Raw genomic sequence first — 461373 nt, forward strand, 5'->3', positions numbered from 1 at the left:
CAGCGAGGGACTGTCCCCCATCCACTCGCCACCTATTCGACCATTCGTATGACTTTGGTTACGTTTGGAAGTTGTTTTAATTCGCAAATGACGTCATCATCGATTTTCTGATCGACCTCGATTACCATAATCGCCATTTCTCCTTTATCTTTCCGTGCAACCTCCATATGGCCAATATTTATTTCATAGTTTGATAAGACTGTTGTAACCGAACTTATAATTCCAAAGCGATCCTGATGAATTACGAGGATGGCTGGATCTCCAGACAACTTTAGCTTAAACGAATTAATTTCAATGATTTCTATAGTGCCACCACCGATTGATATTCCTATCACTTCAAGCTCGGTATCATCACTAAACAAATTGATTTTAACCGTATTAGGGTGATCAGTAACTGCTTGCTCCGCACGAATGATTACTTCCATACCCACCATTTCAGCAATTTCCAATGAGTGAGGGATTCTTTCATCAAATGTATCAAAGTCCAACAGGCCAGCAACTAGAGCTAAGTCTGTCCCATGACCTTGATAAGTTTTCGCAAAGGATCCGTATAACGAGATCACAGCCCTAGATGGCTGCTTTTCAAAAAGTGTTCGAGCCACTCGTCCTATACGAGCCGCACCAGCTGTATGAGAGCTTGAAGGTCCGATCATCACCGGACCGATGATATCAAAAGCTGACCGATATTTCATCATTACCGCTCCTTACTATCGCAAGACAAAAATATGTTATCTAAATTGTTATTTTCAAACCACCAAAATAACCTATTGATAATACCATGAATCAACTTGATTAGAAAAAAATTTAATTATTCAATCCATTTACTTATCGAAAAACTATATTAAATAATATTTAAGAATTATAATGTAAGTGTCAAATTCAATCGTTTGAAGGGATGAAATAGTAAGGGGAAAACCTTTATGAGAAAAAGTTTTATATTTTTTGCATTCCTTATGATATTGCTAGGCTTGATCGGTTGTTCAAATAATGAAGAAACTGCACAAAAAGAAATTGATCCAAAAAAACTACTAGAAACCCTACGAGCAAACGGTTCATTAGTCCCGTTAAAGGCCATTTCAATACCGGATAATAATCCAATGACCGCTAATGTGGTCGAATTAGGGAAAATGCTCTTTTTTGATCCACGCCTTTCTGGGAACAACGAAAGAAGCTGTGCAACTTGTCATGACCCCGCAAAGGGTTATGGAGATGGACGCAAAACCTTTGAAAAGTACAATGGGGAACCTGGAACGAGAAATAGCCCAACCATCATTAACGCAGGCTACTATACTACATATTTTTGGGATGGACGTGCTGATTCATTAGAAGAACAGGCGTTAGGTCCTATTCAAAACCCCAATGAAATGAATCAAAAATTGGACGAGCTAATCCTAGAATTAAAAGGCATTAATGATTATACTGAACGATTCAATGCTGCATTTCCAGATGGAGTAACGGAACAGAACTTAGCAAAAGCAATTGCTGCCTTTGAAAGACAAATTGTTGTAAAGGACACCGCTTTTGACCAATTTATGCAGGGGGATACGAAGGCGTTATCTGATAAAGAGCTAAGAGGTCTCGAATTATTCACTGGGAAAGCTATGTGTTCAACCTGCCATAATGGGCCAAACCTTTCTGATAATAATTTTTACAATGTTGGTCTTGATTCTAATGATGAAGGACTTTATGCATTAACAAAAAAAGCTGGTGATATGGGAAAATTCCGGACAGCTGGTCTTTATGGCATAACCCATACTGCCCCCTACATGCATGATGGCAGCCTTAAAACGCTTGAAGATGTAATAGATTACTATAATTCAGGTGGCGGCGATCACAGAAACAAAAGCTTTTATTTGAAGAATTTCATGTCCCCAATCGGCCTAAGCGATGCGGAAAAAGAGGATTTGCTAGCCTTTTTAAAGGTTTTAGGTGGGACCGAACCAATAGTTGAAGAGCCAGATCTGCCTGGAATTGACTAACGCCTGCAAAATTAAATAATAAAGACCTAATTCACACGTTGAATTAGGTCTTTTGTATGTTTTAATGCAAACCTGTTAAGTTTCTCGCATTGCTACTTCCGCTAAGATGGTCGGAATATTAATAAAGCTTGTAAAATAGATTGGCTTCCCTTCCAAAATCGCATATTCCTTTGCCTCCCACATCGCCCTGTGCGATATAAAACGGATTAAGACAACGATAATATTTGTATTTTTCAAGGCTTCATAAAAGGTCGGATCCAAATTTCTGGCATCATGTGTAATAATCTTAACATTGTTCCATTCTTGATTATGTCTCGCGCGATGACCACCTAGAATCAAAATTTGTTTACCACCCAGAATCGTTTCAATTGAGTCTGATTCCTGCTCTATTTTTTCTTCTGTTAGGACAATTTCCGTAGCAGGATCATCAACCTCTGCAGATTTCGAAAATTGGGATAGCTCACTTTTCAATTCTTCTATCAAGCCTTTTAACTGTTGGATTTTTAAAATATCGGTTTTATTACGGGAAGCTACAGGTTCAGTAAAGGAAGCTAGCTCTAACTCGTTAATCCGAGCATTGGCATTTCCTAATTTTTGCGTTAACCTTCCATTTTCCTGTTGCAGCTGTCTGATTTGTTGATGTTGGAGATCAATCGTATCCTGAACAGCTAATATTTGCTTATCAGACCTTTTTGCAAAGAAAAGTTCATGCTTTTTATAAAAAGGTTTTAACTCGTTTGGTGCGGGTAAATATTGAAAAATAAACTCGGCCCGATTTTGTCCAATCACGCCAATTTCTTTTGCCATATCCCATCCAAAAACCGTAATAAATAAATAATGATAAATTATTGACTCATTTGCTTTTCTCCACAAACTCCCCTTTTCGTCCTCCGTTAAATCTAGTGCCATTACTTTCGAGATTAAGCTTTCTTTCGTTTCATTTCGAGATAACTTAGGAAAATATTCATCAAAAGCATGATATAGCTCTTTTCTCGTCAACTCCTTTAAGAATGTTGTCCATTTTGCTAACGCTACAAAAGTATATGCAGACCAAAATGCTTCTTCATGCTGGCGAAAAAAGTCAAGATGTTCAACAGCAGCCGTTAATAGATGATTTATATCATCTTTATTAGCTAAAAATCCAAGCATCCCTAAATCTTTGACCTTACGTTCTGCCAATAGCTCGTTTTTATGTATATCTTTAATTAGCACACAGTCCTTCTTTACCTGGCTCAAGCAGCCCTCACACTCAAAAGTATCTCCAACAATAATTAGGAGGAGATCATCTATATGACGATCGAGTTCCAATAAATCTATTTTTATCAAATTGCCTTTACGGCTAACAAGACTAGAACAATTTCGACAGTACCCTTTAGACTGAACAAATACTTCAAGAGTTTTTTGAAGATACTGTTGATCACTGACAGGATTTAATAGTGGAATTGTTGTCACAAATACCTTTTGATTTATTTGGTTGTTGCTATCTATTGTTTCATGCTGATTTAGTTTTCCCATGATGATCGACGTATTTTTCTTTACGATTTCTTCTACGAACTCATTCTCATTCACTGTATGAGGAAAATAATAATTCGTTTCAATCCTACCTGAAACCCTTTCACCATTCACTTCAAATTGCGTAAGAATACTTAAATAATCATGACTTACTTCGAATTCAAGTGGATAGTCATTTTGCAGTTCAATTTTTAACATTGACGCTAATTTTGAAACCATATCACGAAATCTACACTCTAATTGTTGTTGTGCATTCATTTCAATGCTAGAGATGTAGTTTCCTAACAAGACAATAAGATAATGGTCAGAAAGCGCCATCCCATATTTCTGATGATCACCTTTTTTATTTGCCCATTGGTTATGATGAAAAACTTCAACCTTTTCAAGGGTAAAATGATCTTTTCTATGCAGCGGAAATAACATAATCGCCCTCAATTGTTGCTTATTGTGGGTAAAATAAACATTTACTCTTGTATTGAAATTGTGCTTTACATCAAAAAAATGTAGGATTGAGTTCAAGTCTGGTTTCAGCTTAGATATTTGCACAGTTGTTCCCCTTTTATTTCATTCAGATAAATAAATCATAACGTATGCATCCTGACTCGAGCAAATAGTTCAAGGATCCTGTTTGTTTATTGTTCTCTATTTCCTAGTTTTGCTATAATTGTTAGTATCCATTAAGAAAAAGAGGTACATACACATTGAGAAATAAAAACAAACTTCAATACTGGTTAGTTCAGATTCTCCTCATTTTAACCATCATTTTTGTTTCAACTAAAATCTCATTTTTGTTCCAACCGATTGGAATCTTTTTTTCAACCGTGTTCTTTCCAATCCTGATCACGGGTTTTCTTTATTTTCTCCTCAATCCTGTTGTCAGTTTTCTTGTTCGAAAAAAGGTACCGAAATTATTGGCTATTTTATTCATCTATTTGGCTTTTTCTGGTCTCCTTGTTTTAGCAATTGGCAATTTGGTACCAGCGATAACGAACCAATTTACAGCTCTTGCGAACGACCTTCCTCGTTACGCAGACAAAACATTAAAGTTTTTTGATGATATGGCACATTCATCTCAATATCAATGGGTAATCGATGAACAAAGCGATCTTCTCGATACAATTGAACAAAAATTGATTGCCTTTGCCAATACATTGCCAAATAGGATTACAGTAAGTCTCTCAAATATATTTGGTGTTATTGCAAATATCACCATCATACTTGTAACGGTCCCATTTTTATTGTTTTATATGTTTAAGGATGGTCATAAATTTCCAGAAGCTTTAACAAGATTCCTTCCCTCCTCCTATCGTGATGAAGGATTGGTCGTGTTGAAGGAAACAGGTGAAACATTGTCAGCATATATACAAGGACAAGTAATCGTTGCCCTTTCTGTCGGGACGCTTGCCTTTATTGGCTATCTCATAATCGATTTACCATATGCTCTTATTTTAGCTTTGGTGGTAGCTATAACCAATATCATTCCTTATGTCGGTCCTATTTTAGGAGGAACACCGGCTGTCATTGTCGCATTATTCGATTCTCCGACAAAGGCTTTGTTAGTATTAGTTGTCATCGTCATTGCTCAGCAGGTGGAAGGCAATGTGTTGTCACCACTTATTCTTGGGAAAAGCTTGGATACCCATCCGGCAACGATTATTATCCTTCTCTTAGCTGCTGGAAATTTAGCAGGGGTTTTAGGCATGGTGTTAGCTATACCTACCTATGCGGTGGTTAAAACCATTGTCTTAAATTTAGTGAAGTTTTTACGAGCTCGAAAGAAAACGAACCAGACAGTCGAATCTTAATTAGATCATCAAACAGAGGTGGGGGCTTTCAGAACCATTGGAGGCCTTTTCCCTGTTCCTATAAAAAAATTCGTGTTATCGGTTCAAATACCATATAATAAACAATGAAAAAATTTAATAGGCGGGATAACATGATTGCAAAAACAGAAGAAGATTTTAATGGTTTAAAGGAAATAGGAAAAATAGTTGCTGCGATTCGTGATGAATTAGTACAAAAAACAACTCCTGGTATTACTACGAAGGAGCTGGATGAGCTCGCTGGAGAGCTTTTTGAAAAGAATGAGGCAATTTCAGCGCCAAAAGGTGAATATGACTTTCCAGGCTATACTTGCATCAGTGTGAATGAAGAGGTTGCACACGGTATTCCAGGAAATCGAGTGATTCAAGAAGGTGATCTTGTCAATATTGATGTTTCTGGTTCCAAAAATGGGTATTTTGCTGACACTGGCATTTCCTTTGTCGTCGGTAATGGGAAGGAAATATTAACAAAAATATGCGAAGTAGCAAAAGAAGCATTTGAAGCGGGGCTTAAAAAGATTAAACCCGGAGCAAAGAAAAATGGAATTGGAAAAGCAGTGGATCAGATAGCTCAAAATAACGGTTTAACTGTTATTACGAATTTGACTGGTCACGGTATTGGACGAAGAATCCATGAAGCTCCTGATCACATTTTGAATTTTTACGATCCATCAGATAGCGAGTTGCTTCGAGATGGCATGGTCATTGCATTCGAACCATTTATCTCAACGAGCGAGGAAGAAGTTTTTCAATTAGATGATGGCTGGACTTTTGTGACAGAAAATAGCTTTGTTGCTCAATATGAACACACAATTATTATTACAAAGGAAGGCCCTATCATCATAACAAAATAACATAGTCACTGAAAAAAGGGATCAAAACGATCCCTTTTTTACATTGTTTAGATTTTTGCCTTTCTAAAACCGTTAAACAGATCAATCATGGCAAAAAAAGTCATAAAAAACATCGCACCTCGCGTAATCATGATTTCAATATCCTTTGTTGTCTTAAATAGGTCTTTTAAATAGAAAATAAAATCACTATTAAATAAATTGGAATTGCTCAATATAATCATAAACGCACTAACAGAAAGTACTTGAACCAATGTATTACCAATCGCTAATTTTAATGTCCATTTCTCTGCCAGCCATTTTTGAATGTTGAAGGCGACCTCAGCTATACTTACAATCACTACTAGAGGTGCATAGCTCATTAATACATCTTGGTTAAACGTTTGAACCATGAACTCTACCCCATTCTTCCCTTGTTCGTACACCCCAATCAATGCGGATGCATTAAAGTATAAACTGACCCATATGGCAATCCATAGGAAACTAAAAAATACTTCTGCTTTTGGAATTCTTTTTTCTTTTACAATATATCGAATATTTTTTAAGTCGTCAGGAGTCCATTCTTTAAACTTCATTGTTAGCGGAATAGGGTCTTTCCCTTTATCCGTCCGTTCAATAATAACAAACACTAAAGTTAACCAGAAAAACACCTGGATTACAGCAGTTAGTGACGCCGATATCCCTTGTGAGAATACATCAAGAATTATATTTAATATGGTGTCATTCTTTTCAGAGGAAACAATCTGTACAGTAAGTATAGAGATTAAGGTAATGATGATCGCAATTGGCACAATCTTTTTTAATAAAGTGATATAAACATCGAAATACCTTGGGCCAATCAAGTACATGGGCCGATTTAAGTAACGACTAGCCATTACCGCTGGATTCCCTAACTTGGCAAGAATTCGTTTGATATCCTCTTCAGAATGATTTTCAGGTAACATACCATTGATAGTAGATTGTAGTTCTAGTGCAATAGCTGCTCTAGATTTGACAGGGAGCCTGCGAGTCACTTCTTGAATATAAAGTTCTATTAACCTCATGCTCTTCCTCTCCTTAAAACAATATTAGTGAGATGTTGGATGCGGAGGATTTTTTATATTCATTAACAAGAGGGCTATGTAGAGGGACGTATCGTAAGCAGTATTGAACGCATTGAGAACATATACATAACTGATTTTATGTATTATTTGTGGTGTGTATTTCACCCTTATTATACAGTATGGCGTACGTCATGGTTAAGGATATTAGATCCATAATCTATATTTTCAAAAGAGCCCATCCCCTTCAAATTTTTCCAATCATAAATCCAAAAAACTCTACCCAACTGGATAGAGTCTACAAAATACCTAGTTTCAATGAACATCCCTGCTGTAAAAAAATCAGGTTTGCTCCACTGACTCGGACAAAGGCTTCACCTTGAGCATACAGGCAAATGCAAACACCATGCTCCCTGCTGCTGCAAGAAACAATATGTTAAACCCAAATAAATCAATAAGTAGTCCAAGTGTGGGAGGCGAAATAATGGCCGCTAGTGATGACACTAAATAGTACAAGCCGGTTCGGGTTCCAAAGCTGTGTTCACTTCCTGTTGTCACAATAAATGGGTAGGCATTAATATTAATGCAGGCCCAAAACACGCCCCCAACCAATAGAATAGCTCGTAATGCTATAACCGTTTTCACCCAATTTAACAGTAGGAATACCATTACTAAACCAACAATTCCAACGATGATCACTTTCTTCATTCCGTATTTTGCTCCTAAATGACCGCACGGGATGGATGAAAGAACAAAGCTTAATGAAAAAAATGATAACGAAAAGGCCGATGCACTTTCTGACATTCCCATTCCCTTAACACCATACAAAGTAAACAAAGCCTCCATTCCCTGAATCGCAATAAACCAGAAGAAGATCGCACAAAGTAAAAAAATAGTCGTTTGATCTAATTCTTCCTTATAATTAATTTTTGTTGAGAATTCAATACCATCAAAAATTGAGTCTCTTTTTTCGTTGATATTCATGAAAATCACCCATAACGTAACCAAAAAGACAGCCGAAACAGATAAAAACGGTAAAGATTCATCGATATGAAATAAGACAGAACCAACGCTAAAGGCTAAAATAGCACCACAGCCACCCATGAAATTAATAATACCATTGGCCTTCGCTCGGTCAGATACAACCGTAATATCTGGCATTAACGCAATCGTAGGAGAACGAAAAATGGCCATTGATAAATTCATACAAACCATAAAAATGATTAAGGTAAGCAAATGATTGTGGAACGGAATAAGGCCGTAAAACATGGCAGAGATAGGGATCCCGAGCATCAAGAAGGGCATTCGACGCCCATAGCGTGTATTCGTTCGATCACTGAGGTTGCCGATAAAAGGCTGTAAAAAGAGCGCAACATAATTATCTATCGTCATTAAAAATCCAATCAACGCTGTACTAGTTAGGTAATCATCAAGAAAAAATGGGACAAAGCCATTATACAAAGCCCACCCTAAACTAATACTAAAAAAACCAAAGCCTAACAGCCACGTTTTTTTCATCATTGTCTCCTTTTGAACTTTTCAACCCTAATAAGGTAGTGCTATTATCTTATGCACCTTTATCCTTCTTTTTGCTTGTCCAAAGGATATCTGACTGTACGTAAACGAAGTGAAGTCAGATTAAAAGAAAAGAACCCGAAATGATTTCGGGTTCTTTTTGGCTATTTCGCGATGATTTGTCGCTCATCATCTTCATTTATATTTAATAAGCTATGCTTTCTCGCATAAAGGAAATAAACAATCGTTCCAACACCAATCCAGATTAGGAAAGAAATCCAGGTAATCGCTGGCAGGCTTGACGCCAAATATAAACACAATATCGCACTTATTGCCGGTAAAACCGGAACAAATGGTACGCGGAAGCTTGCTTTTAATTCAGGATGCTTCTTTCTTAAAATGATAATCGCAATTGAAATTAACGTAAATGCAGCCAATGTTCCCATATTCACCAAATGAGCAAGCGTCGTAAGATCAATAAAACCAGCGATACCAGCTGCAACAAAACCAGTAAACCATGTATTTCCAAACGGTGTTTTATATTTTTTATGAACAACCGCTAACTTTTTCGGTAATAACCCGTCTCGGCTCATCGCAAAGGTTAATCGAACTTGAGCAAAAATTAATGCAAGTAGGACGGTTGTGATTCCTGCAACGGCTCCTACGGAAATCACGCCTGCGATGGAGTTTAATCCAACTACTTCTAGTGCAAGCGCAACAGGATCACCAACATTTAATGAAGTATATGGAACCATTCCAGTTAAAATAAGTGAGACTACCATATATAAAATCGTACAAATTGCCAATGAAGCAATGATTCCAATTGGCATATCGCGTTTTGGATTTTTTACTTCTTCAGATGCAGTGGCAATAACATCAAAACCAATATAGGCAAAGAAAACAGTTGCCGCACCCGTTATAATTCCATCAAAACCAAAAGGAGCAAAAGGAGTCCAGTTGTCTGGTTTTACATATCCAACCCCTGCGAAAATAAAAATGAATATGATGGCTAACTTGATAAACACCATAACATTGTTAAATCTGGTGCTTTCTTTTACCCCGATACTAACTAAGGCTGTTACTAACAGTATGATGATGATCGCTGGCAGGTCAATAATCCCACCTTTCCCTGTTCCAGGAGCAGAAGAAAGAATAGTCGGAAAATTAACGCCAAAACCCTCTATTAACGATCGAAAATAAGCTGACCAACCAGTAGCAACCGCCGAAATGGCAAGCACATACTCAAGCATTAAATCCCAACCAATGAGGAACGCAAAAATTTCACCCATCGTAGCATACGTATAAGTGTATACACTCCCTGATATCGGAACTGCCGACGAAAACTCCGCATAACAAAGCGCTGCAAGGGCACATGCAATCCCCGCAATAATAAACGATACAACAATAGCTGGGCCTGTGCTTTCAGCCGCTACCACTCCAGTTACCACAAATATACCAGTCCCGATGACACAACCAACACCAAGGAAAATTAAGTCAAATAGACCTAAGGTACGATTTAATCCCATTTTTTTGCTATGGGCCAGCATCGTGCTTAAAGATTTTTTTCTGAATAAACTGCTCATTAGATCCTCCGATTACTATAAATAAAAAATTATCAAAATAATTCCACTAGAGAAGTATATTGTCGAAACGAGTCGAAGTCAATGACAATTTTGTGAACCTAAATTTTTTATTTCTAAAATTTAGACATCCCCTTCCCTTTTGAACCTCGATAAACTCTTTTGTTAAAATAGATTAAAAGATCATTTGAGGTGATTAGGATGTGTGGCCGATTTACATTAGCTGCCCCAATAGAAGAGATTATAAACCGATTTGATATCGAGGCATTTCTCGAAGAAGACGGTTACCTCCCCAATTATAATGTTGCCCCTTCTCAATCTGTTTTAGCAATAATTAACAACGGCACGTGCAACAAAATGGGCTACTTAAGATGGGGATTTATCCCTCCATGGGCTAAGGATATAACATTTGGAAATAAAATGATCAATGCACGCGCGGAAACACTTGTCGAAAAACCAAGCTTCGAAATGCCTTTAAGAAAAAACGTTGCTTAATCATCGCCGACTCGTTTTATGAATGGAAACGTGATGAGGCAAATGCGAAGACTCCGATGCGGATCAAATTAAAAAACAACGAATTGTTTGGAATGGCCGGACTTTGGGAGCAATGGAAATCACCTGAAGGGAAATCAATTTTCTCGTGCTCTGTTATTACTACAGCACCAAACTTACTTATGAAAGACATTCACAACAGAATGCCGGTCATTTTAAAACGTGAAGACGAAAAGGTTTGGCTAAATCCGGCCATTACAAATCCGCTTGAACTTCAACAGCTCTTAACTCCTTTAGACGCTGAATTAATGGAGGCGTATGAGGTAAGTTCCTTAGTTAATTCACCTAAAAACAATAGTATTGAATTAATCCAAAAGATTTGTTAGAAATAATCCACATAAAAATGCCAGGAAAATTGATTATATTCCTGGCATTTTTTACATAACAAGCATTCATTATTTTTCCCCTGGAAGCTCAGGAGCTGTAAACACTGGTGGTTTTCCACCTAAGGTTTTCAGAAAGGAGACAAGATCTTCCTTTTCATGATCAGTTAATCCTAGCGGTTGCATAAATTGCCGGATAAAAAAGCTGGTATTCGGATGACCGTCTCCACCTCGGTCGTAGAATTCAACGACTTCTTCTAAGCTGTCTATACTCCCGTTATGCATATAAGGTCCTGTATGTGTGATTCCATAAAGTCCTGGTGTCCTAATTCTCCCAATATCGTTTTCATCCTTAGTCACCGCAAAGCGACCTACATCCTCTGTATTTAACCCAACATTATAAAATTGGTTATCTGATAAATTGGGACCATTATGACAGGTTGAACAAAAAGCCTCCCCAGTAAACAACCTTAGACCACGAAGTTCCTGTTGTGTTAAAGCCTTCGTATCTCCAGACAAAAATTGGTCATAGGGAATATCCTTAACAACAATCTGCCTTTGGAAAGCAGCAAGAGACTTTGCAATATTTTTCTCAGTAATACCATCTGAAAAAGCAGCTAAAAACAGCTCTTCGTAGCCATTAATACCTTTTAATTCTTGAAGGAGATCTGCTAGTGATTGGTTCATTTCATTTGGATTTTGGATCGGTCCAAGGGCCTGCTCCTCCAAGCTTTTAGCTCGGCCATCCCAAAAATTCGATGTGTAATATCCTGAGTTAATAATTGTTGGACTGTTTCTTGCGCCATCACTACCATCTATCTTTTTAAAAGTGGGCCGATTATCCCCATAACCTAAATTGGGATCATGGCAGGTTGCACAACTTACTTCGTTATTTCCAGAAAGGCGAGGATCAAAAAACAGCACTTGCCCTAACTGAAGTACCTTTGGTTCCATTGGGTTATCAGCTGGTATAGGAATATTTCCCAATGGTTCAACTGGTGTGTGGTTTTTGAGACTATTTAGTAATTCCTTTGGATCAATAACATCATTTTGTACCGTTGCCGTTTTTTCACTTTTTTGTTTCGTTGGTGGGGGTACTTCTTCTTTAGACGAACAGCCAATTAGGGTCAATCCTAACAATAAAAACAGTGAAAATAATTGAATTTTTTTCATGCTGCACTACTCCAAGTGTGAGATTTATCTGTTTGTTTTTATTATAGATTGACAGCGCTATAAAAAGAGGTTAATAATGTGTATAAATTATAAACTATATGGTTTTTTTCTTGATGTGGTAAATGTTATTTTTTACTTTTTTATGATGCTAATGTACTAGTTACCGACCTAATTGCTTGAATCCAAACTCCTATAACATTTATCTTCTTCCCATTTTTCTCGTTTCCTTTAAGCCCATGAAAAAAGACGCCTGTTCTAAAAACAGGCGTCTTTTTATGCGTTTGCGGCAATCGACCGTATGACCACATTCATACGTTTAGCCCGTAGGCATGTAGATTGGCTTATGCAAATTAGCTCATCGCTTAATCAATATAACATCCAACAGAGACAATGACAACTGAAAATTTTACCCAGTTCCTGATATATTAGGAAAAAGGTGGCCTAGGATCAATCGATTTCAATCATAATTTTGCCAATGGGAAATTATAATGTAATCAATACTTTTTCTTTGCCAATTGGGCTAATAATTGAGTACAATATGACTATATTCATTTATTAATAATTTTTCCAAATTTCAAATCTTAAAAACTTTGAAAGGTGTTGGTGATTATGGCTAAAAAAACTAATGATAAGAATATTTCTGTGGATTCATCTGTAACATTAAAAGGATTCGTAAAAGCCATATTTAACGATACAATTCATGTACAAATTGGTGGAAAAATTATCCCTATTCCAGCAACTGATTTACAGCTTGATAAGTAATGTTCGTTTTAGTAAAAGAGTAGCTGCTCATGTCAGCTACTCTTTGTTTGTTATTACGTCCATTTATTCCTTCCAGGCCTGTTCCAAAATCTCGCGAAAAAGTTTATTCAGCTGAGGTGTGAGATTGACTTTTTCCTCGCTCCAATTATTGGCAACTCCCTCTATCCGCTCGAGTTCAAGCTGCAAGAACTGCTTTAATTTTTGAAATTCAGCTTTACTCGTCTCCGTTATACCCGCGACTTTTCTTTCGATTATAGTCTCGATTTCCTGATTAATTTCAGCAGACTGTATTAGCTTTGTGACGAGATCTCGTAGTTCAACTGGTGGAAAGGTCCGATATTTCTCAATCCAAAGGCAAGCTAATACCGGTCTTAATACATAAAAATAGTTTTTTGTTTTGATTATATCTGATTGAAAAAAATCGGTAGCATTCCGTTTTGCCATATTTAAATAGTGAAATAGCGCTGGCTTTGCAGAAAATGCTTCCTGCTCCAATGACTTGATTTTTTCTAGAAAAGTCGTGACCTTGGCATACTGGATTCCGGAATGAAGCCATTCAAATAAATGGGGATTTGATTTACGTAACAATCGTAGTGACTTGCGTAACTCCCACCCATTAAGATCCAAGTGATCACTTATCGGAACTTCAAGTGTTTCTCGTTTTTCATCAATTGATAAATACCACTCTAATCGATGGACATAAATAAATCTCACATCATAATCACTGTCCTGTGAAGGAATACCTGTCGATCTACTTCCTGATTCCACGGCAAAAATCACTTTAATATCGTGTTGCTGTTCAAGCTTTTTTAGATTTTCAACTATCGTGTCTTTCATTTTTATACCCCAATTTAGAAAGATTTGATTCTACGTGTACGATTCCTACTCCATTTCAATTCTTCGTACACGTATACCCTTTCTACGTGCACCTTTTGAATGTTGAGATAAGATTTTGTGCACGTAGTAATCCTCTACGTGCACTTTGACAGCTCAATTCTGACTTTTAGTTTACGTAAAACTACTCTAAGTGACTGTTCGATCCACCTTAATTATTTTTAAGTCAATCTTTTCGATTCCATATTTATGGGTATGCAGCACTAACTCATCTAATCTTGGTAAATTTCCCCACCGCTTTCACGGAACTCTTTTGCCTTTTCTTGCATTCCCTCATCGATACTTGCTGTGAAGCTATTACCTTGTTCAAAGGCTTGCTCCCGAATATCATGGGAAATTCTCATGCTACAGAATTTTGGTCCACACATCGAGCAGAAATGGGCTGTTTTCGCTCCTTCAGCGGGAAGTGTTTCATCATGATATTCCATTGCTCGTTCAGGATCAAGTGATAAATTAAATTGATCACGCCAACGAAACTCAAATCTAGCTTTTGAGAGGGCATCATCTCGCTCCCTCGCACCACGATGTCCCTTCGCCAAATCTGCAGCATGAGCCGCAATTTTGTAGGTGATTACCCCAACACGAACATCCTCTTTATTTGGTAATCCTAAATGTTCTTTTGGTGTGACATAACATAGCATCGCCGTTCCAAACCATCCGATCATTGCGGCTCCAATTGCTGATGTAATATGATCATAACCTGGAGCGATGTCCGTCGTTAGTGGCCCAAGTGTATAAAATGGAGCTTCACCACAAATTTCCATTTGCTTATCCACATTTTCTTTTATTAAATGCATTGGTACGTGACCTGGTCCTTCGATCATCACTTGGACATCATGTTTCCAAGCAATTTTGGTCAATTCGCCTAATGTTTCCAATTCAGCAAATTGTGCTTCATCATTGGCATCGGCAATCGAACCCGGACGCAGTCCATCTCCAAGCGAAAAAGCTACGTCATACGTTTTCATTATTTCACATATTTCCTCAAAGTGAGTATAGAGGAAATTTTCCTTATGGTGAGCTAAACACCATTGCGCCATGATCGAGCCCCCTCGCGACACAATTCCTGTTACGCGCTTCACAGTTAATGGGATATAGCGCAACAAAACGCCAGCATGAATCGTAAAATAATCGACCCCTTGTTCGGCTTGCTCCACCAATGTATCACGGAATACTTCCCACGATAGATTCTCAGCAATGCCGTTCACTTTTTCAAGAGCTTGATAAATTGGCACTGTACCAACTGGAACTGGACAATTGCGAATAATCCATTCGCGCGTCGTATGAATATTTTTCCCTGTGGACAAATCCATCAGCGTATCTGCCCCCCAACGAGTGGCCCAGCGCATTTTTTCAACCTCTTCTTCAATCGAAGAGCTAATCGCTGAATTTCCGATGTTTGCATTGATTTTCACATGAAAGTTACGCCCGATGATCATTGGCTCACTTTCAGGATGATTAATATTTGCTGGAATGATGGCTCTTCCACTCGCTACTTCCTTTCTAACAAACTCTGGGTCCATATTTTCCCGAATCGCAATAAATTCCATCTCAGGAGTAATCACACCTTTACGTGCGTAATGCAGTTGGGTAACATTTTTCCCATTTTTCGCCTTGAGTGGTCTTCTTGTTAAACCAGGAAAAATCCCGATATTTTCTTGGTTGCTGCTATCTTTATACCCATTATCCTCAGGCTTAATTTCACGCCCAATATATTCTTCAACATCTGCGCGCTCCTTGATCCAACTGTTCCGAAGGGGAGTTAAGCCCTTTTGGATGTCAGTATTATGTTGACTATCTGTATACGGACCACTTGTATCATAAACCCGAATCGGCGTATTTTGCTGTTCTCCTTTTATGCTAGTTGTCGGACTTAATCCAATTTCGCGCATTGGAACTTGGATATCGGGTCTTGAACCCTCTACATAAACCTTATTACTTCTAGAAAAACTAGATAAAATTGCTTGATTCAAATCTGATACTGAATGATTTACCATGATTACATTCTCCCCTTCCAAATGTTGAGGACGTAATCCGATTCATTTTCCGCATGAAAAAACCGGAGTCTAATGATAGACCCCGGTAGCTGTTAGTTAAAATTAAGCAATGAACTAAAAAACCATTACCAATTTAGATATGCTAACTTCCCCACGCTGGTATGAACCAGATCAGGTCCTGAGGGTTAAGAAACTTCAAGCGCGTTTCTCTCTCAGCCCAACTAAATGGACACCCCTAGTTTTTAATTTTTCAATTATTACGAATTAACTATAAACCAACACAACCATCTTGTAAACCTTTAATTTCCATTTTCCTAAATACTCTCTTTCATTGCGACGATACCTACTTCATCCTTATCCATGAAATAATCGACATCAGGAAACTGAGACCCACAAAGAATATGGGAAGCAACCATGGGTACTGAATCATCACATCTGATTCCCAAGGCCAAAAATATTTTGAAAAATGCAAGCTGATCCTCAGCTCCTTCTAGAACAGTTCGTTATTCTTGTTTATCTTGTATAATTATGGGACAAATATACTCAATCAGTAATCTCACACCATTATAAATTGAAGAAGATCTTCACATAATGAAGATCTCCTTTAGATTACAATATTATATTAAAATCCTTTAGCTGTTGTTTAAGTTTTTCAATGTATTCATCACTAAGGATACCTGTACCGCCACGTATGATTTCTTTTGCATATTCAATTGGTGGAGCCATTTCCTTATCCTTGTTCACGACGAGAAAGGTAAGCACATTTTTTAAGAGCTGCCCATTGACTGTTACGTCAATTAATGCAGGACGGTAGGAATTATACTTTACTCCCTCACGACGATATAAATAAGAGAGACAGGCACCTGGCACCTCATAAACAATACCTTCGACAACACCTCCCTCCTCGACGATATCTGCTCTTCCTCCATCCGAAACTTTTCTCGTATAGCGAAGTCGATAACCTCCTAGAATGCCAACACCCTTTTTATTTTGAAAGAATTGATGTACACCATCTAATCTAAATCTTTCGTCGTCCATACAGCTCCCATACGCAAAATAATAAAAAGTGGGATTCTCAACAAAAGAATGCTGCATACACCAATCACCATTATCAATTTGCCGAACTAGGATATTTAGATAGTCTGTAGTAATTGTATAAACAAATGCCTCGAATGCACCATTGTCAGTGTAAACCTGTTGTTTGATTCGGTTATACAAATTTTTTTGTCCAGGTCCATTGTAATCCTCCAACCGATCAAGCTGCTGAAGCTTTTGCTTGTCTACGATATATAATTCACCGTATACCTTTCCTTTAGTCGATTGCTTCAACGCTGGATAGCCTTCAGTCGTGTCATATAATTGCCCATTTGTCCAACATTGCTGGGCGACGCATTGTTCGTTTTGTAGTAAATAGTGATTTTCTTCATTTCTTCTTAAGGTTCCATATACAAAAACCAAGATATTTTTCACCATTAAAAGGCTCACTCCTAAATAGTTTCCATCATTTTCATCTATTTATATATTATTCTATTAAGGAAACTATTCCCCTCCAATGTGATGGATTTGGAGTACAAAAAAAGCCTAGCAACAGGATCCGTTGAGGTCAACCAATCCCATTGCCAGGCTTAACGATCAATTATGCATTTTTTACTAATTTCATTTTTGATTGAGGCTTGAAAATACCAAATGGCTTTCCTACTGGGCATACAACACGGCCAAAGTGATTATTCAATACGTTTGCACCTGCGCCATAGAAACCAATTAAAGAGATTAATAATTCAGCAACTGCAGCTACTTCATGTGCTACTTCAGGAACTACACCAAATGTTGTAAGAATAAGTCCAATGAATAATACATCAATTAAAACAAAGATGGAGAATAATACCATGTTTGTTTCCGTAGCACCAACTGTTAAGAAAAGACTTAAAATTAAGTAACCAATAAATGCAAATCCAAGTTGCTTAGGATCGACTTGAGCTGCAAGTTCTTCTCCAAAAACACCCATTTGGATTAACCAAGAAGCACCGACACCAATCCAGAAAAGTCCGTATGCACCAAAAGCAGTTTGTCCAAATACATTGTTGTGCTTACCATCTTGAACACTAGCATATAGTTGAGCAATCCCACCAAGGAATAATGCCCACGGAATAATGAATGATAAACCTTCAGTAATCCCTAATTTTTGTGATGAAGCAACTAAAGTTACCATTGCAAGACCGAACATACCAATTGCCGATGGGTCAGCCACTTGCACTTTTACGTTTGAAGTATTTGTTTCCATATTATCCTCCTAAAATAAACATACTTTGATATAATACTAGAAAATTAGTTCAATGTAACTAACAATTATTACAAATAAATATTTGATGAATTCTGTATTTCCATGTCCAGTTACCTTTGTGATAAAAACTTTTATGATCACCGGATATCGCTGTAAAAGAATGAAAACGCTAAATAAAATATCCTATTCTACTTCTACTACCCTCCTTCTTTCGGTTCGTTGCAACATAGAAAGCGTTTACGTTTTTTAAATGTATTGATATATTTTTGTTAGACAAGAAAGCGTTTACTCTTTGTTGTTTAACAAAAATATGTCATAGTTGAGCGCAACTGCCAATCTAATGATTTTGTGCAATTCTCCCTATTTAGAATTTTTAGATATTTTAATCAAATTATATCCTGTTGTTGATTTTTGTCAATATAAAAATACAAAATTTAACTTATATTCAGAAAATTTTTACTTTTAAATAGTCTGTTCGTCAGGATACAACATTTTTAAAAAAGGACTATTGAACTACAATATCCAATATATGATTGAATTCGACAATTCCGCTAAATACATATGACCTAAAACCAAACTACTAGTTCCACTATGCTAGTTGTAGCTTTTCACTAAAAAAGTGTTATGTCCGCACATAAATTAGATTGCGAACATAACACAATTAGAGGTTAAAGAAATAGATCCTTTTGATAGAAAAAATTCGGTTTTTTTGTTTCATTCTTGTAAGGTTGATGAAAGATATGTGTGGTTGCTGGAGAAAGCGGTGGAATTAGCCAAACCCAGTTCCCAGTCACTTCTCTCCCACACATAGCCTCTTTTTCCTCAAACAATTTAAATTGTCCCGCCGCAGTATGATGATCGACAATACTCACTCCATCTTCTTTAAAGGAGTAAAGTATTGCTTGATTCAACTCAATTAACGCTCTGTCCTTCCACAATGATGCAGCACTTTCTGTATTTAATCCCATTAAATCAGCCACCTTTGGCAGCATGTTATACCGGTTTTCGTCAGCAAAATTTCGGGCACCAATTTCAGTTCCCATATACCAGCCGTTGAAAGGTGCTGCGGTATAATGAATTCCTCCGATTTCTAAACGCATTTGCGCAATAATCGGCACACCATACCACTTCAGTTGTAAATCTTCAAACTCTTTATACTCAGGGTGACGAATTGGAACTTCAAGCACTTTTTCTTTAGGAATATGATAAAATTTCGGTTTATTCTCTCTAACTTGGATTACAAGCGGCAACAAGTCAAACTGCGTGCCCTCTCCTTGCCATCCAAGGTCCTGACACATTTTTGTGAACTCAAGTGAATGTGAGTCTCCAATCATTCCATTTTCAGTTTCATAGCCTGCATACCGGATTAATTGATGATTCCACAGCCTTACCTGTACTTCGTTATGGACCACCGGTTTAAAAATCGTGATGGTTGGTCTAATTTTACCGTGATTGGTGGCAAAATCAATATGCTCAAATAAGGCATTGCATATTTCCTCTTCTGTTTCTAGATGACGTTGGTCAATAATATGTAAGCTTTCCCAAAATAGTCTTCCAATACAACGATTACTATTGCGCCATGCCATCCTTGCTCCATGGACAAGTTCTTCATACGTATGGTCATAATGGTTTTGACTGTTTATTTGTTTCTCAACATCCTGTAATCGTTGCTTGGTTTGTTCCAATGTTTTCCCAAGTTCCTGGTAGCAAGCAGTGATAAAATTCTTCGCTTCTTTTAATAGCCCTTCGTTCATCCTCAGATTTTCCTCTCCAATATATTTCCCCCTTCAATTTTAATCCTGTTCAAAAACCTGTTCAACTAAAGCAATGCAAAAAAACACCTTTTAGAAAAAAGATGTTTTTCAAATAAATAGATTAGTCCTCTTTAAGCCAACCCGTTGATAAATCCCAGGCTGCAGGCGTTTCAATGATTTGTTTCACTTCTTCCAGATTGGTAGTTCTCCCTAAAGTCCACATAAGTTTTGCCACAATTGCTTCTGTGTTCATATCTCCTGATAAAATAACATCATATTGTGCAACTTTCCGTCCAACCTCATATAATAATAAATCCTGCCCCTCTTCTAAACATTGTGTAGAAATCAGAACAGCAAGTCCGTGCTCAGTTAATTCTTTTATTTTTGGAAGCAGGTTCCGGCCTTCAAATGGAACTCCACCGTTTCCAAAGCTTTCGATAATGATCCCTTTATAATGGTCCTTTAAAAAATCAAAAATCGCTGGCTTCGTCCCAGGATGTAGCTTCAACAAGAAAACATCTGAACATAAACTAGTATCAACATGAAGCGTTTTTTCCGTTATCGTCGGTTTCCAATAGTATTGAACATGATTACCAGTAATATTAGCGACATAAGGATGGTTTATGCTTTCAAACGCATCATAGCTCTTCGTTCTCATCTTTACAGCTCTTGTTCCAATAATAACTCGTCCATCAAATACTACAAATACGCCGCCGATGTCTTCACAGGCAAATCGTACCGAGTCGGCAAGATTTTTTTTCGCATCCGTTTGTTTAAAGCTAATTGGAACCTGAGAACCCGTAATGACTACTGGTTTCTGTAATCCTTGAAGCATATAGGATAATGCTGCTGAGGTATAAGCCAATGTATCTGTGCCATGTGTAATAATAAATCCATCATATCGATCATAATTTTTTGCCACGGTTTCAGCCATATCAACCCAATGCTCAGGCTGTATGTTTGTACTATCCCGATTCATTAATATTTCACAGGTTACGTCTACCTTTTGAGCAGAATCCTGAAAATAGTGAAGTAATTGGTCTGCAGTAAGTCCAGGAACTAAGCCCTCATCTCCTTCAATTGAAGCAATCGTTCCTCCTGTCGCGATTAATAACAGCTTTTTCATGTTCAACCTCCTGGTTGCGGCTCGCTTTTGTACGCAATACGCGAATAAATATAGCTAATTATACGCTATTTCTCTATAAAAACACAATAAGCGTATTCTATTTGCGTATATTTTTCTTTTTTTCAAAAGTAGGTTCATGTTATAATCAATTAACTACAATTAAGGTCGTGATTTAGTGTTACAACGATTAGCACAACTACGCAAAAATAAAAATTGGTCATTACAAGAAACCGCTGATCAGCTTGGAATCGCGAAAAGCACTTATGCTGGATATGAATCTGGCTACAGAGAACCTCCGATTAAAGCGTTGACACAAATGGCTGATTTGTTTGAAACCTCCGTTGATTATCTATTAAATCGTGTTGAAGATAAAAATACAAACCTAGAGTTGACAGAACTATTGACCTCTAATAATGTACTTGTGACACTCGATGAAATAGCTCTAACAAAAGAAGAGTTCATTGATTTTATTGCATTTACGAGGGTTAAACGAGGGTTAAAGTAAGAAAACTTTGTGGATGAGACAAGACAATTAAACTATCCGAGCACACAAATAAACCAGATTCCTCTAGGAACCTGGTTTCTAATTTTATAAAAGGTAAAATACAAGCCACCTTTGCCGTAACGTTTATTAAGAAAGTTTTAAACCACCACTCCTCAAAGTGGGTGTCCTCAGATACCTACTCCGCATGTCCTCCCTGTCATATAGACGAAGGCTTGTCAGCTAGGCATCGATGTTAAACTCCCTAACCAAGTATAAAGGTTAAAACTTTATTATCGTCACGAACAACGTAGCTTATGGTCTTATATTACTCCATTCGCTAATGAGAGTCAATTGCAATCATTGGCATTTAAGGAAAACACCTATTACACTCCTTTAGCATTGTGATTCTACTTGCTATAATGAATAAAATGAGGTGAAGAACTTGGACATTAGACAATTAAAATACTTTTCAGAGGTTGTCAAACATAAGAGTATAACTAAAGCTGCCGAAGCCCTCCACATCTCTCAGCCTGCATTAAGTAAAATGATTAAAGGGCTAGAAGACGAGCTTGGTATGACATTAATTGTTCGAACAAATAAAACAAGCAATGTAACAGATGCCGGCTTGATTGTGATGGAATATGCGAAAAGAATTAGCTCCCTTTTTGAGGAAATGGAAACAACATTACATGACCTTACAAACCTTAATAAGGGATCGATCCACATCGGGCTTCCTCCCATTATTGGCAGCCTTTATTTCCCAAAGGTCATTGCCGAGTTTCACACAAAATATCCAAATATCGAGATTCATATTCAGGAATATGGTGCAGCCAAGGTTGTAAAAAGTGTAGATGAAGGAGAATTCGAACTTGGTGTAGCCGTTCTTCCAGTTGATCATCAACAGTTTAATATTTACCCAATTGTACAGGATGAAATGAAATTATTAGTTCACTTTGAGCATCGATTAGCTGATTCACAAACGGTGCATTTATCAGAACTAAAGGATGAAGACATCATTTTTTACCACGAAGACTTTGCTTTGCATGATATTATGTGGGAAAAATTTATCGAGATAGGATTTGAACCCAAAGTATTGTTTAAAAGTTCTCAGTGGGATTTTATGTCGGAAATGGTAGCGGCGAAATTAGGAATAACGATTCTACCTGATTCGATTTGTAATCGGGTACAAAATGAGAAAGTTAAGATTCTCGATTTAATCCCATCTACACCCTGGAACCTAGCAATCATTACAAAAAAAGGACGATATATTTCAAATGCTGCGAGAAGGCTGATTGACTTTATTGTCTAGTGATTTTATTTTGATTTATCAATATAACTTATAGTTATAACAAACATAATTTATATATATTTTACGAATATATAGGAGTGTAGTAATATTTCCCTATAACAAATTTCATTAAAAATAGGAGTTCTAGACGGCTCCTATCTGTATATAAAGGGAGATATTACATGAAAATCATAACCATCATACTTCAAATATTGTTTATTCATATTTTCTTAATTCTTGGATCAATCTTAAAGAGTTTTGCTCCATTGCCGATTCCGGCATCGATGTATGGTCTCGTCTTACTTTTAGTCGCATTGTCGGTAAAAGTTATCAAACTTGAATGGATTGAACAAGGAGGAAATTGGTTGTTAGCTGAATTACTATTGTTCTTTATTCCATCTGCAGTAGGAATCGTTAATTATGATGAAATCTTAAGTTGGCAAGGAATGAAAACCTTCTTTTTAATCGGACTTAGTACATTAATTGTCATTGGAGTTACCGCATATGTAGCGGATGCCTTCTATAAAATAAGCAAAAGAAGTGAAGCTAAATGATCTTTTTATTAACTACAGTTATAACGTATTTTATTTATCGAATCACAAAGAGCTATTATAAAAAATCGGCATTTCCACTTTTTCATCCATTACTAATTTGTCCGATTATCATTATCCTTATATTAAGTGTTCTTCATTTCCCAGCTGATCGGTTTATCGGGGCATCAAAAGGACTAACGCATATGCTAGGTCCAGCTACCGTTGCTTTTGCGATCCCAATATATAAGCACTTTCATTTGATTAAAAAGAATTTAGTCATCATTTTGATTAGCATTACAGCTGGTAGCTTAGTTGCCATTTTTTCATCATTCGGATTATCCCTTATCTTTCATTTAAATCCTGAATTTCTAATAAGCGTGTTACCACGCTCGATTACAACACCGATTGCAATCGAGGTCTCTAAGGAAATTGGTGGCTTACCAACTTTAACGACCATTTTCGTCATCATTACTGGAATCATTGGTGGAATATTAGGGCCACTTGAACTCAAATGGATGTCGATTCAATCCCCGATTGCTAAAGGACTTGCATTGGGTATGAGTGCTCATGGAGTGGGTACGACAAAAGCAATGGAATACGGAGAAACAGAAGCAACCTTTTCAACCCTCGCTATGATATTTGCGGCTATCATTACATTAATATGGGCAAGTTCCTTTATTCCAGCTCTTATGAACATCGCTCACTTATAATATTTTGCTGCCCCCTCTATATATGAGGGGGCAGATTTTCTTTGAGCAACCCTTTTCCATTTTTTCGAAATATTAATTAAGATAGATATGTCAGATTTCATGTTTGTTTAAGAAAACTTAAATGGAGCATAAAATTAATCAATTTAGAAAGAAGTTGAATAGAAGATGTCGAACAACACAAAAGCTGTTACAACAAAGAGACTAAAAAACATTCCATTTTCCGTTCTTGATCTTGCGCCCATTGTTGAAGGTGGGAACGCCACTGATGCTTTAAACAACACTCGTGACTTAGCCCAGCATGTAGAAAAATGGGGATATAAACGGTATTGGCTGGCTGAGCACCATAATATGCCAGGCATCGCGAGCTCTGCAACCTCCATCGTCATCGGTCATGTCGCTGCAGGTACATCCTCTATTCGCGTCGGGTCAGGAGGAATCATGCTTCCAAATCATGCGTCACTCGTGATCGCAGAACAATTTGGAACACTTGATGCCCTCTTTCCAGGGAGAATCGATCTTGGTTTAGGACGTGCCCCTGGCACCGACCAAGTGACTGCACATGCTCTCAGAAGAGATTTGCGGCATGACGATTTTCCACAGCAATTGGCAGAACTTCGTGCCTATTTTAATCCCAAGCTTGCAGCAGAAACAATGTCTGTCCGTGCGATTCCGGGTGAAGGAGCGAACGTTCCAGTTTGGCTGCTTGGTTCTAGTGGTTACAGCGCGCGATTAGCTGGACAGCTCGGTCTTCCTTTTGCATTTGCCAGCCATTTCTCTCCTGAATATACCGTTCCTGCATTAGAGTTATATCGAAGTAGCTTCCGACCATCTGATGTATTATCAGAGCCCTATGCGATGGTTGGTGTTAATGTTGTTGCTGCCGAAACAGATGAAAAAGCAAAAATTCTTGCAAGCTCCATGCAGCAACAGTTTTTGAATCTAATCAGAAATAAGCCAAGCAAGCTCTTACCACCGATTGAGAATATTGATGAGATTTCAACAGATTTTGAAAAATCGTTACTTTATGAACGACTCGCTACATCGATCATCGGCGGGCCTGAGACAGTAAAGGTAAAACTTGATAAGTTTCTAGAAACAACAGAAGCTAATGAAATAATGGTTAATACGCAAATTTATGACCATCAAGCCCGGTTGCGCTCTTATGAAATTGTTGCAGAGTTAACGAAGTGAAAAAGCATGATAGAAATTTTTGATTAGGAGTTTGATATGGAGAGTAACAGTATTGTCCAATTATTAAAAAATGCAAAAAAGAAAACTTTAGTAAAAGCATTTATTCAAGGTCGACTGTCAGAAATCGATTTCGGGGAAGCGAGTAAGGTGATTCATTTCGGTGATGGCGGGATTGTGATTGGCGATTGGGGCGACATTAAAGCTGCAATTGATCAACATTCCGATATTATTTCTGACTATTTCATCGAAACAGACCGTCGTAACTCATTAATCGATCTGTTAGACATTAAGGAGATAAATGCACGGATTGAGCCTGGTGCGATCATTCGCGAGGGAGTCATCATTGAAGATGATGCCGTAGTGATGATGGGAGCCTGTGTTAATATTGGAGCACATATTGGTGAAAAAACAATGATTGACATGAACGCTGTGATTGGCGGTGGGGCGAAAATCGGGAAACGATGTCATATTGGAGCAGGAGTCGTCATTAAAGGAGTTATTTCCTCTCCCACTGCTTCACCGGTTATCATAGAAGATGATGTGATCATCGGTCCTAATGCCGTAATTATGGAGAGTGTAACGATTGGGAAGGGTGCAATCATTCGCGCTGGTGTTGTGGTCACGAAAAATGTTCGTAACGGTGAGGTACTCTGAAAATAGGGTTTATATAGCTCCCACTAAAATGTCTCAACTCAGTTAAACTTACTGATTGATTTGCGCTTCAGCTGTTTTTTTGAAAAACTAACTGATTTTACTTTTAAAAGAAGCTTTTTACTGTTTTCAATATTAATTTTTTACTAAAAAATAGCGTTTTTTGCTGAACTTAGCTTCATTTTTCAAAAAGAAAGCAATTTTATGCACACCAATGAGCTGATATGCATGTCTTTTTATGGATATGATCTAAGTACAAAAATTTATGATCCAACTTTTCAGATTTATGCACGACTTATTCATTTTATAATACAACTTTGAAAATTTATGATCGTTTAGTTGTGAATATGCACATGAAAATTAATTTATGCTCACCCAAAGGCATATATGCTCATTTTGTAGATAAACCACGGTTCTACTAACAACATCAACTTACTAACAAGAGCTTGAGATCAAATGATCCAAGCTCTTGTTTAAATCAGAATATATCCTAACCACGCAGACATAATCCCAATGATAACAGATACTGCTACATAAAATACCGCTAATTTTATTTTTTGATTATGGATTAAGGTGATAGTCTCATAACCAAAGGTAGAAAACGTTGTATAGGCACCACAAAAACCAACCCCTGCAAACAACCAAAGCGCTTCATTGATAGAATAGTTTTGATAAAGATGAGCTAACAATCCAAGAATAAAGGAACCGGTAATATTTATAATCCATGTTCCAAGTGGAAAAGGACTCCATTTACTATTTTTATTATTGATGTAGCCACCTAATAAGTATCTTGTAGCTGCCCCTAATGAGCCACCAAATCCGATTAACCAAATCATACTGTACCGCCTTCATGTCTTCTGGATTTTGCAATTCTCCAGCCAATATAACTCATACCTAAACCAACAAAAATGGATAATAGCACATAGATTACTGCTTGAAAAATAAAATCCTTTTGGAGTAATCGTAACGTCTCAACAGAAAAGGTTGAAAAAGTTGTAAAAGCCCCGGTGAAACCCGTTCCAATTAACAGGGTTAATTCCGGATTAACCTTTTTCTTGATGCTACCAAAGGTTAGAAACCAGCCGAGAAAAAAGCACCCAAGTATATTAATGATTAACGTACCAATAGGAAATCCATTATCAGCATTTAACCATTCTCCTAATGCAAACCGGCAAATTGCACCAAAAAATCCACCTAACATAACAAATATTAATTTCATACTATAACACCTCTTTAATTGACCAAACCTATTTACCTATCATATTATCTATCGATAAAAAAAACTATCCTCTCACATAATTTTTACTAAATCAGTAAACCACAATTAAAGCCAATATAAAATGACGTGTGCAAACATAATTGCACACGCCATTCCCGATTCTTATATGATTAATACCCCAATATTTACGGCAAATTTGAGCTGCCCATCAAGTAACGGTCAACCTCGCGTGCTACTTCACGGCCTTCGTTAATCGCCCAGACAATTAAGCTTTGGCCGCGTCTGACATCGCCAGCTGCAAACACACCTTCTACATTCGTAGTAAATTCCCCATATTCTGCTTTTACTTTGCAGTTTACTGTTTCTAATGCAAACTGAGTAAGCAGCCCTTGTTCTGGTCCTTCAAAACCAATCGCAATCAATACAAGCTGCGCTGGCCATACTTTTTCCGTCCCTGGTATTTCGTTAAAGAGTACATTTCCGTTCTCATCAACGGTTTTTTCCATTTGAATTGTGTGTAATTCTTTAACTTGACCCAGTTCATCAGCAACGATTTTCTTTGTTTGAATACAATATTGGCGTGGATCGCCACCGAAAGTAGCTTCAGCTTCCTTATGTGCGTAATCAATTGTAAAGACCTGAGGCTGTTCAGGCCACATATTGTCTGCATCACGTGAGCCGGGAAGCTTTGGATGCTTACCAAATTGCACGACGCTGTTGCAGCCTTGGCGAAGAGCTGTCGCCATGCAGTCAGCACCAGTATCACCGCCACCAATGACAATGACATCCTTACCGGCTGCGTCAATCAAACCACCATCAGCATAATTGGAATCTAATAAGCTTTTCGTTGTTTGGGTTAAATAGTCCATTGCAAAATGGATACCATTAGCGTTGCGACCTTCCAAGACAAGATCCCTTTGCTTTTGTGCACCAATTGCAATGATTACTGAATCATACTGTGCTTGAAGCTCAGCAGCAGTAATGTCCTTGCCAACCTCTGTGTTTGTGACGAATTCAATTTCCTCTTGCGCTAACAGATTAACACGACGCTCCACGACATCTTTTTCAAGTTTCATATTAGGGATTCCGTACATGAGCAAGCCACCTGCACGATCGTCCTTCTCAAATACCGTGACACGGTGACCTGCTTGATTTAATTGATCAGCAGCTGCTAACCCTGCTGGTCCTGATCCGATAACGGCAACCTTTTTACCTGTACGTACTGCTGGAATTCTTGGTTTTACCCAACCTTCCGCAAACCCTTTATCAATAATAGCTCGCTCGATATTCTTAATCGCAACAGCAGGCTCATCAGTGAGATTTACAGTACAGGATCCTTCACATGGAGCTGGACAAACACGTCCAGTGAACTCCGGAAAATTATTCGTTTTAAGTAAGCGGTCCAACGCCTCTTGCCATCTTCCTTGGTAAACTAAATCATTCCATTCCGGAATCAAATTGTGGATCGGACAGCCTGACGTTAAACCTTTTATCTCCATACCCATATGACAGAAAGGAGTCCCGCAATCCATGCAGCGTGCTCCTTGTCTCATTAATGTTTCATCGGAGAAAGGGGTAGAATATTCATTCCAATCGGCAAGACGCGTTTTCGGATTTCGTTCCTTCGCTTCTTCACGAGCATATTCTAAAAATCCAGTTGCTTTTCCCATTTTCCTCTCTCCTTTCTTATTTACTACCTGCTTCAAGTAATTCTTTTTCAACAGAAGGTGCTTTTTGTTGCTTAACATTCGCTTCAAATGCTTTCATAACGGCCTCTTCGTCAGATAAGCCAATTGCCTGTTGTTGTTCAATTTGCGCCATCATTCGTCTGTAGTCCTTTGGAATGACTTTTAAAAACCTTCCAACATTGCCAGACCAATTATTTAACACGTAATCGGCAAGTGGGCTTCCGGATATTGATGATGCTTCAGGACTAATTGCTTTACAGCATTTATCTCATTTATATCAGTAAGTGTCTCAAAATCGATCATTTCATCATTGCACAGTGCTTTTGTTTCTTCGTGATTATCTGTAAGCAAGTAAGCAATACCACCAGACATGCCGGCACCGAAGTTTTTACCAATTGCACCCAGCACGACGACACGGCCTCCTGTCATATATTCACAGCCGTGATCTCCTAGACCTTCCACTACAGCATCTCCGCCACTATTACGAACACAGAAGCGCTCGCCAGCTCGACCATTAATAAATGCTTCTCCACTCGTTGCCCCATATAAGGCAATATTTCCAGCAATTACGTTTTCTGCAGAATCGAGCGATAATTCTTCTGGAGCAGAAACGATAATTTTTCCACCAGAAAGTCCCTTGCCAACATAATCATTTGCGTCACCAGGTTAAGTACATCGTCATGCCATTCGGGATAAACGCACCAAAGCTTTGACCAGCAGAGCCTGTAAAGCGAAGGCTAATCGTATCTTCTGGTAATCCTTCTTCGCCATACTTTTTCGAGATTTCGCTACCAACAATTGTTCCAACGACACGATCAATATTTTTAATCGTAAAGCTTTCATCGATTTTTGCGCCACTTTCTAATGCTTCTTTCACGGCAGGCAAAATCTTTCGCATATCTAAGGATTTTTCAATTTTATGATCCTGCGGCGTACTGAATGTACGAGGACCTTCTGTCTGATGTAACAGTGCTTTTAAATCCAGATGCTGAGCTTTCCAATGGTTTTGTGCTCGTTCACTCACTTTTAGCACATCGGTACGCCCGACCATTTCCTCAACAGATCGGAAGCCAAGCGTTGCCATCATCTCACGAACTTCTTGAGCAACAAACATAAAGTAATTCACAATATAATCTGGATCACCCGCAAATTTTCTGCGCAATTCCGGATTTTGTGTGGCTACTCCAACTGGACAGGTATCCAAATGACAGGCACGCATCATGACACAGCCAAGTACTACAAGTGGTGCTGTTGCAAAACCGAACTCCTCTGCACCTAGTAATGCTGCCATAACGACATCACGGCCGGTCATTAATTTACCGTCCGTTTCTAGAACAACACGGTCACGCAAGCTATTTAACATCAAGGTTTGATGAGCTTCTGCTAAGCCAAGCTCCCATGGAAGTCCTGTATGTTTAATACTTGTCTTTGGTGAGGCACCTGTTCCACCATCATAACCACTGATAACGATGACATCAGCCGCTCCTTTTGCCACACCCGCTGCGATCGTTCCAACGCCTGCTTTTGACACAAGCTTTACACTAATACGTGCATCACGATTAGCATTTTTCATATCGTGAATCAATTGAGCCAAATCCTCAATTGAATAAATATCATGATGCGGTGGTGGTGAAATTAAACCAACTCCCGGTGTCGAACCACGAACCTCTGCGACCCAAGGATATACCTTGTTCCCTGGAAGCTGACCACCCTCTCCAGGCTTAGCTCCTTGAGCCATCTTAATTTGAAGCTCATCAGCATTAACTAGATAGTGGCTCTTAACCCCAAACCGGCCAGAGGCAATCTGCTTGATCGCACTGCGGCGAGAATCACCATTGGCATCTGGAATGTAGCGAGCAGGATTTTCTCCACCTTCACCGCTGTTGCTTTTCGCTCCAAGACGATTCATGGCAATCGCTAATGCTTCGTGAGCTTCTTGGCTTAAAGAACCAAATGACATCGCCCCTGTTTTAAAGCGGCGCACAATGGATTCGACGGACTCAACTTCATCAATCGATATAGCTTGACGCTCTTCATCAAAAGAGAACAAATTTCGCAAAAAGCCCATACGCTCTTCATTCGCAGCCACAGAAAACTGCTTGTATAACTCGTAATCATTTTTACGTGTTGACAGCTGTAATGTATGAATGGTTTTAGGATTAAATGCATGGTGTTCTCCATTTTTTCTCCACTGAAAATCACTACCTGAATCGAGCGTATCATCAATAGTATCTGCATATGCTTCTTGATGACGTAACAACGCTTCTTTAGAGACAATATCCAATTCAATTCCACCAAGTTGTGATGCTGTACCGCTAAAATATTGTTCAATTAGATTAGCACCTAGGCCTACGGCTTCAAAGATTTGGGCTCCACGATAGCTTTGTACCGTCGAAATACCCATTTTGGACATGACCTTAACAACACCCTCTGTTACGGCCTTTATATATTTTTCAACGGCTTGTGGATAATTTAACGCCAAAACTCCATCAGCGATGGACTTTTTAAACGTTTCAAACACAAGATAAGGATTAATAGCATCAACGCCATAGCCAAGTAATGCAGCAAAGTGATGAACCTCTCTCGTTTCTCCTGATTCAACAATAATACTAACCTCAGTTCGACTGCCTCGGCGAACAAGATGCTGATGTAACGCACTTGCAGCCAGTAAAACTGGTATTGCCGCTTTTTCCTCCGTCATATTCCGATCAGATAAAATAAGGAGCTTCGTTCCTTGCGTAATTGCTTGCTCAGCTTCCTCACAAATTTCTTCTAAACGAGCACCCAAATCATCAGTAAACAAGCTTTCTAAAATATGGCTTGTAAAATCAGAAGGTACTCCTGTTTTTAGTTGCTGGAGCTGATCATTAGACAATACGAACGTATCAAGTTCAATTCGGCGCGCATTTTCTGCGTTCGGATGAAGAAGATTTCCCTCAGCTCCAAGTAAAGTCATCGTAGATGTAACAATGTGCTCTCGAATCGCATCAATTGGCGGGTTCGTTACTTGGGCAAATGATTGTTTAAAGTAATTAAATAAGGATTGTGGACGATCCGATAAAACTGCTAAAGGGGTATCGGTCCCCATCGATCCAAGTGGATCCTTTCCTTCTGTTACGACTGGAATTAAATATTTATTGATGTCCTCATGAGTGTAACCAAACGCCTTTTTACGCACACGAAGATCCAATAGTGGCTCAAGTTCGGTTTCTTGGATTGAGTCACTTAATTTCACAAGGTGCCCATCAAGCCATTGCTGATAGGGTTGAGCCTGAGCCATTTCCGACTTTATTTCCTCATCCGAAATAATTCTTCCTTGCTCTAAGTCGATTAATAGCATTTTCCCAGGACTTAATCTTTCTTTATATAAAACATTATCATCCTCAACATCAATCACGCCTACCTCTGATGAAAGAATAATATAATCATCTTTCGTGACATAGTAGCGTGCAGGTCGTAAACCATTACGATCTAAAATCGCTCCAATTTGTTTCCCGTTTGTAAACGAAATCGCAGTTGGGCCATCCCATGGCTCCATTAATGAGCTATGATATTGATAAAATGCACGCTTTTCATCTGAAATGTGCGGGTTTTCAGTCCATGGTTCTGGAATTAACATCATCGCTGTGTGGGCCGGTGACCGTCCAGCTAAAACGAAAAATTCAAAAGCATTATCAAGCATGGATGAATCACTACCAGTTGTATCCAATACCGGAAGGACTTTATGTAAGTCATTTCCGAATGCTTCAGATACAAATTGCTGTTCACGGGCATTCATCCAGTTTATATTGCCGCGTAATGTATTGATTTCACCATTGTGAATCAAATAACGATTTGGATGTGCTCGTTCCCAGCTTGGGAATGTGTTTGTACTAAAGCGCGAATGAACTAATGCAAAAGCCGATACAAACGATTCATTCTGCAAGTCAAGATAAAATGCATCCACTTGTTCAGGAGTTAACAATCCTTTATATACGATCGTTTGCGAAGAAAGGCTTGCAAAATAAAAACGCGCTTCTCTTTCTTGAGCAAAAAATTCTACTTGTTTTCGGATGATATATAGCTTACGTTCAAAAGCAAGATCATCCGTTAAGTCAGAGTTGGCACCGATAAACACCTGTCGAATAAAAGGTTTACTTTCCTTTCCTACTTTTCCTAATTTTTCGACATTTACAGGCACAGTTCTCCACCCTAGTAATGTTTGTCCTTCAAACACTACAAGATTATTAATATAATCTTCTATTTCATTCCTTGATTGATCATCATTGGTAAAAAAAATCATTCCGACACCGTAGCGTCCCTTTGCAGGTAAATTTAGCTCCGGACATTCATTTTTAAAATATGCATCTGGAATTTGCACCATAATTCCAGCACCGTCTCCAGTTAGTGGGTCACTCCCCTGGCCACCACGATGGTCGAGTTTACAAAGCATTTGAAGCCCTTGTTTCACTATTTCATGCGAAGCGTTTCCTTTAAGATTCGCGTATAAGCCGATTCCACATGCATCGTGTTCGAACTCTGGACGGTAGAGACCTTGTGCTAATGGAAATTGATTATTCGACATTATTTCTCCCCGTTTCACTATATTTCTCCAAATTATTTTCATAAACATATACTATCTGTTAAAATTTATATTAACAATATATAATTTCGATAGAATTGTTCTCAAAACGAGATATATAGAAGTAGTTCAACTTTACTAGAAATCTATTTAACAACGTAATCGCTTTCAAAATAAACATAATTCCATCACAATTTTATTTTTCGACAAAAAGAAATATAATTCGATTTGTGGTATAATGAATATGTTACCAACTTTTATGACCTGGTAACAATTGCTATATCATTAAGAAAATAAATGTACTATTGTTAAACAGGATTCAAATTTATTTATTTATTTTGAAAAGGGGTATTATGTTGAACTTTCCACAGCTAAAAATAGGACATATGACGCCAAAAGTTCCGATTATGCAAGGCGGAATGGGTATTGGAATTTCATTAAGCGGACTATCCTCTGCCGTTGCAAATGCTGGAGGAATCGGCATTATTTCAGGAACTGGTATTTCAGTTGAAGATATGCGATTCCACATTCGCCGGGCTAAAGAGCTTATTAAAGATAAAGGCTATATTGGTGTAAACGTATTATTTGCAATGAATGATTTTGCTGAAAAAATGAAAGCAGCGATAGAAGAAAAGGTCGATTTTATCATTTCAGGTGCTGGTATTTCTCGAGATATGTATGCTTGGGGAAGAGAAGCAGGTATTCCTGTACTTTCGATTGTTTCATCAGGTAAGCTTGCACGTATTTCGGAAAGACTTGGTGCTGCAGCTGTAGTCGTCGAAGGTTTTGAAGCAGGTGGGCACTTAGGAACTGACCGTCCAATGTTTGACATTCTTCCAGAAGTAGTAGAAGCGGTTTCCATTCCCGTCATTGCTGCTGGAGGGATCTTAACAGGTGCTGATATTAAAAAAGCTCTTGATATGGGTGCTTCTGGTGTGCAAATGGGGACAAGATTTGTGGCATCTGTTGAATGTGATGCACCACAAGTCTTCAAGCAACGATACGTTGATGCCTCTGAAGATGATATCGTTCTAGTTAAAACAACGGTTGGCTATCAAGGACGGGCACTCATCAATCAATTTACCGACGCGATTAGCGATAACAAAAAAGTCCGCGTTAAGAAATGCATTGATTGTCTAAAAAGCTGCTCACATCGCTTTTGTACATTAGATTCACTGCTTACTTCTGTTGGTGGAGACGTAGAGAACGGTCTTGTATTTGCAGGTTCAAGAGTGACTGAAATTCACGATATTCTGCCAGTGCAAACAATTATCGATAATCTAACGGCCGAATATGATGCAGCATTACAAACAGTTTAATATTCTAAACTAAATATTTATGAAAACAACCGCCACAAACAGCGGTTGTTTTTTATTGGTCAATTGAAAAATATTGCTCCTGACTAGTTAAGTTCTCGTTGGAATAGACTTTTTCTGTTAATAAAAATTTGTTATCAGTCATTTTTAATACTGTTGAACTTCTTGTCCCATATCCTTCACTTTTTATAAACAAAGGCGAAAGAATGCGCTCCCATTCTAGTGATACACCTGTATTCGGCAGTTCTTCATCTTGCGGTTGGTCGATATTTTGCAAAAGGGTCAAGAGTCTCTCATCCATTTCCTCTGACTCTTCACTTATAATTTTTTCTAGCCCATTCATTCCTTTTGAAACTTTTGGCCATTGTGTATTAAGTAAATGGTTGCTCAATCCATAAATCCCCGGCAATAATTCCCTAATTTCATTCTCAATATTAGAATAATAAAACAATTGATTGACATCACCCACAATTATGTTAAAGCCAGGATAGTCCTCCTTATTGCCTTTCACTATCTGCAAATATTCCTCAGGATGTTGTTTCCCCTTAAGAAAATCACCAACTAACTCTCCTCGGGTTCGTTTTCCTGAAGTGTTTTCATTTGGATTTCGATAGTTCGTTAACGCTGCAAACCGACCAGTTTTTGTAACCCCCATCCAAGTACCCATAAGCTTCAAATCGCGACCTGCAAGAATTTCAGGATAATCCTCCCAAAAATGCACGGCTGCAGTCGGCCGTGTATATTCCTCATCTCTGTTTGCCGCAACGACTAACTTAAACGTAGGATGAACTTTATAGGCAAAAAGAATTAAGCACAATCATATCACTGCTTTCTCAATCGAATTTTTTTTCATGTTACCGACTAAATAGCTCCATTATGTTTTACATATTCATACAAAATGGTGGAAGGCTAAGTATATATTAGCAAAGTTTATTTCGTAGCGCATGGATGATAGCTTATCAACTTTTTAACTGGAGGTAAGGGATTATGGGCAAGAACTATAACAACACAAATTCAAAAAATATTGAGAAACAAAAAGAATTTCTAGCAGCCGAGGAATTTCCAGAAGGTCCCTACGGATCTCCAATTGGTACGGATGAACCTGTTGAGAATAAAAGTACCCCGTGGCAGGATGGACAGCAGTATTACAGTAATTTCACATACGAAAACCGGAATCTTCACCAAGATCTGCCTCGGCAATACCCTGGTGCCCACCCAACACATGATGAAAAAGATTAAGAATAATATTAAAAGGGAAAGGCATTTTCGCCTTTCCCTCCATATCACCGATATTGTCCGTTAAAATACAGCAACGGTTCTCCGTCTTCCACTTTCATATCAACAACCTTGCCGATAAACAGAGTATGGTCTCCCTCGACATGCTCATTTACAACTACGCAAGTTACATTAGCTAGCGCCCCGTCGATAACAGGGACATCACCTAGGCGTGCAAATGACACATCCCGCTTCTCTTTTGTTTGACCTGCAAATAACATTGACAATTCTTGCTGGCCCCGCGCAAGGATGTTCACCGCAAATTTTTTACTACTGCGAATTTTTTCAAGCATTTGTGCTCTTTCTCCAATTGACACGACAACAAGCATCGGCTTTAAGGATACAGACATGAAGGCATTCGCAGTCATACCATGCACAGTTCCGTCTAGCTCAGTCGTAATCACCGTAACTCCCGTTGCAAATTTCCCCATTGCACTCCTAAATGTACGATCATCCACGTTGACCCCTCCTTAGACGAAGTGGCTTTTCTTCTTATACTATTATTCTTGTAAATCCACAAACATGTCATCGACTTTTGGCGTATCCTTAATCAAACCAGATTCTTTTAACCATTGCGCCGTTTCTTGCCATGAATTTTTTGCCTGACTACCAAATTCTTCCTCTGTCCCCATTTTTGGTAGCAAAATATTTATGCTTTCTTTTTCGATTTTTTCATCAAGCGGGTAATTTGCTTCATCTTGATGCTTTAATAAAATGTCCAACGCTTCATCCGGATTTTGCTTCATAAATTCATAGCCTTTTGATGCCGCTCGCCAAAAAGCTTTGATCTTGTCCTGATCTTTTCCCCAAGTCTGATCACCAGTGACAGCAACCAATTCATAATAACTAGGTACACCATATTTTGTCGGATCAAAATAACGAACATCGTTTCCTTTATCCTTTAATATTGGAACCTCGTGATTTACATATGCCCCAATCACAGCATCTGTTTTTTTCGTTGCTAATGAAGAAACGAGCTCAAAACCTACATCAACTAATTTTACTTTTTCCGGATCCCCACCGTCTTGCTTTACGATTGTCGATAAAATGGCTTCGTTAAGAGGGATCCCAGAATATCCACCGTTTTTCCTTCTAAATCCTTTGGTGAATTTATCGAACTATCTTCTAACACAACCGTGTGATTTAAAGGTGAGCGAACAATGGCTCCAATTGCTTTAACCGGCACATTTTCATTTGCTCGAGCCATAATGACATCGGGTTGATAGTATAAGCCGATCGTGACTTTTCCAGCTGCTGCTAAATTTAGTGGATCCGTTGGATTAGCAGGGTATTGAATGTTAACTTTTATACCTTCTTCTTTGAAATAACCTTTCTCCTCTGCAACATATAGGAAGCTATGTACTGCATTCGGATACCAATCTAACATCACGCTTACTTCTGATAAATCCTTCTCATTCCCATTGGTACTTGCTTCTTCTTTCTTTCCTCCACAAGCGGCTAACATTAAAACCATTATCAAGCAAATACTAGCTGTTATCCATTTTTTCATGATTATTTCCTCCATTTTAATGATCTTTTTTCAAAGATGCTCACTAGTAAAAATAAAACAATTCCCATCAATGACAACAGGACTATTGGAGCAAACACACCTGCTCCATCAAATTGAGTCATCATTCTTCTGCTAAAGTAACCTAACCCCGCTTGTGCCCCAAGCCATTCTCCGATCGCTGCCCCGATGACACTTAACGGAAATGCGACTTTCAAACCCGAATAAAAGTGCGGCATCGCAGAAGGGACGTCTAATTTTAAAAATATATCTATCTTGCTTGCCCCCATTGTCTGCATTAATTCTCTTAGCTCTTTACTGCTTGACTTCAATCCATCAAAGCTATTTACCGCAATCGGAAAAAAGGTAATCAATATCGTTACAACAACCTTGCTCCAGATGGAATAGCCAAACCAGAGTACAAAGATAGGTGCTAGGGCAATAGTTGGAATCGTTTGCGAAGCGATGATTATCGGATAAATGGCTCGCTCAATCGACTTACTTATATGCATCCATATTGCCAAGCCAACTCCCAAAACAATAGAAATAGCTAAACCAATTACAACAATGAGTAAGGTTGCTGGAAGCTGTTCAAGAAATAGGGTGTTTCTTAGCTCCCAAAGTTTCACAACAACCTCTGATGGTGAAGGCAGAATAAATGACATCCCGACAATGCGCGCCCCTATTTCCCAAACAATCAATAGAAAAAAATGAGTAATGTTGGTATTAAGTAATCCTTCCATTTCTTCATAGCTTCACCTTCAGCCTGAGCTGATGTATTAAAAACTCTTTTAAGCGGATCATTTCTGGTTGATTTAAATCAGATAATGCGCGTGGACGATTTAACGGAACCTTTACTTCCTGCAGCTGGGACACTGGAGTCTCGGTGAACACGAAAATTCGATCGGACAAAAATAATGCTTCATTCACATCATGCGTAATAAACAAAATCGTCTTCTTCCGCTTCTCCCACTGCTCAAGAAGCCATTCTTGCATAGTCAGCCGAGTGATTGCATCTAATGCACTAAATGGCTCGTCCAAAAGAAGTACGTTTGAACCCGTTAACATCGTTCTTAAAAAGGAAGCTCTTTGCTTCATTCCCCCAGATAACTCACTTGGATATTTGTGCTCTACCCCTGTCAATCCGAATTCTGCAAAAAGTGGTAGCATTTGAGAATCAATTAGATTTTTTTTTATCCCTTTAAGTTCAAGCGGGAGGACGACATTTTGTTGTATCGTCCGCCAAGGCATAAGCAAATCCTGTTGTGGCATATAGCCGACCTGACCAAGACGTGTTTCATGGACCGCACCATTAAGATAAACAGTACCTTTTACTGGTTGTTCAAGACCCGTGATGAGCCGAAAAAGTGTGCTTTTTCCACAACCGCTCGGACCAATAATACTGACAAATTCATTTTCAACTAGATCGAGATGAAAATCCTCCAAGATCGGAACACAACTTTGTTTTGTTCCATTTTGATAATGAAACGTAACATTTGAAAACTGAACAGCTGTTTTATTCATCTGTCGGCCACATTTCTTCGTTATAAGCCATATCCCAAAACATATATTCAAATCGTGTTGTGTTAAGAAAAATCTCTTCCAGTTTTTCTAACTCATGCTCAGGTTTTCCTATCGTCAGCTCATCCATTAGTTCGATACACCATGTTGCAAGTTGCCCAAAGTCGTTTGAGCTATACATACTGATCCACTCACCAAAAAGTTCATGCTTCGTTGCATCAGGAATTTCACTTAGCTCTTTTCCAATTTCCCAATAACTCCACATACACGGAAGCAATGCTGAAACAAGCTCTGCTAATGTCCCATTGTTCGCCACATGAAGCATATAGTGTGTATAGGCTAATGTAATCGGTGATGGCTTCGCTTCCTCTAGTTCGGTTTCACTAATCCCAAACTTCAAGGCATAATGGCGGTGCAATGCCATTTCTTCATTTAGTGTTGAATCTAGAAGTCTAGCAAATTTCCCCATCGTCTCTACATCAGTGGCTTTAACCGCTCCAAGTGCAAATAATTTTGCGTAATCAATTAAATACAAATAATCTTGTATCATATAAAAACGGAATTTCTTTGGATCAAGCGAGCCATTTCCCATTCCTTGAACAAATGGGTGAGCATGATTTTTACGCCAAATAGGTTGTAATGTTTCATATAACCGTTCACTAAACACGTGCTGTCACCTCACTTGTTGATTTCGTTTTTGCTGTGTGACACCACTGATAAATAAACTTTACGAGTACCTTCGTAAAATCTAATAACTGAGTAATAGATACTTGCTCATTAATCGAGTGGGCATTAAGCAAATCACCCGGTCCATAAATTGCCGCTGGTATACCTGCATCTCCAAACCATCCTCCATCCGTAACCGTTGCTGAAACATCAAGGATTGCTGGATGTTCAGTAATAAATTGATGGGTTTGTGCAAGTAAATTCACAGCTGGATGACCTGGGTCAACCTCCAATGATGGAAAGATTTCACCTCGGTCTTCGATCATTGAAGTACCTCCCCATTCAAAGGTTGGCGGATTTTCCCTCAACCATGGGTCACTGGCAGCAACATTTAATAAATGCTTTTCAATTTCCTTCGTCACCTGTACATGATTTTCATTCGGATAATAGTGGACAGTAATCCATAAGCGACATTCATCCGCAACAAATGCAGCATGTCGCCCACCTTCGATTACTGCTGGATTGATCGTATTCGTTCCAGGTGAAAAGCCTGGATAGCTTTTCATGACTGCCCAATGTCGTTCCAAATCTTGAAGACCAGCGATCATTTTCATCATTTTTTCAATTGTATTCGCGGCGAAAAGTCCACCACCCGCATGAATCATATTTTTTCTTGTTGCATCGTGATGTGATTGCTTACTTTTAATCGTAATCCAACCGGTAATCACACCGCCCTGCCCTTGAATATGTAAATCACTAGTATCAACAACTAAAGCAAAATCAGCGGAATATCCTCTTTTACAGCATTGTAAGGTCCCAGCTTCACCAACCTCTTCACCGATAACGGATTGAAACACAAGATTCCCCGGAAGCTCAACACCCGCTTCACGTAATATTCGAATCGCAAATAATGCTCCAGCAAGACCTCCTTTCATGTCTGCTGCTCCACGGCCAATAACAACATCCTTCTTGATAACAGGTGTAAAAGGGTCAATCTCCCATCCTTCATCCGCGCTCACTTCTGCCACATCAATATGCCCATTAATAATGAGACTTTGACATTTATCTGGATCTGCTCCCTTTAACGTTCCAACGACATTTGGATCATTGGGGTAAACTTCCCACATATCAATGGAAAAACCAAGATCGTGTAAATATTGCGAGACAAATCTTTGTGCTTCAGCTGTATTTCTTGCAGGTGGTGCAGGTGTTTTAAAAGAAATTAACGTTTTCAATAGATCAAGTAACTCTTCTTTTCGTTGATCAACTTGATCTTGGATTTTCTGTAAATCATGCTTCATTAAACTCAACCCCTTGTTTTTTCATTACCCCCTATGTTGTGTCGCCGCTTCATTCATTTTTTTTGCCGTTCCCGGATTTTTCAAGAAAACCTTTAATAGTCCATACCCCATCGCAGCCCCGGCAAAGGAACTAAAAATAAACGCTGGTATGAGTCCAAATAAAGTAGCTTCTTTACCTAGTAATAATGTGGATATTGGATAACAAAGCATTGCACCAATAATTCCGGTCCCAATGACTTCTCCAAAAAAGGCCATTATCGGCTTTCGCGTTTTTTTATATAAATAGGCCGCTAAAAATGCTCCCACCATGCTTCCTGGAAAAGCAAAGATTGAACCAGTTCCCATTAGATTTCTAAAAATCGAGACTACTAATGCCTGTGCCACAGCATAATAGGGACCTAATAGAATAGCAGACAAAACATTAATAAAATGCTGTACTGGAAATACCTTTGATATTCCGATTGGAATAAAAAATGCGTGACTCGTCAATGTCCCAATCGCAATAAACATAGCAGTCACCGTCAGTTTTTGAGTTTTTCGCAAAAAAATAACCTCCCTGTTTTTCACACTGGGAGGTTTGACATCTTCCTTATTTTGGAGTCAAAAAAAGACTCCAGCAAATAGGAATCTGTTTAATGTATACCAAAAAATGAATACACTTCCCTACGCTGGTATTACCCAGATCAAGTTTAAGGGTCAAAGACTTTGGATCTTTATCTCAGCCGGCCATTCTCCGGCACCCCCAGTGTGGAATTATTTAATTATTATTACAATAACATAATTTTGACATCTTTCAAGCATTTTCTCTTAAACCATTGATGCATTGAAAAGTCTTAAAGCAACAATAATAACTAAATTATATCCAATTTAAGGTATGTAAATTGGGAAGCTTTTCATCCAAATCAATTATTTAGCATGAAAGGAGCAAAAATAGGGAAAATCTATAAATATAAATGTAATGGAAAGGAAAAGTAGCATGCGGACGTTTCGAAAGCTAATAAAAAGCTCAAAAAACAAACCTAATAACGAAAATTCCTCCTCCGATTCAAATCCGCTTGTTGCAAACGATGAGCTAACGGGGGACTTTGACTACGACCTCCATCAAATGAAAACAACCTTTCAAAAAAGTACGGATGTTGTGATCAGAGAATTCAAAATAGGAAAAGATAAAAGGTTGAAAGCGGCGCTAATCTATACCGATGGGTTAGCTGATATGACGATTATTAATCAATTTATTATGGAATCATTAATGGATGATGTTATGGAACTCCCACACTCACATGATAGTTTTAGCAATAGAACGATCGTCAAGTGGATGGAAAGCAATAATTTAAAAGTTGGGGATATTCGCGAGATCTTAGATCATCAATCCATTTATACGACTATTTTATTTGGCAATACCGTTATTTTGATTGAAGGCTTTAAAGGAGCAATATCTGCTTCCACAGCAGGATGGGAGGATCGAGGTGTAACCGAGCCTGCATCGCAAACGGTCGTCCGTGGGCCACGTGAAGGCTTTTCTGAAAACTTTCGGACCAATACCGCTTTAATACGCAGAAAAATCAATGATGCAAACCTATGTTGCGAACAAAAAATGATCGGCACTGTCACAAAGACAAATATCGCGGTTATGTATATTAAAGGCATTGTAAACGAAAAAATAGTCGAAGAGGTTCATCAACGCTTAGATCGAATTGATATTGATGGAATATTGGAAAGCGGATATATAGAGGAACTAATTCAGGATGAAACGTATACCCCTTTTCCTACCGTATATAACACCGAACGTCCTGATGTCGTTGCTGGTAACCTCCTAGAAGGCCGTGTTGCTATTATTGTTGATGGTACCCCTTTCGTTCTTGTCGTGCCATCCCTATTTATTCAAAGCTTTCAAGTTCCAGAGGATTATTATCAGCGTGCAGATATTGCAACCCTGCTTAGAATATTACGTATTTTGTGTTTTTTAATTGCCTTGGTTGGTCCATCCTTTTACATCGCTGTAACGACCTATCATCAGGAAATGCTCCCTACTCCATTGTTAATAAGTTTGGCAGCCCAACGTGAAGGAGTTCCTTTTCCAGCCTTTGTTGAGGCAATCATTATGGAGGTAACATTTGAAATCTTACGTGAAGCAGGGATACGGATGCCGAGAGCAGTTGGTCAAGCGGTTTCCATTGTCGGAGCATTGGTTCTAGGGCAAGCAGCAGTAGAGGCCGGAATTATCTCTGCGTCAATGGTTATCGTTGTTTCGATTACAGCCATCTCAAATTTTGTCTTTCCCTCCTACAACATGGCCATTTCTGTACGGATGTTGCGGTTTGTGATGATGGCTTTAGCGGCATCTTTTGGTCTTTATGGGATAACATTAGGTTTAATTGCTTTGTTACTTCATTTAAATAGTTTAAGATCCTTTGGTATTCCGTATATGGCTCCGTTTGGACCTTTTATTTTAGATGATCAGAAAGATACTTTAATTAGATTGCCTCAATGGAGAATGCTATCTCGTCCGAGATTAATTAATCAAAAGAATATGAAGCGTCAAGGTAATCCAGCAACAATAAAGGAAAAGCAGAACAAACATGACTGAACTACGAGGATGAAATCAAATGAAAAAGGTTTTTATTCTTTTGATGATGATTCTTTCCATACTTTTGAGTACGGGGTGCTGGAACCGCCGTGAATTAAACGAGATTGCTTTAGTCGTTGCGTTGTCAATCGACAAAAGTAAGGAGGGCTACGAGCTGACAGCCCAGGTTGTGGAGCCAAGCGAGATTGCCTCACAAAAAGGGGGGAGCGGGCGCACACCTGTTACTACCTATACGGAAAAGGGCGACTATCTATTTGAAGCCATCCGAAGAATGACGACCGTAACACCTCGTAAGCTTTATTTTTCACATTTACAAATGCTCGTTCTTGGCGAAGAAATTGCAAAGGAAGGCATCGCCGAGTCACTTGAGATATTTACACGAGATCCTGAATTTCGCAAAGATTTTTATATTGCCGTATCAAAGGATGTGAAAGCGAAGGATGTTCTTCAAAACTTAACATCGATAGAAAAAATTCCAGCGAACAAGCTCCATTCCTCGCTTGAAACATCGGAAAAGGCTTGGGCACCAACCGTTGCAATCCAAATGGATGAACTAATTAGTGATTTAACGAATGAAGGAAAAAATGCGGTCCTAACAGGAATATCAGTAACTGGGAAGGTAGATAAAGGCTCATCTCTGGGGAATGTAACAAGAATTGAACCATACGCACGCCTTAAATATAAAGGTGTTGCCGTCTTCAAAAGTGATAAATTAATCGGCTGGCTAAATGAAAAAGAAAGCAAAGGATATAACTATATTACTGATAATGTAACGAATACAGTTGGGGATATCCCCTGCCCAGGGAATAAAAATATTGTTCTCGAAATCATCCGTTCTAAATCAAAAGTAACTGGAAAAGTAGTAAATGGCCATCCAGAAATTCATGTAGAAATTTTCGGTGAGGCGAATGTTGGGGAGGTTGCCTGCAAAATTGATCTAACGAAACCAGAATCTATTAAAAAGCTAGAGGAATCTGTTGATAAAGTTAATTCTGAAATCTTAGCAACCTCTATCAATAAAGCCAAAGAATTAAAAGCTGATATTTTTGGGTTTGGAGAGGTAATACACCGTGCCGATCCAAAGGCTTGGAAAACGCTAAAGAATGATTGGAATCAACATTTTGTTGAGTTGAAAGTAACCACTCATTCCACATTTAAAATTAGACGAACAGGCGTTTCAAACCAATCATTTCTAAATAACATTAAAGGAGATTAATCAGTGATACCATCGGCGGGGATAGTTATTGTTGGGTTGCTAATGGCATGGATGGAACTGCCAAAGCTGTTTAAAGAACAGGCATACAAAGAAATCATTGTTTTTAGCTTATTGCTTGTATGCGGAGTAGGGTTATGTATATTAGTCATTTTGAGAATAGAATTACCCAATCCCCTTGACCTACTTCTTGTTATTTTTACACCAATAAGTAAGTGGATCGAAAGCGTATTAACATAAAAGTGGGGTATTCATGATGATCGAAAAGGGTAAAATTTCCAATATACAATTTTCTATGTTAATTATCATGTTTATCGTCGGTACGGCCACCTTAATTGTTCCTGCGATTGTAACAGGTATTGCCAAGCAGGACGGCTGGTTATCCACTTTACTGTCTCTTTGCCTCGGTTTCGTTTTTGTGATGGTTTTTGCAAAAATTGCTGAACGAAATCCAGACATAACACTCATTCAGACTTGTGAAAAAATCTTAGGCAAGTGGTTAGGCAGGCTAGTATCTTTACTGTACACGGTATATTTTTTATTTTTAACAGCGATTTTCCTTAGAATTGCTGGAGATCTTATTACGACCCACGTCTTAACAGAAACACCCATTCAGGCAACAGAAACTTTATTTTTAATCATTATGATTATGGCCGTCCGCCTAGGACTTGAACCGTTTTCCCGAGCAGCAGAAATGCTTTTTCCGCACATCGTTTTTTTCATTTTATTGTTTTTCTTTTTTCTTTTGCCTCAAGTTAAAGGAGAAAATATGACACCCGTGCTCGAACATGGACTTGAACCCGTGCTTTTTGGTACATATAAAATCATTGGCATTCCATATTTAAATTTAGTCATTTTTCTCATGCTCACGCCTTTTGTCAGTACGCCTTCTAAAATAAAAAAGAGCTTTTTTATTTCCATCTTAATTGGTGGGATGTTTATCACGATGATTACTCTATTTTCGATTTTTGTCCTAGGGGCTGATGCAACGAACAGATTAAATTATGCACCTTATATTTTAGCTCAGAAGATTCAAATCGGTAATTTCATTCAAAGAATAGAAATCGTAGCTGGTGCGTTTATTTTCATTTCCTTATTTGTAAAATCGGCATTAACTTATTATTGCTTCATTTTGAGTACTGCTCAAACATTCCATTTAAAAAACTATAAAATCTTAACTTTACCATTTGGTTTAATTGTCCTAGTATTATCAATTTCACTATTCCCTAACATTATTTATTTCCATACGTTTGTATCCGTTGCATGGACGATTCTCACCCTTATATTTGGATTATTACTTCCATTATTGATACTTATTGTTGATTTATTTAAATCACGATTGGCGAACAGAACTGATCAGGAAGCAGGGAAATGAATGATTCAGGTTAAAATAACTCCATTCCAATTATTTTGTTTGATGTTCCTATTTGAGCTTGGGAGCTCCATTGTAGTGGGACTTGGGTTAGATGCGAAGCAGGACGCGTGGTTAACGATTTTATTAGGTATGGTCTGTGCAATCCCGTTATTTTCCATTTATAGTTACCTTTATCAACAATACCCAGATCTCCCGCTAACTAGTTATCTTCCTAAGATTCTCGGAAAAGTTATTGGGATTCCTATTGCACTTGCCTATTCTCTTTATTTTCTCTATATATCCACCAGGGTTTTGAGAGATTTTGGGGATTTGATGATCACCTCGACCTTAGACGTTACTCCTTTATATGCAGTAAACGGTTTGATGATCCTCTTGATTATATATGGTATATATAGCGGTTTAGAAGTAATTGGGCGGACTAGTGAAATTATCTTTTTTACTATGTTATTTTTGGTTTTTTCCGGAATTCTTGTAACTATCCTTTCTGGATTAATGGACTTCAGCAATTTGAGTCCCGTTCTCGAAGGTGGTTGGAAACCGATTATCTCGACAGTGTTCCGCCAAACCTATACATTCCCTTTCGGTGAAATGATTGTCTTTACAATGCTCCTCCCCCATCTTACTAAGCCTGATTTTGTAAATAAAGTTGGAGTTTTGGCGATTATAAGTAGTGGTCTCATTCTGTGCTTTACAATTGTGATGGAAATTTCAATTTTAGGCGTGGAAGGTACTGCAGCTGCGCAATTCCCTTTACTTGAAACCGTATCAAAGGTAAGTTTTGGTGACTTTATCCAAAGGCTAGATGCAATCGTTGTCGCAACCCTCATTCTTGGAATGTTTATGAAAATCATCATATTTTTTTATGCAGGATTAACCGAAATACTTGATGTATTTAACATTTCAAAAAAAAGACATAAAAACTACTTTCTTCTATTAATAGGTTTTAGCATTCTCATTTATTCACAAAAAATAGCCGGGAATTTTGCAGAGCACATTAAGATCGGTTTAAAGCTGGTTCCTGTTTATCTTCATTTGCCATTACAAACTGGCATCCCTTTATTTCTCTTTTTTATTACATTGATTCGAACTGCTTTTAGAAAAAACAAAGCGGAAACTATGTAGCAAAAAAACTCCATTTTATTAAATGGAGTAATCTTGAGGGATAAAAAGCTTTAATTGTTTTGGTTTTACAAACACCTTATCCTTAACTTTCAGTGCTAACTTTTGATGGTGCTCCTTGGTGATTTCAGCTTCAAGGAACTCGTCTCCATCATTTCTTTTTAGTTCAACCCGAACGATTGGACCGACGACATGTAGATGGACAATAGTCGCAGCAACAGTATCAGTGGCAGTAGCTTCTCTGGAAATATGGATATCATGTGGGCGAACATAGCCAAGCGCACTCGTGTTCACGGTGTCTTTATATTCGGGTGCGGCAATAGAAAAGCTGCCATCGCTTAATACCCCATGATGTAAACGACAGGGAAAGATATTTACATTACCAAGAAAATCATAAACAAACGGATTTTGAGGCTGATCATAGACCTCTTCAGGACTACCGACTTGCTCAATTCTACCTTCATTCATTACCACGATCCGATCAGCAACATCAAGCGCCTCCTCTTGATCATGTGTAACAAAAATACTTGTTATGTGAAAATCATCATGGAGTCTGCGTAACCATCGACGGAGATCTTTTCTAACCTTCGCATCTAACGCACCAAACGGTTCATCTAATAAAAGGACCTTTGGCTCAACCGCTAATGCACGTGCTAAGGCGACACGCTGCCTTTGACCACCGGAAAGCTGGGTTGGGAATCGATCGGCGAATGCTTCTAATTTTACAAAGTGTAATAGTTCTTCAACCTTTGCTTTAATTTCCTGCTTTGATGGTCGTTCTCTTCTTGGACGGACTTTTAAACCATACGCAACATTATCAAATACATTCATATGGCGAAAAAGGGCATAATGCTGGAACACAAAACCAACTTTTCTTTCCTTTGTATTAATTTTTGTTATGTCTTCAGCATCAAAAAAAATGCGGCCTTGATCAGCCACCTCTAAACCGGCAATAATCCTTAATAATGATGTTTTTCCCGAACCTGAGGGACCTAACAGGGCAACCAGTTCACCGGTTTCAATCGTTAAATTGACATCATCAAGTGCTTTATAGGATCCAAACGATTTTGAAATATTGTTAATATGAATACTCATCTATTCCTCGCCCTCCCCTTTCATTTGTTGCTTAGCCTTCCACTCTATATAACTTTTGATTGCTAAGGTGACAATCGCCAAAATAGACATTAACGAAGCAACAGCAAACGCAGCTGAAAATTGATATTCATTGTATAAAATTTCTATATGTAACGGCATCGTATTCGTCATCCCGCGAATATGTCCGGAAACGACCGACACTGCTCCAAACTCCCCTACTGTTCTGGCGTTACATAAGATCATTCCGTATAATAAGCCCCATTTCATGTTTGGAAGTGTAACGTATAAAAAGGTTTTCCAACCGCTCGCCCCCAGCGTAATCGAAGCCTCTTCCTCGGCCTGACCAAGTGTTTGCATCAATGGAATAAGCTCTCTGGCGACAAATGGAAACGTAACAAATACGGTTGCCAAAACGATACCAGGAAGCGCAAATACGATTTTGAGGTCATGCTCAAATAACCAAGGACCAAAAACCCCATGGGAACTAAATAAAAGAATAAAGACTAAACCTGCAATAACAGGAGATACAGCAAACGGGAGATCGATTATTGTAATTAACAAGCTTTTCCCTTTGAACTGGAATTTGGTAATCGCCCAGGCTGCAGCCACTCCAAAAATCGTATTTAATGGAACCGCAATTAGAATAACGATTAGGGTCAGTTTGATTGCTGACAAAGCATCTGGATGGGTAATTGAAGCAAGATAAACTTCTATCCCCTTTTCAAAGGCTTTAACAAAGATAGCAATTAACGGTAATAGTAAAAATAAACATAAAAAGGCCACCGCCACTAATATTAACAACCAACGAACAACTTTCGGTTCCGTTGTGGCACTAGTGCTTGGCAGTGGTGTGTTCGTATGCTGAAGCGGAATATGTCCTGCCATTTAATTATTCCTCCTTAATCGTTTGCATAACGTTTATTCATCCACCATTGAAAGAGATTAATCGTTAATAATAAAGCAAATGAGAACAGCAGCATAACCGCTGCGATTGCGGTCGCACCAGCATAGTCATATTGTTCAAGCTTTGTCATGATCATAAGTGGGGTTATTTCTGTTTTCATCGGCATATTTCCTGAAATAAACACCACCGAGCCGTACTCACCAATTGCTCTTGCAAACGCAAGGGCAAATCCGGTTAATGCTGCCGGCAGCAATTCCGGAAAGATAATTTTTGTAAAGGTTTGTAAGCGATTAGCACCTAAACTTGTGGATGCCTCTTCCACCTCACGTTCAAAATTTTGTAGTACGGGCTGCACCATTCGCACAACAAACGGAAGGCCGATAAATATAAGTGCTACTGTTACACCTAATGAGGTATAAGCCACCTTAAAGTTCAAAAACTGTCCAATCCACCCATTTGGTGAATATAGAGTAGTTAAAGCAATCCCTGCTACAGCCGTTGGTAAGGCAAAAGGTAAATCTACTAATCCATCAACAATCTTCTTTCCAGGAAAGGAGTAGCGGACGAGCACCCAAGCGATTAAGACGCCAAAAATCACATTGACGAGTGCAGCAGCAAAAGATGCACCAAAACTTAATTTATAAGAAGCTACAACCCTAGGGTCTGAGATGGTGTCCCAAATCTCGGACCACTCCATTGTAAAAGTATTAATAAATATCATCGATAAGGGTAGCACAACTAGAATAGTAGTGTACATAATCGTAAAACCTAGGGACAATCCGAATCCAGGTAATATACTATAGGATTTCAGTTTATGAGTTTTCATTATTTCACCCCTGAAATTAAGACCCGTAATTTTTATAAAGGGACTGTTCAAATCATATTTTTTGAACGGTCCCTTATGTTTTTCGTTTACGCTCTTACTAATTATGGTTGATAAATTTGATCAAACGTTCCACCATCTTGGAAATGCTTTTCTTGAGCTTTTTTCCAGCCGCCAAAGTCATCATCAATATTTACAAGGTCGATTTTTGGAAACTGATCATCGTATTTCTTTAATATTTCTTCATTACGTGGACGATAATAGTTTTTCGCAGCAATTTCTTGACCTTTATCCGTATATAAGTATTCCAAGTATGCTTCTGCCACTTCACGAGTTCCCTTTTTATCGACTACTTTGTCTACAACCGCAACTGGTGGTTCTGCTAAAATACTTAATGAAGGATTAACAATTTCAAATTTGTCTTTTCCTAATTCATTTAGTGTTAAGTAAGCTTCATTTTCCCAAGCAATTAACACATCACCAATTCCTCTTTCAACGAAAGTAGTAGTCGAACCACGAGCACCTGAATCTAGCACTTCTACGTTTTTATATAGTTTACTAATAAATTCCTTTGTTTTTTCCTCATCACCTTTGAACTTTTTGTCTGCAAAAGCCCATGCAGCTAAATAATTCCATCTAGCCCCACCAGAGGTTTTTGGGTTTGGCGTAATGACAGACACGCCCTCTTTCGTTAAGTCGTCCCAATCTTTAATGTTTTTTGGATTCCCTTTTCTGACTAAAAACACAATGGTCGAAGTGTATGGTGTTGAATTATTCTTAAATTGCTTTTGCCAATCCTTGTCTAATTGTTGATTGATATTTGCAATTTCATCAATATCATAGGCTAATGCTAGAGTAACAACATCTGCTTCAAGTCCATCAATAACCGCCCTTGCTTGTTTTCCTGAGCCTCCGTGTGATTGCTGAATTGTAACTTTTTGTCCGGTTTTCTTCTCCCAGTTTTTCGCGAATTCTGCGTTAAATTCTTGGTAGAGCTCTCTTGTTGGATCATAGGATACATTTAGAATTTCTACAGGGTCTTTTTTAGCCTCTTTGTCAGTTGTTTTTGTTTGTTCTTTGCTTGTTTCTTGACTGCTTGTGCATCCGGCAAGTGCCACTAATAACACTGCTACTAATACGCCAATCTTCCAAAATACATTTTTTGTCTTTTTCATTGTTTTTCCCCCTTTTTTTATAAACAAAAAAGGCCGCTATCTTTTTTTATTCAAAAAAAGATAACAGCCTTCAGTTTGTCTGATCAGCTATTTTTATTTGGTTATGATTCCTTATTTAACCTACTGATTTACTGCGGTTTAAGAAGGATTACTCATATGTTAACTATATTTTTCATATAAGTCAACTTGGTTTTTTAATTTATTTTTTTTCTTTTACTTATAGTTTGTTTTAAATTTGTCTGTTGATTTCCGCTCCAGATGCTACAATCAACAGAGTACTCAAAAGGAGCCTTCTCATTACATTATAATGTTAAGGCTCCCTTTCCAGCTTTTAATATTTCCTATCAGTTACAAAAGCTCATTTTTCAAGGTTTATCATTAAGTTTAACTTCATTCATTAATCGTCTATCGATTTTTCCCTTAAATTTCATTGGTCTTGACTTCTTATTTTCAGGTACGTTGGTTTGTTGGATTCTTTTATTGTGTTCATAATAAAAGGAAGCTCAACGAGCCGGTCCGATCCAAATCAATATATCTTAACCAAGCTGCATTCTGAAGCCTTGTTACATACCGTTGTTTTGTCATCCCTAATACAAGGGAATGCCCATAAGTTAAGGAAACTCTCGTATTTTTAGTATTCATTTTTTCAAATTTGACAACATGATTGAGCGCAAACCATATGCCATCAGGACGATACGGGGAAGAGCAAGGAAACCAGTAAATTTCTAGCGGAGAATAAACAATAATTGGAAGCATATTCACATCTCCAAAAATAGAACGAGACCCTTCACATGCTCCCTTTAAGCTAGAACAATAATAACGTAAACTATGTTCTATTAAACAAACCGGACTCATATTCACTATAAAGGTATCTAATCCTTCATAGACAATAGAATATGATTTACCGTGTTGATCCACCTCTCCAACAATCGCTGCCGTATCTTTGTTAATTACATGCCTTTCTAACGTTTTCATTTAATTCCCCCCACTATTACATTTCCATTCATAAAAAAAAGGGGGTATACTAAGGAAGAGTGGTGTATACCCTCTTTTAAACCCTTAGGCACTCAGTTTACCAGACATGAGCCTGAGGGTTTTTACATGGTAATATCCTCACATTTAGTCTCACCTCCTTATGACAAAAGATTATTTATAACTTTTCATTCTTTGGACTTAAAAAATTTAATGTATTTCGTACTCGTGGATGACCTAGTTGAAGTAAAGATTGGAATGGTTTTATATTTTTCTTATCGGAGAAATGGTGAATTCAACTAATACGATGTTTTTATTTTTCCTATCAAATAAATTATAAATTTACTAGATAATTTATGTAAAATTATTTTTTATGTCCATTTTTAGAAAATTCTTCTAATAGATAATCATGACCATTCTTTTGATCACCGTCGTTGACTGATTATTCTCATTATAGTAAAATTACTTTTCCATTTTTTATTCCCCAAGCGGTAATCACCTTTAATTAGATTAATATAGGAATTTTTCGATATTTTTCAACTATCCATTTCCTCGATCCTTATTTCCCATTATTCCAATCCACTTTTAACATTGCATTCACCATATTTTCAATATTTCTCCATAAAAATGACATATTTTAGAAACATTTTAAAAACTAAGAAAATATCATAAAAAATTTTTTAAAAAAATCCGCGCCCCGAAAAATGCACAATATTGTCATAAAATCAAAAATAGAAAATATTAGGGAAAAATTCTATCTCAAATCCCTATAAAAACCCCAAAATCAATAGTATTTTGAGATAATTATTTACAAACCACTCTAATTGGACCTCGAACTTTTAGAATCCATTGAAAAGCCTATATCTTCTGAATTATTAGTTATGAATTTTACCAATTACTGCATTTGAAAACTTTGATTTTTTTGATAAGATATATTTTCGTAGAATATTAATAAAGGAAGTGAAAAAAATGAAAAAGTTTGGATTAGCCATTCAAATTTTAATCGGGTTAATTTTAGGTATTGCAGTGGGGGCAATCTTTTATGGTAACCCTGCAGTTCAAACCTATTTACAACCGATCGGGGATATCTTCCTTCGACTCATTAAAATGATTGTTATACCAATCGTTGTTGCCAGCATCATTGTCGGTGTTGCAGGAACAGGTGACATGAAAAAGCTGGGTAAGCTAGGGGGTAAAACACTTCTCTATTTCGAGATTGTTACAACCATTGCTATTATTGTAGGGTTAGTTGCAGCAAACCTTTTCCAACCCGGCAAAGGAATTGATATGAGTGAGCTCTCTAAAGGAGATATCTCAAAATACGTAGAAACAACAGAAACAGTAGCCCATCACAGTTTTATGGATACGTTTGTGAATATCGTCCCTACAAATATTTTTCAATCTTTAATGAACGGTGAAATGCTGGCCATTATTTTCTTTTCTGTTTTCTTTGGAATCGGGATTGCTGCGGTTGGCGAAAAAGGCAAACCAGTTTTGGATTTTTTCCGTGGAACTGCAGATGCCATGTTTTATGTAACTAACCAAATCATGAAATTTGCTCCATTTGGTGTATTTGCTTTAATCGGAGTAACGGTTTCAAAATTTGGTGTCACATCACTTATTCCACTTGGCAAACTTATTATTGTTGTTTATGCAACTATGCTATTCTTTGTCTTTGTTGTTCTTGGCGGAATCGCAAAAATGCATGGTATTCCATTTTTCGGGATGCTTAAGCTATTAAAAGATGAATTAATCCTTTCATTCAGCACAGCTAGCTCTGAAACGGTCCTACCAAAATTAATTGAAAAAATGGAAGGCTTCGGCTGTCCAAAATCTATTACCTCATTTGTTATTCCAACTGGATATTCCTTTAACCTTGACGGTTCAACCTTGTATCAAGCATTAGCGGCTCTTTTCATTGCACAGATGTATGGAATTCATATGCCTATTAGTTCCCAAATCACGCTCATGTTAGTATTAATGCTTACTTCAAAAGGTATCGCTGGTGTTCCAGGTGTTTCGTTTGTTGTATTATTAGCGACTCTTGGCACTGTTGGTATTCCTGTTGAAGGCTTAGCATTCATTGCTGGTATAGACCGTATTCTTGATATGGGTCGAACAGCTGTGAATGTTGTCGGAAACTCCCTTTCAGCTGCTGTTATTTCAAAATGGGAAGGCGAATTTAGACCTCAAAAGGCTCATGTGAAAGTCGAAAAAGCATCATAAAAAAAAGCTGCTCTTATGCAGCTTTTTTTCTGTCTTTATTCGGATTTAAACATGTTTTGTTTTTGTTCAAGTACTTCTCTTGTCTCAGCATGTTGGATCACGATTTGTTGAGCAGGCATTTTCACATGGTGATTATACATTGTTTGTGCCAGCAGTTCCTTTGTTTCTCTAGCAGCAGTTATGTAATCTACATCCTTAACCGTTGCGGTAATGGAAAATTTGTAGCCAGTCGGACTTACATCCAATGAGTGGAGCCCATATAACTGGTATGCTTCACGAAATTCACCAGTATATCGATCGACTAATAGATAATGTTTATGGGTTTCATTTAACTGTGCACAAACCTCCAGTAAAAGTTCTTTTATTCTTCCAGGATTCTCATCAAAGGAAACAATCACACTTTCAAAAACCCGTCTCATATCAACAGAACCATTAACCAGTTTTCGAATTTCTCCATTAGAAATGGTCACTAACTTCCCGTTGATTAATCGAATTTTTACAACTCTGAAACCCAATTCTTCAACTGTGCCACCTTCAATTTCCTCATTAATATGAATAAAATCACCTTTTTGGATGGTCCGTTCAAAAATGATAAACATCCCGCTCAAAAGATCGTTGATTACCTTCTGTGCACCAAAACCAATGACAGCAGCGATAATTCCGCCCGCCATTATAAACTCTTTTAAATTGCTGACGAATGGCTTTATTGCTGCGAAAAAGATCACAAAAAACAACACATAGTTTGCAGTATTTCGGATAACACTTTCAATTGTATTTTCTTTTTTTTCGTCAACAATATCTGTTCGTTTAAAAAACTGATGGATAAAAAAGCGAATGAATCGAACCATCATATATGAAAAAACAGCTGTTATTAATAACGATAAAAAGTAGTCCTTCACTGTCTCCCAATCTATTTTAAAGAATTCTAAGATTGCAGTTGACCATATTTCCATCTGTACCCCTCCTCAAGAAAAGCTCCTAATGAAAATTATATCTTATTTTCCCTGTCAATTAGTAAATAATTCATACATTCCCCTTTATTGGTCCTAGCAAAATACGTTTTAAATCTAGATAATATATCCTGTGATGTTTGTCACAAATTAGTCAAAGTTTGTTCACTTTTTGTACTTTTTTAGGAAGATTTTTATGTTATTATCATTCGTATAGTATTAATAATTATTATCGAATGATAATGACTTTAACTTAACATTTTGAATTACGAAACATTTATTTTTGAAATGGTTGTGCAAATTTGAAAGGAGCAAGAATATGAAAGCATCGAAATCTTTATTATTCTTATTTACCGCCGTAGCTTCCCTATTATTACTGAGCGGCTGTGAAACAAATTTAGTTGTATTCGATCCACAGGGTCCTGTTGCTCGAGACATTTTAGATTTGATTAACTGGTCGCTTGTGTTTATGTTGATCGTTGTAGTTGTTGTTTTTGGTCTATTCGGTTATATCGTTTGGAAATACCGTGAAAAACCTGAAAACAAAAACTATGAACCACCTGAGGAACATGGAAGTACTGTTCTTGAAATTATTTGGACGGCAATACCTATCTTAATTGTTATTGCACTCACCATTCCAACGGTCAAAACCATCTACGCACTCGAGAAAGTCCCTGCAGGCTACGAAAAGAAAGAACCTCTGATTATTCATGTTACTTCTGCAGATTGGAAATGGATTTTCAGCTATCCAGAGCAAGGAATAGAAACGATTAATTATGTCAATATCCCTGAAGATCGTCCGGTTCTGTTTAAATTAACATCAGCTAGCACAATGCAATCCTTTTGGATTCCTGCTTTAGCTGGTCAAAAATACACAATGAACAAAATGGAAACACAAATGTATGTTGTGGCTGATAATCCCGGCTCATATTTTGGCCGTAATACAAACTTTAATGGGCGCGGCTACGCTGACATGGAATTTGAAGTGTTAGCACAAAAACAGATTGATTTTGAAAATTGGGTTAAGGATGTAAAGAAAACGGCACCGAAGCTCACTGAAAAAAAATATAATGAATTGCTAACCCCAACCCATTTGGGCCGTCTTACTTATTCGAACACACATCTAGAATGGATTAACCATGCTGACATGGATTCTGAAACGATTACGAATCCTGAACTTTATAAAACGCATGGCTATCAAGGAAAAATCTTTGAAGAAGATTCAGAGAATAATAGTGAAATGAATCACAGTGAAATGAACGAAAGTGATGGAGGGGAACATAATGAACATTAATTGGAAAGAATTTTTTATGATGAATGGAGATCCCCTCATCATAGGCTCTCAGATCGCTATTTTATTATCCATGCTTGGAATTGTCGCAGGGATTACTTATTTTAAAAAGTGGCGTTGGCTATGGACAGAATGGATTACAACCGTAGACCATAAAAAAATTGGGATTATGTACATTCTATCTGGGGTGTTAATGTTTTTCCGTGGTGGTGTTGACGGACTGTTAATGAAAGTTCAAACATCAAGACCGCAAATGGAATTTTTAGATGCCCAGCATTACAATGAAATTTTCACAACGCATGGTGTCATCATGATTTTATTTGCAGCGATGCCTTTATTAATTGGGATTATGAATGTGATTGTTCCATTACAAATTGGCGCAAGGGATGTTGCTTTCCCACAGTTAAACGCGCTTAGCTTTTGGTTATTCTTCAGCGGTGCGATGCTCTTTAATATTTCGTTTGTCGTTGGTGGTTCTCCTGATGCTGGATGGACATCTTATTTTCCACTTGCAGGTAAGGAATTCACACCAGGTATTGGTAATAACTATTATGCCATTGCCTTACAGATTGCTGGAATTGGGACATTAATGACCGGCATTAACTTCATTGTGACCGTATTAAAAATGAGAACAAAAGGTATGACATTAATGAGAATGCCGATGTTCACATGGACGTCCTTTATCGCATCGGTTATTATTGTTGCATCCTTCCCTATTTTTACGGTTGCACTCGCATTAATGACTTTCGATCGTATTTTTGGAACGCATTTCTTCACATTGTCTGGCGGCGGAATGGATATGCTTTGGGCGAACCTCTTTTGGCTATGGGGACATCCTGAAGTATATATCGTTGTACTCCCTGCGTTTGGTATGTTTTCTGAGGTTATTTCAACCTTCTCGCGTAAAACATTATACGGATATAAATCAATGGTTGTCTCAATCGTTGCAATTGCCGCATTAAGTATGCTTGTATGGGTGCACCACTTCTATACGATGGGTGCTGGACCTGCCGTAAACTCTGTATTCTCGATTACTACGATGATGATTGCCGTACCAACAGGTGTTAAAATGTTCAACTGGCTCTTTACAATGAGAAAGGGTCGAATCAAATTTACAACCGCGATGCTTTGGGCACTCGCTTTTGTACCTTGTTTTATTATCGGCGGAGTCACTGGTGTCATGCTGGCTATGGGTGCAGCAGACTATCAATATCATAATACATTATTTTTAGTTGCACATTTCCATTACGTATTGATTCCTGGTGTTGTTTTTGCAGTATTCGCAGGTTTGTACTATTGGTGGCCAAAGATGTTTGGCTTTATGCTCAACGAAAAAATCGGTAAATGGCATTTCTGGTTATTTGTAATTGGTTTTAATGTAACGTTTATGCCAATGTTCTTCCTTGGACTGGATGGTGCTGTTCGTCGTGCTTACACCTATTCGGCTGAATCTGGCTTTGCTCCATTGTTCTTATTATCTGCCATTGGCTCATTAATTCTTGCTGCTGGGTTTGCAGCATTATGCTACAACATTTATTGGAGTGCCCGCTACGCAGACCGCAATATTTCGTCTGATCCTTGGGATGCGCGTACACTCGAATGGGCAACGGCTTCACCTGTTCAACATTACAATTTTGCTAAGGTACCAGAGGTAAAATCACTAGATGCCTTCTGGTATATGAAGAAAAACAACATTGGTTTACATTTCGATGAAAAGGAATACGAAGAAATTCATATGCCAAGTAATTCTGGTCTGCCATTTATTATGTGCGTCGTCTTTGGTATTGTTGGCTTCCTTCTAATATTCGAATGGACAATTGCAGCTGCCGTTGCAGCAATAGGAATTATCGGATGTCTCATTTATCGTTCCTTTGATTATAACGATGGCTTCCATGTAAGCATTGATGAAATTATCAAAACGGAACGAGCATGGAAAAAGGTCGATGAAGAGGTGAAAAATCATGTCAGCTAAACTAGATGCCACTTTACCATTAGAGTATCAAACGGAACAAAGCCGCTTAAATATATTCGGATTTTGGATCTTCTTAGGAGCAGAAATTATCCTTTTCGCAACCCTTTTCGCCGTTTATGGTGTATTAGGTGAACGTTATGCGGGTGGTCCTACTCCACAGGATATTTTCGTCCTAAAGGATATCATGATTGAAACCATTCTGTTGCTGACAAGTAGCTTTACATGTGGTCTAGCAATCTATGAAATGCGCCGTTCAAACGTGAAAGGGCTGCTAACCTGGCTCTTAATTACCTTATTGCTAGGTGCAGGCTTTATCTACATGGAAATCTCTGAGTTTATTCATTACGTACATGAAGGAGCAACGATGCAAACAAGTGCGTTTCTTTCAAGCTTCTTTGTCCTATTAGGGACTCATGGTGCTCACGTAAGCTTAGGGATTGGCTGGGCTCTCATGATCATTATTCAGCTTATAAAACGCGGTTTAACACCAGTAACCGCGCGCAAAGTCTTTATTATCGGTTTATATTGGCATTTCCTAGATGTAGTCTGGATTTTCATTTTTACATTTGTTTATTTAGCAAGGATGGTGGGATAAGATGGAGCACAATGTAAAAGAAAAAGGATTCCCAGTAAGTCATGTTATTGGATTCTTAACATCCCTTATTTTGACATTTGGTGCTGTATTTTTAGCATTCGAAACCTCACTGCCTGTTAAAACAATTGTATGGATCATCGGCACCTTGGCTGTCATTCAAGCTGGTCTTCAATTGTATATGTTTATGCACATGAATGAAGGAGAGGATGGCACTGCCAATATCATCAACATTGCCTACGCCTTTTTCATTGCAGCAGTCACAGTTGTTGGTTCCATTTGGGTTATGTCATTTGGACATACAATGTAAAAGATAAATATAATTAAAAAGCGGTTCCCCTCTGTGGTGACCGCTTTTTCTTTTGTTGGAATGGTCTTACATTTACAATTAGGAAGAGAAGGTTATAATGAACATATTGATTTTATTTTTTATGTAGAAAGGAAGCTTTGAAACACCTATGTTATCCTCTATCCTTTATTCAGTAATAATCGGAATCCCAATGATGTTTGCCGTTTTATTTGCCTATGACCTGCTTTATGGTGAAAAACGAGAAAAGCAGCTTAAGAAAATTGAAAAACGCTTTGCAAAACAAGGTGTAGTGAAAATCGATGTGCTCGATCATCAGCCCAATAAATTTACGCTTTTTCAAGTAAAAACAAAATCTGGGGTTGAAAAAATCAAGCTGAAGCCTGGCTATAAATTTGTAAAAATCGTGAAAAAGAAAGAAAAAAAATAAAATGAAACTTCCATCAGTGGTGGTTTTCTTCATCCCCCACTGATGGTTAGTTGAATTAATCGGACCTTTACGGGCAGTTGATCCCCCACCTATCTTCTTGGTTTACACTGAATCTTGAGGTGGGGGTCTTACTGCCCGTTAAGGCGGGATAAAAACCATAATAAAAAGGACAATGACTGCTAAAAAACAGAGTCATTGTCCTTTTTATTATGATAGCACCCACGTCCGAATCGCATGTGCAACTCCATCTTCATTATTCGTAAATGTTACCCAATCCGCTTTATTTTTCACTGTTTCTTGGGCATTGCCCATTGCTACTCCTATTCCCGCACTTTGGATCATTGCTAAATCATTAATACTATCCCCAACAGCCATGACCTCACTCATGACCAAGCCTAGACGATCGCAGACCTGTTCAATTGCTATCGATTTGTTTACACCCTTTGCATTTACTTCAATATTAACAGGACTAGAATTACTTATTTCAAAAAGCTCCGCTTTTTCTTTTAAATGCAGCAAAATAGTTTGTCGAATCTCTTCTTCAGGGATTTCAAAGCCAAATTTGAGCCAGCTATGGTTTTCAATATCCTGTGGCATTTCTCTACGCCAAACTTTATTCGTAGCAGTAGCCCAAAATTTTGTTTGATATTTAAGAGCTAAGTTGTACATCCATTGGATATGGTCCGTAGGGACACCCTTCCGATGCAACAACTCACCCTTTTGATCCCAAATTTCACTTCCGTTTACTGTGATGTGGTAGGAGTTTAATCCTAAGTCCACAACATGATCTCGTGAAGTTAATATAGACCTTCCAGTGCTACAAATCACGTATACCCCATTAGATTGAGCATCTATTATCGCTTTCCGATTCGTTTCGGAAACTTTGCCGTCATCATTCAGTAATGTTCCATCCATATCTAATGCAATAAGCTTAATTTTTGATTGATTAGCCAAAAAATTCATCTCCAAACCTTAACTAGTCTTGACTACCTCTTATATCATATCATTTTCGCAACAGTTAGTAATCCAACGATGTAATTATTACTATTCTTTTAAAATAACAATTCTTATATTTCACAAATCAGTAACAACTTTATTTTGTATTCTGATTTTTTGTTGAAAATTGTCAATTTTTTGATTAGACTGGTAACCGAAGTGATTAATGTCACATTTTTACATTTTTGCTTCATAAAATTCTTGTAAAGGAGGTGAAAGTATGAAAAAAAGCTTACTATACTTATTTTCTGGTTTGTTATTGATTGCGACACCTTCCATGGTTCAAGCTGAAGAAATGGAACAAACTGATGTAACTGTCTCAGATCAAAACCAAGCTACTTCTCAACTCGAATTACATAAAGCAACAGAATATTTAGTTGGATTAGGAAACCTACTGAATAAAGATTCATTGTCTGCTCCAGACGTTATAGCAAGTCAAAATGAAACAACATCTGAAATCAAACAAACGACTGAACCAGTAGAACAGCAGACAGTTGCTCAAGAGTTTATCTATAAGACAACTGCTCCACTACAAGAGGTACTGCAACAATCCACTGACATGATCAAGTACAGTGTTTCCAATGTTGTTACTATACCGGAAGAAGAAGCACTGTTGGATGTTCAACTATCACAAGCACCGCTCTTAGGTGAAGTAAATGTGGAGTTATTATCAAATAACGCAGATACTACTTCAGATCGAAATACACTGACTTCAGGATTAGCCTCAGTGGATGTAAATAACCAGTTCGTTAATACACATATCGGAGTACTTGAAGAAAGTACAAACATTTTTGGTGATACGACTACATTTCAGAGCAGTTTGGCTTCAACTGAAATTAACAGTCCTATACTTGGCAATCTTCAGGTTGGAATTGCAGAAATAAGTGGTCTTGAAAGTCCTAATTTAAAAGAATTTGATTCCGGGTTAGTCATTACAGATATTAACAATGACCTATTAGGTAGTTACCATCAAGGAATTATTGAAAATCATCTAATAGAAACAGATGAAGGAACTACCTCTACAGGAGGAATCGTTAACATCGAGATTGAGAATCCGACTGTAGGTAACGTTCATGTAGTCATTGGTGATTATGATAATAGTAGTGACGAAGTAACTGCTCCAACTCCAAGTAATCCTGAGGATTTAACAGCACCAGATAACAACACTGATCAAAACTCAGAAAACAATTCCGGTACTAACTCTGATAGCAACTCAAGAAGTGATACTGAAGACAATTCCGATAGCAATTCAGATGTAGGCGGTCAAGACGAAGCAGTAACAGATGGTGCAGATCTTGCTTCTCCGACAGAAGAAGCTCAGAAAAGCTATGATTCTATTACAGCAAAAGACCAACATCTTGATGTTAAAGAAAGAATGGATTTTTCAGTTGGACAATTCCTAAAAACTATTTTAGACGCTGGAAACCAGACTGTATTAAATCAAGCTGAAGGTGATTATTTACCGTTCACATCAGAAATGAACAAATGGAATGAAATGGGAGCAAATTCAATAGGTATCACAACTAATTCAGCATCAACAATTTCTAGTAGTAGTACATCTTCAAGCTCTACTAGTTTTAATGGTGGTTCTGGGACATCTGTTGATTTTTCTTTTGGCTATAAACATGAAGTGTCATTAAAAAAGCAAACACAAACTATTTTAAAAGCTTTATCAACTCAATGGACTGAGCCACCACCAGTCCAACCACCGATTTCATCCTTCTTCTTTATAAAATAAAAAAATGAAGATGAAGGAGAAAATCATGAATAAAATTACTGTTGTTAAATCGTTAAAAAGTATTATCTATACTGGAGCATTCGCATTAGGTTTATCATTATTTACTGGTCAAGCCGGCGCAGAAGGTCTTGACGTATCAGAGAGCTTAAAAAACGCTACGCCTGTTGTTCAACAGCTAGCACCGCAAGATGTATTAACATCACTAACAGCCAATAATCCAACTGCTGCAGGAGCAGTAACAACCGCTGAACAAGTACCAGTTATTCCAGCTACAGCACCTGTTGTTACAGGGAACCCTGAAGAAAAGGATGATAATATTGTAAGTGAATCCAAAAGTTCACTTATCAATATTGGTGTAGACGGAAGCCTCCTTTCTCCTGTCATTGGTAATTTGGATGTTGACGTGCTCGGAAATGAACAGGTCGTTACCGATGATGAAACTACAACGTCTGCAGACGTAATTGCAGTTGACCTTAACGATTCAGCTGTACTCGCCGATACACATCTTGGTGTGATTGAAGGAACAAACTCCTTAACCGATGAAGCTGAATATTCACATGGAGGATTAATCGTTGCCGATGGAACTGTTCCAGTTGTTGGAGATGTACATGCTGGTGTTGGCGAAGGTACTAAATATGTAACTAAAGATGTTAAGTATTCTCACGGAGGATTAGTGATTGCTGATGTGGATTCACCAGTTATCGGTGATCTTCATACTGGTGTTCTTGAAGAAACCCATATTCAAACAGATAGTTATCAGTATTTTCATGGATCTTTAGTAAATGTGGACGCGAAAGATACCCCAGTAGGAGATGCCCATGTTGGTGTAGTCGAAGTTGAAAAAGTCGCGACGGATGAGTACACATGGGAGCATGGTGGACTTGTTATTGTTGATACAAATAATACTCCAATTGTTGGCGATACACATGTGGGTATTGTAGAACACGAAGAGTATACTACATTACCAACTGATGACAACCAACCTGGTGACAATGATAACCAACCTGGTGACAATGACAACCAACCTGGTGACAATGACAACCAACCTGGTGACAATGATAACCAACCTAGTGACAATGACAACCAACCTGGTGACAATGATAACCAACCTGGTGACAACGATAACCAACCTGGTGACAATGATAACCAACCTGGTGACCATGACAACCAACCTAGTGACAATGATAACCAACCTAGTGACAATGATAACCAACCTAGTGACAATGATAACCAACCTAGTGACAATGATAACCAACCTAGTGACCATACTCCAGTTAATAATACGATACAAAACGATAACAACAAAAACAATAATGACAAGAATGATTTACAAACTGGAAGCACATTACCTAAAACAGGTTCTGTAATGGATTCTAGCATTCTATTACTTATTTCAACATTATTATTGTTAATGGGTTTAACTTTAAGAAAGCTAAATACACACAAAATTTGTTAAGCATATTTACATTAGTTTGTAGTGTTTTTTACCAATTGGTTTTATATTTTCATTAACGGAGGGCTGATCACCCTCCGTTTTTTTACAAGGAGACGTACTATAATGAAAAAAATTGGTAATCTGTTTATTTTTACAGGACTAATCGTCCTAATATTAATCATTTATTTAAAAGGAAAAACCTATTATGAACAAAAACAACTAATTAAGGAATATACATCATTAACATTTTCAGAAGAAGCACCAACCGGAAATCAGCAGAAAAAGTCAAAAAATGGGGACACGATCGGCATTTTGGAAATCCCGAAAATTAATTTAAAAACACCTGTGACTGAAGGAGCAAAGCCGGAAAATATTCAATTTGCAGTTGGTCACCTTCCATCAAGTTCTTCCACAAATGAACTTGGAAAAAGAATGAGAACTTCGCAATTGCTGGCCATCGTTCCTATACATATGGAAAATTCTTTAACCGACTAGATGAGCTAGTTAAAGGGGATCAAGTAATTCTTTATGCACAAAACAGTGTATACACTTATAAAGTTTTTGATAAAAAAATAGTCAGTCCCTCAAGCGTAGACGTGATTAACCCGATTAGCGGAAAATCTGTACTTACACTCATTACATGTCACCCGAAATATTCTGACAAACAAAGATTAATTGTTTTTTGTGAACTTATTTCTGATAAAGAACTTGGTACTGGTGAGATCGAAAAAATCTTAGCAAATTAAGCTTTTTTCGATCCCTTTTTGTTTTACTCTTGATCATCTTGATTTCGTAAATGTCCAGAACGTTCGATTTTCGTTTTAAGATATTTTTGGTTGTACTCCGATACATCCCCCCACAATGCAACCCTTTCTGCAACATCAGCACCAGAGTTATTAAGGGCATCCAGCTTTCTCGGATTATTTGTAATAAGTGTAACCGGCTTAGATCTTAAGGTTTTTAATACTTGAATCGCATCATCGTAGTTTCTAGCATCATCAACAAAGCCTAATTGAAGATTGGCTTCGACAGTGTCAAGTCCATTTTCCTGGAGAATATAAGCCATTGCTTTACTAAATAGTCCAATCCCTCTTCCTTCATGATTGGCTAAATAAAACAGAGCCCCACTTCCATGATGAGAAATCATCTTCATCGCTTGCTTTAATTGAAAACCGCAATCACAGCGTTTGCTGCCAAAAATGTCCCCTGTATGACATATACTGTGCATCCGTATTAATGCATCCTCGGAATTGGCAAAATCACCATAAACCAACACGCTTGACTGCTGCATTTCAGCAAGATTAGAGGATGAAAGCGTACCAATTATTTTCTCAGCATCGTACGACCCATCCTCACAAAAATGGCCAGCCATATTCTCACATTTTAACCAGCAATACCATTGAAAAATTGTCGTTTCCCCATCTAAATTAACGGGTAATTGAATAGGACCGACTAGATAGATTGATTTCCCATCATTTCGTATAACCGTTATTTTTTCCTTTAAGGTTGCTACTACTTTTGGATCGATCATTTCTCCTTCACCTCAAACGTATATTCTTATTACAAGTCACTTATGATTTTAATTCCTATCATGCCAATTTTCGAAAAAATCATTCCTTTGTTCAAGCATCAAGTTTAGTTACTTGAAATGGTGGCTAGGAAGTTTTCCTTATAGCTAGATTCCATTTGAAGCTGTTGAGCTTGTTGTTTGGCGACCTCTTCTTTTCTACTCTCCTCAAAAATTTGAAAAGCACCAGGTTGAGGATTTAATAAGTCAATTGTTTGAATCAATTCGGCCAGCTTTTCAGCATCTTTTAATGAACTATTTATTCCAAAGGCACCGGTTGGCGACATCGTATGGGCCGCATCACCTATAAAGATCAGCGAATTATCCTTTATCCAATGATCCATAGTACTGCTAAAGACTGATAAATAAACAAAATCATCCCAAGATTGTATATACGCTCTTACCTGTTCTTCTAGATTTGGAAAGGCGGTCAGTAATTTGTTAATAAACGGTTCAAACGATTGTTTACGAATTTCCGAATAGGTTCCTTCTTTTATATTCCAACCAATCTGGATATAACCACCCTCCTGAGTAAAGAGCGCAACCTGCCTTCCATCGACCATCGCAAACCGAATCGTTGGCTCCCAGTTACTTGGTGCAGGAATTTTTGCCCAGAGAAGATCGTAGCCATGCTTTCTTTTATTTACCGAAACTCCGGCTAATTTTCTCACGGTTGAAAACCTTCCATCCGCAGCGATAACTAATGATGATTGGATCTCGATTTGTTCCCCATTACATTTAGCTCGAACACCAGTAAATCTTCCTGTTTCATCTTGAATTAATTCATTCACGATCGTATTCATGTACAGCTGATAATTTGAAAATTGTTTTGCTTCATTTATTAAGACTTTTAATAAATGGTTTTGTGGAACATGAATATCAAAGTGGTGCTGTGACTCAGTCGGAAATATTGTTTTCAGCCGGTTTGCCATGGTTCCAATATTCGATCCTTTCGGTAAAAAGTAAGCCATAATTCTGAATTAGATGAAACAAGTTATGCTTTTTAAGTATAGATTCGCCTTCTTCATTGATGTGTTCCCCTCTAAATTCCTTGTCAATCGTTGGATTCCTCTCTAAAACTATTGTAGAAATATTGTTTTTTGCTAACAAATAGCCCAATAACGCACCACCTGGACCAGCACCAACAATCACTACATCAGTTTTGATGTTCATTTATGTTTTCACCCCATATTTTGGTTGATTATTATGTTTTCTTTTATGATACATTGTTTCTTATGAAAATACCAGCGGGAGCTTCTGCCAGAATCAAAAGTGGGCTTTCTGGAACATAGTTGAGTAAATTTACGTCAAAAGACAGAACCACGTATAGTGTAGTTCTGCCTTTTGAATGTTTTTTTATCCATATTTTTAGTCTATTTTTTGAGCATCAATAAAATCTCTTCGTTTAGTTAGGTTCTTATAGGCTAATTTATATTCAGCTTTTAACCTCTTAATGATTTCCTTTACCTGGTTCAACAGTTTCAATTGTTCCAACACCATGACCAGCGGACCAGATATCACGCCAAGCTTTCACATTATTTTCAGTTGTTCCTTTGTGCATATGATTAAAATCAATTTCCTTCTTTTTGTCCAAGCGTTTGGGATCAAGACCTGCTTTCACGATGCTTGGGATTAGCATATTTGCATTCACACCAGAAAAGGCATCCGTTAAGATAATATCCTCGATCGTGGAATGTACTAACATTTTTTGATATTCATCACTCGCCAAACTTTCTTCGGCTGCAATGAATCTTGTTCCCATATAAGCTAGATCAGCGCCTACTGCTTGAGCTGCCAAAATTCCAGAGCCTGTTGAAATTCCTCCCGCTAAAACGATGATTCCATCCCAAAAATCACGAACTAAATCGACGAATGCCAAGCTGTTAATATTGCCAGCATGACCTCCCGCTCCGCTTGCCACTAAAATTAAACCATCCACACCGGCGTCTGCTGCTTTTTTTGCAAATTTAACATTGCTTACATCGGAGAAAACTAAGCCTCCATAACTATGAACAATATCCACTACTGCTTTAGGACTTCCCAAGGAGGTAATCACTAATGAAGGTTGATGCTTTCGAATTAGGTCAAATTCCTGCTGGAGTCGACGATATGAACTATGTACGACTATATTCATCGCCCATGGTGCAATTTTTCGGTCAGGATCCTTTATTTTCGCCTCTGCCAACTCTGAATTTAGCCACTCCATCCATTGGTCCAATACTTCAATTGGTCGGGCATTTGGTGCCGGAAATGAACCAATTACACCGTTTAGACAGCATTGCTTGACCAGTTCTGTCCCTGAAACCAAAAACATAGGTGCTGAGATAACAGGTAAAGTAAGCTGCTCGCACCAGCTTGCTGGAATTGTTTTCCCCATTGCATTGCCTCCTTAAATTTGTGTTCGGTGGTTGTTTGTAATTGTACGCGCGGTTTTTTTCTGAAATTTCTGAATATGCATTCATTTTACCGTTTTTTTCGGCTTATGGGAATCTTTTTTGTTTGTGGGAGGTTGTTTTGTAGGTGGATGTTCCAGTTGCATATGTGCGTTTTTCTAAATTACATCTTTGAAACAAGTTTTGCATTTACCTAGTGCTAAATTTTCCTCTTTACGAAACGCAAATGGGTTTTGCATTACCTAGAGCCTGATTTTTCTCTTTACGTAAACGCAAATGGTTTTGCATTTACCTAGAGCCCGATTTTTCTCTTTACGTAAACGCAATTGGGTTTTGCATTTACCTAGAGCCTGTTTTCTAGATTTACGTAAACGTAAACCAGTGTCGCTCGAATACCACACAAAAAAGGGGCACCAACCAATCACTGTCACCCCCTCCAAAGTTCAAAAAAGCTTCAATATTTCCGCCAATCTACAGGGGCCATGTCTAAAAGCTCCCCTCGAGCAAATGAATGCGCAGCAGAGATGATTTTTTCTATCACCCCTGTACTATGCGCTAAAATCCTCAATAAGCAGCCCTCGATAGGCAGCAAAGAAATACCAAATCTTGCTTCCTCAATATACTCCTGAAGATGGTACTGAAGTCTCGTAATAAAATCTTTGCCAACCCCTTCATCGACGATAAAAAACGAGCCAACATGGGTAAACCCCTCCATTGTTAGCAGCTCTTGCAGATCAATGTCCCCTTCCAGAAATACATGATCATGAGCAATCAGTTTGTTTCCCTTGTAGATTTTCAACCGAGAGCGAATCCACTCATATTGAAACAAGCTTCCATCCTCAGCCCAGCCAGGTGTGATGATATCACTAAAAAAAGGATCGCTCCTTCTTCTTTATGAATCGTCGTTTCCTGTAAAAACCGCGAGTCTTTATAGGCGATAAGTGGATCTGGAAAATATTCGAGCACACTTCCTTTTTTCAACGTGATTTCTGTTAGCTGTCGAACGGGCTTCATCGGGGTACGATACACCTTTGTAGAAGACTGGGTTGTGAGTGCTAAATGTGATTGTTCATCCAAGTCGATCTTCATCCGATAACAATCACCATCTACAAACCCGCCACCCACATGGATTAAATAGACGGTCGGTACAGTTCCATCAAGATAAACCGGTCTAGTTATTTTTAATGCACCTTCATAAAAACAATCAGCAACGATCGTTTTATTCACCTTTTTTTCTGCCCTTAGCTCCAAAACAGCAGCGCGGTTCATGGCTTCAGTCCAATGAGTAATGCCTCTCGCTTTATCCAATCCACAACAGCATCTAGACCTATTCCATCTTTTAAATTAGTAAAAATAAAGGGCTTCTTACCCTGGGCCGCAATTGTGTCCTGCTCCATTATTTCCAAGCTGGCACCGACATAGGGCGCCAAATCAATTTTGTTAATGACAAATAGGTCGGATTTGATCATCCCCTGTCCACCTTTACGAGGAATCTTTTCTCCTTGAGCCACATCGATAATATAAATTGAAAAATCAACAAGCTCTGGACTGAAGGTTGCAGCTAAATTATCCCCACCGCTTTCTACAAAAATTAGATCTAAGTCACGATGAAGTTCTTTTAGTTCATCTATTGCCGCAAAATTCATTGAGGCATCCTCACGAATCGCGGTATGTGGGCAACCACCAGTCTCAACACCAATGATTCGATCCTCTGGTAGTACTCCATTTTTCATTAAAAATAGTGCATCCTCTTTTGTATATATATCATTCGTAACAACAGCCATACTGAATTCATTATGCATCGCCCTTGTTATCTTTTCGACAAGCATGGTTTTTCCTGCCCCCACTGGGCCTCCTACACCTATTTTAATTGGCTCCAATTTAATCCCTCCTCAATAAACGTATCTACCAAAATATAAACCATTCGGTTTACGACATAAATAAGCGAACGTGTAAGCTCTCGTGCTTCATTTGCGCGATTTCAAGTCCTGGACTAACTGCCCCAAAATCCTCAAACGTCAAGCTATTAATTGATGAAACGGCACTAATAAGGATTGGCTGACATTCAACCAGTAACTTTTGACCATCAGTTTGCCCGAGCGGAATCCCGCGGACACCGTTTTGAATCAATGTCGAGACCGCAGCAAACAAATACGCTGTTATACAAGTATCTGAGTCAACCCGCAAATGATGGCAAACCATCGCAAAGACGATTGATGAATGACCGTAAGCTTCTTTTTTGTTAATGTTAGTTAAATATTCTTTTAGATTTAAAGATGGATAAAGCTCATAACAAAGCTTTGCCATTCGGGCTCCAATCCGACGATTGCCCGTTCTTGTCTCATTGGCTAGGCTTGAAACAAATAATAATTGATCAAGCTCCATTAGTTTTGAAAAACTACCAGACTGCTGAAATTCATAGGCAAGCCTACATGCCAACCCATCTGTATACACGAGCTGTTTATTAATATAGATAGACAACGCTTGAAAGAAAGTCCCCTTGTCAGTAATTTGCTCATCTTGGATATAGGTTTCTAACCCAAAGGAGTGAGAGAAGGCACCAGAAGGAAAGCTCGAATCACATAGCTGTAATAGTGGCAACAACGAACTATTCATGACGGTGGCCGATATGGCGAAAGGCCTGTTTTACTTTCCGTTTTTCACGCATATAAGGTATTTCAAGCTTTTGCAGTAATTCTTCTACTAAATAATCGTATTGGACAAGCATGACCTTCCCTTCAAATTGTGCGGGTAAATGGCGGTTTCCTAACTGATGAGCAATCTCGCCCATTTGCTGGATGGTTGTCGGCATAATAGTAAGGAGATCATCCGCGTTGACGGAGATAACGATCATATTTTTTTCGTCCATGAACAGCACATCTCCATCGACTAGAGACTGGTTTTCTTTTAGGCGAATCCCCAGTTCCTTCCCATGATCGGTGACAACTCGCTGAACTCGTTTTAACAAATCATCACTTTGCATATACACCCTTTCCACATGCGGGGGTTTTTTCTCTAGTGCCGCAACATTTCCTATTATTCTTTCAATAATCATCCTTCTCACCTCAAAATAAGAAATAGCGTTGAGCCATCGGAACAGTTTTTGCTGGCTCACATGTGATTAACTTGCCATCCACCTTTACCTCATACGTTTGCGGATCAACGTCAATCTTTGGCGTCTCTCCGTTATAAACCATATCTTTTTTCGTGATACTTCTTGTACCTGAAATTGGCTTAACCATTTTTTTCAAAGCTAATTTGTTTTGAATTCCCTGATTATAAGCACTACTTGACACAAACGTTATAGAAGTCTTATATTTTGCAGCTCCAAATGAAGCAAACATTGGGCGATACATCGATGGTTGCGGCGTCGGTATGCTGGCGTTTGGATCACCCATTACACTATAAGCAATCATTCCCCCTTTTAAAATCAGCTCAGGCTTAACTCCAAAAAAGGCCGGATTCCAGAGGACCAAATCAGCCAATTTGCCAACTTCAATTGAACCAACATAGTCAGAGATCCCATGGACGATGGCTGGATTAATCGTGTATTTGGCTAAATAGCGCTTTATTCGATAATTATCACCTATGGAATCACCATCCTGTGCTAATTTTCCACGCTGCTTTTTCATTTTATCGGCAGTCTGCCATGTCCGTGTAATAACTTCGCCGACACGTCCCATCGCCTGTGAATCAGATGAAATCATACTAAACACACCTAAATCGTGCAGAATGTCTTCAGCAGCTATCGTTTCTTTTCGAATTCGCGAATCCGCAAACGCAATATCCTCTGGAACACTAGGGTCTAAATGATGGCAAACCATTAACATATCTAAATGCTCTTCCAATGTATTGACTGTAAAGGGACGGGTCGGGTTCGTTGAGGATGGCAATATATTCGCATAGCTTGCTGCCTTAATAATATCTGGAGCATGACCACCGCCGGCTCCTTCCGTGTGATATGTATGAATGACACGACCATTGATTGCCGCTAGTGTATCTTCAACAAACCCACCCTCATTTAGGGTATCGGTATGGATTGCAACTTGCACATCGTATCGGTCTGCAACCTTTAAGCTGGTATCAATAGCAGATGCAGTTGTTCCCCAATCCTCATGCAGCTTTAAACCGATCACCCCCGCTTCAATTTGTTCGATTAATACGCCTTCATCGGAGGCATTACCTTTCCCTAAAAATCCGATGTTCATCGCAAACTCTTCAGCAGCTTCAAGCATCCGATGAATATTCCAAACACCAGGTGTACAAGTCGTTGCGTTTGTTCCAGTCGCTGGGCCTGTGCCTCCACCGATCATCGTTGTTATTCCTGATGACAAAGCTGTTTCAATTTGTTGCGGACAAATAAAATGAATATGGGCATCAATTCCTCCTGCAGTTACAATCATTCCTTCAGCTGCCAAGACCTCGGTACCTGCTCCAATTACAATATTCACCCCGTCCATTAACAGCGGATTTCCGGCTTTTGCCGATAGCGGCAATCAAGCCATCCTTGATTCCGATATCTGCTTTATATATCCCGGTATAGTCCAAAATGATTGCATTGGTTATTACTAGGTCGACGGTTTCGTTTCCGCTTGCAATTGGATGTTGCCCCATCCCATCCCGAATCACCTTGCCACCGCCAAATTTTACTTCGTCACCATAAATCGTATAATCCTGTTCAATTTCTAAAAATAGTTCGGTGTCAGCAAGCCGTACCGCATCACCCGTGGTCGGACCAAACATGTCAGCATATTGCTGCCGAGACATTTTAAAGCTCATTCATTTCCCCTCCCGTACCGTTGAACCGTTTGTTTTGTTATTTAAACCATAAACCGTCCGTTCTCCAGAAAAAGTAACGAGCTGCACTTCCTTTTCATCACCGGGTTCAAACCGAACCGCAGTACCTGCCGGAATATTTAAGTGCATCCCAAAGGCTTGGTCGCGCTGAAAGACTAAAGCTTGGTTGACTTCGAAAAAGTGAAAATGCGAACCGATTTGGATCGGTCGATCGCCTCGATTCATTACTTTAAGTGAGACAGCTATCTTATTAGCGTTACAAATAATGGGTTCTTTTTTCAATAAGTACTCTCCAGGTATCATCAGCCTTCCTCCTTATTATCGAATTGGGTCATGAACGGTCACTAATTTCGTCCCATCTGGAAACGTTGCTTCCACCTGAATATCTGGGATCATTTCAGGGACCCCCTCCATCACATCCTCGATTCCAAGAATGGTTGCTCCGTATTGCATGAGCTGAGCCACTGTTTGCCCGTCCCTTGCCCCTTCTAAAATCTCATATGTAATAATTGCGACCGCTTCCGGGTAATTAAGCTTAAGCCCCCTTTGCTGCCTGCGCCGGGCTAAATCTGCCGCGACAACAATCATCAGCTTCTCCATCTCCCTTGAGGTTAATTTCATCATTTTTCCCCTAATCTATTAATAATAGAGTTCTCTCGGTTAAAAACATCACACATAATGTAATAAAACCTAACATCAGTTACCTCTTATTATAAAGAATATTCAGATTTAATCAATATCATTAATTCGAAAATAAGACATGTTACAATTAAAAATATGGCCCCATGGACAATTTATGTTTCATCCACGTCAGAAGCCTTGTATTTATCAGTTATTACGATTAATATTAGACAGTGGAAAATTAGTAAAAATACATATAAAATAAGTAAAAATGTACATAAAAGAAAGGTTGATAAGGTTGGACTCAAACACCTCAAACTTTATTAAAAGTATTATTAAAGAAGATTTAGAATCAGGGAAACGGGATCATGTCATTACTCGATTTCCTCCAGAGCCAAATGGATACCTACATATCGGACATGCAAAATCAATCGTGATAAACTTCGGGCTTGCAGATGAATTCAAGGGAAAAACAAATCTACGCTTCGATGACACCAATCCATTAAAAGAAGATCAAGAATACGTTGACTCCATTAAGGAAGATGTTAAATGGCTCGGGTATGAGTGGGACAATCTATACTTCGCTTCCGATTTCTTCGAGGAAATGTATAACTGTGCTGTTCTTTTAATAAAAAAAGGGAAAGCATATGTTGATGATTTATCTGCAGAGGAAATCCGTCAATATCGTGGCACGTTGACAGAGCCTGGTAAAGAAAGTCCATATCGAAATCGTTCGGTAGAAGAAAATCTTGATTTATTTGAGCGAATGAAAAACGGTGAATTTGATAACGGTTCAAAGGTTCTTCGCGCAAAAATCGATATGACTTCGCCTAATTTAAATCTGCGCGATCCTGTATTATATCGTGTTTCACACGCAACCCATCATAATACTGGGGATACATGGTGCATTTACCCAATGTATGATTTTGCTCACCCACTTGAGGATGCCTTTGAGGGTGTAACCCATTCCCTCTGTACAACAGAGTTCGAAGATCATCGTCCACTATATAATTGGGTCATTGCAGAATGTGAAACAAAAAACAAACCAGAGCAAACAGAATTTGGTCGACTCAATGTAACAAATACTGTCATGAGTAAGCGAAAACTGAAATTACTCGTAGATGAAGGCTATGTTGATGGCTGGGATGATCCACGTATGCCGACGATTTCTGGATTAAGAAGAAAAGGATACACACCAGAAGCGATTACAGCTTTTGTACGCGAAACTGGAGTATCAAAAAGCTTTGGTACAGTCGATGCTGCCATGCTAGAGCATTTCGTACGGGAAGATTTAAAGTTAAAAGCTCCGCGAACAATGGGAATATTACGCCCGTTGAAGGTAGTTATTACAAATTACCCGGAAGATCAAGTTGAATGGTTAGATGCTGAAATCAATCCTGAGGTTCCAGAAATGGGGATGCGAAAAATTCCATTCTCTCGTGAAATCTATATTGAACAAGATGATTTTATGGAAGAACCACCTAAAAAATATTTCCGTCTCTTCCCTGGAAACGAAGTTCGCTTAAAGCACGCCTACTTCATCAAATGTGAGGAAGTTATAAAAGATGAAGCTGGAAATGTCATTGAACTTCGTTGCACATATGATCCAGAAACAAAGAGTGGTACTGGCTTTACAGGTCGCAAAGTAAAAGGTACCCTGCACTGGGTTGATGCCAAGCATGCCATCCCGGCTGAATTCCGACTTTATGAACCACTGATTTTGGATGCAGAAATCAACAATGAAGAAAATGAAGATAATGAAGAAAAGACATTCTTAGATTATGTGAACGAGAATTCTTTACAAATCATCAACGGCTTCATTGAGCCAAACATGAAGGACGTTAAGCCACAAGATAAGTTTCAATTTTTCCGCCATGGTTATTTTAATGTTGACAGCAAACATTCAACAGAAGAAAAACCAGTGTTTAACTTAATCGTGTCTTTGAAAAGCTCATTTAAACTATAATAGTTGATTTAAAGAACTCGGTTGATACCGAGTTCTTTTTTATTAGGCTTTTTAAATTTATCAGTTGATTTCCGCTTTAGGTGCTCCAATCAACAAACCGCTTAAAAACCAATAACCATCTTAAGCTCAACTTTTTATTTATAAAATCTTTCTTCCATCCCATTAAATGAATACTGAACCAATAATAAGTAAAAATTAATTGCTGAACAGAAAATAAGATGATGGGTGGAAGATATATGGAAATTAAGCCGCTCCTTGAAATTGAGCATTTAGCGCTCAAAAAACAAAAGATCTTTCGACAGAGTAAAATTCGATTTATTTCTCGCTCCATGTTGGCTAGTATGTTCATTGGCTTTGGTGTCATTGTTGCCTTCAAAACAGGAAACTTCTTCTACCTGGAACACTCTCCTCTAACCTATCCACTGGCAGCAATAACCTTTGGAGCAGCTATTATTCTTATTAGTTATGGTGGAGGTGACTTATTTACCGGTAATACTTTTTATTTCACGTATGCTGCACTACGGAAAAAGATTGGTTGGGATGAGGTTGTAAAAATATGGGTGACAAGTTATTTCGGCAATATTTTAGGAGCTGCACTTTTTGCTTTCGCCATTTATACTACTGGGCTCTTCAATGATGCAGATGTTAACGGATTTTTACTAAGTGTAGTTGAAAAAAAAATGCATGCACCTACAACACAATTGTTTTTTCGGGCGATTCTATGTAATTGGTTAGTTTGTCTGGCTTTTTTCATCCCTATGGCGTTAAAAGGTGATGGAGCAAAAATGTTTGCGATGGTCCTGTTCGTGTTTTGTTTCTTTATTTCTGGCTATGAGCACAGTATTGCCAATATGTGTACCTTTGCTATTGCCTTAGTCCTAAACCACCCTGGAACCATTTCAATGACTGGTACCATCCATAACCTCATCCTGGTAACAATCGGCAATTTAATTGGGGGTGGATTTTTTATGGGATGGATGTACCATTATGTGAACAAGCCCTTTTTCGAAGAGTACTCTGAGCAAAAATCAGAATAATATAATATGCAGTTTGAAAATATAAGTGGCAGCAGTGTAACATGGCTATACTATTGACCACTTTGATTCAGGTTGAAACTCGTTTTGGTCAATAGACACCTTCTATTGACCATTTTGATTCAGGTTAAGACATCGTTTTGGTCAATAAACCACTTCTATTAACCATTTTGATTCAGGTTGAGACATTGGTTTGGTCAATAGACTACATCTATTGACCACTTTGAATCTAGTTGAAACTCGTTTTGGTCAATAGACCACTTTTATTGACCACTTTGAATCAAGTTGAAACTCGTTTTGGTCAATAGACCACTTCTATTGACCACTTTGAATCAAGTTGAGACATTGGTTTGGTCAATTAGTCCCTTTTATTGACCATTTTGAATCAGGATCATAAACGTTGTGGTCAATAGGCTAAAATAAATCCGCACCACTTATAGTTCTAAATATTTTCATATTAATAAGGTTGATATCCTTTCCAAACTCGTCCACTTTTTGCTATGATTTATCTTAGGTTTGCGAAACATTAAAGAGCTTCTTAAGGTTGAGAGGAGTTATAAAAGATGGAAAAATTATTTAAAGCGTTTGTAGTAGATAAAGCAAATGATGTTTTTTCAGCAGATACAAGAACGATTTCGTTAGATGACCTCCCTAACGGTGATGTTGTTGTCAAGGTTCTATATTCAAGTGTAAATTACAAGGATGGTCTAGCTAGTATACCGAATGGGAAAATTGTTCGCTCCTATCCTTTTATTTCTGGAATTGACTTAGCTGGTGTCGTAGTCAGCTCTAGTGATTCGCGCTTCAAAGAAGGCGATGAAATTATCGCTACTAGCTATGAAATTGGTGTATCTCACTTTGGTGGTTTTAGCGAATATGCAAGGATACCAGCTGACTGGATTGTACCTTTGCCAAAAGGACTAACCTTAAAGGAAGCCATGATTTATGGTACAGCCGGGTTCACGGCAGCACTTTCTGTATACCAGCTTGAAAAGAGCGGATTAACACCCCAACAAGGAAAGGTTCTTGTCACAGGGGCGACAGGAGGAGTTGGAAGCATCGCTACAGCCATTCTTGCTAAACGCGGCTACCATGTCGTAGCTAGCACTGGAAAAGCATCTGAACATCATTATTTAAAAGAACTTGGCGCGAAGGAAATTGTCACAAGAGATGAAATTATTGGTGAGAAAATAAAGCCGATGGATCAACAACTCTGGTCTGGAGCAGTAGACCCCGTTGGCGGAAAAACATTAGCGGCTATTCTTAGCAAGATCAATTACGGCGGATCCGTCGCAGTAAGCGGCTTAACTGGTGGTACAGATATCCCAACTACAGTTTTTCCATTTATTCTTCGCGGCGTCAACTTGTTAGGGATTGATTCTGTTTATTGTCCTATGGAAACGAGGATTAAGATATGGGAACGAATGGCGACTGATATGAAGCCTGATGTTCTTGAAAGAATCAAGCATGAGGTGACATTTGCCGAATTGCCACAAACACTTTCTTCTATTTTAAAAGGAGAAACTCGAGGTCGAACGGTCTTAGTACTGGGTTAAATCATTATTGTAAAGCTGATTCATTTGCTTAAAACGCATTTGAATCAGCTTTTTCTATTATGACCGTTAAACGAACACTAAGTATTAAAAACATTATCTAAGAATAATGAAAACAGATAAAATTATACATAAAAATTATACAAAAAGCTCAAATTTCATAGGAAATGAAATGGTAGGAATTTATAGATTTGGGTAAGATATGACAGAAAACAAGTGCAGATAAAAATCGTACCACACCTTAAAACTAACTATTATGAGCTGGTATTAAAAAAAGGTTTGATGTTGTCGTTGGATGTGTTACTATTAAAGAGTTGTTCGGGTTACTTGTATTTACATCGTACATACATTGTAAACGTCTGCTGTATACATCACAGCACAGTTTTAGCCTATTTGCATCAATATGAATATTTTTTTTCAATATCGAAAGGAGTTACACATGAAAGAATTTCAATCGTTTGGATGGTATGCAGCAAAAATTTCACCACATTTACCTGAAGAAGCTTTTAAGCCAGTACCTTCTAGGTTATTAGGGGGCGTCGCTTATTTAATCATAATCATTAGTTCTATTGTTTCAATCAGTCTATTTGAGTTGAATATATGGTTCAATTTATTGCTTTCAATCGTTATTGGACTAAGTTTTGCAGGGATCGGTTTCTTAGGTCACGAGGTTTTACATGGTACAGTTGTCAGACATGCGAAGCTTCGTAATTTTATCGGCGCGATCTGCTTTTTCCCATTTACAACTGGTCCATTATTATGGCGTAAATGGCATAACAGCACCCACCATGTTCATACACAACATACTGAAAAGGATCCAGATACATGGGCTACCGCTGAGGTTATATTAAAGAACCCAGTTTTACGATCTTTATTCAGAATTCCTAAAGTATTCCGTTCGATTCTCTATGTGCTTTTCCTATTTATTAATTTTAATACACATTCAACTAGAATGTTTATTCGTTTTATTAAAGACTTTAACCCAGCTAAGCAGCCATCTGTGTGGATACAATTTTTATTACCGTGGGTATCATGGATTGGTTTAATCTTTTTAATTGGACCTGTGAAGTGGATTTTTGCGTATTTAATACCAGCAATGATTGCGAATTTCATTGTCAGCAGCTATATCGCAACAAACCATAACTTGAATCCACAAACCGAAACAAATGACCCTCTAGCAAACAGTCTAACTGTTACGGTGCCAAAATGGGTGGATGTACTACACTATCAGTTTTCACTTCATACAGAACACCATATGTTCCCTAGTATGAACCCTAAATATTACCCCTTAGTAAGAGATCAGATTAAGAAAATGTGGCCCGAGCGCTATCATGAAATGTCCTATTTAAAGGCGATGATCACACTGGTCAAGACACCAAGAATCTATCTTGAAGAGAAAAATCTTATTGATTTGCAGCAGGGTAAATTATTCGGATCATTAGGAAATGGTTTAGACCCCGATCAACTTGACTACAAAAAAATTGAAACCTCAGAGTTTCGAGCTGAAAAAGTCATTCCAAAACAATCATAAAAAAACACATCCCAGTAAGTAAGCCGAAAACTGGGATGTGTTTTTTTGTAAATAAAATCGGACAATAAACTTAAATTCCATAAAATTTATGTGTATTATCGTATATTTGCTTTGTAGCTTCTTTAAGTGAAATCTTTTTTCGTTCTGATACTTTTTTTAGACCATCTATAATCATTATGGGATGAGTGCGTCTCCTGGAATAAGGACCTTCAAACGGCCACGGACCATCCGTTTCTAGCATAATCTGATTCAATGGAAATGCATCAAGCAATTTCACACTTTCCTCTTCGTTCATTACCAATTCAGGCGTAATCGAAACAAAGTACCCATTTTCTATCATTCTATCGATGGTTCTTTTATCACCTTTAAACCAGTGAAAATGCGCTTTGGTAACGGAATACTTTTCAAGTATGTCGCAAACAATTGGAGCATCAGAATAAACTGCATGTAATGCGAGCGGCTTATCCAAAATTTTCGCCTGTTTCACAAACATCTCTAATAATTCGATGTACCGTTCATATTCTTTCGGTGAAATTTTATTCTCTGCACGCATAAAAAATGGTAGCCCGACTTCTCCAATTGCAACCATTTTATCTTTGTTCACTTCCATCCAGAATAGGAGTTCAGAAAGCGCATGATCTGTTGGTAGAGGCTGCTCAGGATGAAAACCGAAAGCTGGCTTAACGAAATGATAGAGCTGTGACAATTTTAGATTTCTTTTACAGGATGGTAAATCCATTGAAACTGAGATGACTCCTTCTATCTGTTTCACGTTTGACATAGCAGCAATTTCAGCATCTTCATATTGATCTAAGTGAATATGTGCATCGAGTATTTTTTCCAATCTACCCACTTCCCTTTTACGTTAGAGTATAATAAATCTCGCGCTTACATTTTAGGAAGTCTTCTTGTAACAGCAGCTCTTGCTTTCTAGGTCGTTTGAAAGGTACTTTGAATTCTGCTGCAACATTAGCAGGTCTATTTGATAAAACGTATATTCGATCAGACAAAAATAACGCTTCTTCAATCGAATGGGTCACAAATAACACTGTCCGTTTATTCTCTTCCCAAATGGACATGAGCCATTTTTGCATCTCTAACCGCGTTAGTTCATCTAACGCAGAAAAGGGCTCATCTAAAAGAATAAGTGACTGCGGACTCAATAATGCACGAATAAATGCCACACGCTGTTTCATCCCACCAGAGAGCTCATGAGGTCGAGCGTATACATAGTCCTTTAGGCCAGCTTTATTTAACATTTCAACCGCTTGATTACGATCCTTTTTTCCTTGTAGCTCACTCCCTAATAGAACGTTGTCTAAGACTGTACGCCATGGCAAAAGGGCAGGTGTCTGCGGCATATAGCTGATTGAACCGCGCTTCCCATTAATATTTTTGCCATCAAGGATGATTTCCCCCATTTCAGGGATTAATATTCCACCAATCAAATTAAAAATGGTACTCTTACCACTTCCAGAGGGACCTAGAATCGAGACGAATTCTTCTTGAGCGATAGAAAAAGTTAGGTCGGATAATACCTTGTTTTGTTCAAAGCTTTTCGTAATGTGACTGACTGATAAATGGCTCAATCCACTTCACCACCTTTGCCCTGCCAACGAATAATATATTTTTCCAAGGCAATAATCCCAGCAAAAAACAACAAACTAAGGAGCATAATCGAGAATATTGCAACAAATACCTTGTCCGTTCGAAATGAAGACGAAGCCAGCGTCATATACACACCAATTCCTTTTTCAGCTCCGAGCCATTCAGAAATAACCGCTCCCATTACACTATAGGTAGCGGATATTTTTAATCCAGAAAAAATGGAAGGAAGAGCATAGGGCCATTCCAGCTTCCAAAATAATTGATATTTAGATGCCCCTGCCATTAACATATAGTGACGATGTGACAGTGGAACATGTTTAAAGCCATCAAGCGCTGCCACAGTAATCGGGAAAAAGCAGATTAACGTAATGACAATTAACTTCGGCATCAACCCGAAACCAAACCAAATAACTAATAGTGGCGCTAGGACAATAATCGGAACATTTTGCGATAAAATAAGGAGTGGATACACCGCGTCCCGAATCCACGGAACTAATTGAAGAAGAATGGCCACGATTAATCCAATTGCAGCACTAACAGCAAATCCTTCGACCGCAATCGTTACGGTTGAAAGTAAATCTGGAAAATAATTATTCCAACCATGGTAGGCTTCGACAAAAATAGTTGACGGTGCTGGCAGAAGCCATTCTTCAACGTCCAATTGTTTAACTAAAGCTTCCCATAAAAAGAACAAAAGAAGGAGAACCACAACGGGTCTCCATCCTTTCATTAATCTATTGTTTCGTTTCATCGATATTTCTCCGTCAAGGTGTCCATCGTAATTCCTTCCGGTTGATAAAGTACCTTTATTTGAGAGATCACATTTCTACTTCCGATTTCAATCATGCGCTGATTCATTTTTTCAATAATGGTAAACAACAGTGAGAGTTCACCTTCCATCGTTGTTTCTAAAGGATGAACTTCATATTTTACACCTGATTCGTGAATAATCGAGATTGCTTCATCTACATAAGGAATGACATCTTCCCCATTCGCCGTCTTTGGTATAATTTGTATACTCACGAGAGCATTAGCCATCATTATTCCTCCTATTCAGGTAAAAACTCATTCGTAAATGCTTTATCAGCATCTAATTCCTTGTCTAAAAGACCATTTTCAAACATCCATGATGCATAATTTTCCCAAACTTCTAGCTTTTGTTCACCCCAACGTGCTGCATCGTCTTTGTATTTAGGTGCGAGCCACTCTTGGCTTTTTTTCACAAGGTCAGCATCTAAATCTGGAGCTGCTTTAATAAGAATATCCGCAGCGTCACTTGGGTTATTAATTGAATATTCATATCCCTTTGCTGCTGCCTTTAAAAAGGCTTTAACTACTTCTGGATTTTCGCTAATCATTTTTTCATTTGTCGTCAACACTGGTGTATAATAATCTAACTTATCGGAGTAATCCGTTAAGTACATCATGTTGATTTTTTCACCACGTAACTCTGCTTCAACGCCCGTCCAACCATAATAAATCCAAGCAAAATCAATATCCTTCTTAACCGCTGTAAAGAAATCGGCATCACCAATATTGACAATTTTCACCTTATTAACATCTGCATTTTCCTTTTTCATAAGTGAATCAATCACGGATTTTTCAACAGGTGATCCCCAGCCGCCATATGATTTTCCTTCAAAATCCTTCGGAGATACAATATTTTTCTCAGATAAAGAAGCAAAGCCGGACGTATTGTGCTGAATAACGGCTGCGATTGATACAAGTGGAACCCCTTGAATTCGAGCCTGTGTTACGCCTTCTTGGTAGCCAACCCCAAATTGTGATTTACCAGACGCGACTAACTGATCCGCACCTGCTTCACCAGGCATAATAATATCAACATCAAGTCCCTCTTCTTTAAAGTAACCCTTTTCCTTTGCCACATACAATCCAGTGTGGTTTGTATTTGGAGTCCAATCCAGCACCACACTAATTTTTTTAAGCTCTTTTCCACTTTCTTTATCAGCTTTCGCATCTTCCTTCTTTTCCGCACTACAACCTGTTATTAACAAAGCTGCAAGCAAGAGACCTAGCCACTTCTTCATGTTTATCCTCCTTTTATTTGTATCTACCTGTATGTATCAACCTAAAGAACAGTGATTCAAAACAAAAAAGCACCTAGGAATATCTCCTGGGCGCATACTAACAAAAATTATTTTGTAATGATATGTTCCCTCCGCTGGCGTTAACCAGATCAGGTTCAAAGGGTCATTATCTGCGGATAATATCTCAACTGGCCTAACCAGTTCCCCTACATGTAGATTATTCAGTTTCGAAATCATTCATATTATAGCAAACGAATCTAGGTTTGTCAGCAAAGAAACCCCGAAGATTGTCGAATTATTCACTTATTTTCATTCCCTTCTGAAGTTCCAAACGTTCAAATATTATTCAATAAAAGTAAAAATAATTTACTTTTATCATAATTACATTCATGTAAACTGAATATTAGAATACCATACTTGGGAGAAAAACAATGAAGCACAACGATGCAACCGATAAAAATGTAAACGAAGTAACTAGAACAAAACTTCCTGAAATAGACCTACAGGTACACTCTTCTCATGGAATTATTGATGAACAATGGGATCAACGGAAAGAATTAAATCCACAACAAATATTAATTAATGAAAAAACAGTTTATGCGGTCGATCAAGCAATGAACGTTGTTATAACGGACATCAATGGAAATGTATTGTATGGAAATCGGAATATTTTTGATTTAACTCTTTATAAACCTGAAGAAATAATTGGTGGTCATTCAAGAGTATTTAATGCACAATTCCACTCAAATGATTTTTTCAAAAACATGTGGGATACCATTCTGTCAGGTAATATTTGGCGAGGAGATCTCAAAAACAAAAGAAAAGACGGAAAAATTATTTGGGTCCGATTAATTATTACTCCGTTATTAGACCAATCAGGGAAACCCTATCAATTTGTAGCATTAAAAGAGGATATAACAGAAAAAAAGAAATCGAATTTCAGCTTGCTCAAAAGGATAAGCAGCTTAGTGCAATAACCTATAACAGTTACGATATCGTTGGTATTATGAATCAATTCGGAGAGATCACCTATTTAAATCCGGCTTTCGAACGAGTACTCGACTTTCCCTCCTTTGATGCGATTGGAGCCAATTTAGAGTCATTCTTTGACAACGAAGATCACCTTTATTGGTGTAATATGATTGAGGAGATCATTAAAAATCCTATCGAATCAATCCGTAATCAAGTTAAATTGAGACACAGGGATGGAAGTACGCGCTGGTGTGATGTTGTCTTCACAAATTATTTAGCGGACCCACATATTAATGGTATAGTATTCAACATTCGCGATTTTACAAAACAAAAAGAGGCAACAGATATAGTAAACCAACTCGCAAATTTTGACTTTTTGACAGGTCTACCAAACCGGCGGCATTTTGAAAACTATTTACGAGATTCTTTAAAAAGTGCTAAAAAGGATAATAGCCGTCTAGCCCTCTTGTTCGTAGATTTAGATGGATTCAAACATATAAATGATACACTTGGACACGAAATTGGTGATCTCCTTTTAAAGGGAGTTGGAGAACGGATTACAAGTTTTTTTGAAGAAACTGCTTTTGTCTCTAGACTTGGTGGGGATGAGTTTGCCGTTGTTATACCAAATGTTAATGAATATGTTTATCTGCAACTGCTTGCTGAAAACCTAGTTAAAGCTTTCAACCTTCCGTTTATAGTTGCAGAGTATAAATTAAACGTGTCCGCGAGTATTGGTATTAGCATTTATCCTATTGCTGGTGAGGATATGGGGACTCTATTAAAAAAAGCAGATGTTGCTATGTATCGAGCAAAGCATAATGGAAAAAATCATTATCAGCTCTATATTCCTTCGATGGAGCAGAATACCGTTAATACGTTAATAGAATAGTTCTCTTATATAAAAGCCAAAAGGAGCTAAATCCCCCTGGATTAACTGAGGTAGATTTTGCTCCTTTTTCATTCGATTATACATTTTTTAGAATAAGCAAAAGCCGGTTGGTTCGTGCTTCTCGTTCTTCCTCAGAAACTAAATCATATTTTTTCAACAGATGAAACACATCATTTAATATCTCTTGCGAGTGTTCTTCACGAAAAAAATCTGCAAACAACTCACATACTTCGCTAGATAGAAAGTTCCTTTGAGACTCAAACTTTTTTCTGACATCTTCTAGTGAATGATCTAAATTACATAGACTCACGGCTAGCCCTCCTTCACGGTTATTCATTAGTATACAAGAAATTGGGGCAAAGAAAAAGAAGACTAATGTCCTTTTTGAACATTAGTCCTCCCTTTCGTTTCCGTCTTATTTACTATCTTTTCCTTTTACATACTGATAATCTTTTGGATCTATTGGTGTAAATCCTTCAGGAGTATAGAATCTTAATAAATCCTTCGTAACGATTTCGTCAGATATTTTAAGTCTTGTACTAACCTGATCAGATAACTCCTTATCTAATTCAGTATCAATTAGTTCACCTGTTGCATTGTTATATATTTTGCCACCAACACTCGTAAGTTCTGGAGATACAAAGTCTCCATTACGGAATGGTACGGTTTGGTTGTGATCTGGTGATAAAAGATCTGTACCCATTTGCAAATAGTCCTTCGTATCGATTCCCAAAAGGTGTAATACAGTTGGCATAACGTCCACCTGTCCACCGTATGAATTGATGATTCCACCTTTAACACCTGGTGCCACGATAAACACTGGAACACGCTGCAATTGAGCAGTTTCAAATGGAGTGATTTCTTTACCGAGTACTTTTGACATCGCTTCATTATGGTTTTCTGATATACCATAGTGATCACCATAAAGGACAATAATCGTATTCTCGTATAAACCAGCAGCTTTTAAATCATTAAAGAATTTTTGTAACGCTTGGTCCATATAATGAGCAGATTGGAAATAACTATTTACAACATCATTGTTACCAAAATCACCTTTTGGAAAATCTGTATCACCCTCATCCATTCCAAATGGGAAATGGTTTGATAGCGTAATAAATTTAGAGTAAAAAGGTTGTTTTAAACTTGTTAATAAAGGAATTGATTCTTCAAAGAATGGGACATCCTTCATTCCATAATACTTGGTGTTTTCCTCACTCATATCATAATATTCGGCATCGAAAAATTTATCATAACCAAAGGCTTTATAAATTTCGCTTCGATTCCAGAATGTTTTATAGTTTCCGTGAAATGCTGCTGATGTATAACCTTGGGTTTTTAAAATCCCTGGCATAGCCTGGTAAGTATTCTGCGCTTTATTCACAAAGACAGATCCCTGTGACATTGGGAAAAGTGAGTTTTCCATCATAAATTCAGCATCAGATGTTTTTCCTTGTCCAGTCTGGTGGAATAGGTTATTAAAATAAAATGCCTCACCACTATGTGCTAAAGAGTTTAAGAATGGTGTTACTTCAAGGTCATTAATTTTATAATCAATGATAAAGGACTGAAGTGATTCCATCGAAACATAGATTACGTTCTTCCCTTTAGCCTGACCAAAGTATGCTGGGTTTGGAGCAGCGTAGTTTGCTTTTATATAGTTTTCGACGTCAACAATATCACTGCTATCCGCCATCGCTCGTTGACTTGATGAGCGGGCATTTTGAACAATATCATAGATTGTAAAATTATAAGCACCTAAATATTTAACTAAGTAGTTTCGGTCAAAAGAACGAGTCAACAGTTCAGGACGATCCTTTTCTGCTAAGCCGAGATTAAACAAGAAAACAATAACGGCAGCGGCAAGTACAAAGGCAGCAGGACGTCGATTGTTCCCGTGTAAAGGTTTAACTACTTTAAATACTAAAAACAAGATTAATAGAATAGTATCGGTAAAATAAAATACATCCCAAGGAGACATTAGTGACAAAACACTATCTCCAAGTTGACCGGCATTCGTTTTTGTCTGCAAAAGAACTGGGACTGTAATAAAATCACTAAAAAAGCGATAATATACAACATTTGCATACAAAAGGAAGGACAGAATAAAATTCACAATAATAAGAGTTACGTTTTGTCCACGTTTACGGAACAATAACGCAATTCCTAAAAATAGCAAGGTAGAGCTTAAAGGATTAATAAACAATAAGAATTTTTGTATCCTATTATCGATTCCTAAATCAAATTCTATTAGGTAGGCTGCATACGTTTTGATCCAAAACAGAATAACTGCTAAGAAGAATAAAGAAAGCGATCCACTTAGTAGTTTTTTTGGAGCTGTTAAAAACTTTTTCATTGATTACACCTCGATTATTACTAGTAAGCTGAATGAATGTATAATACGATATCACATTATTTAGGAGTTGGAAACTTAACAGGTGAATTATTCATTAATGTGCCGTATTTTGTTTACCTATTATTAGACGATTCTAAACCAAGAAAAGTTTCACTTATTTTATCCAGAATAAATTCCAAAAAAAAAGTGGAGTAGTCTCCTAAATGATTTTAACACGATTAATTCAAACTTCAAGTATATTTCCGACGAGCTTAAAAAAATGTGCTATTTGGACTACCCCCTCTTATTCCCTCTTGTTTGTCACTTCCAATCCTGAATGACAACCACTCCATCTGTTACATCAATCGTATTGATTTCACCATCGTAATAAAGCTTCCCGTCCCTTTCAACAAGCAAGTTTTCATAGGTTTGGAGTTCTTCACTGGTTGGTAGTTGAATAATTACCTTCCGGCCTAAATCCACTTCTGGTGCCTCAATCTTAATTTGGCTTTTTAAATAAAAATGGATGGCAACAATCAGTCCAGCCGTTAGGAATATCAGTATCAGTATTTTGGTTTTAAAAAATCGATAAGTTTGATCATATACGCTTTTATTCACGTGCATCCGCCTCTTCTCCCTAACTTTGTCCTCTATCTGATCCGCTCAATCAAGTTCATCCCACTTAATTTATGCACGTATTTTAAAAAAATTGACTTTAAAGTTAAGGAGCGTTGAAAAAATGAAAAAAGGTCTGAGCCTCCTTAGGAGAATCAGACCTTTTTGTTAACGAGATTGAATAAACATTTGAACCCAAGCGCCGTGATAGAAGCCAACACCTATAGTATTGTAGCTTGAGTTTAAGATATTTGCGCGATGACCTGAAGAATTCATCCATGAATTCATTACTTGTTCCGGTGTGGTTTGACCCTTTGCGATATTTTCACCCGCACTTGAGTAAGAAATACCGAATGTCTTCATCATATCAAAGGGTGAACCATAGTTTGGACTGGTATGGGAAAAATAATTTGAGTTAATCATATCTTCTGCTTTTTTCTGAGCAACATTTTTTAGGTCTGCGCGATGAACAAGCGGCTTTAAACCATGCTTAGCACGTTCAGCATTCACTAACTGTGCCACTTGGTTTTGGAATGTACTTGGGCTTTCTGCAGACGGTTTCAAGCGAATGATTTCACCAATATGCATATTATATGGCTGGACATTTGGATTAAGTGCCATTAATTGCTTATAATCTAGTCCATATCGCTGTGCAATAAACCAAAAAGAATCACCTGCTGAAACCTTGTAAAATTCAAAAGGCGGTTCTTTGAACATTGTTATTTCAGCCTTTGAGAAAACAGGCATAGACATAAACAAGACAAACGCAGAAAGCAAAATCTTCTTCAGCATTTTTACACCCTCCAGGATAAATTGGTTACCCTATCATTATCCTCAGTAACCCATCGCTTTAATCTGGAGGTTATTTCCAGAAAAAGGGATGGTCTAATTGACCATTCCCTCAGCTGTCGAGAAACTCACGACAGTCTATTACTTTTTTAGTTCACCGCGGTAGTATGGTGGTAGGCGGACATAGGATACGCTATTTGTCATAAAAGCGTTCATTTTTCTTTCTATCGGACATAGAAGCCTTTATTTAGCGATTTGGCACCCTATTTTCGTTATTTTTTGCAAAATAACGCATCTAATGTCCGGAACAATACCATATAAGAAGATATTTAGGAAAATAACGCACTCATTGTCCGCGCGATTTGAATTTCCCACCGTTGGAGTAGAAGGTGCAAATACCCTTCCTCGACAATTCGGGAATGATCTGATTGATCATTCCCCATTAATTACTTTCCACTGTTAGCATATGTTTCCTTCATGATGAAATAAGATTCCTTTAATCTTTCTTGGTAGCTTGGTTGCTCCCATTCCTTCCATTGAAACAAATACGCATCCTTTTGATCTAAATTGCTTTCACTTAACGTAGGAAAGGTTTGGATGGAACCATCCTTTTTATTGGTTACAATCCCAATTCTGATTCCTTCCGTTTTTTCTACCCCTTCTATACCCTTTTCCCAAATATTACTCATTATTAAACGCTGACTGGGATCTTTCACATTGAGTAGCTGCCATGGAATCCGCATTTCAAGCATTTTCTGATCTTTGCTTATACTGACATCTGTTAGTGATTGATATTGTTCTGAATCAGGATTACCATTTCCATACAGAAGCTTTCCTGTTTCAACATCCTGAAACTTAATATTGATCCCCTTATCCGGTATTTCAAGCTTTTTATTTAACGCTAATCGGATTGGATTAAACATACCGTTATTCTTTTCATTTGTTCCTGCTATTTCTGGAATCATATGAAGCTGATGACCGTATTGGTAATAAAATGGATCGTAGTAGCTATCGACTAATATTTTTGATTCCTTTTCTCCATACAGATTAATAAGAAAGTCGACACCAATATTTGTGTTAATTTTTTTCGAATCATTCAACGGGATATTCATTTGCCCTTGATTCGTAATGGTATCAAACAGTAAGTGTGTCGATTGCACATCCCAATCAATCTTTTCATTATAATCAAGTCGGACGTATACATTTGTTTCGTCAGCGTGAATGTAAGCTTTTTGAAGCAATCCAGTTCTATTTTCATCACTATAGATTGGCTTGATGTTATTTCGAGTCCAGTCACCATCATTTCCATCCACATACATCGTCTTTCCTTGCTTACCCGTATCAAAACCAAGTAGTCCAAAATGCTGTTCATTCGTTTGCACATTTGACCAATATGGGCGACGATTTGGATCATCGTAGTCCATTGTATTCCAAGTTCGCTTAAACCACTCATCCTGCCAAGAGAATACAACTCCACCTGCATAGCCTTCTGCAACAATTGATTTGAACAGTCTTTGGTTAATTTGACCTTGTTCCTTTTCTGACAAAGCTCCTTGATTCATTCCATAAACATTCTTATGTGTAAGACCACGGGAAGAAGGAACCCCAAATTCTGCTACTACGACAGGAAGCTTGTGCGCTTTAATAAGCTGATGTAAATAACCGGCATAGTTATTTTTCTTGCCCTCACTGTCACGGTAGTTCGTATACGTCTCATCAAGATTTAAACTGTCAGGATAATACGGATAAATATGATAAGAGGCAAAAAAACCTGCCTTAAACCTTTCCGTTTTAACAATATGATTTGGGTCAACGGACACGAGATCTTCACTCTCTAAAGGCTCTTTTGGATGTTCCAGTAAGTCAGTGGTTACCCAGTTTGAGAAGCTAACCGAGTGTTGCCAATGATATTGATTAGATTCATACTGTGTTGTAAAATCAAGCATCCGTGCTAGCCAGCCTTCAAAGGGTGTTGCGTCCTTCGTATTAAAGTATACTCCTGTATATATAGCTTGATCAGGATTCTGTTGATTTGTATGCAAGACGGCTTCCGGGTCCCACTCGATCCCAATCAGAAGCCCTAAGACATACTTCGAAATATCCCAGGTGTAGCTACCAGAGGCATGCCCAGCTTTATCTGGTATTTGTGCATTTCCATGTATGGCATCTATAACCTTTTTAATTTCCTTTTGAAAATCTTCAGTTGTATCGTTGGAAAATGCATTTTGACTTGAAACCAACTTTTCCTCATTAACCCATGCGCCATGAATTAAATAAAGTGGCTTTTTTGCGGATTGGTTATACTCGTAAAACGCTTCATAAAAAGCTGGTGGATGAAGCGTGTAAACACGAACTGTATTGGCATTCATGTCTCCGATTGCTTGAAACCATCGTAAGTATTCTGCCTTTGTTATAGCCGCTTCACCAGGAAAATATCCAGGTTTTGCAATTCCCATGTTTACTCCCTTTACTAGCATATCCTCCCATTTTCCATTTTTTAGAACCTGGATTGTTGATTCTGTCGTAACACTGTTGGTCTTTATTCCATCCTTTTCAAGCACTTCTATTAATTCTTTGTCTTCACCCTTCTTATAAAGTCCCTCAGCCAATATTTTTTTCATCATGGGAACATATGTGTTCCAGTAAAAGGTTGGTTTAAGGGTAAAGTTCTTTTTCCAGAACGTAAGTAATTCCGATTGATAAATGGCAGGTATCTCAGGCTCATCGGAAAAATCACCTGCAAAATAATAAGTGGAGTATTTTCTATTTTGATGATGAATGATGGCAGCAAAGCTTTCCGGTATCCCATATTGTGCTACTTTTTCTTTTCCAGTTTTAGTAACAGGAAGTTTATAATTCGCATAAACCTCGTCACGATTTCTGGCCTCAACTATATCGAACCAATACTCATAATGTTGCGACTCATCTAGATCAAATTTTTCCTTTCCTTGTTTACTTAAAGTAAACAATGGAGCTCGTTCATTTTCCTTTAGCTCACTACCTGACAACACGAACACAAAGTCATTTTTATCAACAAATACAATCCCATCACCCTTTAAATTCCATGTACCGTGAAATTTCTCATAGTTTTCGATTACCCATGAAGGGACCTCATCACTATTTAAATCCGGGAAGTAACGTCCAATCCATCCGCTCCAAGAAAGATTTAAAATATTAGATATTCTTTCCTTTGCTTCTTCTTCAGTAGGGCTTGCAAAGGTATTAAACTCCGCAATCAACGTCTTCCCCAGGTCAGAAGTGTCTTATCTAGCTTTTCGACTTCATCGTTTGTGAGGCCACCGTATACCTGCTCAGAACGCTCTCCACTTTGATTTGAATTCTCAAATTCCTCTTTATACACACCATACAGATCTGTTAAATAAATAAGGTCGTATTGATTCATGTTTTCCGGGAGGTTTTCTATTTTAAAGGTTTTATTTCTTTCTGGTTTAAATCCAACATAATCCTGTTGAACTGAATAAGCTTGTTTATTCTTTTTTACATATTTTTCATTATTTAACAGCCAAACAAAGCCCTCGTGTTCTCGAAAATCCGTACTAGGTACTGTTTTATCAATGATTAATACATTCAATAGTTTAGAATCCTTAAAGGTCCATAACCAAAAAGGACTAGTTAAGATTAAAATGAACAGAAATAAATAAAGAATTAAGAGCTTTTGCCCCTTAAATTTAATTTTCATCGGGATACACCTTTTCGCTTCATTTCTCCCCAACTCTTGTCACCGATCATTTGCTGCCAAATTCCTTCAATTCGCCATAATACAGTTAAAGGACGATACCAAAGTGATTCGGTTATCGAATAAAGGAATAACATCATAATTTGTGAAACCTTTGGATATTTTCGCAGACTCCATTCTTCAAGCAGGACTGCCGTCATGGAAAATAACGACCCATACAAGCAGGATAATAAAAAGACGATAATGGCAAACTCGATATACACTCCACCAACAAAAATACTGATCACGATAAAAAGATAACCTGAGAGTTCGACAACTGGTCCAAAAAACTCGATAATCCAAAAATATGGGAATGAAACGAGACCGATTAATCCATATTTAGGATTAAAGGTTAGTTTGCGATGTGTCCAAAGGCTTTCAAATAAACCTCGATGCCATCTACGCCTTTGTCTGCGCAAATATCTCCAACTTTCTGGAACCTCTGTCCAACAAACTGGATCAGGAATATAAACCACTTTTTTCTTTAAACCTTTTTCTTTAATGAGGCGATGAACACGAACGATAAGCTCCATATCTTCTCCGACCGTATTGGGGTTATATCCACCCGCCTCGATGATCAAGCTTTTCGAAAAAACTCCAAAGGCCCCAGAAATAATTAGCAGGAGGTTATGTTTACTGAGTCCAATTCGTCCCATTAAAAATGCCCTTAAGTATTCAATAATTTGCATCATCACTAATGGATTTTTTGATAATCCAACCTTAACTAGGTGGCCGCCACGAATATCACAACCGTTTGCGATGCGAACACTGCCTCCTGAAGCAACCACTTCTTCATTGGAGTCAATAATAGGTTTCATTACTTTTAAAAAGGCATCTCGTTCTAGAACAGAATCTCCATCTAAAGAACAAAAATAAGGATAATGGGCAAAATTCAACCCAACATTGAGAGCATCCGCTTTCCCACCATTTTCTTTATCGATTAGAAAAAGTTCAGGATAAATTTTAGACTGATATAATTTTCGAATGGGTGCCGTTTTTATTTGCTTGCGAATCGCTCTTTCAATCTCTACCATATCGTAATGCTCAATTACTTTTTCTAGCGTCTGGTCATTCGAACCGTCATTAATCACAACAACTTCAAAGCTTGGATAGTTGATTGCGAGTAATGATCGAATGCTTTGAACAACGCCCAGCTCTTCATTATAAGCAGGAACAAGAATCGAGATTGGTTTCATATTAATTTCATTCATCGTATCATGAAATAATTGCTCCCGATTGAGGCGGTACTCCTTCCGAAGCTGGAGGATGGACTGAAAGAAAATAAATGAATAAAAAAGGATGACCACCGCCATATAGATAGCAAAAAACCATGTAAAATAATAAGCTAGGCTGTGAAAAAAGAGAGTATCCATCTTCTATATTTCTCCTTTGTATATCCATTCTGATGCCATGTCCTTAGAAAACGGATCGACTGAGGTTTCACATATTTCTCGAAGAATTTCTTTTCCATTTGGAAACATCATAATTGACTGCCCAGCTTGATAACGAACATACCAAACTCGATCTGATAGTAGTTTTTTTAAAAGAGGAATATGTTCCTTTTCTCTCAAATTCCCAAGAATTCTTGCTGTAAGCATTCTTTCCTGCCAAACAGATGAATGTACTAAAGGAAGAAAAAGCTTCACATTTGAACAATAACCAATTGATGATATTGATTTTAAAGCACGAAGACGAAGCTCTCCTTCCCCTTTAGAAAAGGTCGTTTCTAAAAAATTAATATAGTTGGAATCCCGCTTTATACTAATGACTTCAAGAATGGCAAATTTCATTCCATTTGGACAATGATGAAATTGAAGAATAAAGGATTCAAACATGGAATCACTTAGGCGTGAAAGGATGGACCGAAAATCATATTCAGTCAGCCTATCCCATTTTGACTGAAGTAATGGAAAAATATCGGAGTACTCAAAACTTGCTAAAATTCGAAAGGCTAATATCAATTCTTCATTTGTCATCCTGTTTGACTGCAATGCTTTTATTACATCTTCAGTCAGACTTTTCACTCTTAAGTCTTCGATGTGGAACAAGGCATTCATTCGCTTACTCCATATCAGGCTGGTTAAACCTTTACGATAATAATTTTTTAAATGAAGTTCCGCTAATTTCTGTATATTTTGCCTTTCTCCTTCACCTTCAATGGTTTCGGAATACCGAAGAAGCAATTCCTCTAAAGCGATTTTTTTAAGTGTTGTATTTGGTTGAAGGCTACGAACAACATTTCCTTCTACTAAAAAATCGTATAATTTTGGATTCATCTCGTCTTTGATCACTTTAATTTTTCTACTTCGGTTATTTTCAATTGTTTTACGAATCATTAAGTAAAACAATAAAATAACCAAAATAACCGATATGACTACACTAGCAAACGATAAAATTATGATTTCGTCTTTAAACATCTTATAACATCCTTTGAAGCAATCGCTCAATCCTCGCTTTAACTTCAGTAATACTAAACGGTTTGGTCATATAATCATCTGCACCGAGCTTTAAGGCTCTTGCAATTTCTTTTTCATCCTTTTTTCCAGCGAGCATAAGAATTCTCATTGGTGATCGGAGCTTTAACTCTTTCAATTTATATAGAATTTCAATACCATTCATTTGTGGCATCACAGCTTCAAACACAATGAAATGATAACCATTTAAGCGAATCCAATCTGATTCAACAAACTTTACTCCATCTTCAAACAACTCAATTTGAATCTCATATTGTTCCAGATCTAACGATGCTAATACTTTCATTAACATTGTTCGAATAATACTGTCATGCTCAATAACGGAAATAAAAAGCTTCTTTTTCGTAATCAACGTTTTATCATTGAACATTTCGACTCTTGCTCTACCCTCACGCTTTGCTTTTTCTAAAGCTTGTTCCGCAAATGAAACCATCTCCTTCGAACTCAGGTCTGGATGCTGGACTTCAAAAATACCAGCGGAAAAAGTGATTGATAAGGTTTGATTATGGTATTCGTGGGTCTTTTGGGAATATTGTTTTAGTAATCGATTTAGAACTTCACTTGCTTTTTGTTCACTAGACCGCGGGAAAACTAGAAGAAACCGATCTTCACCAAGTCGATAGACGGTGTCTGTGCTTCTTATATTTTCTTGTAAGAATAAAGCAAGATCTGCTAGAATCCTATCTCCAATCAAAAAGTCAAAACGCTTATTTAACGTTGAAAAATGATCAATATCGATTACAGCAATCGTTAAGGAGTAATCAGAGCGTCTCCAATCATCTAATCTTTTTGGTAAATCAAACTCCATGAACCTTTTGTTAAAAACCTGAGTTAATTCGTCGATTAAAACAGATTGCTCGAATATCTGTTTTAATTCCAAATGTCTCGCAATTCCGGATACTGATTTCTTCAATATCTAATGGTTTTGTAAAATAATCATCTGCACCATTGCTGAGTGCCTTTAGTCTTGCTTCTCTACTGGGGTCTGAACTTAGAATAATTTTTGGTACGAACAGTTTTTTGTTATGCTTTTGTATTTCGTCTAGGAAATGATACCCTAGTTTATTTCCTAAGCTGTTATCTAGAATTAGACAGTCCAGGACGCATTTCAAAATAATGCGAAATGGCAGTTTGCGGATTTGCATCGGCAATCACCATCCACCCCTTGTCCTCCAAATTCCTTTTCAGTTCCATTAATTGAGTTAAATCATCATCAATGATCTGAATTAATGGAACGGTTTCATCCTTTTTTATAGTACTGAACGAAGATGCTTGCAATATTTCAAACGTCATGATGTGTCTCCTTCTAATAAGGGGATAAAAATATAGTAAGAAAATATATGGAAGTAGTTTGTTGCGGCAAAGTTAGAAGTAAAAATTATGAAATAATACGTTGTTGATCAGTTCTAAGATAACTGTATTATACCCTCTCTTTATTATTGTTTCATAATATTTTAATTCTATTTTAATAATAATTTTATTTTATTGCACGTGTAAAGTTTGACTGTTGATTTCCGCTCTAATCAACAGAGTGTTCATTCTTAACCTTCTCCTTTAAAAAAGCCAAATTAAAAAAGCACGTTTATCTTCTCTAGATAAACAGTGCCTTATTTTGGATTTGGTAGCTATTCTGGCAGTTTTTGCGCCTCGATAACTCGATCCTTTATTATTTTAGTTAAAATAGGATGATAGCCTAAATATTTACACAAAATGATATCCTGGTCTGTTTGCTCATTATGTTCTCGGATGATTTTATCAATTTTATTCATGAGAACGCCTGTAAAGAGCAAATACGGAATCACAAAAACCTTTTTATAATGCGTGTCCTGCACAATATGTAAGGCTTCCTTAAGGCTCGGCTTTGCTGCAACCAAAAAGCTTATGTCCACTCTGTCTATTTGGAGATGTTGCTTTAATAATTGTGCAATTTGGCTAAGATCTTGCTTTACTTCTGGATCGCTGCTCCCTCTGCCAATAAGTAAAACCATCGAATCAGAGGAGAAGGAGTGCTTCGTCTCAATAATCCGTTCATGAAGAATGGTGGAAATGGATCGATGAACACCGATTGGTTGGCCATAGGCAACATGAATATTTGGATACTTCTTTTTTATTGCAATTAACTCATTTGGGATATCTTCTTTTGCATGTGCGGCTGTCAGGAGAAGAAGTGGAATGGCAATGATTTTTGTTGCTCCCTTTTCAACACATGCTCTAAAAGCTTCTTCAATAGTAGGCTGTGCAAGCTCGAGGAAACAGTATTCTTGAATCGGGGCTAGCTTTTCACTCATAAGGGCTTGAACAAATGCAGTAGCTTGCTCCTGTGCTTGTTTTAGTCGACTGCCATGACAAATATAAAGAATGGCTTCCCTATCTGTTGGCTGAATTACTTGGCTATATTTGCTTTGCTCCAACGATTGTTGTTCTTCCAGCAATTTCTCAAACACCACCTTCTAATTGAGATATTATCCTATCATACCACAGTGGTTTTTTATAATCTAAAAAGAGACTACCGTCCATCCACACTTTCTGAATAGACGGTAACCTCTATGATACATAAAGTATATTGACATTGCTATTTTATAAAATTGCCACCACGTGGTTTAAATCGCGTTTTTTGATGACAAGTATTGAATGATTTGATCCACACATTCATCAACGGAAGACTCACTTGTATTAACCACAATTTCTGGCGCTTGTGGTTCTTCATATGGTGAATGGATCCCTGTAAAATCAGGAATAAGTCCTTTTCTTGCTTTGTCATAAAGACCTTTTGGATCACGCTTTTCGCATTCTTCAAGCGGGCATTTTACATATACTTCAATGAACTCATCCTCTTCAAGAAGATTACGTACAAGCTCACGATCAGCGATAAAAGGTGAAATAAATGCTGTAAGGACAACTTGCCCACCATCGACAAATAATTTAGAAACTTCACCAATGCGGCGAATATTTTCCGTACGGTCCGCATCAGAGAACCCTAAGTCTTTATTTAGGCCGTGACGGATATTGTCTCCGTCAAGCACATAATTTCGAATACTTGATTCAAAAAGCTTTTGAGCGACAGCATTTGCTACCGTTGATTTACCTGACCCTGAAAGTCCAGTAAACCATAACACAAAGCTTTGGTGTCCATTTTGCTCGCGACGTGCTTCCTTTGATAAGGATTGCTCATGCCACGTAATATTTGTACTTTTTCCCATGATTTCCATACCTCCCTATTGCCTGCCTTATGCCTTTACAGCATGCTTGCGAAGACCTTTGATTAACACTTCTACTACCTCTTTACGGCTGAATGTACTTGGTGGAATTTCACCATTACGTAGCAATTCACGCACTTTCGTTCCTGAAAGAATCGCATGATGCTCTTTACCGTGTGGGCAAGTCTTAGTAGAAGCCATATTTTCGCATTTTGAGCAATAGAAGCTGTGTTCAAAGAACAATAAGTTAATGCCGAGCTCTTCAGCAGTGAAATGACTGAAGATCAACTGAGCATCGTATGTGCCGTAATAATCGCCTACACCTGCATGGTCACGGCCAACAATAAAATGTGTGCAGCCATAATTTTTTCTGACCATTGCGTGGAAGATTGCTTCTCTGGACCTGGCATAGCGCATTGCAGCTGGGAACACAGCAAGGTAAACACGGTCTTGTGGATAATAGTTTTTCAATAATACTTCATAGCTTTCCATGCGAACATCCGCTGGAATATCATCTGATTTTGTTTCACCAACAAGTGGATTTAAGAACAAGCCATCAACTGTTTCTAATGCTGTTTTTTGAATGTATTCGTGTGCACGGTGAACCGGGTTTCTTGTTTGGAAACCAACGACAGTTTTCCAACCCTTGTCCTCGAAAATGACTCTTGTTTCAGCTGGATCTAAATAATAGCTTTGGAATTGTTCTCTTTCAATCCGCTTAACAAGTGTGATTTTTCCGCCGACATAAACATTGCCACGATCAAACATTTTTTTCACACCAGGGTGAGCAAGATCCGATGTACGATATACATTTTCAGCTTCTACATCTTTATTCGGAACAAATTTGTCAGAAACTGTTATGACACCATAAGTTATACCTTGAAAAACAAGTCTATATTCTTCGCCAACGATGATTGATGATGCTTGTTCTTCTGATACCGGCAATGTGATTGGAATACTCCATACATGTCCATCAGCAAGACGCATATCTTTTACTACAGATTCATAATCTGCTTGTCCTAAAAATCCTTCAATTGGGCTATATGCGCCAGTAGCAATCAAGTCAAGATCACTAAGTGCCATATTGTCGATTTCAATTTCTTTTATGATGTTTTCAACGTTATATTCTGGATTCCAACGATTAACTAATTTTCCGCCATGCGGTGTACTTAATGCCATTTTTAACATTCCTCCTGAGTTTGTTCCTGATAAGAAAGGGATAAAGCAGCTACCTTAAACCTTTCATATTCCGTAATAATAAAATAACTTCCCCTATGTTTTTACTAGGTATTCCTCAAAGATTATAACATTATCTGATAATTTCGTCAGGAATTTTCTTAAATTCCTCCACCTTGCTCATAAATCGAACGTGAGTCTTCTCTGATCGTTTTTACTAAGCTAATAATTCCAAGTGTCGCTGCACAAACACTGAAAAGGACAACGATAGAATACATGTCACTATCAACAAATAACTTTACAAGTCCATATGAGATAACAAGTGAAAGTATTGGTGACACAAGCCATACCTTTAAAATTTTACTAATAATATTCTTTTTTAAAGCGTTGGAACCGTTTTGTACCGTACTGATTCCAATAATCGCTGTGCTCGTTACTTGTGTTAACGGTACCGGTAAACCGAAAATGGATGCCAGTGTAACTAAGAAAGCTCCCGTTCCGGAAACAGCCCCACCTTCAAGTAAAGAAAACTTCGTTATTTTCTTACCATTCGTCTCTAGTACCCGTCCTCCAAGAGTCATCGCGCCAACGGCAATAAATAAGCCGCCAACAATCGTTCCTGTATTGATCGAGATGAGACCTGCTCCAACCATTGGGCCTGCTGCATTTGCAACATTATTCATCCCGGCTGAAAAAGCTTCAAAAAATCCAACAATAATAACAAAAATCGACAAAGCTCTTTTGTTTTTATCACTGTTTAAGCTCGGATATTTTTTTTCTAATCTCTTAATGACATGTCCAAATATGATGGCAATAACAAATGCAATTGCCGGGACAATAATCCAAAAGCTCACGATGACTAAAATGTTATTAATAAATAACGATTTATAGGCAACCCCTACTCCTACAACCGAGCCGACCGTAATTTCGCTGGTTGAAAGTGGGATTCCGATCAAATTTGCAATAAATAATGATAAAGCCGCAGAGGATAAAATAATCAAGACAACTTTAGCATTTAATAGTGACTGCGGGATAATATCAGAACCGATTGTTTTGGTTACCTCAGCACCACCGATTACTGAACCTGCAAAAATGGCAAGCCCACAAAGCAAAAGTGCCTTTTTTCTGTTTGCAATGGCACCTGATCCGTAGGCAACACTAACCGATGCCGCGGCACCACTAGCTCCAATGTTCATTGCAAAAAAGAGAGCAACTGCTCCAGCTATATAAGTTAAGGTCATAGTTCGTTACCTCTTATAAATGAAGTCCACACTCAGTTTTGCCTGAACCCGTCCATCTGCCTGAACGTAAATCGTCTGCATTAAAGGCAGCTGAAGTACAAGGTTTGCAGCCAATACTTGGATAGCCATTGTCGTGAAGAATATTATATGGCAAACCATTTTTATGTGCGTATCTCCAAATATCCTTCCACGTCCAATGAATTAAAGGACAGATTTTGATTGATTTAAATTTATTGTCTTTGTTAAAAAAGTTTGTATTCTTACGTGTTTCTGATTGCTCACGTCTTAATCCAGACAACCAAGCAGTTGTACCAGAAAGAACATCGTTTAGCGGAATGACCTTTCTAATTTCACAGCACTTGTTTGGCTCACGTTTCCAAAGCTCATCTCCATACTGTTCTGCCTGTTCTTCTAGAGTAAGACTCGGCTTTTTCATCTCAATTCTTAGGTTTGGATAGCGTTTCTTCACTTCATCAATCAGTTTATAGGTTTCCTCAAAATGAAGGTCTGTATCAAGAAATACAATCTTCGCCGAATCATTTACTTTTGAGATTAAATCAATCAAAACAATTCCTTCAATTCCAAAGCTACAGGCATAGACTAATTCATCATCTGTATAGTGATTGTAAGCCCAGCTTAAAACGTTTAAAGCTCCTTTAGTTTGTTCATCTTCAGCAATCTCTATTTCTGGATACGTATCAAAATTGCTAAAGGTTAATTTTTCAGTCAAACGGAACGCCTCCAATTCTCTCTTTCTAACAAGGCAGTTTCATCGATTTTATATAATAAATTCAGATAAAACTACTTCTAGTTGTCCAGTCAGCAGTTATTTAAATCTCAACTTTTCACTTTTTTCAATTTGAATAATTTTTCCATCCTGAACCACTAATGTGATTGAGCCAAATTTCATCGTCTCGAGTGTTTTTGAAATTTCCTCAAAAACAGCATTTAATTGATTTTGATTTTCCTGCAAGGTCCCCTCCTCCTTCTAAAATCTTTTATCTAGTTTAATTATTTTTCATTTTAAACACAGAACGAACCTATGTCAACAAATTTCTATGAGTTTACTAGGAATTAAAAATGAGATAATTATAAATTATTGCAACACTTAAAACTTTCCTTTCCTAATCAGATATGATTTTTAATTTTAATAATTACCTTTGTCATAACGGATTGTAACTAAATAATTGAAATTAATTTTCATTTAACAAGCCTTAATCCAGCCACTAATTGCATTAATAAACAAAATAGACATTACCAAAAAGAGGGAATGTCTATTTTAATAATAGTAAGCAACTTCGTTCTATTTTCTTTTCCATAATCCTTAGCCACCAAGTCCCTCAGTAACAAACCGAATGACTAACGGTCCTAAAATGACGATAAATATAGATGGAAAAATAAAGAAAGCCATCGGAAAGATCATTTTTACGGGTGCCTTCATTGCTTGTTCGCGAGCTTTCTCACGTCGTTGTTCCCGGATTCTTACAGTTAAATTACGAAGAACTCTTGACATACCGATTCCCAGCTGGTCCGCTTGAATTAACGAATTCATAATACTTTGAAACGAGTCAGAGGGAATTCGTTTACGAAGTTCGTAAAACGCTTCTCTTCTAGATTTTCCAAGCTTCATATCATCAAGTGTTTTGAAGAACTCTTCTGCTAAAGATCCCTTTGATTGAAGACTTACCTCTGCCAAAGCAGCATCCAATCCCATTCCAGCTTCAAGTAAGACATTTACCATATCGAAAAAATCTGCCATCGATCGATCAATCTCTTTAATACGTTGAGTTCGTTTTTTGCTTAAATAAAACAATGGGAGACGATAAAAGAGAAAAGCCATGAAAATTACTAACAACCACGCAATCGCTTTGTTATCTGCTAATGGTAAAAATAATAGAAAAACTAGAACTCCACTACTGACAGTTAACAAGAGCTGAATTAATCTAAATTCAGTGGCAGATATTTTATATTCATAGCCGGCATCACGAAGTAAAACAGATAATTTCCTTTTTTCCGCTTTTGAAATTCGTTTGTTCACAAACTGAATTCCTATATTCCAATAAGTCTGAAAGATAGGATGTTTTTTCTTAAGTTTCTCTGTTCCATCTATATTACCTTTTTCGATACTATAATCTGTATTATCAAAATATTGATCAAGTCGCTCTTCGATGATAAGTTGTTTCCTAAATAAAAACGATAAGATCCCTGCTGTTATTAAGGTAAAAAATGCCGACCCAAATATCATGAACGCAGTATTTATTATCACATCACTACACCTCAATCTTTACGATTTTTCGAAGGAATATCCATCCAATAACAACGGATATTGTTGCTGAAGAAAGCATGATCCAGCCAAGCGGATGTTCAAGCATTGGTGTAAAATATCCATCACCGAAATAATGTAAATATAAACCTAGACAAATAGGAATCACCGTTATTATCCAGGAGGACATTCTTCCTTGAGCAGTTAATGTCCTAAGTTCTTCCAATACTCTGATTCTTCCACGAATCGTTTCCTCCATCGTCTCCATTAGTTCTGCCAAATTCCCACCAGAGCGGCGCTGGGCAAGGATGGCTCGAATTACAACCTCAAGCTCTTTGTTTGGTAATCGTTTCATCATACTTTCTAGTACTTCCTCCATTGGAACGCCAAGACCCGCTTCCGTAACAGCACGGTCTAATTCAGGTCCTAAAGGCTCAGGGATTTCCTTTCCCGCTAACTGCATTGCCTGCATAAAGCTAAAACCCGCTCTTAATGAATTCGCCATAGTTCCTAATGTTTCTATCAATTGATAGGAAATGGTATTTAAACGTTTTTTTCGCTTTCTTTTCATATAAAAATGTGGATAAATAAATCCCAACACACATAAAGCAATAACAATGAATGCATTTAAATCCAACATCCATGAAACTAACCCTGCCCCAAGAGCGATTACCATTCTTAAAACAAGATATTCTTCCGGTTTTAACATTGTCCCAGCTTCAGAGAGCAGTTTTTCCGTACTTTTACTAAAAGTGATTCCCTTAAGAAATTTTCCGGTGTATGAAAGAAATAATCTCATAAGATTGTTTTTAGTATTAAATTTAGGATTTGGATTAAATGATTGATTTTCCGGAGCCAAGTCGCTTAGGCGACGGTCCACCGCCTTAATTCGTTGAACTCTTTTAAAAACTAAGAAAAACATTGAAACAGAAACGTAAAATACAAAGAATAGGATGATCCATTTGTTCATACCCATTCACCCGCAAACAAGGAAGGATTTAAAGTAAATCCATGTATTTCAAGTTTTTCAACAAAGGTAGGACGAATACCTGTGGAAATATACCTACCTTCCACGATTCCATCAGCATTTAACCCTTTTTCACGAAAACGGTACAGGTCTTGCATAATAATGGTATCCCCTTCCATGCCTATAACTTCTGTAATATTTGTGATTTTTCGACTACCATCACTCATTCGTGCTTCATGAACAATTAATTCAATGGCACTGGCAATTTGTTCACGAATGGCCCTTACTGGTAAATCAAACCCCGCCATCAATACCATCGTTTCTAATCTTGATAACATGTCTCGAGGTGAATTGGCATGACCCGTACTTAAACTTCCATCATGCCCTGTATTCATCGCCTGCAGCATGTCCAATGCCTCTGCACCACGGCACTCGCCAACAACAATCCGGTCTGGACGCATCCGTAATGCATTCTTAACCAGGTCACGGATGGTGATTTGACCCTTTCCTTCTATATTAGATGGACGACTCTCTAATGATACAAGATGATCTTGGGATAATTTTAATTCTGCAGCATCTTCAATTGTGATGATTCGCTCATCCTCCGGTATAAAGGAAGAAAGAACATTTAAGGTAGATGTTTTCCCTGAACCTGTACCACCTGAGATAAATATATTGACTTTAGATTTTACACACATATCAAGAAATTCTGCCATTTCCCGACTCAATGTACCAAGTCTTATTAAATCCTCCATTTCAAATGGCTTTGCCGAAAATTTCCGAATTGTTAAGGTAGGTCCCTTAATTGCTAACGGTGATATTATCGCATTAACCCGTGAACCATCTGGGAGACGTGCATCGACCATTGGCGAACTTTCATCAATCCGACGCCCAATTGGAGAAACAATCTTTTCAATTACTCGGACAACATGCTGATTGTCACGAAAAGTAATATTGCTCCGATACAATTTCCCTTTTTTTTCGTAATAAACCTGATTGCAGCCATTGACCATTACCTCTGTAATGGCATCATCCTTCAAAAGTGGAGTTATCGGACCATACCCCAATAGTTCATATTCCACAGAGGTTTGCAATTCTTGTTTTTCCTCAAAGGTAAGCCTTGTGCCCTCAAACTCAAGAAAGGTTTGGCATATTTCATGAATTTTGAATTTATTATTTCGATCCTCAATATTTGGTTGTCTTTTTAACTCTTCAACCACGTGAGAATGCAGAAGGGTTTGTAGCTCCCAAAATTCTTTTGTTTTCTTCGTTCCATACGTATCATATTCTTCTGGTGGCTTTAACATTTGCTTTTTTTCACTTGGTTTTACTTCTAATTTCTCTTCCATTGATTTTGTTTCTCGTTCATTACCAAAAAGATTGAATAACGACACTTATCCTCCCTCCTTTCTTTTTACCGCTTTGAAAATAATCTACGTTTTTCTTTTTTTCTCTGCTGAACAATTGCTTCATCATTGTTTGTCATCATTTTTATTGTCTCGATAACAGCTTTTGAAATCGGTGCTCTTGGTTGTGACAAAAGGTATGGAATCCCCTCATTGAGCGAGGCCTTAACAATCGTTTCTTGATCAGGTAACGAGGAAAATATCGAAATCCCCAAGATTTCCTCAATCCGATTTCGATCTAAACCTTTATTTTTCAACTCTCGATTTAAGATACACTTTGCTTTCCCTCTAAAATTTAAAGAATCTAGAATGTCGATATACATTTTTGTTGTTCGAAGGACAGGAATATCATTGGTCAACATGATTAAAATTTCATCGGAATTCTTAATACAGACAAGATGGATTTCCGATAAGTATGCTGGAGGATCAATGAGGATTACATCAAAAATATTTTTCAATTCTTCTATCGCCTTGCTTATATGCTCTACATGAATGAACTCAAAAAACTCCGGCCGAGGAGGAGCAGCGAAAACCGAAATCCCCGACTTGTGTTGTAGTAAATACTGATCTATCGAATATTGCGGATCTCCATAGGCTTCCTTAACCCATTCATAAATGGTCCGCTTTGGCTTCAAATCCAGGTAAAGGGCAACATCTCCAAATTGAAGATTGGCATCAATAACCGCAACCTTTTTTCCTTCCTTTGCAAATGCAACGGCGGCATTTACAATAAAGGAAGTTCGTCCTAAACCACCTTTTGGATTACATACCGAAATCACTCTACCATCCTTTTTTATCAAATTGATATTATAAATATTGTCTTTACTTTGGCGATGCTTCATATAGTTTTCTGCCTGAAGAATGATTTCCTCCAATTCTTCCTTGTTACTTGAGGCCTTACTTAAATCTGATGCCCCAACCTGCATTGCCCGTTTCATATTTTCCATATTTTCCGGAACAATTATAATGATGTAAATATGGGGATAGAGGACAGAAACTTCCTGGCATAACTCATAAACATCATACTTCGTTTCTGCTTTTAAAAATAACACGGTTTGTTGATGCTTCAATAGATGCTGTTGCATCTCCTCAAACTTGTGAATATATGTCAATGAATATTGCATATTTTCAAGCAATCTCTCAAGTTCAGCAAACTGCTTATTTGTATCAGAGAAATAGTACCAGTGTATCATGACTAATCGCCATTCCCTTCCTCAAGCACTTCTCTTGTTGAACGCTTCATTTCTTCTATTTTTCCTTTATCCTTTGTATTTCGAAGCATGAAGTAGAATCCGTCCTTATCTTTAGACGCTAAGCTCAAGGTTAACCCTTGATCAGGGGTCACTTCCAGTGTTACGGTTTGATAATCAAGGGCCTCTTCAGGAGTATCCGACGATTTTCCCACTGCCAATACTTTAATGTCCTGGAGTACTAAAACAGAGGATTTGAACTTTTTCTTGGTTGCAGCATCAATCGTAGTTTCATAGGCAATGACGTCCACCTTTGAATTCGGAGCAATATATCCTGGACACTCCTGCTTCCAAAACTGTTTTTAACGAAATCGCCCGTTTTCCCTCACTCACTTTTACCATCGGATTTTGAATGTTTTTCTTCTCTTCAGCTTTGACTTTTGAGGTGTCATCTTTCTTTATATCTTCCGTTTTCTTGGTGTCATTGTTTGAAACTGTCGTTGCATTGTTTGCAAAAAAACCAATATAAACGACAAAAGCCATTAATATACCGAATATTAATGACATCATCCAAATCTTCTTCGTATTCATGATTTCACTACCTCCCCTCAAAGGTTAAATTACTCTACCAGTCTCACATCATATACCCCATAATATCCCCCACTTGGATCACTAGAAGCTTCACCCAGGAGTGACAAAATTGATAAATTGACCTTTAAATTCATTTGTGTCCATTCCTTCATCTGATAATAGGAATTTAGCAAAACCGACAATCGTCAATGGTGAAGTACCACTACCGGTCGATTCTTGAATAATCGGAACATATATTAATCGACTGCAAGTGGAATCGGCAGTTTCAGGGTCATCACAATATGTTTTATTTTCATCATCCTTAATTCTTTGTTCTAATTGTTTATACAATGGATTAGGGTTACCTGGTTGAGAATAAACATCAGGGTCACCATTTGGAGGACCTGTTTCAACAGTTCCGTTATATCCATCATCAATACGATCTCTTGTCTCATCTGTTCCCCCTTCTGGTCCATCAAAATCAATCCACCCAACATTCCCTGCTTCAGGATGAGGCTCCTCTTCAGAATGTTGTTTTTCAGGAAATGTCAGATTTACTATTTGACCCTCCTTAAAATCCACCAACGGAATACCAATTGGGACTAGCCCTTTCATTGAATTAATTGGACTTAAGATTGCCTTTGCATATGCAGTTACATCAACAGTGTCGATATTTACAAACTTTGCAAACATCATATCAACTGTAACCGTTTTTTCAGCCCAAATTTCAAGACCTGTTACGGATGCATCAACTTCTTTCCTTTTTACTGTTGCATCCACTTCATCATTTTCCTTTTTTAGTAAGTAGCCATTTTGTTCAGATATTTTTGCGGCAACTCCTTCGGCGTCTTCCTCGGAAAGATCTTCTAAGGACTGAACTCTGGCTAAAACGGCTGCATCAAGAGCCTTTTGCAATTTTGCTTTTTCTAAATATAAATTACCTACATCTACAGCCAATGCTACTAAACCAAATAAAGCAATGGAGATTATGGCTGCAAAAACGAGAGACTGGCCTCTTTCGTTTACAAGAAACTTTTTTAACCTTTTCATTATTCAACCCTCATTTTTGTTGTATCTGTTAGGGTAATTGTTATTGCAGTAGGACTCCCATCCTCGTCATAAATTGCACCAATAATAGGAAAATACAATTGAAGCTGATAGGAAATGGTTATTTTTACAATCTCGATTTCCTCCGCATTTCCTGCGGCATTCGTATAATTTACTGTTTCATAAACAGGAGGTGAGACTGTTAAAGCATCCTTATCTATACCTGTTGCTATATTCTCAGCATAAGTTCTTATTTCATCATTACTTAATCCGCCCTTACTTTTTTCAACACTAACCATCCTTGCTGTCTCTCTTCCTACATGATCGATTGTATGGTATGCATGAAAAGCTCGTCCAAAGTCATATATTCCAATTACCAGTAACACAAATAATAGAACGACCAGCGCAAACTCAACTAATGCTTGCCCCTTGTCTGACTTCATGTGAGTCATCCTCCCAACACGACAGCACACACCGTACCTAGTACTATTGCGACACCGTAAGGAAAAGCAATATTTGAAGCTGTGGATTTATTCTTATGATAAACAATTTCACCAAGATCGTTTTTTAGAAAAACAATCTTAAAGAAAATAGATTTTAATATGTACCACCAAGACTTAATTAAATTCAATAACCCCTTTGATTTAATAATAATGATCAGAGCAATGATTCCACCTAATAGGGCTGTATAAATAAAAGAATATAGGGTAAACTCCGGTCCCATTAAAGCACCAATTGCAGCCATTAGCTTAACATCACCTGCACCCATCCCACCCATTAAGTAAGGGATGAGCAATAAACCTAACCCAACAAGAAATCCCTTTCCACTTAACAAAAATCCGTCCCAGCCAATGGTAATTGTGTAATAAACCAAGCCAATAAAAATTGCTGGGATAGTTACGATATTGAAAATTCTTCTTTTACGTATATCTGTTACCAAAGAAATGATTAAAACCGAACCTAGAACTATTGGTATGAACATTTAAATTACCCCTATATTTAAGAATAAGAAGCCCTACTTAAAAAGCAGGGCGTCAAAAAATTGAAAAAAGTTTTACCTTTTATTCTTTAGCTATAATTTAAAAAGTAAATGTATCTAATTTTGCTCCGATTCTAGTAAATATTGCTGTAATTTTATCGCCTAAAGTAAGAGTAAGTCCAACAGCTATTGCTACAATTAAAGCCAAGATTACAGCATATTCTGTCATACCTTGACCTTCTTCATCCACAACGAAACGCTTCATTTTTTCTAACATTACTTTTTCCTCCTTAAAATAATGAATAATTTATTATTCCAAGCAGTGTTGAAAGGGTGCCCTATGTGTCCTTTTAACACTGGCTTGTCCCCAAGGAAAAATATCTGCATGTATTTACTCTAATGAAGCTATAATTCTATTAACGATTATAGTAAAACCTTCTTTTGTTCACTATAATGAACACTTTTCGAGTTCATAATAACGAATTAAATAGGTTTTGTAAACCTTTTCTTTTTTTAATTAGGTAATTTGAATCAGTTATCTTTCGACATATTTCGCATTTGAGGATTTTACGATAATAAGTTAAAGTAAAGGTAGATTCCATGAAATTGGAGGGAAATAGTATGAAAAATAACGACCTTGCTGTTGTACATATCCCTTTCTCTTTAAAAAAAGCGAACACATTTTTAACTAGACTAAAAGGTTTAATGTTTCGCAAAAAACCTCTCAATGAAGAAGTTTTATGGATCATACCATGCAATTCGATCCATATGTGCTTTATGTTTTTCCCAATTGATGCCGTGTTTCTTGATAAACAAAACCGGATCGCTCACCTCGTGGAAAACCTCCAACCGTGGAGGTTAGTCCTTCCTGTTGCAAGTGCCCATTCTGTAATAGAATTACCTTCTGGAACTATTGAAAAATTAGAGTTGAAATTACATCAGACTTTAGACCTATCATAAGAATTATCACTTAAATTGTTTTATATAAAGAACTTCTGTTACTTCGAAATACTTCACTATATAGAACAATTTGCAGTGATGTATTAATCCCCAAGATCTTATCACAATACAACTATATATATTGGAAGTGGTATCTATGTTAAAGAAACGGATTAGTAGCATATTAGTAGTTATATGTTTCACCAGTATAATGAACCCTATTACCACCCTGTCAGAGTCCCCTCTAGTTTCAACCTCACGTATTGAAGCCGTCTTGGTCGTTGATGTTAGCCGATCCATGCTAGAAAGCGACCCGAATAAAATCAGTAATGAAGCAATGAAGATGTTTGTTGATATGGCATCGCTAAAGGGTGATAAAATTGGGGTGATTGCTTATGCGAATGAGGTGATGAGTAAGCAGGAAATCATAAAACTAACGACTCAACAAAATAAAACAAATCTCAAAAATTTCATTGATTCACTTGATAAATTTCCAAATACCGATTTATCTATTGGGGTCAAAGAGGCTATATCTGTGTTAGAACATAACCATGAACAAAATTACCGACCTCTTATAGTACTTCTAGCGGATGGCAACAATGATCTCAAGAGAAATAGTAGCAAAACAACTCAACAGGCCTCAGATGATCTCAATGCTGCTGTCGCATATGCAAAAGAAAAGAATTATCCAATCTACGTTATTGGTCTAAATGCCAAGGGGAATTTGAACAAAGAAATTCTCCAAAGAATAGCTCAAGAAACGAACGGAAAATTTTTTGAGACTAGTACGACGGATAATCTTCCAGGTTTTTTAACGGAAATTTTTGCAGATCATTTAAAATTAAAAGTATTACCAATTAATGACCTTATTGGTACGGGTGATTTTCAGGAAGTTCCAATTAATTTCCCTAATGAAAACATATTAGAAGCAAATATATCTTTTATTTCTAATCAGCCTGTCGAATTGAAATTATTCAACCCTGACGGCAAAGAGATTGCCATTCCCTCAGATAACACTCTTCTATCACGATCTACTGCCTATTCGATGCTAAAGCTAAACAACCCGATTCAAGGGAATTGGACACTTAAAGTCAAAGGCGCACCTCAAGATAAAATCGAAATCAATCTTGTTTTTAACTATGATTTACAGCTAAAACTAGCACCAATCGAAACTAAAAACTTAAAAAAAGGTGATGTTGTCCATATAACTGCTGCTTTTGAAGAAGACGGAAAAGCCATTTCCAACCTAGAACTCTATCAATCGATGAAATCCACATTATTTGTGAAGGATTTAAAATCAGGGAAAATAGAAAACATTGAATTAAAGGCTGAAAAACAAGGATTTACTGGGCAGTTTATTATAGGAGATTCAGAAAACTACGAAGTGATGATGAAGGCTGAAGGCGATAGTTTCTACCGAGAAACACAACCACAAAAGATTTTGGTTCAGAAGACTGCTTCTCCAGCCGATACATCAAAAGTGAACCAATCTTCTTTTGCCATACCACCATCTTGGGTGTATGGAGTTATTGTTTTGGTAATATTGATAGCAGCGATAATCTACCTCTTTAGAAAAGGAAAGAAAAAAAATCGCGTATTTACTGGAAAAGTTATAGTTGAAATAAAAGATGAAAATACAGGGGAGTTGTCAAAACCCCAATCAAAAAAACTAACAGACTTAAAAGGTGAATTCATATTACGGGAACTGTTTAAGCTTGATCCAGCCTTTTCAGAAACTGATCTAATTACATTTGCACCTCTTACTAATAATGCGTTAGCTATTTTTAATAAGTCCAATTGCAACATTGAATTGAACGGAGTGGCACTTGAGCCAGAGCCATTTCATCGCTTTAGACGAAACGATTATCTTCGTATTAAATTAAACGAAACTAATCAAACGATATCGGTGAAAATTACTAGTTTAGAAAAAAAGTAAGTAGTATTTTATATAAAAAAATACCCACCTCCTGGCCTTAAGACTCTACTTAATGTTAGTAATTCAATATTCTGAAAGATGCCCCTTAAAGATAATCCATACAATAAAATACGAATAATAAGGTGTCCTCAGTATTTTGGGACACCTTTCTTTTTGTCAATTTGTTCATTATAAAGTATTTTCTGTTCTATATATCATATACCGTTTCCTAAAAAGAACAATATCGCGCTATAATACGAATGAATCAGATTTATTTTCGATTTATCTACAAAATAAACTACATATCTTTCTACTTTTCTTTACAAATAACTATTCTTTGTTTGAAATTATTATTCCAATCACATATGAATCCGCTCAACATTCTACCAACAAGTTGTTTTTTATAAAAAGACCAAAGAATTACTTGATCCATAACAAATAGATGATTATCAGTTTGGCTTCAAGTAGGAAAAAACTTGGGAGGAGGTAAACGTTGGTATTCTTTCATATTGAAGGAGGTTGTATAAGTGAGGAAAAAAGTTGATTACAAAAAAAAGATGAATAATAAAAAAAGAGCTGTGTTAGCGATGAGAGCTACAGTTGTACTAGCATCAACAACATTTGCGATAACACCTCATCAAGCTTCGGCAGAACAACTTCAAAGTCAAAGATCTACATCGCCTCTTGTCAACCCGACAACTTCAGTTCTTATAGCTGATGCACAACAAAATCCATCATTCGAATCAAAAACATTAAAGGGTTCCTTACTAGAAGTAAATATATTAGACAAAGAACGCCTATCAGCTGATTGTAATTGTTCACCTCCGAAAATAGGTTTAATGTACCATTCACAGGGGGTATTGGATGCAACCATCGCATCAAATGAAGCTTTCATTATTTTTAAAATGCCTGATGAATTTATTGGATTATTAGATGGGGCCTTTAAAAATTCTTTAACCGCTTCCTTTAAGATGGGGACTGATAAATGGGTTTCAATATCACAGGGGAATATTCATGTAAACCCAGATAAAAATATTGTTTATGTTAGTCTAGATGATAATATTTTAGCTTCTTTAAAACTAGGGAAAAATTTCGCATTAAAACTTGAAATCCCGTTTGCAGAGTTTCCGAAATCGGATGATAGTACTTATTCTTTTTATGCAGTAAGTTCAAAAAGTGCATTGATCGATATTGCATTGCTCCTTTCCAACGGAAAAAACGTTGATCTTCTAATACCAGATGACTGTGATGATTCTGATGCTGACGCCGATGCTGATGCTGATGCCGATGCTGACGCCGATGCGGATGCTGATGCCGACGCCGATGCCGATGCCGATGCCGACGCTGATGCTGATGCTGATGCCGATGCTGACGCTGATGCTGATGCCGATGCCGATGCGGATGCTGACTCCGACGCTGATGCAGATGCCGACGCTGATGCCGACGCTGATGCCGATGCAGATGCCGACGCTGATGCCGACGCTGATGCCGATGCAGATGCCGACGCTGATGCCGACGCTGATGCCGATGCAGATGCCGACGCTGATGCTGACGCTGATGCTGACTCCGACGCTGATGCGGATGCCGACGCTGATGCGGATGCTGATGCCGATGCTGACTCCGATGCCGACGCTGATGCTGATGCTGATGCCGACGCCGACGCTGATGCCGATGCCGACGCTGATGCCGATGCTGATGCCGACTCCGATGCCGATGCTGACTCCGATGCTGACTCCGATGCCGATGCTGACGCTGATGCCGACTCCGATGCCGACGCTGATGCGGATGCCGATGCTGACGCTGACGCTGATGCCGACGCTGATGCCGACGCCGATGCTGATGCCGATGCGGATGACGATGCCGATGCGGATGACGACACAGATTCAGATTCTGTATACAATTCACTTCCAGATACTTCAACCAATATCGGTAACATTGGTTTAATAGGATATTTTACTTTCCTAACAGGTTTGGTTACGAGCCTATTTTCTCGTAAAAGACAACCATAAAAATCAATTAGGTTGACTCATATTCTTTGAAGGAATCTATTCATCCCCTTTCAAAACGATTAGTGTCATCATTTTTTTGATGAGCATTCTTCATTTGAGTCAACCTGATTGTTTCCATCTCTTAATCCAAACTACTCTATATAAAAAATGCAAAAAAAAAACAGCGTTTTGAAAATCAAAATACTGTTAGGCCAGCTATATTATTTTTTATGTAAAAACATTATTCATGTAATCACGTCGACCAATTATCCTAAGATTCCAAGTTTTGTTGTGATCCTGCCAAAAAAGCGCTAATTTCATCCTTTGAATAACCCATATCAAGAGCCATAATGATTAACTCAACCCAATCGTAATCCAATTCTTGGTGGCCTAGAATATTCTCGCAACCCATTTTTACTGCTCCTTCCCCCACCTACTTTATTTAACACAAGCTAATCAATAAGAAAAACACATTTTTTTGGAGATTACCGTATTTTCAACAACGTTAGCATAAATAAAACCACTTTTATTGTAAGCAAAAGTGGTCGGCGAAGTTTGTTAATTCTAAATTTATTATACAATTATCATTTTAAAATACAATAACCTAGGTCTAATTACTTATTTCTTAATTCTGAAAATTTAATAATAATTTCACAATTTCACTTTTGAATAAAAAGCTGAAAACAAAATATGATGGTAAACAATCAATATTTTTATCCAGACAAGCTTATTTTTTCAGCACAATCGGTCTGTTATTATTCCACAAGACTGAAACCTCGACTCCAAAAAACTCTGAAAGAACTTGATCAGAGATCATATCTGAAGTTTGACCACTAGAAAAGACCTCTCCTTGCTTCAGTAACATTGTCTGCTTAAATATAGGAAGAATTTCTTCCGTGTGATGAGTTACATAGAGAATGGAAGGTGCGTTAGGTCCACTCGCTATTCTCTCAACAGATTCTAGCAGCATTTCCCGTGCAAGAAAGTCTAAACCGTTTGTTGGTTCATCCAAAATGAGCAGTTCTGGATCTGCCATTAGTGCTCGCCCGATTAAAACACGCTGTCTTTCTCCTTGCGAAAGAGTGGCATATTCTCGATTGGCATAATCAAAACAGCCTAATTCTGTTAAAATCGAAATCGCCTTCGCTCTCATCTCGTCGGTCGGAGTTTCATATAGACCAATCGATGCAAAAGCGCCACTTAAGACAAATTCAAATGCATTATCTCCCGGATGGAGCTTTTGTTGCAGACTGTTGGAAACAAGTCCAATTTTTTTGCGCAAGCTTTCAGCTAGTGGTGACCTTCCAAATTCTTTTCCAAGTACAGTGATTTTCCCTTTTGTCGGATACTCATAGGCATTGAGCACATTAAGAAGTGCCGTTTTACCTGCGCCATTTAAACCGAATAATACCCAATGCTCGCCACGATTTACCTGCCATGTGATATCCCTTAAAATCCATATTCCATTTCTTTTTAATGAAATCTTGTTTAAATCCAGTATCATGGTCCAGAGCTCCTTTACTATGTGAAATAACAAAAAAATTTAATATGTAGTATTATTCTATTTTTCGACCTAAAGTCATAAAAGTCAAACCATTCAAACTAAATCAAACCTAAATCTGTTTATTCACTTATCAGTGCTACATTAACCATTAAGACGGAAAAAAAGGATGACAAAGTATGTCATCCTTCTGTAAAAAGCAGCGTTGGGCTTCATCTATTTTTGGTAGCCAGTACAGTTGAATTGTTACACAGCAGCTAATTCAAAACAAGGATCGTTAAAGTAAATAACCTCTGAAAGAATTTTACAACCTCGAATTTCCTTAAAAGCTTCACGTGCTTCTTTCTCAGTTTCAAATTCGAACATTTTGGTTTGATCCTTTGAATGAACTGTGATTACCCACATTATTAGAGGACTCCTTTTTTTATTTACTCTTTAAACAAATTTCCATTTTTTGAAAACACCATGTTCAAAGGAGTAAATTATTTTCACGGACTCATTATAACATCGTTTTCACCCATATTTTGTGACAATAAATTTACAATCACAATAAGAAATTTTTAAGAAATTTAAAGAAATAAGAACCCCTTTTTCATTGATATATCAGTAAAATAAAACGTTTACTCCTTCACAATATCTTGTTTATATTGCGTGATGGTATCCAACACTGAGTTAATTTCTTCTTTACTCATTTGGTGCTTTTCCATTGTGGTTCGCAAATGACTGACAATCGAATCAAAATGTTCACCCGTTGTATTTAGACCTTCATGGGCCTTTGCTAATGTTCTTCCAGTATATTGATTTGGACCACCCATCACAAAACTTAAAAAATTGGTTTGGTGATTTTTTTGTTTATCCATATCAATACTATTAAAAAATGAAGATAATGAATCATCCTTCATAATGTTTGTGTAAAAATCCTCCACCATATGGCCAATCTTTTCTTGCCCGCCGATCCGTTCAAACAAGCCATCATGTTGATTCAATTCGACCACGCTCCCTATTCTTCACTGACTTGATCTGTTTTGCGAAAGAAAGCATACACAAGAATGGAGCATAAAAAATAAAACCAAGTGCTCCTGAATAATAAATCAATTCATCATAGTCTTCAGCTAAATACACTTCAACCATGTACTGTAGGAAAATGATTTGTATTGACAACAGTGCCATGAAAAGCCACCAAGCCATTCTCACCCGCTCTCACTCCTTAAAACTAACTTCTGCTACTAATTTATACTTTTACAAGTTATATAAGTCTAACTCGAACATTAAACTGTCCTTCCGTCCATTCCGATCGCATAAATTCCATCGTTTCTTATTTCTAACAGAATCGATGGAAGAGCTCGTTGCGGTGGTCCTGCTATAACGGAACCATCATTAACTGAAAAATAGCCATTGTGACATGGACAGACCATTTTATTCGAAGGTTGATCATAATACACAGGGCATTGAAGATGAGTACACTTAATGTTATAAGCACGATATTCATTTTTTGACAAGCGAATCAGTAAGGCTGGTTCATCCTCATCCACATACGAAAATGGTTTACTTTCACCAATTGCTAACTCATCTAGATTAGCAATCTTTACAGATTTTGCCTCATCCTCTTTACTTCCCTTTTTCGCTAAACCTAAAAGTGGGAGTCCCGAAAGAAACATCACTCCGATTAAACCCATACTAGAACCGATAAACCCTCTGCGATTTAAGTCCACTTCTTTATCTCTTCGAATATTAAACGTTAGCTGCTGCAGGAATTGATCAAATTTTTTCATGACTCTTCACCCTGACCATAGAAATATCCATACTTATGGGTTTTTGTATCCGGAATGCCGATTACTGTACGTGTCTCAATCGTCGTCTCACCAAAATTCCATAAGAATTGAACTGGTTTTTTAGATAATTTTTTAACTTCCTCTTCCTCTAGAAATTGAATCGTATCAGTTGGACACAAGCTAACACACATTGGTGGTCGGTCTTTGGAAGTACGGTCATAACACAAATCGCATTTATACATCAGCTTACGGTCATCATCAACCCGCGGAATTCCAAATGGGCAGGCGTAGGTACAATTTTTGCAGCCGATGCATTTTTCATGGGAGGCAGATAGGACGGTACCATCTGCCGTGGTTTGAATCGCTTGGACTGGACACGATTCGGCACATGCTGGGGTGTAGCAATGCATACAAGGTGTTGGTGAGGTGGCTACTGTCTCACCTGGCATCAGTTCATCGACAAACATTCTTGATAAATGGTCATGACCACTGCACTCTTCACAACCGATCATACATGCTTTACAACCAATGCATCGTTCAAAGTCGATGTATAAAACTTTTGTCATGTCGCACCCCTTTGCTCGATTTTTTCAATCCGTATGGCACAAACCTTAAATTCTGGGATTTTCGATTTCGGATCAAGTGCAGGATTCGTAAGGTGGTTAATTGCCATCGTTTTACCCCAATGATAGGGAACAAAAAAAGTGTCCTCTCGAATAATCTTTGTTATTTTCGCCGGAACCTGTAATTCACCCCTTCGACTGACAAGCTTTACGACTTCTTGATTGTTGATTCCAAGCTTTTGAGCAGTATTAGGATGGATCTCAACATAGGGCTCAGGACAAAACTTATTTAACGCTTCGATTCTTCTAGTCTGATTACCGCTTAAATAATGAAAAACAACACGACCTGTTGTTAAGATATAGGGATAATCCTTATCGACCTTTTCATTTGCTCCCTTATACTCAAACGCTAAAATCCGAGCTTTTCCATCTGGAAATTCGAAGCGCAAATCCTCAAATAATCGCGGGGTTCCTTCGTGTTCTTCATCAGGACATGGCCAAAAGACACCATCCATTTTTTCAAGCTTTTCGTAAGAAATCCCGGAATAATCGGCTTTTCCACCTTTGCTTGCCACTCTTAACTCATCAAATATTTCTTCTGGTGATTGATATTGAAAATATTGACCTCTCCCAAGCCGGTTGCGAGCTCACAAATAATCTGCCAATCGCGTTTGGATTGACCAAAGGTGCGTTCGATCCCTTTTAATAATACAACCCTACCTTCAACATTTGTCGTTGTCCCGGTATCCTCAATCCAAACAGTTGCCGGAAAGACAACATCAGCAAGCTCAGCAGACTCTGATAGAAACATATCCATTGCTACGAAAAAGTCTAGCTTCTCTAGGTATTTCTTAACGTCCCCGACTGATGGAGCAGAAACCATCGGATTGCTACATATTAATAACAAGCCTTTGACTTCTTCTCCCAAGGATTTCAGCAATTCAAATGCTGACATTCCTGGACCGGGAATCTCCGCCTCATCAATTCCCCAAACTCCAGCGACATATTTTCGAGCTTCTGGATCTGTAATCTTCCTGTAACCCGGCAATTGGTCTGCTTTTTGACCATGCTCACGTCCGCCTTGACCATTACCCTGACCGGTGAAGGTTGCAAAGCCTGCCCCCTTTCTTCCGATTTTTCCAGTAATTAAGGAAAGATTGACATAATTGGAGACCGTATCAGAGCCGTTGGAGTGTTGCTCAATTCCTCTTGCAAATAGTACATAGCTATTTTTCGCTTCGCCAAACAGTCTAGCCGCCTCAGTAATTTTCTCCACTGAAACACCTGTAATATCCGCAACTCTTTCTGGTGTGTACGTTTGGGTCATTTGTTCAAGCTCGGCGTAGCCAATTGTATGTTGATCAATAAAGTTTTTATCAATCTTATTTTCTTTTATTAACAGATGGATTAGGCCATTGACTAGCGCAATATCCGTTCCTGGTCGAACATCGAGGTGGACATCTGAAACCATTGCCGTTTTCGTTTCTCTTGGATCGACGACTATTAGCTTCGCGCCTCTATCCCGCGCTCCCCAAATGTATGGCATGGAGAGTGGGTGGCATTCGGCTGTATTGGAGCCTGCGATTAATATACAATCAGCAAATTTAATATCGGACCACGGGTTTGTCGAACCACGGTCGATGCCGATACTTTGGTTAAAACCGACAGCGGCTGAGCTCATACAATACCGTCCGTTATAATCAATATTTTTTGTCCCAAGACCGACTCGCGCAAACTTTCCAACAAGGTAGCATTTCTCATTCGTCATCGAAGAACCACTATATATTCCAAATGCGTCCTTGCCATGCTGTTGCTGAATTTCTTTTATTTTTGAAACGACTAGATCTAACGCCTCATCCCAGCTCGCCTCAACAAGCTTGCCATCCTTTCGAATTAACGGCTGAGTTAACCGGTCCCCAATTCGGCCTGACGATAAGCAGACGCCCCTTTTGGACAAAGCCTACCCCCATTCATTGGAAAATCGTAACGAGGTTCAACTCCAACCACTTTTTTGGTCTCTTTCTCAACGCGGATATTCATCCCACATTGCATTCCACAAAAACAGCAGTGAGTCGCAATATTCTCCTCACCACCACGGAGAATCGCGTCAAATTCTCGCTGAGCGTAATCAGCGTTTTGCGGATGACTCATTCACATCCCCTCCTTCTCCTTTTAACCTCAATCCATTTTGGCCATTTGCAGCCACAACAACGTTTGCTTGTCCCAATTGAATCGCGGAACCAAACGCAGCTAACCGATTCGTCACTCTTCGACACTCAGAGCAAAGGTCAGACATATGTAGATTTGATTCATCGATCGGTACAGATAATCTTCTTCGCTGTAATGCAAGCTGAACATCTTCGATTTGCGTCTCTGTTGCATACTCTATTCCACAGCGTGAGCAATTTTTTTTATTTTCCAAAGCGTGATAAGCGGGAATAACAATAGCAAGAAATCGAAGTGGAATATGCCAAAACTTCCCAAATGGAAAATATAACAAAAAGATGATAACGACTATTTGATGACTGATGGAAATGCCAGTATAAAATCTGCCTTCCATAAAATAGGTTGAAAAAGTTAGCAGTGAGCCCGTGATAGAAATGATAATAAGTAGAATTAATGGAAAGAAATCATATTCCTTGGCCTGCTCAACTAGTTTTTTTTCCTCAGAATATCGTCGATAGATTGCCATCAAGCTACCAATAATAACAGCAATTCCAGTCCAATTTAATCCATGGTAAATTAAAAAAGCGATCGTTGAATCGACTGGCATCCGAAAGGTAGGAATACCAAATACCACTACTTCATATGTCCGTGGATTCACTAATTCAAAATGAAGCCAGCTAAATACAAGCGAAAAGGTTATCGCGAATGAAAGTAGGACTCCCCAGGAAATAAACATATGCTGGGCCCAACGATAGAGCGATCGCTTTGTGATGAATTTTTGTGCGCCGATGTTTTTCCCTAATGTTCCGAACATGAATTTCCAGCCTTTTTTACTAGAAAACATTTTTCTCCCCTGTTGCCAAAGTCGTTGCGTTGGTGGTCTCAAGGTCCAAGCTGTTATTCTAATCGTTAACATTAATATACTTAGTACGGATGCCCACAAATACCCATACAAAGCCATATCAATATGACCAAAGCCCTCTGAACCTATATAAATAGAAATAAACAGTAACAAAAGTACGATAATAGCATTTTTGATTGCCTTACTAGAAAAAACTCCCTCCGAAATCGTGAATGCTTGATATTGCCGTGCATTTTGTTTCATGGCGCTCCCCCTCTGGTGTTTAGCTAATCGGTTTTATTCTACCAAGTCTGGAAAATATTATTCTGGGATGGAGGTTCAAAAGAATAGCAAAAAGGCCTGATTCCCTTTCACTCTGACTGTTGCAATCAGGTGTTACGGTTATCAGACCTTTAAATATCAATTTTTTATAAGGTTACTTTATGTCGATCTACTTTGCCTAGCTGACATTTCACGTTTCTGATCATTTCTTCAATTAGTAATTCCATTCCAATCACGGTTAACGATGCAAAATTTGCATAAAGCTTTTTCGTCTCCCATTTGAGTTCGTTTTTACCGCATATACTATGTCGATTGACCTCAATCACTTCTCTTTTTATTTCCGCTAGCCCTGCCTCTTTTTGGGCTTCCGGCAATTCAAGAATTCCATCAATTCGATCAATAAATTCGAGTGATTTCGTTATTTTCGTCTCGATATCATCATATGCAGCCTGATCAATCAGACCGTATTTTAGTTTGAATTGATTTAATAATAAAGCAGAATCGTAAGTTCCTTTGACGATCTCTTCACGTGTCATTTGATCTGTTTCATAGCTTAACATATACTTCCAAGAAGGTTGGAGCATCGCTTGTCGGAACTCTTCAAGCTTAGAATAGATTTTTTTGTACCCATATTTATCCGGGTTTTCAAACGCTGGGCTCCCAGGATCCAGGAACGGCGACAGTGGAGCCACGAAATACGCTAGGCGCGGATCCTCATTACACAATTTGTGAACTTCTTCACAAAAAGCAATGTTATCTAAAGCACTTTGATAGTTTTGTCCCGGGATACCAACCATGAAAAATAAGTCGATCTTCGCACAGCCGTAGTTCAAAGCGTGTTGTAAGGTTTCAATAATTTTTTTGTTTGTACATGGCAGCTTGCCGTTTAGGCGCCGTAAATTTTCATCCGATGTTTCAAGTGTTAATTCAATGCTGTATTTAGGAATAGCATCCTGCAGCTGTTTAAAGAACTTCTCATCAGCAAATTGGAACAGCTCAAACACAATTTCATTTTTCAAATCCATTTTTTTCAATCCGGATAAAAATTCATTTACATATTCCGGACCACCTTGTCGGATATCATTCAATAGAAAAATCGGAGCACGGCTGAATCTTTGAATAAGGGCGATATCATTTAACATTTTTTGAGGTGATTTCATTACAATTCTTTTTCGATTGCAATTTAAATCATAGGCAGTACGAGAACCTCCGCAAATCAAACAATTATATGTACATCCCTTTGAAGTTAATAACGCGGTATTAGGATATTGTAGCCATCCTTTATACGGTAACGGATCTAGAAGGTTTCCATATTTAAAAACAGAACGAATAATATACCAGGTAACCAGGATGCTCAAACTCGTCCAAATCGTCCGGAACATAGGTAATTGGGTTAAAGTGATACTCCCCATCTTTTTTCCATGTTAAGTTCGGGATTGCAGAAAAGTCCTTATGTTTAAGTTCTAAACGATTCAACAACATGAGCAATGGCTTTTCTGTTGTATCGCCACGCATAACGAAATCTATTTCAGGATATTCAATTAGTTCCTTATGGAAATAAGTTGAGGACAAACCGCCAAATATGACCGGAACATTGGGGTGTAGCTTTTTTACTACCCTCGCAAGCTCAACACTTCCATGAGCATGTGGCAACCAATGTAAATCGATACCAAATGCCTTTGTTTTAATTTTCTTTAGTTTTTTCTCGACGTCAAAATTAGGATCTAATAGCATCCTGTTTGCTACATTGATGATTTTCACCTTTAAGCCAAAGCGCTCTAAATAGTCTCCAATACTCGTTAACCCAATTGGATACATTTCAAAAACTGGCGATGAAGGGACGACGTCACTGATGGGACCGGTAAAGATCATTTCCTTCCGAAAATCATAGACTGTCGGCGGATGCAACAGGACCAGGTCATAAATCATTGGATCACCCTCTTATAGAAAGTTATTAGGAATCTACTGTTTTCCTTAAATTTACTATACTCTACAAGGGTACAAAAAGCAGTGAACATTCCTTGAAATATTTTCCAACCCAACTAGTGTTTTTACCTTAATTACCTCCTTAATTGTTTTAACCCTTTTTTTAGGCATACAAAATTATCCCACCTTTGCAAAAAGTGGGATATCATAATTGAATATTTATAGTGTATATGATAGTTAAAAGCCAAATTCTGTTGCGAGCGTTTCTCTTACCTGATTTTGCAGGAACATTCTTCTAATTTTACCACTAGCAGTCATTGGAAATTCATCCATAACAAGCAGCTTTTGAGGTATTTTATGGTTAGGTACCAAGGGTTTTATATATTCTAATAGAGACTCTGCATCCAAAACACAATTTGGTTTCAATTTGACACATGCGCAGGATATTTCACCAATAGCTGTATCGGGTAAACCAACGACGATGACCTCTAAAACGTCCGGGTTCGAATAAAGAACCTCTTCTATTTCGCGTGAATTCATAGTAAAACCCCCTCATTTTCAAATGACATTTTAATTTTTAGAATATTCTGTACTTTATTATACTATCTTTAATTAAAAATGAAAACGCTTTATTGTACAATTTTTAAGAGTGTATAAAAAAACGCCTGGCACAGTCTAAAATGTCTGTTAATAACGGTACACTTCAGTCTGGACAGGCTGTTTTTTCTGTTAATAATGTGATTTACGGATAGAACACCGAAATTTACGGATAAAACTTTAGAATCTTCGGATAGCACTCCAGAATTTACGGATAAAACTCTACTATCCTCGGATAGAACCCCGAAATCCTTGGATAGTGCTCCTGAATCCTCGGATAGAACCCCGAAATTCTCAGATAGTGCTCCTAAACCCACTGAACGAGCTCCTAACTCTTAGCCAAATGCAAATTAGTCCATAAAAATCTCACGAATATCCTCTTCGGTCAGGAGAGAGGTACTGTTCGAATCAGACTCAATTAACTCTTCAATTAAATGGCGCTTCTTTTGTTGAAGTTCATTCATTTTTTCTTCGATTGTCCCTCTCGCTACTAGCTTAATAACTTGAACCACATTTTTTTGACCGATGCGGTGCGCCCGGTCAGCTGCTTGAGCTTCAACAGCTGGATTCCACCACAGATCATATAAAATAACCGTATCTGCACCGGTTAGGTTAAGTCCGGTTCCCCCAGCTTTTAATGAAATTAAAAAGATGTCTCGTTCACCATTATTAAAGCGGTGGCAAAGTTCCACGCGTTCAGCAGAAGGAGTTTGACCATCCAAGTAGAAAAAGGATTCACCCTGGGAATTTAATTCCTTGCTAATGAATTGGAGCATTTTCGTAAATTGTGAGAAAATAAGTACCCTTCTTCCGGATAGCTTGGATTCAGTTAATATTTGCAGCAGTTGCTCAAATTTTGCTGAGCTTCCTTTATATCCTTCGACAAACAATGCTGGATGACAGCAAAGTTGCCGAAGTCTCAGTCAACCCTGCAAGAATCTTAATGCGATTCTTTTGCAACGTGTCTTTATCTAAATGCTTCAACGTATCTTCCCTAAGCTTCGCAAGGTAAGCACCATACAGCTTTTTTTGATCAGGAAATAGCTCGACCACTTCTAATGTCTCTATTTTGTTCGGTAGTTCCTCCAATACATCCTCTTTTGAACGTCGAAGTAAAAACGGACGTATTTTCCGAGAAATCCCCTTATTTGTTAGCTTGCTATACTCTTTTAAGCCGAGAAATAACTCAGGAAACACGACATGATAAATCGCCCAAAGCTCCTCGATTGAATTTTCGATTGGAGTTCCTGTGAGAGCGAAGCGGTGGTTCGCTTGGACCCTTTTCACAGCCCGAGCAGTTTGGGTAACAGGATTCTTAAAGGCTTGGGCTTCATCAAAAAAGACGGTATGAAACTGCTGTTGTTCAAACCATTTAATATCCCGCCGCAATAATGGATAGGAAATTATCACAACATCATAATTCATCAAATCACTTTGTTGCTTTTCTCGTTGATCTTTACTGCCATCGATAACGATTGCAGCAAGTTCAGGCGAGAATTTCCTGATTTCATTGAGCCAATTGTACGTAAGGGACGCAGGGCAAATAATCAGAACAGGCTGCTTGCGTTCTCTAATCGCTGCTACCTCTGAGGCAATGTAGCTAATGCTCTGCAATGTTTTCCCTAAGCCCATACTATCTCCAAGAATTCCGCCAAATCCGTAGCTGGCCAAGGTTTTCAGCCATTTATAGCCTAATTTTTGATAATCTCGTAAAATAGGCTCAAGACTTTTAGGTACTTCCACCGCTAGTTTTTCCGGGTGAAGAAGTTCCTCTAAAAATTGCTGAAACGAATTTTCTGCTAGGAAGACATTACTATCCTCAATCGTATCAAGGAGCCTAAGCCCACGGATGATTGGGACATTTAAGGTACTGTCTATATCCTCTTTCTGTTCAGGTAAAGTATTAAGAAACTTTTTAACCGCCTCAAATTCTCGTGTTTCCAGTGACATAAGCGCTCCAGAAGGGACTCGATAATATTTACGTTTTTCCTCCAAAGCGGACAATACTTCACGAATATGCTTTTCGTGAACTCCATCAAACTCAAACTTGAACTCGAGCCAATTTGTTCGTTCTTTTCTCACCCTCACTCGAATTTTCGGTTGGGCATGTCCATTAAAAATGCGATTCCTCACTGCAGTAGTCACATAAATTTTTACAATTTTTTCAAGCTTCGGCACGATATGATACAAAAACTGATATTCCAGCTCCTCATTGTGTAAATAATACCCGCCTTCTGTCTTGGCAAAATCGCTGTCTTCCATCAGTTCAAGAATTTGCGTTTCTTTTGCTGAGTCACGGATAAATACATGTTGACTCGATGAATTTTGAGGCTCTAAAGGATTAATGATCACTTTTTCATAATGAAATTCCAGCCCAGCGAGTAAACGGTTTTTGACACGGTCTAAATAAAGCTTAGCAATCAATGGAGGATGATCAAGCTTTTCTATAACTTCACCTGAAAAACGAACTTCACCTAGTTTCTTTAAACCAGGTATGACTTTCTCTAGAAAAAATGACTGCTGTTGTTGATGAATCCTAATCTGCTTAGTACGCGAACCCGCCAATAATTGCTGGAAATAAGTTAATCTTTGACAGTCATCTTGATTTACTTTATAAAACTTTCCCTTAGCAAGTACCGCTAGATACGACTCCAAAATAAGAAGCTGTTGTAATCCATCAATTTTCATTACATACGTTGAATCACTACCCTCATCCAAATCAAATTGTAATGGAAGAGGTCCGTGTTCAATTTGGATACCTTCGTAAAGTGCATCCTGATATTCAAGCGCAATCTTAGGGATTTTACTTAAAAATGGCAACAGTCTTTCCCAAGCAGCTGGTGGGATTGCTAAAACAGCTTGGTCTATTTCATCGTTCATCGTGCTTTGGTTCATATTTGAAATAGTCATTTCATCTTCAATCAGTCTAGTCAATTGCTGAATTACCGCATCATTTTCAATTTGAAAACAATGAACACTGGGGTCATATTGCATCGTCGGTGATAAATCATATCCTTTTCCGGCCCCAACCATTTTCAAGAAGTAACGGATATTTTTAACCTTCACCGATCCAATCTTCATTTCGATTCCTAACATATTTATATCGTTTTCAAGTTTTATTGGTTTATATAGAAAACTAACATCGACCATCCTTCTATTTTCAAAGTGAAGCTGGCGTGCGCTACCACGTTGAGGTCGTGCAGTAAAAAGTTGAACAATATCATCTGCGATTACTTCATTATCTTGTACTGTCTGAATATTGTATGCTATCTGTGGTGTTGTTCCTTGTTGTTGATTTTCATAAAGTGACAGTAAAACAGCTGCAATATGCTGGCAGTCCTTTTGATAAGAAGCCAGCTTTGGACAGCTACAGCTTGCTAGAAAATCACCATCGGCTTTACGTACTATTTTAACTGTGAAATCCTCTTTCCCTTGGACCACAGCCTCGCAAGCTGTTTGGTTATATAGTAAAAACTTCACCTTATTTTCACGACAAAAAGAGTCTCCTCTTTTGAAGGAGACTGTTCCACATCGATCTTGAATGATTTTGCGATTTAACCGTATATTCATACCGGCCTCCTTCCCATGGGTCTATTGGTGATTATAACATAATCATTTCAGTAAACGATATTTCATTTTATCCATGTTATTCATTTTCCTTATCACGATGGATAATTTTTTCATAATTTTCAATTTTATCAGAATAATGTATAATTATTAGGACAAAAAAAGTTAAGATAGGAGCTTGAACAATGGATGAACTAGTAGCGAAATTTCAAAGCATTCCCACTACCGCAATTTCTGATGCAATGGACGGACTCAGTAATCTGGATTCAACGATTAAACCTTTGAAGGAAGAATATAAATTTGCAGGTCGCGCATTGACCGTGAAAACAGCTGTTGGTGATAACCTTGCTGTTCAAAAAGCAATCAGAAATGCAAAAGAAGGCGACATCATCATTATTGACGCAAAAGGCGATCAATACCTGGGCAATGGCAGGAGATTTTGTTGTCGGCATGGCACAAACAATGGGCGTTGGCGCAATTGTTGTAGATGGTGTGATTCGTGATATTATTGGAATTAAGGAATTGAATTTCCCAGTATTCTCTAAAGGAACTACAGTTGCCGCTAGCGGTAAAGCCGGTGTTGGTGAGATTAATATTCCTATTTCATGTGGCGGCCAAGTAATACATCCTGGGGACATCCTTGTTGGCGATGCAGATGGGGTAGTCGTCATTCCGCAAGCCCAAGAGCAGGAAGTTTATACGAAAGCAGTAGATAAAATAGCAAAGGATCAAGCTCGTGAAGCACAAATATCCGGCAATCGCGATGCCATCATCGCCCATTTAGACAAAATGTTATCCAAATAAACATCCAGGATAGCTGCACCCAGCAGCTATCCATTTTTTGAAAAAAACTATTATAAGGTTGAGGTGATGAGCGTGGTTGTTTTTAAAGAAAATGGAGTCGAAATAATTCCTATTCACGTATCAATCGAGACTGGTCTAAAAAGCATAAATTTTTATTTAATCAAACACGGGAAGTCGCTCTCACTTATCGACGCTGGTTATAATAATGAACCTTGCTGGGATACGTTGCTGAGCACATTGGCTCAAAATGATCTAGAACTAGAGGATCTTACCGAAATTATTCTGACGCACCATCATGCTGACCACATCGGACTCGTGAATCCAATCGTTTCAAAGCATCCGATACCAGTGTACGCATCACCTAGTTCCATCCCCCGCTTAAAGCGAGATGAGAACTTTTTAAAAATGAGAATTGAATTTTTTTCGAAGCTTTATTCTGAGATGGGTTGCGGAGAGCTGGGGGTAGCACAAGTCCATTTTTTAAAGGAAGCCATTCAAAAAAATAAAGACCAAGCACTACAATGTGAAATTATCGAAATAAAAGAAAGGAATCTGTTTGACTTTCTTGTCCTTCCTGTCCCGGGGCATGCACCGGATCAACTCGCCTTTTTCAACAAGGACCATCGTTGGCTGTTTGTTGGGGATTTATTAATTGATCATATTGCTAGTAATGCAATTGTCGAACCAGACTGCAATGGAAACAGAATCCATACACTGAGTCAACACATCCATTCCCTAAAGTCGGTGTTAGCACTCAAGCCACTTTTTGTCTTTTCAGGTCATGGTAAAAATATTACCCAACCTGAGCATCTAATAATGAAGAGATTGGACCGGATTGAGGAAAAATCAGACCGAATCCTGAGTTTAATTGATTCAGGGGTCAAAACCGGAAGCGAGCTGGCTCAATCCATTTATAAGAAAAGATATTCTACTAATTTTTCCCTTGTCATGTCTGAGATTATTGGCCATTTAGATTATTTGGAGGTTCAAGGTAAAATACAAAAAATACGTGAAAATGAAATATGGCGCTATGCAAAAATTTAAAATTAGCATAGCGCCTTGTCCTGTAAGTTACCTATTTAATGCTTCCAACCAACTTCGCAATTAAATCATAAACCAATTGATACGCTTCACCAATCGTCATTTCTTCCCGAAAACCCTCAACATGATCTAACGATAGATTCAAATCCCATAATCCATCATCTCCATTAAACATTAAGCTCACTTGAGCATCCTCACCACGAAGATTAGCATTCAAAAATTCTTTAATCGTTGGCTGATACTTCTTTTGCAGTTTTAAACCAAGCAACACTGTATATGTACGAAATACATCATCCACTTCAAAGGAAACAGCGTCGACATTTTTTTGTTCAAAGGCTGGTGACTCTAAGTACATAAACTCATTCAAATGGTTTTTAAAATATGTAATGTGTTGTTCTAAAAATGAGGCCGTTTCTTTGCCGAGAACCTCTTCAGTTTCCTTATCCAGTCTTTCAATATAAGCATCATTAAAATCAGGTACCATTGTGTTAAATCCTCCTATCTCTCTCCATACGGAACATCAACAGTATAACCTATTTCGTCGAAAAATTGTCTTAAATTATGGCTTATTAATAGCCTTTGTTAAATTTATCTGTTGATTTCCACTCCAGGTGCTCCCTTTCCGCGGGGAGTCTGGAGCCTCCTCGGCGCCCTAGCGCCTGTGGGGTCTCCCCTGACACCTTCTCCCGCAGGAGTCTCGCACCTTCCGCTCCAATCAACAGAGTGCTCAAAAATCAACACTGTTCTTTAACATAGCCAATTTATTATCTCAAAAAAAGGACTGTTCCTGTATTAGGAATCAGCCCTTAAGATACATTAGTTCATTGAAAGATTTACTCCAACCGTAAAACTTGCCTCTGTTTTTTGAATGACTTCTTCAACGGATACGCCATTTTGCGTTTCCACAAGGACCATTCCTTCTGGAGTAAAATCAAATACAGCTAAGTCCGTGATTAAACGATGGACGACTTGCTTTCCAGTTAAAGGTAATGTACATTCTTTCTTGACTTTTGATTCACCGTGCTTGTTGACATGCTCCATGATAACGACCACTCGTTTTGCTCCATTCACTAGGTCCATCGCACCGCCCATGCCCTTGATCATTTTCCCTGGAATCATCCAGTTTGCTAAGTCCCCAGATTCCGAAACTTCCATTCCACCTAGGATGGCTAGATCGATATGACCGCCGCGAATCATTGCGAACGATTCTGCGCTGTCAAAATAGGAAGCACTTGGGACTGCCGTTACGGTTTCTTTACCGGCATTGATTAAGTCAGGATCTTCTTGTCCCGCAACGGGATAAGGGCCAATTCCTAGTAGGCCGTTTTCTGATTGCAGCAACACATTGTATTCACTTGGAATCTCGTTAGCAATTAAGGTTGGGATGCCTATTCCAAGATTAACGTTCATACCGTCTTTAATTTCTTGTACCGCACGTTTGACGATGATTTGGCGTGTATCCATTATAAACTCTCTCCTCGTCTATCAATTATTTATGAACAAGCTCTTATACCTGTACTACTGTCCGTCTTTCAATCCGTTTTTCGTAATTCGTCCCTAATAGAACACGTTGAACATAAATACCCGGTGTGTGAATTTCGTCTGGATCAAGTTCTCCTACACCGACGATTTCCTCAACCTCTGCTATCGTGATTTTTCCAGCAGTTGCTGCCATTGGGTTAAAATTACGAGCGGTTTTGCGGAAAACTAGATTGCCAAGTGGATCTGCTTTCCATGCTTTCACTAAGGCAAAATCGCCGACAATTCCTTCTTCCAACAAATACGTTCTGCCATTGAATTCTTTATGTTCTTTGCCTTCAGCGATTGGTGTGCCAACCCCGGTTGCTGTATAAAACCCGGGATACCAGCACCGCCAGCACGAATGCGCTCGGCTAAAGTACCTTGTGGGACAAGCTCTACCTCCAGTTCACCGCTAAGAAATTGCTGCTCAAATATTTTGTTTTCACCAACATACGAGGAGATCATCTTCTTAATCTGCTTATTAGCTAACAATAATCCTAAGCCCCAATCATCCACACCACAGTTGTTGCTGACGACGGTTAAGTCCTTTGTTCCTTGATCTCGTAACGCCAAAATAGCCTTTTCTGGAATACCGCATAGGCCAAATCCACCGACTATCAACGTGGCACCATCTTTTATATCCTTCACAGCTTCTTCAAACGAGCTGACAATTTTTCCATTTGTCACAACGTATACCTCCTTTTCATATTCAAGCTCACTAAAATTAAACTGGATAAACTGGGTGTTTGCGTTCTGAGAAGATTAAGTATTTTGATGAGTATGCTTCGTAACGCTTGATTAGCTCATCGCGTAATGAACTTGCCGGGATAATTCCATCGATAACCATTTCAGAAGCTAGGCGATAAAGATCGATATCCTCTTTGTATTCCTCTCGTTTTTCGGCGATAAAGGCTGAACGCTCTTCTTCAGGTAATGCCGCAATTTTATTAGCATAAACGGCATTGACGGCAGCTTCAGGCCCCATAACAGCAATTGAAGCAGTCGGTAATGCCAAAACTGCATCTGGTTCGAAGGCTGGACCCGCCATCGCATAAAGGCCAGCACCATATGCCTTACGTACGATTACGGAGATCTTTGGAACGGATGCTTCAGACATGGCCGAAATCATTTTCGCTCCATGACGAATGATACCGGCACGTTCTACTGCTGTTCCTATCATGAAGCCTGGCACATCAACTAGAAATAAAAGCGGAATATGGAAGGCATCACAAAGATTAATAAATTTCGCTGCTTTATCGGCTGTATCATGGAATAACACTCCGCCTTTAACGCGTGGTTGGTTCGCAAGGATCCCAACTGGCTTTCCATCGATACGAGCAAGTCCAGTGATGAGTTCACCAGCGAATAGCTTCTTAACCTCAAAGAACGAGCCTTCATCAATAATTCCGTTGATTACATCCATCATATTGAACGCAGAGTTCTGGTTTGTTGGGATGATTTCTTCTAATGGCTTCTTTAATTCTTTCGGCGCAACAGCCTCTTTCACTGGCGGTTTTTCTGAGAAATTAGCCGGGAAAAACGAGAGATAATTACGTGCAAGAGCAATGGCATCTTCCTCATTTTTTGCAAGGACATCCCCACAGCCAGATACGGAACAATGCATGCGTGCACCGCCCATTTGTTCTAACGTCACCTTTTCACCAATCACTTCTTCAGCCATTCGTGGTGAACCCAGGTACATGGAAGCATTTTTATCAACCATGATGACGATGTCACAAAATGCAGGGATATACGCGCCACCAGCTGCAGATGGTCCGAAAAGGATACAAACTTGTGGAACTTTACCGGAAAACTTCACTTGGTTATAGAAAATTCGTCCGGCACCCCGTCGACCTGGGAACATTTCCACTTGGTCAGTGATTCGAGCGCCAGCTGAATCGACTAGATAAAGTAAAGGAACACGAAGCTTCTCCGCAGTTTCTTGGATACGAATGATTTTTTCAACTGTCCGGGCTCCCCATGATCCAGCTTTAATCGTTGAATCATTCGCCATGACACATACTAACTGGCCATTGATTTTCCCCATACCAGTGTAAACTCCATCAGCTGGAAGATCTCCCGCCATACAATTAGCAAATAACGCATCCTCTAGCTCAAAGCCGGGATCGAATAAAAGTTTTAAGCGATCTCGGACAAATAATTTCCCTTGTTCTTGGTTTTTCTCATGATATTTAGGGGCACCGCCCTGTTTAATTTTGTTTACTCTTTCCTCAAGTGTTTTTTGAAGAGGTTGCATATCGATTGACATTGTATTTCCTCCCTCTAGTAATCTTTTATTCTCCGACGTACACTGGTGGTCTTTTTTCTTTAAACGCTTGTAAGCCTTCTAAGCGATCCTTCGTTGGGATCGTGATTTCATAGGCGTTTTGTTCAATTGATAAACCTGTATTCAAATCGACATCATAGCCTTTGTCGATTGCAAATTTTGCTTGGCTAATAGCGATTGGACCATTGCGAACAATTTGATTCGCGATTTCGAATGCTTTTTGGATTAAGGATTGTGCTGGTGTTACGTACTCGACTAAGCCGATTTCTCGTGCTTCCCAAGCGTCAATCCGTCGTGCCGTGAAGATAAGCTCTTTCGCACGGCCCTTCCCAATTAAGCGTGGTAAACGCTGAGTCCCACCTGCTCCTGGAATGATCCCAAGCGCGGTTTCAGTTAAGCCCATCTTGGCTGTTTCGGAAGCGATGCGAATGTCGCATGCAAGCGCCAGTTCCGTTCCTCCACCAAAGGCTACTCCATTTACTGCCGCAATCACTGGCTGTGGCAAGGCTTCTATTCCATTAATATTGCTGCGGATGAGCGAAACCGTTTTGCGGACTTCTACAGGATCCATTCCTGCTCGTTCCTTCAAATCTGCCCCTGCACAGAACGCCTTTTCTCCTGCACCAGTAATAATGACACAGCGCACACTTTTATCGAATTTTATTTCATTAATCGTTTCTTGAAGAAACTTGAGCATTTGCACAGATAACGCATTGGCAGCTTGAGCACGATTCAATGTAATAAGTGCAATGCCATCTGTTTTTGTTACTAATACAGGGTTTGTCATCTGCTTCCCTCCTAGTATCTATCAATCCTGACCTACAGCCGAGCAAGCTACCTGTAGACTTTTACTCGGTAAAGGCTTTCCGATTTTCCCTTGAATAAAACGGGATGAGTTTAATAGTTTCTCCTGGTTGATTCCCGTTTCAATTCCCATTCCTGAAAGCATATAAATTAAATCATCTGTTGCGACATTTCCTGAGGCCCCAGGTGCATACGGGCAGCCCCCTAACCCGCCGAGTGAGCTATCAAACGTAGTGATGCCCATATCTAATGAAACTAAAATATTGGCTAAGGCTGTGCCGCGAGTATCATGAAAATGCATCGCTAATTTCTCGACAGGGAACCGTTTCAGTAGAACCTCCAACACCTCTTGGACCTGCTTTGGATTGGCCACACCGATTGTATCGCCCAGTGAAAGGTCATCAATGCCCATTTCAAACAACGCTTCCGATACTCTTACCACTTGCTCAATATCAACATTGCCTTCATATGGACATCCAAATACAGTCGATACATATCCTCGTGTAAGTTTCCCTGCTAGAATCGAATCTTGGACTAATCCTTTTAAAATTGGAAAGGTTTGATCAATCGATTTATTAATATTTTTTAGATTATGAGTTTCACTCGCTGACATAAATACAGCTACTTCATCGATACCAGCAGCAAGTGCCCGTTCTAACCCTTGTTGATTGGGGACAAGTGCTGAGTAAATTATTCCAGGAGCTCGCTTGATCCCTGTTGTAACCGCAACTGCATCAGAAAGGGCTGGTATCCATTTTGGATTGACAAAAGAAGTAATTTCAATGTGCTTAAGCCCTGTTTCCGATAGTTGATTGATCCAAGCAATCTTATCCTCTGTTGGTATAAACACCTTTTCGTTTTGCAGTCCGTCTCTTGGGCCTACTTCTTTTATCGTGACAGCTTTTGGCCAGTTCATCAGAAGTCCTCCTTAACAGAAAGCCCAAGCTCCCACAACGTAAATGGTTCTCCTAGTATGCGGGAAGCTTGCACTAAACTTTTCTATCTTTCACCTAGTTAAATTACAATTTAGACTATATTTTTTTATTAATCTTCCACTATAACAATGACGTCGCCTTCGTTAACAAAATCACCTTCATTAATTTTCACTTCTATTACAGTTCCCTCAAACTCTGCAGCAATTGGAATTTCCATTTTCATCGATTCCAAGATTACAACATCCTGGTCTTCCTCAACTTGGTCACCTGGCTTCACTAATACTTTCCATACATTTCCTGCCATGCTCGCAATAATTTCACTCATCTTTTTTCCTCCTATTTCACGCGCTTCGCGGACTTTTTAATTGGTCGTAAATGCTTCTCTACAAAATTTGTTTGCGTATCGCCAGAACGAAACGCTGGATGGGCGATTACCTCTTGTAGCATCGGAATATTAGTCTTAATTCCTTCCACTAAATAATTCTCTAATGCTGCTTGCATCGCTTCGATCGCCTCATCTCGACTGCTTCCTTTTACAACAAGCTTTGCAATCATCGGATCATAAAAAGGGGTAACAGCAGATTCATCATGAATCGCTAATTCATGCCGGACATTCGAACCCTGAGGTAAAACTAATTTTGTAATTTTTCCTGGAGATGGGAAGAATGTCTTCGGGTCCTCGGCATAGATTCTCACTTCAATGGCATGACCTTCACGTTTTACATCTTCTTGTTTAAAAGGCAGCGCTTCACCATTTGCAATTCGAAGTTGCTCAGCTACTAGATCTAACCCCGTTATTTCCTCTGTCACAGGATGTTCTACTTGAAGTCTCGTGTTCATTTCTAAAAAATAGAAATTTTGTTCTTCATCGACAAGAAACTCAATGGTACCAGCGTTCTCGTATCCAATCGCTTTGGCTGCGGTAACAGCAGCCTCACCCATTTTCTTTCGAGTCTCTTCTGTTAAAAAGGATGACGGGGCCTCTTCAACCACCTTTTGATGGCGACGTTGAATTGAACACTCACGTTCCCATAAGTAGACGGTATTGCCTAAATGATCTGCTAGGATTTGAATCTCAATATGTCTTGGGTTTTCAACATATTTCTCAACATACATTGCCCCATCACCGAAAAAGTCGGTTGCACGTTTTTGGTTCCCCTCAAACGCCTTACGAATTTCATCATCACTGCGTACGATTTGCATGCCAATGCCGCCACCACCCGCAGAAGCTTTCAGCATCACTGGATATCCAATTGTGTTTGCCACCTGAACAGCTTCTTCAGCGTCTTTAAGTGGATAGGTTATCCCTGGTACAACTGGAACTCCGGCTTCTTCCATCGCCTTGCGTGATTCGATCTTACTGCCCATTTGCGAAATGACCTTTGGAGACGGACCGATGAACACCAGTCCCTCTTCTTCACAGCGGCGCGCAAATTCTGCATTTTCAGACAGTAATCCGTATCCGGGATGAACCGCTTTGGCTCCTGATAATCTGGCTACCTCTAATATTTTTTCAACATTTAAATAGCTCTCGGCTACTCGTGAGCCACCAATGAAATAAGTTTCATCTGCAAGACGAATATGTGGGGCATCGGCATCTGCTTCTGAATAGACTCCCACTGTGGAAATTCCTAACGCTTTACAAGTACGAATAACACGTGCTGCAATTTCACCGCGGTTTGCGATTAGAACCTTATCAAACATCGATTTTTCACCCATTTCTTGATTATTTGAGTAGATTTAATGCTTTTTGTGCCTCTTCTCTAAGCTTGAATTTTTGAATTTTACCAGATGCAGTCATTGGGAATGATTCACAAAACTCAATAAATTTAGGAATTTTATACCGAGCGATTTTTCCTTTGCAATATTCACGAATTTCTTCTGCTGTGGCCATACAATCCTCTTTTAACTGGATCCACGCCATCACTTCTTCACCGAATTTTGGATCCGGTATTCCGACAACTTGTACATCAAGAACCTTTGGATGTTTATATAAAAACTCTTCAATTTCACGTGGGTAGATATTTTCACCGCCACGGATAATCATATCTTTTAAGCGACCAGGTAATTTTGCAATAGCCATTCTCATCCATAACAGCTAGGTCGCCGGTATGTAACCAGTTGTCTTCATCAATTGCATCAGCTGTAGCACTAGGATTTTTATAATAACCCTTCATTACGTGATAACCTCGGGTGCAAAGCTCTCCTTGTTCCCCAAATGGAACTTCTTCATTAGTTGTTGGATCCACAATTTTCACTTCTACATTTGGCATTGCCCGTCCAACTGAACCGACGCGTAATTCAATTGGATCATTGGTGCGTGTCATCGTGATTCCAGGAGAAGATTCTGTTTGACCATAAGTGATCGTAATTTCACTTGCACCCATTGTTTCGGTAACAGCCTTCATCACTTCTTCAGGACATGGAGAACCTGCCATAATACCTGTTCGTAATGATGATAAGTCAAACTTACTAAACTCTGGATGGTTTAATTCGGCAATAAACATGGTCGGAACCCCATGTAGCGCCGTACATTTTTCGTCTTGTACAGCCTGTAACACCTTTAATACATCAAATTCCTGAGTTGGAACCATTGTTGCGCCCGCAGTCACACAAGTAAGCGTTCCAAGAACACAACCAAAACAATGGAAGAATGGGACTGGAATACACATGCGATCGTTATGGGTTAAATTCATACAAGCTGCCACATTTACTGCATTATTTACAAGATTAAGATGCGTTAGCATAACTCCTTTTGGAAATCCGGTTGTGCCTGATGTATATTGCATATTGATGACATCATCCGGGCTCGAGGGAGTTCATTCTTGCATCTAGTAATTCATCACTAATCTCTTCAGCCATTTCTAGTAAGTCAGACCAAAGGTACATCCCTGGGTAACGTGTTTCTCCTAGAACGACAACATTCTTTAAGAATGGTAGTTTCTCTGAATTCAGTTGACCTGGTTCAGAGGTTTTTAACTCAGGGACAATATCATAAACGATGTCAATATAGGATGTACCTCGGTAGGATTCCATTAAGACTAATGTCGTTGAGTCAGATTGTTTTAATAGATACTCAAGCTCTGAAGTTTGGTAGCTTGTATTAACGGTTACGAGTACGGCTCCCATTTTTCCAGTTGCAAATTGTGTCGTCACCCATTCAGGATAATTTGTAGACCAAATTGCCATATGGTCGCCTTTATCAAGCCCGAGTTTCATATAGCCTTTTGCAACTTTCCGGCAAAGCTCATCAAATTGTTTATACGTATAGCGCAGATTTCGATCAGGATAGACCAATGCTTCATGATTTGGTCTTTCGATTGCAATGTTTTCTAACAATTTCCCAACCGTAACATTCAAAATCTCACCCATACTGAAGACCCACCTCTTAATAATTTTTTAGTTTCAACGCAAGATAAGGAGTAGAGAAAGTGCCGTAAGCGCTTTCTCTTTAGCATTTGTTTAACCCATCATGCTTTTCGATTTAGCACCCGATTTGTTTTGCAATTACCATGCGTTGTACTTCGGATGTGCCTTCTCCGATTTCTAGTAATTTTGCGTCACGGAAGAATCTTTCGACTTGATATTCTTTCATATAACCATAGCCACCATGAATTTGAACGGCTTGATCACAGACACGCATACAAATTTCAGAAGCGAATAATTTTGCATAGGCTGCTTCTTTCTTAAAGTTGCGTCCTTGGTCCTTTAACCATGCAGCTTTGTATACAGCTGTACGAGCTAAGTCAATGTTCATTGCCATATCAGCTAATTTAAACTGAATAGCCTGGAAGTTTGATAGGCTTTTTCCAAATTGCTTGCGTTCTTGTGCATATTGTAGTGATTTTTCATAAGCACCTTGAGCAAGTCCAACTGCCATCGCACCAATTCCAATTCTTCCACCATCAAGTGTCGCTAAGAACTGCTTGTAGCCGTTTCCTTCTACACCAAGAAGGTTTTCTTTCGGAATACGTACATTTTCCAAAATTAACTCAGTTGTATTTGAAGAATGAAGACCCATTTTTTCATAATTGCTGATTACAGTGAAGCCTGGTGCATCAGTTGGAACGATGAAGGCACTAATTCCATTAATTCCTTTTGAACGGTCTGTAACAGCCGTTACCGCTAAATGCTTAGCATAGCTTGCATTTGTAATGAAGCATTTTGATCCGTTTAATACCCACTCATCTCCATCAAGAACAGCTGTTGTTTGTGTACCACTAGCATCAGAACCTGCATTTGGCTCAGTTAATCCAAATGCACCGAAGGATTCTCCTGTACAAATTGGCGTTAAATATTTCTCCTTTTGTTCATGTGTACCAAATAAGTTCAGTGGAGCTCCGCCTAGTGAAATATGAGCGGAATATGTAATTCCTGTTGATCCACAGACTCGACTTAATTCTTCTACTACAATCGCAAAGCTTGTCGTATCGGCATCGCCACCGCCATATTGTTCTGGGAAAGGAAGTCCCATGATTCCTAACTCTGATAATTTCGCAAAGATTTCTTTTGGGAATTCTCCTGTTCGATCACGATCATCAGCCCCTGGTGCAACCTCTGCTTCTGAAAAATCACGAATTAATTTCCGAATCATTTCTTGTTCTTTAGTTAAATCAAAGTTCATCTATCTGCATCTCCTTTTTCTTAATATTCTGACTCTTTTCGACATCATTATCCAAATTACTGCAAAATAATAATTTCTCCCACTCTTATCGATAAAAGATTTTGTCAAATTCCCTCTAAAACCTTTATTATCAGCTCCTTTCATTATTTTCTAAACTTTCTTATAATTATAGCAATAAGAAAATAGAATGCTATGTTCAATCCTCTGAATATCAACGAATGAAATTTGTGTTATTTACACAAAAACACAAATTTGTATTATTTTCCTAAATTACACAACAGATAAGGATGATAGAATTTGCAAGATACATTAACACACCGTCAGTTGAAGTCATTGATTCATGTTTCCAACGTCATTAACTCATCATTCGATATCGAAACGATTATTGATTCCATTATGATTGAAACGATCTCTGTTGTTGAGGCCGCAGGTGGAGGCTCCTTCTGGTTATATAATAAGGAGGAAGGCTACCTAATTGCCCAGTCTGCTCAAGGGAATTTTTATCCACAGATTTTCAGACAAATTAAACTTAAGCCTGGCGAGTCGATGACAGGGATGACGTTTAAAGCTCAAAAATGCTTTACATATCCTAATAAAGAAGAAATAAAAAAGGCACTTTCGACCTTAGCACCACACAATCGTCTTCTATTAGATAGGTCGATTCCTAACAGTTTTCATTTTACCTCGGTTATATCTGCGCCTATTATGCTAAAAGGTGAATGCATTGGCGTCATAACATTAGATTCTTTCCAGCACAACTTAACCTTTAAGCAAGAAGACTTAAATCTTCTTGAAGCAATCACCCATCAGGCAGCTATTGCGTTGGATAAATCTAGTCTTTATCAAGAAAAAGAAAAAACAGTTCAAAAACTCTCTAATTCGATAGAGATCCACACGAATCTAGCAAATCTTGTTTTGAACGGTGAAGGTCTTCAATCAATTATGAATTATATTCATCAAACGACTGGACAACCCACGCTATTATTCGATGACCTTGGGGAATTAATTGCTTCAGCCTATAATTCTTCTCTCTCAACCGAGATGATTAATTATATTAAACTACAGGCGATCAAAATCATTCTTTCGCTTGAAAACTCCCGCTCTGTTACTGAAATCGAACTATATGGAGAATCATACCAATTGGTTGCCCTATCGCTTGGGTCCAAGCCTAAATCATTGGGAATTCTACTTATTTTATCAAAACAAAAAATGGGAGAGTTGGATATTGCTGCATTGGAGCATGCTTGTACCGTCATATCACTTGAGCTTGTGAAAGAACAAGCGGTTTTTGATACACAGCAAAGATTACGGGGAGAATTTGTGAGTAAGCTCTTTTCAGGGCATATGGATGAAACACTCCTTCAACAAGCGAAGAATTTACATCTTGATCCGAATCGAAACTATGTAACATTAATGATTAATTTTGAGAATTCCACTAAACTTCGGACCAATAAAGAAAACATGATGAGAAATCTACTACATTATGCCAATCAAATCTTCCTTGATCATAATCCCCATGGGATGGCCGTTACAATTGATCAGCAAATCGTCCTGTTGCTTTCCTACGACTCTAAGCAGGTGGCTTCGGCGATTACCGCCCAATTAAAGATGTTAGCGAAAAATTACTTAAAGGATATGAATTTAAAATATGACATTGAAGGATCGATTGGAATAGGCCGTGTAAAATCGGGTCTTATTTATGGACACCAATCCTTTAAAGATGCGACAAAATGCATAAATTTTATGGAAAACTATCATTTTGAAGATAATGTCCTCAGTTATACTGATCTTGGCGTTCAGCGATTCATCCTACATAATTCTGAAGAAGAATTAATTGATTTCACCCAAGAGGTGCTCGGATCGCTGATTGAATATGAACGGTTACGAAAGGGCGAATTACTGCTAACACTGTTTGTTTATTTTGAACAAAATCAAAATATGAAGAAAACAGCTGATGCCCTACACATCCACTCAAACACATTAAATTATCGGTTAAAACGGATCGAGGAGATCCTCTCGATTGATTTGACAAATAACAAGGAGATATTCAATATTCAATTGGCAACAAATATTTATCAATATGTCAAAAACCGTGAGATATTCTCTCCGGCTAAAAGCTAGTAGATTGAAAAACTCCAAGATTGATGACTTGGAGTTTTTTTTTAGTAAATAACTACCTAAAGCGAGATAAACCCAAGATAGGCATCATGGCGTTTTGAGTAATGAGCTGAGACATCTAACTTTTGCTGACATTTTTCGCATCTTATCACGGTTTTTTCCGTTTTTTTATTGATATGGTAACACTTCACACAAAAAACGTGCTCTTCTTTTTCTCCAATTCCCTTAGCAATGATTTCTTCTTCGGTAAAACCGAATTCCAATGCCTGCTGCTTTATGTCCAAAACCATTTTCCATTCACCGATTAAATACAGTTTGGTTCCCATTTTGGCCTTTGATAGGATAGGAGTGACCATTTCGGGATAATAATCCTGAAGAAACGCAACTTCTACACCAAGCTTTTCGGTGAAATCTAGCACCGAGTTGTCGCTCTTCTTATTACTAGTGAAGTAAATCGTTACAGTTTCCAGGTCGATTTTTAACTGTTCGATAAGCACCTTTGCTTCAAAGCTTGACATGTTCCCAATAAAACAAATACTTCGCACCTGTTTCAAGGTAGTATGATCGATGATTGGCTTATCTTCAAGCTTATTCATTGGCACACCTTCCCATTTCAAGTCTTGAAATCTCCCTATCTAAAAAGGCTAACAATTTATCTTTATAAGAGCTAAAGCCTTTATACTCAGACATATAATCTGGTATATCAAGTAATACATTGTAAAACTGACGCAACCAAGCTTCATTTTTTCTTAGCTCTGCTAGCGGTAACAGATGGGTATGAATACTGAATAAAATCCCATTGCTTCCCGGTAAACGAAATAAGCGCTGATCCTCTGTTCGCAAATGGACTAACTCACCAGCATTATTTGAGGTAATCGCCTCTTTCTTCACACCCCATTCCCCAAAGGTTTCTGGGAAAGTATCTAAGATTGGCTCAACTGTCAAAGTCCAATTCAGACGAGTCCATGGTTTTCCCGCTTCCATTTTCATTAAAAACTTCTTGACTCGTTCACTCATTCCACTATCAGAAAAATGAGGAACGGGTGAATGCCACTGGGTAAAGGTCATCCCGATATTAAAGACAATTGACCAGTTTGCAGGAAAACAAAGCTGACCTGCATCCATATATAAATCTCCATCCCGCTCTGAAATGTAAAATAAATCCTCCTGTACATGTCGGCCGATAAAATCTAACGGTTCGTATGGAAGTGACGATGCCTCACCAAATACAAAAGCTGATTTTTCCTTCAGGAGATGATTTTCAAAAACCCAATGGTCCCCATTTTTTTCTACCGAGAAATAGTCTGGGTAATTCAAACAAAGTTCATTGATAATTAATTCCAAACTTTCCCACTGGGCATCAAGCGTATGCGGAAGAGACTGGTAAGTACGACGATGATGGGTTGTTAATAACTCTCGTTTCTTTCCTATTTCTTCAAAGTACTCTGGTGTAATCGTGATAATATCCCCTGATTCTAAGCTAACTGAGTTATTTGAATAACGGTAGGAATCACCTTTAAAAGGGAAAGGAAAGCGAGAAATAAGCGGCTGTTGGGCTAATTCTAATAATGGGGTACTCTTTGTAGACATGATAAAGGGCTCCTTTCATATTGGACTTGTTTTAAAGTTATCAATTAAAACTAAACGTCACTTGATCTTGTTTACCCGCAAGAGTCTGCCACCCTAACAAAAGTTCAGCTTCTAAAAAGCGCTTTTCATCAAGAAGCTGTCGAATTCGACTGGAAGAAACAATGTCCCCTAATCGGCAGCGAACAGGCTCAAGGACATGAACTGAAAAACACTCGCTAAGGGTGTAAACATCTCCTTGTTTATTTTTACCAAAGTGGAAATCTGGTCCAGTCCAGATCTCCATTGGATTTAAGAGACTAAGCTCGTCAAGGAACGAGCTCGCCTCCCGATTAAGATACCCTGAGTCAAAGGAGGCGACAACCACATGATCAGCTTCGAGAATGGATAGTCGTTTCAGCTTCTCTGGCAAAGTCGTTAAAAAACGATTATTAAAAAAATACACCTTTGGCGGTGGGTCAAATGTATACACCACCAAAGGTACCTTCAATTCCTTAGCACGTTTTTTCGCCCTGTTAATTAAGGTTTGATGCCCGATATGAACCCCATCTAATGCTCCAATTGTTAAAACAGATGCAGGAAGGTGCAAGGATTGATCATTATGAACGATCAAGGCAATCCCCCCTTTCATGTCATGACCTTTCCTTTTTTGAACTACCCACTTATTGATTGTTCAGAGATCATCGCCGGATTGGTTACAGTCTTTGGATTTTGAACGTCTGTTGTTGGTTGAGTCGTATGATTGTAAGCAGGTTCTTCATGGAAGCTAAGATCCAAGCCCATTAATTCCTCTTCCTCACTTACACGAAGTGGAGTAAACAAACTAATGAATTTTAAGATAATGAAGGTTCCGACAGTCGCTAAAACTAAAGTGACACCGATTCCCATTAGCTGGTGCAGCACCTGTTCAGGATGTCCATAGAACAAGCCATCACCGCCCGCAGGATTGACCTCCTTCGTTGCAAAGAATCCTGTTACTAAAGCTCCCCAAATTCCCCCGATCCCATGGACACCAAAGGCATCTAATGTATCGTCATATTTTAAGCGAGCTTTGATGATATTTACTCCGTAATAACAAACCATTCCTCCAGAAAAACCTATAATTAATGCGGATAATATCGTGACGAAGCCTGCAGCTGGAGTTATCGCTACTAATCCAGAGATGGCGCCTGTTGCGGCTCCCACCAATGTTGGTCGTTTGCGAACGATCCACTCGATCATTAACCAGCCAATTCCACCTGCTCCAGCGGCAACATGTGTATTAGCAAATGCAAGTGACGCTAATCCTCCAGAGGCAAGGGCGCTTCCACCATTAAAGGCGAGCCAGCCAAACCACAGTGAACCAGCACCAATCAGAAACAAGACTAGGTTATGTGGTGCACCTTGATTCTTGCGGTGTCTAGGTCCTATCATTAATGCCGCAACTAGTGCACTTACCCCTGATAAAACATGAACGACAGTACCTCCGGCAAAATCTAATTCACCAACGCCGGAAAGCCAGCCACCGCCCCAAACCCAATGAGCCATTGGAGCATACACTAAAGTTGGCCATAGGATCGCAAATAGAATCCAGGCAGGAAAGGCGATCCGTCCAGCAATTCCGCCAGAGACGATCGCCACGGTAATCGCGGCAAACAGCGTTTGGAAGATAGCAAAAATATAATGTGGAATGGTTAAGGTTCCAAATGTCGCTTCTTCTCCGACACCGTTAAATCCAAGATAATCTAATCCACCAATGATCCCGCCAATATCAGTTCCGTATGTAAGGGTATAGCCCCAAAGCACCCAAACAACGGTTACCACTAATAGGCTGGCAAAACTATGCATCATCGTAGATACGACGTTTTTTTGACTGACTAACCCTCCATAGAAAAGGGCGAGTCCCGGAATATGCATGAACATGACAATGGCTGTCGCTACTAATATCCAGGTGGTATCACCACTATCAACCGTTGCTGTGGTCGTTTTCGCAAATGCTCCAATAGGAAAAATAAATAAAGAGCAAATCATCATCATGATTAGCAGCGGGACTCTCCAGGTAAATAATTTCCTCATCGCAAAAGCCCCTTTTCATTGGTTATTTTTAGCAAAGCATCATCGTCCGAAATTCAGATCAGTTGCTAATGGAGCAATACAATCTACTCGAGCCAAGGTACCTCGATTAAAGTACAGCCAATCCATTCTCTTAAAATCTCGTTAGTAGGTCCCATTAAGGCCCAGGCACGACCATCACGGACAAATTTTTCAATTTGACCAGGTTAAATAACCTCTACCACCTGAAATTTGCAACGCTTGATTGGTTACTTCAATCACCATATCTGCAGCAAGAGTCTTTAGCTCCCATAACGGGTACAAACAGGTAGACAATTCTTCCCCATTTGCAAGGCTGCGATCCATTTCCTCCGTAACACGGTAAAGCATACTTCGAGCACTATCAATTTTGATTTGTGCTTTAGCCAACTCATGTCTAATCACTTGATAGCCTGTAACCGATTTACCAGTATCAGCATGTACTTTTTTCTTCGCACCATTTAAGGCTGAATTTAAAGCACCTTGAGCAATGCCAATCCAGCAGGCTGATGTCCCCAGAAGGAACAATGGATCAATAACATTATCGTTATAGTAGAGCATTCCACCTTCCGTACCAATTCGATTTTCTAATGGTACGTACACATCCTTGAATTTCATTGGCCCGCTGGAATTACCACGAAGACCCATTGCGGAATATGGGAAACACTCAACGCCATCCTGATGGTTGTCAACAATGAGGAACATCAATTTATCCTCATTCATGCTTTCAGGTGAACTCGTGCAGACAATATACCAATCGGCTTCGCCCGCGCTAGTAACAAAGGATTTATCTGCATTTAATAAATAGCCTTGGCCACTACGTGGAGCTGAACTCACTACATTCCAAAAATGTCCACCGGTCGCTGGTTCACTAAACGCTAAAGCGCCGATTTCTCCTTTTAAAACTTGAGGAATGAATCGTCTTCGTTGTTCAGTTGACCCCGCAGCATATAGTGTTTGTACGGCTGCTGTATGCATCACCCAACACATGGTCGAGGAAGCACAATATTGAGCGAAGCTTTCAGCTAGAACAGCGAATCCGGTAATCCCTTTGCCGAGGCCACCTTCCTCAACCGGAATCGTCACTGCACCCCAGCCTGCTTCAGCAATTGCTTTTAAGCTTTCAGCAGGATATTGGCTTTCTTGGTCTGATATTTTTGCTCTTGCCAGCAATTCCTTCTGACCTAGTGCATGTGCCTCTTTTTGCAGGCTTTCATAACCTGATGGGCATTTCCACCAACCTGGTATTTCCATAACACCGTCACTTATTACTGTGTTTTCAACTGCCATCCTTCCCACTCCCTATCCATTTGATTGCGGGCAATCGACCATCCCCCTTGTACTGTTGGTCGATTGCCTCCTTTTTAAATCAGATCCTACATACTAACAAGAAATATTGATAATCTTACATAAATGAAGGCTCAGGTAGTCGATGACCTGTATAAATTGCTTCTCCATCACTTTCCTTATCAAAAATAACAGTCGTATCTGGAGTGAAAATCAAAACATCTCCAGCTTCAGCCACATATTTGATTCCTTGATCATCACGAATAACAATTTTCCCCTTCAAAATGACCTTTACTTCTAAATATGTGTAGGTAAACTCAAAATCCTCGGAAGGCTGCATTGAGAAATACCCCATCGAAAGTGCATTTTCCTTGGAACAAATTGGGACATCAATGATTTGGCTTTTTAATGCCGGTATTCCGAGCAAATTGTTCAATTCTTTTTTCTGGTACGTTCCCGCTTTAATTAATTGAACACCAGGTTGTTGACTTAAATAGTTGTACTCTTCTGTTTTTGTTACTGTGTTTTCGCTCATTCTTTTCACCTCGTAATGTATTTTTTTCTAATCCCACTGCTTATTCTTGAATTTTTAAAATTCTAAATATTCTAATTGGGATGACTCTATATTCACACATTTAATGTTTTATTTAAAATCGATTTTCCCGAGCATTGAGATGAAATGAAATTCCTTGTAACAAAAGCTTACATTTTGCTAATTTTTTTAAAAATCTCGATTGTAATTGGAAGATTTTCTGTCATATCGATTGAAAATTTCCCACTATTTAGGAAATCAAGGTGGGGATTTCACTCATTCTATGTGAAGATTGATACATAAGAGAATGAATTGGAAGGAGAATTGCAAATGCACACAACAAATAGCATAAACTCAACACAGTTTTCGTTTACAGTTGACGACACAAAGGCAACAATAGATGACGTTTTTCCCGGATTTCATTCGGAAGATCGAATTGGAATTGTGGTTCGTCAACCCGGTGGCAGTATAGGGGCAAGCAGTTTGTTAATGGCAGCAATTACACGCTATTATGATTTTTTCCGAACACAGCTCGGTGAAGACGATAACCAGCTTTGGATTTACCCTGATTACTATGTATTTCATATCGAAAAACAGCATTTTGATCATTATTGGCTCGATGTATGGCCCCCAAATAAAGAAGTCATCGTTGAAGATGATCCAGAGCAAATTCTCGAAGCAATCAATGGCCAGGGTATTACGAGATTACTAGTCGAGGACATTCCCCAAACGGCTGCCATGTTTCTAAGAGAAACGGTTACGACGGCTAACCAAAGGCTGAAAAGTGCAATTGCCTATTCTCCGACAGGGCGTGTTAAGGATGCCGATATTCAAATTCAAAATTGTTCTAAAACGGAGCAATATGTGATGGCCTCATTGAAGCGTACGAAAGGAATACCAAAAGAAATGTATGTTAAGCTATGCCAAAGCAGGCGGCTATTGAATTCTGGAGGTTGTGTCACAGAAACCTATCGGCGAATTGATGTAGCTCAAAGCTTGAATATGCTGACAGATTTTTCAGGACCAGGTCCGACGACCAAGCATTATCTTTCCTTGCTTTAAATAGTAGAGCGACCGAAATCTTGTTTATCGGTCGCTTTTTTGAATTTATCGGTCGCATTTGAAATTTTATCGGTCGCATTATTGATTTTATCGTTCGCATTTCAAAATTTATCGGTCAATGTTAAAATTATCACAGGCTAGACACACGAAAATGATGGATTCTATTCCCAAAAAAACAAAAAAGCTGACCAAAGCCAGCAACAAAATAAAAACTATCTATCTACAGTTCCAGGACAAGATTTTTCCCCGCGATACACAGGTTAAGATCACGTTATTATTCTTTTTCTCTTCCTCTGTCAGATAGACATCACGATGGTCAACCTCACCTTCAAGTACACCGACCTCACAGCTGCCACATCCACCAATTTTGCACGAATATGGAGCTTTAACGCCACTATTCAATAGCGTCTCAAGCAGGCTTTCGTCCCCTGTTACATTCAACACTCTCTTACTCTTATTTAAATTCACTTGAAATGGATAAGTTGGTCCGAAATCAGGTGGAGAGAATAGTTCATAATGAATACTTTTTTCAGGATAACCAAACCCGTAAGCTGCGTTTTTAAACTGATGAACCATTGATTCTGGACCGCAAAAATAAACATGCGAACCAATTTTTTGTCCAATCATAATCCCAGGGTCCATTTTCTTTTGCTCATTAGAAAAATAAAAATACGTTTGTTGAGGATATTCGGTAGTGAGAAAATTAAAAAAGGAACAGGCCTCCTTTGAAGCAGCAGCGTAGTGTAATTCAAATGATTTCCCCTTCGCCTTTAATTCAGCAGCCATTGCCAAGAAAGGTGTTATACCAATCCCAGCCGCAAGAAAGACGTGATGCTTTGCCTGAAAGCTTAAGGAAAATTGATTTTTCGGGAAGCTAATTTCCAATTCCTGACCAGTACGAACATGATTATGCCAATATACCGATCCCCCTTTTGATTTAGGGTTTCGATTAATGGCAATTTCATAGTAATCGGTTTGATTTGGATTGCTAATTAATGAATAATGTCGCTCTAATTCCTTTCCCTCATTTTCCAAATAGGTAGTAATATGGGCTCCAGCGCTGAATTTCGGCAAGGACCCCGCTTTTACTGGAGTTAGTCGAAACCGTTTAACCTTTGGAGTTTCATAAATTACTTCTGAAACGACAGCTTGTATCCTCTCTTGTTTTACCATGTTCTCCTTATCCTCCTTTACGGAACTCTTTAATGGATTATTTTAGATATTGTTATCGTTACAAAAAAAGCACAATCAAACAATCTTGTTTTCTCACATAGTAGGATAATATTAGAAAGCCCGGAAGCTTCCTTTACAGACTCACACTTAAGTACAACTTACACGAAAACAAAAAGATGGTTCCGTTTTGTACAATAATCACCCTGTAAAAATCGGTACTTTTAATACATTGAAGACATCGGAAAGGAGTGAAAACTTTGTCTAGTGTCATCCAAAAGTCAAGAATCCTTCTCGAAGCGATTAAGCCTGAAAAAGATAAGGAGGAATGGAGCGCTACAGAAATCAGTAAAAAACTAGAAATTCCAGTCCAGACAGTACACAGATTACTTAATTCACTCTCTGAGGCGGGCTTTGTTTCAAAAAACATGGAAACGAAAAAATTCCGGCTTAGCTTTAACCTTATTCAAATGGGTTTTGCTTTCCGGAATAGTCTATCTGTTTATCAAAACTCCTTGCCCATCATGGAAAAACTAGCAGATAAAGCAAAACATTGTACCTGTCTAACCGTAATCGAAGACATTGAAGGGATCGTTGTCAATTGGAATAATCCCACTTCAGCACTGAACATTGATCCATCACTCCTACGAAACCCACTTCACATTGGAGCTGCAAATAAGGTCCTATTAACCTATCTCCCATCATCCTTGAAAGATAGAACAATCAGCTCGTTATGTTCTATGGACCCTACACTACCAAAAGAAATGTTAGAAAATGAATTAAAATTGATTAAACAACAAGGGTGTGCCATTACTGTGGGTGAAATTTCTGAGGGAATAGCCGATATTGCAGCACCGATCTTTTCCTGGGAAGAAAAAATTGTGGCGGCAGTTAGTGTTCTTATTCCTATATCAACAGTTAATACCCAAAGGATTGAGGAACTTGTTTCCTTAACCATTAAAGCAGCAGAGGATATTTCTGAAGAATTAGGTTTTTATAAATAATGAAGCGGTGGGGGCCCCACTGCTTTATTATTTTGCACGCGCTTGGCAAGCTAAACGATAGCCATGTTTTATGAGGTGCTCAAGTTTTACTTGTTCAAGGTGGTTTGCGCGCTGTAGGTATGTAAGTCCATTGATAATTCTTACCTTACACCGTCCACACGTTCCTTTTTTACACTTATACTCCAGTCTAATCCCCTTTTCTAATGCAGCATCTAAGATGGACTGCTCTTTCTCAACTTCCACCATGTAATAGGTCTGATTTTGCTCCAGCTCTAGGATTCTTTTCATTTTCTTCAACTCTTGCTTCGTCACGACAATGGCAGATTGAATTTGCGGTATGCTGCCATAGTTCTCTTTTAATGAACCAATCGTTAATCTCTTCACTCGGATCCTCCCCATTAGAAAATAATGTATTTACAAAATAGACACCTTTCATCCTATTGACGCACGATAAACTTCCTTGTAAAATGAACCTATATTGAAAATGATAATTGTTCTCAACACAAAATATAAACTAACAATAAATAATCGATTTGAAAAATTACCTCATCAGGAGGCTTCAACATGACTTATCAAATTAACGGCTTAAAAGATATCCATAAACTCCTTGTAAACGAACGAAAAGTAGGCGGTGTCATCGAAGTTAACACACTTCGTCTTCGCACAGGTGAAAACTATCAACACGCTGTGATTACAAACATTGATCTACTAGGGTCAGCTATTTATTCCATCGGATTTGTAACCGAGGAGAATCAACATCTAATTATCAACATTTCTGAACTCGGCTTAATCCACGAGCCAAAACATAAAAAAATACATGAACTAAAAAATAATGCTTATAAACAGGCAAAAACAATCGAAAAAATGAAGTATTTAAAGCGTTTGTTTGAAGTCAACGATGGTAGTTCAACGCCTATTTTTCGAGAGGAAGCTCGTATGATTATTGACGATATCGGTCTTCCTACTGCAAAAAAAGAAGTTGACACCAGCATCATTTTTCCTGAAAAAATTTATTCAATTGCTTAGAAGAATAAAGCAGGCAACAGCATGCTCCGAGCAAGAAATAGGATAAGCGTTCCCAAGCCATGATTATTTCCCATCGAGGGCAATCTTCTCCATAGTTTTTAAAACACCATACAAGAAAAGAGGCTGACTCACAAAGGGTCAGTCTCTTTTTTTTACCTAGCACTTATTTTCTTATTCATTAAAATCCTCTAAAGTACAGATAGCTGTAGGACGCTTAATCCTTGGAACAATGGCTTCATATACACGAAAATGATAGTTTAAATTATCAAGATCTAAAAACACCGTATCAAAATCGCTGGCAATGGCGAGATCAAGATTTTGCTTACCAGCATCGACGACCACACCTGTGCCACTTTTAATCATCGGTGATTGATAAACACCTGCCGTCATAAGCTCCAGGATATGCTCAATCTCTAATACATGTGTTCCTTGATGAACGCGGTGCACGAGTGCATAGAGCTCAGGTGACAATACCAATGCGTATGGTCCTGTATGGCCCATTCTCAATAATTTATTTCTCGCCTCGACTACATCACTAAAGGCATTGCCAGACTCCATCCAATCACTGCGAATATGAGATAACTTCCCTTTTACATTCATGATGCCGTGAATATTGAATTCTTTTGAACCATTGAAAATAATATCGTCCTCAAGCAAAGCACTTTGCTGCGCAGCATTGGCTGATGCCGAATAATCAATCGGACTTCCTAATGTCTTCGCCTGCTGAATATCACGCCAATACAATACAAAATCCTTATACAGCATCGGAATCGTTAAATTTACTCTCCTTGTTGGAACAGATAATTCCGAGTTCTCACCATGAAAACTTATGGCACCTTGTTCAGGAGATTCATAAATATCATTTGTAACGGATTGGACCCCTTCTCCAAGCGGTCCATAAATATCAATAAATCGTCTGCCCACCAATTGTTTTTTTACACTATTAAAAACAGTTTGTTCCAGTTCATGCCATTCCTCTCTTGTTAAAGGAGCCTCTGGAAAAAGTGTTGTTTTATCCAATTCATTCACTTCCTTCACTATTGTTTTAAACTTCCAACTGTTAATCCTTTTTTATACGTTTGGTTTGGTTTTTGCCCTATCGGTACATGGTGATCATGATCATGGTCGTGATCGTGATCATGTGTATAGGCAGCAATTTTCAAACTCTCACCTATACCTGACTTTTCATCGGTAGGAATTGAAGTATTAAATTGAATACCACCTTTAAATTCTTGATTCAATGTATCCAAAATAACCTTCATTTTTTGATAATCATCATAGGTGAAATCTCTTAATGCCTGAATTTGCTCCTCAAATTCAGTTCCCTTAAATTGGAACAAAGACAAATCTAAATGCTCTAAGAAATTATGAAGACCAAACTTTTCTAAACTTATGTCTTGTAGGAGATGCAGGAAATCACCATGGTTCTCCGTAATCGTTATTTCTTTATTCATCACCTGCTCAAGCTTTGGCAAAAGCAAATTCAAGCGGTCCGAGCGGTGGTCTTCCTCTTCGTAAATATGGTGCCAATATAGGCGTTCATGATCATCTGTTGAGTTATTAATAATTGGCGTGATAATTCCCATGAATTCGGTCAAAGCATTTCTAGTCCGTTGAAAAATCGAATCCATTTCATTAAATGTAGATTCCAAACGATTTCCCCTCCATTGAAAAAAGTTAGTAGTAGCAAGATAGTCATTTTTAATATTTTTTAAACGTATAAAAAGCTAATGTTTGGATTTTCATCCAATTACCGTTCACAAATTTGGTTCATTTTTGTTGCAAAATTGTAATAACCCCTACCGCCACTAAGTTTAACTACCCGTATAATGAAGGAAGCAAGAAAAAATGATAAACTCTATGCCAATAGTGTTTGGCATCATGAAAATAAAGGGTTGGTGATATACATGCATGGAAACGGACATCCAATCAACGCAGGACACCCACATGGGATGGGTCATCCTGGCGGACATCCTCACGGAAAAGGGCATCCAGGCGGACATCCAGGTGGAGCAGCAGCAATTGACTATAATGAAAATCCATTTATTGTTATTTGGGAAGTGACTCGTGCCTGTCAATTGAAATGTGTGCACTGTCGTGCAGATGCACAACTTACTCCTGATCCACGTGAATTAAATCATGAAGAAGGCATTAACTTAATCGACCAAATTTATGATATGAACAATCCGATGCTTGTCTTTACTGGTGGAGACTGTATGATGCGTGAGGATTTATTTGAACTTGCAGATTATGCAGTGAAAAAAGGCATGCGTGTATCGATGGTACCAAGTGCGACAGCAAATGTAACAAAAGAGAAAATGATTCGTGCTAAAGAGGTTGGCTTGTCTCGATGGGGCTTTAGTTTAGACGGTCCAACTCCAGAAATCCATGACCAATTCCGTGGTACTCCAGGGGTCATTCGATTTAACAGTAGAAAAAATTCGTGAATTAGTTGCATTAGGTATGCCATTACAAATCAATACCGTAATCTCTCGCTATAACTACGATCACCTTGAAGAAATGGCGAAGCTAGTTGAAGAACTTGGGGCGATTATGTGGTATATTTTCCTTCTTGTTCCAACCAGGTCGCGGTCAAGAGGACGCATGTATTACTCCTGCAGAGCATGAGAAGGTATTCCGTTGGCTTTATGATCTTAGTAAAACTGCACCTTTCGATATTAAAACAACCGCTTCTCAGCACTACCGTCGCGTAGTTTTCCAACAAAAAGCAAGAGAGCATGTTGATGGTGTAGACAAGCACGAAATCAATTATGAAGATACTTTAACCAAGGACATGGCTTCTAAAATTGATGGTTTAAAACGTGCACCTAAAGGCGTAAATGATGGCGTTGGCTTTATCTTTGTTTCTCATATTGGTGAAGTTTTACCTAGTGGACTTCTTCCAATCGTTGTCGGAAATGTTCGTGAAAAATCTTTAGCAGAAATTTACCGTGAATCACCAGGTTCTCAAAGAACTACGAAACCCTGACCTGTATAAAGGTAAATGTGGTGTTTGTGAATTCCGTCATGTATGCGGCGGCTCCCGCTCTAGAGCATACGGCGTTACTGGTGACTATTTAGAAAGTGAACCATACTGCGTTTATATTCCAGAAGCAATGCGGAAAAAAGCAAAAGAACCCGTAGAAGCTTAATCTTAAAAAGGGTATCCCTAAGCTAACTTGCTAGGGGTACCCTTTTTCCATTTTGAAAATAGGTTATTCATAGTTTTTTATTACTTCATTCATAGTTTTTATTAATTTGTCACATTTAATAGGGAAAAGTACCTTGTATGAGCATAGTGAATATCGTAAGCTAAATACATAATCAAATGTGAATGCTTTCACAATCAAATCAACTTAATTTGCACTTATTTTTTTCTTAATTAATGTGAACTAATTCACACATTATCTGATGTAAAAACAAAGGAGAGATTTTATCATGGCAAAACCGAAAATCGTCATTTTAGGTGCTGGATATGGCGGAATAATGACATCTAAGAACTTAGAAAAATTACTTAAAGCTGACGAAGCAGAAGTAATGCTAATCAATAAACATGACTACCACTATGTAACTACTCAATTACACAAAACATGTGCTGGCACAGCTTCTGACGAAAAAATCGCTATGCCAATCCGCGACCTTATTGATCAAAAGAAAATCAACTTCAAAAAAGCAACTGTATCAAGCCTTGACTTTAATCACAAAACCATCCTTTTAGAAGGTGGCGAGGAAGTAAGCTATGATTACCTATTAGTTGCACTTGGTTTCAAGGTTGAAACATTTGGAACACCTGGAATTGAGGAGCATGCATTTAATCTAAGAAGCTTCAGAACATCAAAAGAAGTGTTCCCACATATTTTAAAACAATTCTCTCTTTACAAGGAAGACCAAGATGAATCTCGCTTAACATTTGCAGTAGCTGGCGCAGGTTTCACTGGTACTGAAATGATTGGTGAATTAATTGAAAAGCTTCCTGAAATTGCAAAATCATATGGCGTTCCTTTTAATAAAATTAAAATAATTAACATTGAGGCTGCACCAACAGTCCTACCTGGCTTTGAAAAAGAAGCTGTTGATTATACGAACAAGTACTTAATTGAAAATGGCGTTCAGGTTATGACGTCTACTAAAATCCTAGAATGCACAGAAAACTACGTAAAAGTAGCTCCTGGCATTGAAATTCCAACTAAAACATTAATTTGGTCTTGTGGTGTACGTGGCCATGAGCTATTTGATAAAGCTGGATTAAAAACAGTTCGTGGTAAAATGCAGGTTGACAAGTTCTTAAGAATTCCTGATGTAGAAGGCGTTTTCTGTATCGGTGACAACGCTTGGTTTATGAAGGATGAGAAATCTGCTCTTCCTCCAACTGCACAGGTTGCCCTACAACAAGCTCCTGTATGTGCAAAGAATATCGTTGCAACCATTCGCGGCGAACAGCTAGAAGCGTTTGAATATCATCACAAAGGCTCTGTAGCTTCTATTGGTGAAAGAGCAGCTGTAGGTAAAGTTGGGCCTGTTGTTATTAAAGGAAAATTCGCTGCATTCATGAAAGAAGTAATCGAAATGCGTTACTTATTCTATCTAAATGGTCCATCATTCATGGTGAAGCAATTCTTAAAACGCAAACCACAACCAACACATATTCAAATCAAGCAAGTTCAATAATAATAAATTGGTCTGACTCTCGAATATTAGGAGTCAGACTTTTTTGTTCATGATATGTTGGTGGGGATATTGCCTAGTGGTAACGTGGACAGGGACTCGAGTGGACTTATCGTTCCCTTCCTACTTCTTTTTCAAGGTTCACGGGCACAATAACCGCTTTATCGTTCCCTTCCTGCTTTTTTTTCATCGTTCACGGGCACGATAACGGATTTACCAAAATTAAATGCCCACATCACTCACCACTCTAAATTTTTTACACAAAAAAAACCAACTCGCATCAATAGAATACGAATTGGTTTCTATTATAACAATGGAACACCCAAACCTGCTAACCCACACTCTTATTGCCAAACGCGCTTATTATCAACACGCTTTGTGAATCCTTTTGCGTCTAGTCTCTCTAAAAATGGAATCATATATTTCCTTGATAAATCGAGAACCTCTTTCGCATCGCCCACCTCAAACTCGGGACCAGTGTTGTTCTTTAATGACTCAACAGCACTAGCAAATAAATCCCCGTGCCAATAATATTGGTCATCAAGCGCTGAAATCAAACCCTGCTCCTCTAAGAATCGCTTTAGGTCACCACGCAGATTCTCTGGTATTCCCGCTTCATTAAAATAGTCCTGTAAATAACGAACCTTAAATCCATCTTTTTTTATGACCTGAAGCATATTTTCAGTTCGCTTTGCCCAGCTTTGGGGAACATGGGGTTCAAAATCGCGCAGGAAGACAAATTGATCCTTACGAGCAAACGTCCCATTCTCTACACCTTGTTCAATCACATAATCTAGTAAAGATTTCGGATATTGCTTTTGCATAGACTGGAGAATCTCAGCTTTATTTAACCCTTGCTTCATCGAAAAGTCCTTATGATAATCGCTTAACCGATCATATAGATCATCTTCGATTAGCATAACTAAAGACTTTAACGTGTATTCCTTTCCGTTATATAAAATGAACTCATCTCCAGTAAGTTCACTGGCTAAGGTCTCTTCATCAAGCGCTGTTCTTTTAATTAACTCGGTCAAGACCAAGCTTTTAGCTTCGGTTCAGGGCTGCCACAATTCGTTCCTTCGGTGAGCCGATTTTTTTCTTTTCCAATTCTTCAATCGTCTGCACACCAAATCGGTATTTTTCACCGCGAGGGTCAATCACCCAGCCGCCACCTATTGTTTCTTGGGGGCTCGGCAGGCGGAGAATAAAGCGGTCCCCTCGCTTTGTGACAACTTCCTCTTCCAAACGAAGCTGGCACAGAATTTCGCCATTTTCTTCTTTCAATTCATTTCGATCAAAGAAAACGATTCGCCCCATCACTTCAGCGGTGCCAATATGACATTTTATCGGCATTCTTTGTTTCACCATATAGTCTAAGTCTTCAACGACGCGGATTGCGACGTCGATTGTTCTCGTAACATTGAAATGTTCCGAGGAAACGACCACATCCCCTCGCTCAAGGTCCTCTTTAGCCACATTAGAAAGGTTTATCGCTGCACGCTGACCAGCAAATGCCTGTTTAGCTGGCTGATGATGAACCTGAAGCTGACGGGCACGCACTTCAATTCCCTTCGGCATAATCATAAGGGCTTGTCCTTCCTCAACGGTACCTTCATATACTGTACCCAGGACAACTGTACCTTGCCCCTTTACTGTAAATACCTGATCAATTGGAAGGCGGAACGCTCCTTTTGCATCTCTCATTTCTTGATTCTTTAACGTGCTTACAATCAATTCTTTCAGCTCATTAATCCCTTTTTTCGATAGGCTATCAACAAGCACAAAGGGTGAGCTTTCAAAAACTGTTCCTTGTAATTCTTCGAAAATATCATCCTTTACGAGATCAATAAACTCTTCATCGACGCGATCAATTTTCGTGATGGCCACAATCCCATTACGGATACCGAGAAATCCGAGAATATCTAAATGCTCTCTCGTTTGCGGCATTACACCTTCATCAGCAGCTACAACCAAAACAACCAGATCTATCCCCGCGACACCTGCAATCATTTGCCGGATGAAGCGTTCATGTCCAGGGACATCAATAACGGAAATTTGAACTTCCTTATCTTCAAATAGCGGGGCAAAGCCCAACTCAATCGAGATTTGTCTTTCTTTTTCTTCTTTTAAGCGATCCGTATCCACATTTGTTAATGCTTTCGTCAAGGTGGTTTTACCATGGTCAATATGACCAGCCATTCCGATTGTAAAATATCTTTTTTGCTCCAATTATGACACCTACTTCTCTATCTAGTTAATTCATTAGCTGAAACTCTGTCCAGGCTTCCGGATTGCGTGGCGAATACCTCAAGACGTGCATCAATTCGCTCCTTTAATTCGGGAACATGTGAAATGATACCGACCAATCGACCGCTACTTTGAATGTCAATTAAAGCTTCAATTGCTTGTTCTAACGATTCTGGATCCAACGTTCCAAAGCCTTCATCGATAAACATGGTCTCTAATGAAACACCGCCTGCATATTGCTGGACTACTTCTGCAAGACCAAGTGCAAGTGCCAAAGCAGCCTTAAAGCTTTCTCCACCTGAAAGTGTTTTAACGTGTCGTTCTTGACCTGTGTATTGGTCAAAAACAAGCAATTCAAGCCCACTTTGGCCGGCTCCTTTTGATCGGTCCGTTTTACGAAGCAATTGAAAACGACCGCTTGTCATTTTCGATAAACGACCATTTGCTTGTGATAAAATGTCATCTAAAAATGCAGCTAAAACAAAGCGTTCGAATGTAATTCGATAAGTGTTTTGGCCCTTTGCAATTTCATGTAAATGACCAATTAGCTTGTACCGTTCTTCTAGCTCCTTCAATTCCTCATTCAATTTTTCCACTTTTGCAAGAATATCTTCATTATTTCGTTTTTGCAGCATCCTACTTGTATATTGGTCTTGAAGGGCAATTAGCTGTTGATTAATAGCCGAGAACGATTCTGTCAACTGATCTAAATTAGGTGCTTTTACATCTTTCAGTAGCTGCTCAAGCTCAACAAAGCGATCTGTGACGGAGCGGAGCTCTTCACGATATGCACGAATCAGGTCAATTAATTGTTGAAGCTCCAGCTCTGACTTTTTAGCTGCCTGATATTCTCCATATTTTTCAAAGCCCTGCTCAGAAAGCTTTTCTACGAAAGCAGCTTTCTCCTTCTCTAACTTTTCACCTGCCTGGACTACCTGCTGTTCAACCGTTTCGAGGCGAGCCTTTTCAGTTGCATAGCCTTCCCTCGTTTGTTGATAGAGCACATTCGCCTTTTCAAATCGAGCAATAAGCTCTGTGTTTCTTTCAACTGCATGGTTGAGAGCTTTCTCATACGAATCAATCGTTCGAAGTTCTTCAGGAATTTGGCCAATCATTCGGGTTAGCGTAGTTTTGTTTTCCGTAAATTGAATCGTTAATCTATTAAGTTCTTCACGCAATTGCTTGCTTTTATCTTCTAGCTTCAGCTTATTACTTTCATACTTCTCGATTTGAGCCGCTATGGACTCGAGTTGGCTGATCTTTGTTTTCAACTGAGTTTGTATGCTGATGAGCTCTGAGCGTTCGGCGTAAATCGATTTCTGAATGGGTTCCAATTCAGTATCTGTAAAACTAGGATGATTTTGAACAATATCAACCTGTAGCTCCGATAAAGATTGAATCACTGCATTTTGTGCAGATTGATATTGGTAAAAGGTTGATTCAGCCTTTCCCTTTTCAGCCTCTAAAACGGTTACCTGCTGCTTCGCAGCTTTAATGTCCTCTTGCTGGACCGTCCCCGCTACTGCAATAGCTGGTGCCGGATGGTGGTTTGAACCGCACACAGGACATTGTGCTCCGTCTTGCAGACCGTTTGCAAGAATCGCGGCTTGATTCTGAAGCCATTTCTGTTCAAGCTCTTCTACTAATGATTTTCCGTCGTTCAGTCGTAAGATGGAATTGTCAAAAAAAGCTTTAGCGTTTTCCATAACTGATTTAGATTTCTCATAACGCAATTGCAAATCCTCATATTTTTTTAGCTGGTCAAGCTTCCCATCAAGCAGTTCAATTTTTCGCCTATTTTCTAGAAACAAAAGCTGTCCTTGCTCAATCTGCCCCTTTTCCTGTTGGAGCTTGATCAATAATTCAGCTGTGTGCAGACTTTCTTCCTCTGCTTGCTTTTGCTGATCCTGGAGATTTGCAAGTTGCTGCCTTAATTGTTGGACCGTTAATTCTAGGTTTGAAAATGAATATACATCCTCCTTGATAAACTGAAGGTTCTTAACGTGATCAGCAGCTTGTTTCCGCTCATGCTCTCGTTCCTTCTCTTCTTCAAGTAACCTAGTATGTTCTTCAAGCTGTTTCGATAATTTGGTCACTCGTTCGTGAAGTATTGTTGCATTGTCCTTTGCTCCGTCTAGCTCTTTTTTTAAATGATGACAAAGCTCTTCCTGCTTAGCGAGTAATGCCGCTTTTTGACCTAAACCGACTTCCTTCTGCATTTTTTCATAGTTATCCTGTTGGTTTTCAAGTTCCAATTTCTTTGAAAAAAGTTCATCCTTCAACTTCAATTGTTTTAAGATTAATTCCGCTTCATAAATGCTTTGTTGAAGGGTATCCCGCTCTGTTTGTTTTGTATTTATTTCTTGTTTTAATAGATGAAGATTTTCATTTTGGGCGATAATCTCTTGCTTCAGCAGGGGAAGGATTAGCGTGTCATTTACACTGTCAGCCTCAAGGTAGCTCTTAAGTTCTTCATTATCCACTACTTGAATTCCGCGAATGGATATACTCCGTTCCTCCATTTGCTTTTCAACCGTTCGTTTCAATTCAGTCGCTTCTTCCTTGAGCTTTTCTTCGACTTGTTTATAAATCTCAGTATGGAACAAGCGTTGCAGGATAACCTCTTTGTCCTTGCTATCCGATGTTAACAACTTCCGAAATTCCCCTTGCGGAATCATTAAGATTTGCCTAAATTGATTGCTATCAATTAACATAATTTCTTTAATTCGTTCATCAACATCCCGTACATTTGCCGCAAGAAGCTGTTTATTCCCTTCACCATCGAAAAGATATAGCTCCGCTTTCGCGTTTATCGTTGTATAACCTTCCCCATTCTTTTTCTTCTTTAACTGCTGAGGGGCTCGCCAAATATAATATCGTTTCCCCCGTAATGTAAATTCTAGTGCGACCTCTGTTGGGTCCTCCTCATTAGCAAATTGGCTACGAAGCTCTGGACCGTTCCGATCTTCCCCACTAGCTTTGCCGTAAATCGCATAGCTAATTCCGTCAAAGATGGTCGTTTTTCCCGCCCCTGTTTTCCCAGATATGACAAACATTGTCCGATTACCAAGCAGAGAAAAATCAATATCCTCTTTACTGGCGTATGGTCCAAACGCTTGCATCATCAAATGAATTGGTTTCATCCTATTCACCCCCTTCTTTGTGCACTTTATCGATGACTGAGACCATTGCCTCTCGCTTTTCTTCCGTAAATTCAGCCGTTGTCATTTCTTGATAAAATTGTTCAAAAAGTTCAAGCTCTGACTTCCGTTCATCCTTTTGGATTGATAACGATGTCTTCTTCTTAAGATCAACCGCAGCAATCTTTCGTTCCAAATGAAGGACATTTTCGTATACCTGACGCAGCTTATTGATTGGGTCAATTAATGCACCTTCATCTAGTAGCGTCACTTTTAAATAATCATCTACTTTTTGCTTTTCATAAAAGCTTGGGTCAAGTAACTCCTCAAGATAGCCCTCAAGCTCCCGCATATCCTGGTTAGGAGTTAGAGAGCGGTAGCGCTGCTCAAACTGTCCTTTATCATTCATTTCAATAATCGAAATGGATTTGTTTTGTTTTGCTTCAGAAAATGAATATTTTAATAAAGAACCGGAATACTTTACTGTGTCATGGCGAATGGCCTCCGGGCTGTGAAGATGGCCTAAAGCTGTATAGGAAAATGGAGCAAAAAGCTCAGCTCCCACACATCCTGATCCCCCAACTGATAATGTCCGTTCAGAATCTGAAGTTTGTCCACCTAAAACAAAGGCGTGACCAACTAAGACATTTGGTTCATTGTGATTCATATTTTTTTCTATTTGATCAATAATGGCACGCATCGCCTCTTGATGAGAATGAATGGTGTCATTTTCGAGTAATTGACGTACGATTCCAGGTTCTGCATAAGGAATAAGATAAAAATTTACACCATTTATTTGAACAGGACGAAAATCCTTTGTTAGTTTTCCTGTTAGATAAAAATCACTATTGCGATACCATGAGCTCCCAAACGAGAGACGCTCTGCACTATCGTGATTGCCTGCAATGGCGACAATAGGGGTTTTTAATTCAACATTAAGCTTATATAATACTTCATCTAAAAGCTCAACTGCTTCAGTAGGCGGGACAGAACGATCATATAAATCGCCCGCGATGACAATTGCATCTGGCTTTTCCTCTTGGACGACATCAGCAAACTCCGCCAAGACTATTTTTTGATCTTCTGTCATGTACTTTCCATGGACAAGCTTACCAAGATGCCAGTCAGCCGTATGAATGAACTTCATGTCTATCACCTTCTCTATTAAACTTCTTGAATCACTAATCTCCATTATATCAAACATGAGAAAAGAATTAATTTATGAGGTGATGATTTGCTGAAACTTTGTTGTGAATTTATTATTATTTTAGGTGTTAAAATTGTTTGTTGATTTCCGCTCCAGGTACTCGCTTTCCGCGGTGGAGTCCGGGAGCCTCCTTCTCCCGCAGGAGTCTCGCACCTTCCGCTCCAATCAACAAAGTGTTCATCAATCGACATTCTCAATTATCAATACCATTATTTTAATAAAACATTAATCCATAATTACTCGACAAAAAACAGCTCAACCATGAAGGCTGAGCTGTTAAGAATTTTTAGGTTGAATTATTTCTTTTGAACGTTTGCAGCTTGTGGTCCACGAGCACCTTCAACAACTTCGAAAGATACTTCTTGACCTTCTTCTAATGTTTTGAAGCCTTCTGATTGGATAGCAGAATAATGAACGAATACGTCATTTCCGTCTTCAGCTTCGATAAATCCAAAACCTTTTTCTGAGTTGAACCATTTTACTTTACCGTTTTTCATGTGAAAAAATCCTCCTATTGGCTGGTCCTCAGAGGAGAGACCATGTAAAATTCACCAATTTACAACGTTGATAGCTTTACTTTTAATTACTTATCCAAACGTATTCAAAACATTAGAACAAGCTTTTTGCATAAATCTAACACGATGCAACGGCTTATGAAAAATATAGCATTTTTTTCCCTAAATGTCAATATTCCCAATGGTTTGCATTCCCTATTTCATGCGGTCTGGAAGCGTTTGAATCGATAGGACAACACTATCTAATTTTGCTTCAATACGATGCAATAAATAGAGCGTGACCACGATTGGAAATCCAACATCCCTTATGAACGGAATGAATTGCTCCACAATTGTTCTCTCCCCTCATTTGCTTAGTTTCAAAAAGTCAGAGCCGGTATCATGTCTGAAACCGGCCCCAAGATTCTATTCATTACTACAATTCGTAATCCGTCACATTACGATCAACAACCCGTGCACCACTAACACTAGTTAAAAAGCCATTTCCAGTAAAAAACGCCTGTGAAGTAATGATTGCCTCCATCGCCTGTTTTACGAGAACAGGATCGATTGGCTCCTTGGGATTGTCAATAGATAATCGGCCAGATTTTCCAGTATCCGTTACAAAAAGCAATTCTAATGTTTTTGCCATTGTATTCACCTCCTAGCTTTTCATTGATCCAAAATGTTATTATGCAATAACATCTAGGCTGTTATTTCGTTCCAAAGAAATCAGCGGATAAGAACTTAAGCTTGCTATTGCTTGTGAAGCTTGATAAATCTGCTCGACTGTTGCTTCCTTCCGAACATTGTTGAAGCTTTTACTCTTGATGATTGGTTCACCATTACCATCCAAGCCTGTTTCAAAAAACAGGCGGATTCCAGTGTCTTTCAACATTTCCTGTGCCATCTTCCTTCACCTCCTTTCACACTTTATATATAAGTGAAAAGAAGAAAAGGACAGGATTAAGTAAAAAGTTTTTCCTCAGTTGCTCAATTTAGGAAAAACTGTGATATTATTTATTTTTAAAAAATGTTTGGCAAAGGTTTTAATTTGGGGAATGTTTGGGAGAAGGACTATATAAACCCATAATATTTTGACAAAGAACATGTCAAAATAAGAACTGTTGCTTCATTCTAACAAAAGGGAGATGGTCTTTTTGAGATGGCACAAACGTGTTTTATCAATGATTCAAGAACGACAAACGAAGAAGGTTGCCCTCGCTGTGGATACTTCATCCAATCAAGTCAATGCAATTCTAATCAATAACATTGTAAAATTATTTGAACAATTAAAGCCTGACACGATCTTAGTTCAAGCTGACTATCAAATACGAAGTATTGAGCCGATTAAATCGGATACAATTAAGTATTATAATCACGGGAAAGCCTCCTACACGTTAGTCCTTGAGTGGGCGCAAGCAGAGAATATTGATACACTGTTTTACATTACAGATGTAACTGGCTTTTTTTACGAAGAAATGGAAAAAGTAAATTATGAAACGTTTTGGCTCGTTCCAAACGATTTTCTTCCAAAGGTACCATTCGGAAAAGCGATAAAAGTAGCATAATGCATGTTTCATTGTTTTAAATGACTTATTCTAACAAAAAAAGAACCCAAGGTTTTTCACACCTTGGGTTGTATGGCAAGATTGGAAATTGATTATTGTTTAACGTCAATGAGGACCTTTTGAAGCATGAAAATTTTTCTATCCAAATTTTGACTGACTTGAACTACAGAAGGGTCACTTAGATTTTTATTTTTTGAAAGCTCATACAGTACTTGACGATCCTCATTAATACATCTGTTCAATTCCAGGACTTGGTTTAACATCATTTTAAACTTCCTTTCAAGATATTAAATATCCCAATGATGACTGATTAAATACGAGGCATTTCATTATGTAATATAGTAAAGTTAATTTTGAGCGAACGCTCGTTCAACGGTTTTTCTAATTTTATAATATATAAAATATTCTAAAAATTCAATAAGAAAACTCGAACTTTTTTCTTTTATTTAATTAATTTTAGCGAATCGATATAATAGTCCAAACCCTTCATCATCCCTTTCATACACTATTATAATCAAGTGATTGGAGGTGGAAAGATTGGACTTGCTTAAATTGTTAAATGAAAACTACTATATGTTGATTCCTGCCCTATGGGTTTTGGGATATGCTTTGAAACGCACCCCAAAAGTACCCGATTGGTCCATCATATGGATTATTACTATAGTTTCACTTGGTATAGCAAGTTTTTCCTTTGGCTTGACAATTAATGCTATTGTCAATGGTATCATTGCAGCTGGTATATCCGTATATGGGCATCAATTGGTAAAACAATCCCTTCCAACGACCACTAAAAAATAATCTATAGCATCCATTTATCCCTATGTTATTAGTTCCATAACATCAAAAAAGAACAAGGCTAGACAATTTGCCTTGTTCTTTCTGATTTAGGAAAGGTTAACATAAACTGAGAGCCTTCGTTAGGTTTGCTTTTTATTTCAATCGACCCATTCAGCGCTCTGACAATACTGTGTACGACCATCATTCCAAGTCCTGTCCCATTACCTTCGTTAATGAGATAAAATGGCTCACCTAAACGGTTCACTTGTTCATCAGTCATTCCAAAGCCCGTATCGGAAATCTTAATAGTTGTGGAATTCTTCCCATCTTCCGTTTCGAATGTAAGAATACCACCTGCAGGCATCGATTCAATACAATTTTTGACCAGGTTGTAAAGACAGCGTTGAACCATTTGTTTATCTCCAGAAATGTCTCCTGAAGAGTAAAACTTCTTCACAATCTCAACATTATTGGTTCCTATCATAATCGATAGTTCATTCAAAACTTGGGCAAGACTACGATGAACATCAAGATCCTCAACCATTTCAATCGATGGTTTAGCAAAGGTGAGATAATTACTAATAACTTCTTCTGCATGATCTAATTCAGAAATCGCAATTCCGATATAATCTCGTTGACTTTGATCGAGATTACTACCCTCATTTAGAAATTGCATAAAGCCTCTTGCAGATGTTAATGGATTTCTTATTTCATGAGAAATCGCTGCCCCCATTTGACTGACCGCTTCAATCTTTTTTGTTTTCATCAATTGTTCTCGCATTTTCATATTGCTATGCATGGATTCCAATGAGTAGGCAATGATCCCAGTTCCTAAAGCAGAAATAACAAAATAGGGGATCCAAATCTCTATACCATACACGACTGGATCAATTACGAATACGATTCCTAAAAAGATCATCGAAGAAATAATACTGTAGACAACTGCAATCGAGATTCTATTTTTGCTAGACAGCTTAAGAAAATACGGCTTTGCTAGGAGCAAAAGTGTTGCGGTTGATAAACTTAACACACAACTAACCCAAAAACCTGTATCAATTCCAATTATTGCTCTAACAATAATGGTAATGATTGCAAATAAAAATCCTGTTCCAAGATACAATCCTCCGATGATTAAAGGGATTAATCTTAAATCAAATCTCACGACTTCATGGAACATTGAAAAGAAAATACATAATAAAATGGCAACGATTCCATATACATAAAAAATCGTAAAAGGCCTTTTATAATTCATATTATTTCTTTCAATTGACATTTGTATAAAAAATAGGAGCACTAATAAGAGAGATAAATTAAAAAATAAGTGTTTTGACATTTCCATCGATTTCACCACCCAAGATGTCCAATGTTAAAATTTTAAAAGATTTCCATGAAGTTGGCAATGAGAAATGTTAAATTTTTGATATTTAGATATAATTTTATTTCTCTATAAAATAATAAAGATTCAGAAATTAACATTTGCTTTTTCTATTTGCTTCCAATTACCTAGATTCATTATATAATAGTAATATAGCATTCATATGCTATATTATTTGTGAATTGTTAGGAGTACACTTATGAAAGCCCATCAAATAATGAATAAGCAAGTATTTAAGGTAAAAGAGGACGATTCCGTTCGGTCTGTTATTGAAAAATTTATTAGTTACCAAATTAGCGGTCTTCCCATCGTTAATGATCGTAATGAAATGGTTGCATATGTAAGTGACGGCGATATCATGCGATTTATCGGCAAACATCCGGACTATTATATCGATAATATGTATTATTCATTAACAATTAAAGGTGATGACGAGGAATTTGAAGCCAGAAAGCAAAGATTATTAGATTTAAACGTAATGGAAATTGCTAAGAAAAAAGTCATAACCGTTTCCTCTGAGGAAGAAATTGAAAGTATCGCCGCCATTCTCGGAAGAAAACAAATTAAAAAGTTCCGGTTGAACGAAACGGGGTATTAGTCGGAATTATTAGTAGAGGCGATGTGATTCGACATTCCTTTAAATCTTTACTTTAAGGTGTATCTTTTGAACAACATATTAAAGGACCTGTCGCATTTTGACAGGTCCTTTTTAGGTTAGTGTATATCTCTCTTTTTGAATCGGCCGCCACGGACCTCGGTAATGTCTGCAATGGCCAAAAAGGCTGAGGGGTCGATTTCCTCGACAATTGATTTTAACTTTGATTCTTCAAGCCTTGTAATAATGGAGAATACAACCTTCTTGTCATCGCCAGTGAACGCGCCTTCTCCTTTCAAATAAGTGACACCGCGTCCTAGTCGAGCATTTACAACTTCTCCAATTCTATCCGCCTCATCACTGATAATCCAAACAGATTTAGATTCCTCAAGTCCAGCCACGACGGTATCAATGGCTTTCGTTGCAATAACATATGCTAATAACGAATACATCGCTCTTTCCCAGCTAAACACAAACCCTGCGGCACCTATAATAAAGACGTTGATAAACATAATAATTTCACCAACAGAAAATGGGACCTTTTTATTGATTAAAATAGCAAGGATTTCAGTTCCATCCAAGGCGCCGCCATTACGAATAACTAAGCCTACACCTACTCCTAAAATCATTCCCCCAAAAACCGTTGCTAGGAGAATATCATCTGTAAAGGCTGGTACCCGGATGAAAGAGTGTGGTAAAAACGGATAACACGATAATTCCGTAGATAGAGGAGATCGCAAAGGTTTTCCCAATTTGCTTAAACCCAAGGTAGATAAATGGGAGGTTTAGTAAGAATAGAAAGATTCCTAGTTCCACGCCTGTTAAATGAGATAGCATGATGGAAATACCAGTGATTCCTCCATCAATAACATGGTTTGGAACTAAAAATATTTCTAAACCTGTGGCCATGAGGATTGCTCCAATCGTAATAGCCACTGCACGAAGTATCTTTTTCTGAAACGTTAGCTTCCGGTGTTGTGCATTAATGCTTGCAACTTGTGCTACTTTTGTTAATTCTGTCACGTAAACACTCCTTTCAATAATAGCTACTACTTTATTATATCAAAATATCCCATAAATATGGACAAATAACGTCTGACACAGCTCAAGATTGGATAATAGGCACCAATAATCATCATTCCAACAAAAGCCCACCGCCTTGTGAGCAATGGGCTTTTATTGGTAGAACATAAATTATATTTTTTCTAAAGCCCATGCAAGATCATCTTTAATGTCCTCCCATGCCTCGAGCCCAACAGATAGCCGCAATAGAGAATCCTCGATTCCCATTTTTAATCGTTCTACTCTTGGAATAACGGCATGTGTCATCGAAGCAGGGTGCTGAATCAACGTCTCGGCATCCCCGAGACTTACCGCTAATTTTATTAATTTTAATTGATTCATAAAAAATTGTGCTGTTTCTTTTGTTCCTTTTATTGAAAAAGACAGCAGTCCGCCTGGCTTCTTCATTTGTTTGCTTGTGATGTGATAGTCTGGATGAGCTTTGTCACCTGGATAGTAGACCGTACTAATTTTAGGATGCTGCTTTAAGAATTCAAAAATTCTTTCTGTATTTTCACAATGACGGTCTAGCCTTACATGAAGTGTTTTCAAACCACGGAGCAACAGCCATGCGTCAAAGGGCGATAGCGTCCCACCAATATCTTTTTGCGTCGTACGGGCAATATGTTCAATAAACTCTTTTTTCCCAACAACGATTCCAGCGACAACATCTCCATGCCCACCGATATATTTTGTCGCACTATGGATGACCACATCACAGCCTAATCGTAAAGGTTTCTGCAAATATGGAGAACAGAACGTATTGTCAACGACTACTGGAATTCCTTTTTTGTTGGCAATCTCAGCAACCATTCCCAAGTCAACCAGCTGCATCGTTGGATTGATTGGGGTTTCAATGTAAATACATGCCGTATTCGGTTGTATTTCACGTTCAAGCTCTTCCCTTTTATTCATAAGGGAAAAATCATGCTCTATACCGTATTTTCCTTTAAGGATTTGCAAAAGTCCAAAAGTACAACCATATACTCCTTTTGAACAGAGGATATGATCACCTGATTTCGTTAAAGCAATCAATACTGCCGACACAGCTGCCATCCCTGAAGCAAATGCCAAGGAGGCTTCACCCTCCTCTAATACAGCCATTCGATCTTCAAGAATCTTTACCGTTGGATTTCCCAGACGTGAATATACGAAGCCCGATTCTATACCAGCAAATCTGTTTTCACCTTGTTCCGCACTTGCGAAGGTAAAGGTCGAAGATTGGTATAGAGGCGGTACTAAACTGTCCTGATGCGCATCTGAAGCATAACCTGCATGCATGACCTCTGTTTCAAAACGAACCTTTTTTTCTTCCATTATAGGCACCCCTTTAGTCATTCCTTACAACTAGGCCTTTACCTATAATATATGTCGTTCCGTTCATTTTGGAATGCCTATCATTTAAATCAATCTTCTTTTTTCAATTCAATCACGAGAAAGTGCGACATTTCGTTCGCGGTTATCGTAATGTCCTCTTCGACGATTTCTAGAGCGTCTCTTGTATTTAAATCAATTTGGTTGATTGTGGATTGGCCTTCGATTTGAACTAAATACGCTTGTCTTCCTTCACTTACAGAAAAAGAAATTTCTTTCGCTTGTTCAAGCTCTAATGAGTATATATTTGCATCCTGATTGATTTTAATCGGTGCTGGACCAGTTTTGCTCGAAACCATGTGCAACCACGTATTTATTCGGTCATCCCATTTAAATTGGAAATCTCCGTAATTAGGAGTATAACCGGCTTGATCAGGCAGAATCCAAATTTGCAAAAATCTTAACGTCTTTTCACCCAGATTATATTCACTGTGATGTACACCAGTACCTGCACTCATATATTGAACATGCCCGCGTGTAATCGACTTATTGTTTCCCATACTATCACCGTGGGTCAATTGACCATCGATAACATAGGAGATAATCTCCATATCCTTATGTGGATGCAACCCAAATCCCTTGCCCGCTTCTACAAGGTCATCATTAATGACACGAAGCTTACCAAAATTCATATTTTTGGGATTATAGTAGTCAGCAAACGAAAAATGAAATATACTTTTCAACCAACCATGATTACCCCTGCCCATATTTTTATTATCTAATTTTTTCAACATTAGCCTTCTCCCCTTTTGTTTATGATTCAGCAATTTATTTTTCATTATGAATGAAATACTTAACATTTATTCTTTTATAACCATTTATCATTAATTAAAATATCTCGAATCTGAGATAATTATAAAAGAATCATCACTTTTTGTCAATATAATGACAATTGCCGGATCCATCTAATTGCAATGGCACCCGGCAAATTTCTCACAATCTCTTATTCATAGCGCAACGATTCCGTTGGATCGAGCTTAGCAGCTTTTGAGGAAGGCAGTAATCCAGCAATAATACTAATAATCGTACTTATCGCCAGACCAAAAAACATATTCCCCATTGAAAGATTTATTAATTCAGCACCAAAGCTGTCTAACAAAATATTATTTAAAACGATACTGATGATGATGGCAGCCACGATGGCAATCAAGCCACTAAATAAACCCAGCAAAGCAGATTCTGAGAAAAAAATACGCTTAATATCCTTTTTTCTAGCACCAATTGCGCGCAGGATGCCGATCTCCCTAGTTCGCTCCACAACACTAATATAGAGTACAACTAAAATCATAATTCCTGACACAATTAATGATATCCCAGCAATACCAGCGAGCAAGAACGTCGCCATATCTAAGTAATTCGTTACTTGAGCTAGGATTTTTTGTGTGTTGGCAGTTGTATAGCCCATTTTATCAAGCTTGGTTTTTATTTTTTCAACATTATCTCGATGATTTGCATAGGCATTCATTTGCATTGGTTGAAGCGTGATTCCTTTGTCTTTGTAAAGTGTTTCTAATGTATCATACTTGACGTAGGCACGGTTGGGATTAGCTACATTATTATCTTCCACATCAGCAATACCCGAGATGATTAATTCCTTTTCGAGAATAATCGGTTTGTTTTGTTCATCAATGACATTAATATAAACCATTAAAGGTTTCCCAACAAGTGACTTATAGGTTTTATCATTGGTTAATGCTTTTGCTTGATCTGCAGTTAGGACGATTTCGTTCTGTTGTGGGAACTCCCCTGCGACAAGAATTTCTTTATCCGTATCCTTGGTTAATGTCGAGAGCAGATTAAGCTCGGTGCGCTTCTCTTTATACACGACACTGCTTTGTCTACTTAATGATGCTACCTTCTCAACACTATTGATATTGGCAATTTTCTTTATTTTTTCGAGGTCATTTTCTTTCAAAGGTAACAGCGTTTGCTGTACAGCCGCACCCGGGTGAGCCTGTTCAGTTGGCGCTTTTTTATCAGGTTTCGTGATATCAATCATTAAGGGATTTAAACTGGAGTTTATTTCATCATTAATGTATTTTGTCACGCCACTCCCCAGAGAAAGCATTAGAATAACACTTAAAATACCAATTGAGCTTCCGAGTGCAACAAGGATGTTCCGACTAGCTTTTAGTCTCATATTTTTTAACGCGAGCTTAAAGGAGGCGGAAAGACTAAAGGTTTTTGCTTTTGCTTCACTTTTATCGGAGCATGTATAGTATCTTTCTTTTACGTTAATATCTTCTTTTATGATTCCATCATCGATTTTAACGATCCGACTACTCTTTTCTGCAACCTTTTGAGAATGGGTTACTGTAATAATCAACATACCTTTTTGTGCTATCTTATCGAGTAACGTTAAAATCTGCTCACTCGTTTCCTGGTCAAGTGCCCCAGTCGGTTCATCAGCTAAGATGATTTCGGGATCATTTGCTAGAGCTCGAGCAATCGCCACTCGTTGTTTCTGCCCACCTGAAAGCTGATTTGGCTTTTTCGTCAACTGATCAGCCAAGCCAACCTCCACTAGAATTTCTTTAGCCCGTTCATTTCTTTCTTTTTCACTTTTGGCAGTCATCTGCATCGCAACCGTGACATTTTCTAAAACAGTTAAATGCGGGATAAGATTAAAGGCTTGAAACACGAAGCCGATTTTATTTTTTCGGTAATCGTCAATTTCTCGTTCCTTCATTCCCTTTAAGCTAGCACCCTGAATGATGACATCTCCCTCGAAGTCTGAATCCATTCCGCCGATGATGTTCATTAACGTTGATTTTCCACAGCCTGATTCTCCTAGTATTGAAACAAACTCGCCCGTCTCAAAGCATAAATTCAAATCGTGGAGGACCTCAACTTTTTCTTTATCGTATAGTTTGTAGGATTTTTTAATATTTTTTAGCTCCAACAATTTCATAAATTTTCCCCTCTTAATGTGGTATGCTGCTACAACATATCTCTTTGATACTTGCTTCCACTAAAAATTATAGCACTTTAGTGAGATGGAAAATGGAACAATGTTGTGATATATACAGGTTCGAATAAGCTTCATTTTTATGTTATTTTTAAAGTGACTGTAATAATCAATCGAAAAAAGAATAGGGTAAGGCTACTCCGTTTAATCTAATAATAATTAAATGGTCATATAATCCAAATTGGTGGTGAGAAAATGGATCGAAATCGGAAGATCGTAATCTTGCTATGTTCGTTATATGTACTTTTCATGGGATCATTAGCCATTTATTATTTTATACACGATGAAAAGTTCAAGGCGATGGTTGCAGCATCAGGCGTTGGCGTTGGTTTAGTCCCTGTGCTATTAGCAGTATTTTTTAAGCTGAAATTCAATTTGCCACTGATTGTTTCTTATTTAGTTTTTTTATTTGGGTCACAATATATGGGATCGATTTTGGGGTGGTACGGAAATGGCTGGTGGGATTCGTTTCTGCATTTACTAAGCGGAGCGTTAATTGCGTTTGCTGGAATTGCATTATACGAACGGTTAGTCCATCGTGATGCCGCCAAGAATATATCACCATGGTTTGTGTTTCTATTTATTTTATCATTTGCTGTTTTTGGCGGTGTGTTATGGGAAATTTATGAGTTTAGTTCTGATGAATTCTTTGGGATGACACTCCAAGGCGGGGGTAATCGAGATACCATGACGGATTTGGTAGCAGATACTGTAGGAGGTCTCATTATTGCTGCATGGGCTGGGTTACGTTCAAAAAAGAAAATGAAGGAACGGGAATAACCATAAAGCGCTTGGGGCTAATAGCTCAAACTTATTAGATTTAGACTGTGTAAAGAGCGAGGTTGATTTTTACGAACTCTGTTGATTGAAGCGGAAGGTGCGAGACTCCTGCGGGAGAAGGTGTCGCGGGAGACCCCACAGGCGCTAAAGCGCCGAGGAGAACGAAAAGCGGAAGCGGCTTGACCAGGGGCGACAGGCATAAGACGAGCCGGCATGAAGGTCGTTCTTTGACCTCCTTGACGGATTGGCTTATGACCCCGAGCCCCTAGCCGCAGCAGCTAGACAGGCTCCCGGACTCCCCCGCGGAAAGGGAGCACCTGGAGCGGAAAGCAACAGACAAATTTAACGTGGCCTCGATTTAAGAAAAAGGAACTAATTTCTTAAAATTGTCCTAAGCTAAATACGCCTCTTGAACCTCATCATTGCTAATTAAATCGGTCCCTTTGCCATGAAGCTTTATCATACCATTTTGAATCACATAACCTCGATCAGCGATTTGCAACGCCTGATAGGCATTTTGCTCGACCAGTAAAATCGAAATCCCTTCATCGTTTAACTCTTTTATAATCTCAAATATTTGTTCAACAATAATCGGAGCAAGACCCATCGATGGCTCATCGAGCATTAATAAATCCGGCTTCAGCATGAGCGCGCGGCCGATTGCCAGCATTTGCTGCTCTCCCCCGCTCATCGTTCCTCCTTTTTGGTCAAGGCGGTCTTTTAATTTGGGGAAATATTGAAACACTCTTTCTATTCGTTCGTTTATCACTGCTTTACTTTTAACCGAAAATGCACCCATCAATAAGTTTTCCTTTACTGTCAGCTTAGGGAAAATTCTTCTTCCTTCTGGTACGTGGGCAATCCCCAAGAGTGACGTTTCATGTGCAGGCTTATAAGAGATGTCGTTACTATTATAAAAAATATTCCCTTTCTTAATTCTGACTAAACCACTGATAGATTTTAAGGTTGTTGATTTTCCGGCTCCATTGCTACCAATTAATGTGACGATTTCACCCTTATTGACAGAAACATTAATTCCTTTTAATGCCTGAATTCCGCCATAGTAAGTTTCAACATCTGTTAATCGCAGTAGACTCATATTCTCCCCCTTTTTATCCAGTCTTGACAGCACCAGTGCCTAAATATGCTTCGATAACCTTTGGATTATTACGTATTTCTTCCGGTTTACCTTGGGCAATTTTTTCACCATGGTCAAGTACATAAATATCCTCTGAAATTTCCATCACAAGCTTCATATCATGTTCAATTAATATTACTGTTACATCTTGCTCGTGTCGCATTCGCTTAATTAAACTCGTTAAATCCTTTGTCTCCTTTGGGTTCATCCCTGCTGCTGGCTCGTCTAGTAAAATTACTTTCGGCTTTGTTGCTAGAGCACGAGCAATTTCTAGCCTTCTTTGAGCGCCATAGCTTAAATTGCAGGCTTTTTCATTCAACAAAGAAGAGAGCCCTACATATTCCAATAAAGCATAAGCAACCAATTCAGCCTTTTTTTCCTCTTTTCTAACAAATGGGAAATTGAGCAAGACTCCAAATAGGCCAGCACGTAAATGCGTGTGCATACCGACTAAAACATTTTCAATAACGGACATTTCACCGAATAAGCGAATATTTTGGAACGTTCGAGCAATCCCCTTTTCTGAAACACCATGTGGTTTTAAACCGTTTATTTTTTCATTTTCAAGTAAAATCTCGCCTTTTGTTGGTTGATATACCCCGGTTATCATGTTAAAAAAAGTCGTTTTTCCAGCGCCGTTTGGTCCAATCACAGCAGTTATCGAGCCTTTTTCAAAGGACATTGAGATATTTTGATTAGCCGTTAATCCACCAAATTGCTTAGTTAAATTTTTCACTTCAAGAATGGTCGTCATTTAATCCTCTCCTTATGCTTCCATTTCCTGTTTATCCACTGGGTTTATTGAAGACTTTGATTCGGCAGAAAGCTCTCGCTTTAGCACGACTTCATCGAAAACTTTGTTTTTCGCTGGTAACAGACCTTTGGGACGGTAAAGGGCAAACAGGATTAACAATCCACCGAAAATTAATTTTTGCATTTTTGAAGGGGCTAAGGCATCAGGGATGGAGATTGTCCCTGCAGCATTCAATGAACTCAACCAATTGGTTAGTTCAGTTAATACCTGTAAATTTAATATAGTCATAACAGCAGCCCCTAATATGACTCCTGGAACACTTCCCATACCACCTAAGACAACCATAACTAAAATCGTAAAAGATTCTAGTAACGTAAAGCTAGTGGGGTCCACAAAGGTTTGCTTAGCTGCAAACACAACCCCCATCATGCCTGAAAAGGAAGCTCCTATTGCAAATGCCATTAGTTTTGTTTTAACTAGCGGTATACCCATTGCTTGAGCAGCAATCTCATTTTCACGGACAGCTTTCCAAGATCGACCGATTTTTGAATGTTCAAAGCGCATTACCGTAAAGATTGTAAAGACGAGAATAACGAGCACAATGTAATAAAATTGATTAGGAAATAAGAATTGGATTCCAAATAATTTCGGTGGTGTAATAGAAGAGATTCCCATCGCCCCGTTTGTGATGTTAACAGGTCGATCAAGATTATTAAAAACGATCCGAATAATTTCACCGAAGCCCAGTGTCACAATCGCAAGATAATCCCCTTTTACGCGCAATACCCGGAACGCCTATTAAAATGCCAAACAATGCAGCAACAAAACAACCGATTAAAATAAACATCCAAAAGCTTTCACCTGGGAGTGGAAATTGACCAAATGGCATAAAGTTGGATGCCTGTGGTGTAGCAAACATACCATAGGTATAAGCGCCAACAGCAAAAAAGGCAACAAAACCCAGATCCAAGAGACCTGCCATACCAACCACAATATTTAAACCAAGCGCCATTGACACATATATGCCAACAAGGGTCGCAACCTCCATATACGATTGATATGCTACGCCATTGCTCGCAGTATATGGGAGTAAAAAAACAAGCACTACCCCAGCGATCAGCCATTTCGTGAGGTTTTTAAAATTAGTAAAATAAAGTAACAATAGTGAGCCTAGTAATAATAGGAAGGATGTCACCGATCTTTGCGCTGAATATAAGCTAAGTGAAGTGACCCCAATATATAAGAGTAGGAGGATTCCCTGAGCAATTTTGTTCTGTTTATATTTGTTCCACCATTCTTTCATCCCTCCCACCTACACTTTCTCTGTAATTGGCTTGCCGAGCAGGCCTTCCGGTTTAAAAATTAAGACGATAATTAAAATAGCAAAAGCAAAAACATCCTTATATTCAGCCCCGAAAACCCCACCGGTTAACAAGGTTAAATTTGCCGATGCAAACATTTCCATCAGCCCTAATAAAAGGCCCCCCATCATCGCACCACGAATATTGCCAATCCCCCCTAATACAGCAGCAATAAATGCTTTTAAGCCAAGGATAAAGCCAATATATGGATCAATCGTTCCGTATTGAACCGCAAACAGGACACCTGTGGCCCCGACAAGGGCAGAGCCAATAAAAAAGGTCATTGATATGACTTTGTTAACATTAATCGTCATTAATGAAGCTGTATCCCGATCTTGGGCAACAGCCCGCATTGCCATCCCCCATTTTGTTCGATTCACAAATATATCCAAGGCTATCATCATCACCACAGCAGTAACGAGGACAATCATAAAAGAAGATTTAATTGAAGCATCATTAAAAACAGCGCTGATTGAAGAGGCCTTTATCGATATTTGTTCCGTGAACATGCTCGGCCCGGTTAAAATATAATTTCCATTTTTTAATTCAGCGATAAAACGCACAATGTCCTGTAAAACAAATGAAATTCCAATCGCCGTGATAAGTGGTATTAGCTTGGGCGCCTTTCGTAGTGGCCGATAGGCGACTCGTTCAATCCCCATTCCTACAAATCCCGTTATCACAGCCGTAATCAACAGAACGAATATCAGCATCACAATTGCCGGGACAGCCGAGACCCAACCGGCACCAGTAAGAGCAATGAGAATGGCTGTTCCGATAAAAGCCCCTGACATAAATATTTCTCCATGTGCAAAGTTGATTAACTCTAGTATTCCATAAACCATCGTGTAACCTAATGCTATGACTGCATATACGGTACCGAGAGTCAGCCCATCGATTAAAACCTGTGGAAATGAATGGAGCATCTCAATTAGCATCTTCTTCCTCCCCTTTATTATTTTTATCTAAAGACATTGTTAAAATTTGTCTGTTGCTCTCCGCTCCAGGTGCTCCCTTTCCGCGGGGAGTCCGGGAGCCTCCTCGGCGCCTTTGCGCCTGTGGGGTCTCCCGTGCCACCTTCTCCCGCAGGAGTCTCGCACCTTCCGCTCCAATCAACAGAGCGCTCAAAAATCTACAATGTTCTTTAACATACCCTATCAAAAAAGGGTATGCCTCTATCGATAGGAGTCATACCCTTTCCAACCAATTCTTTCTTATTTACTTACTTCACCTTCAAATTGTGGCGGGTATTTAGCATCTGTAAATTCATAGATAAATACTTTAGCAAATTCATTATCACCTTTATCATCAAAGCTCACTTTTGTTAATGCCCCCTGATAATTTTTAATGCCACGTACAGCTTTTGCCACTTGCTCACGTGTCGGCAATTTATTGTCATTTGCTTTAATCGCATCTTCCAAACCTTTCAAGACAACACCCATAGAGTCATAGCCGTAAACGGAATATGATTCTGGATTTTTATTATAGGCAGCTTTGTAGTCCTCGGTAAACTTTTTACCAGCATCCGTTTTTGATGAATCTCCTGCAACCGAGGTGATGTACGTATTTTTTACTGAGTCACCTGCAATTTCTACAAGCGTGGAGGAATCCATGCCATCTCCACCCATGAATGGGATGTCGATCCCTTTTTCACGGGCTTGTTTAATAAGAAGTCCGCCTTCTGCGTACATACCGCCAAAATAAACTAAATCAGGTTTCTTTGATAGAATTTGGTTTAACACACCATTAAAATCCTTCTCTCCAATCGTAATTCCTTCAAACCCAAGGATATCAGCACCCGCTTCTTCAGCGCCTTTCTTGAATGCCTCAGCAAGTCCAGAACCATAGGCTGTTTTATCTTGAATAATAAAGATTTTCTTTGCACCTAATGTTTTAACTGCATAATCAGCACCGGCTGGCCCTTGGGAATCATCGCGGGCCACGATTCGGTTGACCGTTTTTAAACCACGTTCCGTTACTTCAACTGCTGTGTTCGCTGGTGAAACCATTGCAATGCTATATTTTTCATATACTTCTGAAGAGGGAATGGCAACACCCGAGTTAAAGTGCCCTACAACGGCTAATACATCTTTATCTGAACCGATTAATTGAGCATTGGCGACCCCTTTTTTCGGATCGGCTTGGTCATCATATGGGACAAGCTGAATATCAAAGCCTATATCCTTAAATTTATCTTTTTGTTCCTTTAATGCTAATTCTGCTCCTAATTTTATCGCTTCACCTAAAGTTGCACTTCCCCCTGAAAGCGGACTTTGTGTAGCAATCTTAATAACATTGGATCCATTTGTTTTCCCATCACTGCTAGCAGTCTCGGATTTTGAGCCACACCCGGCCAAGAGACCTATCGCTAAAGCACTTGTTAAGATGACAGATAATGATTTTCTAAACTTCATATAAACCCTCCCTGTTTCTTTTTTGCTTCGTTAAATTTGTCTGTTGCTTTCCACTCCAATCATCAGATTGCTCAAAAATCAACAACGTTCTTTAACTCAGCCTTTTTCTAAAATAGTAGTACAGACTCTCCATATGTAATGTTTATGAAATAGAAGAAGCTCGATAGAACTATTTTTAATAGTTTATCTTTTTAAAAAATATCAATCAGCAAGTTCGTCAGATATTCTTACATAGATTTCCAACACTACCAATCTATCTTCATTAAATAGTCACAGTTGATCTGTAAATTGCTACTTTTCTACAGAAAAATACCCAAGAGAGCCTTCTCTTGGGTAGGAATTCAATATATTGTCTTTCGGTTATTTTTTATTAATACTTCCTTCTTCTCTATGATAAAGGCTGACACAATTTCTTCCGGATTTTTTTGAGGTATAAAGGGCATTGTCAGCCATCCTGATAATTTCATTGGGTGTTGAAAAGAAGCTTGGGATTACAGTGGCCACCCCTAGACTACTAGTAACGTAATCACTAACAATCGAGGTAATATGCGGAATATGTAACGCTTCAATTGCATTTCGTATTTTTTCAGCTACGACCATCCCGCCTTCCACATGTGTATCTGGCAATATCACGGCAAACTCTTCCCCGCCGTAACGGCAAACAACATCAGAAGGCCTTCGAAGTGTTTCTTTGATCGTTTGTGCTACATTAATTAAACACTCATCCCCGTGCTGATGACCATAGGTATCATTATAATTCTTGAAGCAATCAATATCGAGCATAATAAGGGTCAGTGGTTTGGATATCCTCGAAGATCGCCCCCACTCTGTTAAAATGGTTTCGTCAAAAAATCGGCGATTCGAAATTTTAGTTAATCCATCAAGTACAGTGGCCTCTTTAAGACTTTGTTCCAATTTACGCTGCTCTGTCGTATCCTTAAACTGCCACAAAAATCCATCAAATTGATCATTGATTATAATCGGAATGGAATCTCGGCTAATTATACGGCCATCCTTTAATTCCCATTCTTCTCCTAACACCTTTTCACGATTTTTAATAATCTCTTTGCTTCTTTTATCGTATAACTTTTCGTCAAGAAAGAGATTACTTGCCTGGATTTGGACCTCATCGGGCTTCATTCCAAGCATATTTTCGGAAATGGTTGAGGAATGGAAAATATCAGTAAATTGATGATTTAACAATATTAATCTATTGTCTTTATCCTCAGCCAAAATTCCGTATGGCATATGAGAAATTAAGGCTTCCAATCGAGCCGAGGTTCGCCTTATTTCCTTTTCCATCTTGACACGTTCTGTGATATTTCTGGAAGTAACAACAACCCTATGAATCTCTCCATTAGCTTCCTCTACTGGACGACCTCGCACCTCCAAGTAAATCCACTCATTTCTAACCTTCCACCTTATTTCTATTTGGACGCTATTTTTATTTTTCACCATTTCTATGAGCGCTTGATGAACTTTTTCAAAATCATCAGGGTGGATAAACTCAAAAGTAGTTTTTCCTTCAATCTCCGATAATTTGATTTTCAAACTATTTTCATGAGAGGGTGATGCATAAAGGATGTTCCCTTCTGTGTTCAAAACTGTTACAAAATCTGACATATTATCAGCTATAATCCGGTAAATTGCTTCGCTATCTTTTAACGCCTTTTCTATTTCTTTTTGTTCCGTTATATCATGAATATTGACCAATATTACGCATTGATTATTAAAATGAATTTGTGATGCTTTCACTTCAACTGTAACAATTTTTCCATCTTTTCGTCGGTATTGTTTTTCACCGAAAAAGATTTGACTATCAGTCATGACTTTTTCTATGTTCTCAGCTACAATTGCTTCATCGTGTTCGATAATGTCAAAAAGATTTAACCTTAGCAATTCATGTTCTTCATATCCTAGTATTTGACAGAATCGTTCATTCGTCTCGACGATCCTTTTATCATCGGGGTTAAAAGCATAAATCCCCTCTGATGATTGCTTAATCATCGAGCGGTACCGCTCTTCACTTTCATGCAACTTGCTCTTTAATTGATTCACCCGTTTAAGCTCATCACGGAGCTGAATCCGAATACCTTCTGTAAAACTTGTTTCATAAATTTTTAAGATGGCATACGTCAAAAAAAATATAAGAAAATAATATAAATCGGTCGGTTTCCATTGATAATAATACAGTTTTCCATTTGTCTGCTGAAAATATGAAAAAACAACCGCGCTTCCAATTGTAGTTATTAGGATGTTAAGCCAATTTCGATAGGATACACTAAAGATAGGTGGCAAAATTAATAAAAATAAATTAACATAATGTGGTTCGTTTATATTAATGATAAATAAAACGGCTATAAACAGGAGTATGATACTGTACATCGTCCATTTTGGTTTTATCTGTTTCTTCACCATATATGTAATGACTAGAATGGGTAGAAAAGCAGTTATAAATATTGCAAATGCCGCATCATAATTTTTAAGAAGAAGATTTAGCGGAATGTCTAGACATAAAAAGAGCCAAAGCCCTTTAACAGTTAATTGGTTCCGATACTTGATTAAATTATCATCATCCACGAAAACTACCATCCTTTTCCTAGGTTTATTTTGCTAATAAACCTCTCCTTAAAATACTATATCGGAAAAATAGTCTTGTAAATAGAAAAAGTCCCGGATATGTTTTTACACCATCCGGGCTTCCTAAATTTTTTACTATTTAACTTCTGTTTTGGCTTAGTTTTTTCATCGCATCCGCTACGAATTCTACCTCTGTTCCGACAATAATTTGCAGGTTTGTTTTATTTAATTTAATTACACCCTTAGCACCGTGGTTCTTTAATGCACCATCGTTGACTTTGGCCATATCAATTATCGTCAAGCGGAGACGAGTTGCACAATTATCAATTGAATTAATATTTTCAATTCCGCCAATGTCATCAATAAATCGAGATGCCATCAGCTTGTTTCTATCGTTATCATCTGAGCCTCCAGAAGAAATTTCTACTAACTCTTCTTCATCCTCACGACCCAGGTGTTTTAATATTGAAGGTTTTAATTAAGACATAGAAAAGTCCAAAATAAACAGCAGCGTACACTAATCCGACGAATAATAATAACAGTGGTTTTTCAGCAATATTAAAATTCAACAAATAATCAATTGCACCTGCTGAAAACGTGAAACCATCGCGAATTCCTAGTAAAGAAGTAATCCACATCGATACGCCGGTTAAAACAGCATGTACTCCATATAATAATGGGGCAACGAACATGAATGAAAATTCAATTGGTTCGGTTATACCAGTTAAAAATGATGTTAACGCAAGACCAATAAACATCCCTGAAACGGCTTTTCTTCTTTCTGGTTTCGCCGCAGCAATAATCGCAAAAGCTGCCGCTGGAAGACCGAACATCATGACTGGAAAGAAGCCTGTCATATAAGCTCCAGCTGTTGGATCTCCTGCAAAGAAGCGAGCAATATCTCCGGCCTTATCACCAAATTCTCCAAATTGGAACCAGAATAAGCTATTTAACACATGATGTAAGCCAAGCGGAATGAGCAAACGGTTTAATACACCGAATACACCAGAGCCAATAGCTCCTAAACCAATAATCCAATTTCCTACCCCGTTTATACCGTCTTGGATTGGCGGCCAAACAAAGCCAGCGATTGCAGCTAACAAAACCATGGTGACCGAAGTTACAATTGGGACGAAGCGTCTTCCACTAAAGAAGCCCAACCACTCTGGGAGTTTTTTATCATGATAGCGATTGTAAAGTAATCCTGCGATAATACCTGCAATGATTCCACCTAAAACACCCATATTTATGTCATCGTTTAACGCTTTCGTTCCTTCTGTTAATACTAAGTAGCCAATTGCACCCGATAATGCAGCTGCGCCATTGTTATCTTTTGCAAACCCCATCGCAACCCCAATCGCAAAAATCAAGGCAAGATTTGCAAAAACAGCATTACCAGCACTTGCAATAAACGGTATATCCAATAAATCAGGCTGTCCAAAACGAAGTAATAACCCCGCTGCAGGCAACACTGCGATTGGAAGCATTAAGGCTTTTCCGATTCTTTGTAAAAAGCTTAACATATTCATTCTCTCCTTTTCGATGATCAAATCTAGTTGAAAGCGCTTTTCATAGTCCAACTATAGCATCACATAATATAGATGTCTATACCAATTTTATTTTTTTTGGCTGTGTTAAATTTGTCTGTTGATTTCCGTTCCAGGTGCTCCCTTTCCGCGGGGAGTCCGGGAGCCTCCTCGGCGTTTTACGCCTGTGGGGTCTCCCAAGACACCTTCTCCCGCAGGAGTCTCGCACCCTCCACTCCAATCAACAGAGTGCTTAAAAATCAACACCGTTCCTTAACACAGCCTTTTTATAAAGAAAAGTTCTTCTCAAAAATTAATGTCGTTATAACAACGGTTTACAACTATATTATAATATTGAAATTTTTTAAAGCGTAAAATTGGTATAGACAACTAGAAGTTGGTGATGCTAATATTGTTGTATAACCTGAAAGGAAGTAATCCAAATGATTCCAAAAGATAATTTTATTTTACTTAAGGGTATCCGTGTTTATTCAGAAGGAAAAATAATCGAAGATGGTTATATCAAAATAAAGAATAAAAAAATACTTGAGCTCGGTTCTGTTGAATCACTGATTCCAGAAAATACGATGGACTTCCTTATCATCGATTTCCCTTCAGTTTATCAAGCAATTCCCGGCCTAATTGATGTTCATATCCATGGGGTTAACGGAGCAGATACGATGGATGGTACAAGCGAAGCACTCGATACAATGGTTACCTCCCTTCCAATGGAGGGAACAACAAGCTTTTTAGCTACAACCATGACACAGTCTTCTGAAAAAATAGAGCAGGCCTTAAAAACAGTTGGGAACTATATAGGAAAGCAGCCTGCACAGGGCTGTGCTGAAATACTTGGGATCCACCTTGAAGGACCATTTGTAAACACTGCAATGGCTGGCGCTCAACCATTAGAGCATATTATCGATCCTGACCTTTCCCTTTTTAAGGAGTGGGAAAAGCAGGCTAATCATCAAATAAAGCTAGTAACATTAGCTCCCGAACTGCCAAACTGTCTTGAATTAATAGCTTATTTAAAGAAAAGAGAAATTATCGCGTCGATCGGTCATACTAATGCATCATATGAAGAAGTTCAAAATGCTATTCATGTCGGTGCGTCTCATGTAACTCACCTCTTTAATCAAATGCGTGGGCTACATCACCGGGAACCTGGTACAGCTGGTGCTGCATTGCTTCTCGATGAGTTAAAATGCGAGCTCATTGTCGACGGAGTTCATCTACGTCCTGAAATGGTCAAACTAGCTTATAAACAAAAAGGCAGTAAAGGATTAGTGTTAATTACAGATGCCATGCGCGCAAAATGTCTTAAAAATGGACAATATGATTTAGGGGGTCAGACGGTCCATGTTAAGGATGGGAAAGCAACACTTGAAAATGGAACTCTTGCCGGCAGTATCCTTAAATTAGGTCAGGCGGTAAAAAATATAGTGTACTTTACAGGCTGTTCTTTACAAGAAGCGATCGAAATGGCTTCAACGAATCCTGCCAAAGAACTAAAAGTATTTGATCGTAAAGGAAGTATTGCCGTTGGGAAGGATGCTGATATTGTCATTTTGGATGAACACCTTGAGGTGGTCATGACATTTTGTAGAGGCGTACTTTCATACAAAAAGGAGGAATTTTAATATGAAAATCATACAAGTTAAAGACTATAAACAAATGAGTCAAAAGGCCGCTGAATATATTATAGAAAAAGTTTGCGCTAACCCACGGATCAAACTTGGACTAGCAACTGGTGGAACACCGATTGGCACTTATCAGAATTTAATTATCGATCATAAAAAGAATGGTACATCCTATCACCAGGTCACAACCTTTAATCTTGATGAGTATATAGGGATTGCAGCAGAAAACAAAAATAGTTACCGCTATTTCATGAACACGCAACTGTTCAATCATATCAATATTAAACAAGTCAATACCCACATTCCAAGGGGCGATATAAAGAATGTCCATGAGGAATGCAACACCTTTGAAGATTTAATTGCGGAGCTAGGAGGAATTGACCTCCAAATTTTAGGAATAGGCAGCAATGGTCATATCGGCTTTAATGAACCAAGCACCCCGTTTTCATCAAAAACGCATATTGTCAACTTAACTGAATCTACCATTCAAGCTAATGCAAGATATTTTAAAAAGCTTGAAGATGTTCCTAAGAAAGCAATCACAATGGGGATTTCTACCATTATGAAGAGCAAGGAAATCCTCCTGCTAGTATCCGGAGAAAATAAAAGAGATGCTATAACTCAGCTATTAACCCAGGGCATTAATGAAAGTTTTCCTGCTTCTGTCTTGAAAAACCATCCATATGTTACAATGATTGCAGATGAAGCGGCAGTTGCTGGTTTAAAGGTTCATTGTTATTAAGTCTCCAAATTAATTGAGACGCTTCCTAGACTATCTGCCTTAATCGAATCTTTTCTAGAAAGGTGAAGCAAGAGGAGAATGATAGATAAAAATTCCCCCATCCCACTTTATTATCAGCTTGAAGAACATATTAAAGACTTAATCGAAAAAGGTGAATTGCACCCTGGTGATGCTCTACCTGCTGAAAGAGAATATGCAGAAAAATATCAAATTAGTAGAATGACGGTTAGACAAGCCTTTACAAAGCTTGTAAATGAGGGTTATTTGCATCGTTTACAGGGAAAAGGAACCTTCGTATCTGAACGAAAAATAGAACAAACTCTACAAGGCTTAACAAGCTTCACTGAAGATATGAAAGCAAGGGGTTTGGAGCCAGGAAGTAAATTAGTTCATTTTGAAATTATTCCTGCCACAAGTGTGATTGCAAAACAACTTTCGATTCAAGAATATGGCCCTGTCTATGAAATGAAACGAATCCGCTTAGCTGATGGCGTTCCAATGGCACTAGAAACGAATTATATTTCAGCAAACCTGATTAAAGGACTGACAGAACAAATCGTAAATCAATCACTGTATGCCTACATTGAGAATCATTTGAATTTAAGAATTGATTATGCTACACAGGTAATTGAGTCCTCCATCGCAAGTGAACTTGAAGCAAATAACCTTCAGATCAAAAAAGGGGCGCCAGTGATGCTCATTCAGAGAAATACCTTTCTTTCTGACGGAACCCCAGTTGAGCTTGTAAAATCAATCTATCGAGCTGACCGTTACAAATTTATGATTCAGATGAAACGATAACTTTATATGGAGGTATTCCCTTGTTTGATGTATATTTTCATAAACTCCATGAATTATTACACACCATCGAAAAAAATGAAAAAGAAAACATCAAAACAGCAGCACTAGCTGTTGCAAAATGTATTGAACAAGATGGAATTGTCCATGTTTTTGGCTGTGGACATTCCCATTTACTTGGGGAAGAACTATTTTACCGGGCAGGAGGACTTGCGCCAATTAATCCTATACTAATAGATGATTTAATGCTGCATAAAGGTGCTGTTCGATCTTCACAGCTTGAAAAAACGAACAATCTCGCTTCACAATATATTGAAGAAGTACGGATTGAACACCGGGATGTCGTTATTGTCGCCTCTACCTCAGGGCGGAATCCCGTACCTATTGACGTAGCCGAATATGCACGTGCTAAAGGGGCTTTTGTCATAGGGATTACCTCCCTCGTTTATGCAAGTAGCGTTTCCTCCCGCCATAAAGATGAGAAATTCCTTGCTCAAGTGGTGAATGTAGTGATCGATAATCATATTAATGTTGGTGATGCCCTGATGACGGTTCCTAACATAGATGTTCCATTTGGATCGGGTTCCACAGTTGTTGGTATTGCCATAGTGAATGGAATCATGGTAGATGCGATTAACATGATGGTAAAAAACAACTTTCACCCTCCAGTATTTAAAAGTGGTAATGCTGATGGGGCTGAAGAACATAATCGACTATTAATTGACCGCTATAAAAGCAGAATTCCCCTGCTTGAGTCTTAGGTGTTTGTAAACCATATAAATAATTTTTGTAAAAAGCGCCTGATTTTCAAATATTGGCGCTTTTTTGATGGTTTTTTTTACATGTCTGTTGATTTCCGCTACAGGTGCTCCAATCAACAGATTCTCAAAAATCAACTACGTTTTTTTAGATAGCCTTTTTAATACATAATCTGCCCCAAAATATACTCACAAATCTTTTCTGAAACAAGCCGTACTGCAACATATGGCGGCTCGACACCTCTTGCTCCTTCAAACGGAAGCCCGAGCCAAATAACCTTATCATCAATCATCACAAATGGGAATGGAAAGCTCCCTTCTCGCTGGTCATTTGCTCGAAGCACACTCCAATCGTCACCTGAAATGACCGTTAACCTTACCTGTACCCGCCGATGAAATAGCTTCTCCTTCCACTCTTCAGAAAGAGATGTTCCCTCAGGCAATGAAATAACGACAGAAGCTCGTACCCGTTCAAGATCATGAAAGGCCAGGTGCGAGTTTTCGGGCATGGAGCCATCTCAACCTCTCGTGCTGATTCAAAATCCACGAACCTATACTTTTGGTTGTAATCCGTTGTTCGTTTCTCACTTGATGCTCAACAAGCTGACGGAGGGTCTTTCCTCGAAAAACATTCCGTGATATATAATCGTAATTACTTACATGTAGAAACTTTCCCTTTGTTCTCGTAATCGCAACGTTAATTAAACGTTCACTATCTTTCCCCGTTAACAACATACCTACACGATTCTGTGGAGGACTTTCTACTGTATCAAAAATCATCACGTCACGTTCACTTCCTTGAAATCGGTGGACGGTAGCTGCAATAATATCGGCTTCAATACATTCTGATTCATATAGTTCAGAAAGTAAAAGATCCATTAAAGTAGCCTGTGCCCTAAAAGGTGTGACATAGCCAATCGATTTTGCACCTCCAACATATGATTCATGGATTAATTGAAAAGATATTAACAACTGCCACAAATTAAACCTTGAATTTGTAGCTCGGTCGCTAACACAGTGTAGGCCTGTATAGCTCGTATCCACTAGCACTGCTGCTTGATCTGGAAATGGAGCTTGTTTAACGATCTTATTTCTACTTTTTTTTACACTTTCATGATCACCTACAAGGGAATGGTAAATATATTGATTTGTAAATGATGAAATATCAGGATGCATCCTCCGCTGTTCCTTTAATAAGAATAAATGTGGGTGAAGCATTTCTTCATTTAATGAGGCGACTACACCAGCTCTGTGGAATACATCCTCCTTCATCCATTTAGTTACTAGAGGGTCGCGGCTTGATGCAATCGGAGGTAACTGTTTGAAATCTCCACAAACAATTACCCTTTTCGCCAATGCTGCCGCAAATGCAATTTGGGGTACATATGCTTGACTTGCTTCATCAAGGATGACAAGGTCATATTCCTTTTCATATATCGCGGAATCACTTGCTGCTTTTGCCAAAGTCGTACCAATAATAAAAGCTTCTTTCAAAAACTGCACTTCTCGCTGGCGTACTTTTTCAAGGATTCTCGCAATCTTTGTTTCCAACTCCAGCAGTGCATTGGAATCTCGTAAACTAAATGATCGTGCTAAATCGTACTTCAGGCCTCGTCTTTCTTCAATTAACCTTTCTCTATCCAAAGCAAGCATCGGATCCTGTTTCTCAATTAGTTGGCTCGTGGTTATCTCATTATGATCAGTCAGCGCTTCGCCTGATTGCCCGCCATAACGAAGGACATCACCGAGGTGAAATCGATCTTTCTTTTTAATAAAAGAAGTAATTTCACTGAGTAGGACGTCAACCGCCTGATTGCTATGGGCTAAAATTAGGATGCGCTTTTTTTGAAAGTATTTATTTGCGACAACTCGAGCGAGTGTGTATGTTTTTCCTGTACCTGGAGGTCCCCACACGAAGGTTGCTGGATTATATTTTGAACGTAGCATTAGCTCATGAACATTGCTTTTGATTTTTTCAGTTGGATGTTTCGCTTCCATAGAAGGATTCATTAATTTCTTGACCATCTGGCGCTTTTTCTTATTTTTTTCAGTTCATCCAGCCTTTGGATGAGTTGTTCGAGGAGCTCCCATGGATCATGGAGCAAATATGCCTCTGTGATTAAATCACCAAGCGATTTATCTACAGCAAGGATGATGCCCTTTCCCTCAGCGGAGAGGATACGACCACTATTTTTCACTCCGCCCCACTCTAACTTGATTGTGGAACCAAGCGGGATTTGAACTGGAACATTTGTATCAAAATAATATTGAAACGTATCTTGACTTGATAACAGTCGACCATTTGTAACAATAATTCGATTTCCTCCAAATTGCTTTAAATGGTTTATTTCTGTTTGCAGGGCTTGCTGCCATTCATTAATATAGGTGTTTGTTGAAGTCATTAACGGTTTAGTCATTTTTTCTCCCATTTTGTTATTCTTATCATATGATTCGGAAATTATGGATATTTTATACAATCACTCTTGTCAAATAATGTCTAGTAGGTAACTTTTGAACTAAAAAAGCCCATTTCCATTTAATAGAATGGAAACGGGCTTTAAGTTTTTTATATTATTCAATAATGCGGACAACACGACCGTTAAAGGTACTTGCCCAATAACCACTTGACATATTAGCAACCGCAACACCGGTTGAGCTTTGGGAACCGATAAATTTACCGCCGCCTAAATAGATCCCAACGTGGCCATCTGTCTTATAAGTGTTAAAGAATACTAAATCACCAGGGCGCATTTCGCTAGTTGATACACGACGTCCGCTATTTTTTAGAGAATCAGTACTAGAGCCGATACTAATTCCAGCTTGTGAGAATGCCCAGTGAACAAAACCAGAGCAATCAAAACGGCCATTTGCTACATCGGAGGCTGTTCTTCCGCCACCGAAAACATAGACAGAATTTCCAATATAACGATTACCAACTGTGGTAACAACGGCAATTTTTTCGCTAGCTGATGCAGAAGGAGCAACGACTGGACCACTTGGAACAATATTAAAAGAACTACTTGTTGCTTGAGTTGCTTGATTTGTTACAATTGGAGCCTGTTGTGATGCAAGATTAGAATCCTGCTGCTGTAAATTTGCTTTAGCTGATAGTCCTGCTGCTTCTTTCTGCTTAAGCTCTTCACGTAACGCGTCATTTTGCGCCTTTTGCTCAAGAATTTGTGCCTGCATTCCTTCTAACTCAGTTTTCATATTATTTAATTCTGCCAGTTTCGTTTCCATAGAAGTCTGTTTTTCTTCGACTTTTTTCACATCAGCCTCATGCTTTTCCATTAAATCCTTGTCAGCATTCATGATGGTTGCAACGGCACCAACGCGTTCTACAAAATCACCAAAACTAGATGAACCAAGTAACACATCAAAATATTGAGTGGTTCCACCAGTCTCTTGGTAAGAACGGGCACGTTCTTTCAAAATCTGATTACGTTTCTCGATTGCTGCTTTTAAACTAGCAATCTCTTCTTCCATGTTTTTAATCTCTTGATTTGTAGTAGCAATATCGCTCTCCGTTTTAGAGATCATGTTTTGATTATCGATAACGGCTTGTTCTGCACGCTTAAGTTGTTCGTTTAATTTTGAAAGTTCATCTTGAACCTGATATATTTCTTGGTTTGCCTGTTGAATTTGAGTTTGAATAGTTGCTCGCTGGCTGGAAATTGTATCAGCCTTTGCTGTAGGTAGAGCAAATACACTTCCTAATCCTAGCATTACAGTTGTGTTAAGTACAATCAGTTGCTTTTTAACCATTTTGCCCCTGCTTTCTCTATCGTTCTGTAAATCATGCAATCTAAAAAACACCTATGTATCTAAGATGCATTTCAAATCATCTTAACGATTTTATCTGAAAACCTTTACATGTTCGATTCATAATTTGAAGTATAACATGGAATTTTATCAGCAAGGTTATAAATAGATTACAATTATATTTCAAATGCTACAGATTGCGACATTTTTTGTAGAATGTTCACAATTTAACGCAAAATAAAGATAAAAATTTGCGGAATAATGAATGAATAGAAAAAAACCATCCTTTTTCTGACAAGTGAAGGATGGTTTTGAACGATTGTAACCATTTTTTCATTTACTTTTTTTTCGTCTTTTTTTCCTCAGCACGCCTTATATTTTCTTCCATTCTAAATTTGACAATTTCAGCTATTAATTCATAAGGCATCGGTTTCTCTAAAGGGAATTGAACCGATCCTTTCGCTCCTTTATATCCTAATAACTTTTCCTTAAATGCAGTGATACCACTCGGTGCAGGATAAAAGCCTATATGTTTTTTATAGGCGGCAAAATGGACCAAATTCCCATGAAAATCAAAGGTTGGCATTTGGTAACTAATCTTTTCCTTTGCATCTGGTGCAGACTCTTTTATTACATTCCTTAAAGTTTCGAGAATTTCTTGAACATTTGGAGGAAATTGAATGATGTATTCATCAATTGTTTCGAATTTTATCCCAGTCTTTTCCATATCAGCAATTGATCCCCTTTATTAGCCAATTGAAGCAATAGGATGAGCTCCATGCTTTTTTGTCAGGCGGCGTGCTTTTTCCTTTTCATATAAGTAATGAATGATAAAATATGAAATACCTCCTAGTATCAACCCAAAAACGGTCATGCCGATTAACACGTGGATGCCTCCGTATAGGACATGAATAAGCCCTCTGAAATTCCCGTGGAGGATACTAGAAAAAGAAAATGGAGTATGTCCAATATGGACCTTGATAGGATAAATTAATTTTCCTATTTTTTTTGCAAACGGCATTAACAATACTGGAAGAAAGGTTAGCTTGCCAATAACATTTCCAATCACGGCTGCTGGCAACGAGCCTTTAGCAATCCGGAACCAGGGGGACAAACAGGACATATACAAGTGAAGCAGAGGATAGCACAATCATTTCCAATCCAAATCCAATTGCAAATCCTCTTGATACTTTTTTGGCACCACCAGGTGAACGAAAAAGCTTGATAAAATTCAATTTAAATTGACGACGAATTCTTTGATGAAAATTATATTTCTTTGATGTTAAGCTCATTTCTGTCCCCCCTTACCTTAGGATTAGTTTATATATAGTTCGACTTTTAATTATAGTTTGACTCGGATAAAACTCGAATTCAGGAAAAATATGTAGGAAAGAATAAAAATATTGAGGAAATTGAAATCGAATTCAAACCACTTTATTACTCTTTATACCATACATATATCAGACAAGCTACCAAAAAACTCACAAAGAATGGATGGAATTATATGGATAGTGTTATTTCAATTGAAGAGATTGTGAAATTGGATAATTCTGAGATGCCGATTTTAAATAAGATTTCAGCGGAGGTACTTGAAAAGGAGCTTATTACAATAATCGGTCCTTCTGGTTCTGGCAAGAGTACCTTACTATCTTTGATTAATCGAATGAACGAGCCAGATTCTGGTCAGTTGCGGTTCAAAGGGACACCATATAATGAAATAGATGTGTTAAAACTGCGCCGTAAAATTGGTATAGTTTTTCAATTGCCAACGATGCTTTCTGGTTCGGTTCGCGACAATATTATGATTGGTCCTAGTCTTTTTAAGGAATCACTTAATGAACAAGAGATCGACAAACTGTTGGAGCAAGTAGCCCTCCCAAAATCAATGAAGGAACAAGATGCACGCTCACTTTCCGGCGGTCAAAAGCAAAGAGTATCTTTAGCACGGACGCTTGCCAATCAACCTGAAATTCTTCTATTAGATGAAGTAACCGCGTCACTTGATCCCCATAGTGCCGAAGAGATAGAAGAACTCATCCAAAGTTTGCATCGTTCAGGTAAATCAATTCTATGGGTCACTCATAATATAAAACAAGCGAAAAAAGTTGGTCAGTATACTTGGGTACTAGCTGGAGGAAACATCATTGAACAAGGTCACACAGATGATCTTTTTGACCATCCTAAACATGAACTCACAAAAGATTTCATATCCTCTACTTTCGTGAAGGAGGCTACAACCGAATGAGTACTCTCTCCCTATTTCTAACTCTAGTTTTTGTAGCATTTGCAATTCTACTGTCCTCCTGGCAAAAAATTGGGCTTGAAAAAGATATCCTAATCGGAACGGTTCGAGCTGCAATTCAATTAATAGCTGTCGGTTATGTCCTCCAAACCCTTTTTGAACTAAAATCTTGGGCGTTCATTGCTATCATGATTACTGTGATGATTACTGTTGCAACGTTAAATGCTCGAAAAAAGGGAAAGACCTTCCGAGAATTGGACGACGAATTGCGATAGCCATTACAGTAACAGAAATTTTAACCATTGGACTACTCCTTTCATTAAAAGTAATTGAACCAACGCCACGCTATGTGATTCCAATTAGTGGAATGATTATTGGAAATGGAATGGTCGTGTCTGGCTTGTTTCTCAACCGATTGAAAGCAGAACTAGACACAAGAAGAGAAGAAATCAAAGTTTATTTAGGTTTGGGTGCAACCTCGAAGCAAGCAATTTCATCGGTTATGCGTAATACCGTTAAAGCTTCAATGCTTCCAACCATCGATGGGATGAAAACAGTCGGATTGGTTCAGCTTCCGGGAATGATGACCGGCATGATCGTTGCTGGAGCCGATCCTATCGAAGCAGTACGTTACCAAATACTGATTATGTACTCCTTCACCGCTTCTGCGGCTATTACAGCGATCATTATGGGCCTACTTATACATGGACTCTTGTTTACAAAGGCTCACCAGTTTATCGAGTAAAGAAAGGATAAACTTCGATTCTTATCAATGTAAAAGACAACTAGAAAACCCTCCCATTCTCTAAATTCCGCACTTGGACTGATTAGTTTGTCCATACAGTTTAATTAAGGGTGAATATATTATTGTTAGCTAAGTGAAAAGGGGGGATAGTAAATGAGCAATCCATGGTTCTCTAATAACAGCCGTAACAGCGGCAAAAATTTTAACAAGGCAAAAGCTGAAAATGATTCAAAGTCAAAAGCTGAAAATGATTCAAAATTACATGCAGATTTTGATCTCGACAATGATTTCGATTCAGAAGTAGATACTGAAAACAAATCAAAAAATAAAAACACTGCTGTTGCAAAAGTTTTCAAAAGTGGAAATGCAGATATTTATGTCGATGTTAAAGTGAATTCTGACTCTAAAGCAAAAGTTCGTTCCCGTTCAGAATCTGATGCTGAAGCTGACCAAGATCAGGATCAAGATCAATCCCAAAAACTACAACAAAAACGTAAGTAAGTTGATCGATTTTGGATTTACTGGGGGGCCACCCCCCTTCTTACCTAAAGAATGAAATGGGGCCATTATAATGAATAATCCGGACGGGAATCGTTCCATGCAATACTTTGATAATTTGATGATGAAAACAAGAGGCAATACTTATAACGAAGTAAAGACGAACACCTCTTCTTCAGTCGATCATAGCGGAAATTCAGATGTAGATGTAAATGTAAATGTTGAACTAGATATGATGCCAATCGCACTTTCCTTATTATGTTTATCCCTTGTTAACAAACAAATATCCCAGCAAGAATTTGAATTTGCTGTAGAAAAACTAATAACAGTCAACGATCAATACAAAAAATCACATAGTAAAAATAAGGATTACTCAAAACCTGATTTGTTCAAAAGTGGTATATGGGAAAATAAATAAGGAAGCACGAGACGGTTCTCATGCTTCCTAGTTCCTGTATAACGTATGATAACCCTGTATCTATCATTTATCCTGTGACCAATTCACAGTAGGTATCGATCGTAGTATGTCTGTTTTGCGTATTTCATTCAATACTTTTTTACATTAAGCATTTTCTCTTAAGCTTGAACAATCCTCCGTACATTTCCCATACCACGTTTTAACCCCTCCTTGACTCTCTACCGCTTCAATCATCTTCCCGCAAATTTGACAAATAATAGTCCCCTGTTTAACGTGTAATTTCTCTGCCATCCTTATTCACTCCGTCCAAATGAAATTGATTTTAATTGAGTAGTGTCTCTAATAAACGATATTGATCTTGTTTATCAATAATTTTAGCATTCACATTTATCAACTCAATGTCCATTACCTGATTATCCTTAATTCCAACTGCTTTTCCAGACTGACCTTCGATTAGTAATTTAACTGCTGCTACGCCCAATTTGCTTGCTAATACTCGATCAAATGCAGATGGTTGTCCTCCCCGTTGAATAAAACCTAAAACGGAAGTTCTAACACTAATCCCTAATTTATCTTCAATGTAATGCTGTAAAGCTTCCAAATCATACATTCTTTCAGTAATAATGACGAGATTATCATTTTTCCCACTGTTGATTCTTAAACTTAATTCTGAACAAATCGTCTCGTAATCTAGCTTTTTTTCTGGAGTTGATACGATTTCCCCTCCACCAGCTAATGCAGAATAAAGTGCTAAGTCACCACAATATCGTCCCATTACTTCAACAATGGTTGTTTTGTCATGTGAAAAATCAGTGTCCTTTATTCTTCCAATACACTCCAAAACCGTATTTAACGTTGTATCAAAGCCTATTGCATAATCTGTATAGGATAAATCATTATCAATTGTGCCTGGAATTCCTATAACGTTAATGCCTAATTCATGCAATTTCAAAGCCCCTTTAAAAGAGCCTTCTCCACCGATTACAACCAATGCATCGATTCCGAACTTTCTCAGAGTCCTTAACGCTTTTTCTCTGCCCGAAATCTCCATAAATTTCAGGCTGCGTGAGGTTTTTAAAACGGTTCCACCCTTATCTGCAATATCATCAACATCGTTAGCGGACAATTTAATTATTTTCTCATCAATTAAACCTTGAAACCCACACCGAATTCCCATTACTTCAATATTATAGTAATTTGCAGCTTTTACGACCGCTCGGACAGCAGCATTCATTCCTGGGGCATCGCCACCACTTGTAAGGACCCCTATTCTGATCATTTCAAACACCCCTTAAGGAATTTTAGATATTTTTAAGAAAGAAATATCCGGCAATCAATTAAGACTTAGTGCCGGATACTCCCTATTCATTCTTTTTAACTTGATTTTTCTAGCTTATTTACAGTATTTTTATTGATTGCTTTTCCTGATTGTTTTACTAATAGCACGACAATCGACGAGCTTAAAATCATACTTACACCTAAGAAAATCATACTAGTATTAAAAGAACCTGTTGTATCTTTGATATAACCGACAATGTATGGTCCGAAGAATCCACCAAGGTTCCCGATACTATTAATAAGTGCAATCGCTCCAGCCGCCGCTGCTTCAGTTAGAAACGATGGTGGAATTGACCAGAATGGAGAATAAGCACCAAATGCTCCACAAAGTGCAATAGTTAAAAACACGAATGAAAGAACAATACTCGTATCTGAAACATAGCTACTAACAATCATAGCAATCGCACTAGTCGTTAAACATGCCGCTACATGCAGACGTCTTTCGTTCTTCTTGTCAGAGTGGTTTCCTACTAGAATCATAGATGCCATCGCAAAAACATACATTAACCCTAAAACCCAGCCCATCGATTGGGTACTAAGTCCCGTTGTCTCGGATAAACCTTTTGAAATCGTCGGTAAAAACATTACGATTCCATAATAACCAATCATCCAGCAGAAATATCCTAATGATAGTATTAATACATCGCGGTCTTTCAAAGCTTGCCAGAATGAGTAGTGTTTTACTGCTTGTTTCTCAAGTTTCTCTTTTGTTGTAACGTCAATTAACCATTTTTTCTCATCTTTATTTAACCATTTTACATCTTCAATTTTATCATCAAGGTAGAAAAAACAAATTACTCCTAGAATCGCTGCTGGAATCGCTTCCAAAATAAACAGCCATTGCCATCCAGCTAAGCCCATCCAGTCTACACCAAGCAAGAATGTTGAGAGCGGAGCACCTAATGCATTTGCACCTGGAATCGCAACCATAAAACCAGCGATTGCTTTTGCATGATGCTTTGATTGATAAAAGCCACTTAAATAGAAAACCATACATGGATAAAAACTCGCTTCAGCAACCCCTAAAAGGAAACGTGCCGTATAAAATTGCCACGGTGTTTGAACAAAAGCCATTAATACCGCAATAATTGCCCAAGTTACCATGATTCTACTAATCCATTTTCGGGCACCAATCTTTGTCATAATAGCGCTTCCAGGTACCTCTAAAAGAAAATACCCTAAGAAAAAGATTCCGGCTTCAAATCCGAATACCGCATTTGAAAAACCTAAGTCTTCATTCATTTGCAATGCGGCAAAACCGATGTTTACCCGATCAAGAATCGAAATTGTAAAACAAAGAAATAAAAACGGAATTAACCTTAACGTGACTTTTTTTGTCGTTATACGCTCTAATTGAAGTAGATCCAATATAATTCCTCCTTAGGTTTTCTTTTAACTTCCAGATTCCATTTTTGAACAATTAAAACTAGGTAAACCAGTTATAGGAACAGCCAACATTACATCATTTGCACCGTACGTAATTTTGCAAGTGCTTACATTTATTCATATAAAAACTACTATTCGTCAAAATATCGATAATCTAAATCTACCGATCACATTTATTCTATTAAAACTTCATATCATTGATCCAAAAAGCTAAAAAATAAAGACTATTTTATCATAGCAAATTTTACGGTACTAATTATATTAAAATTTCAAAAGTACTTTAATAACCTGTTCTGTTTTTTCGTCAACTACTTTCATTGCGCTCTTGACCTCTTCAATCGGCACAACCTTTGAAATAAGCATTGACGTATCAAAAAGACCGTTTGCGATTGCCTCTGCAGCAATTTCGAAATCTTGCCGAACATACATATTTGAACCCAATAATTTGACTTCTTTATTTTGTATGTAAGATAAGTCGATTTCCGGCTTCTTTCCAAAAAGTGCAACTTCTGAAACCTTTCCACCTCTTCTTACAATTTTTAAAGAATCATTTAAAACAGATTGAATTCCGACGGCAATAAATACTGTGTCGACCCCTTCTCCATCGGTTAGATCTAATATTGTTTCAACAACATCATTATGATTTGTATTAATTAGTTTGGTGGCTCCAAGCTTACTAGCAATTTCCAAGTTATACTCGACAGCGTCTGTAATAAATACTTGTGTTGCCCCAGAGCTTTTAGCAGCTAACAACAGTCCTAATCCAATCGGACCTGCTCCAAGTATCGCCACTTTTTCCCCAGGCCGACCCCTGCTTTTCTCACAGCATGGACACCCACTGCTAGTGGTTCAATCAGTGCACCTTGTTCGAAGGTTACATTGTCAGGAAGTTTTACGATCGTTTTTTCTGGTACGACAATAAATTCTCCAAATGAGCCAATCCATTCCTGAGTACCAAGAACCTTTTTTCGTTGGCAAATATTATAGTTTCCTGACTGACATGATTTACAAACCCCACATCCATAATGGGGCTCAACAGTCACTCGATCCCCAACTGAAACCATTTTTACTTCTTGACCAATTTCAACGACGACTCCTGCTAATTCATGTCCTGAAATGACCGGTGGAATTCGAAAGGGATGGGTTCCATGGTAAGCATGAATTTCGGATCCACATATGCCAGTTACAATAACTTGAATTTTGACTTGATTAGGATGTTGTAACTCTGGAATATCAACTTCTTCTAAAACGACTGAATATGGCTTATCGATTACTGCCGCTCTCATCTTCTACCCCCTTATTAACATCAGATAACTGTAACTCTCTTTGTTGTAAACTTAACTACTTGTCTACTAAGGTACCTTATATATTTAATATACTTTTACTTGTGTTGGTTTGTCAACAAGATTATAAAAACTATTGGTAAAAATAAAAAACCTAATGCGCAGCTAAGTTTACTAGCTTCCATCAGGTTTTAACAGTAGGTGAAAAGCAAAAAAAAATCCCCTTGTTGGGAATTTTTTTAATCTTTCCAATAACGATCGTATAAGTTTTGCATATGATCTGCCATGATTCGTTCTGCTTCTTTTTCATCATGTTCCTCTATCGCTTTGATAAGTAATTTGTGCTCTGCAAAATTACGATCACGATAATCAGGACGGGTAACTGTTCGATCCCGTAAAAATTTCCACATTTCTTGTTGCTTCATCGTTGCCGAAATAGCAGCCATGATACTGATATATAAGTCATTATGAGAGGCCTTAGCGATCCCATTATGTAGTGCCTCATCTGTTTCTGGAACATAGAAGCCTGCTTTTGTCTCTTCTTCCATTTTTTCAATTGTAGAGCGTAATTCTTGAATATCCTCATCTGTAGCTCTTAAAGCAGCATATCTACAAATAAGCGGCTCAATCGTCATTCTTGCTTCCACAATATCTTCTGGAGACACGGTTTCAAGTAAAATCCCTGATTGAGAGTTCTCTGAAGCGATTTGATTATTTTTGACATACACTCCCTCACCTTGACGTGAATAAATAAGACCGTTTAGCTCTAATGCACTGAGCGCCTGTCTAACGGGAGCACGGCTTACACCGAATTGCTCACACAGCTCTCTTTCTGCCGGGAGTTTGTCACCTATTTTAAATGTTCCTGATTGAATTTCAGAAAGAATTTGATTATAAATTTGAATATATAATTTTTTACTTGATACAGGATTAAAACTGATAATAACCACTTCTCTCCATATTTTTTGAATCATATTTTTTATAATTTATCCTTGATTAATTATATACTGTTACTTTTTAATGGGCAACAACCTTATAAATAGCTCCCTTTATCCAATTAACACTTTTCCTTTATACAGGAATACAGGCATGCCAGTGTGGGATGCCTGTAATGTAAGAATATCATAAATGTTTATCCATTAATCCATATGTGAGCCGCCGTTAATATCGATATCTTCACCAGTAATGTAAGAAGCTTCTTCAGATGCTAAGAAAGCAATTGTCGCCGCCACTTCACTTGTTTCACCAGGTCTACCCATTGGAATGCCTGCAATGACTGATTTAGCATCTTCTTCAGGCAAGGATTTCCAAATTTCAGTATTAACAAGCCCTGGCGCGACACAGTTTACGGTAATACCATCAAGTGCTACTTCACGAGCTAGGTTCTTCGAGAAGCCTAAAACCGCGGCCTTTGAAGCTGAATAGTGAGGACCTCCGAATACGCCCCCTCCTCTTTTTGCAGACACAGAGGATAGACTAATGATTCTACCAAACTTTTGTTTTTTCATTGTTTCTAAGACTGATTGAGTACACAAGAATAAACCAAACATATTTACACTAAATATTCTTGTAATGTCTTCTAAGGTCATATCTTGAACTGTTACTTTCTGAGAAATCCCTGCATTATTGACCAATATATCGATTCTGCCAAACGTTTGTAACGTTTTCTCGACCATTGCATCACAAGATTCTTTACTTGTAACATTTAGCTCAACACCAAGGGCTTTTCCACCAGCCTCTGTAATGGCATTTACTGTATCTTGTACACCAGCATAATTAATATCTGCAATTACCACAGCTGCTCCCTGCTTAGCAAGTGTTAGCGCAATCGTACGGCCAATCCCCTTTTCGGAACCGCTACCAGTAACAATCGCTACTCTATTTTTCAATTCAAACATTATCAATCTCTCCCATTTGACTATTTTTATACAAAATTTGCTTAGGATTACGAATTAAGCATTTCCTTTGCTGTTCTAACAATGTCATTAACCGTAATTCCGTTAAGCTCCATTAGTTTTTCGTAAGGTGCAGATTGTCCGAACTGATCTTGAACTCCAATTCGTCTAACTATTCCTTTTCCTTCTTCAGCAACAACTTCACATACTGCACTGCCAAGGCCATTTAAAATATTATGATCTTCAACTGTAATAATCTTACCAATATTTAAACAGTCGACTACTGCATCACGATCCAGTGGTTTTATTGTATGCATATCTAATAGCTTTACGGATATGCCTTCTTTTTCTAATTCCTTTGCTGCTTCTAATGCTAAATAGACAGTGTCTCCATTTGCAATGATGGCTAGATCGCTTCCATCCTTAACCTTTTTTGCTTTTCCAATAATGAATTCTTCATTTTCTTCATAGATGACAGGAACAGCATCTCTTGTAAATCGTAAATAAACTGGCCCGTACAGTTCTGCTGCTTGTTCTACTAATTTTCTAGTAGAATAATAATCTGCGCCCATAATGACTGTCATATTTGGAATCGTTCTTAAGACACCCATATCCTCAATACTTTGATGACTTGCACCATCATTTGCAGGAGTTAATCCACCATGAGAACAGGCAATTTTTACATTTAGGTTAGGATAGCAAATCTCCTGTCGAATTTGCTCTGCCATTCTTAATGAACCAAAGACCGCGTAAGTGCTTACAAATGGAATTTTGCCAGTTGTGGCGAGTCCAGCTGCTAAACCAGCAGCATTTTGTTCAGCAATCCCTACGTTTACATGTTGATTTGGTAATTGCTTAGCAAATTCTGTTGTTTTGCAAGACTTACCGATATCAATATCCACGACGAAAATATTTTCATTCTTTTTTCCTAATTCTACAATTACATCACCGAAGGCTTCACGTGTTGCTTTTTTCACTAAGATATCTTTTTCTAGTAAACTCATTATCTTAAACCTCCTGCTACTTCTGCCATTGCAAGTTCATATTCTTCTTTATTTGGAGCAACTCCGTGCCAGCCACAAACGTCTTCCATGAAAGAAACGCCCTTACCTTTAACGGTGTTGCAAACTATACATTTTGGTTTTCCATTTTTAGCTTCTCGAATATTGTCTAATGTCTTGACAATTTCTTCCATCGAATGCCCATTTATTCTTTTCGTTTCAAAGCCAAATGCTTCGAACTTCTTTTCTAAATCCTGGTTCGGCATTACTTCTTCCGTTGTACCATCAATTTGTAGTCCATTATCATCTACAAATACAACGAGATTATCTAATTGGTATTTGACTGCACTTTGGGCAGCCTCCCAAATTTGTCCTTCTTGACACTCGCCATCGCCAACGATGGCAAAAACCCGATAATCCTTTGCATCTCTTTTTCCACCAAGTGCCATTCCTACTGCACAAGAAAGTCCCTGTCCAAGTGATCCAGTTGAAATATCAATACCTGGACATTTTTTCATATCCGGATGACCTTGAAATGGTGAGCCGTATTGTCTTAAAGTATGAATTGTTTCATAAGGAACAAACCCAAGTAAGGCTAATGCTGAATATTGGATTGGACAAACATGACCTTTTGATAAGACAAACCGGTCTCTGTCTTCCCATTTCGGATTTTTAGGATCAATGTTCATTTCCTTAAAGTAAAGTGCCGCTACGACATCAGCTGCAGATAGGGAGCCTCCAGGATGTCCAGATTGTGCCCCATATATCATCGTAAGTGCAGCTTTCCTTAATTCAATTGCTTTTTGTTTTAATTCCTCAATACTAATCTCTTTCATTTCAGTCACCTCGTTAAATTATGACTTGCTGATGTTTAAAGGCTCACTTGTTATGTTGTTCACTTGTCTACTAAGTTACCTTATGTTTTTAGTGTACCTCTGCTTTTGCCAATAGTCAACCATGATATACAACTATAATGAAATATTTTTATTTAGCAGAAGTGGATAAACACAATATTTTAACAGCATGGATTGTGTTAGAATATTTCTATGAGTTTACTATGAAAGAGGTTGAGGTTAGTTTGTTTTATAAAATTGCAGTATTTGTCGTAAGGGTGTTCTTGCACATCCGATTTAAAATTAAAATTATCGGGATTGAAAATATTCCGGAAGGTGCAGCTATTCTAGCAATGAACCACACTAGTAACTTTGATGGACCAATGGTTGGGGTCCATACCCCGCGTAAAATGTTTATTATGGGGAAAGAGGAGCTTTTCAAAAACAAGTTTTTTGCAAAGGTAATCCACGAATTAGGCTGCTTCCCGATCAAAAGAGGACAAGCGGATATAAAATCGCTAAAGTATACATTAAGAATCTTAAAAGAAGGCGGTCTATTTTCTATATTTATAGAAGGAACTCGCTCAAAATCAGGAGAAATGCAGGAGGCAAAAAAGGGTATAGGTTTTATCGTTGCCAAGAGCAAAGCACCGGTTGTTCCTACTTACATTTACGGAACAAGAGATAGCTGGTTTAAGTCTGCTGGTGTTATTTTTGGCAAACCAATGACCTTTGATGACAGCGTATCACATGAAGAAATTGCCCAGAGAATTGCGGTAGAATTAAAAAAGCTTAATCCGAATAAAGAACTTTCTTAAAGAAGGTTCTTTTTTTGTTAATTAAGCTGCGTTAAATTTGAGTGTTGCTTTCCGCTCCAGGTGCTTTGCTTTCCGCGGGGCGGGCGGTGAGCCTGTCTAGCTACAGCGGTTCAGGGGCTCGGGGTCATAAGCCAATCCGTCAAGAAGGTCAAAGAACGACCTTCATGCCGGCTCGTCTTATGCCTGTCGCCCCTGGGCAAACCGCCTCCGCTTTTCCTACTCCTCGTCGCTACCGCTCCTGCGGGGTCTCACCTGTCCCGCTGCTCCCGCAGGAGTCTTCGCACCTTCCGCTCCAATCAACTCGTGCCCAAAACAGCATTGAGCTTTAAAACAACCTTTTATTAATTAAAGAGGATCAACCTAACACATTAGGTTGATCCTTAACAAACTTTCTATTTCGCTTTCTCAAGCAATTCCTCAAAAGGTGCTAAATCTATTCCTTTTGCCTTTAAAAGTTTGACCGCACGAACTTGCATATCACCAGGTGATGCAATAATATAGCCTTTCACTACATCTTCCTTTGTAACAGTATCACTTGAAACGCCTTCCAAAATAATATTTTCGATTTTCTTTTTTGCCATTGGGCGTACAAACACGGGGATTGGACTAACTAATTCTTCCAATAAGTCTTTTGCATCTTGATTCCATTCCATAATATTCTATTCCTTCCTAATTTTAAAATTTCATAAACTATTATACATTTTTATACATTTATACACCATAGTAATATTATTAAATGTGTATTGTCTTAGATTTTTTCACAAAAAAACCGCACAATAATCACTGTGCGGTTGCTTGTATGTTGATTAAATTGCTTTTTCCTCTAATTCTACTGACTTTACATTTTTCTTTTTAAATCCATACAATCCAAATAATAAAACGAACCATAGTGGGGTTAGCATTAAGGCAACACGTGTTTCTTCCGCAATTCCCATGATTACAAGAAGAAAGGCAAAAAATGCTAATACAACATAATTAATAAATGGTGTAAGTGGTGCTTTAAAGGTAGATTTTGCACGCAAATCTGGGCGAGTTTTTGTATAGCGAATATGTGCAACTAGAATGATCCCCCAAACCCAGATAAAGCAAATGGCACTAATTGTTGTTACAATGCCAAACGCTTGTCCAGGAAGTAGTTTACTCAACAGAGCTCCAATCGAAATAACAACTGTTGAAGTAAACAACGCATTACTAGGTACCGCATTTTTATTTAATTTTGCAAATTGCTTTGGACCCTGATCATTACTGCTTAAATTGTAAAGGATCCGGCTCGTAGAAAATAAACCGCTATTACATGCTGATGCTGCAGAAGTTAAAACGACGAAATTGATGATTCCTGCTGCAACGGGAATTCCAACTAAACCAAATACTTGTACAAACGGGCTTTGAGAAGCGCTCAATTGTTCCCAAGGATTAATTGTTAGAATAACAATGATGGCACCCATATAGAAAAATAGAATTCGCAACGGAATTTTGTTAATCGCAGATGGTATGTTCTTTTGTGGATCAGATGTTTCTGCAGCAGATACACCAACTAACTCTACTCCAACGAAAGCAAAAAGCACCATTTGGAAGGATAGTAAGAAACCGGTAATTCCATTCGGGAAAAGACCACCATATTGCCATAAATTATTTAATGTAACCGCTCCGGCATCTGTTTTGAAACCAATAATTAGCAAAATTACGCCAATTGCGATTAGGGCAAGAATCGTAATAACTTTAATTAACGCAAACCAAAACTCTAATTCTCCAAAAAGTTTAACAGTTAATAGATTTAATCCTAATAAAATTATCAAACAAATGACAGGAGCAACCCATTGAGGTATCTCGAACCAATATTGAACATAAACACCAACTGCAATTATATCGGCCATCGCAATCATGACCCAACAAAACCAATAAGTCCAACCAGTAACATATCCTGCCCAAGGTCCGAGGTAGTCCGCAGCGAAATCTGTGAAAGATTGATAGCCTGAATTGGACAAAAGCAGTTCTCCTAATGCCCGCATTACAAAAAATACAGCGATTCCGATAATTAAATAAGCGAAGATAATCGAAGGCCCTGCTAATTGAATCGCCTTACCTGAACCTAAAAATAGTCCTGTACCAATCGTTCCGCCGATCGCAATTAGCTGAACGTGCCGGTTTTTTAAATCTTTTTTCAACTCTTGTTGTGCCACCTTCATTCCTCCAATACTTATTTTGATAGTAAAGCAAATGCTTGTACTAAGCACAATAAAAAAGAGATTGGAAGCTCCAATCTCTTAAAACGACAGAATAAAAAACAATATTTGTTATTCTTTATATAAAAATAACAAACAGTATTCGATACTCTTCTGTCCTTTTGCCTGAGATTATGAACCCTTCGGCGCCGCGATTAATCGCGTCCTCTCCAGAAGCTGCTCCTGCTATAGTTTGATCCATAGCAATCATAGCTCGCTTATTAAATTTAGTAATAAAGTGAATACTTAAAACCACTTTAATAAATATTGTGCGATAATTTAAAACTTTATCAGTATTTTTTCATTCGGTCAATACTATTTGAAATAGTTTACTTATAAAATCATATTTACATCAGAATTCTTTTCTAGCCTACTCCTCGAATTAGCATCTAAAAGTTTGATTGATCCATTAATGCCCAAAACCTGCAAATACTAGAAAAACTCTTAAAAATACCAGTCCAAAACATGCCCCTATAATCATTTTTATTGTTTGATGACTTCTGAATCCCTTCCACAATATTTCATAAAAGGTGACATAGCTCAGCGATCCGATTGCTATCCCCATAATCATTGTTTGCAGTTTTGGCGAATGCAAATCGATGCTCATTCCCAAATAGGTATTTAACCCCACTGCAAAAGATAGAAGACAGCTAAACACTATAAATTTTTTAACTTTCTGTTTCGAATTCAAAGCAGTAACCATTAATACCATGCCTTCAGGTATTTGGTGTATTAAAATGGCGATTAGTAATGAAGGGTGATAAAAATGCTGCTCAGATAAATTTAATCCCAATGCAAGTCCAGTTGGAATGCTGTGAATAAACAATGACAAAAACAAAAGAAAAAAGGTCTCTTGATACTCAGATTCAATATGTTTAGCACTGTGTAAATATTTTTCAAAAAGCAGCATCATAAAAATACCTAAAGAAACCCCAGAGACTATCCCAATATGCTGATATTTAGAAACTACTTCAGGAATTAAATCAAACGCCAACAAACCTGCTAAAATTCCACCGCAGAAAACATTAAGATACAAATGATTTCTATTAAAATACCGCCTAATGAACGGAACAGCTAATCCCCCTAAAGCTGTTCCGAAGAAGATAAACACCCCAATAATTATGCTTGTTCTAATTTCCCCTATCATGAGCTCCCCCATCAATGTCCATTTCTATAGTGTATTCAAGAAAAAATCCCCAATGACATCGAACTCAATGAGAGCGAATGACATACAGATGAATTTTAGGGATAAAAAAAACTGACTAGCAAAAGCATAGTCAGGAAGGCTGTGTGCAAGCAATAATCTAGAATCTTCTTTTTAAAGATGGAGACACGATCGTTTTCTCTAACAAATATTGTACTCCATATAACAAATATGCTTTATAGTGGAGGTAAATAAAAAATTGGAAATGATTTAATCCATTAAGGCTTATGATTTTTAATTTTTTAAGAATATCAATAAAAAGAAAAGCAAATAATCCATCAGCAATCACGTTTAGGAAAGCAAACTTTTTAAAGTTTCCGAACGAAAATTTAAGTAACCACATGGATAATGGCATATAAGGACCCACACTAAACGGGAGTTCATCCTTTAGAAAAGATTTGCGCTTATCGTAAAACTTCCACCAATTCCTTTTATGACCATACAGGTGATTAAGAATCTCAAAAATAACAATAAAAACCCCTGAAATCGAATATCTTTTAAAACTCCGCTTTCCGATAAAAAGCAGCGATAACCAGGGAAATAAGATTATTGCTATATTAAAGAATAAGTGTCTTTTTGTTATCATTCATTTCACCTCAGCCGATTTTGTCCAACTTTGTTTATCCTTTCCAAAAATCACAAAAAAAAACCGCCCATTTGAGCGGTCATTCTTTATTCAACAACATTATTTTCTGGTTGTGTTCTTAATTCTTCATTTCGATTGATTAATAGCCTATTTGCACAGTACTTTATAATTTCTCTTCTTGTAACAATTCCGATAAAGACTCCACCATCATCAACAACTGGAACAAAGTTCTGCTCCATTGCCCGTTCTATGATATCTTCAATTTCAGCGTTTATCGAGATTGCTTCATTACTTCGCATGAGCGGAATATCTTTTAGTTTCGTTTTATGTGTATTTTCGAACGATAAACCCGGGTGTTTTTGATTTTCCACAACAAATCCCCCTCCGTTATAGTACCCACATATTTCCCATCATTATCTAATAGTGGGACTGCGGAGTATTTATGATACTCCATTTTTTCTAACGCCTGTCTCATCGTTGATTCAAATTTAATAAATGCTACATCCTGTTTAGGAATCAAGAAAAATGCAATATTCAAGAAAAAGCCTCCTTCTTACCAGTGCTCGAAATTCGTTCATACTTTTCTTATAATTGATCCCCAATATTGAATACTCTATTTTTTTATTTTTGGCTTTGTTAAATTTGTCTGTTGATTTCCGCTGCAGGTACTCGCTTTCCGCGGGGAGTCCGGGAGCCTCCTCGGCGCCATAGCGCCTGTGGGGTCTCCCGTGTCACCTTCTCCCGCAGGAGTCTCGCACCTTCCGCTCCAATCAACAGATTGCTCAAAAAACAACATTGTTCTTTAACACAGCCTTATTTTTAATAATTCTAGTCCTATTATAATCAGCAAAATAAAAAGACCTACTCTTTGACAAGTAGCATTTACTGCAACAAAGCGATGATCCCAGCAGTAAATCCCTCTTGAAAATGGTGGTCTGTATGACCCCCTTCGCTTTAGCCGACGAAGTTAGCTGACGGGTAGGATGGCGAAAGAGTGCTCTCATCCCTTCTAATTATGTAGAATTAACCCCAAATAGTTGGTTCCTCCGCTCCCAAACAGATGGGATTAGGCCGAGTTATATTTTGTTGTGTTAACGTGCCTATTCTACTACTCTTTTTTGCTATTTGTAAATAAGTAGAATTAGCTATATTCACTCCTTATTTCAAGACTTGGTCACTCATACGTTAAATCTCTTTCATTTTCATGCTTTCTCCATAAAAAAGCGTCTCTTCATAGAGACGCGCATACGGAGAAAGTTCCATCAAAGAGGTATTAAAAGAAGGCATGATTTTTCCCTTTCATCCTACCCTTTCGACTATCTTCTAGGACTTATCAATAATTTGATTGCTGTCCTGTTTTCATTGGAAATTAAAACATCTGCAAATGCAGGTACAAACACAAGATTCACACCGATCGGAGCAACGAATCCTCTTGCAATCGCTATCGCTTTTATAGCTTGATTTAATGCACCAGCTCCAATAACTTGGATTTCAATTTTCCCCTTTTCTCTTAACATTCCAGCAATGGCTCCAGCAACAGAATTTGGATTGGATTTCGATGAAACTTTTAGTACATTATCCATATTCATTTTTCCTCCTAAAATTCAATACAATGATGTGATCACTGGATAGAATGGAATGAGCGTATTATTAATCATATTCAAATTTGTATTTAACAGAACTCATTTTAAAGGATAATTCTACCTTCACGTCGAAATAAATAGAAAAGGGGTTGGCCCAATGAATAAAGTTGAACTATTAACAAAGCTACGCAATTCTAGTCGAGGTAATATGTTTTCAACAGAAATACCAAAGACTACAAAAGAAGATGAGAAAAAGATTGAACAATTAGCTGAAGAATTAGAAAGTGAAGGAAAAATCAAGATAAGAGAATGTGTTCAACGTGAATACTCTGTTTTTCTACACGGGATCATTAAGTATGCAGCCGAATAGTCGGTTGCATGTTTATTTTCGTACCGTTAAACCAAAAAAATCACATTAGCCAGATATTCTTTTGTCTAACGTGATTTTTATTATCTTATTTACTTTCTATTTTCTTCTAATTTCTCAAGAGATTCCTACTACATCACAGTGTCTTATAATAATCTCTTAGCTCTTGCTTTACCTCATCGGGCAAATTGTGCCACCTTATTCCCCAAAGTGCTCCCTCTAATGCACAAAGCATATTGAAACAAGCTGTTGGATCGTTAAGTTTGAGTCTTCTAAATGCTCCTTTACTTCCAAGTTCTTCAAGTGACTGTGGTGTTTCAATACCTACTTCTAATAGTTTCCCCTCAATCACTTTACTAATATTAATCATATCATGTAAGGTGTTCATTATTTTCACCCCATATTACAAGGAATTAGCCTTTTTTTATTGAACAAGACTCATATGCGCCTAATTTCCGCTCCCTTTAATAATAACGTAATATAAGGCAAATTATATAATCGGTTCAAAATTTTTCACTTTACTCAACCGATAAGCTAATAAGAAGATGACGAAATAAATAGGAAAAGAATAAAAGATATGCCAATCTTTTAATACGTAAAAACCAAGCCATATAAATAATGGCTCTCCTATAAAAGTATTTATACTTGCAAAAATCAATCCTTTTATGATGGGGGAAATATTCGGTTTAATTTGAATTAAGGTCATTACAAAAATAGGAAGCAAAACCCAATCCCAAGGTAAATATGATGGGATTGAAGGAAGCACTTTCCCTGTATAGTACCACTTACCGTATTGCACGCCTAAGAAATCACACCAAGAAGAAACAATAATAACAAACATCCCTGAAAATAAAAGACGATTTGAACTGTTTTTTTTTCGTATTTTTATCCAAAAAATGATCGGTAAAATAGTAAAAACGATAAGAGATAACCAAAAATCCCAATGGAACAAAGTATGATCCATCCAATATTTTAAGAAATCATGATTCGCTTTTGTAACATCTTGATAAAATTCACCGACTTTTTCAATCTTATCTTTCGATTGTATAGTTTTCATTATTTTCTGCCCTTAACTATTTTTTAGTATATTATTTAGGAGTTAGATTATCTTATCTCCAGCAAACCGATCAATTGCTTATTAATTGATAACGCTACACCTTTGTTCGCTTTCATTTATCGGATAGAGCTAAATAGTTTCTTTTCTTTCAAGAATTGAAAGCTATACATGAGTAAAGATTTTAAAAAGAACAATAGTGATAATTGATAATTCTTTAATCGAACAAGAGAACCTAGTCCAATTTTTTTACAAAAAGTAACGAATGGATAAACAAATAAAGTATCTATAACCAAGTTAGTAGTTAAATAAAGAAAAAAATTGCCATAAGTAAGTTTTAAAATCCACATTGAGCCAATGAAAAATGGTCCCCATATTAATGGAAACTCTCCTGATAATTTAGGATGGAGTTTTTCATAAGCCCACCACCATCTTCTATTTTTTGCAATTATACTTTCACCCTTTACAAAAAGAGACATGAATGTACTTGTTAATAAATACCTTTTTAAAGATTCCTTTCCTAATAAAGGGAATGTGAACCAAGGAAATATAAACAATCCAATTAGAATTAATTTTAAATACTTATGATATTTCATGAAATAACCCCCTATAAACCATTAAGAATAAAATCCCCTAAAATCAGGAAAATATTTAAACATATAACAATCATTAATTAAAAAAATCCACGCTTGACCATTTATATTCATACAAGCCCCTAACTAGCAATGGAATATAATATAAGAAAATAATGTATTTAGGCGGTGTTTACTATGTCTTTTAAGTTATCGATAGAGCAGCCTATTCTAACATTTAAAACTTCAAAGGGGAGTCAATACTGGCTAGATGAATATGGCCGTTCCCAAAGGTTTAAATCTTATCATCCAAATCATGGTGTTGATAATCAAGGGATAAGAGAACCCTATAACCATGTCATTTTTGTTAGTAATGAACATGCCCATACTTTAGACTTAGCTGCAGACTATAAAGGAAAATGGTGGATGATTATCCGTAAAAGTACGATATGTATCGTAGCATATGATTCTGAAAAACAACTGCGTATGATTGCTGGTCCATTTGATTTTTCTTTCGAACCTAAACTCAAATTAGCGCCTATTGAGATAAAGAATTTAATATACGCAGACAGCATCCAGGGATATTATGTCCAAGGGTATTTTCATATAGGTAATGAAATTGTCGAGTTGGAGTATTTTTATAGTTAGATATTCAAAAAAATGACTATCAACATAATCAGTTCATGATTATGCGGACAGTCCAATCCATGATTAAAAATGACCAATTTCATCTAAAAGAAGAAGGCTAGCTACCAGCTAGAGGTGTTATGTTGATAAGTTTTCAAAAAAAACATTAGTATTATTACACCTTTTCCAATTTATTAAAAGCTCCACATAGATTTTTCAAGGTATATACACGAGCTGAAATCATAAATAAATCATTCTCGTAATAATGAACATAGTCATCGATAATGCTCAGCCCTGTTTCAAACCGATCCACTAAATAAAAAGTATACTTCTTATCCCAAGAAAACTTATTAATTCTAGTCAACTCATCAGCTAAAAGCTGAAACCTATGCTCCTCAACCAAAAGCTTAATATGATACAGTTTATCCATATTTACAATCGTATGGGCTTTATTTTCATAGTTTTTATAAACAAATTTGATAAACTCCTTGATATTCTCAGCTAACAAATTCGCTTTTTGCATCTCAAAGTTCATCTCTCTCCTACCTCCATAAAAATTCCTTTTATAGAAGAGTATGATGTGAACCAGCATAATGAACCGCAAAAATAAAAAAATCCTGTTAAGACAAGTTCCTTACAAACAATGTCCTAACAGGATTATTTTATAATCCAAATTTCTGTAGTCTCTTATAAAAAGTACTTCTTGGTACATCAAGTAATTTTGCAGCAGCGGTCACATTACCTTTTGTCTTGTTCAAGGCATCGAGCATTAAATCACGTTGGATTTTCGCACGGGTATTTAACCTTTCCTCATTTTCCTGTTCCAATGGAGCAGGATCCATGATTGCTAATGGTTCTAGTGTGTGCGATAAGCCGTCCAGACCACTACCAAAATCCGGGGCGGAAATATGCAATCGTTCAAGTACATTCATTAGTTCACGTATATTACCTGGCCAATCATATGCTTTTAATTTAGAAGATATTTCATTAATATTGGGAATGGACCAATTATTTCTTTTACAAAAATACTGAACAAGGAGTGGGATATCCTCTCTCCTGTTTCTTAATGGCGGAACACAGATCGGAAACACGTTTAATCTGTAAAAAAGATCTTCACGAAATTCGCCTTGCTTTACACGTTCTGTTAGATTACGATGGGTTGCCACAATAACTCGAGCATCAAAGGGTACTTCATTTGACGCCCCAATTGGAGTGACTTTTCGTTCCTGAAGCACACGTAATAAAGCTACTTGCATCGAGTGAGGGATTTCTCCAATCTCATCTAGGAAGATCGTTCCTTGATGAGCCTGTTCAAACTTACCCTTATTGCCCTGTCTTCTAGCACCCGTAAAAGCTCCTCCCACATACCCAAACAGCTCGCTTTCGATAAGTTCCTTTGGGATCGCTCCACAATTGATGGTGATAAACGGACCATTTTTTCGGGGGCTGTTATCATGAATCGCCTGAGCAATTACCTCTTTTCCACAACCCGTTTCACCCGTAATCATGACAGTTGCATCAGTAGGTGCAACAAGTTTAACTTTTTTTAATGTATTTTGAAAGGACTCACTTATTCCACACTCTCCTTTAAAAACAAAGGTGTTGGTGGACAATCTTGGAGTTGGAGTTGGTTTAGGAGTAACAATTTCCGTTAAATAGATGGAACTTCCGTTTAGGCTATTATCATCCTTAGAAAGGAAAGGCATTTGAAGATCGATTCTATACAGGGTATGTACAATTTCAAGAAGATGCATTCCAAGTACATTTGGAACCTTTTTACGAACGGGTTGACTGGCAGCTATGATCACTTGTTTGTGATTGCATACAACAAAGCATTGGTTTGGACGACTCTCAGCCAAATTAGTGGCTTGTTGAATAAGGGAAATGTTGTTCTGGAATAATCGTTGGTTTATTTCTTTTTCAATTGCATATGCAATGGACGTTACCATTCCAAACATAAGTGGATGGGAGTACTCAATCGGACAAGAAACATCAATCACACCAAGTAGGCTCCCATTTTCATGTAGGATTGGCGTAGCCGAGCAGCTCCAATAATGCGATGCAACAGAATAATGCTCGACCCCATTAATAATAACAGGTTCTCTTGTTTCAATGGCTGTCCCGATTGCATTTGTCCCGACTTCACTTTCAGTCCAACGCACTCCTTCTACAAAATTAATTCGATTTGCATCCATTAATGTTTTATTGTTGCCCGTTAAAGATAGGACGTACCCGTCTGGGTCGACAAGGAGTGTCATCATTCCCGAGTCTTTGATTGCCTGTTCCATTTGAGAAAGATAAGGTGTTGCAATTTCTAAAAGTTGTGAATTTTGATTTTTCTTAATTTGTAGCTCGTTAGAGGTTAATACATTCAAGCCTTTATTCAAATATGGATTGACTTGCTCTTGTTTGCAGCGATACCAAGATTCCGAAATCCGCTTATTCAACCGTGCTGAATCGAGCACGCCTTCCTTGACAAATCGTTTCCACGTATCTAAATATACCGTCGTAGGATTCATGGTAACACCTCTAATTTTCATAAATAATTTACACCATGATTTGAAGTGTGTTATGACCTAGAAGAAAAAATGGAGCACCAGAAAGAAATGATAAAACGAGGGTAAAAGACCATTACAAGTCCAATTATATTAAAAAATGTATTCGCTTTCAATAAATCTTAAGAACTATATAGACAATATAAAAAAACAAACTTCGCGTTCTTACGCAAAGTTTGCCGAAAATAGTATATTTAATCTATCTCCTATTAAACATGTACAGCATGACCAACTGCACTTAACAACGCTTCATGAACCGCTTCGGAAAGACTTGGGTGTGCAGCAATGAACTGCTCCATTAGATCCGTCGTCATTTCAGCGTGAAGCATAATAGCTCCCTGTCCAATCAGTTCAGTTGCGTGTAGCCCGACAATGGAAACACCTAAAATTTCTCCAAATTCAGGTTCAACGAACACCTTTACTTTCCCCAAACGTTCATTAGCGATTAATGCCTTTCCATTTGCAGCAAACGGAAACTCACCGACTCGAATATCGCCAAATTGTTCTCGTGCCTGCTTTTCCGTTAAACCAACACTGGCAATTTCAGGTGAAGTATAAATACAACGTGGCACAGCACGATAATTTACTTGAGCATCTATCCCACAAGCACTTAACGCAGCTACGGTTCCTTCATGAAAAGCAACGTGAGCGAGCTGAATCCCTCCGATCACATCACCGCATGCATAAATATCAGGAATTGAAGTTTGCATATGCTCGTTTACATGAATGCCTTTCTTTGTAAAATCAATCCCTATATGCTCTAGCCCCAATGAATTCACTCTTGGCTTACGACCAATTGAAACGAGAACTTTATCTGCTTGTACTTCATGAAAACCATCATTATTTTTTAAAATGGCTTTGTTTTGATCCATTTTCAAATCTTTCAGTTCTGTGGAAGGATAGATTATCACCCCGTCCTCTTCAAGCTGCTTATGTAGGGTTGCGACGATATCCTTATCTTCCCCTGGCAAGATTTGATCCGCCATCTCGACCATGGTGACCTTCGTTCCTAGTCTGCTATAAATACTAGCAAATTCGCACCCTATTACTCCACCGCCAATAATCAGCAAAGAAGCAGGTATCGATTGTAGCGACATTGCTTGACTGCTATCAATAATCCAGTTTCCATCAAATGGAGCAAACGGTAACGAAACAGGTTCAGATCCAGTTGCGATAATGACCTTATCTGCTGATAACTCTTCCGTTTTCCCATTTGACACGACCTGTAACAGCCGACTTGCGACAAAAGTCGCGGCTCCTTTTATCACCTTCACTTTATTTTTCTTCATTAAATAGTGAATCCCCTGGACCAGTGTCGATACAATTCCATTTTTTCGTTGTTGAACGGTACTCCAATCCAGTTCAATTTGACCTGATGGCAAACGAATTCCAAACTCATCCGAATGTTTGATTCGACTATATACTTCTGCACTTTGTAAAAGGGATTTAGTTGGCATGCACCCTTCATTTAAGCATGTACCGCCAAGTGCTCCCTGATCGATGATCGTCACATCCTGCCCCTGCTGGGCTGCAGTAATTGCAGCCACATATCCAGCAGGACCTCCACCAATGATTACGATTTTTGCCAAAGCATTCCCTTCCTTCTATAAAAGCATCGTAATTGGCTCTTCTAAATACTGCTTAATGGTTTGTAAAAATGCTGCAGCTGGTGCACCATCGAGAACCCGGTGGTCAAATGTTAAACTTAGTGGCAATATGCTTCTTCTTTCTAAATTTTCCCCAATGTACACAGGTGTGTCATAGGTTGCTCCAACACCAAGAATCCCTGTTTCAGGCGGATTTAAAACCGGAGTGAAGTGTTCAATCCCGTAGCCTCCAAGATTACTAATGGTAAAGGTTGAGCCCTGCATTTCTTCATTTGTTAACTCACTCTGTCTTGCCTTTTTAGCCAAATCTTTAATATTCAAGGATAGTTCATTAACAGAACAGCTATCCGCATTACGAATGACTGGGACGACCAAGCCCCGCTCAAGGGCAACAGCAATACCCAAATGTACATTCTTAAATAAATGAATTTTGCTATCGATGTAAGCACTATTCATTTGCTGATGTTGCTTAAGGGAAAGCACAACAGCCCGGGCAATAAAGTCTGTTAGTGATAATTTATTTTCGAATCGTTTTTGAATCGTCTCGGCTGTTTGCTTTTGTAATTTGATTAATTCTGTTACATCCACCCTCATGTTCAGTGTCAGTTGAGCAGTTTTTTGCAGGCTTTCATACATTCTTTCTGCAATCACCTTACGGATGCCAGTAACAGGGATTTGCTGAGTCTCTTCAACTGGCTTTATTGATGTGTTGGAGATTTCCTCCTGTTTCTGTGGAGGCTGAGCTTGTTGTGTACGTGAATTTTTTATCGCTTCTTGCACATCTTCTTTCGTAATTCTTCCACCTGGCCCCGTCCCTTGGATAATGTCAAGGTTAAGGTTTGCGGCCTCAGCCATCTTTTTTGCAACTGGGGAAATTTTTACTCGATCATTTACGGCCTTTGGAGATGGCGGCAGAATCGATTCAATTTTTCCGGTATTGGAGCATCCTTTAATCCTTGTGGAGTTTCCGATTTTGCTTCGGCCTGTTCCCCAGAAATTACCTCACCTTGCTGCCCGATATAGCAAATTACTGTACCAGGAGGGACTCCCTCTCCCTCAGGGACAGAAATTTTCAATAAGGTTCCCTCCGCAGGAGATTCCACATCAATTTCTATTTTTTCAGAGCTAACACTTGCAATCGGTTCACCCTTTCCAACGGGATCCCCGACTTCCTTATTCCATACCGACACTGTGCCTTCTTTCATGGCCATTCCTAGTTTCGGCATCACGACTTCTACCGGCATCTCAATCACTCCTTCCTTGGCTCTGTATTATACTTCTATAGGTGTGCCTAATAGCTCTGCGACTACTCGAACGACTGTATCTGCTTTTGGAAGATATATATCTTCAAGTGGTGGTGAGAACGGTACTGGTGTATGTGGTGCCGTGATCCGTTTTATTGGAGCATCAAGCGTATCAAATCCTTTGTCCGCCACAAGAGCCGCAATATCCGTTGCAATACTGCATCTTGGATTTGCTTCATCAATCACAATTAAACGATTTGTTTTTGCAACTGATGTAAGAATCGTTTCTTCATCTAACGGTGACAAGCTGCGAGGGTCCACCACTTCGAGTTCAATCCCTTTTTTAGCAAGCTGTTTTGCAGCCTCAAGTGCAGTATGAACTTGCTTCCCAATCGCAACAATCGTTACATCCGTACCCTCCCGCTTTATATCTGCTTTTCCAATTGGAATCGTATAATAGCCTTCAGGCACATCGCCGGTCATATTATAGAGCGTTTTATCTTCGAAAAAGATAACTGGATCGTTATCTTCTATTGCAGCTAGTAATAATCCTTTTGCTTCATATGGTGTTGAAGGAACCACAACTTTGATCCCTGGAATTGCCGTAAACAATGCATATAAGCTTTGAGAATGCTGGGCTGCCGCTCTGAAACCAGCACCGTGCATAGTTCGAATTGTTACTGGGACCTGAGCCTTACCGCCAAACATATATCGGAACTTGGCGCCCTGATTTAATACTTCGTCTAAACAACTGCCAATGAAGTCGTTAAACATTAACTCGGCAATCGGCCTTAAACCTGTAGAAGCAGCTGCCATTGCTGCGCCCATATATCCTGCCTCGGTAATTGGCGTATCTAGAATGCGCTCACGTCCAAATTCCTGAACGAGACCTTTTGTTACCCCAAGTACTCCACCCCATGCATCTTCATCCTGGAGATGGTCTACTTCTGCTCCACCTGCGACATCCTCACCCATTAGAATGACATTTTCATCTTTTCGCATTGCTAGTTTCATCGCCTCATTGATTGCAGCTGACATACTTAGCTTTCTTGTCATGTCTAGATCCTCCTTTTATTTGGCAAAATCGGATTTTTTTCCGTAGGTATTGTCTTATTAACTAGTACTCCCGTCTTTGAGTTACAGATTAATAGGAAACATATACATCGGTTAATAATTCTGAAGCACTTGGATATGGACTCTCTTCACTGAACTTCACGGCCTGTCTTACTGCCTCTTCAACCGATTTTTCAATGATTGATAATTCCGGTTCAGCCAATAACTGCTCACTTAACAAATGGTTTTTATATAGAAGAATCGCGTCTTTTTCTTTTTTATGCTCCGCTTTTTCTTGATCAGTTTTGTATTTTTGAGCATCTCCTTCAAAGTGACCGTAATTTCGATAAGTGACACATTCAATAAGGGTTGGACCCTCACCGCGACGTGCGCGTGCAACTGCTTCCTCTGCCGCTTGGTAAACAGCAAGTACATCCTTTCCATCGACCTTAATGCCTGGGATATTATAAGCAACAGCACGGTCCACGATTGATTTACAGCTCGATGCATAAGTGAACGGTGTAGCTTCTGCATAGCCATTGTTCTCAGCAACAAAAACAACCGGAAGCTTCCAAATCGCTGCTAAATTAATACCTTCATGGAAGGTTCCATGATTTTGTGCTCCATCGCCAAAGAAGCAAACGCTTACATTATCAGTCTTTTTATACTTGGCTGTTAGAGCCGAACCACAGGCGAGCGGAAAGCCTCCACCAACAATTCCATTTGCCCCAAGCATCCCTTTGTCAAAGTCCGCGATATGCATTGATCCACCTTTACCTTTACATAGCCCAGTCACCTTACCATAAATTTCAGCCATCATCCCGTTCAAATCACAGCCTTTGGCAATACAATGACCATGCCCACGATGGGTACTAGTAATACTATCCTTATCATTTAAATGGGCACAAACTCCCACTGCAACCGCTTCTTCGCCTGCATACAAGTGAACAAATCCTGGCAAAATTCCTTGGGCAAATAACTCATGAACCTTGTCCTCAAAAATCCGAATTTCAAGCATCTTTTGATACATCCATTGTGCTTTTTCCTTTGTTAAAGCGATTTCTTTGCTATTCAACGTTCTCATCATTTCAGCCTCCCTGCCTAAATTTGTTTACACCTTTTAATATTGCAAGAGGCGTGCCAAATCGTATGTGGTGATAATTGCTGGATTTTTCACGATACGACGGGATAAAAAAGAGACAAAATGAGACGGTCGTCTCCTTTTGTCTCCTTTTGTTTCTTTTGGAGGTTATGATGAATTAGCTGCTTTGGGGATTGATTACCGATATTTATGATTTTTCACCGATATGGTTCGGGGATTCACCGATATATTTATTTTTTTACCGATATATCCCGATTTTCACCGATATATTCATTTTTTCACCGATAAGACCATTTCCACAATAAAGAACGAACGATTTTCACATTAACATCAGACATCCATTCTCCACTGAGATAATGCCAACCAGCTTTCACGCTGCTCATAGTCCGGCATGATTTTACCTACCAGGCGCCAAAAGGATCGATCGTGATTGAGATGGACCATATGACACATTTCATGCACGACGACATAATCAATCACTTCAAGCGGCGCCATGGCAAGTTTCCAATTAAAGGTTAACTGGCGCAACCCATCGCAGGTTCCCCAGGTTGTCTTGCTATCTGAAATCCTGATTGAGCGTGGTTTGATTTTAAATTGATTTTGATGGTATTGAATCCGCTTTTCCACTAATCGTTTGCACTGCTGATAATAAAATCGTTTTAATGCTTTTTGGATTTGTTCTTTATCAAATTGCTTTACATAGATGTACAACGTTCCCTGTTCAAAAACGACCTTGTCCTTCTTGAGTTCTTTATCCTCGGAAATTAGAATAGGGTAATCCTTCCCTAAATATAGAAAACGTTCACCCTGTTCATAGAGCACTTCCTTTGGACCTGCTAAGCGATCCTTCATTTCTTTTATCCGTTGCTTAATTAGACCCCATTTTTCCTCAATAACGCTAAGTACTTTTTCTTCTGATGTGCCTTTTGGGGCCTGGACTTCTACATTGCCATAAAAATCAATATAGATGCCAACCGTTTTACGATTTTTATATATTAATTCAAAGCTGAGCGTTTCATCTAGATAGGTATGGATCATATTTATCACCTGAATTTAAGTTTTTACCCCATTCTATCATTTGAGAAAAAATAAAGCTTTGTTAGATTGTTTTTTCGGACAGCTAGTTTCTTTCAAAATTGCGTTTTGTCCGATAGGGACCTTCTATCGGACACTTTGATTTTATCCGAACTGCGTTTTGGCCGATAGGGACCTTCTATCGGACACTTCCCCTGTTACTAAGCCGCGCTTTGTCCGATAAAGACCTCGTATCTAAAAAAAATAGAGCCCTTCAAAAAAAATGAAGGACCCTACCTTATGAAATAATTCATGTTTACTTCGCTGTCGGTGCCAATGCTACTTCTGGGCAAGTTACTTTGTCATAGAAATCAACGTATTTGTCCCGATCATCGCTATTTCGGTATGCCATGGCAACACGTGGATGTTCATTTAATACACCAGAAATCATGTAAGGAATGATGTATCCCCACTCCCATTTTTGACGCATTTCAAGCATATGCTTTTCAATGATACCAAGGACTGGTTTTAGCTCATAGGTTGTTTTTTGGATGTAGCTAACAAGAAGCTCGGTGTTACAGTTTCCAGCTGCACGACCCATTCCATATACAGATGAATCAAGAAATTCAACCCCATTTTTTAGTGCGGTAAGGGTATTAGCAAAAGCTAGCTGCATATTGTTATGGGTGTGGATACCAAGTCTTTTATTTGGAAGCATTGCCCGAATTTTTTCACTTGGTGCTCAATGTCTTGAGGATCAAGGCTACCGAAGGAATCAACAATATAGACGACATCGACAGGACTTTCCTTCACCATTTCAAATGCTTCAATCAACTGACGTTCAGGCGCACTTGATAATGCCATAATATTGAGTGAAGTCTCATAGCCCATATCATGGAACATTTGAACAAGTTCTAAGCCTTTATCCACTTCACGAATATAGCAAGCTACTCGAATCATATCTAACACACTTTGCTCACGAGGAAGAATGTCATTTGGATCGACACGACCTATGTCTACTAGAGCCGATAGCTTCGTGAATTTTTTCTGCGGGATCACTTCTTTTAAGAAATCATCGTCTAGAAATCTCCATGGATTCGGTTCTGTTGCATTAAGAAGCTTGGCAGAGTTTTTGTAGCCAATCTCCATATATTCAACACCCGCTGCATTTAAACCATTATACAAGTCTTGAACGAATTCAATACTGAAGTCCCAATTATTTACCAATCCACCATCACGAATCGTACAGTCCAATATTTTGCTGCGATGTTCCATGATTGTCATTCCCCCTTATTTACCATATTTATTATTTTGTAACTTTTAGGCTTTTTATGTATTAATATAGCTTATTGTGTTTATACCACTGAACATTAGAAAATGTCAAATTATTTCGATAAAAAGATATCTTAAATACAATAAAAAATAAATAAGTTTAAAAGAGTAATGACGATAGATAAACGACGATGGCAACTGTAAAACTGCTTATAACAGTCGTTAATAGCACGGCTTGTGAAGCATACTCTGGGTAATTGTCATACTCAAGCGCTAACAGAGAACTATTTCTTGACGTCGGAAATGAGCTTGCAATAAAGAGAGCTTGAGCCGTAATTCCGGTTAAACCAAGCATCAATACAACGAGTAACCCAATAATTGGAGAAATAATTAGCCTACCGATGATGATCCATACGATTGGTCTAGAAATTTTGGTTATTTTTAAATAGGAAACTTGGGCTCCAAGTGTAACAAGGGCAACGGCCATAAAGGCATTTGAAGAATTCTCTATCGGCTTCCACAAAAATTCAGGAATCTCCACGTGTATACATTTCAACAAGATCGCCAATAACAACGCATAAATAACCGGCAAACGAATGATTTTTCTTAAAATTTCCAAACCACTGCTATGCGCCGAAACGCAGTTGAAAAAACCCCAAGTGTAGGTTAGGATATTTTGAAAAATAGAGACGATAATTTGGATCGACATGCCCGCAGGATGCCCAGCAAATACGAGCTCACTTACAGGGAGACCGTAATTACCGGAGTTGCTCAATACCATACTATTTTTAAAGGTAGCGGTCAGTTTGCGGTCAAATTTATTTACTTTAGCAATCACCATGCTAACGAAAATGAGCAGAATATTGAATGTAAATAAAAAGATGAGTGTCCGACTAATGAGCGCACCTGACATTTTTCCTTCATAAATATTAACAAAGCAAACAGCCGGTAATAAGAAATACACCGTCAAAGTTGACAGTGTAGATAAATCAAGCTTAATGACACGTTGTAGGATTGCGCCTGCACCTATCAACACGAATAATGGAAAAATAATGTCTAATATAATATGAAACAATATATTCATACCTGAACCCTTCTCTCTAAAGAAAAAGTAAAAAGATGCAGTGAAAGAAAGCAACCCACATCTTTCTACTTTGGAATTAACCTATAAAAAAATCATCTCAATTCATTTTTAAAATGGAAAAATGAATAAGGCAATAGCTACGACCATCATCACTAAAGTGGATCCACAGGCCCATTTAAGGAATGTTCGTTGTAGGTCGCCAAAATCTTCCCCTACCATACCAACTAAGAGGTATGTCGAAGGTACAAGGGGGCTTAATAAATGAACAGGTTGTCCCATTAATGATGCACGTCCAATCGCCGCAGGATCAATTCCATACACACTTGCTGCCTTCGAAAGTAACGGCAACACTCCATAATAAAAGGCATCATTTGACATAAAAAATGTTAAAGGCGCACTAATTATCGCTGTAATTAAAGCAAAATGCGATCCAAATGCATCTGGGATATAGGAGATCATTGTGTTTGCCATCGCGTCGACCATTTTTGTACCGGTTAAAATCCCAGTAAATATTCCTGCAGCAAACACCATCGATACAACCGATAAAGCATTATCCGCATAATTAGCGATTCGTTCTTTTTGATCACTTAATTTAGGATAATTAATCGAAATGACTAAAGCAAACCCAAGCATAAATAAGACAGTCGTCGGAAGAACTTCGTTTATCAAGGTTACAAGTAGAAGGATCGTAATTAAATAGTTTACGATAATTAACTTTGGACGTTTAAGGGAGGTAGCCTCAGCTGTAGCTGCTAATTGAGCATTCGTACTGAAATCAATCTGCAGGACACCAATTCTTTTGCGTTCTTTCTTTCCGAGGAAAAAGGCCATAACCAATACGAAAAGGATACCGCCAGCCATGGATGGAATAACAGGAGTAAAAATATCAGACATTTCTAGATTTAAAGCGGTCATCGCTCTAGCAGTTGGACCTCCCCAGGGGAGAAGGTTCATTACACCTGAAGATGAAACAGCAATCCCTGCCAGTATTAATGGTTTCATTCCAATCCTTTTATACAATGGAAGCATAGCAGAAATGGTGATCATATAGGTAGTTGTTCCATCCCCATCAAGTGATATGATCAGCGCAAGGACTGCGGTTCCTATGGCAATCTTCACCGGATCGCCCTTTACAATTTTTAAAATGGTAGAAATGATCGGATCAAATACTCCAGCATCAATCATGATTCCAAAAAATAGAATCGCAAATAGGATCATGATTCCCGTTGGAGCTACACTTTTAATACCTTCAAGCGCCATCGAGCCCATTTCTTTTCCAAATCCACCAATGAATGCAAAAATAACAGGGACCACCATCAGCGCAATCATTGCAGGAAGCCTTTTCGTCATTATTAAAATCATAAACGTGATGATCATTAAAAACCCTAATAGTGCAAGCATCATCTTCACCCCTTTTGTTTGTAAATTAAATATAGTCTAAATATTCAGAAGTGAAAACGTTACCAAAATTAAGTTATTAACGTTCATTAAATAGGTTTTGTTCATATTGTTCATAGGAGGATGATTTTTCTAATTTATTAAAATTTTGCTACAGAAAGTAAGTGGCTCCCCCCTACTAAATTAAATAATATTTTCTTTCGGGTCTTCCGACAATTCCATAAACGACTTCTGTTCTTACTTCCTGCTTGGAGGAGAGATACTCTAAATACCTACGTGCAGTTATCCGCGACGCACCAATTGACATTCCAACATCTTCAGCAGAAAGACCTACATTTCTTTCCTGGAAAACTGCCTTTACTTTTCCTAAAGTAATGACATCAATCCCTTTGGGTAAACCTTTTCGCTCTGACGGTACTCTACTCATTTTATTACCAAAAAGTAAGTCCACATATTTCTGATCGACTTCTTGGGAGGAAGAAAGAAGGAGATGTTTTTTAATAAACTCCTGGATGACCACCTCAAACCTTTCCCTACTCACTGGTTTGATTAAGTAATTCTCAACCCCATAGGCTAAAGCTTTTTCGAGGATTGATTTGTCTGTAGCTGCTGTAATTAGCATAATGTTGGTTTTTGGGAACCTCTCACGGATTTCGGGCAGTAACTCTGAACCAAGCCTATCCGGCATATACACATCTAGGAGCAGGAGGTCAGGAGTCTCCTGCTCTAACAATTCTAGCGTTTGCTCTCCATTTAGTGCTTTTCCAACTACCTTTATTTCAAGAAACTGCTGTAAATATTTTTCGTGAATATTAGCAATTCGAAAATCATCCTCGGCAATCACCACTTTTATAGAATCCAATCTTCTCAACTCCTTGTACATTTTTTGGTAAATACACTGTAAAAACCGTAGCATCTTCAATGCTGCTATGTACCTCTATCATTCCACCTAGCTCCAGCACTGCCTTTTCTGCATTAGAGAGACCGAAGCCCCGAGCTTCCGATCCATTTTTAGTGCTATATCCCATTTCAAAGAGAAAAGGGATTATCGTTTCATCTATTCCAGGCCCATTATCGGAAATCTCAAATATAATATCTGTCCCTATATCTGTTGTAAAAAACTTAACTAATGGATTTTCACATTCTGTTACCGCTTCGAAAGCATTATCGATTAAATTTCCAAGAATGACGATTAAGTTAGCGAGTTTAATATGAGGTGGTAATATATCCAAATAACTGTCTTGGTTAATCTCAAACCTGAGCTTCTTTTCTGATGCTTTTCCAATTTTACCTAATAGAATAGCCTGCACTTTCGTATCTTTTATTTGGTTAAAAACAACAGAGTTTTGAAGATGCAATATTTCTGTTTCGTTTTGAATCATAGCGATTGCCTGGTCATATTCGCCAAGCTGGAGCAAGCCTAATAGTACGTATAATTTATTCGTAAATTCATGGGTTTGGGCACGGAGGTCCTCCGAGTATCTTTTTACTTCTGATATTGTCTCAAGCATTTTTTCAATTTCAGTTTTATCTCTAAAGGAGGCAACCACTCCCTTTATTCCTGTCTCATCCGAGATTGGGATACTATTTACAATTACCTTTTTATCTTTCCAGACCATTTCTTTATCACTTTGGGCGTTTCCCGTTTTGAGAATCTCGTACAAATAAGTTGAAGGGAAGAGTCCATCCACTTTCCTATTCCTTACTGATCCTTGTAGATGAAGGAGTCTCTTCGCCTGCTGATTCATCATCGTAATATAGCCTTCATTATTAATCGCAAGAATCCCCTCTTTGACTGAATGCAGCACAGCATTTTTTTCTTTATAAAGTGAGGCAATCTCGTAGGGCTCGAGACCCATTGTATCCTTTCGAATATTTCGACCTAATAAAATACTACTAATAAGAGAAATGAATAGAGCAAAGAAAGAAACAACCAGAACTCGGCTAAGGTTGTCTATGATTTGGTGACGCACATCTTCTAAAAGAAATCCTACAGAAACAACTCCGATAATCTCACCTTGATCATTAAAAATTGGAGATTTACCTCTAATAGACGGACCAAGAGTACCTTCTGCTTTTGAAATATAATACTCTCCTCCTAGTAAAGCTCGTTCATTATCTCCACCTGTCATTTTTTGCCCTATTTTTTCCTTCAATGGATGTGCAAATCTTATCTCATCTTTATTTCCAATCACTACAAATTCGGCACCCGTTTCCTTGCGGATTTTTTCAGCGATTGGCTGGATCGTTCTTGAAGGATCGCTCGTTTGAAAGGCGTCGATTATGGTTGGAATATAGGAGACTGTTCTAGAAATTTCTAAGGCCAGCTTTCCTTTGTTTTCCTCGATTTGTTGGCTTTCCATAAAGCTATAAAAAGTCGTCATTAATACAATTAGAAATAGACTCAGTGTAAGAACAAGTCCAAAAATCTTTGTTTGTAAGGAAATTTTGATTGATTTCAGTCAGAGCACCTCCTAATACAACATATATCAACTTGAAATCATTAGAGCTTTAAATATTTTTTAAAAAGTCTGTTTTTAATCTTTTTACTATAATTATACTAGAATATATAAATATTAAAATCGATTCCTATGCATTCTTTGTAAAAAGTAGCATAAAAATAGACTCCTACATTTGCGAAGGAGCCCTGTTCCAATTTTTATTTTTGTTGAAAATAGTAATCAAGTAATCTTTTCCCGATTGTTTTATTTATACCACTTCCGTCATTCTCCACATTCGGAATTACGACTGAAAAGGCAACTTCCGGATTGTCATACGGAGCATACCCTACTAACGTTAAGTTGTAGTTATAGCCACCCTTACCATCATATACCTGTGCCGTGCCTGTTTTTCCAGGCAGGTTGATAGGTTGCACCTCTAAAGTATGAAGCACCTGTACCCTTACTCCCATTCATCACTAGTCGAAAGCCCTCTTGAACCCGCTCTATAAAGGGGAGATCCATATCAACTTTATTCAATATTTTAGGCTGATATTGTTGAATGACTTCACCTTGCTTGGTGCTTTCAGTCACAGGTTCACGAATCTCCTTCATTATATGAGGCTGAACACGACTGCCGTCATTCGCAATCGTTGATACATATTGAACAAGCTGCAGTGGGGTGTACGTATCAAATTGACCAATTGCAAAATCCATTAAATTCCCTAATTTTTGCACTCCACCATTATAGCCCGTGGCTTCCTTCGGTAAATCGATTTCGGTTTTCACACCCAAGCCAAATTGGCCAAAATACTTTCTCATCGTTTCATATGCCTGCTCTGGATCGTTAAATCCTGATTTAGTCTCATAATTATATTTTCCTATTTTCATAGCGATATTGAACATATAAACATTCGATGACCGTTCGAGCGCTGTTAGATCATTGATTCGCCCCATATTGGTATACGACTTTTTAATAGGAGTCCCAGCAAGCTTAATCGGGCTATCAACAAAGGTATCTCCAGGTTTGATAACACCTGTTTCGTAGCCTGTTAAAACGGTAGCTCCTTTAACAGCGGATCCCATTGCATAAGCGTTATAGAGCACACCATATAGATCGTCATCAATGTTTGATCCGTCTTCTTTTTTACCTGTAATGGCGAGTATTTCACCTGTTTTGGGGTTGGTAACAACCACGTAGGCACTCGTTGCGCCTTTATCCTTGCTCAGCTCTTCGGTGAGGATTTTTTCCAACTCTTGCTGCAATGGCAAATCTATGGTTAAAGCTAAATCCTTTCCAGCTTCTCCAGAGCTCACCTTTACGTCAGTAATGTTCCCTGTTCGATCTTCCACATAGGTTTGTTTTTCTTTTTTTCCACGCAGAGTGTCCTCATATTGCTGCTCAAGAAAGCTCGTTCCCACTAGATCACTCATTGCATAGCCAGATTTTTTATAGGTTTCTGAGTCCTCTTGAGGAATTTGTCCTACTTTTCCAAATAACTGAATTAAAGTATCTCCATAAACATATTTTCGCTCTGAGTCGAGCTTCACTTCTATGCCTGGTAATCCATCTAATTGTTCATTCACGACGGCCATTTCCTCAACCGTTAGTCCTGTTTTAATTCTGTTAGCAGAAGAAGAATCCACATCCATTTCTCGTTTAATCGCCAGTACCTGCATTTCATCCTGAGTGATTGCTGCTAAATCCTTTTCGTCAATCCGCTCAAGCAGAAGCTCGTATTCTTCCTTATCATCGAGTTTTTCTTTTTCATTTTTGGTTAATTTTGCGAATGCTTTCGTTTTTCTTGTTAAGATAAAGTAATCTTTTTTATCTCGCTTTGTCACTTTATCGGTTTCCACCTTAATCAAACTGGCCAGCTTTTTGGCTAGCTTGAGCTTGTCTTCCTGAGTGTCATTGTTTGATAAATTGGTATAAGTTAATGAATAAATTGGCTGGTTATCAACCAGGACATTCCCATTTCGGTCAAAAATCTTCCCGCGCGGAGTACTCCAGGAATAGACGGTTTTAGTGGTAATTTCACTTTTTGCTTTGTATTCTTCCCCTTGGACGATCTGTATTTTGCCTAGCCGTAGAATCAAAGCAGCAAACAGCAAAAATACAATGGTAAAAAGAAGGTTCATCCGAAGAAACAGAGATTTGTTTCTCCTTTCTCTCTCATTCCAGTCATCTACTCCTTTTTCGCCCTTTCGTATCGTGGTTATTTCTAAACCACGAACATTAAACATTTCCAATAAAAACCAGACTCTAACTTAAATAATCTTGAATTTTTCTTTTTTCTCACGATTGTCTGTATTCATAATTTGGGCTAAGATTTCATCCAAATATTTGTTAAAAGAAGGGTGGGAACGATGTCTCGGTCTTGCTAATGAAATCGGCAAATTCATCGCAACTTTTCCATCCTTTAATACAATGACACGGTCTGACAAAAGCACCGCCTCTTCCACATCATGGGTAACTAATATCGTGGTGAGTTGTTTTTTTTGCCAAATGGACTCGATCAACCTCTGCATTTCCATTCTCGTCAATGCATCCAATGCCCCCAGTGGTTCATCTAAAAGTAAAAGCTTAGGCTCGTGGACTAACGCACGTGCTAATGCTACTCGTTGTCTTTGACCTCCTGAAAGCGAGGATGGATAATTCAAGGCGCGTTCCTCAAGTCCTACACTTCGCAATGTTTCAAGCGCTTTATTTCTCCAATGACCGTAAAGGCCAACACCAATGTTTTCAATGACCTTTTTCCATGGTAGCAGTCTCCCATCTTGAAACATCATTCGTGCATGATGGTTTAACGCATGTAATTTTTCCCCGTTCATTAGGACGGTTCCGCCACTCGCTGATTCCAATCCGGCAATAATCCGCAGCAGCGTGCTTTTTCCACAGCCACTTTTTCCAACAATTGAAATAAATTCCCCTTGTTTAAAAGAAAGATTGATTCCTTTTATAACATTAAGCTTGTTATAGGCTTTTTGAACATCCTTTAAAACTAAAATTTCATTATTTTCCACTTTGAACATTCCCTCCTCCACAAGATTTTCTTTCAGAAATGTTAGGACAACTGCCTCCATATTAACCACTTGTTTTCAAATAATTTAGCAATCCAATCAGAGAGCTTACCTAGTAAGGCATAAATTAAAATACTTAACACGATAATGTCCATTTGCATAAATTCACGGGCATTCATCGCCATATAGCCAATTCCAGAGTTTGCCGCGATCGTTTCCGCTACAATCAATGTCGTCCACATGATTCCAAGTGAATAGCGAATGCCGACAAGAATGGACGATAAGGCACCCGGGAAAATCACATGAACAAATAGCGAAAAGCCTTTTAAACCATAAGCCCGACCCATTTCGATTAAGCCACGATCGACTGATTTAATTCCGTGATAGGTGTTAATATAAACTGGAAACAAAACACCTAGAGCAACGAGGAATATTTTTGATGTTTCGTCAATTCCAAACCATAAAATGACAAGTGGAATTAAGGCTAAGTGCGGAATATTCCTCAACATTTGAATCGAAGTATCTAACAGTAAATCTAAAGATTTAAATAAACCATTAAATAATCCAAGTGCAAAGCCAATTGAACCTCCAATTAAAAATCCAACTAACGCTCTCCATAAACTAATGGAAATGTGATCAACAAGTTCACCAGAAGCCGAAAGCTCCACACCCGCTTTCACGACATCAAATGGTGAAGGCAATATTCTTGAAGGAATCACTCCCCCAGCGCTTAATCCCTGCCACAATAATAAAACAAGGGTGGGAATCGCCCAGGGAAGCAATTTTCCTCCCCAGTTTTTGTTTGCCACGGATTTCACCTCCATCATTTTTCGATAACCGCATCAGTTATCGAAATCTCTTTAGGAATAATCTCTAACTCGTAAAATAAATCAGCGATTTCCTGTTGCTCATCAAGAATTTCATTCGTTAGTTCATCCACACCATATTCACGTCTTTCAACTGCTTTCGTAATCGATTCAGTATCCATTTTTAGGGCACTTGCAAGCAGCTCGATTAATTCTTGATGATGATTGTTTGCCCAATCCATAGACTCTGTCACAACCGCAAGCATTTCATTAATTAGCTCTTGGTCCTTTTCTGCAAATTCCTCTGTCGCAACGAAGAAATCTCGATCCGTTGTAAGTCCTTCTCCGTTAACAAGCATTCGTGCATTTGTGTTCACTTCGGTTGAGGAAGTATAAGGATCCCAAACGACCCAAGCATCCACTTGGCCCTGTTCAAAAGCAATCCGCGCATTACCAGGCTGGAGGTAAGCAGGTTCAATATCATCGAGTGAAAGGCCCGCTTTCTCTAATGCCTTTACGAGTAAATAATGGGAACTTGATCCTTTAGAAAAAGCGACTTTTTTTCCTTTTAAATCGTCGAGTGAGCTAATAGATGAATCATTTTGCACTAATATTCCGCTTCCTTCATACTTTGACGCACCAGCTGCCACATATTTCAGAGAAGAGCCCGAAGCTTGTGAGAAGATTGGAGGTGTATTTCCCGTCCTTCCAAAATCAATGCTTCCGGAATTTAATGCTTCAAGAAGAGATGGACCGTCCTGAAATTCCTTCCATTCAACCTTGTACCCTAATTCTTCTAATCGCTCATCTAAAGATCCTAATGATTTTACGATGAAAAGGGGACCATTTTTTTGATAGCCTATACGAACAACCTTTTCATTCGTTTCTTCCTGAGCAGCTTCACTATTACTATTACTGCAGCCTGTGGTCACGATCGAAATCAACAATAGACAGACTAAGATAAAATTCACTTTACTTTTCTTCTTCACGATTTTCACAACCCTCATTTCGATTTTGTTAATTTGACCTAGGCTTGGCGTAATAATCTGGGGTATTTCCGACTTATAGCTAACGTAGAGCTGGGATACATGCACTTTTCCTTGGTAAATCCCGCATTATGTTTACGTAGAATTGCAATACGTGCACTATTCCTCGGTAAACCTCGCATTACGTTCACGTAGAGCTGGGATAGTCTACAGAACCGAAACCCGGTCCTATTTTCATCTTATCTTCATTGCTTTATAAGTTTGATTGATTTCGAGACCTAACTCTTTTAATCTAGTCCTCTGGATTTTTCCAGGTCGGTCCTACTGGAATTTCATCCACGACCAATACTTCAGCTGGACACTTATAGCTGGATAATGACTTTTGACAATGATTGAGTACTAGCTTTGTGGTTTCCTCACGATTTTCATGACTGTTATGACAAACAACATAAGAAACGACCATCTCTCCATATAGCGGATGTGGCATGCCAATTACAGCGGCATCCTTTATGGTTGGAAGCTGACGAATCACATCCTCCACTTCATACGGACTGATTTTTTCACCGCCTCGGTTGATCATTTCCTTGATTCGGCCAACGATAAATACGTATCCCTCTTTATCAACGTAACCAAGGTCTCCTGTATGGAACCAGCCCTCTTTAAAATCATTCTGATTGTCTGCTTCAATATAATAAGAGACCACATGATTTCCTTGAATGGCAATTTCGCCAATTTTATTCGGTAGACATGGTTGTCCAGCTTGATCGGCAATTTTTAATTTCACCCCAACAGGCAAACCGACCGAGCCTAATACTCGTTTCATTGGAGGGAGTGGATTGACACAGATTTGACTGGCTGCCTCTGTCATCCCATATGATTGGATAACTGGAACACCGAACCGTCGCTCAAAGCGACGGGCATTGACCATCGGCAGCTGCGAAGAGGCTGAACGGATGAATCGAAAATTGGGTGAAATTTCCTTTGGGCGCTCTCCATTTAATAGAATCGATATAACTGCTGGAACAGCAGATACCCAGGTTACTTTATGTTCTTTCACTACATTCCAAAACTTTGAAGCACTGAACTTAGGGGCGATCACGATCTTACCTTCTGATAAAAAGGTAGAAAGAACGGCAACTACTTGCGCGTTAATGTGAAATAACGGCAAAAAACAATACGTGACGTCACTAGAACTAAGCTCATGCGAATGGATAATGTTTTCTATATTTGCAAGAATTTGTCCATGCGTTAAGCCAACTGCCTTTGGCTTCCCAGTAGTGCCTGAAGTATAAAGCTGCACAGCAAGTGAATCATTCGTAGTTTTATAGGATTCAGAATTTACATTTTTTTCTTTCCTTTCAACTCGTCCCCATTTTGAACCTAAATAATCATAGCGATTTTGTAAAATCGATCCATTATCAACAACAAAAATAGATTGTAATGGCACATTTGAGAAGCTATTATTTAACAATAGCTCAGCATGCTGTTTTCCCATAAAGCCACACACTGGACGGCAGCGCTGAATAAATGAAATAAATTCATATTCAGGCATACTAGGATTAATAGGAACCACTACGGCTCCATAATCGATAATGGCTAAATATAGACATACAAATTTGTACGAATTAGGGTAGCTTAATAGAATTCGGTCCCTTATTCGTACATCCGCTGCCGCTAAGCAATCCTGTATTTTAGAAATATCACTAAGTAAGTCATGGGAAAAATACCAACGTTCATCATCATGGATAATCGGTTTGGGCAAAGCTAAAGAATATTTCAGTCTATCTGTTAATCTAGACATTTGATCATCTCCTAACGGTTCTTACAAATCACTTCGGGCTTGCACTGTTTTCGTTGTGTTAATCCATGTTGATTTTTTTCCAACAACATAGGAAACAATAGCTGTGTCATTCAGCCAGTAGGACATTATCATGGCTGACAAGTAAACAAACAAAATCGATGCTGGCAAAAGGAGCACATAAAGCCATTTCATCTCATCAAAGAGCGGAACAATTTGTTTGACAACATACAGCGGAAACGGTTGGACAAGAAACATTCCGAATGATGTTTTAGAGGCAAGCATCACGTATCGACTAAAATGCTGCCATTTGAGTTCTGTCCGTTTAGCGGCCCACTTGCGGCCTAACAACAGTAAAACCGCAATCACTAGTAAACTATATGGAAGAAATAAAGGCTGATGCGGCTCTTGCGCCTTGTTTTCAGTCAGCATTAGAAAATAGCGATTGTAATAATAGTATGCCCACATCATAATTACACTGAAAAATAACGATATTATAATCGTTCGAGAATGTTTATCAATAAATTGGCCGATTTTTTCGTAATGACATGCGACCATCCCACCGGCTGATAAACCAGCATTGATAGCTCAAAACAAACACCCCATAATGAGATAACAAATAAGGCCAACCTGAGGTGTCGATATGTGGAATAGCGAATTTATAGAAGGCCATTAACGCCAATTGCAAAATGACACTGCCAATAAAAATATGAATATGCCACTTCTCAAATTTACGGAAGCCGTAAAGCAAGAACGGAAAAACAAGATAAAATTGAAAGCTGATTAATACGAAGTAAATATAAAATTCATCTCCCTGTATGAGAGAAGTACCCAATTCCTTAAGAAATGTTAATAATGAACCGTCTTGATTCAGTTCATACAAACTCCGGAACAGAATGTAAATAATGTTCCAAAACAAATAAGGTACGGCGATTAAGGATAGCCGCTTCTTCCAAAAGGATAGAATCTGCATCTCGCGCTGATAGTATGTGACAAATAAGACCAATCCTGTAATAAACATGAAGGCCATTCTTGTTACATGCATAGATGAGTGTATTGCTGACATCGCCAAAGAAGGAAAACTCCAATCTTCCATTTGGTTAGTAAAGATGGTCATGGTGTGTACAGATAGAACCCCAAACATGATAAAGGTTCGCATGAAATCAATTTCATATAAATGGTTTTTTTTCAAATTGGAAAATACCTCCTTTATGTGTGTATTCTTTTTTGCTGATTCTCGCTCTCATATCTATTTAAACGAAAAAGTATGAACATTTTATTACGAGACTTTTAATAAACTCGGTATAATTAAGAACGGATTATGAATAAAAAAAAGTCTAAAGGGCAACTACTTGTCACCTTTTAGCCTTTAAATGTTTGTCAAAGAATTGTCGAACGGTATTTAATATTACGGGTTGGGAGAAACCACCGTGCCCTGCTCCTCTTATTTTGTACATGGTTACATCAACGTTCGCTTTTTTTAAGGCATTAAATAATAGGACGCTTTGATGATACGGCACTCTTTTATCTTTATCACCGTGCATGATTAAGAATGGGGGATCGTCAGGTGTTATATAGGTAATCGGATTTGCATGTTGCACCTTTTCAAGATTTTCCTGAATGGGGCCACCAATTAAAAACGATTCTGGTGAATCCGGAGCATCATAATCGATCTCCCTGGAAACTTACTCATTTGTGAAAAATCGGTGGGACCGTACCAATCGACTACCGCCTGAACGCTGCTTGAAGTATTCCTCGTTCCTTCATTTCCCTCTAAGTGTTCTACACTCCCACTTGTCCCTAACAAGGCTGCAAGATGACCGCCAGATGAGCTACCCCAAACGCCTACTCTTGCTGGATCAATATGATATCGTGCAGCATTTTCCTTCAGATAACGAACCGCAGCTTTGATATCATGAAGCTGTGCCGGAAATTTCGCGTCATGACTGGTTCGATGCTCAACACTTGCGACCACATATCCGTTCTTTGCAAACGGAACCAGCTGCGGAATGAAACGAAAGGTCTTTTGCGGATGATGCATGCCCCAGCCGCCCCCTTTAATAAAAATAATTAAAGGAAGGTTCTCATCAAGATGCTTCGGAATCAATAAATGCAATTTCAGGGATTTGTTCGCTGTTTCTGAATAGACAATATTAGGGAGAAGATCGACGTTCTGATCTTGGAACGATTTTGAAACAATGGTTTTTATTCCCCTATCTTTCTGTTTGTTATCAGCAAAGGCTGTGCTCCAAAAGCTCACACTGAAGAACATCAAAACAGCAAAAAGTGAAATTTTTTTCAACATAAATACCAACCATTTCATTTATTTTTAGCTCTGTAAAATTTGCCAGTTGCTGCTAAAGTTGAATCTGTCATTATACATTCAATTTTTTCTCGATTTTGTTATGCGTTACTTCGATTTTCCCTGGCAATACAAACAGATATTCAATGATGCTTTCAAGTAGGTCCATTAATAATGTGGTCGTTTCGTAATCAATTTCATGTTCTAGCTCTAGCATTCTGTATAACGAGCCATCTTGAATTAATAAATGACTAAGTGCTTGAATGGGCCTAGCGAGGTCCACATGATTCGGCAGCATTTCCAGCTGCTGAGATAAGGGCTGGCTCTTACTTTTTTCCTTTAGAAAATGTTTCAGTATGCTTTCTATCACGCGCTTAGACATAACAGCCGTTGCTGGATTTTCTCTTGAATGATGAACATTAATAGCTGAACGATAGGCTCTGATAAGATCCTTGGGGATATTAGGAAGACTTTCAATTTGATTAACAGGATGTTTGGATGCTTCGATGTCATAAATGTAGGTATCGGCATGTTCCCCCTGTTCATCAAGAACATCCTTTGTCATAATAATAAAAACAGCTGATTTCTTGCATGTTGGACAACAAGCCTCGGTTACCAATCCATTCTTGTTGCTTTGGAAATTTGCATTCAGCATAAATTCAGTTGTCTTTCGGCATTCTGGACACTCACTTTGAATACTCTTTGGTATTTTTAGATTCCCATACCGAATATAAGAATTGACGGAACCAGGATTTATTCTTCTCATTGGTTAGCCTCCCGATTATTCCATATATGTAAAGGGCAGTGCTTACCCTTAGATCCGCTTAGTTTTCTTCTTCGTCCCTAGTTAGTTATCCCCTAAAATGGAAAATATCATATGCAGGAGCTTAAACATTTTTTGTTTACAGTAATGCTATTGATATGAATAAGAGGCTGACTCAAAATGTCGTTGATTTACGATCATTTTGAGTCAGCCTCACAACAGTTTAACATTAACTTATTTAGCTACATCTGATTGAATCTTAACTTCAATACGTTGCTTCTTTATCACTACCACAAATAGACTTGCTACTATACAAAATATTCCTGCTAGAGTAAACGCCCATGAATAGGAGTTAAAAATGTTATAAATGACCCCTGCTCCACCTGCTGCTACCGCTGCACCTAATTGGTGAGATGCAAATATCCATCCGTATACGATTACACTTTTTTCTTTTCCAAAGATTTGCCTTGAGATATTAATAGTAGGAGGAACTGTTGCAATCCAATCTAAACCATAAAATACCGAAAATATAATAAGCAGCGTCATTGACCCTTTAGAAAGTGCAAATGGGAGGAATACAAGTGAGGCTCCTCTCAAACCGTAATACCAAAACAATAACCATCGATTATCAAATCGATCAGATAGCCAACCAGAAAGAGTCGAACCTATTAAATCAAACACTCCCATCAATGAAAGCATGGATGCAGCTGCAACCGCAGTAAAACCAAATCCTATACAATAAGAAATAAAGTGAGTGCCAATTAAACCACTGGTCGAAAGTCCACAGACAAAGAAGCTTACCGCTAGCAACCAAAACTCCTTGACTTTTACCACTTCAAATAACGTCATAAAGGCAATACTTACAGGGTTTTTCTTTTCGACAATTTCACTCACACTCACACTCAATTCCACTTCTACCCCATATGGAAGGGCACCTATTTCTTTTGGTGAGTTTTTCATAAATAATAGGATGACTGATAGAATTATGACGCAAAGAATTAGGATCAGGCCCATGGCCCATTTCCATGAATGCGTTTCTACAATGATCGCAAGTATTGGAAGAAGGACTAATTGTCCTGTTGCCGTACTGGCTGTTAAAATACCCAGTGCGAGCCCTCTCCTTTTTTCAAACCATGTATTCGCAATATATGGGCTTAATACAGTTAGGAATAACCCTGAACCCAAGCCTATAATAACTCCCCAAATCAAGATTAATTGCCAAGGTTTCACCATAATAAAGGTGAGCAACACCCCAACCAATAACGTTGTCATGGCAAAAATCATCATTTTCTTAACGCCGATTACCTCTATTAGAGCCGCCATAAAAGGACCAGATATACCGTATAGTAGAAGCCCTACCGCAAAAGCAAATGAGATCGTTGAGCGTTCCCATCCGAAGTCGGTTTCAAAAGGGACAATGAAGACTCCTGATGATGAACGGATTATCCCTGCTATAAGAATCGAAAAAAAAGCGACTAATAAAATAACCCAACTATAATGAATACGTTTCAAACCATCACCCCGTTGTCATGTAAAAATAAATCCAGACCAAACTAAAGCGAATATTACATCCCTAAATTTAGATCAGCTACAGAATAAAGAACTGCTCTTCCAGCCATTTTCACTCGTGTTCCTTCATGTTTACAATAAAGCGTTCCACCTCTACTTGATAATTGTCTAGCCACCATTTCCTTTTTTCCTAGTCTATTTGCCCAAAACGGAATTAAACCACAGTGTAAGGAACCTGTTACGGGATCTTCATTTACTTTTAGCTTAGGGAAAAAACCTCGAGAAACAAAATCATAATCGCTACCTTGAGCCGTAACACAAACACCCAATCCTTCAGGTAATCTTTCTAATAGTGCAAAATTAGGGTTTATGTTTATCACTTCTTCCTCGGACTCAAGTATGAATACGAGATCTCTATTTAAGAATGTCTCTTTTGGCACAAGCCCCAAAGCGCGGATCATTTGCTCAGTAACAGAAATTTCTTCTGAAGGAACAGAAGGGAAATCCAGTTCATACAAGTCATTTTGTTTAGATACAGTTAATTCTCCACTCATTGTATTAAACATGACAGATTCCAATTGCTTTTCATAAAATTCCAGGATGATAAATGCTGTTGCTAACGTTGCGTGCCCACAAAGGTTAATCTCTCCTCCAGGCGTGAACCATCTCAGTCGATAAAATTCTCCTTCTTTTACTGCAAAAGCTGTTTCCGATAGGTTATTTTCAATGGCTATATTCTGCATTAGTTCATCAGAAATCCAATCATTCATAATACAAACCCCCGCTGGATTTCCTTCAAAAACCTTTTCTGCAAATGCATCGACTACATAATATTTCATCTTATTTCCCCCAGTGTTATAATCTGTTTAATAATTTAAGGGTAGTTTACATCTGATTATATATAACACTCAACTCCCATGTATAACACTTAAAGGAGAAAGGCTTATGCATATTGAAATTCAACGGAATTCTGGCATTTCATTAACAAAACAAATATACCATTCGATTCTCGATCATATCCGTTCCAATCTCTTAGAAGAAGATTTACAATTACCTTCTGTACGCGAGCTCTCAAAACAGCTGGGGGTAAGTTTAGTTACGGTAGTAAAGGCTTATCAAAAGCTAGAACAGGATGGATTTATCACGTCTGTACAAGGGAAAGGAACGTTTATAAGAAAGACAAAAATGGAAGGAAAAGAAAAGAAAGAAGGAACCAGTTCTTCATTCGATTGGCAGCTTTCCGTTCAAGATTATTTACCAAGGTCTCAATTTGCTCGTTTTCATCAAGTCCCTGAAAAGATTCATCTTTCATCTAATATGATTGATCCCGGACTTCTACCTAATCGATATTTAGAGCAAGAGATTAATAGAATGCTTTCTGTTAACCCGAAAGTTCTCTCACAGTATGGTGAGATTCAAGGTGATAAAGTACTTAGGCAGGCAATGGTTGAGTATTTACAAAGGATGGAGCTATCAACTTCACCTGATAACATTTTAGTTACAAGTGGTTCTCAACAAGGGATTGACCTCATTGCTCGTACATTCGTTGGACCAGGTGATGTGGTAGTCATGGAAGCCCCCACTTATCCTGGAGCTATTGATGTATTTCGCGGAAGAGGTGCTATCATTCTTACCGTTCCTGTTGATAGTGATGGAATGAGAGTTGATTTACTTCAGAATTTGTGTGATAAATATAATCCAAAAATCATTTATACAATCCCCACTTTTCACAATCCAACTGGTGCTGTAATGACCACGAAACGCCGCAGACAAATTCTTGAGATTGCTAAAAGTACACAGTGCATAGTGATTGAGGATGATCCATGTAGTGAAATCTATTTTGAAAGAAAGCCTCCAGCATCAATAAAAAGTCTGGACAAAGACGGTCATGTCATTTACTTGAAAGGTTTAAGCAAAATATTAGCTCCTGGTTGTAGAATAGCCATTTTGGCTGCTTCTGGTTCTATATTCAAACGCCTATTAGCTGCAAAGGCTAACACTGATTTAGGGAGTCCTTTACTTACACAGAAAGCCATCGTTCCTTTTATAACTTCAAAAAGAATGATGGACCATCTAAAAAAATTAAGAACAGCACTAAAAATAAGGCGTGATCATGTTCTGGAAATTTTGTCACAACATTCACCTGATGAAGTTTCTTGGTTCATTCCAAAAGGAGGATTAAACGTATGGCTCACTCTTCCTTCTTGGATAAATACTGATCACATCTTAATAGAAGCTAAGAAAGAACAAATCACTTTTTTACCTGGGTCAGCTTGTTACCCTACAGAACAAGAAAATCACCATTTACGACTAAGCTTTTCTTATATGAATGAACAACAATTAACAGAAGGTGTGAAAAACATTTGTAACATCCTTCAATCCACGATTGAATTAAAAATAAAACAGGATAGCTCGCCGCATTTTTGATTTAGATTCTAAGTCAGCTAGCTTTTTTATACTATCTATCTTTTTGTTTAACCCCATGATTTGCATTATCTTCCGTAACCTGTTATGATAAGAAAGAATTATTTTTGTTCGGTGTTATAGGATAGTATGAATATTGAGTTTTCGTCTTGAGCATCACTTTGGGCAAGGATAGTATTACATTGTGCGTTAATGCACTAGGAGGCAACAAAAATGGAACAAGGTACAGTTAAATGGTTTAATGCAGAAAAAGGATTTGGATTTATCGAGCGTGAAAATGGAGACGACGTATTCGTACACTTCTCTGCTATCCAAAGTGAAGGTTTCAAATCTTTAGACGAAGGTCAAAAAGTAACGTTTGACGTTGAGCAAGGTGCACGTGGAGCTCAAGCTGCTAACGTTCAAAAAGCTTAATCTTAATTAGATTATACAAACAGGCTCTCCTCTGAGAGCCTGTTTTTTATATTAACTGTATAATACTAATTGATTGTAAATGAGCCAAATATTAAGTGGATAAAAATAACTCGATACCTACTCCTACCAATATCAAATTAGAGAGCACAATAAATTTATGAAAAAAAGCCTTTTTCCTTCTTGGATCAAAGCACCCTATTGTTGAATTAGAAAGGGACAGATAAAAAAATCGCCATCGATAAAACTGAAAATGTATAAGAATCACTTACTTTAACTTAAATACGATTATTGGGTAGCGATTAAATTCTACCAATGTAATTTGGATCCCTAATAATTCCAGATTGACCTGGTACCCAATTAGCAGAAACTCCTTCCCCTGTCCTTCTACTATACTGTATTCCTTGAATGACCCTTAAAATCTCGTAAACATTTCGACCAACTTCTGGTGGATTAACAAATTTGGAAACAATCATTCCTTCTGGATCGATTATAATGGTTGCTCTGAAAGTAGACCCGTTTTCTTCATTTAACACTCTGTAGGCTTTACTAATTTTATGTGTTCGATCACTTAATAGTGGAAACTTCACTTGAGAAGCAGAAGGAGACACCTCAGTAAAAACCTTATGGGAATACACACTGTCAGTACTTATGGCAAGTACTTCTGTATTTAAGTACCTCAATTGATTATAAATAGCAGCGACCGCTGCCAATTCTGTCGGTCAAACAAAAGTAAAATCACTCGCATAAAAAAATAAGATTACCCATTTTCCGCGATAACTTTCTAGGCGAATTTCTTTAATTTTCTTTTCTACATTGTCGTAAGCTTCTGCCACAAACAGAGGTGCTAAATCATTTGTTTGTGCACAATATGGTTGCATACAGTCCTCATACATATGACATTGTCCTCCTTATCAAAAAGTTCAACTCATTTATCCATATGTATGAGACAAATATATGGTGTGTCTAAAATTTCCGTGTCCACCTTTCCAATTCTTTTTCATTTATCCAAGTATATTCAGGAATTTAAAGTATCACTCCTGAAAAATCTCCTTTTAACACTTCTTTTTCATTCTGATTTTTACATATGAATGATGCCACAATAGCTGTTCTATTATTTTCTTGCCTTTCGTATTTTTCAATTTTCACTTCACATATGATTGTATCGCCCGTAAACACAGGTCTTAAAAATTCAAAATTCATATTACGGGCAAGTACATTATGATCACCACCTACTTTTGTTGGTAGAGTTGCAGTTAATAACCCTTGAATAACAAGTCTCCCCTGTGCATCTGGGGTTAAATGGTGAATTCCTTCGTCACCTGATATTTCTGTAAATAATTCAACATCCCTTATTGTAAAAGTCCGTTCAAACGTAATGATATCTCCTACTGTTACTGACATTTATATTACCCCTAAAGACTTTTTGTTAAATAAGAGTATCTTGAGTTTTCCAATCTTTCGGTTTTACGTTCTTATTATTCCAGTTCTTTCGCGGAGCTTGGTATGATGTAGTAGCGATTAAATAATTATTGTGCCAGCTTGCAGCACCAGAACGAATCATTTCATCAAGCAGAATTTGAATAAATTCTTCTGGCTGATACTGAAAAGAGTAGCGTGCAAAATCTTGGAACCAACCACAATTTAGTAGGTAGTCATCGATTTCTTCTTTTGCCAATCCGTTTTTAATGATTAGTGTGAAGGCAAAAATTCGCTTACAGGCATGCCATGCCACTTTTTCTGGTGTTTGAAGCCACTTTACAAATCTTCCTCTTGCTGTATCAATTGCTACTAAAGGATTTTCAATTTGCGGTCCATGCCCTGAATAGGCCTGACTGATCTGTAGCTTGGACAAACGCTCCAAACTTTCTATAGATCGTTGGATAGAAGAAACACCCTCTCGAAAGTTATTTAACCATCCAATATCATTCCTGTGAAAGAGATCGCCGCAAATCAATATCTCAGTTTCAGGTTCATATAAGGAAATATGACCTAATGTATGCCCTGGTGTGTGTAAGACTTTCAATATCCTACTTCCAGTGTTAATCTCTTCGTTATCTGATAACTTTGTATTAACTTGATAAGGTTCTACAGGTTGATCTAACCATTCTGCACAACACGCTTCCGGATCACAGGTATTAATTAAATCTGCCTCCCATTTATGAGCCGCAATCTTAACATCATATTTTTTTTGAAAATGAGAATTGCCCCCGACATGGTCACTATGATAGTGTGTATTCACAATAAGGTGAAACGCTTCGGGTGAAAGACCTGCTTCTTTAATTAATCGTTCAGTTTCTTTCACATCACTCCCGAAACCAGTATCAATAAGGATGGGTAACTCATCCTTAATAAGGACCATGTTTGCACTTGGAAACTTTCTTTCAAAGAAAATAATATTAGATTGTTTGATAAGCCAATCCTCCTTATATTTGACGAATAAATAATAATGAATGAACGTTCAATCATTATTATACAAAATATTCTAAATATTTAAAATAAAAAACCCCCCCTTAATATAATTGTGACTTATATTCAAATGCCGTTGTTCCGTATACACTTTTAAAATGTTTATTTAGATGGGTTAAATCAACAAAACCACATTGCGCTACTGCCGAATAAATATCCCCATTTTTTTCTATAATATGTTTTGCTTGTTCAATCTTGCAGTTAAGAAAGTATTGGTATGGCGAAATTCCAGTATGAGCCTTGAATAATCTGATAAACTGAAACTTCGATAAATCAAGCTCCTTACAGATTTCATCAAGTTTAAGTACAGTTTGAAGGTTGTTATGCAGTATATCCTTAGCTTTTCTAATAAGAACATTATCTTTCTTATTTTCTATAGAAACATCAGTTTGAATAAGGTTATCTGTTAGGGATAAGAATAATTCAATGCACAGAGCCTCATCTTTTTCGCACAATATTGCATTAGAAAGACGTAAAATTCTTTGTTGAAGTCGATAATCATATACAACTGGTGTTGAAAAACGGATAATATCCTTTTTTTCGGTGACCTCTGTAATTAATTGTGGTTCAACATAAAGCATTATATAATCCAGACCTACCGCATCATGTGCCATCCCGTCATGTGCCTGTTCTGGATTAAAAAGCATTACGCCATTCTGATAGGATAATTGTAAGCTTCCATCAAGGGTATAGTGTTGAATACCACGCAATGTTACACCTATTGCATACTCCTGGTGAGCGTGCTTTTTGTACGTAAAATCAGTAATACTCGCAGACAACGCAGTAATACCTACCGATTTTTTATAGATAAATTTGTTCATTACGATCACCTCTACATTAACTTACCTACATCCAAATCATTATTGCGGAATATGTTAAAAATAATGCCATTATTACATTAACCATCTTACTATGATTCTGAATAAAGTTCTTAAAAATTGTACCGAAAAGTACCCATGTAATAAATGCCAAAAATCCAATAAGAGTTATAGCTAAAACACTCATTGTCACAGCTGGTATTTCGATATAGTTGGGCAAAATAAAGCTTGGAATTACAGTCATTGTGAACAGTACCACCTTTGGATTTAAAAACTGCATTAGAAAACCTGACCTAAAAGTAGCAGCTTCATTTACATTTGGCTGTGATGCATCCATTTTATATATTTGAAAAGCAAGATAAAGCATATAAAAGCTTCCGATTATCTGCATAACAATTAAAATTTTTGGTATGACCGTTAGAAGCAAAGTATTTAACATTGCAGAAATAGCAAGTAATAAACCAAAAGCAATTGTTGCTCCATACGTATATTCCATTGCCTTTTTTGGCCCCCAATTATGCACTGTGGATAAAATAACGATATTAGTCGGACCTGGCGTAAAAGTAACAATAAAACAGTAAATTAAAAAAGATGTAATATTCATGAGAAAAATTCCTTTCAAAATAGTCTCATATGAATATACATCTTAAATGTAAATCGCATATAGTATATTATTGCGGGATTATAGAAAGTTAAACCCCATAGAACGTATTCCTTAATTTCAATTTATTGTAATTTACAAGTTTGATATAGTCTTCATTATTCCTTGATACTTTAATAGCAAAAAGCGTTCCTTTTTGATTCAGAAAAGCCTATTAAACCCAACATTTAACGATATGTATACATCATCCAGAACCCAATATCCTCAAACCCAATCCGTTTATAAATTGCACCAGCTTTAGGATTATCATAGAACAAGCAAAGTTCCTTTCCCTCTGCTAAAAGTTGACTACAAAGTTTGAGCATACACTTGGTAGCGTATCCTTTTTTCTTATGGCTTTCTAAAGTGGCTACTCCTACAACCATGGCTGAAATTGAATTTTCTGCAGCTGTTGATACTGCAGATACGATGATTCCATCGGATTCTATAAAAAATGATCGTGATGTCTCATCCTTTAGTTCTCGAAGTTTTCGCTCTACTGTTAGAGTTGATTCACTAAACTCAGGAACCGAGTTTATTAATTGTACAAGTTTTTCCACATTGTGTGGAAGTGCTCTTTGAACATTTGAATAATCAACAATATCTGTATGTAATCTTGTGCACTTAGCATAGTAGGTTTGTCTTTTTCTTTTAAGTTTAAGTTGTTGATTCAAGTAGAGCTCAATTTGTTCAGTTATATCCCGTAATCCAGACATCATCTTAAAAGCAGGGTCATTTGACATTATCTCAGCAAAACCTTTGGCATTAAATGATTCTGTTGCAAATGGTATATAGTTCTCCTCAAATTTCAACAAAACGGCTATAAGGTCACCGTTTTCGTTAAACTCTCCCCAAAGCTTTTGAAAATCCTGTTCAAATCCATATGCCTCAATGTCACCAATTATAAATAAGTTTTCTGCAGGTCTGTTTTTTATCAATTTAAAACAAACCTCTTCATCATTTTTATTTAGTCTTCTTATCATTTTGATTTCTCCCCCTTGTTGCTCTAATTTGGTAGTAATACTTTGGAGTTGTAAGAAATGTTATAAAAATGAAAAAGCACCTCACTAGTGCTTCTGAATCAAAACTCATTTGCCTCATCTTTAGGCTGAGTTGAGATTAGATACCCTCGTAAGGTGCTTCGATCAAGTGTATTATCATCTGTGAAGTATCCAGGCTCTGTGAATGTATTTCTATTTTAAATAGTTAATTTAGGTCGAATCGATCTGCATTCATTACCTTGACCCAAGCAGAGATAAAGTCACGCACAAACTTCTCTTTGTTATCATCCTGGGCATAAACTTCTGCAACGGCCCGTAGAACTGAGTTTGAACCAAACACTAGGTCAACTCTAGTAGCAGTACGCACTACTTCACCTGTTTTGCGATCACGTCCCTCATATAGGCCTCCATCTACAGGCTTCCACTCAACCCCCATGTTGAGCAAGTTAACAAAGAAGTCGTTCGTTAGTGTGCCTACTCGATCAGTGAATATGCCATGTTTTGTCCCACCGTAGTTTGTACCTAGAACGCGCATACCGCCAACAAGTGCCGTCATTTCCGGTGCAGTTAGGTTTAGCAGCTGTGCCTTGTTAACGAGAAGCTCTTCTGCACTTACACTATACTGCTTCTTCAGATAGTTGCGGAAACCATCAGCGACAGGCTCTAGTACATCAAAGCTTTCTGCATCAGTTTGCACATCTGATGCATCACCGCGTCCTGGAGCAAAAGGAACCTTTACGTCAAAGCCCGCATCTTGTGCAGCTTTTTCGACTGCGGCACTACCTCCTAGAACAATCAAGTCGGCAATGCTGACTTTCTTATCTAGATGACTTTGAATGTCCTCGAGTACATTAAGAACTTTCGTAAGCTGTTCCGGTTGATTCACTTCCCAATTCTTCTGTGGAGCAAGACGGATGCGAGCTCCATTTGCGCCACCGCGATTATCTGAGCCACGGAAGGTGCTTGCTGAAGCCCAAGCAGTTGTGACTAACTCGCTAATTGTAAGCCTAGAGTCTAGGATCATCGTTTTAATCTTTTCTATTTCATCAACTGTTAACTCATAATCAACTACTGGTACAGGATCTTGCCAGATAAGTTCTTCTTCAGGAACTTCTGGTCCTAAATATCTTGAGCGTGGACCCATGTCACGGTGTAATAATTTGAACCATGCACGAGCAAATGCACCTGCAAACTCTTCTGGATTCAAATGGAAACGCCGAGAAATCTTTTCGTATTCTGGATCATAACGCAATGCCATATCCGCAGTGGTCATCATCGTCGGAACACGAACAGATGGGTCTTCTGCATCTGGTGCCAGATCTTTCTCATCAGGATTTACAGCGAGCCACTGATAGGCACCGGCAGGGCTCTTCGTCAGCCACCACTGATATCCAAATAAAAGAACAAAGTAACCATTGTCCCACTGTGTTGGATTAGCTGTCCAGGCACCTTCAATACCGCTGGTAATGGTGTCACGCCCTTTACCACTGCCGTGTGTGCTCAACCAGCCTAAACCTTGTGCTTCAATCGGAGCAGCTTCTGGTTCTGGACCAACATGTGCTGCATCTCCTGCACCGTGCGCCTTACCAAAAGTATGGCCGCCAGCAACGAGTGCTACGGTTTCTTCATCGTTCATTCCCATCCGCGCAAAGGTTTCACGAATGTCGCGAGCACTTGCAAGCGGATCTGGATTGCCGTTTGGACCTTCTGGGTTTACATAAATAAGGCCCATCTGAACGGCGGCTAGTGGGTTCTCAAGTTCTCGATCACCTGTATAACGGTTATCACCAAGCATTTCAGTTTCTGCACCCCAGTAAATGTCTTCTTCCGGATGCCAAATGTCTGCTCGTCCGCCTCCAAAACCAAAAGTCTTGCCGCCCATTGATTCAATCGCAACATTCCCTGTTAGCAGCAATAAGTCAGCCCAAGAAATCTTGTTCCCATATTTTTGTTTAATCGGCCATAACAGTCGCCGTGCTTTATCGAGGTTCCCGTTGTCAGCCCAACTGTTGAGTGGAGCAAAACGCTGATTGCCTGTTCCACCGCCACCACGACCGTCACCAGTACGGTAAGTTCCAGCAGCGTGCCAAGCCATACGAATGAAGAATGGACCATAATGCCCATAGTCTGCTGGCCACCAATCTTGACTGCTTGTCATAAGATTGTGAAGATCCTGTTTAAGAGCATAGTAGTCTAGCTTTTTAAATTCTTCTGCGTAATCAAAGTCCTCCCCCATAGGATTGGATTTTCTATCATGCTGATGTAGAATATTCAAGTTCAACTGGTTTGGCCACCAGTCCCTATTTGTCGTACCACTAGATGTATTACTAGTAGCTCCTCCATGAGTTATCGGGCACTTTCCAACATTAGCAGTGTCTTTAGCTTCCATTTATTTTTCTCCTCTCCATCCTATGAAAATTAAGCAGAAAATGATTATTTCTCTATTCGTAAAATAACTTACGAAATTATCATAATATTAAACTATTTATTACATGATTGAATTATGTTACAAATCATGAACATTTTGGAGTTCTTTTTTAGCTTTTCATAGTAGATTCAGCTGAATGACGATAGTTAATATTTTACTTTTATAACCATTTATTTAGATCAGAAAAAGAAAAAAGCACTTCTCATTACAAAGAAATGCTTATACTCTACGGAGCACTATTATTTTTTCGATGTTAAATTATTTGATATTGCCTTTATAATTTTCGCAGGATTTCCCCCGACCACCACATTATCTGGCACATCCTTTGTTACGACCGCCCCTGAAGCAATAACAACATTGTTCCCTATTTTAACACCAGGATTAATGATCGCTCTTCCGCCAATCCAGACATTATCACCTATTTTTACTGGGACTCCATATTCTGCACCAGATATTCTTTCGGTTGCATTAAGCGGATGAGTCGCAGTATAAATGTGTACCCCTGGTGCAATAAAGCAATTATCACCAATCCGAATCTCACAAACATCTAAAAAAACACATTCAAAATTTGCATAAAAATTTTCGCCAATATGGATGTTATAGCCATAGTCACAGCGAAACGTTGGCTCTATGAAAAAATTTTCACCAGTGGTTCCAAATAATTCTTTTAATAATTCAATTCTTTTGTTGTCATCACTCTCGAGGGATTCATTATATAATCTAGTTAATCTTCTAGCGTTCTTTCTTTCACTAAGCAATTCTTGATCGGCAGAATTATATAGTTCACCATTCACCATTTTTTGTTTTTCTGTTTTCACATTTACAACCCCCTATCCTTTTGGATGTCTTGAACGTTATACAGTTAATTCTAAAAGATTGCCTTCCGGGTCTTCAATCACACTTTCATAATAGCCGTCGCCAGTCACACGAGGACCATTAACAAGACGAAAACCATTATTTTGTAAATGAGCGGTTGTTTGATCGACGGATTCCCTGCTCCCCAGTGAAATTGCTATATGAGCCCAACCAATCCTATCATCCTGACTTGGCTTATCTATGCCTGTCTTACACATAATTTCTAAACGTGCACCCCCGTCAAACGTGAGAAAATAAGATTGGAATTCCTTATCTTTATTGTGATACTTCTCGTTTGCTTTCCCATTAAAGTACGTAACATAAAACTTCTTCATAGCTTCTATATCTTTAACCCAGATTGCCACGTGCTCGATCCTCATCTCGTCCAGCTCCTCATAAGAATTAATAGGATTTAGTCTCCCCAATAAACGAATTCACTTTCTATCAAATGGACCTTGGTTTGCAAAATATTGATCAATGATCTCTAATACACCACTTTCGTTATTAGATGGCGCTATATATTTTGTGATATGTTTTACTTCGTTGCTCCCATTTTCCATTGCAAACCCATACTTTACATGCTGCAGCATTTCAATATCATTGCCACCGTCGCCAAAAGCCATCGTTTCATCGTCTTCTACATTCCATTTTTGTTGCAACAATTGTATCCCAGAGGCTTTATGAAAACGAGGTACAATTAAATCGATACTCCCATGCCCACTCGAGACAGGTGTTATGATTGAACCTAATTTGCTATGAAGTAAATCTCTTAATTCAATCGTTTCTTCCTCTGGACAAGCTAATGCAAACTTTAATATTTGATCATCAACCAGTTCCAAGCTTTTTACCCTCTTTAATCGGTGATAATACTTATTCATTGTTTCAAAAAATTGATCAGAGACACTCTCCAACACATAGGCACTATCTTTTCCACACACCACAACTGATAATTTTTTATGAGTTATCAACTCTTCCAATATTAGTTTTACATCCTTCTTAGGAATATCAACAGAAAATACTTCCTGTCCTTGGTCCACAACAAGGGCCCCATTTTCAGCAACATAACTTATTTCATCTTGAATTTCCCCGAAGAACGATTTCAACTGATAATATTGATTTCCGCTAGCAACAACAAAACGAATACCCTTTTCCTTCATTTTTTCATATAAATTGGTGAATCTCTCATAATCATATTTCATTTTGTCATTAAGAAAAGTTCCATCCATATCTACTGCTATGAGCTTTATCGTCACACCGGTGCCCTCCTACTTAAGTAACAGACATAAGGGTAACCTAGATTAGGTTTACCCTCACTTTGAATCCTCTTTATAGAATCGTTAAAAATACTTTTTAATCCTATATTTCCCTTTTTATTGTAAAGATAACAGTTTCATAATGGTTTTCATGACAGCATCTTCTTCATTTGAACGTGTAATAAAATTCGCCGCATCCTTTAATTCTTGAACTGCATTTCGAACAGCAAAGCTATACGTAGCGCGCGTCATCAATTCTAAATCATTGTAACCATCTCCGAACGCCATTGTTTCTTCAGGCGTAACACTCAATAATTGCTGCAAGTGTTCAACGGTCGTGCCCTTATGAACATTGGCATTGGCAATATCAATCCAGGCAGCTTCAGATGCGACAATATAAGCTGATTCAAAAAACGGAGATAGTTTTTCTCTTGTTTTCATACATCTTAATTGTGGGTCGTGGATCGTAATTTTTACAAAATTCTCCGTAAGTTCATTAAAATCAGACACTTGCCTTACTTGCGCATAGGACCTTCTAACAATAGCAGCCTCTTCTTGTGGAATATTGTCTTTTATGACCGCACCATTTCTTGTACACGCAATAATGGTGTGTTCTAAACTTATTTCTTCGAGTAAACGGATTATTTCCAACCCTAATTTATTGCTAAGTAGAGATTCATAAACAAATTCACCGTTATGCTTGATCCGAGTTGCGCTATCCCCTAAAATCCATAAATCCTTTGCATCAGCACCAAATAACTCTTCAACACGCTCACATTGCTTGCCTGTAACAGGTGCAAAAATAACACCTTTTTCTTTCATTATCTCCTTTACATCCTTGTACAGTTCTCTGTTAAAATCACCATGATTATTTAAAAACGTTCCGTCCATATCGGTTAACACTAATTTAATCAAAAGTAGTCCCCCTAGTTACGTATTTTCTAAGTTTGTTTTCAACTATAAAAATACTTTACGATTTTTTTAGAGGAGGGGTAAGAGGTAAAGAGCTTTTAGTTTTAATTACCGACTTTAGTCAGTTGTTACAAGAATGTAACGTCGTGTTTCTTAACAGAAATTTACAACTTTAAAAAATCACTTAAAAAAAGAAAAAAGCTACCTTAATCGGCAGCTCCACTCTCAAACTCTTTACTGAAATAACAAAAACATTTGCTCAATTTCGGAAATCATTATCGATGAATAATAGTTTTAGTTATTTATAAAAATGTTTATTCTTTTATAAAAAAATCACACTCCCACAATGTTATGCATTTCAGCATATACAACAATGTGAGAATATGATTTGCAATTTTTCAATTAAAAACCATTAACATCCTGGTACTGGTGGATCGGCAGCTACAATCGTCTTTCCATCAAGAATAATCCATATGTATGAACGATCAACGTCTCTGCCTGTGATCTGTTCAACTTTGTCACGGATACCTTCTTGATGATCAAACATATCTTGAGCTTTACTAGAATCTAATGGAAAATGCTCCAAATTTCCATTTGTGTTAATCTCAATATACGTATCATTTTCAGGTAAATATTCTGCACTTCCTTGACTTGCAAAAAGAACAAGAGATACTAAAATTGCTGCTAATATTAATCCAATTTTTTTCATATTTTTTCACCTCCCATAAAATTATTGTCATATATCTTAAGGAAAATATCAACAATTTTCGGATTATACATTTTTCCGCTATTTTTTTTAATTTCTTCAAACGCTATTTCTTCAGAAAGACCTTTTCGATATACTCTATCGGACGTCATCGCATCAAAGGAATCCACAACAGATATAATAGCTGCCCTAATGTCAATTTTGTCGCCAGTTAAACCATACGGGTATCCTTTTCCATCCCATCTCTCATGGTGCTGTTCAACTATTTTTCCAGCCGCTTTTAGCAAAGGATCATTCGTTTCTTCCAAAATTTCTTTTCCAAATGTCGTATGCTGCTTAATAATCTCCCACTCATCATCCGTCAATTTAGTCGGTTTATTTAATATTTCTATCGGAACCTTTATTTTCCCGATGTCATGAAAGAAGGATGCACAATTTAAGACATACATATCACGACTGGATAGATTCATTTCTGATCCTACCTTCATCGATAGCCTCATGATTCTTTCGCAATGGTCAGCGGTATAGCCATCTTTCTGTTCAACATCTACTGCCAAATCCATTAATTTTCTCGTTATAGCACTATATCGATAAAAAACAGGCTGAGATGTAACGTATAAAAATTCTGTATCTTGATCAGCAATAAAAAATAAAAAATCTTTAACTGGGCATAAACTTAAATGATCACCTGTTTCTAAAACGAGATCTCCCGTCTCTTTCTTGCAGGTCATTTTACCTTTTATAATAAATATAAACTCAAGAGCTTCCCAACCTTCTTCAGGTGTTAAGCCCCAGCTTTGGCCTTTTATGATTTCATGTTTGATTACTTCCGTTCCATCTTTAGAGCCCAAAAGCGAAATTTTTAAGCCTTTAAAAATCACGGTATCAATTGGACTGTTTTCATATTGGTTGCTCATATAGAATACCCCTAATAAGAATTTACTTATTTATCTTATCACATAATAATCCACCAAACACTTTGGTTCGTGAGTTGACATACAATTTTTGTTTTCTTTCACTCGTTTGTTTGACAGACAGTTCTCTCTTCCATGTTCTTAAACCTGCCGCTTACTACAATCCAACATTTTTAGAAACCTGTTGGCTATATTGTTAAATAATGTTCAAATAATTATTACAGAAATGTGAAAACCAACAAATCCTACTTTAAAATATCTCGAATTAAATATAACATTTTCAATGTGTTAAGGAAACAAACTAAAAGCTTTTAAGGAGTGTTTATCATGGTTAAATGGTTAAGAGAAAATACAATTGCTGCAGGAATTTTAACCCTGCTTCGTTTGTTTATTGGTTATTCTTGGTTGACCGCGGGATGGGGTAAATTATCAAGCGGAGCATTTGATGCGTCAGGATTTTTGGCAAATGCCATTGCCAATCCAGTTAAAGGTCCAGACGGTAATGCTGTCTACAGCTGGTATGTATCATTCTTAGAAAATTTTGCTCTTCCAAATGTCGATATTTTTAATACAATCGTTCCTCTAGGAGAATTTTTAATAGGATTAGGACTTATTCTTGGATGTTTAACAACTGCAGCAATGTTCTTTGGACTTGTGATGAACTTTGCATTCTTCTTAGCAGGAACAGTTTCTCATATCCCAACCGACCTTTTCATTGGGGCAATCATTCTTTTCTCTGGTTACAATGCTGGAAAATTCGGTCTAGATCGTTGGGTAATCCCATTCATCCGTAAAACTATTTTTAAAAAAGGTGATACCATTACGGAAAATGCATAAGATTGGAAGTAATTGAACTACCCCTCTCCTTTAATTCAATCGAATTTTTTTTGGAAAGGGCATTCGTTTCAGGACCTACTAAGATGCTTAATAGACGACCCTTGCCTTTTAAACCAGGCAGGGGTTTTTCCATTTTCTTAAGAAATAACCTTTTGCGGTCATGTACGAAACTGCCCCTGTAAAAAAAAACAATCCACGCATATCAAAAAAATGTTTTCCTTGTTAGAACAACGCAGAAAAAAGCCACCAAATTATGGCAGCTGGAACTTTCGGTTTCTCCCGAGTTTCATATTTATTCTAAGTTTCGTAATTTTAACTTTCGATTTCAAGAATTTCCTCGATTTCTTCCTGTATTTCTCTATTCACCGAAAGAGAACGTTTTTTCTCAATTCATGATCCATTTCTTTGTCAATAAATTGATTGGTATGTTTGTCAAAACAATCGAAACAAATTGAGTAAAAATCTTTTTTCTCCTTCTTCAGAAAATCAAACTCCCACGTCTCAAGTTCTAAATAACTAACTTTATCTTTCGTTTCTTTCCCACATAATTCGCAAGTTGTTTTCATGATAAAAAACCCCTTCATCCAATTACCTGTTATTTTTTGTCTGTTGGCGCTCTTTAATTCTTTTTAAACGCCCATGATATTTCAATATATTCGCTTGTGATTGTTTGGCCTCTTCGGTAGTAGGCTGGAGGTTAGCAATGTCCCAATATGTCACAATTACATCTAATACTTGATCAAAGAATTGTAGTGGGCCATAATTCGCATCGATTGCTATGGTTTTCATTCTCTCGTTAAAATCTGGCATAACAGCGCCTGGCATAGTGAAATTAATAATAACATCCTCAAAAAAAACAATGAAATTCGGATCAAGTTCAAGGTGTGCTTTCACCGTGTCGCGATAGAATGCATAATGAAGTGCTTCATCTTTCGCTAAACGGCGAAGTAACGTTGCTAAATCTTTATCGTGGGGAGCCGCTATTTTCGCTACATTATTATAAAAAACGAGTGTGGCTAACTCTTGCAATGAGGTATAGGCCATGGTTGCTAGTGGGTTCGTAAAGTCTGGAAACCAGCCATTTTCGACTACTCGTCTTCTTAATTCGTGCAGTCTTGTGGGATTTACGTTTCGAGTCACCAGTAAATACGTTTCAAGCAAGTTCGAGTGCTGGTCTTCTTCAGCTGTCCAAGTGTGTACGAAATCATTTATTACTTCCATGGAATTTTTAAAGGTATAATCCAAATGCGAAGTATACCAAGGTAAATTTACTTCAGTAAGTAAGGCTGTTTCAATAGCGACAATTACACCTTTGGGAAGAGATACTTGACTTTCATCCCAAGGTACTCGTTTAAAGGACATGGCCTTGTCCCATGGAATAAATTCGTGATAACTCCAGTCAATATTTGCAGAACGCTCCTTATGCAATTGATATAACTCTTTGATGCGTGGTTCTAAGCGTGCATCCAAATCAGAATTTAACATTAGATTTTCTCCTTAAGTTTTTTTGATAATTGAACAGATCGATCAATCACTTGGTTCATTTTACCAAATAATATAAATATTGGATCCCTTAGGTGTATTAACAAGGATCATTAGCCTTCGGATTGGATTGGACTAATAATCCTGGGTTTATTAATATTCTAATTTAACTCAATACTTTTTTGAACATTTTGTCTATTAAATTGCTCTAACAACAATTACTTTCATTTCCTAATAACACAAGAGCTTTACCTTCTTGATTAACATCAAGCGTTAGCGTTTGTGCATGGGCTTCGATGTTAGGGTCGATCGCCACTTGAATTTCATTAATTAATAATATCTTGTCCATTTCATCTGGCTCATCCAGAGACAGTCCCACTTGTGGCTGTCCTCAGCCAAAGCCTGCAAAATAGACTCGAATGTTTTTCGAATCGTCATTTTGGAACAATTGCTTTAATACGTCACGTGCTTGATCTGTAATCTTCATTTGCCCATCACCTTTCAAAAAATTAACTAACTAATTTTACTTGTTTTTTTTCATCTTGCAAATTAAAAAGACTTATTGTGCGCATACTTACAAATTGGGTTAACTTATTTAGCAGTAATTATCATCATCAAAAGGAGATTTTACTATTATCAGTTTCATTTACGAACCTTTCTAATTGTTCGTATCCTTTAATTTCATTACTCATTAAAGGGACAATTGCACATTTCTCAGCCAAGTCCGTTGTCACCCGATTAATCCAACCCTCTTCTGCCTGTGCTCTTCCATTTAACACAGGATCATTGGTTGCTGTTGCATATAAGCTTTGATTAATGATCCACCATGTCGGAACAATCTCGGCCCGCTTTAAATCAGCCTGTAATCGACTTGCCTCTAGAACAGGAGTAGCTTCAGCTAGCGTAACAATGACAACACTCGTCTCTTCCTGATTCCTTAAACGTGGTAGCAATGCTTTCACACTTTCAGGTATCTCTCCTGTGGAACGCGCTAGTTCCTTATGATAAGACTGGGCCGCATCTAATAGCAGCAGGGTATGTCCAGTTGGTGCCGTATCAATGACGACTATTTCATTTTGTGCCCTTTCCACCACATCTGCAAAAGCACGAAATACTGCAATTTCTTCTGTACATGGTGAGTTTAAATCTTCTTCAATATAAGCAACAGCAGCTTCATCAAGCTCATTGCTTACTTTCGATAAAACTTCCTGCTTGTATTCCGCTACTACTTCTATTGGATTGATTCGACTTATCGTTAATCGATCATTCAACTCACTATTTTGAAAAACAAACTCTAAATGGGCTGCTGGGTCTGTAGTGGTTAAATGGACCTTATGACCCTTCTCCACCAATCCAACAGCAATGGAAGAGGCCATTGTAGTTTTTCCAACCCCACCCTTACCCATTGTAAAAATTACTCTTTTATTATTCTCTGAGAATTCGTCAATTACTTTACTTAACCCTGGTAACGATATCGTTTTGCCTATATCTTCAACTTGTGACACTGGCATTGTGTATTTTTTTAATAAATACCGAAGATGTTTAACACCTGTTAAAGAATAGGATACAAATGGTAACGTATAAATGGCCACTTGCTTTAAATCCCTTGGCAATTGTTTAATTGCTTTTCGTTGGCGCTCATAGAATGATACAGAAATCTTATCTTCAGGTAAATAGGTTTGCATTAAGCCGTTAATAATAAGTGCCTGATTTTTAATCCCTATTTCCTTTAATTCATTAGATGCACGGTTTGCCTCTATTAAAGATGAATCATCAGGTCTTGCAACAAGGATAAGAGTTGTTTTTGTTGAATCAGAAAGTGCTTCCATTGTATCGGAGTAGATTTGTTTCTTTTCGGATAACCCAGATAAAGGTCCTAAGCACGAGGCTCCATGTGTATTTTCCTCTAAAAATCCACTCCAAGCAGTTGGCAGTTGTAGCAGACGGAGTGTATGACCAGGTTGGTGCCGTATCAAAGATGATATGTTCATACGCGTCAACAATCAAAGGATCTGCAAGTAAATTGGTAAATTCATCAAAGGCTGCTATTTCAACGGTGCAAGCACCTGATAACTGTTCCTCTATCGTTGACACAACTGTTTCTGGAAGTTTCCCACGATATGGACCAATAAGTTTGTCTCGATAGGCTCTCGCTGCCTCTTCAGGGTCAAGATTACAGGCGTAAAGATTAGGTACATTTGGAATAAGCATAGGAGAATTCGTTAGACCAACTTCTAAAACATCCTGCAAGTTAGAAGCTGGGTCCGTACTTACAAGTAATACCTTTTTCCCTCATCAGCTAATTTAACAGCCGTTGCACACGCAGCTGAAGTTTTCCCTACTCCGCCTTTTCCGGTAAAGAATAAAAATTTTGTGTTAACGATCATATTCGTATCGAAAGATTGAAACATGACTTCACTTCTTTCTACTTCAATGGATTAAGATCTATTTGAAGATTAGTCTTTGGTTTAACCATCAATTGTTCTACAGACACACTAAACCATTCCGCAAGCTCTTCGTTTGTTGGGTATACTCCAATTTTAACCATTACACCATCTTTTATAATGACTGGAAGTGCATCTGGCCCCTTCTCATGGAGGACTTTATTTACTTCTTTATTTTCCACAAATTTCGCTGGTTCCGAACCGAGATTGTATCGTTTAATGTCAAATCCCTTTTTCTCTAATAAAAAGATAGCATTAGCCACTCTAGTTAGTTCAGGGTCAACACTAGGACCACAAACTCCTGTCGGACAACACATCGCTGGGTCAAAGATTTCGACTTTACTCATGGTACATCCTCCTATATAAGTATTTGCTTATATTAACAACAAAGATTAAGCCAAGAGCATTTTGACTCCTGGCTATTATTTTATTACTCACCCGTTTCAGCAAATCGCTTAATGCGGTCTCCGATTTCATCACGGACACGTTGGAAGAAAGCCCACTTTTCAGTTTCTGTTCCTTCGGCCTTAGCTGGGTCATCAAATCCCCAGTGAACTCTTTTGACATGGGGTGGAGTCATCGGACAATGCTCGTCCGCATGTCCACATAAAGTTACCACTAGACTCGAATGGTTCAGGATTTCTGGATCAATTACATCTGAGGTTTGATTGGAAATATCTATGCTCACTTCATTCATTGCTTTAACAGCGTTTGGATTTAAGCCATGTGCTTCTAGTCCAGCGCTTTTTACGATCCATTCGTCATTCAGATAGTTTTTTGCCCAACCTTCTGCCATCTGGCTTCGGCATGAATTTCCTGTACATAAGAAGTAAATGATTTTTTTGTTTTCCATATGAATATTCCGCCTTTTTATTGTTTAGTTATGCAGTGTTTCAGTAAAATATTTACGTTTAAACCAAAGAGCCACATTGACGAGCGCAATCATGACCGGTACTTCAACTAAAGGACCGATGACGGCAGCAAAGGCTGCTCCAGAATGAATGCCAAATACCCCAACGGCTACCGCAATCGCCAACTCGAAGTTATTACTACCAGCGGTAAAGGCAAGTGTTGTCGTTACCGGATAGTTTGCACCAATTTTTCGCCCCATAAAAAAAGAAACAAAAAACATTACCACGAAGTAGATTAATAGTGGAATGGCTATCCGCACAACATCTAGCGGTAAACTAATAATCTTGTCTCCTTTTAATGAAAACATTACGATAATCGTAAATAGTAAAGCAATTAATGTAATCGGACTAATTTTTGGGATAAATACCTTCTCATACCATTGTCTGCCTTTTGCTTTTACTAAAGTAAACCGAGTAATCATTCCAGCAAAAAATGGTATGCCTAAATAAATGAAGACTGATTTTGCTACTTCGATCATGGTAATGTCTACTACTGCCCCTTTGATTCCAAACCATTCAGGAATGATCGTAACAAACACATACGCATAAACAGAGAAAAATAACATTTGGAATATAGAATTGAAGGCCACCAGTCCTGCAGCGTATTCCGTATCCCCTTTTGCAAGATCATTCCATACTATAACCATTGCAATACAACGTGCCAGCCCAATCATAATGAGACCAACCATATACTCTGGCTTATCTTGAAGAAAAATGATCGCCAATAAAAACATCAGAATTGGTCCGATAATCCAGTTTTGTACTAATGATAAAGTCAAAACTTTGACATCTTTGAAGACACGCCCAATCTCTTCATAGCGAACCTTTGCAAGTGGAGGGTACATCATCAAAATTAACCCAATCGCTAACGGAATGGAAGTCGTTCCTACTTGCAAACTATTAAGACTATCAACGAATCCTGGTACGACAAAACCAATAGCGATACCAATAGCCATAGCTAAAAATATCCAAAGGGTTAAGTATCGATCCAAGAAGCCTAATCGTTTTTTCTGTGAATTACTCATATGTACACTTCCTTTCATGTTTGTTTCATCATTAACAACCACATTTTGCTGTTGGATTGCTTTGGATAATTTGTTTAATCTTTTCATCCTGACAAGGAATATGGATCAAAATCCCCTCTATCAATCCATACAAACCGTTTTGTTTATTAAGTGAATAATAAATCCATTGCCCTCTTCGTTCTTCTTTTACTAATCCTGCATCCTTTAGCTTTCGAAGATGCTGACTAATGGATGGTTGGCTCATTTCAAACACTTCTTGGAACTCACATACACAGCATTCACGTTGCTTTAAGATGGACACCATCGTCAAGCGCGTTTTATCACCTAATAGCTTCAATACAAGAGACACTTGATCAAGTGTTTTTTCCATATCCATCACCTCCAATATAGTTAAATAACTATGTACTTATATGATGTGTAAAAAATAACGAATGATTCGCTTTTCTATTCCGAGATAAGTATATAATTAATTACTTATTTATTACAAGAGTTATATTCCTATTTTAATTGAACCTTTACAATAAAACTCTATGTGCACTGGGACACTTTTTCCATAGTGGATATTGCTCATAGGACTGCTTTACGTGAACTATGACCCTCTTTTCATTGCAAATATTGCACATAGGACCTCTCTGCGTGCACTGTTCTCTTCTTTTCATTGCAAATATTACGCATAGAAGTCGAGTTAACCATTCTTATTAATTGCTAGCATCAATGCCAGGAGCATATCAAAAAGGGCTTGGTATATTACCCAAACCCTTAATTAATTTATTAACCTTATCTGATTAACTTAGGCTGAAGTTTTTCCTTCTTATTCTATACAATCGTTTCCGTTCATTCCTTCAGTCTTGGCTTAGCGGGATCACAGTTTGGTGGGTCAAGCTTTGTAGATTCCGCTAATTTCATTAAATAATAACATTCTTCGCGATACATATGATCGGCCATAAGCGGCGCAAAGGTGCCTAATGCCTGTTTAGTAAGCCTAAGCTCTTCTATCTCCTCTAAAAAAACCTGAAATAGCTTAATTTCTAACTCGCTGTCAAGATTCATTTTGGTTAAAGCAGGAAACTCAGTAAGATTTGATCGTAAATAACCAGCCAGTTCCACAGCCTTAAGATAAAAGGCTTCAAAAGTCTTTTTAAATGTATGACTTTTTTCCTTTAGTTTCATTTCTACTCCATCTAAATTGGAGCTAATCGCTTCTGCATGACCTGCCGCATCTAATAACCAAAGGAGGTGATGATGGAGTTCATGATACACGGGGGAACCTTCCAGCTTTTAGGTGCGATAATATTCTTAAATATTCTTCTAATTCACTTACCATATGATTAATAAAGGTAGGTGGAAGATGAATTTTGGTTTTCCCAATAAGGTGATGTTTTAATAAATCTAATTTAAAACTTCGTAAACGATTAACCTCGGTTTCAGCTGTGATGGCCAATTGCTTTGGATCAGCAGATTTTGCCTGGTTAAGAAGCTGGTCGAATGCTTGAATAAAATTTTGAGCCATTTCTATTTCCACTTTTTGAACGGGAGCAAGTGACTCATATATGAACCGAGAATGATCGCCTAATATTTGAAGCCAAAAACGATGCTCAAATCTTGCCTTTCGCTCAAAAACAGCATTCATGCTTTCCCCTCCTGAAAAAATCCCCATACTGTTTTAATGTTTATTCCGCACAATTGCTTCTTATGAGTCTCCATTAAATCAAATAAAAAACGCTGTTGACTCTGATTTCAACAGCGTTAATTATTGCTTTATAGCTACCCGTTTAAGTATGCGGACATGGAGTTCGTTATTTTAAGAAAAATAGGTATTTAGAAGGTGGATGCGGACATCAGGTACGCTATTTACTAAAAAGGGAAGTCAAATAGCTTTATTTTTGGCTAATAAAGGAACCTATGTCCGTTAGTCCTCTTTTAATATCCTTTTTTCTAAAAATAACGGAACGTATGTCCGCTAATAAAGGGCTCAGCTTTTTTTCAATTATCCAGCATCGTTAGTCTATTATACTTAGAAATGATTACTCATCTATACCCTCTTCACCATAAGACTCAAATGTTTTCTCTCTACACTCCCAGCATTCGCTCCTGTTTCTCTCCATTTTGCATAGCTCGTTTCCACAGGAAATACACTTATCCATAAATCAATTCCCCCTTCCTTATTAAGAGTTTATTGATTTTCTGGATAAATATGTTTATTTAATATCAACCTGTTCTTACACTTAGTTGCCAAGCTTTATTTCATCCGTTATTAAAAATATAATAATGACACCGTTTCTTTTGCTTCCAAGTCTTCAATCATCGTATACCAAGACTCTGGTTTATTCGCTAAAACCGTATAATAGCGTTTCAAGAATTTCACAATTAAGTCAGTGTGTAATTCATTGATATCACCATCCATTGGCAGGAAACAAAGGTCAAGGCCAGTAACTGCTTCACCATCGTTATTCCATGAAGGATGAACATATTGGAAATCTAGACGTTTATAGCCAAGATGTGCCAGTACTTCACGACGTACATATGGATCCATTGGCTTAACACCGCCAAACTCATAGTGATCTACACGATATGGATCATAGATTTCGGCAAACATACCTGATAATGTCTGATTATTAGCTGATGCTAAAGCATGCAAATCTTCTAACCTTTTCTTTGCTAAAAATGGACCAATACCCAAGCTAGCTTGACCAATGATAGTAAAATCAGTCATCGCAACATTAAAATCCTCATAATACCGGTATTCGGTAGCCCCTACTACATTTCCTTCATGAACAGCAACAAAAACACGAATTCCCGGATCCTCCAATGGTTCTTTCCAAAGATCAAATTCTAATACTTCTTCTTTTGGAAATACATCCTGCATTAATTGATGCATTTGTTTAAATAAAGGATCGTTGATATTCGTAATTCTACTATATTCCATTAGCTTATCTCCCTTCCCTATTTTGTTTCCCAATCTGTGTATAAATCTGTTCGTCGGTCACGCCAAGTAGTAACAGACCCCTTTTCACGAACTTGATATAACAATTGTAAATTTAGATCTGCTGTAACAATCATATCTTGATTAATTTCCCCTTCAACTAGAATACCTTGTGGAGGGAATGGTATGTCATTAGGGGTGATGACAGCTGCCTGCCCAAAATTTGCACGCATGAAATCAACCGTTGGCAACGAACCGATCGTACCAGTAGTGACAACATAGACTTGATTTTCAATGGCCCTTGCATGACTTGTATAACGAACTCGATGAAAACCGTGACGATCATCGGTACAAGATGGACAGAAGATTACATCTGCCCCTTTCGCCTTTGCCATCCGAACGATTTCCGGGAATTCGATGTCATAACATGTTAACATCGCAACTGTTCCTTTTTCCGTCTCAAAAACCTCTAAGTAATCGCCTGCACTCATATTCCATTCTGTCACTTCAGTTGGCGTAATATGAAGTTTTGCTTGTTCGGCAACCCTTCCATCAGGATAGAACATATGTGCAACATTATATAGACGATCACTTTTCTGAATCACGTGAGTTCCACCGATAATGTGCATTTTATATTGTTTGGCCAAATTGATAAATAAAGATCGATATTGTTCGGTATAGTTGGGTAAATCCTGTATCGTCAAGGCTTCCCCTTTATCATTGCCAATTGACATAAGCTGTGTAGTAAAAAATTCAGGGAAAATGATAAAATCCGATCCAAATTCTTCTGCTGTTTTAATATAATGCTCCACTTGATTGGCAAATTCATCAAAAGAATGAATCGTATGGAGATGATACTGAACGGCTGAAACTCTTAATTGCATAATATCCCCACTTTCTAAATAAATAAAATATTTAATCCTATTATTAGCTAAGAAAAAAAAACAAGCAAGTACGCACTTTTTCATTACATAGTATAAAAAACGATACTGTTAAAAATTAGTAATCATAACTTCAATTTGTTATTATTAAATAATGATTTTCTACTTTTTTAGGAGTGATAAAATGGGTTCTCTAAATGGAAAAACTGCGCTTATTACTGGAGCAGGTAGAGGAATAGGACGAGCTACAGCTATCGCATTAGCGAAAGAAGGTGTTCATCTAGGATTGATTGGCTTGAATATGTCTAATCTTGAAAAGGTAGCGGCTGAACTAGCACAATATGATGTGCAAGTTTCCGCGGCATCAGCAGATGTTACGGATCTTGAATCTGTTACTCATGCAGTTGAACATATCAAATCTGACCTAGGACAGATTGATATTCTGATCAACAATGCAGGAATTGCTAAATTTGGTGGTTTTCTTGATTTAACTCCTGAAGAATGGGAGAAAATCATCCAAGTAAACTTGATGGGTGTTTATAATGTAACAAGAGCAGTATTACCTGACATGATTGAAAGAAAATCAGGTGATATTATCAATATTGCATCATCAGCTGGTCAAAAAGGGGCTCCAATCACGAGTGCTTACAGTGCATCAAAATTTGCCGTTTTAGGTCTAACAGAATCACTTATGCTTGAAGTAAGAAAGCACAATATCCGTGTAACGGCCTTAACACCAAGTACGGTCGTTACTGATTTGGCCATTGATACCAATCTAGTTAGTGGCAATGAAGAAAACATTATGCAAGCAGAAGACCTTGCTGAATTAATCGTAGCCAGTTTAAAACTTAATCCAAGAGTTTTCGTTAAAACAGCAGGACTATGGTCAACAAATCCTTAAAAAAAAAGCAGATCGCACTCGATCTGCTTTTTCTTCCTCTTAAGTGAACAACTATTCAACTATTAATTTCCCTTCCATTAGATCATGACCATGACCACACATTATTGAACAGTAATAGGCAAACTCTCCTGCTTCTGCTGCCATAAATTCAACCGTGTCTCCGTCTTTAGCATCCACATTGTACTTATCAAGAGCTAAACCATGTCCACCTTCTGTGTTTACAAAATGGATTTTTACTGTGTCACCAACCTTTGCTTTAATTTCTTTCACGTCAAACTCAAAGTTTTTTGCATTAATCGTCACTTCTACCACATTACCAGTTGGAGTTACTTCCTTTGTATCGGGTTCTTTACTATCGACTGGTGCTGGCGCAGCTGCGGGTTGTTCATTGTTACCATCATTTTTTGATGTTTGGTCTGTTTTTTCATTGGAGCTACATGCTGCTAAGGTAAATACCATTAATAGTGTTAGAAGTAAACCCATTATTTTCTTTCGCATTTTATTTCCTCCTAATTTTTTTATTTCACTCTTTTATGATTTATATTTTGATAGACATCGGAAATATGATAAAAGAATAATATTTTCGGACAAACCATGTACATTCATATTTTTTTGGGACGAACAGTACTATTATCCCATTTTGCATCATAAATAAATTTCAAAAGGGGGAATTAATAAAATGAGAAAACGCTTACATTTTTTTACAGCAATTTTGGCTGCTTCGCTCCTAGCGACTGGTTGTTCATCAACAGAAACTGAAAAAGACCCTGTCAAAAAAAAGGAAACAACTAACAGTAACTGGGAAACCTTTGGTTTTGACTATGGTTTGGGCCGTCATGTACCATTTTCAGAGTTTACGAAAGATAACGTGAAGGATTTAGGCATTGTTTGGAATAAAAATTTTAAAGAATTAAATAAAGATATCCCAAGTGGAAACCAAAGTTATCCAATTGTTATTGATGGTGTGGCCTATGTAACAACAAGCTCAAACTACGTCTTTGCGTTTGATGCAGTTAAGGGCGATGTCATCTGGCAATGGCAGCCTGACCAAGAAACTTTAGATCACATTAAAAAGATGCAAATGCCGAGTTCAAACCGGGGTGTAGCTGTTGGAGAAGGAAAAGTATTTATGTTAATCGCAGATAACCAAATCGTTGCCATCGATCAAAAAACAGGAAAAACGGTTAAGCAAGTGAAACTTAGTGAATTCTATCCTGAAGTAACTGCTGAAAACGGTTACTATGAAACTACTGCTCCTGTGTACTATGATGGTAAAATCTTTGTTGGTTCTTCTGGTGGTGACAACGGGATCCGTGGATTTGAAGCAGCCTTTAACGCGAGCGACCTAACTCCTGCATGGGATGAGCCTTTCTATACAGTTCCACCGAAGGGACAAGACTGGCTGGCTGAAGGAATATTTGGAGGAGGCGGTGCGGTTTGGATGCCACCTAGTATCGATACCGAAACTGGGATCATGTATATCAGTACAGGCAATCCAGCTCCGGACTATTATGGAGAAACGCGCCCTGGCGACAACCCGCACACTGACTCTGTTGTAGCACTTGATTCAAAAACAGGGAAAATGATTTGGGCACAACAGCAAGTTTCGCATGACCTGTGGGATTATGATACAGCAGATTCTCCAACGATTGTAAAAGCAAAAGTGAATGGAAAAGAACAAAAAATCGTCATGGTTGGGACAAAAGGTGGAGAATGGTTTGCTTATGATCCGAAAACGGGTACTCCTATTTACAAAAATGTAGCATTTAGTAAAATCGATCACCCGAATCCAACCCCAGAAGGCGTGTTAACTTACCCTGGTGTTCTCGGTGGACAGAACTACGCACCTGATACATTCGACCCAGCTTCCAACTTAACGCTCATTCCGGGAATTGAACAACCGTATATTACAAAAACGGCTAAAAACGAAGCAGAAGCAGCTGATATGAAAGATAAATTCTATGGAATTTGGGCAATGGGTACTTCTTTTGCTGTCGCAGCAGATACGGAAGCATACGGCACCATTACCGCAATTGACGTAAATGATGGAAAGATCAAATACCAAATCAAAACGAACGATCCAATGCGTGGTGGTTTGACCAGTACAAAAGCAGGTCTTTCTTTCTATGGTGAATTAGATGGAAAAGTTAAAGCAATTGAGACCGCTACTGGTAAAGAACTATGGTCGTTCCAAACTTCAGGTGATACCATTTCGGCTGCACCAACCATTTTTGAGCATAACAATAAAACGTATTTGATGATCACGTCTGCCGGTAATCAGCCACAAATTCATGTGTTTGCTTTAGGTGGAGATAAGACTCAAGCTGAAACGACAAAGAAATAATAAGAATAATAAAGCGGATGAAAATCCGCTTTATTTATTAAACAGAGGAGAGACTATGAAAAAACTACTATATACACTTTTAGTCGGATTAACCATATCAAGTTTAGCCGCATGCAGTGGAACTACCTCAGAAAAACCTGAATTTAGATTAGAAAAATCTGAAGCCACCGTTACTCCTTGGAAATTCGATGACTCCCATTCAGAAACGTTTAAGGCAAAGCTCACGCTCGACGGAAAACCAGTTGTTGGTGCCGAGGTCGAAACTTCCCTTCATGTAACAAAAAAAACAGACAAAAATGGTGAAGTGTCGTTTATCTTGAATAAGGATAAAGTTCAAAAGAAAACGATCACTGTCGTAAATGCGGACGATGCCAAAATAGACGGTGAAAAAATAGACAAAAAAACAAGAGAGTTAATAGTTGGATTGAAGGACGAACTGGTTATTCAGTTTCCCATCATAATTAACAAAGTAAGTGAGAATAAACAAAACACATCACTAGTGGATGTTCATGGTCAGGCTCAATTAGGGAAGGAACAGAAATTCCCGAGCTTTGTTCCATCAAAATACAAAATCGCTGGCACCATTAAAGATGCAGACGGAAATCCAGTCGAAGGGGCAACAGTCAATATGCGCCGCGACGGAGTTGAAGGGTTTACAATGAGCAATCCTAGTAATAAAAACGGAGAATATTCAATGTACTATCTCCCAGAAGATGAAGAAGATCATTACATGGTCGTAATATTAAACAATACCATTTACACTTTGCCCGAAAATAAAGTATTCGTTTTTCCTGATGATATTGGAATTAATATCGATATCACACTTCCAAAAGAAGGTACTGTCATTACGGACAAACCACCAACGTTAGTGGTCACATCAGCTCCTGGTGCTTATTATAAAGGAACCTTAATTGGTGTTAATGTTCCGAAGAATACTAACTATACTATATCCATTCCAAACCCCGATGGCTCCTTTGTACTAACGCTACCAAAAACAGAGTGGGAAAAGAATCCGACTTTCTTCGAAACCATATATGAAGGATTTTTAGAAGAAGAAAAGAAATCAGGCGATACGATTGATTCATCCTTTATACCAAAAGCAAAGGAAAAAGAACCACATCAAATTAAGCCGAGCCAAAAATAAATGTATATATCTTAATCAACTGCAGATACTATCATCAGGACTTGTAGCTCAACGCCTAGAGCAACTAGCAGTTACAAACGTTAACTGTTATGTATGTTGTGGGTTGGACTCCCACCAAGTCCCATATCCTTTTAAAGCAAGAAAGCAGGGATGTCCCAAAGACACCCTGCTTTCTTGTTTATTTGCCCCTGCCAAGGAAATTTATTATAACATATTATCTTACGATTATATATTCATAACTAAACAGCAGTTAAGTCCCGTTATGTTAAAACCTTAATGGGAAAATTCATTAACGGATTGTCCAGTATGGTGTTGAATCATTCCGTCCTCTACATATACGATTCTTTGCGCTTTTGCAGCAATACTTTCATCATGAGTAATGATCACAATTGTTTTTCCTTCACGATTAAGCTGATGAATAAAATCAAGAACTTCCCTGCCTGTCTTTTGGTCAAGGGCACCGGTTGGCTCATCTGCAAGAATCAAAGGGCACTCACCAACCAACGCACGCGCGATGGCAACCCGCTGTTGCTGACCTCCCGACAGCTGGTTGGGACGATGGTGAATTCGATCACCAAGCCCCACTCTTTCTAAGGTTTCTGTAGCTTTCTGTTTGGCCACTTTATAGCTTTCGCCTCGTAGAAGTAATGGTAGGGCTACATTATAAAGGGCTGTGTATTTAGAAATGAGGTTAAATTTTTGAAAGACAAACCCAATTTTTTCATTTCTGATTTTTGCATAGTTTTTTTCAGAATGCTCTTTAATATTAACTCCATCTAGCAAAAACTCTCCAGGTATCAACCGTATCGATTAGTCCTATCAAGTTCATCAATGTTGTTTTCCCGGAACCTGAAGGACCTAGTATGGCAACAAATTCTCCTTGATCAACGGTTAGTGATACTCCTTTTAATACATCCACCTTATTCTCATCTTTGCCATATGACTTACAGATGTCGGTCATCTTAATTACCGGCTTTACCACCATCTCCACCTGGACCACCCATTCCACCACCTGTTCTCTGCTTTCTAATCGATACTTTCTCGATTGTTTTTCCATCTTCCTGATAATAGATTGATAACGTACTTCCAGAGACTAATTCATTGATACTGATTTCTGTTTCTTCCATTCCATTATCGCCTCTGGTCATAGACACAATTGGCGTCCCAACTGGAATCACGATTGTTTTCTCTTCACCAGTATAATTTTTTTCTCTCATTCCACCACCACCTGGTGCTCCGCTTCCTGCTGTACCTGTGTCGGCACTTGATGCTGTACCTGTGTCTGCATTTCCAGCTGCCTTATCAGTACCCTCAGGTCGAGCGGTGCCCTTTTCGCCGTTTTGGGTAGGCATTTTAGGTTTTTCTAACAGCTTCAAGGTAACTTCATTTCCAATAACCTCAGATACTTCACCGTAAACATCGGCTTCTTCAAAATTAGCTGCAGTCGTGCTTCCCGCTTTAGAAGTAGTCTCCTCCGCTGTCGTTTGTTCTTCTGAGCTTGCAGCATTTGAACAACCTACTATTGCAAATATCATTAAAGTCGATGCCATTCCAGTTAATAAACGTTTGATTTTCAATGTTGCCACTCCTATCAATCATAATTTAATGCTTCAATCGGTTTTAACTTAGATGCTTTTGCAGCAGGATAATATCCGAAGAATATCCCAGTTATCACAGAAAATCCTAAACCAAGCACAATTCCTTCCACCGAAGCTAAATAATTTATATCCGTAAAGGACAGTACCCATGGAGCGAACACACTTAGTAATACTCCAAGCAAACCACCGCAAAGGCTGATAAATATTGCTTCAAATAAGAATTCTAGCAGGATAACATTCCTTGCTGCGCCAATACTTTTGAGAATACCAATTTCTCGAGTTCGTTCTTTTACAGCCACCATCAGCACATTCATTATTCCAATTCCACTAACAATCATAACAATAGCGGCAACTGCTATTAATAAGGCAGACATCGTATTGGATGTCTCTTGTGCTGAAGCTAATGTACTTCCCGCATCTACGACCGAATAGGATTCAGAATCCCCTGTGATTTCTCCGATGTACTGTTTAATTTCTTCAATGGCAGGCTGGACGCTGTTAATATCGTTAGCTTGGGCGATAATGGTTACCTGTCCCATTCCACCGCCTCCGCCTCTTGTTCCACCCGTACCGGTCGTATACTTTAGTGCCACATCATAAGGGATAAACGCCATGTCATCTGCTGTTGTAGAACTTGACATATTACTAGGTCCACTACTAATTCCGCCGGACCCACCAATACGCTCTAAAACACCTGTTACGGTGTAGGGTGAACCTTTTACCATGATTTTTGTCCCAACAGCAGCATTAATATCACCATCGAACAAAAGATCCGCTAAATTGTAACCAAGTACCACCACTTTGTTTCTAATTGCCCCGTCTTCATCAGTAAATAGATCGCCGCTTATTGGAGTCAGATGGGTAATATCCGCATAAGCTTCGTTAATTCCTTGAATCATGACTGTCGAAGTTGTTAACCCATTAGCAATTTCTGATGAAGTTCCAGGTACTAACCCCCACACTCTTAACATTGTTAAGCACTTCAGACATTTGAAGAGCATCTTGTTTAGTCAAAGACTTCGTTGAGGTAGTGCCCATACCCTTGCCGGGACCACGGGCCTTTGTTATCGTTATACTTTCAACAGATAGCCGCTTATACTGATCTTCAACTGCTTTTTCACTGGCTTTTCCGATACCGACAACCATAATGATCGTAAAGGTACCTATAATAATTCCGAGCGATGTCAGGATTACTCTAAATTTATTAGTAGAGACGCTGAGCATAACGGAACGTAACAGCTCAACTAATTTCATTGTTGAACACCGCCTATGACAACGGTCTCTCCTTGCTTAAGACCTTCAACCACTTCCGTTTGGATTCCGTTCGTTAAGCCGCCGGTAATAGCTGTTTTTTTGGTTTTTCCATCCGATTGCTTAACATTGACATATTGCTTTCCATCTTCAACAAAAATGGCTTTGTTTGGTACAAGGAGAACATCTGTCTTTTCCTTTTTTAAAAATGTTATAAATGCGGTCATTCCATCTTTAATAATAGGATTTGCTTCTGCCAATTTCCCAGGTAACCTGATAAGTAACGACACCAGAGCTGTCGATTGTTGGAATATCACTCACAGACACCACATCCCCCGCAACATTTTCTAAAGATACGGAGTCAATTGCTACTCTCATTTGTTGACCTGTTGCGATCCCTGTAATATCAGTCTCTGTAGCAGTTGCTGTTACATAGATGACCGACGGATCGACGATCGTCATAAAGGCGCTGCTTGATGAAGATGAGTTATTATTTGTAGCGGTTTGAGTCCCTGTTACAACTTCGCCCACTTTATAGTTAATGTTCATAATCGCACCATCAATAGGGGCTTTAAGATAAATCTTGTTTAAATTATTTTTTGCTTCCTGGAGGTCGTTTTTCGCTTCTTCTAAGCTTAATTTTGCATTCTGAATCGATGAGTTACTGTTTACTAAAGTTTGATATTTTTTTAATTCAAGTTCATATGCAGCCTTTAGAGACGCATCATCTGTTTTCGTATCCCATTTCGCTTTCGCTTCATCTACTTTTATTTTTGAATCCATTTTATCAATTTCACGTTGATTAACGGCGTCAGTATAATTTGCTTCAGCCTTACCTAAAGCATTGGTTGCTTGTGTGACAGCAAGCTGTAGATCCGTATCATCAAGCTCAGCTAGAATGTCACCTGCTTTTACAGTTTGTCCGACCTGAACATTCACCTTACTAACTGTGCCGGATACTTCAAAATCCAAATTAGTTATCGACCGGCTGATTCTTCCATCGGCAGCAAGGCCTATTTCCAAATTTCCTTTTGTAACTTTTTGCTCAGTAGTTTTTACAGGTGTAGCTTCGGTCTCTTCTGAACAACCTGCCAAAAATGACATCCCTAAAGAGAAAGAAAGAATAATTGCGATTGCTTGTTTTTTCAAAATGTCTCAACCCTTTCTTAGTAGCACTTTACTAGTTTACTGGCTTAATTTTAGAAATGGTTTGTGATGGCTATGTGAAGAATCCTTTAATAAACTATTAAAGATATATAGCCAAAGTATGATGACTGAGGTAAACAACAACCTTTGATAAATCTATTGCTCACTTTCGGGTTTAGGAAAAGATAGAATTTAACGTTTCAATCACTAAGTAATTTCGTTATAATGATGAATTAAAGGGGGTGCTTACAGATGGAGAATCACGTTAGATTGTCTGGTACTTCTTCCACTCATGCAAAGCCTATTATTGGAAAGGCGATACTTTGCATGGGGCGAAACAGTTAATTTAATCGCTGCATTGCTTTTCTAATTTTTTTGGCTTTGCACCTTATTTTCAAAATTAAAATAAGGAGCGGGCAAAAATGAAGTATATTAATGCAACCAAGGTTTTACCCGAAAAGCTAATTATAGAAATTCAAAAGTATGTCCAAGGAGAGACCCTTTACATTCCTAAACAGGAAACGGAGTACCAGAAATGGGGAATTTCCAGTGGCGGAAGACGACTGCTCGATCGACGTAATGCTGCAATTCGAGATTCTTTTAGTTGTGGAAGCAGTATCCAGCAACTGGCTAAGGAATACTACCTCTCAATCGAAACCATTAAGAAGATTGTTTATTCACATAAGAAATGAATAAAAAGCATTGATGAAAATTCTTTCTTTCATCAGTGCTTTTTTTATTTTAGAGTTAAGAGCGATAACACATAATGGTTTTATGTAAAAAATGCTTCTAAACTATTTTCTCCATTTTAGAAATCTGCTTTATTTTATAAAATAAGTGATGAGGGCTTAAGCAATATGATAGGAGAAATATGATGAACAAAAAATTTATTAAAAATGAACAATTAAATTTCATAAACAAACAGATAGCTTTAATTAAGGACAGTACTAAAAAGAATTTACCCCCAACCGTTTTGGCAGCGGTCATCGAATTAGCTAGTGCAAAAATCTTGGATCTTTTTCCAAATGCAAACATGGAACAACAGCAAATGCTCGATCTATCCAAACTAAAATCAGATGAGGAATATGACCAATATATCAAGCGTCTTTCACTCTTTTTGTTGCCTTTTCCAAAAATCACTGAGCAACAGCTAAAAAAAATGTATCCGAAGAATAAAAAGTTAAAGCTACCTGATTTATCCAAAATAGATCATAACCTGCTAACCTATTTAAGCTGGAATGATTTAGGATCCAAAAAAAAATTTGTCCTATATGAACTTGATGGTAAATTGGTCGGCATCGAATGTAAAATGACACCAAATAGTAAAAAAAATCTTTGTTCCTTCTGCAAATGCTTTGGCGAGGTAGGCTATATATCCACCATAACAAAGGCAAAAAAATCCAAAAATCCTGATTACTACAAGGCCATCGGGAATCTTATTTGCACAGATAGTTCCGAATGTAATAAAAACATAACCAATGTCGACTATTTAACAACCTTTATTCAAGAGTCATTAGGAATTTAGGTACTTCATACAGTGTAAGAAATTCAATGTAATCCTAACTGAAAAAAACAGAGCTATTCTATTATGATTAGCTCTGTTTTTTTAATTGATTCTGAATTTGTATTTTGCATTCATCCTAAAAGTTCACATAAAATGATCGGCTTATTTTAGGCTATTCCTTTTTTCTTTAAAGCAAACCAAAATTCAACGGAATCTTTATGATTAGTTGCTCCATATTTTCCACCGTGCGCCTCAATAATCGCTTTGACAATAGTCAGTCCTAGTCCTGAGCCACCATATTCTCGGGTACGTGCTTTATCAATTTTGTAAAAGCTATCCCAGATTTTATCAATTTCATCGGGCTGAATACAGCCTCCAGTATTGATAACACTAAACACTATTTCTTCACTTTTCTCTTTGACTTGTATCGTTATCATTTTACAATGATCAACATGATTGATTGCATTGGTTATATAATTCGTTAACACTTGTTCTATTCTATCGGGATCAGCGTATACCTTATATTCCCCTTCATAAGTAACCGTGACTATAATCCCTTTTTCTTTAAAAATGAGGCTGAATTTTTCGAGCGTATTCTCGATAAGGACATTTGCCTTAATCGATTCTTTTTTCATCTGCTTGTATCCACCTTCAAGCTGAGAAAGATCTAACAGGCTAAGTACGAGTTTGTTCATTTTCGCTGCTTCATCAATAATTACATCACAATAAAAATCCTTATCCTCACTGTTAACATTGACCTTGAGCCCCTCAGCATAACCTGCGATTAGCGAAATCGGTGTTTTTAGTTCATGTGAAACATTGGCGATTAATTCTTTTCTTGATTCATCTATTCTTTCTTTCATCTCAAGATCTTTTTTCAGTTGAAAATTAGCGTTAGCAAGTTCGTTAAGCGTTTTATCCAGCTTTTCAGATAATAAATTAATATTTTTTCCTAGTTCACCAATCTCATCATTGGAGTTTACTTCTATTCTTTGTGAAAAGTCCAGATTGGCCATATCAGCCGTTAGCTTACCGATTTTAACAATAGGTTTTGAAATCTTTCTTGATACATAGAAAATTGTAATTGTCCCAATGACTGTAACCAATAAGGATAAATAAAGGATAAAATTGCTTGCTGCCCTGATGCTGTCCTTCATGGCATCGATGGATGTACTAATCTCAATAAAACCTTCAGTATCATCTGGAAGCTTAATTTTGGAATACATACTTAAGAATTCCGTGTTCATCCGTGGATCGGTACGGGTTACGATTTTTGGAAGTTTAGAAAAGTTTTCTTTTAAATCATTTATATGTTTATCCCGTTTATCTGGTAATTTTGGATAAGGAAGCTGATTATTATCCTTACTGTTTAAAAAAGCTGTCATGAAAATGACATGATAATCTTTGTCTGTAATAACAATATTAATGTTTTTACTATCTTGAAGTGCTGCAAGATGTTCTTCATAATGATTGTTTTTGGATAAAATTTGTTGCACCTGGGCAAGACTTTCATTAAGTGACTTCTTTTTTGAGAAAATGTAAAAATCCTCAAGGAAAAACATGCCAAAAAATTGGGTGATGATGACGAAAAGAAGGATAATAGATGTCAGGATTAAAAATAATTTAACTCTTATCGATGTCATCCGCATCCTTGCACCTCATTCTGTATCCAATTCCACGAACTGTTTGAATATAACGACTAAATATGCCAAGCTTAGCACGCAATTGTTTCACATGTGTATCTACAGTCCGAAGGTCACCAAAATAATCATGGTTCCAGACTGCATTTAAGATATTGTCCCTTGATAACGCAATACCTTCATTTTGAATGAAAAAAACTAATAAATCGAATTCCTTTGGGGTCAATTCAATCAGACAATTGTCAATATAGGCAATATGCTCGATTAAATCAATTGAAAGATTTCCTGATACGAGCCGTTCGCTACTTATTTTTCGTGATTGTTTCAAAAGATTTTCAACTCTTGCCACTAAAACACTTGGCGAAAAGGGTTTGGTTACATAATCATTTGCACCAAGCTTAAATCCTGTTAGTTCATCCGATTCTTCAGATTTTGCCGTTAGCATAATTATGGGAACTGATGATGATACTTTCCTTATCGCTTTTAATACTTCCCAACCATCCATTTGTGGCATCATAACATCCAAAATGATAAGATCTATTTTTTGACGCTGCTCTATAAAAATATCAATGGCCATTTTTCCATCCTCAGCAGTTAGAACGCCAATTCCGGAATTCAATAGGAAGTCGGAAACCAGCTTCCTCAGCCTCATTTCATCATCTGCAATCAGTATTAATGGTTTTTTCACGGTAAGACCCTCTCAATGTTAGTATGTATTCTATATAATTAGCAATAAATTGTGATGGAATTGTGATGAATAGAGAAATCCCCCTTTTGGTAGTAGTTCCTAGACAATTCTAATATACCAAAAAGGAGGATTCTTTTATTTTGTAAAATATACAGTTAAAAAATGTCGAAAATTTTAACTTAGTGCTATGCAAATATTTTTTGCTTCTGTGAAGAATTCCAAACTATGATGACCACCTTCTCGGCCAATCCCGCTTTTCTTAAATCCACCAAATGGAGCTCGTAAATCGCGAACAAACCAGCAATTCACCCAAATGGTACCAGCTCGAACATGATGAGAAATTCGATGTGCTCGTTGTAAGTTTTCTGTCCATACAACACCATTAAGTCCATACTCAGTGTCATTCGCTATTTTTAATGCTTCTTCCTCGGTATCAAACGGAATCAAGGTCACAATTGGTCCGAAGATTTCTTCTTGGCATATCCTCGCCTGATGATTTTCTTGCACATAGACCGTTGGCTCTAAATAATAGCCATTTTGTAAATAATCCGGTAGTTGCGGGCGTTTGCCTCCACATACCAAAGTAGCATTTTCTTCTTTTGCTACCTCAAGATAGCTGATTACCTTGTTATAATGCGCTTCACTGACAACTGGGCCCATTTTTGTATCCTCATTTTGGGGATCCCCCACTTTTAACTCCATTGCCTCCTTCTTGAACCTTTCTAAAAATTCATCAAAGATGGTTCGTTGGACTAAAATTCTCGATCCTGCCAAACACACCTGTTCCAGGAATTCATGAAGGCAGCTTGAATCGAAACGGGAATCGCTTTATCGAGATTGGCATCCTCAAAAACGATATTAGCAGCCTTGCCACCAAGCTCAAACGACACTTTTTTCAATGAATCAGCACCATTTTTCATAATCCTTTTTCCAGTAGACGTGGAACCGGTAAAGGAAATTAAATCCACTTCAGGATGTGTCGTTAAGGCAGTGCCAACAACACTCCCCAATCCATGTACAACATTGACAACCCCATCAGGAATACCTGCTTCCTTAGCAATTTCACCAAGCAATGATACCGATAGAGGAGTTGTCTCAGCTGGCTTAATAACCGCGGTGTTTCCCGCTGCAAGACACGGTCCGAGCTTCCAGGTTGTCAGCATGAACGGAACATTCCAAGGTGTAATCAATGCAGCCACGCCCACCGGTTCATAGCGAGTATAATTGAGGTACGCCTCTTCCATTGGATAAACTTCCCCGCCCTGTTTTTCCATGAAATCGGCGAAAAATTTGATATTATTTGCCGCTCGGGGAACTTCATGGTGGACAGTCGAAAGATATGGTTTCCCGACATCAATTGCATCCAAGCGGGCAATTTCTTCTTTTCGTTCTAAAATAATCTCCGCCATGCGACGTAGCTTGGCACAACGTTCCGCCACAGTCATCGTCCGCCACGGGCCTTGTTCAAACGCATCACGGGCAGCGCGGCAGGCTTTATCCACATCTGCTTCCGTTGCCGCACTTACCTGTGCAATCAATTCCTGAGTTGCTGGATTTTTCACCGCAAATGTTGCACCGTTGCTTGCTTTTACATATTTACCATTAATATAAAGGTCAACTTCTCTTACCCCAGTCTGGACTTCTATCATTTCGCTACCTCATTTCTTTTTTACAGACTCACCGGCAATTCCCCAATGCTCAGGCTCCAACTCATTGATCATGACACGAACGCTTCCGACCAGGAGCTTCTAAAACATCAGCGACCGTATCTGTCACTCTACGGATCAAGATTTCTTTCTTTCCAGGTGAACGCCCTTTTAGAATATTGATTTGAATAAACGGCATAGCCTGCACTCCCTTTCTTATTCGGTAAAAACAGCTTCCACTGAGCCAATTCCATCAAAACTTGCCGCAAATTGGTCCCCGGTGCAATCGATACAGCTCCTGATAAAGAACCGCTTAACACCACTTCACCTGGCTTAATGCTCTGTCCTATTTTGTAAAGCCTATTGGCCATCCATGCAACCGCTCGGGCTGGATGCCCCATAACCGCCGCACCAGCACCGGTTGAAACAAATTCTCCGTTTTTCTTAAACACCATGCCCATCAGCTTGAGGTCTACTTGATCTGGTGCATAGAAACGATCACCAATAATAAACCGAGCTGATGATGAATTATCAGCAACAGCGTCTGCTAACGTAAAGCTAAAGCCGTGGAATCGGCTGTCAATGATTTCAATTGCCAGGAGCTACAAATTCTGTTGCTGCAAGAACGTCCGCAACCGATACGGATGGACCCTTTACTTCTTTGTTAAAAATAAAAGCAATCTCCGGCTCAGCTTTAGCATGTATCAAAGGCGAAAGCGAGATCGGCTCCCCTGCAAACAGCTGCATGCTTTCAAGCAAGACGCCGTAGGAAGGCTCATGAACGCCCATCATGATTTGCTTAGCCTTACTTGTCAGACCGAGTTTTCGCCCAACTCGTTTCGTCTGTTCTTCCTTGCATTTGATTTCAATTAATTCTTCCTGAACTTGATAGGCTAATGCTTCATCTAATTCTGGAAAACGGTCGACAAATCGATTGACCGGTGTTGTATGTTTTTCCGCCAGATACAACTCCGTGGCAATCTGAGTAATTACATCCGTTTTGATCATTAATTATCACCCGCTTCATTTTGACTTTTAAAGGAGACAGACACCGAACCGATGTGAGCAAATTCTGCGGTAAAGGAATCATTATGCTCAGCTGGAACGGCCGCTGTTAGCGCACCGGATAAAACGACCTCCCCCGCTTTTAACCAAACATCATATTTTGCTAACGAGTTTGCCAACCATGCTACTGCGCGTAGTGGATTACCCATTACTGCCGCACCCGCTGCCGAATCAAAATATTCTCCGTTTTTATAAACCACCATTCCAATATTTGTTAAATCTATATTCTCAAGGCTAGTTGGATTTCCACCGAGGATCGCCCCAGCAGATGAACCGTTATCCGCAACCGTATCTTCAAATTTAATATTCCAATTCTCTATTCGACTATCAATCACTTCAATCGCCGGTACAATATAATCTGTCGCATCAAGTACATCCAAGATCGTTACATTTGGACCTTTTAAATCCTTCTTTAAGACAAAAGCAATCTCAAATTCTACTTTCGGCTGGAGATACCGGTCAAGCGAAAGTGTGTCTCCATCCAAAAACATCATGTCATCCAATAAATGGCCATAATCAGGTTGGTCTACCTGGAACATTTGCTGAATTGCTTTACTAGTCGCACCAATTTTTTTTCCAACAATAATCGCTCCGTCCCCCACTTTTCGGCGTATTTGCTCCAATTGAATGTAATACGCTTCATCGACCGTAATAGCAGGATGGGTTACTGTTAATGGTTTTATCGGCTGTTTCGCTTCCTCTGCTGCCAATAAGTCAGTCGCAGCAGCATGTATGGACACCTTCACTTTGAAATCCCCCCAATGAAACATTCTTGTTAAATAACTAGATTGATTAATTTGTAAAAACAGGTTTCATAATTCTCTCCAATTGATTTTCTAGACGTTGATTCCATTCAATCCTTATTGATTCGTTTTCAAACAATATCAAGGATGACTCGTTTGAATAAAGAAGTGAAAGCTTCCCTTTGTCTACAAAAGCTATCATTTGTCTTAACCTATTACGATGTTGTACAGTTACCTCATACTTGCCAGAGGCTGGGAATAGATAATAAGGATCAACCTTTACCTCCATTCTGTCTTTTTCAAATATGACTTTACCTTCCAATTGATAGGAAGCCCCTAAGTAATCAGGGATTTTTTCCACCTCTCCTGCTAAAATCAACTCTCTTATCAGTGTCGAACTAATTTTCTGTCCAGCAAGTGCTAGTTTACGTACCTTGATTGATTTGAGCTTTCCATCCGAATCTGCTTCAATCCGATTCATATTACCTTCTCCGCGATAGCCATAAGTAAAGTCAAAACCTGCGACTACTACCTTTGCGCCAAATTCAAGAAGATATTCATAGACAAATTGCCTAGGGGATAAGGCAGCAAATTCTCTATCGAAATGAACATGATAAAAAATATCCACCCCCATTTTTTCAAATATTTTTTGTTTTTGGGATGGGGGCATTAAATATGGGACAACTTTTTCTCCATTAAAAAGTACTTCTTTCGGGTGCGGAAAAAAACTCATAATCGCGAAAGGGAGCTGTTTCTCTGTCGCGATTTTTCTTGCCTCAAAAATCACACGCTGATGCCCCAAGTGAATTCCATCAAAGAATCCCAGCGCCATCACACATGGCTTAACACGATCTAGAGCCATTTCGCGATAGTTGTGAGTCACATGAATAACCTTCAAGAAAGCTCCCTCCCACATAAAAATTATAAATTTCCTAAACGTTAAGACCCTTCTCTTCTGCTAGTTTCACGGCTACATCTAAGATCCAATCCTCCTGGCCAGCCACCGCCTGACGTTTGCCTAACTCCTCCATAATTTCAGAAACAGTGACGCCAAATTTCTCTGCAGCATGGCGAATGTGCAACAGGAAGCTATTATAGACACCGGCATAGCCGCTCGATAAATTATCACGGTCAATCACAATGGGTGAAGGCATTAATGGGGCAACAACCTCCTCAGCGGTATCCATTAAAATCGATAAATTTATACCCGAATCGAGTTTCATTTTGTTCAAAACAGCTACTAAAACCTCAGTTGGTGCATTACCAGCACCGGCACCAAGACCTCTAAGCGTCCCGTCAATTTGATCTGCCCCTGCTTCGAGTGCTGCAATTGTGTTCCCAATCGCTAAACCGAGATTATTATGAGCATGATATCCTACCTCAATGTTCAATGCCTCTTTTAAAGCAGAAACCCTTTCTCTAACAGCTGATTGAATAAGCGCACCTGCTGAGTCAACGACATAGACACAATCTGCTCCGTACGATTCCATCAGCTTGGCCTGTTCAGCCAGTACACTTGCAGGCTGGGAATGGGACATCATCAAAAACCCAACCGCTTCAAGTCCCAGTTCCTTCGCTAAGCGGAAATACTGCTCTGTTACATTGGCTTCGGTACAATGCACGGCGATACGGATAACTGAAATGCCTAATTCTGCTGCTTTTCTTAGTTCAGTACTCGTTCCAATTCCTGGTACAAACAACGAAGCGATTTTGGCTCTTTTTGCCGTTTCTACAGCCGTTTTGATTAAATCCAATTCGGAATGAACCGAAAATCCCTGCTGGATTGTTGAGCCGTTTAAACCGGCGCCATGGCTGACTTCGATGACAGGAACACCAGCCTCATCAAGTCTTTTGACGATTGTCTGGACTGTTTCTGGAGTAAAGCTGTGGCTGACAGCGTGATCGCCATCTCTTAGGGTTGTATCTGTAAGTCTAGGAATCTTCATCGATTTACCTCCTTTACTCCAAGAAGATGTGCAGCATATAGATCGCCGACTTTATAGGCAGATGCCGTCATAATATCGAGATTTCCAGCGTAGGTTGGGAAATAATCTCCTGCCCCGACTACCTCATTCATCATCACAACGGTTGGTAAACGTCCCCACGGTGTGTCGCGATAATCCACAAATGGTGTTCCTTTTAGTCGATATCCCGGTACATAGCTCGAAATCTCTTCGGCAATCGATAGAACCGATGATGTTACCGCTTCTTCATCAAATTCTTCTTTCATCACGCAATATACAGAGTTGGTCATATTAATCGGAGGTTGTGCAGGATTAAACACTGGAATCGCTCTCGCCATGTAGGCACCTCCAATTTTTTGAACTGCATTTGCCGTTGTCCGAACGAATTCATCGACATTTTGTCTTGTTCCTGGACCAATCGAAACGCTAGCTGCAGTGGTAATGACTTCTGCGTAATGAACGGGAACAATACGGCTGACTGCGTAAACAAGAGGCGTGGTAGCCTGCCCCCCGCATGAAATCATGTTTACGTTTTTCGCTTCAAGATGATCATTCATATTAACTGTTGGTACAACGAATGGGCCAATGGCCGCAGGTGTCATGTCAACGGCTAACTTTCCTTTTGCCCTTATCGCCTCCGCATTTAACTTATGCGCTTTGGCACTCGTCGCATCAAAAACAATCTTGATTTCAGGATCCTCCAAAATCGCTGTAATGCCATGATGACTAGTTGGAATCCCCTTTGCCCGAGCCCTTTCCAATCCTTCTGAATGAGGATCAATTCCAGCAACTAAGGAAAGCTCCATGCTTCCGTCATTTTTTAAAATTTTGTACATTAAGTCTGTACCAATATTTCCAGAGCCTAAAATGGCAACCTTTATTTTGGTCATCTATCTTACTTCCTCTCTCGTGATCTAGCAATTAAGGTTTTATAACTTCCTTATTCGTAACGGGAGTTCCAATTAACCACCATGAATCAGGGAAGGCAGTACCAATCCAAGTATCACCATTACCAGGAACGTCCTCCATTTCCCAAATAACCGGATCCCAAGTAGGATCTAAAATTAAATAACCAGAATCACCGAACAATTCAATTCGATTGCCACCAGGCTCATGAACGTACATACAGAATGCTTGACTCACACCATGTTTATTTGGCGGAACCTCAATTGAGTAGCCGTGATCTTTAAGTAAATCGGCAACATCGTATAGATTTTGTGGAATTCCGTACCAGTAGCATAGGTGGTGTAATTTACCCTTCTCTTGATTTGGTTCTTGCATATAAGCAATCTCATGAACGAGATTGGAAACACTAATCCAACTTGCAAGAACATTACCGTTATCTTTGATTTGTTCACGCAAACGGAAACCAAGGGCATCCATCATAAATTGTGTATCTTCAGCTGGATTGGATGTCATCAGGTTAATATGGTCTAAGCGACGGACCTGGAACCCCGCGATCAGGACGTTTCGAAGGACGATTTAATAGTTTTGATTTATTCTCATCAGTTGCTTGATAGTATTCAACCTCCCAGAAGATCTCCATCTTATGGCCATCAGGGTTTGTAAATTGATAGGCTCGGCCATGGCCAATATCTCCGTCAATCCAGCCAATGCCTAAACCAGTTTTTTCAATTTCCTTGACACGACGGTACAGTGCTTGCGGAGAAGAAGCGCGCCACCCCATATGTCCTACTCCAGCATGTGCAGCCGCGGTGATTTTCAAGGTATTATGATAGAAATCCTCATAAGCACGAAGGTAGACGGAATCGCCTTCACGTGCTGTAACTTCCATGCCTAGGAATCTTGTAAAAAATTCAACCGATTCCTCCAGTTTCGGTGAAAGCAACTCCACATGTGCTAATTGTGCAACATCATAAATTGGTTCTTGAAAATTTGACATCAAACATTCCCCCATTTAGGTAAATTTAATTAAACTGATCGTTTTACTTATTAGACAGCATCTCTAAAGGCTGCAGTGAGCGATATTTCCCGTTAAAAAAGATAAGTGGTTCATCTTCTTCAAGCTTTATGTCTGTAACTCTACCTATGAACAAGGTATGATCCCCTTCGATATACTCATTGACCACTTCACATGCAACTTGTGCAATAGCTCCATTGATAACTGGAAGACCATCAAGTCTAGCAAAGTTCACCTCTAGTTTTTCCTTTATTTGACCAGCAAAAATCATCGATAGCTCCTGCTGATTGGCCGCTAAAATATTGACAGCAAATTTCCGACTTTTGTTAATTTTATCCAACATTTGTGCTCTTTCACCAATCGAAATCACCACCAGCTTTGGATCAAGGGAAACAGACATAAACGCATTAGCCGTCATTCCATGGACTTCTCCATTTACTTCAGTCGTCAGTACGGTTACACCTGCTGCAAACTTTCCCATCGCACTTCTAAATTTGCGATCATCCATGATAGTCCCCCTTTTTTACTTGTTAATAAATTCTCTTGATTGATTGGCCCAGGTGCTGTTCGTCCAACCATGTAAGTCGTAATCATTTAAAGCTGAATCAACAAATGCTCTTTGGATATCAGCAGTACCGCTTGCTTCAAAGTGGAATAATGCTTCCATATTGATGTTTTCATGATTACCAGCATAGTTTACTTCATATAATTCATGACGGCCGCCAAACTCAGTGCCGATTGTATCCCAAACCATTTTCAATAATTTCACTCTGTCTTCCGCATTAATCCCTGTACCACGATAGTAAGTATCCAAGTATGGTTTTAATTCAGGATTTAAGAAGTCTTTTGAACTGGAAGGTAACTGAATCAATCCACCTGCAACCACCTGCTCGAATATATTTTTTACTTTTACCCAAGCAAGTGGTGCGAGTGCACGGTAAGCGGCACTTGAATAAGAGTTCGGCATGACTAGTCCATTCGGTCCTTTTTCCGGCGCAGTTGCCATCGCCGTTGATAGACCCCAGAACATATTTCGAAGGGCGACCACTTCACCAATTTTCGATTGAACGCCACGGAAATTTTTCGTTCCGGCTGCCTCGGTCGCTTTTAATAACAGACCAGTCATAAAATCCAGCTTTACGGCTAATCGAGTACAGCCATGGAAGGTAAAGCGTGAAACAAATCCACTAGCCGCAACAAAGTTATTGGAAACCTCCAAATTGCGATAAGCAAGCACATTTTCCCAAGGAATAAATACGTTATCCAACACAATAACGGCATCATTTTCATCAAACCGGCTCGAAAGCGGATAATCAAACGGAGTTCCATTGGTTGCTGCTTGCAATTCATAGGATTGTCGACTGATCATCTTTAATCCCGGAGCATTCATGGGTACAAAGAATATCAGCGCATGGCTTTTATCTCCGTCCCCTAAATCAATCGTTCCGTAGTTAGCGACGAAATTATAATTCGTGAGCGCAGCAGCCGTTCCAACCATTTTGGCACCGCTTACAATTATTCCGTCATCTTTTTCTGCCACGGCACGGACAAAAACATCCTTATTTTCATGTAGAGATTTGGAGCGATCTACTTGTGGGTTAATAATCGTATGGTTAACAAATGGAACTTCCTTTGTGGCTTTTTTGTACCAGGCCTTTGCATTGTCTTCAAAGCCTTCGTAATAATGAGCAAATGTATTTAAATGTCCGATGAAGGAGGCTTTATAATCTGGAGTTCGACCCATAAATCCGTAGCTTAATTTTGCCCATTCAGCAATGGCATCACGTGCTCCCAGTAAATCCTCTGCACTTTCAGGTGTTCTAAAAAAGCGATGAGTTCGATCGCCATGTTCGGTAGTGGTTGTCAAAATATCACGTGTTTCTGGGGCATGAAGTGCATCATACATTCTTGCATAAGAGCGAGCAGCATTTCGATAAGCTGGATGTGTGGTAACATCGTCAATCCTTTCACCATTTAAATAAACTTCACGTCCATCCCGGAGACTTTCCAAATACTCTTGTCCGTTTAACAAATTTCCTCAGCTCCATTTCCTTAATTTTGATAAGAAGTTTTTTTATATTGCTACTATCCTTATGATAAATAATCAGAAAATTCTGCACAACAACACAGACTGTCAGAAAAATTTAATTTAACCACCAGTCACTGTTAGTTTCATTTGGATAATAAAAGGTCAGTCCGCATCCATGGCTACTTTCCCTGAATGTGACTGACCTTTTATAAAAAATATTTACCTATTATTTTTCAAACAACTGATGATCAATAATTTTTAGGGCTTTCAGCGCAATGAGCAGTTGGAAGCTAACTTGAGGATTACGCAGATCCTGTTTAAGGAGGTCGGTAATTTTGTTGAGCCGATACCTAGAGCCCGCTGATTGATAGGGCCAACTGGACTGCAGTTTGTTCGAGATTTCCACCATTAACTAAGAAATGATAAAGCGTCTCGATTAAGTCAATTTTATTGCTATCAAGATTTTCATAAAGCTTTCCGAGGGTATCTCGAATAATCTTTCGTAGCGCTTTTTCATTATGTTCATTAATTAAGACACCAATCACCCCCAATTCATTAAAACTAGTGATTGGCTTTTCCCTCGAACATAATCTTACGGCTGAGCGTCCTTCTTCGAAGGCTACAACAGCTTCAATAATATTATCGTTTGCTTTACTGATACCGGCCAAAAATAATACATTTTTTATATGCTTTTTTAGATGAGATAATAGAGAATGAGTGTTTTTTTCAATATTTTGTTCTTTGAATTGTTTTTCTGTAATTAAGAGAATTAAACTATCTGCACGTTGACCGATTAATACATTGCTCTGTTTTTCATTAAAAAAGGAACTTACCGCTTCAAATATATTCGTGTGGAGAGTAAGTTCTTTTTCTCTACATTGTCTAGTAACCTGATACTTTAAATAAATTACATAATAACAATCGGTTAAATTCAAATTAAGAAAGCTTGCCTTTCTAATAATCTCAGGAGCAGAAACATACTTGCCACTAAGGATTTCTTCCAAAAAATGCCCCTTAACCCGTTCCATTGATTCAAGTTCTGTTTTTTCTTTAAAAAATAGCAATGTACAAATATTTGAGACCCTTCCAATGATCATCGAATCAATATCAAGATTAGAGCTGTTTTCATTGCTGTAAAGAAATGAACAATACCCAATAATTTTCTCGTCTAAAAAAACGGGTGTAACAAGTCTAGATCCACTTGGCAAGTGAATCACCTTTGTATTTTCTATCGATTGATTTTTTTTCAAAAAATCATAGAATTCTTGCTGGTATGGCTTATACTTTTCGACACTGATACCCTTTTTCGCCAGCACTTGATAATGTATATTTTCGACAATTACAGGAAGATTGATTTGATTATTAACAATATCTAAAATGGATTGGATGTTATTTCCTTTTATTACTTCATCAGTCAAATCTGCATGGATTTTCGTGACTAATGACAAATTATTTTTTTCTATTAACAGCTTTTGATAGGTTTGTTCAAGCTCTTTGATCACGGGTAATTCTTTGTGGGAATATTGAAGTTCTTCTCCCTTCTCCTGCCATTCAGTAAGTCTGAGCCCTTCCCAAATACAACAGGGTGCTCCTTGCCCTTCACATTGAGTCTCTTTAAAAATCACCACCTCATCAATTAAAGCGCTTACATACCCACTCGCATAACCAGCCAGCGTGAAACATACAGGTTCTTCTGCTCTTCCTAAATTCTCCATATGCTGAGCTGCCTCGAATGATTTTTCCCATTTTCCATGATAACGAATCGATTTTACCTTATTTCCTTCTATCTCTAAATGATAATCTGTAATTTTTGATTTAGCATGTCCTTTTAATGCGTGTATTTTCGGACCATACTCAATTTTTTCAGCAAAGCTTAGTGAATCATTATGAATCACAGCTTTTACATCCTCTTTTCCTAAATGCCAGCCGTATTTGAAGAAAAAGCTTTTCATTCTCTCTATTCCAATATTTTCAATTAAATCTCGCTGTAAAACGCCAAATGCCATCGTTGGAATAATCACTGATCGTTCATTATTGCAATAAAGCAATTCACTCTTTTGAAAAATACGCAATAAATCATGATTTAGTAGAACTTGATTCGGCTCCATCCTATTTCCCCTTCACGAGATAATTTTTTATAAATTCAAGTTCATTTTAATGATATTTAATTCCAATAATTATAACTGAATTTTCTGTCATTTTAAAGAAGTGGATAGAACGATTTTTCCTGTTAATACTACAAAATCCCTTATCAATTCCTAACTCCCCCTTTTCTATACAAAAAAGCCGATCAATTACTGATCGACTTATCATTAACTATTTTGAATCAATAAAAGCATATAGTTAATTACATATTATGACCCATATTTGGCATATCAGTAACAATCGTTGGGTCAACCATTCCAGCGATCATCGCAACGTGTGCCAAGACTAAAAACAAACCTACAAAAAATACGTGAACTTTTAGTTTTCCTTCTTCTGATCTATTTCGATAAATAATATTTAAATCCAACAGTGCCATACCTAGTAATGGGACAATTCCTAATAGGTAGAATCCAACAGCTACTACATCGATCCAACCATGCCACTCCCCAGCTTTTGTGATTGGAATGACAGCATTAAAAAATAGATAGAAGAAAATTCCAGTAAAATAAAGTCCAGCAAAAATAGATGTGATTTTGTTTACCAATCGTAATGTTCCATTTAAATTCCGGGTAAACAAAATGGCTAACTCAGTAACCGCAATGGTTTCGGCACAGATAACCGGGATTGCCATAAAAATAATCAAATTCCATGGCTGATTATCGGCTAATAGACCCATATAATGTGTCATGTTCATCTCTAACATCCTCCTAAAAACACTTATGATGCATTTCTGTTAGATTATAGAAAATAGTTATGAAGATAAGATGTAGAAAGAGTGACAGAAACATGACTTATATTATTCTTTAAGAAAAAGATTACCAAGACAGACCTATTCCAATAATGAACACATTTCGATTTATTTAATAAAGGCATTTATCCTTTACGCTCTAAAGAGGAGCAGTTGCATTTACATCAGGAGCCTTTCGTTAACTATAAATTCTCAATTCCTACAACCGTGTACTTCTCGTTATTAACTGCAAGTTCTATCGATTCTTTACTCAAACCATGTATAGCTTCAATAATCACATTTTTATCAGCTAAATTCACCTCTACCTTTACTACTCCTTCAACGCTTGCTAATGCTTCATTTACATGTCCTGCACATTTTTCACATTTCATACCTTCAACTAATATTTTCTTTTTCATCTCGCTTTACCTCCAAAATCATTCTAATAAACTATTTCCATTTAACATTCGTTTTCTTCTCTTCATCCACAATTAATGTGAAAACATCAGGGCGTGAGTAATGTCCAACAGGATCAAAATCTAATTGACTTAAAGCAATATCCCTTAAGTCAAGGTCAGCAATCAAGATATCCTCTTGCCCAGTTACAGGTTTAACCACGTATTCCCCTAATGGTCCAATAATAGCACTTCCACCGTTTGACATAATATCCGGAGAGAACACCAGTTCTTCATAACAAGCTAAATCTGTAGGATACATGTCTTTCGTAACATATTGATTACAGGATAAAACAAAGCACCGACCTTCCATCGCAATATGACGAATTGTTGCTTGCCATGATTCTCTCGCATCCGCTGTCGGAGCAATGTATAACTGAATGCCTTTTGCATACATAGCTGCTCTTGCTAATGGCATATAGTTTTCCCAACAAATCAATGCACCTATTTTCCCATAAGGTGTATCAAATACCTGGAAGTGTGCTGCCGTCCCCCTCTCCCCAAACCACTCTTTCAGCAGCAGTTGGTTTTAATTTACGATGTTTACCAAGAAGTTCTCCTTCAGGGCTAAAAAAGAGAACGGTACAATAAAGAGTTCCACCACTTGTTTCTTGGTCTCTTTCAATAACACCAATAACTAAATAAACTCCCGCTTTTCTTGCTGCCTCACCTAGCAACTCTGTTGACTGGCTGAGGAACTTCAATCGAATTTTCCCAGTATCTGAACCAATCCTGGCGCCCTTCTTTCGTTCTCGAGCCTATTTTTGATCCAAATGAAAGACCTCTTGGATAGGCTGGAATGAAGGCTTCCGGAAAAACAACTATATTCGCACCTTTTTCTGCTGCTTCATGGGTCAATCTAATACTCTTTTCAATCGTTGCATCCCGGTCCATAATAATAGGAGCAGCTTGAACAACAGCAACTCGAACAGTATTCTGTTTATCTTGCAAAGCAAAGACCTCCCTATTTGGGTAAAAAGATGTATTACCAGAATCTCAATTACTTCCTATTATAAAAATATTATTAAAAATAGGACCATCCAATTCCTTCATTTCTTCCTCATCCATTCAAGACTTCTTTCTGATCTGTACTAAAAAGCCTACCACCCTATAAGATGGTAGACATCTTTCACATTAGTTCATTTCTATTAGAAACCTGCCAAAGGGTTTTTCCTCCTTCTTCATCTTCTAATAAGAGGACTGTTATCCTGTCCCCTTTTTGGAAAGAACGTGTACTACCAGGCAAAACCATTAGTGTGTCCGTTTTCGCCAAACTCAAAACAACATTTGACTTATCCATTCCAACAGGTCTTGCGATCATCTCACCATTTTCAAAAAACAACTTACTTCGAACAAATCTAGTAAATGGATTGACTTTTGGAAAATCACAAGCAAGCTTTGCACTTTCAAATTTAAGATAAGGAGAATCACTATAGAGCATCTTTCGAATAATCGGTCTTACAAATAGCTCAAAGCCAACATAGCTTGCAGAAGGATTTCCAGATAAACCAAACAAAAGTTTTCCTTCAAGTGCAGTTACAGTCGTAACACTGCCGGGTCTCATTGCCACTTTATTGAACAAGACCTTACCATTTAATCTCTTATAGATTTCTGGCATTAAGTCATAATCCCCTACCGATACGCCACCGGTAGTAATTAAAATATCGACCTTATTTAACGCAAACGAAATTGCTTCATAACAGGTTTCTATTTCATCCGGAAGCTTACCGAAGTAGATTGGAGCCGCACCGATTCTTTTTGCTTGTGCATCAATCATGTAGGAATTACTATTTCGAATTTTGCCATCCTGCAATGGTTCATTCACATCAAGAAGTTCAGAACCTGTGGCAAAAATTCCAATTGTTGGCCTAACGGCAACGGGAATTTGAGAATATCCAAAAGTAGCAAGGACTGCTTTTACTCCCGGATTTATTCTTGTCCCTTTTTTAATTATCGTCTCACCACATCTTGTTTCTTCCGCTTTGTATGAAAGATGTTCCCCCTCCCTCACTTGCCGTTTTACCGAAATATATTTTTCTCCATTTCTAGTAAACTCCTTTACTAACTCGAGCGCGATGACAGCGCTAGCCCCTTTCGGCGTTTTAGCCCCAGTCATAATTCTTGAAGCTTCAAATGGGCCGAGTTCATTCTCTGGAACCATACCTGCCGCAAGCTCCTCGACTACTATAAATTCAATAGGTGAATTGGAAGAGGCAAATACTGTATCCTCCGCTCTTAAAGCAAAACCATCATAACCTGGAACGTGTCTAAACATCGGTATATCATGAGTAGCGATAATATCTTCAGCCAAATACCGTTGATCACATTCATCAAGTTGAACCAGTTCTCTCTTACTACGAAGTTGATGGGCCATCACTCTTATTACCGCTTCGCTTATTTGGATAGGATTACGCAACTCCAACAATCATTCCACCTCATTTAATTTAACTGTTACTATTTCTTTTCTCATTCCTTACATACACCCACCTAGCAACTGGAAAAAGAAGAAGATTTAAAATACAAAGCATAACAACATTTACATAATTTTGATAAAAATACTGATGGATCAAATATTGTGTAAAAATAATGTTAAGCATTAATATTCCACATAATAAAAGAACACTCATGTAATTATGCTTCATATCGTTTCACCCTCACTGCGTAAATAACGCCTTTCTCCACTTTTACTTGAATTTCAGGTAACGAACGGCGAGGTGGGCCTGCTGTTGGGGCTCCAGTTTCAGCATCAAATTTCCCATGGTGACATGGGCAAATCATTTCTCCTTGTTCCTTGTCCCAAAATACAGGACAGCGAAGATGTGTACATGCATTTTGGTATGCAACAAATTTGTTATCGGACAGCCGAATTAGAATAGCGTCATCATGTTCACCCTGGAAACTTAAAGTCTACTGAATCACCAATTGAAAGGGATTTTATATCCGTAATTTTTTTATGCTTATATTCCTTTTCACCTAGACCTGCAAGCTCCTTTGCAGCCACTCCTCCCCAAGGAAGGGAAGATACAGCAAATACCCCCGCTGCCCCTACTAACGTTTTCATGAATCCCCGCGATCCAGCTTACGTTCATTATTGCGGTTAATATTATGTGTGTAATTATCTTCATCAAAAGGGATTTTATTATTTTTATCGGTCATTGTAATCCCACCTTAGTAAATTTTTGCTATGCCTTGTAAAATACCCGGAAGATTTACTTTCACATTCGTTTCTCCCTCTAAATAAGGCATGCTTGTTACCCATTTTCCATTATCAAGATGAAACTGTTTTTGTTTTCTACTAATCTCTTTATCTGTTAACCATTGCAGGGTGTTGGTCGGACAGGCACTCGCGCACATTGGCGGAATGCCATCCTTGCTCCTGGCCAATACATAGATCACATTTATACATTAAGTTTTGTTCGGTATCAAACTTAGGAATTCCATATGGACATGCAATCGTGCAGTTTTGACATCCAATACATTTTTCCACAAGTGCGGATAATACCGCACCTGGCTTTCATGAATTTGGATTGCTTGGGCCTGGACAGCTTCTTGCACAAGCAGGGTTGACACAGTGAAGGCACATAAGTGGCATCGTCTGCCGATCTACAAGAGGGTTGACATCGTATACATAATTTCTGTTTCGTTCCTCATGACCACCGCATTGAGTACACGCTGCTAAACAAGAACGACAGCCTATACAGTTTTCCAATTCAAGATACAACCTCTTGTCCATCTATTGCGCCTCACTTTTTACTAGTTTTTCAATCTGAGCTGCACAAGCTTTAAATTCCTGGCATTTTTGAAATGGGGTCGAGTGCTGGGTTCGTCAGGATATTTGCAGCCAATTCAAAATCCCAATGGTATGGAACAAATACCGTATCCTTACGAATTGCTTCTGTAATTTTCACTGTATAGAAAACTTCACCACGGCGTGTAAAAAGACGAACTCTTTCCTCATGTTGTATACCATATTTTTGAGCAGTTTCCGGATGTACTTCAACAAATGGTTCCTGGGCACATATCCTTCAAAAATGGGATTCTTCGAGTTTGATTGCCTGATAGATAATGGTAGACAACCCGTCCAGTTGTTAAACGAAGCGGATACTCTTCATCCGGTTCCTCAGCCGCAGGCACATAAGGAAGGGCCAAAATTTTTGCTTTTCCATCTGGAAAATAAAACTTTTTATCTAAGAACATATGTGGTGTACCCGGATCATCCTCATCCTTACATGGCCAAAATACGCCATCTTGTTTTTTAATTTTTTCCCAGGTGACCCCAAAGTAATCTGCCTTTCCACCTTTCGAGGCTAAGCGCAGCTCATTAAAAACATCCTCCGATGTTTTTAAATGGGAGAAGTATTTCCCACGTCCCATACGTTCTGCTATTTCCACTTGTATAAGCCAATCTGGCTTCGACTCTCCTAATGGCATTTGAGCCCGATTGATTTTAATAACACGCCCTTCAACATTTGTAGTAGTTCCTTCATCTTCTGACCAAGTCGTCGTTGGGAGAACAACGTCTGCGTATTCTGCAGATTCAGATAAAAAGAAATCGGACACAACCATAAAATCAAGTTCTTTTAATACTTTTCGAACATAGTTAGAATCAGGTGCTGAAACAACTGGATTGGAGCAGAGCAGATACATCGAACGAATGACTTTTTTCTCCATTAACCCAAACAATTCAAAAGCCGATACACCCTCTCCAGGCATTTCTTCAGGCTCAATTCCCCACACCTTCGCTACTTCCCTTACATGCTGGGGATCGGTAATTTTTCGGTATCCAGGTAATGCATCTGCTTTTTGACCATGTTCCCTTCCACCTTGCCCGTTTCCTTGACCGGTGATCGTTCCAACTCCTGCTTTTGGTCGGCCAACATTTCCAGTAACAAGAGCTAAATTGATATAAGCCGAAACATTATCAACACCTTTTACTTGCTGTTCAATTCCTCTCGCAAATAAGAGGATAGCATTTGGTGCTTTTCCATAGATTTCTGCAGCCTTGATAATTTTTTCAGGTGCAACACCTGTAATTTGACTAGTGTATTCAGGGGTAAATTGTTTGACCAATTCTTTTGTTTCTTCAAAACCGTTCGTATGGTTTTGAACAAACTGGTCATCTACATGACCGTTTTCGATTAAGAGATGTAAGATTCCATTGGCAAGTGCCAAGTCTGTACCTGGGTCTTAAATCAAGATGAACATCTGCTCTTCTCGCAACGGGGGTCTCCCTTGGATCCACCACAATCAAATAGCCGCCTCTTTCCTGAACTGCCCACACGCGGAACATCATCGTTGGATGACATTCTGCCGCATTGCTTCCCGCTAAGAATAAACAATCAGTTTCTGGGATATCAGTCCAAGGCACTGTTGACCCACGATCAATTCCCAAAGAGCGATTAATCCCGCTGGCTGCACTTGCCATACAAAAACGACCATTGTAATCAAGATGTTTTGTTTGCAGTGCTACACGGGCAAACTTCCCATTTAAGTAGCACTTTTCATTTGTCATAGAAACCCCGCCATAAACGGAAAGAGTATCCTTTCCATATGTAGCTTGCAGTTCCTTGAATTTTTTCACAATTAAATCATAAGCCTCGTCCCAGCTCGCTTCTCTAAATCCTTCCTTTGTTCCTTTTAAAGATGCATCATCTCGGATTAATGGCTTTAATAACCTGGCATCGAGATTAGTCTGCTGGTATGCTGTAACACCTTTAGGACACATCTTCCCTAATGTAACCGGCCAATCGTATCGAGGTTCAACCCCAATGATTTTATTCGTTTTTGTACTCACCCTAAGATTCATACCACACTGCATCGCACAATAACAGCAATGGGTTGGAACCAGGGTTTCATCAGGATGATTCACATTTTCAATTTCTTTAAAAAACTTATCTCTCGGATTTTTAAACTCAGACTTGTGCATGTTGATTAGTCTCCTTAAGCTTTACTTGATGAGTAGGGAATCCTGAAAACTGTGCAATTCTGTATTTGCGTCGACATGGAAGACAAAGTTCGCCAAGATGACCCCCTTCATTTGTTTTGAACTCTATTTCATTTATCTTTAATACATGAATGACATCTTGAACTTGTTCTGTTGAAACAAATTGGTTTCCACAAACCTTACAGTCTTTCATACCTTGTTCTGAATAATGTTCACGATAGTTTCTTGCGAGGACACTCATTGGACGAAACGGAATATGTGCCAGCTTTCCGAATGGCAAATAAACTAGTGTTATAATCACGGAAAATTGATGAATAAGCGACATGATTGGTTGACCAGCACCATGTAAAAAAACATTCATAAATGTTAGCAATAAACCTGTAACAGAAACGAAAAGCAGCATATATAGAGGCATAAAATCATAGATAAATTTTTGTTCAGCACGTGCCTGCATATTTTTAAGCCGTCTGTAAAGAGCCATTGAAACGCCAGTAATGACCATGATTGCAGTAATATTAAGTGCATTAAAGAAAACAAAAGCAATCCATCCGTCTGCCTTGACCTGTATTAAATCAATTCCCATTGCAACGACGGTATAGTAGCCCATTTCATCCATTGTAAAATACATCCATCCAAACACTAATGGAAAGGTAACAAAACAAGATAGGATACATCCCCAGCCGATTAACATATGCTGGGTCCACCTGTAAATTCCTCGATTCTGTATAAATTTGTGCGTTACAAGGTGTTCAACTGAAATGGCTGGTGTTTTCCTACGTCGAAGAAGCTTCAGCCCTTTTTTTATTAAGATTTTTGTTGGCGGTCTTTCACCCCATGCGATAAATCGGTAGAAAAAACCTCCTAAAAAAACGATGGTACCCACCATGTAACCATATAAATTTAAATCAATATGCGTAAATATTCTTGTACCAATGAAAGACAAAATAACTAGTCCACTCACGGATAAAAAGATCGATTTGGCAAAATTAGAAGCAAATGCTTGATTAATGGATTGATCTATTTTTTCGCCAGTCACAATACTTCCCTTCAAAGTTACCCCTCCTCTTAAAATAACTACTACTCTTTAGGTTTTTTCTTTTTCTAGCATTTTAAGGGTAAACTTTCTTCATGATGTAAAATGTGCTGTTCTTCACATCTAAAAGGGTCTTCAAAGAATGTTAAAAACTATTTTACAGAACTAAAAATCTTGCAAATTGGACCTTTTCAACTTTAAAAAGTGGATTAGTATATTGGTACGTGTCATAAATCGCTAGCCCTGCTTGACAGGAACATAGACAAAGCGATTTAATTTTCAATAAACGATTAATAATGTTAAACATGGCTGTTTAGACAGGCAGCCAACGAACAAAAATAAAATAAAAATGATGGTGAAGATGATGGAATGGAAACCTGGAGAAACAAAGTGATATCCCAATTTATCAGCAAATCGCTAATTACATTCAAAAGAGGATTGCCTACGGAGAATATCCACCTGGGAACGCTCCTTCCCTCTGAAAGAGCATTAGCTAAAGAGTTTGGTATTAATAGAGGAACCGTTGTTACGGCATACGATGTGTTATATTCCAATGGAATGATTGAACGGATTAAGGGGAGTGGAACAAAGGTCCATACAGATGTGTGGGGATTAACCCGTTCAAGAATCCCTAATTGGGATTTATATATCGAACGTGGATCATTTTTGCCTAATCTCCCGTTATTTCAACATATTCGTGGAGAAATCCATGGGAAAGACCTTATTAATTTTGCCAGTGGTGAATTAGCAAATGACTTAATGCCTTATGACATATTTAAAGAGATTCTTTCAAAAAATGAATTTCAACAAACACTAGGCTATGAACATCCCCAAGGAAACCTTGGTCTTCGTCATAACATTGTTAATCACTTAAAAGAGCTTAGGAACATTGAATGTTCTAGTCAGTCTGTATTGATTACTTCAGGCGCTCAACAGGCATTGCATCTGGTAACTCAATGCTTATTAGACCGAGGAGATGCGATTGCATACGAAGATCCCTCTTATGCGCATTCACTGCCAATATTTCGTTCAGCTGGTCTAAAGACATTTAAACTCCCTGTTGGAAAGAATGGAATAAACCCAGAGGATATTCTTTATTTGTATCAAAAATATAAGATTAAAATGGTGTTTCTTAACCCCATATTCCAAAATCCAACTGGAAGCATTTTGCCTTTGGAAAAAAGAAAACGAGTGCTGGAAATATCAAAGGAATTAGGGATTCCAGTTGTGGAAGATGATCCTTACAGCCTTATGTCATTTTCTAAACAATTGAACACCTCTACTCTTAAATCGTTAGATGATAGTGGCAATGTTTTATATATCAGTTCTTTTTCAAAAATCGCGGCTTCCTGGGCTTCGTATCGGTTGGATCGTAGGACCTGATAATGTGATTCAACGTTTGGCAGATGCCAAACAACAAATTGATTTTGGCCATAGTATTTTTCCTCAATGGCTTGCGGCAGAATACTTACAATCCGATTCATTTTATACAAACTTAGACTACCTAAAAAACAAGCTTATTGAAAAGAGAGATACATTGGTTTCGATTTTAAACGAAGAACTATCGGATCATCTTTCTTTCCAGGTGCCTGAAGGCGGAATTCATTTATGGTGTCGATTGCAAAATGAGCTTAATGAATACCACTTACTTGAAGCTGCATTAAAAAATGGAGTAGCATTTGTTCCTGGATCTTTGCTTAGCACTAAGAGTGGGTATATACGTCTAACTTTCGGACGAGTGGAATCCAATTTAATTGAAGAAGGGATTATGAGACTAAAAAAAGCAATCTTTCAATTATCTAATAAATAATAAAAAACTTCACCGCATCTAGGTGAAGTTTTTTATTATTAAGAATTTAATATATTTAAATGATTTGGAAATACCATTAATAAAAAAATTCAATGATCTGTTCATCCAATTTTCAGTTTTTAACCTTGCACTATTCAAACCTTTTGTGTCAATCTTTTCTAGCATTATAAACTCTTCAAAAAATCCCTCATTCTTTTCATCGCTTCATTTAGGTTATCCATCGAGGAGGCATAGGAACAACGTATATGACCTTCTCCACTTTCACCGAAGGCATTACCAGGAACGACTGCAACCTTTTGGCTGATTAAGAGCTGCTCAGCAAACTCCTCCGATGAAAGCCCTGTGCTACGAATGGATGGAAACACATAAAATGCTCCACCAGGCACATGGCATTTCAAGCCCATTTCATTGAGATGACTAACCACTAAGTTACGTCGCTGGCGATAACTTTTTCTCATTTCGATTACATGGTTCTTACCGTTTCTCAAACTTTCTATTGCTCCATATTGAGTCATCGAAGGAACAGAAACAAGCGTATTTTGCATTACTCTTGATATAGCTTGTGTTACAAATTCTGGCGCACATATATATCCTAATCTCCATCCAGTCATTGCAAATCCCTTTGAAAATCCCGAAACAATAATCGTTCGTTCTCTCATATCTTCAATAGCGGCAATCGAACAAAATGAATCATCATAGGATAATTCAGCATATATTTCATCAGTAATCACAAGTAAATCATGAGTAATAGCGATCTCTGCAATTGATTTTAACTCTTGTTTATTTAATAGACTTCCTGTCGGATTATTAGGAGAACAAATAAGAATGGCTTTAGTCCTTTCTGTTATAGCTCGTCTTATTTGTTCAGGCTGAGGCTTAAATTCGGTTTCAATTGAAGTTTGGACTAGAACCGGCTTCCCACCTGCCAGAGTAATCAATGGGGCATAAGCAACATAGCTCGGCTCTATCATGATAACCTCTTCACCTGGATTTAAAATAGTCCTAAGCGAAATATCTAACGCCTGGCTTCCACCAACAGTCACAAGAATATCTGTATAGGGTGAATAGGTAACTTGAAAACGACTTTTCATATAATAGGAAATTTCTTTCCTTAAATCAAGAAGTCCTTCTCTTTCAGTATACGATGTATAACCTCGCTCGATGGACTTAATAGAAGCATGACAAATTGACCATGGTGTTTCAAAGTCTGGTTCCCCACCCCAAGTGAGATAACCCCATCCATTGTTTCGGCTAAATCAAAGAATCGCCGTATTCCAGATGGCTTTATTTGAATAACTAATGAAGATAACTTAGATCGCATAATCCAATCACCATTTTTATTACCTGGACATCTGAAAAATACCCGACTATTATTTTTACATTATTGCATGGTGTTCTTTTACCACTCGCAAATAGTTTAACTCAGAATCCTCTGCACCTTGAACCTGGAAGTCCTGCCTCTATATTTTCTTTAATATAGATTATATTTTCCAATGTTATAACCTCACCCTGGGATGAAAATAGGAATTCCAGGAGGATAAACCATAACAAATTCTGCGATGATTCTTCCCACAGATTGTTCAATTGGAACTACTTCCGTATCTGCATAAAAGGCATCACGAGGTGTTAATGCCAATGAAGGAATATCTGGCAATATAACGAATGGATTTTGTTTGGAAACAGAATTTCTATACTTAACAGACAACTCCTTTAAAGCTTTTACAAGTATAAATAAATCCACTTCACAGTCACCTGATGTGACAATACAAAGAATGTTGTATAAATCCGACATCTCAACTTCAATATTAAATTTTTCACGTAGCCATACTTCTACGTCATGTCCAGAGACACCTAAATCTTTTACAGAGATTAAAAGTTTTGTTGGGTCATAGGAAGCCGCAGCAGATGAATGTAACACTTCTTTCCCCATACAATACAAACCTTCAATTTGATTTATTTCATATCGTGTTTTCTCTGCAAGTCGAATACAATCTTCAAGCAAAGCTTGTCCCTCTGTTGCCAAAGATTTTCTAGCTACATCCAATGAGGCAAGCAATAAATAAGAGGTTGAGGTTGTTGTCAACATACTTAATATCGCTTGTACTCTCTGTGGTGATACGAGATTCCCACGTAAATTTAAGATTGAACTTTGAGTAAGTGAACCACCAAGTTTATGAACGCTTGTTGCTGCCATATCAGCACCTGCCTTCATAGCGGATATTGGTAATTCATGATGAAAATGAATATGCGCACCGTGAGCCTCGTCAACTAGCACTGGAATATTTCTAGAATGAGCAATGTCTACAATTCTTTTCAAATCTCCAGAAACTCCAAAATATGTTGGATTTATTACAAGTACAGCTTTCGAATCTGGATGCTGTTTTAATGCTCTCTCTACAGAATCAGGTGTAATCCCATGAGAAATGCCCAGTTTAGGATCGACTTCAGGATGTACAAACACAGGAATAGCTCCCGATAAGACAATTCCACTCATAATTGATTTATGGACATTCCTTGGTACTATAATTTTGTCTCCAGGATTACAAACCGACATAACCATAGTCATAATTGCTCCGCTTGTCCCCTGTACTGAAAAAAAGGTATAATCTGCACCGAATGCTTCTGACGCAAGATCTTGAGCTTCTTTTATGACTCCTTTTGGCAAATGTAAATCATCTAACGGACCGATATTGATTAAATCAATCGATAGCGCATTATCTCCAATAAATTCTCTAAAATCCGGATTCATCCCTCTCCCTTTTTTATGTCCAGGAATATGAAATTGAATAGGATCTTTTTTTGCATGTTCTATAAGAGCCGTAAATAATGGTGTATCAAATTGTGTACTTATTTGTTTTTTATCAATATCTAAATCTATATCTAAATCTCTTTCTAATGTAGCCAATCCTGAAACCATTCTCTTAATCCCCTTTCTCCTCTAAGTCCATTGCGCCTTTGTAAACAAGATCAAACAGCTCTTCCAAATCGTTTTCTTCAACACATGAGAAGGCAATTCTTAAATCTGTATCATTAATCGCAATGGTCCCTACCCCATATTGATCTAATAAATGCACTCTAAGTTTTTCAGCGTTGATCTTTATTAACCGAAGGCACATAAAATAGCCCGAGTTAAATGGATAAAAAGACCAATATTTATTTTGAAATTTTTCTTTTAGTAGAATTTCCTTTACTTTTCGAGCCCTTCGTTCCAACACTGTGAACTTTTTCTGTTTTTCTTTCTCAAATTGTTTGGATTGTAATGAATCCAACGTAATGGTTTGCGACAAATGAGAAGAACTCGAAATGGTCCCCCTAATAATCCCTTTTGTTTTTTCCTCTAATGCTTCCAAAACCGCTTGACTCTCAGCCGAATAGGTGATAAATCCAACTCGCAAACCCCATACAAAATTTTCTTTCGTCGCTCCATCTATTTTAATGGGTAATATTTTTGGATGTAATCCAGAGAGTTTACCGAACAATGATTCTTTTATGGAATCTTCGTAAAATAAACCAAAATAAGCATCATCTAATATGACGACTATTTTAATGTCCGCTAACGCTGCTTCATTTAATACAGAAATAATCTGTTCTACTTCCTCAATATGAGGGGTATAGCCAGTTGGGTTATTGGGAAAATTCAACAAAACAATTGCCTTCCCGGATAATGATTGTTTCATTATAGATTTTTTAAAAGAGGTAACATTAAATTGTTGATTTTCATCAAATAACGGGAAAGTTTCCAGATTTCCACCTCGTCTTACATGAAAGATAGAATGATAGTTTCCCCAATATTTATCAGGTATGATGATTGTATCGTTAGAGTCTACAAATAAATCAGCAATTACACTGAGTCCATGTGTAAGAGCATTCGTTACAATAGGTAAACCTATCTTTTTATTTTGTAAAGATGGATTATCCCGTAACAATTTTTCTTTCCATGCTAGACGCAAGCTCTTTTTTCCCTCAGGTGGTGAATATGGATAAATGTCCTTAGGTGAATATCCGACTAACTGATCCTGTATATGTTTAAAGTGCATTGGCTGATTATTCTCAGTAGCAATACCGATCGTTGCATTAAATCGATATGCTTTTTTGCTGGCCTCCGCACTTTGACTGAGTATGCCCTTTGGATAGTATAAATGTTTTCCTAGATTGGAGAGCATATCATATATATATGAATTTTCATTTTTTATCGTATCATTTAGTTTTTTTGCCAAAACATTCAATGCTCTGTCCCCTTTATTAATGGTTTAGAATAGTTTTTAATTGATCAATCAAGGTAGCATTTTCTTCTGATGTTCCAACAGAAATGCGAATAAACTCTGGCATCCCCCAAGTATTTCCATAGCGAACAATAATTCCTTTTGCCATCAATTGATGATAGATATCCTTTGCTTTAGGTCCTAGTTCGACTAAAACAAAATTACTCATACTTTCATAATATTTTAACTTCAGTTCATCAAATGCATGATACAGTTGTTCACGTCCGACCCTGTTCACTTCTTTCGATGCCTCAACATGATCTTCATCTGTAATAGCAGCAGTTGCTGCAGCTTGGGCCAAGGAATTGACATTAAAAGGTTCCTTCACTTTCAAAATATCATTTATAATGGACTCTCTTGAGATTCCAAAACCAACCCGCAGTCCTGCTAGACCATATATTTTTGAAAAGGTTTGTAGAACAATAATCGGATAATCCTTTTTAACAAATTCAATACCGTCTGTATAATCAGCAGCTGTTGCAAAATGGCTATATGCAGAATCAAAAACTACCAGAATATGTTTTGGTAGGGCCGTTAATAATTGATCAAGTTTATTCTTAGGCAAATATGTCCCTGTCGGGTTATTAGGGGAACAAATATATACTAATTTTGTTTTTTCCGTTACGGAAGATACAATAGCATGAATGTTAAATTGAAAATCCTCACCAAGAGGAACAGCTACAACGTTTGCACCCATTAAATTGGCTCCAAAATCATATTCACTAAAGGATGGCGAAGGGACAATGATTTCAACACCAGGCTCTAAAAACGTCTCAGAAACTAAAGTAATCAGTTCATCTGCTCCATTTGTTATGATGAGATTCTTTTCATTCAAACCAAGCCTTCTTGTAATAGTATTCTTAAGGTTTGTGGCATTTGCATCCGGATATCGGTTCAATTCTGTTAAGCAGCCGCCAATTTCCTTGATAGCTTTTGGTGATGGTCCGATAGGATTTTCATTAGAAGCTAATTTAATTACCCTATCTAAACCTAATTCTTTCTGCACTTCCCAGATTGGTTTTCCAGGTAAATATGGCTTAATTTTGCTTAATGATTTTCGGGGTTCAATTAAACTCATTCTGTTCATCCTTTCTTGCACTATTCCATAATAAATCAATGTCGAATTTTGAAACCATCCAATCATCGGGAATTTGTATCATCCACTGCTTATTCTTAGAATCTAGTAATTATAAAACCAAAAAAATATAGAAATAAAAGAGGCAATGGATCACCACTGCCCTTTTAAAAAAATAGAATTATTTCACCGTTTAAGGATATTTAAAAATGCTGCAAAGTTTCAAGTGGACAACTTACTTGTGTCTATAGTTGGATTTATAATTGAAGCACCACTAATGGATAATGTTAGTCTGAAACAAATTCTTTCGTAATTCTAACTCTTTTGGGCATATATTTTCCATAACGGTGTAAATTTGAACGTCTATACTCCTCAGCTTCTTCTTTTGTTTCAAACTCTTCGTATTCTTCAACCTCTTCTTCAGTAACTAGTTCATTCACTAAAATCCAATATTCTTTGCAATACATTTTCAACTACCTCTTTTTTATGATTATAATATTAGTTTGGAACAGGAGTTGGAGTCGGTGTTCCATATGATTCATATTTTTCATTAATATAATTGTTAATTTCCTTAAGCTCTTTTCCATCTTGACTCATTTCTACCGCCTCACGGGCGATTTGGACACAAATGTCTCAAGCGGTTCCGTGTGGGTCCCATTCAGTTACTGCATTGTCTGAATCCATATTTTTGACAAAACAATCAAGATTGCTCATATGGCCGGCCCCTTCACCGCAACCACAAAAACATGGGACAGAAGCCAATACTTCAGGGTTCTGTGATGCCATTACATAAGTCTCCTGCACTTGTGGCGAGGTCGATAAAACAAAGTCTGGAAATTTTGCATGCTTTGAATCCAGTGATAAATCATTTTTTGAACTACAACCTGCTAACAACCCTATAAGCAAGAGTAAAACCATGATGAAATTAGAATATCTCATGTAAATAAAGCTCCATTTCAATTATTATTGACTTCATTGTGCCTAGTTACGAAACGAGTATTTGCTATGTTTCTAACCATCTCCTTTGCGTAAATTCCTAGTATTTATATCTATATCATAAGGAATTTACATAAATTAAAGGACCATCCAATCCTTAAAGTTTTTCCTCATCCAATTTATGTATTTTCATTCATAAAATAAATTTAATTATCAATAAAATCCTTATGTATCAAGGTTTAGAAAAAAGAAGACCTAGTGCAGCATCACACCAGGCCTTCATTAAGGTCATATTTTATCCACATTTGATAACGCCTCTGCAAATCGATAGATCCCTTCTTTGATCATGTTTTGACCTGCTCTTCCATAAGTGAAACGAAGGCACCCTTTTTCTGTCCCTAAAACATTCCCCGGGACATATGCGACACCCTTTTTTAAGGATTCTTCCAATAGTTGATTTTCATTTACAGATTGATTAACTTTCACCCAAAGATGGATTCCACCTCTAGGTGACAAAAATTCAACCTTTTGTCCTAGTAAATCATTTAGACTTTCCACGATTTGGTTTCTCTGATTCTCTAGCTGGACTCTTAAATGAGTAATATGTGAATCGAATTGCTCTGATAAAAGAAATTGATTTGCCACCCATTGTGGAAATATGCTGTGGCCAAAATCTACCTGTTGTTTCGCATCTGCCAGTCGTTGAATAACATTTGTAGGGCCGGTCACCCATCCGATTCTTAAACCGGATGCAACAATTTTGGAAAGTGAACTAATATAAAGGACATTACCATTATCATCCATTGACTTAAGCGTTGAGTTTATTTCACCATTATAGGAAGTTAAACTGTAGGGATCATCCTCAATTATGGGAATCCCAAACTCAGCCGATAAAGCCAATATTTGGCGGCGACGTTCGAAGGATAATACGGTCCCCGTTGGATTTTGGTAATCTGGATTTAAAAAGACCATTCGAATTCGATGCTGCTTGTACATGGTTCGAATATCGTCAGGATTCACCCCATGCTCATCAATCGGAAGATGAAACGTTCTTAATCCTGCTGATTGAAAAATGGGAAGGGAATAGCTATAAGAAGGATCCTCAATTGCTACCGCATCCCCAGGTTTCAATAGACACTGTACAATTAAATGGAGGGCCTGTTGAGCACCCGATGTAATAAGAATAGACTCGGGATTTGAGACAATATTCTTATATTGCTTGATATGGGAAGATATAGTCTCGCGTAATTCCTCATTCCCCAGAGGGTGATCATAGCCTAAATGTCCAGTAAACAGGTGCTGTGAAAATAAATGTTGAAATTGTTTGTTCGGAAATAAGTTTGAGGACAACTCTCCACTTGCCATGTTAATAAGAGCATGTTCCTGCGTTTTCATTCGGAGTTTTCGGACCACAGGAAGATTAGGAAGAAAAGAACCATCCTCCAAATACCTCCCCCAGTTCGGAATCCGCTTATGTGTCAATCCCCATATATCTGTACTAATTCTTGTTCCGCTTCCTTTTTTTCTTTCTACTACACCTAAAGACTGTAATTCTTCATATGCCGCTACCACCGTGCTCCTGTTTACTTGCAATGATTCAGCAAGGGCTCGTTCAGAAGGCAGCATACTTGCTGGAGAAAATAATCCAGTGGAAATTCCGTGTTCTATATAATCAGCAATTTGCTTATAAACGGGCTTTTTATCAGACCGATTGGGTTTCCATTCCAAAATACACTTCACCTCTATTAAATATTTCTATGAATTTAATTATATCAGCTCTAAAAAAAATATATCTAGTGGATGGGCTATTTTCTTTGTAATTGGATGGTTATCCTTTTGTTGTTTATCCTTAAAATAAACTTGTTATGTATTTATAGAAAGCAAAAATAATTGAATCAAAGGTTAATGGATGGATTTTTCTCTGAAAGAAAAACTGGTAATGAATAAAGGGGGATAAATTTTGACAATCGCTTATGGACTTGTTGGCATTACCCTAGTGGTCGCTATTATTGGAACACTGGTACTTACAACAAAATCAGACGAAAACTATAAAAAGGAAACTAAGCAAAATACCTTTAGACTGACTTCTATTTATATCGTCGTCATTCTAGTATCTATTATCGGTTTAGCATGGTACATCACGAATAATTAAGCATTCAAAATTCTACGAATTCTATTGAAGAATGGAGTATCGAAAAAAATGCAATTATTTCTTATGTTATTTCTAGTATTGGCTATGGTTACATTGTTTTTCTCCGGCTATTTCATCGGTGTATTAAGGGAACGTCACGGCAAATGTTGGATCATGTGGGTACCAATCCTAATAGCTGTCTTTATGTTCAATGTCATTTGGGCCCTAACCGAGCTGGCAAAGTCCCCGCGATGGAACTGAAGCACATAATGCAAAAAAATGCGTTAATCACTGGTTGATTAACGCATTCTTTCATTTAAGCTGAGCTACTTAATTATTCTATATTGCAAGTATTTGAGTTTCCTGTAAGCTATCTGAATGCAGGCTATACGCTACTACTTTCTTCTTGTACTGTTTAACTACATCTACACGATCCTCGTAAAGGAACACAAAAAGCTGAATTTCTTTCTTGCCTCTTTTTGTATTAATGATGATTGGGTTCCCGCCCTTCTCAGGATTTAAATATCTTTGCTCTGTACCAGGCCAGATGTAATATTTTTCGATAAAAATAGCTTGGTTGAAAAAATGAATAAATTGAGCTTTATTCTTCCCGTCTAATGGCTTCCGGTCAATCGTTACGGTAACATTCTCGTCGTTAAGCTTAGAATGAGTTTCAAAATAACTTAAAATCCATTCAACCGTACCCGTTGGAAGACAGGTCATTAGTAATTTAATAAGACTTAGAAGAACAATCGACAATATTACTCCCCATGTCATATCTCTCATCATCCCCTTGATTATAAAATTTGACCATTTAATCTTAAATCAATTTGGATGATTCTGTACCATCCAATAAGGGGTTTTTATTGCCGTCCAATTTTAATAAAATCATGGTCATACGAGAATAAGACATTTAGATGTATTTCATAATGTAAATAAACTTTAACTGAAGCTCTAATTTTACCTATGTATTAATCACTAAAATGCACAAATTCGCCAACAGGCTTTCGATAACCCCGAGGACGAATATTATGTGTGGTCATTTTCCCGATTGGAATCATTAAAATTGGCTGATGGTGATCAGGAATCCCATAGATTTCTTTGATTATATCGACATTTTGAACATGCATTGGACATGTATCCCAGCCTTTATCCTTTGCTGATAACATGAAGAGCATGGCGGATAAACAAGCGTTTCGAACATTATCTTCTTCTACAAATCTCGGATTATTTGCAAAAAGGTTATTAATTAACTCAATAGTTCGTTCATATTCATATTTATCTATAATTCCCAACACTTTCATTCCTTCGTATAAGCGGGGAGCTTCTTTATAACCTTCCTTATCTCCACATACGATAATAGTGGCAGATGCACTGAGGGTTTTGTGCTGTCCATATGATGCTTCTTTAACTTGTGCTTTCTTTTCTTCAGATGTGACGACATAATAATGTGTTGTTTGAAGATTATAACTAGAAGGATGGCTCTTAACCACCTCAAATATTTCTCTTAATTCCTTTTCTGTTATTTTTACATCTTTTTGGAAGTTTGTGGCCGAACGTCTAGCTTTTGCTAATTCAATAAAATCCATTTTTTCCACATCTCTTTCTGTTTAGACTTTTATTTTCCCAGAATACCGTAAAAAACCTCAAAATAAAACATCTCGAAAATGAGATAATAACATGTGACTTCTTTTGTGTAAATAGATTATATTTTATTAACATAATTTTTGTTTTAATGTTACTAACTTTAGTGTTTATAAATGAGAATTAGTTACAGAAGTTACTTTTTGGTTTTAACCTTGTTTCTTCTTTGAGGCCTAATCCATAATAAAGTTTAAAGTCAAAAAAACTAGGAATTTAATTCTTCCTAGTTTTAATAGTCACCCTAAAAGGTTCTGCATGGTAAAATTCCGAGCCTTCTATTTTTAATTTCTTGATATTATACTTTTTAGTTGAGAGTAAACCTCTCCTAACTCAAAATACTTAAGTTTCAGATTTAAACCATTCACCGTTATACAAATTTCTTTCATATTCATACTCATCCAATGGTTTGCTATAAATATAACCCTGAATCTCATTACAGGATAATTGCCTTAATATATCTAACTGTTCTTTTGTCTCGACGCCTTCGGCTACTACAGATTTCTTCAGCCTTTGACAAAGGTTAATAATAGCTGCTGCTATTTGATAATTTTCAACAACGTTATGAATACCATCTATAAGACTTTTATCTAACTTAATTGTTTTACATGGAAATTTCCGCAAATAACTTAAAGCTGAATATCCGGTCCCAAAATCGTCTAGTGCTATCGTTATGCCAATATTATTAATTTCAGTTAATGTCTTTAAGACTTGTTCTTCTCTATTTATAATTACACTCTCAGTGATCTCAAATTCTAAAAATTTTGGATCAAGCCCCACCTCAACAAGTATCGAGGAAACCAATTCTACAAAGTTAGGTTTCTGTAATTGTAAAGAGGACAAATTAATAGAAGTTTTTAAAGGTGTTATGTTTTCTCGTTCCCACGCCTTAATTTGGTTACAAACTCTCCTAATTAGCCATTCACCAATGGGATTAATTAAACCGGTTTCCTCCGCCAATGGAATAAATTGATTCGGTGGTATCATTCCCCATTTTGGATGCTGCCATCGTATTAACGCTTCTGCACCAGTAGTTTTATTGGTGATTGGATCAAAGCGTGGTTGATAATATATAACAAATTCTTCATTATTTATAGCTCTGTTCATATCATTCCTTAATGTAAACTGTTTATTACTATTTACATCCATGGTTGGGGAGAAGAATTGATATTGATTTTTCCCTTTATTCTTTGCATGGTACATTGCCATTTCTGCATTTTTCAATAATACGCTAAGATTTATCCCTGAATGAGGATATGTACTTACTCCAATACTTACTGATAAAAAAAATTCATTATCATTAATTTTGAATGGAGTATTATTAATTAGATTTACCAATTTCTTGGCATTTTTATGAATTTCTGCGAATTTTTTTATATCTTTAAGCAAAAAAACAAATTCATCTCCACCGAGTCTGCCCAAAAATACGTCTTCATCATAAGCAGCTTTAATCCTTACTGAAACATCTTTTAGTAACTGATCTCCCATATGGTGCCCTTGGGAATCATTTAAATGTTTAAATTCATCTAAATCTAATAACAATAACGCAAAAATAGATTTATTGTTACTGGCTTTTTCTATTTCTTGATTTAATTTATTCTCGAAACTCCTACGATCCGGTAACCCAGTCAAGTAATCAAAATAAGTATTTTGATTACTTACTCCTGCTAGTCTCACTTGTTCTGAAATATCTCTAACGTAAATGACAATTCCATTTATTTGATGATCACTAAAATAATTAGTTCCCTGTACTTCACACCAGATATAAGAATTGTTTTTATGTTTTAGTCTTAATTCAGTTCGGACTGAAATATTGGGATTTTTCATAATTTCATTAATCAGATTTTGAAAAATATAAAGATGTTCAAAATTAATATATTTGACGAGCATAGTACCTATACTCTCTGAAGCTCTATAACCTAAAACCCTTTCTATTGTTGGATTTATGTATTTGATTTGACCATTAGGATCGATAATTGCAATTATATCTTTGTTGTTTTGTATCAACAAATTTTCATATTTATTACTATGAATAACGTTCAGTTTTTCTTTAAAAATGTTGTATTGACTAATATGTTGAAATTTTTCCAAAATACCCCTTCCCCAACGTACTCCTTTGATTTATCATGACTAATCATTGTAATTTACAATCAAATACTTAATCTAAATGAAACAATCTAATTAACACTAATAAAACCAACTTAGTCAACGATTAGTTCTAACTTCTTCATTACATTCATTAATTTTTCAATATCAACAGGTTTGGCTGCATAAGCTTCACAACCAATATCAAATGCTTTGTGTACATATTGTGTATCTGCCAATGCACTTATCATAATGACTTTTGCCTTTTTATCACTTGAAACCTTAGTCTGTTTTTCGTAATCTCTAATTGCTTTAAGTACCTTAACTCCATCAACTTTGGGCATCATAATATCTAAACAAATGAGGTCATATGGAGAATTTTCCTTCACTGCGATCAGAAAGGCATCTAGTGCTTCAAGACCGTCTACCACCACATCACATTCTCCATACCCCGAGAAAAACTTTAAAAGAAATTTTCTGCTTACTAGATCATCTTCGGCAATTAGTATTTTCATTGTTATTACTCCTTTATAAGTTAATAGCTTTTTCGAGAATCTTAAACTCATCATGGATTTTTAAAGAAAACTGATAGGTTTCAACTAAATTACCTCTTCTTGATGCCAATTCAGTCTTAAATGCCATAGTTTTAATTTCATCCAAACCGATTAAGTTGGCCAGGACTTTTATTCTATGCGCAAGATTATCAATTGATTCCATTTCACTTTGTTGTAGTTTAGACATTAGTTCATCTACTAATTTACTTAACTCTTTAAAAGAAGATGGTTGACTTAATCCAACAGCCTCCTCAGGTTTCTTATGGAAAAATTCAATTTCACCGTTTTCGTTTAATCTAAAACTGAGATTTTCCTGATCCATTGGCACCTTCATAACTTTTCCAATGATTTCAAATAATTCTTCTGCATTTATAGGTTTGGACACATACTCATCCATAGAATTATTCATAAAGCGTTCTCGGTCCCCATGTAGGGCATAGGCTGTAACAGCGATAATTGGAATCCGTTTAGCACTTCCTCCAAATTCCCTAATTCTTTTTGTTGCTTCGAGTCCATCCATATCAGGCATTTGAATATCCATAAGCACAAGATCAAAGTTGCCATTTTTAAACATTTCTACTGCTTCAATACCGTTATTCGCAACCTGAACGGAATGTCCTCGATTTTCAAGTATTTTTTTAATAACTTTTTGGTTTACTTTATCATCTTCTGCGAGAAGAATTGAATATGAAATCCCGTTTTCTTTCGGGGGTTCTATGCTGATATTATCATCTTCGACCCTTTCACCTTTATCAAAGGTAATAATAAAAGAGAATGTACTTCCAACTCCTACGCTACTCTCAACGAATATTTCAGCATTCATCATCTCAATTAATTGCTTTGAAATAACAAGCCCAAGCCCTGTACCACCTACTTTTCTGGTAAAAGATCCGTCAACTTGACTGAAGCTTTTAAACAATTTACCCATATCTTCTTTCGCAATCCCTATCCCTGTATCAATAATTGAAAACTTCAACGTTACATCCTTCGCTGTTTCGGCTATTTTCCTTATAATTAAGCTGACTTCACCCTGATCAGTAAACTTAACTGCATTACTAAGTAAGTTATTTATTACTTGCTTAATCCGATTTGGATCACCTTTTATATTTTCTGGGATTGCTGAAGATAACGAATAGTTTAATTCTATGTTTTTCTCTGCAGTGCTTCGTGAGTGCAGCTTAACCGTTTCTTCAACTAGTTGATGAATATTGAAATTTATTTTTTCAATCGTAAGCTTCCTAGCTTCCATCTTAGAAAAATCAAGAATGTCGTTAATAATCTGTAGCAATGAGTTCGCACAGGTTTTTGCTGTAAGTAAATTGTCCTTTTGTTCAAAGGATAAATTACTTAACAATGTCAAATCAATCATACCCAGCATACCGTTTAAAGGTGTTCTTATTTCGTGACTCATATTGGCCAAAAATTCACTTTTCGCATGATTAGCTCGTTCCGCCTCAAGTTTTGCCTTTTCTAATTTTATTTCAGCGAACTTACGTTCAGTAATGTCAAATAACATAACAACAAAGTAATCTTTTTCAGGACTATAAACCACAGCAGAGTACCATTCATTATTTTGTTGGGAAAAAATTTCGAATTCCTTCTTCCTTCCTGGATTTGACGCAATTTCCCATAATATTTTTTCATGTGGTTCTGTGTGGTTAATCCCAATTTCCTTTAATTGAGAATTTCTCATTCCTTTCAATTGATTTAATTTTATTATTTTTTCAAAAGAATCATTTACATCTAAAAATTCAAAGTCCACTGGTTGTTCCTTATGATCAAAGTTAACCTTACAGAAAGCAAAACCACCATTCATGTTCATGAATAATGAATGGTACTTTTTTTCACTTTGATAAAGCTTGGTATACGAATTTTTTTCCTTCGTTATATCCTTAATAATAAACGCTATGTGTCCAGAGGAAGGTGAAAAAACCGATATAGAAAGCCATTTTTGTAAATCATCAGAAAAATAATTTTTAATTTGTAGACTCTTAAATTGTCCTTTTTTTATATATGCATTCCTAATCAAACTTATTAATTTATGATGGGCTTTAGGGAAATGTTGTGATAATTTATTATCAACACTATTAACAATTCTCTGATAAGATAAGTTAGCTTCTACATAAGTAAAATCAATTGGAAGTCCTTCTTCATCCCAAACCGTTTTATATAATGCAAAGCCATCTTTCATGTTTAAAAACAATGATTGATATCTTTGTTTATTTTCTGTAATTTCCTTTTCCACTTTATTTCGTTCTGTCACATCTCGAACCATCTCTAACAAGACTTTCTTTTCATTGTGAATAAAAACACGACTAATTACTTCGATATCAATTAACTCATTATTCTTATTCCTGCACCTGAGTTCCACCTTTGATTCTCCGTGTTTTAATTGTTCATCTCTTTTTCTAATAAGTTTTTCCTTTTTATCCCCATCTTCAATAAAAAGAAATGGACTTGAATAAGGAAGTTCATCTCTCTTATATCCGAAAATAGTGCATGCACGTTCATTTACTTCAATTAAATTTCCTTTATCATTATGTTCAGTAACTTCCACTACAAAGAGCCCATTAGAGGTGTTTTGGAAGATTAACCGAAACTTTTCTTCGCTATCTATTAAAGCCTTTTCAGCTTTTTTTCTAGTAGAAATGTCTCTTATAAAACTAACTATTACCCTTTTATCACCAAAATTTGCTCCTTGTGAGCTAATTTCAACGGGAAAAGCACCACCATCTTTGCGTAGGTGGATCGTTTCAGTATACAAGCCTTTATCTAAAGCTTGTTGTAAGTGTGAATCAGTAAGTGACGGTTCTTTTCTTAAACTTTTAACATTCATAGAAGTTAATTCTTTATGACTATAACCATAAACATTCAATGCAGCAGCGTTTGCATCAATTATCCTTCCGTCAACATCAACAAAAAGAATAATATCATTTGAACGTTCTGATAAAATCTGATATCTTTCAGATCGTTCTTCTGCATATTTCCGTTCTGTAATATCTGTAGCCATACTCATATAACCGTCAAAATTTTTTTCATAGAAGTAAGGTCTTATTTCAATATGAATCCAGCGTAATTCTCGTTTATAATTTATGACCCTAATATCAAATTCATGAGGTTTTTGATTGGTGATGGAAATGTCGTGAATTTCTTTCAACTTAACCTGATCTTCAGGATGAACATAATTCATCCAATCATTTAATAAATCATTCTCTTGAGACTTTCCAAAATATTCAAACCATTTTTTATCTATGTAGACCAATTCCCCATGAATATTTGTTTTCCAAATCATGTAAGGAAATGTTTCTAACATCGTTAAATATTGGTCTCTTGCCTTCAGAATCTCTTCTTCTCTGTTCTTATTATTAGTTATATCTAGTAAAACAATTACGGCATGGTTTTTCCCATTAACCATCATTGGTGTCGTGCTTGCTTTAAACCAAATTACTTTTGATTTCTTACCCCGAACAAGTACCTTTGGAAAAACTAAGTTTTTTGTGGATACTCCATTCAAAACTGCCATTTCAATTGCAGTTTTAATATAGCACCCCTGACAATTTTGTCCATAACCACATCCTCTTTCATTTTCAAGTGAACCACTGCATCCAATTCCATTGCCTATAAGTTGATCAATAATAGGCTCGTTTTCACTGTCTATATACCTGAGGGCATTCTCATTTATTTTTTTTATTGTATTATTTTCATCCACTACGATTACCCCAATTGGGGCGGTATTAAATATATTTTCAAAGTTATCCCTTTCATTTTTGATTGATATTTCCATTTTTTTAATTTTGCTAATATCCCGAAAAACAAGCACTACTCCTGTTACAGACTGATCTAAGTTTTTAATCGGTGAAGCATTTGCTGAGACATATTTTTCATCAAGATTTTTTGAGATCAGGACTGTATTTTCTTTGAGGCCAGTTGACTCCTTCTGTTCAATGACCCTTTGTACTATGTCTTCACAAATTTCTCTTGTTTCATAGTCTATAATGGAAAATAAAACTCTATAGTCAACTCCAATTGCCTCCTCAACTGCCCAACCTGTAATTTCAGTTGCCCTTTGGTTTAGGAATACAACTTTTCCATATAAATCAGTTGCAATAACTCCGTCACCAATACAATCAAGTGTTGCTTCAAAAAAAGAAGCTTTAGAATATACACTATTGTTAATTGATATCATCAACTGATCTCCTTTTAGAACCTTATCGGTTGTTTAATTACTTTCACATTTCCTGACAAAATATCCATTTCTATCGTTCTACTCGAATATCCACCAATTTCTGTACTTACAGGTTTAATATTTAATATTTTTAACATCTTTAAAACCTCTTCAGCATTTCTCTTTCCAATCTGAAAAGAATCCTTCTCTCGGATTGAGTTCGCCCCTCCAAATAAACTCACTTCTAACTCAGAAATTGAACACTTGTACTCAGTACAAATTTTATTTATTAGGAATGGAACACCTGTTAAAGCATAATAACCCGGCTTTTCGCTCGCATTCTGCAAATCCATTGTTCTTGGAAGGACAATATGCCCCATCCCCCTACTTTCCTTCGACTAGAATACACGGTAATTCCAATACAAGATCCTAATGCGTAAGTTTTGAGAATATCATCCTTGTTACTTGAAATAACAACATCGCCCAAACCGATCACTTTTTCCATTTTTAACACCTACTGATTTAAACTTTGTAAAATTAGCCCTGGAATATTTGCTAAAGAACCTTGTGTACTAACCGCACCAATATTAAAGGCAACTTTCGGCATTCCGTAGACAACAGAGGACGTTTCATTTTGACCGATTGTAAATGCGCCTTTTCGTTTCATAGCAAGAAGCCCCTTTGCACCGTCATATCCCATTCCCGTTAAAATAACTCCGATTGCTTGGTGACCAACTTCTTTAGCTACTGACTCAAATAGTACATCCACAGACGGACAATGCCCACTTACCTTCTCTCCGACAAAACATCTTACTTTATAAACATCTCCTACCTTAACAATTTTCATATGCTGATCACCAGGTGCAATAAGTACCGTCCCTGGTTCAACTATATCTCCAGTGGCAGCCTCTTTCACTTGGAAAGCAGTTTGTTGATTTAGACGATTTGCAAACATGCTTGAGAAAGTCGGAGGAATATGTTGAACAACGACAATTCCTGGAACATTATTGGGTAAACTTTTCAGGATACTAAATAATGCCTCTGTTCCTCCAGTTGAGGATCCCATGGCTATAATTTTATCTCTATTTGTTGGTACCGCTCGTTTCCTACTTGCTGAAGGAAATGTATAGTTTGTCCCGATTACTTTCGCTTTTGAAGCAATTTTAATTTTGGCTATAAGTTCATTTAAAAAGCTTTCGATGCCTTTCAGGCGTTGGACATCAGGTTTCGTTACAAATTCGACTGCACCAGCATTTATAGACTCTAGTACTGCCTCACTTATAGAGCTCACCACAACAACTGGTATAGGATACTGTGGGAGTAATTTTCTTATAAACTCAATTCCATTCATCTTAGGCATTTCAATATCACATATTATTACATCAGGGTGGAATTCTAGAATTTTATCTCTTGCTTCATATGGATCTTTTGCCGTAGCTACTACATCAATATTGGGGTTTGAGGAGATGCCCCTTGATATAATCTCTCGAAAAACTAGGCTATCATCAACCACTAACACCCTTATTATTTTTGTTACCAAAATAATCAACTCTTTTTTCAAAGTCTTCTGGGAAATTTAGTCAGGATTCTCTCCTGTACACAGCAGGCATAACATATTTAAACTTAGTGGAATCGCGATTTAATGATTCAGAATGACCAATAAATAAATAGCCACCGGGCTCTAAATATTCATAGAATCTGTTTACTAAATCATTTTTTGCATGAGTATCAAAATAAATCATAACGTTTCGACAAAAAATCACATGAAATTTCTTTTTAAAAGGGAAAGTTGAATCCACTAGATTAAACTTCCTGAAAATAATTTCATTTTGAATTTTATGAATTAATTGTTGCGTCTCTCCATTAAGCTTCTTAAAATAATTCAATTTCCACATTGTTGGGATTGCCGCAATTTGTTCATTTGAATATGTACCTGTTTTCGCTATTTGGAGGACTCTCTCGGAAATATCTGTTGCCAGTATTTTTGTGTCCCACCAAACCTTTTCCTCACCAAAAAAATCATTTATAATCATTGAAAGAGTATATGGTTCCTCACCTGTTGAACAACCTGCACTCCAAACTCGTAAATCTTTATCTGTAATCGTCGCTTTTAAATAAGGAAGGACTTGATCCCGAAAAAAATGAAAGTGATCAACTTCTCTCATAAAAAATGTGTGATTCGTCGTGATTTTGTTCATGAGGATTGTACTGGCTTTTTTCGTTTTATCATTAACTAAATATTCGAAGTACTCTGTGAAACTTTTGAAGTTTTGATCAGCCAACACATGTTGAAGGCGACCAGCTACAAGGGTCTTCTTTTCATTTTTTAAATAAATTCCATAATGTTTTTGGATATACTCAGCAAGTTGTTTAAACTCTTGATCAGATATTACAGCCACAATGACACCTCTATACTAAGGAGAGAGTATCCACGGATACTCTCTGAACTATTTATTATATTAATATTTCCCGAAATCTTTATCACTTAAATCAATTGAATGCCTTGTGGCAGCTACTTGTTGTCTTGCATCATATAAGGAGGATGCACTTCCTTCCTTATCACTCATTTGCTCTATCATTCTTAAAACTTCAGGACTTAATTCTTCCTTTCTTGAATAGGAATTTGTTCCACCTCTCTTTAATTTAAACCGCCTTACCATTTCACTTAGAAGTTCTGCTTGGCTTGATAATTCCTCACTTGCAGCTGCACTTTCTTCTGATGTAGCGGAGTTTGTTTGTACCACTTCTGAAACTTGGGCAATTCCCTGGTTAACTTGTGTAATACCAGATGCCTGTTCATTTGAAGCAACAGCAATAGAATTTACTAGTGTTGCAGCTTTTGTTACTCCTTCAACGATTTTAGTTAATGCTTCAGCTGTTTCATTTGCAATTTTGGTTCCGTCTTCAACCTTTTTAATTGAACCCTCTATCATGACAGTAGTTTCTTTGGCTGCATTTGCACTTCTTGCCGCTAAATTACGAACCTCTTCTGCTACCACAGCGAATCCTTTTCCATGCTGTCCAGCACGTGCAGCTTCAACCGCCGCATTTAGTGCAAGAATATTGGTTTGGAAAGCAATTTCATCAATTACTTTAATAATTTTAGAAATATTGCTAGAGGATTCATTAATTTCCTCCATCGCCCTTAACATTTCACTCATTCTATCATTTCCCTGTATTGCATCCTTTTTAGCGATTTCTGCTAAATCATTTGCCTGAGCAGCATTTTTCGCATTATGATTCGTTTGTGAGGAAATTTCTTCAATAGAAGCTGTTAGTTGCTCGATAGAACTAGCTTGCTCAGTTGCACCTTGGGAAAGTGCCATACTTGAGTAAGATACCTGCTTCGAACCAGATGCTACCTGCTCTGAAGCGGCATTCATATTAGACATTACATCATTAAAATTATCTAACATTTTTTTGAAGGCGTTTCCTAAAATACCTACTTCATCCCTAGAATTAATGTCTATCTCTACATCAAGGTCTCCATCTGCAATTTTATTAGCTGCATCCACAAGGACTTTAATTGGTTTACTAATAATATTTGATACTAATAGACCTAATACAAGGGCAAGAATAATTCCGATAACAATTATAATAATCATCAATGTGGTTTTTTCAGAAAAGTTTTTTGTTTGGTTAGCAAGCATTTTTGTTGTACTATTTTTGTTGTAGTCTATTAAGGCTTGAACATCTTCATCTAATTTTGACCTTGTATCAGAAACAAAGCCTAACCTCTCTAGAGCTTCATCATATTTAAGATTTTTCACCATATCAAGGTTAGCATTCCTAGCTTCGCGATATTTAGCCAAACTCTCTTTTGCATTATTATAAAGCATTCGGTTTTCATCTTCACCAACACGAATCGTTGCTTCATATTCTTTTATAATCTCATTATTTTTTTCTACTAATTTTCCAATTGTATCGATTCTGGTTTGAAAACTTTCTGGATTCTTTTCATAAATGGCTAATAAATGATTTGAACGAACTTCCTGTAAATTAGTTTGAAGTTCTGAGAGTCTTAGTGAAGGTACTGTATTATTGTTATACATATCTTCACTACTATTCTTAATGGAATTCATAGAATTTATCCCAATTAAACCTACCACACCTGTAATAATTGCAAGTACTACAAAACATGATATTAACTTAACTTTAATTTTCAAATTACGAAACCACGACATTTTACTACCTCCATTATCCCTGTAAGTTTCCTAGATTTTCCGTTTCTTCATCATTAAGTAACTTGTGGCAATCCAAAATGAGTTTTACGTCGTCTCCAACTTTGCCAATCCCTTTTATGTACTTGTTTCCACCATTCCCAACTACAGGTGGTTGAACAATTTCGTTATCTGGTATTGATAATACATCTGATACACTGTCTACAATCATTCCAATTGAAATCCCTCTAATATCAATAACAATGACACATGTACGGTCATTATAATGACTTGTAGGTTTTTTAAACCTTAATCTCACATCCATAACTGGAATGATTTTTCCTCTAAGATTAATAATTCCTTTTATGTATTCTGGTACTTCCAGGTATTTCCGTAATTTCTTGTATTCCAATTATTTCAGTTACATATTTAATTTCTATTCCATAATGTTCATTACCTAAAATGAAAGTTAAATACTTCCCTTTTTGAGTATCCTCTTCTTGAATGATTGATTGTTCAAAGCTTTCTTTCATGTACTTTTCCTCCTTCCAAATAACAAAAGTGAATGTCTTCGTACACTAAGCTTAGTTACTGCTTAATATAAATGGTCCACATCCAATATTAAGCTAATGCTTCCATCACCTAATAACGTGCACCCAGCTAGTCCTTTAATTTTCTTTAAATTCTTTATATAATCAGGTAATGCTTTAACGACTACTTGTTGTTCTCCAAGAAGTTCATCAACAAAAAGGCAAATTGCTTTTTGATCATGCTCTAACATGATTAAAATACCTTCATGAAAGTTAATAATTTCTGTTTTTACGTTAAAAAACTTATGTAATCTCAATACTGGATAGCAACCTCCCCGAATCATAATCATTTCATTTCCATCGGGGTCAATAAATACATCATCCTTTTTAGGCCGAAAGGATTCTTTAATAGACGTAAGTGGTATGGTATATCGAGACTGTCCTACTTTAATATTCATTCCTTCTATTATAGCCAAGGTTAAAGGTATTTTTATTGTGATTGTGGTACCTTTCTTCTCTATACTATCAACATAAATAGAACCTCCCACGGCTTCAATATTTTTGTTGACAACATCCATTCCTACGCCTCTACCAGAATACTCTGTGACAACATCCTTAGTGGAAAATCCAGGTAAAAAGATAAGATTAAATATTTCTCTGTCTGTCATTTCATCAGGAGATTTTGTTAGTAATCCGTTCTGCATTGCTTTTAAAATAATCTTATCTTTATTTAAACCTCTTCCATCATCCTTGATGGTAACTACTACTTCGCTGCCTGCGTTTTTTGCTTCAAGTGAGATTACACCTTCTCTAGTCTTACCACTTGAAACTCTTTCCTCGGTCGGTTCTAGACCATGATCCAATGCATTTCGAACGATATGCATTAGGGGATCACTTAAATTATCGATAATGTTCTTATCAACTTCTGTTTCTTCTCCTGAAATTTCTAAATGTACTTCTTTCATAAGGCTCTTACTCATGTCTCTAACAATTCGATTCATTTTAAAGAAAGTTGGACCAAGTGGGACCATTCGTATTGACATGACAATATCTTGGATTTCACTCGTTATTTTTCGTAATTGTCTAGCAGCCTTTTGGAAATTTTCTAGATGCATGTCTTTTAAATCTGGATTTTTGGTTACCATATCTTCAGAAATGACCAGTTCTCCTACCAAATCCATCAGCAAGTCCAACTTTTGAACATTAACACTAATCATTTTATTTTGAGGATTTGTTGGGAAATCTAATACTCTTTTATCATCTTCTGGAAAATTTAATTTATTTTCTAAGAATATGTTATTTTCACTCTGTTGTTGATCGATGTTATCGATCTGGATTAAATCATAGAAATCTATAGCTGGTAATTGACTAAAAAATTCATGCATTTCAGCTATTGACTTATTATTTTTAAAATATAAAATAAACCCATCTCTTTTTATTACTTCTGCACTCTCATTATTATCTGTAATATCCTCAGGAATATGGTAGATTTCATTTGAGAAGTCCTGAAGATTATGTTTTATCATATATGCTCTAATATTCTCCATTTCGATTCCAGCTTGAAAATGGATAATAGATTTAAAAGCATTCGAGTTGTTGTTCTGACTATGTAAATTTTCGGGACTTATATAGTACTGTTGCTTAGATTCCTTTAATTCCTTTTTTTCAAAGGATGAGTCTATCCCATTTATTTGTTTAAGAATGTTTAAATGTTCAGTTATTTTTTGAATCAATTGTGCTTCATCACCATCTGCCTGATCACCATTTTTTATTTTCTCAAGCTCAAGTTTGATAAAGTCAATCCCTTCAAGTACTAAATCACTAAGTATTGACGTATCTACTTTTGTTGGTTTTTTTTCTCTTAAAAAGTAGAATAGATCTTCAAGTGTATGAGCGATTGTTGATACATTAATAAATAACATCATCGCAGCTGAGCTTTTTATAGTGTGCATGATACGAAATATTTCATTTACGTTTTCGGTAGAAAATTCACCTGTTGTTTCTGCATTAATAACAGATTGTTCTAATTCCTCAACCTGTTGTGATGTTTCAAATAAAAATGCTTCTAACATGGGATCATTATATTGTTCATTCATCGTTGTCGCCTCCCCTCTATTTCATTCTTTAACAAAACCATCTATTAACATATCAATCATCCAAATAGTTCTATCTTTTAATGAAAAACTTTGTTTTTCCATTCTCCACCTTAAACAAGTTGCTCTAAAGCCACCTACTATTAAGTCAGTTAAATAACCACTGTGAATATGTCCTCTTAACTCACCTATTTCAATAGCTTTTTCAATTGTTATTTGTATGAAGTTCGTTCTCTTAATGATAATAGATCTTACCTTATTTTCTAGCAGTGGATCACGCATAAGACTGTCGTAAGCATGCACAATTGTAGTAATTTCTGGATAGTTTGTGTAATACTCTGCATATGAAAGAATGTAGTTGCGTAATGTCTCAATCGGGGCTAATTCCCTATTAATGCATGTTTGAATAATATCATCGTCATATTGACTGTAGTGCTCTAAAACAGCGAGCAAAATCTCTGTTTTATTTTTATAGTGTCTAAATAATGTACCTTCAGAAACCCCCTCACGTTTGGCTATTTCTTTGGTTGACAAATTTTGGATACCAACATCATGTAACGCCTCTATAGTAGAAGTGATAATACCATCTTTTCTATGTAACAAGATCATCATATATTACCCTTTCTCTCCTAAGCGGAGTAAACACTCACTTACATTCCAGCAATTAATGATGATGATAAATTTATTGCTGTTTTTTGTCAATATATGCCTTGTAATAGTTTACAACCCCATTGACGTAGTGTTTAGTAGTGAAATACTAGAAAATTCAACAATCTTTTGTATGTAGAAACCTTGATACAATGGGATTTTGCGCCAAATTATCCCACCTATTTTCCTATAAAAGTTAATGATTTTACTTTTTGAATTATAAAAATCTAGTAATAAAGTCACAATAATTTCATAATTACAACAGAAAATAGTCATTTAATTTTGGTTTGTTTTTATACAAATAATAATACGCTTTCAATTTTTTCCTTACAGTTGTCCATAAGTTGATAATCTTATAATTTCCTAAACAACAAAAAAAGTGCGTTAATCACTGCTAGATTAACGCACTTTCATTTAAGTAAACATACACTATCATACTATATTGTTGTTAATTTAGACCTTGTAAGCTATCCGAATGTAGACTATTGGAATTAATTTCTTCTTGTACTGTTTAACTGCATCTACTTGGTCATTGTAGAGGATTCAGTAAGACGAATTTCCTTCTTTCCTCTTTTTGTTTCAACGATTGGGTTCCCGCCCTTCCCAGGATTTAAATAGCTTTGCTCTGAACCAGGCCAGATGTAATATTTTTCGATAAAATTGCTTGGTTGAAAAAATGAATAAATTGAGCTTTATTCTTCTGGAAAAGCGAAGATAAACATTTTAATAAGGATTTTGTGAGTATAAATAATTATAAACTAGTATTAAAATCTCAAGGATAATCAACCCAATTACTGATGAGACAAGCAACTTTTGGTTTTTCTTTACGATTCCATAGATTATTCCTACAACTGCAATAATATTAAGAACAATAACCAGAACCATTTTTATCCCTCCATTATATAAGGGTCTGTTAAATAACGAAGATGAGTAACTGGTTGAAAATGAATTTCCAATACAGAAAACCACCTTTCCTGTTCTTGTTATTTCCTCTATCTTTATTTTAACATACGCCTGTTTTTTACAATAACTTGTCCTCCAGTTCTACAACGGAATTACTCTTTTTTACACTTTATGATCCTAAGATGCAAAGGCAAGATAAAACTATATACAAAGAAGAATATTGGTATACTAAACAGATGGTTCCAATGGGTAAGTTTCATGTATCCCACCCTTTCCACTGCCCATTCAATAAAAAAAGAAATAATTGTAAATACGATGACTAATTTCCATTTATTGTTTGAATTCAAATAGTTTAAATAAATTACTGACAGGGATGAAGGAACAAAGTTGTAAGTTATAAATTCACCTAATCCTACAATTTTAGGATGACCAAAATCTACTAAATCTAAGTATTTGGCAAATATGCTATCTGTAACCCAGGTCATAAACCCAATTACACCTATTGTAATATAAAGCTCTCTCCAACCGATCTCCTTCTTAGGCATAAGAAGAGCATACAATAATATTATTAATCCTAAGGATACTGGCAACCAAAGTCCTTTTGCATTTAAATCTAAATTCTTCATAATCGAATCCATTTGTAGACCCCTAACATCATTTTTATTATATCTTTTACAATTTAAGGAAAAATATTAATGAAGATGCTATAACAAGGTCACCTGGGTGCTTAGTTTCAATAACCAACAAAAAACTCAGAGATTTTTTTATATCTCTGAGTTTTTTTCTGTACTAATATTTTGTTAATTCGGTAAAGATTCGAGAACGATGTTTTTAAGCTCCCTAAAAAACCTTAACTAATCTTCCTTTTTCCTTTAATTCAACATCTGCCGGAACGGCCTTGTTGATTCCAAATGCGTAAAAGCTAACTGCAACGAGGCCTAGAAAAACGATACCTGCAATTAGTGACACACGCGTATCATCATTAAACCACATTCCGACTAATACCATCACTAAAAAGGCAATTGTTAAGTAATTTGTGTAAGGAGCAAACGGCATTTTAAATGGATGTTTGTCCATTTCTGCACCTTTTGCTTTTCTAAAATTAATTTGACTGATTAGAATAACAAACCAAGGCACCATACCGGGAAGTACACTTGCACTGTATACATATACGAAGATATTTTCGGGTGCAATATAACTTAAAACAACGCCAACTGCTAAACCGACTAGTACTCCAATCGTACCTAATAGTGGTACACCATTATTTGATACCTTTGTAAAGATCTTTGGAGCTTGTCCGTTGATTCCCAATGTATAAAGCATCCGTCCTGCACTATAAATACCACTATTACATCCAGACATGGCAGCAGTGATGACAACGAAGTTAATAAGTCCCGCAGCAACTGTAATTCCGATTTTTGCAAAGGTTGCTACAAACGGACTACCAATTGCACTTAACTCATCCCAAGGATAAACGGTTATAATGACAAAGATTGCCCCAATATAGAAAATCAAAATACGCCAAATAATACTGTTTATTGCATTTGTTAGCGTCTTTTGAGGATCTCTTGCTTCACCAGCCGTAATCCCTATTAATTCAACACCTTGATACGCACCGATAACTAATGATAGAGCGAAAAAGAAACCTGTCCAGCCTCCAGTAAAGAAGCCTCCGTGCTCCCATAAATTTGATAATCCGATTGCCTCTCCACCGTTACCAATTCCGAAGAATATAAGACCAAACCCAGCGGCTACCATCAAGACAATAGTAACGATTTTTATCATAGCAAACCAAAACTCAAATTCACCAAACGATTTTACGGAAATTAAGTTTGCCGCACCAAGAATAATCATTGCAATAATACCAGGAATCCAACCAGGTAAATCTGGGAACCAATAATTCATGTATGTCCCAACTGCAATTATTTCAGCCATACCAACGGTTACCCACTGAAACCAGTTACTCCAAGCCGTCATATAACCTGCTAATGGATGGATATACTTGTGTCCAAAAGTCGCAAATGAACCTGTACTTGGCTCTAAATACAACATTTCTCCCATGGCACGCATAATGAAAAATATAAAAATCCCAGTAATGGCATAAGCCAGCAATACAGATGGACCTGTCCATTTAATTGTACTGGCGGAGCCCATAAATAAACCAACACCGATTGTACCGCCCAAAGCAATCATCTGAATATGGCGCGATTCCAATCCTCTTTTTAATTCTTTATTTGCCACGCTGTTTCCCTCTTTCATAAATAGTTGAAAATTCAGGCAAGCTAACCATGTAATTACTTTGTTCATCAAGGCTTAAGTAGGCAATGATTCATAATATTAAATGGTAAAAATAGGAAAATATTACATTACCTTCTCTTAGTTACAACACCTGAATTGATTATCTTAGTATAATATGTTTTTTCAAAAAACACAATTGTATTCATTAGAAAAACACTGATTTATTTTTATTTTAGAGAAAATTACCAACAATATCATTATTTTAAAATAATTTGTATTTTTTGAATATACAAAAAGAGGGTAAAGTTGGAATGATAGTTTCCCACTTTACCCTCAGGTACTCATTAGCCTACAATTCAACATTTATGTAGATGTTCCTTTCTAAAATCCCTGAGTTTCTAACCACTCGAATAGCCTTTTCTCACGTGATGATTTTGTCTGTTCGTCTCCAACACATTTTCCCAATCTCAATTCATCATGGATATTTCCATCCATTAGAAATATCACCCGGTCTGCCCTCGCTGCCACTTTCGCATCATGGGACACAATAATGACGGTTGTCCCTTCAGCATTTACATCGTTGATGATATTCATTACTTCTTTAGTGGTACTACTATTTAACGCCCAGGTAGGTTCATCCCCAAATAAAATATTTGGCTGATTAATCAACGCCCTGCAAATAGATGCACGTTGCAGCTGCCCACCTGAAACCTTTTTAACATCATGTTTTGCGACACTGGAAATCCCTGTCTTTCTCATTAAGGTATCGGCATTTTGATTGACCTGCTCTCTAGATAAAATATTTGCCTTAAACCCAGGGAGTACAATATTATCTCGGATTGATAGATTTTTTAATAGATAGGCGTGTTGAAAAATGAATCCCATTTGTTTAAGCCGTATTTCACTGATCTTTTCATCATCTAGCTTAGAAATATCTTTACCACAAAACAACACATTGCCGGACGTAGGTCTGTCCATTCCACTTATCCCATAAAGCAAGGTGGATTTTCCAGAACCAGATTGTCCCATAATGGCCAGAAATTCGCCCTCATCCACATTAAGATTAATATTATTTAATACCTGTGTTTCCTCAAAGCTTTTAGATAAATTTTTTACCGCTAATATCGTTTTCACATTGCATCACCTCCTTCGTTTCTATTCGTTAATAATAGAAATAATGTTGTATTTTTTTATCGTTCTTACAACCATCCATGTTACGAACAGAATCAGCACTATCAAAACACAAGGAGCTACAATATATTCAATTACAGGATTAGCAATAAGCTTAACCTCCTTGAGCCCAATTCCCGCAATACTTAAACCAAGGTTGATTATCTTTTCTCCTAAGACATCCGTTAAGATTAGTCCAGTCACGATGCCGGTTATGGAAGTACATCCTATTTTAATCATGTACTGCAGCTTAACATCATGTTCAGAAAATCCGACCGCTTTAAAAATTGCTATTTCCGATAAATCCTTTGCCAACCGCAGTTTCAAAAATAAAACAGTGATCAGCATGGCCAAACAGGCGCCAATGATGACAATAGCAATCACAATCGTTCTAAGTTGTTTTACGACTCCGCCCAATGTCTGGTTTATAAATTCCTCCATTGGGTCGACGCTTACTCCGGACCCAAGCTTTTCAGACCACTTGTCTGCCTTTATTCCCACATCTGCATTACTTTTTAAATTAACTGAAAATGTATATTTCTCTGAATCAAGTCCCGAAAAATTATAGTTTGATTTTGCCGTATAGCCACCGCTTGTTACATCTTGATAGATTCCTGAAATAACAAATTTCTGCTCTTTGCCATTAAAGAAAAGTACGATTGTGTCATCGGCATCTTTACCAATTTTTTCAGCGTTAAGGTAGGAAATTGCTATTTCATTTTCCGACTGGGGAGCCTTCCCACTAAGATACTGCAGCTTATTACCCGCATTGTTTCCACAATCTACATGCAGATTCATTTGTTCAGCATCAGCATCAGTAGTCTGGACACTTACCCTTCGATATTCATAATAATTTTCAATAGCAGCATCGTTTTGCAATAGCTGTTTTACATTGGCATAGCTCGTTTCAAGTTTCCCACCATTTTCAACTTCAATCAGGATATCCTCTTGCGAACTACCCATATAGGTAATAAATTCAGGCGCCTCGAACGTATTCATCAAGTTAACAGGAACCATAATCATCAGTACAGCAATTAACACCACTGCAAATACAATGATCCAATTTTTAAACTTATAGAAAACCTCTCGTATTCCCATCAACAGGTTAACAGAAAGCTTCTTTGAATTATGTAGTCCATCCTTAATTCCGCCTTTATCCTTATCAAAGCCCTTACCATTAACTAAAGCTTCAACAACCGTAACCTTTTTTATTTTCTTTAATATTTTCTTACAGTAATAGTTAATCAAAAGAAAAACAAGAACCCCAACTATAAGTGATAGAATAACGGCTAAAGTAGATATGCTCATATTTCCAAAAGTAGCACTGATATGCTTTGTAAACACACCGCTAATCAACAGGGCTGCAATATATCCTATGATGACGCCCGCGATAGCTAATACCCTGTACTTATTAAGATAAAGATCCCTTATTTCGGCAAAAGGAAGTCCAATCGCTTTCATTGTACCGATCTCTCCGATATCTTCTTCCAACGCAGCCATGATGGTAAACTTGACACAGATAAAAGAAACAATGATTAACAGGATACTAACCAGAAGCAGCACAAATACTGTGACGATATCCGTTAAAGCACTCAGTATAAATATGATCGTATAGGTTACAGCTTGACCATTCTGTGGAAGTCCTGCATTTTCATAGGCAGTCTGAAAATCCGACGCTTCTTTTGAATTGGTAAAATACGCTTCTATGAGATATTCATTCTCGCCAACCTGACCCTTAAGCTCCTTAAAATCCTCATCGCTTATCAGTATTCTAGTAGAAGATGTCATCGTTGAATTCATCATCGAATCCAAAACGAATTTTTTAATGACAAATTCTTTCGTGACATCATTACTTTTCAAAATAACATGGTCACCAATTTCCATCCCATACATTTCCTTTAAAAGTACGGGAATCCCTATTTCGCCTTTATGAATGGTTACTTTATGATGATTTGAGTTTAAAAGTAAATCCTTTGTTTTATTTTGCTTTACAAGACCAATGTCAAGACGGAGGTCAGAAAGATTGTACGTATCCTCATTACCAACAACTGTAAGACTTTCACCGTAAACATCAATCATTGTCGAGGTCTGCCAAGAAGTTAGTCCGTCGTAATCTGACATAAACTCATCTATTTTCTTCTGATTGAGTTCTCCTTTGTGCATCTGAACGAAGTGAGGCGGCTGTGCCGTCTTATATAATTCAGATATTGAAGTAAAGGTTTGTACTGCCATAACTACAGCCAAGACCGCAAGACAAGCTGAAAACATCATAAACAACAGTAATGCTAGATTAATTACTTTATTTCTTCTAAAATCATTTTTAAGAATTAACCAATCCATTTATACTCCCTTCCATCTCTTTAATGCTTTTTTTGGAGCCAAATAAAAACGCAAACGCAACCATGACAATTCCGGCGATCATAAGCATGAACCCGATACCACGTCCTTCCCCAACACCGATTAACCGCCCTACGCTTCCCGCCAAAATGCCATCCTTCATCAGCATCGGTCCGAACACATAATCAGCCAACAAGCCGCAGACTGCATACGCCACCACATAACCAACCTGTGTAAGGACACTGATCATCCCCCAAGCCCTTCCCTGTACGTCTTTTGGTATCCTGATCCGAATCAGTACATCTGCACAGGTATTAACAAATGGCAGTGCTGTAAAAAACAAAATACAGTAGACCACAATCAACGTGCTATTAGTTGTTGTTCCAGTCATTGCCATAAAAACACCAGCCACCATTAAAGAAATCATCAGAATCCTAGAAAAATGATTCTTAATATGCAAAAAACCAATAATCAAACTTCCAATTAACATACCGACAGCACTTATTGATTCCATGATGCCAAGTGTCTTAGCATCAGCAAATGCCAAAATCATAGGTGTCATCAACGTTTGTATAAAAGCAACAAAGAAACACATAAATGCCATCAGTATGACTAGACTTCTTACTCCTTTATCAGAGATAATGCTCTGTATACCTTCCTTAAACTCCTTAAAAAAGTTAAAGTCGTCCTTTAGAGGCTTGACGGCTTGAATTTTCTTTCGTACGGCAGCTACCGCTAAGACTGTAACAAAAAAAGTCGCCATATCAATGATTAAAATTCCTCTGATATCTGTAATAGTAAGAATCAGCCCAGCTATAAAAGGGGATATCAAATACTTAGAAGCCCCTGCCATCTGAACCAGACCGCTTGCTTTCGCATACTCTTCCTCTGATAGGAGATCGGTAACAGTGGCCTTATATGCAGGTTCAAGTAAGGCTAAAAACACAGAACTAATCGTGATACCAATGCATACTGACAAAACCCCACCATGACCTGTCTGTATACTGATCAGTATAAAAAGAAGACCTAACGCCGAAAAAAAATCACCACATATCATCATCAGCCTTCTGTCATAACGGTCAGCAAGAATACCTCCAATCGGGTTCAGAAGAATCGTCGGAAGAAATGCGAGAAGTGCTGCAACAGATACCCAGGTTGCACTTCCAGGTCAGCTGATAAACATAAATCGAAACAGCAAACGCGGTCATTCCACTGCCAATACTTGAGATCAGTTCTCCGGTCCAAATCGCCATAAATTTTTTCATCATAACACCCCCCTTCGTTTACATTTTTGTTGTAATCTATCCATCTTATATTTAGCCCCAGTCTTGTATCGGATAAAAGAATTTTCAAGGGCATTTAAATGTAAACCTTTTCATTAATTCACATTCTCTTAATTCATGCATTTTATAGAAAGACAATCGCCTCGTGTATGACTATAGATAGGGACAACCTCGATAAATTCCACCTTTTTACAACCCTTCTTTTATTATAACTCTAGTATTAAATATTTACATTTTTATACCATTTTGAAAACCATTTAACGGATGTAATTTTAGCTTAATTCATTGTCATCCTATCAAAGGAAATAAAATCCATAGTATGCTATGGTAATAATGATCGCTATATTTCGAGGGGTGAAAAAAATGTCAAATGGATACCATGCTATTTTTGAAACGGGCCTTTAGGAATGGCTGTAATGGAGAATCTAATTCAACAAAACAAAAAAGTGCTCATGGTCAATACTAGAGGAAGAGCTGATGTCCCGAGCTCTGTGAAGGTAATAAAAGGGGATGTCACGAAGCAGGAAAATGTGCTTGATATTTGCAATTCTTATAATATATCAATCATTTACCACTGTTTAGGTCTGCCCTACCAATCTTGGGCCAATCTTTTTCCAATCATGATGGATAATATTATTGAAGCAGCTGCACTAAATAATATTAAAATTGTTTATGCAGATAACCTTTATGCTTACGGTCCTCATAATGAACCGCTTAAGGAGACTTTTTCCTATAAGCCAGTTGGTAGGAAAACACAAGTAAGGGCTGATGTCGCGATGAAATTAATGAATGCCCACGATTCTGGAAAAGTAAAAGCAACGATAGGCAGAGGTGCAGATTTTTATGGTCCTCGTGTGAAAAACTCCGCATTAGGGCAACAGGTTTTTAACAATTTAATTGCTGGGAAGCCAGCAGACTTACTAGGTAATCCTGATACACTGCATTCCTATATTTTTATTGATGATTTTGCTAAGGGACTGATTGTGTTGGCGGATCACGAGGAAGCATTAGGGGAAATTTGGCATATTCCAACTCCTAACCCTACATCCACTAGGAAAATAGTCAAAAAAATAGCTAATGAACTTGGGATAATACCCAAGTATAGAATCGCAGGGAAATTTATTGTCAACATTGCTGGGATATTTAATTCTGATATGAGAGAATTTAAAGAGTTAATGTATCAGCACATACATCCTTTCATTGTAGACTCAAACAAATTCCAACAAAGATTTTTATTTGCCACAACTCCTCACGATGAAGCCATTCGACAAACAATAAGTTGGTATCAAAACAACCCAAAAACTCTTACTACATAATCCTTGTTCCAGGCCTTATGACACCTCGTTTTAATCTTGAAGGAGGTTTGATTAATGAATAAGTTCGATTATCTTATTATTGGTGCAGGTATGGGCGGTTTAAGCACGGGAAACTTTCTTGCTAAATATAACAAAAAAGTGCTCATTCTTGAAAAGAACCATATCCCTGGAGGACTAGTAATCTCTTTCAAACGAAAGGGGGTCCAGTTCGACCTCGGCATCGAAGGTCTGAATGAATTAAAGGAAGGAGAAACGATTCCACAATTCTTGAAGTTTTGGGGAGCATCTGTCAAAGCGGAAAAAAATATAGGCGATATTTGTTGTTTTATTGATGGCAAAAAGTTTACTTTTCGAAATGAACGGTTGAGAGAGGATTTTATTGACGCTTTCCCGGATAACAAAGACGATGTAAACCGCATTTTTGATATTAATGAAAAAATATTTTCAGAAATGTATTCAGGGACGGAAGCACCTAAACCGCCCTATGAAATGAATCTACTCGACTTTATAAAATTTATTGTGAATAACTTTCGGAAAAAGCCCACTTTTATGAAATATGGATTAAAAAATGCCGATGTTGTATTAGAAAAGTTAACGCAAAACCCTATGTTGCGATCAGCGGTGTTCTCAAAAGGGATTACGCCAATGGTGTATATGGCTTATGCTTACCGGTGGAGTGTTATTGGGAAAGATTATTTTCCGACAGATGGAATGCAGGCAATTCCGAATGCTTCAGTCCAGAGTTTTGTACATAATGGTGGAGTTATTAAATTAAATAAAGAAGTAACAGAAATTCTTATTGAAAACGCTCAAGCAATTGGTGTAAAGACAGAAGATGGAAGCTGCTTTTATGCAAATAACATTATTAGCAATGCTTCACCGCACTTCACCTATGATTTACTTCCCGATAGTCTCCCACAAAAAAGCAAGATGAAACAAAAGATCGAGGAAAAGGAAATATTCCCGAGTATCTGTGCTTTGTTTCTGTCCGTAAAAAACACCTATGATTTTGGAAATACGAGCTGTTTTTCTTTCTTAAGTAGTACGAATTACAAAGATGATTACCACACCTATACGCCTGAGAATTGCCCAATTGAGATGATTGTTTATCCACAAAAAACTAATGATAAAAACCGAGCTGTCGTTGCACTTCTCCCAATTCCCTATCAGTACCATAACAATTGGGAAACTGGTCCACAAAGAGAACGCAGTGAAGCCTACTACAAACTGAAAAGTCAAGTGACAGATACGATAGTAACAAGGATTGATTCCATGATGGGCAATGGTTTTATAGATAGCTTAGCGTTAGCTGATTTATCCACCCCTATTACATTTGAGCGATACACGTATAGTAAAAACGGTTCGTTTATGGGGTGGTCCATTGATGCCAAGAATTATGGAAAATTCATGAAACAGAAAACAGCAATACCAAATCTCCATTTAGTCGGACAATGGGTTTTCCCAGGATTTGGTGTAGCAGGTGTTATGGCTAGTGGATATTATCTAGCAAAAGACCTACTGAAACAGGACGGCATAGATTTAGAAAAAGACTTTAAAAATTTTGCACTAGGTAAAGAACAGTTATTCCAGTAATCAGCTTGTTAGGCATGAGTTCCGGTATTACATTAGGCTCATGCTTTTTAATTTTGCCTTTAGGCACTCCTGCAAATTTCTTATTCTCAACGCTTGTCCGTATCACTCTATTAAATATTTGAATCTTTTATAAGGAAAGGAGGAAAACAAATGAAAGACAAAGGAACGAAGAAGCAACATGTGCAGGATGATGTCATGGTAAATATCGGCGGGGAATTCCCTAAAGAGGATAGACTATTTGAACAATCAATAGAGGCATTGAAAAAGAAATTACCATCTGTCAATCCTAACAATTTTCGAATCGTATTTATGGGTGACAGTTGGACCGGGGACGGCCATTCAAGTAATGATATGTTTGAAGAGGCTTTAAAAGTTGCAAAAGGCCTCGATCCTCTGGCTATTTTTCACGGCGGTGACGCAGTCTGGACAGGAAGCCAACAACAGTTTCAAACGGGTACAGACCTTTTTTATGGCCATCTAAGAAGCTTTCGTGAACAAATAACAAGGGTTTTTGGAAACGATATGCCCCCATTTTTGTCACACCGGGAAATCATGACAGCTCATCACCTAATTCTCCTGCTTTTGAAGCCTTTACCACCTATATCGGTCCAGCACGGTTTTCAATCCATATTCCAAAACTGTCAATGAAATTCATTGGACTAATGACAAATTTTGAATTCATTTCGTCTCTAGGTCATAAAATCTACTATTTGGACAACACAAATTTAGAATTTTTGCGAAATAACCTAAGTGGAACGGTGGAACAAAATACTTTTGTCGGCATGCATGTCCCACCAGACGCAGGAAAATGGACAAAATTTCAAGACCCCGAGTCCACTTTTGATATTGGGCTTAAACAATTTCTGGATATCATCCGAAAAAAAGTATCAAAGGTATTGGTCAGTCATGTTCATATGTACGATACAGAAGTTATTCAAGGCATTGAGTATATCCTGTCTGGTGGGGCTGGTGCACCGCTTGTTACAGGGCAAACTAACCATATTGTCGTGATTGAAGTCAAAAACGGTGTAATATCCCATCGTAAAGTCAACATTGGTTGGACAGCATAATGAATTAAACACGGGAACCCCGTACATGCAATACGGGGTTATTTTTCTATTGTTGTTCGATCAATTTGCTTTGACTGCCCAATTAAAAACGCTTCTCCAATTAATGAAGAAACGCCCCATTGTTTCATTCGGATGATTCAACATTATTACTGCTGGTTGTCTTTGATCCATCCGATTTTTTAGCACTTTTGCTTACATATGGTTTTGCACTCTTGGCTCTGTTCGCACTTGCTTTCCAACGATTCCAGCCTTTTTTTCCTGTTCCTCTACCCGTTCCGCTTTTACCCTTAGCTTTATTCATATAATCACTCCATTATTATACTACACTTGAGTTCCTGTGGTTGCTTGTCCATTTTACTTCCTTATTAAATAGGCACGATGCAATATACCATATCATACTTTAGAAATAGAAAACAATCCAAATTATCGGACTGACTTCTCTTTTTCAAAAATCCCCGCCTTCAATTCAAGAATACAGGTTTATTCAGTGAAATAAAAAAAGCCTACTCATAGAGTAAGCTTAACTTCCGATATAAACACTATCACATGTTCCAGGTTTTGGTTCATAATAACAATGATTTTTAAATTGACCAGCTCTAGGTTGACCATACCATGTTGGAGGACATGGAGCATATGGATTAAAATACCAAAGTGAATATTTTGCTGGGTGTTGCCTCCAATAATCCAAATTCTGTTTTGCTAATCTTTTTTCAACACCTCTTGCTCTTTGATAAAATACATTCCCTTTTTGAACTGCTTCAAAGGAATAATTTCCTCCTTGGACTTGAAAAATAACCTGATTTATTGTTCTTAAATTTTTAAAATCTGAACAATTTGCTTTAAGACGATTGACTATTACATTTCCAACATATAACATTCCCTGTTTACCTTCACCTTCGGCTTCTGCTCTCATCATCCTTGCCATTAAATCAATGTCCGAACTTCGGTAATTTACTCTTGGCATTTTCTTCACCCCAAAAATATAGTATGAACAAAAGCCGATAATGATGTCATTTTAATAAAATACGAATGATCGCTCAGGTAGGTGAATAATTACCATCCAATATAAGCTTTTTTAAAAAATTTTAATATCACTGCTTCTAATTTTGTTTAATATGTTTAAAATGAAAGATGTAAAGATAATAAAATCACACTATGGAAATATATTGTTAGGTGAAAGGAAAGAAATTCATGATTAAAAAATCTGATGTAATCGAAAGGTTAAACTCATTAATAGGCAAGGAACTAACGAGCCAAAATTTACATGAGGCATTGTTCTGTGAAGAAAAACATAAAAAAATACTCCGTCGCTATAATGCCGGCACTTATACATATGTTCAGTATAAAATTCATACAGACAAAACTTCTGACACACAACCGTGTGTCGACATTACCATACCAGGAAACCCAAACACATTTAGAGTTGGGCTGGAAGAAAGAGATGGACAACTAATCGTCCAATCCGAAGCAAGAATTAATTATTCCTATATTAATTAGGTTGTTCAATATAGAAAAGCCCTAAAAGTAGATTCTTAGGGCTTTTCTGTTTCGAGAAATAGCTTTAAATCTACTAATAATTTTAACAATTTGTGAATAATAGCACATTGTTACTATTTCCACATTTTTTATTCTTGCCTATATGAGTTTCCGAGTATTATAATTTTAGTAGTTTTTGTAACAAAAAATGACATAATACAACCCAATTTTGAAGGGAAATGTGTGGATGAAAACTAGACTTAAAGTGAATAGTAAAAAACGCAAATGGATTCGATATTCATTATTATCCTTAGGAGCAGTTTTAATTGGTTTATCCATTTATCTATATAACGTATATTCCAATGTTGCTAATGCAGTAGATAAGATGAATAAACCAATTGAACGAAAGGTCTCTAGCAAACGGGATGATAAAATCCAATTTAACCGAAAGGATCCCATTTCTATTTTGTTAGTCGGGGTAGACGAACGTGATGGTGATTCCAGGTCGTACCGACTCGATGCTGGTGATGACCTTAAACCCAAAAGAGAAAACAAGCAAATTAATTAGTATTCCACGAGATACTCGTGCTGATCTGATTGATCAAGATGGCAATAAATATTCCTACGACAAAATGAATCATGCATACGCCTTTGGTGGGATTGAAATGACCATTAACTCGATTGAGAACTTCCTAAATATTCCGATTGATTATTATGTGGAAGTAAACATGGAAGGATTTAGCGACATTGTTGATGCAGTAGGTGGTATTGACGTAACGAACCAATACGAATTCGAGCTAGATGGTGTTCATCTTACAGAAGGGGATTTTCACCTGAATGGAAGAGAAGCTCTAATGTACGCACGAATGCGTAAGCAGGATCCTCGCGGAGATTTTGGTCGTCAAGAACAACAGAGAGAGGTAATTTCCAAAGTTGTTGATAAAGGCACATCTCTCAAAACACTAACAAAGTATACAGACATTCTTGATGCATTAGAAAAAAATATTAAAACCAATTTAACTCTTGACGATATGCTCGGGATTCAGAAAACATACAAGCCTGCAGCTGAAACGATTGAGAAAATCGAGATTAAAGGTACTGGCGGTCTCTTTCCTAACGGAAAACAAAATGTGTATTACTACATCGTAGATGACGAAACAAGACAAGAGCTTTCAGACCAATTACGTGAACATCTTGGACTTGCCAGTTCGAAAATAAAACCAACTAGTTCAACATATAAACTTGAAAGCACATCAAATACTCAATCAAACACAGTTGAAAATACAAAAACAAGCACAACAACAAATACGAGCCAGCAAAAAACTCAAACAACAAGTGGTTCTAGCAGCAGTTCTAGCACCCAGACTGGAAGTGGAGTGAAATCGCCAGCAGTTGAGACCCCTAGCACCCAAACTGGCGGCACCAACACTCAAACAGGAAGCGGGAATAGCACTCGAACCGGAAGTGGAACTAATACCCAAACAGGCAATGGCTCGAATAGCCAAACTGATGCTGGGTCCAATAATCAGCCTAGCAATGGCTCTAGCACTCAGACCGGAAGCGACACGACCAACCCTCCAAGTAGTGGTTCAACTGATCAAACAAGTAGTGGGACAAGCGGTTCAACTAATTAAAATCTAATCCAAAAAACCTAACTTTTTGTTAGGTCAGGCTGTCGAGAAACTCTCGACAGCCTATTTCTTTTAAGTTTACAGCGTTAGTATGGTGGAAGGCGGACATAGGATACGCTATTTTTCATAAAATGCGGTCATTTTCATTTCTATCGGACATAGAAGCCTTTATTTAGCTATTTGGCAGCCTATTTTTGTTACTTTTTGCAAAATAACGCATCAAATGTCCGGAATGATTCCATATAAGGTGATATCTAGGAAAATAGTGCACTCATTGTCCGCCCGATTTGAATTGTCTCCACACACTTGGCGAGGTTAGAAAAAGTGTGTGGCAATTCTTCCAGGTTGATCCACCAGGTTGATTGGAGTGGAAGGTGCGAAGACTCCTGCGGGAGCAGTGGGACAGGTGAGACCCCGCAAGCGCAAAAGCGCTGAGGAGGCTCACCGCCCACCCGCGGAAAGCGAAGCACCTGGAACGGAAATGAACCGGCCGCTTAGCATGACAAAATAAAACTTGCCGAGAAAGATGCCCTTTCTCGACAAGCTGAAACCTAACTTTTTGTTAGGTTTTTTTTTTTTCAGTGAATATGATTAGTCATGGCTTCTGTGTATGCAACAAATTCGATGAAATCTTTTGACGAGTTCATTTTAAATGTAACAAAATACAGAAACAAAGAAATGATTATCAAAGGTAATTATTGGTAAAAATAATTATATTAAAGTATTATTTTTTCACAGCAGATATGGTGCCATATTTAGGGGGTCTAATAATGATGAAAAAATGGAAAATGTATTTGTTACTTATTTTGCCTTGGTTAACTGTTAGAAGGCTTGGTACATTCTCTTTTACTCGTTACCTGCCTACTATTATATTTAGTAACTTGGTTGTTGCCCTTATAAGTGAGGTATCACGGGAGTTAAAATGGTGGAAAGTAAAAAATCCTATTTTTCCAAAATTGGCAACAGATGTTTCATTTGTTTTTGGGCCTTTTACTATCGTTAACTTTTGGATTTTTAAATTAACGTACAAAAAATTTTGGATATATCTTTTGATTAATATCTTCGCTGATTATTTATTTGCATACCCATTAACAACCTTAGCAGAAAAACTAAAAGTATATAAAATGGTAAGAATGAGCCGCATGCAACTTTTCCTACTAAGTATTGTTGTAGCAATTTTTAATTACTTGTATCAATACATAATTGTTGAACCACTAAGAAAAGGAAAATCATATTGAAAGTTGCAAAATTTGAGGTTTCCTGAAAGAACTTAAGGTAGCGGACATGAGTTCCGTTATCTTCACCAAAATTGTTGTATTGATAGTTTTAACCGTCATCAGAGTCGCTATTTGATAAAACATGGGCATGATTTAGTGGTTTTTATCTAAATAGCGTACCATGTGTCCTCTTAAGTCTTTAATAAAGGGTAATTTATCAAAATAAGGTCTTTTATGTCCGTTCAAGCTTTGGTTAGCTTGGACTAATCTGGATTTAGTAAGGTTCAATTTAAACCAAACATTATCATTTTATGGAAAGTTAAAAAGGGGCTCGGAATGTGACCATTCCGAACCCCTTTTGTTATCTAATTACTTATCAAATTTCTTATAGATTTCAATCATTTCTTTTACTAATTCAGAAATCGTTTCTGCACTCATTAATTGATCTTCAGCGTGCATTAAGATAAGTGAAACATGTAGCTTATCTCCGCTTGCTTCTTTTTGAATTAATTGTGAGTGAACTTTATGTCCTTCTACAAAGTATTGTTTTGCTTCTTGAAGCTTTTCTTCTGCTAAAGAATAGTCACCTTCTTTAGCGGCATAAAGAGCCTCCATTACCGTGCTTTTTGCCATACCCACATTACTAATAATTGTAAAACCGATCATATCCATATCTAATTCAACCATTTCTTCCACCACTTTCTTTCACTCCTTTTTATATATCAAAAGTTCCTATGATTTTTATTTTTTTACTAATTTTGTTGATTCTGGAAGCTTATTTTCCCTAATTAATTCTTGATACCAATAGAAGCTTTTCTTCGGAATTCGTTTCATATCTAATAAGTCAAAGTCTTCTCTATTTACATAGATAAAGCCATATCGTTTTCTAAAACCTTCATGTGTACTAACTAGGTCAATAGCAGACCAAGGACTATATCCAAACACCTCTACACCATCTGTAATGGCTAATTGAATTTCCTTAATATGATCCTGATAAAATTGAATGCGAACATCATCATTAATTTCGCCGTTTTCATCAAGACTTTCATATAATCCAATCCCATTCTCTGTTACGATCAATGGTAATTGGTATCGGTCGTAAATCTGTCTCATTGTAATTCGGAAACCGACAGGATCAATTGCCCAACCAAACGGCGTTTCAGCAAGATTTGAATTGTATTCACCTTGATATACACCAGGTTCACTAATGACTTTTTGCTGGTCAACCTTATCTGTTTTTACTGATGCATGTGGGTCAGATTCTGATACCGTCATAGAATTATAATAGTTAAAAGCAATGAAATCCGGTTTCGCAGCTTTTAATGTATCCATATCTCCCGCTTCGATATTTGGAAGAGCATTGCGTTCTTCTAAATAAGACCATGCAGTAGGGTTGTAAATACCTTTGCAAGCTGCATCTAAATACAACCAATTACGGATAGCAGTCCAGTTTTCAGCTGCTAGTGAATCCTCTGGTTTACTTGTCGCAGGATACACGTTCGCAATATTAGGTGCAGGTCCGATTTTAGCGTTCGGCAACATTTTGTGACATAGAATCATCGCTTCCGCTTGTGATAATAGCATATGGTGATTTTGTTGGTAAATTTCTTGTAGACCGTTGGTTGTAGAAGTTCCTAATAAGTTACCATGTAAAATCATCATGTTCTGCTCATTAATAGTTAGCCAATATTTTACGCGGTCTCCATAGTTTTCAAATAAAACCTTTGAAAAGTTTTTAAAATCTTCGATAATGGAACGATTAGTCCAACCGCCTTCTTCTGCTAAAGCTAAAGGTAAATCGAAATGGAACATGGTCACAATCGGCTCAATGTTATATTTCAATAGTTCATTGATCAAACGATTATAAAATTCTATTCCCTTTGGATTTACCTCTCCTCTTCCTTCAGGAATAACACGTGACCAAGCGATTGAGAACCGGTAGGCCTTTAAACCCATTTCCGCAAACAATCTCACATCTTCTTCCATATGATGATAATGATCGCTAGTTACTTTAAAGTCTGTTGTATTTTCAGGTGGAGTTAATACATCTTGTGTAGAAGGCCCTTTACCATCTAAGTCCCATGCTCCCTCTACTTGGTATGCCGAGGTAGAAGCACTCCATAAAAATTGTTTGGGAAATGATTTTAATTCTTTATGATACATAAGTATATGCCCCTTTAAAAAACAGTTTTTAAAAGTTTCAATGTTTTCTATAATGGAAAAGGAATTCGCAACCAGGTTAATACTCTCTGGTTGCGATTCCTTTTGTTCTCATTACATTTTCAATCATAAAAGCAAGTTCTTAAGCAACTTCTTGTTCTTGCTCTTGTTTTAACGCCATACGGTCTACTGATTTAAAGAATGGATAGTAAATCGCCGCCGAGATGGCAATTTGGACAATATTCAATACCGCGCCTTTCCAACCACTTAAAAGGAATCCAGCAATAACTGGTGGAGTTGTCCAAGGAAGGTTTGTTCCGTTTGTTAACGGTACTAAACCAGATGACATTGCGAAATATCCTACGATCGCCATTACTAATGGAGTAATGATAAATGGAATAATCATAATTGGGTTTAGTACGATTGGTAGACCAAAAATGATTGGTTCATTGATCCCGAAGATTCCAGGTCCAATCGCTAATTTACCTAATGCTTTGTATTGACTAGATTTTGCAGTAGTTAATAGTAAGATTGCTAGACCAAATGTACTTCCAAATCCACCAAGTTTCATAAAGTTTGAATAGAATTGGTAGTTCATGATGTGTGGAATTGTATCTCCAGCTGCAAAAGCTGCAGCATTTTCAGCTGTTAATGCTAACCAGATTGGCTGCATTACGCCACCGACTACGTTAGAACCGTGAATACCAAATGACCAAAGTAAAGCCTCAAATACAGTAACGACAAGTGTTGCTGGTAGAGTAGCTCCTAAAGCTGTTAATGGTACTTGTAAATAGTGGAAAATGAAATCTTGTACAGTTCCTAAATCTGTGAATGAGAATACGATACGAACTAGATTGAATACAATGATAACGAATAATGCTGGAATAAGTGCTGAAAACGAACGGGATACATTCTCTGGAACAGAGTCAGGCATTTTGATCTTCCAGCCTTTTTTATCCACAAAACGCACGATTTCGACTGCAAGTACAGTTCCGATCATTCCTAAGAACAATCCGCTTGCACTAAAGTTTGAAGCCGGAATACCGAAGCCACCATCTTTTAACTCAGCAAACGGAGTTAGGATTAAAAACGCTACAAGTGCTGATGTGATAGCAGAAATACTATCTAATCCATAGGTTCTTGCAAGGCTTCGTGCCATTGAAACGATTACGTACAGTGTCATTACATTCATGGTTACGTCATACGGTACCGTAAAGTAACTTGACCAGTTTTTCCCTAAGATCGATGCCATGAATTCTGGATAACCGGTAATCGGAAGGTTACCGAGTAGTAAAAAGACAGAACCGATAATTAACAGAGACATTACACCGAAGAAACCATCTTTGATAGCCGTAATATAACGGTTGCTATCTAGCTTTATTGCAAAAGGTGCCATTTTACTTTCTAAGATTTCAAGGAATTTATTCATATGCTCCCTCTTCCCTTTTTTGATGGATTTTTTTATAGATTATTTATTATCTATTAAAGTAATCGCTTGTTCTAAAACTTTTTCGCCATTCATCATTCCGTAATATTGCATGTTGATTGAATCGATTGGAATGTTTTTGCTTGCACATTTTGGTTCGAATTGTTTTTTCATGAATTTCACTTGAGGTCCAAGTAACACTACATCAATGTCTTTCTTTTCAAGAGTGCCATCAAATTCTGATGCAGAAATGGCAAAGATGTCAGCTTCAGTTCCTTTTGTTTCAGCTGCTTTTCTCATTTTTGTTACCAATAGGCTTGTACTCATTCCTGCTGCACATACTAACATGATTGTTTTCATATCTATTTCCTCCTAGTGGGTTGTTGTGTTTGTATTACCTTATGTCCTTATTGTAGTTTGAAAGCGGTTTAGTTTAAATCGAAGCTTTTTCCGTTATGCAACGGAAAAGATTACTTTGCCACAAAAACAAAATTAATATACAGAAAAAAACCGACTACATAATCGTAATCGGCTTTTGGCTACTACTTTCCATTAAGTAGCTTTATTATTTCTGGGACGGATTGACTCTTGATAATTTTTTGTACAATTGTTTTATTTTCAATTACTTTAATGAGTTTCTCATACATATTATCAAGATTCCCTTTTGGACCTTTTTGAATATTTAATAAGCAAATTAATTGAACCATTTGATTATCTTGCCATTGAATTGGAGACTTAAGCGTACAAACCGTCCAAAAGGTTTCATCCGTCACTGGCACGATTGGATGAGGAATAGCGACCAGATTCCCGAAGCTAGTTGGAGCTAATACCTCTCTTTCTAAAACCAGTTTTTCGTAGTCTCTAGGCACTAGCCCTTGCTTTAATAATTCATTACACATGAACGATAGTACACTTTCTTTACTGACCAATTCTTGATGAATGAATACTCGTGAAGGATCCAAATAATCAGATAAGCTGTCTTGTTTTCCAGAATTCAAACAAGACTTTATTTGATCAATATCCTCTTCACCTAAAAACGTATTCACTACTTTGATTGGGATCCCTAAATCTTCTTTAATTGGTATGGTACTAATAATAAAATCAATAGAAGATAAATCGTAGCTGGATAGCTTATAGTAATTGATGGAATCTATAATCTCCAGCTCGTTCTCGAATAAATTCTTTATCCGGTAATAAAGTAATTTAGCACTTCCAACTCCTGAAGCACATACGACAATTACCCTTTTTACTCTCTTTTGCATACTTTTCATTCGTTCTAGTGCGACCCCGATATGCAATGCAATATAAGCGATTTCATGCTCGCCTGGTTCAATCGATAAATACTCTTCAATACATTTACTAGCAATGACCGCCCCTTGAAAAGCGCTTGGATACTTAATCTTAATTTCCTGTAAAAGCGGATTTCTAATATTCATTTTATATCTTAACCGGTTCATTGCAGGTCGAATATGAAGCGTCAAAGCTTGAATGAATTCAATATCATCTTGGAAATCCCAATTCAATTCAGACTTCAATCGATCCAGCATACATTGAACAATGCTACCTACTTCATCAAACTCACTAAATTCAGTAAGTTCCTTTTTTTGTAATAGTTTTGTTCCTAACAGATGGACAATAATATAATCAATTTCCGATTCAGGAAAACTGAGCCCCGTAATATTTTGAACCTCTTCAACAATTTCTTTTGCAACAAAGGTTTCAAAAGGATATTCTTTTAAAAATTGTTCCTTTAGATGCTCAATAATAAAACCTTCCTCAATTCTTTTGCAGGCGATAGCGATGTGAGTAGCTAAGTTTTCAAGTGAAATATCAGAAATTTCAATTTTGAATCCATCTACTTTTTTAATAATAATTTCTTTAATCTTTTTAATGATATCTTGATCAAACAAGTGAATGGAACCTGGATCGACACTTAAATCATCGTTTCGTGCAATAATATTATTGGATAAACATAGCCTTTTCATATATTCGTCCCCTTCAACATGTATTCCATAGTGAGGACGATTGGCTAATTTTAAATTATATTTTGCTAAAATTGGCCGAACAATTTTCAAATCATTTTGGATAGTTGATTTGGATACAAACATTTCATCTTCTAAATTTTCAACCTTTATCGGTTGTTTTTCTAATAAAAGTCGCTTTAATAAATAAACGACTCGTTCATCTAGATTGGAAAAATTATTTGCCGGTTTCCCCTGCTTTTCTTGAATCAACTTACTGAATTCTTCCAAAAACAAAGAATGATCAAGAACCTGTAGTTGATATCCCTTTCCTCGACAAGAATCAATGGCAACCCCTAATTTATCGCAATCCTCTTGTATCAATTTAATTTCATTTCGAACAGTTCGGTCACTAACATCTAATTCTTTGGCAATCCATTCAGCCGGTACTGGTTCCTTTGTTTTACCCAAAAATAAAAGAATATCGATTTGTCTTTTCGAGAACATACATATTCCTCATTTCTTACATTTCAAATCTTTTAAGAATATTTTTATAATATAACATTTATTATCTTTAAGGGTATATGTAAATATTATTAACCCAATCATTTTTTTTAGTTTTATAAAATAAAGCCATTAAAAAAACAAAAAAAAATCCCCTAAGGGAAATTTTTTATAGACTGGAACCTACTCTCTTTTTCGACCTTGTTTAAAGGATCAGAAAATTGCGATTCCCCATCATTCCTTTTAATTAAAAACTCACATGAATTAATTCAACATTCCACTTTCATTTGGCTTAGCTTTCATACTGCTCTTAATTTTATAGGTTAAGATGATAGAAGCAAATATTAGTGTAATCGCATTAGCAAATATGATTGCATTCAATTGAGCTATAAGTCCATAGATTGTCCATAACGCAACACCAATCGTAAACGATAAATACATGCCAAGCGAAATCCCATCAGTGTTTTTTGTCTTAATTACCATGATAGCTTGCGGAATAAATGAAGCCGTTGTTAATAGTGCAGCGATGTAACCTAGAATAGCGATCAAAGGTTTCCCTCCTAATATATTATTGATAAAATTGGTATACCTTTTTTCTTTAGTCAATTCTTCCTCATTCATGATAAACTCCAAGTGAAATTAATTAAATATATTTATTTTCCGTTGTTCAACGGAAAAATTTTATGCAAAGGTGAAGAGCTGTCGGTATTTTTACTATCCTTCTTATAATCGGTTCATTTTATAAGGTAATGAGTGAACAAGCAATTTATGAAACACTACGTATCATAAATGTAACAAATCTCATTCATCGTCATCTGTTACTAAATCCACCCATTCTATTTACCAATCCGTTTATTCGGATGTACACTTTCATCAAGCGAGATAAACGTTTTGATTTTTATCATCCTGCAAGATTTGCTTTTTAAACAACCGGAGGTGTCCATAGTGAAAAAAGGGATTAAAATAGTAACAATTGGCGGAGGATCTAGTTATACTCCTGAACTTGTAGAAGGCTTTATTAAAAGATACGAAGAACTTCCAATTAGAGAGTTATGGTTAGTTGATATTCCAGCCGGACAAGAAAAATTAAATATTGTCGGCAATCTAGCAAAACGGATGGTTGAAAAAGCTGGTCTTCCTATCGAAGTACACTTAACTCTTGACCGCCGCGAAGCATTGAAAGACGCTGACTTTGTTACAACACAATTCCGTGTCGGATTATTGGATGCACGAGCTAAGGATGAAAGAATCCCATTAAAATATAATGTGATCGGTCAAGAAACAAACGGACGGGCGGATTATTTAAAGGTTTAAGAACTATTCCCGTTATTCTAGACATTTGTAAAGATATTGAGGAACTATGTCCAAATGCGTGGCTCGTTAACTTTACTAACCCTGCAGGAATGGTAACAGAAGCCGTTCTTCGCTATAGCAACATCAAAAAGGTAGTAGGTCTTTGCAATGTTCCTGTTGGAATAAAAATGAGAACAGCTGAAATGTTAGAAGTAGCTCCTGAGAAAGTTGAAATTGACTTCGCTGGACTTAATCATATGGTATTTGGTCTAAACGTTTACGTCGATGGCATAAGTGTATTGGATGAAGTAATTGAAAAAATGGCCAACCCTGGCAGTTCAATGACGATGAAAAATATTAAGGACATCGGATTTGAACCGGATTTCTTAAGAGGATTGAAAGCAATTCCTTGTCCATATCACCGTTATTACTATAAAACGAGTGAAATGTTCGAAGAAGAATTGAAATCTGCTAGCGAAGAGGGAACTCGTGCAGAAGTCGTTCAAAAAGTGGAAAAAGAATTATTCGAACTTTATAAAGATCCAAACCTAGCAATCAAACCACCTCAACTAGAAAAACGCGGTGGTGCTTATTATAGTGATGCAGCATGTAACCTAATCAATTCCATCTATAATGATAAGCGTGATGTACAACCAGTTAACACAAGAAATAACGGCGCTATTTCCAATCTCGCACATGACTCAGCTGTAGAAGTAAACTGTGTCATTACAAAAGATGGTCCTAAGCCAATTGCAGTTGGTGAGCTTCCAGTTGCTGTCCAAGGTCTAGTTCAACAAATTAAATCGTTTGAGCGCGTTGCCGCAGAAGCTGCCGTAACAGGTGACTATAACACTGCCCTTCTTGCGATGACGATTAATCCTTTAGTTCATTCTGATAAAGTTGCTAAAGAAATCTTAGACGAAATGCTTGAAGCACATAAAGAATATTTACCTCAATTTTTTACAAAAGTTGAAGCATAAGAACAAAAACGAAAAAATTGATTACACTCCCCCATTAATTATTAATATATAGCGAAAGGTGCCATTCATAATATTGGATGGCACCTTTAATTAATACCTAGTAACCACATTCTTCCCGGTAAAATCCCCCAAGAATATAGTAGGATTATAGCCTGCATTTTCAACAAATTGCACACTGTTCACCACTCCAGTTCTTCCATCTTGAACGTGCTGGATGATATTTTGAGCAAAGGATAAGGTAATTATCTAATTACCAGAATCATACTATTTATTAGGCCAACTGAAATTCGATTCAGACATTACATGGCTTTTGAAGGATTAAATTTCATTAATTAAGGAGGGGAAAAATGAAAAAATTCAGTTCCTTTTCGGGTACGGTTACGATGATTCAGGATTATTTAGTAAGTTCTGAAGAGGAATCAAAAGGGTGTTTTAAAATAATGACCTTATTAAGAGAGGATGGTTCAATAATAAATTTCGTTATTAGCCCAACAACCTATTTTCTAGACCATATTATGGTTTCAATTGGAGACCGTGTAACTGGTTTTTATGATGTTAATGTACCTGTACTTTTTATCTACCCACCGCAATATCAAGCCCTTATTATCACAACAGAAAACACTTATCAAAATGTAAAGGTAGACTTTTTTAACAGCCAGATGGTGAGTAGTGATGGACAGTTACAATTAAATATTTCTAGTTATACTCCAATATTATTACAAAACGATCAGCCCTTCACATTGTACCCTGCAAACCGAAATCTTCTTGTTGTATATGGACCTACCACATTTAGCATTCCTGCCCAGACTACTCCCTATAAAATCATTGTACTCTGTTAGTGCGTTTTTTATGGGCATAAAGCCCCTTTTTTATTGTTAGTTTAAATTCCCACACTTGTTTCATTTTTACTCTAACTATTATGAAAACCACTTATACCACCATCAATCGTTTTCTCCTCGAACAAAACATTCAGTCTGTCGGCTTCCCAAGGCTGCAGCTGGTGTTCCCCTAATCCTCTGTGTTTTTTGGGATCTCATCAGGTTCTTCCCACCCCTACAGACTATGACAAGTTCGCTCCAAAAGAGTCAGTACGAACAATATACGCCCACTGCTACCTTTTATCCGAAATGCACACTCTGTCGGTGGAATATACTTAATAATCCTTGACCAAACATGTTATTACTAGCCCAGCATCCGTTTAGCATATTATGGCCTTAAGTAACTTTATGACATTTAATTCAGAATAAGTCATTTTTATTCTTAGTACACAAGACAAATGCCCAAGAACTTTTACCCAAATACACATAAAATTTACGGTAAAAGAAAATGAGGAGGATGAATGTAATGATTCCAAATAATATTGCCCTAAATACAACAGATGCAAGAATTGGTTTTGGTGGACCAGGCTCAGGTTTTGGTTTTTCACCAGGTCTAGGTTTTGGCGGACCAGGTTCAGGATTTGGTTTTGCACCAGGACTTGGATTTGGAGCTCCAGGTCTTGGGTTTGGTTATCCGTACCACCATCACTACTACCCATACCATCATTATCCATACCATCACCACCACCACCACTACCCATCCCCATATCCATACTAAGATTTGCTGAGATAAAACAGTCCAAATAATAATGAAAAAGAGGTATCTGTGAAACGAGTGTTTCTACAATAATAGAAACGCCATTTCTAGAAGCGATGAAGGCTTGTGTTCTTTAGCTGCAGGTTACATCACATGATGATTAAACACCCTATAAAACTCCTCATCCTAAATTTAGATGAGGAGTTTTCCTTTACGTTTGTTAGTTTTCCAACAGCCATGGCACGGCAGACAGCAAATCACGAAACACTATATCCGCTCCTGGATTTTCTGTCTCATCACCGATAAACACCGTCTTACAGCCCGCTTTCTTTCCTGCTTCAATATCAGGCTCACGGTCCCCCACCATAATGCTATCACGTCGGGAGATGTCATGCTTTTCCGCTAAATCTATGATCATTTGCGCTTCTGGTTTACGACAGGCACAGCCAGCCTTTGGTTTGTGAGGGCAGTAAGCAATATCATCGATTACTGCACCCTCTTTCGATAAATCCTTCTTCATTTTTTCATGAACTTTATGTAGAGCAGCTTCTTTCATAAATCCCAGTCCGATTCCGCCTTGATTGGTAACGACAAATACCGGAAGCCCAGCCTCATTTAATTGGCGAATTGCTTCGGCTACTCCATCTAAGAGATAAAATTCCTGTGGTTTGTTAACAAATTTCACCCGATGACTCAGCACTTCATTGATCACACCATCACGGTCTAAAAAGATTCCTTTCTTCAACGAACAATCCTCCTTGATCCATATTTTCCTGTTCCTCACAATTACATTCTGTCCTTACTTTTTATATTTAAAAATCCCACCTTCTCATTAGAAAGTGGGATTTGGATCATTTTTATCCTATTGCATAACTTCTTCGCCTTGATAAATCCGAAATGCCGGAACAATTGTGTCTGAGACTATTTCTTTTCCTTTTTCCCGGATGAAGTCCAGTTTATAATAGGCATCAAATCGCTGGCTGATTTCTGTTTTCACCAATTCCGGTGGTGTAACAACAATAAATTGGAACTTCAGCTTTTCTGCCACAGCAAAGATCGGGTCAAGAACATGTGCCGATGCTGCTTGTCCGAACGGATTGTCACAGACTAACGGAACCCAGCTTTTATCTGTTTCACTTTTGACGGATAATAGCATCATCATCATGACCATGCGAGCAGATAGCTTTTGTCCGCCACTACCATCGGATTTCGTCTTAGAACCTTGATTAATCGTCTGCCAGGTTGAGTAATGCTCTCGTTGTGGCTTTCCGTACATAAATGCATTATCCGTTCGCATATTGTAGACGAGTAGCTCAGGATAGCGATTGCGAAGCGAGACAAATAAAATTTGCTCATCACTTATCAGCATTTTGATTTCTTCGTCTAAAGCTCGATTATGGTCATCAATCAAATCGAATTGTTTTGTAATTTTGTTAATAGCAGAAACAAAGTGCTGTTTCAAAAGCGGCTCAATTTCTTCAGCCTTTTTAGGTAGGATGTCTTCTTTAAGCTGGACGAGTGGAAAGACGCCTCGATCATTTTTCAGCTTCATTTTCGCAATCATGGAGCGAATTGCCTCGGCAATGCTCATCACCTTCATGCTGGCACGGCTAGCCCAGAAGTTTTGAGCCTTTTCTGCCCTTTCCTTGTCGCGTTCTAATTGTTCCAATCCACTTTGTGAAAAACGCTTCATATTTTTGACGATGCTTTGAATATGCGAATAATGCCTTGTATCCATATGATCAAGTGTTGTTAATACTTCATTTTTAAAGCGAATCTCCCAATCTTTCCCTTCAATTGTTTGCTTTAAATTACGCAACGATTGATCGATTTTCGCGTGCTTCTCTTGGCCATCTTCTTGAAGTGCTTGATGCTTTTCACACCAGGATAGGATACATTGCTTTCCTTGACTCCTGATTTTTTCTAAATCGGAATCCGTAAAGGCGGACGCTTCCTCTTTGAGGATAACAGATAGCGTTAACAAATCGCCTTCATATCCAGAAATGTTCGTTTCCGTTTCTTTTTGGCGTTGTTCAGCCTGTTTTACTTCCTCTTTCGTTTGCTTCATTTGATCCTTAATTTCTACGTCCTTTACCTCTAAGTCAAGGTCAGCCCATTCCTCTGGCTGTTTTTCATGCTTGGCAATCTTTTTACCAGACTTGTCACGCTGCTCGGTCGCATGCTTCAAGGATGTTTCGGCGACAGTTACAGCTGTTCCTTGTTCCCGTTCTTCCTTTTCAGCCGTCTTCGTTTCCTTCTGTGCGGTTTGCAGCATATTTTCTAAAATACTGATTGGTTCTGCTGGTTCCGGAGCGTCTCTCCACTCTTCATTAAGAGCTTGGAGCTTTTTCTCTAATTTCAACTGCTGCTTTTGTTCCGATTCCTTTGTCGCCTGAATAACCAGTAATTCTCTTGCCTGTTCTTCCTTTGACTTTTGGAGCTGTTTTAGCTCTTCGATACTTCCATTAATCCCCTCTAATAGATGAGGAGAAAGACGAGGAAGCTCTTCACTTTGGTCTGCTTTTTCATCAGATGGAAAAGCGGCTTCTTCAATAAAGAAAGATATTTCCTTAATATTTTGCTCAGTTGAGAGCTTCCATTCTAAATACGTTTGATTCCACTTGGATTTCATTTCAACGATATTTTCGTATTCCTTGACTATTTCTTGCTGCGCTAAACCTAAGGCTTCCTTTTGCTTCTCCTTCTCCAGCTTTACCCGTTTATTTTCCTGGTGAAGCGTTTTTTCTTGTACAAAATCTTCTAAAGTGCCCACATCGGTTTTAAGCTTTTCAATCTTTTGATTGGTTTTCTCTAGCTGTGCTTTTAGATCAAGCTGTAAATCTTTTTCTTTTTGTTGGTTAGTGGTGATTTCCTGTAATTGCGCTTTCTTAGAAAGCAGTGCATTCTGTTCCTGATTCAACGCCTTTTCGATCTCGCTAGAAAGCTCACCTGATAAGAATCGATCGATTTCTTTTAACATCCGACGTAACAAGATTTCTGTTTTTTCAAGTTCGATGAGCGTATCTTTTTTCTCGTGAATTTGATTAGCAATCTTAATTTTCCAGTTGTTAAATTGGTTTTTATCCGTTAACAGCTCTTTTTCGGAGCCATTAATGATGACAAAGGATGATGGCTGCCCGTCACTGTTCATTTCCTCCCGTAAGAAAATCGGAACTGGACTGTTGAACAATCTTCCGGTCAGCACCTGCTGATTTATTTTTTGCCATTGCGGCCCGCTAACGACCAAACCATATGGTAGGAGCGGATACGTCACAAGGTGGTTTGCTAATTCCTCAGGACTTAATGATTGGAGAAATTGCGTTCCATAAAAGACATCAATGCCCGTCTTCTCATCGATCCAGTCCTTTAATTCTTTCACATCTTTATTGGCAATCCAGAAAGGCTCATCATTTAAGGAATGGTCAAGCTGGGTTTCCCAAAGTTCTTTTTTCATTTGTTCAGCCTGTTGCAAATTTATGCTAAGTAGTTCTTCAATCTGTAACACATACTTCGATAAAAGCGAATGCGTAAACGGCACCGTGACATCAGTTATTAAGCCATGAAGCTTTTCGAATAGCCTAGCCTCTTTTTGCTGTTGCACTTCATGTGCTGCTGTTAATTCTTCACATTTTTCTTCAGAAAACTGAATTGCTTGAGCGAGCGTTCCATGTGAATTGGCTAGTAGATTCTGCTTTTCACTCGATTCTTTATCTTTTGTTTGTAGATCTTCTAATCTATCTTTTTTATCTTTTATTTGTTTTGCTAGATTCTCGATATAGCCGTTTACATCATAGGTTAAGCGGTCGCCAAACTCTTTCGTTAGCGCTTCTTCCTTCGCTTCAAAAGTATGAATTTGCGTATAGAGAAAATCAATTTCCGTAGAAGCTTGAGCGATTTCTTTTGTTTTTTGTTTATCCTGCCCAGCTAGCTCGGCTTCTTTTTTCTTTAGGAACTTTCGATACCCGAAGTACTGTTTTAGTGCTTCTTGTAATGATTGATAAGACTGCTCCCATTGCTTTCTAGCTTCTTGTTTAATTTCATCCATTCTTTGATTCGTTTGTTGTAAACCACTATTTTGTTCCAATGTCGCAATCTGCTGGGAAAGAGCGCGAATGCTTTGTTCGTTTTCACTCCACTCCTTCAATAGCAGTAGAAAGGACAGTTCTTCTTTTCTTTGTTGTTTCTCTTTTACGGTCATTTGAAGGGAAGTATGCTTATCCCGTTCTGCCACTAATTTCTTATCCCAGTCCATGACTTCTCTATGTGCCTTTGCATACTCTAAATTGTCTTTTTGAAAGAACAATTCTGCTTGTCGGATCGCTAACTTTTCCATATCTTTAGCTAAAGTAAGCAACGTTTCCTCTTCAGATTGCTTCAAATGCTCTAACGCACCAAGCAATTGTCTGCCAACCTTTACACTACCTTGAACAATTTCTTTATGCTCGACCCCTTTTGCTAGATGCTCTTCAAATGGGACAATGTCTTCTAAAAACTCCTTGTGTGCTTGCTCTCTTTTTAATAGCACAGGCAGGTCCTTCGCAATACTAGCCTGACTTTTAAAAATCTCGACTAGATCGTCCTTTTGATGATCAGTCCGTTGCAAAACCTGACTAACCGTTGGAATAATCCGTTTTTGAAACAAGGAATGATCATCCTCAGCGCCTTCGAAGTATTTACCCACGCCACCTTCATCCTTGTTAATGTCCTTCATAATATCCCAGTCCTTACGGTTAATCCCGTATGTATCTAGGATCCGATAGTGCTTTTTCGTATCGCGGTAAACGTCATAGCCATTCCATTTTAAATAGTCCTTCAAACTTTCGTTTTCCGCTACTTCTTCATCTTCAAACAACGGAATATGCTCAAGCGCCGCTTCTTCTTTCCGTTCAAATTCTCTTGTATAAAACGTAATATTCGGGAGGATTTTCGCTTCCTGCTCCAATGTTTTGCTTTCAGTTCCACCTTCTTCACTCATCGAAATCCGCTGCTCAGCTGAGAACATTCCGCCGGTGACAAGGTGACGGCTGTCGGCACCGTCTAATTCCCATTGAATAACAACATGAAAGGTATAGGGAATAAATTGCTCTTTTTGATTAAAAAAGAACTGCTGATAATAACGATTATTTTGTTTTCCCCAAGACGTACCAGGTTTAAGGATTTGGAAGATGGTTTGCAGGAACACACCCTTCCCGCCCCCATTCATCATCGCAATCAGACCATTGGTTGAGGTCTTTTCATTATGAAAATTAAATGTGGTATCTTTGTATTGTTTTTGCATGCCATCATACTTCAGGCCAACAATTCTAATACGGTGGATTTTCGGCATGCTCATCCTCCTCTGGTGTTATTAGTTTCTTTAATAATTCGTAACGATCATAATCATGATACAGGTATTCAATCCGCTCAAATAGTTCTTGTTTTGGAATCACCTTCGGAATATCATCGCGATCTAGAATGACGATCAACCCTTCCGTCTCTAATAAGCGCATGCTACTGGCAATTAAACCAATTCGGGTTCGTCTATTACCTTTTTTGATTCCATAGTCATCGGTGTCAACCTCCATATACTTCCAGGTTGTCACCATTTCCTTCATATCGATCCGTTCTTCATCGCCGAAATTAGGTTTCGTTTTCAGAATACTATCCCAGTTCATGATAAGATCGTTGACCTGACGTTCTAATGCGTAGTAACTGATTCCTTCCCGCTTTGTCCTGATTTTTGCGGCCTGGTTGCGATCGATGGTTGCTAAAAAAGACATAATTACCATGCTCATTAGATGAAAGTGTTTTTTTGATTCCACCTGCTTATGCTTTTCTTTCAAATGGGTAAAATTTGTCGCATAGACCGAACCGGTCGGCTGAACAACTAATTGAATCCGTTTTGGCGATTCAATGATATATGTACCTGATTCGTCTGCTAATAAAAGAACAGTCTGTCTCACTTCCGGATCAAAATAGGTCTGGAAGTGTTCGCTCATTTCATCGATAACTTTATCTTTTAATAGAGAAAAATAGATAGCGGATGCTTTTTTAATAGTTTCGGCATTCATCCTTTTTCCTCCTGAATACAGATTTTAAATGGGGTCAATTTCATCCGATGCCATAGTAATGGTTCGGCACGATGATCAAACTTCGTAAAGATTTTCAACCCTTCAAACAGTTGAAATTGCGGATATTCCTTCATTAATTTATAGAGGAGAATTTCCCGCTCATCACTTAATGTTTCTTCCTTACGATGTAGGACTTGGACCTTTAGCGGCTTTTTATCAAACATCATCCACAAATCAATCGTTTCCGCTTCTTCTAGCCATAAATCCTGTATTTCTAAAGGCAGCTCTGCTAGATCAGCTAACGAAAACTCTCCGTATGTTTGTAAATATTGAAAAACATAGCTCCATGCTTCAATAACCGAATCCCAGTTCGTCACGCGGATTCGTGTCACACTATCATCGGTCTCTTCTTCCACTAATAGCTCGGTTTGTTGTTGTTCATCAAATTCCTGTTCACCCCAAATCCAATCAAGCGGCAAAATGAATTCGTTTTTCGGTGAAAACAACGGCGAAAGAATCGTTTCGATCACATCGAAACGTTGAACGCCCTCTTTCATGATGCAATTTTCATAAATATGCTCTCGAAATGAAACGAGGCTCGTTTCCCAAAACAAGGATGGGTTTTCGGCCTTTAATTTCATTTCGTGGGAAATATTTTGAATGACGAGTTTGGCAAATCGATCATGCAATTGCCTTGTATGGCCAATTTTTTCTTGGAGCAGCAGCAATTCCTTTTGAATCCCATCATCTTGTTCATTTCTTCGTTTCGTTTTTTCAATCATGCTTGAAATTGTCCGAAAGTGACTTTTTTCTTCCTCAAATTGCTTTTCGATTTCCACCCGATTGTCGGCCCTTTGCCATTCTTCTTCCATCAATAAAATTTTGGGATTGTTGATCATTTCCTTTTGAAAGGAGAATTCTCTTGCCATTAAGCGGTTGACACGTGAAATGAGGTGATCGAGGTTTCGCGTAGCTTTTCGAAAATTACCGTTTTTAATCAGCTGCATACTATAGAGCTGTTCGATGGTGATTGAGAATTCCTCCGCCATTTCCCTGCTCATAAAAATCATTTCCTGAGCGACATCGGTGAGTTTATAAACGATCGAGCCGCCAATCTCTAAATTCGTATATAACTCATCCATGGTCACATAACGGAACACCTGCGTTTCCCATGATTGTCTATTTTCATCGTAATATAAGGCTTCAAACGGTTTACTATACTCTTCTTTCCCCTGATATAGCAGCCCGCTTGTCATCCGTTCAATTTGCTTTTCGTCCGCTAACAGCTTCATCTGTTTCACGGCATCTTCGACCATATATTTAATATCCGATTTACGCCTGCTATCATCATCATTTAATTCTCGGTAAAAGATGGTGAGAAGCACCTGCATGAGAATACTTTGGATATATGGCTTCAGCTCCCCTATTTCCATTCCTCTGCCAAGCTCAAACAGCGGGTTTAATCGTTGCATTCGCTGGGCAAAACCTTCCCATGATTCGTTCATAGCCATCTCCTCCATGTTTCAATTGTTAACACTTCCTGTGGGATGCGCTTATTCTCCTGCCATAATTGCATGAGCTTCACCTGCTCCTCTTCGGTAAACCATTGAAGGAATGCATCACGGTAGTTTGTGTTTTGCGTTTGACCGAGTTTCTGGTCATTTCTTTGGTCAATACAATCCAGCATTTTACGATAAATTTTTAAGGCCGGCTGAATGCAGCAATCTTGGTATTTTTCCATCAGCCGAATCAGTATCCCGTATCCAGAAGCATCTAAATCACCGGCATAATAGAAAAGGTAGTCTTTTGGCGGAAACGTCCGGAAGAAAAACGAAAAGCTTCTTTCAATTTTCGTCCCTTCTCCATAGATAATCAGTTCCGGTTCATAATCAAGAAGATTCTCTTCCAATAATTTAATGGCAGTATGAAAGAAAGATAGATTTTCGACGATTAGTACTCTTTGAATATCTTTCATTTCTTTGCCTTGCTTGATCCAAAACACAAACGGCTCCCCGTAGTTCACCGTCTTAAGCTGATCCTCTGATAATCCAATTCGGGTTAAAAAGCCTTTCCCCTCAGGAAAGCTGTCACTGTCGATTAAGAACTTTTCATCGCCAAAGAGCTCGAGACTTCTTTCTTCTAATGACACGATTTCCCGTTCTTGGCTGGATTGGAGAAATGTATATACATTCTGGATTCGATTCCATTCGTCTACTGTTTGCCATTCAGGATGGCGCTCATAATAGGAAAAATCAAACTGATCACTCAATTTCATCATCTCAAGCCGATCCCATTTTTTCTCGTTTACTTTTACATTAACCCAGTAAAAAAGGGGCAATGTTGGGGTTTTTCCGTTATATTGATGATTTTGAATCGGTGTCAGTTGACCCTCACCTTGTAAGGTTTGGATTGCCTGATAAAACAACGAATACCCATCCATATCAAAATAATCATCCGAAAGCCTGCGCAACTGTAATTCTAAATCATTCATATTAATCTTCTTTTTCTGCTTAGGGTGTTGAATATCAGCAATAAACCCTCTCACCCTTGCTTCAATAATATCGATTGTACTCACCTACTTCTAAAAACAAAATTCGACATCCATCAATTATAAACTATTTTGGGAGCAGAGGGACCGTTCATGTGCTTCCTTTTTTGTTTTCTATTATTAAATAATATATTTACAATTGAATTAATTTTGTTTGTAATAAGGTGTGAAACTACATATAACCGCACAGATGGCACTGTGCGGTTATATTAATATTTATGTTGGCTGGGTGTTTTGGAATCGATCCCAGAAGACCTCGAACGCAGGAAAGAGTTACTAGTTATGAAATCTTCTAAGAAAGAAATACTCTAAATTTTATAGAATAGATTAATTAAAGGACAAAACATAATTTTAAGACTAATATGTTTTGTCCTTTATTATTCAAGGTTATGGCCCTAAAAAGAAAATTAAGCGCTGACCCTTTGCAGGAAAGCTCCTTATTGCTGAATAACAGTTTTATAATTAATAAACAGTATTATCTTTCTCTAATTCATGGTGAATTACTTCTCCTATAAGCCTTATACCCTCATTGATTTTGTCTATAGGCATATTCGAGTAATTTAAGCGCAAAGTATTTTTCTTTGTTCCATTCGGAAAGAATGGGCACCAGGAACAAACGCAACATTAGCTTCTAAACATTTAGCAAGCAATTCTTTCGAATCAACAGACTCAGGAAGCTCAACCCAAATAAATAATCCACCTTCTGGCTTACTGTAAGACAAATTCTTTGGGAAAAATTCGTCCATACAAGATAACATAGCTGTGCATCTTTCTTTATAAACAGCTTTGATTTTATTAATGTGCTCTTCGATATCGTAAAGTTCTAAATACTTTGTTGTAATTCTTTGAGCAAAGCTGTCAGTATGTAAGTCAGCTATTTGCTTAAAAATAACGTACTTATCAATTAAAGATTCGTCTGCACAAATCCATCCAAGTCGAAGACCAGGAGAAAAAATCTTAGAGAAAGTGCTTATATAAATTACTCTATTCTCAGTGTCAAAATGTTTCACAGGCGGAAGTTCCTCTCCAGCAAATCTTACAGCTCCATAGGGATTATCCTCTACAATCAGCACATCATATTGATTAGCAAGCTCAATCATTTTTTTTCGTCTTTTGAGTTTTAATGTGCGACCTGTAGGGTTTTGGAAATCAGGAATAGTATAGATAAATTTTGTGTTTGGATGCTCTTGAAGCTTTTTCTCTAGCTCTTCCATAACCATTCCATCTTCATCCATAGCTACTTCAACAAATTTGGCATTATATGACTTGAATGTATTAATTGCTGCAAGATAGGTTGGGCTTTCACAAATAATAGTATCTCCCTCATTAATAAATAATCTTCCAGTAAGGTCGATTGCTTGCTGGGATCCTGATGTGATAAGAACATTTTCAATAGTAGAGTTGATTCCGGTACCTTTCATCCTTTGACAAATAGCTTCTCTTAAAGGAATATATCCTTCAGTCGTACTATATTGAAGAGAATCCGCACCTTTATCATTCAATACAGCATTGCATGCATCCTTAATAGCTTCTACTGGAAACATCTCTGGGGCTGGAAGTCCTCCCGCAAAAGAGATGACTTCTGGTCTTTCTGTTACTTTCAATATTTCACGTGTCTCAGAAGATTTTACTAAATGAGTTCTCTTAGCAAATTTCTTTTGCATTTATAAACACTCCCCTTCTAGAAAGCTAATGCTTTAAACCTCCAAATAGATTTGAATCATCATAACACGCACAAAAAAGCCATACAATATTATAATTGTATGGCGAACAATATTAGGTAAGATCATTTAGCAAACGTTTAAGGATAATCAATACTTGCTCAAGCTCCTCGATCGTATTTGGTGCACAGACAGAAATCCTTACTGCCCTTTCTTGACACTTATTTCCAACACACCTACAAATAGAAGCCTTCCATATAATAAAACTATTTTAACTTAATAAACATCCCGCTGGTAACGGCCTTGCTTTTTCAAATCATTTAAATACGCTTCAGCTTCTTCTTGAGACATCGATCCTTCTTTGGCAATAACCTCAATCAGTGTGTTGTGGACATCTTTTGCCATGCGATCCTTATCTCCACAAATATAGAAGTAGCCGCCATTTTCGAGCCAATTGAATACTTCTTTGCTGTTTTCAAGAATTTTATGTTGAACATATACTTTTTGGTCAGTATCACGAGACCATGCAGTCTCTAATTTAGTGATGACCCCATCTTTTTGATATTGTTCTATTTCTGATTGGTAAAGGAAATCAGATGCGGCATGCTGGTCGCCAAAAAATAACCATGTTCTTCCTGTTGCTTTCGTTACCGCGCGTTCTTCAATAAACGAACGGAATGGGGCAATCCCTGTCCCAGGACCAACCATGATGATATCTGAATCAACCGATTCTGGTAAATGAAAGTGCTTATTTGGTTGAATAAATACTGGGAGGGTATCTCCTGCTTGGATACGTTCTGCAATTAATACAGAACAAACCCCTTTACGTAAACGGCCGTGCGCTGTGTATCTGACAGCACCGATTGTTAGGTGCACTTCACCTGGGTGCGCACTTATGCTGCTTGCAATCGAATAAAGGCGTGGTGTCATTTTTCTAAGCATCGATACAAAGTCTTGAGCAGAGCCTTTCCATGGACCAAAATCTTGAACCATATCTAGTAAATCTCGCCCTGAGCAATATTCTTTTAACTGGCCTGCATTTTCTACTAACAAAAGCTTTTGTAGCTCTTCGTTATCGGTTAATTCTGCAGCCTGCTGCAATATCTTTTTTGATAACAGAGTAATTTCAAAATAGGTTGTTAACGCTTCACTTACTGGAAGTGTTTCGCCTTGCTTATTAATCTCAACTTCCAATTCGGGATTCCAATTCATTTCCTTCATTAGGGAAGCCACAAGTTCCGGATCATTCGCAGGAATAATACCAAGCGCATCACCTGGTACATAGGATAGTCCTGACCCTTCTAATGAAAACTCAATATGGATCGTTTCTTTAATAGAACCTGCTCCATTTAATTTAACATTTTTTAAAACCTTCGCATGGAATGGATTTGTTCTTGAATATGGTGCTGCAGTATTTTTATCATTCGTTATAGTCTGTTGCATTCTTTTCACCTCAAAAAAGTAATCTATAATACACAAAAATTTTTTTACACAGTAAACGCATACATACTATTGTATATTGGACTTGCGAATAATGCATTAGTCAAATTTATGATATTTTTTTTATTTTTTTGTGCAAAAACCACTAAAATGGAGTTTTTTGTATTTTTACCTCAATTTTGCAATCAACTTTTGTTTATTTAACTTTTTCAAGAATTTTAACTATCTCCTTTGGTTTTAGCACCTTTCCATAAGAAACAACCTCATCATCAATGACCAATCCTGGTGTAGACATTATTCCATAGGACATTATATCTTGAATTTCAGTTATTTTCACAATATCTGCTTTGAGCCCTAACTCTTGTAATGCAGCCTCTGTATTTTCACTTAATCTCACACAATTTTTACATCCAGTTCCTAAAATTTTAATAATCATGGTTCTCTCCCCTTTATTATTTTTATAAGGATTATGTTTGCCTTACATTAAAAGGTAGCCAAAGTTGTTAAAGGTATAGCCTATAATGATGATTCCCACTGTAACGGTGCCAACAAATATAACTAGTAGTTTTGTCTTTACGACCTTTTTTAGCATGATGATTGATGGAAGAGATAGTGCTGTAACAGCCATCATAAAAGCTAATGCTGTTCCTAAACCCACTCCCTTTGCAACAAGTGCCTCTGCGATGGGTAGTGTTCCAAAAATATCAGCGTACATAGGTACCCCTACAATGGTTGCTAATAACACAGAGTACCATTTATCTTGACCGAGTACGGCTGTTATGACCGATTCAGGTATCCAATTGTGAATAGCAGCCCCTATTCCTACCCCCAATAATATGTAAAGCCATACTTTTTTGATGATCTCGACGACTTGATCCTTTGAAAAAATGAATCGATCTCGAGTCGTTAATTCGGCTTGTTTAGAATTAAGCTGATTATTGTTAAACACAAATGGTTCTACATACTTTTCAAGTTTCAATTTACTAATGATGGTACCGCCAAGAACGGCCAGTATTAGACCAACTACCACATAAGCAATCGCAATCTTCCAATTAAAGATACTAGCCAATAATATAACCGATGCTAAATCAACAAGGGGCGACGAAATTAAAAAGGAAAAGGTAACACCGATTGGCAATCCTGCACTCGTAAAACCAATAAATAAAGGAATCGATGAGCAAGAACAAAATGGTGTTACAGTACCGAGCAATGCACTCAATATATTAGCGGTTATCCCATTGAATCTCCCTAAGATTTCCCTTGTTCTTTCAGGTGGAAAAAAACTTTGAATATATGAAATCATAAAAATGAGAACAGAAAGCAATATAAATATTTTTATAACATCAAAGATGAAAAAATGAATGCTGCCCCCAACTCGACCGTCTACATCTAATCTAAACACATTATGAACAAGGAATGTTACGAGATTACTCAACCATTCCATTTTTAAAAGCTGGTCATTTAACCATTCAAAAATAGCCATGAAAACATCCCCCTATTATCGTTCAACCAAATATGGAATTATATTTGTTAATTTTTCTTTATTCAAATTATAAATGGTGAACTTCCCCTCTCTTCGCGATTCAATTATTCTGCCTTTTTCCATAATCTTTAAATGATGATTGATCGTTGAGGAAGCTCCACCTAAGCCCACAACTATTTCACACATACACATATCCTTAATCCAAAGCAGGGAAATAATCTTTAACCGTGTTTCATCACCTAAACCTTTAAAGAATGCAGAAATGCTTTCTAATTCTTCTCCGTCCAATACTTTTGGAAATTGCTCCTCTGCTAATTGTCGGATATTCTCCATCTCTTCATTCGTTTTCAAGACCCATACTGGTTTTGTGCCCAACCTGATTGCCTCCTTTATACTAAATCACTATCACATAATTCTTTTTTACTAGATTAATGATACAGCAACAGCTTCAATACAATTATAAAACTAATTTTATAGTTTTGAAATTATTTTTAAAAATTTGTACAAAAAAAATCCACCCTTTCTTACAGAAAGTAGTGGATTTAATTTTACTCTATGCGGTTAATACATCTTTGACAATTTCTCCGTCTTTTAAATTCAGTATTCTTGATCCATAAGAGGCCGCTTCCTTTGAATGGGTGACTTGAATGATGGTTTTTCCAAATTCGGTATTAATTGTTTTAAATAATTTCATAATTTCTATACCTGATTTAGAATCAAGATTTCCGATTGGCTCATCGGCAAAGATGATTTCAGGATTGAATAACAACGCCCTCGCGATCGCTACTTTTTGCTGTTGCCCACCTGAAAGCTCCCTTGGAGTATGCTTTTGTCGTGCACTCATACCGATAACATCAAGGATTTTCTTTAGTTCGTTTTCATAGGCTTTAGGCTTCTTTCCATCTAAAAGGATTGGTAGAAGGATATTATCCTCTACATTTAGATTTGGAACTAAATTATAAAACTGAAAAACAAACCCCATCTCCGTTCTTCTCATTCTACTTTTCTGTTTTTCTTTCATATTTGCATAATCTTTTCCATCCAGCAAAACATGACCGCTAGTTGGATTGTCCAGTCCGCCTAATAAATAGAGCAAAGTGGATTTACCGCATCCCGATGGTCCCATTATCGATAAAAACTCACCCTTATCGATTGAAAAATTTAAATCTTTCAGGACCTCCAAACATTCTGTTCCCATTTTAAAAGATTTATATAAATGATTAACTTCTATTGCGGCCACCAAGTTAGCTCCCCCCTTTTTATTCATACTTTAATTCCTGTACGATCTGAAGCTTCTTACTTTTAAATAATGTAGATAAAGAAGTAAGGATCATCAAAGCAATCACTGCAACAACGATTGTCCCGATCGATTCATAAGGATATCTCATCTCAAGATCAATCGTTAAGAATTTGAAGACGTCTTCAAGGCAAAGGTTTATTCCTAAAGCAGCCACCAAGGATATGACCAATCCGATTAACGCTTGGAATAGACTTTCCAGCATGATCATGTAGCCCCTTCCACCCTTGCTGAGTCCGGCTGAGCTTATGATGGCAATATCTTTTTTCCTTTGGATAAAGCTAATCGAAACATTTCCAATAATTCCAAAGGCCCCGATGACCATCGTAATATAAGAGAAGATTCCTAGAACATTGGTCATTTGCTGATTGTTTTCCTTATTGGTTTTTGCCATTTCAGCTTTAGTGATAATACTGACACCTAAGCCTTTCAGTTTCTTTTCGAGAGTCTTTTTCGCTTGCTTTGCCGGAATCTTAGTCGAAATAAAATATTGACTAGGATATTTAACATCAAAATGTTTTAATGCTGCCTGTGAGGAGATAAGATTATAGTTGCCATTATCCATCATTTTCGCATTAAAGATTGATAACACCTTAAAGGTTTCCTTCTTATCATCTGTTGAAAGAGTTATGGTATCTCCTTGTTTTATGCTATATCTTAACGACATTTGCTTTGAGATAATTATTCCATCGTCATGGTTTTTAAGTTTATCTAATTGTTTTTCTTTATCCTTGAACACGGTGTAGTTTTCAAATGTTTTATATTTTTCCGGATTCACATAAACTAAATTTAAACTCTTCGTACTATCACCATCAACGTTCGCCATCATCATCCCATTTGTATGAAGCGTATCTGCATCATGATATCCATTAACAATTTCATCAATATTCTTTGAAAAATTCGTATTACCACTGACCATCACATCAAAGTTCATACCATCATAAGCTCCTTGAACGACTTCGGTTATCGAAACACTTAACGAAGTAATCATCACAATGGCAATAACCGAAACGACAATGAGTCTTATATTGTTTATCAGCACCCTGGATGTCCTAACATTGTTAAAAGAAATCATCGATAATCCGCTCACATTTCTTAGGGCTCGAACAAGGGGATAACATACAATGTCTACTAGTTTAGGGATGACTACGATAATTCCGATAAAACCAAAAAACATTGCCGGCAATGACGTCATATAATTATATTTTGGTCCCAAAAAATGAAGGACAATAGTTATGACAATAAACACCAATCCTACGATAAAACCCTTCATCGTTATTTTATTAGAAGTGCTTATCGTATTTAAAATGACATCCTTAACGGGAAGCTTTCTTATTGATAAAATTGGGATTAATGTCGAGGCGACGGACAATACCACCGCAAAGAGAAAACCGATTACGAAATAGGGTATGTATAACTCCGTTGTCGCTTCTACGCCATACTCTTTTAATGGATTTGCAAAATAGGATATCAGAAACGTAAGCCCCGCTCCGATTAAATCACCGATGATTCCCCCTATTACTCCATATGCAAGGCTTTCTCTCAGTAATATTTTGATGATTCCCCCTTTAGTTGCCCCTTGACTTAAAAACACTCCGATTACGGATAATCTTTCAAGGATGATCAGCTTAAAGGAGCTATATATAATAAAAGTAGTCATTATTAAGACGATGCCCAACATGAAGAATAAAGGCATCCGTATCATATTTAATTGTTGTTCTAACGATTGTACATCATAGGTTTGCGAGGCAACGATTTTATTTTTCTTATGTTCCTCATTGAAATTTTTTATCCAGGCTCCCAGATCTTTACTCTTTACAGAAGCTAATATCACACTATATTTATTGCTCACTCCATAGATGGAAAAAATATTTTCCAGGTGGAGTTACAAAGGAGTATTGCCTTTCCGTTTCACCAAAAAACAAACCTTTATTGGTTGAAATTCCAACGATTTTGTAGCTAGCTTCTTTGCCTAAAATCGTTAAGGTTAATTCATCCCCAAGCTTAACTTTTAGCTTTTTACTAGCATTTTGAGAAATGATTAACTTTCGACCTGTAAAGGGCTCTAATTCACCTTTTTTTATTAATTCCATCGTACCAAAACGATTAAAATCAGAAAGAGTTGTTCCTGCTATTCTAAACTCCTTTTCGCTATTACTACTTAAGTAGCCTCCAAAATCTATTTCCTTAAAGCTTTTCTTAATGTCTGTGTCTTTTATACTGCTTGGGTCAAGTAACGGGACATCTAAGTTCTTACTTGGTGTGATTTGTATGTTGTATTCACCTAAGTTTCCTTTCACCTGTGCCGACATCGTACTCAGCAATGCCTTAATCGAACCTAAAGAGGCAACTAATAGTGCAGCACTAATGGCGATAGAAGTTAAAAGAAGCAGAGTTCTGCCTTTTTTCTCCGTCATGGACCTGAATAAATACCGACTAAAAACATTCATACTTAACTCCTTCTTTCTTTTATGTAAAGCCAAACAATTTTACATTGCTGTAATTATTTAATTTGTTCTCTACAACCTAACGGAGTCACTGTAAAAAAAGGTTCGTCATTGCTTTTTCACAATCTCATTAACCTATCAACTTAGTAAAAACAAGACTTTATACCTAGTCGTGTCCATAGTATCATACAATTTTGACTGTTCTCGAGTGAATTGTTACAAATGTCGGAATATTTAGCATACTATATCAGACAAATTTTTTCAGAAATAAAAAAGACCAAGGTTGAGGTTTCCCCCTACTTGGCCTACGCAATATATTATCTAAACATAATGATTAAAATTTTTCAAACTCAAACGGTTTGCGACACCTTTTCCCGACTGTCTGTCACAATCGTTTCAAGGAAATAGGCCCTTTCAAAGCCGTCCCGAGTGGCATCACCAAGAGAGGCAAACCCCGCAGCATCTCCTAAAACAAACACATTTTCCATTTGCTTTCGTAATGTTTCCTCTAATGGGTTATATGCCTCTACACCCATCGCAACAATAATATATTCTGATTCAAATTCTGAGGACTTACCAGAAATCAAGTCCTTAACAATAATACTGTTCGGAAGTATTCTTTCCACTATGTGGTCTGTAACAATGTTGACATTTAGTTGTTTCAGCTTATCAAGCAGTCTTAATCTCGTTTCAGCTCCGATTCTCTTGCTTGCTTTTGTAGGAATTTCTACATAGGTCACATCATTACCAGCTTCGGCAAGACGACGAGTTGTTCCATGACAAATCATCCCACTACCAACCACGGTAACTTTACTATTCGTAAATACTTTATCCTGTAATTTCATGTCTTCATAAGTATAGACATGATCTAAGTCATTGCCCTCTACCGGCGGGAGTTTAGGTCTACCACCTGTGGCTAATAAAACAGCAAAAGGATTGAGAGAGGTAATCTCTTCAACAGTTGCTTCTGTATTCATTCTGACATCAATATTTAATCGTTTCATTTCATTGCTAAGATAATGAATATGCCAGGTCATTTTCTTTAGATAATTTGGGTCTGTTACGAGGTGCAATTGACCACCAAGCTTCTGATCTTTTTCAAAAAGAGTTACATCATATCCTTTTAATGATAGATTTCGAGCTGCTTCCATTCCAGCTGGACCACCACCAACGACAACAACATGACGGTTTTCAGCTGAAGATAGGTGCTGCGGTACTTCAAACTCTAGTTCTCGGCCAGCTCTAGCATTAATAGAACACAGAACGTGTGAGTTCCCCATACAGGAATGGATACAATGGAGGCAGTTAATACATTTTCTAATTTCATCGACGCGTCCTTCCATTGCTTTGTTCACCCATTCAGGTTCCGCGATTAAGCCCCTTCCTATGGCGACAAAGTCTGCTCTTCCCTCAGATAAAATGTTTTCAACAAATTGTGGTTCTCGAATGGACCCAACAGTGATAACTGGAATCTTTACTACTTTTTTAATCTCCTCAGCTAGATAAACTCTCCAGCCCTGTTCAAATAACGGGGACTCAATAATTCTGTCCATAGAGTCATAGGTTCCACAACTAATATGCAGACCATCTATTCCTAGTTTTTCTAAGTAACGAGAAATATCCTTACCTAACTCTAAATCTATTCCACCTTCTACGAATTCATCGGCACTAAGACGAACTGTAACAGGATAATCCTTACCGCACTTTTCTTTAATTCCAACAATGATTTCTTCGATAAATCTCATTCTATTTTCAAAGCTTCCACCGTATTGATCATTTCGGACATTTGCCTCTGGGCTTAAGAACTGGTTAATTAAATAACCATGGGCACCGTGCACTTCCACACCATCTATACCAGCTTCTTTACATCTTATCGCAGTCTGAACAAATTTATTTACTAGTTCTTTTACTTCTACTGTTGTTAACTCTCGAGGTGCTTCACCTACTGCAGCACAGGTTACATTACTAGGTGCAACGATTTGTTTTCCATTTATTAACGCGGAGTTTGACTGTCTGCCGGCATGATGGATTTGCACAAAAACCTTCGCACCATATTTTTGTACTGCATTGGCTATCTTGTTTATGCCTGGGATGAAGCGATCATCATCCAGCCTTAATTGCCTAATAAATCCTTTTCCATATTCATAATCAATACAGGTGAATTCCACAATAATTAATCCAGTCCCACCTTTTGCTCTTTCTTCATAATACGCAATTAGCTCATCAGTGACTTCCCCTTCAGAACCTGCTAGATTTGTTCCCATCGGTGGCATCACAATTCTGTTTTTTAGTGTTAGGCTACCGATTTGACCTTCTTTGAACATGTTTTTGAAATACATAAGTTTGAAACCTCCCTTTTTGTAATCATTGCGAAGAAATTCACAATTTTTTTCTGGAAGAATTTATTCAATACTTATTTTAAAGGTAGTAGACAGAAATTTTCGTTTTTCATTTGATCGTTTCGTGACAATAGTATGTGAAATTTGTGGGGGAGGATGTACAACGAATTAATACAAATAAGGTGATTTTTTAGGAGGATAGAACCATTAAAAAGTTACTTTGGGAAGGACTACGACATTGCCGAAAATAATCAGAGCCTTTAAGATGAGGCATGATATCAACTTTTTCGTCTTGAATTGCACTTGTTAATTAACTGCGAAAAGCCGAATCTTCTAGAGAGATCCGGCTTTTCATACTATATATTTCAGGTTTAATTTTTGATTTCCATCATTGTTCCGTAATAAATTACATGGCGTGATTTTTCATTTTTCTTAGGAATGCTGGAGAGTGTAACCTCGTACATGAATTTCCCATAATCTGAAAGTATTTTAACTATAGTTTTCATTTTAATGCCCCCCTTTGTATTCGTAAATTTATTTTAATGCAGTAGTAAGATTTCCACAAAGTCGATATTTCCCTATGAAAGCGTGCAACATCGCGGCATATCGTCGTTTAAGTTCCATATCCTTCGATTTTCATCTTTTTTATCTGTTTCTTTATTTTTTAAAACCTGTTATATATCCAAATAATATAAAATGTGAATATTTCAACAACAAAAACCCTTGCACACCAATATATATTAACATAATTTTATATTTATCAATATATTTTGCCAAAACAATAAAACTGTATTATAGAAATCATTTTATAAATAAACACAGTTTGTCTGTTATTTAAACAGGAAAAGACAGATTCACAATGTTAAACGCTTTTTATGTAAAAGTTTTGAGATTGATTATTTTATAGATTAAGGGAAATCTTCTCAAGCTTGTGCATACAATATAGAGAAAGGAGGGATGGCAGATGGATCGCACTATTTTTCTTATGTTAGCGGGTATTATAGCCGGTTTTGCGTTAATTCGAGTTCCATTAGCAGGTACTTTCTTAGCAAGCATTTCACCAATCACTACAATCATTGGAATTTTAGTCATTTTAATCTTCTCCCTTTACGTAGTCTATAAAGGATTGATGGCAATGGCTGGAAAGTAAGCGCTTACAGAATGCTATTGTGAGATTACTTTGCAGATATATTATATTCGTATGTTCCTTAATGATGTTGATTTTTGAATCAGCATCATTTTTGTGTTGATAGAGAGGGAGATTTTTAATTAAAAACGTTTCGAAGAAAATAGATGAATCCACGGATAGGAGGCAAAATCCGTGGATTACACTATAAATGAAATAATCAAGATGCCAATTAATGATAAGATTATCAAATGCTGACCAATTGCACCAAAGGCCTCTTTACTTGAAATACCTGCGAATCGTTTTACCAACAAATTAAGCCCTGAAAATGGACTTAATGCTGTTGAGGCAGCCCATGTTAACAACAGAATCAAAGCGAGTGCCATATTACTCATCCCCAAATCTGATGTACTCAATTGCATTGCTAATGCCCCCACTGCTGCTATTTGATGAACCCCAATAAACGTAATTCCCAAAACAATTACCATAATCGCGATGGCAAACAGGAAAAATGATTGCTGGGCCAAACCGATTAAGAATACACTTACGCCATTCATTAAAGCTGTTCCCTTCATTGCAAAAGCCAGCATACCTGCGCTCATGAACAACATGATTTCATTATTCATCATGGAGACTGACTTATTGCGGAAATCATCCAGTAGAGGGAGGACTCGTTTCCAATCAGATGATAATAGTCCATGTACGAGAGGAACGATTACTGAAACTAGACTAACAATCACAATCATCGACCAACCTGTAGTCTTTTCGATCAAGAGACATGACCCCATTAATACAAAAACAAATAACACGAGTTTGATAAGTTGATAGCGGTGTTCCTTACCTAATGGTTCAACGATTGCTTCCCGTTTAGAAAATGGGTTTTGCTTCTCCCAAATCGCAAATAATATATTTCCAACTAACAGGGACAATAGAGAGAGTCCAATCCCATAAATGATATAATCCTTGTATTGAATATCAAGATAGTGTAGTACTAATGAAACCGATGCAAAATAAGGTGACCACATCACAGCCGATGTAAAACCCACCACATAACTTTTAGCTGACATTTCGGATGGAAGCTTTAAGTCTTCTAAAAAATCATGAATAATTCGGACTGCACCTAAGCTTAAAATGGGACTTAGCACGAACAACGTCCCAGGTAATTCCTGAATAGAGCTTTTTGGGATGATGCAATAAATGGTGCAGCAAACGGGAAACAGATTCGAAAAATCCACCAAGCTTTAGCGGAATCGATAATAGCGGCGCTATCGTTATAAGACATAACAAAGGCAGAATCGTAAAAATCCCTTCACTTATCCCTTCAATACCGGTCCCTTTACTCCATTCCACTACAATTCCAATCCCCATCATTGAAACCCCAATAATCCTTGGAAACCTGTCAGGATATAAAGCACAACTAAGAAATGCTAATAACGCAATTCCTACTACTACTAATTGCAACCACTGAAGTTCTGCAAAATATTGAACTAAAAATAAAAAGCACATCCCCAAAATGAGATTACTTCGCATATTTTGTCTCTCCTATAAATCAACGATTAAATCATATCTAAAGGAACTTTCCAGGTTTGGTTTTGGATATACCTTATCTAGTCTAGCGAAATCTTCTTGGTCAAAATGAATCGCAGCGGCATCGGCATTTTCGATAACATGCTCTAATTTCGTCGCTTTCGGAATGGCGATCAAATCATTAGACCGAATACACCAGGCAAGGATGATTTGTAACGGCTTCACCCCATACTTCTGAGCAATAGCAGCAATGGTTAAATCTGTTAACAACCGGCTCCTTAAGGTACCGCCTTGAGCGATTGGAGAATAAGCCATTAACGGCACATGATTCTCTCTTTGCCATGGAAGTAAATCATAGTCAATCCCTCTTGATCCAAGGTGGTATAACACTTGATTCGTTGCACATTTATTTCCATTGGGTGTATGCCACAATTCTTCCATGTCATCCGTATCAAAATTGGACACACCCCACCTTAATATTTTCCCTTCTTTTTTGAGCTTTTCCATGCCTTCTATCGTTTCTGACAGCGGAACACTGCCTCTCCAATGTAATAGATATAAATCCAGATAATCTGTTCCTAATCTTTTCAAACTGTTTTCGCAAGCAGTAAATATCTTTTTTAAGCCCGCATTGTGAGGGAATACTTTTGAAACTAAAAATACTTCATCTCTACAATCCTTTATGGCCTCTCCAACTACCGTTTCTGCTCCTCCATTCCCATACATTTCCGCTGTATCAATTAGGGACATTCCTAATTGTAATCCCAATTGTAATGCTTTAATTTCATTCTCTTTGGAACGATTGTTCTCTCCCATGCCCCAGGTCCCTTGCCCTAGAACCGGAATATTCGTTCCATCATTCAACGTTATCTTTCGTTTTTCTAAATTGCTTCGAATTTCGCTTTTAGTACGGTCATTTAATAAACTCATCGAACAAGTAATCCTCCTTTTTTACGATTTGGCTGTATTAAATCTGTCTGTTGATTTCCACTCCAATCAACAGAGTTCTCAAAAATCAATACCGTCCTCCAACACAGCCTTACATTTAATAGTTCACCTGGTTATTGACGCATGCCGGTAGTGGCTTCCGCTCTAATCCTGCCAATATATTTTCTACTGTTAATTCAGCCATTTTCGTACGTGTCTCAATCGTTGCACTTCCAATATGCGGTGTGATTAATACATTCGGTAATGACAATAATGGGTGATCATGGTTAATTGGTTCAGGGTCTGTAACATCTAATGCCGCATAGGCAATTTCTTGATGTATCAACGCATTGTATAAAGCTTTTGTATCTACGACAGGACCTCGAGATGCATTAATGAAATAAGCGGAAGATTTCATTTTCTTAAATTGTTCTTCCCCAAAAAGATGCCTGCTACTTGGTGAAAGTGGGACTAGCACGACGAGGAAATCTGATTCTGTTAATAGTTCACTAAAATCAACATAATTGGCACTAAGCTCATTATGGTCCTGACGAATTTTACGATTATGGTAGATGACATTCATCCCAAATGCATTGGCTCTTCGGGCTACAGCCGCCCCAATACTACCCATCCCCACAATCCCTAACGTTTTCCCATACAAATCAACACCATAGGGAATATTTTTTCGACCGACCCATTTTCCTTCTTTAACAAAATTCCAGCCTTCATGAATACGTCTGGCAGAAGTAAGAACTAAACCAAAAGTTAAATCAGCGGTTGCCTCAACCAATACGCCCAGAGTGTTACCGAATGGAATCGATCTTTTTGTACAAAAATCAATGTCAATGTTATCATAGCCAACAGAGGCTTGAGCCACCACGCGCAGATGAGGTGCTCGTGACAAAAGCTCTTCATCCACCTTTATATCGCCTCTACTAAATAATCCTTCAGCAGTTTGAATCCAATCATATAGTAATTCTTGTGGTATTCGTTCCGGCTTATCCCAAATTACTAAATCACATTTTTGTTCTAAGCTTTCACGTGCAGATGGAAACAAATCTCCTATCACAACTACTTTATGCTTAGCCATTATTGATCCCCTTACATCATTTTATTTTTTTAATTAGCTGTGTTAAATTTGTCTGTTGATTTCCGCTACAGGTGCTCCCTTTCCGCGGGGAGTCCGTGAGCCTCCTCGGCGCCTTAGCGCCTGTGGGGTCTCACGTGACACCTTCTCCCGCAGGAGTCTCGCACCTTCCGCTCCAATCAACAGTTTACTCAAAAATTAACATCGTTCTTTAACACAGCCTTTTTATTTTACAAATCCCTGATATACGGAAAAAAAGCCACCGTAAAGTGACTATTTTTTATAAAATAATTTCAATTTGGTATTAGTGACAGTTCTTTAGCAACATACAAAGCAAGATCAACCACTCTGCTTGAGTAGCCCCACTCATTATCGTACCAAGCCAAAATTTTCACTTTATTAGAGCCCATTACCATCGTTGAAAGTCCGTCAATCACAGCAGAATACTCACTTGTTACAAAATCAGCTGATACTAAGGGATCCATCGTAAAGCCAAGAATCCAGGTTAACGGGCCATTCGCTGCTTCATTAAGAACACTGTTCACTTCATCTACTGTAACATCCTTTTTTAAGTCCACCACTAAATCAACAAGAGAGACATTTGGAGTCGGAACACGCAGAGACATTCCATGCAGTTTTCCTTTTAGCTGTGGTAAAACTAGTGCTAATGCCTTAGCTGCACCTGTGGTTGTTGGAATGATCGACTGTCCACAAGCCCGTGCTCTCCGTAAATCTGAATGTGGGTTATCAAGATTCTTTTGGTCATTTGTATAGGAATGAATCGTAGTCATTAAGCCATTTTCTATTCCAAACTTTTCGTCTAATACTTTTGCAACTGGCGCAAGACAATTGGTTGTACATGATGCATTCGAGATAATTTCATGGTGCTCAAGATTAAGCATAGCATGATTTACTCCCATAACTATCGTTACATCTTCATTTTTTCCAGGTGCTGTTAAAATAACTTTCTTCGCACCAGATTGAAGATGTAAGCCTGCTTTTTCGCGGGAAGTAAATTTGCCTGTTGACTCAATTACAATATCTATGTTCATATCTTTCCATGGAAGTTGCTCTGGATTCCGGTTGTTAAGCAACTTTACTGTTTTACCATTTACAAGCAGTTCGTTTTCTAACGCAATGACATCCCCCTTGAATGGACCATGAACTGAATCATATTTTATTAAATGGGCCAATGTCGAAGCCGGATAGCTTGCGTTTATGGCAGCTACCTCAAGTTTATCATCCATAATTGCTTTTCGAAAAACCATTCTTCCTATTCTTCCAAAACCGTTAATTGCAATTCTTGCCACCATTTGATTTCCCCTTCCCCTATTTGAGTCCAGTTAAATAACATTAATGCAAGGATGATTGTCTTTTGAATGGAACGAATTTTGTAAATTAATCTTAAAAAGCATTCAAAATTCGTTTTTTCTTAGACAAATCGAATGCGATGAAAACCTTTTCATATTAACGCAACCGCATACATCCTTATTGTATATTTGTCAAACAAATAAATCATTGTTCAATTTAATAATAAATTTTTAATATTTTTGTGCAAAAATAGTGTTTCACCGTTAAATTCCATTAAATTTGCAACATTGTTAATTGGCGGGGCTATATTCAATAAATACCACAGGTTCCAACAGTTTCTTAACCAGCGGTCTCTCACGATCTAATGAAAAACAAATAACCGTACGAGTGAAAAACTCACTGTACGGTTAATATGTAATAGGTAAAAATTAGGGCACAACTAGCAAAACTGCCAGTTGTACCTTTTTGCACGCAAATTCCCGATTGTCTGTTTAAGTATCTGCCCCAATATTGCAATACGTCAAGATGTATCTCCATTTCAAGTAAAATTGATTTGCTCAACATTTCGAGGATACGAGATTTGAAGTAAACCATCATTCATTTGAATATGCATGTGTTGTGCATATGTTGCTTCTGGAAGATTGATTATTCGCTCGAATTCTCCATATATTCTTTCCCTTTTGATTTCATTTTCAAGTTGTAAAATAGGATAAATTGTTCCTTTAACTTTTAATTGTGTATTTGAGATTAAGTTTAGTGAAAGATTTTCACGATTAACACCCAGGTATTTCGAGAATAATAAAATTAAAGTATTCATTTTGATATATATCATATTTTGGACGGAAATGACTTTCTCTTACCATTTCATCAGGATATTTTTCTTCGAGTACTCGAGTCCAAAAATCTGTTTTTTTGTATTCATTTGTTATGTGTAACCATTTTCTCATTTTTTCAATGTCCATCATCCTGCTCCTTTATATTTGGTTAGCAATAGGCATTGAAGGATTCGCTATTTGATCCTGATCACTTATATCTGGATCCACATTACCAGAATTTAAAATTGCAGTTGGCGGAGAAAAATCACCTAATGAAATATTAGCTCCAATAAATTTACTATTGGCGGTATGACTGTTATGCACAGTTGGTCCGATATCAATATTTCCGTTTTGATTTGCTCCATTTACCTTTAGATTTAAAATATTGATTTGATATGGCATTTAAAGAAACTCCTTTTAACTAAAGTGGTGGTATCGGCGGGGCTGGCGGTATTGGTGTACTAACGTAAGCATTATCAGCATTTCCGATTGAAGTTTGGTCGTTTACATCTGGATCATTCAATAAATTTTCCATGATTGCCTCTGTAGGTGATGTATCACCATAGGATGAATTCATTCCTTGGGATTTGTTATAGGCAGTTGGACTATTGTATGATGCTTCGCCTATTGTGATGGAGCCATTACCAGAAATACTATTGATTTTTAAATAATGTAAATTGATTACAACTGAAGGCATTTGTATCACCTTTCTATCCCTTAACGTATCTAATCTTAACCTCACTTTATGCTAAAAAGTGCCTATATGTTCCTTTAATGTCTAGAATTCAGGAATTGTTTATGATCTTCTGAATACCCCCATATTTGCAGCGACCGTCATTTTCAACATCTTAGGAAAAATATTTGTCATCAATATGTACACAGTTGCAGGGATAAGTACAATCGACTTCGATAACCGTCAGGTGGTTACCGAAAAAATTATTTCATTAATGAAAAATAGCTCAACTATGGGTGAGCTATTTTTCAAAGGCTGGCCTGAAATTTAGGTTTTATTAATCTACAATATTACCAATAATAAGGGTAACCAGGATATCCATAACCATAGTCATAATACGGGTACCCATATCCATAGCCATATCCATATGGTCCCAACAATGCACTACCTAATAATCCTCCTGCCAATCCTCCTAAAAATGGATTAAATCCAAAACCGAAGCCAAATGGTCTTCCGAAACCAAATGGTCTCCCAAATCCAAATGGTCTCCCAAATCCAAACGGTCTTCCAAATCCAAATGGTCTTCCGAAGCCAAATGGTCTTCCGAAGCCAAATGGTCTTCCGAAGCCAAATGGTCTTCTGCCAAAAATTCTTTCCTCATTCTCATGCGCTTGAACTGGCTCAAGTTCACTGTACATACATTAATTCCTCCCAAATAGATAAATTAAATTCATAAATTAACAATCTGTAATCCTAAAATATTGGAATCAATTTTTTTAGTCATATTTCAGATATTAGTTGACTTGTCACATTAATACGTTATGTCTTACCTCTTGTAAATTTAACGTCTACAGACACCATTTCTATTTTTCCTCCTCATGTATTTTCACACATAGTGTATGTGTCCATATCCTAAACCGGATAGATATTTGCCTATTTTTCCATTTTTTGTTTTTTTGTTTTCATTGCATTTAAATGAATGTCATCATAAATAAGAAGATATCCCATCATTAAAGATGGTTTCTTCATTCCATAGCTTTTCAAAATAGTTTCTAAATTGAACAAAGAAGCTATGCTTTCCCCTTCTGCAGAGCTTCTTTGTTCAATTCCTGTATACACAAACGACTATTGTTTATCAGTTTCCTATTTTCCAACTAGTTGATCGTACAAATCCTCCAACGGTTTGGAAATAATTTTATTTAATTCCATCAATAGCATATTTATATGGTAATCAGCCTCCAAAAACTGTTTAATCCTTACATGTTGTTGGGCAACTGCCTCCATATTTTTTAATGTTTCAACTTCTTGCTGTCTTATTTCCTGACCCATCATTTGTTTTTGCTGTAGTTGATAATTTAATTTGTTCATTTGGTTCAATATTTGCTTTACCTGCGGGTCAGAATTTAATTCATTGCAAAGTGTTTGAAATCTTTGATATTCATTGCTTGCACGAAAAATCTTTACAAAATAATGAGCTGCTTCAAATAAACTTTCGGACATATCTATAACTCCTCCCTGCCTTCATTTAACTGCCTTTAGTCCCCTTCTATTTTTATCCAATTGTTTCAGGAATAGTGTATGAAGCAGTTAAAAAAAGAGCAAGTATTTAAACATCGAGTATTGGGTCCAAAAATATTTACAGGTTAAATGTAGCAAACAACAAATCAGCATAAAAAAGAGGCTGGAGCACACAGCACCAGCCTCATTAAAAGAATGTAGTTGAACATGGTTCGTTACCAAGAAACATCGTTGTTATTTGTGGTAAAAACTAAAGATAAATCATCGTATTTATTAATCAGCATGTTGATTCGTGTATCAGAACTCATTAGCGGAGAATTTCCCTCTATTGTAGATAGAGACAGCATATTAAGCAAAATAAGCGGAGAAATTCAGGCTGTTGAGAAAGTGGTTTTATGCAACCCAACCTGCCTGTTCCAGGAAGAACAGATTCGGTCTAGATTTATGAAATTAGTAAAAAAGGCAAAATTCCCCATCTGAGATTGCTTGGCAAGGTGCCTAGCAATCTTCTTAAGGTTCTGTGCCACTGCCGTCATGAGTGCTTGTTCCTGGGTTTTCTCTTTTCCAGAACCGGCAACGGCGAAGCCCATGGAGTGTTTTAGCATCCGCGAAGCTTCGCTCTATAGTTTGGCAACGTAATTGGTATATGTCATTCCCTATCTGACTTTGGCGATTTTGGACTACCCTTTCCTTGTACGTTTCCCATATATGGCGTTGAATAATCCTTTGCTTATTCGCACTTGAGGTACATTGTTTTAGGAATGGGCATTCCTTGCATACATCCGAATCTGACCGGTACTCTTTATACCCCAGACGGTTTGTGGTGCCATAGTTTAATGTTTTGCCCGCTGGGCAAATATAAACATCGAGTTCAGTGTCGTAAGTGAATTGGGATTTAGAAAATTTGCCATCTGTGTTTGGTGCTTTACGCTCTGCAATAACAGGGAAAAGGTTCATATCCAGTGTCTTTTTACAAATGTATGCCGTGAAGTAACCCGAGTCCAAAGCTAATGCTTCTAAGGTCTTTGTAAAACCAAATCTTTCAATCTGACTTTTCAGTCTTTCCAAATAAACGGTTGCGTCGTTGACGTTACCAGGGGTCACGAATACATCTGTAATAATGTTAAATTTGTGATCAACCGTACAATGATCCAAAAAGAAAAAACCTTCTGGCTTTCCCTTACGGTTCATAAATCCACATTCAGGATCCGTGGTACTTTTTTTCAGTTTCTTTTTTGTTGTAACCTCTCCGGCTGGAGGTAAGGGCTTTTTTCCGTGTGCTTCACGATCCTCGTTCACTGCCTTTTCGAGTTCTACCAAATACTCGTGCGGTTGGTCTGTCACCACCTGCATGGTATAAGCATTCTTATTAGCATTTGCCTGAATATGGGTGGAGTCGGAAATGAGGAGACGCCCAGCCACCATATGATGATGAATCGCTAAATGTACTACTTCATCAAAAATATCCTGAAAGGCGGTTGTACCTTTAAACCGGTTATTTCGATTCCAACTGATCGTTGAATGATCAGGCACAGAATCTGAAAAACTCAATCCTAAAAACCATCTATATGCAGCATTAGGAATGATTTCTTGCTCTATCTGTCTTTCAGAGCGGATGCCATAAAGATATCCAATTAGCATCATTTTGAACAGAACAACCGGATCAAGCGAAGGCCTTCCTTTGGTTTCACTGTAAAAAGGACGCACCTTTTCTCTGATGAAGGAAAAGTCTACGTGTTCATTAATTAACCGAAGGAGGTGGTTCTCGGGAATCAATAATTCTATATCTACAAGTTCAAGTTGGCTTGTTTTAGATTGATTTGAATTCGTACGATTTAGCAAGATAGTCACGCCTTCCAGGTTTTTTCTATATCTAAATTATACCACATTAACGCGTTAATTCGGTGAAAAACGTGACTTTCTCAACAGCCTGAGAAATTCCCTTTAACTGCTCTAAATAAGACAAAATTCAAAGATTTGGTTCATATAGACGGAAAAACTCCTCTTATTCTTAAGGAAATATGGGTATTTTCCAAAATAAGTGGAATTTTTCAGTTTATTTTTCAAACACAGTTAAATTAATATTCAGTTATAAAAGGGCCTATTTTTTTAATACAGATTTGATAGCCGTTTCAATTTCGTTATAGCTGGTGCAGCGACAAATATTTGATTCAAGCCACTCTTTGATAGTCGCATCATCACCATCCGTTTTCTTTTGGATAAGGGAATGACAATTCATAATAAACCCAGGTGTACAGTAGCCGCATTGAAATGCAAAATGTTTAACGAACGCCTGCTGAATCGGGGTATTTTTTAAGCCTTCAATCGTTGTAATTTGCTTTCCCGCCCCTTCTACTGCAAGCATTAAACAAGATTTCATCGGTCTGCCGTCGACATTAATCGTACATGCGCCACAATCTCCATTAAGACACCCAGGCTTTGACCCTGTTAATCCGAGTTTCTCCCGAATTGTGTACAAAAGTGTGTCACCTGATCGAACGGTCACCGTTTGCACTTCATCATTTATGTTTAAAGAAATACTATGAAGTTTCAACCAATCACTACCTTCCCCTATTATCCAATGCCCCTAACACATCCAAAAGGAGATTTTGGAGAACAAACATCCTGTATTCGGATGATCCTTCAATATCATTAAGAATTGGGCCGGGCATGTCGGTGGCTAAAGCACTTTGGATACGCTCCTCTACGGAAATTTCATGGTTATTTAGCGTATCCTCCATTTTTTTTGAACGAAATGGGAACGGGCAAAGACCGCTGATAGCCACCCGTATCTCTCCATCCACTTTTAAAGCGGCGATCGTTATTAACGGGTAACCTGTTTCCCATTGCTGCCGCCGTTTGATGCTGATAAAAGGGGCATGGATAAATCGAGTATGAGTGGCCACCTGAATCAGTATCTCACCTTTTTCCAATTGGAGGCGCTCGTGGAAGATTTCATTAATCTGTTTTACCTTTATACCATCCAGGACCAATAATCACCATTTGACTATTTGCCAATAATAAGGGGAGAACGGCCTCCCGGTAGAAAATTTGCCCGCAAACATTACCACCTAGGGTGATTTTTTCACGGGCAGTATGGTCCGCAATTTCACTCGAGGTTTTTATCAACAATGGAAATAAATTAGCTTCTTCAATTTCCGTCAGGGTTAAATTTGCGCCTAATACTAGATACCCCTGTTCAACCTTCATTACTTTTCCTTCTGAAATGTCTTTTAAATCAATTGCTGCTTCTGTATAAACTTGGTTCAACCTTCCAAGGGTGATTAATTCTGTTGCACCAGAGATATACATTGGAATTTTCCCGTTCTGGTCAGAATGTTGAAAACGCGTTACGGCTTCCCTCAGCGTTTTCGGGCGGTAATACTCAAACTCAAAGGGCAACATTATACTTTCCCTACCTTTGTCTTCCAAATTAGCTCAGGAGTTAACGGAAGGTGATGAAGTGAAATATTCGCCGCTAGAGACAGAGCGTTTCCTAACGCACCAGGCATTCCGAGGAGACCCAGTTCACCAACCCCGCGCGCCCCGTAGGCTGCCTGCAAGTCAGGAGTATAGACAAAATCAACAAGATATTCAGGGTTTTCTCCATAACGGATTGGTCGATAGGTTCGCAGTTGCGCGTTAAGGACTCTGCCAAGATCATCATAGTAAAAGGTTTCTCTCCCCGCAAAGGATAACCCCATACTCATCGCTCCCATCACCTGTCCCAATGCAGCTTTTTTATTTAACACAGTCCCAATATCAACAACACAAGCCGCTTTGATTAATCGATAGGTTAAGTCACGTCGATCAAATTCCACTTCCACACCATAAGCAGCTACCGTCCATTCTGGTCCAGGTTTTCCCTCCCCTGTCTCGGGATCCAGGTGGGTAAGATGACGAAGAATAAAATTTCCCCTTCCGATAATTTGACCGCCAATCGCATTGCCATTCGGATATTGGTAGCCATAACAAATATCTTTAAAATCAACACCTGTTCTCGGATCGTCCCTTAAAAATACCCTGCTGTGTGCCGCTTCCAAATCTTCAGTTGGAGCCCTGAGAACGATAGAGGCAATATTTTTTAATTGGGCAATGACGTCTTCTGCAGCCTCTAATAGCGCCCTACCTGCCATATAGACTCCCCTACTTGCGACAGTCTTCCAATGCTCTGGTGTAGTTTGAGTATCGACAACCATCCGAACATAGATTTTGTCCACATCCATTTTCAACTTTTCAGCAAGTATTTGAGCAAGAACTGTTTTCGTCCCAGTGCCAATCTCTACAACACCTGACATTACATTTATGCTTCCATCACGGTTAAATGTCAGAATCACACCAGAAGGGGCATTTGAATCAATCGTTGATGTTTTCCAGCTGCAACTGATTCCTTTTACCCTGACAAGCCGCTTACTAATCTCCTTAACTTGCCCCTCCTCCCACCGTATTAATTTTTGCAATTTCTTAATACATTCCTGCAAATTACCCACGTTACTTTGGTTAAGTGGTACTCTTGTGGGAGTCGAATCGCCTGTTTTAATTGCATTTCGAAAGCGCAATTCCAATGGGTCCAAATCCAGTTTCTTTGCCAATAAATCCAGGTTTCGCTCTACAGCAAATGAGAGTTCGGAATGACTAAAACCGCGAAATGGAGCTGCGTAAGTATGATTGGTATACATACAGTAAGAATCACACCAGACATTGTCAACCCTATATGGGCCCGTGCAATCCACTGCTCCTGCTCGCGTCAGGTCAATCGCTTTATCAGAATATGCTCCACCATCCCACAAATACTGAATCTCCATTGCTTTAATCATTCCATGTTGATCTGCACCGATTTTGATTTTTGCGTCCAAGCCTATATGACAAGGGGACATGATGATATCCTGCTCCCGACTATTGAATACCTCAACTGGCAGTCCCCCGACAGCCTTTGAGCTTAAATATGCCAGGATTTCCAGTTGGACGGAAGCCTTCCCCCGTAAGCACCACCAACGAGCGGCGTTTCAACTACAATTTTTCCGATATCTTCATTAAAATATTGCGCAATTAATTGCTTCACCATAAAAGGGGACTGTGAAGATGTCACTATTTTAATAGATCCATCCGCTGTAATTTCAGCGGTGGAACTTCTCGTTTCCATTGCAACATGATCTGATGGTGCTAACGAATATTTGGCCTCCACAGTAGTGAAGCTCTCCCGCCAGCCTTTTTCCATATCACCTTTGCGTATTTTTACATGATGTGCAATATTTGTTTCTGGAACCGGATAGACATCTTTTTCCCTGTTATAATCACCTAAGCGCTCATGAACTAAAGGAGAGTTGTTTTGAAAAGCCTGTGTCGGGGTATGTATCACTGGTAGTAATTCATACTGAATCTTAATCAAGCCAACCGCTAGATCTCCTTGGAAGGGTGTATCTGCAACCACAAGCACAACAGCTTCTCCATGATACCTTACCTTACTGACTGCTAATGGAGGGCGGTCTTGCATTGATTCACCGGTTAATGGCAAATTTTCTCCTGTTAGGATGGCTCGGACCCCTGTTACTTGCATTGCATCTTTCGTATCAATACTGACGATTCGGGCGTGCGCATAAGGACTGATTACCAACCTTCCGTACAATTTTTTCGGTATGTGGTAATCATGAGTGTATTGTGCCTGCCCCGTCACTTTGTCCTGTGCCTCTTTACGAACAACACTTTTCCCGATAACCTCCATATCCACCCCCTGCAATCTTTATTATTTCGATAATTGGCATAATTCTCTAACCCCAAGCTCATCTCTATGTATATTCAGGACTTTTATAATAATTGAGTTTAAAATTTATTAAGAAGCTCTTAAATCACGCTTCTAAATAATGAATCTATATTGAAGTAGATTTTTCTGGAACTAAAACTATTTTTTTAATAGTTGAATTATTAGGTGTTGGCAACAGAATTTCTTGGTAAAATAAATACAACCTGTTTACTAATGAAAGGAATGAAGACTTTTGACTAATATCGTAATTTGTGGCAGCTCAGGTAAAATGGGAAAAGTGATTCATAATATCATTTCTACCAGAGATGATTGTAAAGTTGTGGCGGGAATTGACAAGTATACAGAAGGTTCCACTAGTTTTCCAGTGGTGTCGACTCCAAAACAGCTCTCTTCTCTTTCCGTTGAACCGGATGTGATTATTGATTTTTCTCACCCATCCGTTCTTGATGAATTACTTGATTATTGCCTCACCAACAGAGTGGCTCTCGTCATTGCGACAACTGGATATAACCAGGAAGAAGTTCAGAAGATCCATACAGCTTCAAAAGAAATTCCCCTATTCTTCACGGCAAATATGTCGATTGGGGTAAATTTGATTGCTGAACTAGCTAAAAAAGCGGTTTCTGTACTAGGTGATCAGTTTGATATCGAAATCGTCGAAAAACACCATAACCAAAAGATCGATGCACCTTCAGGTACAGCACTTATGCTAGCTGACGCGATAAACGAGGAATTAGATCCTCCATATTCTTATACATACGACCGACAAAGCGTTCGTGAAAAAAGAACAAAGAAAGAAATCGGTCTTCACGCTATTCGCGGGGGCACAATTGTGGGGGATCACGATATTATCTTTGCTGGCCGAGATGAAATCATCACGCTTTCCCATCATGCAGCCTCTAAAGAAGTATTTGCTGTTGGAGCAGTTAACGCAGCCGTGTTCTTAAAAGGAAAAGAAGCTGGATTATATAATATGAAAAATTTAATATAATTTTAAAATTATTGACCATAAAGTTAAAAGAGCCTAAATACGCAAGTACCCCATAGGAACTTGCATATTCTAGGCTCTTTCTACGATATTAAAACACATGGTGTTGTCTTTAGTTTCCAATTCACATACAGAATGAACCAGTTTTTTGGGCTAACCGCCTCCTTTAATTATCGGAAATGAATAAATTAGTTTACTCTCCGCCCCTGCGTCTGCCAATATTGATCGCGCAGGTTTCGTTTTAAGATTTTTCCAGGCGCCGCTTTTTGGAAGCTCGGTAACAAATTCAACAGATTTTGGCACCTTGTAGTTAGCCAGCTTTTGCTTTACATAAACGATGATTTCTTCCTCTGTCATACTGTTTTCATTTTTCAAAGCAACTACAGCCTTAATCGCTTCGCCCCACTTTTCATCTGGAACACCTATGACCGCACACTCCAGTACCTCCAGGAATTTGACTGATGGTCTGTTCCACTTCAACTGAGTAAACATTCTCTCCACCAGTAATGATCATATCCTTGGCTCTATCAACAACATAAAAATAGTTATTTTTGTCACGATAGCCCAAGTCACCAGGTGTAATACCAGCCATCGCGGAGGGCATTGGCGGTTTCTTCAGGTAAATTCCAATAGCCCTTCATAATATTTGGTCCCTTTGCCACGAATTGCCCGACTTCACCAATTGCCGTTTCCCTGCCATCAGGAGCAACAACCTTCATTTCGATTCCAGAACCGGACGACCTGCTGCTGCCAGTCGATTAATTTTTTTTTCGCTTCCATCTAGGTTATGGTCTTGTTCATGAAGGAGAGTTAGAATTGGAGCCGCTTCCGTCATACCGTAGGCTTGCCAAAATTGAACATTCTCCAGCTTGTCTAAGCCCTTCTGCAGAACACTGACCGACATTGGCGATGCTCCGTAAATAATCGTCCGCAACGAATTGACGTATGGTTTATCAAATTCCGGCATGTTCAAGAGCAAATTAATCATCGTTGGCACAAGCAACGATGAAGTTACCTTCGCCTCCTTAATGACCTCCAGCACCCCATTAGGTGTAAATGAGCGGACAAAGGTATGGGTCGCACCTAACATTGTAATGGAGAATGTTGCCGCTCCGTCTGCTAAATGGAACATTGGAGCAGCATGAAGATATACATCATTTTCCTTGAGGACGCTGTAAAATAAAATACTATGGTAGGCGTTCATCACAATGTTCTTGTGAGTGAGCATGACCCCCTTTGAGCGTCCAGGTCGTCCCACCCGTGTAATACAGTCCGGCAACGTCATCATCACTTATTCCCTCAATTGATAATGGCTGCTCAGGTTGCTGCTTCAACAATTCCTCATATAGAAGGGTATGGCTTTGAACATTCGGAATTAAAGGATCGTCTTCATCCGAAGTAAGAATGACATGGCGCAGCCCATTCACCTGTTGTTTAATCTCTGATAAAATCCCTAAAAATTCCGGATGAATATATAAAACTTCAACCCCAGCATCATTTAATATAAACGAAATCTCTTCGGCACTTAATCTAGTATTGATTGGGACGATAATCCCTCCAAGTGCTGTTGTCCCATACATAATTTCTAAATAACGAAATTCATTTAAAAGAAGGGCAGCAACCCGATCCCCTTTTTTAACACCAAGCTGAGAGAGTGAATGCTTAATCTTGGCAGTTCTTGCGGCGAATTGAGAATACGTAAATCGTTTGTCTCCATCAATCATTGCAACTTTTTCCGGAAAAGTTCTTGCTGCATGAAGAAGCCCCTTCGAAATTAACATATAATCTCTCCCTTATTTGTTAATAAAATGAAAATCGCATCAATACAACAACACAATATTTATTAGGAATAATAGGAAAATAAACTTGATGGTCACGACCTAACAATTAGGTGTACATCCCACCATTAATATTAAGCACCTGCCCATTTACATAATTCGATAATGGCGAGGCGAGATAAAAGATTCCTTCAGCGGCTTCTCTCATCGTTCCGGCCCGCTTTTGCGGAATTGATTGCTCGAACATCTTTCTGACCTTTTTCCGGAATTCCGACTGCCACCCCATCAACCGATTCTCCTTTTTCCTTGGACTGAGTTAAGCGCGTGTCAATCATCCCAAAAGCAACGGCATTACAATTCACATTGAATCCAGCCCATTCCTTCGCAACCGTTTTCGTGAGACCGATTAATCCTGCCTTTGCTGAAGCATAATTGGCTTGTCCTACATTCCCCATCACCCCGGCAACAGATGATACATTCACGATCTTTCGATAATGGACCCTGCCTACCTCGATATCCTGCTTACCAGCATCTCGAAGGTACGGTGCCGCTTCGCGAATCAATCGGAACGGAGCAACGAGGTGAATGTCGAGCATCTTCTGAAATTGCTCATCGGACATTTTATGAATTAAACTATCCCACGTATATCCAGCATTGTTGACTAAAATGTCTAGCTTTCCAAAAGCCGCAATCGTTTCATCGATCAGCCTTTTTGAAAAATGAACCTCCGTAACATCCCCGACAACGGAAATCGCTTCCCCACCTTTTGCCGTAATGGCTTGTAAAGTTTCCTCAGCAACATGATGATCCTTATCGGAAATGACCACCTTTGCTCCATGCTCGACCATGATTTCAGCTAATGTCCGGCCGACACCTCGACCGGATCCTGTAATAATCGCAACTTGATTTTCCAGTAATTTCATTAGATTCCCTCCATTCCGTTTATTCGTTATCATCCTTTACCACTTCAAAAATTCCTGATAACTTCACTTGCTCATCGCTTTTTACAACCAATTCACCTAACATCCTTGTTTCGCCAGCACATTCTATTTCCTCCGTAATTTGGCCTGTGATGGTTAGCTTTTCGCCAGGGTGAGTCATATGAACAAATCGAACCTTAAAATCTCGTAAATTTTGACGTGGAAACCATTGTGTCAGTGCTTGCCCAGCAAATCCCATCACCAGCATTCCGTGCGAAATCACGTCATCCAGTCCCGCTTTTTTAGCAATGGGAACAACGGTATGAATCGGATTAAAGTCACCCGACGCTCCAGCATAACGAACTAATTGGCTATGTGTAATCGGTGGTTTTTCCAATGGTTGAAGTCTTTTCATCATTTCGCTCCTTTTTAAAAGAATGATAGATTACTGTCTTTCTATTACGACTGACCTGGAAATCAAGACTAATTCATCATGCTGATTTTTGTACTTCGTTTCAATTGTAAATAGATTCATTTTTCGCTTTTCAATGGCCTCTGTGACCTTGCTGCTGCAATGAATCGTATCGCCCGCATAAATATCGCCTACATACGTATACTGCATTTCACCATGAAGTACTTTAAGGGGATTGATTTCAAGCGCCTCGATTAGTTGCTCAAAATCAGGACCCGCCCACATGTCGATTACGGTTGCAAACGTTGGGGGAATCGGAACATCGCGAAACCCGGCGCTTTTGGCAGCCTCAACACAGTAATAAATGCTGTTATCGTCGCCAATCGCTTGGACGAATTCCTTGATTTTTCCTCGTTCAACTGTGTAACAGTATGTCTCAAATTCGAGACCAATTTTATCGGAAACGTTCTTTAGCATTTTTTTCACTCCTAAACGACAAATATGGTAGGAAAATTTTTTATCCCAGTAGTAAAAATCAATAGATAGAAGTTTCTTTTTATGAAGCTGCAACTAAGATTGATTTTCTAAAGACCTATTTAATCTTTTTGGTAAACTGTCACAACACATGCTCCACCTAAGCCCAGGTTGTGCTGTAAGGCAGTCCTAGCACCTTCTACTTGTCGATCTCCTGCTTCACCGCGTAAATGCCAAACGAGCTCAGTTGACTGTGCCAAACCAGTTGCCCCAAGTGGATGACCCTTGGACATTAAGCCTCCAGGATGGATTGATAACAAACCTACCGCCATAAGTGTTGTCACCATCATTGATGAATTTCTCCGCTTCTCCTTTGCCACATAGGCCCAAGCCCTCGTAGGTAATGACCTCATTCGGAGTAAAGCAATCATGAAGTTCGATGACATCGATGGCTTCAGGTCCAAAGCCGGCCATTTCATAAGCTTGCTTGGCGGCCGTTGAAGTCATACCGCTGCCAACTAAATGCATGTAATCCTCATGGCTATCAGGTTTATCTGTTGCCATTGCTTGGGCAATGATTTTCACCGAACGATTGATGTTGTGTTTTTTCGAAAATTGTTCGCTACACACAATAACAGCTGCAGCCCCACAGGTTGGTGGACAGGCCATAAACCGTGTTAGACCTGGATAGACGGTAGGGGCATTCATGACTTCAGCCAAATCCATTCCCTTTGTAAATAAAGAATACGGATTATGAATGGCATGCTGCCGTGATTTCACAGCAACTTTCCCATAAATGTCAGGATTGGCACCTGATTTTTCTAGATATTCTAACCCAGCTGCTCCAAACACCTTCAATGCAAACGGACCATCTGGCATTTCGGGATTCAACTGGTGAAACCGGTCATTCATCCATTGGAATGGCGAGGTACGATCAGCCCAATTTTCCCCTAATGCCCCCGGCTTCATTTCCTCAAACCCAAACGCTAATACACAATCAACTGCCCCTGATTCCACTGCCTGTCTTGCTAAAAATAAAGCAGTTGAGCCGGACGAGCAGTTATTGTTGACATTGATAATCGGAATTCCTGTCATTCCCACCTTATAAAGTGCGGTTTGCCCACAAGTGCTGTCCCCGTAAACATAGCTAGCATAGGCTTGCTCAACATCTGAGTACGAAATTCCCGCATCCTTCAGCGCACCATTGATGGCTTTTGCAGCCATGATTTCGTAAGGCTCATTCTTGCCAGGTTTTTCAAATTTGACCATACTAACACCAATGATATTTGCGTGCTTTGGCATTGTCATTCCCCCTAGTGAAACGATTTTTTCTATTGAATGAATCTCCTCATACCATCACTAAACAATTTTTTAGCACAATATTAACTCTATGAAGCTTTTCCAGAAACTATCACTAGAAATCTACTTACTTAGTACATCCTTGCTGATGATTTCTTTCATGATCTCGGATGTACCCCCATAGATTCGCTGCACTCTTGCATCTGTATAAAATCGAGAAATGGGGTACTCCTCCATATAACCGTAGCCGCCAAACAACTGTAGGCAGCCATCAACTACCCGACCTTGCGCTTCAGTAGTCGACAATTTTGCTACACTCGCATCGGCTGCACTCAAACGATTATCCGCCAATAACGCCATGCAATGATTCGTAAATACACGATTAACCTTTGTTTCGGTTACCATTTCGGCAATTTTGTGACGAATAACCTGGAACTGGTTCAGTGATTTACCGAAAGCTGTACGCTCCTGCAAATAGTTAATTGTGATTTCTAATGCACCTTCCATTGCTCCGCACGCTCCTACTGCGAGAATCGTCCGTTCCCTAGGTAACTCTTTCATTAACGTAATAAACCCGCTATCAACTTCACCAATGATTTGGCTTGCTGGAACGACCACACTATCGAAAAATAGCTCTGACGTATCAGCTGAATGGAGCCCGATTTTATTCAAATTTTTCCCCTTAATGAACCCCTCACTTCCAGCTTCCACAATAAACAACGATGTTCCTTTCGAAGCCGAAACATCTAAATTTGTCCTTGCTGCCACAACCGCGAAGTCCAAGTGTTGGCCATTGGTAATAAAGGTCTTCGAGCCATTGATCACATACTCACCGGTTGTTAGATTTTTGATTGCCGTCGTTTTGATTCCCTGCAAGTCACTACCTGCACCCGGCTCGGTCATCGCAATAGCACCCACCCATTCTCCCGAAGCCATTTTCGGTAAATATCGCTGCTTGTGGGCCTCGTTCCCAGAGTTGAGAATATAATGTGCTACAATATTGGAATGAACAGAGATATTTGTCGCAACAGAATTAAATCCAAGCCGGCAGAACACATCGACAATACAGGCTGAAAATGGTAATGAGACTCCCAGTCCGCCATATTGCTCGGGAATATCAACACATAGGAAGCCGGCTTCACCAAGCTTTTTCCACAGCCATTTTGGAAGGATCCCATCCTTCTCCCATTTTGAGTAATAGGGTTCAATTTCCTTTTTGGCGAAGGCTTCAATCGTTTTTTTAAACAATGTAATCTCTTCTTCAATCGCTAGTAGACTATAATTCAATGCCGTTACCCTCCTTTTGATCCTCTACTTATATACAATGCAAATCCCGTGCCATCTATAAAAAGAAAGCAGTTTACAGAAAAATATGTTAAGGTTAGTTTACGAAATATTGTAAATTGTCAGAAAAATATACACTCAATTGTTAACGCTTACAAACTTTCTTAACCACAATATATTTAAAAGGAAGTGAATCGATTTGCTCGTATCTGAAGCGATGACAACAACATTTAGATGCTGTACAAAAAATCAAACATTACGGGATGTGCTTCCGATGTTTACACAAACAACTTCAAATATCCTTCCTGTTGTCGATGATTCGAATAAATTAATTGGGATTATCACGAAAAATAAAATCTTTAACATATTAACTACACAGCCTTCCTTTGACACAACAATCGAAGCATACTTTAACCCGAATTCTATCTATATTTTTCCAGATGACGAAATTGTTGAAACGCGACGCCTGTTATTAAAACATAATATTGGACATGCCCCGGTTGTTGATAACGATTTGAAGCCGGTCGGCTTGATTTCTACTCAACAATTACTGAGCGCCTACAATATTTACTTACGCAAGTTTGAATCTACCAAAGCTTGGGAACAAAAGCTTCGCTCCGTGATTGAGATGGCCTATGATGCCATTATTCTTGTAAACAACAAAGCGGAAATCACGATGGTTAATAGAGGCTTTACTGACCTATTTGACATGACAAGTGATGAAATCCTAAATAAATCTTGTAAAAAACTATTTCCATATCTTGATATTGAACAGGTTGTCAAAAGTGGCGTGAGCATTCGGAATACTCCGCAGCTTATCAAAGGCCAGCAATCACTCATTTCTATTTTTCCTATAAAGGAAAACGGGGAGACAATTGGCGCAATCTGCAAGGTTACGTATCGCGGTCTCACCCACCTCCATGAGGCATTGAACAAAGTAAAAAAGCTTGAAAAACAGTTATCCGATTATCAACATCAATTTAATGAGATGAAGGGAACAAAATATACTCTCTTTGATATCGCCGGTGAATCGGAGGCGATTCGAAAAGTAAAACAAGAAGCGACCTTAGCATCACGGAGTATGTCCACTGTGTTAATCGTTGGCGAAAGCGGAACAGGAAAAGAGCTCTTCGCCCAAGGGATTCATGCCGCCTCCGGGCAATCGGGGCCGTTCATTCAAGTCAATTGCGCTGCCATCCCGGCTGAATTGCTAGAATCGGAGTTTTTCGGATATAGTGAAGGGGCTTTTACTGGGGCAAAAAAGGGTGGAATGAAGGGGAAGTTTGAGCTCGCCCAAAATGGAACCATTTTTCTCGATGAAATTGGCGAAATGCCGCTTCAGCTTCAAGTTAAGCTCCTACGAGTACTACAGGAACGAGAATTTCAGCCAATTGGAAGTGCCAAAACCATTCATCTAAACTCTAAAATCATTGCAGCGACGAACAAAAACATCGAACAAATGGTGAAGGAAGGCAAATTTCGCGAGGACCTTTACTACCGTTTGAATATTATTCGCTTGAATATTCCCCCGTTGCGGAAGCGGATAGAGGATCTGCCTGAAATTATTCAAGCCATCATTGACCGCCTGAAACAGAACGGTTTCTATATAAGAGGAGTAACCCACTCTGCGTTCGCGAAGCTGATGAGGCATTCATGGCCAGGAAACGTCCGGGAATTACAAAACATTCTCGAACGAGCAGCAAATTTAAAAACAGGAGACTACATTGAGGCTCACGACATTCCAAATATCACTAGCAGTACCGAAGACAACAACTCAACACCCGAAGCACCTCCAGCTGAACCCAGAATACAATCTTATAAAGAAAGATTATATTCTAACGAAAAAGAAATGATTATCTCTGCCCTAGCTGAAGCTAAAGGCAACAAAACGAAGGCCAGTCAAATACTTGGTATTAGTCGCCCATGGCTTTATGCGAAAATGAAGAAATATCAACTATGAACCTTATTTTGGAACAATGATTGTTATTATGCTTGAATATTAATGTGTAAGATAGAATGAAAATGCCCAAAGCCAATCATTAAAGGCTTTGGGCTTTCTTATTACACTTCTTCCTAGACTACAAATTTACCACATATGATATGCTTGTTTTTTTATCCGCCTACAATGGTGCCTCCATTAACATGAATGGTCTGCCCGCTTACATAGCTAGAATCCTCCGAGGCCAAATAAACATAGGCTGGTGCCAGCTCAAACGGTTGTCCTGCTCTTCCCATTGGCGTATCCGATCCAAACGTGGCGACCTGGTCGGCTGTAAATGTGGAGGGAATCAGTGGGGTCCATATCGGTCCTGGTGCAACGGCATTTACTCGGATTCCTTGGGTGGCAAGTGACAATGCCAATGAACGAGTAAAAGAAACGATGGCTCCCTTTGTCGCAGAATAGTCAATGAGTTGCTTATTTCCATGGTAGGCTGTAATCGAAGCCGTATTAATTATGGAAGCTCCTTTTTTTAAATGAGGTAATGCCATTTTGGCCATGTAGAAAAATGAAAAAATATTCGTCCTGAATGTTTTCTCCAGCTGTGCAGAAGTAATATCTATAAGGCTTTTTTGCGGATGCTGCTCAGCCGCATTATTAACAAGGATATTCAAGCTCCTGAATTCTGACAGGATTTTTTGCACGGTATCTTTACAAAAATCTTCATTGCCGATATCACCGGCATACAGCAGGCATTTGCGTCCTTCCGCTTCAACAAGCTGTTGTGTTTCACTAGCATCTTCATGTTCGTTTAAGTAGACAATGGCAACATCTGCCCCTTCTTTAGCAAAAAGAAGCGCAACGGCCTTCCCAATTCCACTGTCTCCACCTGTGATTATCGCCTTTTTGCCAGCCAATTTTCCACTAGCTTTGTATGTAGGGCTAAGTGATGTTGGACGGGGATTCATTTCCGTTTCGATTCCGGGCTGCGTGTTTTGATGCTGAGGGGGAAAAGTTGGCTTCTTTTGATTTTGATTGCTACTCATATTAATACCTCCAAGTGATCATTTCACCTGTTAGTTTTTGGAGAATTGGCTGAAATTATTTAATCTGTGCGTTTTTACTCATATATTCTTCCCTTATTGAACTTTCGCCCGACAATTAAATATCAATGAAACTTTAAACTTGCAAGTGTTAGAACAATTAAATTTTGATTTCTAAATTAACCCATACTTTATAAAACTATTAAAAATACCACCTTCATCATGTGTTTCAGTAATATCGTCAGCTACTTTCTTAACTGCTTCTTTTGCATTACCCATAGCAATACCGTGTTGGACAAATTCAAGCATTTCTATATCATTTAATCCGTCACCGTATGCAAAAGTATCTTCTTTGTTTATTTTTAAATGCTGTAGCAACTTTTCAATAGCAGTTGCTTTGTGAATACCAGGAATGGATAACTCTCCACTATTCTTACCGAAAAATGATACAGTACTAGGTATGACAGTAAATTTTGATTCGAATTCTTTTTTAATCATCTCGAACGGCAAGTCTGAATCTAAAAAGGATATCTTATTAATATCTTCTCTAATTAAATACTCACCCTCAATGATGAGATCATGAAATGGCTGAATTCCTTTTTCAATTTCTTCTTTCGCTTCAGGTTTTTCCATTAACAACTTTTCTATTATGTCTCGGATATGCTTTTTACAGTTTCCTCCTGCAAATAATCCTCCATTTGATTCTAAATAAAAATCAATTCCATGACTGTTAAAAAACTCTACCAAGTGTTGAACGTCCTGTATTTTAACACATTCATGGAACAATACTTCTTTTTCCAACTCGATATAGCCGCCAGCAGCACCGATAATACCATCAAACCCAACGTCCAGGATTTCAGGGAATAGTTCTGATTTCGATCTACCCGTACATAAAAAAGCAAGGTGACCATTTTTCCTAGCATTTCGAATAGCAAGTTTAGCCGATTCTGGAACGACACCATGATCATTAACCAGTGTACCATCCACATCGATGAAGATAATTTTTTGCATGTTTACACCTTCTAATATTATTTTTATTAAGTTCCTACTATAGTAATTATTTTTTATACAAAAAACACGAATACCTATAAACACAAAAACCTAAATTGCCCTTCAAATCCATGAAGATACAATTTAGGTTTCGTCTGCAACCTTAATATCGAGTTGGAGCTACGTCATTCACATTAACATGAGAATGTTCTTACCTTTTTATCATTGGCAATTCGCAACGATATTTAACCAACATTTTCTGTAGATACTAGACTTTTGTCTAAATTTTTTGCAATTTCGTCTTTTACTTCAATCCCTGCAGCTTCTAATTCTGCAATTTTTTCAGCAAATTGAGGTAAATACTTTTTGTGTGCAATTAATAGTTCATCTAATACACGTTTTGCTTTTTCTCCGCTTGGGATTAATGGATTTATGATAAAGGCTTGTAATGCTAATCCGTAATCACCAGTAACTGCTGCTTCCTCTACACATAATTCCATATTTTTCATGACTTGTAGCCAGCCTCTTTCTGCCAGTTGAAGAGAACCAAACGCAATTGGTCTTGCCCCTGCAGAACCAATATAAGCAGAAACTTCCACTACATCGTCTGGAGCCAAATCTGGAACAGCTCCGTTATTCTTTGTTGATACAACGATGTGTGTATTTTTATTTGCATAGATAGATGCGATGGTTTCACATGCAGCATCAGAATAATGAGCGCCGCCGCGTTTAGATAATTGTTCAGGTTTATGATTTAGGTTAGGATCTTTGTAAAGTTCAAAAAGCTCCGCTTCTGTCTGTTTAACTTGTTGTGCTCTTGTTCCTACATTCGGGTCATTGTACTCTTCAATTAAATGATCTAACATTTCGTCATAACGGTAATAGTAACGATGATATCCGCAAGGGATTACGTTCATTTGTTTCAATTGCTCTTTAAAAAATGGCATATCATGAATATTTGTAGGGATACCAGAATCTCCATCATATAATTTGTCAATGATTTCAGAAGTGATATCATTTCCTTGTAAATCTTGGACTCGGTGCCAGTGAAAATGATTTAAGCCAGCAAAAGAATAGATTAACTCATCAATGTTTTTCCCGATTAATTCCGGTTCAGCTACCATTGCATTAACTGGAACATTGCACAAGCCAATAACCTTATCCCATTTACCATAGCGAACGACTGCGTCTGTAACCATTCCACTAGGGTTCGTGAAGTTGATAAGCCAAGCATTCGGGCATAATTCTTTCATATCCTCAACGATGCCTAAAATAACAGGAATCGTTCTGAAGGCTTTGAAAATACCACCTGCCCCATTTGTTTCTTGTCCTACCATTCCATATGATAAAGGAATTCTTTCATCTTTAATTCTAGCATCCAGTAGTCCTACTCTAAATTGTGTCGTTACAAAGTCAGCATCTTTCAACGCTTCACGGCGATCTAGTGTTAAATGGACTTTTACATCATATGGAGAAGCATCCCACATTCTTTGGGCCATCTCACCAACAATTTCAAGTTTTTCTTTCCCAGCTTCAATATCAACAAGCCACATTTCTCTAATTGGCAATTCATCATATCTTTTAATAAAACCTTCCATTAACTCAGGAGTGTAGCTGCTGCCTCCACCAATGGTTACAATTTTTACGCCTTTTGACATTGTAGATTTCCTCCTCTAATTCTTTACCTATTTTTTATCGTACTATAAAGGGAGTGTTTCTCTTTTCGCAAAAATATTTACAAAATAATTTATAAAATCGTAAATTAATTTAAGAATGAGGGAAAGTAATAAAGATTAGATTTTTACTTCCTTCCTTCTTACTTGTAGTATAAAAACAAGGTAGAATATAATCAATACATTAGAGGGAAACTCATTGTTCATTTACATTTTCATTTACAAAAACAAACCAAATTTGTAAATACGATTTACAAACGAATATAATATTTGAGGTGATTACAAATGTTACTTACAGAGAAAATGAAAGAGGATATTTTTTCTTCATCGGAAAGGGACATAATCGATTATTTGTTTAAACAGAGAGAGAATATTAAAGATAAAACAACTAAACAAATTTCGAAAGAGACTTACACTCACCCATCCACCTTAATAAGAATCGCTAAAAAATTGGGTTATAGTGGTTGGATTGAATTAAAAAATAGTTTTCTTGATGAAATTTACTATCTAAATAGGCATTTTTCGTCTATTGATGCTAATTATCCTTTTGATGAACATGATAGTGTCATGACCGTTGCCAATAAAATGGCTTTATTGAATCAAAACACGATTAGTGATACTCTGTCTCTCATAAATTATGATGATTTGCAAAGAGCGACGAATATGTTGGATACAGCAGCACATATTAAAGTATTTTCCATGAATCATAATTTGTTGATTTGTTATGATTTTAAAACGAAGATGAACCGAATTAGAAAACATGTCAGTCTCTGTACAGTTGATCCACAATTCGAAGCGGTAAATTCTAATAGTGAAACTTGTGCCATTGTGATCTCTTATAGTGGGGAAAGTGACGATATTGTTAGTCTGTTGCCTTTTTTGAAGCGAAAAAAAATACCCATCATTGCTTTAACAAGTATTGGGGAAAATACGCTGACAAAATACGCGGATTGCATTTTACGAATTACCACTCGGGAAAGATTGTATTCTAAAATAGGGAGTTTCACTACGAACGATTCCATCTGCTTTTTATTAGATGTTCTCTATGCTAGTGTTTTTTCCAAAGACTATAAAAAGAACCTTGAATTTAAAACCAACATTTCCAAATATTTCGATCACAGAAAAAGCTCCAACGAAGTTATGCAAGAAACGATACAGGATAACGATTAAATTAGACTGTAACAGAATAACTTTTCAACAAGAATTGATTAAATGTGGGGATTGCGCCTGTATAATAAAAGGATTGTGAGTTAGTTTTATAACTATCCACACAATCCTTTTTTACATAATTAAGTTACATTTGTTTCACAGTGGTGCCTTTTTTCAAATGCTTCTTCATCGTTTTAATGAGATAACCGCCTTTAAATTTTCGCGGTTCATATGAAATGATGAACGCTTTTGGCTCGTATTCTTCGATTAAGTCAATCACTTCATTTTCGCGGTTTCGCTTAGTTAATATTTCTAATTGAAATCTTTTACTATCACGTCCCATGCCTTCAAAGATGGTAACACCGAATCCTTTATTTCTTAATAAAGTAATCAGTTCTTCATTCATTTCCATTAAATTGACAACTAAACAAGTGTAACCAATCGCTAGCTTATTTTCGATCCGTGAACCAATATATAATCCTACTCCAAACCCTATTGCATATACGACCATTTCAGCAATGCTCTGTTTACCCGAAAAAACTAAGGACAGTCCAAATACATAAACGAGGGCCTCCAGTATGCCAAATGATGAAGCTGCCACGCTCATATTTTTCACTAAAAAAATCGTCCGAAGTGTCAAGATTGGGACATAGACCAATTGAAGCGCAAAAATCAATAGAATATTTAATAGCATATGTAACTCCTCCCAGCTGATTTAACTCTTATGAATAAGTATAGTTTCTATACAAGGTTCATTCATTTTATCATGTAAAGAAGTAGGAGACATTACTGATTAAAAAATTATAATTTTTCAAATATTACAAATCACTAATATTAGAGTTTAATGAAAAAAAAACAGACTCGCTTCCATGAAACGTCTGTTTAATAGGTTTGAATGCCTCATTGGACTGGATTGTTTTTATTTTGATACCTACTCATATAAAAAACTACAAGTCTTGTTACACAGAATGTTTCACTCAATATCTATTGATGAATAGTATTCACTTGATTCATTGTAGAGAAATATATATAAAAACGCACGAGTGAATTTTTCACTCGTACTGTTTTTATCCAATATTTAAACCTTCTAAATCTAGATTACTCTAAAATACTTACTCATAAGCTGCTAACTTTGAACTCTATATGTCTCATTTTTATCACTGTTCCAAAATAATTTTTTTGTTCTCCTGGTGAATAAATAATTCGGTGACTTTTATATTGGACGGCATTAAAGGATGATTTCGAATAACATCAATCCTTTTTTGTACATCCGTTAAAGTTTGGCTTCCCTCTAGCCACTCTATTAAATTACTGTCAGGAAACTCTGGCATACAATTTTTAAAAAGGTAATCTAGTGTTTGAATTTCCTCTTGTGATTCTATTTTTTCATAAATTTTATTTAGGATACTTTTTTCTTTCTTCTTTTCATCCTGAGTGGAAACTAAGTAGATTTCCTCAACATTTTCCATATAAACAGAAATAATGATGTCCCTCATTAAATTGCCAAAAGGCTCTAGGGCTTCCGGTCGATCACGGTGTATAAATAAGCTACTTTCCGGATTGATATTCATATTCTGCTTAATTATGGTCTCTAGGTTGTGTTCCATTCCAATCACAAATAGTACTTTTTTCTGTTCCTCTAAATTCACAACACGTTCACCCCATCCTTCATTTATATTTCTCCAAACGATAATTTACTTTGGAAATCACTTGATAGCTTAAAAACCATGATTCGTTCTCCCGACTGTGTACTAAGGTCGGTGAAAAAACTTATTACTTTTTGTCCGGTTATGTTAAAAATAATTTCCTTTAATTCCTCTAAACCTGACTCCACCAAACTATTTCGATTCAATTTAACAGACATTAACCCCTCTTTATCTTGGCAAAGTGAATATTCAGCCGGAGTTAAGATCCCGCGTAAGACAACAATAATCATGTCACGCATAATATCCGATTTAACCGATACGGAGCCACGTCCAAGATAGTGTTTCTCCCAATGAGTTAATGCTTTACTTATTTCAGCTTCAAGAGCTCCCTTTGATATAACCGTCATAGTCCCGTCTCCTTCTTTCCTTGTAAAAAAATGTCCGTGTTAAGTCCAACTCATCCAATTTCCTTCTGTATCAATCGATGCCAAACGTATCCATCCGTTTTGAATTTTTTCCTGAAAAGCTGGGACTTGATTCAGTAGTCGCTCAATATATTCCGATGGAGCTTGAATCAAGACCAACAAACGTAAAGGAGCATGGTAGATTTCTTGATCCGACTTCATAACCGACTGCCATGGAAGACCTGGACAATAAATCACTAGCATTCCCCTGCATCACTCCGATACCTGGATGTAACAGTTTGAGTCACTTTATTTCCGCTGCCATAATAATGAGGTGCAACAGTTGATGCATAATATTGTAGGTTTATCCATTGGGCTACCGTTGCAGGTCCAGATATGATTTTGGTGAGTAGTGCTCCATTCGGATCTTTCTGCCAATTATAGTTATGGAGGAACGCTCTCCCGCTTAAATTACGTGTTTTGGTTAACTGACGCTCACCAATTATAAATGCTGCATTACCTGCAAGCCCCCATTCCTGGACGAACCTCGCTCCAATCTTCTGCGAAGCGCTGTGCCTCAAGGCTCGGATCTTTGTTAGTATTACCAACATTCGGTAACTTTGATATCCGTTCTGCATTGGCTTCATTTCTGACAATGGTTAATGTTTCTTTGACTTGAACGAATGTTGCTTGAGCCTCATCTGACAAGGTTGGTACATAATGCCAACGCAATTCATCGAGTGTTGTGATATGTTCTGCTGCAGTAAACACAGTTTCTTTCGGAATGAAAATTCCTTCTTTTTCGAGTGTCTGTCTTACCTCTGGAAGGTTACACAACCTCGCCAGTACTTGTGCATTAAAGCTGCTTGATGCCCCACCGCATGCACCACAGTCCAAAGCAGATGAGTATGGATTATTTGTACTGTGACTTCCATGACCGCAAATCACTACTAAAGGTGCGAATTTCTCTGTGAGCCCCATCATTTTTAAAGCCTGCCGTACATATTGTACTTTCTGTTCATCGGTAAATCCAATCGGGAGCTCAGACTCTGATGTGTGGTTATGATCAATTGAAAGTTCAGTAACAGGTTTGTTGTGCCATTTTTCATGAAGCCTACGGAATACTAGACCTGCTCCCCGAGGAATAAAACTCCGTGCCAATGTTTGAACGCTTTGCCAAGGTCCACTTATTTCCGGTAGCACCATACTTGCAAACAGATTCTGTTTCATCGTTTTAAATGTATAACTTAGAGCACCGCTCGCTTGTTTCCGTTGTTGATATAAATTTAATTCGGGCTCAGTTGAAGATTCCATTACCTTTAATTCCGGTTTGAACATAACAGGCAAGGAGTTGTGGCTGTGATGGCTGCCAAGCTCACTCTTTTCAATCGGCAATCCGAAAAAGCCGGCTGATTCCCAAGGTCTCAAAATCTCCTGCTTCTTCAAGTTTTCGGCGAAAAACCTCTGAACGAACATCAATACAAAATACAAATTGAGCTTTTGTTTGCTTCACGTTTTCTTTCTCCGAATCTTGTTTTGAGGTTATCGTCTGCATTAACTGATTTTCGTAAGTTTTTTCCCATGCCTCGAGCCAAAGTAATTTGTGGAGAATCCTATCAAAATGATAGGCCAGTGTCAATCGAGCCATTATTTCTTTAGCAGAGAATTTTGACCATGCATTGATTGGCAGTTTACCCCAATCTATCCAAGTTAAAATCAATGATTCTACATTCACTTTATTGTCTAAAGTTTGCTTAGGCAACGGAAGATGCGGTTTGACCAAAATGGCTTCCATTGATATTCGAACAGCTAGATATTCCATTAGCAATGAATTTTCTTGAGGCGATTCCTTAGAACGCCACAGCATCATTCCTGCCCACCCTGGCAAGGCAAGTAAATGTGCTTCCAGATAGTTCTGTATCTTCGAATTCGGGATTTCAAGTGCTAATAATGCTTCTTTTAAAGCATGGTCAGCCTCCATATTTAGATTCTTAAGTTGACTTTGTTGTTTTTTGTTAAGTGATGGGTCGTATTGGACAAGTCTCCTCCAAGCATAATAGAATCCTTTTTCGCGATTTGGCATGGACCAGACAGAATGAGTTTGATTCAAGAACAATTTACACCACTTGATTATATGACTATTAAGTTCCTGAGCGACCCTTTCACCGTTCAAGTTTTCGAGGCGCTGACTTTTCGTCTGTATGCCATGTTCTTTGGAGATTTGGGTATAAAACTTATTTAATTTTTTTGCTAAAATCTTTACTTCAGGAGTGGATACGGTATGACCTGATTGCTTTTCCAAGTTCAGACCTGCCAAACAATACCGCTCCACCTCCTCTCTTTGCAGATCCAAATTTTGAGAATCAAGCCATTGTTGAAGGCTCTCTTCAAGAAAATCCTGATTAATCTCTCCCCTTTTCCATGCCGACAGGAAAATTGATTCATTCGGCAATAGATCAACATTACAAGTATGTTGAAATCTGCGTGCTACTTGTTCAAATGGTTGTTCTTCTAATCCCACCCAGGGATTTCGCGCTGCAAACGTGTTAATAGGACCCAGGGGTGCAATTGACTTACTGGCTGCTTTAACCAAATCGCAAATATTAAGATCAAGAAAATCAGGTTCTTTTTCCCAATTTAATACTTTTGCTAAACTGGTATTCATGGTTATTTACCTCCTCGATACAAGATTTGTGTCAAATACTTAGGATGGCTTTCTATCAAATTCTGATGTGGCTCTCCCACTCGTACGAACCAAAGATAAATGATTGCAAAGGTTGTTGATGTTCGGTTACGGGAGAACCAGGCACCTAAAATGCTGATCATCAACAAGACTAGCACTAGCAAAATTGCCGCGAAGGTGGGAGGTTGTATTCCTGTATGAATGGTTTTTTCTAACAATTTATAAAAGACTGAATGGATCATCGTGTAAAGAAGCGCTGCTCCAGCAAATATAGAAAATCCGGCCATTCGAGCGATATGCCCGTTGCCAGTAGCCACTAATTGCGTCCATGCAAGGAACACTGACCATCCTAAAGCTACTGAGCTTATCATTTGATATGCCTCTCCATGCGAAGAAAGCCAATAACCAATAGCTACCATTCCACTAAAGATAACTCCTGAAATTGTCCATATATTTAACGTTTGCTTTATTTTCTCAAGATTTGTTTCATGTTGACGAATGGCAGATCCCGACTGTAGGAATAACGTGGATTTAAACAGCCCATGTAATACTGCATGAATGATAGCAGCCAAATAGGCACCTAATGCACATTGAATGAGCATGAACCCCATTTGTGCAATCGTAGATCCAACCAGTTGCCGTTTATAATCAACTTGAACTAACATAATTCCAGTTCCTATTAATACAGAAAGACTGGATATAACGAGTAAAACATACTGTGCTGAATCCCCGTTAAAAAAAGGTGCGAAACGAGTTAACATCATTCCACCCGCATTTACGATACCCGCATGCATTACTGCAGATATAGGTGTTGGGGCAACAACCGAATCTAACAACCAGCGTTGGAACGGCCATTGTGCGGCAGGTATAATGACACTTAGGATGAACAGTAAATTTATACTTGTTTTCTCCCATGTAGCGAATTGCGCCAAGCTATTTTGGGAAAGAACTTGAGATAACTGCCAGTGCCCTGTTACTTGCGTTACCCAAATGATGACGAATACTAAGATAATCCAGCTAATGGCAAAAATTCGTCCCGTAACCCCAGCTGCATTTCTTGCCACTTGCCATTCTTTTTTTAAACCGATGAGCAAAGTAAGCCCAAGAAGGGTTACACCCCAGAAAAACAACAGTAGGCGAAGATCGTTGCTAAGCCAAGTAAGTGAGTCAGCTGCTGTGGTAATGGTAAGAAGTGCAAAATATTTTCGGTAATTTTTGTCACCAAGTAAGTAATGAACAGAATAGCGCTGGGCAATTAATCCTACTATTAAAACAAACAAGGCTAAAAGCCATGTTAAGTTATCAAAGCGCCAAGGCCCCAAGCTCACCCCCCCATGGTCAGAAACAAGAGCTACCAGTGCAACTACCTGGGGCAACGAATTTATACCGATATGAATTCGGACAAAATGTAAGGGAACTTTTGGGCTTATTAGGAATAATGAGCTAAGTACAGACACTGCGAGCAATATAAAAAATACGATTGGCAAGGAAACTATCATGCCGCATTCCCCCATTGCAATGAAGCAGCCAAATTTCCGTAAACATAAATCTTCATCATTTGCTTCATTTTGTTACTTCCTCTCTACTATTTTTTTAGACAAACAAAAAAACCGACAATTTTATAAGTCTAAGGGTTCTTCCAAACCATTAAACTCCTAAATTGTCGGTTTACTATTAACTAGCCAATGTTGGTTTTTTACATAGTCTACCAATTATACAAATTTTCTTCATTTACTTATAAAAAGTTTATTCAACTTTGTTCAAAAAATGCCTTTCCAATAGGATTACTTTTTCATCTAGTCAACTATTAACTTTATGCTAAAGCAATCTTTATTAACAGAATCTTTTAAACAATTATTATAGTGGATATGTTACTATCTATTTACCTTTCTGTCAAGTTCAATACACAATAATTGGACTGTTGCCTTTTTTGAACGAAAAAAATACCTATCATAGCTTTAACAAGTGTTGTGGAAAATACGCTGATTGCATTTTACGAAATACGACTCGGGAAAGTATTTGAAACCCTTTTTATTATTTCAATTCAAAAAATGAAGCGGAAAACCTTCCCAAGATTCTAGAGTCTCAAGTTTATATAGAGTTGTATTTTATTGTTACTTATGAGACAAGATATGAGAAACATTTTAAAATCACATCATAAATAATGCATTTATTTTTTTATGCATTATTTTTCAAGAGGGACGATACATTGTCAATGACTGAGAGAAAAAATATATCGATTGTTTTAGATTTGCTTATGATTATCGTTGGGACAGGGATTTCCGCTGTAGCCCTTAATATGTTGACCAGACCATCAGGACTTTTAGCAGGCGGTTTAACAGGAATTTCCCAATTTATCCATCACTTTTTTCCAATTAGTGTCGGGCTTTTTTATTTTATTTTGAATATTCCTTTGATGATATTAGGCTATAAATTTTTAGGAAGAAAATTTAGTATTTATACGATACTCTCCATTGTGTTATTATCTACTTTTTTATCCATCATTCCGGTTCGACATTTATGGACGGATAACATTTTACTGGCTGCTATTTTTGGAGGAACACTCAACGGAATCGGATGTGGCATTGTTTTAAGAAGAGGTGGTTCTCAAGGCGGACTTGACATCCTCTCCAGAATTATTGCCAAATACTCAAATATATCAGTTGGAAAGGCAAACATGGCTATAAATGCAAGCATTGTAATCGCTTCCGGTTTTGTTTTTAATAGTGAAATTGCTTTATATACAATCATTTCTATGTTTATTTCAATGAAAATGTATGAAGTGGTCCTAAATAATGTTAATCGAGTATCAGTCTTAATCATCACCAATAAAGGCGAGGACGTTAACCAAGAAATCAATCAGAATTTACATCGTGGAACGACAATGTGGCATGCAAACGGTGGCTACACCCATGCAGACAAAACAGTATTACTTTGTGTAACAGTAAAAGGTGAATTGCCAAGTCTGAAAAAAATAGTAAAAAGCAAAGATCCCCAGTCCTTTATCACTGTCATATCCACTCAAAGTGTTATTGGACGTTTCCATCAGGTATGGTGAAAGCAGAAGAAACTAACCCTCTGCTTTCTTTTGAAATGGCTGTGTTACATTAGAGTGATTTCCGCTTAAATCAACTTGTGCCAAAAACAACAATATGAAATATTAATAATCATACTCCATTCGCATAGTATTAATTGAGAAGTCAATGATGAAGCCTAGGTCCATAGCTATTGATATCATTACTTTTTTTAAAAAATAATGATAGTCAAAAAACAAATACAATGGGAATGAATACAGAGGAAAAATTAGGTTGGGATGGAGGATTGTATGATACAAATTGCGGGGGTTCCATTTCATCTAGATGAGAAGTGGCAGCTTGGGAGTATTGAAAAAACGATCATTCGCATGATGCAGGAAGCACCTGTTTATTTTTCTTATCATTCTTTCGGTGAATTATTGGTTGAGCTAAACTTACGGAAAAACATCATAAACAGTGCAAAGGCGATGAATCAAAGTAAAGCTATATTTAGAAGTTTTACAAATGCACGTTGCAACCCAAACTACTGGCAACTTACAACAGCTGGAGGATTCCTGTTAAAACCAGGTGTAAAACCTTCTGATGCAATCTTAGACATATACAGAAACGGACCACTTTATGCATTTGAATGTGCAACCGCTACGATCATCAACTTTTACCATGCTGTTCTACATAGTATTGGCACCCAATTATTTAATTCGCTGTTTCAAAATCTTTATCTATATAGCTGGCATACTGATTCTGATTTACGAATCTATACCTTTTATTCAAGTTATTTTATACCTGGTGATGTTGTTTACTTTAATAATCCTGACTATAACCCAAGAGCACCATGGTTTAATGGACTTAGTGCTGTTCTTCTTAATGATGGAAAATATTTTGGACATGGTTTTTCAATCAGAACGGCCGACCAAATGATTCAACTTCTAAATACACAGAGAAAACCTGGAGGGAATCAATCAGCTTATTTAACAAACTTAGTAACAAGGCCTTCTTTTACCCATTTAGTCAGATTGGCAAGTCTAGCAAGAGATCATCGAGCAAATAAAATGCAACACCCTTTTGTGCACCATAATAAAAGCTCCATTTCATATGCACATTATCTTTATTTATCTGAATGAATTTGAAAATAATTCATAAGAAAAAATCCATTGGTACAATTTGAACTGTGCCCCCGTTTACGGACAGTTTAAAAAAGCGCCTATGCAGCTAATAAGTGGCCCCGGTATTGTACCAGGGTCATTTTATTTAAGCCCCATTGATAACGGTGATGGTTATATTCTTCGATTACTCGATCTACTTCTCTCTTAACCTCTTTTAAATTATCTAAGGATTTATACTCTGCTAAATCCTTAAAATGTCCAAAGAAGCTTTCCATTGGTGCGTTATCCCAACAGTTTCCCTTTCGGGACATTGATTGAGTTATGCCAAGCTTTTTCACTTTGCTTTGGAATAGAGGATGCGTATAGTGGACACCTTGGTCAGAATGTAACATGGCTTCTGGGTGAAAATGATTGCTGACAGCTACTTTTAACTTTTTTAACGTCTTATAGACGATATCCATCTCTAAAGATGTGGACAAGTGGTACGCAATAATTTCCCTTGTAGCTCCATCCTTTACGCAAGATAAATATGCTTTTTGACCCTTTCCAAAATAGAGATAAGTAATGTCAGTAAGCAGGACTTTCCCTGGTTCTTCCTGATTGAATTCTCGGTTAAGAAGGTTAGGGCAGGTTCGATGTTCCTGGGTTGCCTTGGCCATCTTACGATAGGGATTGGCCTTCCTTACTTTGGTTACAAGATTATATTTTGCCATTAGACGCCTAATTTTTTTGTGATTCATTATGGCTGTATAATCATTCTCCATAATCATTTTAATCTGGAGGGCACCTACTTTTTCCTTTTTGCTAATGAAAATTTCTTGGATTAACTCTATATCCAATTCATCCTGCTCGTCACGTTGTGCACGTAAAGGTGCAGCCTTCAACCAATCATAGTAGCCACTACGGCTTACACCTGCCAGTTTACACAGGAAGGAAACAGCTTTCTTTAACTGATGTATTCTTAACGTTTTCTCGATTAGAGAAAACTTTTCAGCTGCCGTTAAAATCGTTTCTTCTTCAGCGCCTGCCTTTCTAACTCTTCCAGCTTTTTTAGGAAGTCATTCTCTGCCTCAAGGAATTTAATTCTTGCCTCAGCTTTTCGTAATTTCTCTTCCACGGAAAGATGCTTTGAAGAAGGGCGTCCTGTACTCCCTTTGCCTCTGCGTTCTGTAAGGAAACCATCCTCTCCAAACCTTTTATACGAATCCCTCCAACGCCTAAGACAACGTTTAGGTTGATCTTTACCGATCATGTTGAGGTCAAAGCCATGTTCAATAAAGATTTGTGATGGTGTTTTTCCACTTTTGTAATCCGTAACTGCTTTTACCTTAAATTCCTGGACTATACGAGATTGACCTTTCAGAAACGCTCACAACATTAGGATTCTTCTCAAGCTCTTTAATTTGGAATTCATTATAAATATTCTTACTCATGATAATCCTCCGCCCATATTCATTAAATCTATTGAAACACAAAAAACCCCGGATAGGGGCACTTTTTTATCAGTGTCCGTTATCCAGGGTATAGTTCAATTGGCTAGATTCCTTATTTATTTAAAAGATCATGTCCTATATTTAAGCATACTTATGACATTAACCCATTTTATATTAGACCGGCTCCATTTTCCCCTTTAAGAGTATTCTATAGTGATAGACATACTAACACGAAGGGGAATATGAAAATGTATTCGAATGTAAACGCACCTCTGACTATGGGGCCAAATGTTTCTCCAATGCCCAATGTTGCTCCTATGCCAAATGTAGCACCGATGCCTAACGTTGCTCCTATGCCTACCTATACAGCACCCGTTTCTGATTATTGCTATCCAACTGCTGCTTATGCTTATTGTTGTCCTCCAAATCGTTGCAATGACTTTGTCTTAATTGTAGTGTTGTTTATCTTATTAATCATTGTTGGTGCATGTGGTTATACCTATTATAAAGATTAACCTCATCCCACATACTAAAAAACCTGTACAGTATATGCTTGTACAGGATTTTTTATAATACAAGGTAAGGTTCAACATTTTGGGAACTAAGATTATTCATAGTGTGCCTTTTATTTGTACTAATCCATTGAAACCCTATAGAAACACTCCTACCAAGGATCCCACGACTTCATTCTTCTCGGGCAATAAAAATTTTTGCTTACAGGCTTATTACATAAAGTTAAGGCTCAGTGACTATTTATTGCTAATATTATAAAATACTAGTAACACTTTAAAAGGACGGTTAATCATGTACATACAATTGGATCCTGAAGCTAAATCTTGGATTGAAGCAAAAGGTGCAAACTTAACGGTTAAAACATTGGTAGTTAAATCATGTTGTGCTCCAGGAATTCAAGAACTCTTGGCTATACCCGGAAAGCCAAAAACAATCAACCATTTTAAGCAATTTAACGCGGAAGGCATTTCGATTTTTATACATAAAAATATTAGTCAAAAAGAAAAGCTTACAATAAAGGTTTCTGGCTTCGGCCCGTTTAAATCTATTTCAGCAAAATTTCAATAAAAATAACCCACAGTATTTGCACCATATAGATGACTTACACTTTTCTATAACGAAATAACTCCCTTATCCACTGCTAAGATAATGAAGAATCTATGCAAACTGAAGGAACTATCTGCAAAAAAGGAAGAGGATCCACGATGGCTGAAATATATTTGGACAATAGCGCCACAACGAAACCATATCCAGAAGTGACCATTCAAGTGATCAGAATGCTGACTGAAGTTTACGGGAACCCATCATCGATTCACCGTCTCGGTCAAGAGAGTCGGCTCGTAATCGAGCAGGCACGGCAAACGATTGCTGACACACTTGCCGTTCATTCTAATGAAATCTACTTCACTTCAGGTGGGACAGAATCGGACAATTTAGCGATCAAGGGTGCCTGTCTTGCCAATTCTAAGCATGGAAACAAAATCGTCACCACCGTTGCCGAACATTCGGCAGTGATCAAATCCATTCGGGATTTAAAGCGACAAGGCTGGGATGTTACCTATATTTCTGCCCCTCATGGTGAACTAGATATGGATGAGCTTGAGGCTGCGATTGATAACCGCACGGTGCTTGTCAGTGCAATGCTCGTCAATAACGAAATCGGCAGTATTTTTCCTATTGAAAAAATAAAGAAAATCATCGAACAAAAAAAATCTCCAGCATTGCTCCATTGTGATGCGGTGCAAGGATACGGAAAAATAGATTTCACAGCAGCCAGTCTCGGTGCGGATTTAATCAGCATTAGTGCTCATAAAATCCACGGTCCAAAGGGTATTGGTGCCCTTTATGTACGAGAGGGCGTCAACATGTTCTCGCTTCATCTTGGCGGTGGTCAGGAAAATGGATTGCGATCCGGCACGGAGAGTACACCTCTCATTGCTGGATTTGCCGAGGCTGCTCGACTAACCCACGCCAATCGTGCTGAAAATATTGCCCATATGACGAGGCTTCGAGATTATTGTATTCAGCAGTTGATAACGCGGATTCCATCTGCAGTGATTAATTCTAGCAAGAAAGGTGCACCGCATATTGTTCATTTTTCATTGCCGGGATTGGAAAATCAGGAAGTCGTCAAATACCTTAGTTCGAAAGACATCTTTATTTCAAGCGCTGCGGCCTGTAAAGGCAATCGTTCACGCGGACCTGCAATGTTAGAATCAATTGGATTAAGCCGTGAGCTCGCCGATAGCTCTCTAAGGGTAAGTTTCTCCTACTTGAATAGGGTTGGGGATGTTGATGCGCTGGTGGAGACGTTGGTGGAGTATTATGCAGAGTAATTCTGAACAATGAGTGTTAGCCCATCATATTTGGTATTATGGGGCAAAATGTTGCACCAATGCCCAATGTTGCACCAATACCAGCCATGAGGTTTTTTCACCATTCTCTATAATGTAAAGATTTGCTTTCAACGACAATTTTAATACGCTGATAGTATGGAGGCTGTTCATATCGTCAAAAACTAATAATTTTACCAACCAAAACAAATCTTGCTGAATCGAATTCAGAGGAACAAGTTGACAATGTGACCAGCCTATCACCTTCCTGAAATGACGTATTGGCAGCAAATGTTGATTGTTCTTTTATTTTAACAAATTGTGCTTTTTGTTCTTCTTTTGTTTGAGGAATGTTGTAAATGTTCGATGCGTCATCTATTACATATCCCGCAATCAACTCCACTTTGTAAGCTTGCCGAGGAGTAATCAAATATACCACAGGATGCTTATCATAATATTCTTGATTCTTATATTTCTTCAATGTTCCAAACATTGTATCATTCTTCATATTGTGACCATAAATAATCGTATTTAGATCGGTAAAGTCAGGAGAGTTCCGATGATCCATAAAGATGGTTCCCGCGACATTATATGAACCATCCAACAACCTGCGAAGATAATAACTATTATCAGCGCTTTGAACAACAGGGTAGTTGATAGGAGAATCTTCACTATATATCCAGCAGACAATATCTTCGTTTTCTTTTAAGAGAGAGTCGAAATCAATAGATAAAGGCGCTTTTTCATCTTCAACATCAACTGATAATGATGCTGTTTGCTCTTTAACATCCATATTTACAAATTGGTTGGCATAATCATCATATAGTTTACTCCTGGCAGCGTACTCCCTATAAACACCTACTAATTTATTTGCTGAATACCCCATCATCCCAACGGCAAGAAGGACAATGATAAATCTAATTGTTTTTCTCATAATATCGATAACCTCCTTTGTGTACGCACAAACATGAGGTGGGGTCTTATTGCTCGTTAAGTTGGGATAGATAAATTCAGTACAGTGCATCGTCCAAATGCTTCTCGTTGAAGGATACAGCTGCAATATCTGAGATGCTATTTCTCGTCGATTTTCAAAAACAATAAAACAACCCCGTCCATGCGTAGCCCGCTAGCACAGATAGGGTGTAGTTATTCCATTATACTTCTGATTTATTATTTTTTAACGTTAAACCAAGAATGAGCAGAATCCCTGCCCCACAAATAAACAACCCTACATACGGCCAAATCACCGTTTCATCACCTGTTTTCGGCGGATAAGTTGCTAGTTTAGTAGGGGTTCCGGATCATAATGATTATGGAAAATAACTTCATCAAGCTTCTTCGTTTCACCAGGCTTGTACAGAATAACCGTAGTTTCCAAACCGCTGCCATTTTCTGCATTGGTTACATAAACAATAAGATTGTATACTCTATTATCATATGTACCCCGTTCATGGGTACCTGTTTCCTGAAAAATCGTGTAGTTGTAGATACCGAGAGATGAAAAGTTAATTTGGGGCAATTTAGCTGTATTGGCTCCCTTAATATTCATACTGAAAACTCCGTTTGCGCTACCTTCCGGCATAGGAAAATCCCTATGATCAGCTTTCAGAATAATTTTGAAATCCTCAGCGACGGTTGGGGGTGAACCACTCAGCGAAACTGTGACCGGTATTTCACCACTTCGCACCTCTGCTGCCAGTGCCATTGGTGCAAGTACGGTCAGACACATAGAAAGTATGAGTAACACCATCATAAACTTTGTCGGGTTTGTTCTCATAGCATTAGTCTCCTATTCCGATTTTGACCAGGGTTTCATAACTGCCAAAATAACCGTCCTTGCATCCGTAAATTCTGACGAGCAAGTGGTAAACGCCAAAATCTGTGGGTCTGCATCCATTGATTTCAAGTTAGATTCAATCGCAGTATTATTCTTGTATAATGCACTTTTGTCTGCAAATTGAAGCAATCCCTCTATATCACTCTGCCACCGTTCCGGCTCAAAGATCGATTCATCTGAAGAAGGAACAAGTAAGCAAGCGTAGATTTCTAATTTATAGACTCTATCCAGGTAAAATCAACATTCCAGTTTGATTTTCCCTAAAAAAGTCTCCTTCTTATACAAATCAAGATCTCCGAACATTTTACCTTTTTCCATATGGTGACCATACAGCAAAGAATACGCATCGTTAAAATTTGAATCATTGCGTGAGTCAAGAAAAATACTGCCAGCAAATGCAAAATTACCATATACATCGGTATTGATGTAAGATAGGTTTGTTTTCCCTTGCAAGACCGGGTAATCAATATTTGTGTTATCCAATGTAACCCAGGCGCGGACATCAGGATTAATCGCCTGTAATTCATCAAAGGAAGGTTTCTGATCCTCAACTATTTGTGGCTTTAGCTTGATCATTTCATCTTGAACATTATCGACTGCGGCATAGATAAGGCTGTTATCCCATAAGGCATAGGCAGCATACGCACCCGCAAGACATAATGCTAGAACTATAACAAGGCTGATTAGGGCATTTGCCCCCTTCAGGATAAATTTGGAGAGCTTCATGAAAAAACACCCCAATCATGAACTGCATAATTGGGTACCGGATGGCACAGCATGCACCATCCGTCCCCTTCCAGAGAAAAATATGCCCTCTTTCTTTTCCATGAATCTATTAATGACGATCAGAAATGCGTCTTCTCATGAACAAGACTAGACCGCCTCCGGCAGCAACTAGAATAATAATGTAAGGAAGGCTGTCAAGATTTATACCAGTTTCAACTTGTTTCGTTTTATTATTCGTAATTTTAACGGTATCTTGGACACTATCAATCTTATTAAGGTTATCGGAGAATGCATATCCAGCAGGATCGTAGCCATCACCTGGTGCAGTTTCCACCACATCGTATTTTACTCCATAAGGAAGATTGTTGAATGTAATGGTATCACCGTGCTTAATATTGAATTTCACTACAGCTTCACCATTTGTAAAAGTAACAGTTTGTGGTGTCGTATACTCTCCACCAGAATAAGTAACAGGGACTTTACTAATATCTTTTCCTGTTGGAGCAGTCAGAGTTATAGTCACTTCAAAGGCTCGGTCCTTTTGACCTAAGTTTCCTGTAACTTCTTTAGTTATTGCAAGCTCCCTGGCAGAGAATGTATTTTTAAAATTTTGTGCCTTTAGCTTAATGTTATTATCTAAATAATACAGACTTGTCACTTGACGAATTAGCCCATTACTTCCATTAATAACAGTTACTGTCAAGTACAAAGGATTTCCATCGTAAGTAACACCGGCAGTAGTACCTGCAGTTTCGGTGATCTTGTATGTGAAGATACCCACATGCTCATAAGTAGGTAAGTTTAGAGTGAAATTGTTCGTATCACCGTCAAAATCAGCTTCGTGCTCTATGAATGGAATTGAAAATGTCGTCTGGCTAAACATTGGCATATTCGCAAAAGTATACTGAGAATCAGTCACATCAAACTTTTCAATGTTGAAGTTGAAGGTTTCTACGGGACTTATGGTATCATCATTTGTAAGCTTAAAAAACTTTGGTATATTAATACTTGTCATGTCTGCGGGTTCGGTGGCCTGTGCAAAATTACCAAAACTCATACTCAATACGAAGGTCAATGCCAGAATCATTACTAATAATTTCTTCATGGTAAATCCTCCCTTTTAATCTAGTTTTTTATTTTAACTATTTTTGCAGAATTGCCACATATTATTTACACACATACTCAAATCTTACGGGTTTACAAGCTCCGCCTGCGGAGGATGGTAATCACTTTTCCCTCCACAGCATTCATCAAGATCGGACCGAATTCACGACTATCCTGTGCCTGTATTCGATAATCTCCAAGGACAAAGATAGAATCTTTCGGCACGCGATAGGGGTATTTGATTCCTTCTTTGGCGTTTGTCGGAAACATTATTTCGCCTGTTTGCACCGTTCCGTTGACAAGTAGTGTTCCGCTTTTATCGATTGTGACGACATCATCTTCCCGTCCAATAACACGCCCGATATTTCGGTTCCCGTTCTCTTCATAGATAACAACATCGTTTTTGATATATTCTTTCTGCAATCGGAAGCCAATGATTAAATCACCATCCTTAATTGCAGGAAACATCCCATTTCCACTAGCTCTTGTAATCAAAAAGAGTTGCGTGAATAGTAGGTATACTATAACCGCCAGCATAAGGAGCCTCTGAAAAAGTTGCCAATAGCCTGTTCTTATGGCTAAACTACTTTTTCGTTGTTTTATAACCTCAGAGATATTAGTAGATTTTTGAGCTTTACTCATCATCACCCCTTCTCTCTGTCCTGCCTAATTTTCTATTGAATCCGGTTGTCGGCAGTTGTTTCATAGTTTTTTTTGTAGTGCTCAAGCAGGGTGTCATACCTGGACGCGTTCCGCCATCAGTGCAGATTGGTACATGGCATTCAACTCATCAATTTTTTTCCAAACATCCCGCTCGCTTACACCTCCGAAAAATTGTTTGCGAAAACGAATATTCTCTAACCATTCCGCCATTTTCTTTTGTTCAAGGTTAAATTCTTGGTGGAATAAATCTTCATTTTCGTGAAACGGTCCCTCGATTAGGTTATTAGCACTTTGGGGCATCTGTTTTCGATTGGTTTTGCGTATGCCCCTCATGATCGCCACCTATCCTCTTGGCTGTAAATATTACGGACACGAATTACGATAAACGCCAAGCCAATAGCAACGACAACTAGGATGATAAAAACATAGAGTTGAGTATCTAAGAAAATACCAGTATCAATGGGGACATTTTTTTCGTTGTTAACGGTAATGGTTTTAACTCCCATCCCATCTACATTGATGGTATATGTACCACCAGTGTTAGGTAGCCGAACAACATCATCTACCACAACAGAAACTTTATAATCGCCGCTATCTACCTCGGTCAACGTTAAAATAGCATCCCTCGGAAGATTTGGGAGAGTATAGACCCCGTCATGAGATAAATTGAAGGTAAATTGTTTAGAAAAATGCTCCCCTTTAACAGCTGTTACGGTAAATGAGAATACTTGAGATCTGTCACCAAAATTGCCGGTGACGAATTTTTTTACCGTAATAGCTTCTGTATCAACCGTAACATCAGCTGTAGCGACTTTTGGTATTAAATCCCCACCAATAATGGCCTTGTTAGTAAGGGTATGGCTATCCACCACATTCTCATTAACATAGGCTTTTACATAATAGGTTTTTGCTGCGCCGAGATTTAACCTTAAGCCGGCTTCCAAAGTGATAACACCGCCTTCAGTAACAGAGGTTGGTGTCCATTTTATCTTGTCCAAAGACGTTCCGAGTATCGTAATACCGGCAGGAATGGTATCTGTCACATCTATTCCAGACAGGGCAATTTGACTATCGTTTTTAACCGTAATGGTATAGATTAGTTCATCTCCGATGGTTGCATTTGGCCTGTCAGCACTCTTGGCAATGGAGTAGGCAATAATAATATTTATTTTCATCCCCTCTATATCAAAGCCATTTGCACTGCTATCGGCACTTAAAGTATTCTCCTGCTTAAGTTCCGTCTGTCCAACATACAGATCCAAAATTTGAGCAATCGTTCCGCCATATGCTTTACCATCTACGGCATTACCGAGGGAGATTGTTGTTGAACCGTCAGGCAAAACAAGGGAAGCGTCTTGCCCTAACTCCTCCCATGAAACATTCGGAACGGTAGTATTGTTTAACACAGTCTCAATAAACGGCTGATAATTAGTATTGTTCATTACATATATCAAAATATGAGCGTCGCCGTCTGGCTCAAAATAAACACCCTTAACTTTATAACGACCGTTTGTACTTTGGCCAGTTGCATTAAAGTAGTTTTGTATTGTGATGCTCGCATTTGCAACAATTGAATTCTCTGCAGACAATGCAGGAGTAACCGATTGAGGAGTGATCTCTGTTCCAACATTTTCTGCCGATGTAGCAGTTTCCCCTGAAGTTTCGGAATCTTTCGAAATAAGATCACTCGTTGTTTGGGGAACAACTTCTTTGGGACTCTCGGCAGGGACATCGGGCTCTTTTAATACGTCCACATTTTCCGAATTAGCAATTACATCCTCGGGATCTGGTTTGTTTTCTTCTGCTATACTGTGAAACGGAAGAACCAAACCGAACAACAATAAAATTGCCATAACTACCATCATTGATCTAATTATTCTAGAGGTTTGGTACTTGAATCGATATTTTTTATTCATAATATAACCTCCTCACCTCTAATACGCTGTATGTATGGAATCACCATATTGCCATTTAACAGACACTTTCAACCTCTATCTTACAAATTTGGCGTTCCGTCTTTGCCTGATATCCGTTCCATTTGCGTTCCGAATGTCAAAAATTCAAAACACACAAAAAAAAGCACTGAATCCTCAGCACCTTCTAAATAAATTATGAAAACATGTTTTATTTTTTTATATAGTGGGATTTTCCAAGTCAGCAATAGTAAATTCACCCCAACTGTAATTTTGCATATAAACTCCTTTATATAAATGGGAAAACTCCTTCAAGCCTGTAAGATAATTATACAAGTCACAGTTTACCATTTCCGGCTTGATGCACCGTGATCCTTTATTAGATTCTAAGATGTCTTCAATTCCATATGCCTTAAGCGTTTCGTTCAGTAGCATAAATATCTTGCGACAACGTGCCATTGTGACTTTGTTAACATCTTCATTCTCCCACAAACCAGCAATGATATCACGAGAAGTAACAAAGCCACCCCTTCGATCAACCAGCAGAGCTAAAAGCTCCTTGGCCTTGGCATGTTGGATCAAAATCGCTTTTCCATCAATAAATACATCGAAATAACCAAAAGTACGGATATAAACTCTTTTATTTTGCGCTGGTATTTCGTCAATTGGAAAGAGCATACCGCGGGAAATTTTCGGCAAATGATCTGTAAATAAAACGTATTTATTCCGTCCTGTTTCTTTAGCGTGGTACAATGCAATATCAGCTTTTTCAAACAACTCATCAAAATCGATCCCATCATGCGGGCAAAGAGCAACACCTATACTAACCGATATTTTAATTGAATTCTCTCTTTTATGGAAAATAGCCGAATTGATGATCTCGAGTTTTCCTTGTATTGTATCCAAATCTGAAATGTCGCTCATATACAGCGCAAATCTTCCTCCGCCTACTCGACCAATTATGTCGTCTTGGAATAGCACCAGACGAATGGTTTGGGCAACATCTCTAAGCACTTTGTCACCGTATGTAAAACCAAAAGTATCGTTAATCTTGGCCAAGTAATCCACATCTAGCAATGCAAATGCGTCTATAAGATTTTCATCTGATGACTTACATTTTTCTTGAACCTTCTCTTTAAAGGTTGTTCGATTATAGACACCGGTCACTTCATCTATCTGAGCATTTCTAATGATCCTTAGCTCAGCTTGTTTCTTTTCATCTATATTTACACAGGATATCCGAAGGTATACATGATTAGAATATTGTTCTTTTCGTGTATGGCAGATGAAACGTAACCATACGATTTTATTATCAAATGATGTGCGGCAGTCTACCGATTCCTGATTAACATCATTTTCATGGGAATCCAGAAGACGATCCCGGGAGAGCAATTCGAGAAAGTCCTTTCTGTCCTTATAATAAATCTTCTTTCCAAATATTTGGACAGTTTTTGAGAAAGTGTCTTCCGGGTTCACAACCAATCCAACAGGGAAATCACCATCGCCCCTTTCGAATATATCCAACGTCAAGTTATACTCTAAATTAAAAAGGATTAAATATGTGCCTGCCGATGAAAAATCACGAAACCTTTTTGTTGCAATATTTTTTTCACGAATATCAGTAATGTTTCTGAAAAAAATGATGGAATAAAGCGGCACAGTCCCATTATTAAAAATAGTATTGTATTTACAAAGATACCATTGCCACTCATCATACTCAGTCTTAGCCTTGATGAGCATAGAGCCATGTGGAACACCTGCTCTCAACTTGGCAAAAAGAGCATGTAATTCATCCAAACACTCAGGTGCGATAAGTCCAGATACAAAAAATCTCTCGATCGTATATGGTTTCTGTAACATGTAAAAAAAATCCGGGAACCAGAATAAAACTCTAATATATCGGTGTTAAAATAATATTTTGCTATATACTGATTTGTATTTTCGATGATGATCCGAATAAGTTGCTCTGTTTCTTCCATTTTCGATAATTCAACGTTTTTCCTTGTCCGAGCTGCGATGTCGGATAAGGATATTTTAGCGGAAACTGAGGTGTCAACAATGTTCTTTATTTGAGCCATTGAACCAACCTCCGATCGAAAATCTTTCGACAGTATAACATCCTTCATCATTCAACTATAACAAGTTCCATATTTCACCAAGGTACCATCTAAATGTTTATGAAGGCAACGCCATTTTAATACAGCCGGCAAATATACGTTTATCTTCGTTACCAAAACAGATAAATCAGATATCACGTTCAGTTTTGTCGTAGTCGCCAGTTTTATTATAAATCGTGTTAGACTAATCATCAAATCTGTGAGGTAGGTATTTTCAACCACAACGACGCAAAAAGAAAATCTACCACATGGAAATATACATGAAAACGTATCATTAACCTTTAACGTTCTTAATTATCTTTTTTAATTAACGGTACCTAGCATTCGTCGAAAGATCTTGATTCATATTATGTTCCACAAAATCTACTAATTACCCATGATTCCTTTTCTTGAGGTGGCGGAAGATTAAATTTATTGTATATACCAAACGGTTACTACAGACCATAAAAAGTTATTTAAATACGGAACGACAACACAACTTATCACCCTTCCACACACTATTTACTTCACCACTCTTTTCAAGATAGATAAGTCGTGTAATAATGGCAAAAATGGAGCAAAAAATTTTGCGGAACCTAAACATCCATATATTTCTTAACAAACTTACCATGAGGTTTTTCTCCTCATCTAATGTATGAATATAAGCAAAAAACGCACGAGTGGAAAATTCACCGTGCGTCTTAACATCTAATTATTTGTAAGGTTTGGCGGGACTGCCTGGGAATCGAACCCAGCTAACCTGGCACGCAGGTCACAGACGGTTTTGAAGTTTGCTACCACCTGTTTTTCTGGTATCTTGATGTGCCCTCAAGTATTGATATATCAAGGTTTCTTGATTTCTAGTGTTTTATTGTGATTAATAATTTTTAAAATTTAGGCACCAAGCATGGCACCACCTGCACCTGAAATAACAAAAGAATCTGATTTAATACGAGAACGTTAAAAGAACGGCAATAACTTTAACCCGAACTTTAGTCCCCTAGGATTACAAAGAAAATGATTTTTGACAAGCCAAATTAAGAAAGTGTCAGTGTATACAATATTCACTGATACTTTTATAATCATTTTCATCTTAAAGAAATTATTCAATCCTTAGAGGGAAAGAGTAAAGTGGAAGTCAGTGATTTGATACGTAATAAATATCCGGAGTTTTTTATAAGTAAAATGATACAGAGACAGCGTCACGTAAAATATCTTGGTTATTTACACCAATCAAGGTACCAAAATGTTTATCTTTAACCGTAAATTTATTTATTTGAAGGATAAACATATAAGCAACTGGTGGACACCCTTCCTAATTCTAGTTTATAGGCAATAAAATCGTTTGTCCGTCATAAATCATATTGCTGTTATTAATTCCATTTATATTTTGTATTATTCTAATTTTCGATTCAAAATCAACTTTATTTTCATTGCAAATTGATATTAAAGAATCGCCTGGTTTTACAATGTACTTATTAAAAATGACAGCATTTTCAAATTCATCTATCCGAGATTTATCGTTCTCTAATTTATCAAGTTTGCCATTCATATCAAAAATATTTTTTTCTTGTTTTTCTATGATGTCATTTTTGTTTTCTAAAGTTCTTTTCTGCTTGTCCATTTCTATAACTATTTTTTCTTGTGTTTTCAGAAGGCTATTATATCTATTGCTAATAGAGAAGAAAAATACCCCCCACCCAATTGTTGCACACAACAGTAAAATCATAGGAATTACGTACATTTTGCTTTTTAAAGTTGCATTTTTGTTATCGCTGTTAGCCTTTTCATTATCCGGTACACTTACAGTTTTGCCGACTTCATCATACACATAATAGCCATTAATTTTTTCTATTTTATCATTTTTCCAGCCAAAGAAGCCCCTTGTATTAGTAACTGGATCGACAACATAGGCAACTTGAAAAGGTAAATTAAAAAAGTTTTGCTGAATAAACAAATCATAATTTGACAGAAATATACCGTAACTTGGGTGAGTATGCTGCCAACCTAATATTTTACCTTGAGGGTACAATTCAGTTTTTTGCCTATAAATATAATCCCAAGTTTCGTGAGTAAATGTTAGGGTTGAAGCAGAAGCATCTGTAAACTTTGCTTCAATAAAATCTGAAATAATCACATGAGTTTTACCAAGTTCCTCAGAACTTTGCCCAATTAAAATACTACCCAATTCCTTACTAATGTCTGATTTAGCAAATTTCTCGATTTTCTTATATACATTTTGTTTAATATAGATTTTCACATCATCATTTTCAACATTTCCAACTAATACAAAATTTTGTGGAAGTTGAACATTTTTATCTTGTTTTACTGCATCGCCCGCTATTTCAATATCAAAATCCACTTTCATTTTTCCCACTCCTTATTAAACAATCTTCATACAAATAGCAATATATATGCTGATGTACTTTCCATCTGTAAGTTTTGTATTTTTATATATAAATAACTTTATGTCTAATGTGTATAAAAGTAACAACTATAGTAAACCCTGTGGTTATAAGATTCATCTTTATCGTGATAAGTCTAAAAAGAGAATTAACAAGAAATATCCTGTAATAGTCAATACTGTAGCTGTTAAGTTCACTCCAGCGTTTTTGTTAATAAGTTGAGATTTTAATTGTTCAGATAGATTTTTACTTACTTCCACAAGGTTATCAATCCTTTTTAAATAGAGATAATTGCCTAAAATTCCTATTGAAATTGAAATTCCAATTGATAATATCGAAAAAGGATATCCTATTATATTTATAAAAAACTGTGCTGCAAGAACCCCTAATCCCCAACCATACATTTTACGGTAAATCAACCAGTATGGAGAAAATAGAAATGCACACCAATTCCAACTTACCTTTTCATTTAATGGCCTTAAGGCATTAAATCTCGGCTTATAATACTCTATTTTTTGCTTAATATACATATCTTCTTCAGTTAGTGAATTGGCATATGCATTTATATTTTGTTGTGAATAATGATATTGTTGAAATGCATTTAATTGTGCGGCTATTTGGTTTCCACAATTACTACAAAAAGCAACGTCTGGAGAAACAGGGGAGCTGCATCTGGTACAGAAGGAGGCTCCATGCAGTCTGGTCGCATTTACATACTTTTGGTTTATTGATTGACTGGCATTTTGGATTGTTCCAGAACAACCAAAAGTAGTGCAACCTTGATTTTCAACCCAGCATTCTTTATGATGTGGCATATTACACTCATTGCAAACAACAATTTCTTCGCAATTCTTAAATTGACTTTTACAATAAGGACAAATTTTACCTATATATTCCAAAATTATTCCCCCTAATCAAAACTCTTTTTTGAAGAACAGTTTTTGAATGTTGAATCATTTGGAAAAAATTCATTTGAATTGTTAGCTTTTAAGGTGCTGTTTTTAAGCAAACCTAAAAGAAAGTTAAAAATAAATATTTTTGTTTTCCAAAATGCAAACAATATTTTGTGACAATAACCTATCATTATCTAAATTCAACGTAAATTCAGGGGGTTGAATTTGTTACCCTTTTCTCTTTCCTAAAATATATCAATATCAAATTCTGTTCTGTCATTTTTATTAAGCTTTGGTTTTATGGTTCTATTTTTATATAGAATTACAGTTGCAAGAATGATCGTTAATAGAATCATTGCTACACCTATTCCAATAAAAGTCCCAGTCCAATTATTTGAAACAATTTTATTTTGATTAGAATTGATAGATGGTGTGTCTGAATTTCCGCTTTGATTTTCTATACTTATTTCATCCTCAACATTACCAAAAGCATTGACTTTAATTCCATTTTCCTTTAAATAATTGCTAACGGTTGTCATAGGAATAGCAAGACCAATGCCTTCTGTCTCCCCAACCTTCATCGTATTCACTCCAATAACATTTCCCTTTTCGTCAAGCAATGGACCACCACTATTCCCTCGATTGATGGCAGCATCTATCTGTAAATACTTATTTGCTCCAATTTGCCTGTCCTTTGCAGATAAAACACCTTTAGTTAGAGTGTAAGCCATACTATTGGGTGCTCCGATGGTATAAACATCAGAACCAACAGGGCTGTTATTGTAATCAGCAATGGTTAAATGTTCGAATTTTACATCTTTCACTTGCAAAACAACAATATCTAATGAAGTGTCCATGCAAAAAACGTTTGCTGCATATTTTTTGTGGTCGTAAGTAGTTATATGTATATCTTTTTGATTTACTATAATGTGAGAATTACTAATAATGCAATTTTTCCCAATAGAAAACCCACTACCCAAACTTTGCCCTGAAGTTACTACAAATACCGCATTATATTTATCTTCTACTTTAAAATCTATTGCAAAGGCAGAAAAAGAAAAAGTGAGCCATGCAATTATGTTCACTAAAATAAAAGTTATTATTTTACGCATTCTCACATTACTCACCCTTATTATTTTGTATTAAATACTAAGACAGAATTGCCAATTGCTATAGCATCGCCTTGCCTTAAAATATAACGTGTAATTCGTTGCCCGTTAACAACCGTTCCCATTGGTGTACCTTTATCAATAAGAACATATTTGCTACCCTCTAAAATAATATCGCAATGATTCGGGCCAACCAATTTATCTTTAAATAATACAATAGTGTTTTTTCCATTATTTCCTATGCTTGTTGTTCCAGGTAAAAACAAGGTATTCTTTACCTTCAAATTCACCCCTAACAACTTTCAGCCAAGCAGCCTTTGCAAACTGTTCAAGTAAACCAATACCTAAGCCAATCAATAACCCCATTATAATAATACCAATTGCTCTCGGAATCATTCCTGAATCATTTTCACCAGTATTGGTAGATTGAAAAATGAAGTTAAATATAAATCCACCTACAAAGCCCCCAGCAAGACCACCAAGGCTACAAAATAAAATTCTTTTCTTTTCGGGTTTTATGAGACCGATTGCAAAGCCTACACCAAGTCCCATAACTCCCCAACCTAGTCCACGGATAAATGCCGCCCCTATTTCTGTCGATGAATCGAATAGTAAAGTGGAATATATATATTGGGCAATATAACCGCTTACAAACCCAATGACAATGGAAATTCCTGCACCAATGCCAAAATACTTAAACGCTTTTTCTTTCGATCCATAATATAATCCTTCGCCAAGCCCTAGCAAAGCACCAAGTCCGACAGCGATAAAAGCAGCGAAAAAGGCTGATTCTATTCTAACAGCGTTCTTTATTATTTCTATTCCTTTATCTTCTATTAAACTTCCTTCTAGAATTTTCGCATATAAATCTTTCAAACTACCGTGTCCCATCCAACCGAGAACCGTATCAGTATTTATTTTAATTAATTCTTGCAACAACCATCCAATAACACCGCCAATAAGCCCCCACAATAAACCTTTCATGAGAATGGTTTTGAAATTGATTTTCCGTCCCTTTACTACCCCACCATGTTGTAAAGATTGCATTCGCTGTACGGTTGGAACAAATTCTATGCCAACAAGATCATCTGCAATAATATCAAAATCATTTCCAATAGGTTTTTCTTCATCGAAAACTGCTGTTATCGTTGTTGCCAGTTCTTCATTTGTTTTAGACAATTCTTCATCAACTGACTCAGAAATAACTTGACCCTTTTCATCAAATAAATTGATTTCAACCTCGCTAATAGTAGCAGAATAATCTACTCTGCGAAGTTCTAAAGTCCCAACAGGGAATATATGTTTGTTTTCCATAGCCCACTGGGCTGCATCGGCAGATAAAGGACTGTATGAATTCCAAGATTTATACTGTATCATATCACCAATATTGATTATAATATCAGAAAGCGATTCACCAGCACCCCAAATATCACCAATACAAATTTGCCCATCCTTGAAATTCGGATGCCAAATGGGTGTTGATATTTTACAAATAGGTTTAAAGCGAGGATATTCTGCATGAAGGGTTATCTCGACCTCGTGACGCCCTAATATTTCAATCTTGCCATCAGGCAACAAATAAATTCCATTTACAAAATATGTAATGTTATATTTATCTGGTAATTCATTGTTATTGGGTGCCACTTTAACATAAGAATGTCCCGCAAACTCTTTTTTGATTTCCTCGTAATCTGAAGATAATCTTCTCATTCTTGCAGTCATTTTATTTCCTCCTATTCGAAACCCCCATAAAGATTTCATTTTCATCAGCGGAAAATTCATAATGCTTTGTAACCATACCAGATCGCCCAGATACTACATGCAAAAGGGGTATTCCAATTTCATATAGTGTTTTTTCAAGATAATCCTCATCACCACTAACACTATGTATACTTTCAAAAGGCATTGTTTTGCTACATTTACTGCAAATAAGCATTTCACCTTTTAGTTTGTGAATAGGTAAGAATAGCTCCTTTTTATTGCCACATTCACATTTTGATGAAATAGCAATATTTCTATCAAATTCGATAATTGCTTGCTCTCCTAAATCATTTTTGACTTTTCTTAAGAACGAGGAGAGAGTTGTATTTCTAACGGAATATTCAGTTTCCTCGATGTTCTTATAAATATAGTGGTTTAAACAGTCCACTTTGCGTTGATATTCCACTACATATGAATCGTGCGTAAGCCCATTAAAAACGTAACCTTTTCCCGCGAGCGTAGGCAAATTTCTGTCCGAATGCAAAATTTTTAACATTTCTTGAACTTCAATACCTGCAATAACCGAAGATGATGTAGGTGTGGTTGGGGTTTTACCCTCAGCCATCTGTTCCTGAGTTAAGAGCGCACATGATTTTCTTTTATTTATTAATTTCCAGTCGGTTTCAGTCATTGTGCATTCATAACATGCACCGCTCGAAGGAGTAAATACACGTGCAAACCCATTTAATGCCTCAATTGCACCATCTATCCAAGTAGTATTTACCTTGTAGCAGGATTGATTGATAAAGAGACGGGCTTCGCGATTGTCAAGGCCACCCAACACAACATCTATACGCCGAAAAACACCAAGACCAATATCGTCAATAACATTTGCATTCAGTGCTATTGCTTTAATATCAGGGTTGATTTCCATGGCACGCTCAGCAGCTATATCCGCCTTTTTTCTACCTATGTCTTTTGACCTAAAAAGAACTGAACGAGTGAGATTCGTATGCTCAATTGTATCCATATCAACAATAAAAACTGTACCTATTCCAAGCAATGCAAGGTTTTTGATTAGTTCATTGCCTATAGCTCCAGCACCAACAACCATTATTTTTGCATTTGCAAGTCGTTCTTGCTCCCACCAGCTAATCAATTTTAAGCGGCTATATTTATCTTCCTCAAAATCTTCATTTGATAGGTTAATGGTTTCAATACTCATTTGTTTAACGTCCTGCCGTAATCTCAGGTTGCAAACGAAGAACATCTCCGTCTTTTATACCTGCTTCAGCAAATGTTTGTGTTTCAAGTAATTGGCGGCCGCTCACCTTATGAATAAACTTATAACTGATTGGATTACCATCAGGTCCAACAGAAGGCAACTTAATTTTTTCAACCAATTTGACCATAATAATGCCGCATTTAACATCATCCGGCAAACCCACTTTTTGTTCTTTATTTCCTGTTGCATCAACAATAACTGTATTTACCTGTGCCATTAGTTATTCTCCTTCTTTTCTATTGTTTTTTCTGATATATTAAACAAGCAAAAGCGTAAGCATTGTTACAAAAAATGCAACCTAAAAATATACATTAATACCTTCATTTGATGTATTTACCGGCAAATGTAAGAGTTTTGATAATATTTAAAGCACTTATACTTATACCTATATATGCATGCATAATTCCATAAAATAAATCTTTGGGGTTAGGTTGGAATACTTTTTGATATTGTTATACTGGGCAGAAACCGAAGTTTTCTTCCCATATCAAATTTCTTATTGACATGTTTTTTTATTACATTTTTAGCAATATATAAATGCACCACTAAAAATATTGCTTACTTCTTTTTCTCATACAGGACTTCCAAACCATTGTCAGGATGATATGTCCAACTCACAGCAACTTGATCGTTTTCTTCTTTTTGCCTTCCGTCAAGGGAGCGTGTCTCTCCCATTTTTGCAATTAGATTTTCAGAGAACCCTAACTCCTTATTAGCATCTTTTATCATCTGCATAGCAATTACCGAAAAATCATCTTCAATATCTGAAGGATTTGTATCTATTTTAAGGTAGCTACCATCCTTAGCAAGTGTACAATAGTCTTCATCCCCGCCAATGCTACTATATACTTTCTTAAAATTAACTTCTGATTTAAAAGTAAAGATTAATATAACAAGTACAGCAACAGCCGCTAAAATGGCAATTATCGATTTCGATGGAGTTTTCATATTTTCCACAACTGTATTAAATTGACCAATTTTTGCTGCAACCGAAGAATCAACTGCTAATCCGGCCTTCTGTCCGCAATTCGTACAAAATTCTTGTCCACTTTGCATTTCTACTCCGCATTTGCCGCATTTGTTCAATTGTCGGATGTTTCTTGATGAACCACACTTCGGGCAGAATGCCTGCCCATCTCCAAGAGGTGTTCCGCATTTGGAACATGAATCAGTAATATTCAAAACTTGCGATTCATGTTGCTGTTCCGAGCATCCAAATGTAGAACATCCTTTATTTTCTGCCCAACACTCTTCATGATGGGGCGTTCCACACGCAGGACAAAATTTTACTGACACACCATCTTTTAATTCCGTTTTGCAATACGGACAAACCTTGCCAACAAGTTCTTTCATAATGATTCTCCTCTTCTATCTATTTTGTTGTTGCTCTAACCAATGTGTAAAATATGAATTCATTCATGTATTTCGAAAGTAAAATTTAAGCGATTGTACACAGGCTATTATTTTTGTATCCGCTTTCATGGATATCGCATTAGAGGCCTTCTCTATAAGAATGTCTGGATTGGATATACGTAAAAGGAGTATTGCCCAATGGTCATTTCATTTCCATGAAAAGGATAATCAACATTAATTAGGTACCCATCGTTTACCATGAGTTTCACCATCAAATCTTTTCTTCTATCTAATTGTTCGTTTTACTTTTAGTTAGTTTCATTGCTAAAGGATATATGAATTTTTTAGAAATTAAATAAACCAGAAAAGCCTCTCCACATCCATAATTATTGGTACGCGAAGAGGTCGGAGTATACTAATATTCTTTTATCCAAAAAGTAAGTCAAAAGATAATTACTAATTTTCTAAAAAAGTAATTTCCGCCTTCTTTTGTTAATTCTTTTATAGTTCCCCTCCAGCAATCAGATTCAATATTTCTTGTAATCGTTCATTATCAACTTGGTTCAAGCATTTGACTACTTTTCTGGTTCTACAGCTCCCTAAGATAATTAAATTCCTTACATTTTTTCTTTATTTTACCATAACGTATATATTGTAATTGTGAAACAATTTCAACAATTTTTTAATATTATGGAGCAATTTAGTATCTCGCTGATTATCCATTAGGTGTCAAATAAAATTGCCTATTGAATATAAAGGCATTATGAACGGTGCCTAGTCACATCCCGAAAAATCTTGTTCCACATTAAAGTTCCACAAGCCAAATAGCAAATTTTTCATTAAATGGCAAAAACCGCACAGGTAAAAATCCACCGTGCGGTTAAATATGTATTAATAACATCAATTTGGCGGGACTGCCTGGGAATCGAACCCAGCTATCCTGGCACGCAGGACACAGACGGTTTTGAAGACCGCGGAGGACACCAGTACCCCACTCAGCCCCATATTTAATAGGAAGACAAGTTTCATTATACTAGGATATTTCATTGTTTACAACTTCAAAATGAAAAGAATGACGGATTTTGTCGTCACTCCCAATTACTTGTCATTTATTCGTCAAACAGACTATAATGAAATTAATTACAGGCAGAAAATTTTGCATATTCTATCCGGGACTTTTGTGTTTCGATAATAGAATTGCACTTTTGCTTGGCCAAAAATATTGATTTTTGTAGGTGAACGGTATGCTCCAGGATTATTTTATGTGGTTTATCGCCTTTTGGTGTGTGGTCATGGTTGGATTGATGACCATTGGCGGTTATTTTATGTTTCGTAAATTTCTTAAGAAGCTTCCGAAAGATGACGGAAAGTCGGATATGGATTGGGAGCTACATTATATTAACGAAACAATCGAGCTTTGGGGTGAGGAGCAAAAGGCGTTCCTTAATGATTTAGTCAGTCCTGTGCCCGAATTGTTTCGCGATGTGGCAAAGCAGAAAATTGCTGGGAAGATTGGCGAGCTGGCCTTGAATGAAAATGCGAAGGCGATTACGGAGGATTTGATTATTCGTGGCTATATTTTGGCGACTCCAAAACGGGATCATAAATTTTTGCGCAAAAAAATGGACGAGCGCAAAATTGACCTTAACCCCTATGAAAGTTTATTTTTATAAGAACACAAAAGCACCGAACAAAAGCGTTCGGTGCTTTTTTTAAACTGTTTTTGCGCTCGTTGCGGTGCCGTGTAATTGCAGGTATAGCTTGCGATAATTAAGATACATGGCGACGCGCCACGGAACGATCATTCCAAAGGCAAGGATCCAGAACATTCCACCTAGCTCACCGACATCGATTGTTGCGCTTAAGTACGATTTTAAGACAATCCGGAGTACTAGTAGTCCGATTAAAATGAACGCAAACGCTTTTGAAGGCTTGAGGTAAATATCTTGATCACGAATTTCAAATTTAGACGTTTTGATTAACAAAATCGAAAAGACCATTCCAACAGATGCTGCTTCAATGACCTCAAGGAAGGTAACCTGAAACATTGGAAAGAAAAACATTAAAGCTCCAGTACTCATAAACACAGGTGGTAGGATTATCTTTTTTGCACTAGCTGGTTTTTTTGCGGACCGGAATCTCATAATCATGACGAAAACACCCATAAAGACCGCAAATACTGAAGAAAGAACGACCCAGTTCATATTAAACATCCCATCTTTTAAGTTTACACTAACATTATATACAAAACTGTAAAAAAGAAAATACTTTTGCTCAAAAGAAGCCATTTAAGAATTAACTCAAATGGCTTTTTCTGACTCCTGGAAAAGGTGAATTGTCTTTAATACAGGTCTTTCATTTTAACCATTAAACTTAGAAACCAGTGAATCCACCGGTAAATTGCTGGATAAAAATAATAATTTTTGTCATCCAATCAAAGAACAAAATGATCCCCATCACAATCATAATGTAGCCACCAATTTTCATGATTTTAACATTGTTGCGACGAATCCATTGCATTCTGCCAATGAAGAATGAAAGGATAAAGAAAGGAATCGCAAAACCAAGTAAATAAGCAATCATATACAGCATGCCAGAGCTTGGATTTGTACTTGCAAGTGAAATTACCACACCAAGGATTGGACCTGTACATGGAGTCCAGCCCGCAGCGAACGCCATCCCAATTAAAATCGAGCCAACGTAGCCAGAAGGTCGATTCTTGATTTCAAAGCGTCTTTCCTTCATTAAAAATTCAGGTTTGAAAACGCCAACAATTACTAATCCGAATAAAACGATGAAAATCGCCCCGATTTGGCGAATAAAATCATTGTATTCTCGGAAAAATGTCCCGATAAATGAAGTCGCAAAGCCCAAAGCAATAAAGATAATCGAAAAACCGATTAGGAAAAATAATGTATGTAGCAAACTGCGTTTTTGCAGCATCCCATTTTCACTTTTTAACTCTCCAACAGACATCCCAGTTATATATGAAAGGAAAGCCGGATATAATGGTAAACAACACGGTGAAATAAAGCTTAAAAACCCTGCACCGAGTGCTATAAAAATATTAATATCTTCCAATTCGTACACATCCCTTTTCTACATTTGTCCTTAACCCATTCTACCAAATCTATTTTGCGAATGGTACCTATGATGCTGTGAACAATTCATGTCTTGTAACGTAAATTGTTTAATTACTGTAAAAACAGTTAAAACACTTGTGACAAAAGAACGAATTGTGTATTGAATGTATATTTTTGTTAAATTTGTCTTTGAATTTGCAGTTATTCTTCGTTATAATGATGATTGTGTGAAAGAAATTGTGAGTCTCTTCACAGATATTCTTTTTATTTCGAAGATTGAAATTCAGTTCGTTCGTGTTGAATACCTACAACAGAAATATACAGAGTATTATGTAGTTTTCTAATTAAGAGTGAAAGGAATTATGATAGTGCTAAAACATGAACTGCTTACATTAATTGAACAGAAGCGTGCAGAGCTCATTTCAGTAGTTTCAAAAAATGGATTAAGCTCATTGGACGCTGTGCAACACAGTCAGGAACTTGATGATCTTCTCAACAAGTACAACAATATATATATAAAGAAAATCCAAACAAATTAACAAGCAAGCTGGAACTAAATCGCCAACCTGCTTTTATTTTTGCCTATTTACGAAAAATGCTACTGTACTGCTTCTTCCACTGAGTCTACGGTCCCATTTTGCAGCAAGTACATTTTATGGTAAAGACTTTTTTTTGCCACTAATTCCTGATGATTTCCTCTTTCGATAATTTCACCATGATGAAGGACGAGGATTTCGTTCGCATCCTGAATCGTTGATAATCGGTGGGCAATTGCTATTGTTGTACGGCCCTTCCTCATTTTTGCCAATGCTGCCTGAATCGCTTCCTCTGTTTCTGTATCGATATTGGCTGTCGCTTCATCGAGCACGAGAATTTTCGGATTGGCTGCAATGGTTCTAGCAAATGCCAGGAGCTGCCTTTGGCCACTTGAGAATGTCGACCCTCGTTCAACGACCTTATCGTTATACGCATGCTCTAATTTTTCGATAAAGCTATCAGCTTGAACAAATTTTGCCGCCTCGATGATTTTCTCATCGCTCATGTCTTTGTGATGGAGCCGAATATTATCCTTTACCGTTCCAAAAAATAAAAACGGATCTTGCAACACAAGCCCCATTTTGCTCCGTAGTTCCTGCTTCGAATAGTCCTTAATCGAAACCCCATCAATCAATATTTCACCATGCTCAAACTCATAAAATCGCATTAACAGATTGATGACCGAGCTTTTGCCGCTTCCAGGTATGACCGACTAACGCAATCGTTTCACCTGGTTTCGCTTTAAACGAAATATTTTTCAATACATCCTGCTTGCCGTCATAGGAAAAGCTGACATTCCGAAATTCAATCTCTCCTGCTTTGATGTCGCCTGCGACTGCTTTTTGCTGTGGAGCTTTCTCGGTCTCGTCAAGCAATGCAAACACCCTGGAACCAGCAACAATCGCTTGCTGGTACATCGAAAGCCGCATCATCATATTGTTTACCGGCTCGAAAAATCGATCTAAGTAGTTAATAAAAGCATATAGAACGCCCACTTCGATTGGACTTTGAAACGAGCTAATTCCAAAAAAGCTCAAGACTATGATGAGTGCTAAAGTGTATACGAGGTCAACTGCTGGCCTAAGTAGGAGTCCATCCACTTTAATATTTTTCATCCCCGCCAAGTAATGTTGTTGATTAATGGCGGCAAATTCTTCGGTTAAGCGCTTTTCTTGACGGAACATTTGAATAATCGCCATGCCTTGTAACGATTCACTTAGCTTGGCATTTAACCGGCTCAGTTGCTCACGCATGTCCTGATAAAACATCGAGCTGTAGCGTCGATACATCCATACGATGAAAAAAATTACTGGCAGAATCAGCAAGCAAAATAGCGCAAGCTTCACATTCAAACTGAACATCGCCACAAAAATCCCAATCATTAAAAAGCCACTTTGGACAAATGTCACTAAAACCGTCACGAACATATCCTTAATCGCTTCCGTATCATTCGTTACCCTTGAAACAATACTTCCTGCAGGGGTTTGATCAAAATAGCGCAGACCGAGGTTCTGGACTTTTGTATATACATCCATTCGAAGCTGGTGAATAATGTACATCGCAATTTCCTGAAACTTGAATAATTGAAAATACGACACAATCACATTACCGATTTGAATCGCTATATACGCCGCTCCCAAGCCAAATAACGGCTGAAAGCTCAGATTTCTTGGTGTTAAATAATCATCAATGAACACTTTTATAATGATAGGACCTAATACATCGCCAATCGTCGTCAAGAGGAGCAAGCTAAAGGCGAGAACAATCAGGCGCCAATGTGGCTTGGTGTAGGTTAACAATCGCATCAAGACTCTTCGTTGCTCTTTACTATTTAAGACGGTACCTTTCACCATGATCAACCTCCCTGCTCTACCAAATCTTCGAGCTGCTGCCTTACATACATCTCCTTATACCAGCCACCCTGCTCCAATAACTCCTGATGGGTCCCCTTTTCAATCATCCTTCCATTCTCAAGCACAAGTATTAAATTCGCGTGGGCAACTGCACTTAATCGATGCGATGTAATGATCGTCGTTTTTTCGTTGCGGTTTTGTTTGAGCGAGCTGAGAATCGCTTCCTCCGTTTTTGCATCAACGGCCGAAAGGGAATCATCGAGCACTAACACCTCAGGATTCAATAACAGCGCCCTGGGCGATTGAGATTCTTTGCTTTTGCCCACCTGATAAGGAAACCCCTCTTTCACCGACAACCGTTTCGTATTGCTCTGAAAAATGGAGGATATCGTCATGGATGTTGGCGATTTTGGCCGCTGAGATGATTTCTTCTTTTGTTGCATCAGGATTGGCAAAGGCAATATTCTCAGCAATAGTTGCTGAAAATAGAAAATGATCCTGTGGGACATAGCCAATCGCCGCTCTTAAGCTTTCCATTTTATAATAGGCTAACCGTTCGCCTCCAAACTGAATCTTTACGTTTTCCTCCTCAAACTCTCGAATCAATAGCTTTAATAAGGTGGTTTTTCCAGCACCCGTTTTTCCAACAATACCGAGTGTTTCACCTTGCCTAAGTGTAAATGAAATATTCGTTAATACTGGCTCGCTCTCGTTTGGATACGTAAAGCTGTCGATTTCGTATTTAATATCACCGCTCGGGATTGATTTAATCGCACCCGCTTCATCGCGAATTTCGATTTCTTCTTTTAATAAAGATGATACGCGGTCATACGAGGCACGTCCTCTTTCTACTATATTAAATAGCCAACCAAATGCTAACATTGGCCAAATTAACAATCCTAAATATGTCGTAAACGAAATCAATTGCCCAATCGTTAAGTCTCCATTCAACACATAGCGCGAACCAAATCCGATAGCTAAAAAGAATGAAAGGCCGACAATGATCGAAATCGTGGGGTCATAGAGGGCGTCGATCCTTGCAACCTCAATATTTTTCGCAACGACATCGTCTGATTGTTTCCGGAAATCTTCTATATCCTCTTGCTCTTGACCAAACGTCTTAATCACCTTTATGCCAGTGATGCTTTCCTGCGTTTTATCATTCAGTGCCGAAAAAGCCTTCTGCGCTTTATGAAAGCGCTTATGTAAATGTGTACCATACCAGCTCGTTAGGATTGCCATAAGCGGCATTGGAATCAAACTGATCAACGTTAATTTCCAACTGATCGTCGTTGCCATCGTAATGACCACAATACTTCCAGTCATGATTGAGTCGACGAGTGTTAAAATGCCCATCCCTGCTGTTTGTTGGATCGCTTGCAGGTCATTTGTTGCATGGGCCATCAAATCGCCAACCCGCCATTTTTGATAGAAAGCCGGGACATTCTCGTAAAATGATGATAGAGCTGATTTCTTAACAGCCTAGCTAGTTTAACAGCAGACCCAAATATTCTTATTCTCCAATAATAGCGCAGCCCATACATGGCCAGTCCTGAAAGAAGCAGAGCGGCAATCCACGTAATCAGCTTTGTACCTGTCAATGTATGATTGTCAATTTCATCAACGACAATGCCAATGACCCGCGGTGGAATCAGGATCAGCAAAGCGACAACAGCCAGCATTAAGATACCAGATAAATAGGCTCTTTTCTCTTGCTTAAAAAACCAAAATAAATCGAGGAATACCTTCAAACGAACTCCGCCTCCTCCGTCGCTATATATTATTATGCTAAAACAGTTTACCAAATTCTGAAAAAATTAGATAGGAATATGGATTTTGTTGCTGGGCTGCTTGATCAAGCTAGGTATGAGTACAAAGCCCATTAATGTGACCACCTTAACCGCCTTGGTCACATAGACACTTCATGTGACCATTCCACCGTTCACTATTCGAAGAAATTGCATTCGATTTGTGCACATAGACCAGTTCTACGTTCACTATTCCAAGAAATTGGACCTGATTTGTGCACATAGACTGTTTCTACGTTCACTATTACAAGAAATTGAACCTGTTTTGTGCACATAGACTGGTTCTACGTTCACTATTTATAGAGTTTAAACCCGATTAGTGCACCTTAACAGATTTGGTCAAATAGACGACCCACCACGAACCCAAAGAAAAAAGCACTCTTACGAAAGAGTGCTTGTCTCATTATTTTGATTGTTTATTCATGGCGTTCATCATTTGATTGATTTTCTTCTGGGATGGTTTCATTCCCATCTGCATCATCATTGTTTTTAACATTTGTTCATTAATTGGTGGATTTTTCTTCAAGTAGTCCATCATATACTTACGAGCAATGAAAAATCCTAAAGCTACACCAGCAATAAGAGCCAGTACGCCAACTAGAATGGCAATACCAGTGGTACCCATAAAACACTTCCTCCTTCATGTTGTCTATCATACAGTGTACTAGACCAAAGGTAATTATACAATATCCTCATCTAATTTTGTTGATTTTAGACATATTTTCTTTCTTTAATTGGATTTAACCAGCCATAGCGCTCATGCCGTAAATCCATTGCAAGAAAGGAAGATTCGCACTGCCTTAATGCTTCAAAGAAAATAGTTTCAGTATCAAAGTTCCCATTTGACTCTAAATAAGCTACACGATTGGTAATCTCAAGCTTTGCGGCGCTCTTTTTTCCTTTTCTTTCTATATAATATGCCCCGTTCTCATAGCGAAAATCCTTATTTTTTCCCAACTTTTGTGTGATGACTTTATGAAGATTAAACGTAGGAATCGGCTTCGTGATAAATTGGATTTGTCTCTCAATGATCTTTTTTAATTCACCTTGTGACTGTTCATTTTCCAGAAAAAGCTCAAAAAACAGACGTTCTTTTCCAAAATAATGGGCGGCAAACTCATCCTCTATTAAATAAAGTTGATAGGATCTCATTGGGTATCCTCCTTAAACGACAACCGCTTTTTCCTCATTATAGAAAAAAGTCAATGGGAGGTTTGTCTTAAAGCGTCAAAAACAAGCACTATTTTTGTCGAATCGATAAAAACTATTTTTATTTTTTATAAAAATAGAACTAACAAACCCGCAAATACCTATCACAACAAGGATTACTATTTTTTTACGATCAAAAAAATAAGAGAGCCAAATGGCTCCCTTATATTATATTAATACCCCTTTGCGCTTTCTTTCGTCACTTTCCCCTTGAATAAGAAGTAGCTCCATACCTGGTAGGCGATAACGATTGGTACAAAAATGACCGCCACGGTGAACATAATCTTCAGGTTTAATGCACTTCCCGCAGCATTGTAAAGAGTTACGCTAAATTCATCACTTATTTTCGATGGCAGCATGTTCGGGAACATTCCCACAAATCCCGTTGCCATTTGCGAAATAATGGCCAACCCCAAGAACGTAAAGGCCATTCCTATTTTTTCTTTAAAAACAAATACTACAGTTAGTAAAATCGAAATGAGAGATAAGCTTGGCACAATCCATAGCAGTGGTACTTCATTAAAGTTTCCGGCAATTGGCGTCAAATTCATTGTAGCCACGAAGAAAATTGCTAAAACCGCTGCGGCAATCATCGAGAACGGTCGAGCCAATTTCTTGGATCGATGCGCTGCATCACCAACTGTCTTTAATTGAATCCACAGAGAACCTGAAAGGAGGAACATTGCCACAAATAGAACCCCACCGAGAAGTCCATATGGATTTAACAAACTTAATAAATTCCCTTCATAACCGTTTTCACCAATTAGCAATCCGCGATAAAGGTTGGCGAATGCTACACCAAACAATACGGCAATTAATAGGCTTGAAACGGAAAACGCCCATTTCCATGAGTTTTGCCATCTTGCAGAATCAACCTTATGCATAAATTCAAGTCCTGTTGCGCGAATGAACAGCGAAAACAAGATGAGGAACATCGCTTCATATAAAAATGAGAACATATCAGCATAGGCACCAGGAAATGCTGCAAAGGTCGCTCCACCCGCAGTAATGAGCCAAACCTCGTTGCCTCCCCAAAATGGTCCAATCGCTTCCTGTAATTGATTACGCTCTTGACGATTCTTCGTTACAAACGGAAATAGCATCCCTGTTCCTAATGTATAGCCATCTAAAAAGATATAAACGGTCCAAATTAACCCCCAAAGTCCAAACCAGATAACAGCCAACATATCATGAGACATAGGTTTGAGCACCTCCTGCTACTTCACTAACCCCTTCAGGTCCTTTTTTCGCGTATTTAATAATTAAGTAAACATCAGCAATTAATAGAACGGTATAGAATGCAATTAGACTTACGAGTGAAAACCAAATTTGCCCTAATGAAATAGGTGATACAGCATCCGAAGTTTTCATTAACCCATAAACCACCCAAGGTTGTCTTCCTACCTCTGCAACCATCCAACCGAGATTAATCGCTAAGTAAGGTAATAAAACCGAATAGATGACAAGCTTTAAGTATTTTTTTGATTCAACTAAGCGATTTTTGCGGTATAGATATGCGCCATACCATGTTAACGCCATGAAAAACATACCAAGTGCAACCATTGCCCGGAAGCCATAATAAACAAGTGGTACATTCGGTTGTTCATCGTCTGGAATCTGGTCCAGTCCGGTTACTTTACCGTCAAATTTATTTGTATAAAAGAAGCTTCCTAAACCAGGAATCGATAAGGCTTCAAAATTTTGTTTGTTTTCCGGATCCGGAATTTGGATGAGGCTGAATGGCATATTTGATTGTGTTTCCCAAACTGCTTCCATTGCCGCACCCTTAGCTGGTTGGATCTTTGTTGCATATACTCCAGATTGATGTCCGATAAACGGAGTTGCGGTTGCAGCGAACATGGCCATGAGTAGTCCATATTTGAATGATTTTTTGAAAAAGTCCACTTTATTCTTTCTTAATAAATGATAGCTGCTTACTGCCATGACGAAAAATGCACCAACAATATAACAGGCGATAACAGTGTGGAAAAACATATTCCAGGCATAATGATTGGTCACTAATGCGGTGAAGCTTTCCAGCTCAACTCGACCATTTGTTACTTTATAGCCAACCGGGTTTTGCATAAATCCATTGGCTGTAATAATCCAAAGTGCGGAAATATTCGTTCCCAATGCCACCATCCAAATGGAGATTGCTCGCATTTTCGGTGAAAATTTGTTTCTTCCAAATAACCAAATTCCCATAAAGGTTGATTCAAGGAAAAAGGCTAGCAATGCTTCGATTGCAAGTGGTGATCCAAAAATATCACCAACGTATCTTGAGTACTCAGACCAGTTTGTTCCGAATTGGAACTCCATCGTAATACCAGTGATTACGCCTAGAACAAAGTTAATCGAAAACAGCTTCCCCCAAAAATCGGCCATATTTCGATACACAGGATTTAGTGTTCTTGCATAGTTCGTTTCCATAATTGCTACTAAAATAACAAGTCCAATCGTTAATGGGACGAACAGAAAGTGGTAAAAAATTGTGATTGCAAATTGCAATCTGCTTAACAGTAATACTTCCTCCATCATAATCTCCTCCTAATTTCCAATACTTCCTATCCTTGTCACGATTATATTACAAAATTATAGTGGAATAATTCGGAGTTGTTACCAAAATGTGACGCACTATTGAATGTTTTGTGTCTTTTTTCATAAGTGTGATTTATGTAATTGATTTAGGTTATTTAACAACATAGAGAACGAAAAAAGGAACGAATCATAAGATTCGTTCCTACCTTTAATACCTCGTTTATTATCCTAATAAGGCTTTTACTCGTGCGACGACGTTTTCAACTGTGAATCCGTATTCCGCCATAACTTTTTCACCTGGAGCAGATGCACCGAATTGGTCAATTGCTAATACATCACCTTCGTCTCCAGTGTATTTGTGCCATCCTAGGGATGATCCCATTTCAATACCTAAACGCTTCTTCACGTTTTTCGGAATGACTGAATCTTTATATTCTTTTGATTGTGCTTCAAATCGATCCCATGACGGCATGCTGACAACTGCAACGTCAATACCTTCGCCTGCAAGAACTTTTTGAGCTTCAACGGCTAAACCTACTTCAGAACCTGCTGCTAGTAGAAGTGCATCTGCTGTTTCTTTAGTAGCTGCTGAAACGACATAAGCACCTTTAGAAACACCCTCGTAGGCAGTTTCTGCTGTACCCTTAATCGTTGGCAGGTCTTGACGAGTTAATACTAGTGCAGTTGGAAGGTTTTTAGATTCAACAGCAAGCTTCCAAGCAGCTGCTGTTTCGTTGCCATCTGCAGGGCGAACAACTGAAAGGCCAGGCATTGCTCGTAAGCCTGCTAATTGTTCAATTGGCTCATGGGTTGGTCCATCTTCACCAACAGCAATACTGTCATGTGTGAATACATATGTTACCTGGTAGCTTCATTAATGCCGATAGACGAATCGCTGGTTTTACGTAATCAGAGAATACAAAGAATGTTCCACCGAATACTTTTAAACCGCCATGTAGCGCCATACCGTTCAATGCAGCACCCATTGCAAATTCACGAACACCGAACCAAATGTTGCGTCCCTCGTATGAGTCGCGAGAGAAATCCCCTGCACCTTTGATCGTTGTTTTATTTGATCCAGCAAGGTCCGCAGATCCCCCAAAGAAATAAGGAACTGTTTTTGCGATAGCGTTTAACACTTCACCAGAAGATGCACGACTTGCGAGTGCTTTGCCTTCAGCATAAACTGGAATATCGTTTGACCAGCCTTCAGGCAGATCTCCTTTTGCTCCAATTTCAAACTGTTGTGCTAATTCTGGATAAGCTGCCTTATATTGTGCAAACAACTCGTTCCATTCTTTTTCTTTTGAAGCACCATTCTCAACGACTAATTGCTTGAAGTGGCTATAAACTTCGTCAGGCACATGGAAATCTTCTTCAAAAGTCCATTGATATGCTTCTTTAGTAAGCTTCAACTCATTTGCTCCAAGCGGAGAACCATGAACATCAGACTTACCAGATTTATTTGGAGAACCGTATCCAATTACGGTTTTCACTTCAATTAATGTTGGGTGATTTACATCTTGTTTTGCTTCTTCAATTGCTTTTGCAATCGCATTTAAGTCATTACCATCTTCTACGCGAATATACTGCCAGCCATAAGCTTTAAAACGGCCCTCTACGCTCTCAGAGAAGGATTTGTGTAACTCACCATCTAATGAGATATCATTTGAGTCATAAAGCACTACTAAGCGTCCAAGTTGAAGGTGAGCTGCTAAAGAAGCTGCTTCAGCAGAAACTCCCTCCATTAAGTCTCCATCTCCACAAATAGAGTATGTATAGTGATCAACAATATTAAAGTTATCTTTGTTATATTGAGCAGCTAAATGTCTCTCTGCCAATGCCATCCCGACTGCCATCGCGATCCCTTGTCCAAGAGGACCAGATGTCGCATCTACACCTGCAGTATGACCAAATTCAGGATGTCCAGGAGTTTTACTTCCCCATTGACGGAAATTCTTAACATCGTCCATAGATAAATCATAACCAGATAAATGAATCAAGCTGTATAACAGAGCTGATCCATGACCTGCAGAAAGCACAAAACGATCACGGTTAATCCAATTCGGATTCTTAGGATTATGGTTCATATATCTTGTCCAAAGTGTATATGCCATTGGAGCAGCTCCCATTGGCATTCCTGGGTGGCCGGAGTTGGCTTTTTCTATCGCATCAATCGATAAGGTGCGAATTGAATTTATCGACAATGTATCGATTTGTTCAAACATTCGTTTCATCCTTCCTATATTTTGATTCTAAGATTTCACACTTTTTATATTATAGTTCTAACCCTTATTACACAACCAATTGTGCTGTATTTTTTAAAAAAATTTGACTAATTCTCTGTTAGTATGACAAAAACAGCGAGAATATTATGTAAGACAGAGAAATTTCCAATGAAACACTGGCTATTTCCGCAAATTTTGTTATATTTGAAAAGTAGTGTAGACAGTTGTCTTGTCATCTAACTAGATTGAAAGACCACTACGAAAAAACTTAATAAAAGATGAGGAACGCTTGAATCAATTGGACAAAATAAAAAATAGAAATAGCGGAACTCTTGATTGGAGAGATGGATGTGAAAAAAAATAAGGCAATATCTCAGCGCAAGCTTCTTGGAATTGCCAGTCTCGGCTGGCTATTTGATGCAATGGATGTCGGAATGCTATCATTCATTATTGCCGCATTACAGAAGGAATGGGGCTTAACGACACAACAAATGGGATGGATTGGGAGTATAAACTCAATCGGGATGGCCGTAGGGGCATTAGTGTTTGGGTTAATGGCTGATCGCATCGGCCGAAAAAACGTCTTCATTATTACCTTGTTGCTCTTTTCCATTGGTAGCGGCTTGTCTGCCCTTGCAACTACCTTAACTGTCTTTATGCTTTTACGATTTGTAATCGGAATGGGACTTGGTGGGGAATTACCGGTTGCATCAACATTAGTTTCTGAAATTGTACCTCATGAAAAAAGAGGACAAGTTGTCGTGTTACTTGAAAGCTTTTGGGCAGGCGGCTGGCTAATTGCCGCGCTTATCTCCTATTTCATTATTCCAAATTACGGATGGGAGACGGCTCTTTTGATTAGTGCTTTTCCTGCAATCTATGCAATCTATCTTCGGATTGGCTTACCTGATTCACCACAGTTTGTTGCACACAAACAAGAACAAAAAACATCTGTTATCCAAAACATTACCTCCGTTTGGGCAAAACCACATATAAGACAAACGACAATGCTTTGGATTTTATGGTTTTGTGTCGTGTTCTCTTATTACGGAATGTTTATGTGGCTACCAAGCGTCATGGTTATGAAAGGCTTTAGCTTAATAAAAAGCTTCCAATATGTTCTCATTATGACTTTAGCCCAGCTACCAGGTTACTTTACCGCAGCGTGGTTTATTGAAAGAATGGGCAGAAAGTTTGTCCTTGTTACTTATTTAACTGGTACGGCGATTAGTGCTTATTTCTTTGGTATGGCAGATTCACTTGGACTTCTGATTACTGCAGGTATTCTGTTGTCCTTCTTTAATTTAGGCGCTTGGGGAGCGTTGTATGCCTACACTCCTGAACAATATCCAGCCATTATTCGTGGTACAGGAGCAGGTATGGCTGCATCGTTTGGCCGAATCGGGGGGATATTCGGTCCATTATTGGTTGGTTATCTTGTGGCACAGAAAGTTGCCATACCAATTATGTTCACCATCTTTACGATTGCTATTATCATCGGAGTCTTAGCTGTATTATTCTTAGGCAAAGAGACGAAGAATACTGTATTGCAGTAATGGTTAGGTATTTTGGCTGTTGATTTCCGCTCCGGGTGCTCGCTTTCGGCGGGGGAATCCAGGAGGCTCCTTGGGCGCCTGTGGGGTCTCTTGTGACCTCTTTCCCGAAAGTGTCTCTCACCTTCTGCTTCAATCAACAGTTTGCTTAAAAATCAATACCCTTCCTTACCAGAACTAAAAATAAAAACACACTTAAATTTTTACACAAACAAAAAACAGGAGGGTTGCATCGTGATGATGTTCCTCCTGTTGTTTTATATCCTATTAATGAAGGCCTTTTTTCGCCTTTAATCTCTTTAATTTTTCTGGCGTGACATCATTTCCTTCTGGGTCAACGATCTTTACGCTCTGGATTGTGTTCATCATTTGTGAGCGGAATGTTTCCAAATATTTTGCTCGAAGCTTTGATTGCTCCTTAGCTTCTTCCAGCGTTAATCCAGTTGTTTTTTTCTTCTTGGCAAGTTCATTTATTCTAGCTATTAATTCATTTAGTTGCATCACAGTACTCCTTTTTTAAAACTGTCAACTAAATGCCATAATACTAAATGTCTTGATTTTTGACAAGTGGTACCTCTTGGCTTTGCATTTCCTCCATATACTCTTGATATCGACGATGTACAGTTGCTTTTGACACATTAAATCCGAAGCCCCTTAACGTTGCTGCAATTTCTGCAAAGGTTAATTCATTTTTCCGCAATCTTACTATTTCTTCAATCGGTATTTCTTTTTGCTTTCGACCTGAGTTAATTCCTTGATTAGATAGATTTTTCTGAGGATTATATCCGGCTTTAATCGCTCGATTCATCCCTCTTTTTATTTTAATATTATGTAATTTCCGTTGGTACTCCTCGACCATGCCCACAATTTTTAATACCATTGATTCTGATTCTGATATTTGCAATTCTCCATTATGGTCTACGGAATAGAGCTTAATATTTTCTTTCATAATGCAGTGAAGAAGAACAATCTTTGCATTTCCTCGTCCAAGTCTCGTTTCATCTTGAATCAAAACAGCATCAATATTTGTTTCTTTTATTAAAGATAATAGCTTTAATATCCCTTCGCGTTCTAAATCATACCCACTTGCTTGCTCTTTAATAAGAGAATGTATGTGAAAGCCGTGTTGTTGGGCTAAAGCAATTAATTCCTCTTCTTGCCTGGCCAATGATGTTTCTTGAGTATCCTTTGTTGTACTTACTCGACAATATATAATTGCATTTTTTTTCATGATTTATACCTCATTATAATTACTCACCAGCAAGCACAGTCACATCTGGTTCATATTCTGTACCCTCTACCGGAATGACCAGTGAATCACCAGGATGGATCGCATCCTCTTCAATACCATTTTCCTCTTTAACCCAAGAAACAAATTCCGAGTTTGACATAGTGTGACGATCTGAGAATTTATCTGCGATTTCCCAAAGCGATTCGCCTTGCTGAACCGTAATATTTATGAATTCATCCGTTTTATCTAATTTATGTATAACAGTAAATATAGCAGCATAACTAATAGCAATTAAAATAATAACATAAGAATATCGTTCCCAAAGTTTTTTCATCAACATTAGCACCCCAACCCCATCGAATATATGTTCTACTCAAAGTATAAACCGAACGCTTGTTTGTGTCAACCAAAATTCGAACTTATGTTTGTATCAGTATGAGAAATTATGTTATAATGTGGTCAAGTAGAAAACCATATGAGGTGGGAAGAATGACAAAGTTATCGAAGCGTCAGCAAAATATATTAGATTACATAAAAGATGAAGTTAGAAAAAAAGGTTATCCACCTTCCGTTCGTGAAATAGGTGAAGCTGTCGGTCTAGCTTCTAGCTCAACTGTGCACGGCCATCTAGCCCGATTAGAAAGCAAAGGATTGATTCGTCGCGATCCTACTAAACCTCGCGCGATTGAAATACTCGATATCGACGAACAAGATAACATCCCAAGAAGCAATGTCATTAATGTACCAGTTGTCGGAAAAGTTACAGCAGGGGTGCCAATTACGGCAATTGAAAACGTCGAAGAATACTTCCCTCTTCCTGATCGTTTAGCCCCTTCAGATGAGCAGGTTTTTATGCTTGAAGTTATGGGTGATAGTATGATTGAAGCGGGAATACTTGATGGTGATTATGTTATCGTAAAACAGCAAAAAACAGCACAAAATGGTGAAATCGTCGTTGCGATGACTGAGGATGATGAAGCGACAGTGAAGCGCTTCTTCAAAGAAAAAGATTATATTCGCCTTCAACCGGAAAATTCATCATTAGAACCAATTATTCTGCAAAATGTTTCGATTCTGGGTAAAGTTATCGGTGTATATCGTCATATTCACTAGTCTATTAAAATAGCGTTTGGGGTCTCAGGATGATTGTCCTGAGGCTTTTTTGTTTTATAGGGGCAGGTTTTTGGTGGATGTGGAGTTTGAAAAATAAACGGAAATTTTCCGTTTAAATTGGGAAATACCAATATTTCCTTTAAAATAAGGGGAGTAATTCCGTTTATATAATCGAAATCTTTGGATTTTGTCTTTATTAGAGCACTTAACGGAAATTTCTCCCCTTATATCCGCTTCTTAATCATTCTCTACATACATTAGAGGGAATTTCTCCTCTTATATCTGTACTTTTAAACTGCCTATATTTAAATTAGACCGAATTTCTCCGCTTATTATTACCTAATAAAAAAACCGAACCAAGCCAATGGCCTGGTTCGGTTTTTCTATTGATTAATACATTTTCATGTATTGTTCTCTTTCCCATGGGTGTACTTGCGTACGGAACATATCCCACTCAATCTCTTTTGCTTCGATGAAGTGATCAAGGATGTGCTCACCTAATGCAGATACGATGACTTCGTCTGCTTTTAGGTTTTCTAATGCAGCGAATAGAGTTGCTGGAAGATCATCGATTCCTGCTTCTACGCGCTCTTCTTTTGTCATAACGTAGATGTTACGATCAACTGGAGCTGGAGGAGTCAATTTGTTTTTGATTCCGTCTAGACCAGCTTTTAATAATACAGCCATTGCTAAGTATGGGTTAGCAGCTGGGTCAACGCTACGCACTTCAACACGTGTGCTTAATCCGCGAGATGCTGGGATACGGATAAGTGGTGAACGGTTGCGAGCTGACCATGCAACATAACAAGGTGCTTCATAGCCAGGAACTAAGCGCTTATATGAGTTTACAGTTGGGTTTGTAACAGCTGTAAAGCTATGAGCATGCTTGATTACACCAGCGATAAATTGTGTTGCAACTTCACTTAATTCAAGGTCTTTGCTTGTGTCATAGAAAGCATTTTCGCCATCTTTGAATAGTGATAAGTTACAGTGCATACCAGAACCGTTAACACCGAATAATGGTTTTGGCATGAATGTAGCGTGTAAGCCGTGCTTACGTGCAATTGTTTTAACAACTAGCTTGAACGTTTGGATTTGGTCACAAGCTGTTAATGCATCAGCATATTTAAAGTCGATTTCGTGTTGTCCAGGAGCTACCTCATGGTGAGACGCTTCAATTTCAAAGCCCATCTCTTCAAGCTCAAGAACGATATCACGACGGCAGTTTTCGCCAAGGTCTGTTGGAGCAAGGTCGAAGTAACCACCATTATCGTTTAATTCAAGAGTTGGTTCACCTTTTTCATCTAACTTGAATAAGAAGAATTCTGGCTCAGGTCCTAAGTTGAAGTTTGTGAAGCCTAATTCTTTCATTTCAGCAAGAATACGTCTAAGGTTGTTACGTGGGTCACCATCGAATGGAGTTCCATCTGGATTATAGATATCACAGATTAAACGCGCAACTTTACCTTTTTCAGCAGTCCAAGGGAAGATCACCCAAGTGTTTAGGTCAGGACAAAGGTACATGTCAGACTCTTCGATACGAACAAAGCCCTCGATTGAAGATCCGTCAAACATCATTTTGTTATCAAGTGCTTTTTCAAGCTGACTTACTGGGATTTCAACATTTTTAATTGTTCCAAGGATATCCGTGAACTGAAGACGGATAAATTTTACGTTTTCTTCTTTAGCCAATTTAAAAATATCATCTTTAGTATACTTTGCCATTTCCGTATTTCCTCCCTTTTAAACCTATTAAAATTTATTGAAAAAAGCGCGACATATGACCTTGCCTCTGAGGACCGCGATTGAAACGTCCCGCTTGTAGCAATTCATTGCGAAGCAGCTTTCTGATTTCATTATCAGACAGCTCTCGTCTTGCTTTTTCAGTTTCTTTCGTTACTGCTTGAGTTTCTTCTAAATTATTTTTAGCAAAAATTTGCTTAATGCCCGCAAGATTTACACCTTGATCAATTAAGTCCTTAATCTCGAGAAGCTTGTCAATATCATTGAGTGAGAACATTCTTCTTTTCCCATCAGATCTGGCCGGAGAAATGAGTTCATGCTCCTCGTAATAACGAATTTGTCGGGCGGATAAATCGGTTAGTTGCATAACTGTGCCGATGGGAAATAAAGGCATGGTGCGTCTTATTTGACTTCCGCTCAATCAATTTCTCCTCCTTGGTTTTTCCTACTTCTTGTTTATATTATATTTCGCGTTAGAATTTCTGTCAACTCAACGTTAGGTTTTATCACATAATTTTCACTATAATTATTTAAATTTTAAAAATGATTTCTTCGATATGATTGTACACTAATTGCGTCGAAAAAACAGTTTTTTTTTATTTTTCAAATAAAATCCTTGTCGAATAATTGATTTAATGCCGTGCATATCGCAATTTTTACATGTGAATAGGTTAATCCACCTTGGACGTAAGCAACATAAGGTGGTCTAGTGGGACCATCTGCAGTTAGTTCGATGCTTGCTCCTTGGATAAAGGTACCTGCAGCCATGATTACATCGTCATCATAACCCGGCATATAGCTCGGGTATGGCGTCACATGTGAATTGATTGGTGACGCGAATTGAATTGCCTGACAAAAGGCCACCATTTTATCGCGATCATCAAATTGAACCGATTGAATCAAATCCGTACGAATGGCGTTCCATTTCGGTTGCGTGTTCATTCCTAGCTTCTCCAGCATGGCTGAAGTAAATACAGCTCCTTTTAGTGCTTGACCGACTACATGCGGTGCAAGAAAGAAGCCTTGATACATTTCCTGAAGGCTGTATAATGATGCGCCCGCTTCTGCACCAATACCCAGGTGATGTCATTCGATAAGAACATGCCTCAACGAATTCCTTCTTTCCTACTATATAGCCACCAGTTTTAACTAAACCGCCACCAGGATTTTTGATTAATGAACCAGCCATTAAATCCGCGCCGACGTGGCAAGGCTCTAAATCTTCAACAAATTCGCCGTAGCAATTATCAACAAACACGACTACATCCTGTTTAATTTCTTTGACGAATGAGATCATTTCTTTAATTTCAGCAACCGTAAACGATGGTCTTGTAGCATATCCCTTTGAACGTTGAATACCAATCATCTTTGTATTCGGCCCAATCGCTTTAGCGACAGCCTCTAAATCTACGGTTCCCGCGTCGGTGAGCGAAACACTTTGATAAGTAATTCCGAATTCCTTTAATGAGCCGACTCCGTTTCCACGAATACCTACAATTTCTTCTAATGTATCGTACGGTTTACCAGTTATGTAGAGGAGCTCATCACCAGGTCTTAGAATTCCAAATAATGAGATGGAAATAGCATGTGTCCCGGAAATGATTTGCGGACGAACTAAGCCCGCCTCTGCTCCAAATACTTCTGCATATATTTTTTCTAACGTATCTCGACCGATATCATCATACCCATAGCCAGTCGACGGGATAAAATGAGAATCACTTACTCTGTTATTTTGATAACTTTTTAGGACGCGAAATTGGTTGAATTCAATTCGCTCCTCAATTTGTTTGTGGATGGGTGCGATTTGCGCTTCGACTTCGTTGACTAACGCTTGTAATCGTTCCCCATGCGCAAGCTGTTGATACATGTACTTTCCCCTATCTTCTTAGACTGAATATATTTTTAGCTGTCCAGCAATTTGTTGGTCTGTGTAGGCAAACCCCTTACAAGTATACATCTGTTTTTCCTCTTCAAAAACGAGTTCTCGTAAAATGGTTTCGTTTTTTAATTGCGAAAGAAGCTTTCCTTCCGTTGATGGAATCAGCACATGGTAGGCTTCCATCATCCCTATCACCAGCTCTTCAACCTTTTGCTTCAATCCTTGACGATCACTTTCGTCAAACGCACTAATCGTGATGGTTTCCGTCTTGGCCGTTGGAACAAAATCATCGTGCATTAGATCTCTTTTATTATAGACAGTCAGTTGTGGCAAATGCTCGTTATCAAGCTCCTCAAGCAATTCCTGAACCGTTTTTTCATGTTGAAAATAATCCGGATTAGCGCAATCGACCACATGGAGCAAAAGGCTTGCCTCATTGACTTCTTCTAATGTCGAGCGGAATGCTGCGATTAGAGTTGTTGGTAAATCCTGCAAAAACCCAACTGTATCGGTTATTAGCGTTGTGAATCCACTCGGTAAAATCATTTTCCTTGTTGTTGGATCCAGTGTGGCGAAAAGTTGATTTTCTTCAAGCGTCTCCGCCTCGGTTAACCGATTAAAAAGAGTCGATTTTCCGGCATTTGTATAACCTACAATGGCGATTTGAAACGCTTTGTTTTTCTTCCGTCTTTCACGGTAACGGTCACGATGCCCAACGATAACGGTAAGCTGCGTCTTAATATCATCGATTCGTCTGCGAATATGACGGCGATCGGATTCGAGTTTTGTTTCCCCTGGTCCCCGTGTTCCAATTCCTGCACCTAATCTGGATAATTGCGTTCCTTGTCCAACAAGCCTTGGGAGCATATACTGAAGCTGTGCAAGTTCAACCTGCAATTTCCCTTCTTTTGATTGAGCACGTTGCGCGAAAATATCAAGAATGAGCTGGGTTCGATCAATAACCCTGGGCCTCAAATTGCCTGGAAAGGTTTCGAATTTGGCTCGGTGACAGTTCGTCATTAAAGATAATAACGTCCGGTTCAAGCTCTTCCTCTAATGCCTTTAACTCTTCTAGCTTCCCTTTACCTATGTACGTGGCTGGATGGACTCGATCACGCTTTTGTGTTAACGAAATCATCACTTTCCCTTTTGCCGTATCGGTAAGGGAGGTCAGTTCGTCCAGTGAATACTGAAAATGCAGATCATCAACTTGTGACGTTTGACAGCCGACTAATATGACTTTTTCAAGCTCTGTTTGTCGTTCCAATCGCATACCTTCTTTCTGTATGATCTATCCTTATTCTATCAAATTTAATTACAATACCATAATTTCTCATTATTCTACAAATTTCACTAAGAAAACAGTTGAAAATCCCTTTTTCCATGATAAAATTTTATTGTTGAGCAGAGTTCACGATATTGTCATATTTTTATAAAAATTTAAGGCACAGGAGTTGTACATCGGATGACTTGGGAAGTATTAAGTATGATTGGCACGATCGCCTTTGCAGCAAGTGGTGCGTTTGTTGCAATGGAAGAAGAATATGATATATTGGGCGTTTACATATTAGGAATCGTGACCGCATTTGGTGGTGGGGCCATCCGCAACCTTCTAATTGGCTTACCTGTGTCTGCATTATGGAATCAAGGAATTTATTTTACTGTTGCTTTACTATCAATCACGATCATTTTTCTATTCCCGAATAAATTACTGCGCCATTGGCAGCGTTGGGGCAATTTTTTTGATGCCCTTGGATTATCAGCATTTGCGATTCAAGGTGCACTTTATGCAACAAAAATGAATCATCCCATCAGCGCAGTCATTGTTGCTGCAATTTTAACCGGAGCTGGTGGTGGAATGATTCGCGATTTACTTGCAAAAAGAAAACCACTCGTTCTTAAAGAAGAAATATACGGTCTTTGGGCCATTCTTGCAGGGCTGGTAATTGGGCTCGGTATCGCTAACTCAGGTTTAGAGCTTTACCTATTATTTACTATCATCACCGTATTTAGAATTCTCTCTTATACTTATGATTGGAAGTTACCTATTCGTAGCATGTCCACTACGCAGGAAAAATTACAAAGTATGCGAGGGCAATAGGTTTATTTTACACAGAATAATAGAAAGAAGCTGACCAATCAGTCAGCTTTTTTTGATTCTGTAGCTTATGATTCCTCAAATACTAGATCATTACTCCTGATGGTAAGTAGCTCATGGCGATCATAGCTATTCTGCATGAGAATTCGCATTGATTGTGAGCGAATTGATTTTTCAATGATATTTCTGACATAACGTCCATTTGAAAATCCACTCGGGCTCAGTTCAGATTTTACATAAACCAAATGCCCTCTCAGTCTTTTTTCCGCTTCATGGCTTAACACATATTCTCGATCATTGAGCATCAGTCCGGCAATGTCCATTAATTGCTCAATTGAATAATCAGGAAAATCAACCACTAATGGAAATCGCGAATGCAGACCGGGATTTAAGCTTAAAAAATAATCCATTTCTCTCGAGTAACCAGCAAGAATGAGAATGAATTCATGCTGTTTATCTTCCATGTGTTTCACAAGTGTATCGATTGCCTCTTTCCCAAAATCCTTCTCTCCACCGCGCCCTAGCGAGTAAGCTTCATCAATAAACAGAATACCTCCTAGCGCTTTTTTTACTAGGTCCCGTGTCTTTTGAGCTGTATGGCCAATGTATTCCCCAACAAGGTCCGCCCGTTCTGCTTCAATTAAATGTCCTTTCGTTAGGACATTCATTTTTAAGAAAAGTTTACCGATAAGTCTTGCAACCGTTGTTTTTCCTGTACCCGGATTGCCTTTAAACATCATGTGCAGAGCCTGTTTTTCAGCTCTCAACCCCATCTCTTCCCGTTTCTTATTCACGTAAATCCAGGCATAGATTTCTTTTATCATTCGTTTCATTTCTTCCATTCCAACGAGCAGTCCAAGCTCTGCCTCAATTTCTTTTAAAGCTGTATGCTCAGGGGGGATGCTCTTTGGAACAACTTTTTGAGAAGGATCTGAGATAGGTTTTGCTAACTCATTCCGCTTTTGCGAATTTAGTACAATGCTAATCTGTCCATTATTTTTCATGCGCATTGGTTGATCCAAAGCCTTCACCTCTCATTCTAAAACAGTATACGCTGCAAAAATGCGTTTGTGACAAATGCCTATATCATTAGCTTTTTTTCCTATATAAAATGGTTCATCTGCTCGACATACGGAATTTAACAGTTTATAACATTGTTTAACTGATTTCTGATGGACTCGCAAACGACAATGTCGCCTCTCTTATATGTATTCAGGACATTAACAATTCATTATGTTTTTTAGTTGGTTGAAGAAAATCAAGTTATTTCGAGTTGATCATATTATTAGCCATTCTCCCCTGTCTACGAAACGAAACAAAAAAAACGACTCACCTGACTCGGTGAATCGTTTTTATCATCTATTTAAGGAGGATTACTGTCCGCCTTCTAAATCTAATTGAACATTGCGTTGAGGGGCAAAGGTAGAAATCGCATGCTTGTAAACTAGCTGTTGTTTTCCTTCTGATTCAAACAAGACCGTAAAATTGTCAAATCCTTTGATTTGTCCTCTTAGCTGAAAACCATTCAATAAAAACACAGTAACATTTGTACCGTCCTTGCGGAGCTGGTTTAAGTATTGGTCTTGGATATTAATGGATGTTTTCATTACAGATCCTCCTCTTTTATCTCTACTATTATGTATTCGATTTTAGTTTTAGCTTTCCTTCAATATAGGCAGAAATTTCAGTGATTTTTTTTTCAACCGAAAGACTGTCGCCCATATCAAACCATTTTACACTCATTTTGTTGCGAAACCAAGTTAATTGCCTTTTGGCATATCTCCGTGAGTTTTGTTTTAGCATATCAATCGCATCTAGCAAAGAGATATGTCCATCTAAATATTGATATATTTCTTTGTACCCGATCGCCTGAATGGATTGGCACTCCCTTAGTCCACGATTATATAGGGATTGGACCTCCTCAAGCAAACCTTCCTCTACCATGATATCAACGCGGCGGTTAATCCGCTCATAAAGTTGATCGCGTTCCATCGTCAATCCAATTAATGCGGTATCGTATAGAAGTTCTGGTGATTGATTTGCTTGTGTCTCTTCCTTTGTCTTGCCTGTACAATGAAATATCTCAAGGGCACGAATCACACGACGAACATTATTGGGATGAATCTCACTCGCGCTTTGTGGATCAATTCTTACTAATTCATCATGTAATACTTGATTCCCTTCTTTTTCGGCACGTTTTTCAAGATTTTTTCTATAATCTGGATTGGATGGCGCTTCGGAAAAATGATAATCGTAAATAGCCGCTTGGATATAAAGTCCTGTACCGCCAACGATAATTGGAAGCTTGTTCCGTAAGGCAATCTCCGCAATTTTTTCTCGAACTAGCTCTTGAAACTCGGCAGCCGAAAAATCCTGGTCAGGATTTCGAATATCGATTAAATGATGCGGAATCCCTTCCATTTCCTCTTGTCTAATTTTAGCGGTACCAATATCCATTCCTCGGTATATTTGCATGGAGTCACCACTAATGATTTCCCCGTTGTACTGCTTAGCCAATTCAATGCTAAGCTTCGTTTTCCCTACAGCAGTCGGACCAATAATGACCACCAATTTTTGTTTATTTATCAATGATTTCACACAGCCTTTAGCTTTTTACACAATTTTACTCACACTGCGAAAAAGATTTTCCGCAGGCTTCTCCCCCTTATCTTATCATATTTATCAATGTTGTTTGAACATCTAAACATTATCACCAAATCAAATCTTGCTTATACAAACGTTTTCCTATTGTAAACGTTCTAATATTACCATATCGTATCTATTTTACGCCTGAGTAACAAACCGTTAACAACTGTATATCAACCCCCTTAATCCTACCTTTTTCGACAGAAGCATATAAAGGCTAAATATATTTTTTTGATAGGGAGAGACATTATGATTACAACTGCAGAAATTGGTATAGATTTAGGAACAGCAAATATCCTTGTTTCTTCTAAGAATAAAGGAGTCATTTTTAACGAACCAGCTGTCGTGGCGATTGATAAAAACACAAAAAAGGTACTGGCAGTCGGGATTGAAGCCAAAGAAATGATCGGCAAAACGCCGGAAAATATCGCAGCAATTCGTCCATTAAAGGATGGGGTCATTGCAGACTATGACGTTACAACAGACATGCTGAAATATATTTTGAAAAAAGTAGGGAAGATTGGTGGCTTCACCATTCGAAAGCCAAATGTGATTGTGTGTACCCCTTCAGGCTCAACAAGTGTCGATAGGCGCGCGATTCAGGATGCTGTTCGTAGCGCAGGAGCGAAAAAGGTTCATTTGATTGAGGAGCCAGTAGCTGCGGCAATCGGAGCGGGCTTAGCGGTCGACGAACCGGTTGCCAACGTTGTTGTTGATATCGGCGGTGGTACAACAGAGGTCGGGATTATTTCCTATGGTGGAGTTGTCGCCTGTCATTCGATTCAGATCGCTGGCGATCAAATGGATGACGATATCATTCAATATGTGCGCAAGAATTATAATCTTCTCATTGGCGACAGAACAGCCGAGAAAATCAAAATGGAAATTGGGCACGCACTAGCAAATCATGAGGAAATGACGATGGAGGTTCGCGGTCGCGATTTAGTTACCGGATTGCCAAAAACGATTACGTTGTCCTCACGGGGCATTCACGAAACGCTGATGGAATCGTTATTAGCGATTTTAGAAGCGATCCGGGCAACACTTGAGGACTGTCCTGCAGAATTAAGCGGAGACATCGTCGACCGTGGTGTTATATTAACTGGCGGCGGCTCATTACTTCATGGAATTGAAGATTGGTTAAGCCAAGAAATTTCCGTTCCCGTCCATCTCGCTCCTCAACCGTTTGAATCGGTCGTCCTTGGAGCTGGTAAAGCACTAGGTTATTTTAATTTATTGCATGCTGCGAGTAAGGAAGGTTAAGTTGGTCGAGTTTTGTTGGTGGGCGAATAAATCGTGAGTCTAGGCGAATAATTCCTCGTTTCGGCGAATAATCGTGAATTCAGGCGAATAAATTCACGATTGGAGCGAATAAATCGCAAATTAAGCGAATAAACAGGCGCCGCGCTACTCCTCCGCCTAACTTTTCAAAATAACAAAATAAAGAGGCTGCAAGGAGATTTTCTTCCCTGCAGCCTCTTCTATTTACATTACTCTTTTAAACATTTTTTCTAATTCATAGGTTGAAAAATGAATGATAATTGGGCGCCCATGTGGACAGGTAAATGGGTCGGATGTCGTTCTTAGCTTATCGAGCAAGGCTTGTATTTCGTCGTTTCGTAAATGATGATTAGCCTTGATCGACGCCTTACAGCTCATCATAATCGCCGCTTCCTCACGCAACTTTTTAATGTCAACTTTTTTCATTATTAAAAGCTGCTCAATCATATCCTCAATAATTTCCTTTTCTTCCCCTTTTGGAAACCATACGGGATGTGCCCGAACGATGTAGCTATTGATACCAAACTCCTCTAAAAACACGCCAACCTTTTCGAGCTCGTGCTTATGCTCTTCAATTTTCAACGCTTCATCTAACGAATATTCAAAGGTCATCGGCACAAGCAATTCTTGTAACTCACTATCTACTTGTCCGACCTTTTCCTTATAATATTCATACTTAATCCGTTCCTGTGCCGCATGCTGGTCAATCAAATATAAACCCTTATCATTTTGCGCCAAAATATAGGTTCCGTGCATTTGCCCGATTGGATAGAGAGGTGGAACACGTGAGGCAACCTGCTGATGGACGGGTTGAACGGAAACCTGATTGTGATGTGACGGCTGAGGAACTGAATCAGTGTAATAGTCCTCGCCTGATTGTTCATCAGTACCATCGAAATGATCTTCTTCAACATCATTGCGTTCGTCGGCATGTTGATGCTCAACAGGAATTTGCTGATTAACTCGGTCTAAGGATCCTTCATTTTCTTTAGCAGTCTGTTGATCGACCGCAACTTCGCGATGTACAGAATCCCGAGATTCACTAGGTGCAAACTTCGGAGCTGCAAATGCTCCCCCACTATTCATCATCACAAGATTGGCGACTGCTTCGGCCACTTGTGGAGAAAACCCGCCGCCTCTAACATTCCCAGTATCACTTTGCGGAGAACGAGGTGCGGATGACGCATTTTGTTCAGCCGTATCCCGCTTGTTCTCACCTAAACCTGTTGATTGTTGACCTCGCATCGATTCTGTTTCAGAAGGTAAATGATCAAGTTCTAAGTAGGTTTGCTCCGATTTTGGCTTTTCGATTTTTGGCGCTGTATAGCCAGATGGGATCAATTGTTGACTTTTAAATGCATCCTTAATAATCCAACTGACTAACGAATTTAATTCCTGCTCCTTGCTTAATCGAACCTCAAGCTTAGATGGATGGACATTCACATCAACAAGGATCGGATCCATATTTATGTTGATCATAACGATTGGAAAGCGGCCAATCGGTAACAGAGTATGGTAGCCTTCTTGGATTGCTTTGACCAAGGAGTAATTTTTAATAAAACGACCATTGATCATCGTTGAGATATAATTTCTTGAAGCTCTCGTTATTTCAGGTAATGCCACATAGCCATCAATCGTAAAATCTAATGAAGAACCGCTAATCGGGATCATTTTTTTCACAATATTCATTCCGTAAATTGCGGCAAGAACCTGGCGAACATCACCATTACCTGTTGTTTGCATAAGCTGCCTGCCATTATGAATTAACCGAAACGAAACCTCGGGATGTGCTAGCGCAAGGCGGTTAACAAGATCGGTTATATTCCCTAATTCGGTATGAATCGTCTTCATATATTTTAGCCGCGCAGGCGTATTAAAAAATAAATCACTAATTGTGATGTCTGTTCCTTTTCGACTCGGTGCTTTCTCATTCGCGACAACGTGTCCGCCTTCAATAACGACGCTGGTTCCCGCGCTCAAACCTGTTGACGTTTTGATTTCAAGCCGTGAAACAGAGGCGATACTTGGCAAGGCTTCTCCACGAAATCCTAGTGTACGAATTCTGAATAAGTCCTTCTCATCCTTGATTTTACTCGTTGCATGGCGTTGGAAAGCAATCAGGACATCCTCTTCCTCGATTCCAGCTCCATTGTCGATGATTCGTATTTTTGCAAGACCTGCCTCTTCCACATCAATTTCAATGATGGTACTACCTGCATCGATTGAGTTTTCGACTAATTCCTTTACAACTGAGGCAGGCCGTTCGACAACCTCACCTGCGGCAATTTTATTTGATAGAGCGTCATCCAGCAGAATGATTTTTCCCATGATTGCTCACCTCCGTGCTGATTTATTAAAGTGTGTTAATCTGATTGTTGATTGGAGCGACAGTACGCTTTGCGGACAGTTACCCTTTAACTTTCTTATGAAGCTCATATAACATGTTCATCGCCTGAAGTGGCGTCATCTCAAGTAAATCCATTTCTTTTAACTGGTCGAGAACTTTGCGTTCTTTGGAATTTAGGTCTTTCTTTTTTGGTTCTTTTATTTCGTCAAAAAATGAAAGTTGCGCATCTCCCACTTGGGCTGGCTGCTCAACTTCTTTATTTTTCATAGGAACTAGATCTTGCTGCTCTGTTGGATTCGTAACTTGCGAATTTACTAGCTTAACTACTTGCGCTGAATTCTTCTGTTCCTGTTGTTCGTCCTTATGCTCGAGCGCTTGGAGGATTTCATTGGCGCGGCTGATAACCTCTTGTGGCAGTTCAGCAAGCTCGGCCACATGAATTCCATAGCTTTTATCGGCTGCTCCTTCTTTAATTTTATGAAGGAAGACGACTTTTCCGTTTTGCTCAACCGCACTGACATGGACGTTTTTCAACATGTCTAACGCTTCATCGAGTACGGTTAACTCATGATAATGGGTTGAGAATAGGGTTTTTGCACCGATGCGATGATGGATGTATTCGATCATTGCCTGGGCTAGCGCCATTCCGTCATAGGTTGAGGTTCCACGGCCGATTTCATCGAATAAAATCAGGCTGGATGCCGTTGCGTTTGTAATGGCATTTTTCGCTTCGAGCATTTCAACCATGAAGGTACTTTGACCGGAAATTAGGTCATCCGCTGCACCGATTCTCGTAAATACTTGGTCAAAAATCGGTAGGACAGCTTCTGTTGCCGGGACATAGCAGCCAATTTGCGCTAAGATCGCCGTTAATGCGACCTGACGCATATACGTACTTTTACCTGACATATTCGGCCCCGTAATCAACAGGATTTCACGCTCTGCGTCCATGTAGCAATCATTTGGAACGTAACTTTGCGCATTCAAAACCTTTTCGACAACAGGATGACGGCCGTCTTTTAGGTAGATTTTCCGTTCAGATGAAAACTGTGGCTTCACGTAATGGCGTTCTTCACTCACCGTCGCAAAGCACTGCAGTACATCCAGCTCGCTAATGCGTTTGGCCAGTGCCTGCAAATTTGGGATATATTCTTTAATTTTTTCACGAATTTCTGTGAAAAGCTCGTATTCTAACTCAACGATTTTTTCTTCAGCCTGTAATATTAATGCTTCTTTTTCCTTTAATTCAGGAGTGATAAAGCGCTCGGCATTCGATAGCGTCTGCTTACGTTCGTATTGATCGTTTTGAAGTAGATGCAGGTTGGCTCTTGTGATTTCGATATAATAACCAAACACACGGTTATAGCCAATTTTCAGTGATTTAATGCCTGTTTTTTCGCGCTCTTGCCGTTCTAATTGGGCAATCCATGTTTTGCCGTTCCGACTCGCATCACGATAACGATCGAGTTCTTCATGGTAGCCATCCTGAATGATGTTTCCTTCTTTTAGAGAGATTGGCGGATTTTCCACTAAAGCTCGTTCAAGTAGGTCGGTTACTTCTTCACAGGGATCAAGTTGCTGTGCCAGTGTTGTGGCTGTGTCGTTCGGTAAGCTCCCTACTAATTGTTTAATGGCAGGGATTTGCCAAAGTGAACGTTTGAGTTGAACTAAGTCACGTGCATTGACGTTTCCAAACGCGACTCGACCGGAAAGTCGTTCTAGGTCGTATACCTCGGTTAATTTTTCACGAAGGTCCTGACGTTCAAAATAATGAGTTAAAAACGTGTCGACAAGGGAATGACGTCGCTCGATTTCATCACGGCTTATCAGAGGGCGATCAATCCATTGCTTCAGGAGGCGGCCACCCATAGCCGTCTTCGTTTCGTCTAATAGCCAGAGCAGCGAGCCTTTCTTGCCTATTGAGCGGATTGTTTCTGTTAATTCAAGGTTGCGCTTCGAATAATAATCGATTTTCATAAATTGTTGAATCTGATATGGCAAAACCAGGTTGTAAATGATCCAGACTTCTTTTTTGCGTACGGTATAAGTAGTTTAGCAGTCTTGATATGGTTTGACGCATTTTTGGTTGGTCTAGGTTTTGCAAGAGTGGTTCGTAATGGGTTGGCGTTGCTACATCATCTTCTAACGAAATTGTGACGGTTGCCCGCTCGCGAATTTTCCGCTGCAGCTCTTCTGGGAACGTCGAAGCTACAACGACTTCCTTCGCCCCTGAGATCGATAATTCATTTAGCACTTCATCAAAGCTACCTGCTAGTAAGGCAACGCGATTTTCTCCTGTGGACAAATCGTTATAAGCAAAGCCGTACGTTTCGTCGTCTTCAAAAATCGTAATCGATGCAAGGTAGTTGTTTTCTTTTTCACTGAGGCCACGGCCCTCCATCATCGTTCCTGGAGTAATCAGTTGAACGACCTCACGCTTGACGACTCCCTTCGCCTGACGCGGGTCTTCGGTTTGTTCGCAAATTGCGACCTTGTAGCCTTTTTCAATTAATTGTTCAATGTATTGTGGAGCTGAATGATGAGGGACACCGCACATTGGGATTTTCCCATCGCCCCCGCCTTCACGGCTCGTTAACGTAATTTCAAGTTCCTGTGATGCGCGAATCGCGTCATCGAAGAACATCTCGTAAAAATCTCCTAAACGAAAAAATAAAAAGGCATCTTGGTAGTCTGCCTTCACCTGTAAATATTGTTGTATCATCGGCGTATAGGTTGCCATAATTTCCTCCAACATTCTTAAACTATCAGTTCTTTTTCGACAATTAATTATACCATACTGAAATATTGATGGAGATAAGAAACCTTTACCTATTTTTTTATGGTGTGGGGATTTTGGGGTGAAGAGGTTGGTTGCTCGCATTGGATTGGTGGATTTTGGGTTTCGCGCGAGTTAACTTGCTTATCGTTACCAGGTGAGCGTTTTTTTGGGGTGCGCGGGCACGATCGCCGGGTTATCGTTACCTCTCGAGCAGTTTTTTGGGGTGTACGGGCACGATAGCTGGCTTATCGTTACCGAGCGAGCGGTTTTTTTGGGGACACGGGCACGATAGCTGGCTTATCGATACCGCTCAAGCGGTTTTTCGGGGGACGCGGGCACCATACCCGTTTTCCGTTTCCATGCTAACTTTTTCGGGATACACCAACACGATGTCTCCCCCAATCAAAAAAAACTAGGAAGCAAGACCTTCCTAGTTTCTGCTTATTTTTTCTTTTCGCTTTTTTCCTTGAGGAAATCTGGGTTTAAATCTTTGAATTCATCATCAAGATCTGTTCCCCAATCATCTTCATGATTGCCACATTTTCCTGGGCTAACGGCTACACAAACTTTTGTTTCACCGATTACCTCAACAAGAAACTCTCTTTCAACGTGGACGACGATTTTGCTTCCACTCTGTGAAATCACTGCCTCGCAGCAATTCGGTTGTTGTAGGACACGTGCGATTACTTCTTGATCATCGAAGCTGCCTGGGTCACGGTGTTTAAGTTTCACGGTATCTGAATAGCTTACACGCTCAGTTACTACCTCTGTCTTTGTATTATCACAATATGAGTACCAAACGTTAATGTCATAAGTACCGTGGATCTCTACAGTTTTTCCGACCTTTTTCGCCTCGTATTTATGGTTAATGATCCAACAGCCGAGAATGCTGGACGGTGTGTGATCAGGGCAGATTGTATGTTTAGACTGTGTATATTTACGTCCCTTCGCCACAACCGCTTTCGTAATAATCTCTCTGTATTCTCCCATTGCGAGCGAACCTCCTCATTCATTTTCAATTCATCCTATGCGAGATATTAGACTAGTGTGCGACAATTTTAACCCCTGCGGTAAAAGTTTAGGCATAGTTCATAGTATGATTTTTACGAAGAGTGGTTCCGAAAATTCGATTGTCCCGAAAAGATTCCAAAAATAAAAAACCAGACGCGAATGAAACATCGCCATCTGGTTTTTACAATATGAATTTTAGTGGTTACAATGATCGTGCTCGAGCGCAGCTCCAGTTTTTCCTTGAAGTAGGTCTCCACCAGTAGAGGTGATGATTTCGTCTGTCACTGTATTGGAAATAGTTGACGCAATGATTTGCAGCAATTCATTGACTTCGATTTGAGATTGCTTAAATTCTTGAACAACTGGAATTTCATCTAGTTCTGCTTCAAGCTGAGCAATTTTGTCCTCGACATTTTTTAACGCATTTTCTTTTCCATAATGATGAAGATTAACAGCTTGTTTTTGTAAGCCTTTAATGGTGCTAATTGTTTGCGCAACTTTTTCATTATCATGGATTTTTGCTTCTGCTTTTTTGAAAAAATCAACCTCTTCTGTTTCAGAAATCATTTGTGCAAGTTCTTTTGCTCTTGCGACGATATCATCCTTTGTATACTTCCCCATACTCCTACACCTCGACTGGTTCAAATTCTTCTACGATTTCTCCGTTTAATGACCATGTTTTTGCTTCGGTAATTTTCACTTTAACAATTTTACCAATTGCCGTTTTTGGACCGGTGAAGTTTACTAATTTATTTTTGCGAGTGTAGCCCGCTAAAACATCTGAGTTGTTTTTACTTTCCCCTTCAACTAGTACTTCTACAATTTGGCCCGTATATTGTTTCATCGCCTCAGCTGATAGTTCATTTACAAGGTTGTTTAGGCGTTGTAACCGTTCTTTTTTCACTTCCATCGGAACGTTGTCTACCATTTTGGCAGCAGGTGTTCCTTCACGAGGAGAGTAAATAAACGTGTAAGCAGCTTCATATCCTACTTCACGATATAATGATAACGTTTCTTCGAATTGCTCATCCGTTTCGTTCGGATATCCAACAATGATGTCTGTGGTTAGGGTTACATCTGGAATCGCCGCTTTAATTTTTCGAACAAGCTCAAGGTATTGCTCACGATTGTATTTTCTCGCCATAATTTTCAATACTTCGGTTGATCCGGATTGAACTGGCAGGTGTATATGCTCCATCAGGTTGCCTTTTTTCGCTAAAACTTCGATTAAGTGATCATCGAAGTCGCGTGGATGGCTTGTTGTAAAGCGAATTCGTGGTACGCCAATGTTGCGAATTTCATCCATTAAATCGCCAAGACCGTATTTCATATCGCTAAAATCCTTACCATATGCATTCACGTTTTGGCCTAGTAAGGTGATTTCCTGATATCCCTGTGCAGCAAGATTACGCACTTCTTGAATAATGTCCTCTGGTCGACGGCTACGCTCTTTTCCACGCGTAAAAGGTACGATACAGTACGTACAGAATTTATCACAGCCGTACATAATATTTACCCATGCCTTGATGTTACCGCGGCGGACCTTCGGAAGATTTTCAATTACGTCACCTTCCTTCGACCAAACCTCAATAACCATTTCTTTAGACATATACGCTTCTTGTAAAATATGTGGTAAGCGGTGGATATTATGCGTTCCAAAAATCATGTCAATAAAGTTATGCTTGGAAAGAATTCGATTGACGACGGATTCTTCCTGTGACATACAGCCACATACACCAAGAAGAAGATCTGGCTTTTCAGTCTTTAAAGCTTTAAGGTGACCAATTTCACCAAATACTTTGTTCTCCGCATTTTCGCGGATCGCACACGTATTTAATAGAATGACATTGGCGTCCTCAACAGAATCAGTAGGCTCATAGCCAAGGCTTAAAAAGATTCCCGCCATAACCTCTGTATCATGCTCATTCATTTGACAGCCGTAGGTGCGAATGTAGAATTTTCTTCCGTCACCCATACCGCGGAATTCTTCAGGAATTTTGAAGTCATTATGATACTTAACTTCTTCCTTCCCACGAGATTTCGCATCTTTTAACGATGGAGCTGTAATTACGGTTTCGAAGTACTGGCTGTAATCCTTGTCGGATTTTTTGTCCGAAGAATTAGCACCCTGCACTTGTTGACCTTCTAAACGTTGCTTTTCATTCATGTTCCTGTATTGCTCCTTCCATTTTACAATAAAGTGTTACTTTCGTCAGTTTATGAGTGATTTCCCTCTCTTTTTTGACTAGGTGGAACAAAAAAAATATCACGTACATCCCATTTATTCCATTAGTGACAAATCACATACACATTATAATAGTATAAAGCCAAAAAACGCTGAAAACAATAGAAAACCTTTCCGTGCTTGTGCGGTTGAAGTGTGCGGAAAAAGGGACATTGAAGTTAGCTGCTGTTAATTTCTTGTCCTAATTGATTTTCTTTTGGGTATATCCGCCTGTTTCGCCTGAATATCCGCCTGTATTAATGGTTCACCGCCTGTTTTCGTATTTTATCCACCTGTTTTGACCAAATATCTGCCATTTGACAAAGTTCGACAACCATATCCACCACCGACACATACATGCACTCGCCCTTCCTCTTAGACGATCCACACAGAAAAACGGCAGCGAATCATCGCTGCCGTCTATGTCTTCTATTCTGTAACTGGTTTCTTTAAGAAACCGATTAGCAATGCACTGACCATTGTTCCTGCTAAAATGGCTAACAAATACAGGAGCCAGTTGCCATCCACTAGAGGAACAACGAACATTCCGCCGTGTGGAGCACGAATTCCGATGCCGAACATCATCGATAATGCACCTGTTACAGCTGCTCCAGCCATTACGGATGGAATAACACGTACTGGGTCAGCAGCTGCAAATGGAATTGCACCCTCAGTGATAAACGATAGACCCATAATGTAGTTTGCTTTACCAGCATCTTTTTCTTGTTTTGTAAATTTATTTTTAAATAGAGTAGTAGCTACTGCAATTGCAAGAGGTGGGACCATTCCAGCAGCCATAATTGCTGCCATTGGCTCATAAACACCGTTTGCTAATAAACCTGTACCAAAAACGTATGCTGCTTTATTAACAGGACCACCCATATCAAATGCCATCATTAAACCAAGGATAATTCCAAGTACTACTGCATTTCCAGTTCCAATTCCTGATAACCACTCTGTAATTGCACTATTTAAAAGACCAACTGGTTTGTTAATTCCGAATACCATGATGAATCCTGTCAATGCAATCCCTAACAAAGGGTATAAAAGGATAGTTTTGATTCCTTCAAGAGAAGCAGGTAAACCACTTAACACTTTTTTCAATCCGACAACTAAATAACCTGCTAAGAAGCCGGCAATCATTCCACCAAGGAAACCTGCACCACCTGCTGCTGCCAAAATTCCTCCAACCATACCAGGTGCAAATCCAGGACGGTCTGCTATACTCATCGCAATGAAACCAGCTAACACTGGTACAATAAATCCAAACGCTCCGCTTCCGCCACCAATGGTCATGAGAGCTTCAGCAATCACATTATAGGTCGGATCATTTGGGTCAAATGCCTTATAACCAAACATGAACGAGATGGCGATGAGGATACCACCACCGACAACGAACGGAAGCATGTTGGAAACACCGCTCATCAAATGCTTGTAAATGGTCGCGCCTACACTTAAGCCTTTTTGTGAACCAGACTTATTCTCAGAAACATCTCCAGCCGAACCTTTATAAACCGGTGCATCTTGATTTACAGCACGGTTGATTAATT

The 461373-nt window shown here is 38.0% G+C and carries 407 protein-coding genes, 1 tRNA gene, 1 other RNA gene, 48 pseudogenes and 5 riboswitches (1 of these 462 only partly in view); of the genes and pseudogenes, 97 read left to right on the top strand and 360 right to left on the bottom strand.

The annotated features are described in order from the left end of the window. Positions 1-32: 32 nt before the first annotated feature. Positions 33-692 (bottom strand): L-serine ammonia-lyase, iron-sulfur-dependent subunit beta, encoded by a 660-nt coding sequence (gene sdaAB / locus RGF10_RS15430; RefSeq protein ID WP_318509494.1) that lies wholly within the window; start codon positions 690-692, stop codon positions 33-35. Between the two features lie 228 nt (positions 693-920). Between sdaAB and RGF10_RS15435 the strand changes: the two genes are divergently transcribed. Then, positions 921-1979: a cytochrome-c peroxidase gene (locus tag RGF10_RS15435; RefSeq protein ID WP_318503485.1), complete on the top strand. Its 1059-nt coding sequence runs from the start codon at positions 921-923 to the stop codon at positions 1977-1979. 75 nt (positions 1980-2054) lie between these two features. Here RGF10_RS15435 and RGF10_RS15440 read toward each other — a convergent pair whose 3' ends face one another. After that, positions 2055-4037 (bottom strand): hypothetical protein, encoded by a 1983-nt coding sequence (locus RGF10_RS15440; protein WP_318503487.1) that lies wholly within the window; start codon positions 4035-4037, stop codon positions 2055-2057. A 155-nt stretch (positions 4038-4192) separates the two neighbouring features. On the opposite strand from RGF10_RS15440, the gene RGF10_RS15445 reads away from it, so the two are divergent. Both RGF10_RS15445 and map read left to right on the top strand, forming a co-directional pair. Further along, positions 4193-5296, top strand: coding sequence for an AI-2E family transporter (locus tag RGF10_RS15445; RefSeq protein ID WP_318503489.1), 1104 nt, complete (start codon positions 4193-4195; stop codon positions 5294-5296). Between the two features lie 131 nt (positions 5297-5427). Then, a complete protein-coding gene (map, locus tag RGF10_RS15450) occupies positions 5428-6168 on the top strand; it encodes a type I methionyl aminopeptidase (RefSeq protein WP_318503491.1) in 741 nt (246 codons plus the stop codon). Positions 6169-6215: 47 nt separating this feature from the next. Here the strand turns inward: map and RGF10_RS15455 are convergent, their stop codons facing one another. The 3 genes from RGF10_RS15455 to RGF10_RS15465 form a co-directional block, all read right to left on the bottom strand. Beyond that, positions 6216-7208 (bottom strand): hypothetical protein, encoded by a 993-nt coding sequence (locus RGF10_RS15455; RefSeq protein ID WP_318503493.1) that lies wholly within the window; start codon positions 7206-7208, stop codon positions 6216-6218. A 339-nt stretch (positions 7209-7547) separates the two neighbouring features. Next, positions 7548-8723, bottom strand: a complete 1176-nt coding sequence (locus RGF10_RS15460) for an MFS transporter (RefSeq protein ID WP_318509496.1) — start codon at positions 8721-8723, stop codon at positions 7548-7550. Positions 8724-8884: 161 nt separating this feature from the next. Further along, positions 8885-10303, bottom strand: a complete 1419-nt coding sequence (locus RGF10_RS15465) for a branched-chain amino acid transporter BcaP (protein WP_318503495.1) — start codon at positions 10301-10303, stop codon at positions 8885-8887. Between the two features lie 198 nt (positions 10304-10501). Between RGF10_RS15465 and RGF10_RS15470 the strand changes: the two are divergent. Next, positions 10502-11178: pseudogene (locus tag RGF10_RS15470) on the top strand (SOS response-associated peptidase). A 69-nt stretch (positions 11179-11247) separates the two neighbouring features. Here the strand turns inward: RGF10_RS15470 and RGF10_RS15475 are convergent. Then, on the bottom strand, positions 11248-12348 hold the full coding sequence (locus tag RGF10_RS15475) for a cytochrome-c peroxidase (protein WP_318503497.1): 1101 nt from the start codon (positions 12346-12348) through the stop codon (positions 11248-11250). A 609-nt stretch (positions 12349-12957) separates the two neighbouring features. Here RGF10_RS15475 and RGF10_RS15480 point away from each other — a divergent pair. Continuing rightward, entirely contained in the window at positions 12958-13110 is a 153-nt protein-coding gene (locus tag RGF10_RS15480; RefSeq protein WP_318503499.1) for a hypothetical protein, read from the top strand. Positions 13111-13173: 63 nt separating this feature from the next. Here the strand turns inward: RGF10_RS15480 and RGF10_RS15485 are convergent, their stop codons facing one another. The 6 genes from RGF10_RS15485 to RGF10_RS15510 all read right to left on the bottom strand — a co-directional run bounded on the left by RGF10_RS15485 (position 13174) and on the right by RGF10_RS15510 (position 21162). Further along, positions 13174-13947: a nucleotidyltransferase domain-containing protein gene (locus RGF10_RS15485; protein WP_318503501.1), complete on the bottom strand. Its 774-nt coding sequence runs from the start codon at positions 13945-13947 to the stop codon at positions 13174-13176. Between the two features lie 269 nt (positions 13948-14216). Then, positions 14217-16001 (bottom strand): phosphomethylpyrimidine synthase ThiC, encoded by a 1785-nt coding sequence (thiC, locus tag RGF10_RS15490; protein ID WP_318503503.1) that lies wholly within the window; start codon positions 15999-16001, stop codon positions 14217-14219. A 131-nt stretch (positions 16002-16132) separates the two neighbouring features. Next, a riboswitch (TPP riboswitch) is annotated at positions 16133-16248 on the bottom strand. Positions 16249-16610: 362 nt separating this feature from the next. Next, positions 16611-17474 carry a gamma-glutamylcyclotransferase family protein gene (locus RGF10_RS15495; RefSeq protein ID WP_318503505.1) on the bottom strand — a complete coding sequence of 288 codons (864 nt, stop codon included), beginning with the start codon at positions 17472-17474 and terminating at the stop codon, positions 16611-16613. A 163-nt stretch (positions 17475-17637) separates the two neighbouring features. Beyond that, positions 17638-18282: an acetate uptake transporter gene (locus RGF10_RS15500; protein ID WP_318503507.1), complete on the bottom strand. Its 645-nt coding sequence runs from the start codon at positions 18280-18282 to the stop codon at positions 17638-17640. Positions 18283-18950: 668 nt separating this feature from the next. Then, complete coding sequence (locus RGF10_RS15505) at positions 18951-20036, bottom strand: nitric oxide synthase oxygenase (protein WP_318503509.1); 1086 nt, start codon at positions 20034-20036, stop codon at positions 18951-18953. Positions 20037-20157: 121 nt separating this feature from the next. After that, positions 20158-21162, bottom strand: a complete 1005-nt coding sequence (locus RGF10_RS15510) for an asparaginase (protein ID WP_318503511.1) — start codon at positions 21160-21162, stop codon at positions 20158-20160. A 175-nt stretch (positions 21163-21337) separates the two neighbouring features. Between RGF10_RS15510 and RGF10_RS15515 the strand changes: the two genes are divergently transcribed. After that, complete coding sequence (locus RGF10_RS15515; RefSeq protein ID WP_318503513.1) at positions 21338-21667, top strand: helix-turn-helix domain-containing protein; 330 nt, start codon at positions 21338-21340, stop codon at positions 21665-21667. Between the two features lie 98 nt (positions 21668-21765). On the opposite strand, the gene ssrS is transcribed toward RGF10_RS15515, so the two are convergent. Continuing rightward, a non-coding RNA gene (ssrS, locus tag RGF10_RS15520) (6S RNA) lies at positions 21766-21963 on the bottom strand. A gap of 116 nt (positions 21964-22079) precedes the next feature. On the opposite strand from ssrS, the gene RGF10_RS15525 reads away from it, so the two are divergent. From RGF10_RS15525 to dapD, 5 genes are all read left to right on the top strand, one after another. Next, positions 22080-22955, top strand: a complete 876-nt coding sequence (locus tag RGF10_RS15525) for a LysR family transcriptional regulator (RefSeq protein ID WP_318503514.1) — start codon at positions 22080-22082, stop codon at positions 22953-22955. Positions 22956-23116: 161 nt separating this feature from the next. Continuing rightward, complete coding sequence (locus RGF10_RS15530) at positions 23117-23488, top strand: CidA/LrgA family protein (RefSeq protein ID WP_318503516.1); 372 nt, start codon at positions 23117-23119, stop codon at positions 23486-23488. Continuing rightward, entirely contained in the window at positions 23485-24177 is a 693-nt protein-coding gene (locus tag RGF10_RS15535; protein WP_318503518.1) for an LrgB family protein, read from the top strand. Before RGF10_RS15530 ends, RGF10_RS15535 begins: the two co-directional genes overlap by 4 nt. 165 nt (positions 24178-24342) lie before the next feature. After that, positions 24343-25368, top strand: coding sequence for an LLM class flavin-dependent oxidoreductase (locus tag RGF10_RS15540; RefSeq protein ID WP_318503519.1), 1026 nt, complete (start codon positions 24343-24345; stop codon positions 25366-25368). A gap of 36 nt (positions 25369-25404) precedes the next feature. Then, complete coding sequence (gene dapD, locus RGF10_RS15545; protein ID WP_318503521.1) at positions 25405-26022, top strand: 2,3,4,5-tetrahydropyridine-2,6-dicarboxylate N-acetyltransferase; 618 nt, start codon at positions 25405-25407, stop codon at positions 26020-26022. A gap of 470 nt (positions 26023-26492) precedes the next feature. On the opposite strand, the gene crcB (RGF10_RS15550) is transcribed toward dapD, so the two are convergent. The 4 genes and pseudogenes from crcB (RGF10_RS15550) to gltB all read right to left on the bottom strand — a co-directional run bounded on the left by crcB (RGF10_RS15550) (position 26493) and on the right by gltB (position 33490). Then, a complete protein-coding gene (crcB, locus tag RGF10_RS15550; protein WP_318503523.1) occupies positions 26493-26855 on the bottom strand; it encodes a fluoride efflux transporter CrcB in 363 nt (120 codons plus the stop codon). Beyond that, entirely contained in the window at positions 26852-27238 is a 387-nt protein-coding gene (crcB, locus tag RGF10_RS15555) for a fluoride efflux transporter CrcB (protein ID WP_318503524.1), read from the bottom strand. Before crcB (RGF10_RS15555) ends, crcB (RGF10_RS15550) begins: the two co-directional genes overlap by 4 nt. Positions 27239-27423: 185 nt before the next feature. Continuing rightward, entirely contained in the window at positions 27424-28908 is a 1485-nt protein-coding gene (locus tag RGF10_RS15560; protein ID WP_318503526.1) for a glutamate synthase subunit beta, read from the bottom strand. Between the two features lie 16 nt (positions 28909-28924). Continuing rightward, positions 28925-33490 (bottom strand): annotated as a pseudogene (gene gltB, locus RGF10_RS15565) (glutamate synthase large subunit). Positions 33491-33825: 335 nt separating this feature from the next. Here gltB and RGF10_RS15570 point away from each other — a divergent pair. Further along, positions 33826-34806: an NAD(P)H-dependent flavin oxidoreductase gene (locus RGF10_RS15570; protein ID WP_318509498.1), complete on the top strand. Its 981-nt coding sequence runs from the start codon at positions 33826-33828 to the stop codon at positions 34804-34806. A gap of 52 nt (positions 34807-34858) precedes the next feature. Here the strand turns inward: RGF10_RS15570 and RGF10_RS15575 are convergent, their stop codons facing one another. Continuing rightward, complete coding sequence (locus RGF10_RS15575; protein WP_318503527.1) at positions 34859-35620, bottom strand: NRDE family protein; 762 nt, start codon at positions 35618-35620, stop codon at positions 34859-34861. Positions 35621-35790: 170 nt separating this feature from the next. Between RGF10_RS15575 and RGF10_RS15580 the strand changes: the two genes are divergently transcribed. Beyond that, positions 35791-36042 carry a hypothetical protein gene (locus RGF10_RS15580; RefSeq protein WP_318503529.1) on the top strand — a complete coding sequence of 84 codons (252 nt, stop codon included), beginning with the start codon at positions 35791-35793 and terminating at the stop codon, positions 36040-36042. A gap of 44 nt (positions 36043-36086) precedes the next feature. On the opposite strand, the gene RGF10_RS15585 is transcribed toward RGF10_RS15580, so the two are convergent. The 7 genes and pseudogenes from RGF10_RS15585 to thiW form a co-directional block, all read right to left on the bottom strand. Further along, complete coding sequence (locus tag RGF10_RS15585) at positions 36087-36536, bottom strand: flavin reductase family protein (RefSeq protein WP_318503531.1); 450 nt, start codon at positions 36534-36536, stop codon at positions 36087-36089. Between the two features lie 42 nt (positions 36537-36578). Then, positions 36579-37603 (bottom strand): annotated as a pseudogene (locus RGF10_RS15590) (ABC transporter substrate-binding protein). Beyond that, positions 37591-38328: an ABC transporter permease gene (locus RGF10_RS15595; RefSeq protein ID WP_318503533.1), complete on the bottom strand. Its 738-nt coding sequence runs from the start codon at positions 38326-38328 to the stop codon at positions 37591-37593. The pseudogene RGF10_RS15590 and the gene RGF10_RS15595 overlap by 13 nt, the downstream one beginning before the upstream one ends. Before the next feature lie 4 nt (positions 38329-38332). After that, on the bottom strand, positions 38333-39109 hold the full coding sequence (locus tag RGF10_RS15600; protein ID WP_318503534.1) for an ABC transporter ATP-binding protein: 777 nt from the start codon (positions 39107-39109) through the stop codon (positions 38333-38335). Then, positions 39102-39773, bottom strand: coding sequence for a thiaminase II (gene tenA, locus RGF10_RS15605; RefSeq protein ID WP_318503536.1), 672 nt, complete (start codon positions 39771-39773; stop codon positions 39102-39104). Before tenA ends, RGF10_RS15600 begins: the two co-directional genes overlap by 8 nt. Beyond that, positions 39766-41073 (bottom strand): acetylornithine deacetylase, encoded by a 1308-nt coding sequence (locus RGF10_RS15610; protein ID WP_318503538.1) that lies wholly within the window; start codon positions 41071-41073, stop codon positions 39766-39768. Before RGF10_RS15610 ends, tenA begins: the two co-directional genes overlap by 8 nt. Positions 41074-41097: 24 nt before the next feature. Then, positions 41098-41616, bottom strand: coding sequence for an energy coupling factor transporter S component ThiW (gene thiW / locus RGF10_RS15615; RefSeq protein WP_318503540.1), 519 nt, complete (start codon positions 41614-41616; stop codon positions 41098-41100). A 100-nt stretch (positions 41617-41716) separates the two neighbouring features. Then, a riboswitch (TPP riboswitch) is annotated at positions 41717-41827 on the bottom strand. A 222-nt stretch (positions 41828-42049) separates the two neighbouring features. Between thiW and RGF10_RS15620 the strand changes: the two genes are divergently transcribed. The 5 genes from RGF10_RS15620 to RGF10_RS15640 are packed head-to-tail and all read left to right on the top strand — an operon-like array spanning position 42050 to position 47370. Then, entirely contained in the window at positions 42050-43660 is a 1611-nt protein-coding gene (locus RGF10_RS15620) for a spore germination protein (protein WP_318503542.1), read from the top strand. Positions 43661-43679: 19 nt separating this feature from the next. Beyond that, positions 43680-44876 carry a Ger(x)C family spore germination protein gene (locus RGF10_RS15625; RefSeq protein ID WP_318503543.1) on the top strand — a complete coding sequence of 399 codons (1197 nt, stop codon included), beginning with the start codon at positions 43680-43682 and terminating at the stop codon, positions 44874-44876. Between the two features lie 3 nt (positions 44877-44879). Further along, positions 44880-45113 (top strand): hypothetical protein, encoded by a 234-nt coding sequence (locus RGF10_RS15630; RefSeq protein ID WP_318503545.1) that lies wholly within the window; start codon positions 44880-44882, stop codon positions 45111-45113. A gap of 13 nt (positions 45114-45126) precedes the next feature. Beyond that, positions 45127-46248, top strand: coding sequence for a GerAB/ArcD/ProY family transporter (locus tag RGF10_RS15635; RefSeq protein ID WP_318503547.1), 1122 nt, complete (start codon positions 45127-45129; stop codon positions 46246-46248). After that, complete coding sequence (locus tag RGF10_RS15640; protein WP_318503549.1) at positions 46249-47370, top strand: GerAB/ArcD/ProY family transporter; 1122 nt, start codon at positions 46249-46251, stop codon at positions 47368-47370. Positions 47371-47388: 18 nt separating this feature from the next. On the opposite strand, the gene RGF10_RS15645 is transcribed toward RGF10_RS15640, so the two are convergent. The 5 genes from RGF10_RS15645 to RGF10_RS15665 all read right to left on the bottom strand — a co-directional run bounded on the left by RGF10_RS15645 (position 47389) and on the right by RGF10_RS15665 (position 52339). Next, positions 47389-48462, bottom strand: coding sequence for a sulfate/molybdate ABC transporter ATP-binding protein (locus RGF10_RS15645; protein ID WP_318503551.1), 1074 nt, complete (start codon positions 48460-48462; stop codon positions 47389-47391). After that, on the bottom strand, positions 48463-49347 hold the full coding sequence (gene cysW, locus RGF10_RS15650) for a sulfate ABC transporter permease subunit CysW (protein ID WP_318503553.1): 885 nt from the start codon (positions 49345-49347) through the stop codon (positions 48463-48465). It lies immediately after the preceding gene. Positions 49348-49361: 14 nt separating this feature from the next. Continuing rightward, on the bottom strand, positions 49362-50192 hold the full coding sequence (cysT, locus tag RGF10_RS15655; protein ID WP_318503555.1) for a sulfate ABC transporter permease subunit CysT: 831 nt from the start codon (positions 50190-50192) through the stop codon (positions 49362-49364). A 101-nt stretch (positions 50193-50293) separates the two neighbouring features. Next, complete coding sequence (locus tag RGF10_RS15660) at positions 50294-51385, bottom strand: sulfate ABC transporter substrate-binding protein (protein ID WP_412176740.1); 1092 nt, start codon at positions 51383-51385, stop codon at positions 50294-50296. 465 nt (positions 51386-51850) lie between these two features. Then, positions 51851-52339: a competence protein ComK gene (locus tag RGF10_RS15665; RefSeq protein WP_318503559.1), complete on the bottom strand. Its 489-nt coding sequence runs from the start codon at positions 52337-52339 to the stop codon at positions 51851-51853. 966 nt (positions 52340-53305) lie between these two features. Between RGF10_RS15665 and RGF10_RS15670 the strand changes: the two genes are divergently transcribed. Continuing rightward, complete coding sequence (locus tag RGF10_RS15670) at positions 53306-54562, top strand: cation:dicarboxylate symporter family transporter (protein ID WP_318503561.1); 1257 nt, start codon at positions 53306-53308, stop codon at positions 54560-54562. A 35-nt stretch (positions 54563-54597) separates the two neighbouring features. Here RGF10_RS15670 and RGF10_RS15675 read toward each other — a convergent pair whose 3' ends face one another. Then, positions 54598-55515 (bottom strand): mechanosensitive ion channel family protein, encoded by a 918-nt coding sequence (locus tag RGF10_RS15675; protein ID WP_318503563.1) that lies wholly within the window; start codon positions 55513-55515, stop codon positions 54598-54600. Between the two features lie 316 nt (positions 55516-55831). Between RGF10_RS15675 and qoxA the strand changes: the two genes are divergently transcribed. From qoxA to RGF10_RS15700, 5 genes are all read left to right on the top strand, one after another. Continuing rightward, the gene (qoxA, locus tag RGF10_RS15680; RefSeq protein WP_318503565.1) at positions 55832-56806 is read left to right on the top strand and encodes a cytochrome aa3 quinol oxidase subunit II; all 975 of its coding nucleotides are present in this window, start codon (positions 55832-55834) and stop codon (positions 56804-56806) included. After that, positions 56796-58775 carry a cytochrome aa3 quinol oxidase subunit I gene (qoxB, locus tag RGF10_RS15685; RefSeq protein WP_318503567.1) on the top strand — a complete coding sequence of 660 codons (1980 nt, stop codon included), beginning with the start codon at positions 56796-56798 and terminating at the stop codon, positions 58773-58775. Before qoxA ends, qoxB begins: the two co-directional genes overlap by 11 nt. Then, positions 58765-59370 (top strand): cytochrome aa3 quinol oxidase subunit III, encoded by a 606-nt coding sequence (qoxC, locus tag RGF10_RS15690; protein WP_318503569.1) that lies wholly within the window; start codon positions 58765-58767, stop codon positions 59368-59370. The genes qoxB and qoxC overlap by 11 nt, the downstream gene beginning before the upstream one ends. Position 59371: 1 nt before the next feature. Then, positions 59372-59677, top strand: a complete 306-nt coding sequence (gene qoxD, locus RGF10_RS15695; RefSeq protein ID WP_318503571.1) for a cytochrome aa3 quinol oxidase subunit IV — start codon at positions 59372-59374, stop codon at positions 59675-59677. A gap of 148 nt (positions 59678-59825) precedes the next feature. Then, on the top strand, positions 59826-60104 hold the full coding sequence (locus RGF10_RS15700) for a hypothetical protein (RefSeq protein WP_318503573.1): 279 nt from the start codon (positions 59826-59828) through the stop codon (positions 60102-60104). Positions 60105-60311: 207 nt separating this feature from the next. On the opposite strand, the gene RGF10_RS15705 is transcribed toward RGF10_RS15700, so the two are convergent. Continuing rightward, positions 60312-61067 (bottom strand): Cof-type HAD-IIB family hydrolase, encoded by a 756-nt coding sequence (locus RGF10_RS15705; protein WP_318503575.1) that lies wholly within the window; start codon positions 61065-61067, stop codon positions 60312-60314. 253 nt (positions 61068-61320) lie between these two features. Here RGF10_RS15705 and RGF10_RS15710 point away from each other — a divergent pair, with 253 nt between their 5' ends. From RGF10_RS15710 to RGF10_RS23925, 4 genes are all read left to right on the top strand, one after another. Next, on the top strand, positions 61321-62838 hold the full coding sequence (locus tag RGF10_RS15710) for a hypothetical protein (protein ID WP_318503576.1): 1518 nt from the start codon (positions 61321-61323) through the stop codon (positions 62836-62838). A gap of 25 nt (positions 62839-62863) precedes the next feature. Continuing rightward, positions 62864-64294 (top strand): hypothetical protein, encoded by a 1431-nt coding sequence (locus tag RGF10_RS15715; protein WP_318503578.1) that lies wholly within the window; start codon positions 62864-62866, stop codon positions 64292-64294. A 102-nt stretch (positions 64295-64396) separates the two neighbouring features. Continuing rightward, positions 64397-64768, top strand: a complete 372-nt coding sequence (locus RGF10_RS15720) for a sortase family protein (protein ID WP_318503579.1) — start codon at positions 64397-64399, stop codon at positions 64766-64768. Continuing rightward, on the top strand, positions 64720-65019 hold the full coding sequence (locus tag RGF10_RS23925; protein WP_412176741.1) for a sortase: 300 nt from the start codon (positions 64720-64722) through the stop codon (positions 65017-65019). The genes RGF10_RS15720 and RGF10_RS23925 overlap by 49 nt, the downstream gene beginning before the upstream one ends. Positions 65020-65042: 23 nt before the next feature. Here RGF10_RS23925 and RGF10_RS15725 read toward each other — a convergent pair whose 3' ends face one another. The 11 genes and pseudogenes from RGF10_RS15725 to RGF10_RS15780 all read right to left on the bottom strand — a co-directional run bounded on the left by RGF10_RS15725 (position 65043) and on the right by RGF10_RS15780 (position 73651). Then, on the bottom strand, positions 65043-65804 hold the full coding sequence (locus tag RGF10_RS15725; protein ID WP_318503581.1) for a GTP cyclohydrolase II: 762 nt from the start codon (positions 65802-65804) through the stop codon (positions 65043-65045). A gap of 104 nt (positions 65805-65908) precedes the next feature. Beyond that, a complete protein-coding gene (locus RGF10_RS15730; protein WP_318503583.1) occupies positions 65909-66772 on the bottom strand; it encodes an FAD-dependent monooxygenase in 864 nt (287 codons plus the stop codon). Continuing rightward, complete coding sequence (locus tag RGF10_RS15735; RefSeq protein WP_318503585.1) at positions 66738-67013, bottom strand: FAD-dependent monooxygenase; 276 nt, start codon at positions 67011-67013, stop codon at positions 66738-66740. Before RGF10_RS15735 ends, RGF10_RS15730 begins: the two co-directional genes overlap by 35 nt. 277 nt (positions 67014-67290) lie before the next feature. Continuing rightward, complete coding sequence (locus RGF10_RS15740) at positions 67291-68217, bottom strand: NAD(P)H-dependent flavin oxidoreductase (protein WP_318503587.1); 927 nt, start codon at positions 68215-68217, stop codon at positions 67291-67293. Positions 68218-68687: 470 nt separating this feature from the next. Further along, positions 68688-69502 (bottom strand): annotated as a pseudogene (locus tag RGF10_RS23930) (urease accessory protein UreD). After that, on the bottom strand, positions 69499-70113 hold the full coding sequence (gene ureG / locus RGF10_RS15755) for an urease accessory protein UreG (protein WP_318503593.1): 615 nt from the start codon (positions 70111-70113) through the stop codon (positions 69499-69501). Before ureG ends, RGF10_RS23930 begins: the two are co-directional and overlap by 4 nt. Before the next feature lie 49 nt (positions 70114-70162). After that, a complete protein-coding gene (locus RGF10_RS15760) occupies positions 70163-70849 on the bottom strand; it encodes an urease accessory protein UreF (protein ID WP_318503595.1) in 687 nt (228 codons plus the stop codon). Then, complete coding sequence (ureE, locus tag RGF10_RS15765) at positions 70842-71288, bottom strand: urease accessory protein UreE (protein ID WP_318503597.1); 447 nt, start codon at positions 71286-71288, stop codon at positions 70842-70844. Before ureE ends, RGF10_RS15760 begins: the two co-directional genes overlap by 8 nt. 10 nt (positions 71289-71298) lie before the next feature. Beyond that, positions 71299-73012, bottom strand: a pseudogene (ureC, locus tag RGF10_RS15770) (urease subunit alpha). Then, complete coding sequence (locus tag RGF10_RS15775; RefSeq protein ID WP_318503599.1) at positions 73013-73333, bottom strand: urease subunit beta; 321 nt, start codon at positions 73331-73333, stop codon at positions 73013-73015. Positions 73334-73348: 15 nt separating this feature from the next. Beyond that, positions 73349-73651 (bottom strand): urease subunit gamma, encoded by a 303-nt coding sequence (locus tag RGF10_RS15780; protein WP_318509500.1) that lies wholly within the window; start codon positions 73649-73651, stop codon positions 73349-73351. Positions 73652-73922: 271 nt separating this feature from the next. On the opposite strand from RGF10_RS15780, the gene RGF10_RS15785 reads away from it, so the two are divergent. The 4 genes from RGF10_RS15785 (at position 73923) to RGF10_RS15800 (ending at position 79735) form a co-directional block, all read left to right on the top strand. Beyond that, positions 73923-75617, top strand: coding sequence for a glutamine--tRNA ligase/YqeY domain fusion protein (locus tag RGF10_RS15785; RefSeq protein WP_412176634.1), 1695 nt, complete (start codon positions 73923-73925; stop codon positions 75615-75617). A 236-nt stretch (positions 75618-75853) separates the two neighbouring features. Next, positions 75854-76654, top strand: coding sequence for a formate/nitrite transporter family protein (locus tag RGF10_RS15790; protein ID WP_318503603.1), 801 nt, complete (start codon positions 75854-75856; stop codon positions 76652-76654). Between the two features lie 560 nt (positions 76655-77214). After that, entirely contained in the window at positions 77215-78207 is a 993-nt protein-coding gene (locus RGF10_RS15795) for an NADPH:quinone oxidoreductase family protein (RefSeq protein ID WP_318503605.1), read from the top strand. 436 nt (positions 78208-78643) lie between these two features. Then, the gene (locus tag RGF10_RS15800; RefSeq protein WP_318503608.1) at positions 78644-79735 is read left to right on the top strand and encodes a Delta(10) desaturase DesB; all 1092 of its coding nucleotides are present in this window, start codon (positions 78644-78646) and stop codon (positions 79733-79735) included. 70 nt (positions 79736-79805) lie between these two features. Here the strand turns inward: RGF10_RS15800 and RGF10_RS15805 are convergent, their stop codons facing one another. From RGF10_RS15805 to RGF10_RS15825, 5 genes are read right to left on the bottom strand one after another with little or no spacing between them, the layout of a single operon-like run. Further along, positions 79806-80588, bottom strand: a complete 783-nt coding sequence (locus tag RGF10_RS15805; protein ID WP_318503610.1) for a TatD family hydrolase — start codon at positions 80586-80588, stop codon at positions 79806-79808. A gap of 7 nt (positions 80589-80595) precedes the next feature. Next, positions 80596-81324, bottom strand: coding sequence for an ABC transporter ATP-binding protein (locus RGF10_RS15810; RefSeq protein WP_318503612.1), 729 nt, complete (start codon positions 81322-81324; stop codon positions 80596-80598). Further along, positions 81321-82094 (bottom strand): ABC transporter permease, encoded by a 774-nt coding sequence (locus RGF10_RS15815; protein ID WP_318503614.1) that lies wholly within the window; start codon positions 82092-82094, stop codon positions 81321-81323. Before RGF10_RS15815 ends, RGF10_RS15810 begins: the two co-directional genes overlap by 4 nt. Beyond that, entirely contained in the window at positions 82091-82381 is a 291-nt protein-coding gene (locus tag RGF10_RS15820) for a thiamine-binding protein (RefSeq protein WP_318509503.1), read from the bottom strand. Before RGF10_RS15820 ends, RGF10_RS15815 begins: the two co-directional genes overlap by 4 nt. Before the next feature lie 11 nt (positions 82382-82392). Continuing rightward, on the bottom strand, positions 82393-83391 hold the full coding sequence (locus RGF10_RS15825; RefSeq protein ID WP_318503617.1) for an ABC transporter substrate-binding protein: 999 nt from the start codon (positions 83389-83391) through the stop codon (positions 82393-82395). A gap of 109 nt (positions 83392-83500) precedes the next feature. Continuing rightward, positions 83501-83609: riboswitch (TPP riboswitch) on the bottom strand. Between the two features lie 213 nt (positions 83610-83822). Between RGF10_RS15825 and RGF10_RS15830 the strand changes: the two genes are divergently transcribed. Both RGF10_RS15830 and RGF10_RS15835 read left to right on the top strand, forming a co-directional pair. Further along, positions 83823-84368 carry a PAS domain-containing protein gene (locus RGF10_RS15830; RefSeq protein WP_318503619.1) on the top strand — a complete coding sequence of 182 codons (546 nt, stop codon included), beginning with the start codon at positions 83823-83825 and terminating at the stop codon, positions 84366-84368. 29 nt (positions 84369-84397) lie between these two features. Then, positions 84398-85255: a sensor domain-containing diguanylate cyclase gene (locus RGF10_RS15835; protein WP_318503621.1), complete on the top strand. Its 858-nt coding sequence runs from the start codon at positions 84398-84400 to the stop codon at positions 85253-85255. A gap of 76 nt (positions 85256-85331) precedes the next feature. Here RGF10_RS15835 and RGF10_RS15840 read toward each other — a convergent pair whose 3' ends face one another. From RGF10_RS15840 to RGF10_RS15965, 27 genes are all read right to left on the bottom strand, one after another. Next, a complete protein-coding gene (locus RGF10_RS15840) occupies positions 85332-85565 on the bottom strand; it encodes a hypothetical protein (protein WP_318503623.1) in 234 nt (77 codons plus the stop codon). A 105-nt stretch (positions 85566-85670) separates the two neighbouring features. Continuing rightward, a complete protein-coding gene (locus RGF10_RS15845; RefSeq protein WP_318503625.1) occupies positions 85671-87608 on the bottom strand; it encodes a lipoteichoic acid synthase in 1938 nt (645 codons plus the stop codon). A gap of 300 nt (positions 87609-87908) precedes the next feature. Next, positions 87909-88211 (bottom strand): hypothetical protein, encoded by a 303-nt coding sequence (locus RGF10_RS15850; protein ID WP_318503627.1) that lies wholly within the window; start codon positions 88209-88211, stop codon positions 87909-87911. 159 nt (positions 88212-88370) lie between these two features. Beyond that, positions 88371-88994: a CAP domain-containing protein gene (locus tag RGF10_RS15855; protein ID WP_318503628.1), complete on the bottom strand. Its 624-nt coding sequence runs from the start codon at positions 88992-88994 to the stop codon at positions 88371-88373. A 443-nt stretch (positions 88995-89437) separates the two neighbouring features. Continuing rightward, the gene (locus RGF10_RS15860) at positions 89438-92230 is read right to left on the bottom strand and encodes a glycoside hydrolase 5 family protein (RefSeq protein ID WP_318503630.1); all 2793 of its coding nucleotides are present in this window, start codon (positions 92228-92230) and stop codon (positions 89438-89440) included. Next, on the bottom strand, positions 92227-92691 hold the full coding sequence (locus RGF10_RS15865; protein WP_318503632.1) for a hypothetical protein: 465 nt from the start codon (positions 92689-92691) through the stop codon (positions 92227-92229). Before RGF10_RS15865 ends, RGF10_RS15860 begins: the two co-directional genes overlap by 4 nt. After that, positions 92688-94100 carry a glycosyltransferase family 2 protein gene (locus RGF10_RS15870; protein ID WP_318503634.1) on the bottom strand — a complete coding sequence of 471 codons (1413 nt, stop codon included), beginning with the start codon at positions 94098-94100 and terminating at the stop codon, positions 92688-92690. The genes RGF10_RS15865 and RGF10_RS15870 overlap by 4 nt, the downstream gene beginning before the upstream one ends. A gap of 3 nt (positions 94101-94103) precedes the next feature. Continuing rightward, on the bottom strand, positions 94104-95144 hold the full coding sequence (locus RGF10_RS15875) for a HEAT repeat domain-containing protein (RefSeq protein ID WP_318503636.1): 1041 nt from the start codon (positions 95142-95144) through the stop codon (positions 94104-94106). Position 95145: 1 nt separating this feature from the next. Next, the gene (locus RGF10_RS15880) at positions 95146-96081 is read right to left on the bottom strand and encodes a GGDEF domain-containing response regulator (protein ID WP_318503638.1); all 936 of its coding nucleotides are present in this window, start codon (positions 96079-96081) and stop codon (positions 95146-95148) included. Then, positions 96020-96346: a response regulator gene (locus RGF10_RS23935; RefSeq protein ID WP_412176742.1), complete on the bottom strand. Its 327-nt coding sequence runs from the start codon at positions 96344-96346 to the stop codon at positions 96020-96022. The genes RGF10_RS15880 and RGF10_RS23935 overlap by 62 nt, the downstream gene beginning before the upstream one ends. After that, a complete protein-coding gene (locus tag RGF10_RS15885; RefSeq protein ID WP_318503639.1) occupies positions 96279-96494 on the bottom strand; it encodes a hypothetical protein in 216 nt (71 codons plus the stop codon). Before RGF10_RS15885 ends, RGF10_RS23935 begins: the two co-directional genes overlap by 68 nt. 332 nt (positions 96495-96826) lie before the next feature. Next, on the bottom strand, positions 96827-97633 hold the full coding sequence (locus RGF10_RS15890) for a sirohydrochlorin chelatase (protein ID WP_318503641.1): 807 nt from the start codon (positions 97631-97633) through the stop codon (positions 96827-96829). A gap of 168 nt (positions 97634-97801) precedes the next feature. Then, complete coding sequence (cysC, locus tag RGF10_RS15895; RefSeq protein ID WP_318503642.1) at positions 97802-98401, bottom strand: adenylyl-sulfate kinase; 600 nt, start codon at positions 98399-98401, stop codon at positions 97802-97804. 27 nt (positions 98402-98428) lie between these two features. After that, the gene (gene sat / locus RGF10_RS15900; protein ID WP_318503643.1) at positions 98429-99577 is read right to left on the bottom strand and encodes a sulfate adenylyltransferase; all 1149 of its coding nucleotides are present in this window, start codon (positions 99575-99577) and stop codon (positions 98429-98431) included. A gap of 158 nt (positions 99578-99735) precedes the next feature. Further along, positions 99736-100815 (bottom strand): sulfate permease, encoded by a 1080-nt coding sequence (locus RGF10_RS15905; protein ID WP_318503644.1) that lies wholly within the window; start codon positions 100813-100815, stop codon positions 99736-99738. A gap of 13 nt (positions 100816-100828) precedes the next feature. After that, positions 100829-101545 (bottom strand): phosphoadenylyl-sulfate reductase, encoded by a 717-nt coding sequence (locus RGF10_RS15910; protein WP_318503645.1) that lies wholly within the window; start codon positions 101543-101545, stop codon positions 100829-100831. A 96-nt stretch (positions 101546-101641) separates the two neighbouring features. Next, on the bottom strand, positions 101642-101746 hold the full coding sequence (locus RGF10_RS15915) for a YezD family protein (RefSeq protein ID WP_318509506.1): 105 nt from the start codon (positions 101744-101746) through the stop codon (positions 101642-101644). 393 nt (positions 101747-102139) lie between these two features. Continuing rightward, positions 102140-103081 carry a type II secretion system F family protein gene (locus tag RGF10_RS15920; RefSeq protein ID WP_318503646.1) on the bottom strand — a complete coding sequence of 314 codons (942 nt, stop codon included), beginning with the start codon at positions 103079-103081 and terminating at the stop codon, positions 102140-102142. 4 nt (positions 103082-103085) lie between these two features. Next, positions 103086-104048 carry a type II secretion system F family protein gene (locus RGF10_RS15925; protein WP_318503647.1) on the bottom strand — a complete coding sequence of 321 codons (963 nt, stop codon included), beginning with the start codon at positions 104046-104048 and terminating at the stop codon, positions 103086-103088. Beyond that, complete coding sequence (locus tag RGF10_RS15930; RefSeq protein WP_412176635.1) at positions 104045-105439, bottom strand: TadA family conjugal transfer-associated ATPase; 1395 nt, start codon at positions 105437-105439, stop codon at positions 104045-104047. The genes RGF10_RS15925 and RGF10_RS15930 overlap by 4 nt, the downstream gene beginning before the upstream one ends. A gap of 20 nt (positions 105440-105459) precedes the next feature. Further along, on the bottom strand, positions 105460-106644 hold the full coding sequence (locus RGF10_RS15935) for a CpaE/TadZ family protein (RefSeq protein ID WP_318503649.1): 1185 nt from the start codon (positions 106642-106644) through the stop codon (positions 105460-105462). A gap of 2 nt (positions 106645-106646) precedes the next feature. Continuing rightward, positions 106647-106952 (bottom strand): RcpC/CpaB family pilus assembly protein, encoded by a 306-nt coding sequence (locus RGF10_RS15940; protein ID WP_318503651.1) that lies wholly within the window; start codon positions 106950-106952, stop codon positions 106647-106649. Beyond that, positions 106933-107232 carry a hypothetical protein gene (locus tag RGF10_RS15945; protein WP_318503653.1) on the bottom strand — a complete coding sequence of 100 codons (300 nt, stop codon included), beginning with the start codon at positions 107230-107232 and terminating at the stop codon, positions 106933-106935. Before RGF10_RS15945 ends, RGF10_RS15940 begins: the two co-directional genes overlap by 20 nt. Positions 107233-107322: 90 nt before the next feature. Continuing rightward, positions 107323-108261 carry a TadE/TadG family type IV pilus assembly protein gene (locus tag RGF10_RS15950; protein WP_318503655.1) on the bottom strand — a complete coding sequence of 313 codons (939 nt, stop codon included), beginning with the start codon at positions 108259-108261 and terminating at the stop codon, positions 107323-107325. Continuing rightward, positions 108261-108701: a TadE/TadG family type IV pilus assembly protein gene (locus RGF10_RS15955; protein WP_318503657.1), complete on the bottom strand. Its 441-nt coding sequence runs from the start codon at positions 108699-108701 to the stop codon at positions 108261-108263. The genes RGF10_RS15950 and RGF10_RS15955 overlap by 1 nt, the downstream gene beginning before the upstream one ends. 5 nt (positions 108702-108706) lie before the next feature. Then, positions 108707-109240 carry an A24 family peptidase gene (locus RGF10_RS15960; RefSeq protein WP_318503659.1) on the bottom strand — a complete coding sequence of 178 codons (534 nt, stop codon included), beginning with the start codon at positions 109238-109240 and terminating at the stop codon, positions 108707-108709. A gap of 97 nt (positions 109241-109337) precedes the next feature. Continuing rightward, entirely contained in the window at positions 109338-109514 is a 177-nt protein-coding gene (locus RGF10_RS15965; RefSeq protein ID WP_318503661.1) for a Flp family type IVb pilin, read from the bottom strand. Between the two features lie 344 nt (positions 109515-109858). Here RGF10_RS15965 and RGF10_RS15970 point away from each other — a divergent pair, with 344 nt between their 5' ends. The 3 genes from RGF10_RS15970 (at position 109859) to RGF10_RS15980 (ending at position 114100) form a co-directional block, all read left to right on the top strand. Further along, positions 109859-110197, top strand: a complete 339-nt coding sequence (locus tag RGF10_RS15970) for a DUF192 domain-containing protein (RefSeq protein WP_318503663.1) — start codon at positions 109859-109861, stop codon at positions 110195-110197. Positions 110198-110333: 136 nt separating this feature from the next. Continuing rightward, positions 110334-112112, top strand: coding sequence for a vWA domain-containing protein (locus tag RGF10_RS15975; RefSeq protein ID WP_318503665.1), 1779 nt, complete (start codon positions 110334-110336; stop codon positions 112110-112112). Between the two features lie 506 nt (positions 112113-112618). Next, entirely contained in the window at positions 112619-114100 is a 1482-nt protein-coding gene (locus RGF10_RS15980; RefSeq protein WP_318503667.1) for a hypothetical protein, read from the top strand. 250 nt (positions 114101-114350) lie between these two features. Here RGF10_RS15980 and RGF10_RS15985 read toward each other — a convergent pair whose 3' ends face one another. The 13 genes and pseudogenes from RGF10_RS15985 to RGF10_RS16050 form a co-directional block, all read right to left on the bottom strand. Then, a complete protein-coding gene (locus RGF10_RS15985; protein WP_318503669.1) occupies positions 114351-114491 on the bottom strand; it encodes a hypothetical protein in 141 nt (46 codons plus the stop codon). Positions 114492-114806: 315 nt separating this feature from the next. Then, positions 114807-115583, bottom strand: coding sequence for an ABC transporter ATP-binding protein (locus RGF10_RS15990; protein ID WP_318503671.1), 777 nt, complete (start codon positions 115581-115583; stop codon positions 114807-114809). Positions 115584-115826: 243 nt separating this feature from the next. Continuing rightward, entirely contained in the window at positions 115827-115985 is a 159-nt protein-coding gene (locus RGF10_RS15995; RefSeq protein ID WP_318503673.1) for a hypothetical protein, read from the bottom strand. 215 nt (positions 115986-116200) lie between these two features. Continuing rightward, a complete protein-coding gene (locus RGF10_RS16000; RefSeq protein WP_318503675.1) occupies positions 116201-116566 on the bottom strand; it encodes a group I truncated hemoglobin in 366 nt (121 codons plus the stop codon). Continuing rightward, positions 116553-116774 carry a hypothetical protein gene (locus RGF10_RS16005; RefSeq protein ID WP_318503677.1) on the bottom strand — a complete coding sequence of 74 codons (222 nt, stop codon included), beginning with the start codon at positions 116772-116774 and terminating at the stop codon, positions 116553-116555. The genes RGF10_RS16000 and RGF10_RS16005 overlap by 14 nt, the downstream gene beginning before the upstream one ends. A 74-nt stretch (positions 116775-116848) precedes the next feature. After that, on the bottom strand, positions 116849-117352 hold the full coding sequence (locus RGF10_RS16010; protein ID WP_318503679.1) for a Rieske 2Fe-2S domain-containing protein: 504 nt from the start codon (positions 117350-117352) through the stop codon (positions 116849-116851). Continuing rightward, on the bottom strand, positions 117349-117918 hold the full coding sequence (locus RGF10_RS16015; protein ID WP_318503681.1) for a 4Fe-4S dicluster domain-containing protein: 570 nt from the start codon (positions 117916-117918) through the stop codon (positions 117349-117351). Before RGF10_RS16015 ends, RGF10_RS16010 begins: the two co-directional genes overlap by 4 nt. Continuing rightward, positions 117915-120066: pseudogene (gene fdhF / locus RGF10_RS16020) on the bottom strand (formate dehydrogenase subunit alpha). The gene RGF10_RS16015 and the pseudogene fdhF overlap by 4 nt, the downstream one beginning before the upstream one ends. After that, entirely contained in the window at positions 120044-121186 is a 1143-nt protein-coding gene (locus RGF10_RS16025; RefSeq protein WP_318503683.1) for an MFS transporter, read from the bottom strand. Before RGF10_RS16025 ends, fdhF begins: the two are co-directional and overlap by 23 nt. A 164-nt stretch (positions 121187-121350) precedes the next feature. Next, positions 121351-122616 (bottom strand): radical SAM protein, encoded by a 1266-nt coding sequence (locus tag RGF10_RS16030; protein ID WP_412176636.1) that lies wholly within the window; start codon positions 122614-122616, stop codon positions 121351-121353. Beyond that, positions 122519-123133 carry a cobalamin-dependent protein gene (locus RGF10_RS16035; RefSeq protein WP_318503687.1) on the bottom strand — a complete coding sequence of 205 codons (615 nt, stop codon included), beginning with the start codon at positions 123131-123133 and terminating at the stop codon, positions 122519-122521. The genes RGF10_RS16030 and RGF10_RS16035 overlap by 98 nt, the downstream gene beginning before the upstream one ends. A gap of 234 nt (positions 123134-123367) precedes the next feature. Next, entirely contained in the window at positions 123368-123670 is a 303-nt protein-coding gene (locus RGF10_RS16040; RefSeq protein WP_318503689.1) for an AMP-binding enzyme, read from the bottom strand. A gap of 407 nt (positions 123671-124077) precedes the next feature. Next, positions 124078-127297: pseudogene (locus tag RGF10_RS16050) on the bottom strand (SNF2 helicase associated domain-containing protein). Between the two features lie 182 nt (positions 127298-127479). On the opposite strand from RGF10_RS16050, the pseudogene RGF10_RS16055 reads away from it, so the two are divergent. After that, positions 127480-128098 (top strand): annotated as a pseudogene (locus RGF10_RS16055) (RraA family protein). 66 nt (positions 128099-128164) lie between these two features. After that, positions 128165-129142: an MBL fold metallo-hydrolase gene (locus tag RGF10_RS16060; protein WP_318503695.1), complete on the top strand. Its 978-nt coding sequence runs from the start codon at positions 128165-128167 to the stop codon at positions 129140-129142. Positions 129143-129173: 31 nt separating this feature from the next. Here the strand turns inward: RGF10_RS16060 and RGF10_RS16065 are convergent, their stop codons facing one another. The 10 genes and pseudogenes from RGF10_RS16065 to RGF10_RS16110 form a co-directional block, all read right to left on the bottom strand. Continuing rightward, entirely contained in the window at positions 129174-129623 is a 450-nt protein-coding gene (locus RGF10_RS16065) for a branched-chain amino acid aminotransferase (RefSeq protein ID WP_318503697.1), read from the bottom strand. A gap of 332 nt (positions 129624-129955) precedes the next feature. Then, on the bottom strand, positions 129956-130603 hold the full coding sequence (locus RGF10_RS16070) for a 3-oxoacid CoA-transferase subunit B (RefSeq protein WP_412176637.1): 648 nt from the start codon (positions 130601-130603) through the stop codon (positions 129956-129958). Positions 130604-130646: 43 nt separating this feature from the next. After that, positions 130647-131347 (bottom strand): annotated as a pseudogene (locus RGF10_RS16075) (CoA transferase subunit A). 37 nt (positions 131348-131384) lie between these two features. After that, positions 131385-132917 (bottom strand): acyl-CoA carboxylase subunit beta, encoded by a 1533-nt coding sequence (locus RGF10_RS16080; RefSeq protein WP_318509518.1) that lies wholly within the window; start codon positions 132915-132917, stop codon positions 131385-131387. A 37-nt stretch (positions 132918-132954) separates the two neighbouring features. After that, positions 132955-133734 (bottom strand): enoyl-CoA hydratase, encoded by a 780-nt coding sequence (locus tag RGF10_RS16085; protein ID WP_318503699.1) that lies wholly within the window; start codon positions 133732-133734, stop codon positions 132955-132957. Positions 133735-133755: 21 nt separating this feature from the next. Then, positions 133756-134667 carry a hydroxymethylglutaryl-CoA lyase gene (locus tag RGF10_RS16090; protein ID WP_318503701.1) on the bottom strand — a complete coding sequence of 304 codons (912 nt, stop codon included), beginning with the start codon at positions 134665-134667 and terminating at the stop codon, positions 133756-133758. 128 nt (positions 134668-134795) lie between these two features. Then, positions 134796-135011: an acetyl-CoA carboxylase biotin carboxyl carrier protein subunit gene (locus RGF10_RS16095; protein ID WP_318503703.1), complete on the bottom strand. Its 216-nt coding sequence runs from the start codon at positions 135009-135011 to the stop codon at positions 134796-134798. Positions 135012-135022: 11 nt separating this feature from the next. Next, entirely contained in the window at positions 135023-136390 is a 1368-nt protein-coding gene (gene accC / locus RGF10_RS16100) for an acetyl-CoA carboxylase biotin carboxylase subunit (RefSeq protein ID WP_318503705.1), read from the bottom strand. A 22-nt stretch (positions 136391-136412) separates the two neighbouring features. Further along, positions 136413-138058, bottom strand: a pseudogene (locus RGF10_RS16105) (AMP-binding protein). Positions 138059-138170: 112 nt separating this feature from the next. Beyond that, entirely contained in the window at positions 138171-139310 is a 1140-nt protein-coding gene (locus RGF10_RS16110) for an acyl-CoA dehydrogenase (protein WP_318503707.1), read from the bottom strand. Positions 139311-139607: 297 nt separating this feature from the next. Here RGF10_RS16110 and RGF10_RS16115 point away from each other — a divergent pair, with 297 nt between their 5' ends. Then, the gene (locus RGF10_RS16115) at positions 139608-141431 is read left to right on the top strand and encodes a helix-turn-helix domain-containing protein (protein WP_318503709.1); all 1824 of its coding nucleotides are present in this window, start codon (positions 139608-139610) and stop codon (positions 141429-141431) included. 56 nt (positions 141432-141487) lie between these two features. Here RGF10_RS16115 and RGF10_RS16120 read toward each other — a convergent pair whose 3' ends face one another. The 6 genes from RGF10_RS16120 to RGF10_RS16145 form a co-directional block, all read right to left on the bottom strand. Further along, positions 141488-142024 (bottom strand): dimethylamine monooxygenase subunit DmmA family protein, encoded by a 537-nt coding sequence (locus RGF10_RS16120; RefSeq protein WP_318503710.1) that lies wholly within the window; start codon positions 142022-142024, stop codon positions 141488-141490. Then, a complete protein-coding gene (locus RGF10_RS16125) occupies positions 142017-143018 on the bottom strand; it encodes a heme-dependent oxidative N-demethylase family protein (protein ID WP_318503712.1) in 1002 nt (333 codons plus the stop codon). The genes RGF10_RS16120 and RGF10_RS16125 overlap by 8 nt, the downstream gene beginning before the upstream one ends. Positions 143019-143058: 40 nt before the next feature. After that, positions 143059-143628 carry an FAD synthetase family protein gene (locus tag RGF10_RS16130; RefSeq protein ID WP_318503714.1) on the bottom strand — a complete coding sequence of 190 codons (570 nt, stop codon included), beginning with the start codon at positions 143626-143628 and terminating at the stop codon, positions 143059-143061. Between the two features lie 41 nt (positions 143629-143669). Beyond that, positions 143670-145070 (bottom strand): ammonium transporter, encoded by a 1401-nt coding sequence (locus RGF10_RS16135; RefSeq protein ID WP_412176638.1) that lies wholly within the window; start codon positions 145068-145070, stop codon positions 143670-143672. Positions 145071-145259: 189 nt separating this feature from the next. Continuing rightward, positions 145260-146375 carry an acyl-CoA dehydrogenase family protein gene (locus RGF10_RS16140; protein WP_318503716.1) on the bottom strand — a complete coding sequence of 372 codons (1116 nt, stop codon included), beginning with the start codon at positions 146373-146375 and terminating at the stop codon, positions 145260-145262. Between the two features lie 115 nt (positions 146376-146490). Then, a complete protein-coding gene (locus RGF10_RS16145) occupies positions 146491-146907 on the bottom strand; it encodes a cupin domain-containing protein (protein ID WP_318503718.1) in 417 nt (138 codons plus the stop codon). A gap of 327 nt (positions 146908-147234) precedes the next feature. Here RGF10_RS16145 and RGF10_RS16150 point away from each other — a divergent pair, with 327 nt between their 5' ends. After that, positions 147235-147966 carry a hypothetical protein gene (locus tag RGF10_RS16150; RefSeq protein WP_318503720.1) on the top strand — a complete coding sequence of 244 codons (732 nt, stop codon included), beginning with the start codon at positions 147235-147237 and terminating at the stop codon, positions 147964-147966. A gap of 216 nt (positions 147967-148182) precedes the next feature. On the opposite strand, the gene RGF10_RS16155 is transcribed toward RGF10_RS16150, so the two are convergent. Further along, on the bottom strand, positions 148183-149139 hold the full coding sequence (locus RGF10_RS16155) for a PDR/VanB family oxidoreductase (RefSeq protein ID WP_318503722.1): 957 nt from the start codon (positions 149137-149139) through the stop codon (positions 148183-148185). 257 nt (positions 149140-149396) lie between these two features. Here RGF10_RS16155 and RGF10_RS16160 point away from each other — a divergent pair, with 257 nt between their 5' ends. Beyond that, positions 149397-150140, top strand: a complete 744-nt coding sequence (locus RGF10_RS16160; protein ID WP_318503724.1) for an IclR family transcriptional regulator — start codon at positions 149397-149399, stop codon at positions 150138-150140. 27 nt (positions 150141-150167) lie between these two features. Here RGF10_RS16160 and RGF10_RS16165 read toward each other — a convergent pair whose 3' ends face one another. Next, positions 150168-150524, bottom strand: a complete 357-nt coding sequence (locus RGF10_RS16165) for a 2Fe-2S iron-sulfur cluster-binding protein (RefSeq protein WP_318503725.1) — start codon at positions 150522-150524, stop codon at positions 150168-150170. A 180-nt stretch (positions 150525-150704) separates the two neighbouring features. On the opposite strand from RGF10_RS16165, the gene RGF10_RS16170 reads away from it, so the two are divergent. Further along, positions 150705-151166, top strand: coding sequence for a hypothetical protein (locus tag RGF10_RS16170; RefSeq protein ID WP_318503727.1), 462 nt, complete (start codon positions 150705-150707; stop codon positions 151164-151166). 171 nt (positions 151167-151337) lie between these two features. On the opposite strand, the gene RGF10_RS16175 is transcribed toward RGF10_RS16170, so the two are convergent. Then, positions 151338-152186, bottom strand: a complete 849-nt coding sequence (locus tag RGF10_RS16175) for a family 1 encapsulin nanocompartment shell protein (protein ID WP_318503730.1) — start codon at positions 152184-152186, stop codon at positions 151338-151340. 17 nt (positions 152187-152203) lie between these two features. Continuing rightward, entirely contained in the window at positions 152204-152818 is a 615-nt protein-coding gene (locus tag RGF10_RS16180) for an IMEF encapsulin system ferritin-like cargo protein (RefSeq protein WP_318503731.1), read from the bottom strand. Between the two features lie 300 nt (positions 152819-153118). Here RGF10_RS16180 and RGF10_RS16185 point away from each other — a divergent pair. After that, a pseudogene (locus RGF10_RS16185) lies at positions 153119-154318 on the top strand (TIGR04053 family radical SAM/SPASM domain-containing protein). Between the two features lie 286 nt (positions 154319-154604). Continuing rightward, positions 154605-155834 carry an NAD(P)/FAD-dependent oxidoreductase gene (locus RGF10_RS16190; protein WP_318503733.1) on the top strand — a complete coding sequence of 410 codons (1230 nt, stop codon included), beginning with the start codon at positions 154605-154607 and terminating at the stop codon, positions 155832-155834. Between the two features lie 341 nt (positions 155835-156175). Here the strand turns inward: RGF10_RS16190 and selB are convergent. The 7 genes and pseudogenes from selB to RGF10_RS16225 form a co-directional block, all read right to left on the bottom strand. Then, positions 156176-158030 (bottom strand): annotated as a pseudogene (gene selB / locus RGF10_RS16195) (selenocysteine-specific translation elongation factor). 47 nt (positions 158031-158077) lie between these two features. Continuing rightward, positions 158078-161221, bottom strand: a complete 3144-nt coding sequence (locus RGF10_RS16200; RefSeq protein ID WP_318503735.1) for an SMC family ATPase — start codon at positions 161219-161221, stop codon at positions 158078-158080. Position 161222: 1 nt separating this feature from the next. Next, positions 161223-162365 carry an exonuclease SbcCD subunit D gene (locus RGF10_RS16205; protein WP_318503737.1) on the bottom strand — a complete coding sequence of 381 codons (1143 nt, stop codon included), beginning with the start codon at positions 162363-162365 and terminating at the stop codon, positions 161223-161225. A gap of 356 nt (positions 162366-162721) precedes the next feature. Beyond that, complete coding sequence (locus RGF10_RS16210) at positions 162722-162922, bottom strand: cold-shock protein (RefSeq protein WP_318503739.1); 201 nt, start codon at positions 162920-162922, stop codon at positions 162722-162724. 213 nt (positions 162923-163135) lie between these two features. Beyond that, positions 163136-163270, bottom strand: a complete 135-nt coding sequence (locus tag RGF10_RS16215) for a YvrJ family protein (RefSeq protein WP_318503741.1) — start codon at positions 163268-163270, stop codon at positions 163136-163138. An 85-nt stretch (positions 163271-163355) separates the two neighbouring features. Beyond that, entirely contained in the window at positions 163356-163571 is a 216-nt protein-coding gene (locus RGF10_RS16220) for a DUF2922 domain-containing protein (RefSeq protein ID WP_318503742.1), read from the bottom strand. Between the two features lie 39 nt (positions 163572-163610). Then, positions 163611-163829: a DUF1659 domain-containing protein gene (locus RGF10_RS16225; protein ID WP_318503744.1), complete on the bottom strand. Its 219-nt coding sequence runs from the start codon at positions 163827-163829 to the stop codon at positions 163611-163613. Between the two features lie 250 nt (positions 163830-164079). Here RGF10_RS16225 and RGF10_RS16230 point away from each other — a divergent pair, with 250 nt between their 5' ends. Then, positions 164080-164490, top strand: a complete 411-nt coding sequence (locus RGF10_RS16230; protein WP_318503745.1) for a VWA-like domain-containing protein — start codon at positions 164080-164082, stop codon at positions 164488-164490. Between the two features lie 92 nt (positions 164491-164582). On the opposite strand, the gene RGF10_RS16235 is transcribed toward RGF10_RS16230, so the two are convergent. After that, a complete protein-coding gene (locus RGF10_RS16235; protein WP_318503747.1) occupies positions 164583-164756 on the bottom strand; it encodes an aspartyl-phosphate phosphatase Spo0E family protein in 174 nt (57 codons plus the stop codon). A gap of 262 nt (positions 164757-165018) precedes the next feature. On the opposite strand from RGF10_RS16235, the gene RGF10_RS16240 reads away from it, so the two are divergent. Then, complete coding sequence (locus RGF10_RS16240) at positions 165019-165288, top strand: phage holin family protein (RefSeq protein ID WP_318503749.1); 270 nt, start codon at positions 165019-165021, stop codon at positions 165286-165288. A gap of 58 nt (positions 165289-165346) precedes the next feature. On the opposite strand, the gene RGF10_RS16245 is transcribed toward RGF10_RS16240, so the two are convergent. After that, a complete protein-coding gene (locus RGF10_RS16245; protein ID WP_318503750.1) occupies positions 165347-166606 on the bottom strand; it encodes a HAMP domain-containing sensor histidine kinase in 1260 nt (419 codons plus the stop codon). Between the two features lie 235 nt (positions 166607-166841). Between RGF10_RS16245 and RGF10_RS16250 the strand changes: the two are divergent. Then, positions 166842-167296 (top strand): annotated as a pseudogene (locus RGF10_RS16250) (CBS domain-containing protein). A gap of 60 nt (positions 167297-167356) precedes the next feature. On the opposite strand, the pseudogene RGF10_RS16255 reads toward RGF10_RS16250, so the two are convergent. From RGF10_RS16255 to RGF10_RS16270, 4 genes and pseudogenes are all read right to left on the bottom strand, one after another. After that, a pseudogene (locus RGF10_RS16255) lies at positions 167357-168224 on the bottom strand (YitT family protein). A 207-nt stretch (positions 168225-168431) separates the two neighbouring features. Next, positions 168432-169616 carry a methionine gamma-lyase gene (megL, locus tag RGF10_RS16260; protein ID WP_318503752.1) on the bottom strand — a complete coding sequence of 395 codons (1185 nt, stop codon included), beginning with the start codon at positions 169614-169616 and terminating at the stop codon, positions 168432-168434. An 89-nt stretch (positions 169617-169705) separates the two neighbouring features. After that, a complete protein-coding gene (locus RGF10_RS16265; protein WP_318503754.1) occupies positions 169706-170407 on the bottom strand; it encodes a pirin family protein in 702 nt (233 codons plus the stop codon). A 209-nt stretch (positions 170408-170616) separates the two neighbouring features. Continuing rightward, entirely contained in the window at positions 170617-172584 is a 1968-nt protein-coding gene (locus RGF10_RS16270) for an ABC transporter ATP-binding protein/permease (protein ID WP_318503756.1), read from the bottom strand. A gap of 252 nt (positions 172585-172836) precedes the next feature. On the opposite strand from RGF10_RS16270, the gene RGF10_RS16275 reads away from it, so the two are divergent. After that, positions 172837-173421, top strand: a complete 585-nt coding sequence (locus tag RGF10_RS16275; RefSeq protein WP_318503757.1) for a DUF2238 domain-containing protein — start codon at positions 172837-172839, stop codon at positions 173419-173421. Between the two features lie 391 nt (positions 173422-173812). On the opposite strand, the gene RGF10_RS16280 is transcribed toward RGF10_RS16275, so the two are convergent. The 7 genes and pseudogenes from RGF10_RS16280 to nagE form a co-directional block, all read right to left on the bottom strand. Beyond that, on the bottom strand, positions 173813-174520 hold the full coding sequence (locus RGF10_RS16280) for an ABC transporter ATP-binding protein (RefSeq protein WP_318503759.1): 708 nt from the start codon (positions 174518-174520) through the stop codon (positions 173813-173815). A gap of 13 nt (positions 174521-174533) precedes the next feature. After that, positions 174534-175313: an ABC transporter ATP-binding protein gene (locus tag RGF10_RS16285; protein WP_318503761.1), complete on the bottom strand. Its 780-nt coding sequence runs from the start codon at positions 175311-175313 to the stop codon at positions 174534-174536. A 12-nt stretch (positions 175314-175325) separates the two neighbouring features. Continuing rightward, positions 175326-176616: pseudogene (locus tag RGF10_RS16290) on the bottom strand (branched-chain amino acid ABC transporter permease). Between the two features lie 9 nt (positions 176617-176625). Further along, entirely contained in the window at positions 176626-177612 is a 987-nt protein-coding gene (locus RGF10_RS16295) for a branched-chain amino acid ABC transporter permease (RefSeq protein ID WP_318503762.1), read from the bottom strand. 276 nt (positions 177613-177888) lie between these two features. Then, positions 177889-179088 (bottom strand): branched-chain amino acid ABC transporter substrate-binding protein, encoded by a 1200-nt coding sequence (locus tag RGF10_RS16300; RefSeq protein WP_318503764.1) that lies wholly within the window; start codon positions 179086-179088, stop codon positions 177889-177891. 360 nt (positions 179089-179448) lie between these two features. After that, a complete protein-coding gene (locus RGF10_RS16305; RefSeq protein ID WP_318503766.1) occupies positions 179449-181668 on the bottom strand; it encodes a diguanylate cyclase domain-containing protein in 2220 nt (739 codons plus the stop codon). 139 nt (positions 181669-181807) lie between these two features. Continuing rightward, a pseudogene (gene nagE, locus RGF10_RS16310) lies at positions 181808-183191 on the bottom strand (N-acetylglucosamine-specific PTS transporter subunit IIBC). A gap of 446 nt (positions 183192-183637) precedes the next feature. Between nagE and nagA the strand changes: the two are divergent. The 4 genes from nagA (at position 183638) to RGF10_RS16330 (ending at position 187138) form a co-directional block, all read left to right on the top strand. Continuing rightward, positions 183638-184837 (top strand): N-acetylglucosamine-6-phosphate deacetylase, encoded by a 1200-nt coding sequence (nagA, locus tag RGF10_RS16315; RefSeq protein ID WP_318503768.1) that lies wholly within the window; start codon positions 183638-183640, stop codon positions 184835-184837. A 1-nt stretch (position 184838) separates the two neighbouring features. Continuing rightward, a complete protein-coding gene (gene nagB / locus RGF10_RS16320) occupies positions 184839-185579 on the top strand; it encodes a glucosamine-6-phosphate deaminase (protein WP_318503770.1) in 741 nt (246 codons plus the stop codon). A 78-nt stretch (positions 185580-185657) separates the two neighbouring features. Then, complete coding sequence (locus RGF10_RS16325; protein ID WP_318503771.1) at positions 185658-186380, top strand: GntR family transcriptional regulator; 723 nt, start codon at positions 185658-185660, stop codon at positions 186378-186380. Between the two features lie 20 nt (positions 186381-186400). Further along, positions 186401-187138: an SIS domain-containing protein gene (locus tag RGF10_RS16330; protein WP_318503773.1), complete on the top strand. Its 738-nt coding sequence runs from the start codon at positions 186401-186403 to the stop codon at positions 187136-187138. Positions 187139-187296: 158 nt separating this feature from the next. On the opposite strand, the gene RGF10_RS16335 is transcribed toward RGF10_RS16330, so the two are convergent. The 6 genes and pseudogenes from RGF10_RS16335 to RGF10_RS16360 form a co-directional block, all read right to left on the bottom strand. Beyond that, positions 187297-187644: a hypothetical protein gene (locus tag RGF10_RS16335; protein ID WP_318503775.1), complete on the bottom strand. Its 348-nt coding sequence runs from the start codon at positions 187642-187644 to the stop codon at positions 187297-187299. Beyond that, a complete protein-coding gene (locus tag RGF10_RS16340) occupies positions 187613-189160 on the bottom strand; it encodes a DEAD/DEAH box helicase (RefSeq protein ID WP_318503777.1) in 1548 nt (515 codons plus the stop codon). The genes RGF10_RS16335 and RGF10_RS16340 overlap by 32 nt, the downstream gene beginning before the upstream one ends. Beyond that, a complete protein-coding gene (locus RGF10_RS16345; protein ID WP_318503779.1) occupies positions 189145-189552 on the bottom strand; it encodes a hypothetical protein in 408 nt (135 codons plus the stop codon). Before RGF10_RS16345 ends, RGF10_RS16340 begins: the two co-directional genes overlap by 16 nt. 154 nt (positions 189553-189706) lie before the next feature. Further along, the gene (locus RGF10_RS16350; RefSeq protein ID WP_318503781.1) at positions 189707-190900 is read right to left on the bottom strand and encodes a coiled-coil domain-containing protein; all 1194 of its coding nucleotides are present in this window, start codon (positions 190898-190900) and stop codon (positions 189707-189709) included. Between the two features lie 334 nt (positions 190901-191234). Beyond that, complete coding sequence (locus RGF10_RS16355; protein ID WP_318503783.1) at positions 191235-191624, bottom strand: iron chaperone; 390 nt, start codon at positions 191622-191624, stop codon at positions 191235-191237. Positions 191625-191645: 21 nt separating this feature from the next. Next, positions 191646-192189, bottom strand: a pseudogene (locus tag RGF10_RS16360) (DUF2062 domain-containing protein). A gap of 212 nt (positions 192190-192401) precedes the next feature. On the opposite strand from RGF10_RS16360, the gene RGF10_RS16365 reads away from it, so the two are divergent. From RGF10_RS16365 to RGF10_RS16380, 4 genes and pseudogenes are all read left to right on the top strand, one after another. Continuing rightward, the gene (locus tag RGF10_RS16365; RefSeq protein ID WP_318503785.1) at positions 192402-193142 is read left to right on the top strand and encodes an ABC transporter ATP-binding protein; all 741 of its coding nucleotides are present in this window, start codon (positions 192402-192404) and stop codon (positions 193140-193142) included. Continuing rightward, positions 193139-193884 (top strand): annotated as a pseudogene (locus RGF10_RS16370) (ABC transporter permease). Before RGF10_RS16365 ends, RGF10_RS16370 begins: the two are co-directional and overlap by 4 nt. A gap of 153 nt (positions 193885-194037) precedes the next feature. Then, positions 194038-194385 carry a hypothetical protein gene (locus RGF10_RS16375; protein ID WP_318503787.1) on the top strand — a complete coding sequence of 116 codons (348 nt, stop codon included), beginning with the start codon at positions 194038-194040 and terminating at the stop codon, positions 194383-194385. Between the two features lie 70 nt (positions 194386-194455). Next, positions 194456-194800, top strand: a complete 345-nt coding sequence (locus tag RGF10_RS16380; protein ID WP_318503789.1) for a hypothetical protein — start codon at positions 194456-194458, stop codon at positions 194798-194800. A gap of 144 nt (positions 194801-194944) precedes the next feature. Here RGF10_RS16380 and RGF10_RS16385 read toward each other — a convergent pair whose 3' ends face one another. From RGF10_RS16385 to RGF10_RS16425, 9 genes are all read right to left on the bottom strand, one after another. Then, positions 194945-195091: a GapA-binding peptide SR1P gene (locus tag RGF10_RS16385; RefSeq protein ID WP_318503791.1), complete on the bottom strand. Its 147-nt coding sequence runs from the start codon at positions 195089-195091 to the stop codon at positions 194945-194947. A 31-nt stretch (positions 195092-195122) separates the two neighbouring features. Further along, complete coding sequence (pfkA, locus tag RGF10_RS16390) at positions 195123-196079, bottom strand: 6-phosphofructokinase (protein ID WP_318503793.1); 957 nt, start codon at positions 196077-196079, stop codon at positions 195123-195125. 95 nt (positions 196080-196174) lie between these two features. Next, positions 196175-197506, bottom strand: a complete 1332-nt coding sequence (locus RGF10_RS16395; RefSeq protein WP_318503795.1) for an MFS transporter — start codon at positions 197504-197506, stop codon at positions 196175-196177. A gap of 279 nt (positions 197507-197785) precedes the next feature. After that, positions 197786-198316, bottom strand: a complete 531-nt coding sequence (locus tag RGF10_RS16400; RefSeq protein WP_318503796.1) for a zinc-dependent alcohol dehydrogenase — start codon at positions 198314-198316, stop codon at positions 197786-197788. Continuing rightward, positions 198283-198810: a zinc-dependent alcohol dehydrogenase gene (locus RGF10_RS16405; protein ID WP_318503798.1), complete on the bottom strand. Its 528-nt coding sequence runs from the start codon at positions 198808-198810 to the stop codon at positions 198283-198285. The genes RGF10_RS16400 and RGF10_RS16405 overlap by 34 nt, the downstream gene beginning before the upstream one ends. A gap of 236 nt (positions 198811-199046) precedes the next feature. Further along, the gene (locus RGF10_RS16410) at positions 199047-199781 is read right to left on the bottom strand and encodes a FadR/GntR family transcriptional regulator (protein ID WP_318503800.1); all 735 of its coding nucleotides are present in this window, start codon (positions 199779-199781) and stop codon (positions 199047-199049) included. A 165-nt stretch (positions 199782-199946) separates the two neighbouring features. After that, positions 199947-200705 (bottom strand): SDR family NAD(P)-dependent oxidoreductase, encoded by a 759-nt coding sequence (locus tag RGF10_RS16415; RefSeq protein ID WP_318503802.1) that lies wholly within the window; start codon positions 200703-200705, stop codon positions 199947-199949. Positions 200706-200752: 47 nt separating this feature from the next. Next, complete coding sequence (locus RGF10_RS16420; protein WP_318503804.1) at positions 200753-201706, bottom strand: transketolase family protein; 954 nt, start codon at positions 201704-201706, stop codon at positions 200753-200755. Continuing rightward, positions 201706-202539 carry a transketolase gene (locus RGF10_RS16425; protein ID WP_318503806.1) on the bottom strand — a complete coding sequence of 278 codons (834 nt, stop codon included), beginning with the start codon at positions 202537-202539 and terminating at the stop codon, positions 201706-201708. Before RGF10_RS16425 ends, RGF10_RS16420 begins: the two co-directional genes overlap by 1 nt. A gap of 137 nt (positions 202540-202676) precedes the next feature. On the opposite strand from RGF10_RS16425, the gene RGF10_RS16430 reads away from it, so the two are divergent. Next, positions 202677-203354: a lysophospholipid acyltransferase family protein gene (locus RGF10_RS16430; protein ID WP_318503808.1), complete on the top strand. Its 678-nt coding sequence runs from the start codon at positions 202677-202679 to the stop codon at positions 203352-203354. Between the two features lie 392 nt (positions 203355-203746). Here RGF10_RS16430 and RGF10_RS16435 read toward each other — a convergent pair whose 3' ends face one another. From RGF10_RS16435 to RGF10_RS16460, 5 genes and pseudogenes are all read right to left on the bottom strand, one after another. Beyond that, positions 203747-204007 (bottom strand): DUF2621 family protein, encoded by a 261-nt coding sequence (locus RGF10_RS16435; RefSeq protein WP_318503810.1) that lies wholly within the window; start codon positions 204005-204007, stop codon positions 203747-203749. Between the two features lie 153 nt (positions 204008-204160). Continuing rightward, entirely contained in the window at positions 204161-205534 is a 1374-nt protein-coding gene (locus RGF10_RS16440) for an amino acid permease (RefSeq protein WP_318503812.1), read from the bottom strand. Positions 205535-205680: 146 nt separating this feature from the next. After that, positions 205681-205760, bottom strand: a riboswitch (glycine riboswitch). Between the two features lie 225 nt (positions 205761-205985). Then, the gene (locus RGF10_RS16445) at positions 205986-206723 is read right to left on the bottom strand and encodes a ZIP family metal transporter (protein ID WP_318503814.1); all 738 of its coding nucleotides are present in this window, start codon (positions 206721-206723) and stop codon (positions 205986-205988) included. A gap of 729 nt (positions 206724-207452) precedes the next feature. After that, a pseudogene (locus RGF10_RS16455) lies at positions 207453-207904 on the bottom strand (CBS domain-containing protein). Positions 207905-208307: 403 nt separating this feature from the next. Continuing rightward, a riboswitch (cyclic di-AMP (ydaO/yuaA leader) is annotated at positions 208308-208449 on the bottom strand. A gap of 233 nt (positions 208450-208682) precedes the next feature. Then, positions 208683-208949, bottom strand: a complete 267-nt coding sequence (locus RGF10_RS16460) for a stage V sporulation protein S (RefSeq protein ID WP_318503817.1) — start codon at positions 208947-208949, stop codon at positions 208683-208685. Positions 208950-209106: 157 nt separating this feature from the next. On the opposite strand from RGF10_RS16460, the gene RGF10_RS16465 reads away from it, so the two are divergent. Beyond that, positions 209107-209319 carry a hypothetical protein gene (locus RGF10_RS16465; RefSeq protein WP_318503819.1) on the top strand — a complete coding sequence of 71 codons (213 nt, stop codon included), beginning with the start codon at positions 209107-209109 and terminating at the stop codon, positions 209317-209319. 133 nt (positions 209320-209452) lie between these two features. On the opposite strand, the gene RGF10_RS16470 is transcribed toward RGF10_RS16465, so the two are convergent. The 3 genes from RGF10_RS16470 to RGF10_RS16480 form a co-directional block, all read right to left on the bottom strand. After that, the gene (locus RGF10_RS16470; RefSeq protein ID WP_318503821.1) at positions 209453-209704 is read right to left on the bottom strand and encodes a TfoX/Sxy family protein; all 252 of its coding nucleotides are present in this window, start codon (positions 209702-209704) and stop codon (positions 209453-209455) included. A gap of 102 nt (positions 209705-209806) precedes the next feature. Then, positions 209807-210373: a CBO0543 family protein gene (locus RGF10_RS16475; protein WP_318503823.1), complete on the bottom strand. Its 567-nt coding sequence runs from the start codon at positions 210371-210373 to the stop codon at positions 209807-209809. A 116-nt stretch (positions 210374-210489) separates the two neighbouring features. Then, positions 210490-210966: a hypothetical protein gene (locus tag RGF10_RS16480; RefSeq protein ID WP_318503824.1), complete on the bottom strand. Its 477-nt coding sequence runs from the start codon at positions 210964-210966 to the stop codon at positions 210490-210492. Positions 210967-211140: 174 nt separating this feature from the next. On the opposite strand from RGF10_RS16480, the gene RGF10_RS16485 reads away from it, so the two are divergent. Then, positions 211141-211590, top strand: coding sequence for a hypothetical protein (locus RGF10_RS16485; protein WP_318503826.1), 450 nt, complete (start codon positions 211141-211143; stop codon positions 211588-211590). A 154-nt stretch (positions 211591-211744) separates the two neighbouring features. On the opposite strand, the gene RGF10_RS16490 is transcribed toward RGF10_RS16485, so the two are convergent. The 25 genes and pseudogenes from RGF10_RS16490 to RGF10_RS16610 form a co-directional block, all read right to left on the bottom strand. Continuing rightward, positions 211745-212104 carry a hypothetical protein gene (locus RGF10_RS16490; RefSeq protein ID WP_318503828.1) on the bottom strand — a complete coding sequence of 120 codons (360 nt, stop codon included), beginning with the start codon at positions 212102-212104 and terminating at the stop codon, positions 211745-211747. 127 nt (positions 212105-212231) lie between these two features. Then, positions 212232-214088 carry a sigma-54-dependent Fis family transcriptional regulator gene (locus RGF10_RS16495; protein ID WP_318503830.1) on the bottom strand — a complete coding sequence of 619 codons (1857 nt, stop codon included), beginning with the start codon at positions 214086-214088 and terminating at the stop codon, positions 212232-212234. A 245-nt stretch (positions 214089-214333) separates the two neighbouring features. Beyond that, a complete protein-coding gene (lpdA, locus tag RGF10_RS16500) occupies positions 214334-215713 on the bottom strand; it encodes a dihydrolipoyl dehydrogenase (RefSeq protein WP_318503832.1) in 1380 nt (459 codons plus the stop codon). Positions 215714-215728: 15 nt separating this feature from the next. After that, positions 215729-216975: pseudogene (locus RGF10_RS16505) on the bottom strand (dihydrolipoamide acetyltransferase family protein). A gap of 27 nt (positions 216976-217002) precedes the next feature. Then, a complete protein-coding gene (locus RGF10_RS16510; RefSeq protein ID WP_318503834.1) occupies positions 217003-218031 on the bottom strand; it encodes an alpha-ketoacid dehydrogenase subunit beta in 1029 nt (342 codons plus the stop codon). 88 nt (positions 218032-218119) lie between these two features. Beyond that, a complete protein-coding gene (locus RGF10_RS16515; RefSeq protein ID WP_318509527.1) occupies positions 218120-219112 on the bottom strand; it encodes a thiamine pyrophosphate-dependent dehydrogenase E1 component subunit alpha in 993 nt (330 codons plus the stop codon). Between the two features lie 348 nt (positions 219113-219460). Next, positions 219461-220168, bottom strand: coding sequence for a M48 family metallopeptidase (locus RGF10_RS16520; RefSeq protein WP_318503836.1), 708 nt, complete (start codon positions 220166-220168; stop codon positions 219461-219463). 292 nt (positions 220169-220460) lie between these two features. Beyond that, positions 220461-221419 (bottom strand): annotated as a pseudogene (locus RGF10_RS16525) (aldolase catalytic domain-containing protein). A 157-nt stretch (positions 221420-221576) separates the two neighbouring features. Continuing rightward, positions 221577-222500, bottom strand: a complete 924-nt coding sequence (locus tag RGF10_RS16530; protein ID WP_318503838.1) for an AEC family transporter — start codon at positions 222498-222500, stop codon at positions 221577-221579. Positions 222501-222608: 108 nt separating this feature from the next. Continuing rightward, positions 222609-223901, bottom strand: a complete 1293-nt coding sequence (locus RGF10_RS16535) for a CitMHS family transporter (RefSeq protein WP_318509529.1) — start codon at positions 223899-223901, stop codon at positions 222609-222611. Positions 223902-224076: 175 nt separating this feature from the next. Continuing rightward, positions 224077-224781 (bottom strand): response regulator, encoded by a 705-nt coding sequence (locus RGF10_RS16540; protein ID WP_318503840.1) that lies wholly within the window; start codon positions 224779-224781, stop codon positions 224077-224079. Further along, positions 224726-226261, bottom strand: a complete 1536-nt coding sequence (locus RGF10_RS16545) for a sensor histidine kinase (protein ID WP_318503841.1) — start codon at positions 226259-226261, stop codon at positions 224726-224728. Before RGF10_RS16545 ends, RGF10_RS16540 begins: the two co-directional genes overlap by 56 nt. Before the next feature lie 296 nt (positions 226262-226557). Next, positions 226558-226791 (bottom strand): penicillin-binding transpeptidase domain-containing protein, encoded by a 234-nt coding sequence (locus tag RGF10_RS16550; protein ID WP_318503843.1) that lies wholly within the window; start codon positions 226789-226791, stop codon positions 226558-226560. After that, complete coding sequence (locus RGF10_RS16555; RefSeq protein ID WP_318509531.1) at positions 226724-228583, bottom strand: peptidoglycan D,D-transpeptidase FtsI family protein; 1860 nt, start codon at positions 228581-228583, stop codon at positions 226724-226726. Before RGF10_RS16555 ends, RGF10_RS16550 begins: the two co-directional genes overlap by 68 nt. A 24-nt stretch (positions 228584-228607) precedes the next feature. Next, positions 228608-229372: an ATP-binding cassette domain-containing protein gene (locus tag RGF10_RS16560; protein WP_318503845.1), complete on the bottom strand. Its 765-nt coding sequence runs from the start codon at positions 229370-229372 to the stop codon at positions 228608-228610. Positions 229373-229404: 32 nt separating this feature from the next. Continuing rightward, positions 229405-230184 carry an aliphatic sulfonate ABC transporter permease SsuC gene (gene ssuC / locus RGF10_RS16565; RefSeq protein ID WP_412176743.1) on the bottom strand — a complete coding sequence of 260 codons (780 nt, stop codon included), beginning with the start codon at positions 230182-230184 and terminating at the stop codon, positions 229405-229407. Continuing rightward, positions 230184-231155, bottom strand: a complete 972-nt coding sequence (locus tag RGF10_RS16570; RefSeq protein WP_318503849.1) for a sulfonate ABC transporter substrate-binding protein — start codon at positions 231153-231155, stop codon at positions 230184-230186. The genes ssuC and RGF10_RS16570 overlap by 1 nt, the downstream gene beginning before the upstream one ends. A 289-nt stretch (positions 231156-231444) precedes the next feature. Then, positions 231445-232953 (bottom strand): AMP-binding protein, encoded by a 1509-nt coding sequence (locus RGF10_RS16575; protein ID WP_318503851.1) that lies wholly within the window; start codon positions 232951-232953, stop codon positions 231445-231447. A gap of 21 nt (positions 232954-232974) precedes the next feature. Further along, entirely contained in the window at positions 232975-233508 is a 534-nt protein-coding gene (locus RGF10_RS16580) for an acyltransferase family protein (RefSeq protein WP_318503852.1), read from the bottom strand. After that, the gene (locus RGF10_RS16585; RefSeq protein WP_318503854.1) at positions 233468-234142 is read right to left on the bottom strand and encodes an acyltransferase; all 675 of its coding nucleotides are present in this window, start codon (positions 234140-234142) and stop codon (positions 233468-233470) included. The genes RGF10_RS16580 and RGF10_RS16585 overlap by 41 nt, the downstream gene beginning before the upstream one ends. 163 nt (positions 234143-234305) lie before the next feature. Next, positions 234306-234623, bottom strand: a complete 318-nt coding sequence (locus RGF10_RS16590; protein ID WP_318509537.1) for a prolyl oligopeptidase family serine peptidase — start codon at positions 234621-234623, stop codon at positions 234306-234308. Continuing rightward, a complete protein-coding gene (locus RGF10_RS16595) occupies positions 234584-235255 on the bottom strand; it encodes an alpha/beta hydrolase (protein ID WP_318503855.1) in 672 nt (223 codons plus the stop codon). Before RGF10_RS16595 ends, RGF10_RS16590 begins: the two co-directional genes overlap by 40 nt. A gap of 70 nt (positions 235256-235325) precedes the next feature. Further along, the gene (locus tag RGF10_RS16600; protein ID WP_318503857.1) at positions 235326-236018 is read right to left on the bottom strand and encodes a hypothetical protein; all 693 of its coding nucleotides are present in this window, start codon (positions 236016-236018) and stop codon (positions 235326-235328) included. Between the two features lie 231 nt (positions 236019-236249). Beyond that, positions 236250-237527 (bottom strand): MFS transporter, encoded by a 1278-nt coding sequence (locus tag RGF10_RS16605; protein WP_318503858.1) that lies wholly within the window; start codon positions 237525-237527, stop codon positions 236250-236252. Between the two features lie 53 nt (positions 237528-237580). Beyond that, positions 237581-238363, bottom strand: a complete 783-nt coding sequence (locus RGF10_RS16610; RefSeq protein WP_318503859.1) for a PhzF family phenazine biosynthesis protein — start codon at positions 238361-238363, stop codon at positions 237581-237583. 106 nt (positions 238364-238469) lie between these two features. Between RGF10_RS16610 and RGF10_RS16615 the strand changes: the two genes are divergently transcribed. Together RGF10_RS16615 and cspC are read left to right on the top strand one after the other, a co-directional pair. Further along, positions 238470-239951, top strand: coding sequence for a MocR-like pyridoxine biosynthesis transcription factor PdxR (locus tag RGF10_RS16615; protein WP_318503860.1), 1482 nt, complete (start codon positions 238470-238472; stop codon positions 239949-239951). Between the two features lie 210 nt (positions 239952-240161). After that, positions 240162-240362 (top strand): cold shock protein CspC, encoded by a 201-nt coding sequence (cspC, locus tag RGF10_RS16620; protein WP_010331195.1) that lies wholly within the window; start codon positions 240162-240164, stop codon positions 240360-240362. Positions 240363-240661: 299 nt separating this feature from the next. Here cspC and RGF10_RS16625 read toward each other — a convergent pair whose 3' ends face one another. The 13 genes from RGF10_RS16625 to RGF10_RS16685 all read right to left on the bottom strand — a co-directional run bounded on the left by RGF10_RS16625 (position 240662) and on the right by RGF10_RS16685 (position 252358). Further along, entirely contained in the window at positions 240662-241255 is a 594-nt protein-coding gene (locus tag RGF10_RS16625) for a peroxiredoxin (RefSeq protein ID WP_318503871.1), read from the bottom strand. A gap of 130 nt (positions 241256-241385) precedes the next feature. Continuing rightward, positions 241386-241763: a hotdog domain-containing protein gene (locus RGF10_RS16630; protein WP_318503873.1), complete on the bottom strand. Its 378-nt coding sequence runs from the start codon at positions 241761-241763 to the stop codon at positions 241386-241388. A gap of 25 nt (positions 241764-241788) precedes the next feature. Next, the gene (locus RGF10_RS16635; protein WP_318503875.1) at positions 241789-242721 is read right to left on the bottom strand and encodes an MBL fold metallo-hydrolase; all 933 of its coding nucleotides are present in this window, start codon (positions 242719-242721) and stop codon (positions 241789-241791) included. A 151-nt stretch (positions 242722-242872) separates the two neighbouring features. After that, positions 242873-243649, bottom strand: coding sequence for a helix-turn-helix domain-containing protein (locus tag RGF10_RS16640; RefSeq protein ID WP_318503877.1), 777 nt, complete (start codon positions 243647-243649; stop codon positions 242873-242875). Positions 243650-243674: 25 nt separating this feature from the next. Next, a complete protein-coding gene (locus RGF10_RS16645) occupies positions 243675-244250 on the bottom strand; it encodes a LysE family translocator (RefSeq protein ID WP_318503879.1) in 576 nt (191 codons plus the stop codon). A 224-nt stretch (positions 244251-244474) separates the two neighbouring features. Next, on the bottom strand, positions 244475-245269 hold the full coding sequence (locus RGF10_RS16650) for a GNAT family N-acetyltransferase (RefSeq protein ID WP_318503881.1): 795 nt from the start codon (positions 245267-245269) through the stop codon (positions 244475-244477). 223 nt (positions 245270-245492) lie between these two features. Beyond that, positions 245493-247676: a catalase/peroxidase HPI gene (gene katG, locus RGF10_RS16655; RefSeq protein ID WP_318503883.1), complete on the bottom strand. Its 2184-nt coding sequence runs from the start codon at positions 247674-247676 to the stop codon at positions 245493-245495. 278 nt (positions 247677-247954) lie between these two features. Then, complete coding sequence (locus tag RGF10_RS16660) at positions 247955-248533, bottom strand: maltose acetyltransferase domain-containing protein (RefSeq protein ID WP_318503885.1); 579 nt, start codon at positions 248531-248533, stop codon at positions 247955-247957. A 36-nt stretch (positions 248534-248569) separates the two neighbouring features. Then, entirely contained in the window at positions 248570-248950 is a 381-nt protein-coding gene (locus RGF10_RS16665) for a VOC family protein (RefSeq protein ID WP_318503887.1), read from the bottom strand. 54 nt (positions 248951-249004) lie between these two features. Next, entirely contained in the window at positions 249005-249823 is an 819-nt protein-coding gene (locus tag RGF10_RS16670; RefSeq protein WP_318503889.1) for a Cof-type HAD-IIB family hydrolase, read from the bottom strand. A 117-nt stretch (positions 249824-249940) separates the two neighbouring features. Then, the gene (locus tag RGF10_RS16675) at positions 249941-250738 is read right to left on the bottom strand and encodes an HAD family hydrolase (RefSeq protein WP_318503891.1); all 798 of its coding nucleotides are present in this window, start codon (positions 250736-250738) and stop codon (positions 249941-249943) included. A 409-nt stretch (positions 250739-251147) separates the two neighbouring features. Further along, positions 251148-251444, bottom strand: coding sequence for a hypothetical protein (locus tag RGF10_RS16680; protein ID WP_318503893.1), 297 nt, complete (start codon positions 251442-251444; stop codon positions 251148-251150). Continuing rightward, positions 251441-252358, bottom strand: a complete 918-nt coding sequence (locus RGF10_RS16685) for an HD-GYP domain-containing protein (protein WP_318503895.1) — start codon at positions 252356-252358, stop codon at positions 251441-251443. Before RGF10_RS16685 ends, RGF10_RS16680 begins: the two co-directional genes overlap by 4 nt. A gap of 321 nt (positions 252359-252679) precedes the next feature. Between RGF10_RS16685 and RGF10_RS16690 the strand changes: the two genes are divergently transcribed. After that, on the top strand, positions 252680-253192 hold the full coding sequence (locus tag RGF10_RS16690) for a DoxX family protein (protein ID WP_318509539.1): 513 nt from the start codon (positions 252680-252682) through the stop codon (positions 253190-253192). Between the two features lie 362 nt (positions 253193-253554). Here the strand turns inward: RGF10_RS16690 and RGF10_RS16695 are convergent, their stop codons facing one another. From RGF10_RS16695 to RGF10_RS16745, 11 genes and pseudogenes are all read right to left on the bottom strand, one after another. Beyond that, positions 253555-253758, bottom strand: a complete 204-nt coding sequence (locus tag RGF10_RS16695) for a hypothetical protein (protein ID WP_318503897.1) — start codon at positions 253756-253758, stop codon at positions 253555-253557. A gap of 22 nt (positions 253759-253780) precedes the next feature. After that, positions 253781-254677 (bottom strand): acyl-ACP desaturase, encoded by an 897-nt coding sequence (locus RGF10_RS16700; RefSeq protein WP_318503899.1) that lies wholly within the window; start codon positions 254675-254677, stop codon positions 253781-253783. A gap of 205 nt (positions 254678-254882) precedes the next feature. Then, positions 254883-255053 (bottom strand): hypothetical protein, encoded by a 171-nt coding sequence (locus RGF10_RS16705; RefSeq protein WP_318503901.1) that lies wholly within the window; start codon positions 255051-255053, stop codon positions 254883-254885. A 235-nt stretch (positions 255054-255288) separates the two neighbouring features. Continuing rightward, positions 255289-257085: pseudogene (gene arsA / locus RGF10_RS16710) on the bottom strand (arsenical pump-driving ATPase). 14 nt (positions 257086-257099) lie between these two features. Next, on the bottom strand, positions 257100-257465 hold the full coding sequence (gene arsD, locus RGF10_RS16715; protein WP_318503903.1) for an arsenite efflux transporter metallochaperone ArsD: 366 nt from the start codon (positions 257463-257465) through the stop codon (positions 257100-257102). A gap of 83 nt (positions 257466-257548) precedes the next feature. Next, positions 257549-257971, bottom strand: coding sequence for an arsenate reductase (thioredoxin) (gene arsC / locus RGF10_RS16720; RefSeq protein WP_318503905.1), 423 nt, complete (start codon positions 257969-257971; stop codon positions 257549-257551). A gap of 24 nt (positions 257972-257995) precedes the next feature. Next, the gene (gene arsB, locus RGF10_RS16725) at positions 257996-259054 is read right to left on the bottom strand and encodes an ACR3 family arsenite efflux transporter (RefSeq protein ID WP_318503907.1); all 1059 of its coding nucleotides are present in this window, start codon (positions 259052-259054) and stop codon (positions 257996-257998) included. 31 nt (positions 259055-259085) lie between these two features. Then, a complete protein-coding gene (locus RGF10_RS16730; RefSeq protein ID WP_318503909.1) occupies positions 259086-259424 on the bottom strand; it encodes an ArsR/SmtB family transcription factor in 339 nt (112 codons plus the stop codon). Between the two features lie 464 nt (positions 259425-259888). After that, a pseudogene (locus RGF10_RS16735) lies at positions 259889-260684 on the bottom strand (DUF2935 domain-containing protein). A gap of 624 nt (positions 260685-261308) precedes the next feature. Next, positions 261309-261980 (bottom strand): GNAT family N-acetyltransferase, encoded by a 672-nt coding sequence (locus RGF10_RS16740; protein ID WP_318503911.1) that lies wholly within the window; start codon positions 261978-261980, stop codon positions 261309-261311. A gap of 17 nt (positions 261981-261997) precedes the next feature. Further along, positions 261998-262861, bottom strand: a complete 864-nt coding sequence (locus RGF10_RS16745) for a carbon-nitrogen hydrolase family protein (protein ID WP_318503913.1) — start codon at positions 262859-262861, stop codon at positions 261998-262000. Between the two features lie 181 nt (positions 262862-263042). On the opposite strand from RGF10_RS16745, the gene RGF10_RS16750 reads away from it, so the two are divergent. Beyond that, positions 263043-263759 (top strand): 3-ketoacyl-ACP reductase, encoded by a 717-nt coding sequence (locus RGF10_RS16750; protein ID WP_318503915.1) that lies wholly within the window; start codon positions 263043-263045, stop codon positions 263757-263759. A gap of 51 nt (positions 263760-263810) precedes the next feature. Here RGF10_RS16750 and RGF10_RS16755 read toward each other — a convergent pair whose 3' ends face one another. Further along, positions 263811-264257 (bottom strand): cytochrome C oxidase subunit II, encoded by a 447-nt coding sequence (locus RGF10_RS16755; RefSeq protein ID WP_318503917.1) that lies wholly within the window; start codon positions 264255-264257, stop codon positions 263811-263813. A gap of 181 nt (positions 264258-264438) precedes the next feature. Here RGF10_RS16755 and RGF10_RS16760 point away from each other — a divergent pair, with 181 nt between their 5' ends. The 3 genes and pseudogenes from RGF10_RS16760 (at position 264439) to RGF10_RS16770 (ending at position 267370) form a co-directional block, all read left to right on the top strand. After that, positions 264439-266103: a pyrroloquinoline quinone-dependent dehydrogenase gene (locus RGF10_RS16760; RefSeq protein ID WP_318503919.1), complete on the top strand. Its 1665-nt coding sequence runs from the start codon at positions 264439-264441 to the stop codon at positions 266101-266103. Between the two features lie 55 nt (positions 266104-266158). After that, positions 266159-267247, top strand: a complete 1089-nt coding sequence (locus tag RGF10_RS16765) for a carboxypeptidase-like regulatory domain-containing protein (protein WP_318503921.1) — start codon at positions 266159-266161, stop codon at positions 267245-267247. A gap of 37 nt (positions 267248-267284) precedes the next feature. Continuing rightward, positions 267285-267370 (top strand): annotated as a pseudogene (locus RGF10_RS16770). A gap of 150 nt (positions 267371-267520) precedes the next feature. Here the strand turns inward: RGF10_RS16770 and RGF10_RS16775 are convergent. Genes RGF10_RS16775 through RGF10_RS16805 form a run of 7 tightly spaced genes read right to left on the bottom strand, consistent with a single transcriptional unit; the run spans position 267521 to position 271245 of the window. After that, positions 267521-268030: an ABC transporter ATP-binding protein gene (locus RGF10_RS16775; protein ID WP_318503923.1), complete on the bottom strand. Its 510-nt coding sequence runs from the start codon at positions 268028-268030 to the stop codon at positions 267521-267523. Beyond that, a complete protein-coding gene (locus RGF10_RS16780) occupies positions 268014-268247 on the bottom strand; it encodes an ATP-binding cassette domain-containing protein (RefSeq protein ID WP_318503925.1) in 234 nt (77 codons plus the stop codon). Before RGF10_RS16780 ends, RGF10_RS16775 begins: the two co-directional genes overlap by 17 nt. Beyond that, positions 268210-268824, bottom strand: coding sequence for a hypothetical protein (locus RGF10_RS16785; RefSeq protein ID WP_318503927.1), 615 nt, complete (start codon positions 268822-268824; stop codon positions 268210-268212). The genes RGF10_RS16780 and RGF10_RS16785 overlap by 38 nt, the downstream gene beginning before the upstream one ends. A 14-nt stretch (positions 268825-268838) precedes the next feature. After that, on the bottom strand, positions 268839-269816 hold the full coding sequence (locus RGF10_RS16790; protein WP_318503929.1) for an ABC transporter permease: 978 nt from the start codon (positions 269814-269816) through the stop codon (positions 268839-268841). Next, positions 269767-270099 (bottom strand): ABC transporter permease, encoded by a 333-nt coding sequence (locus RGF10_RS16795; protein WP_318503931.1) that lies wholly within the window; start codon positions 270097-270099, stop codon positions 269767-269769. Before RGF10_RS16795 ends, RGF10_RS16790 begins: the two co-directional genes overlap by 50 nt. Continuing rightward, positions 270096-270356 (bottom strand): permuted SH3 domain-containing protein, encoded by a 261-nt coding sequence (locus RGF10_RS16800; RefSeq protein WP_318503933.1) that lies wholly within the window; start codon positions 270354-270356, stop codon positions 270096-270098. The genes RGF10_RS16795 and RGF10_RS16800 overlap by 4 nt, the downstream gene beginning before the upstream one ends. Continuing rightward, positions 270331-271245 (bottom strand): HlyD family secretion protein, encoded by a 915-nt coding sequence (locus RGF10_RS16805; protein WP_318503935.1) that lies wholly within the window; start codon positions 271243-271245, stop codon positions 270331-270333. Before RGF10_RS16805 ends, RGF10_RS16800 begins: the two co-directional genes overlap by 26 nt. 419 nt (positions 271246-271664) lie before the next feature. Here RGF10_RS16805 and RGF10_RS16810 point away from each other — a divergent pair, with 419 nt between their 5' ends. After that, positions 271665-271934 (top strand): CD3324 family protein, encoded by a 270-nt coding sequence (locus RGF10_RS16810; protein WP_318503937.1) that lies wholly within the window; start codon positions 271665-271667, stop codon positions 271932-271934. Positions 271935-272113: 179 nt separating this feature from the next. After that, on the top strand, positions 272114-272767 hold the full coding sequence (locus RGF10_RS16815; protein ID WP_318503938.1) for a FusB/FusC family EF-G-binding protein: 654 nt from the start codon (positions 272114-272116) through the stop codon (positions 272765-272767). 146 nt (positions 272768-272913) lie between these two features. Here the strand turns inward: RGF10_RS16815 and RGF10_RS16820 are convergent, their stop codons facing one another. From RGF10_RS16820 to RGF10_RS16930, 25 genes and pseudogenes are all read right to left on the bottom strand, one after another. Continuing rightward, positions 272914-274389 carry a sensor histidine kinase gene (locus tag RGF10_RS16820; protein WP_318503940.1) on the bottom strand — a complete coding sequence of 492 codons (1476 nt, stop codon included), beginning with the start codon at positions 274387-274389 and terminating at the stop codon, positions 272914-272916. Next, positions 274370-275074 (bottom strand): response regulator transcription factor, encoded by a 705-nt coding sequence (locus RGF10_RS16825; protein ID WP_318503942.1) that lies wholly within the window; start codon positions 275072-275074, stop codon positions 274370-274372. The genes RGF10_RS16820 and RGF10_RS16825 overlap by 20 nt, the downstream gene beginning before the upstream one ends. 174 nt (positions 275075-275248) lie before the next feature. Further along, a pseudogene (locus tag RGF10_RS16830) lies at positions 275249-276723 on the bottom strand (aldehyde dehydrogenase). Between the two features lie 9 nt (positions 276724-276732). Beyond that, the gene (locus RGF10_RS23940) at positions 276733-276795 is read right to left on the bottom strand and encodes a hypothetical protein (RefSeq protein ID WP_412176744.1); all 63 of its coding nucleotides are present in this window, start codon (positions 276793-276795) and stop codon (positions 276733-276735) included. Further along, positions 276785-276910, bottom strand: coding sequence for a tautomerase family protein (locus RGF10_RS16835; RefSeq protein ID WP_318509540.1), 126 nt, complete (start codon positions 276908-276910; stop codon positions 276785-276787). Before RGF10_RS16835 ends, RGF10_RS23940 begins: the two co-directional genes overlap by 11 nt. Continuing rightward, positions 276852-277181, bottom strand: a complete 330-nt coding sequence (locus RGF10_RS16840; protein WP_318509682.1) for a hypothetical protein — start codon at positions 277179-277181, stop codon at positions 276852-276854. The genes RGF10_RS16835 and RGF10_RS16840 overlap by 59 nt, the downstream gene beginning before the upstream one ends. A gap of 127 nt (positions 277182-277308) precedes the next feature. Then, positions 277309-277728 (bottom strand): 2-keto-4-pentenoate hydratase, encoded by a 420-nt coding sequence (locus tag RGF10_RS16845; protein ID WP_318503944.1) that lies wholly within the window; start codon positions 277726-277728, stop codon positions 277309-277311. Next, a complete protein-coding gene (locus RGF10_RS16850; protein ID WP_412176639.1) occupies positions 277728-278531 on the bottom strand; it encodes a 2-keto-4-pentenoate hydratase in 804 nt (267 codons plus the stop codon). Before RGF10_RS16850 ends, RGF10_RS16845 begins: the two co-directional genes overlap by 1 nt. A gap of 46 nt (positions 278532-278577) precedes the next feature. Then, entirely contained in the window at positions 278578-279426 is an 849-nt protein-coding gene (locus tag RGF10_RS16855) for an FAD synthetase family protein (RefSeq protein ID WP_318503945.1), read from the bottom strand. Between the two features lie 34 nt (positions 279427-279460). Beyond that, positions 279461-280474, bottom strand: a complete 1014-nt coding sequence (gene dmpG / locus RGF10_RS16860) for a 4-hydroxy-2-oxovalerate aldolase (RefSeq protein WP_318503946.1) — start codon at positions 280472-280474, stop codon at positions 279461-279463. Next, positions 280471-281382 (bottom strand): acetaldehyde dehydrogenase (acetylating), encoded by a 912-nt coding sequence (locus RGF10_RS16865; RefSeq protein ID WP_318503947.1) that lies wholly within the window; start codon positions 281380-281382, stop codon positions 280471-280473. Before RGF10_RS16865 ends, dmpG begins: the two co-directional genes overlap by 4 nt. Before the next feature lie 31 nt (positions 281383-281413). Next, positions 281414-281878, bottom strand: a complete 465-nt coding sequence (locus RGF10_RS16870; protein WP_318503948.1) for a VOC family protein — start codon at positions 281876-281878, stop codon at positions 281414-281416. Positions 281879-281915: 37 nt separating this feature from the next. Then, positions 281916-282395, bottom strand: a complete 480-nt coding sequence (locus RGF10_RS16875) for a VOC family protein (protein ID WP_318503949.1) — start codon at positions 282393-282395, stop codon at positions 281916-281918. A 43-nt stretch (positions 282396-282438) separates the two neighbouring features. Beyond that, positions 282439-282921, bottom strand: coding sequence for a flavin reductase family protein (locus RGF10_RS16880; protein ID WP_318503951.1), 483 nt, complete (start codon positions 282919-282921; stop codon positions 282439-282441). Positions 282922-282936: 15 nt separating this feature from the next. Beyond that, a complete protein-coding gene (locus RGF10_RS16885) occupies positions 282937-284445 on the bottom strand; it encodes a 4-hydroxyphenylacetate 3-hydroxylase family protein (protein ID WP_318503952.1) in 1509 nt (502 codons plus the stop codon). 223 nt (positions 284446-284668) lie between these two features. Further along, positions 284669-284851 carry a helix-turn-helix domain-containing protein gene (locus RGF10_RS23945; RefSeq protein WP_412176640.1) on the bottom strand — a complete coding sequence of 61 codons (183 nt, stop codon included), beginning with the start codon at positions 284849-284851 and terminating at the stop codon, positions 284669-284671. Next, positions 284793-286550, bottom strand: coding sequence for a XylR N-terminal domain-containing protein (locus tag RGF10_RS16890; RefSeq protein ID WP_318503954.1), 1758 nt, complete (start codon positions 286548-286550; stop codon positions 284793-284795). Before RGF10_RS16890 ends, RGF10_RS23945 begins: the two co-directional genes overlap by 59 nt. Before the next feature lie 239 nt (positions 286551-286789). Further along, positions 286790-287281 carry a DUF6803 family protein gene (locus RGF10_RS16895; RefSeq protein ID WP_318503955.1) on the bottom strand — a complete coding sequence of 164 codons (492 nt, stop codon included), beginning with the start codon at positions 287279-287281 and terminating at the stop codon, positions 286790-286792. Between the two features lie 236 nt (positions 287282-287517). Next, positions 287518-287733: a heavy-metal-associated domain-containing protein gene (locus RGF10_RS16900; RefSeq protein WP_318503957.1), complete on the bottom strand. Its 216-nt coding sequence runs from the start codon at positions 287731-287733 to the stop codon at positions 287518-287520. A gap of 31 nt (positions 287734-287764) precedes the next feature. After that, positions 287765-288663, bottom strand: a pseudogene (locus RGF10_RS16905) (carbon-nitrogen hydrolase family protein). A gap of 235 nt (positions 288664-288898) precedes the next feature. After that, the gene (gene glp / locus RGF10_RS16910; RefSeq protein WP_318503959.1) at positions 288899-290194 is read right to left on the bottom strand and encodes a molybdopterin molybdotransferase MoeA; all 1296 of its coding nucleotides are present in this window, start codon (positions 290192-290194) and stop codon (positions 288899-288901) included. 206 nt (positions 290195-290400) lie between these two features. Then, positions 290401-290925 (bottom strand): annotated as a pseudogene (locus RGF10_RS16915) (Rieske (2Fe-2S) protein). Between the two features lie 12 nt (positions 290926-290937). Next, positions 290938-291502 (bottom strand): annotated as a pseudogene (locus RGF10_RS16920) (4Fe-4S dicluster domain-containing protein). Next, positions 291503-293695: pseudogene (locus tag RGF10_RS16925) on the bottom strand (molybdopterin oxidoreductase family protein). It lies immediately after the preceding pseudogene. Then, the gene (locus tag RGF10_RS16930) at positions 293682-294722 is read right to left on the bottom strand and encodes a hypothetical protein (RefSeq protein WP_318509548.1); all 1041 of its coding nucleotides are present in this window, start codon (positions 294720-294722) and stop codon (positions 293682-293684) included. The pseudogene RGF10_RS16925 and the gene RGF10_RS16930 overlap by 14 nt, the downstream one beginning before the upstream one ends. Positions 294723-295110: 388 nt before the next feature. Here RGF10_RS16930 and RGF10_RS16935 point away from each other — a divergent pair. Beyond that, a pseudogene (locus RGF10_RS16935) lies at positions 295111-296556 on the top strand (PLP-dependent aminotransferase family protein). Between the two features lie 164 nt (positions 296557-296720). Here the strand turns inward: RGF10_RS16935 and RGF10_RS16940 are convergent. The 7 genes and pseudogenes from RGF10_RS16940 to RGF10_RS16970 all read right to left on the bottom strand — a co-directional run bounded on the left by RGF10_RS16940 (position 296721) and on the right by RGF10_RS16970 (position 304557). Beyond that, positions 296721-297877: pseudogene (locus RGF10_RS16940) on the bottom strand (aminotransferase). Between the two features lie 55 nt (positions 297878-297932). Next, positions 297933-299407 (bottom strand): annotated as a pseudogene (locus RGF10_RS16945) (aminotransferase class I/II-fold pyridoxal phosphate-dependent enzyme). A gap of 70 nt (positions 299408-299477) precedes the next feature. Continuing rightward, positions 299478-300782, bottom strand: a complete 1305-nt coding sequence (locus tag RGF10_RS16950; protein WP_318503961.1) for an aminotransferase class I/II-fold pyridoxal phosphate-dependent enzyme — start codon at positions 300780-300782, stop codon at positions 299478-299480. A 16-nt stretch (positions 300783-300798) separates the two neighbouring features. After that, the gene (gene hisC / locus RGF10_RS16955; protein WP_318503963.1) at positions 300799-301905 is read right to left on the bottom strand and encodes a histidinol-phosphate transaminase; all 1107 of its coding nucleotides are present in this window, start codon (positions 301903-301905) and stop codon (positions 300799-300801) included. Between the two features lie 275 nt (positions 301906-302180). Next, positions 302181-302360 (bottom strand): hypothetical protein, encoded by a 180-nt coding sequence (locus RGF10_RS16960; RefSeq protein ID WP_318503965.1) that lies wholly within the window; start codon positions 302358-302360, stop codon positions 302181-302183. A 31-nt stretch (positions 302361-302391) separates the two neighbouring features. Continuing rightward, the gene (locus RGF10_RS16965; RefSeq protein ID WP_318503967.1) at positions 302392-302832 is read right to left on the bottom strand and encodes a PCYCGC motif-containing (lipo)protein; all 441 of its coding nucleotides are present in this window, start codon (positions 302830-302832) and stop codon (positions 302392-302394) included. A 285-nt stretch (positions 302833-303117) separates the two neighbouring features. Beyond that, on the bottom strand, positions 303118-304557 hold the full coding sequence (locus tag RGF10_RS16970) for a MocR-like pyridoxine biosynthesis transcription factor PdxR (RefSeq protein WP_318503968.1): 1440 nt from the start codon (positions 304555-304557) through the stop codon (positions 303118-303120). A gap of 232 nt (positions 304558-304789) precedes the next feature. Between RGF10_RS16970 and RGF10_RS16975 the strand changes: the two genes are divergently transcribed. Continuing rightward, entirely contained in the window at positions 304790-304981 is a 192-nt protein-coding gene (locus RGF10_RS16975; protein ID WP_318503970.1) for a hypothetical protein, read from the top strand. A gap of 318 nt (positions 304982-305299) precedes the next feature. On the opposite strand, the gene RGF10_RS16980 is transcribed toward RGF10_RS16975, so the two are convergent. From RGF10_RS16980 to RGF10_RS17065, 19 genes are all read right to left on the bottom strand, one after another. Then, positions 305300-305737 carry a YfmQ family protein gene (locus RGF10_RS16980; RefSeq protein ID WP_318503971.1) on the bottom strand — a complete coding sequence of 146 codons (438 nt, stop codon included), beginning with the start codon at positions 305735-305737 and terminating at the stop codon, positions 305300-305302. 194 nt (positions 305738-305931) lie between these two features. Then, positions 305932-306549, bottom strand: coding sequence for a nitroreductase family protein (locus RGF10_RS16985; RefSeq protein ID WP_318503973.1), 618 nt, complete (start codon positions 306547-306549; stop codon positions 305932-305934). A gap of 394 nt (positions 306550-306943) precedes the next feature. Beyond that, positions 306944-308692 (bottom strand): sensor domain-containing protein, encoded by a 1749-nt coding sequence (locus RGF10_RS16990; RefSeq protein WP_318503975.1) that lies wholly within the window; start codon positions 308690-308692, stop codon positions 306944-306946. A 110-nt stretch (positions 308693-308802) separates the two neighbouring features. Continuing rightward, positions 308803-309201 carry a response regulator transcription factor gene (locus RGF10_RS16995; RefSeq protein WP_318503977.1) on the bottom strand — a complete coding sequence of 133 codons (399 nt, stop codon included), beginning with the start codon at positions 309199-309201 and terminating at the stop codon, positions 308803-308805. Between the two features lie 13 nt (positions 309202-309214). Next, on the bottom strand, positions 309215-313426 hold the full coding sequence (locus RGF10_RS17000; RefSeq protein ID WP_318503979.1) for a PAS domain S-box protein: 4212 nt from the start codon (positions 313424-313426) through the stop codon (positions 309215-309217). Between the two features lie 14 nt (positions 313427-313440). Further along, on the bottom strand, positions 313441-313785 hold the full coding sequence (locus tag RGF10_RS17005; RefSeq protein ID WP_318503981.1) for a chemotaxis protein CheD: 345 nt from the start codon (positions 313783-313785) through the stop codon (positions 313441-313443). Between the two features lie 134 nt (positions 313786-313919). Further along, positions 313920-314945, bottom strand: coding sequence for a protein-glutamate methylesterase/protein-glutamine glutaminase (locus RGF10_RS17010; RefSeq protein ID WP_318503983.1), 1026 nt, complete (start codon positions 314943-314945; stop codon positions 313920-313922). 40 nt (positions 314946-314985) lie between these two features. Then, positions 314986-315804, bottom strand: coding sequence for a CheR family methyltransferase (locus RGF10_RS17015; RefSeq protein ID WP_318503984.1), 819 nt, complete (start codon positions 315802-315804; stop codon positions 314986-314988). Between the two features lie 60 nt (positions 315805-315864). Continuing rightward, positions 315865-317589 (bottom strand): methyl-accepting chemotaxis protein, encoded by a 1725-nt coding sequence (locus tag RGF10_RS17020; protein ID WP_318503986.1) that lies wholly within the window; start codon positions 317587-317589, stop codon positions 315865-315867. Positions 317590-317602: 13 nt separating this feature from the next. Then, positions 317603-317977, bottom strand: a complete 375-nt coding sequence (locus RGF10_RS17025) for a chemotaxis protein CheW (protein ID WP_318503988.1) — start codon at positions 317975-317977, stop codon at positions 317603-317605. Further along, complete coding sequence (locus tag RGF10_RS17030; RefSeq protein WP_318503990.1) at positions 317916-318098, bottom strand: chemotaxis protein CheW; 183 nt, start codon at positions 318096-318098, stop codon at positions 317916-317918. Before RGF10_RS17030 ends, RGF10_RS17025 begins: the two co-directional genes overlap by 62 nt. A 62-nt stretch (positions 318099-318160) precedes the next feature. Further along, complete coding sequence (locus RGF10_RS17035; protein ID WP_318503992.1) at positions 318161-320191, bottom strand: chemotaxis protein CheA; 2031 nt, start codon at positions 320189-320191, stop codon at positions 318161-318163. Positions 320192-320212: 21 nt separating this feature from the next. Beyond that, positions 320213-320800: a TetR/AcrR family transcriptional regulator gene (locus RGF10_RS17040; RefSeq protein ID WP_318503993.1), complete on the bottom strand. Its 588-nt coding sequence runs from the start codon at positions 320798-320800 to the stop codon at positions 320213-320215. Between the two features lie 557 nt (positions 320801-321357). Continuing rightward, positions 321358-321522, bottom strand: a complete 165-nt coding sequence (locus RGF10_RS23950; protein WP_412176745.1) for a YfmQ family protein — start codon at positions 321520-321522, stop codon at positions 321358-321360. A 369-nt stretch (positions 321523-321891) separates the two neighbouring features. Further along, complete coding sequence (locus RGF10_RS17045) at positions 321892-322377, bottom strand: hypothetical protein (RefSeq protein ID WP_318503995.1); 486 nt, start codon at positions 322375-322377, stop codon at positions 321892-321894. Positions 322378-322579: 202 nt separating this feature from the next. Beyond that, positions 322580-323980, bottom strand: coding sequence for an amino acid permease (locus RGF10_RS17050; RefSeq protein WP_318503997.1), 1401 nt, complete (start codon positions 323978-323980; stop codon positions 322580-322582). 378 nt (positions 323981-324358) lie between these two features. Further along, positions 324359-325111 (bottom strand): ABC transporter ATP-binding protein, encoded by a 753-nt coding sequence (locus tag RGF10_RS17055; RefSeq protein WP_318503999.1) that lies wholly within the window; start codon positions 325109-325111, stop codon positions 324359-324361. 21 nt (positions 325112-325132) lie between these two features. Next, complete coding sequence (locus RGF10_RS17060) at positions 325133-327487, bottom strand: FtsX-like permease family protein (protein WP_318504001.1); 2355 nt, start codon at positions 327485-327487, stop codon at positions 325133-325135. Continuing rightward, positions 327468-328598: an MFS transporter gene (locus tag RGF10_RS17065; protein WP_318509550.1), complete on the bottom strand. Its 1131-nt coding sequence runs from the start codon at positions 328596-328598 to the stop codon at positions 327468-327470. Before RGF10_RS17065 ends, RGF10_RS17060 begins: the two co-directional genes overlap by 20 nt. Before the next feature lie 576 nt (positions 328599-329174). Here RGF10_RS17065 and RGF10_RS17070 point away from each other — a divergent pair. The 4 genes from RGF10_RS17070 (at position 329175) to RGF10_RS17085 (ending at position 332746) form a co-directional block, all read left to right on the top strand. Beyond that, positions 329175-330083 carry an NAD-dependent epimerase/dehydratase family protein gene (locus tag RGF10_RS17070; RefSeq protein ID WP_318504003.1) on the top strand — a complete coding sequence of 303 codons (909 nt, stop codon included), beginning with the start codon at positions 329175-329177 and terminating at the stop codon, positions 330081-330083. 54 nt (positions 330084-330137) lie between these two features. Continuing rightward, positions 330138-331676, top strand: a complete 1539-nt coding sequence (locus RGF10_RS17075) for a phytoene desaturase family protein (RefSeq protein ID WP_318504004.1) — start codon at positions 330138-330140, stop codon at positions 331674-331676. Positions 331677-331826: 150 nt separating this feature from the next. Further along, positions 331827-332324 (top strand): hypothetical protein, encoded by a 498-nt coding sequence (locus tag RGF10_RS17080; protein ID WP_318504006.1) that lies wholly within the window; start codon positions 331827-331829, stop codon positions 332322-332324. 110 nt (positions 332325-332434) lie between these two features. Beyond that, on the top strand, positions 332435-332746 hold the full coding sequence (locus RGF10_RS17085; protein ID WP_318504008.1) for a hypothetical protein: 312 nt from the start codon (positions 332435-332437) through the stop codon (positions 332744-332746). Between the two features lie 124 nt (positions 332747-332870). On the opposite strand, the gene RGF10_RS17090 is transcribed toward RGF10_RS17085, so the two are convergent. Then, complete coding sequence (locus RGF10_RS17090) at positions 332871-333047, bottom strand: DUF3934 family protein (protein ID WP_318504010.1); 177 nt, start codon at positions 333045-333047, stop codon at positions 332871-332873. A gap of 219 nt (positions 333048-333266) precedes the next feature. Continuing rightward, positions 333267-333710, bottom strand: a complete 444-nt coding sequence (locus RGF10_RS17095) for a cell wall hydrolase (RefSeq protein ID WP_318504012.1) — start codon at positions 333708-333710, stop codon at positions 333267-333269. 227 nt (positions 333711-333937) lie between these two features. Here RGF10_RS17095 and RGF10_RS17100 point away from each other — a divergent pair, with 227 nt between their 5' ends. The 3 genes and pseudogenes from RGF10_RS17100 to RGF10_RS17110 all read left to right on the top strand — a co-directional run bounded on the left by RGF10_RS17100 (position 333938) and on the right by RGF10_RS17110 (position 337091). Continuing rightward, positions 333938-334243: a hypothetical protein gene (locus tag RGF10_RS17100; protein ID WP_318504014.1), complete on the top strand. Its 306-nt coding sequence runs from the start codon at positions 333938-333940 to the stop codon at positions 334241-334243. 226 nt (positions 334244-334469) lie between these two features. Beyond that, positions 334470-335424 (top strand): annotated as a pseudogene (locus RGF10_RS17105) (LCP family protein); the annotation flags it as partial. A gap of 1199 nt (positions 335425-336623) precedes the next feature. Further along, positions 336624-337091 carry a hypothetical protein gene (locus RGF10_RS17110; protein WP_318504016.1) on the top strand — a complete coding sequence of 156 codons (468 nt, stop codon included), beginning with the start codon at positions 336624-336626 and terminating at the stop codon, positions 337089-337091. Between the two features lie 348 nt (positions 337092-337439). Here the strand turns inward: RGF10_RS17110 and RGF10_RS17115 are convergent, their stop codons facing one another. From RGF10_RS17115 to RGF10_RS17140, 6 genes are all read right to left on the bottom strand, one after another. Continuing rightward, a complete protein-coding gene (locus tag RGF10_RS17115; protein ID WP_318504018.1) occupies positions 337440-337769 on the bottom strand; it encodes a PTS sugar transporter subunit IIA in 330 nt (109 codons plus the stop codon). Positions 337770-337811: 42 nt separating this feature from the next. Continuing rightward, positions 337812-339233, bottom strand: coding sequence for a glycoside hydrolase family 1 protein (locus tag RGF10_RS17120; protein ID WP_318504020.1), 1422 nt, complete (start codon positions 339231-339233; stop codon positions 337812-337814). A 139-nt stretch (positions 339234-339372) separates the two neighbouring features. After that, the gene (locus tag RGF10_RS17125; RefSeq protein ID WP_318504022.1) at positions 339373-340659 is read right to left on the bottom strand and encodes a PTS sugar transporter subunit IIC; all 1287 of its coding nucleotides are present in this window, start codon (positions 340657-340659) and stop codon (positions 339373-339375) included. Between the two features lie 39 nt (positions 340660-340698). Continuing rightward, positions 340699-341016, bottom strand: coding sequence for a PTS sugar transporter subunit IIB (locus tag RGF10_RS17130; RefSeq protein ID WP_318504024.1), 318 nt, complete (start codon positions 341014-341016; stop codon positions 340699-340701). A 182-nt stretch (positions 341017-341198) separates the two neighbouring features. Beyond that, the gene (locus RGF10_RS17135; protein ID WP_318504026.1) at positions 341199-343124 is read right to left on the bottom strand and encodes a BglG family transcription antiterminator; all 1926 of its coding nucleotides are present in this window, start codon (positions 343122-343124) and stop codon (positions 341199-341201) included. Between the two features lie 261 nt (positions 343125-343385). Next, positions 343386-343670 (bottom strand): SemiSWEET transporter, encoded by a 285-nt coding sequence (locus RGF10_RS17140; RefSeq protein ID WP_318504029.1) that lies wholly within the window; start codon positions 343668-343670, stop codon positions 343386-343388. 396 nt (positions 343671-344066) lie between these two features. Between RGF10_RS17140 and RGF10_RS17145 the strand changes: the two are divergent. The 3 genes and pseudogenes from RGF10_RS17145 (at position 344067) to RGF10_RS17155 (ending at position 346990) form a co-directional block, all read left to right on the top strand. After that, positions 344067-345394: pseudogene (locus tag RGF10_RS17145) on the top strand (6-phospho-beta-glucosidase). A gap of 347 nt (positions 345395-345741) precedes the next feature. Then, a complete protein-coding gene (locus RGF10_RS17150) occupies positions 345742-346233 on the top strand; it encodes a hypothetical protein (protein ID WP_318504031.1) in 492 nt (163 codons plus the stop codon). A 505-nt stretch (positions 346234-346738) separates the two neighbouring features. Continuing rightward, complete coding sequence (locus RGF10_RS17155) at positions 346739-346990, top strand: hypothetical protein (RefSeq protein ID WP_318504032.1); 252 nt, start codon at positions 346739-346741, stop codon at positions 346988-346990. 199 nt (positions 346991-347189) lie between these two features. On the opposite strand, the gene RGF10_RS17160 is transcribed toward RGF10_RS17155, so the two are convergent. The 16 genes and pseudogenes from RGF10_RS17160 to RGF10_RS17230 form a co-directional block, all read right to left on the bottom strand. Further along, complete coding sequence (locus tag RGF10_RS17160) at positions 347190-347714, bottom strand: D-glycero-alpha-D-manno-heptose-1,7-bisphosphate 7-phosphatase (protein WP_318504034.1); 525 nt, start codon at positions 347712-347714, stop codon at positions 347190-347192. Positions 347715-347831: 117 nt separating this feature from the next. Continuing rightward, positions 347832-352295: a hypothetical protein gene (locus RGF10_RS17165; RefSeq protein ID WP_318504036.1), complete on the bottom strand. Its 4464-nt coding sequence runs from the start codon at positions 352293-352295 to the stop codon at positions 347832-347834. Then, entirely contained in the window at positions 352273-353019 is a 747-nt protein-coding gene (locus tag RGF10_RS17170; RefSeq protein ID WP_318504038.1) for a DUF6063 family protein, read from the bottom strand. Before RGF10_RS17170 ends, RGF10_RS17165 begins: the two co-directional genes overlap by 23 nt. Further along, on the bottom strand, positions 353016-354524 hold the full coding sequence (locus RGF10_RS17175; protein WP_318504040.1) for a hypothetical protein: 1509 nt from the start codon (positions 354522-354524) through the stop codon (positions 353016-353018). Before RGF10_RS17175 ends, RGF10_RS17170 begins: the two co-directional genes overlap by 4 nt. Then, a complete protein-coding gene (locus tag RGF10_RS17180; protein ID WP_318504042.1) occupies positions 354521-355594 on the bottom strand; it encodes a Wadjet anti-phage system protein JetD domain-containing protein in 1074 nt (357 codons plus the stop codon). Before RGF10_RS17180 ends, RGF10_RS17175 begins: the two co-directional genes overlap by 4 nt. A 533-nt stretch (positions 355595-356127) precedes the next feature. Further along, the gene (locus tag RGF10_RS17185; protein ID WP_318504044.1) at positions 356128-357231 is read right to left on the bottom strand and encodes an aminotransferase-like domain-containing protein; all 1104 of its coding nucleotides are present in this window, start codon (positions 357229-357231) and stop codon (positions 356128-356130) included. 112 nt (positions 357232-357343) lie between these two features. Continuing rightward, positions 357344-357460 (bottom strand): annotated as a pseudogene (locus tag RGF10_RS23955) (hypothetical protein); the annotation flags it as partial. Positions 357461-357504: 44 nt separating this feature from the next. Then, on the bottom strand, positions 357505-358671 hold the full coding sequence (locus RGF10_RS17190) for a sulfite reductase subunit alpha (RefSeq protein WP_318504046.1): 1167 nt from the start codon (positions 358669-358671) through the stop codon (positions 357505-357507). Positions 358672-358864: 193 nt separating this feature from the next. Next, positions 358865-359104: a thioredoxin family protein gene (locus RGF10_RS17195; protein ID WP_318504048.1), complete on the bottom strand. Its 240-nt coding sequence runs from the start codon at positions 359102-359104 to the stop codon at positions 358865-358867. Between the two features lie 42 nt (positions 359105-359146). Further along, positions 359147-360151, bottom strand: a complete 1005-nt coding sequence (locus RGF10_RS17200) for a permease (protein ID WP_318504050.1) — start codon at positions 360149-360151, stop codon at positions 359147-359149. Between the two features lie 15 nt (positions 360152-360166). After that, entirely contained in the window at positions 360167-360526 is a 360-nt protein-coding gene (locus tag RGF10_RS17205) for an ArsR/SmtB family transcription factor (protein WP_318504052.1), read from the bottom strand. Positions 360527-360704: 178 nt separating this feature from the next. Then, on the bottom strand, positions 360705-361391 hold the full coding sequence (locus RGF10_RS17210; RefSeq protein WP_318509555.1) for an ABC transporter ATP-binding protein: 687 nt from the start codon (positions 361389-361391) through the stop codon (positions 360705-360707). Positions 361392-361410: 19 nt separating this feature from the next. Next, the gene (locus RGF10_RS17215) at positions 361411-363282 is read right to left on the bottom strand and encodes an ABC transporter permease (RefSeq protein ID WP_318504054.1); all 1872 of its coding nucleotides are present in this window, start codon (positions 363280-363282) and stop codon (positions 361411-361413) included. A gap of 7 nt (positions 363283-363289) precedes the next feature. Further along, positions 363290-363898 carry an ABC transporter permease gene (locus RGF10_RS17220; protein ID WP_318504056.1) on the bottom strand — a complete coding sequence of 203 codons (609 nt, stop codon included), beginning with the start codon at positions 363896-363898 and terminating at the stop codon, positions 363290-363292. A gap of 347 nt (positions 363899-364245) precedes the next feature. Continuing rightward, positions 364246-366234: an oxidoreductase gene (locus tag RGF10_RS17225; RefSeq protein ID WP_318504058.1), complete on the bottom strand. Its 1989-nt coding sequence runs from the start codon at positions 366232-366234 to the stop codon at positions 364246-364248. A gap of 371 nt (positions 366235-366605) precedes the next feature. After that, positions 366606-366740: a hypothetical protein gene (locus RGF10_RS17230; protein ID WP_318504059.1), complete on the bottom strand. Its 135-nt coding sequence runs from the start codon at positions 366738-366740 to the stop codon at positions 366606-366608. Positions 366741-367198: 458 nt separating this feature from the next. On the opposite strand from RGF10_RS17230, the gene RGF10_RS17235 reads away from it, so the two are divergent. Continuing rightward, complete coding sequence (locus RGF10_RS17235; RefSeq protein WP_318504061.1) at positions 367199-367384, top strand: hypothetical protein; 186 nt, start codon at positions 367199-367201, stop codon at positions 367382-367384. 176 nt (positions 367385-367560) lie between these two features. Here the strand turns inward: RGF10_RS17235 and RGF10_RS17240 are convergent, their stop codons facing one another. The 11 genes and pseudogenes from RGF10_RS17240 to RGF10_RS17290 all read right to left on the bottom strand — a co-directional run bounded on the left by RGF10_RS17240 (position 367561) and on the right by RGF10_RS17290 (position 375200). Next, positions 367561-368505: a hypothetical protein gene (locus RGF10_RS17240; protein ID WP_318504062.1), complete on the bottom strand. Its 945-nt coding sequence runs from the start codon at positions 368503-368505 to the stop codon at positions 367561-367563. After that, on the bottom strand, positions 368459-368890 hold the full coding sequence (locus RGF10_RS17245; RefSeq protein WP_318504064.1) for a hypothetical protein: 432 nt from the start codon (positions 368888-368890) through the stop codon (positions 368459-368461). Before RGF10_RS17245 ends, RGF10_RS17240 begins: the two co-directional genes overlap by 47 nt. A 26-nt stretch (positions 368891-368916) precedes the next feature. Continuing rightward, a pseudogene (locus RGF10_RS17250) lies at positions 368917-369817 on the bottom strand (aldo/keto reductase). A 115-nt stretch (positions 369818-369932) separates the two neighbouring features. Beyond that, complete coding sequence (locus tag RGF10_RS17255; protein ID WP_318504065.1) at positions 369933-370904, bottom strand: 2-hydroxyacid dehydrogenase; 972 nt, start codon at positions 370902-370904, stop codon at positions 369933-369935. Positions 370905-371194: 290 nt separating this feature from the next. Beyond that, a complete protein-coding gene (locus RGF10_RS17260; protein WP_318504067.1) occupies positions 371195-372214 on the bottom strand; it encodes a glyceraldehyde-3-phosphate dehydrogenase in 1020 nt (339 codons plus the stop codon). A gap of 536 nt (positions 372215-372750) precedes the next feature. Next, positions 372751-373174 (bottom strand): annotated as a pseudogene (locus RGF10_RS17265) (Hsp20/alpha crystallin family protein). Positions 373175-373186: 12 nt separating this feature from the next. Next, positions 373187-373429 carry a spore germination protein gene (locus RGF10_RS17270; RefSeq protein ID WP_318504069.1) on the bottom strand — a complete coding sequence of 81 codons (243 nt, stop codon included), beginning with the start codon at positions 373427-373429 and terminating at the stop codon, positions 373187-373189. Positions 373430-373448: 19 nt separating this feature from the next. After that, complete coding sequence (locus RGF10_RS17275; protein ID WP_318504071.1) at positions 373449-373724, bottom strand: spore germination protein; 276 nt, start codon at positions 373722-373724, stop codon at positions 373449-373451. A 326-nt stretch (positions 373725-374050) separates the two neighbouring features. Further along, positions 374051-374398: a hypothetical protein gene (locus RGF10_RS17280; protein WP_318504073.1), complete on the bottom strand. Its 348-nt coding sequence runs from the start codon at positions 374396-374398 to the stop codon at positions 374051-374053. Between the two features lie 235 nt (positions 374399-374633). Then, the gene (locus RGF10_RS17285; RefSeq protein ID WP_318504075.1) at positions 374634-374819 is read right to left on the bottom strand and encodes a hypothetical protein; all 186 of its coding nucleotides are present in this window, start codon (positions 374817-374819) and stop codon (positions 374634-374636) included. A gap of 24 nt (positions 374820-374843) precedes the next feature. Next, a complete protein-coding gene (locus RGF10_RS17290) occupies positions 374844-375200 on the bottom strand; it encodes a YlbF family regulator (RefSeq protein WP_318504077.1) in 357 nt (118 codons plus the stop codon). A 225-nt stretch (positions 375201-375425) separates the two neighbouring features. Here RGF10_RS17290 and RGF10_RS17295 point away from each other — a divergent pair, with 225 nt between their 5' ends. Then, positions 375426-375698 (top strand): hypothetical protein, encoded by a 273-nt coding sequence (locus RGF10_RS17295; RefSeq protein ID WP_318509684.1) that lies wholly within the window; start codon positions 375426-375428, stop codon positions 375696-375698. A gap of 2 nt (positions 375699-375700) precedes the next feature. Here the strand turns inward: RGF10_RS17295 and RGF10_RS17300 are convergent. The 4 genes and pseudogenes from RGF10_RS17300 to RGF10_RS17315 form a co-directional block, all read right to left on the bottom strand. Next, positions 375701-377060, bottom strand: a pseudogene (locus tag RGF10_RS17300) (IS1182 family transposase); the annotation flags it as partial. A gap of 259 nt (positions 377061-377319) precedes the next feature. Then, positions 377320-377772 (bottom strand): (2Fe-2S)-binding protein, encoded by a 453-nt coding sequence (locus RGF10_RS17305; protein ID WP_318504079.1) that lies wholly within the window; start codon positions 377770-377772, stop codon positions 377320-377322. Between the two features lie 7 nt (positions 377773-377779). Continuing rightward, a pseudogene (locus RGF10_RS17310) lies at positions 377780-378623 on the bottom strand (FAD binding domain-containing protein). Then, a pseudogene (locus RGF10_RS17315) lies at positions 378623-380940 on the bottom strand (xanthine dehydrogenase family protein molybdopterin-binding subunit). The pseudogenes RGF10_RS17310 and RGF10_RS17315 overlap by 1 nt, the downstream one beginning before the upstream one ends. A 271-nt stretch (positions 380941-381211) precedes the next feature. Between RGF10_RS17315 and dapB the strand changes: the two are divergent. Next, positions 381212-381970, top strand: coding sequence for a 4-hydroxy-tetrahydrodipicolinate reductase (gene dapB / locus RGF10_RS17320; protein ID WP_318504081.1), 759 nt, complete (start codon positions 381212-381214; stop codon positions 381968-381970). A gap of 150 nt (positions 381971-382120) precedes the next feature. Here the strand turns inward: dapB and RGF10_RS17325 are convergent, their stop codons facing one another. From RGF10_RS17325 to RGF10_RS17375, 11 genes are all read right to left on the bottom strand, one after another. Then, the gene (locus RGF10_RS17325; protein ID WP_318504083.1) at positions 382121-382459 is read right to left on the bottom strand and encodes an AMP-binding enzyme; all 339 of its coding nucleotides are present in this window, start codon (positions 382457-382459) and stop codon (positions 382121-382123) included. 77 nt (positions 382460-382536) lie between these two features. Then, positions 382537-382686: an AMP-binding protein gene (locus RGF10_RS17330; protein ID WP_318504085.1), complete on the bottom strand. Its 150-nt coding sequence runs from the start codon at positions 382684-382686 to the stop codon at positions 382537-382539. Beyond that, positions 382683-383171, bottom strand: a complete 489-nt coding sequence (locus RGF10_RS17335) for an AMP-binding protein (protein WP_318504088.1) — start codon at positions 383169-383171, stop codon at positions 382683-382685. The genes RGF10_RS17330 and RGF10_RS17335 overlap by 4 nt, the downstream gene beginning before the upstream one ends. Then, positions 383155-383748, bottom strand: coding sequence for an AMP-binding protein (locus RGF10_RS17340; protein ID WP_318504090.1), 594 nt, complete (start codon positions 383746-383748; stop codon positions 383155-383157). The genes RGF10_RS17335 and RGF10_RS17340 overlap by 17 nt, the downstream gene beginning before the upstream one ends. A gap of 106 nt (positions 383749-383854) precedes the next feature. Then, a complete protein-coding gene (locus RGF10_RS17345) occupies positions 383855-383953 on the bottom strand; it encodes a hypothetical protein (protein ID WP_318504091.1) in 99 nt (32 codons plus the stop codon). Beyond that, positions 383937-384668 (bottom strand): SDR family NAD(P)-dependent oxidoreductase, encoded by a 732-nt coding sequence (locus RGF10_RS17350; RefSeq protein ID WP_318504092.1) that lies wholly within the window; start codon positions 384666-384668, stop codon positions 383937-383939. The genes RGF10_RS17345 and RGF10_RS17350 overlap by 17 nt, the downstream gene beginning before the upstream one ends. 19 nt (positions 384669-384687) lie before the next feature. Then, positions 384688-385083 (bottom strand): MaoC/PaaZ C-terminal domain-containing protein, encoded by a 396-nt coding sequence (locus RGF10_RS17355; protein ID WP_318504093.1) that lies wholly within the window; start codon positions 385081-385083, stop codon positions 384688-384690. A gap of 27 nt (positions 385084-385110) precedes the next feature. Beyond that, positions 385111-385554 (bottom strand): MaoC family dehydratase N-terminal domain-containing protein, encoded by a 444-nt coding sequence (locus RGF10_RS17360; RefSeq protein WP_318504095.1) that lies wholly within the window; start codon positions 385552-385554, stop codon positions 385111-385113. Between the two features lie 119 nt (positions 385555-385673). Further along, on the bottom strand, positions 385674-385811 hold the full coding sequence (locus RGF10_RS17365; protein ID WP_318504097.1) for a thiolase C-terminal domain-containing protein: 138 nt from the start codon (positions 385809-385811) through the stop codon (positions 385674-385676). After that, positions 385795-386853: a thiolase C-terminal domain-containing protein gene (locus RGF10_RS17370; protein WP_318504099.1), complete on the bottom strand. Its 1059-nt coding sequence runs from the start codon at positions 386851-386853 to the stop codon at positions 385795-385797. The genes RGF10_RS17365 and RGF10_RS17370 overlap by 17 nt, the downstream gene beginning before the upstream one ends. A gap of 120 nt (positions 386854-386973) precedes the next feature. Beyond that, positions 386974-388137, bottom strand: coding sequence for an acyl-CoA dehydrogenase family protein (locus RGF10_RS17375; protein WP_318504101.1), 1164 nt, complete (start codon positions 388135-388137; stop codon positions 386974-386976). A gap of 196 nt (positions 388138-388333) precedes the next feature. On the opposite strand from RGF10_RS17375, the gene RGF10_RS17380 reads away from it, so the two are divergent. Beyond that, positions 388334-390094, top strand: a complete 1761-nt coding sequence (locus RGF10_RS17380) for a sigma 54-interacting transcriptional regulator (RefSeq protein WP_318504103.1) — start codon at positions 388334-388336, stop codon at positions 390092-390094. A 152-nt stretch (positions 390095-390246) separates the two neighbouring features. Here RGF10_RS17380 and RGF10_RS17385 read toward each other — a convergent pair whose 3' ends face one another. The 3 genes from RGF10_RS17385 to RGF10_RS17395 form a co-directional block, all read right to left on the bottom strand. Beyond that, positions 390247-391119: an SDR family oxidoreductase gene (locus RGF10_RS17385; RefSeq protein ID WP_318504105.1), complete on the bottom strand. Its 873-nt coding sequence runs from the start codon at positions 391117-391119 to the stop codon at positions 390247-390249. 171 nt (positions 391120-391290) lie between these two features. Next, entirely contained in the window at positions 391291-392127 is an 837-nt protein-coding gene (locus tag RGF10_RS17390) for a Cof-type HAD-IIB family hydrolase (protein WP_318504107.1), read from the bottom strand. 224 nt (positions 392128-392351) lie between these two features. After that, positions 392352-393764 carry a 6-phospho-beta-glucosidase gene (locus RGF10_RS17395; protein WP_318504109.1) on the bottom strand — a complete coding sequence of 471 codons (1413 nt, stop codon included), beginning with the start codon at positions 393762-393764 and terminating at the stop codon, positions 392352-392354. Positions 393765-394064: 300 nt separating this feature from the next. Here RGF10_RS17395 and RGF10_RS17400 point away from each other — a divergent pair, with 300 nt between their 5' ends. Then, entirely contained in the window at positions 394065-394949 is an 885-nt protein-coding gene (locus RGF10_RS17400; RefSeq protein ID WP_318504111.1) for a MurR/RpiR family transcriptional regulator, read from the top strand. Positions 394950-395073: 124 nt separating this feature from the next. On the opposite strand, the gene RGF10_RS17405 is transcribed toward RGF10_RS17400, so the two are convergent. The 5 genes and pseudogenes from RGF10_RS17405 to RGF10_RS17425 all read right to left on the bottom strand — a co-directional run bounded on the left by RGF10_RS17405 (position 395074) and on the right by RGF10_RS17425 (position 401175). Beyond that, positions 395074-395622 carry a DUF2179 domain-containing protein gene (locus RGF10_RS17405; protein ID WP_318504113.1) on the bottom strand — a complete coding sequence of 183 codons (549 nt, stop codon included), beginning with the start codon at positions 395620-395622 and terminating at the stop codon, positions 395074-395076. A 463-nt stretch (positions 395623-396085) separates the two neighbouring features. Next, positions 396086-396577, bottom strand: coding sequence for a carbonic anhydrase (locus RGF10_RS17410; protein WP_318504114.1), 492 nt, complete (start codon positions 396575-396577; stop codon positions 396086-396088). 23 nt (positions 396578-396600) lie between these two features. After that, positions 396601-396981 carry a Na-translocating system protein MpsC family protein gene (locus tag RGF10_RS17415; RefSeq protein WP_318504116.1) on the bottom strand — a complete coding sequence of 127 codons (381 nt, stop codon included), beginning with the start codon at positions 396979-396981 and terminating at the stop codon, positions 396601-396603. A gap of 39 nt (positions 396982-397020) precedes the next feature. Next, a pseudogene (locus RGF10_RS17420) lies at positions 397021-399643 on the bottom strand (DUF2309 domain-containing protein). 2 nt (positions 399644-399645) lie between these two features. Next, positions 399646-401175: an NADH dehydrogenase subunit 5 gene (locus RGF10_RS17425; protein WP_412176641.1), complete on the bottom strand. Its 1530-nt coding sequence runs from the start codon at positions 401173-401175 to the stop codon at positions 399646-399648. Between the two features lie 701 nt (positions 401176-401876). On the opposite strand from RGF10_RS17425, the gene RGF10_RS17430 reads away from it, so the two are divergent. Together RGF10_RS17430 and RGF10_RS17435 are read left to right on the top strand one after the other, a co-directional pair. Next, positions 401877-402719 carry a YitT family protein gene (locus RGF10_RS17430; RefSeq protein WP_318509556.1) on the top strand — a complete coding sequence of 281 codons (843 nt, stop codon included), beginning with the start codon at positions 401877-401879 and terminating at the stop codon, positions 402717-402719. 267 nt (positions 402720-402986) lie between these two features. Then, positions 402987-403817 carry a protein-glutamine gamma-glutamyltransferase gene (locus RGF10_RS17435; RefSeq protein ID WP_318504120.1) on the top strand — a complete coding sequence of 277 codons (831 nt, stop codon included), beginning with the start codon at positions 402987-402989 and terminating at the stop codon, positions 403815-403817. 80 nt (positions 403818-403897) lie between these two features. Here the strand turns inward: RGF10_RS17435 and RGF10_RS17440 are convergent. Continuing rightward, positions 403898-405232, bottom strand: a pseudogene (locus RGF10_RS17440) (IS3 family transposase). Between the two features lie 248 nt (positions 405233-405480). Here RGF10_RS17440 and RGF10_RS17445 point away from each other — a divergent pair. The 3 genes from RGF10_RS17445 (at position 405481) to RGF10_RS17455 (ending at position 407580) form a co-directional block, all read left to right on the top strand. Then, a complete protein-coding gene (locus RGF10_RS17445; protein WP_318504122.1) occupies positions 405481-405747 on the top strand; it encodes a YjcZ family sporulation protein in 267 nt (88 codons plus the stop codon). Between the two features lie 289 nt (positions 405748-406036). Next, positions 406037-406312, top strand: a complete 276-nt coding sequence (locus RGF10_RS17450; RefSeq protein ID WP_318504124.1) for a CC/Se motif family (seleno)protein — start codon at positions 406037-406039, stop codon at positions 406310-406312. A gap of 137 nt (positions 406313-406449) precedes the next feature. Beyond that, positions 406450-407580 (top strand): cysteine desulfurase family protein, encoded by a 1131-nt coding sequence (locus RGF10_RS17455; RefSeq protein ID WP_318504126.1) that lies wholly within the window; start codon positions 406450-406452, stop codon positions 407578-407580. A gap of 175 nt (positions 407581-407755) precedes the next feature. Here RGF10_RS17455 and srtB read toward each other — a convergent pair whose 3' ends face one another. The 17 genes from srtB to RGF10_RS17540 form a co-directional block, all read right to left on the bottom strand. Beyond that, positions 407756-408511, bottom strand: coding sequence for a class B sortase (gene srtB / locus RGF10_RS17460; RefSeq protein WP_318504128.1), 756 nt, complete (start codon positions 408509-408511; stop codon positions 407756-407758). 345 nt (positions 408512-408856) lie between these two features. Next, positions 408857-409354 (bottom strand): Spy0128 family protein, encoded by a 498-nt coding sequence (locus tag RGF10_RS17465; protein ID WP_318504130.1) that lies wholly within the window; start codon positions 409352-409354, stop codon positions 408857-408859. Positions 409355-409651: 297 nt separating this feature from the next. Continuing rightward, complete coding sequence (locus RGF10_RS17470) at positions 409652-410140, bottom strand: sortase (RefSeq protein ID WP_318504132.1); 489 nt, start codon at positions 410138-410140, stop codon at positions 409652-409654. Between the two features lie 109 nt (positions 410141-410249). Beyond that, positions 410250-411245 (bottom strand): DUF7601 domain-containing protein, encoded by a 996-nt coding sequence (locus RGF10_RS17475; protein WP_318504134.1) that lies wholly within the window; start codon positions 411243-411245, stop codon positions 410250-410252. A 92-nt stretch (positions 411246-411337) separates the two neighbouring features. Next, complete coding sequence (lepB, locus tag RGF10_RS17480) at positions 411338-411889, bottom strand: signal peptidase I (RefSeq protein WP_318504136.1); 552 nt, start codon at positions 411887-411889, stop codon at positions 411338-411340. A gap of 90 nt (positions 411890-411979) precedes the next feature. Continuing rightward, complete coding sequence (locus RGF10_RS17485) at positions 411980-412240, bottom strand: hypothetical protein (protein ID WP_318504137.1); 261 nt, start codon at positions 412238-412240, stop codon at positions 411980-411982. After that, positions 412237-413760, bottom strand: a complete 1524-nt coding sequence (locus RGF10_RS17490) for a hypothetical protein (RefSeq protein ID WP_318504139.1) — start codon at positions 413758-413760, stop codon at positions 412237-412239. Before RGF10_RS17490 ends, RGF10_RS17485 begins: the two co-directional genes overlap by 4 nt. A 279-nt stretch (positions 413761-414039) precedes the next feature. Then, positions 414040-415680 (bottom strand): diguanylate cyclase, encoded by a 1641-nt coding sequence (locus tag RGF10_RS17495; RefSeq protein ID WP_318504141.1) that lies wholly within the window; start codon positions 415678-415680, stop codon positions 414040-414042. Between the two features lie 1557 nt (positions 415681-417237). Further along, on the bottom strand, positions 417238-418284 hold the full coding sequence (locus RGF10_RS17500; protein WP_318504149.1) for a LysM peptidoglycan-binding domain-containing protein: 1047 nt from the start codon (positions 418282-418284) through the stop codon (positions 417238-417240). A 159-nt stretch (positions 418285-418443) separates the two neighbouring features. Then, positions 418444-419220 carry an RING finger protein gene (locus RGF10_RS17505; RefSeq protein WP_318504151.1) on the bottom strand — a complete coding sequence of 259 codons (777 nt, stop codon included), beginning with the start codon at positions 419218-419220 and terminating at the stop codon, positions 418444-418446. Positions 419221-419459: 239 nt separating this feature from the next. Beyond that, entirely contained in the window at positions 419460-420326 is an 867-nt protein-coding gene (locus RGF10_RS17510) for a S1C family serine protease (RefSeq protein ID WP_318509558.1), read from the bottom strand. A 20-nt stretch (positions 420327-420346) separates the two neighbouring features. Next, entirely contained in the window at positions 420347-420589 is a 243-nt protein-coding gene (locus RGF10_RS17515; RefSeq protein ID WP_318504153.1) for an FHA domain-containing protein, read from the bottom strand. Next, positions 420555-422045, bottom strand: a complete 1491-nt coding sequence (locus RGF10_RS17520) for a ubiquitin-conjugating enzyme E2 (RefSeq protein WP_318504155.1) — start codon at positions 422043-422045, stop codon at positions 420555-420557. Before RGF10_RS17520 ends, RGF10_RS17515 begins: the two co-directional genes overlap by 35 nt. 1 nt (position 422046) lies before the next feature. Next, positions 422047-423249, bottom strand: coding sequence for a HesA/MoeB/ThiF family protein (locus RGF10_RS17525; protein WP_318504157.1), 1203 nt, complete (start codon positions 423247-423249; stop codon positions 422047-422049). Positions 423250-423253: 4 nt separating this feature from the next. After that, positions 423254-423526 (bottom strand): EsaB/YukD family protein, encoded by a 273-nt coding sequence (locus RGF10_RS17530; protein WP_318504160.1) that lies wholly within the window; start codon positions 423524-423526, stop codon positions 423254-423256. Positions 423527-423867: 341 nt separating this feature from the next. Beyond that, positions 423868-424662 (bottom strand): zinc-ribbon domain-containing protein, encoded by a 795-nt coding sequence (locus tag RGF10_RS17535; protein WP_318504161.1) that lies wholly within the window; start codon positions 424660-424662, stop codon positions 423868-423870. A gap of 906 nt (positions 424663-425568) precedes the next feature. Continuing rightward, positions 425569-425665 (bottom strand) — tRNA-Sec (locus RGF10_RS17540). Between the two features lie 241 nt (positions 425666-425906). On the opposite strand from RGF10_RS17540, the gene RGF10_RS17545 reads away from it, so the two are divergent. Next, positions 425907-426335, top strand: a complete 429-nt coding sequence (locus RGF10_RS17545; protein WP_318504164.1) for a DUF2621 domain-containing protein — start codon at positions 425907-425909, stop codon at positions 426333-426335. Between the two features lie 39 nt (positions 426336-426374). On the opposite strand, the gene RGF10_RS17550 is transcribed toward RGF10_RS17545, so the two are convergent. Both RGF10_RS17550 and RGF10_RS17555 read right to left on the bottom strand, forming a co-directional pair. Next, a complete protein-coding gene (locus RGF10_RS17550; protein WP_318504183.1) occupies positions 426375-426866 on the bottom strand; it encodes a CcdC family protein in 492 nt (163 codons plus the stop codon). Positions 426867-427035: 169 nt separating this feature from the next. After that, positions 427036-427743, bottom strand: a complete 708-nt coding sequence (locus RGF10_RS17555; RefSeq protein ID WP_318504190.1) for a cytochrome c biogenesis CcdA family protein — start codon at positions 427741-427743, stop codon at positions 427036-427038. Between the two features lie 364 nt (positions 427744-428107). Here RGF10_RS17555 and RGF10_RS17560 point away from each other — a divergent pair, with 364 nt between their 5' ends. Then, positions 428108-428284 carry a Spo0E family sporulation regulatory protein-aspartic acid phosphatase gene (locus RGF10_RS17560; RefSeq protein WP_412176642.1) on the top strand — a complete coding sequence of 59 codons (177 nt, stop codon included), beginning with the start codon at positions 428108-428110 and terminating at the stop codon, positions 428282-428284. Between the two features lie 59 nt (positions 428285-428343). Here the strand turns inward: RGF10_RS17560 and RGF10_RS17565 are convergent. The 7 genes and pseudogenes from RGF10_RS17565 to tkt form a co-directional block, all read right to left on the bottom strand. Then, positions 428344-430135 (bottom strand): annotated as a pseudogene (locus RGF10_RS17565) (ABC transporter ATP-binding protein). Positions 430136-430137: 2 nt separating this feature from the next. Further along, a pseudogene (locus tag RGF10_RS17570) lies at positions 430138-431886 on the bottom strand (ABC transporter transmembrane domain-containing protein). Positions 431887-432346: 460 nt separating this feature from the next. Then, on the bottom strand, positions 432347-432568 hold the full coding sequence (locus RGF10_RS17575) for a YneF family protein (RefSeq protein ID WP_318504204.1): 222 nt from the start codon (positions 432566-432568) through the stop codon (positions 432347-432349). An 86-nt stretch (positions 432569-432654) separates the two neighbouring features. Next, positions 432655-433095 (bottom strand): sporulation inhibitor of replication protein SirA, encoded by a 441-nt coding sequence (gene sirA / locus RGF10_RS17580; protein ID WP_318504206.1) that lies wholly within the window; start codon positions 433093-433095, stop codon positions 432655-432657. A 230-nt stretch (positions 433096-433325) separates the two neighbouring features. Continuing rightward, positions 433326-434351 (bottom strand): cytochrome d ubiquinol oxidase subunit II, encoded by a 1026-nt coding sequence (gene cydB, locus RGF10_RS17585; protein ID WP_318504211.1) that lies wholly within the window; start codon positions 434349-434351, stop codon positions 433326-433328. Continuing rightward, entirely contained in the window at positions 434341-435687 is a 1347-nt protein-coding gene (locus tag RGF10_RS17590; protein WP_318509559.1) for a cytochrome ubiquinol oxidase subunit I, read from the bottom strand. Before RGF10_RS17590 ends, cydB begins: the two co-directional genes overlap by 11 nt. A gap of 226 nt (positions 435688-435913) precedes the next feature. After that, positions 435914-437918 (bottom strand): annotated as a pseudogene (tkt, locus tag RGF10_RS17595) (transketolase). Positions 437919-438268: 350 nt separating this feature from the next. Here tkt and RGF10_RS17600 point away from each other — a divergent pair. Then, positions 438269-439474, top strand: coding sequence for an MFS transporter (locus RGF10_RS17600; protein ID WP_318504213.1), 1206 nt, complete (start codon positions 438269-438271; stop codon positions 439472-439474). Positions 439475-439738: 264 nt separating this feature from the next. Here RGF10_RS17600 and RGF10_RS17605 read toward each other — a convergent pair whose 3' ends face one another. From RGF10_RS17605 to RGF10_RS17615, 3 genes are read right to left on the bottom strand one after another with little or no spacing between them, the layout of a single operon-like run. Further along, positions 439739-439972 carry a DUF896 domain-containing protein gene (locus RGF10_RS17605; protein ID WP_318504215.1) on the bottom strand — a complete coding sequence of 78 codons (234 nt, stop codon included), beginning with the start codon at positions 439970-439972 and terminating at the stop codon, positions 439739-439741. 43 nt (positions 439973-440015) lie between these two features. Then, positions 440016-440702 carry a YneB family resolvase-like protein gene (locus RGF10_RS17610; RefSeq protein WP_318504239.1) on the bottom strand — a complete coding sequence of 229 codons (687 nt, stop codon included), beginning with the start codon at positions 440700-440702 and terminating at the stop codon, positions 440016-440018. A gap of 19 nt (positions 440703-440721) precedes the next feature. Continuing rightward, positions 440722-441036: a cell division suppressor protein YneA gene (locus tag RGF10_RS17615; protein ID WP_318504243.1), complete on the bottom strand. Its 315-nt coding sequence runs from the start codon at positions 441034-441036 to the stop codon at positions 440722-440724. A 155-nt stretch (positions 441037-441191) separates the two neighbouring features. On the opposite strand from RGF10_RS17615, the gene lexA reads away from it, so the two are divergent. Further along, the gene (gene lexA / locus RGF10_RS17620) at positions 441192-441815 is read left to right on the top strand and encodes a transcriptional repressor LexA (RefSeq protein ID WP_318504257.1); all 624 of its coding nucleotides are present in this window, start codon (positions 441192-441194) and stop codon (positions 441813-441815) included. A 390-nt stretch (positions 441816-442205) separates the two neighbouring features. Here the strand turns inward: lexA and glnA are convergent, their stop codons facing one another. The 4 genes and pseudogenes from glnA to hflX form a co-directional block, all read right to left on the bottom strand. Beyond that, positions 442206-443540: a type I glutamate--ammonia ligase gene (gene glnA / locus RGF10_RS17625; protein ID WP_318504272.1), complete on the bottom strand. Its 1335-nt coding sequence runs from the start codon at positions 443538-443540 to the stop codon at positions 442206-442208. A gap of 34 nt (positions 443541-443574) precedes the next feature. Then, positions 443575-443979, bottom strand: a complete 405-nt coding sequence (locus RGF10_RS17630) for a MerR family transcriptional regulator (protein WP_318504282.1) — start codon at positions 443977-443979, stop codon at positions 443575-443577. Between the two features lie 182 nt (positions 443980-444161). After that, positions 444162-445425, bottom strand: a pseudogene (locus RGF10_RS17635) (aminotransferase class I/II-fold pyridoxal phosphate-dependent enzyme). Between the two features lie 18 nt (positions 445426-445443). Further along, positions 445444-446710: pseudogene (gene hflX, locus RGF10_RS17640) on the bottom strand (GTPase HflX). Between the two features lie 192 nt (positions 446711-446902). On the opposite strand from hflX, the gene RGF10_RS17645 reads away from it, so the two are divergent. Next, entirely contained in the window at positions 446903-447538 is a 636-nt protein-coding gene (locus RGF10_RS17645; protein ID WP_318504293.1) for a trimeric intracellular cation channel family protein, read from the top strand. A 65-nt stretch (positions 447539-447603) separates the two neighbouring features. Here the strand turns inward: RGF10_RS17645 and spoVK are convergent, their stop codons facing one another. The 3 genes from spoVK to miaA all read right to left on the bottom strand — a co-directional run bounded on the left by spoVK (position 447604) and on the right by miaA (position 450124). Then, on the bottom strand, positions 447604-448557 hold the full coding sequence (spoVK, locus tag RGF10_RS17650) for a stage V sporulation protein K (RefSeq protein ID WP_318504299.1): 954 nt from the start codon (positions 448555-448557) through the stop codon (positions 447604-447606). Positions 448558-448908: 351 nt separating this feature from the next. Next, the gene (gene hfq, locus RGF10_RS17655) at positions 448909-449142 is read right to left on the bottom strand and encodes an RNA chaperone Hfq (protein ID WP_318504306.1); all 234 of its coding nucleotides are present in this window, start codon (positions 449140-449142) and stop codon (positions 448909-448911) included. A 28-nt stretch (positions 449143-449170) separates the two neighbouring features. Then, positions 449171-450124 carry a tRNA (adenosine(37)-N6)-dimethylallyltransferase MiaA gene (miaA, locus tag RGF10_RS17660; protein WP_318504313.1) on the bottom strand — a complete coding sequence of 318 codons (954 nt, stop codon included), beginning with the start codon at positions 450122-450124 and terminating at the stop codon, positions 449171-449173. A gap of 306 nt (positions 450125-450430) precedes the next feature. On the opposite strand from miaA, the gene mreBH reads away from it, so the two are divergent. Continuing rightward, positions 450431-451444, top strand: a complete 1014-nt coding sequence (gene mreBH, locus RGF10_RS17665; RefSeq protein ID WP_318504319.1) for a rod-share determining protein MreBH — start codon at positions 450431-450433, stop codon at positions 451442-451444. A gap of 222 nt (positions 451445-451666) precedes the next feature. On the opposite strand, the gene mutL is transcribed toward mreBH, so the two are convergent. The 6 genes and pseudogenes from mutL to RGF10_RS17695 all read right to left on the bottom strand — a co-directional run. Then, a complete protein-coding gene (mutL, locus tag RGF10_RS17670) occupies positions 451667-453790 on the bottom strand; it encodes a DNA mismatch repair endonuclease MutL (RefSeq protein WP_318504324.1) in 2124 nt (707 codons plus the stop codon). 79 nt (positions 453791-453869) lie between these two features. Beyond that, positions 453870-456549 (bottom strand): annotated as a pseudogene (mutS, locus tag RGF10_RS17675) (DNA mismatch repair protein MutS). Positions 456550-457029: 480 nt separating this feature from the next. Then, a complete protein-coding gene (locus RGF10_RS17680; RefSeq protein WP_318504328.1) occupies positions 457030-457578 on the bottom strand; it encodes an outer spore coat protein CotE in 549 nt (182 codons plus the stop codon). A 216-nt stretch (positions 457579-457794) separates the two neighbouring features. Then, the gene (locus RGF10_RS17685; RefSeq protein WP_318504334.1) at positions 457795-458220 is read right to left on the bottom strand and encodes a YlbF/YmcA family competence regulator; all 426 of its coding nucleotides are present in this window, start codon (positions 458218-458220) and stop codon (positions 457795-457797) included. Positions 458221-458224: 4 nt separating this feature from the next. After that, positions 458225-459766, bottom strand: coding sequence for a tRNA (N6-isopentenyl adenosine(37)-C2)-methylthiotransferase MiaB (gene miaB, locus RGF10_RS17690; RefSeq protein ID WP_318504340.1), 1542 nt, complete (start codon positions 459764-459766; stop codon positions 458225-458227). 486 nt (positions 459767-460252) lie between these two features. Continuing rightward, on the bottom strand, positions 460253-461373 hold the 3' portion of the coding sequence (locus tag RGF10_RS17695; protein WP_318504347.1) for a PTS fructose transporter subunit IIABC. The gene runs 763 nt beyond the window's last position; 1121 of the gene's 1884 nt are visible here — the last part of the coding sequence; its start codon lies beyond the right edge, outside the window; the stop codon is at positions 460253-460255.

This window comes from Bacillus sp. T3 (assembly GCF_033449965.1).
In the GTDB taxonomy this organism is placed as follows: domain Bacteria; phylum Bacillota; class Bacilli; order Bacillales; family Cytobacillaceae; genus Bacillus_BU.

Bases quoted from the DNA above. Each gene is read 5' to 3' on its own strand.
- sdaAB (WP_318509494.1), bottom strand. From the start codon at position 692: ATGAAATATCGGTCAGCTTTTGATATCATCGGTCCGGTGATGATCGGA.
- RGF10_RS15435 (WP_318503485.1), top strand. From the start codon at position 921: ATGAGAAAAAGTTTTATATTTTTTGCATTCCTTATGATATTGCTAGGC.
- map (WP_318503491.1), top strand. From the start codon at position 5,428: ATGATTGCAAAAACAGAAGAAGATTTTAATGGTTTAAAGGAAATAGGA.
- RGF10_RS15455 (WP_318503493.1), bottom strand. From the start codon at position 7,208: ATGAGGTTAATAGAACTTTATATTCAAGAAGTGACTCGCAGGCTCCCT.
- RGF10_RS15460 (WP_318509496.1), bottom strand. From the start codon at position 8,723: ATGAAAAAAACGTGGCTGTTAGGCTTTGGTTTTTTTAGTATTAGTTTA.
- RGF10_RS15465 (WP_318503495.1), bottom strand. From the start codon at position 10,303: ATGAGCAGTTTATTCAGAAAAAAATCTTTAAGCACGATGCTGGCCCAT.
- RGF10_RS15475 (WP_318503497.1), bottom strand. From the start codon at position 12,348: ATGAAAAAAATTCAATTATTTTCACTGTTTTTATTGTTAGGATTGACC.
- RGF10_RS15480 (WP_318503499.1), top strand. From the start codon at position 12,958: ATGGCTAAAAAAACTAATGATAAGAATATTTCTGTGGATTCATCTGTA.
- RGF10_RS15485 (WP_318503501.1), bottom strand. From the start codon at position 13,947: ATGAAAGACACGATAGTTGAAAATCTAAAAAAGCTTGAACAGCAACAC.
- thiC (WP_318503503.1), bottom strand. From the start codon at position 16,001: ATGGTAAATCATTCAGTATCAGATTTGAATCAAGCAATTTTATCTAGT.
- RGF10_RS15495 (WP_318503505.1), bottom strand. From the start codon at position 17,474: ATGGTGAAAAATATCTTGGTTTTTGTATATGGAACCTTAAGAAGAAAT.
- RGF10_RS15500 (WP_318503507.1), bottom strand. From the start codon at position 18,282: ATGGAAACAAATACTTCAAACGTAAAAGTGCAAGTGGCTGACCCATCG.
- RGF10_RS15505 (WP_318503509.1), bottom strand. From the start codon at position 20,036: ATGAACGAAGGGCTATTAAAAGAAGCGAAGAATTTTATCACTGCTTGC.
- RGF10_RS15510 (WP_318503511.1), bottom strand. From the start codon at position 21,162: ATGAAAAAGCTGTTATTAATCGCGACAGGAGGAACGATTGCTTCAATT.
- RGF10_RS15530 (WP_318503516.1), top strand. From the start codon at position 23,117: ATGAAAATCATAACCATCATACTTCAAATATTGTTTATTCATATTTTC.
- RGF10_RS15535 (WP_318503518.1), top strand. From the start codon at position 23,485: ATGATCTTTTTATTAACTACAGTTATAACGTATTTTATTTATCGAATC.
- RGF10_RS15540 (WP_318503519.1), top strand. From the start codon at position 24,343: ATGTCGAACAACACAAAAGCTGTTACAACAAAGAGACTAAAAAACATT.
- dapD (WP_318503521.1), top strand. From the start codon at position 25,405: ATGGAGAGTAACAGTATTGTCCAATTATTAAAAAATGCAAAAAAGAAA.
- crcB (WP_318503523.1), bottom strand. From the start codon at position 26,855: ATGATTTGGTTAATCGGATTTGGTGGCTCATTAGGGGCAGCTACAAGA.
- crcB (WP_318503524.1), bottom strand. From the start codon at position 27,238: ATGAAATTAATATTTGTTATGTTAGGTGGATTTTTTGGTGCAATTTGC.
- RGF10_RS15560 (WP_318503526.1), bottom strand. From the start codon at position 28,908: ATGGGAAAAGCAACTGGATTTTTAGAATATGCTCGTGAAGAAGCGAAG.
- RGF10_RS15580 (WP_318503529.1), top strand. From the start codon at position 35,791: ATGGGCAAGAACTATAACAACACAAATTCAAAAAATATTGAGAAACAA.
- RGF10_RS15595 (WP_318503533.1), bottom strand. From the start codon at position 38,328: ATGGAAGGATTACTTAATACCAACATTACTCATTTTTTTCTATTGATT.
- RGF10_RS15600 (WP_318503534.1), bottom strand. From the start codon at position 39,109: ATGAATAAAACAGCTGTTCAGTTTTCAAATGTTACGTTTCATTATCAA.
- RGF10_RS15610 (WP_318503538.1), bottom strand. From the start codon at position 41,073: ATGAAGCATGATTTACAGAAAATCCAAGATCAAGTTGATCAACGAAAA.
- RGF10_RS15620 (WP_318503542.1), top strand. From the start codon at position 42,050: ATGCGGACGTTTCGAAAGCTAATAAAAAGCTCAAAAAACAAACCTAAT.
- RGF10_RS15625 (WP_318503543.1), top strand. From the start codon at position 43,680: ATGAAAAAGGTTTTTATTCTTTTGATGATGATTCTTTCCATACTTTTG.
- RGF10_RS15635 (WP_318503547.1), top strand. From the start codon at position 45,127: ATGATGATCGAAAAGGGTAAAATTTCCAATATACAATTTTCTATGTTA.
- RGF10_RS15640 (WP_318503549.1), top strand. From the start codon at position 46,249: ATGATTCAGGTTAAAATAACTCCATTCCAATTATTTTGTTTGATGTTC.
- RGF10_RS15645 (WP_318503551.1), bottom strand. From the start codon at position 48,462: ATGAGTATTCATATTAACAATATTTCAAAATCGTTTGGATCCTATAAA.
- cysW (WP_318503553.1), bottom strand. From the start codon at position 49,347: ATGGCAGGACATATTCCGCTTCAGCATACGAACACACCACTGCCAAGC.
- cysT (WP_318503555.1), bottom strand. From the start codon at position 50,192: ATGAAAACTCATAAACTGAAATCCTATAGTATATTACCTGGATTCGGA.
- RGF10_RS15665 (WP_318503559.1), bottom strand. From the start codon at position 52,339: ATGAAAACGTTAGAAAGGCATGTAATTAACAAAGATACGGCAGCGATT.
- RGF10_RS15670 (WP_318503561.1), top strand. From the start codon at position 53,306: ATGAAAAAGTTTGGATTAGCCATTCAAATTTTAATCGGGTTAATTTTA.
- RGF10_RS15675 (WP_318503563.1), bottom strand. From the start codon at position 55,515: ATGGAAATATGGTCAACTGCAATCTTAGAATTCTTTAAAATAGATTGG.
- qoxA (WP_318503565.1), top strand. From the start codon at position 55,832: ATGAAAGCATCGAAATCTTTATTATTCTTATTTACCGCCGTAGCTTCC.
- qoxB (WP_318503567.1), top strand. From the start codon at position 56,796: ATGAACATTAATTGGAAAGAATTTTTTATGATGAATGGAGATCCCCTC.
- qoxC (WP_318503569.1), top strand. From the start codon at position 58,765: ATGTCAGCTAAACTAGATGCCACTTTACCATTAGAGTATCAAACGGAA.
- qoxD (WP_318503571.1), top strand. From the start codon at position 59,372: ATGGAGCACAATGTAAAAGAAAAAGGATTCCCAGTAAGTCATGTTATT.
- RGF10_RS15700 (WP_318503573.1), top strand. From the start codon at position 59,826: ATGTTATCCTCTATCCTTTATTCAGTAATAATCGGAATCCCAATGATG.
- RGF10_RS15705 (WP_318503575.1), bottom strand. From the start codon at position 61,067: ATGAATTTTTTGGCTAATCAATCAAAAATTAAGCTTATTGCATTAGAT.
- RGF10_RS15710 (WP_318503576.1), top strand. From the start codon at position 61,321: ATGAAAAAAAGCTTACTATACTTATTTTCTGGTTTGTTATTGATTGCG.
- RGF10_RS15715 (WP_318503578.1), top strand. From the start codon at position 62,864: ATGAATAAAATTACTGTTGTTAAATCGTTAAAAAGTATTATCTATACT.
- RGF10_RS15720 (WP_318503579.1), top strand. From the start codon at position 64,397: ATGAAAAAAATTGGTAATCTGTTTATTTTTACAGGACTAATCGTCCTA.
- RGF10_RS15725 (WP_318503581.1), bottom strand. From the start codon at position 65,804: ATGATCGATCCAAAAGTAGTAGCAACCTTAAAGGAAAAAATAACGGTT.
- RGF10_RS15730 (WP_318503583.1), bottom strand. From the start codon at position 66,772: ATGGCAAACCGGCTGAAAACAATATTTCCGACTGAGTCACAGCACCAC.
- RGF10_RS15735 (WP_318503585.1), bottom strand. From the start codon at position 67,013: ATGAACATCAAAACTGATGTAGTGATTGTTGGTGCTGGTCCAGGTGGT.
- RGF10_RS15740 (WP_318503587.1), bottom strand. From the start codon at position 68,217: ATGGGGAAAACAATTCCAGCAAGCTGGTGCGAGCAGCTTACTTTACCT.
- RGF10_RS15760 (WP_318503595.1), bottom strand. From the start codon at position 70,849: ATGAATAGTTCGTTGTTGCCACTATTACAGCTATGTGATTCGAGCTTT.
- ureE (WP_318503597.1), bottom strand. From the start codon at position 71,288: ATGATTATTGAAAGAATAATAGGAAATGTTGCGGCACTAGAGAAAAAA.
- RGF10_RS15775 (WP_318503599.1), bottom strand. From the start codon at position 73,333: ATGATACCTGGAGAGTACTTATTGAAAAAAGAACCCATTATTTGTAAC.
- RGF10_RS15780 (WP_318509500.1), bottom strand. From the start codon at position 73,651: ATGAAATTAACCTCAAGGGAGATGGAGAAGCTGATGATTGTTGTCGCG.
- RGF10_RS15785 (WP_412176634.1), top strand. From the start codon at position 73,923: ATGTACATAAAAGAAAGGTTGATAAGGTTGGACTCAAACACCTCAAAC.
- RGF10_RS15790 (WP_318503603.1), top strand. From the start codon at position 75,854: ATGGAAATTAAGCCGCTCCTTGAAATTGAGCATTTAGCGCTCAAAAAA.
- RGF10_RS15795 (WP_318503605.1), top strand. From the start codon at position 77,215: ATGGAAAAATTATTTAAAGCGTTTGTAGTAGATAAAGCAAATGATGTT.
- RGF10_RS15800 (WP_318503608.1), top strand. From the start codon at position 78,644: ATGAAAGAATTTCAATCGTTTGGATGGTATGCAGCAAAAATTTCACCA.
- RGF10_RS15815 (WP_318503614.1), bottom strand. From the start codon at position 82,094: ATGAAACGAAACAATAGATTAATGAAAGGATGGAGACCCGTTGTGGTT.
- RGF10_RS15820 (WP_318509503.1), bottom strand. From the start codon at position 82,381: ATGGCTAATGCTCTCGTGAGTATACAAATTATACCAAAGACGGCGAAT.
- RGF10_RS15825 (WP_318503617.1), bottom strand. From the start codon at position 83,391: ATGAAGAAGTGGCTAGGTCTCTTGCTTGCAGCTTTGTTAATAACAGGT.
- RGF10_RS15830 (WP_318503619.1), top strand. From the start codon at position 83,823: ATGAAGCACAACGATGCAACCGATAAAAATGTAAACGAAGTAACTAGA.
- RGF10_RS15835 (WP_318503621.1), top strand. From the start codon at position 84,398: ATGAATCAATTCGGAGAGATCACCTATTTAAATCCGGCTTTCGAACGA.
- RGF10_RS15845 (WP_318503625.1), bottom strand. From the start codon at position 87,608: ATGAAAAAGTTTTTAACAGCTCCAAAAAAACTACTAAGTGGATCGCTT.
- RGF10_RS15850 (WP_318503627.1), bottom strand. From the start codon at position 88,211: ATGCACGTGAATAAAAGCGTATATGATCAAACTTATCGATTTTTTAAA.
- RGF10_RS15855 (WP_318503628.1), bottom strand. From the start codon at position 88,994: ATGCTGAAGAAGATTTTGCTTTCTGCGTTTGTCTTGTTTATGTCTATG.
- RGF10_RS15865 (WP_318503632.1), bottom strand. From the start codon at position 92,691: ATGAAAATTAAATTTAAGGGGCAAAAGCTCTTAATTCTTTATTTATTT.
- RGF10_RS15870 (WP_318503634.1), bottom strand. From the start codon at position 94,100: ATGGATACTCTCTTTTTTCACAGCCTAGCTTATTATTTTACATGGTTT.
- RGF10_RS15875 (WP_318503636.1), bottom strand. From the start codon at position 95,144: ATGTTTAAAGACGAAATCATAATTTTATCGTTTGCTAGTGTAGTCATA.
- RGF10_RS23935 (WP_412176742.1), bottom strand. From the start codon at position 96,346: ATGCAAATCCGCAAACTGCCATTTCGCATTATTTTGAAATGCGTCCTG.
- RGF10_RS15885 (WP_318503639.1), bottom strand. From the start codon at position 96,494: ATGACGTTTGAAATATTGCAAGCATCTTCGTTCAGTACTATAAAAAAG.
- cysC (WP_318503642.1), bottom strand. From the start codon at position 98,401: ATGGGAAAAAGTACAAATATTACGTGGCATGAGCAATCCTTATCAAAG.
- sat (WP_318503643.1), bottom strand. From the start codon at position 99,577: ATGGCATTAAGTACACCGCATGGCGGAAAATTAGTTAATCGTTGGAAT.
- RGF10_RS15905 (WP_318503644.1), bottom strand. From the start codon at position 100,815: ATGACCTTAACTTATATAGCTGGAGCAGTTGCTCTCTTTTTTGCAATG.
- RGF10_RS15925 (WP_318503647.1), bottom strand. From the start codon at position 104,048: ATGAACAAATGGATCATCCTATTCTTTGTATTTTACGTTTCTGTTTCA.
- RGF10_RS15935 (WP_318503649.1), bottom strand. From the start codon at position 106,644: ATGATACACTGGTACTATTTCTCTGATACAAATAAGCAGTTTGCTGAA.
- RGF10_RS15945 (WP_318503653.1), bottom strand. From the start codon at position 107,232: ATGAATACGAAGAAGATTTGGATGATGTCATTAATATTCGGTATATTA.
- RGF10_RS15950 (WP_318503655.1), bottom strand. From the start codon at position 108,261: ATGAAAAGGTTAAAAAAGTTTCTTGTAAACGAAAGAGGCCAGTCTCTC.
- RGF10_RS15955 (WP_318503657.1), bottom strand. From the start codon at position 108,701: ATGAAGTCAGACAAGGGGCAAGCATTAGTTGAGTTTGCGCTGGTCGTT.
- RGF10_RS15960 (WP_318503659.1), bottom strand. From the start codon at position 109,240: ATGTTCATACCAATAGTTCTAGGTTCGGTTTTAATCATTTCTTTGGTA.
- RGF10_RS15965 (WP_318503661.1), bottom strand. From the start codon at position 109,514: ATGTTAGAAAAAATGAAGCGTTTCGTTGTGGATGAAGAAGGTCAAGGT.
- RGF10_RS15970 (WP_318503663.1), top strand. From the start codon at position 109,859: ATGAAAAATAACGACCTTGCTGTTGTACATATCCCTTTCTCTTTAAAA.
- RGF10_RS15975 (WP_318503665.1), top strand. From the start codon at position 110,334: ATGTTAAAGAAACGGATTAGTAGCATATTAGTAGTTATATGTTTCACC.
- RGF10_RS15985 (WP_318503669.1), bottom strand. From the start codon at position 114,491: ATGGGTTGCGAGAATATTCTAGGCCACCAAGAATTGGATTACGATTGG.
- RGF10_RS15990 (WP_318503671.1), bottom strand. From the start codon at position 115,583: ATGATACTGGATTTAAACAAGATTTCATTAAAAAGAAATGGAATATGG.
- RGF10_RS15995 (WP_318503673.1), bottom strand. From the start codon at position 115,985: ATGTGGGTAATCACAGTTCATTCAAAGGATCAAACCAAAATGTTCGAA.
- RGF10_RS16010 (WP_318503679.1), bottom strand. From the start codon at position 117,352: ATGAAAAAATTTGATCAATTCCTGCAGCAGCTAACGTTTAATATTCGA.
- RGF10_RS16015 (WP_318503681.1), bottom strand. From the start codon at position 117,918: ATGACAAAAGTTTTATACATCGACTTTGAACGATGCATTGGTTGTAAA.
- RGF10_RS16025 (WP_318503683.1), bottom strand. From the start codon at position 121,186: ATGAAACAAAATGCACGGCAATATCAAGCATTCACGATTTCGGAGGGA.
- RGF10_RS16030 (WP_412176636.1), bottom strand. From the start codon at position 122,616: ATGGGGAGTATCACTTTAACCCAATTACCTATGTTCCGGACGATTTGG.
- RGF10_RS16035 (WP_318503687.1), bottom strand. From the start codon at position 123,133: ATGATTTATGACCTGGTCCTGTTGCATCCGCCGACAGTCTATGATTTT.
- RGF10_RS16040 (WP_318503689.1), bottom strand. From the start codon at position 123,670: ATGAATTCACGCGAAATAGAAGAGGTTCTTTATTCGAACCCGGACGTT.
- RGF10_RS16060 (WP_318503695.1), top strand. From the start codon at position 128,165: ATGAGCGTGGTTGTTTTTAAAGAAAATGGAGTCGAAATAATTCCTATT.
- RGF10_RS16065 (WP_318503697.1), bottom strand. From the start codon at position 129,623: ATGGTACCTGATTTTAATGATGCTTATATTGAAAGACTGGATAAGGAA.
- RGF10_RS16070 (WP_412176637.1), bottom strand. From the start codon at position 130,603: ATGGATACACGCCAAATCATCGTCAAACGTGCGGTACAAGAAATTAAA.
- RGF10_RS16080 (WP_318509518.1), bottom strand. From the start codon at position 132,917: ATGCAACCTCTTCAAAAAACACTTGAGGAAAGAGTAAACAAAATTAAA.
- RGF10_RS16085 (WP_318503699.1), bottom strand. From the start codon at position 133,734: ATGACAAACCCTGTATTAGTAACAAAAACAGATGGCATTGCACTTATT.
- RGF10_RS16090 (WP_318503701.1), bottom strand. From the start codon at position 134,667: ATGAACTGGCCAAAAGCTGTCACGATAAAAGAAGTAGGCCCAAGAGAC.
- RGF10_RS16095 (WP_318503703.1), bottom strand. From the start codon at position 135,011: ATGAGTGAAATTATTGCGAGCATGGCAGGAAATGTATGGAAAGTATTA.
- accC (WP_318503705.1), bottom strand. From the start codon at position 136,390: ATGTTTGATAAGGTTCTAATCGCAAACCGCGGTGAAATTGCAGCACGT.
- RGF10_RS16110 (WP_318503707.1), bottom strand. From the start codon at position 139,310: ATGAACTTTGATTTAACTAAAGAACAAGAAATGATTCGGAAATTAATT.
- RGF10_RS16120 (WP_318503710.1), bottom strand. From the start codon at position 142,024: ATGAATAAGCTTGAAGATAAGCCAATCATCGATCATACTACCTTGAAA.
- RGF10_RS16125 (WP_318503712.1), bottom strand. From the start codon at position 143,018: ATGTCTACAAAGAGTACCCCATTATTAGAATTAGCCCAACAGCCGCTT.
- RGF10_RS16135 (WP_412176638.1), bottom strand. From the start codon at position 145,070: ATGAGGAAATTATTTACCTGGAGAGTCCCGCTGCTAATCATGATGATG.
- RGF10_RS16140 (WP_318503716.1), bottom strand. From the start codon at position 146,375: ATGGCAGTTGAAAACACAGTAATAAGTGACGGTGTTATGGAAATACCA.
- RGF10_RS16145 (WP_318503718.1), bottom strand. From the start codon at position 146,907: ATGAGCGAAAACACAGTAACAAAAACAGAAGAGTACAACTATTTAAGT.
- RGF10_RS16150 (WP_318503720.1), top strand. From the start codon at position 147,235: ATGCACACAACAAATAGCATAAACTCAACACAGTTTTCGTTTACAGTT.
- RGF10_RS16155 (WP_318503722.1), bottom strand. From the start codon at position 149,139: ATGGTAAAACAAGAGAGGATACAAGCTGTCGTTTCAGAAGTAATTTAT.
- RGF10_RS16170 (WP_318503727.1), top strand. From the start codon at position 150,705: ATGACTTATCAAATTAACGGCTTAAAAGATATCCATAAACTCCTTGTA.
- RGF10_RS16190 (WP_318503733.1), top strand. From the start codon at position 154,605: ATGGCAAAACCGAAAATCGTCATTTTAGGTGCTGGATATGGCGGAATA.
- RGF10_RS16200 (WP_318503735.1), bottom strand. From the start codon at position 161,221: ATGAAACCAATTCATTTGATGATGCAAGCGTTTGGACCATACGCCAGT.
- RGF10_RS16205 (WP_318503737.1), bottom strand. From the start codon at position 162,365: ATGAAGTTCATTCATACGGCTGACTGGCATCTTGGTAAGCTTGTCCAT.
- RGF10_RS16210 (WP_318503739.1), bottom strand. From the start codon at position 162,922: ATGAAAAACGGTAAAGTAAAATGGTTCAACTCAGAAAAAGGTTTTGGA.
- RGF10_RS16220 (WP_318503742.1), bottom strand. From the start codon at position 163,571: ATGGCAAAAACATTAGAATTGCTTTTTGTAACGGATACTGGAAAATCT.
- RGF10_RS16225 (WP_318503744.1), bottom strand. From the start codon at position 163,829: ATGGCACAGGAAATGTTGAAAGACACTGGAATCCGCCTGTTTTTTGAA.
- RGF10_RS16235 (WP_318503747.1), bottom strand. From the start codon at position 164,756: ATGATGTTAAACCAAGTCCTGGAATTGAACAGATGTATTAATGAGGAT.
- RGF10_RS16245 (WP_318503750.1), bottom strand. From the start codon at position 166,606: ATGGAAATGTCAAAACACTTATTTTTTAATTTATCTCTCTTATTAGTG.
- megL (WP_318503752.1), bottom strand. From the start codon at position 169,616: ATGGAAGAAAAAAAGGTTCGTTTTGAAACAGAGGTCATGCATGCAGGT.
- RGF10_RS16265 (WP_318503754.1), bottom strand. From the start codon at position 170,407: ATGTTGAAAAAATTAGATAATAAAAATATGGGCAGGGGTAATCATGGT.
- RGF10_RS16270 (WP_318503756.1), bottom strand. From the start codon at position 172,584: ATGAAATTGTTGGAGCTAAAAAATATTAAAAAATCCTACAAACTATAC.
- RGF10_RS16275 (WP_318503757.1), top strand. From the start codon at position 172,837: ATGGATCGAAATCGGAAGATCGTAATCTTGCTATGTTCGTTATATGTA.
- RGF10_RS16280 (WP_318503759.1), bottom strand. From the start codon at position 174,520: ATGAGTCTACTGCGATTAACAGATGTTGAAACTTACTATGGCGGAATT.
- RGF10_RS16285 (WP_318503761.1), bottom strand. From the start codon at position 175,313: ATGACGACCATTCTTGAAGTGAAAAATTTAACTAAGCAATTTGGTGGA.
- RGF10_RS16295 (WP_318503762.1), bottom strand. From the start codon at position 177,612: ATGCTAATTGAGATGCTCCATTCATTTCCACAGGTTTTAATCGATGGG.
- RGF10_RS16300 (WP_318503764.1), bottom strand. From the start codon at position 179,088: ATGAAGTTTAGAAAATCATTATCTGTCATCTTAACAAGTGCTTTAGCG.
- nagA (WP_318503768.1), top strand. From the start codon at position 183,638: ATGATTCCAAAAGATAATTTTATTTTACTTAAGGGTATCCGTGTTTAT.
- nagB (WP_318503770.1), top strand. From the start codon at position 184,839: ATGAAAATCATACAAGTTAAAGACTATAAACAAATGAGTCAAAAGGCC.
- RGF10_RS16325 (WP_318503771.1), top strand. From the start codon at position 185,658: ATGATAGATAAAAATTCCCCCATCCCACTTTATTATCAGCTTGAAGAA.
- RGF10_RS16335 (WP_318503775.1), bottom strand. From the start codon at position 187,644: ATGCCCGAAAACTCGCACCTGGCCTTTCATGATCTTGAACGGGTACGA.
- RGF10_RS16340 (WP_318503777.1), bottom strand. From the start codon at position 189,160: ATGGTCAAGAAATTAATGAATCCTTCTATGGAAGCGAAACATCCAACT.
- RGF10_RS16345 (WP_318503779.1), bottom strand. From the start codon at position 189,552: ATGACTAAACCGTTAATGACTTCAACAAACACCTATATTAATGAATGG.
- RGF10_RS16350 (WP_318503781.1), bottom strand. From the start codon at position 190,900: ATGGTTAAAAAGCAACTGATTGTACTTAACACAACTGTAATGCTAGGA.
- RGF10_RS16355 (WP_318503783.1), bottom strand. From the start codon at position 191,624: ATGGAAAAGACTGGGATAAAATTCGAAACAATTGATGAATACATCATT.
- RGF10_RS16365 (WP_318503785.1), top strand. From the start codon at position 192,402: ATGGATAGTGTTATTTCAATTGAAGAGATTGTGAAATTGGATAATTCT.
- RGF10_RS16375 (WP_318503787.1), top strand. From the start codon at position 194,038: ATGAGCAATCCATGGTTCTCTAATAACAGCCGTAACAGCGGCAAAAAT.
- RGF10_RS16380 (WP_318503789.1), top strand. From the start codon at position 194,456: ATGAATAATCCGGACGGGAATCGTTCCATGCAATACTTTGATAATTTG.
- RGF10_RS16385 (WP_318503791.1), bottom strand. From the start codon at position 195,091: ATGGCAGAGAAATTACACGTTAAACAGGGGACTATTATTTGTCAAATT.
- pfkA (WP_318503793.1), bottom strand. From the start codon at position 196,079: ATGATCAGAATAGGGGTCCTTACAAGTGGTGGCGATGCCCCAGGAATG.
- RGF10_RS16405 (WP_318503798.1), bottom strand. From the start codon at position 198,810: ATGAGAGCGGCAGTAATCGATAAGCCATATTCAGTCGTTTTAGAAGAA.
- RGF10_RS16410 (WP_318503800.1), bottom strand. From the start codon at position 199,781: ATGATTCAAAAAATATGGAGAGAAGTGGTTATTATCAGTTTTAATCCT.
- RGF10_RS16415 (WP_318503802.1), bottom strand. From the start codon at position 200,705: ATGTTTGAATTGAAAAATAGAGTAGCGATTGTTACTGGTAGCGGTTCC.
- RGF10_RS16420 (WP_318503804.1), bottom strand. From the start codon at position 201,706: ATGAGTTTACTAGAAAAAGATATCTTAGTGAAAAAAGCAACACGTGAA.
- RGF10_RS16425 (WP_318503806.1), bottom strand. From the start codon at position 202,539: ATGAAAGAGATTAGTATTGAGGAATTAAAACAAAAAGCAATTGAATTA.
- RGF10_RS16430 (WP_318503808.1), top strand. From the start codon at position 202,677: ATGAAATATTTTTATTTAGCAGAAGTGGATAAACACAATATTTTAACA.
- RGF10_RS16435 (WP_318503810.1), bottom strand. From the start codon at position 204,007: ATGGAATGGAATCAAGATGCAAAAGACTTATTGGAAGAATTAGTTAGT.
- RGF10_RS16445 (WP_318503814.1), bottom strand. From the start codon at position 206,723: ATGATAGGGGAAATTAGAACAAGCATAATTATTGGGGTGTTTATCTTC.
- RGF10_RS16460 (WP_318503817.1), bottom strand. From the start codon at position 208,949: ATGGATAATGTACTAAAAGTTTCATCGAAATCCAATCCAAATTCTGTT.
- RGF10_RS16465 (WP_318503819.1), top strand. From the start codon at position 209,107: ATGAATAAAGTTGAACTATTAACAAAGCTACGCAATTCTAGTCGAGGT.
- RGF10_RS16470 (WP_318503821.1), bottom strand. From the start codon at position 209,704: ATGAACACCTTACATGATATGATTAATATTAGTAAAGTGATTGAGGGG.
- RGF10_RS16475 (WP_318503823.1), bottom strand. From the start codon at position 210,373: ATGAAAACTATACAATCGAAAGATAAGATTGAAAAAGTCGGTGAATTT.
- RGF10_RS16480 (WP_318503824.1), bottom strand. From the start codon at position 210,966: ATGAAATATCATAAGTATTTAAAATTAATTCTAATTGGATTGTTTATA.
- RGF10_RS16485 (WP_318503826.1), top strand. From the start codon at position 211,141: ATGTCTTTTAAGTTATCGATAGAGCAGCCTATTCTAACATTTAAAACT.
- RGF10_RS16490 (WP_318503828.1), bottom strand. From the start codon at position 212,104: ATGAACTTTGAGATGCAAAAAGCGAATTTGTTAGCTGAGAATATCAAG.
- RGF10_RS16495 (WP_318503830.1), bottom strand. From the start codon at position 214,088: ATGAATCCTACGACGGTATATTTAGATACGTGGAAACGATTTGTCAAG.
- RGF10_RS16510 (WP_318503834.1), bottom strand. From the start codon at position 218,031: ATGACAAGAAAGCTAAGTATGTCAGCTGCAATCAATGAGGCGATGAAA.
- RGF10_RS16515 (WP_318509527.1), bottom strand. From the start codon at position 219,112: ATGAGAACGTTGAATAGCAAAGAAATCGCTTTAACAAAGGAAAAAGCA.
- RGF10_RS16520 (WP_318503836.1), bottom strand. From the start codon at position 220,168: ATGATCCATACCTATCTAGATGAAACGCTCAGCTTTGAATTAATATAT.
- RGF10_RS16530 (WP_318503838.1), bottom strand. From the start codon at position 222,500: ATGAATATATTGTTTCATATTATATTAGACATTATTTTTCCATTATTC.
- RGF10_RS16535 (WP_318509529.1), bottom strand. From the start codon at position 223,901: ATGCTTGCACTATTAGGGTTTTTAATGATCATCACGTTTATGATTTTA.
- RGF10_RS16540 (WP_318503840.1), bottom strand. From the start codon at position 224,781: ATGTACAAGGAGTTGAGAAGATTGGATTCTATAAAAGTGGTGATTGCC.
- RGF10_RS16545 (WP_318503841.1), bottom strand. From the start codon at position 226,261: ATGGAAAGCCAACAAATCGAGGAAAACAAAGGAAAGCTGGCCTTAGAA.
- RGF10_RS16555 (WP_318509531.1), bottom strand. From the start codon at position 228,583: ATGTTTAATGTTCGTGGTTTAGAAATAACCACGATACGAAAGGGCGAA.
- RGF10_RS16560 (WP_318503845.1), bottom strand. From the start codon at position 229,372: ATGTTCAAAGTGGAAAATAATGAAATTTTAGTTTTAAAGGATGTTCAA.
- ssuC (WP_412176743.1), bottom strand. From the start codon at position 230,184: ATGGAGGTGAAATCCGTGGCAAACAAAAACTGGGGAGGAAAATTGCTT.
- RGF10_RS16575 (WP_318503851.1), bottom strand. From the start codon at position 232,953: ATGTCTAGATTAACAGATAGACTGAAATATTCTTTAGCTTTGCCCAAA.
- RGF10_RS16580 (WP_318503852.1), bottom strand. From the start codon at position 233,508: ATGGTCGCATGTCATTACGAAAAAATCGGCCAATTTATTGATAAACAT.
- RGF10_RS16595 (WP_318503855.1), bottom strand. From the start codon at position 235,255: ATGTTGAAAAAAATTTCACTTTTTGCTGTTTTGATGTTCTTCAGTGTG.
- RGF10_RS16600 (WP_318503857.1), bottom strand. From the start codon at position 236,018: ATGAGAAGAATAAATCCTGGTTCCGTCAATTCTTATATTCGGTATGGG.
- RGF10_RS16610 (WP_318503859.1), bottom strand. From the start codon at position 238,363: ATGAAATATTATGTAGTCGATGCATTTGCAGAAAAGGTTTTTGAAGGA.
- RGF10_RS16615 (WP_318503860.1), top strand. From the start codon at position 238,470: ATGCATATTGAAATTCAACGGAATTCTGGCATTTCATTAACAAAACAA.
- cspC (WP_010331195.1), top strand. From the start codon at position 240,162: ATGGAACAAGGTACAGTTAAATGGTTTAATGCAGAAAAAGGATTTGGA.
- RGF10_RS16630 (WP_318503873.1), bottom strand. From the start codon at position 241,763: ATGTCAGTAACAGTAGGAGATATCATTACGTTTGAACGGACTTTTACA.
- RGF10_RS16635 (WP_318503875.1), bottom strand. From the start codon at position 242,721: ATGGTCCTTATTAAGGATGAGTTACCCATCCTTATTGATACTGGTTTC.
- RGF10_RS16640 (WP_318503877.1), bottom strand. From the start codon at position 243,649: ATGAACAAATTTATCTATAAAAAATCGGTAGGTATTACTGCGTTGTCT.
- RGF10_RS16645 (WP_318503879.1), bottom strand. From the start codon at position 244,250: ATGAATATTACATCTTTTTTAATTTACTGTTTTATTGTTACTTTTACG.
- RGF10_RS16650 (WP_318503881.1), bottom strand. From the start codon at position 245,269: ATGATAAGAAGACTAAATAAAAATGATGAAGAGGTTTGTTTTAAATTG.
- katG (WP_318503883.1), bottom strand. From the start codon at position 247,676: ATGGAAGCTAAAGACACTGCTAATGTTGGAAAGTGCCCGATAACTCAT.
- RGF10_RS16665 (WP_318503887.1), bottom strand. From the start codon at position 248,950: ATGAGGATCGAGCACGTGGCAATCTGGGTTAAAGATATAGAAGCTATG.
- RGF10_RS16680 (WP_318503893.1), bottom strand. From the start codon at position 251,444: ATGAAAAAAATTGGATTAATATTAGCAGCAATTTTAGTATCTCTTGTT.
- RGF10_RS16685 (WP_318503895.1), bottom strand. From the start codon at position 252,358: ATGAGCAACCAATATGAAAACAGTCCAATTGATACCGTGATTTTTAAA.
- RGF10_RS16695 (WP_318503897.1), bottom strand. From the start codon at position 253,758: ATGAAAACAACTTGCGAATTATGTGGGAAAGAAACGAAAGATAAAGTT.
- RGF10_RS16700 (WP_318503899.1), bottom strand. From the start codon at position 254,677: ATGTTAAATTCTGATTTGGATGCACGCTTAGAACCACGCATCAAAGAG.
- arsD (WP_318503903.1), bottom strand. From the start codon at position 257,465: ATGAGTAAAGTCGAAATCTTTGACCCAGCGATGTGTTGTCCGACAGGA.
- arsC (WP_318503905.1), bottom strand. From the start codon at position 257,971: ATGGAAAACAAAAAAATCATTTACTTCTTATGTACAGGAAATTCATGC.
- arsB (WP_318503907.1), bottom strand. From the start codon at position 259,054: ATGAGTAATTCACAGAAAAAACGATTAGGCTTCTTGGATCGATACTTA.
- RGF10_RS16730 (WP_318503909.1), bottom strand. From the start codon at position 259,424: ATGGAAAAAACACTTGATCAAGTGTCTCTTGTATTGAAGCTATTAGGT.
- RGF10_RS16740 (WP_318503911.1), bottom strand. From the start codon at position 261,980: ATGGAATATAGTAGAATTACGAATATCAACGATCCTTTATTTAAACAA.
- RGF10_RS16745 (WP_318503913.1), bottom strand. From the start codon at position 262,861: ATGCAATTAAGAGTTTCAGCCGTTCAGTATCATCTCCATACGATTCAT.
- RGF10_RS16750 (WP_318503915.1), top strand. From the start codon at position 263,043: ATGGGTTCTCTAAATGGAAAAACTGCGCTTATTACTGGAGCAGGTAGA.
- RGF10_RS16755 (WP_318503917.1), bottom strand. From the start codon at position 264,257: ATGCGAAAGAAAATAATGGGTTTACTTCTAACACTATTAATGGTATTT.
- RGF10_RS16760 (WP_318503919.1), top strand. From the start codon at position 264,439: ATGAGAAAACGCTTACATTTTTTTACAGCAATTTTGGCTGCTTCGCTC.
- RGF10_RS16765 (WP_318503921.1), top strand. From the start codon at position 266,159: ATGAAAAAACTACTATATACACTTTTAGTCGGATTAACCATATCAAGT.
- RGF10_RS16790 (WP_318503929.1), bottom strand. From the start codon at position 269,816: ATGTTAAGAGTGTGGGGGTTAGTACCTGGAACTTCATCAGAAATTGCT.
- RGF10_RS16795 (WP_318503931.1), bottom strand. From the start codon at position 270,099: ATGAAATTAGTTGAGCTGTTACGTTCCGTTATGCTCAGCGTCTCTACT.
- RGF10_RS16810 (WP_318503937.1), top strand. From the start codon at position 271,665: ATGAAGTATATTAATGCAACCAAGGTTTTACCCGAAAAGCTAATTATA.
- RGF10_RS16815 (WP_318503938.1), top strand. From the start codon at position 272,114: ATGATGAACAAAAAATTTATTAAAAATGAACAATTAAATTTCATAAAC.
- RGF10_RS16820 (WP_318503940.1), bottom strand. From the start codon at position 274,389: ATGACATCGATAAGAGTTAAATTATTTTTAATCCTGACATCTATTATC.
- RGF10_RS16840 (WP_318509682.1), bottom strand. From the start codon at position 277,181: ATGGGCATGGTGTTTAAGAAAAACGGAGAATTTGTTTCAACCGGTGCT.
- RGF10_RS16845 (WP_318503944.1), bottom strand. From the start codon at position 277,728: ATGATCAAAACGGATGTAATTACTCAGATTGCCACGGAGTTGTATCTG.
- dmpG (WP_318503946.1), bottom strand. From the start codon at position 280,474: ATGAAGATTCCTAGACTTACAGATACAACCCTAAGAGATGGCGATCAC.
- RGF10_RS16865 (WP_318503947.1), bottom strand. From the start codon at position 281,382: ATGACCAAAATAAAGGTTGCCATTTTAGGCTCTGGAAATATTGGTACA.
- RGF10_RS16870 (WP_318503948.1), bottom strand. From the start codon at position 281,878: ATGATGGATGCCCTTGGTTTCCGTTTGCGTGAACAAATCAAAGATAAC.
- RGF10_RS16875 (WP_318503949.1), bottom strand. From the start codon at position 282,395: ATGTCAAATTTTCAAGAACCAATTTATGATGTTGCACAATTAGCACAT.
- RGF10_RS16880 (WP_318503951.1), bottom strand. From the start codon at position 282,921: ATGGATGATCGCAAATTTAGAAGTGCGATGGGAAAGTTTGCAGCAGGT.
- RGF10_RS23945 (WP_412176640.1), bottom strand. From the start codon at position 284,851: ATGGTGGAAATCTCGAACAAACTGCAGTCCAGTTGGCCCTATCAATCA.
- RGF10_RS16890 (WP_318503954.1), bottom strand. From the start codon at position 286,550: ATGGAGCCGAATCAAGTTCTACTAAATCATGATTTATTGCGTATTTTT.
- RGF10_RS16895 (WP_318503955.1), bottom strand. From the start codon at position 287,281: ATGAACATGACACATTATATGGGTCTATTAGCCGATAATCAGCCATGG.
- RGF10_RS16900 (WP_318503957.1), bottom strand. From the start codon at position 287,733: ATGAAAAAGAAAATATTAGTTGAAGGTATGAAATGTGAAAAATGTGCA.
- hisC (WP_318503963.1), bottom strand. From the start codon at position 301,905: ATGAACAGAATGAGTTTAATTGAACCCCGAAAATCATTAAGCAAAATT.
- RGF10_RS16960 (WP_318503965.1), bottom strand. From the start codon at position 302,360: ATGTATTGCAAAGAATATTGGATTTTAGTGAATGAACTAGTTACTGAA.
- RGF10_RS16980 (WP_318503971.1), bottom strand. From the start codon at position 305,737: ATGACATGGGGAGTAATATTGTCGATTGTTCTTCTAAGTCTTATTAAA.
- RGF10_RS16985 (WP_318503973.1), bottom strand. From the start codon at position 306,549: ATGGATTTTATTGAATTAGCAAAAGCTAGACGTTCGGCCACAAACTTC.
- RGF10_RS16995 (WP_318503977.1), bottom strand. From the start codon at position 309,201: ATGAAAATACTAATTGCCGAAGATGATCTAGTAAGCAGAAAATTTCTT.
- RGF10_RS17000 (WP_318503979.1), bottom strand. From the start codon at position 313,426: ATGATATCAATTAACAATAGTGTATATTCTAAAGCTTCTTTTTTTGAA.
- RGF10_RS17005 (WP_318503981.1), bottom strand. From the start codon at position 313,785: ATGGGGCATATTGTCCTTCCAAGAACAATGGATTTGCAGAATGCGAGC.
- RGF10_RS17020 (WP_318503986.1), bottom strand. From the start codon at position 317,589: ATGTCGTGGTTTCGTAATTTGAAAATTAAAGTTAAGTTAATATCATGT.
- RGF10_RS17030 (WP_318503990.1), bottom strand. From the start codon at position 318,098: ATGAAAGAAAGCTTTGAACAATCAATCATTCAAGAAGAGGATACTCAA.
- RGF10_RS17035 (WP_318503992.1), bottom strand. From the start codon at position 320,191: ATGAATGAACAATATAATGATCCCATGTTAGAAGCATTTTTATTTGAA.
- RGF10_RS17040 (WP_318503993.1), bottom strand. From the start codon at position 320,800: ATGATGATCTTGTTACATAGAAAAGATGGTATTATCACTTCTACTATA.
- RGF10_RS17045 (WP_318503995.1), bottom strand. From the start codon at position 322,377: ATGGATTCGATTATGAAGAATTTAGATTTAAATGCAAAAGGACTTTGG.
- RGF10_RS17060 (WP_318504001.1), bottom strand. From the start codon at position 327,487: ATGGATTGGTTAATTCTTAAAAATGATTTTAGAAGAAATAAAGTAATT.
- RGF10_RS17070 (WP_318504003.1), top strand. From the start codon at position 329,175: ATGGCTGTAATGGAGAATCTAATTCAACAAAACAAAAAAGTGCTCATG.
- RGF10_RS17075 (WP_318504004.1), top strand. From the start codon at position 330,138: ATGAATAAGTTCGATTATCTTATTATTGGTGCAGGTATGGGCGGTTTA.
- RGF10_RS17080 (WP_318504006.1), top strand. From the start codon at position 331,827: ATGAAAGACAAAGGAACGAAGAAGCAACATGTGCAGGATGATGTCATG.
- RGF10_RS17090 (WP_318504010.1), bottom strand. From the start codon at position 333,047: ATGAATAAAGCTAAGGGTAAAAGCGGAACGGGTAGAGGAACAGGAAAA.
- RGF10_RS17095 (WP_318504012.1), bottom strand. From the start codon at position 333,710: ATGCCAAGAGTAAATTACCGAAGTTCGGACATTGATTTAATGGCAAGG.
- RGF10_RS17100 (WP_318504014.1), top strand. From the start codon at position 333,938: ATGATTAAAAAATCTGATGTAATCGAAAGGTTAAACTCATTAATAGGC.
- RGF10_RS17110 (WP_318504016.1), top strand. From the start codon at position 336,624: ATGATGAAAAAATGGAAAATGTATTTGTTACTTATTTTGCCTTGGTTA.
- RGF10_RS17120 (WP_318504020.1), bottom strand. From the start codon at position 339,233: ATGTATCATAAAGAATTAAAATCATTTCCCAAACAATTTTTATGGAGT.
- RGF10_RS17125 (WP_318504022.1), bottom strand. From the start codon at position 340,659: ATGAATAAATTCCTTGAAATCTTAGAAAGTAAAATGGCACCTTTTGCA.
- RGF10_RS17130 (WP_318504024.1), bottom strand. From the start codon at position 341,016: ATGAAAACAATCATGTTAGTATGTGCAGCAGGAATGAGTACAAGCCTA.
- RGF10_RS17135 (WP_318504026.1), bottom strand. From the start codon at position 343,124: ATGTTCTCGAAAAGACAAATCGATATTCTTTTATTTTTGGGTAAAACA.
- RGF10_RS17150 (WP_318504031.1), top strand. From the start codon at position 345,742: ATGAAAAAATTCAGTTCCTTTTCGGGTACGGTTACGATGATTCAGGAT.
- RGF10_RS17155 (WP_318504032.1), top strand. From the start codon at position 346,739: ATGATTCCAAATAATATTGCCCTAAATACAACAGATGCAAGAATTGGT.
- RGF10_RS17165 (WP_318504036.1), bottom strand. From the start codon at position 352,295: ATGCCGAAAATCCACCGTATTAGAATTGTTGGCCTGAAGTATGATGGC.
- RGF10_RS17170 (WP_318504038.1), bottom strand. From the start codon at position 353,019: ATGAATGCCGAAACTATTAAAAAAGCATCCGCTATCTATTTTTCTCTA.
- RGF10_RS17175 (WP_318504040.1), bottom strand. From the start codon at position 354,524: ATGAACGAATCATGGGAAGGTTTTGCCCAGCGAATGCAACGATTAAAC.
- RGF10_RS17185 (WP_318504044.1), bottom strand. From the start codon at position 357,231: ATGCAAAAGAAATTTGCTAAGAGAACTCATTTAGTAAAATCTTCTGAG.
- RGF10_RS17190 (WP_318504046.1), bottom strand. From the start codon at position 358,671: ATGCAACAGACTATAACGAATGATAAAAATACTGCAGCACCATATTCA.
- RGF10_RS17195 (WP_318504048.1), bottom strand. From the start codon at position 359,104: ATGATTATTAAAATTTTAGGAACTGGATGTAAAAATTGTGTGAGATTA.
- RGF10_RS17200 (WP_318504050.1), bottom strand. From the start codon at position 360,151: ATGGCTATTTTTGAATGGTTAAATGACCAGCTTTTAAAAATGGAATGG.
- RGF10_RS17220 (WP_318504056.1), bottom strand. From the start codon at position 363,898: ATGAATGTTTTTAGTCGGTATTTATTCAGGTCCATGACGGAGAAAAAA.
- RGF10_RS17225 (WP_318504058.1), bottom strand. From the start codon at position 366,234: ATGTATTTCAAAAACATGTTCAAAGAAGGTCAAATCGGTAGCCTAACA.
- RGF10_RS17230 (WP_318504059.1), bottom strand. From the start codon at position 366,740: ATGAAAACTATAGTTAAAATACTTTCAGATTATGGGAAATTCATGTAC.
- RGF10_RS17235 (WP_318504061.1), top strand. From the start codon at position 367,199: ATGGATCGCACTATTTTTCTTATGTTAGCGGGTATTATAGCCGGTTTT.
- RGF10_RS17245 (WP_318504064.1), bottom strand. From the start codon at position 368,890: ATGCGAAGTAATCTCATTTTGGGGATGTGCTTTTTATTTTTAGTTCAA.
- RGF10_RS17255 (WP_318504065.1), bottom strand. From the start codon at position 370,904: ATGGCTAAGCATAAAGTAGTTGTGATAGGAGATTTGTTTCCATCTGCA.
- RGF10_RS17260 (WP_318504067.1), bottom strand. From the start codon at position 372,214: ATGGTGGCAAGAATTGCAATTAACGGTTTTGGAAGAATAGGAAGAATG.
- RGF10_RS17270 (WP_318504069.1), bottom strand. From the start codon at position 373,429: ATGCCATATCAAATCAATATTTTAAATCTAAAGGTAAATGGAGCAAAT.
- RGF10_RS17275 (WP_318504071.1), bottom strand. From the start codon at position 373,724: ATGCCTTCAGTTGTAATCAATTTACATTATTTAAAAATCAATAGTATT.
- RGF10_RS17280 (WP_318504073.1), bottom strand. From the start codon at position 374,398: ATGTACAGTGAACTTGAGCCAGTTCAAGCGCATGAGAATGAGGAAAGA.
- RGF10_RS17290 (WP_318504077.1), bottom strand. From the start codon at position 375,200: ATGTCCGAAAGTTTATTTGAAGCAGCTCATTATTTTGTAAAGATTTTT.
- RGF10_RS17295 (WP_318509684.1), top strand. From the start codon at position 375,426: ATGGTTCGTTACCAAGAAACATCGTTGTTATTTGTGGTAAAAACTAAA.
- RGF10_RS17325 (WP_318504083.1), bottom strand. From the start codon at position 382,459: ATGTTTACTCAGTTGAAGTGGAACAGACCATCAGTCAAATTCCTGGAG.
- RGF10_RS17330 (WP_318504085.1), bottom strand. From the start codon at position 382,686: ATGAAGGTTGTTGCTCCTGATGGCAGGGAAACGGCAATTGGTGAAGTC.
- RGF10_RS17335 (WP_318504088.1), bottom strand. From the start codon at position 383,171: ATGAACGCCTACCATAGTATTTTATTTTACAGCGTCCTCAAGGAAAAT.
- RGF10_RS17340 (WP_318504090.1), bottom strand. From the start codon at position 383,748: ATGTTAATTTCGAAGGGGCTTCTTCATGCAGCAAGAACTTTTCCGGAA.
- RGF10_RS17345 (WP_318504091.1), bottom strand. From the start codon at position 383,953: ATGAGAGAAGCCGCTGAAGGAATCTTTTATCTCGCCTCGCCATTATCG.
- RGF10_RS17350 (WP_318504092.1), bottom strand. From the start codon at position 384,668: ATGAAATTACTGGAAAATCAAGTTGCGATTATTACAGGATCCGGTCGA.
- RGF10_RS17355 (WP_318504093.1), bottom strand. From the start codon at position 385,083: ATGATGAAAAGACTTCAACCATTGGAAAAACCACCGATTACACATAGC.
- RGF10_RS17360 (WP_318504095.1), bottom strand. From the start codon at position 385,554: ATGCTAAAGAACGTTTCCGATAAAATTGGTCTCGAATTTGAGACATAC.
- RGF10_RS17370 (WP_318504099.1), bottom strand. From the start codon at position 386,853: ATGCCAAAGCACGCAAATATCATTGGTGTTAGTATGGTCAAATTTGAA.
- RGF10_RS17385 (WP_318504105.1), bottom strand. From the start codon at position 391,119: ATGAGTAGCAATCAAAATCAAAAGAAGCCAACTTTTCCCCCTCAGCAT.
- RGF10_RS17390 (WP_318504107.1), bottom strand. From the start codon at position 392,127: ATGCAAAAAATTATCTTCATCGATGTGGATGGTACACTGGTTAATGAT.
- RGF10_RS17395 (WP_318504109.1), bottom strand. From the start codon at position 393,764: ATGTCAAAAGGCGTAAAAATTGTAACCATTGGTGGAGGCAGCAGCTAC.
- RGF10_RS17400 (WP_318504111.1), top strand. From the start codon at position 394,065: ATGTTACTTACAGAGAAAATGAAAGAGGATATTTTTTCTTCATCGGAA.
- RGF10_RS17405 (WP_318504113.1), bottom strand. From the start codon at position 395,622: ATGCTATTAAATATTCTATTGATTTTTGCGCTTCAATTGGTCTATGTC.
- RGF10_RS17415 (WP_318504116.1), bottom strand. From the start codon at position 396,981: ATGACGGTTATATCAAAGGGAGCTCTTGAAGCTGAAATAAGTAAAGCA.
- RGF10_RS17425 (WP_412176641.1), bottom strand. From the start codon at position 401,175: ATGGGGGAATGCGGCATGATAGTTTCCTTGCCAATCGTATTTTTTATA.
- RGF10_RS17430 (WP_318509556.1), top strand. From the start codon at position 401,877: ATGACTGAGAGAAAAAATATATCGATTGTTTTAGATTTGCTTATGATT.
- RGF10_RS17435 (WP_318504120.1), top strand. From the start codon at position 402,987: ATGATACAAATTGCGGGGGTTCCATTTCATCTAGATGAGAAGTGGCAG.
- RGF10_RS17445 (WP_318504122.1), top strand. From the start codon at position 405,481: ATGTATTCGAATGTAAACGCACCTCTGACTATGGGGCCAAATGTTTCT.
- RGF10_RS17450 (WP_318504124.1), top strand. From the start codon at position 406,037: ATGTACATACAATTGGATCCTGAAGCTAAATCTTGGATTGAAGCAAAA.
- RGF10_RS17455 (WP_318504126.1), top strand. From the start codon at position 406,450: ATGGCTGAAATATATTTGGACAATAGCGCCACAACGAAACCATATCCA.
- srtB (WP_318504128.1), bottom strand. From the start codon at position 408,511: ATGAGAAAAACAATTAGATTTATCATTGTCCTTCTTGCCGTTGGGATG.
- RGF10_RS17465 (WP_318504130.1), bottom strand. From the start codon at position 409,354: ATGAGAACAAACCCGACAAAGTTTATGATGGTGTTACTCATACTTTCT.
- RGF10_RS17470 (WP_318504132.1), bottom strand. From the start codon at position 410,140: ATGAAGCTCTCCAAATTTATCCTGAAGGGGGCAAATGCCCTAATCAGC.
- RGF10_RS17475 (WP_318504134.1), bottom strand. From the start codon at position 411,245: ATGAAGAAATTATTAGTAATGATTCTGGCATTGACCTTCGTATTGAGT.
- lepB (WP_318504136.1), bottom strand. From the start codon at position 411,889: ATGATGAGTAAAGCTCAAAAATCTACTAATATCTCTGAGGTTATAAAA.
- RGF10_RS17485 (WP_318504137.1), bottom strand. From the start codon at position 412,240: ATGAGGGGCATACGCAAAACCAATCGAAAACAGATGCCCCAAAGTGCT.
- RGF10_RS17490 (WP_318504139.1), bottom strand. From the start codon at position 413,760: ATGGCAATTTTATTGTTGTTCGGTTTGGTTCTTCCGTTTCACAGTATA.
- RGF10_RS17495 (WP_318504141.1), bottom strand. From the start codon at position 415,680: ATGTTACAGAAACCATATACGATCGAGAGATTTTTTGTATCTGGACTT.
- RGF10_RS17500 (WP_318504149.1), bottom strand. From the start codon at position 418,284: ATGAAAGTGGATTTTGATATTGAAATAGCGGGCGATGCAGTAAAACAA.
- RGF10_RS17510 (WP_318509558.1), bottom strand. From the start codon at position 420,326: ATGCGTAAAATAATAACTTTTATTTTAGTGAACATAATTGCATGGCTC.
- RGF10_RS17520 (WP_318504155.1), bottom strand. From the start codon at position 422,045: ATGACTGCAAGAATGAGAAGATTATCTTCAGATTACGAGGAAATCAAA.
- RGF10_RS17525 (WP_318504157.1), bottom strand. From the start codon at position 423,249: ATGAGTATTGAAACCATTAACCTATCAAATGAAGATTTTGAGGAAGAT.
- RGF10_RS17530 (WP_318504160.1), bottom strand. From the start codon at position 423,526: ATGGCACAGGTAAATACAGTTATTGTTGATGCAACAGGAAATAAAGAA.
- RGF10_RS17535 (WP_318504161.1), bottom strand. From the start codon at position 424,662: ATGAAAGAACTTGTTGGCAAGGTTTGTCCGTATTGCAAAACGGAATTA.
- RGF10_RS17545 (WP_318504164.1), top strand. From the start codon at position 425,907: ATGCTCCAGGATTATTTTATGTGGTTTATCGCCTTTTGGTGTGTGGTC.
- RGF10_RS17550 (WP_318504183.1), bottom strand. From the start codon at position 426,866: ATGAACTGGGTCGTTCTTTCTTCAGTATTTGCGGTCTTTATGGGTGTT.
- RGF10_RS17560 (WP_412176642.1), top strand. From the start codon at position 428,108: ATGATAGTGCTAAAACATGAACTGCTTACATTAATTGAACAGAAGCGT.
- RGF10_RS17575 (WP_318504204.1), bottom strand. From the start codon at position 432,568: ATGGGTACCACTGGTATTGCCATTCTAGTTGGCGTACTGGCTCTTATT.
- sirA (WP_318504206.1), bottom strand. From the start codon at position 433,095: ATGAGATCCTATCAACTTTATTTAATAGAGGATGAGTTTGCCGCCCAT.
- cydB (WP_318504211.1), bottom strand. From the start codon at position 434,351: ATGTCTCATGATATGTTGGCTGTTATCTGGTTTGGACTTTGGGGGTTA.
- RGF10_RS17590 (WP_318509559.1), bottom strand. From the start codon at position 435,687: ATGGAGGAAGTATTACTGTTAAGCAGATTGCAATTTGCAATCACAATT.
- RGF10_RS17605 (WP_318504215.1), bottom strand. From the start codon at position 439,972: ATGCAACTAAATGAATTAATAGCTAGAATAAATGAACTTGCCAAGAAG.
- RGF10_RS17610 (WP_318504239.1), bottom strand. From the start codon at position 440,702: ATGAAAAAAAATGCAATTATATATTGTCGAGTAAGTACAACAAAGGAT.
- RGF10_RS17615 (WP_318504243.1), bottom strand. From the start codon at position 441,036: ATGAAAAAACTTTGGGAACGATATTCTTATGTTATTATTTTAATTGCT.
- lexA (WP_318504257.1), top strand. From the start codon at position 441,192: ATGACAAAGTTATCGAAGCGTCAGCAAAATATATTAGATTACATAAAA.
- glnA (WP_318504272.1), bottom strand. From the start codon at position 443,540: ATGGCAAAGTATACTAAAGATGATATTTTTAAATTGGCTAAAGAAGAA.
- RGF10_RS17645 (WP_318504293.1), top strand. From the start codon at position 446,903: ATGACTTGGGAAGTATTAAGTATGATTGGCACGATCGCCTTTGCAGCA.
- hfq (WP_318504306.1), bottom strand. From the start codon at position 449,142: ATGAAAACATCCATTAATATCCAAGACCAATACTTAAACCAGCTCCGC.
- mreBH (WP_318504319.1), top strand. From the start codon at position 450,431: ATGATTACAACTGCAGAAATTGGTATAGATTTAGGAACAGCAAATATC.
- mutL (WP_318504324.1), bottom strand. From the start codon at position 453,790: ATGGGAAAAATCATTCTGCTGGATGACGCTCTATCAAATAAAATTGCC.
- RGF10_RS17680 (WP_318504328.1), bottom strand. From the start codon at position 457,578: ATGGGAGAATACAGAGAGATTATTACGAAAGCGGTTGTGGCGAAGGGA.
- RGF10_RS17685 (WP_318504334.1), bottom strand. From the start codon at position 458,220: ATGGGGAAGTATACAAAGGATGATATCGTCGCAAGAGCAAAAGAACTT.
- miaB (WP_318504340.1), bottom strand. From the start codon at position 459,766: ATGAATGAAAAGCAACGTTTAGAAGGTCAACAAGTGCAGGGTGCTAAT.